The sequence below is a fragment of the Streptomyces sp. NPDC051109 genome, from assembly GCF_044455885.1.
Lineage (GTDB): Bacteria > Actinomycetota > Actinomycetes > Streptomycetales > Streptomycetaceae > Streptomyces.
On record NZ_JBITFF010000003.1, the window covers coordinates 169,192 to 570,181 of the forward strand.

At 71.6% G+C, this 400,990-nt stretch carries 384 protein-coding genes, 4 tRNA genes, 4 pseudogenes and 1 riboswitch (1 of these 393 cut by a window edge); of the genes and pseudogenes, 147 read left to right on the forward strand and 245 right to left on the reverse strand.

The genetic code is table 11. From position 1 onward, the window contains the following. On the reverse strand, positions 1–35 hold the start of the coding sequence (locus ACIBAD_RS06525; RefSeq protein WP_398904949.1) for a DEAD/DEAH box helicase. 2,164 nt of this gene lie to the left of the window's left edge; only the first 35 of its 2,199 coding nucleotides appear in the window; the start codon lies at positions 33–35; the stop codon falls past the left edge of the window. A gap of 228 nt (positions 36–263) precedes the next feature. On the opposite strand from ACIBAD_RS06525, the gene ACIBAD_RS06530 reads away from it, so the two are divergent. Further along, positions 264–833 carry a sigma-70 family RNA polymerase sigma factor gene (locus tag ACIBAD_RS06530; protein ID WP_134071573.1) on the forward strand — a complete coding sequence of 190 codons (570 nt, stop codon included), beginning with the start codon at positions 264–266 and terminating at the stop codon, positions 831–833. Next, positions 830–1,519, forward strand: a complete 690-nt coding sequence (locus ACIBAD_RS06535) for a hypothetical protein (protein ID WP_134071576.1) — start codon at positions 830–832, stop codon at positions 1,517–1,519. Before ACIBAD_RS06530 ends, ACIBAD_RS06535 begins: the two co-directional genes overlap by 4 nt. A 32-nt stretch (positions 1,520–1,551) precedes the next feature. On the opposite strand, the gene ACIBAD_RS06540 is transcribed toward ACIBAD_RS06535, so the two are convergent. The 3 genes from ACIBAD_RS06540 to ACIBAD_RS06550 form a co-directional block, all read right to left on the reverse strand. Beyond that, a complete protein-coding gene (locus ACIBAD_RS06540) occupies positions 1,552–1,989 on the reverse strand; it encodes a hypothetical protein (RefSeq protein WP_134071578.1) in 438 nt (145 codons plus the stop codon). Next, a complete protein-coding gene (locus ACIBAD_RS06545; RefSeq protein ID WP_398904952.1) occupies positions 1,976–4,225 on the reverse strand; it encodes a M36 family metallopeptidase in 2,250 nt (749 codons plus the stop codon). Before ACIBAD_RS06545 ends, ACIBAD_RS06540 begins: the two co-directional genes overlap by 14 nt. Before the next feature lie 218 nt (positions 4,226–4,443). Beyond that, a complete protein-coding gene (locus ACIBAD_RS06550) occupies positions 4,444–4,869 on the reverse strand; it encodes a hypothetical protein (RefSeq protein ID WP_398904954.1) in 426 nt (141 codons plus the stop codon). A gap of 254 nt (positions 4,870–5,123) precedes the next feature. Between ACIBAD_RS06550 and ACIBAD_RS06555 the strand changes: the two genes are divergently transcribed. The 4 genes from ACIBAD_RS06555 (at position 5,124) to ACIBAD_RS06570 (ending at position 7,101) form a co-directional block, all read left to right on the forward strand. Continuing rightward, positions 5,124–5,738, forward strand: coding sequence for an antibiotic biosynthesis monooxygenase (locus ACIBAD_RS06555; protein ID WP_134071582.1), 615 nt, complete (start codon positions 5,124–5,126; stop codon positions 5,736–5,738). A 250-nt stretch (positions 5,739–5,988) separates the two neighbouring features. Further along, on the forward strand, positions 5,989–6,375 hold the full coding sequence (locus tag ACIBAD_RS06560; protein ID WP_134071584.1) for a CPCC family cysteine-rich protein: 387 nt from the start codon (positions 5,989–5,991) through the stop codon (positions 6,373–6,375). Between the two features lie 200 nt (positions 6,376–6,575). Next, positions 6,576–6,845, forward strand: a complete 270-nt coding sequence (locus tag ACIBAD_RS06565) for a type II toxin-antitoxin system Phd/YefM family antitoxin (RefSeq protein ID WP_114053981.1) — start codon at positions 6,576–6,578, stop codon at positions 6,843–6,845. After that, the gene (locus tag ACIBAD_RS06570; RefSeq protein ID WP_054221840.1) at positions 6,838–7,101 is read left to right on the forward strand and encodes a type II toxin-antitoxin system RelE/ParE family toxin; all 264 of its coding nucleotides are present in this window, start codon (positions 6,838–6,840) and stop codon (positions 7,099–7,101) included. Before ACIBAD_RS06565 ends, ACIBAD_RS06570 begins: the two co-directional genes overlap by 8 nt. 571 nt (positions 7,102–7,672) lie before the next feature. Here ACIBAD_RS06570 and ACIBAD_RS06575 read toward each other — a convergent pair. Then, positions 7,673–8,257, reverse strand: a complete 585-nt coding sequence (locus ACIBAD_RS06575; RefSeq protein WP_398904958.1) for a hypothetical protein — start codon at positions 8,255–8,257, stop codon at positions 7,673–7,675. A 562-nt stretch (positions 8,258–8,819) separates the two neighbouring features. Between ACIBAD_RS06575 and ACIBAD_RS06580 the strand changes: the two genes are divergently transcribed. From ACIBAD_RS06580 to ACIBAD_RS06605, 6 genes are all read left to right on the forward strand, one after another. Further along, positions 8,820–10,151, forward strand: a complete 1,332-nt coding sequence (locus ACIBAD_RS06580) for a hypothetical protein (protein WP_398904960.1) — start codon at positions 8,820–8,822, stop codon at positions 10,149–10,151. After that, complete coding sequence (locus ACIBAD_RS06585; RefSeq protein ID WP_398904962.1) at positions 10,135–12,051, forward strand: hypothetical protein; 1,917 nt, start codon at positions 10,135–10,137, stop codon at positions 12,049–12,051. Before ACIBAD_RS06580 ends, ACIBAD_RS06585 begins: the two co-directional genes overlap by 17 nt. Then, positions 12,048–14,108: an integrase gene (locus ACIBAD_RS06590; protein WP_398904964.1), complete on the forward strand. Its 2,061-nt coding sequence runs from the start codon at positions 12,048–12,050 to the stop codon at positions 14,106–14,108. The genes ACIBAD_RS06585 and ACIBAD_RS06590 overlap by 4 nt, the downstream gene beginning before the upstream one ends. Next, positions 14,105–14,536, forward strand: coding sequence for a hypothetical protein (locus ACIBAD_RS06595; RefSeq protein WP_398904966.1), 432 nt, complete (start codon positions 14,105–14,107; stop codon positions 14,534–14,536). The genes ACIBAD_RS06590 and ACIBAD_RS06595 overlap by 4 nt, the downstream gene beginning before the upstream one ends. A 274-nt stretch (positions 14,537–14,810) precedes the next feature. Then, on the forward strand, positions 14,811–14,999 hold the full coding sequence (locus tag ACIBAD_RS06600; RefSeq protein WP_398904968.1) for a hypothetical protein: 189 nt from the start codon (positions 14,811–14,813) through the stop codon (positions 14,997–14,999). Positions 15,000–15,313: 314 nt separating this feature from the next. Further along, positions 15,314–15,895 carry a Uma2 family endonuclease gene (locus ACIBAD_RS06605; protein ID WP_134071588.1) on the forward strand — a complete coding sequence of 194 codons (582 nt, stop codon included), beginning with the start codon at positions 15,314–15,316 and terminating at the stop codon, positions 15,893–15,895. A gap of 112 nt (positions 15,896–16,007) precedes the next feature. Here ACIBAD_RS06605 and ychF read toward each other — a convergent pair whose 3' ends face one another. Next, positions 16,008–17,096 carry a redox-regulated ATPase YchF gene (gene ychF, locus ACIBAD_RS06610; RefSeq protein ID WP_099889686.1) on the reverse strand — a complete coding sequence of 363 codons (1,089 nt, stop codon included), beginning with the start codon at positions 17,094–17,096 and terminating at the stop codon, positions 16,008–16,010. 135 nt (positions 17,097–17,231) lie between these two features. Here ychF and ACIBAD_RS06615 point away from each other — a divergent pair, with 135 nt between their 5' ends. Further along, complete coding sequence (locus tag ACIBAD_RS06615; protein ID WP_398904970.1) at positions 17,232–17,759, forward strand: DUF6542 domain-containing protein; 528 nt, start codon at positions 17,232–17,234, stop codon at positions 17,757–17,759. A gap of 78 nt (positions 17,760–17,837) precedes the next feature. Here the strand turns inward: ACIBAD_RS06615 and ppgK are convergent, their stop codons facing one another. Together ppgK and ACIBAD_RS06625 are read right to left on the reverse strand one after the other, a co-directional pair. Then, a complete protein-coding gene (gene ppgK / locus ACIBAD_RS06620) occupies positions 17,838–18,584 on the reverse strand; it encodes a polyphosphate--glucose phosphotransferase (protein ID WP_134071592.1) in 747 nt (248 codons plus the stop codon). A gap of 26 nt (positions 18,585–18,610) precedes the next feature. Beyond that, on the reverse strand, positions 18,611–19,615 hold the full coding sequence (locus ACIBAD_RS06625) for a 4-hydroxy-3-methylbut-2-enyl diphosphate reductase (protein ID WP_134071594.1): 1,005 nt from the start codon (positions 19,613–19,615) through the stop codon (positions 18,611–18,613). Between the two features lie 86 nt (positions 19,616–19,701). On the opposite strand from ACIBAD_RS06625, the gene ACIBAD_RS06630 reads away from it, so the two are divergent. The 4 genes from ACIBAD_RS06630 to ACIBAD_RS06645 all read left to right on the forward strand — a co-directional run bounded on the left by ACIBAD_RS06630 (position 19,702) and on the right by ACIBAD_RS06645 (position 23,384). Continuing rightward, positions 19,702–21,084 carry an APC family permease gene (locus ACIBAD_RS06630; protein WP_134071596.1) on the forward strand — a complete coding sequence of 461 codons (1,383 nt, stop codon included), beginning with the start codon at positions 19,702–19,704 and terminating at the stop codon, positions 21,082–21,084. Positions 21,085–21,129: 45 nt separating this feature from the next. Then, positions 21,130–22,350 (forward strand): exodeoxyribonuclease VII large subunit, encoded by a 1,221-nt coding sequence (gene xseA / locus ACIBAD_RS06635; RefSeq protein WP_134071598.1) that lies wholly within the window; start codon positions 21,130–21,132, stop codon positions 22,348–22,350. A 60-nt stretch (positions 22,351–22,410) separates the two neighbouring features. After that, a complete protein-coding gene (locus ACIBAD_RS06640; RefSeq protein ID WP_134071600.1) occupies positions 22,411–22,674 on the forward strand; it encodes an exodeoxyribonuclease VII small subunit in 264 nt (87 codons plus the stop codon). Positions 22,675–22,793: 119 nt separating this feature from the next. After that, a complete protein-coding gene (locus ACIBAD_RS06645) occupies positions 22,794–23,384 on the forward strand; it encodes a malonic semialdehyde reductase (protein WP_398904974.1) in 591 nt (196 codons plus the stop codon). 69 nt (positions 23,385–23,453) lie between these two features. Here the strand turns inward: ACIBAD_RS06645 and ACIBAD_RS06650 are convergent, their stop codons facing one another. Next, a complete protein-coding gene (locus ACIBAD_RS06650; protein ID WP_398905419.1) occupies positions 23,454–23,978 on the reverse strand; it encodes a DUF4245 domain-containing protein in 525 nt (174 codons plus the stop codon). Between the two features lie 224 nt (positions 23,979–24,202). On the opposite strand from ACIBAD_RS06650, the gene glpX reads away from it, so the two are divergent. Next, the gene (glpX, locus tag ACIBAD_RS06655; RefSeq protein ID WP_030159594.1) at positions 24,203–25,234 is read left to right on the forward strand and encodes a class II fructose-bisphosphatase; all 1,032 of its coding nucleotides are present in this window, start codon (positions 24,203–24,205) and stop codon (positions 25,232–25,234) included. 104 nt (positions 25,235–25,338) lie between these two features. Here glpX and ACIBAD_RS06660 read toward each other — a convergent pair whose 3' ends face one another. Both ACIBAD_RS06660 and ACIBAD_RS06665 read right to left on the reverse strand, forming a co-directional pair. Beyond that, positions 25,339–25,737 (reverse strand): WhiB family transcriptional regulator, encoded by a 399-nt coding sequence (locus ACIBAD_RS06660; RefSeq protein ID WP_078622249.1) that lies wholly within the window; start codon positions 25,735–25,737, stop codon positions 25,339–25,341. A gap of 201 nt (positions 25,738–25,938) precedes the next feature. Beyond that, on the reverse strand, positions 25,939–26,613 hold the full coding sequence (locus ACIBAD_RS06665; RefSeq protein ID WP_398904976.1) for a DUF1707 domain-containing protein: 675 nt from the start codon (positions 26,611–26,613) through the stop codon (positions 25,939–25,941). A gap of 150 nt (positions 26,614–26,763) precedes the next feature. Here ACIBAD_RS06665 and ACIBAD_RS06670 point away from each other — a divergent pair, with 150 nt between their 5' ends. Next, a complete protein-coding gene (locus tag ACIBAD_RS06670) occupies positions 26,764–28,431 on the forward strand; it encodes a fumarate hydratase (protein WP_398904978.1) in 1,668 nt (555 codons plus the stop codon). A gap of 45 nt (positions 28,432–28,476) precedes the next feature. Here the strand turns inward: ACIBAD_RS06670 and ACIBAD_RS06675 are convergent, their stop codons facing one another. Then, entirely contained in the window at positions 28,477–28,839 is a 363-nt protein-coding gene (locus ACIBAD_RS06675; RefSeq protein ID WP_398904981.1) for a hypothetical protein, read from the reverse strand. Between the two features lie 53 nt (positions 28,840–28,892). Between ACIBAD_RS06675 and ACIBAD_RS06680 the strand changes: the two genes are divergently transcribed. Further along, positions 28,893–29,660, forward strand: coding sequence for a glycerophosphodiester phosphodiesterase (locus ACIBAD_RS06680; protein ID WP_398904983.1), 768 nt, complete (start codon positions 28,893–28,895; stop codon positions 29,658–29,660). Positions 29,661–29,743: 83 nt separating this feature from the next. On the opposite strand, the gene ACIBAD_RS06685 is transcribed toward ACIBAD_RS06680, so the two are convergent. Continuing rightward, positions 29,744–31,273, reverse strand: a complete 1,530-nt coding sequence (locus ACIBAD_RS06685; protein WP_398904985.1) for a ricin-type beta-trefoil lectin domain protein — start codon at positions 31,271–31,273, stop codon at positions 29,744–29,746. A 105-nt stretch (positions 31,274–31,378) separates the two neighbouring features. On the opposite strand from ACIBAD_RS06685, the gene ACIBAD_RS06690 reads away from it, so the two are divergent. The 4 genes from ACIBAD_RS06690 (at position 31,379) to ACIBAD_RS06705 (ending at position 37,800) form a co-directional block, all read left to right on the forward strand. Further along, positions 31,379–32,782 (forward strand): class II fumarate hydratase, encoded by a 1,404-nt coding sequence (locus ACIBAD_RS06690; protein ID WP_398904988.1) that lies wholly within the window; start codon positions 31,379–31,381, stop codon positions 32,780–32,782. Positions 32,783–32,885: 103 nt separating this feature from the next. After that, positions 32,886–33,581, forward strand: coding sequence for a DUF402 domain-containing protein (locus tag ACIBAD_RS06695; RefSeq protein WP_398904990.1), 696 nt, complete (start codon positions 32,886–32,888; stop codon positions 33,579–33,581). Positions 33,582–33,911: 330 nt separating this feature from the next. Then, entirely contained in the window at positions 33,912–36,281 is a 2,370-nt protein-coding gene (locus ACIBAD_RS06700) for a SpoIIE family protein phosphatase (protein WP_398905421.1), read from the forward strand. Between the two features lie 58 nt (positions 36,282–36,339). Continuing rightward, positions 36,340–37,800 carry a catalase gene (locus ACIBAD_RS06705; RefSeq protein WP_398904992.1) on the forward strand — a complete coding sequence of 487 codons (1,461 nt, stop codon included), beginning with the start codon at positions 36,340–36,342 and terminating at the stop codon, positions 37,798–37,800. 132 nt (positions 37,801–37,932) lie between these two features. Here ACIBAD_RS06705 and ACIBAD_RS06710 read toward each other — a convergent pair whose 3' ends face one another. Further along, a complete protein-coding gene (locus tag ACIBAD_RS06710; RefSeq protein ID WP_134071621.1) occupies positions 37,933–40,170 on the reverse strand; it encodes a penicillin-binding protein in 2,238 nt (745 codons plus the stop codon). Between the two features lie 233 nt (positions 40,171–40,403). Between ACIBAD_RS06710 and ACIBAD_RS06715 the strand changes: the two genes are divergently transcribed. Next, positions 40,404–41,312, forward strand: a complete 909-nt coding sequence (locus ACIBAD_RS06715) for an SPFH domain-containing protein (RefSeq protein WP_398904994.1) — start codon at positions 40,404–40,406, stop codon at positions 41,310–41,312. Then, the gene (locus ACIBAD_RS06720) at positions 41,309–41,584 is read left to right on the forward strand and encodes a hypothetical protein (protein ID WP_134071625.1); all 276 of its coding nucleotides are present in this window, start codon (positions 41,309–41,311) and stop codon (positions 41,582–41,584) included. Before ACIBAD_RS06715 ends, ACIBAD_RS06720 begins: the two co-directional genes overlap by 4 nt. 121 nt (positions 41,585–41,705) lie before the next feature. On the opposite strand, the gene ACIBAD_RS06725 is transcribed toward ACIBAD_RS06720, so the two are convergent. After that, on the reverse strand, positions 41,706–42,653 hold the full coding sequence (locus tag ACIBAD_RS06725) for a hydrogen peroxide-inducible genes activator (protein ID WP_134071627.1): 948 nt from the start codon (positions 42,651–42,653) through the stop codon (positions 41,706–41,708). 139 nt (positions 42,654–42,792) lie between these two features. On the opposite strand from ACIBAD_RS06725, the gene ACIBAD_RS06730 reads away from it, so the two are divergent. The 3 genes from ACIBAD_RS06730 to ACIBAD_RS06740 all read left to right on the forward strand — a co-directional run bounded on the left by ACIBAD_RS06730 (position 42,793) and on the right by ACIBAD_RS06740 (position 44,757). After that, a complete protein-coding gene (locus ACIBAD_RS06730) occupies positions 42,793–43,473 on the forward strand; it encodes a hypothetical protein (protein ID WP_398904997.1) in 681 nt (226 codons plus the stop codon). A 186-nt stretch (positions 43,474–43,659) separates the two neighbouring features. Continuing rightward, positions 43,660–44,214, forward strand: coding sequence for a peroxiredoxin (locus ACIBAD_RS06735; RefSeq protein WP_134071630.1), 555 nt, complete (start codon positions 43,660–43,662; stop codon positions 44,212–44,214). Positions 44,215–44,217: 3 nt separating this feature from the next. Continuing rightward, positions 44,218–44,757, forward strand: a complete 540-nt coding sequence (locus tag ACIBAD_RS06740; RefSeq protein ID WP_134071632.1) for an alkyl hydroperoxide reductase — start codon at positions 44,218–44,220, stop codon at positions 44,755–44,757. Positions 44,758–44,853: 96 nt separating this feature from the next. On the opposite strand, the gene ACIBAD_RS06745 is transcribed toward ACIBAD_RS06740, so the two are convergent. The 5 genes from ACIBAD_RS06745 to ACIBAD_RS06765 form a co-directional block, all read right to left on the reverse strand. Then, the gene (locus tag ACIBAD_RS06745; RefSeq protein ID WP_398905000.1) at positions 44,854–45,537 is read right to left on the reverse strand and encodes a hypothetical protein; all 684 of its coding nucleotides are present in this window, start codon (positions 45,535–45,537) and stop codon (positions 44,854–44,856) included. Further along, the gene (locus ACIBAD_RS06750; protein WP_398905002.1) at positions 45,521–46,918 is read right to left on the reverse strand and encodes an AI-2E family transporter; all 1,398 of its coding nucleotides are present in this window, start codon (positions 46,916–46,918) and stop codon (positions 45,521–45,523) included. The genes ACIBAD_RS06745 and ACIBAD_RS06750 overlap by 17 nt, the downstream gene beginning before the upstream one ends. 107 nt (positions 46,919–47,025) lie before the next feature. After that, positions 47,026–47,745: a transglycosylase SLT domain-containing protein gene (locus tag ACIBAD_RS06755; RefSeq protein ID WP_398905423.1), complete on the reverse strand. Its 720-nt coding sequence runs from the start codon at positions 47,743–47,745 to the stop codon at positions 47,026–47,028. Positions 47,746–48,152: 407 nt separating this feature from the next. Continuing rightward, positions 48,153–49,469: a PhoH family protein gene (locus tag ACIBAD_RS06760; protein WP_134071636.1), complete on the reverse strand. Its 1,317-nt coding sequence runs from the start codon at positions 49,467–49,469 to the stop codon at positions 48,153–48,155. Positions 49,470–49,786: 317 nt separating this feature from the next. Then, complete coding sequence (locus tag ACIBAD_RS06765) at positions 49,787–50,548, reverse strand: isoprenyl transferase (protein WP_053690331.1); 762 nt, start codon at positions 50,546–50,548, stop codon at positions 49,787–49,789. A 128-nt stretch (positions 50,549–50,676) separates the two neighbouring features. Here ACIBAD_RS06765 and mgrA point away from each other — a divergent pair, with 128 nt between their 5' ends. Further along, the gene (gene mgrA, locus ACIBAD_RS06770; protein WP_134071638.1) at positions 50,677–51,714 is read left to right on the forward strand and encodes an L-glyceraldehyde 3-phosphate reductase; all 1,038 of its coding nucleotides are present in this window, start codon (positions 50,677–50,679) and stop codon (positions 51,712–51,714) included. A 132-nt stretch (positions 51,715–51,846) separates the two neighbouring features. Here the strand turns inward: mgrA and ACIBAD_RS06775 are convergent, their stop codons facing one another. Beyond that, entirely contained in the window at positions 51,847–52,599 is a 753-nt protein-coding gene (locus ACIBAD_RS06775; RefSeq protein WP_134071640.1) for an A24 family peptidase, read from the reverse strand. Positions 52,600–52,669: 70 nt separating this feature from the next. On the opposite strand from ACIBAD_RS06775, the gene ACIBAD_RS06780 reads away from it, so the two are divergent. From ACIBAD_RS06780 to ACIBAD_RS06790, 3 genes are all read left to right on the forward strand, one after another. Further along, the gene (locus ACIBAD_RS06780) at positions 52,670–53,059 is read left to right on the forward strand and encodes a DUF192 domain-containing protein (protein WP_398905006.1); all 390 of its coding nucleotides are present in this window, start codon (positions 52,670–52,672) and stop codon (positions 53,057–53,059) included. 59 nt (positions 53,060–53,118) lie between these two features. Then, complete coding sequence (locus ACIBAD_RS06785) at positions 53,119–53,736, forward strand: SMI1/KNR4 family protein (RefSeq protein ID WP_134071644.1); 618 nt, start codon at positions 53,119–53,121, stop codon at positions 53,734–53,736. A 272-nt stretch (positions 53,737–54,008) separates the two neighbouring features. Continuing rightward, on the forward strand, positions 54,009–55,295 hold the full coding sequence (locus ACIBAD_RS06790; RefSeq protein ID WP_166682052.1) for an extracellular solute-binding protein: 1,287 nt from the start codon (positions 54,009–54,011) through the stop codon (positions 55,293–55,295). Positions 55,296–55,508: 213 nt separating this feature from the next. Here the strand turns inward: ACIBAD_RS06790 and ACIBAD_RS06795 are convergent, their stop codons facing one another. The 4 genes from ACIBAD_RS06795 to ACIBAD_RS06810 form a co-directional block, all read right to left on the reverse strand. Then, a complete protein-coding gene (locus tag ACIBAD_RS06795; RefSeq protein WP_134071646.1) occupies positions 55,509–56,135 on the reverse strand; it encodes a hypothetical protein in 627 nt (208 codons plus the stop codon). A gap of 109 nt (positions 56,136–56,244) precedes the next feature. Continuing rightward, positions 56,245–56,565 carry a nuclear transport factor 2 family protein gene (locus ACIBAD_RS06800; RefSeq protein WP_134071648.1) on the reverse strand — a complete coding sequence of 107 codons (321 nt, stop codon included), beginning with the start codon at positions 56,563–56,565 and terminating at the stop codon, positions 56,245–56,247. A gap of 202 nt (positions 56,566–56,767) precedes the next feature. Further along, entirely contained in the window at positions 56,768–57,595 is an 828-nt protein-coding gene (locus ACIBAD_RS06805) for a polysaccharide deacetylase family protein (protein WP_398905010.1), read from the reverse strand. A 333-nt stretch (positions 57,596–57,928) separates the two neighbouring features. Next, the gene (locus ACIBAD_RS06810; protein WP_134071652.1) at positions 57,929–59,518 is read right to left on the reverse strand and encodes an MDR family MFS transporter; all 1,590 of its coding nucleotides are present in this window, start codon (positions 59,516–59,518) and stop codon (positions 57,929–57,931) included. Between the two features lie 118 nt (positions 59,519–59,636). On the opposite strand from ACIBAD_RS06810, the gene ACIBAD_RS06815 reads away from it, so the two are divergent. After that, positions 59,637–60,215: a TetR/AcrR family transcriptional regulator gene (locus ACIBAD_RS06815; RefSeq protein WP_134071654.1), complete on the forward strand. Its 579-nt coding sequence runs from the start codon at positions 59,637–59,639 to the stop codon at positions 60,213–60,215. Positions 60,216–61,023: 808 nt separating this feature from the next. Here ACIBAD_RS06815 and ACIBAD_RS06820 read toward each other — a convergent pair. Next, complete coding sequence (locus ACIBAD_RS06820) at positions 61,024–61,854, reverse strand: alpha/beta fold hydrolase (protein WP_398905014.1); 831 nt, start codon at positions 61,852–61,854, stop codon at positions 61,024–61,026. 77 nt (positions 61,855–61,931) lie between these two features. Then, complete coding sequence (locus ACIBAD_RS06825; RefSeq protein WP_134071658.1) at positions 61,932–62,360, reverse strand: nuclear transport factor 2 family protein; 429 nt, start codon at positions 62,358–62,360, stop codon at positions 61,932–61,934. A 97-nt stretch (positions 62,361–62,457) separates the two neighbouring features. Between ACIBAD_RS06825 and ACIBAD_RS06830 the strand changes: the two genes are divergently transcribed. Continuing rightward, entirely contained in the window at positions 62,458–63,006 is a 549-nt protein-coding gene (locus tag ACIBAD_RS06830; protein WP_398905017.1) for a TetR/AcrR family transcriptional regulator, read from the forward strand. Here the strand turns inward: ACIBAD_RS06830 and ACIBAD_RS06835 are convergent. The 14 genes from ACIBAD_RS06835 to ACIBAD_RS06900 all read right to left on the reverse strand — a co-directional run bounded on the left by ACIBAD_RS06835 (position 63,003) and on the right by ACIBAD_RS06900 (position 74,086). After that, on the reverse strand, positions 63,003–63,650 hold the full coding sequence (locus ACIBAD_RS06835; protein WP_134071662.1) for an OmpA family protein: 648 nt from the start codon (positions 63,648–63,650) through the stop codon (positions 63,003–63,005). The two genes, ACIBAD_RS06830 and ACIBAD_RS06835, sit on opposite strands and share 4 nt — an antisense overlap. A gap of 4 nt (positions 63,651–63,654) precedes the next feature. Continuing rightward, positions 63,655–64,197, reverse strand: a complete 543-nt coding sequence (locus tag ACIBAD_RS06840; RefSeq protein ID WP_398905019.1) for a hypothetical protein — start codon at positions 64,195–64,197, stop codon at positions 63,655–63,657. Positions 64,198–64,270: 73 nt separating this feature from the next. After that, positions 64,271–64,912: a pilus assembly protein TadG-related protein gene (locus tag ACIBAD_RS06845; protein WP_134071666.1), complete on the reverse strand. Its 642-nt coding sequence runs from the start codon at positions 64,910–64,912 to the stop codon at positions 64,271–64,273. Then, positions 64,909–65,109 (reverse strand): hypothetical protein, encoded by a 201-nt coding sequence (locus ACIBAD_RS06850; RefSeq protein WP_134071668.1) that lies wholly within the window; start codon positions 65,107–65,109, stop codon positions 64,909–64,911. Before ACIBAD_RS06850 ends, ACIBAD_RS06845 begins: the two co-directional genes overlap by 4 nt. 110 nt (positions 65,110–65,219) lie before the next feature. After that, complete coding sequence (locus ACIBAD_RS06855) at positions 65,220–65,906, reverse strand: response regulator (RefSeq protein ID WP_398905022.1); 687 nt, start codon at positions 65,904–65,906, stop codon at positions 65,220–65,222. Next, a complete protein-coding gene (locus ACIBAD_RS06860) occupies positions 65,903–67,111 on the reverse strand; it encodes a sensor histidine kinase (RefSeq protein WP_398905024.1) in 1,209 nt (402 codons plus the stop codon). The genes ACIBAD_RS06855 and ACIBAD_RS06860 overlap by 4 nt, the downstream gene beginning before the upstream one ends. Before the next feature lie 3 nt (positions 67,112–67,114). Beyond that, positions 67,115–68,008, reverse strand: coding sequence for a type II secretion system F family protein (locus ACIBAD_RS06865; RefSeq protein ID WP_134071673.1), 894 nt, complete (start codon positions 68,006–68,008; stop codon positions 67,115–67,117). A gap of 13 nt (positions 68,009–68,021) precedes the next feature. Further along, a complete protein-coding gene (locus ACIBAD_RS06870) occupies positions 68,022–68,960 on the reverse strand; it encodes a type II secretion system F family protein (protein ID WP_134071675.1) in 939 nt (312 codons plus the stop codon). Further along, positions 68,957–70,303 (reverse strand): CpaF family protein, encoded by a 1,347-nt coding sequence (locus ACIBAD_RS06875; RefSeq protein ID WP_134071677.1) that lies wholly within the window; start codon positions 70,301–70,303, stop codon positions 68,957–68,959. The genes ACIBAD_RS06870 and ACIBAD_RS06875 overlap by 4 nt, the downstream gene beginning before the upstream one ends. Positions 70,304–70,310: 7 nt before the next feature. Further along, positions 70,311–70,676: a TadE/TadG family type IV pilus assembly protein gene (locus ACIBAD_RS06880; RefSeq protein ID WP_134071679.1), complete on the reverse strand. Its 366-nt coding sequence runs from the start codon at positions 70,674–70,676 to the stop codon at positions 70,311–70,313. Between the two features lies 1 nt (position 70,677). Further along, complete coding sequence (locus ACIBAD_RS06885) at positions 70,678–71,142, reverse strand: TadE family protein (RefSeq protein ID WP_398905028.1); 465 nt, start codon at positions 71,140–71,142, stop codon at positions 70,678–70,680. 3 nt (positions 71,143–71,145) lie between these two features. Then, entirely contained in the window at positions 71,146–72,423 is a 1,278-nt protein-coding gene (locus tag ACIBAD_RS06890; RefSeq protein ID WP_134071683.1) for an AAA family ATPase, read from the reverse strand. A gap of 7 nt (positions 72,424–72,430) precedes the next feature. Next, positions 72,431–73,132 carry a Flp pilus assembly protein CpaB gene (gene cpaB / locus ACIBAD_RS06895; RefSeq protein ID WP_134071685.1) on the reverse strand — a complete coding sequence of 234 codons (702 nt, stop codon included), beginning with the start codon at positions 73,130–73,132 and terminating at the stop codon, positions 72,431–72,433. A 39-nt stretch (positions 73,133–73,171) separates the two neighbouring features. Further along, positions 73,172–74,086: a hypothetical protein gene (locus ACIBAD_RS06900; RefSeq protein WP_398905031.1), complete on the reverse strand. Its 915-nt coding sequence runs from the start codon at positions 74,084–74,086 to the stop codon at positions 73,172–73,174. 381 nt (positions 74,087–74,467) lie between these two features. Between ACIBAD_RS06900 and ACIBAD_RS06905 the strand changes: the two genes are divergently transcribed. Next, the gene (locus ACIBAD_RS06905; RefSeq protein WP_134071687.1) at positions 74,468–76,162 is read left to right on the forward strand and encodes a glycosyl hydrolase family 18 protein; all 1,695 of its coding nucleotides are present in this window, start codon (positions 74,468–74,470) and stop codon (positions 76,160–76,162) included. A gap of 154 nt (positions 76,163–76,316) precedes the next feature. Next, a complete protein-coding gene (locus ACIBAD_RS06910) occupies positions 76,317–77,654 on the forward strand; it encodes a M14 family metallopeptidase (protein ID WP_398905033.1) in 1,338 nt (445 codons plus the stop codon). Between the two features lie 61 nt (positions 77,655–77,715). Here ACIBAD_RS06910 and ACIBAD_RS06915 read toward each other — a convergent pair whose 3' ends face one another. Both ACIBAD_RS06915 and ACIBAD_RS06920 read right to left on the reverse strand, forming a co-directional pair. Beyond that, entirely contained in the window at positions 77,716–78,126 is a 411-nt protein-coding gene (locus tag ACIBAD_RS06915) for a RidA family protein (protein ID WP_398905035.1), read from the reverse strand. Then, a complete protein-coding gene (locus ACIBAD_RS06920; RefSeq protein ID WP_398905037.1) occupies positions 78,123–78,896 on the reverse strand; it encodes an IclR family transcriptional regulator in 774 nt (257 codons plus the stop codon). Before ACIBAD_RS06920 ends, ACIBAD_RS06915 begins: the two co-directional genes overlap by 4 nt. Before the next feature lie 176 nt (positions 78,897–79,072). Here ACIBAD_RS06920 and ACIBAD_RS06925 point away from each other — a divergent pair, with 176 nt between their 5' ends. The 3 genes from ACIBAD_RS06925 to ACIBAD_RS06935 are packed head-to-tail and all read left to right on the forward strand — an operon-like array spanning position 79,073 to position 83,001. Next, positions 79,073–80,353, forward strand: coding sequence for an amino acid deaminase (locus ACIBAD_RS06925; protein ID WP_134071695.1), 1,281 nt, complete (start codon positions 79,073–79,075; stop codon positions 80,351–80,353). 13 nt (positions 80,354–80,366) lie between these two features. Continuing rightward, positions 80,367–81,938 carry an amidohydrolase family protein gene (locus ACIBAD_RS06930; protein WP_398905041.1) on the forward strand — a complete coding sequence of 524 codons (1,572 nt, stop codon included), beginning with the start codon at positions 80,367–80,369 and terminating at the stop codon, positions 81,936–81,938. Positions 81,939–81,990: 52 nt separating this feature from the next. Continuing rightward, positions 81,991–83,001 carry a YdcF family protein gene (locus ACIBAD_RS06935; protein WP_134071699.1) on the forward strand — a complete coding sequence of 337 codons (1,011 nt, stop codon included), beginning with the start codon at positions 81,991–81,993 and terminating at the stop codon, positions 82,999–83,001. A gap of 20 nt (positions 83,002–83,021) precedes the next feature. Here ACIBAD_RS06935 and ACIBAD_RS06940 read toward each other — a convergent pair whose 3' ends face one another. Further along, positions 83,022–83,591 carry a GNAT family N-acetyltransferase gene (locus ACIBAD_RS06940; protein WP_398905043.1) on the reverse strand — a complete coding sequence of 190 codons (570 nt, stop codon included), beginning with the start codon at positions 83,589–83,591 and terminating at the stop codon, positions 83,022–83,024. Between the two features lie 93 nt (positions 83,592–83,684). Here ACIBAD_RS06940 and ACIBAD_RS06945 point away from each other — a divergent pair, with 93 nt between their 5' ends. Beyond that, entirely contained in the window at positions 83,685–83,870 is a 186-nt protein-coding gene (locus ACIBAD_RS06945; protein ID WP_030159484.1) for a hypothetical protein, read from the forward strand. A gap of 153 nt (positions 83,871–84,023) precedes the next feature. On the opposite strand, the gene ACIBAD_RS06950 is transcribed toward ACIBAD_RS06945, so the two are convergent. After that, positions 84,024–84,590, reverse strand: a complete 567-nt coding sequence (locus ACIBAD_RS06950; RefSeq protein WP_398905046.1) for a hypothetical protein — start codon at positions 84,588–84,590, stop codon at positions 84,024–84,026. Between the two features lie 119 nt (positions 84,591–84,709). Here ACIBAD_RS06950 and ACIBAD_RS06955 point away from each other — a divergent pair, with 119 nt between their 5' ends. Further along, positions 84,710–85,156 (forward strand): nitroreductase family deazaflavin-dependent oxidoreductase, encoded by a 447-nt coding sequence (locus tag ACIBAD_RS06955; RefSeq protein ID WP_134071705.1) that lies wholly within the window; start codon positions 84,710–84,712, stop codon positions 85,154–85,156. 25 nt (positions 85,157–85,181) lie between these two features. Here ACIBAD_RS06955 and ACIBAD_RS06960 read toward each other — a convergent pair whose 3' ends face one another. Then, positions 85,182–85,658, reverse strand: a complete 477-nt coding sequence (locus ACIBAD_RS06960; protein ID WP_398905048.1) for a macro domain-containing protein — start codon at positions 85,656–85,658, stop codon at positions 85,182–85,184. A gap of 64 nt (positions 85,659–85,722) precedes the next feature. Beyond that, positions 85,723–85,950: a hypothetical protein gene (locus tag ACIBAD_RS06965; protein ID WP_398905050.1), complete on the reverse strand. Its 228-nt coding sequence runs from the start codon at positions 85,948–85,950 to the stop codon at positions 85,723–85,725. 353 nt (positions 85,951–86,303) lie between these two features. On the opposite strand from ACIBAD_RS06965, the gene ACIBAD_RS06970 reads away from it, so the two are divergent. Both ACIBAD_RS06970 and ACIBAD_RS06975 read left to right on the forward strand, forming a co-directional pair. After that, positions 86,304–87,515 (forward strand): pyridoxal phosphate-dependent aminotransferase, encoded by a 1,212-nt coding sequence (locus tag ACIBAD_RS06970; RefSeq protein WP_398905052.1) that lies wholly within the window; start codon positions 86,304–86,306, stop codon positions 87,513–87,515. 79 nt (positions 87,516–87,594) lie between these two features. Further along, complete coding sequence (locus ACIBAD_RS06975; protein ID WP_398905054.1) at positions 87,595–88,008, forward strand: hypothetical protein; 414 nt, start codon at positions 87,595–87,597, stop codon at positions 88,006–88,008. An 84-nt stretch (positions 88,009–88,092) separates the two neighbouring features. Here ACIBAD_RS06975 and ACIBAD_RS06980 read toward each other — a convergent pair whose 3' ends face one another. Next, the gene (locus ACIBAD_RS06980) at positions 88,093–88,518 is read right to left on the reverse strand and encodes a hypothetical protein (RefSeq protein ID WP_398905056.1); all 426 of its coding nucleotides are present in this window, start codon (positions 88,516–88,518) and stop codon (positions 88,093–88,095) included. Between the two features lie 143 nt (positions 88,519–88,661). Here ACIBAD_RS06980 and ACIBAD_RS06985 point away from each other — a divergent pair, with 143 nt between their 5' ends. Genes ACIBAD_RS06985 through ACIBAD_RS07000 form a run of 4 tightly spaced genes read left to right on the forward strand, consistent with a single transcriptional unit; the run spans position 88,662 to position 93,195 of the window. Then, positions 88,662–89,750 (forward strand): hypothetical protein, encoded by a 1,089-nt coding sequence (locus ACIBAD_RS06985; protein WP_398905059.1) that lies wholly within the window; start codon positions 88,662–88,664, stop codon positions 89,748–89,750. Between the two features lie 13 nt (positions 89,751–89,763). Further along, complete coding sequence (locus ACIBAD_RS06990) at positions 89,764–90,951, forward strand: toxic anion resistance protein (protein ID WP_134071720.1); 1,188 nt, start codon at positions 89,764–89,766, stop codon at positions 90,949–90,951. Next, positions 90,948–92,582 carry a substrate-binding domain-containing protein gene (locus ACIBAD_RS06995; protein WP_398905061.1) on the forward strand — a complete coding sequence of 545 codons (1,635 nt, stop codon included), beginning with the start codon at positions 90,948–90,950 and terminating at the stop codon, positions 92,580–92,582. The genes ACIBAD_RS06990 and ACIBAD_RS06995 overlap by 4 nt, the downstream gene beginning before the upstream one ends. Continuing rightward, on the forward strand, positions 92,569–93,195 hold the full coding sequence (locus tag ACIBAD_RS07000) for a hypothetical protein (RefSeq protein ID WP_398905063.1): 627 nt from the start codon (positions 92,569–92,571) through the stop codon (positions 93,193–93,195). The genes ACIBAD_RS06995 and ACIBAD_RS07000 overlap by 14 nt, the downstream gene beginning before the upstream one ends. 86 nt (positions 93,196–93,281) lie before the next feature. On the opposite strand, the gene ACIBAD_RS07005 is transcribed toward ACIBAD_RS07000, so the two are convergent. Beyond that, positions 93,282–95,117, reverse strand: a complete 1,836-nt coding sequence (locus ACIBAD_RS07005) for a phosphoenolpyruvate carboxykinase (GTP) (protein WP_134071724.1) — start codon at positions 95,115–95,117, stop codon at positions 93,282–93,284. A gap of 219 nt (positions 95,118–95,336) precedes the next feature. On the opposite strand from ACIBAD_RS07005, the gene ACIBAD_RS07010 reads away from it, so the two are divergent. Continuing rightward, positions 95,337–96,035, forward strand: a complete 699-nt coding sequence (locus ACIBAD_RS07010; RefSeq protein WP_398905066.1) for a hemolysin III family protein — start codon at positions 95,337–95,339, stop codon at positions 96,033–96,035. 100 nt (positions 96,036–96,135) lie between these two features. On the opposite strand, the gene ACIBAD_RS07015 is transcribed toward ACIBAD_RS07010, so the two are convergent. The 5 genes from ACIBAD_RS07015 to ACIBAD_RS07035 all read right to left on the reverse strand — a co-directional run bounded on the left by ACIBAD_RS07015 (position 96,136) and on the right by ACIBAD_RS07035 (position 105,138). Beyond that, on the reverse strand, positions 96,136–98,559 hold the full coding sequence (locus tag ACIBAD_RS07015) for a galactose oxidase-like domain-containing protein (RefSeq protein WP_398905068.1): 2,424 nt from the start codon (positions 98,557–98,559) through the stop codon (positions 96,136–96,138). 41 nt (positions 98,560–98,600) lie between these two features. Continuing rightward, positions 98,601–99,806 carry a glycosyltransferase gene (locus ACIBAD_RS07020; RefSeq protein WP_398905070.1) on the reverse strand — a complete coding sequence of 402 codons (1,206 nt, stop codon included), beginning with the start codon at positions 99,804–99,806 and terminating at the stop codon, positions 98,601–98,603. A 6-nt stretch (positions 99,807–99,812) separates the two neighbouring features. Continuing rightward, on the reverse strand, positions 99,813–101,507 hold the full coding sequence (locus tag ACIBAD_RS07025; protein ID WP_398905072.1) for an ArnT family glycosyltransferase: 1,695 nt from the start codon (positions 101,505–101,507) through the stop codon (positions 99,813–99,815). Beyond that, complete coding sequence (locus ACIBAD_RS07030) at positions 101,504–102,829, reverse strand: glycosyltransferase (RefSeq protein WP_134071730.1); 1,326 nt, start codon at positions 102,827–102,829, stop codon at positions 101,504–101,506. Before ACIBAD_RS07030 ends, ACIBAD_RS07025 begins: the two co-directional genes overlap by 4 nt. Positions 102,830–103,074: 245 nt before the next feature. Further along, on the reverse strand, positions 103,075–105,138 hold the full coding sequence (locus tag ACIBAD_RS07035) for a thioredoxin domain-containing protein (protein ID WP_398905075.1): 2,064 nt from the start codon (positions 105,136–105,138) through the stop codon (positions 103,075–103,077). 284 nt (positions 105,139–105,422) lie between these two features. Here ACIBAD_RS07035 and ACIBAD_RS07040 point away from each other — a divergent pair, with 284 nt between their 5' ends. Next, positions 105,423–108,659 (forward strand): tetratricopeptide repeat protein, encoded by a 3,237-nt coding sequence (locus ACIBAD_RS07040; RefSeq protein ID WP_398905078.1) that lies wholly within the window; start codon positions 105,423–105,425, stop codon positions 108,657–108,659. Positions 108,660–108,801: 142 nt separating this feature from the next. Here the strand turns inward: ACIBAD_RS07040 and ACIBAD_RS07045 are convergent, their stop codons facing one another. Both ACIBAD_RS07045 and mca read right to left on the reverse strand, forming a co-directional pair. Beyond that, positions 108,802–109,035 (reverse strand): hypothetical protein, encoded by a 234-nt coding sequence (locus ACIBAD_RS07045; protein WP_030155040.1) that lies wholly within the window; start codon positions 109,033–109,035, stop codon positions 108,802–108,804. 2 nt (positions 109,036–109,037) lie between these two features. Beyond that, positions 109,038–109,919, reverse strand: a complete 882-nt coding sequence (gene mca / locus ACIBAD_RS07050; RefSeq protein ID WP_134071736.1) for a mycothiol conjugate amidase Mca — start codon at positions 109,917–109,919, stop codon at positions 109,038–109,040. A 133-nt stretch (positions 109,920–110,052) separates the two neighbouring features. Here mca and ACIBAD_RS07055 point away from each other — a divergent pair, with 133 nt between their 5' ends. Both ACIBAD_RS07055 and greA read left to right on the forward strand, forming a co-directional pair. Then, the gene (locus ACIBAD_RS07055; RefSeq protein WP_398905080.1) at positions 110,053–110,481 is read left to right on the forward strand and encodes a DUF4307 domain-containing protein; all 429 of its coding nucleotides are present in this window, start codon (positions 110,053–110,055) and stop codon (positions 110,479–110,481) included. Positions 110,482–110,617: 136 nt separating this feature from the next. Continuing rightward, a complete protein-coding gene (gene greA, locus ACIBAD_RS07060; protein ID WP_053690059.1) occupies positions 110,618–111,115 on the forward strand; it encodes a transcription elongation factor GreA in 498 nt (165 codons plus the stop codon). Between the two features lie 164 nt (positions 111,116–111,279). Here greA and ACIBAD_RS07065 read toward each other — a convergent pair whose 3' ends face one another. Both ACIBAD_RS07065 and ilvA read right to left on the reverse strand, forming a co-directional pair. Beyond that, complete coding sequence (locus ACIBAD_RS07065; protein ID WP_134071740.1) at positions 111,280–111,786, reverse strand: hypothetical protein; 507 nt, start codon at positions 111,784–111,786, stop codon at positions 111,280–111,282. Positions 111,787–111,878: 92 nt separating this feature from the next. Beyond that, positions 111,879–113,114 (reverse strand): threonine ammonia-lyase, encoded by a 1,236-nt coding sequence (ilvA, locus tag ACIBAD_RS07070; RefSeq protein WP_134071742.1) that lies wholly within the window; start codon positions 113,112–113,114, stop codon positions 111,879–111,881. A 288-nt stretch (positions 113,115–113,402) separates the two neighbouring features. On the opposite strand from ilvA, the gene ACIBAD_RS07075 reads away from it, so the two are divergent. From ACIBAD_RS07075 to ACIBAD_RS07085, 3 genes are all read left to right on the forward strand, one after another. Continuing rightward, a complete protein-coding gene (locus tag ACIBAD_RS07075) occupies positions 113,403–113,924 on the forward strand; it encodes a MarR family winged helix-turn-helix transcriptional regulator (RefSeq protein WP_053690054.1) in 522 nt (173 codons plus the stop codon). Positions 113,925–113,994: 70 nt separating this feature from the next. Beyond that, positions 113,995–114,423 carry a sigma factor-like helix-turn-helix DNA-binding protein gene (locus tag ACIBAD_RS07080; RefSeq protein WP_398905084.1) on the forward strand — a complete coding sequence of 143 codons (429 nt, stop codon included), beginning with the start codon at positions 113,995–113,997 and terminating at the stop codon, positions 114,421–114,423. Continuing rightward, complete coding sequence (locus tag ACIBAD_RS07085) at positions 114,420–114,671, forward strand: hypothetical protein (protein WP_134071746.1); 252 nt, start codon at positions 114,420–114,422, stop codon at positions 114,669–114,671. Before ACIBAD_RS07080 ends, ACIBAD_RS07085 begins: the two co-directional genes overlap by 4 nt. 45 nt (positions 114,672–114,716) lie before the next feature. Here ACIBAD_RS07085 and ACIBAD_RS07090 read toward each other — a convergent pair whose 3' ends face one another. Further along, entirely contained in the window at positions 114,717–115,874 is a 1,158-nt protein-coding gene (locus ACIBAD_RS07090; protein ID WP_134071748.1) for a cystathionine gamma-synthase, read from the reverse strand. A gap of 81 nt (positions 115,875–115,955) precedes the next feature. Between ACIBAD_RS07090 and ACIBAD_RS07095 the strand changes: the two genes are divergently transcribed. The 3 genes from ACIBAD_RS07095 to msrA all read left to right on the forward strand — a co-directional run bounded on the left by ACIBAD_RS07095 (position 115,956) and on the right by msrA (position 118,300). Continuing rightward, a complete protein-coding gene (locus ACIBAD_RS07095; protein WP_398905087.1) occupies positions 115,956–117,062 on the forward strand; it encodes a hypothetical protein in 1,107 nt (368 codons plus the stop codon). Positions 117,063–117,245: 183 nt separating this feature from the next. Further along, entirely contained in the window at positions 117,246–117,545 is a 300-nt protein-coding gene (locus ACIBAD_RS07100; RefSeq protein ID WP_134071752.1) for a hypothetical protein, read from the forward strand. Positions 117,546–117,634: 89 nt separating this feature from the next. Beyond that, entirely contained in the window at positions 117,635–118,300 is a 666-nt protein-coding gene (gene msrA, locus ACIBAD_RS07105; protein ID WP_134071754.1) for a peptide-methionine (S)-S-oxide reductase MsrA, read from the forward strand. Positions 118,301–118,370: 70 nt separating this feature from the next. Here the strand turns inward: msrA and ACIBAD_RS07110 are convergent, their stop codons facing one another. Further along, entirely contained in the window at positions 118,371–119,417 is a 1,047-nt protein-coding gene (locus tag ACIBAD_RS07110; protein WP_134071756.1) for an NAD(P)-dependent alcohol dehydrogenase, read from the reverse strand. Positions 119,418–119,583: 166 nt separating this feature from the next. Here ACIBAD_RS07110 and ACIBAD_RS07115 point away from each other — a divergent pair, with 166 nt between their 5' ends. After that, complete coding sequence (locus ACIBAD_RS07115) at positions 119,584–120,525, forward strand: helix-turn-helix domain-containing protein (protein WP_134071758.1); 942 nt, start codon at positions 119,584–119,586, stop codon at positions 120,523–120,525. A gap of 75 nt (positions 120,526–120,600) precedes the next feature. On the opposite strand, the gene ACIBAD_RS07120 is transcribed toward ACIBAD_RS07115, so the two are convergent. Beyond that, on the reverse strand, positions 120,601–121,872 hold the full coding sequence (locus tag ACIBAD_RS07120) for an Ig-like domain-containing protein (protein ID WP_134071760.1): 1,272 nt from the start codon (positions 121,870–121,872) through the stop codon (positions 120,601–120,603). Between the two features lie 146 nt (positions 121,873–122,018). Beyond that, the gene (locus ACIBAD_RS07125) at positions 122,019–122,315 is read right to left on the reverse strand and encodes a hypothetical protein (RefSeq protein WP_234343729.1); all 297 of its coding nucleotides are present in this window, start codon (positions 122,313–122,315) and stop codon (positions 122,019–122,021) included. A 155-nt stretch (positions 122,316–122,470) separates the two neighbouring features. Here ACIBAD_RS07125 and ACIBAD_RS07130 point away from each other — a divergent pair, with 155 nt between their 5' ends. Beyond that, a complete protein-coding gene (locus ACIBAD_RS07130; protein ID WP_134071762.1) occupies positions 122,471–122,845 on the forward strand; it encodes a hypothetical protein in 375 nt (124 codons plus the stop codon). Positions 122,846–122,955: 110 nt separating this feature from the next. Here the strand turns inward: ACIBAD_RS07130 and hutH are convergent, their stop codons facing one another. From hutH to ACIBAD_RS07155, 5 genes are all read right to left on the reverse strand, one after another. Continuing rightward, positions 122,956–124,497: a histidine ammonia-lyase gene (hutH, locus tag ACIBAD_RS07135; protein ID WP_134074420.1), complete on the reverse strand. Its 1,542-nt coding sequence runs from the start codon at positions 124,495–124,497 to the stop codon at positions 122,956–122,958. A gap of 147 nt (positions 124,498–124,644) precedes the next feature. After that, entirely contained in the window at positions 124,645–125,760 is a 1,116-nt protein-coding gene (locus ACIBAD_RS07140) for a GGDEF domain-containing protein (protein ID WP_134071764.1), read from the reverse strand. A gap of 123 nt (positions 125,761–125,883) precedes the next feature. Beyond that, complete coding sequence (locus ACIBAD_RS07145; protein ID WP_398905092.1) at positions 125,884–126,675, reverse strand: enoyl-CoA hydratase/isomerase family protein; 792 nt, start codon at positions 126,673–126,675, stop codon at positions 125,884–125,886. Between the two features lie 24 nt (positions 126,676–126,699). Further along, on the reverse strand, positions 126,700–127,884 hold the full coding sequence (locus tag ACIBAD_RS07150; protein WP_398905094.1) for an adenylate/guanylate cyclase domain-containing protein: 1,185 nt from the start codon (positions 127,882–127,884) through the stop codon (positions 126,700–126,702). Between the two features lie 142 nt (positions 127,885–128,026). After that, on the reverse strand, positions 128,027–128,893 hold the full coding sequence (locus tag ACIBAD_RS07155; protein WP_134071770.1) for a biotin--[acetyl-CoA-carboxylase] ligase: 867 nt from the start codon (positions 128,891–128,893) through the stop codon (positions 128,027–128,029). Between the two features lie 131 nt (positions 128,894–129,024). Between ACIBAD_RS07155 and ACIBAD_RS07160 the strand changes: the two genes are divergently transcribed. From ACIBAD_RS07160 to ACIBAD_RS07175, 4 genes are all read left to right on the forward strand, one after another. Continuing rightward, positions 129,025–130,620, forward strand: coding sequence for an acyl-CoA carboxylase subunit beta (locus ACIBAD_RS07160; RefSeq protein ID WP_134071772.1), 1,596 nt, complete (start codon positions 129,025–129,027; stop codon positions 130,618–130,620). Positions 130,621–130,650: 30 nt separating this feature from the next. Further along, positions 130,651–130,857 carry an acyl-CoA carboxylase epsilon subunit gene (locus ACIBAD_RS07165; RefSeq protein ID WP_134074421.1) on the forward strand — a complete coding sequence of 69 codons (207 nt, stop codon included), beginning with the start codon at positions 130,651–130,653 and terminating at the stop codon, positions 130,855–130,857. Between the two features lie 95 nt (positions 130,858–130,952). Next, positions 130,953–131,084: a morphogenic membrane protein MmpB gene (gene mmpB, locus ACIBAD_RS07170; RefSeq protein WP_398905097.1), complete on the forward strand. Its 132-nt coding sequence runs from the start codon at positions 130,953–130,955 to the stop codon at positions 131,082–131,084. Positions 131,085–131,140: 56 nt separating this feature from the next. Further along, the gene (locus ACIBAD_RS07175; protein WP_398905099.1) at positions 131,141–131,755 is read left to right on the forward strand and encodes a nucleoside triphosphate pyrophosphatase; all 615 of its coding nucleotides are present in this window, start codon (positions 131,141–131,143) and stop codon (positions 131,753–131,755) included. Here ACIBAD_RS07175 and ACIBAD_RS07180 read toward each other — a convergent pair. Continuing rightward, a complete protein-coding gene (locus tag ACIBAD_RS07180) occupies positions 131,736–132,224 on the reverse strand; it encodes a hypothetical protein (protein WP_398905101.1) in 489 nt (162 codons plus the stop codon). The two genes, ACIBAD_RS07175 and ACIBAD_RS07180, sit on opposite strands and share 20 nt — an antisense overlap. 432 nt (positions 132,225–132,656) lie before the next feature. Here ACIBAD_RS07180 and ACIBAD_RS07185 point away from each other — a divergent pair, with 432 nt between their 5' ends. Beyond that, positions 132,657–134,408, forward strand: a complete 1,752-nt coding sequence (locus tag ACIBAD_RS07185) for an acetyl/propionyl/methylcrotonyl-CoA carboxylase subunit alpha (protein WP_398905103.1) — start codon at positions 132,657–132,659, stop codon at positions 134,406–134,408. Between the two features lie 89 nt (positions 134,409–134,497). Here the strand turns inward: ACIBAD_RS07185 and ACIBAD_RS07190 are convergent, their stop codons facing one another. Continuing rightward, positions 134,498–135,454: a DeoR/GlpR family DNA-binding transcription regulator gene (locus tag ACIBAD_RS07190; RefSeq protein WP_134071780.1), complete on the reverse strand. Its 957-nt coding sequence runs from the start codon at positions 135,452–135,454 to the stop codon at positions 134,498–134,500. Between the two features lie 174 nt (positions 135,455–135,628). Next, complete coding sequence (locus ACIBAD_RS07195; protein ID WP_053690030.1) at positions 135,629–137,068, reverse strand: NAD(P)H-quinone dehydrogenase; 1,440 nt, start codon at positions 137,066–137,068, stop codon at positions 135,629–135,631. A 185-nt stretch (positions 137,069–137,253) separates the two neighbouring features. Here ACIBAD_RS07195 and ACIBAD_RS07200 point away from each other — a divergent pair, with 185 nt between their 5' ends. From ACIBAD_RS07200 to ACIBAD_RS07210, 3 genes are all read left to right on the forward strand, one after another. After that, positions 137,254–137,691, forward strand: coding sequence for a gamma-glutamylcyclotransferase (locus tag ACIBAD_RS07200; protein ID WP_030865395.1), 438 nt, complete (start codon positions 137,254–137,256; stop codon positions 137,689–137,691). A gap of 134 nt (positions 137,692–137,825) precedes the next feature. Then, entirely contained in the window at positions 137,826–138,632 is an 807-nt protein-coding gene (locus ACIBAD_RS07205) for a purine-nucleoside phosphorylase (protein ID WP_030865390.1), read from the forward strand. Between the two features lie 41 nt (positions 138,633–138,673). Further along, the gene (locus ACIBAD_RS07210; protein WP_398905426.1) at positions 138,674–140,332 is read left to right on the forward strand and encodes a phospho-sugar mutase; all 1,659 of its coding nucleotides are present in this window, start codon (positions 138,674–138,676) and stop codon (positions 140,330–140,332) included. Between the two features lie 231 nt (positions 140,333–140,563). Here ACIBAD_RS07210 and ACIBAD_RS07215 read toward each other — a convergent pair whose 3' ends face one another. From ACIBAD_RS07215 to afsQ1, 3 genes are read right to left on the reverse strand one after another with little or no spacing between them, the layout of a single operon-like run. Continuing rightward, on the reverse strand, positions 140,564–141,175 hold the full coding sequence (locus ACIBAD_RS07215) for a hypothetical protein (protein ID WP_166681897.1): 612 nt from the start codon (positions 141,173–141,175) through the stop codon (positions 140,564–140,566). After that, positions 141,159–142,589: a sensor histidine kinase gene (locus tag ACIBAD_RS07220; RefSeq protein WP_398905428.1), complete on the reverse strand. Its 1,431-nt coding sequence runs from the start codon at positions 142,587–142,589 to the stop codon at positions 141,159–141,161. The genes ACIBAD_RS07215 and ACIBAD_RS07220 overlap by 17 nt, the downstream gene beginning before the upstream one ends. A gap of 53 nt (positions 142,590–142,642) precedes the next feature. Next, positions 142,643–143,320, reverse strand: a complete 678-nt coding sequence (afsQ1, locus tag ACIBAD_RS07225; protein ID WP_180291024.1) for a two-component system response regulator AfsQ1 — start codon at positions 143,318–143,320, stop codon at positions 142,643–142,645. A 189-nt stretch (positions 143,321–143,509) separates the two neighbouring features. Between afsQ1 and ACIBAD_RS07230 the strand changes: the two genes are divergently transcribed. Next, on the forward strand, positions 143,510–144,220 hold the full coding sequence (locus ACIBAD_RS07230) for a SigE family RNA polymerase sigma factor (protein ID WP_134071788.1): 711 nt from the start codon (positions 143,510–143,512) through the stop codon (positions 144,218–144,220). Between the two features lie 121 nt (positions 144,221–144,341). Here the strand turns inward: ACIBAD_RS07230 and ACIBAD_RS07235 are convergent, their stop codons facing one another. Next, complete coding sequence (locus ACIBAD_RS07235; RefSeq protein ID WP_134074422.1) at positions 144,342–145,040, reverse strand: uridine kinase; 699 nt, start codon at positions 145,038–145,040, stop codon at positions 144,342–144,344. Positions 145,041–145,094: 54 nt separating this feature from the next. On the opposite strand from ACIBAD_RS07235, the gene ACIBAD_RS07240 reads away from it, so the two are divergent. Further along, positions 145,095–145,439, forward strand: coding sequence for a hypothetical protein (locus tag ACIBAD_RS07240; RefSeq protein WP_398905108.1), 345 nt, complete (start codon positions 145,095–145,097; stop codon positions 145,437–145,439). Between the two features lie 80 nt (positions 145,440–145,519). Here ACIBAD_RS07240 and ACIBAD_RS07245 read toward each other — a convergent pair whose 3' ends face one another. The 3 genes from ACIBAD_RS07245 to deoC are packed head-to-tail and all read right to left on the reverse strand — an operon-like array spanning position 145,520 to position 148,810. Next, complete coding sequence (locus ACIBAD_RS07245; protein ID WP_134071792.1) at positions 145,520–146,413, reverse strand: aldehyde dehydrogenase family protein; 894 nt, start codon at positions 146,411–146,413, stop codon at positions 145,520–145,522. After that, on the reverse strand, positions 146,406–147,842 hold the full coding sequence (locus tag ACIBAD_RS07250) for an aldehyde dehydrogenase family protein (RefSeq protein WP_398905110.1): 1,437 nt from the start codon (positions 147,840–147,842) through the stop codon (positions 146,406–146,408). Before ACIBAD_RS07250 ends, ACIBAD_RS07245 begins: the two co-directional genes overlap by 8 nt. 5 nt (positions 147,843–147,847) lie before the next feature. Beyond that, complete coding sequence (gene deoC, locus ACIBAD_RS07255) at positions 147,848–148,810, reverse strand: deoxyribose-phosphate aldolase (RefSeq protein WP_106977248.1); 963 nt, start codon at positions 148,808–148,810, stop codon at positions 147,848–147,850. Positions 148,811–149,107: 297 nt separating this feature from the next. Here deoC and ACIBAD_RS07260 point away from each other — a divergent pair, with 297 nt between their 5' ends. The 5 genes from ACIBAD_RS07260 (at position 149,108) to ACIBAD_RS07280 (ending at position 153,074) form a co-directional block, all read left to right on the forward strand. After that, positions 149,108–150,151: a hypothetical protein gene (locus ACIBAD_RS07260; RefSeq protein ID WP_398905112.1), complete on the forward strand. Its 1,044-nt coding sequence runs from the start codon at positions 149,108–149,110 to the stop codon at positions 150,149–150,151. A 176-nt stretch (positions 150,152–150,327) separates the two neighbouring features. Then, positions 150,328–150,981 (forward strand): class F sortase, encoded by a 654-nt coding sequence (locus ACIBAD_RS07265; protein WP_398905114.1) that lies wholly within the window; start codon positions 150,328–150,330, stop codon positions 150,979–150,981. A gap of 15 nt (positions 150,982–150,996) precedes the next feature. After that, on the forward strand, positions 150,997–151,653 hold the full coding sequence (locus tag ACIBAD_RS07270) for a PH domain-containing protein (RefSeq protein WP_398905116.1): 657 nt from the start codon (positions 150,997–150,999) through the stop codon (positions 151,651–151,653). Between the two features lie 595 nt (positions 151,654–152,248). Beyond that, a complete protein-coding gene (locus ACIBAD_RS07275) occupies positions 152,249–152,830 on the forward strand; it encodes a VanZ family protein (RefSeq protein WP_134071802.1) in 582 nt (193 codons plus the stop codon). A 43-nt stretch (positions 152,831–152,873) separates the two neighbouring features. Then, positions 152,874–153,074 carry a PspC domain-containing protein gene (locus ACIBAD_RS07280; RefSeq protein WP_030154957.1) on the forward strand — a complete coding sequence of 67 codons (201 nt, stop codon included), beginning with the start codon at positions 152,874–152,876 and terminating at the stop codon, positions 153,072–153,074. A gap of 50 nt (positions 153,075–153,124) precedes the next feature. Here the strand turns inward: ACIBAD_RS07280 and ACIBAD_RS07285 are convergent, their stop codons facing one another. From ACIBAD_RS07285 to ACIBAD_RS07295, 3 genes are all read right to left on the reverse strand, one after another. Then, the gene (locus ACIBAD_RS07285) at positions 153,125–153,898 is read right to left on the reverse strand and encodes a hypothetical protein (RefSeq protein WP_398905119.1); all 774 of its coding nucleotides are present in this window, start codon (positions 153,896–153,898) and stop codon (positions 153,125–153,127) included. 154 nt (positions 153,899–154,052) lie between these two features. After that, a complete protein-coding gene (locus ACIBAD_RS07290; protein ID WP_134071806.1) occupies positions 154,053–154,331 on the reverse strand; it encodes a hypothetical protein in 279 nt (92 codons plus the stop codon). Positions 154,332–154,471: 140 nt separating this feature from the next. Further along, positions 154,472–155,620: an adenosine deaminase gene (locus ACIBAD_RS07295; protein ID WP_134071808.1), complete on the reverse strand. Its 1,149-nt coding sequence runs from the start codon at positions 155,618–155,620 to the stop codon at positions 154,472–154,474. Between the two features lie 113 nt (positions 155,621–155,733). On the opposite strand from ACIBAD_RS07295, the gene ACIBAD_RS07300 reads away from it, so the two are divergent. Both ACIBAD_RS07300 and ACIBAD_RS07305 read left to right on the forward strand, forming a co-directional pair. Then, complete coding sequence (locus ACIBAD_RS07300; RefSeq protein WP_134071810.1) at positions 155,734–156,465, forward strand: alpha/beta hydrolase; 732 nt, start codon at positions 155,734–155,736, stop codon at positions 156,463–156,465. A gap of 89 nt (positions 156,466–156,554) precedes the next feature. Beyond that, positions 156,555–156,923: a cupin domain-containing protein gene (locus tag ACIBAD_RS07305; protein WP_134071812.1), complete on the forward strand. Its 369-nt coding sequence runs from the start codon at positions 156,555–156,557 to the stop codon at positions 156,921–156,923. Between the two features lie 12 nt (positions 156,924–156,935). On the opposite strand, the gene ACIBAD_RS07310 is transcribed toward ACIBAD_RS07305, so the two are convergent. Beyond that, on the reverse strand, positions 156,936–158,393 hold the full coding sequence (locus tag ACIBAD_RS07310; protein ID WP_398905124.1) for a CehA/McbA family metallohydrolase: 1,458 nt from the start codon (positions 158,391–158,393) through the stop codon (positions 156,936–156,938). Beyond that, positions 158,374–159,666: an ATP-grasp domain-containing protein gene (locus tag ACIBAD_RS07315; RefSeq protein WP_398905126.1), complete on the reverse strand. Its 1,293-nt coding sequence runs from the start codon at positions 159,664–159,666 to the stop codon at positions 158,374–158,376. The genes ACIBAD_RS07310 and ACIBAD_RS07315 overlap by 20 nt, the downstream gene beginning before the upstream one ends. Positions 159,667–159,802: 136 nt before the next feature. Here ACIBAD_RS07315 and ACIBAD_RS07320 point away from each other — a divergent pair, with 136 nt between their 5' ends. Then, positions 159,803–160,876 (forward strand): LuxR C-terminal-related transcriptional regulator, encoded by a 1,074-nt coding sequence (locus tag ACIBAD_RS07320; protein WP_398905127.1) that lies wholly within the window; start codon positions 159,803–159,805, stop codon positions 160,874–160,876. 29 nt (positions 160,877–160,905) lie between these two features. Here ACIBAD_RS07320 and ACIBAD_RS07325 read toward each other — a convergent pair. Further along, positions 160,906–161,826: pseudogene (locus ACIBAD_RS07325) on the reverse strand (LysR family transcriptional regulator); the annotation flags it as partial. A gap of 99 nt (positions 161,827–161,925) precedes the next feature. On the opposite strand from ACIBAD_RS07325, the gene ACIBAD_RS07330 reads away from it, so the two are divergent. The 3 genes from ACIBAD_RS07330 to ACIBAD_RS07340 all read left to right on the forward strand — a co-directional run bounded on the left by ACIBAD_RS07330 (position 161,926) and on the right by ACIBAD_RS07340 (position 165,173). After that, positions 161,926–163,209 (forward strand): MFS transporter, encoded by a 1,284-nt coding sequence (locus ACIBAD_RS07330; protein WP_398905129.1) that lies wholly within the window; start codon positions 161,926–161,928, stop codon positions 163,207–163,209. Positions 163,210–163,353: 144 nt separating this feature from the next. Next, entirely contained in the window at positions 163,354–164,070 is a 717-nt protein-coding gene (locus ACIBAD_RS07335; RefSeq protein WP_398905431.1) for a L,D-transpeptidase family protein, read from the forward strand. Positions 164,071–164,156: 86 nt separating this feature from the next. After that, positions 164,157–165,173: a sigma-70 family RNA polymerase sigma factor gene (locus ACIBAD_RS07340; RefSeq protein ID WP_134071820.1), complete on the forward strand. Its 1,017-nt coding sequence runs from the start codon at positions 164,157–164,159 to the stop codon at positions 165,171–165,173. On the opposite strand, the gene ACIBAD_RS07345 is transcribed toward ACIBAD_RS07340, so the two are convergent. From ACIBAD_RS07345 to ACIBAD_RS07400, 12 genes and pseudogenes are all read right to left on the reverse strand, one after another. Then, positions 165,069–165,437, reverse strand: coding sequence for an STAS domain-containing protein (locus ACIBAD_RS07345; RefSeq protein WP_398905131.1), 369 nt, complete (start codon positions 165,435–165,437; stop codon positions 165,069–165,071). The two genes, ACIBAD_RS07340 and ACIBAD_RS07345, sit on opposite strands and share 105 nt — an antisense overlap. Positions 165,438–165,541: 104 nt before the next feature. After that, the gene (locus ACIBAD_RS07350; RefSeq protein ID WP_134071822.1) at positions 165,542–166,819 is read right to left on the reverse strand and encodes a thymidine phosphorylase; all 1,278 of its coding nucleotides are present in this window, start codon (positions 166,817–166,819) and stop codon (positions 165,542–165,544) included. Positions 166,820–166,919: 100 nt separating this feature from the next. Next, positions 166,920–167,318, reverse strand: coding sequence for a cytidine deaminase (locus tag ACIBAD_RS07355; protein WP_134071824.1), 399 nt, complete (start codon positions 167,316–167,318; stop codon positions 166,920–166,922). After that, positions 167,315–168,580 carry an ABC transporter permease gene (locus tag ACIBAD_RS07360; RefSeq protein ID WP_134071826.1) on the reverse strand — a complete coding sequence of 422 codons (1,266 nt, stop codon included), beginning with the start codon at positions 168,578–168,580 and terminating at the stop codon, positions 167,315–167,317. The genes ACIBAD_RS07355 and ACIBAD_RS07360 overlap by 4 nt, the downstream gene beginning before the upstream one ends. Next, positions 168,577–169,692: an ABC transporter permease gene (locus ACIBAD_RS07365; RefSeq protein WP_134071828.1), complete on the reverse strand. Its 1,116-nt coding sequence runs from the start codon at positions 169,690–169,692 to the stop codon at positions 168,577–168,579. The genes ACIBAD_RS07360 and ACIBAD_RS07365 overlap by 4 nt, the downstream gene beginning before the upstream one ends. Continuing rightward, a complete protein-coding gene (locus ACIBAD_RS07370; protein ID WP_398905433.1) occupies positions 169,689–171,356 on the reverse strand; it encodes an ABC transporter ATP-binding protein in 1,668 nt (555 codons plus the stop codon). The genes ACIBAD_RS07365 and ACIBAD_RS07370 overlap by 4 nt, the downstream gene beginning before the upstream one ends. A gap of 249 nt (positions 171,357–171,605) precedes the next feature. Then, complete coding sequence (locus ACIBAD_RS07375; RefSeq protein ID WP_398905136.1) at positions 171,606–172,673, reverse strand: BMP family protein; 1,068 nt, start codon at positions 172,671–172,673, stop codon at positions 171,606–171,608. 229 nt (positions 172,674–172,902) lie between these two features. Next, a complete protein-coding gene (locus ACIBAD_RS07380; protein WP_134074425.1) occupies positions 172,903–174,147 on the reverse strand; it encodes an amidohydrolase in 1,245 nt (414 codons plus the stop codon). Positions 174,148–174,284: 137 nt separating this feature from the next. Next, entirely contained in the window at positions 174,285–175,487 is a 1,203-nt protein-coding gene (locus ACIBAD_RS07385) for a hypothetical protein (protein WP_398905138.1), read from the reverse strand. Between the two features lie 139 nt (positions 175,488–175,626). Next, entirely contained in the window at positions 175,627–176,538 is a 912-nt protein-coding gene (locus tag ACIBAD_RS07390) for an N-acetylneuraminate synthase family protein (protein ID WP_398905141.1), read from the reverse strand. Between the two features lie 20 nt (positions 176,539–176,558). Then, positions 176,559–177,314, reverse strand: a pseudogene (locus ACIBAD_RS07395) (cytidylyltransferase domain-containing protein); the annotation flags it as partial. Then, positions 177,311–178,702, reverse strand: a complete 1,392-nt coding sequence (locus ACIBAD_RS07400) for a DUF6716 putative glycosyltransferase (RefSeq protein WP_398905143.1) — start codon at positions 178,700–178,702, stop codon at positions 177,311–177,313. The pseudogene ACIBAD_RS07395 and the gene ACIBAD_RS07400, both read right to left, overlap by 4 nt. A 176-nt stretch (positions 178,703–178,878) precedes the next feature. Between ACIBAD_RS07400 and ACIBAD_RS07405 the strand changes: the two genes are divergently transcribed. Then, complete coding sequence (locus ACIBAD_RS07405; protein ID WP_134074427.1) at positions 178,879–179,856, forward strand: glycosyltransferase family 2 protein; 978 nt, start codon at positions 178,879–178,881, stop codon at positions 179,854–179,856. Then, positions 179,856–181,244, forward strand: coding sequence for a polysialyltransferase family glycosyltransferase (locus ACIBAD_RS07410; RefSeq protein ID WP_398905146.1), 1,389 nt, complete (start codon positions 179,856–179,858; stop codon positions 181,242–181,244). The genes ACIBAD_RS07405 and ACIBAD_RS07410 overlap by 1 nt, the downstream gene beginning before the upstream one ends. A gap of 169 nt (positions 181,245–181,413) precedes the next feature. Here the strand turns inward: ACIBAD_RS07410 and leuE are convergent, their stop codons facing one another. Continuing rightward, positions 181,414–182,067 (reverse strand): leucine efflux protein LeuE, encoded by a 654-nt coding sequence (leuE, locus tag ACIBAD_RS07415; protein ID WP_134071834.1) that lies wholly within the window; start codon positions 182,065–182,067, stop codon positions 181,414–181,416. Positions 182,068–182,111: 44 nt separating this feature from the next. Further along, positions 182,112–183,692, reverse strand: a complete 1,581-nt coding sequence (locus ACIBAD_RS07420; RefSeq protein WP_398905149.1) for a methylmalonyl-CoA mutase — start codon at positions 183,690–183,692, stop codon at positions 182,112–182,114. 176 nt (positions 183,693–183,868) lie between these two features. Here ACIBAD_RS07420 and ACIBAD_RS07425 point away from each other — a divergent pair, with 176 nt between their 5' ends. Further along, entirely contained in the window at positions 183,869–184,753 is an 885-nt protein-coding gene (locus ACIBAD_RS07425; RefSeq protein ID WP_398905151.1) for a peptidoglycan-binding protein, read from the forward strand. 315 nt (positions 184,754–185,068) lie between these two features. On the opposite strand, the gene ACIBAD_RS07430 is transcribed toward ACIBAD_RS07425, so the two are convergent. Beyond that, positions 185,069–186,109, reverse strand: coding sequence for a hypothetical protein (locus ACIBAD_RS07430; protein WP_398905153.1), 1,041 nt, complete (start codon positions 186,107–186,109; stop codon positions 185,069–185,071). Continuing rightward, entirely contained in the window at positions 186,109–186,852 is a 744-nt protein-coding gene (locus ACIBAD_RS07435) for an RNA polymerase sigma factor (RefSeq protein ID WP_134074428.1), read from the reverse strand. The genes ACIBAD_RS07430 and ACIBAD_RS07435 overlap by 1 nt, the downstream gene beginning before the upstream one ends. A gap of 333 nt (positions 186,853–187,185) precedes the next feature. On the opposite strand from ACIBAD_RS07435, the gene ACIBAD_RS07440 reads away from it, so the two are divergent. From ACIBAD_RS07440 to ACIBAD_RS07470, 7 genes are all read left to right on the forward strand, one after another. Continuing rightward, positions 187,186–187,791 carry a 2-oxo-4-hydroxy-4-carboxy-5-ureidoimidazoline decarboxylase gene (locus ACIBAD_RS07440; RefSeq protein ID WP_134071843.1) on the forward strand — a complete coding sequence of 202 codons (606 nt, stop codon included), beginning with the start codon at positions 187,186–187,188 and terminating at the stop codon, positions 187,789–187,791. 152 nt (positions 187,792–187,943) lie between these two features. Beyond that, positions 187,944–188,324: a succinate dehydrogenase, cytochrome b556 subunit gene (sdhC, locus tag ACIBAD_RS07445; RefSeq protein WP_078988574.1), complete on the forward strand. Its 381-nt coding sequence runs from the start codon at positions 187,944–187,946 to the stop codon at positions 188,322–188,324. A 5-nt stretch (positions 188,325–188,329) separates the two neighbouring features. Beyond that, entirely contained in the window at positions 188,330–188,812 is a 483-nt protein-coding gene (locus ACIBAD_RS07450; RefSeq protein ID WP_030154905.1) for a succinate dehydrogenase hydrophobic membrane anchor subunit, read from the forward strand. 24 nt (positions 188,813–188,836) lie between these two features. Continuing rightward, positions 188,837–190,591 carry a succinate dehydrogenase flavoprotein subunit gene (gene sdhA / locus ACIBAD_RS07455; protein ID WP_134071845.1) on the forward strand — a complete coding sequence of 585 codons (1,755 nt, stop codon included), beginning with the start codon at positions 188,837–188,839 and terminating at the stop codon, positions 190,589–190,591. Beyond that, positions 190,591–191,358 carry a succinate dehydrogenase iron-sulfur subunit gene (locus tag ACIBAD_RS07460; protein WP_134071848.1) on the forward strand — a complete coding sequence of 256 codons (768 nt, stop codon included), beginning with the start codon at positions 190,591–190,593 and terminating at the stop codon, positions 191,356–191,358. The genes sdhA and ACIBAD_RS07460 overlap by 1 nt, the downstream gene beginning before the upstream one ends. A gap of 156 nt (positions 191,359–191,514) precedes the next feature. Continuing rightward, positions 191,515–192,144, forward strand: coding sequence for a Uma2 family endonuclease (locus ACIBAD_RS07465; RefSeq protein WP_398905157.1), 630 nt, complete (start codon positions 191,515–191,517; stop codon positions 192,142–192,144). 42 nt (positions 192,145–192,186) lie between these two features. Then, positions 192,187–192,786 (forward strand): hypothetical protein, encoded by a 600-nt coding sequence (locus ACIBAD_RS07470; protein ID WP_398905159.1) that lies wholly within the window; start codon positions 192,187–192,189, stop codon positions 192,784–192,786. Here the strand turns inward: ACIBAD_RS07470 and ACIBAD_RS07475 are convergent. Next, positions 192,762–195,257 carry a DUF4132 domain-containing protein gene (locus ACIBAD_RS07475; protein ID WP_398905161.1) on the reverse strand — a complete coding sequence of 832 codons (2,496 nt, stop codon included), beginning with the start codon at positions 195,255–195,257 and terminating at the stop codon, positions 192,762–192,764. The two genes, ACIBAD_RS07470 and ACIBAD_RS07475, sit on opposite strands and share 25 nt — an antisense overlap. Before the next feature lies 1 nt (position 195,258). Next, on the reverse strand, positions 195,259–195,591 hold the full coding sequence (locus ACIBAD_RS07480) for a hypothetical protein (RefSeq protein ID WP_134071854.1): 333 nt from the start codon (positions 195,589–195,591) through the stop codon (positions 195,259–195,261). An 88-nt stretch (positions 195,592–195,679) separates the two neighbouring features. On the opposite strand from ACIBAD_RS07480, the gene ACIBAD_RS07485 reads away from it, so the two are divergent. Beyond that, complete coding sequence (locus ACIBAD_RS07485; RefSeq protein WP_398905163.1) at positions 195,680–196,486, forward strand: alpha/beta fold hydrolase; 807 nt, start codon at positions 195,680–195,682, stop codon at positions 196,484–196,486. 124 nt (positions 196,487–196,610) lie between these two features. On the opposite strand, the gene ACIBAD_RS07490 is transcribed toward ACIBAD_RS07485, so the two are convergent. Further along, positions 196,611–197,225 carry a CAP domain-containing protein gene (locus ACIBAD_RS07490; protein ID WP_134071856.1) on the reverse strand — a complete coding sequence of 205 codons (615 nt, stop codon included), beginning with the start codon at positions 197,223–197,225 and terminating at the stop codon, positions 196,611–196,613. Positions 197,226–197,439: 214 nt separating this feature from the next. Here ACIBAD_RS07490 and ACIBAD_RS07495 point away from each other — a divergent pair, with 214 nt between their 5' ends. The 4 genes from ACIBAD_RS07495 to ACIBAD_RS07510 all read left to right on the forward strand — a co-directional run bounded on the left by ACIBAD_RS07495 (position 197,440) and on the right by ACIBAD_RS07510 (position 201,131). Then, complete coding sequence (locus ACIBAD_RS07495; RefSeq protein WP_398905166.1) at positions 197,440–199,368, forward strand: bifunctional metallophosphatase/5'-nucleotidase; 1,929 nt, start codon at positions 197,440–197,442, stop codon at positions 199,366–199,368. A gap of 114 nt (positions 199,369–199,482) precedes the next feature. Further along, positions 199,483–199,887, forward strand: a complete 405-nt coding sequence (locus ACIBAD_RS07500; protein WP_134071858.1) for a hypothetical protein — start codon at positions 199,483–199,485, stop codon at positions 199,885–199,887. Positions 199,888–199,890: 3 nt separating this feature from the next. Then, positions 199,891–200,340, forward strand: coding sequence for a thiol-disulfide oxidoreductase DCC family protein (locus ACIBAD_RS07505; protein WP_398905168.1), 450 nt, complete (start codon positions 199,891–199,893; stop codon positions 200,338–200,340). 11 nt (positions 200,341–200,351) lie between these two features. Beyond that, positions 200,352–201,131: a TetR/AcrR family transcriptional regulator gene (locus ACIBAD_RS07510; protein WP_398905170.1), complete on the forward strand. Its 780-nt coding sequence runs from the start codon at positions 200,352–200,354 to the stop codon at positions 201,129–201,131. 19 nt (positions 201,132–201,150) lie between these two features. Here the strand turns inward: ACIBAD_RS07510 and ACIBAD_RS07515 are convergent, their stop codons facing one another. The 3 genes from ACIBAD_RS07515 to ACIBAD_RS07525 form a co-directional block, all read right to left on the reverse strand. Beyond that, positions 201,151–202,713: an ABC transporter substrate-binding protein gene (locus ACIBAD_RS07515; protein WP_134071862.1), complete on the reverse strand. Its 1,563-nt coding sequence runs from the start codon at positions 202,711–202,713 to the stop codon at positions 201,151–201,153. 139 nt (positions 202,714–202,852) lie between these two features. Beyond that, positions 202,853–204,124 (reverse strand): metallophosphoesterase, encoded by a 1,272-nt coding sequence (locus tag ACIBAD_RS07520; RefSeq protein ID WP_134071864.1) that lies wholly within the window; start codon positions 204,122–204,124, stop codon positions 202,853–202,855. Then, entirely contained in the window at positions 204,121–204,381 is a 261-nt protein-coding gene (locus ACIBAD_RS07525; protein WP_030154873.1) for an SCO4848 family membrane protein, read from the reverse strand. The genes ACIBAD_RS07520 and ACIBAD_RS07525 overlap by 4 nt, the downstream gene beginning before the upstream one ends. Before the next feature lie 121 nt (positions 204,382–204,502). Between ACIBAD_RS07525 and ACIBAD_RS07530 the strand changes: the two genes are divergently transcribed. Further along, positions 204,503–205,771 carry a D-alanyl-D-alanine carboxypeptidase family protein gene (locus ACIBAD_RS07530; protein ID WP_398905173.1) on the forward strand — a complete coding sequence of 423 codons (1,269 nt, stop codon included), beginning with the start codon at positions 204,503–204,505 and terminating at the stop codon, positions 205,769–205,771. A gap of 24 nt (positions 205,772–205,795) precedes the next feature. Here the strand turns inward: ACIBAD_RS07530 and ACIBAD_RS07535 are convergent, their stop codons facing one another. The 4 genes from ACIBAD_RS07535 to glyA form a co-directional block, all read right to left on the reverse strand. Continuing rightward, entirely contained in the window at positions 205,796–206,728 is a 933-nt protein-coding gene (locus tag ACIBAD_RS07535; RefSeq protein WP_134071868.1) for a YihY/virulence factor BrkB family protein, read from the reverse strand. 166 nt (positions 206,729–206,894) lie between these two features. Continuing rightward, positions 206,895–207,515 carry a 2'-5' RNA ligase family protein gene (locus ACIBAD_RS07540; RefSeq protein ID WP_134071870.1) on the reverse strand — a complete coding sequence of 207 codons (621 nt, stop codon included), beginning with the start codon at positions 207,513–207,515 and terminating at the stop codon, positions 206,895–206,897. 98 nt (positions 207,516–207,613) lie between these two features. Next, positions 207,614–208,627 carry a tryptophan--tRNA ligase gene (gene trpS, locus ACIBAD_RS07545; RefSeq protein ID WP_134071872.1) on the reverse strand — a complete coding sequence of 338 codons (1,014 nt, stop codon included), beginning with the start codon at positions 208,625–208,627 and terminating at the stop codon, positions 207,614–207,616. A gap of 107 nt (positions 208,628–208,734) precedes the next feature. Continuing rightward, on the reverse strand, positions 208,735–210,003 hold the full coding sequence (gene glyA / locus ACIBAD_RS07550) for a serine hydroxymethyltransferase (RefSeq protein WP_134071874.1): 1,269 nt from the start codon (positions 210,001–210,003) through the stop codon (positions 208,735–208,737). Positions 210,004–210,038: 35 nt separating this feature from the next. Beyond that, positions 210,039–210,129, reverse strand: a riboswitch (ZMP/ZTP riboswitch). A gap of 159 nt (positions 210,130–210,288) precedes the next feature. Between glyA and rocD the strand changes: the two genes are divergently transcribed. Further along, on the forward strand, positions 210,289–211,494 hold the full coding sequence (gene rocD / locus ACIBAD_RS07555) for an ornithine--oxo-acid transaminase (RefSeq protein ID WP_134071876.1): 1,206 nt from the start codon (positions 210,289–210,291) through the stop codon (positions 211,492–211,494). Between the two features lie 65 nt (positions 211,495–211,559). On the opposite strand, the gene ACIBAD_RS07560 is transcribed toward rocD, so the two are convergent. Beyond that, positions 211,560–212,753: a glutathionylspermidine synthase family protein gene (locus tag ACIBAD_RS07560; protein WP_398905177.1), complete on the reverse strand. Its 1,194-nt coding sequence runs from the start codon at positions 212,751–212,753 to the stop codon at positions 211,560–211,562. Between the two features lie 6 nt (positions 212,754–212,759). Then, the gene (locus tag ACIBAD_RS07565; RefSeq protein WP_134071880.1) at positions 212,760–213,086 is read right to left on the reverse strand and encodes a hypothetical protein; all 327 of its coding nucleotides are present in this window, start codon (positions 213,084–213,086) and stop codon (positions 212,760–212,762) included. Between the two features lie 97 nt (positions 213,087–213,183). Between ACIBAD_RS07565 and ACIBAD_RS07570 the strand changes: the two genes are divergently transcribed. Then, on the forward strand, positions 213,184–214,056 hold the full coding sequence (locus ACIBAD_RS07570) for a hypothetical protein (protein ID WP_398905437.1): 873 nt from the start codon (positions 213,184–213,186) through the stop codon (positions 214,054–214,056). A gap of 26 nt (positions 214,057–214,082) precedes the next feature. Here ACIBAD_RS07570 and ACIBAD_RS07575 read toward each other — a convergent pair whose 3' ends face one another. Continuing rightward, the gene (locus ACIBAD_RS07575) at positions 214,083–215,534 is read right to left on the reverse strand and encodes a PLP-dependent aminotransferase family protein (RefSeq protein WP_134071885.1); all 1,452 of its coding nucleotides are present in this window, start codon (positions 215,532–215,534) and stop codon (positions 214,083–214,085) included. A 47-nt stretch (positions 215,535–215,581) separates the two neighbouring features. Between ACIBAD_RS07575 and ACIBAD_RS07580 the strand changes: the two genes are divergently transcribed. Continuing rightward, a complete protein-coding gene (locus ACIBAD_RS07580) occupies positions 215,582–216,085 on the forward strand; it encodes a carboxymuconolactone decarboxylase family protein (protein ID WP_134071887.1) in 504 nt (167 codons plus the stop codon). Positions 216,086–216,124: 39 nt separating this feature from the next. Here ACIBAD_RS07580 and ACIBAD_RS07585 read toward each other — a convergent pair whose 3' ends face one another. From ACIBAD_RS07585 to ACIBAD_RS07610, 6 genes are all read right to left on the reverse strand, one after another. After that, entirely contained in the window at positions 216,125–216,991 is an 867-nt protein-coding gene (locus tag ACIBAD_RS07585) for a hypothetical protein (protein ID WP_398905180.1), read from the reverse strand. A 3-nt stretch (positions 216,992–216,994) separates the two neighbouring features. Further along, entirely contained in the window at positions 216,995–217,396 is a 402-nt protein-coding gene (locus tag ACIBAD_RS07590) for a hypothetical protein (protein ID WP_134071891.1), read from the reverse strand. Next, positions 217,386–219,143 carry a hypothetical protein gene (locus tag ACIBAD_RS07595; RefSeq protein ID WP_134071893.1) on the reverse strand — a complete coding sequence of 586 codons (1,758 nt, stop codon included), beginning with the start codon at positions 219,141–219,143 and terminating at the stop codon, positions 217,386–217,388. Before ACIBAD_RS07595 ends, ACIBAD_RS07590 begins: the two co-directional genes overlap by 11 nt. Positions 219,144–219,330: 187 nt before the next feature. Further along, positions 219,331–220,320, reverse strand: a complete 990-nt coding sequence (locus ACIBAD_RS07600; protein WP_030154844.1) for a malate dehydrogenase — start codon at positions 220,318–220,320, stop codon at positions 219,331–219,333. A gap of 272 nt (positions 220,321–220,592) precedes the next feature. Beyond that, complete coding sequence (locus tag ACIBAD_RS07605) at positions 220,593–221,141, reverse strand: DUF3017 domain-containing protein (RefSeq protein WP_398905183.1); 549 nt, start codon at positions 221,139–221,141, stop codon at positions 220,593–220,595. Next, complete coding sequence (locus ACIBAD_RS07610) at positions 221,131–221,994, reverse strand: bifunctional methylenetetrahydrofolate dehydrogenase/methenyltetrahydrofolate cyclohydrolase (protein ID WP_030154841.1); 864 nt, start codon at positions 221,992–221,994, stop codon at positions 221,131–221,133. The genes ACIBAD_RS07605 and ACIBAD_RS07610 overlap by 11 nt, the downstream gene beginning before the upstream one ends. 257 nt (positions 221,995–222,251) lie before the next feature. Here ACIBAD_RS07610 and ACIBAD_RS07615 point away from each other — a divergent pair, with 257 nt between their 5' ends. Next, entirely contained in the window at positions 222,252–222,899 is a 648-nt protein-coding gene (locus ACIBAD_RS07615) for a hypothetical protein (protein ID WP_398905186.1), read from the forward strand. Positions 222,900–222,984: 85 nt separating this feature from the next. Here ACIBAD_RS07615 and purH read toward each other — a convergent pair whose 3' ends face one another. Both purH and purN read right to left on the reverse strand, forming a co-directional pair. Next, entirely contained in the window at positions 222,985–224,550 is a 1,566-nt protein-coding gene (gene purH, locus ACIBAD_RS07620; protein ID WP_134074431.1) for a bifunctional phosphoribosylaminoimidazolecarboxamide formyltransferase/IMP cyclohydrolase, read from the reverse strand. 20 nt (positions 224,551–224,570) lie between these two features. Beyond that, positions 224,571–225,194 carry a phosphoribosylglycinamide formyltransferase gene (gene purN / locus ACIBAD_RS07625; RefSeq protein WP_134071901.1) on the reverse strand — a complete coding sequence of 208 codons (624 nt, stop codon included), beginning with the start codon at positions 225,192–225,194 and terminating at the stop codon, positions 224,571–224,573. A 312-nt stretch (positions 225,195–225,506) separates the two neighbouring features. Between purN and ACIBAD_RS07630 the strand changes: the two genes are divergently transcribed. Continuing rightward, on the forward strand, positions 225,507–226,121 hold the full coding sequence (locus ACIBAD_RS07630; protein ID WP_134071903.1) for a hypothetical protein: 615 nt from the start codon (positions 225,507–225,509) through the stop codon (positions 226,119–226,121). 13 nt (positions 226,122–226,134) lie between these two features. On the opposite strand, the gene ACIBAD_RS07635 is transcribed toward ACIBAD_RS07630, so the two are convergent. Continuing rightward, positions 226,135–227,730, reverse strand: coding sequence for a DUF6350 family protein (locus ACIBAD_RS07635; RefSeq protein WP_398905189.1), 1,596 nt, complete (start codon positions 227,728–227,730; stop codon positions 226,135–226,137). A gap of 123 nt (positions 227,731–227,853) precedes the next feature. Between ACIBAD_RS07635 and ACIBAD_RS07640 the strand changes: the two genes are divergently transcribed. Continuing rightward, on the forward strand, positions 227,854–229,491 hold the full coding sequence (locus tag ACIBAD_RS07640; protein ID WP_398905191.1) for a helix-turn-helix domain-containing protein: 1,638 nt from the start codon (positions 227,854–227,856) through the stop codon (positions 229,489–229,491). Between the two features lie 89 nt (positions 229,492–229,580). On the opposite strand, the gene sucD is transcribed toward ACIBAD_RS07640, so the two are convergent. The 5 genes from sucD to ACIBAD_RS07665 all read right to left on the reverse strand — a co-directional run bounded on the left by sucD (position 229,581) and on the right by ACIBAD_RS07665 (position 236,669). Beyond that, complete coding sequence (gene sucD / locus ACIBAD_RS07645) at positions 229,581–230,471, reverse strand: succinate--CoA ligase subunit alpha (protein WP_030864229.1); 891 nt, start codon at positions 230,469–230,471, stop codon at positions 229,581–229,583. 21 nt (positions 230,472–230,492) lie between these two features. Continuing rightward, positions 230,493–231,671 carry an ADP-forming succinate--CoA ligase subunit beta gene (sucC, locus tag ACIBAD_RS07650; RefSeq protein WP_134071907.1) on the reverse strand — a complete coding sequence of 393 codons (1,179 nt, stop codon included), beginning with the start codon at positions 231,669–231,671 and terminating at the stop codon, positions 230,493–230,495. 352 nt (positions 231,672–232,023) lie between these two features. Next, a complete protein-coding gene (locus ACIBAD_RS07655) occupies positions 232,024–233,172 on the reverse strand; it encodes a VWA domain-containing protein (protein WP_398905194.1) in 1,149 nt (382 codons plus the stop codon). Between the two features lie 75 nt (positions 233,173–233,247). Continuing rightward, positions 233,248–235,566: a DUF5682 family protein gene (locus ACIBAD_RS07660; protein ID WP_398905196.1), complete on the reverse strand. Its 2,319-nt coding sequence runs from the start codon at positions 235,564–235,566 to the stop codon at positions 233,248–233,250. Next, a complete protein-coding gene (locus ACIBAD_RS07665; protein WP_134071913.1) occupies positions 235,563–236,669 on the reverse strand; it encodes an AAA family ATPase in 1,107 nt (368 codons plus the stop codon). Before ACIBAD_RS07665 ends, ACIBAD_RS07660 begins: the two co-directional genes overlap by 4 nt. Before the next feature lie 134 nt (positions 236,670–236,803). Here ACIBAD_RS07665 and ACIBAD_RS07670 point away from each other — a divergent pair, with 134 nt between their 5' ends. Continuing rightward, the gene (locus tag ACIBAD_RS07670; RefSeq protein ID WP_398905199.1) at positions 236,804–238,153 is read left to right on the forward strand and encodes an SWIM zinc finger family protein; all 1,350 of its coding nucleotides are present in this window, start codon (positions 236,804–236,806) and stop codon (positions 238,151–238,153) included. 178 nt (positions 238,154–238,331) lie between these two features. Further along, positions 238,332–239,933, forward strand: coding sequence for a DUF5691 domain-containing protein (locus ACIBAD_RS07675; protein ID WP_398905201.1), 1,602 nt, complete (start codon positions 238,332–238,334; stop codon positions 239,931–239,933). Positions 239,934–240,238: 305 nt separating this feature from the next. Here ACIBAD_RS07675 and ACIBAD_RS07680 read toward each other — a convergent pair whose 3' ends face one another. Continuing rightward, entirely contained in the window at positions 240,239–240,643 is a 405-nt protein-coding gene (locus tag ACIBAD_RS07680; protein ID WP_134071917.1) for a cobalamin B12-binding domain-containing protein, read from the reverse strand. A gap of 231 nt (positions 240,644–240,874) precedes the next feature. Here ACIBAD_RS07680 and ACIBAD_RS07685 point away from each other — a divergent pair, with 231 nt between their 5' ends. After that, the gene (locus ACIBAD_RS07685) at positions 240,875–241,660 is read left to right on the forward strand and encodes an alpha/beta fold hydrolase (protein WP_134071919.1); all 786 of its coding nucleotides are present in this window, start codon (positions 240,875–240,877) and stop codon (positions 241,658–241,660) included. A 222-nt stretch (positions 241,661–241,882) separates the two neighbouring features. Next, a complete protein-coding gene (locus tag ACIBAD_RS07690; RefSeq protein WP_398905203.1) occupies positions 241,883–243,406 on the forward strand; it encodes a M23 family metallopeptidase in 1,524 nt (507 codons plus the stop codon). Between the two features lie 105 nt (positions 243,407–243,511). Here ACIBAD_RS07690 and pcrA read toward each other — a convergent pair whose 3' ends face one another. Together pcrA and ACIBAD_RS07700 are read right to left on the reverse strand one after the other, a co-directional pair. Then, positions 243,512–246,028 (reverse strand): DNA helicase PcrA, encoded by a 2,517-nt coding sequence (gene pcrA / locus ACIBAD_RS07695; RefSeq protein ID WP_398905205.1) that lies wholly within the window; start codon positions 246,026–246,028, stop codon positions 243,512–243,514. Further along, on the reverse strand, positions 246,012–246,359 hold the full coding sequence (locus ACIBAD_RS07700) for a helix-turn-helix domain-containing protein (protein ID WP_134071926.1): 348 nt from the start codon (positions 246,357–246,359) through the stop codon (positions 246,012–246,014). Before ACIBAD_RS07700 ends, pcrA begins: the two co-directional genes overlap by 17 nt. A 127-nt stretch (positions 246,360–246,486) precedes the next feature. On the opposite strand from ACIBAD_RS07700, the gene ACIBAD_RS07705 reads away from it, so the two are divergent. The 3 genes from ACIBAD_RS07705 (at position 246,487) to ACIBAD_RS07715 (ending at position 248,991) form a co-directional block, all read left to right on the forward strand. Continuing rightward, positions 246,487–247,413 (forward strand): alpha/beta fold hydrolase, encoded by a 927-nt coding sequence (locus tag ACIBAD_RS07705; RefSeq protein ID WP_398905208.1) that lies wholly within the window; start codon positions 246,487–246,489, stop codon positions 247,411–247,413. A 26-nt stretch (positions 247,414–247,439) separates the two neighbouring features. Further along, entirely contained in the window at positions 247,440–247,793 is a 354-nt protein-coding gene (locus ACIBAD_RS07710; RefSeq protein WP_134071930.1) for a hypothetical protein, read from the forward strand. Positions 247,794–247,941: 148 nt separating this feature from the next. Then, positions 247,942–248,991 (forward strand): NlpC/P60 family protein, encoded by a 1,050-nt coding sequence (locus ACIBAD_RS07715; protein ID WP_398905210.1) that lies wholly within the window; start codon positions 247,942–247,944, stop codon positions 248,989–248,991. Between the two features lie 76 nt (positions 248,992–249,067). On the opposite strand, the gene ACIBAD_RS07720 is transcribed toward ACIBAD_RS07715, so the two are convergent. From ACIBAD_RS07720 to ACIBAD_RS07730, 3 genes are all read right to left on the reverse strand, one after another. Continuing rightward, complete coding sequence (locus tag ACIBAD_RS07720; RefSeq protein ID WP_398905212.1) at positions 249,068–250,180, reverse strand: alpha/beta hydrolase; 1,113 nt, start codon at positions 250,178–250,180, stop codon at positions 249,068–249,070. Positions 250,181–250,291: 111 nt separating this feature from the next. Beyond that, complete coding sequence (locus ACIBAD_RS07725; protein WP_134071936.1) at positions 250,292–250,987, reverse strand: response regulator transcription factor; 696 nt, start codon at positions 250,985–250,987, stop codon at positions 250,292–250,294. Next, positions 250,984–252,279, reverse strand: a complete 1,296-nt coding sequence (locus ACIBAD_RS07730) for a PspC domain-containing protein (protein ID WP_398905214.1) — start codon at positions 252,277–252,279, stop codon at positions 250,984–250,986. The genes ACIBAD_RS07725 and ACIBAD_RS07730 overlap by 4 nt, the downstream gene beginning before the upstream one ends. Positions 252,280–252,410: 131 nt before the next feature. On the opposite strand from ACIBAD_RS07730, the gene ACIBAD_RS07735 reads away from it, so the two are divergent. Together ACIBAD_RS07735 and ACIBAD_RS07740 are read left to right on the forward strand one after the other, a co-directional pair. Continuing rightward, the gene (locus ACIBAD_RS07735) at positions 252,411–253,784 is read left to right on the forward strand and encodes a PspC domain-containing protein (RefSeq protein ID WP_398905216.1); all 1,374 of its coding nucleotides are present in this window, start codon (positions 252,411–252,413) and stop codon (positions 253,782–253,784) included. After that, positions 253,771–254,016, forward strand: coding sequence for a hypothetical protein (locus ACIBAD_RS07740; protein WP_398905218.1), 246 nt, complete (start codon positions 253,771–253,773; stop codon positions 254,014–254,016). The genes ACIBAD_RS07735 and ACIBAD_RS07740 overlap by 14 nt, the downstream gene beginning before the upstream one ends. Here the strand turns inward: ACIBAD_RS07740 and ACIBAD_RS07745 are convergent. The 4 genes from ACIBAD_RS07745 to guaA all read right to left on the reverse strand — a co-directional run bounded on the left by ACIBAD_RS07745 (position 253,941) and on the right by guaA (position 258,375). Beyond that, positions 253,941–254,462, reverse strand: a complete 522-nt coding sequence (locus tag ACIBAD_RS07745) for a TQO small subunit DoxD (RefSeq protein WP_134071942.1) — start codon at positions 254,460–254,462, stop codon at positions 253,941–253,943. The two genes, ACIBAD_RS07740 and ACIBAD_RS07745, sit on opposite strands and share 76 nt — an antisense overlap. Before the next feature lie 19 nt (positions 254,463–254,481). Beyond that, entirely contained in the window at positions 254,482–255,732 is a 1,251-nt protein-coding gene (locus ACIBAD_RS07750; protein ID WP_398905220.1) for a hypothetical protein, read from the reverse strand. A 153-nt stretch (positions 255,733–255,885) separates the two neighbouring features. Next, a complete protein-coding gene (locus tag ACIBAD_RS07755) occupies positions 255,886–256,665 on the reverse strand; it encodes a class II aldolase/adducin family protein (RefSeq protein WP_398905222.1) in 780 nt (259 codons plus the stop codon). A gap of 117 nt (positions 256,666–256,782) precedes the next feature. After that, the gene (gene guaA, locus ACIBAD_RS07760; protein WP_053691991.1) at positions 256,783–258,375 is read right to left on the reverse strand and encodes a glutamine-hydrolyzing GMP synthase; all 1,593 of its coding nucleotides are present in this window, start codon (positions 258,373–258,375) and stop codon (positions 256,783–256,785) included. A gap of 315 nt (positions 258,376–258,690) precedes the next feature. Between guaA and ACIBAD_RS07765 the strand changes: the two are divergent. Continuing rightward, positions 258,691–258,987 (forward strand): annotated as a pseudogene (locus ACIBAD_RS07765) (chorismate mutase); the annotation flags it as partial. A 310-nt stretch (positions 258,988–259,297) separates the two neighbouring features. On the opposite strand, the gene ACIBAD_RS07770 reads toward ACIBAD_RS07765, so the two are convergent. The 7 genes from ACIBAD_RS07770 to ACIBAD_RS07800 form a co-directional block, all read right to left on the reverse strand. Then, the gene (locus tag ACIBAD_RS07770) at positions 259,298–260,980 is read right to left on the reverse strand and encodes a peptidase (protein ID WP_398905224.1); all 1,683 of its coding nucleotides are present in this window, start codon (positions 260,978–260,980) and stop codon (positions 259,298–259,300) included. Between the two features lie 176 nt (positions 260,981–261,156). Then, the gene (locus tag ACIBAD_RS07775) at positions 261,157–262,980 is read right to left on the reverse strand and encodes a GMC oxidoreductase (protein ID WP_398905226.1); all 1,824 of its coding nucleotides are present in this window, start codon (positions 262,978–262,980) and stop codon (positions 261,157–261,159) included. A 106-nt stretch (positions 262,981–263,086) separates the two neighbouring features. Next, positions 263,087–264,715 (reverse strand): succinic semialdehyde dehydrogenase, encoded by a 1,629-nt coding sequence (locus ACIBAD_RS07780; protein ID WP_134071952.1) that lies wholly within the window; start codon positions 264,713–264,715, stop codon positions 263,087–263,089. A gap of 108 nt (positions 264,716–264,823) precedes the next feature. After that, complete coding sequence (locus ACIBAD_RS07785; RefSeq protein WP_134071954.1) at positions 264,824–266,470, reverse strand: serine/threonine-protein kinase; 1,647 nt, start codon at positions 266,468–266,470, stop codon at positions 264,824–264,826. A gap of 124 nt (positions 266,471–266,594) precedes the next feature. Then, positions 266,595–269,402, reverse strand: a complete 2,808-nt coding sequence (locus ACIBAD_RS07790) for a serine/threonine protein kinase (RefSeq protein WP_398905229.1) — start codon at positions 269,400–269,402, stop codon at positions 266,595–266,597. A gap of 156 nt (positions 269,403–269,558) precedes the next feature. Then, complete coding sequence (locus ACIBAD_RS07795) at positions 269,559–272,018, reverse strand: serine/threonine-protein kinase (protein WP_398905231.1); 2,460 nt, start codon at positions 272,016–272,018, stop codon at positions 269,559–269,561. Between the two features lie 161 nt (positions 272,019–272,179). Beyond that, on the reverse strand, positions 272,180–273,886 hold the full coding sequence (locus ACIBAD_RS07800; protein WP_398905233.1) for a glycerol-3-phosphate dehydrogenase/oxidase: 1,707 nt from the start codon (positions 273,884–273,886) through the stop codon (positions 272,180–272,182). Between the two features lie 259 nt (positions 273,887–274,145). Here ACIBAD_RS07800 and ACIBAD_RS07805 point away from each other — a divergent pair, with 259 nt between their 5' ends. From ACIBAD_RS07805 to ACIBAD_RS07820, 4 genes are all read left to right on the forward strand, one after another. Then, positions 274,146–275,429 (forward strand): nucleotide sugar dehydrogenase, encoded by a 1,284-nt coding sequence (locus tag ACIBAD_RS07805; protein WP_398905235.1) that lies wholly within the window; start codon positions 274,146–274,148, stop codon positions 275,427–275,429. A 155-nt stretch (positions 275,430–275,584) separates the two neighbouring features. Beyond that, positions 275,585–276,091 carry a hypothetical protein gene (locus ACIBAD_RS07810; RefSeq protein ID WP_134071961.1) on the forward strand — a complete coding sequence of 169 codons (507 nt, stop codon included), beginning with the start codon at positions 275,585–275,587 and terminating at the stop codon, positions 276,089–276,091. Positions 276,092–276,247: 156 nt separating this feature from the next. After that, positions 276,248–277,216, forward strand: a complete 969-nt coding sequence (locus ACIBAD_RS07815; protein WP_134071963.1) for a hypothetical protein — start codon at positions 276,248–276,250, stop codon at positions 277,214–277,216. A 6-nt stretch (positions 277,217–277,222) separates the two neighbouring features. Beyond that, on the forward strand, positions 277,223–279,103 hold the full coding sequence (locus ACIBAD_RS07820) for an insulinase family protein (RefSeq protein WP_398905237.1): 1,881 nt from the start codon (positions 277,223–277,225) through the stop codon (positions 279,101–279,103). Here the strand turns inward: ACIBAD_RS07820 and ACIBAD_RS07825 are convergent. The 4 genes from ACIBAD_RS07825 to ACIBAD_RS07840 form a co-directional block, all read right to left on the reverse strand. After that, positions 279,072–280,196 (reverse strand): GuaB3 family IMP dehydrogenase-related protein, encoded by a 1,125-nt coding sequence (locus ACIBAD_RS07825; protein ID WP_134071967.1) that lies wholly within the window; start codon positions 280,194–280,196, stop codon positions 279,072–279,074. The two genes, ACIBAD_RS07820 and ACIBAD_RS07825, sit on opposite strands and share 32 nt — an antisense overlap. Positions 280,197–280,332: 136 nt before the next feature. Further along, complete coding sequence (gene guaB, locus ACIBAD_RS07830; RefSeq protein WP_134071969.1) at positions 280,333–281,832, reverse strand: IMP dehydrogenase; 1,500 nt, start codon at positions 281,830–281,832, stop codon at positions 280,333–280,335. 120 nt (positions 281,833–281,952) lie between these two features. After that, positions 281,953–282,582 carry a sigma-70 family RNA polymerase sigma factor gene (locus ACIBAD_RS07835; RefSeq protein WP_134071971.1) on the reverse strand — a complete coding sequence of 210 codons (630 nt, stop codon included), beginning with the start codon at positions 282,580–282,582 and terminating at the stop codon, positions 281,953–281,955. 425 nt (positions 282,583–283,007) lie between these two features. Next, a complete protein-coding gene (locus ACIBAD_RS07840; protein WP_003948568.1) occupies positions 283,008–283,619 on the reverse strand; it encodes a response regulator transcription factor in 612 nt (203 codons plus the stop codon). 379 nt (positions 283,620–283,998) lie between these two features. Between ACIBAD_RS07840 and ACIBAD_RS07845 the strand changes: the two genes are divergently transcribed. Then, positions 283,999–284,325, forward strand: coding sequence for a WhiB family transcriptional regulator (locus tag ACIBAD_RS07845; protein WP_030864318.1), 327 nt, complete (start codon positions 283,999–284,001; stop codon positions 284,323–284,325). An 88-nt stretch (positions 284,326–284,413) separates the two neighbouring features. On the opposite strand, the gene ACIBAD_RS07850 is transcribed toward ACIBAD_RS07845, so the two are convergent. Further along, complete coding sequence (locus tag ACIBAD_RS07850) at positions 284,414–285,331, reverse strand: LysR family transcriptional regulator (protein ID WP_134071973.1); 918 nt, start codon at positions 285,329–285,331, stop codon at positions 284,414–284,416. A 134-nt stretch (positions 285,332–285,465) separates the two neighbouring features. Here ACIBAD_RS07850 and ACIBAD_RS07855 point away from each other — a divergent pair, with 134 nt between their 5' ends. The 3 genes from ACIBAD_RS07855 to ACIBAD_RS07865 all read left to right on the forward strand — a co-directional run bounded on the left by ACIBAD_RS07855 (position 285,466) and on the right by ACIBAD_RS07865 (position 287,875). Continuing rightward, on the forward strand, positions 285,466–286,137 hold the full coding sequence (locus ACIBAD_RS07855) for an MOSC domain-containing protein (protein ID WP_398905439.1): 672 nt from the start codon (positions 285,466–285,468) through the stop codon (positions 286,135–286,137). Between the two features lie 180 nt (positions 286,138–286,317). Beyond that, positions 286,318–287,091, forward strand: coding sequence for an SDR family oxidoreductase (locus ACIBAD_RS07860; protein ID WP_134071975.1), 774 nt, complete (start codon positions 286,318–286,320; stop codon positions 287,089–287,091). A 94-nt stretch (positions 287,092–287,185) separates the two neighbouring features. Beyond that, entirely contained in the window at positions 287,186–287,875 is a 690-nt protein-coding gene (locus ACIBAD_RS07865) for an ester cyclase (protein ID WP_134071977.1), read from the forward strand. A gap of 132 nt (positions 287,876–288,007) precedes the next feature. Here the strand turns inward: ACIBAD_RS07865 and groL are convergent, their stop codons facing one another. Together groL and groES are read right to left on the reverse strand one after the other, a co-directional pair. Next, positions 288,008–289,636 carry a chaperonin GroEL gene (groL, locus tag ACIBAD_RS07870; RefSeq protein ID WP_134071979.1) on the reverse strand — a complete coding sequence of 543 codons (1,629 nt, stop codon included), beginning with the start codon at positions 289,634–289,636 and terminating at the stop codon, positions 288,008–288,010. A gap of 109 nt (positions 289,637–289,745) precedes the next feature. After that, on the reverse strand, positions 289,746–290,054 hold the full coding sequence (gene groES / locus ACIBAD_RS07875; RefSeq protein ID WP_030154760.1) for a co-chaperone GroES: 309 nt from the start codon (positions 290,052–290,054) through the stop codon (positions 289,746–289,748). A 256-nt stretch (positions 290,055–290,310) separates the two neighbouring features. On the opposite strand from groES, the gene ACIBAD_RS07880 reads away from it, so the two are divergent. From ACIBAD_RS07880 to ACIBAD_RS07895, 4 genes are read left to right on the forward strand one after another with little or no spacing between them, the layout of a single operon-like run. Continuing rightward, positions 290,311–291,003 carry a response regulator transcription factor gene (locus tag ACIBAD_RS07880; protein WP_398905244.1) on the forward strand — a complete coding sequence of 231 codons (693 nt, stop codon included), beginning with the start codon at positions 290,311–290,313 and terminating at the stop codon, positions 291,001–291,003. After that, a complete protein-coding gene (locus ACIBAD_RS07885) occupies positions 290,996–292,471 on the forward strand; it encodes a sensor histidine kinase (protein WP_398905246.1) in 1,476 nt (491 codons plus the stop codon). Before ACIBAD_RS07880 ends, ACIBAD_RS07885 begins: the two co-directional genes overlap by 8 nt. 57 nt (positions 292,472–292,528) lie before the next feature. Next, the gene (locus tag ACIBAD_RS07890) at positions 292,529–293,761 is read left to right on the forward strand and encodes an LCP family protein (RefSeq protein ID WP_398905248.1); all 1,233 of its coding nucleotides are present in this window, start codon (positions 292,529–292,531) and stop codon (positions 293,759–293,761) included. Beyond that, complete coding sequence (locus ACIBAD_RS07895) at positions 293,749–295,146, forward strand: FtsW/RodA/SpoVE family cell cycle protein (RefSeq protein WP_134071983.1); 1,398 nt, start codon at positions 293,749–293,751, stop codon at positions 295,144–295,146. Before ACIBAD_RS07890 ends, ACIBAD_RS07895 begins: the two co-directional genes overlap by 13 nt. Positions 295,147–295,287: 141 nt before the next feature. Here the strand turns inward: ACIBAD_RS07895 and ACIBAD_RS07900 are convergent, their stop codons facing one another. Both ACIBAD_RS07900 and ACIBAD_RS07905 read right to left on the reverse strand, forming a co-directional pair. Further along, positions 295,288–296,157: a polysaccharide deacetylase family protein gene (locus tag ACIBAD_RS07900; RefSeq protein WP_398905251.1), complete on the reverse strand. Its 870-nt coding sequence runs from the start codon at positions 296,155–296,157 to the stop codon at positions 295,288–295,290. Further along, entirely contained in the window at positions 296,154–297,101 is a 948-nt protein-coding gene (locus tag ACIBAD_RS07905) for a polysaccharide deacetylase family protein (RefSeq protein ID WP_134071985.1), read from the reverse strand. The genes ACIBAD_RS07900 and ACIBAD_RS07905 overlap by 4 nt, the downstream gene beginning before the upstream one ends. A gap of 120 nt (positions 297,102–297,221) precedes the next feature. Here ACIBAD_RS07905 and ACIBAD_RS07910 point away from each other — a divergent pair, with 120 nt between their 5' ends. Then, complete coding sequence (locus tag ACIBAD_RS07910) at positions 297,222–298,409, forward strand: methyltransferase domain-containing protein (RefSeq protein ID WP_398905253.1); 1,188 nt, start codon at positions 297,222–297,224, stop codon at positions 298,407–298,409. 12 nt (positions 298,410–298,421) lie between these two features. On the opposite strand, the gene ACIBAD_RS07915 is transcribed toward ACIBAD_RS07910, so the two are convergent. From ACIBAD_RS07915 to tsaB, 5 genes are all read right to left on the reverse strand, one after another. Further along, a complete protein-coding gene (locus ACIBAD_RS07915) occupies positions 298,422–299,051 on the reverse strand; it encodes a hypothetical protein (RefSeq protein ID WP_398905255.1) in 630 nt (209 codons plus the stop codon). A gap of 65 nt (positions 299,052–299,116) precedes the next feature. Next, entirely contained in the window at positions 299,117–299,389 is a 273-nt protein-coding gene (locus ACIBAD_RS07920; protein ID WP_398905257.1) for a hypothetical protein, read from the reverse strand. Further along, positions 299,389–300,525: a tRNA (adenosine(37)-N6)-threonylcarbamoyltransferase complex transferase subunit TsaD gene (tsaD, locus tag ACIBAD_RS07925; RefSeq protein WP_398905259.1), complete on the reverse strand. Its 1,137-nt coding sequence runs from the start codon at positions 300,523–300,525 to the stop codon at positions 299,389–299,391. Before tsaD ends, ACIBAD_RS07920 begins: the two co-directional genes overlap by 1 nt. Next, positions 300,518–301,039 (reverse strand): ribosomal protein S18-alanine N-acetyltransferase, encoded by a 522-nt coding sequence (gene rimI, locus ACIBAD_RS07930; RefSeq protein WP_398905261.1) that lies wholly within the window; start codon positions 301,037–301,039, stop codon positions 300,518–300,520. Before rimI ends, tsaD begins: the two co-directional genes overlap by 8 nt. Then, complete coding sequence (gene tsaB, locus ACIBAD_RS07935) at positions 301,036–301,713, reverse strand: tRNA (adenosine(37)-N6)-threonylcarbamoyltransferase complex dimerization subunit type 1 TsaB (RefSeq protein ID WP_134071999.1); 678 nt, start codon at positions 301,711–301,713, stop codon at positions 301,036–301,038. Before tsaB ends, rimI begins: the two co-directional genes overlap by 4 nt. Before the next feature lie 161 nt (positions 301,714–301,874). On the opposite strand from tsaB, the gene ACIBAD_RS07940 reads away from it, so the two are divergent. Further along, positions 301,875–302,432 carry a hypothetical protein gene (locus ACIBAD_RS07940; protein WP_134072001.1) on the forward strand — a complete coding sequence of 186 codons (558 nt, stop codon included), beginning with the start codon at positions 301,875–301,877 and terminating at the stop codon, positions 302,430–302,432. 71 nt (positions 302,433–302,503) lie between these two features. Here ACIBAD_RS07940 and ACIBAD_RS07945 read toward each other — a convergent pair whose 3' ends face one another. The 8 genes from ACIBAD_RS07945 to ACIBAD_RS07980 form a co-directional block, all read right to left on the reverse strand. Next, positions 302,504–302,686, reverse strand: coding sequence for a hypothetical protein (locus tag ACIBAD_RS07945; protein WP_398905264.1), 183 nt, complete (start codon positions 302,684–302,686; stop codon positions 302,504–302,506). A 160-nt stretch (positions 302,687–302,846) separates the two neighbouring features. Further along, on the reverse strand, positions 302,847–303,407 hold the full coding sequence (gene tsaE / locus ACIBAD_RS07950) for a tRNA (adenosine(37)-N6)-threonylcarbamoyltransferase complex ATPase subunit type 1 TsaE (protein WP_398905266.1): 561 nt from the start codon (positions 303,405–303,407) through the stop codon (positions 302,847–302,849). Continuing rightward, on the reverse strand, positions 303,343–304,542 hold the full coding sequence (locus tag ACIBAD_RS07955) for an alpha/beta fold hydrolase (protein WP_134072005.1): 1,200 nt from the start codon (positions 304,540–304,542) through the stop codon (positions 303,343–303,345). The genes tsaE and ACIBAD_RS07955 overlap by 65 nt, the downstream gene beginning before the upstream one ends. 18 nt (positions 304,543–304,560) lie before the next feature. Further along, the gene (gene alr, locus ACIBAD_RS07960; RefSeq protein WP_134072007.1) at positions 304,561–305,697 is read right to left on the reverse strand and encodes an alanine racemase; all 1,137 of its coding nucleotides are present in this window, start codon (positions 305,695–305,697) and stop codon (positions 304,561–304,563) included. A 150-nt stretch (positions 305,698–305,847) separates the two neighbouring features. Continuing rightward, positions 305,848–307,242 carry an NAD(P)H-hydrate dehydratase gene (locus tag ACIBAD_RS07965; RefSeq protein ID WP_398905269.1) on the reverse strand — a complete coding sequence of 465 codons (1,395 nt, stop codon included), beginning with the start codon at positions 307,240–307,242 and terminating at the stop codon, positions 305,848–305,850. A gap of 26 nt (positions 307,243–307,268) precedes the next feature. Continuing rightward, complete coding sequence (locus ACIBAD_RS07970; RefSeq protein ID WP_053687981.1) at positions 307,269–307,637, reverse strand: holo-ACP synthase; 369 nt, start codon at positions 307,635–307,637, stop codon at positions 307,269–307,271. A gap of 18 nt (positions 307,638–307,655) precedes the next feature. After that, a complete protein-coding gene (gene glmS, locus ACIBAD_RS07975) occupies positions 307,656–309,503 on the reverse strand; it encodes a glutamine--fructose-6-phosphate transaminase (isomerizing) (protein ID WP_398905271.1) in 1,848 nt (615 codons plus the stop codon). A 106-nt stretch (positions 309,504–309,609) separates the two neighbouring features. Next, positions 309,610–310,389 (reverse strand): hypothetical protein, encoded by a 780-nt coding sequence (locus ACIBAD_RS07980; protein ID WP_398905273.1) that lies wholly within the window; start codon positions 310,387–310,389, stop codon positions 309,610–309,612. A gap of 281 nt (positions 310,390–310,670) precedes the next feature. Here ACIBAD_RS07980 and coaA point away from each other — a divergent pair, with 281 nt between their 5' ends. Further along, on the forward strand, positions 310,671–311,663 hold the full coding sequence (gene coaA, locus ACIBAD_RS07985; RefSeq protein ID WP_053687978.1) for a type I pantothenate kinase: 993 nt from the start codon (positions 310,671–310,673) through the stop codon (positions 311,661–311,663). A gap of 25 nt (positions 311,664–311,688) precedes the next feature. Next, the gene (locus tag ACIBAD_RS07990; protein ID WP_398905275.1) at positions 311,689–312,636 is read left to right on the forward strand and encodes a DUF389 domain-containing protein; all 948 of its coding nucleotides are present in this window, start codon (positions 311,689–311,691) and stop codon (positions 312,634–312,636) included. Positions 312,637–312,733: 97 nt separating this feature from the next. Here ACIBAD_RS07990 and glmM read toward each other — a convergent pair whose 3' ends face one another. The 44 genes from glmM to rfbB form a co-directional block, all read right to left on the reverse strand. Continuing rightward, the gene (gene glmM, locus ACIBAD_RS07995; protein WP_398905277.1) at positions 312,734–314,092 is read right to left on the reverse strand and encodes a phosphoglucosamine mutase; all 1,359 of its coding nucleotides are present in this window, start codon (positions 314,090–314,092) and stop codon (positions 312,734–312,736) included. A 134-nt stretch (positions 314,093–314,226) separates the two neighbouring features. After that, positions 314,227–314,742 (reverse strand): 30S ribosomal protein S9, encoded by a 516-nt coding sequence (gene rpsI, locus ACIBAD_RS08000; RefSeq protein WP_030154718.1) that lies wholly within the window; start codon positions 314,740–314,742, stop codon positions 314,227–314,229. Positions 314,743–314,784: 42 nt separating this feature from the next. Then, positions 314,785–315,228, reverse strand: coding sequence for a 50S ribosomal protein L13 (gene rplM / locus ACIBAD_RS08005; protein WP_030154717.1), 444 nt, complete (start codon positions 315,226–315,228; stop codon positions 314,785–314,787). 231 nt (positions 315,229–315,459) lie between these two features. Beyond that, positions 315,460–316,764, reverse strand: coding sequence for a glycosyltransferase family 87 protein (locus ACIBAD_RS08010; protein ID WP_398905280.1), 1,305 nt, complete (start codon positions 316,762–316,764; stop codon positions 315,460–315,462). A 38-nt stretch (positions 316,765–316,802) separates the two neighbouring features. Continuing rightward, complete coding sequence (locus tag ACIBAD_RS08015) at positions 316,803–318,422, reverse strand: ABC-F family ATP-binding cassette domain-containing protein (RefSeq protein WP_398905282.1); 1,620 nt, start codon at positions 318,420–318,422, stop codon at positions 316,803–316,805. Positions 318,423–318,486: 64 nt separating this feature from the next. Next, positions 318,487–319,338: a tRNA pseudouridine(38-40) synthase TruA gene (gene truA / locus ACIBAD_RS08020; protein WP_134072017.1), complete on the reverse strand. Its 852-nt coding sequence runs from the start codon at positions 319,336–319,338 to the stop codon at positions 318,487–318,489. 108 nt (positions 319,339–319,446) lie between these two features. Further along, the gene (rplQ, locus tag ACIBAD_RS08025) at positions 319,447–319,908 is read right to left on the reverse strand and encodes a 50S ribosomal protein L17 (RefSeq protein ID WP_030154710.1); all 462 of its coding nucleotides are present in this window, start codon (positions 319,906–319,908) and stop codon (positions 319,447–319,449) included. A 92-nt stretch (positions 319,909–320,000) separates the two neighbouring features. Continuing rightward, positions 320,001–321,023, reverse strand: a complete 1,023-nt coding sequence (locus tag ACIBAD_RS08030) for a DNA-directed RNA polymerase subunit alpha (protein ID WP_007265920.1) — start codon at positions 321,021–321,023, stop codon at positions 320,001–320,003. A gap of 186 nt (positions 321,024–321,209) precedes the next feature. Next, positions 321,210–321,614 carry a 30S ribosomal protein S11 gene (rpsK, locus tag ACIBAD_RS08035; RefSeq protein ID WP_003956432.1) on the reverse strand — a complete coding sequence of 135 codons (405 nt, stop codon included), beginning with the start codon at positions 321,612–321,614 and terminating at the stop codon, positions 321,210–321,212. 54 nt (positions 321,615–321,668) lie between these two features. Beyond that, entirely contained in the window at positions 321,669–322,049 is a 381-nt protein-coding gene (gene rpsM / locus ACIBAD_RS08040; RefSeq protein ID WP_007265919.1) for a 30S ribosomal protein S13, read from the reverse strand. A 199-nt stretch (positions 322,050–322,248) separates the two neighbouring features. Continuing rightward, positions 322,249–322,362, reverse strand: a complete 114-nt coding sequence (gene rpmJ, locus ACIBAD_RS08045) for a 50S ribosomal protein L36 (protein ID WP_003956441.1) — start codon at positions 322,360–322,362, stop codon at positions 322,249–322,251. Positions 322,363–322,436: 74 nt separating this feature from the next. Continuing rightward, positions 322,437–322,658, reverse strand: coding sequence for a translation initiation factor IF-1 (infA, locus tag ACIBAD_RS08050; protein ID WP_003956442.1), 222 nt, complete (start codon positions 322,656–322,658; stop codon positions 322,437–322,439). Between the two features lie 140 nt (positions 322,659–322,798). After that, complete coding sequence (gene map, locus ACIBAD_RS08055; protein WP_030154708.1) at positions 322,799–323,635, reverse strand: type I methionyl aminopeptidase; 837 nt, start codon at positions 323,633–323,635, stop codon at positions 322,799–322,801. Positions 323,636–323,745: 110 nt separating this feature from the next. Further along, positions 323,746–324,393, reverse strand: coding sequence for an adenylate kinase (locus tag ACIBAD_RS08060; RefSeq protein ID WP_134072019.1), 648 nt, complete (start codon positions 324,391–324,393; stop codon positions 323,746–323,748). Continuing rightward, complete coding sequence (gene secY / locus ACIBAD_RS08065) at positions 324,393–325,706, reverse strand: preprotein translocase subunit SecY (protein ID WP_030154705.1); 1,314 nt, start codon at positions 325,704–325,706, stop codon at positions 324,393–324,395. The genes ACIBAD_RS08060 and secY overlap by 1 nt, the downstream gene beginning before the upstream one ends. 186 nt (positions 325,707–325,892) lie before the next feature. Beyond that, complete coding sequence (gene rplO / locus ACIBAD_RS08070) at positions 325,893–326,348, reverse strand: 50S ribosomal protein L15 (RefSeq protein ID WP_030154704.1); 456 nt, start codon at positions 326,346–326,348, stop codon at positions 325,893–325,895. A 2-nt stretch (positions 326,349–326,350) separates the two neighbouring features. After that, entirely contained in the window at positions 326,351–326,533 is a 183-nt protein-coding gene (rpmD, locus tag ACIBAD_RS08075) for a 50S ribosomal protein L30 (protein ID WP_005313525.1), read from the reverse strand. Then, positions 326,533–327,135, reverse strand: a complete 603-nt coding sequence (gene rpsE, locus ACIBAD_RS08080) for a 30S ribosomal protein S5 (RefSeq protein WP_048476518.1) — start codon at positions 327,133–327,135, stop codon at positions 326,533–326,535. The genes rpmD and rpsE overlap by 1 nt, the downstream gene beginning before the upstream one ends. Before the next feature lie 45 nt (positions 327,136–327,180). Continuing rightward, complete coding sequence (rplR, locus tag ACIBAD_RS08085; protein ID WP_030008471.1) at positions 327,181–327,564, reverse strand: 50S ribosomal protein L18; 384 nt, start codon at positions 327,562–327,564, stop codon at positions 327,181–327,183. A 2-nt stretch (positions 327,565–327,566) separates the two neighbouring features. Next, positions 327,567–328,106, reverse strand: a complete 540-nt coding sequence (rplF, locus tag ACIBAD_RS08090; RefSeq protein WP_030154703.1) for a 50S ribosomal protein L6 — start codon at positions 328,104–328,106, stop codon at positions 327,567–327,569. Between the two features lie 20 nt (positions 328,107–328,126). After that, positions 328,127–328,525: a 30S ribosomal protein S8 gene (gene rpsH / locus ACIBAD_RS08095; RefSeq protein ID WP_007265911.1), complete on the reverse strand. Its 399-nt coding sequence runs from the start codon at positions 328,523–328,525 to the stop codon at positions 328,127–328,129. A 223-nt stretch (positions 328,526–328,748) separates the two neighbouring features. Beyond that, positions 328,749–328,934: a type Z 30S ribosomal protein S14 gene (locus ACIBAD_RS08100; RefSeq protein WP_003956452.1), complete on the reverse strand. Its 186-nt coding sequence runs from the start codon at positions 328,932–328,934 to the stop codon at positions 328,749–328,751. 5 nt (positions 328,935–328,939) lie between these two features. Beyond that, on the reverse strand, positions 328,940–329,491 hold the full coding sequence (gene rplE / locus ACIBAD_RS08105; protein WP_030298216.1) for a 50S ribosomal protein L5: 552 nt from the start codon (positions 329,489–329,491) through the stop codon (positions 328,940–328,942). After that, a complete protein-coding gene (rplX, locus tag ACIBAD_RS08110) occupies positions 329,491–329,814 on the reverse strand; it encodes a 50S ribosomal protein L24 (protein ID WP_053687972.1) in 324 nt (107 codons plus the stop codon). The genes rplE and rplX overlap by 1 nt, the downstream gene beginning before the upstream one ends. Positions 329,815–329,816: 2 nt before the next feature. Beyond that, positions 329,817–330,185, reverse strand: a complete 369-nt coding sequence (gene rplN, locus ACIBAD_RS08115) for a 50S ribosomal protein L14 (protein ID WP_003956455.1) — start codon at positions 330,183–330,185, stop codon at positions 329,817–329,819. A gap of 105 nt (positions 330,186–330,290) precedes the next feature. Continuing rightward, positions 330,291–330,572: a 30S ribosomal protein S17 gene (gene rpsQ, locus ACIBAD_RS08120; protein ID WP_030026328.1), complete on the reverse strand. Its 282-nt coding sequence runs from the start codon at positions 330,570–330,572 to the stop codon at positions 330,291–330,293. Next, a complete protein-coding gene (rpmC, locus tag ACIBAD_RS08125) occupies positions 330,572–330,796 on the reverse strand; it encodes a 50S ribosomal protein L29 (RefSeq protein WP_008739703.1) in 225 nt (74 codons plus the stop codon). The genes rpsQ and rpmC overlap by 1 nt, the downstream gene beginning before the upstream one ends. Next, positions 330,796–331,215, reverse strand: coding sequence for a 50S ribosomal protein L16 (gene rplP / locus ACIBAD_RS08130; protein WP_030026326.1), 420 nt, complete (start codon positions 331,213–331,215; stop codon positions 330,796–330,798). Before rplP ends, rpmC begins: the two co-directional genes overlap by 1 nt. Before the next feature lie 5 nt (positions 331,216–331,220). Further along, positions 331,221–332,060, reverse strand: coding sequence for a 30S ribosomal protein S3 (gene rpsC, locus ACIBAD_RS08135; RefSeq protein ID WP_007265905.1), 840 nt, complete (start codon positions 332,058–332,060; stop codon positions 331,221–331,223). Then, on the reverse strand, positions 332,060–332,407 hold the full coding sequence (gene rplV, locus ACIBAD_RS08140) for a 50S ribosomal protein L22 (RefSeq protein WP_007265904.1): 348 nt from the start codon (positions 332,405–332,407) through the stop codon (positions 332,060–332,062). The genes rpsC and rplV overlap by 1 nt, the downstream gene beginning before the upstream one ends. 43 nt (positions 332,408–332,450) lie before the next feature. After that, the gene (gene rpsS / locus ACIBAD_RS08145; RefSeq protein ID WP_030154697.1) at positions 332,451–332,732 is read right to left on the reverse strand and encodes a 30S ribosomal protein S19; all 282 of its coding nucleotides are present in this window, start codon (positions 332,730–332,732) and stop codon (positions 332,451–332,453) included. A 12-nt stretch (positions 332,733–332,744) separates the two neighbouring features. Next, entirely contained in the window at positions 332,745–333,581 is an 837-nt protein-coding gene (rplB, locus tag ACIBAD_RS08150) for a 50S ribosomal protein L2 (protein WP_030154695.1), read from the reverse strand. 39 nt (positions 333,582–333,620) lie between these two features. Next, positions 333,621–333,944 carry a 50S ribosomal protein L23 gene (rplW, locus tag ACIBAD_RS08155; RefSeq protein ID WP_030154694.1) on the reverse strand — a complete coding sequence of 108 codons (324 nt, stop codon included), beginning with the start codon at positions 333,942–333,944 and terminating at the stop codon, positions 333,621–333,623. Then, positions 333,944–334,594, reverse strand: coding sequence for a 50S ribosomal protein L4 (gene rplD / locus ACIBAD_RS08160; protein ID WP_030026322.1), 651 nt, complete (start codon positions 334,592–334,594; stop codon positions 333,944–333,946). Before rplD ends, rplW begins: the two co-directional genes overlap by 1 nt. Before the next feature lie 5 nt (positions 334,595–334,599). Then, on the reverse strand, positions 334,600–335,244 hold the full coding sequence (gene rplC, locus ACIBAD_RS08165; RefSeq protein ID WP_007265899.1) for a 50S ribosomal protein L3: 645 nt from the start codon (positions 335,242–335,244) through the stop codon (positions 334,600–334,602). A gap of 14 nt (positions 335,245–335,258) precedes the next feature. Continuing rightward, entirely contained in the window at positions 335,259–335,567 is a 309-nt protein-coding gene (gene rpsJ / locus ACIBAD_RS08170; protein ID WP_003948644.1) for a 30S ribosomal protein S10, read from the reverse strand. 487 nt (positions 335,568–336,054) lie between these two features. Then, positions 336,055–337,182 (reverse strand): hypothetical protein, encoded by a 1,128-nt coding sequence (locus ACIBAD_RS08175; RefSeq protein WP_134072021.1) that lies wholly within the window; start codon positions 337,180–337,182, stop codon positions 336,055–336,057. Between the two features lie 215 nt (positions 337,183–337,397). Further along, positions 337,398–339,320 (reverse strand): hypothetical protein, encoded by a 1,923-nt coding sequence (locus ACIBAD_RS08180; RefSeq protein ID WP_398905295.1) that lies wholly within the window; start codon positions 339,318–339,320, stop codon positions 337,398–337,400. A gap of 24 nt (positions 339,321–339,344) precedes the next feature. Next, the gene (locus ACIBAD_RS08185; protein ID WP_166682053.1) at positions 339,345–340,247 is read right to left on the reverse strand and encodes a glycosyltransferase family 2 protein; all 903 of its coding nucleotides are present in this window, start codon (positions 340,245–340,247) and stop codon (positions 339,345–339,347) included. Between the two features lie 9 nt (positions 340,248–340,256). Next, a complete protein-coding gene (locus ACIBAD_RS08190; protein ID WP_134072027.1) occupies positions 340,257–340,703 on the reverse strand; it encodes a DUF2304 domain-containing protein in 447 nt (148 codons plus the stop codon). Then, on the reverse strand, positions 340,703–341,389 hold the full coding sequence (locus tag ACIBAD_RS08195; RefSeq protein WP_208328996.1) for a glycosyltransferase family 2 protein: 687 nt from the start codon (positions 341,387–341,389) through the stop codon (positions 340,703–340,705). The genes ACIBAD_RS08190 and ACIBAD_RS08195 overlap by 1 nt, the downstream gene beginning before the upstream one ends. Positions 341,390–341,457: 68 nt before the next feature. Next, positions 341,458–342,789 carry a hypothetical protein gene (locus ACIBAD_RS08200; RefSeq protein ID WP_208328997.1) on the reverse strand — a complete coding sequence of 444 codons (1,332 nt, stop codon included), beginning with the start codon at positions 342,787–342,789 and terminating at the stop codon, positions 341,458–341,460. Next, on the reverse strand, positions 342,786–343,718 hold the full coding sequence (gene rfbD, locus ACIBAD_RS08205) for a dTDP-4-dehydrorhamnose reductase (protein WP_398905299.1): 933 nt from the start codon (positions 343,716–343,718) through the stop codon (positions 342,786–342,788). Before rfbD ends, ACIBAD_RS08200 begins: the two co-directional genes overlap by 4 nt. Then, complete coding sequence (gene rfbB / locus ACIBAD_RS08210; protein WP_134072031.1) at positions 343,715–344,692, reverse strand: dTDP-glucose 4,6-dehydratase; 978 nt, start codon at positions 344,690–344,692, stop codon at positions 343,715–343,717. Before rfbB ends, rfbD begins: the two co-directional genes overlap by 4 nt. An 83-nt stretch (positions 344,693–344,775) precedes the next feature. Here rfbB and rfbA point away from each other — a divergent pair, with 83 nt between their 5' ends. Together rfbA and rfbC are read left to right on the forward strand one after the other, a co-directional pair. After that, positions 344,776–345,651, forward strand: a complete 876-nt coding sequence (rfbA, locus tag ACIBAD_RS08215; protein ID WP_134072033.1) for a glucose-1-phosphate thymidylyltransferase RfbA — start codon at positions 344,776–344,778, stop codon at positions 345,649–345,651. Then, positions 345,648–346,250, forward strand: coding sequence for a dTDP-4-dehydrorhamnose 3,5-epimerase (gene rfbC / locus ACIBAD_RS08220; protein ID WP_030873558.1), 603 nt, complete (start codon positions 345,648–345,650; stop codon positions 346,248–346,250). Before rfbA ends, rfbC begins: the two co-directional genes overlap by 4 nt. Before the next feature lie 239 nt (positions 346,251–346,489). Here the strand turns inward: rfbC and tuf are convergent, their stop codons facing one another. The 4 genes from tuf to rpsL all read right to left on the reverse strand — a co-directional run bounded on the left by tuf (position 346,490) and on the right by rpsL (position 350,851). Beyond that, complete coding sequence (tuf, locus tag ACIBAD_RS08225) at positions 346,490–347,683, reverse strand: elongation factor Tu (RefSeq protein WP_053687966.1); 1,194 nt, start codon at positions 347,681–347,683, stop codon at positions 346,490–346,492. Positions 347,684–347,834: 151 nt separating this feature from the next. After that, entirely contained in the window at positions 347,835–349,967 is a 2,133-nt protein-coding gene (gene fusA, locus ACIBAD_RS08230; RefSeq protein ID WP_030154676.1) for an elongation factor G, read from the reverse strand. Positions 349,968–350,006: 39 nt separating this feature from the next. Further along, positions 350,007–350,477, reverse strand: coding sequence for a 30S ribosomal protein S7 (gene rpsG / locus ACIBAD_RS08235; protein WP_007265894.1), 471 nt, complete (start codon positions 350,475–350,477; stop codon positions 350,007–350,009). 2 nt (positions 350,478–350,479) lie between these two features. Next, the gene (gene rpsL, locus ACIBAD_RS08240; RefSeq protein WP_007265893.1) at positions 350,480–350,851 is read right to left on the reverse strand and encodes a 30S ribosomal protein S12; all 372 of its coding nucleotides are present in this window, start codon (positions 350,849–350,851) and stop codon (positions 350,480–350,482) included. Between the two features lie 452 nt (positions 350,852–351,303). Here rpsL and ACIBAD_RS08245 point away from each other — a divergent pair, with 452 nt between their 5' ends. The 7 genes from ACIBAD_RS08245 (at position 351,304) to ACIBAD_RS08275 (ending at position 359,954) form a co-directional block, all read left to right on the forward strand. After that, on the forward strand, positions 351,304–353,802 hold the full coding sequence (locus ACIBAD_RS08245; RefSeq protein WP_398905304.1) for a YfhO family protein: 2,499 nt from the start codon (positions 351,304–351,306) through the stop codon (positions 353,800–353,802). Between the two features lie 80 nt (positions 353,803–353,882). Further along, entirely contained in the window at positions 353,883–354,605 is a 723-nt protein-coding gene (locus tag ACIBAD_RS08250; protein WP_398905306.1) for a Crp/Fnr family transcriptional regulator, read from the forward strand. A 111-nt stretch (positions 354,606–354,716) separates the two neighbouring features. Continuing rightward, entirely contained in the window at positions 354,717–355,460 is a 744-nt protein-coding gene (locus ACIBAD_RS08255) for a hypothetical protein (RefSeq protein ID WP_398905308.1), read from the forward strand. Further along, complete coding sequence (locus ACIBAD_RS08260; RefSeq protein ID WP_398905310.1) at positions 355,457–357,478, forward strand: hypothetical protein; 2,022 nt, start codon at positions 355,457–355,459, stop codon at positions 357,476–357,478. Before ACIBAD_RS08255 ends, ACIBAD_RS08260 begins: the two co-directional genes overlap by 4 nt. A gap of 11 nt (positions 357,479–357,489) precedes the next feature. After that, positions 357,490–358,458, forward strand: coding sequence for a hypothetical protein (locus ACIBAD_RS08265; protein ID WP_398905312.1), 969 nt, complete (start codon positions 357,490–357,492; stop codon positions 358,456–358,458). Further along, a complete protein-coding gene (locus ACIBAD_RS08270; RefSeq protein WP_398905314.1) occupies positions 358,455–358,952 on the forward strand; it encodes a Pycsar system effector family protein in 498 nt (165 codons plus the stop codon). Before ACIBAD_RS08265 ends, ACIBAD_RS08270 begins: the two co-directional genes overlap by 4 nt. 12 nt (positions 358,953–358,964) lie before the next feature. After that, on the forward strand, positions 358,965–359,954 hold the full coding sequence (locus tag ACIBAD_RS08275) for a M48 family metalloprotease (protein ID WP_398905316.1): 990 nt from the start codon (positions 358,965–358,967) through the stop codon (positions 359,952–359,954). Between the two features lie 29 nt (positions 359,955–359,983). Here ACIBAD_RS08275 and ACIBAD_RS08280 read toward each other — a convergent pair whose 3' ends face one another. The 9 genes from ACIBAD_RS08280 to ACIBAD_RS08320 form a co-directional block, all read right to left on the reverse strand. Then, positions 359,984–363,883 carry a DNA-directed RNA polymerase subunit beta' gene (locus ACIBAD_RS08280; protein WP_030154672.1) on the reverse strand — a complete coding sequence of 1,300 codons (3,900 nt, stop codon included), beginning with the start codon at positions 363,881–363,883 and terminating at the stop codon, positions 359,984–359,986. 97 nt (positions 363,884–363,980) lie between these two features. Then, complete coding sequence (gene rpoB / locus ACIBAD_RS08285) at positions 363,981–367,463, reverse strand: DNA-directed RNA polymerase subunit beta (RefSeq protein WP_099889949.1); 3,483 nt, start codon at positions 367,461–367,463, stop codon at positions 363,981–363,983. A gap of 618 nt (positions 367,464–368,081) precedes the next feature. After that, entirely contained in the window at positions 368,082–368,465 is a 384-nt protein-coding gene (rplL, locus tag ACIBAD_RS08290) for a 50S ribosomal protein L7/L12 (protein WP_053687958.1), read from the reverse strand. 110 nt (positions 368,466–368,575) lie between these two features. After that, positions 368,576–369,106: a 50S ribosomal protein L10 gene (gene rplJ / locus ACIBAD_RS08295; RefSeq protein ID WP_099889951.1), complete on the reverse strand. Its 531-nt coding sequence runs from the start codon at positions 369,104–369,106 to the stop codon at positions 368,576–368,578. Between the two features lie 428 nt (positions 369,107–369,534). Continuing rightward, on the reverse strand, positions 369,535–370,263 hold the full coding sequence (gene rplA / locus ACIBAD_RS08300) for a 50S ribosomal protein L1 (protein WP_030154662.1): 729 nt from the start codon (positions 370,261–370,263) through the stop codon (positions 369,535–369,537). A gap of 88 nt (positions 370,264–370,351) precedes the next feature. Then, entirely contained in the window at positions 370,352–370,786 is a 435-nt protein-coding gene (rplK, locus tag ACIBAD_RS08305) for a 50S ribosomal protein L11 (protein WP_030154660.1), read from the reverse strand. Positions 370,787–370,954: 168 nt separating this feature from the next. Beyond that, positions 370,955–371,878, reverse strand: a complete 924-nt coding sequence (gene nusG / locus ACIBAD_RS08310; protein WP_134072037.1) for a transcription termination/antitermination protein NusG — start codon at positions 371,876–371,878, stop codon at positions 370,955–370,957. A gap of 84 nt (positions 371,879–371,962) precedes the next feature. Continuing rightward, on the reverse strand, positions 371,963–372,244 hold the full coding sequence (gene secE / locus ACIBAD_RS08315; protein ID WP_030154653.1) for a preprotein translocase subunit SecE: 282 nt from the start codon (positions 372,242–372,244) through the stop codon (positions 371,963–371,965). A 105-nt stretch (positions 372,245–372,349) separates the two neighbouring features. After that, positions 372,350–372,422: transfer RNA gene (locus ACIBAD_RS08320), tRNA-Trp, on the reverse strand. Positions 372,423–372,641: 219 nt separating this feature from the next. Between ACIBAD_RS08320 and ACIBAD_RS08325 the strand changes: the two genes are divergently transcribed. Beyond that, positions 372,642–373,868, forward strand: coding sequence for a pyridoxal phosphate-dependent aminotransferase (locus tag ACIBAD_RS08325; protein ID WP_053687955.1), 1,227 nt, complete (start codon positions 372,642–372,644; stop codon positions 373,866–373,868). A 163-nt stretch (positions 373,869–374,031) separates the two neighbouring features. Further along, positions 374,032–375,051 carry an adenosine deaminase gene (locus ACIBAD_RS08330; protein ID WP_134072039.1) on the forward strand — a complete coding sequence of 340 codons (1,020 nt, stop codon included), beginning with the start codon at positions 374,032–374,034 and terminating at the stop codon, positions 375,049–375,051. 13 nt (positions 375,052–375,064) lie between these two features. Here ACIBAD_RS08330 and ACIBAD_RS08335 read toward each other — a convergent pair whose 3' ends face one another. From ACIBAD_RS08335 to ACIBAD_RS08355, 5 genes are all read right to left on the reverse strand, one after another. Then, positions 375,065–375,481 (reverse strand): hypothetical protein, encoded by a 417-nt coding sequence (locus ACIBAD_RS08335; protein WP_053687953.1) that lies wholly within the window; start codon positions 375,479–375,481, stop codon positions 375,065–375,067. Positions 375,482–375,496: 15 nt separating this feature from the next. Next, complete coding sequence (locus tag ACIBAD_RS08340) at positions 375,497–376,612, reverse strand: UDP-N-acetylmuramate dehydrogenase (RefSeq protein ID WP_398905323.1); 1,116 nt, start codon at positions 376,610–376,612, stop codon at positions 375,497–375,499. After that, positions 376,609–377,007, reverse strand: coding sequence for a DUF3291 domain-containing protein (locus ACIBAD_RS08345; RefSeq protein WP_134072043.1), 399 nt, complete (start codon positions 377,005–377,007; stop codon positions 376,609–376,611). The genes ACIBAD_RS08340 and ACIBAD_RS08345 overlap by 4 nt, the downstream gene beginning before the upstream one ends. 36 nt (positions 377,008–377,043) lie before the next feature. Next, positions 377,044–378,435 (reverse strand): DHA2 family efflux MFS transporter permease subunit, encoded by a 1,392-nt coding sequence (locus tag ACIBAD_RS08350; RefSeq protein ID WP_398905441.1) that lies wholly within the window; start codon positions 378,433–378,435, stop codon positions 377,044–377,046. Between the two features lie 242 nt (positions 378,436–378,677). Further along, positions 378,678–379,256 carry a TetR/AcrR family transcriptional regulator gene (locus ACIBAD_RS08355; protein WP_134072045.1) on the reverse strand — a complete coding sequence of 193 codons (579 nt, stop codon included), beginning with the start codon at positions 379,254–379,256 and terminating at the stop codon, positions 378,678–378,680. Between the two features lie 132 nt (positions 379,257–379,388). Here ACIBAD_RS08355 and ACIBAD_RS08360 point away from each other — a divergent pair, with 132 nt between their 5' ends. Then, positions 379,389–380,597, forward strand: a complete 1,209-nt coding sequence (locus ACIBAD_RS08360; protein ID WP_398905326.1) for an NAD(P)/FAD-dependent oxidoreductase — start codon at positions 379,389–379,391, stop codon at positions 380,595–380,597. Further along, positions 380,594–381,514 (forward strand): RNA polymerase sigma-70 factor, encoded by a 921-nt coding sequence (locus ACIBAD_RS08365; RefSeq protein WP_398905328.1) that lies wholly within the window; start codon positions 380,594–380,596, stop codon positions 381,512–381,514. The genes ACIBAD_RS08360 and ACIBAD_RS08365 overlap by 4 nt, the downstream gene beginning before the upstream one ends. 137 nt (positions 381,515–381,651) lie before the next feature. Here ACIBAD_RS08365 and ACIBAD_RS08370 read toward each other — a convergent pair whose 3' ends face one another. The 5 genes from ACIBAD_RS08370 to ACIBAD_RS08390 all read right to left on the reverse strand — a co-directional run bounded on the left by ACIBAD_RS08370 (position 381,652) and on the right by ACIBAD_RS08390 (position 383,120). Then, the gene (locus ACIBAD_RS08370; protein WP_134072051.1) at positions 381,652–382,080 is read right to left on the reverse strand and encodes a MaoC family dehydratase; all 429 of its coding nucleotides are present in this window, start codon (positions 382,078–382,080) and stop codon (positions 381,652–381,654) included. 1 nt (position 382,081) lies between these two features. Beyond that, the gene (locus tag ACIBAD_RS08375) at positions 382,082–382,534 is read right to left on the reverse strand and encodes a MaoC family dehydratase N-terminal domain-containing protein (RefSeq protein ID WP_134072053.1); all 453 of its coding nucleotides are present in this window, start codon (positions 382,532–382,534) and stop codon (positions 382,082–382,084) included. A 139-nt stretch (positions 382,535–382,673) separates the two neighbouring features. Then, on the reverse strand, positions 382,674–382,838 hold the full coding sequence (gene rpmG, locus ACIBAD_RS08380) for a 50S ribosomal protein L33 (RefSeq protein WP_007265873.1): 165 nt from the start codon (positions 382,836–382,838) through the stop codon (positions 382,674–382,676). An 88-nt stretch (positions 382,839–382,926) separates the two neighbouring features. After that, a tRNA-Met gene (locus ACIBAD_RS08385) sits at positions 382,927–382,999 on the reverse strand. 48 nt (positions 383,000–383,047) lie between these two features. Further along, positions 383,048–383,120, reverse strand: a tRNA-Thr gene (locus ACIBAD_RS08390). A 407-nt stretch (positions 383,121–383,527) separates the two neighbouring features. Between ACIBAD_RS08390 and ACIBAD_RS08395 the strand changes: the two genes are divergently transcribed. Next, positions 383,528–384,841, forward strand: a complete 1,314-nt coding sequence (locus tag ACIBAD_RS08395; RefSeq protein WP_398905331.1) for an amidohydrolase family protein — start codon at positions 383,528–383,530, stop codon at positions 384,839–384,841. Between the two features lie 67 nt (positions 384,842–384,908). Further along, positions 384,909–385,565: an SDR family oxidoreductase gene (locus ACIBAD_RS08400; protein ID WP_134072055.1), complete on the forward strand. Its 657-nt coding sequence runs from the start codon at positions 384,909–384,911 to the stop codon at positions 385,563–385,565. Positions 385,566–385,610: 45 nt separating this feature from the next. Here ACIBAD_RS08400 and ACIBAD_RS08405 read toward each other — a convergent pair whose 3' ends face one another. Together ACIBAD_RS08405 and ACIBAD_RS08410 are read right to left on the reverse strand one after the other, a co-directional pair. Next, positions 385,611–386,045, reverse strand: a complete 435-nt coding sequence (locus tag ACIBAD_RS08405; RefSeq protein WP_134072057.1) for a DUF3574 domain-containing protein — start codon at positions 386,043–386,045, stop codon at positions 385,611–385,613. 109 nt (positions 386,046–386,154) lie between these two features. Next, positions 386,155–386,236 (reverse strand) — tRNA-Tyr (locus ACIBAD_RS08410). 198 nt (positions 386,237–386,434) lie between these two features. On the opposite strand from ACIBAD_RS08410, the gene ACIBAD_RS08415 reads away from it, so the two are divergent. The 3 genes from ACIBAD_RS08415 to ACIBAD_RS08425 all read left to right on the forward strand — a co-directional run bounded on the left by ACIBAD_RS08415 (position 386,435) and on the right by ACIBAD_RS08425 (position 389,838). Next, positions 386,435–386,923 (forward strand): YajQ family cyclic di-GMP-binding protein, encoded by a 489-nt coding sequence (locus ACIBAD_RS08415; RefSeq protein WP_030298135.1) that lies wholly within the window; start codon positions 386,435–386,437, stop codon positions 386,921–386,923. A 221-nt stretch (positions 386,924–387,144) separates the two neighbouring features. Beyond that, the gene (locus tag ACIBAD_RS08420) at positions 387,145–388,572 is read left to right on the forward strand and encodes a SulP family inorganic anion transporter (protein ID WP_134072060.1); all 1,428 of its coding nucleotides are present in this window, start codon (positions 387,145–387,147) and stop codon (positions 388,570–388,572) included. Between the two features lie 18 nt (positions 388,573–388,590). Continuing rightward, positions 388,591–389,838, forward strand: coding sequence for an APC family permease (locus ACIBAD_RS08425; protein WP_398905335.1), 1,248 nt, complete (start codon positions 388,591–388,593; stop codon positions 389,836–389,838). 114 nt (positions 389,839–389,952) lie between these two features. Here the strand turns inward: ACIBAD_RS08425 and ACIBAD_RS08430 are convergent, their stop codons facing one another. The 11 genes and pseudogenes from ACIBAD_RS08430 to ACIBAD_RS08480 form a co-directional block, all read right to left on the reverse strand. Next, a complete protein-coding gene (locus ACIBAD_RS08430) occupies positions 389,953–390,948 on the reverse strand; it encodes a glycosyltransferase family 2 protein (protein ID WP_398905337.1) in 996 nt (331 codons plus the stop codon). Between the two features lie 89 nt (positions 390,949–391,037). Continuing rightward, positions 391,038–391,430, reverse strand: a complete 393-nt coding sequence (locus ACIBAD_RS08435) for a YccF domain-containing protein (protein WP_398905339.1) — start codon at positions 391,428–391,430, stop codon at positions 391,038–391,040. Continuing rightward, a complete protein-coding gene (gene htpX, locus ACIBAD_RS08440; protein ID WP_134072066.1) occupies positions 391,427–392,290 on the reverse strand; it encodes a zinc metalloprotease HtpX in 864 nt (287 codons plus the stop codon). The genes ACIBAD_RS08435 and htpX overlap by 4 nt, the downstream gene beginning before the upstream one ends. 282 nt (positions 392,291–392,572) lie before the next feature. Beyond that, positions 392,573–394,129, reverse strand: a complete 1,557-nt coding sequence (locus tag ACIBAD_RS08445; RefSeq protein WP_398905341.1) for an NADH-quinone oxidoreductase subunit N — start codon at positions 394,127–394,129, stop codon at positions 392,573–392,575. Continuing rightward, positions 394,126–395,721 (reverse strand): NuoM family protein, encoded by a 1,596-nt coding sequence (locus ACIBAD_RS08450; RefSeq protein ID WP_398905443.1) that lies wholly within the window; start codon positions 395,719–395,721, stop codon positions 394,126–394,128. Before ACIBAD_RS08450 ends, ACIBAD_RS08445 begins: the two co-directional genes overlap by 4 nt. Before the next feature lie 38 nt (positions 395,722–395,759). Beyond that, the gene (locus ACIBAD_RS08455) at positions 395,760–397,814 is read right to left on the reverse strand and encodes an NADH-quinone oxidoreductase subunit L (protein WP_134072070.1); all 2,055 of its coding nucleotides are present in this window, start codon (positions 397,812–397,814) and stop codon (positions 395,760–395,762) included. Further along, positions 397,811–398,176 (reverse strand): NADH-quinone oxidoreductase subunit NuoK, encoded by a 366-nt coding sequence (gene nuoK, locus ACIBAD_RS08460; protein WP_030163034.1) that lies wholly within the window; start codon positions 398,174–398,176, stop codon positions 397,811–397,813. The genes ACIBAD_RS08455 and nuoK overlap by 4 nt, the downstream gene beginning before the upstream one ends. Further along, positions 398,176–398,775: an NADH-quinone oxidoreductase subunit J gene (locus tag ACIBAD_RS08465; RefSeq protein WP_134074442.1), complete on the reverse strand. Its 600-nt coding sequence runs from the start codon at positions 398,773–398,775 to the stop codon at positions 398,176–398,178. The genes nuoK and ACIBAD_RS08465 overlap by 1 nt, the downstream gene beginning before the upstream one ends. Before the next feature lie 5 nt (positions 398,776–398,780). Further along, positions 398,781–399,380, reverse strand: coding sequence for a NuoI/complex I 23 kDa subunit family protein (locus ACIBAD_RS08470; RefSeq protein WP_398905344.1), 600 nt, complete (start codon positions 399,378–399,380; stop codon positions 398,781–398,783). Further along, entirely contained in the window at positions 399,380–400,339 is a 960-nt protein-coding gene (locus tag ACIBAD_RS08475) for an NADH-quinone oxidoreductase subunit H (RefSeq protein ID WP_398905346.1), read from the reverse strand. The genes ACIBAD_RS08470 and ACIBAD_RS08475 overlap by 1 nt, the downstream gene beginning before the upstream one ends. Then, positions 400,336–400,990: pseudogene (locus ACIBAD_RS08480) on the reverse strand (hypothetical protein); the annotation flags it as partial. The gene ACIBAD_RS08475 and the pseudogene ACIBAD_RS08480, both read right to left, overlap by 4 nt.

The following is a 400,990-nucleotide window of genomic DNA, read 5'->3' on the forward strand; positions in this document are numbered from 1 at the left end:
GCGCCGATCGCCTCGGCCGCCGCCCTGCGCCGCATGCCCCTCACCCCCCGACTGCTCCCGACCGCGCCGGGTGACGGCCCGCTGCACGGCCGACTGCAGGCAACCTACCGCCGTCGGCGGGGTCCCCCGTGACCTGCCCGAGGCGGACGGGGGAGCGCGGACAGGAGCGGGAACGGGGACGGGAGGAGAATGGAGGGGTGTTTCCGCACGGACCCGAATCAATCCATTCGGGGAGGCCGAACGTATCCAGTGACGTGCAGAGAATGGGCCTCCCGCTCGGGCGTGCGCCGGACGAAGCGCTGCTGTCGGGCCTTGCGACGGGTGATCCCGAGATCGCCGTCGCGTTCGTGCGCCGCTTCCAGCGCACGGTCTTCGGCGTGGCCATCGCCGTGGTCGGCGACGCCCAGCTCGCCGAGGACATCGCCCAGCAGACGTTCGAGCGGGCGTGGCGGCACGCGCAGGTCTACGACTCGCGCCGCGGGTCGGTACGGACCTGGCTGACGGCGATCGCGCACCATCTGGCGATCGACGCGGTCCGTGCCCGCCGGGCCAATCCGGTCGCCCCGGAGGACCTGGACGCCCTCCTCGACATCGTGACGGAATCCCCCGAACAGCATGCCGTCGCCGCCGAGACCTCGGCCGGGGTACGGGCGGCCGTGGCGGCCCTGCCCCGGGAGCAGGCCCGCGCCCTGGTGATGGCGGGCATCTACGGCTTGACCGCGCAGCAGATCGCCGACATGGAGCAGGTCCCGCTGGGGACGGCCAAGACGCGGATCCGGACGGCGATGCACAAGCTCCGCAGGACCCTGGGGGCCGAGGAGAGCCGGCGATGAGCGAGATGACCTGCGAACAGCTGAGGGACCTCGACGCCGAGCTGGCGCTGGGCATCCTCCCGGCCCGCGAGCGCGCCCGTGCCGTCACCCACCTGGACCAGTGCCCCGGCTGCCGGGAGCACATCGAGCAGCTGGCGCCGGTCGCCGACGACCTGCTGGGCCTGCTGCCGGGGACGGAGCCCCCGGTCGGCTTCGAGAGCCGGGTCGCGGCCCGCCTCCAGCCGCCGCCCCCGGCGCCCGCCCCGGCTCGGGGCCGGCGGTGGCTGCTGCGGCCCCGGGTCGCGGCCGTGGCGGCCGCCCTGGCGGTGGCGTGCGGGTTCGGCGGCTGGGCCGCGGGCACGGCGATCCAGCAGGCCTCGGCTCCGCCCGCTTCCCCGACGGCCCGCGCGGGCGTCCAGCTGCTCCAGGCCCCGCTGGTCACCGGCGGCCGGGAGGTGGGCCGGGTCTTCGCCCACCCGGGCGCGCAGGGCTGGGTGTACATGTCGGTGGACCTGGAGAAGCCGATGCCCGAGATCAGCTGCGTCCTCGACCACACGGACGGCACGATGACCCGCCTCGGCACGTTCTCGCTCCGGGACGGCTACGGCTACTGGGTCGCGACGACCGACGTGAACGCCACCACCCTCGCCGGTGCCCGCCTCCTCACCCCCGAAGGCTCGGTCCTGGCCTCGGCCCACTTCGCCTGAGGCGTGTCCTCCGGATCATTGCGGCCCGCCGGTCACGTCACGGTGAGGGTCAGGGTGGCCGGGGAGGCGGCGGGGCGGGGGACGGTGATGCGGGTGGTGCCCGGGTGGACCGCGCGCAGCTCCCACTCGCGGTGGCCCGAGCCCGTCACGTCGCTGATGCGGATCAGCAGCACCGCATCGCCCCGGGCGGCGGGTTCCGGGCCGCCTTCCGGGAGGGGCAGGCGCAGGCGCGCCGTCTGCCCGACGGCGAGCCGCCCCGCGAAGCCGTCGTCGGCCCCGGTGAGTACGCGGCCCTGCGCCGGGGTCGCCGCGCCGGCCGCCGTGGCACCCGTACCGCCGGTGGCGCCCCCGTCGCCCGTACCGTGCGGCTCGTGCACCCCTTTCGCCGGCGGACGCACCTCGCCGCCCCCGCACCCCGTGAAGAGGGCGAGGGCGGCGAGGCACACCAGGCGCCGGTCAGCCACGGTCACGCACGACCGGGAAGGTCCCGTCGTCCCCGTGCGTGTGCTCCGCGGCGTCGGCGACGGTGACCGTCGTCGAGCCGGTGTCCGTGTTGCCGGCGGCGTCGGTCACCCGCAGTCCGACGGTGCGGACGCCGGCCGCGCCGACCGCGCCGAAGGCGGCGGTGAGCCCGGTGGCGTCGTCGTACTGCCCGTCGTCGTCGAGGTCCCAGGCGTACGCGGCCGGGTTCCCGGCCGACGGCGCGGTCCCTCTGGCGGAGCCGGCCGCGCTGAGGGTGACGTCCGTGCCCTCGTTCGTCGTGTACGGGCCGCCCGCGTTCGCGGTCGGCAGGCAGCCGGCCGGGACGGTCTCGTCGGCGGTCACGGTGTTCTGGTCCGCGCTGGAGGCGGCGTTCGCGCCCATGCCGCGCCCCGCGAAGACCCGCCACAGGAGGCACTGGTTCGCACCCGCGTTGTTGGTCATGTCGGCGGCCAGGACGCCGTCGCGCGCGTCGAGGTAGCTCGGCTTGCTGACGGTGTTCTTCATGCCGTCGATGACGAGCTGCTGGGTGAACGCGACGCCCTTCGCCTCGCGGACGTCGTACATCGTCGCGGCCCAGATCTCGCCGTTGCGGTGCACGCCGCGGGCGGGGTTGAAGGTCCCCCACTTCTCGGTGGACGTGTCGTACGCCTGCGAGCGGATGCCGGTCGCGGTGTTGCCGGTGATGTACTCGCCGACCGTCGCGTCACCCCACTTGAGGAAGGAGATCACGTCGCTCCAGCCCTCCCCCAGCGCGCCGGTCTGGGAGCCGCCGCCGAGGTGGCCGCCGCCGACGAGGCGGTTGGACACGCCGTGGCCGTACTCGTGCGCGATGACGTCGCCGTCGAGCGAACCGTCGCGGAACGGCCGCCCCGGCTGCTGCCACATGTACATCTGCATGCGCGGGCTGGAGCCGTCCCCGGGGGTGCCGAAGTTGGCGTTGTTGGTGCACCGGATCGCGTTCGGCGGCGTGGCGTCGTCGAGGCAGCCGAGGTCCCAGCCGTCCTGCGCCTCGGCCAGTACGGGGTCGTTGCCCGAGCCGCCGCGGCCGAAGTTGTCGACCTGGAAGTTGCGCGACGCCTCGTCGAACCCGAGGTCGTAGAGGTAGTCGTGCATGACGTTGGTGTAGTAGAAGAGCTGCGTGATGACCGGGTTGACGTCGGCGTCCAGATTGGCCTGCGTAGCGCTGGCGTTGGTGCGCCAGGTGTCGCCGAACGTGTAGTTGAAGTGCTGGTGGTTCGGGTCGCCGCTCGCCGGGGACTGCGGGCGCAGGGCGTCGTTCCCGGTGTCCGGGACCGTGTTGTCGCCGTCCTCGTCCCGGTACGCGTTGGCGTTGTTGCCCTGGGTCAGCCGGTCCGCGACCCAGGAGCCGTCGCGGCCGGTGAACGGCGTGACGGTGCGGGTGGCGCCGCTGATGTCGGGGTGCTGGGCCGTGAAGACGGTGCCTTCCGGGCCGGCGTGGTGGTACCGGCTCTCGCGGCTCAGGACCCGGCCGTCGGCGGCGTCGACCACCGTCTCGTACCAGGACGTACCCGAGACCTCGATGTCGGTGAGCCAGGCGGGGCGCAGCTCGTGGCCGGAGCCGGTGGGGAACCAGACCAGTTCGGCGGTCACGTCGTTGGGCTTCGTGAGCCGCTTGGCGTAGACGTTCTTGAACTTCTGCCGGCCCTTGTCGCGGTTGTCGGTGCCGGTCTGGGTGTGCTGGGGCCGCGCGCCCTGGGCCTCGGCCGCCCGATCGAGGGCCTGCTTCGCCGTCAGCTCGACGGTGCCGGCCGGCTCGGCGGTCACGACGGTGCCGCCGAGGATCACGAGGCGGCCGCGTTTGTCGACGGTGGCGGTGAGGAGCCCGCCGTGGACGCGCATGCCGTCGATGCTCTGACCGATCGTCACCTGCCGCGCCCCGTTGTGCCGGGTGGGGTACGAGGAGACGACGACGAGCTGCTCGGCCTGGCGGGCGGTGAGCCCGAACTCCGCCCGGTGGTCGCATACGTAGGCGAGCGCGACGTGCTCGGGAGACCGCTTGGACGGCGGGGTCAGGTACCCCCCGGAGTTGAAGATCATGCGGGCGTGCCCGGTGGCGGGGTCGCTCCGCACGGTCGGATCGGCGGGATCCTCGGCACCCGGCGGGGCGGCGGTGGCCGGTCCGGGGGCCACGGCGAGGGCCAGCGACAGGCCGGTGGTGGTCACCGCGGTCCACAACCGCGTGCGAAAACGCCATCTGGTCACGGCCTGAGCCTCCCGAGCGCCAACGCCTCCCCCAGGTCTGCCGTCGAGACCGCGTGCGCTCCGTGACGCTACTCACCAAGATCCACCCGTCAACGAGGCTCTCCGCCCGCCCCTCCCGCCCGAACCCGTTCGCGCGCACCCCGTGCCCGGACCGCGCGGCAGGGGGCCGAGGATCCTCCGGACGGGATCGCCGGCCCTCCCGCGTGAGCTGCGGGCCGCTACCGGGAGCCATGAGCGCACTGCCCGACTGAATGCGCCCGCCGCGCGCCGACGGCTGGTCCGCGGAGGACCTGGACCGGCTCCCGGAAGCAGGAGGTCCGGCTCGGGGCGGTTGGGACATCGAGGCGGATCGCCACCTCCCGCTCGACCTCGAAGCCGACTGGCGCCTGCGCCATGAGCGTGGTGGTCAGCGCGGTGACGAGACGGCCGTGCCACGACCGCCGGGGCGACATCATGAAGACGAGGGCGCCGTCGATCAGCCCGGTGTACGCGGCGCTGACGGACCTGCCCCACGACCCCGACCGCACCCGGTACGCCCCGGAGGACGTGGAGGCCGTCGTGGAGGCCGTCTCCCCCGAGTCCGCCCACCGCGACCACTCGGTCGAACCGAGGACGAGGACGGGGCGCCCGTGGTCCACGTCCACGAGCGCGACGGACCGACCGGCGCCTACGCGCCCGCCGACGTCTTCCGGCGCCCGGTCCCCTTCGAGGCCGGACCTGGACCTCTACAAGGTCGGTCACGCCGTCCCGAAGCAGCTGAAAGGAAGCCACGGGCGCCCGGCGACGGCGCCTCGTCACCTGATTGCCCCTGCCGCGTTGCCGCCCGTCCGCCCCGGCCATCGCATGGAGTGGGTAGCGCGAGCCCGCACGGGCCCGCCGGAAGGCAGGAAAGGGCGCCATGTACGTTCGCAGCATCTATGCAACCGGTGATCCGGCCGAGCTCGACGGGGTCGCCGAGGCACTCCGGACGGAGGGGCGCGAGCTGCTGTCGGCGCAGCCGGGCTTCCGCGGAATGGGGCTGTTCGTCGACCGCGAGCTCGGCAAGCTCCTGGTGGGCTCGTGGTGGGAGGACGAGGCCTCCCGGCAGGCCAGCTACGAGAACCTGGGCAAGCGGCGGGCCGAGATGATGGCACCCTTCGCGCGGACGATGACCGTCGACAACTGGGAGGCGGCGGTCGCCCGGCGCACAGAGGACCTCGGGCCCGGCGCGGGCTTCCGACTGGTCCGCATGGACGTGCAGACGTCCGACATCGACCTGCTGGTGGACACGTTCCGCGACACCGCGCTGCCCGGGCTCCAGAAGGTCGCCGGACTGTCCGGCATCTCCCTGCTCATCGACCGCGACCGGGGCAGAGCCGCGGTGGGCGCGCTCTACACCGACCGCGACGCACTCGTGGCCTCCCGCGGCGCCGTCGCGGCGGTCCGCGGAGAAACCGCGGCGAAGGCCGGCATGACCACCAGCAGCCTTGAGGAATTCGAGGTGCTCCTCGCCACGGCGGTCCCCCACGCCTGAATCGGCACGGGCACACGGAAGGGGCGGACCCGCCGGAGTCCGCCCCCATGCGCGGACCGCGACGACGTGCCCACCGCCATGCCCGATCCTGGCCTGCGGCGGAGCCCCATCCAGGGCTCTGAACAGCCATTTCCCTGTTGGCATGCGTTGGCTCCCGATGGCTGTTCACGAGCATCCTGCGGACTGGTCGGGGCTGCCGAGGCAGAGAAATCCATGGCGCACTGGCCAGACCTGCAACGAGACTGCGCAGGTGAGCGACCGCTACCCCTGCCCCTGCTGCGGGCACCGCGTGCTCGACGCCATGCCCGGCTCCTTCGAGATCTGCCCCGTCTGCTCCTGGGAGGACGACGGGGTCCAGTTCCGCTGGCCGACCATGGACGGCGGAGCGAACAAGGTCTCCCTGATCGAGGCCCAGCGCAACTACCAGGACTTCGGTGCCTGCGACCAGCACGGCCGGCAGTACGTCCGCCCTCCGGCAGAGGGCGAGCCGCTCGACCCCGCCTGGCGGCCCATCGACCTGACGCGCGACTCCTTCGAGGACTGGGAGGCCGAGGACCGCGTCCCGTGGCCCGATGACCGCTCGGTTCTCTGCTGGTGGCTCCCCACCTTCTGGCGCCGCGACCACCCGGCGTCATGACCTCCCACATCGAGCGACTCAAACGATCAGGCGTGGAAGAGGAACGCTGAGCACAGGGCTGCGACCTGCGGAAACGCGGTTCTGGCCGCTCTCACTCAGCACCGATCCAGCACGGTGCGCCTGCATCCAGCACGAGCGATGGACTTGCCGCGGATTCCAGCCCGTTGTGTACACATGGGACACTCGGTACGCTTGGGCGCATGACACAGCCCCTGCCCATAGAGTCCATCCGCGACGTGCGCGCACATCTGGCTGAGGTCGTGGAGCGCGCGGACCGCGACGACGTACCCACGGTGATCACGCGCCGGGGCAAGGAAGTCGCCGCCGTGGTCTCCATCGAGGTACTGCGCAGGTACCAGGAATGGGAAGAGCGCGAGATCAACCGGATCATCGACGAGCGCATGGCCAACCCCGCGCCCGGCATCCCGATCGAGGACATCATGAGGGAGACGCTGGCGCGCGGTGAGTGAGTACCGGACCGTCTTCCGCCCCGAGGCGCAGGCCGAGCTTCGGAAGATCCCTCGCGACATGGCACTGCGCATCCTGGCCAAGCTGACCGAGCTGGAGACCGACCCCCTCGGCTTCAACACCACCGCACTCGTGTCCCAGCCCGAACGACGCCGTTTGCGCGTCGGCGACTATCGCGTCGTCTACACGATCGACAACGGAGAGCTGGTGGTCTGGGTCGTTCACGTGGGACACCGGTCCACCGTTTACGAGACCTGACCACCACTGACCCGCCGTCAGAATATCCAGCACCCATCCAGCACGGCGATGACGAAGGGGTCGGACTCGACAGAGCCCAACCCCTTCTGACCTGCATGTTCACCACGTCAGCGACGTGGTGTTATGTCATCCGCTCACACGTTGAAGCGGAACACACAGTGCAGGGCTCCCACCTGCGGAAACGTGGTCCTGAGGGCTCCAAGTCAGCACGGAATCAGCACGGGAGTATGACGTTACGCCTGATCGCCATCGTCACTCAACGGCGCCGGAGGGATCTCAGGGAGGGCAGGCTCCGCCGAGTCTGGAACGTCAGCCTCCGAAGGTCGCTCCGACTCCTGCAGTTCAACACCCCGCTGAACCTGCTGACTCAACTCGTCGAGCGACCGCGCCTGCCGCCCCAGTGTCTTGACAGTCTCGCCAAGGTGTTTGGCGACCTGATGTTCTCCCGGTAGTTGGGGCGACTCTCATACGGGAGAGTGAGAGCGGAGCACCGGAGGTGGCAGTGCGTCAACAGCTGTACGCCCCCTCCTCGGAGAGGGGGCGTACAGCTTCCTGCGCTTGTGATGTCCTTTCAAGAATTCCTGTTCGGTGTCCCCTTGATCCTCTGGTACAGCTTCTTCCTGGCAATGAGGAAAGCGACGAATAGGCCGGCGGAGATGGCGACCTTTCGTCCCACCAAGGATCCCGGGGGCACGGGGTCCGCGACCGCCACTTCATGCGAATTCTCCGTGACAGTGACCTGCCGTGGCACAAAGGGCTTCGAGGCCGCTGTTTCCGGTGGATCGCCTGCGGGGTGAGGGACGTTTCCGCCAAGCCTGCCGATGACCCATACGGCGACAAGCAGCGTCAGCTCGACCAGTGCGCCTTCAACGTGATAGAAGCGGACGAGCATGAGCCCGGCGGCCTCGAAGCAGAGGAGGGTAGTTACAGTGACCTTGTTCCAGCCTCCCATGATGTCGGACAGGGTCCGAGCGAGCTCTCCGAGCCCCGCAGCGATCAGGATCACGAGGTAGAGCTGCTGGTCCAGTGCGCTCAGGGTGAAACCGCACACGAGGATCGACACGATCGCCATGCCGATCCAGGGGTTACCGCCCGGTGACTCTTCGTGTTTTCCCTTGCTAGTTCGCTCCCGGGCGGCGCTAGAATCAATTTCCATCGGAACTCCAGTAGGTCCGTGGGGGCGGTGGCGACCGACCTTTGCCGAGAGAGATCGCCAGCGCCCCCGATTTTTTGTTGTGGAGCAAGGGAAGCACGCACGTCCCAGATGCGTAAGCCCCTCTCATGTGAGGACCTACACGGGAGAATGTCGCCTAGGCTGGGCGACTTTCCAGTAACCCTTGCGGTGCTTGGACTCAGTGGCGTGAAGTATCGGTAACCTCTGACAGTGATTGTCGGTTCCGATAAATTTCGGACCTTCTGTCAAGGTTCATTCCGCGGGTGAATCGGCGTCCTCTTCGTATGTCCGGACTGCGCCCGCACACGGCCGCTAATGCTGGCAGTGAGCTGGAGAAGGTTGACGCCGTAAGGTCCCCGTCCTCGTTACCTCTGTCGTGTCGCGCGTTCTGCAACCGGGAGGGGGGTAGTTGGATCTGTTCTTCGTTCGCCGTGACTACTTGCGGGAGTCGGCCGGCCTGCTTTCGGAGGTGGGCGAGGATGCCTTACGGAGGCTGGACTTCCGTGCGCTTCCGGAGCGTCTGCCGGTGTTCGTGGACGATCAGATGAGGCCGGTTGAGCCGGCCTCATCCTGGTTTCGCCACCTGGCCTACCTGGGGCGTGACCCGGAGGACACACTGCGGCACTACGCCTACATCGTGCTGCGGCTGATGGAGTTCCTGGCGGAGCGGGGTCGAGACCTGGGCACGGCGACGGAGTCCGATCTGGTGGCCTACCGGCGGTCACGGATCGAGTTGCAGGACGTGCCGGTCAGCGGGACCGTCTGGGACCGCGAGGCGTCAGTGATCAACACGCTGCTGGACTGGATGGTCGGGCAGGGCCTGCGACGGGCGTCGCCGCTGCGGGCGGTCGGCTCGGCGAACCCGCTCTCCACCGGGATGAGCCGGGACATGGACATCCGGCACCTGACGCTGAGGCAGTACGTGTTCTTCCGGGACGTCGGGCTCGGCGGGCAGAGGCTCGACGGCGCGGTCGACCGGGCCTTTCGCGGCCAGGCGCCGAATCGGAGTCGGGCGGCGGCCGACCTGGCCCTGACGTCGGGGATGCGGCCGCGAGAGTGGTCCACGGTGCTGCTGCCGGAACTCGCGGTGGGGACGCGGCGGCCCGGCGAGGGGGCGGAGTTCGATCTCCAGGCATGCGCGAAATACGGGAAGCACCGGACCGCCTACGTTCCGCCGGACGCGTTGACCTCGGTAGACCGGTTCGTGCTGATCGAGCGGCCGGAGATGGCCGAGTCCATGGCCCGCACGCTGGAGCGACGCCACCGGGACCTATTCGTCGTCGCCGAGATCGACTACGCACGCCGCCGGCTGCGGGGCCGCTGGCAGGGCCGGGACCGCGCGTTCACCTGGTCGGCGATGCCTCCGAAACTGCGGCGGATCACCGTCCACGAGGGCGGGGGCGGCCTGGAGCCGCTCGCGGTGTTCATCGGCCAGGGCAGCTTGATGCTCACCTCGTCGTCCTGGGACCGCCTCCGCTACCAGGCATGGGACCGGATGACGGCAGTCCGCGGCGACGAGCGGGCGCCTCAACTCCCGCAGAGGCGCTGGCGGTTCCACGACCTGCGGCACACGTTCGCCCTGCGGCTCCTGGACTTCCTGATGCGGCGGGCGGCCGAGCACAAGCGGACGGCGGGCCGGGCGGGCACGGCGACGCTCGCCGAGCACATCGCCTTCAACCCGCTGCTGATCGTCAGCCGCCGGCTAGGGCACGCGAGCCCGGCCGTCACCTACGAGTACCTGCGCTACCTGGAGGACCCGATGTCCTATGTCGATGCCGCGTTCTCCCAGTGGGCCGCTGGGGACGCGGACACCTACGCGGACATCGCCCTTCGGGCCATGCGGGTCGAGGAGGCTGGTCATGCCGCGACGCGGTGAACGCCGCCGGGACTTCCGGCACGAGGACCCCGACCTGGGGCCGGCCAGGATCGGAGTCCGGCAGGTCATCACGCCGGACTCCACGGGCAAGAAGCGGGTGCTGCGGCTGGACCCGTCGCAGTTCGCCTGCCGGACTCTGGCGGCCGAACTCGCGGACGAGTGGGTCGAATACATCGAGGTGACCAGCCGCAGGACAGGCACGGCCAGCAGCCACCGCCAGGGGCTGCGGCTGTTCTGCGCGTTCGTCGACGAACAGCTGGCCGACCGGGCATCGGAGGCGTCCCTGGCGATGACGGATCCGGATCTGTCCATGGTGTTGCTGGCCTGGGAACAGTCGCTGCCGGGCCAGTGGCCGCAAGGATCGACACGGCCCGGGTGTCTCGCGGCGAACATGCGGATTTTGATCAACCGACGCCAGCGGCACCCTGACCGGACACTCGCTCCGCGGCTGGCGCAGATCGCCGCCCAGGACCACAGCCTGGCCTGGGGCGTCACCCAGGAGCTGGACGAGTTCTCCCGGAAGGACAAGGCCGCGCTGGTCAAGGCGGCCTGGGACGACGTCGCCCGGCTCCGCAAGCGGCTGAAGGACGGGTGGGAGATGGCCGAGGCCGGCGGAGATCCGGCCGAGCACGGCTGGACACGGATGCCAGATCTGCTGCGGGCTCTGGCCCACAAGGCCGTCTCCCCTCGGGAGATGGCCAAGAGGGTCCCCTTCCCGCTGGCGCCGGAGATGGCGGCGGTGATCCCGGACACCGTCCGGACCGAGGGGCAGGGATGCGGGATGCGGGGATACTTCCTGGTCCGAGGCCTGCTCAACCAGCTCTATCCCAACGAGCGGGACCTGCACGCGTTCCGGGTGCTGCTGGTCGCCGCGACCGGTCATTCCCCCGAGGAAGTCGCCGGGCTGACGGAAGAGGCGGTGGAGTTCACCGAGACTGCGGTCCGGCTGACCATGGTCAAGAATCGGGCCCGCAGGATCCACCGCCGGGCCTTCACCCGCATCGACGCACTGAACCCGGTGGAGCATGTTCGCGAGTACGCGGACCGGCCCCGCCTGGAGGTCTCGGCGATCGTCCGGCAGCTGATGGACGTGACCGCACCGTTGCGCGACCTCTACAGCGAGCGTCCGGCGCCGCTGTTCCTGCAAGGCACGCTGCCGCCGTCCTGCGAGTTCACCGTCGGCCGGGGCCGCCTGCGGCTGTTCAGGCGGTGGGTGAAGGAGATGGGGCTCGACCTGGAGGGGCGGATCGACATCCGGCGGCTGCGGAAGTCGGTGAAGGTGGAGAAGGCCGTCGCCTTCGGCGGCCGGATCACGGACATCGCCGACGATCACCACCAGGAGACGTTCCGCGGCCACTACGCGCAGGGCACCACGTTGCGGATGATCTCCGGGCAGGTGATCACAGCCGCCCAGCAGTCCTGGTTCGACAAAGCCACCGCCGGCCCGGTCGTCCTGGACGCCGAGGCCGAGGCGGCGCTGGAGAAGGAGAACACACCGGCCCTGGCTGGACTGGGGCTGAGTGCCGAGCAGGTCGAGGACCTGCGAAATGGGGCCCTGGAGATGGGCGTCACCAGCTGCCGTGACCCGTTCGACTCGCCCTTCTCCCGTCCCGGCGATCTTTGCGCGGTCGCGCCGTTACGCTGCCTGGAATGCCGCAATGCCTGGATCCTGCCCTCCCACCTGCCTCAGCTCCTGTTGTTCGCGGATCACCTGGACCGGTTGCGCACCCGCCTGAGTCCGGTCCACTTCCACACCCTCTGGGGCCAGACCGCGGCCAACCTCGCGGCGGTCCTCGCGGAACGGACTGAGACGGAGACCGCCGCCGCCCGCCGGCACATCGCCGAAGGCGCCGCGACCTTGCAGCTTCCCCTCACTGCCCGAGCGGAGTTCGACGCATGAACCGCACCGCCCCCAAGCTGCCCGCACCTGCGGCCTTCGGACCCGAGGAACCGGTCTTGGGCTCGCACACACTGCTGCCAGGCGCGGTCAGCCCGCTGTTCGGGCAGTGCGACGAGTGGAACCTGAACGGGGTCTTGCGGCGACCGGCGAACCTGCATCCGGCGGAGTGGAAGCTGAAGTTCGACGCCCTCAACGACGTCTGGAATCTCCGGGCCCGCGAACTGGCCATGATCCTGTTCAACCCGCGCCATACCGCGGTTCTGGCCGTCGGTCTCATGGCGCGACGACGTCCGGCCAGCCCGAAGACGGTCATCCGAAGGATCGGTTGTCTGCGGGCGCTGGCCGCGTGGGCTGAGGAACGGGGACTTCCACAGGGGCTTGCGGCCTGGCCCGAGCACCAGCTGCACGTCCGCATCGCCGACCTGAAAGACGGCCGGGCCGTCTCCACCGTGACCAATCACATGACGGCTATCCGCGAGCTCCACCGCTGCGGACCGATGTTGACCGGCGGTGGTCTGGCCCGGGATCCCTGGGCCGGTATGTCCTTGCGGGCGGCCTTGGGCAGGTCGCCGAGCGACAGCCGGACGCTGGCCACCCCGGTCATCTCTCCGGAGGTGTGGTTCCCGCTGGTCCGGGCGGCCTGGACCTACATCGACACCTTCGCCCCGGACATCCTCAGAGCCCAGGAGCGCTGGCGGCAGCTTCGGGTGGAGGCCAAAGGATCAGTGGGCGCGGAGGCCCGGCTGCGGGCCTGGCTTGCCGACCCGGACAACCTGGTCCCGCTGCACGATGAGTACCTGCCTCCCCGGATTACGGACGCCGGCCAGGTCCACTGGGGCCTGCTGTCGTTTCTGATCGGCATCGACAAGAAAGCCAACATCTTCACCAAACCCCGCGGCCTGCGGGAGATCGTGGTCGAGGCCGTCGAGCGGGGTCAGTGCGCGAATGCCAGCCTCCTTGCGGAGTATGCGCAGGTCAAACGCTCGGACGGCACCACTGCCGGCTGGACTCGGGGGCTTGCACCCCGCAGCATGATGCGCGAGATCGAGATCCTCCGGATCGCCTGCTACATCTTCGTCGCCGCGTTGAGCATGATGCGTGACTCCGAAGTCCAGGAGGTCGTCAAGGGGTCGGTGGTCGAGCACTTCGGGGCGCCAGCGCTGGTCTCGACGGAGATCAAGGGCGAGGAGGACTTCCCCCGCAAGCACTGGTGGATCATCGAACCGGTCGCCCGGGCCCTCGCCCTGGCCGAGGAGATCGCATCCCATCCCGAGCGGCTGTTCACCGGCATCGCCGGCGAGGTCCGCAACGCGGAACGGTTCACCGCGAACGCAGGGATCAAGGCGTTCATCGAGCACGTGAATGCCCGGACCGACGTCAACGGCCTGGAGCCGATCCCGTCCGAGCGGGTCGCCCCGCACATGTTCCGGCGGACGATGGCCATGCTGACCGACCAGTTCCCGGGCTCCGAGATCGCCCTGGGCATTCAGCTCAAGCACGTCGCCTCCCGAGCCTTGGCCAACCGCTCTACTCAGGGCTATGCCGCCCCGGCGGCGTCCTGGGCCAAGCACTTGGACTCGGCCATTGAAGCCGCCCGGTTCCGTGGTCTGCGGGACCTGTTCAACGCCCACAAGGAGAACGAGCCGATCGGCTTCGGCCCCGGGGCCGAGCAGCTGACCCGGACCTTCGACAAGATCCGCGACACAGTCGCCGCCCAGGGCGGTGACGCGACGGTCGAACACGCCCTTCTGAAGCAGGCCCGCGTCTCCATTCGCTTCGGAACCCTGAACAACTGCCTGTTCGCCAACCCGGCCGGCGCCGTCTGCCTGGACAACACAGTGATCCCACCCGGCCACACGGGCCCTCTGCCCGACCGCTGTCGCCCGGACCGTTGCGGCAACAGCATGATCGGACCCCAGCACGTCGAGATCTGGGACAGCGAACAACGGTCCCTCACCAGACTCCTGGAATCCCGCCGCCTGGCTCCCGGACACCGCGCGGCCCTCGAACAGCAGCGATCCGAAGCGCAGGCCGTCCTGCGGAAGGCCGGACGATGACCGACACAAGCGTCTCGGCCAAGACCGAGGCCAAGCTCCGCGCGGCCATGGACCGGCTCCTGGCGGGCAAGCCCCAGCACAGCGACGGTCGACTCACGAAGAACAACCTCGCCCTGGAAGCGGGCGTCAGCCCCGCGACGATGTTCCGCGCGAGGACCGTCCTGGCTGACTGGGATGCCCACATCGACACCCACGGCAGCCTCACCCCCGGCGAGGCCCGCCGGGACGCCGACATCGACGACCTCCGCCGGAAACTCGCCGCGGCCAAAAGGGAGATCACCGAACTCAACCGGCGGCTGACCGCCGCCGCCACGGTCATCGCCTCGCTCCACCACGACAACCAGATGCTCCGGACTGAGCACGAGGTGGCGAACACCGTCGTCGCCTTTTCACCACAGCCTCGGGCCCGCACCCGCCCCCAGGGGTGAACTCGGCGACGAGAGACCGGCTCTCAACCCGCGCGTCCTCGCTGGCCAACGCGACAGCCCATGTCCCCCTGCCACAGCAGGGCAGACGCATCTCATGAGAGTGCCAAACGGTGGAGAACGACTGCGCACTCCACTCCACCGAGTCGGTCTCAAGGGCGCTATCCCTCAGAGCCTCAAGATCCACTGTGTAGGTCAGCGTGCCCACACGGCCGAAGGGGCCGTCCGCGTCAACCTGAAACTCGTACACCTTGGGTAGTTCCGAGGAGAAGAGCTGATGGCCCACATCCATGACGAAGGGGATGCGGCGGTTGGGGGGAAGGGTCGCGATGTGCCGACCAACAGCGCGGTTGAGGATCTCGGCCTTCTCGGCACCCAGAGTGGTCTGGAGCGGAGGAGTCACCGAGATGCGCACGTTGCGGGCCAGCGTCTGGCCGATGTTCTCGATCACCAGCACAAGCAATGACGAACCAGGGATGCGAGGCCTGATGTCGACGATGACGTACGGTTCCGCCTGCTCGCGTTGGGCCCTCTCCGTGAGGGCGTTCGCCTCGGCAACCGCCCTCGCCTGACGCCGGTTGTAGACGAGAGACCAGAACGCAGCCGTCGTGGAGAAGATGAGAGCCGCCACGGAAATGACCACCGTGGCGATCTGAACCGATGAGTCGCTCATGACCGGATGCTAGGAAGGTGGCTGGCGCAACGTGGAAAGTTGCCGAAAATCATCCGGCTGAGGTCGTCCGCCCCCCAGCTTGAGCTGCAGACCGCTACCGTGAAGCCATGACCGCCCTGCCCGACTGGATGCGCCCGCCGCGCGCGGAAGGCTGGTTCGCGGAGGACCTCGACCACCTCCCGCAAGCACCGCGCCACACCGAGTTGATCGATGGAGCCCTCGTCTTCATGATGTCGCCCCAGCGGTCCTGGCACGGCCGCCTCGTCACCGCCCTGACCACCACGCTCATGGCGCAGGCACCAGCCGGATTCGAGGTCGAGCGGGAAATGACGATCCGCCTCGATGCCCGCAACCGTCCCGAGCCGGACCTCTTGCTGACAGACCTGCCCTATGATCCCGACCGCACCTGGTACGCCCCGGAGGACGTGAAGCTCGTCATCGAGGCCGTATCCCCAGAGTCCGCCCATCGCGATCGCACAGTAAAACTTCGCAAGTACGCAGAAGCCGGCATCCCGCACTACTGGCGCATCGAGGACGAGGACGGAGCACCCGTCGTCCATGTCTACGAGCTCGACGAACCCACAGGCACCTATGCACCCGCCGGGATCTTCCGAGGCACCCTCCAACGCCCCGTGCCCTTCGAGGTCAACCTGAACCTCGACAAGCTCACGCCGCCCCGAAGCAACTAAGAGGTCAGCACCAAGTCAGCACGGGAATGCAGAAGGGGTCGGACTCCTCAGAGTCCGACCTCTTCTGAACTGCACGTTTGACAAAACTAGGCAACACGCAGTACCGAGACCATTACACGTTGAAGCGGAACTCCACCACGTCGCCGTCCTGCATGACGTAGTCCTTGCCCTCCATGCGGGCCTTGCCCTTGGCGCGGGCTTCGGGGACCGAGCCGCATTCGACCAGGTCCGCGAAGGAGATGACCTCGGCCTTGATGAAGCCGCGCTGGAAGTCGGTGTGGATCACGCCGGCCGCCTCGGGGGCCGTCGCGCCCTGCTTGATGGTCCAGGCGCGGGTTTCCTTCGGGCCGGCCGTCAGGTAGGTCTGCAGGCCCAGCGTGGCGAAGCCGACGCGGCCGAGGGTGGCCAGGCCCGGCTCGTCCTGGCCGACCGACTGCAGGAGCTCCAGGGCCTCCTCGTCGTCCAGCTCCGAGAGGTCCTGCTCCAGCTTCGCGTTCAGGAAGATGGCTTCCGCCGGGGCGACCAGGGCGCTCTGCTCCGCCTTGAAGGCGTCGTCCACCAGCTCGTCCTCGTCCACGTTGAAGACGTAGAGGAACGGCTTCGTGGTCAGCAGGTGCAGCTCGTGGAGGAGGTCGCCCTGCTCCGTGCCCTTGGTGATGCCGTGCGAGAAGAGGGTGTCGCCCGCTTCGAGGATCTTCTGGGCCTTCTCGACCGCCGCCAGGACGGCGACCTTGTCCTTCTGGAGGCGGGACTCCTTCGTCAGGCGCGGCACCGCCTTCTCGATGGACTGCAGGTCCGCGAGGATCAGCTCGGTGTTGATCGTCTCGATGTCGTCCTTCGGCGAGACCTTGCCGTCGACGTGCACGACGTTCTCGTCCTTGAAGGCGCGGATGACCTGGCAGATCGCGTCCGACTCGCGGATGTTGGCGAGGAACTTGTTGCCGAGGCCCTCGCCCTCCGAGGCGCCGCGCACGATGCCCGCGATGTCGACGAAGTCGACCGTCGCCGGCAGGACGCGCTGCGAGCCGAAGATGCCGGCGAGCACGGCCAGGCGCGGGTCCGGGACGCCGACGACGCCCACGTTCGGCTCGATGGTGGCGAACGGGTAGTTGGCCGCCAGCACGTCGTTCTTGGTCAGGGCGTTGAACAGGGTCGACTTGCCGACATTCGGCAGGCCGACGATTCCGATCGTGAGCGACACGTTGGCGACTTCCCGTAGCTGGAGGGGGCGGCGGCCCGGGGGTGGGCCACCGGACAGTTTACTTTCCGATGAGTGGCAGTCGTTGTACGCGTGTCCCCACACCGATACCGCGCTCGGGCCGCCTAGCGTGGTGGGGTGGAGCACTACAAAACGCGTTCGGTGGATCACCCGCAGCGACAGCAGCCGCGCCGCCCGGCCCCGGCGGCGCGGCCGGTCGGCGGCGTACCCGCCCAGGGTGGCGGCGGCCGGCCCCGGCCCGCGCCCGCCCGGCGGCTGCCGCGGCCCCGGCTGACCGGGCTGGGCGGCGGGCTGTTCGCCTGCGTCGCGATGGCCCTGGCCGCCGGGATCACGTGGCTGCTCTTCGACGGCTCGCTCTTCGCGTACGGGCTGCTCTTCCTGCCCGTCGCGGCCGCCACCGCCCTCTGGGTGCGCCCGGCCGACCTGATCACCGCGCCGATCTCCGCCCCGATCGCCTTCGCCACCGGAGTGTGGCCCATCTCCGGCGGCTCCGGCGGCTTCGGCGCGGAGCTCATGGGCATCGTGTCCGCCCTGTCGCTGCACGCCGGCTGGCTGTACGGGGGGACCCTCGTCTCGGCGCTGATCGTCGTCGTGCGCAAGGCGGTGCTCATCTCCCGGCGCAGGCTCCCCCGCCGGACCGCCTGAGCCGCCCGATCCGCCGGACAGCCGCCCGAGCCAACCAAGCCGCCCGAGCCACCCGAGCCGCCCGAGCCGCCGGCCTCCCTAAGCCGCCGTACCCCTCGCCGCCATCGCCGCGCCCACGATGCCCGCGTTGTTCTGGAGCTTCGCCGGGACGATCTCGGCCCGTACGCCCTCGATCAGCGGCAGGAACTTCTCCGGCTTGCGGCTGACGCCGCCGCCGATGATGAAGAGGTCCGGGGAGAAGAGCATCTCCACGTGCTCCAGGTAGCGCTGCACCCGGTGCGCCCAGCGCTCCCAGGTCAGCTCCCCGTCCTCCTTGGCCTTGACCGACGCCCGCTTCTCCGCGTCGTGGCCCTTCAGCTCCAGGTGGCCGAGCTCCGTGTTCGGCACCAGGCGGCCGTCCGTGAACAGCGCGCTGCCGATGCCCGTGCCGAGCGTCAGCAGGATCACCGTCCCGCCGCGGCCCTTGCCCGCGCCGTACGTCATCTCCGCGATCCCGGCCGCGTCGGCGTCGTTGAGCACCGTGACCGACTGGCCCCCGAGCCGCTGCGACAGCAGGGCGGCCGTGTCGACGCCGATCCAGCCCTTGTCCATGTTGGCCGCCGTACGGGTGACCCCGCCCGTGACCACCCCCGGGAACGTCACCCCCACGGGGCCGTCCCAGCCGAAGTGGCGCACCACCTCGACGACACAGCCGGCCACCCCGTCGGGGGTGGCCGGCTGCGGTGTCAGTACCTTGTGGCGCTCCTGCGCCAGCTCGCCACGGTCCAGGTCCGCGGGAGCGCCCTTGATCCCTGAACCACCGATGTCCACACCGAAGATCTGCATGGGATCACCGTACGAAACGAAGGGGCCTACTTCTCGGCGACCAGCGAAGCCGCTTCCGCGCGCAGGTCGCGGCGCAGTTCCTTCGGCAGCGAGAAGACGATCGACTCCTCGGCGGTCTTGACGATCTCGACGTCCGCGTAGCCGCGCGCCGCCAGCCACTCCAGGACCTCCTCGACCAGCACCTCCGGCACGGAGGCGCCCGAGGTCAGGCCCACCGTGGTGACGCCCTCCAGCCAGGCCTCGTCGATCTCGCTCGCGAAGTCGACGAGGTACGCGGCGCCCGCGCCGGCGTCGAGGGCGACCTCGACCAGGCGGATCGAGTTGGAGGAGTTCTTGGAGCCGACGACGATGACCAGGTCGGAGTCGGCGCCCATCACCTTGACCGCCGCCTGGCGGTTCGAGGTGGCGTAGCAGATGTCGTCGCTCGGCGGCGAGACCAGCAGCGGGAACTTGGTCTTCAGCGCGTCGACCGTCTCCATGGTCTCGTCGACCGAGAGGGTGGTCTGGGACAGCCAGACGACCTTCGACTCGTCGCGCACGACGACCTTGTCCACGTCGTCCGGTCCGTCCACGATCGTGATGTGGTCGGGGGCCTCGCCCGAGGTGCCGATGACCTCCTCGTGGCCCTCGTGGCCGATGAGGAGGATGTCGAAGTCCTCGTTCGCGTACCGGATGGCCTCTTTGTGCACCTTGGTGACGAGCGGGCAGGTCGCGTCGATGGTCGCGAGCTTGCCGCGCGCCGCCTCCTCGTGCACCACCGGGGCCACGCCGTGCGCGGAGAACATCACGATGGAGCCCTCGGGCACCTCCTCCGTCCGCTCGACGAAGATGGCGCCCTTCCTCTCCAGCGTCTGGACGACGTACTTGTTGTGCACGATCTCGTGGCGCACGTAGACCGGCGCGCCGTACTGCTCAAGGGCCTTCTCGACGGCGATCACGGCTCGGTCCACGCCCGCGCAGTAGCCGCGCGGGGCGGCGAGCAGGACGCGTCGGGAAGCGGGAGCGGGGGCGGCAGCAGTCATGCGGTCCATCGTACGGGGGTCTCCAGGAGGCCGGGCGTCGCCCGTTCGGCACAGACTGGGGCGAACGTACGAACCGACCGCCCCTCGGAGGACTGATGGCGTCCGTGACGGACCCCGGTACGGAGCCGAAGCCGGCCCTCCGCCGGAGCCTCGGATTCCGGGACCTGGTCGTGTACGGGCTCCTGTTCATCGCCCCCATGGCCCCGGTCGGGGTCTTCGGCACGCTCGACGCGAAATCGCACGGCGCCGTCGCGCTCGTCTACCTCTGCGCGACGGTCGCGATGGGCTTGACGGCCTTCTCGTACGCGCAGATGGTCCAGGTGGCCCCGCAGGCCGGCTCGGTCTTCACGTACGCCCGCAAGGGGCTCGGCGAGGGCGCCGGGCTGATCGCCGGCTGGATGGCGATGCTCGACTACCTGCTGATCCCGGCGGTCGCCTACCTCTTCTCCGGGATCGCGATGAACGCGCTGGTCCCGGAGGTCTCGCGGTGGGTGTGGACGGCGCTGGCGGTACTGGTGACCACCGCGCTGAACCTGTGGGGCGTTCGGGCGGCCGCGCGCGTGGGCTTCGCCGTGCTGGCGATGGAGATCGCGGTGCTGCTGGTCTTCGTCGCGGCCGCGGTGACGGCGCTGGCCCGGGGCGGGGCGCAGCGCGGCTGGCTGTCGCCGCTGGCGGGGGACGGCTCGCTGGGCTTCTCCACGGCGGCGGTCCTGGGCGCAGTGTCGGTGGCGGTGCTGTCGTACCTCGGCTTCGACGCGATCGCCTCGTTCGCGGAGGAGGTGACGGGCGGCTCGGCGCGGGTGGCCCGCGCGGTGCTGTTCTGCCTGGCGCTGGCCGGGGTGCTGTTCGTCGTGCAGAGCTACCTCGCGGCACTGCTGATGCCGGTGTCCTCGGCGGGGCTCGCGGCCGATCCGGCGCAGCAGGGCCCGGCGTTCTACACGGCGGTGGAGTCGTCGGTCGGGACCTGGCTGCACGACCTGGTCGCGGCCGGCAAGGCGATCGGGGCGGCCTTCGCGGCGCTGGCGGGCCAGGCGGCGGCGGGCCGGCTGGTGTTCGCGATGGCCCGCGAGCGGCGGCTTCCGGGGGCGCTGGCGCGCACCTCGGACGGGACACCGCGGCCCGCGCTGCTGGCGGCGGCGACGATCACGCTGATCGCGGCGGTGTGGGCGGCCCGCCGCGACGACGGGCTCGACCAGCTGGTCTCGGTGGTGGACGTGGGCGCACTGGTGGCGTTCACGCTGCTGCACGCCTCGGTCGTCGGCTGGTTCGTGGTGCAGCGCGGGGCGGGCGCCCCGATCTGGTGGAAGCACCTGCTGATGCCGGTGCTGGGCGCGGCGGTGACCGTCGCGGTGATCGTCGAGGCGGCCTGGACGGCCCAGCTGGTCGGCGCGGTCTGGCTGGCGGCGGGCCTGGCGGTCCTCGCCGTTCAGAGAACCCGCCGCGGCCGGCCGGATCCCGACACCGGCGGCGGTCCCTGAGAGGCTGTCAGTGTGGCTGTCGGCGCAGCCGGATAGCCTGCGCACATGGGTCTGAATACGTCGGCTGACGCGCCGCTGCCGGTCGGCAAGGTGTCCCGGCTCATCGGGGGCTGGATCGACCGGCTGGGCCAGGTGTGGGTGGAGGGGCAGATCACGCAGCTCTCGCGGCGGCCGGGGGCGGGGGTGGTCTTCCTGACGCTGCGCGACCCCTCGCACGACATCTCCCTCAGCGTCACCTGCTACCGCCAGGTCTTCGACGAGGTCGCGGACGCGGTGACGGAGGGCGCGCGGGTCGTCGTCCTGGCCAAGCCGGAGTGGTACGCCCCGCGCGGGCAGCTGTCGCTGCGGGCGACCGAGATACGGCCCGTCGGCATCGGCGAGCTGCTCGCCCGGCTGGAGAAGCTCAAGCGCTCGCTCGCCTCCGAGGGCCTGTTCGCGCTGGACCGCAAGAAGCCGCTGCCGTTCCTGCCGCAGCTGATCGGGCTGGTCGTCGGGCGGGCCTCGGCGGCCGAGCGCGACGTACTGGAGAACGCCCGGCGGCGCTGGCCCGCGGTCCGCTTCGAGGTACGGAACGTGGCGGTCCAGGGGGTGAACGCGGTGCCCCAGGTGATCCGGGCGGTCAAGGAGCTCGACGCCCTGGACGAGGTCGACGTGATCATCGTGGCGCGCGGCGGCGGCAGCGTGGAGGACCTGCTGCCGTTCTCCGACGAGGAGGTCGTACGGACGGTCGCGGCGGCCCGGACGCCCGTGGTCTCGGCGATCGGGCACGAGCCGGACTCCCCGCTGCTGGACCTCGTGGCGGACCTGCGGGCCTCCACGCCCACCGACGCGGCGAAGAAGGTGGTCCCGGACGTGGGCGAGGAGCTGGAGCGGGTGCGCCAGCTCCAGGGTCGGGGGCTGCGGGCGGTGCGCGGGCTGCTCGACCGGGAGGAGCGGGGGCTCGCACACGCGCTGGGCCGGCCGGTCTTCGTCCATCCGCAGCGGATGGTGGAGACCCGCGAGGCCGAGCTGGAGGCCCTGCTGGGGCGCACCCGGCGGACGCTGGGGCACCTGCTGGACCGGGCCGATTCGGAGCTGGCGCACACCCTGGCCCGGGTGGTGGCGCTGTCCCCGGCGGCGACGCTGGAGCGCGGGTACGCCGTACTCCAGCGGGCGGACGGGCACGTGGTGCGCTCGCCGGAGGAGGTCTCGGGGGACGAGGTGCTGCGGGCGAGGGTGGCGGAGGGCGAGTTCTCCGTACGGGTGGCGGCGCCGGGCTCCGAGTGAACCGGCCGGTCTGAACACCGGAACGTATTCGATGCACTGCACACATAAGGCGGAACGGGAATGACGGAAAGCGATACCTCGTTGGGGTACGAGCAGGCCCGGGACGAGCTCATCGAGGTCGTCCGCAAGCTGGAGGCCGGCGGCACCTCGCTGGAGGACTCCCTCGCGCTCTGGGAGCGCGGCGAAGAGCTCGCGCAGGTCTGCCGGCACTGGCTGGAGGGCGCCCGCGCCCGGCTCGACTCGGCGCTGGCGGCCCGCGAGGCGGGGGCCGGCGGGGCTGACGGCGCCCGCGAGGGCGGCGGGGCTGACGAGCGGGACGCCTGAGACGGCGGGCCAAACGTGATGTGAGTCATCCCCCAGCAGATTTAGTTGAAAATTCTACTACCTTGGGCTTAGAGTCAGGACATCGCTTCACCCCCGCTTGTATGGAAGAAGGCTTTCCGATGTCTCTCGTTCTCGACTCCGCCGCTCAGGACCTGCTGTTCCGCGAGGCCCGCACCGCCAACTCGTTCTCCGACGAGCCGGTGACCGAGGAGCAGGTCCAGGCGATCTACGACCTGGTGAAGTTCGGCCCCACCGCCTTCAACGGCACCCCGCTGCGCATCACCCTGGTCCGCTCCCCCGAGGCCCGCGAGCGCCTGGTGAAGCACATGGCCGAGGGCAACCGGGCCAAGACCGCCGCCGCGCCGCTCGTCGCGATCCTCTCCGCGGACAACGAGTTCCACGAGGAGCTGCCGCGCCTGCTGCCGCACTTCCCGCCGGCCAAGGACATGTTCTTTTCCGAGCGCCCGGTGCGTGAGCAGTCCGCGCTGGTGAACGGCGCCCTCCAGGCCGCGTACTTCATCGTGGGCGTCCGCGCCGCCGGCCTGGCCGCGGGCCCCATGACCGGCGCCGACCTCGCCGGCATCCAGAAGGAGTTCCTGGACGCCGACCACACCCCGATCATGGTCGTCAACATCGGCAAGCCGGGCGAGGACGCCTGGTTCGACCGCTCCCCGCGCCTGGGCTTCGACGAGGTCATCACCACCGTCTGAGTCCGGCCAGGTACGCAGAAGGCCGCTCCCCGGGGTCCCGGGGAGCGGCCTTCTCGCATGTCGTCGGGACTATTGCTGCGCGCCCTGCTTGAACTCCAGCGCCGCCGCCATCGCGCCCAGGTCCTCGAACGAGGCCGTGCCGGTCACCACCGTGGCGTAACCCTGCTCCTGCCGGACGAGGGCGTCGTACTTCTCGCCCTCCCAACGCTCCCAGACCAGGTCGCCGATCTGCTGCGTCTGCCCGGTGGCCTTCGCCTGCCGGGTGACGCCCGCCAGGTGCTTGGCGGAGGCGTCGCTGGACTGCTCGATCGCGACGTACTGCCCCTTCGGGTCCAGGAAGCCCAGGTGCCAGGCGTTCGAGGCCTTGCGGTCGTACGTCACCGAGGTCGCGCGCCACTGCTCGGGGAGCCCCACCGGCGCCGCCACCGGGTACGGCGCCGCGCGCCGCGCGGTGATCGTCTCCACCCGGTAGTCGACCACGTGTGTCGGATCGGCCTTGTCGTCATGTGGGACGAAGATGTAGATCCCCGCGACGACGATCCCGATCACCACCAGCGACCGGACCATGTCCCAGACCGTCTGCTTGCCCTTCATACCTGCCACGCCCCCATCGTCCCCCATGACCGGGAGTGATCTCCGCCGGGGTCGGCGCGGCGCCCGTCCTGATCCGCGAGATGTTCCGCAAGATGTTCGCTCACGCCAAACGCCTGACCGATATGGCGCTCATACGTGACCCGGTCTGCTCAATTTGTCGACGTACCGATAGAGTTCCAGCACCCTCACTTCCCGGCCGTCGCCGTACAGAAAGGTGCGCTCCGATGACCGAGCACAACCTGCCGCCCCAGCTCGAAGTCTCTCCGGAGGCCCCCGACCGCAACCTCGCCCTGGAACTCGTCCGGGTGACCGAGGCCGCAGCCATGGCCGCGGGCCGGTGGGTCGGGCGCGGCGACAAGCTCGGCGCCGACGGCGCCGCGGTCAACGCGATGCGGACCCTGATCTCCACCGTCTCGATGAACGGCGTCGTCGTCATCGGCGAGGGCGAGAAGGACGAAGCCCCGATGCTGTTCAACGGCGAGCGGGTCGGCGACGGCACCGGCGCCGAGGTGGACATCGCGGTCGACCCGATCGACGGCACCACCCTGAACGCCAAGGGCATGCCGAACGCCATCGCCGTCCTGGCCGCCGCCGACCGCGGCACCATGTTCGACCCGTCCGCGGTCTTCTACATGGAGAAGCTGGTCACCGGCCCCGAGGCCGCCGACTTCGTCGACATCAACGCGCCCGTCTCGGTGAACATCCGCCGCGTCGCGAAGGCCAAGAACATGGCCGTCGAGGACGTCACCGTGATCATCCTGGACCGCCCCCGCCACGAGGGCATCGTCAAGGAGATCCGCGAGACCGGCGCGCGCATCAAGTTCATCTCCGACGGCGACGTCGCGGGCTCGGTCATGGCGGTGCGCGAGGGCACCGGCGTGGACCTGCTGCTCGGCATCGGCGGCACCCCCGAGGGCATCATCTCGGCGTGCGCCATAAAGTGCCTCGGCGGCACGATCCAGGGCAAGCTGTGGCCCAAGGACGAGGCCGAGCGGCAGAAGGCGATCGACGCGGGCCACGACCTGGACCGCGTCCTGCACACGAACGACCTGGTCTCCGGCGACAACGTGTTCTTCGTCGCCACCGGCATCACGGACGGCGAGCTGCTGCGCGGCGTCCACTACCGCTCGGAGACCGCGACCACGTCCTCGCTGGTCATGCGCTCGAAGTCGGGAACGATCCGGCAGATCGACTCGACGCACCGCCTGTCGAAGCTGCGCGCGTACAGCGCGATCGACTTCGACCGCGCCCAGTAGGACCCGGCAGGCCTTCAGGGCGGGCCTCCAGGCGGTCCCGGGCAGCGAGAGGGGCGCCACCGCGTGCGGCGGTGGCGCCCCTCCCGCTTGCCCGCGTGCGGGTCTCAGCCCGCGGCGGCTATCGGCCCGGCTCCCGGCGCCTGGCGCAGTTCCGCCGCCCGGCGCCTGCGGCGGGCCAGCACCACGCGGCGCTCGGCCGCGGTGAGCCCGCCCCACACCCCGTACGGCTCGGGCTGGAGCAGTGCGTGCTCGCGGCAGGCCACCATCACCGGGCAGCGCGCGCAGACCCGCTTCGCGGCCTCCTCGCGGGAGAGCCGGGCGGCCGTCGGCTCCTTGGAGGGGGCGAAGAACAGCCCCGCCTCGTCCCGGCGGCACACCGCCTCCGCGTGCCATGGGCCGTCGTCTTCCCTCGCCGGCACCCGTGGCTTCGGTACGGCCGCCGGACGCGCCTGAAGGCTCGGTACGGCGGCTACCTGCAGGGACTGATGCGGCGGATGCGGCACGGCCTACTCCTGACGACGTATACGCAAGCGAGAGACGATGCACCTGTCCCTACCCGCTGTGCGCGCCCCTATGCACTGCGTGGGGCAAGGGAGCCGCCCCGCCGAACTTCGACCGAAACCCGACGCCGGCGCACCCCGTCACGTGCCCGCGCACGCCGCCCCGGCCCGGAGCGGGCCCCGGACGGCGCAGCCCGCGGCCCGCTACCCCTGCAGGCGCTTGCGCAGCTTGAGGGTCAGGTCGACCAGGCGGGCGCCGAGCTTGGGCCGGGCCTCGATGTTGCCCAGCAGCGAGAAGCCGCGGATGATCACGACCGGGGCGTTCGGGTCGGTGGTGTCGGCGCGGCCCTCGCCGTGCACCTCGAAGTTCCCGAGGACCCCGCTGCCGTAGCCGCGGAGCGTCACGTTCTCCGGGACCGTGATCTCGACGTTGCCCAGCACGCTCGTCACGTCGATCTCGGTGAGCTGCTGCTCGAAGACGGCCTCGGTGAGGTCGATGGTGACGTCGCCGAGGACGCAGACCACGCGGGTGTGCGCGCCGGGCCGCCAGCGGCCCTTGCGGGTGGAGCTGCTGCACACGGCGACCACGGTCTCCGCGACCGCGGCCTGGCCGGCGGCCGGAGCCGGAGCCGGGGCCGGACGCTGTCCGTACGCGGGCGCCGCGGCGGCCGGGCCGCCGGGCGCCGGGAGGTCCCGTACGAGCACCTCCAGCTCCCCGACGGTCTTCAGGGCGTACAGCGAATCCAGCCGCTCGGAGTGCTCGTCGGCGGTCAGCCGGCCCTCGGCGAGGGCGTCGGCCAGGATGTGTGCGATCCGGTCGCGATCGGCGTCGGAGGCCCGCAGGTCGGCGGGCGCGGCAGGCTTCTTTTCCAGGTCCACGTCAACCAGCATAGCGATTCGCGATAGATCGCGATAGTTGACAGTGAGCCTTACCTCACAGACACAGCCCGGGACGGAGGTCCTACGCTGGATAGCCGCGCTGCCAATTGGTCGTCAGCGCCGTCTGCCGAGTGAGGAATGACTGCCGTCATGCCAGAGTTTGCGTACACCGACCTGCTGCCCCTGGGCGAGGACACCACCCCCTACCGGCTGGTGACCTCGGAGGGCGTCTCGACCTTCGAGGCCGACGGCCGTACGTTCCTCAAGGTCGAGCCCGAGGCGCTGCGCAAGCTCGCCGAAGAGGCCATCCACGACATCCAGCACTTCCTGCGCCCCGCGCACCTCGCGCAGCTGCGCCGGATCATCGACGACCCCGAGGCCTCGTCGAACGACAAGTTCGTCGCGCTCGACCTCCTCAAGAACGCGAACATCGCGGCGGCCGGCGTCCTGCCGATGTGCCAGGACACGGGCACGGCGATCGTGATGGGCAAACGCGGCCAGAACGTGCTGACGGAGGGCGGCGACGAGGCGGCCCTGTCGCGCGGCATCTACGACGCGTACACGCGCCTCAACCTGCGCTACTCGCAGATGGCCCCGCTCACCATGTGGGAGGAGAAGAACACCGGCTCGAACCTGCCCGCGCAGATCGAGCTGTACGCCACCGACGGCGGCGCGTACAAGTTCCTCTTCATGGCCAAGGGCGGGGGCTCGGCCAACAAGTCCTTCCTCTACCAGGAGACGAAGGCGGTCCTCAACGAGGCCTCCATGATGAAGTTCCTGGAGGAGAAGATCCGCTCCCTCGGTACGGCGGCCTGCCCGCCGTACCACCTGGCGATCGTGGTCGGCGGCACCTCGGCGGAGCACGCGCTCAAGACGGCGAAGTACGCCTCGGCCCACTACCTCGACGAGCTGCCGCGCGAGGGCTCCCCGCTGGGCCACGGCTTCCGCGACGAGGCGCTCGAACAGCAGGTCTTCGAGCTGACCCAGAAGATCGGCATCGGCGCGCAGTTCGGCGGCAAGTACTTCTGCCACGACGTGCGCGTGGTGCGGCTCCCGCGCCACGGCGCTTCGCTGCCGGTCGCGATCGCCGTGTCCTGCTCGGCGGACCGCCAGGCGACCGCGAAGATCACCGCGGAGGGCGTCTTCCTGGAGCAGCTGGAGCGCGACCCGGCCCGTTTCCTGCCGGAGACGACGGACGAGCACCTGGCCGACGCGTCGGACGTGGTGTCGATCGACCTGAACCAGCCGATGGAGGACATCCTCGCCACGCTCACCAAGCACCCGGTGAAGACCCGCCTCTCCCTGACCGGCCCGCTGGTCGTGGCGCGCGACATCGCGCACGCCAAGATCAAGGAGCTGCTGGACTCGGGCGCGGAGATGCCGCAGTACCTGAAGGACCACCCGGTCTACTACGCCGGCCCGGCGAAGACCCCCGAGGGCTACGCCTCGGGCTCCTTCGGCCCGACCACGGCCGGCCGGATGGACTCGTACGTCGAGCAGTTCCAGGCGGCCGGCGGCTCGAAGGTCATGCTGGCCAAGGGCAACCGCTCGCAGCAGGTGACGGACGCGTGCGGCACGCACGGCGGCTTCTACCTCGGCTCGATCGGCGGCCCTGCGGCGCGCCTGGCCCAGGACTGCATCAAGAAGGTCGAGGTCCTGGAGTACGAGGAGCTCGGCATGGAGGCGGTCTGGAAGATCGAGGTCGAGGACTTCCCGGCGTTCATCGTCGTGGACGACAAGGGCAACGACTTCTTCCAGAACCCGGCCCCGGCCCCCACGTTCACCCACATCCCCGTCCGGGGCCCCGGCCTGGCGTGACCGGCGGGGCGGGAGCGCCCCCACCGCGACGGGCTCCGGGGGAGATCACCCCCGGGGCCCGCCGCGCATCCCGCGCAGCAGCTCCGCCTCCACCGGGGTCGCGTCCAGGCCCTGCTCCCGTGCCGCGCGCAGCTGCGCGAGCGTGAACTCGTACAGCTCGCGGACGGCCTTCAGCGGCACGCCGTCCGGCCCGCCGACGGCGAGGCGCACGGTGCCCTCCGCGGCGGCGATGCGCGCGCGGACCCACGGCGGGGGCGGTCCCCAACCGCCGTCGCACGCCTGGACCGCGTACGCGGGGCAGTACAGCTGCTCCTCCCAGCGCAGCCGGCCGTCGACGACGTGCTGCCACGCCTCGAACCGGCACGAGCCGCACGGCTCGCAGTGGAGCATCACGGAGTGTTCAGCCATCCGGGCAGCATCCTGTACCGGAACGGCCACCGCATCCGGATAACGTCTACGGCATGACTGTGTCGTCCTTGCCCAGCGCCCGCGACGTGCGGGTCATCGCCCACCGCGGGGCCTCCCACGAGCATCCCGAGCACACCCTCGCCGCCTACCGGCAGGCCATCGACGACGGCGCCGACGCGCTGGAGTGCGACGTGCGGCTGAGTGCCGACGGGCGGCTCGTGTGCGTGCACGACCGCCGGGTGGAGCGGACCTCCGACGGGCGCGGGGTCGTCTCCGCCATGACGTACGGGGAACTGACCGGGCTCGACTTCGGCGGCTGGAAGGGCGAGGCGCACCGCGGGGCCCAGGTGCTGCTCTTCGAGGACCTGCTCAAGGAGGCGCTGGCCGCCGACCGGCCCGTGGGGCTGGCCGTCGAGACCAAGCACCCCACCCGCGCCGGCGGCCGCCTGGAGGCCGAGCTCGTACGCGTCCTCAAGGAGCACGGGCTCGCCGACGGCTCCGACGGCCGCATCGAGGTGATGAGCTTCTCCCGCAACGCCCTGATCCGGCTGAACCGGCTGGCCCCCGGGCTGCCCTCCGTCTACCTCATCGAGCGGCGGCTGCGGCCCGCCCGGCCGCCCTTCGCCGGGCACGCCGGGCCCGGCATCGACCTGCTGCGCAAGGACCCGGGGCTGGTGGCGCGGCTGAAGGCCCGGGGGCTGCGCGTACGCGTCTGGACGGTCGACGAGCCGGAGGACGTGGAGCTCTGCGTCCGCTTGGGCGTGGACACGCTCATCACCAATCGGCCCCGGGAAGTCCGCGAGCACCTGCGCCGGTTGTGAGTCCTCATGGGAACACCCGGCCGGGCGTGCCGGCCGGGTGTGGGGGGTGCGGGTGGTGCGGGGCGGGGTTGCGCGCCGTGCCGCTACACGAAGCGCTGGTTCGCCGAACCGCTGCAGGCCTGCAGGCGCAGCTGGTCGTGGGCGGCGGCCACGGTCAGGCACATGCCCGGGGCGGCAGCGGGGCGGAGGGTCGCGCCGTCGCGGACCCACTGCTGGTTCGCTCCGCCGTGGCAGTTCCAGATGATCAGGCCGGTGCCCGCGCCGTAGTGGGCGCCCGGGGCGTCGAGGCAGCGGTCGTGGGTGAGCTCGATGTGGACCGACTTGCGGGCCGCGTCGTACCACCAGCCCTGGTTGCGTCCGCCGTGGCAGTCCCAGCCCAGCACGGCCGTCTCATCGGCGCTGGAGCCGCCCTTCGCGTCGAGGCAGTTGCCCGTCGCCTCGTTCTTCAGCGGCGCGTAGAGGGAGTCCCAGGCCCCGGCCTGGAGGACGGGCGTTCCGGTGCTCGCCGGGTCGGCGCAGGAGGCCTCGCGCAGGCCCGAGTCGTAGAGCTGGGTCAGGCAGGACGCGAACGCCCCGTGGCCCAGGTAGTTGGGGTGGAAGGACTGGCGGGCGGTGTTCTCGTCCCACGGGAAGTGGTCCCCGAGGTCCAGGTAGAGGCCGCGGGCCCAGGTGTCCTCCATGCAGACCTCGTGGCCCTGGAAGAGCCGCGAGTTGTCGAGGTACACGGCCCCCGAGGCCAGCGCCGCCGCGCGCATGCCCTTCTCGAAGGCGGGCACCGCGTAGTTGCGGCCCCAGGCGGCGTCGGAGTCGTAGCCGGCGCAGCCTCCGGGGAGCTTGCCGGGGAAGTTCGGGTTGTCGTAGAAGTCGGGGCCGATGGGGCTGGGGTAGCCCATCACGACGAGCTTGTAGTCGGAGTCGGCGTAACCCGCGTCGCGCATGACGGTCTTGAGGTCGGCGACCGTCGCCTCGACCTTGGGTTTCAGGCCGTCCACGCGCGCCTGCCAGCCCGGCCCGTACTTGGGCTCGCAGGTGCCCTGGCTGAGCACCCAGCGGGTCACGCAGTCGGTCATGACCGGGCCGAACTGGAGGTCGTCGTTGGCGCCGGCGACGAGCAGCACCATCTTGATCTTCGTATTGCGGGCCTTGACGGCGAGGCTGTCGCTCTGCACCAGCTCGTCGGCGTACTGCTTGCTCCCGCCGATCCTGATGTTGCCGGTGTAGCCGCCGGAGCAGGCGACGTTGAAGGTCAGGTCGGCGGGGATGCCGGTGCGGTGGATCGCGGAGTCCGGCGAGCGGTGGCACTGGTTGGCCGGGGTGTTGGTCGCCGGGTCGTAGTTGCCGACCCCCTCGCCCGAAATCTCGCTGTCGCCGAGCGAGATCAGGCCTGTCTTGCGCTCGTTCAGCGGGCGGATCGCCGGGTCGCCGTAGATCTTGACGGCCTCCGCCGCGCGGACGGCCTCCAGTTCGGGCGGGAGCGGCGTGGCGGCCGCCGCGGGGGTGGTCGCGGCCTGGGCCATGGGGGTGATGGCGGTGACGCCCCCGAGGGCGGCCGCGATCGCCGCGGCGGCGGCGAAGGTAGATCTGAGCCCGGGTCTCGTACCTACACGTGTCATGAACGTCTCCCCTGTCGGTGTTACCCACGGTATTTACTGGCCGGTAGGGGACTTGGGAACACTTCGAACAAGACAATTGCTCAACTTTTTGAGGAGGCAACGAACATGACCGGTGATCAGAATCCCGACGCCTACCGGATCGAGCACGACTCGATGGGCGAGGTGCGAGTCCCCGCGCACGCCAAATGGCGGGCTCAGACCCAGCGGGCGGTGGAGAACTTCCCCATCTCCGGACAGCGCCTGGAGCGCGCCCACATCGAGGCGCTGGCGCTCGTCAAGGCCGCGGCCGCCGCGGTGAACGCGAAGCTGGGGGTGGTGGACGAGGACGTCGCCGACGCGATCCGGTCCGCCGCCTCCGAGGTGGCCGAGGGCCGCTGGGACGACCACTTCCCCGTCGACGTCTTCCAGACCGGGTCCGGGACTTCGTCCAACATGAACACCAACGAGGTCATCGCGACCCTGGCCGGCGAGCGGCTCGGCCGCGAGGTCCACCCCAACGACCACGTCAACGCCTCGCAGAGCTCCAACGACGTGTTCCCCTCGTCCATCCACATCGCCGCGACGGCCGCCGTCACCCGCGAGCTGATCCCCGCCCTGGAGCACCTCGCCGCCGCCCTGGAGCGCAAAGCCGCCGAGTTCGCCGAGGTGGTCAAGGCGGGCCGCACGCACCTGATGGACGCCACCCCGGTGACCTTGGGCCAGGAGTTCGGCGGGTACGCCGCCCAGGTGCGCTACGGCGTCGAGCGGCTGCGCGCGGCCCTGCCCCGGCTCGCCGAACTGCCGCTGGGCGGGACCGCGGTGGGCACCGGGATCAACACCCCGCCCGGGTTCTCCGCGGCCGTGATCGCCGAGGTGGCCGCCGCGACCGGGCTGCCGCTGACCGAGGCCCGCGACCACTTCGAGGCCCAGGGGGCGCGGGACGCGCTGGTGGAGACCTCGGGGATGCTCCGTACGATCGCCGTCTCGCTGACCAAGATCTCCAACGATCTGCGCTGGATGGCCTCGGGGCCGCGCACAGGATTGGCCGAAATCAATCTGCCCGATCTGCAGCCGGGCTCCTCGATCATGCCCGGGAAGGTCAATCCGGTGATCCCGGAGGCCGTACTCATGGTCGCCGCACAGGTGACCGGGAACGACACGACCGTCGCCGTGGCGGGCGCGGCCGGCAATTTCGAACTCAATGTGATGCTCCCGGTGATGGCCAAGAACCTGCTGGAATCGATCCGGTTGCTGGGCAATGCGAGCCGTCTGCTCGCCGACCGCACCATCGACGGGATCACCGCCAACGAGGCGCGGGCCAGGGAGTTCGCCGAGTCCTCCCCCTCCGTGGTGACCCCGCTGAACCGGTACATCGGCTACGAGGAGGCGGCCAAGGTCGCCAAGAGGGCGCTCGCCGAGCGGAAGACGATCAGGGAGGTCGTACTGGAGGCCGGGTACGTCGACCGCGGCGACCTGACCCTGGGACAGCTGGACGAGGCGCTCGACGTCCTGCGGATGACCCGGCCCTGAAAACGTTTCCGGTCAGGGGCCGGATTCGGTCGTTTCCCGTCCTCGCGCACCTCCGTGACCTGCACCGCAGCGGGCGCAGGGGCCCCAGCCCTAAGATCTGCGCATGACAGGTACCGGAGGCCGCGGGGGCGGCGACGCACAGGGCACCCGCTGGCGGCCGGGTGAGCAGATCCTCTGGCGCTACCGCGATCACGCCCCGGGTCTGAAGGGCGCGGTCCACATCTGCCGCCCCGTGACGGTGGTGCAGGACACCGCCGACCTGCTGGCGGTGTGGATGGCCCCCGGCACCGAGTGCGTCAAGCCGGTGCTGGCCGACGGCACCTCCGTCCACGAGGAGCCGCTCGCCACCCGGTACACCGCTCCGCGCACCACCGTACGGTCGCGCTGGTTCGGCGCCGGCGTGCTGAAGCTGGCACGGCCCGGGGACCCGTGGTCGGTGTGGCTGTTCTGGGACCACGGCTGGCGGTTCAAGAGCTGGTACGTGAATCTGGAGGAGCCGCGGGCCCGGTGGTCCGGCGGGGTCGACTCCGTGGACCACTTCCTGGACATCTCCGTCTACCCCGACCGTACGTGGCAGTGGCGCGACGAGGACGAGTTCGCGCAGGCCCAGCGGGCCGGTCTGATGGACGCGGAACAGGCCCGCCGGGTGCAGGCGGCGGGGCGGGCGGCGGTGGACGTGATCAAGGCGTGGGGGGCGCCGTTCTCCGACGGCTGGCAGGACTGGCGGCCGGATCCCGCCTGGGAAGTTCCGGCCCTTCCCGAGGACTGGGACCGCACTCCGGCGCATATGACCTCATGAGACCCTTGATGCGCCCCCGGGGTTCAACCGTAAGATCTCCCTCCGCAGGTCGCGCGCGGGAGGCGTGCTGGGCCCCGAATCCGTAAATGTCGTGCCGTACGCGGGACTTGACCGGAGGTCAAAGCAGAGCGAGAGGTAACGAGCGGGCCGCGGAACCGCGCGGCGGTGGTGTCCCCGCCGCTGAGCGGGTATACCGCGACTGACCGAGTTGAGTGCAGCGCACATCGAGCGCAAACGGACGGAATTCCACGCGTGACGGAGTACCCCACCTCGCAGGAGGGCCCGCAGCCCGCCGCGGCCGCCGCGGCACCGGCCCCGGGCGGCCCCGGCATGCCCGCCGCCCCCGGCGGTTGCGCGGACGAGCTGGGCCACGGCAAGGCCCCCGTCCCCGCGGCCGAGGCCGTACGCGGCTCGGCCGCGGGCGGCGACGACCCCGTCCGCTCGGACGTCCCCCGCCCGCGCGGCGAGGGCGTACCCGCCCCGCAGGACGGCACGCCGCGCCCGGCGCGCGGCCGCGCACGGGGTACGGCGGCGTCGGGCGCGGCCGGCCGCCGCGGCCGCGACGCCGAAGCGGCCCGGAGCGCCGTGCGCGACGCCGCGGCGGCGGGCGGGTCCCGGCGGCGCGACGGCGAGGCCGCACGGAACGCCGCCCGCGGCGAGGACCAGGCCGGCCTGCCCGCCGGCCGGGCCCACGAGGCCCGCGGCGGGGCCCAGGACCGCCCTGCGGCGACGGCGGACGCCTCCCGCCCCCGCGAGGACGCGGACGCAGTGGCGGCCGGGCAGGGCGCCGCAGGCGGAGAGGACCTGGACGCCGGAGCGGCGTTCGACGGCCGGGCCGTGGCCGGCGGCGAGGGCGGTGCGGCGGACGCGCAGGTGTACGGCCAGGGCGCCGGTACGGCGGACGGTGCGCTAGGCGCCGGTCTGCAAGGGGCCGACGGCGGAGTGGCCCGGCGGGAGGGGGACCGGCTGCGGTTCGTCGGCGCCGCGACCCGGCGGATCGCCCGCGGCATCGACCTCGACGAGATCGTCCTCGGCCTGTGCCGGGCCACCGTGCCCACCTTCTCGGACGCCATCCTCGTCTACCTGCGCGACCCCCTCCCCGTGGGCGACGAGCGCCCCGTCGGCCCGGTCGTTTTAAGGCTGCGCCGCACCGACCGGCTCCGGCCGATCGACGATCTGACGGGGACCGAGGGCGCGGCGGCCCCCGGGGCCGCCGGCGAGCTCGACTTCAGCCAGCTGCCGCTGGTCGGCCCGCAGGGCGACCTGCCCGCGGCCGAGCTCTGCGAGATCCGCCCCGGCGGGGCCCTCGCCGAGGTGCTGCGCGGCGTACGGCCCGTGTTCGGGTCCGCCGCCGGGGCCAAGGACGCGCTTCCGGAGCTGCTCGGCGCGGAGCACCCCGTACCGCGCGGCCAGCGGGCCATCCTCGCGCCGCTGCGCGGCCGCCGCCGCGTCATCGGCTCGGCGGTGTTCCTGCGCAGCCCCGAGCGGCCCGCGTTCGAGCAGAACGACCTCCTGGTCGCCGCCCAACTGGCCACGCACACCGCGCTCGGCATCGACAAGGCGGTCCTGTACGGCCGCGAGGCGTACATCGCCGACGAGCTCCAGCGCACCATGCTGCCCGACAGCCTCCCCCAGCCGACCGGGGTCCGGCTCGCCTCCCGCTACCTGCCCGCCGCCGAGACGGCCCGGGTCGGCGGCGACTGGTACGACGCGATACCGCTGCCCGGCAGCCGCGTCGCGCTCGTCGTCGGCGACGTCATGGGCCACTCCATGACATCGGCCGCGATCATGGGTCAACTCCGCACCACCGCGCAGACCCTGGCGCAGCTGGACCTGCCGCCCGCCGAGGTGCTGCACCACCTGGACGAGCAGGCGCAGCGCCTGGGCTCCGACCGGATGGCCACCTGCCTGTACGCGGTGTACGACCCGGTCTCGCACCGGATCACCATCGCCAACGCCGGCCACCCGCCGCCCGTGCTCCTGCACCTCGGCGGCCGCGCCGAGGTGCTCCGCGTACCCCCGGGCGCCCCCATCGGCGTCGGCGGCGTGGACTTCGAGGCCGTGGAGCTGGACGCGCCCGCCGGGGCCACCCTGCTGCTGTACACGGACGGGCTGGTCGAATCCCGGCTGCGCGACGTGTGGACCGGCATCGAGCAGCTGCGCGAGCGCCTGGCCACCACCGCCCAGCTGACGGGGCTGGACCACCCGCCGCCGCTGGAGGCCCTCTGCGACGACGTCCTGGACATGCTCGGCCCGGGCGACCGGGACGACGACATCGCGCTGCTCGCCGCGCGCTTCGACGGGATCGCGCCCAGCGACGTCGCGTACTGGTTCCTGGACCCGGAGGAGACCGCTCCGGGCCGCGCCCGCCGGTTCGCCCGCCGTGCGCTGACCCGGTGGGGCCTGGAGGAGCTCCAGGACTCCCTGGAACTGCTCGTCAGCGAGGTGGTCACGAACGCCGTGCGGTACGCCGAGCGGCCCGTGACCCTGCGCCTGCTGCGGACGGACGTACTGCGCTGCGAGGTCGGCGACGACTCCCCGCAGCTGCCGCGCCAGCGCCGGGCCCGGGACACCGACGAAGGCGGCCGCGGGCTGTTCCTGGTCAACCGCATGGCCCGCCGATGGGGCGCGACCCGCCTGAGCAGCGGAAAGGTGGTCTGGTTCGAGCTCCCGTTGCCGGGGGCGCATGACCGGCGTTGACTGGGTAGGCGCGCGGGGAGAGCCAGGGGGATTCGGCCGACCCCGCGGGAGGACCCACGTGACCCAGGACGCCCAGAAGATCCGGTACACGACGGACAACGCCGGGATCCCGGTGGAGAGCGACGAGCACTCGCTCACCCTGGGACCCGACGGCCCGGTCCTCCTCCAGGACCACTACCTGATCGAGAAGATGGCCCAGTTCAACCGGGAACGGGTCCCCGAACGGGTGGTGCACGCCAAGGGCTCGGGCGCGTACGGCGTCTTCCACGTGACCAATGACGTCAGCCAGTTCACCAAGGCGGACCTGTTCCAGCCGGGCCGCCGGACCGAGATGCTGGCCCGTTTCTCCACGGTCGCGGGCGAGCAGGGCTCCCCCGACACCTGGCGGGACCCGCGTGGATTCGCCCTGAAATTCTATACGGAGCACGGCAATTACGACCTGGTCGGCAACAACACGCCGGTCTTCTTCGTACGCGACCCGAGCAAGTTCCAGGACTTCATCCGCTCGCAGAAGCGCCGCCCCGACAACGGGCTGCGCGACCACGACATGCAGTGGGACTTCTGGACCCTGTCCCCCGAGTCCGCGCACATGGTGACCTGGCTGATGGGGGACCGGGGCATCCCGCGCTCGTACCGGCACATGAACGGCTACGGCTCGCACACCTACCTGTGGGTCAACGGCGGCGGCGAGAAGTTCTGGGTGAAGTACCACATGAAGACCGACCAGGGCATCGAGTTCCTCACCCAGGCGGACGCCGACCGGATCGCGGGCGAGGACCCGGACTACCACCGCCGCGACCTGTACGAGTCGATCGCGGGCGGCGAGCCGCCGAGCTGGACGGTGTACGTGCAGGTCATGCCGTTCGAGGACGCCCCGGACTACCGGTTCAACCCGTTCGACCTGACGAAGGTCTGGCCGCACGGCGACCACCCGCTGATCGAGGTCGGCCGGATGACCCTGGACCGGAACCCGGACGACTACTTCATCCACATCGAGCAGGCCGCCTTCGAGCCCTCCGGCCTGGTGCCGGGCATCGGCCCGTCGCCGGACAAGATGCTGCTGGGCCGGCTGTTCTCGTACCCGGACACGCACCGCTACCGGATCGGGGCGAACTACGCCCAGCTCCCGCCGAACCGGCCCCGCTCACAGGTCTCCTCGTACGCGAAGGACGGCGCGATGCGCTTCGAGGCCTCGGCCGCGGCGCGCCCGTACGCGCCGAACTCGTACGGTGGCCCGGCGGCCGGCGCCGACCGCTTCGGCGAGCCGGCGGGCTGGGCGGCAGCGGGCGAGATGGTGCGTGAGGCGTACTCCCTGCGCCGCGAGGACGACGACTGGGGGCAGGCGGGCACGATGGTCCGGCAGGTGCTGGACGACGCGGCCCGCGACCGCCTCGTCTCGAACGTCGGCGGGCACCTGAAGGACGGGGTGAGCGCCCCGGTCCTGGAGCGTGCCGTGCAGTACTGGCGCAACGTCGACAAGGCGCTCGGCGACCGGATCGCCGCGGCGGTCCGCGGCTGACCACGCGGGCTGCGGCTGACCACGACGGTCCGCGGCTGACCACGACAGGCCGGGCCGGCGCCGCAAACACCGCCGCCCCGCAGCGTGGGTGCTGCGGGGCGGCGGTGCGTCGGGGGCAGCCGTACGGGCGCGCTACGGGATCGTGATCGGCGGGGTCTTCGTCGGGTCCGGGGTCTTGGTCGGGTCCGGGGTCTTCGACGGGTCCGGGGTCTTCGACGGGGTCTTGCTCGGGTTCGGCGAGCTCTTGCCGGGGTCCGGGGTGGTCGCCGACTGCGAGGCGGTCGTCGACGGCGTGACGGAGGACGAGGAGCTCGACGACGGGGAGCTGCTGCGGGTCGGCGCCTGCGAGGCGCCCATCTTGGCCTCGGAGAGGTCGAACTCGCCGGTGTCCACGCCCTTGAGCGCGGCCAGCGTGTACGCCTTCCAGATCTCGGCCGGGAAGCTGGAACCACCCGCTCGGCCACCGCCCGCGGTACCGGTCAGGGTGACCTGCTTGGCCGTTCCGGGCTCCTCGCCGAACATGGCGACGACGGTGACGAGCTCCGGCGTGTACGCGGTGAACCAGGCGGCCACGTTGGACTCGGTGGTACCGGTCTTGCCGGCGGCCTCGTAGGCGGAGCTCTTCACGGCCTTGCCGGAACCGTCGTTGACGACGCCGGTGAGCACCTTGGTCACCGTGTCGGCGGTCTGGCGGCTGATGGCCTGGCCGCCCACCGGCTCGGTCGGCTTGGGCACGCGGGTGGCGTGCTTGGCGCTCTTGATGATCGTCGGGCTGACCTTCTTGCCGTGGTTGTCGAAGGTGGCGTAGACGCCGGCCATCTCCAGGGTGTTGGCGCTCATGGTGCCGAGCGACATGGCCGGCTTGTCGGCCGGCCAGCCCGGGCGGTCCTTCATGCCGAGCTCCAGCGCCGTCTGCTTCACCTTCGGCGGACCCACGTCCACGATCATCTGGGCGTACACCGAGTTCACGGAGGAGTTGGTGGCCGCCTGGACGGTGAGGAAGGGGTCGCCGTAGTTCGCGTTGTCCTGGTTCTGCGGCGCGAACGGGGTGTCGCTGCCGACGACCGGGCGCTTGCTGGTGCCGTCGTAGAGGGCGTTCGGGGTGATCGGCTTGCCGTCGTGCGTCGTGGACTTGTTCTCCAGGGCGGAGGCGAGCACGATCGGCTTGAAGGTCGAGCCGGGCTGGAAGTCCTGGCGCAGGGCGTTGCTCGCCCAGTGGTCGGAGAGCCCGGTGCCGCCGTACATCGCGACGACCGCGCCGGTCTTGGGGTCCACGGAGGTGGCGCCGGCCTGCACGCTCGCGTCGACGGGGCGGTCCTTGCGGTCGAGCTTGGCCTCCAGCTCGTCCTGGACGGCCTTCTCCAGCGCGGCTTGCTTCTTCGGGTCGATGTTGAGGGTGATCTCCCAGCCGCCGGCCTGCAGCTCCTGGGTGGTCATGTTCGTCTGCCGCCGCAGTTCCGCGTCCGCGGCCTGCTTCAGGTAGCCCTTCTGGCCCTCCAGGCCGGGGGCGGCCTTGGGCTTGATCGGCATCGGGAGCTGGAGCTGCTTGCGCTTCTCCGGGTCCAGCTCCTTCATCTCGACCATGTTGTCGAGCACGCCGTTGAAGCGGATCTTGACCAGACGCGTGCCGTTCGGGCCCGCGGTCGCCAGGTCGTAGTCGCTGGGGGCCTGGAGGACGGCCGCGAGGTACGCGCCCTGCTCCAAGGTCAGCTTGTCGACGTCGACGCCGTAGTAGGCCTGGGCGGCGGCCTGGATGCCGTAGGCGCCGCGCCCGAAGTAGCTGGTGTTCAGGTACCCCTCCAGCACCTGGTCCTTCTCCAGGCGCCGGTCGACCTTGAGGGAGATCACCAGCTCCTTGAGCTTGCGGGTCGGCGTCTGGTCCTGGTTCAGGTAGAAGTTCTTGACGTACTGCTGGGTGATCGTCGAACCGCCGGCCTTGCCCTTGCCGGTGACCGTGTTGAACAGGCCGCGGGCGACACCGATGAAGTCGACGCCGCGGTCCGAGTAGAAGGTCTTGTTCTCGATGGCGATGAAGCCGGTCTTGACGTCCTTCGGAACCCGGCTGATCGGCACCATCTCGCGGTTCATCGCGCCGTCGCGCGCCATGATCGTGCCGTCCGCGTACTTGTAGACGTTGCTCTGCTTGATGGCGTCGGCGTTCGGGTCGGGCTCGTCCACGTAGAAGTAGAGGGCGACGAGAGCGCCCATGCCGAGCAGGACCATCCCGAAGAAGGCCCCGAGGATCTTCTTCCAAGTGAAGAAGCGACGTATGCCGGTCCGCTTGCCGGCACGCCCCTTCCCCGTGGCGCGCCCGCGCGGCGCCCGTCGCGCACTGCGCTGCTGCGCCTTACGCGCTTCTGCTCGGCCCATCGCTCCCGCTCCGCTCGATTACCCCCCCGACGTCAGCTCAGAAAGCTAACACCGCAGGTTGTGACAAAGGTTGGCCAACCTTGGCCAATACCGGTCAATTCGGACGTGAGAATCAGCACCCACATCAAGGGAACCGACGCGCGGCAAGCCCATAGGGTTGCGGCGGGCTCAAAAAGTGATATCACTTTGCTAAGCGGCTCGATCGGCCGCGACCAAGCGAATGGGGGCAGACCATGACGAATACGGCGGCCATCGGCGGCGACGTACGGGAGTTCACAGCACGCAGCGTGGGCGGCGGACTCGCTTTGCTGCTGGGGCTGTTGGGGGCTGCGGCAGGCGCCGCCCTGCTCGCCCTCGGCGCGGCCGCCGGGGGTTCGGCGGCACACGTCTCCATGATCGTGCTCGGCATCCTCCTGATCGCCGCCTCGGCCTTCGCGATGGGCGGGCTGAACATGGTGGCGCCGGGCGAGGCCCGGGTGGTCCAGCTCTTCGGCCGGTACCGGGGGACGGTCCGCACGGACGGGCTGCGCTGGGTGAACCCGCTCACCTCGCGGGAGAAGATCTCCACCCGGGTCCGCAACCACGAGACGGCCGTCCTGAAGGTCAACGACGCGTACGGCAACCCGATAGAGCTGGCCGCCGTCGTGGTGTGGCGGGTGGAGGACACCGCGCGGGCGACCTTCGAGGTGGAGGACTTCACGCAGTTCGTCGAGACCCAGACCGAGGCGGCGGTCCGGCACATCGCGATCGAGTACCCGTACGACGCGCACGACGAGGGCGGGCTGTCGCTGCGCGGCAACGCCGAGGAGATCACCGAGAAGCTGGCGCTCGAACTGCACGCACGGGTGGAGGCGGCCGGCGTCCGGATCATCGAGTCCCGGTTCACGCACCTCGCGTACGCTCCGGAGATCGCCTCCGCGATGCTCCAGCGCCAGCAGGCCGGCGCGGTCGTGGCGGCCCGCAAGCAGATCGTGGAAGGGGCGGTGGGCATGGTCGAACTGGCCCTGACCCGACTGGCGGAGCAGGACATCGTGGACCTGGACCCGGAGCGCAAGGCCGCCATGGTCTCGAACCTGATGGTGGTCCTGTGCGGCGACCGGGCCGCCCAGCCGGTCGTCAACACGGGCACGCTCTACCAGTGAGCCCCGCCGGCGAGCCGCAGGACCCGCGAGCGGGCGACGGCCGGGAGCGGCCGCCCGCGCGGGCGGGGCGGCAGGCGCGCAAGCAGGTGCTGCTGCGGCTCGACCCGCAGGTGTACGACGCCCTCGCCCGTTGGGCGGGCGAGGAGCTGCGCAGCGCCAACGCGCAGATCGAGTTCCTGCTGCGGCGGGCCCTGTCCGAGGCCGGACGGCTCCCGGGTGGCGCGGCCCCGATCCCGCCGCGCGGCCGCCCTCGCGTCCCGCCCGAAACCTGAGCGGGTCAGGACCGAAGTCCCGAGCCGTGACCCCGTTCGCCCTGTGCGGAGCGGTCATCGAGCCGCCGGGCGCGGCCCGTACGTACGCCCCCTCCGGTACGCCCGCCCCCGCGGGCCGGCCCTACTCGGCCGGCCACACCGGGAGCGGGCGTACGGCTTGGCGCAGGGCGCCCGCCATGGCCCGGAACTCCTCCTGGCGGGCCGTCCCCGTCCGCATGGCCAGCGCGATCCGCCGCGAGGGCGCGGGCTCGGCGAAGTACCCGGTGGCCAGGTGCTCGTTGCGGGCGGTCTCCAGCCGCAGCGCGGTGCGCGGCAGCAGGGTCACGCCGAGCCCCCCGGCGACCAGCTGTACGAGGGTGGACAGCCCGGCGGCGGTGGTGGTGACGGCGGCCCCTTCGGGCCGGCCCGCCTCGCGGCAGATGTCCAGGGCCTGGTCGCGCAGGCAGTGCCCCTCGTCGAGCAACAGCAGCTGCAGGCCGCGCAGTTCCTCGCGCGGGATGTCCCGGCGTCCGGCGAGCGGATGCTCCCGGGGCGCGAGGAGGACGAAGTCCTCGTCGAAGACCGGCAGTTCGGTGACCCCGGGGACGCCGAGCGGAACCGCGAGCAGCAGCAGGTCGAGCCGCCCGCCGGCCAGTCCGTCCAGCAGCGAGGAGGTCTGCTCCTCGTGCACCTGGAGGTCCATCCGGGGATAGCGGCGGTGGAACAGGCCGAGCACCGTCGGCAGCAGGTAGGGGGCCACCGTGGGGATCACCCCGAGCCGCAGGACCCCGGTGAAGGGAGCCCGTACCGCCTCGGCCTCCTCCAGCAGACCGCCCATGGCGTCGAGGACCGTCCGGGCGCGGGCCGCGATCCGCTCGCCCGCGGGCGAGAGCAGCACCTTGCGGGTGGTGCGCTCCAGCAGCTGCACGCCGAGGGCCTCCTCCAGCGCGGAGACGGCACCCGAGAGCGCGGGCTGGCTCATGCCGATCGCCGCGGCGGCGTCCCGGAAGTGCAGGTGTTCGGCGACGGCCGCGAACGCGCGCAGCTGCGCGAGCGTCGCCTGCTTCGCCCCCCTGTTGCCGACGGCCACTGATAGGTACCTCCGATCACCCGCCACCAGATTAGCTCCGGCCACCGCTCCTGGGCCCTGCGCTGCGGGCCGCCCGGCCCCGCGGGAGAGTGGAGGGAGGGCAGGAGGCCCGGCCACGGGCTTCGCCCGGGAGGCAATCATGCGGAGCAAGCTCGTTCGGATCTCCGTCCTGGTCCCACTGGCGGCCTCGCCGCTGGTCCTGGGCCCGACGCTACTGGCCCACCCCGCGGCGGCGGCGTCGCCCGCCTGCCAGGTCGTTCAGGGTTACGCCCCGCCGTCGAACAACTGGGCGATCAACGGCACCGGATTCACCGGCGACACCGTCCAGGTGACGGGCGACAACGGCTACACGGGCTCCACCAAGGTCACCGGCGGCAGCATCCGGGTCCCCGGCCTGCTCGCGGGGCACTACACGGTCGCGGGTACCGAGTGCACGGGTGGCGGGGCCCCCGCCACGAAGGACGGCACGGACACGGGCACGGACGCCAAGGCCGAGTACGACAAGGGCTTCCAGAAGGGCTTCCAGACGATCAGGGGCAACTGCAGCGCCAAACCGCCGCAGGCCCTGAACGAGGTCGACCCCAACTGGCAGAAGGGCTACGACAACGGCGCGGCGCTGGCCGCCAAGTCGTTCTGCGGCGACAAGACGGACGGACAGGCCGGCACCTCCGAATACGACAAGGGCCACAAGACCGGCTACGACAAGACCAAGGCCACCTGCCAGACCGAACCGCCGAAGACCGCCGTGGCACCCGACCCCGAATGGATCCGCGGCTACACCGACGGCGCCGCGAAGGCCGCGGCCGAGTTCTGCAAGTAGATGTCACCGAACTGATCACTCTGCGTCGCTCTTCGCCCGGACGGGCGCATTGATAGGGAAGCCTGATCAGCGCAACCACCGTTTGCGATTTCCGCGATCAATGCTGCCTGTGCCAGCATGTGAGACCGTCCAACCCCTCAGGGAAGTCCCCAAAAGGGACGTTTTCCCGTCTCGCAAGGAGAGCACGTGCTCACTGTCGGTGACAAGTTCCCCGCCTACGATCTGACCGCCTGCGTCTCGCTCGAAGCCGGCAGCGAGTTCGCCCAGATCGACCACAAGACCTACGAGGGCAAGTGGCGCGTGGTGTTCTTCTGGCCGAAGGACTTCACCTTCGTCTGCCCGACCGAGATCGCCGCCTTCGGCAAGCTGAACGAGGAGTTCCAGGACCGCGACGCGCAGGTCCTCGGCGTCTCCGGCGACTCCGAGTTCGTCCACCACGCCTGGCGCAAGGACCACGCCGACCTGCGTGACCTGCCCTTCCCGATGCTGGCCGACTCCAAGCACGAGCTCATGCAGGCCTGTGGCGTGCAGGGCGAGGACGGCTTCGCGCAGCGTGCCGTGTTCATCGTCGACCAGAACAACGAGATCCAGTTCACGATGGTGACCGCCGGATCCGTGGGCCGTAACCCCAAGGAGGTCCTGCGGGTCCTCGACGCCCTGCAGACCGACGAGCTGTGCCCCTGCAACTGGAACAAGGGCGAGGGCACCCTGGACGCCGGCGCCCTGCTGGCCGGTGAGTGACGGATGTCCCTCGACTCCCTGAAGTCCGCCATACCGGACTTCGCCAAGGACCTGAAGCTGAACCTCGGCTCGGTCGTCGGCAACCAGGACACCCTCACGCAGCAGCAGCTGTGGGGCACCGTCCTGTCCTGCGCGATCGCCGCCCGCTCCCCGCGCGTCCTGCGTGAGCTGGAGCCGGAGGCGAAGGCGGCCCTGTCGCCGGAGGCGTACACCGCCGCCAAGTCCGCAGCCGCGATCATGGCGATGAACAACGTCTTCTACCGCACCCGCCACCTGCTCTCCGACCCGGAGTACGGCACGCTGCGTGCGGGCCTGCGGATGAACGTCATCGGCAACCCGGGCGTGGAGAAGGTCGACTTCGAGCTGTGGTCGCTCGCCGTCTCCGCGATCAACGGCTGCGGCCAGTGCCTGGACTCGCACGAGCAGGTCCTGCGCAAGGCCGGCGTCGACCGCGAGACGATCCAGGAGGCCTTCAAGATCGCCTCGGTGATCCAGGCCGTCGCGGTCACCCTCGACGCCGAGGCCGCCCTCGCCGCCGAGTAGTCCCCCCTCGTACGCGCCGTACGCACAGTGCGCACGGCCGTACGAGCTCCAGGGCCCCCGCAGCCGTTCCCGGCCGCGGGGGCCCTGTCGTTCGGTTCACTTGCGCAGCGCCGCCATCAGGGCGCGCATGTCCTCGACCATCGCCGCCTGGACGGCGGCTTCGTCCGGGTCCGCGGCGTCCGACCGCCCGTACCACTGAACGGTGAGGCTGAAGACGGCTCCCCCGTCGAGCACTTCGAGCCGTGAACCGCCGACCCGGCGGGTGAGCAGCGCCCGCTCGCCGAGCCCGGGGACCTGTTCCACGTCGCCGCCCGAACTCGCCATGCCCCCGATGCCCCCGAGGCCGGTGGGTCCCGCACCGAACTCCGTGCGGGGATCGGCCTTCTTGTGTAGCTGGACCAACACCTCGGCCCCGTACGAGAGACGGCCCTCGACGTAGGGGGCGCCGTGCGCGCAGAACGCCCAGTCGAGCGCGGGGTGCTCTTCATGGCGCGCGGACTCCCCGGTCAGCTGCACGGTCGACGCGGACACCGCGGTCAGCTTGATCTTGCACAGGTCCTCGGCATGCCGGTACGCGATCCGCGGCGCAGGCTCGCCGAAACGATCCTGCGCCGTCAGGACGCCGGCCCAGACGGCCGAGGCCACTGCGGCCCCGCCGAGCGCCCATGACCAGGCCCTGCGAGGCCCCCGTACGCCCTCGCTGGGGGTGTCGGGCTCCTCGGCCGCCGTGGACGGCAGGTCGGTGCCCCATCCCCCTTCGAGCTCAGGCTCGCTGATCACGTCCTGCCTCCCGGGCGGCCTGCTCGAACGCCGTCGAGCCGTGCGGGCCCGGGCCGATCGCCGCGGCGCCGTGCAGGAGCTGGTCCCGGGAGTAGGCCCTCAGGTAGACGACCACCGTGTTGGTGACCGCGACCAGCGGGACGGCGACCACGGCACCGCCGATGCCCGCGACCATGCCGCCCGCGGCCACCGACAGCACCACGGCGAGCGGGTGCACCCGTACCGCCCGGCCCAGGATGAAGGGCTGGAGCACGTGCCCCTCGATCTGCTGCACCGCCAGCACCACGGCCAGCACCATGAGCGCGGTCCACGGCCCCTGGGTCACCAGGGCGACGACCACCGCGAGGGCGCCGGAGACCACCGCGCCGACGAGCGGGATGAACGCGAACAGGAAGATGAAGACGGCCAGCGGCACCGCCATCGGCACCTTCAGGAAATAGATGCCGAGGCCGATGAAGATGGCGTCGATGAGCGCGACGAGCACCGTGCCGCGCACGTACGCCGTCAGCGTCCGCCAGGCACGCGGACCGGCGCCCGCGACACCCGGGCGGGCGGCGGCCGGGACCAGGCCCTGCACCCACGTCCAGATGCGCTTGCCGTCGTAGAGCAGGAACAGCGTCGAGAACATCGCGAGCAGGATGCCCGTGAGCACCTCGACGAGGACCGTCACGCCTTGGAGCCCGGCGGAGGTGATCTGCTCGGTGTTGGTGCCGATGGTCTCGCTGAGGTTCTTCGCGATGTCGTTGATCTGCTTCTCGGTCACGTGGAACGGACTGTCCAGCGCCCAGAGTTTGAGCTCGTTGATGCCGTCCCGGACCCGGGCGGACAGGTCGTCGAGGTTCTCCATGACCTGCCAGACCACGAACCAGCCGACCAGTCCGATGACCACGAACCCGAGGATCGCGGTGACGGCGGTGGCGAGCCCGCGCGGCAGGCCGAGGCGGCGCAGCCGGACCACGAAGGGCTGGAGCAGCGCGGTGACGAGCAGGGCGGCGGCGAAGGCGAGCACGACCAGGCGGACTTCGCTGATCACCTTCATCACGACCCAGAGCATCCCGGCGAGCAGCAGGAGCCGCCAGCTGACCTCGGCGGCGACGCGCATGCCCCACGGGACCACGCTCACCGGGTCTGGGCGCCCGCGCAGGGTGGGCGGGTGCGGGGGGTGGCCGGGCTGCTCGGCGTGCGCGGCGGGTGCCGGGGCCTGCGGAACGTGCGCGCCGGCGTCCGCACCCGCGGGGGCCGTGCCGGCAGCGGTGGCCGGGGCCGTGGCAGCCGCGCCGATGCTCTCCGCCTCGACCTCGGCGCGCCGCGCCTGGAGCCGCGCCTCCATGCGGCTCAGCCTGTTCCCGAGCCGGCCGAGCCAGCCTGCCCTCTTCGCCATGTCTTTCCCTTCCCCCGCCCGTGGACACACCTCGAAAGACCGTACACGCGAGGAGCCCCGCGCCGTAGGACGGTGCGGGGCTCTTCGAGGTTGAGCGGAGGCGGGCTCTAGTACCAGCCGTTGGCCTGGTGGAAGCTCCAGGCGGCGCACGGGCTGTGGTAGCGCTCGTTCATGTAGTTGAGGCCCCACTGGATCTGGGTGGCCGGGTTGGTCCGCCAGTCGTCGGCGACCGAGGACATCTTCGAACCCGGGAGCGCCTGGACCAGACCGTACGCGCCCGAGGACGAGTTCACGGCCTTGTAGTTCCAGGTGGACTCCTCGTTGATGATGTTCGAGAAGCACTGGAACTGGCCGGCCGGGACGATCTGCCGGGCGATGTCCTTGACCTGGGCGACCGTGTAGGAGCTCTGGACGGCGAAGTCGCCGGCGCTGCGAGCCGCGGAGCGGCTGGCGATCTGCTCCTTCTCGTCGCGGTCCTTCTTCGCCTTCTCGTCGGCGGCCTTCTGCGCCTCGGCCTTCTTGGACTTGGCGTCCTCGGCGGCCTGGATGCGAGCGGCTTCCTCGGCGACACGCTTGGCGTCGGTGTCGGCGCCCTGGGCGATGGCGTCGGCCTGCTGCGTCAGGGACGCGTTCTGGACCTGCGCCTGCTCGCCGACCGGGATGTCGGCGAGGAGGGTCGCCCCGGACGCGGTGGTCTCGAGATCGTTCGAGGCGGCGGGGTCGCCAGTGGCAACGCCCACGACTGCGCCAACGGTGGTGACTGCGGTGGCCGAAGCCACAGCGAATCCCCGGACCGAGATCCGGCTCACACGGTGTCCTTCCAGCAGCGTCCGCAGTGACCGGGCGGCCGCAATAGTGCCCCTCGACACTGGCCTCCGTGGAGCTGTGATCACTGGAGGCGCGGGCCCGTGGGCAACTCCCTTGCGGGGGCTGCCGCGTGACGACTCGGGCGGCATACGGCGAACGGCTCTGGAGTTGTGGTGCTGCGCGTACCTCCCGTCTAGTGACGGGAGATACAGATGTGCCGTATGCGGGGCCTGACGGAAAACAGACTCTGCCGGACCCCGACACCGCAAGGCAATTCTCCATTGCGTGTGAAAGGTCACACCTGGCATGTTGCCGTTGGTTTCCTCAAAGGGCTGTGCAGCGCGACGCCGCCCGGCTAGGCTCTCGGACCTTTGCCGGGCGGCGCCAACTCGCTCTCCCGCTATGGGGTTTTTGCCCCCGTGCGCGGCTACAGCGATTCGAGCATCTCGGTCACCAGCGCGGCGATCGGCGAGCGCTCGGAGCGGTTGAGCGTGACATGCGCGAAGAGCGGATGCCCCTTCAGCTTCTCAACGACGGCGACCACTCCGTCGTACCGGCCGACCCGCAGATTGTCCCGCTGGGCGACATCGTGGGTCAGAACGACCCGTGAATTCGCACCGATTCGGGACAGAACGGTCAGCAGCACATTGCGCTCCAGCGACTGCGCCTCGTCCACGATCACGAAGGCGTCGTGCAGCGAGCGCCCGCGGATGTGCGTGAGCGGCAGGACCTCCAGCATCCCCCGGTTCAGCACCTCCTCGATGACCTCGCGCCCGGCCACCGCCGAGAGGGTGTCGAAGACCGCCTGCGCCCAGGGGCTCATCTTCTCGGACGCGTCCCCGGGCAGGTAGCCGAGGTCCTGGCCGCCCACCGCGTACAGCGGCCGGAAGACCATCACCTTCTGGTGCTGCCTGCGCTCCAGCACCGCCTCCAGGCCCGCGCACAGCGCCAGCGCCGACTTTCCGGTGCCGGCCCGGCCGCCCATGGAGATGATGCCGATCTCCGAGTCGAGCAGCAGGTCCAGGGCGATGCGCTGCTCGGCGCTGCGGCCGTGCAGCCCGAAGGCCTCCCGGTCGCCCCGTACGAGCCGCACGTTGCCGTCCGGAGTGACCCGGCCCAGGGCCTTGCCGCGTTCGGACTGGAGGACCAGCCCGGTGTGCACGGGAAGTTCGGCGGCCTCCGGTACGTACAGCCGCTCCTCGGAGTAGAGCAGGTCGATCTGCTCCCCGGACAGCGCGAGCTCGCTCATGCCGGTCCAGCCGGCATCGGTGATCGCGAGCTCCGCCCGGTACTCCTCGGCGATCAGCCCCACGGAGGAGGCCTTGATGCGCAGCGGGAGATCCTTCGAGACGACCGTGACGTCGTAGCCCTCGGCCTGGAGGTTGCGGGCGACCGCGAGGATCCGCGAGTCGTTGTCCCCCAACCGGAAGCCGGCCGGCAGGACACCGGGGTCGGAGTGGTTGAGCTCGACACGGAGGGTGCCGCCGAGATCGCCCAACGGGATGGGGGCGTCGAGGCGACCGTAGCGAACCCGGAAGTCGTCGAGCAGGCGCAGGGCCTGACGGGCGAAGTAGCCGAGTTCGGGATGGTGCCTCTTGGCCTCCAGCTCGGTGATCACCACGATCGGGAGCACGACCTCGTGCTCGTCGAAGCGCGTGATCGCGTTGGGGTCTGCCAGCAGGACGCTGGTGTCGAGGACGTAGGTCCGCCTGTCGGGCAGGCGGCGCTTTGTACTGGTCACCACGGAAGGACGTACCCCCTCGGAAGAGGTCGGGCCATGAAGACCGGACCGGTCATCGGCACCCCTGCGGGGCCGATTTCCGGCCCTCCCACTCCGTCCGTGCGAACCGCACGTGCGTCCTGGTGCAAAGGGCCTCCCGGGCGGACGACCCCATGTCGCCCGCTGAGACTCGACACCCGTGGATCGGGCATCGACCTGAAAGGGATATTCCCCGATCAGGCCCGGCCATGCCATGGCATATGACGGACGCTCGGTGAATCCCTGGTGAAGGCCTTGCAGGGGGACGGCCGGGGCCGAGGGGGCGTCAGTCCGCCGGGCCCTCAGGCTCCGTAGCGCCGGTGGCGGGCGGCGTAATCGCGCAGCGCCCGCAGGAAGTCGACCTTGCGGAAGGCCGGCCAGAACACCTCGCAGAAGTAGTACTCCGAGTGGGCGCTCTGCCAGAGCATGAATCCGGACAGCCGCTGCTCGCCGCTGGTGCGGATCACGAGGTCCGGGTCGGGCTGGCCGCGCGTGTAGAGGTGCTCCGCGATGTGGTCGATGTCGAGGATCTCGGCGAGCTCCTCGAAGGAGGTGCCCTTCTCCGCGTGCTCCAGCAGCAGCGAGCGGACCGCGTCGGCGATCTCCTGGCGGCCGCCGTAGCCGACGGCGACGTTGACCAGTATCCCGTCCACGTCGTGGGTGGCCTGTTCGGCCTCCTTGAGCACGGACTGGGTCTGCCCGGGAAGGATGTCGAGGTTGCCCACGTGGTGGACGCGCCAGCGGCCGTCCGCGGCGAGGCCCCGGACGGTGTTCTCGATGATGTTGAGCAGCGGGCGGAGCTCGACCTCCGGCCGGTCCAGGTTGTCCGTGGACAGCATCCACAGGGTGACGACCTCGACGTCCGTCTCGGTGCACCAGCCCAGCATCTCGGAGATCTTGTCGGCCCCCGCCTGGTGGCCCTGCTCCGTCGTACCTCCGGACGCCTTCGCCCAGCGCCTGTTCCCGTCCAGGATCACGCCGATGTGCTTGGGCGACGCGTCATGGTCGAGGCGGCCTTCCACCCGGCGTGCGTAGAGCCTGTACACCAGGTCGCGCAGCTTCACGATCTTCCAGCCCCTCCGTGCAATGCCCCCGTGCGAAATGCGGTCCTCCCCCGAGTCCGCCACATTACTGCGCGGCGGGATCGGGTACCCAACTCGGTCTGTCACAAGTCCGTGATAGGGAGGACAACGTGACTGATAACAATCCCTATCGGGCAGAGCCCTCGCGCTACGACTCCATGGAGTACCGGCGCACCGGCCACAGCGGCCTCAAGCTCCCCGCCATCTCACTCGGCCTCTGGCACAACTTCGGTGACGACAAGTCCCTGGAGTCCCAGCGGGCGATCTTGCGCCGGGCCTTCGACCTCGGCGTCACCCACTTCGACCTGGCGAACAACTACGGCCCGCCCCCCGGCTCGGCCGAGCTCAACTTCGGGAAGGTCTTCGCGCAGGACTTCGCCTCGTACCGCGACGAGCTGATCCTCTCCACCAAGGCCGGCTACTTCATGCACGAAGGCCCCTACGGCGAGTGGGGCAGCCGGAAGTACCTGATGAGCTCGCTCGACGCGTCGCTGAAGCGGATGGGCGTGGACTACGTCGACATCTTCTACTCGCACCGCTTCGACCCGGACACCCCTCTGGAGGAGACCATGGGCGCGCTCGCGTCCGCGGTGCAGCAGGGCAAGGCGCTGTACGTGGGCGTGTCCTCGTACACGGCCGAGCAGACGGCCGAGGCGGCGCGGATCCTGCGCGAGATGGGCGTCCGCCCGCTCATCCACCAGCCCTCGTACTCCATGATCAACCGCTGGACGGAGGAGGACGGGCTGCTGGACACCCTGGAGGAGGCCGGCATGGGCTGCATCTCCTTCGCGCCGCTCGCGCAGGGGCTGCTGACCGGCAAGTACCTGAAGGGCATCCCGGAGGACTCCAGGGCGGCCGCCGGCAAGTCCCTGAACCCGGACCTGCTGTCCGACGACGTGGTCCGCCGCCTGGCCGGCCTCAACGAGATCGCGGCGCGCCGCGGGCAGTCGCTGGCGCAGCTGGCGCTGAACTGGGTGCTCCGGGACGAGCGGATGACCTCGGCGCTGATCGGCGCTTCGAGCGTGTCCCAGCTGGAGCAGAACGTGGCGGCCCTGGGGGCTGCGCCGCTGTCTGAGGAGGAACTGAAGGAGATCGACTCCTTCGCGGTGTCCACCCCCGGCACGAACATCTGGGCCCAGCGCGGCTGACCTGCACCTTTGGGCGTGGGGTGGTGGAAACAAAAAACGGGCCGGTCCGTGGGGGGGGATACGGACCGGCCCGAGGGGGGGGTTCCACCATAACCCTTCGTAAAGCCTGATGCGTGCATCGGCGCAAGATGATTACGCTCCGAAACCGCCCAGCAGCACTGCGGTGAGGGCTCCGGCCGCCATGAAGGGGCCGAACGGGAACGCCGTCCGGCGGCCGGCGCGGCCCCGCAGCACAAGGGCGAGCCCGTACACGGCTCCGTAGAGGAACCCGAGGAAGGCTCCGGCGGCCCATACCCCCCAGCCGTACCACCCAAGAGTGACCCCGAGCGCGAGCGCCAGCTTGACGTCGCCGAAGCCCAGGCCGGCGGGGTTGAGGAGGAAGAGCAGGAGGTACGCCCCTGCGAGCGCGCCCCCGCCGATCAGCGCCCCCGTCCAGGACCCCCCGGCGCCGGGTACGAGGGCCGCGCCGCCGAGTCCGGCGGCCAGGGCTCCGGCGAGGGGGAGGGTCAGCACGTCGGGCAGCCGCTGAACGGCGAGGTCCACGATCCCGAGCAGGAGCAGCACCGGCACCGCGGCGACGAACACCACCGCTTCGGGCCGCCCCCCGACGGCCCACGCCAGCCCCCCGCACACCGCCCCGGCGATCCCGGCCGCCCATCCGGGGCCCACCCCGTACGTGTGGCGGGGGCGGGTGCAGCGGCGGGCGGGCGCGGCGTCGCGGCAGCGGGGCAGGCCCAGCCAGCCGGGGATCGGGTGGCCCTCCGGGCAGCGGTCGCGCCACGCGGCGTCCGGCTCGACCGACAGGCGGTACGCCGCCCGCGGCAGCAGCAGACCCGCGGCCACGCCGTAGGCGACCGCGGCGGCGATGATCACGAACAGGCCCATCCGCCGACGGTAGGCGCAGACACCGGCACCTGCATGGGCCCGGGGGCCCAACCACCCCTACCCTGCCGCCATGACCACCAGCAACGGCCTCCTCCGGCTCGGGCCGGACCTGCCGGCGGTACCCCTGGAGATCGCGGCCTCCTACCGCGCCCGCACCCGCGGGCTCCTCGGCCGCGACGGCCTGCCCGGCGCCGCCCTGCTCCTCACCCCGGCGGGCAGCGTGCACACGTTCCGGATGCGGTTCGCGATCGACGTGGCGTACCTCGACCGCCGCCTGCGCGTCATCGCCCTGACCACGATGCCGCCGAACCGCCTCGGCCTCCCCCGGCTCCGCTCCCGGCACGTCCTGGAGGCCGAGGCCGGCGCCATGGCCGCCTGGGGCCTGCGCGTCGGGTCCCGGCTGGACATCGAGGGACCGGACGGCGAGCCGCCTCTGGACCGCCGACCGGACACCCGCTAGGCGCCGCGCGGCCCCGGCGGTAGGTTGGGGCGGTTGAGCTGGGGTCTCAGGGGAGCGGCATGACGGAGAACGCGCGGATCAAGGCGCTGGAGCAGATCATGCCGGCGACGCACGGCGCCGACGAGGACATCGACTGGCCGGCCGCCGAAGCCACCTGGCGCACCCGGTTCCCGGCCGACTTCATCGCCTTCATGGGCCGCTTCGGCGCCGGCTCCATCAACGGCGAGGCCAGCATCCTCCTCCCCCTCCCCAAGCCCGGTCTCCAGTGGGACCCGGCCGAGATGGCCGAGGAGACCGCCAACGCCCGCCAGCTCTGGGAGGCGGAGGGCGGCCGGGCCTCCTTCGGCTTCGACCCCGAGTCGATCATCGCGTGGGGGGTCACCGGCGGCTCCGACATCCTCTGCTGGCTCACCACCGACCCCGATCCGGACCGCTGGCCCGTCCTGGTGGTCGGCCGGCACACCGCCGACGCGTTCGCCGTGTACCCGTACGGCATGGCGGAGTTCCTGTACCGGCTCTGCTCCGACGAGTTCGACGTGAGCCCGGTCAGCATCACCTTCTGGGACGGCGGGCACCTCAGCTTCGTGCACTGGCGCAAGGCCCAGCGCCGCTGGCAGGAGGGCCGCAACCCCGAGACGGGCGAGCCCGACCCGTACGCGGGCGAGTTCGCCGACTGACCTGATCCCGACGCCCGACCCGTTCCGCCGCCCCAAGGGGCCGGAATCGGGCCATTCGGCATGTCTACGCGCGTCCGATTTGTTGATCACATATCGGAAAACACCAGCAGGAAAAGCCGCAGTTGGAGCATTGCCCACAAGTTCCGCCCCAATGGACTCAACCGCCCCCACGCAGGAGAGAATTCCGGCCAACGGGCCACGGATGGACACCCCAGCCCGGAGCAACTCATAAGCAGTAACGGGACTCAAAAGAAATCCAGGGGAATACACCCGTGCAACGAAGAATCTTCGGCCCGAGCGCGACCGCAGTCGTGCTCGGTCTGCTGATACCACTGTCCGGATGCGGCGATTCAGGCAACAGCGCAGGTGACAGCGGTACGCTCCGCCTGGTCGCCGCGGAATACGGGGACACCCAGGCCACCAGTTCCAAGGCCTACTGGGACAAGGTGACGGCGGATTTCACCAAGGCCAACCCCGGTATCAAGGTCGAGGTCCAGCTCCTGCCCTGGGCCGACATCGACCGCGAGGTCTCCCGCATGGTCAAGGCCGGCAATGCGCCGGACATGGCCCTCATGGGCTCGTACTCGGACTTCGCGGCGCAGGACAAGCTCTATTCCGCGGACGAACTCCTCACCGTCGCCGCCGAGGCGAACTTCCTCCAGCCGCTGGCCGAGGCCGGCTCGGTCGGCAGCACCCTCTACGGCCTGCCCTGGGTGGCGAGCAGCCGACTCCTCTTCTACAACCAGGGCCTCTTCAAGCAGGCCGGCGTCGGCGAGCCCAAGACCTGGGCCGACCTGAAGTCCGCCGCCAAGGCCCTCAAGGACAAGGGCGTGAAGTACCCGTACGCCCTCCCCCTCGGCCCGGAGGAGGCGCACGCCGAGGCGATGATCTGGGAGCTCAGCAACGGCGGCGGCTACGCCGACAGCAGCGGCAACTACAACCTGGCCTCCGACCAGAACATCCAGACCTTCCGCTGGCTCAAGGACAACCTGGTCGGCCCCGGCCTGACCGGGCCCGTCCCGCCGTCCCGGCTCAACCGCGCCGACGCCTTCGCCGCCTTCACCCGCGGCGAGGTCGGCATGCTGAACGGCTATCCGCAGCTCCTGCACGAGGCCCGCGCCAAGGGCATCGACGTGCGCACCGCGCCCATGCCGGTCTCGGAGAACCTCGGCGCCGGGGAGAGCCCGCCGGCCGTGGGCGTCGCCGACTGGATGATGGCGTTCAAGCAGCACGGCAAGCGCGAGGAGATCGGCACGTTCCTGGACTTCATCTACCAGGACAAGAACCTGTCGGACTTCGCGGGCCGCTACCACCTGCTGCCGTCGACCGTCTCGGCCTCCCGCAACCCCTCCGGCGGCGGCCTCGACAGCAACGACCAGTTCTTCCTGACCGCCCTGCGCGGTGCGCAGTTGTACCCGGTGAACGATCCGTCGTGGGTGACGGTCAGCGACACCATCAAGCGCAACATCGGGCGCGCCGTGGAGCCGAACGGCGACGCGAAGAGCGTCCTGGAGGAGATCGCCGCCAAGGCGAACGAGGAAACCAGGAAGAAGCACTGACGGAGCGGCACCGCCCGCCGAGACTCCTGAACATCCCGTCCGACACGGGACCTTCGACCCTGTCGCACCCCACCCCGTGCGTCAGAATGGCTGCTACGGCTCTTGATCCAAGGCCGCGGACCAGTCGCCGCCGATCACCCACGAGGTGCGCGGGGCGGCCGGCCCCCTCCCTCCTTCTGCCCCTGCCTCCGCCTGTCCTCCCTGACGGCCGGGTCAGACCTTGCCGTTCTCCGTCGAGAACGCCGTCCGGTACCGCTCACAGCCGGAGTCCCAGCGCAGCGTGCCCGTGAGCGTCCCGTAGCCCGAGCGCGTGACCGACCATTCCACCGTGTACTCCCCCGAGTCGCAGGCGATCCGCTTGCCGCCGGGGACCCTGGCGCGCCCCGTCGCCGGCCGGTCCGCCAGCTCTTGGTGCACCTCGACGGCCTTGGCGTGGTCCGACGAGCGCCGCAGTACGGCGTGCACGACGATCGGGTGCTTGCCGTCCTTGGTGGTCACGGCCTTCTTCACCAGCGTCGAGTCCGACACCGCCCAGCCGAAGTCGAACGAGGGCTGCCACGCGAGCGTCTTGGGGTCGGCGACCTTCCGCTCGTAGTCGGGAGCGCCCGAGGGGCCGGGGCGGGTGACCGTCTTGTACTGCACTCCGGGATAGAGGCGGAACTGTCCCTCCACCTTGTGCATCTCGTCCTTGGTCCACTGCGACTTCATGGTCTTCTCGCCGCCGGCCGGGTCTTGGAGGTACCCGCTGTCCGCGGCGGTGGCGGCGGCCTGGCCGAGAGCCGGGGCGAGGGCCGCCGCGGCGGTCGCGAGGGCGAGAACGGCGGTACGGGTGCGCTTCATGCCCGACCCAACGGGGACCCGCGCCGGGCTGAAACGAGGCCGGCGGCGCTTTCACCCGTACGGGATCCGCAGCGGGGCCCTCGCTGCGGCAGAGCCGGAGGGCGGCGGCTCAGGCCTGCCCGGTCTCGAAGCGGCTGATGCGGCCGCCGTCGGTGACGAACCGCCAGGCGGTGCGCATCTCGCCCCACGTGTCGTTGCGGTAGTCGACGACGAGGGCGAGGCCGTCGTCGGACTCGCTCAGGACGTCCATGTGCCCGTTGGAAGACCAGATCTCCTTCTCGGCCCACGGGGCGATGTCGCGGTCCGAGCCGTCGTCGGACATGGTGGCGTTCGCCGCGAGGACCGCCTGGAAGGCGTTCCGGTCGCCCGCGTTGACGGCGGTGACGAAGGCGCGGACGGTGGGGTCGGACAGCTGGGCCGGTGGGATCACGGGGGCCTCCTGGGCGGCGGTCGTACGGGTCCTCCCGTACGGGGGTGGCGTACGGGCCCGCGTACGGGGTGGCGTACGGGGGTTGCGTACGGGTGTGCACCGGGCCGCGTACGAGGTTGCGTACGGGCTGTGTGCGCGACCAGGGAACACCGCGGGTGCCGCCGGGGCGGCGACCTTCACCCGTTTGCCAGCGGACGGCGTGTCAGGAGCCGTCGGGGGCGGTGCGGACGGGGAACCCGGTGGGGCGGCCCTGGTCCTTCAGCCAGTCCAGTATCCGGTCGAGGGCCTCGACGGTCTGGGAGCGGTTGCCGCCGCCGTCGTGGAACAGGATGGTCGGGCCGTTGCCCATCTCGCTCTTGACCGCGTTGGCGATGGCGGCGGCGCCGGGCTTCCCGAAGTCCTTGGTGTCGACGTTCCAGCCGAGCGGGCGCATGCCGTTCGCGGCCGCGATGCGGCGGCTGTCGGGGGTGAACGCGCCGCCGGGAGCGCGGTAGTACTCCACCTCGGCGCCGCCGCCCGCGGCGTCCTCGATCATCTTCTTGGCGTCCAGGATCTGCTGCTCCTGGTAGGCGACGGGCTTCTTGTCCATGGCCGTGTCGTGGTTCATGGTGTGGTCGCAGAGCCGGTGGCCGGCCGCGACGACGCGCTTGACCACGTCGGGGTGGGCCTTGGCCTGCGGTCCGATCATGCAGAAGGTCGCCTTCACGTCGTGCTTCTTCAGTACGTCGAGGACCTTGGGGGTCCACTGGGGGTCCGGGCCGTCGTCGATGGTGATGTTGACGGCGTTGCCCCCGCTCTCGGAGGCGTGGGCGATGCCGTCGGGTATCGGCGACTGCGGCGCGCCGCCGTTCTTCGCGTCGCCGTCGGGGGTGCCGCTCTCGCGTGACGCGTTCGCGTGCGCGGGCTGTCGGCCGGCCCCATGGCCCGGTCCGACGAAGGTCGCCGCTCCCCACACCGTCCCGGCCACCGCGGCGGCCGCCGCCACGACGGCTGCCCCGGCCCGGATGCCCTGCCTGTTCGCGCGCGCCATGAAGCCCATCGACTGTCCCCTCCCCGTGCGTGTCCGTGTGCGCTCTGCCTTCCAGGACGGCCTGTGAAGCAGACGGGTTCCCGCCAATTCCCCCATAAAATTCAGCTAATAGGACCTTGGTCCTTGATGGTCCCGATTTGGACCCCACCTGAAACAGGACGGAACCTGACCAACCTCCCCTGCATCACTCGTACTCACCTACCCCACGCGCCACGGCTTCAGCCCATGAAAAAACCCGGCCCCGGCGGAAGATCCGCCGGGGCCGGGCTGGTGAACCGAGTGGCCCTCGGGGCCGGATGGGCCGTGAGGGCCGGGTGGGCCGTGAGGCCGGGGTCAGTGGGCGAGCGACTCCGCCTGCGCCTGCGCCGCGTTGCCGCCGGCCGCGTCGCCGGCCTTGGCCGGACCCGCGCCCCGCAGCGGGACCTCCTTGACGAACCAGGCCGCCACGAAGCCCAGTACGGCGACACCCGCACCGAGGAGGAACGCCGAGTGCGTACCGGCGGCGACCGCGTGCTGGTAGGCCTCGCGGATCGTCGGCTCCAGCTTGGCCAGGCTGGCCGCGTCGAGCTGCGCCGAGCCAGCGGCCTTGGCGGCCCCCGGACCCAGGCGGTCGGTCATCGTCTGGGTGACCTGGCTGGTGAACAGCGAGCCCATCAGGGCCACGCCGAACGAGCCGCCGAGCGTACGGAAGAGGGTGGCCGAGGAGGACGCGACGCCCATGTCCTTCATGTCCACGCTGTTCTGCGCGACCAGCATGGTGATCTGCATCAGGAAGCCGAGGCCGGCGCCGAGGACGGCCATGTAGACGCCGGACATCAGACGCGTGGTGTCGGTGTCCATCTGCGCGAGCAGGAAGAGACCCACGACCATGAGCGCGCCGCCGATGATCGGGAAGATCTTGTACTTGCCGCTGCTGGTGGTGACCCGGCCCGCGATCAGCGAGACGACCATCATGGAGAGCAGCATCGGCAGGAGCAGCAGGCCGGAGTTGGTGGCGGAGGCCCCCTGGACCGACTGCTGGAAGAGCGGCAGGTAGAGCACGCCGCCGAACATCGCGAAGCCGACGAGGAAGCCGATGACCGACATGAGCGTGAAGTTGCGGCTGCGGAAGATGTGCAGCGGCATGACCGGCTCGGCGGCCTTGGTCTCGGCGAAGAGGAAGGCGGCGATCGACACGACGCCGACGACGATCAGGCCGATGATCTGGCCGGAGCCCCAGGCGTACTCGGTGCCGCCCCAGGTCGTGACGAGCACGGTGGAGGTGATGGCGACGGTCAGGAGGGCCGCACCCAGGTAGTCGATCTTCGGCCGCTGCGCCCCGGCCTTCTTCGGCAGGTGCAGGACGGCGGTGACCATCGCGAGCGCGACGGCGCCGAGCGGCAGGTTGATGTAGAAGGACCAGCGCCAGCCCAGGTGGTCGGTGATGGTGCCGCCGACCAGCGGTCCGCCGATCATGGCGAGGGCCATCACGCCGGCCATCATGCCCTGGTACTTGCCGCGCTCACGGGGCGGGATCAGGTCGCCGATGATCGCCATGACGCCGACCATCAGACCGCCGGCACCGAGGCCCTGGACGGCGCGGAAGCCGATCAGCTGGGCCATGTCCTGGGCCATGCCGCTGAGCGCGGAGCCGATCAGGAAGATCACGATGGAGGTGAGGAAGGAACCCTTCCGCCCGTACATGTCGCCGATCTTCCCCCAGATGGGGGTGGAGGCGGCGGTGGCCAGCGTGTACGCGGTGACCACCCAGGAGAGGTGCTCCAGGCCGCCGAGCTCGCCGACGATCGTCGGCATCGCCGTGCCGATGATCATGTTGTCGAGCATGGCGAGAAGCATTGCGATCATGAGAGCCATGAGTACGACACGGACGCTGCGCGGCTTCACCCCCTCGGAGATCTCCGCCGCGTTTATGTTTTCAGCCATGTCACTCCCCGTTTACCCATGCGCTCCGGGCCCTTACTTGCCGCCCGGCTAGTTCACTACACTGGGGAAGGTAGACCCGTCACTAGCCGGGCGTCAAGTAAGTAGTTTGGGGAGAGCCATGTCCAGCAGCAGTCCGCAGGCGCGCCGCGGCAACACGCGCCAGCGCATCCAGGACGTCGCACTGGAACTCTTCGCCGAGCAGGGGTACGAGAAGACGTCTCTGCGCGAGATCGCGGAGCGGCTTGAGGTCACGAAGGCGGCGCTGTACTACCACTTCAAGACCAAGGAAGACATCATCATCAGCGTCTTCGAGGACCTCACCAGGCCGATCGACGAGCTGATCGACTGGGCGAAGCAGCAGCCGCGGACGCTGGAGATGAAGCGCGAGGTGCTGCGGCGCTACAGCGAGGCGATGGCGGCGGGCGCGCCGCTGTACCGCTTCATGCAGGAGAACCAGGCGACGATGCGGGAGCTGAGCATCGGCGAGACGGTCAAGCGCCGGCTGTTCACGCTGGTGGAGCTGTTGCGTACGGAGGACGGACCCCTGGCGGACCAGGTGCGGTGCGTGAGCGCGCTGTTCACCCTGCACGCGGGGATGATGTTCCTCCAGCACGTGGAGGGCAACCCGGAGGAAACCCGCCAGGCGGCCCTGGAGGTCGCGACGGACCTCATCACCCAGGCGCACCAGGCGTCCTGAGGCCCACCGTTCACCCGATCCGGGGGTTTACCCTGCCACTCACTACTCTCCGTAACCGACTCGACTACCTTGAGTGAAGTGCGCCACCCGGATCGGCCGGTACGGCGCCCCAGCCAAGGACACCGCCATGCCGTTCCGCGCCGGGTACGCGCTCGTGAGCGCCCTCGCCCCCGTGACCCTGACCACCGCTCCGGCCGCGGCCGCACCCCGGCCCGAGCCCCTCGACTACGCCGCGCTCGGCGACTCCTACAGCCCCGGCGCCTTCGTTCGCATTCGCCCCTGGGCCGCCGATGACGGCTGCGGCCGCTCCACCCTCAGCCACGCGCAGCAGACCGGCCGCCGCCTCGACGTGCGTCCCACCGACGTCACGTGGGCGGCCGCCGAGGTCAGAGCCGGCGTCCCGGAACCACAGACCGAGTTCACCGGCCCCCCTCCGGCCGCCCAAGGCGGGCTGGGCCCCGAGGCCGGCCCAGATCACGGCCGTCACCGCCGCCCCGGACCTCGTCACCCTCCCAGCGACGGCAGGTTCACCGCCCTGGAAGCGGAGTTCGCGACCGCCCTCAAGGACATCCGGGCCCGGTCACCCCGCGCCAAGGTGGTGGTCGTCGGATACCCGGCCGCCGTCGCCGACAGCACCGGCTGCTCGGGGGATGACCCCCAGCACGATCCGGGACCAACCCCCGCCCGACCCGGGGCCTGGGGCTCCCGATCGCTCCTGCACGCCGAGGCGCATCCTCGCGACATCGCGCTCGGTGGGACTGGGCGGGCGCTCCAGCCTCCCGCCGGGCCCCTCGCGGGACCTCATCCGTCAACGCTTCGACGTCGTGGACCGGATGAACGCCGTGAGGTCGTCGGCGTACCGGTCGGGGTGGGTGAGGTGGGGGACGTGGCCGTCCCCCACGAGCGTCCGCATCCGCGCCCGGCCGCCGAGCGCGGTCGCGAGCTTGCCGACGATCACCGGGAACCACGGCGGGCTCTCGCTGCCGAAGGTCAGCAGCGCGGGGCCCGGGAAGCCGGCGATGCGGGCGAGGTCGAGGCGCGCCCAGTCCGGGTCGCCGTGTTCGTCCGCGAACGTGGGGGCGTTCGCGGTGAGCGTCTCGCGCACCCGGTCCGGCAGTTGCCCCCAGGTACCCGGGCCGATGGCGACCTCGTCGACGAACCGCTGCGCGCCCGCCCGGTCCTCACCCTCGCGCAGAGCCGTGAGGACGCCGTCGAGGGCGGCCTCCATGGCCCGGAGCACCGGCCGGAGTTCCCGGTCCTCGTCCCCCACCATGCTCATGAGCGGGGGCTCGTGCGCGGTCAGGCTGCGCAGCAGCTCGGGGCGGCGGGCGGCGAGGCCGAGGGCTGCCGAGGCGCCGAAGGAGTTCGCGGCCACGTGGGCCGGGGCGCCGAGGATCTCGATGAGGGACGCGAGGTCGTCCTCGTCCTGTCGCCGGCCGCCCTGCCCCGGCGGGCGCTCGCTGCGGCTGTGGCCGCGCCGGTCGTAGACCAGCACGCGGAACGACCGTGCGAGGCGCGGGACGACGCGCTGCCAGGTCTCGTGGTCGACCCACGAGCCGTGGACGAGGACCAGGGGCTCGCCCGCGCCCACGACCTCGTAGGAGAGGTCCACGCCGTTCACGCGAGCCCGTGCCGCCATGCCGAGTCTCCTCACGGGGGGTGAGTACTCGCGCAGACACATACCGCGGGGCGGGGGACGGCACACCTGGCCGCGGATCAGGTGAGCCGGCGGTCCTCGGGGGTGATCGGGATGTCGTTGATGCTGGCCTCGCGGCGGCGCATCAGCCCGTTGCCGTCGAACTCCCACTGCTCGTTGCCGTGGCTGCGCCACCACTGGCCGGAGGCGTCGTGCCACTCGTACTCGAAGCGGACGGAGATCCGGTTCCCGGTGTAGGCCCACAGTTCCTTGCGGAGCCGGTAGTCGAGCTCGCGCTCCCACTTCTCGGTGAGGAACTCGCGGATCTCGTCGCGGCCGGTGAGGAAGCGGTCGCGGTTTCGCCAGACCGAGTTCTCGGTGTAGGCGAGGGCGACGCGCTCGGGGTCGCGGCTGTTCCAGGCGTCCTCGGCGGCCCGGACCTTGGCGCGGGCGGTTTCCTCGGTGAAGGGCGGCAGGGGCGGGCGTACGGCGGCGGCGGGGTCGGCCATGGCGGTCACCTCGGGTCGAGAGCGCGTGAGAACGGTCGTTCTCGACAATAGAGAACGACCGTTCTCCTAGCAAGCGGTCCTGGGCTACGCTGCCTTCATGGACGACGAAGAGGCCCGGACCCGGCTGCTGGACGCCGCGGAGGTGCTGTTCTACGCCGGGGGCATCCAGGCCGTCGGCATGGACCGGATCCGCACGGAGTCGGGCGTGCCGCTCAAGCGGCTCTACAAGGTCTTCCCCGCCAAGGAAGCCCTGGTCACGGCTTACCTCGACCGTCGCGACCGGCGCTGGACGGCGAGCCTGCGCGGCGCCGTGGCGGGGGCCGCCGATCCGGTCGGCGCGGTCTTCGAGTGGCTGGCGCAGTGGTTCTCGGAGCCGGACTTCCGGGGCTGTGCGTTCCTGAACGCGTACGGGGAGCTGGGCACCGGCCCCGCCGCGGTGCTGGACGTCGTACGCCGCCACAAGGCAGAGCTGCGGGAGCTGCTGGCGGAGGCAGCCGGGCCCGGGCGGCAGGCCCTGGCCGACCAGCTGCTGATCCTGGTCGAGGGCGCGACGGTGGTGGCTGCCCTGGACCCCGGCCCGGAGCCGGCCCGCAGCGCGGGGGCGGCGGCGGCGGCCCTGATGCGGGCCGGGGGCAGACCGGGCTAGCTGCCGCCGGCGGGGGTGGTGCGGGGGAAGGTGATCTCGACTCGGCGGTTCTTCTTGCGGCCTTCCTCGGTGCCGTTGTCGGCGATCGGATAGTCCTCGCTGTAGCCGCGTACGTCGTAGACGACGCCGGGGCTGGTGACGGTCTTGGCCAGCTCGGCCTGCACGGCGTCGGCGCGCTGCTTGGAGAGTTCCTTGCCGTGCTCGTAGCTGCCCTGGTCGTCGGTGAACCCGAAGACCCGGACGCGGGTCGCCTTCTGCGTGTTGATCTCGTTGGCGATGGCCTGTATCCGGGCGGCGGCCTGGGCGTTGAAGACGGCACTGTTCTCGGGGAAGAGCACCTCGGACTGCAGGGCCATCATGACGGTCTGATTCGTCTCCTGCCGCCGCTGCTCACCCCCGAGGTCCTCGACGACCTCGGCGATGTCGAGCACCTTGATCGGAGCCAGGGTTCCCCCCTGGGGGATCTTCAGGCCGGGCGCGTTGGAGTCGATCGGCACCGGCGCGGCTGCGGAAGGTTCCGTGCCGGGAGGGGCGGACGGCTTCACGTCGTCGGCGTAGGCGCTGGTCGCACCCATCAGATGGGCCCCGGCGATGACGAGACCGACGACGGCTGTCGCAGCGGAGACGCGGTGGCGTTTATTCATGGGGTCACCCGGAGATTTTGATGGTGGCCGTGGCGAAGGTGGGGAGGTTGAAGTCCACCTGCGTGGTGTTGTTCGGAGGCACCGGGAACTGTGCAAAGAACGGCACCGACTGGCCGGCGTCGATAACAGTCAACCCTGTCGTGCAAAGGCACCTGCCGTCGGTGTCGCGGAGCACGTAGTACCGCTTCTTGCCCGCCTTGTCGACCAACGTGACACCTGCGACCGAGGCCCCGCTGCTGTTGAGTTCATTGCCCCGCCACGCCGCAGTACTGGCGAAGGCCTGACTGCCGGTGTTCTTCAACTGGCCGCTGATCGTAAGGAAGCCGCCTGCGTCACGCGCCGCCGAATTGATGGTGAGCGTCATGCCGTTCTCACCGTTGACTGTGGCTAGCACTTCGGTCGGCGTGGGCATCGGGCTGCCGCTGGGCGCCTGCGGCTGAGGTGCGCCGCCTTGGGAGTTCGACGACGGGCTTTGGGCCGCCTTGGGCTTGTTGTCATCGCTCCCTCCGCATCCGGCCATCGTGATCGCCAGAACCGCCACAGACACGGCGGCCGCTCCCCCACGGAACCTCACCGAGTGCCGAGTGCTCATCTATGCCGCTTCCTTCTCTCATTCGCTGTCAATCGACCAAGCGCACGTCAAACAGGGTCCTGGCGATCTTGCGCCAGGGGTCGGGCTTCGAAGGGTCCACCACCAGGTCTTTTCCTCCCTTGCACTTGAACGTCACCGGCCGCGCCGGAGTCGGCGCCGGAGTGGGGCCTTGGGTGGGCGTCGGGGATGGCGTGGGAGCAGGCATCGGAGCGGTGTCGAGAGTGCATCGAGGCTCGATCGCCGCCGTTGCCCTCGCCTGCCCGTGCACGCTGTCGGTGCCCGGGACGACGGACTTGCCGACCGTCCCGTCGGTCGTCACTGCGACCACGAACCCACGAGATCGGGGAGTACAGGTCGCCGACGCGTCGTTCTTCGCCGCGAACGTGCGCGCCTTCGCGCAGGCTCCGGCCGAGTCGAACAGCTCACCGCTCAGGATCTTCTCCCAGTCCCCGGGGTCGAACTTCGCGAAGTCCAGGCCTGGGACCAGATGGTCTCGGGCGTCCCGGGCGGCTGCCAGGGCGGCCGCGTCGGCGGCACCTTGCGCATTGCTGCGCGTGAGTGCCGCCCGCCCGAAGACGAAGAAGGCGAACGCGGCGAAAAGCATCCCCGCCACCAGCACGATGTAGATGGGAAATGCCTGTCCTCGTTCGTCGAACTTCGCCGAGATCATTTCCCTGCGGTGACCGCGGTGACCGCTGCAGCGATCCGGTTGGTGATGGTCTGGCCGATGCCCGTGCCGACGATCGCGCCGATGATCACTACGACCACCAGGATGATGCCCAGGTATTCGAAGGCCGTCTGGCCTCGGTCTCGGGCGCCCTTGGATTCGTACCGGTTCCGCATCCTCGCCAGGGTGTTCTGCAGCATGGGGGTTCCCTCCCGGGCCGGTGGCGCTGTTGGTTTGCGGACCGTACGGGGAGTCACCGGTGATAACCAAGGGTCCCGGGGCCCAATTACGGACCCACTGCGCACTCCGTCTACCCATGGCCGCTCACCCCTGGACGGGCCGTTCCCAGCCAGCGCGCTATCGCCTCGCTGCGGCTCGTGCTCTGCAGCTTCGCGAAGATGCGGTTGATGTGGTTCTTCACCGTCTTCTCGCTGATGAAGCAGGTGGCCGCGATCTGCTGGTTGCTCATCCCGGACGCGATGAGATCCATGATCTCCACCTCCCTCGAACTCAGGCCGAAGAGAACTGAGTTGTGCAGTCGCTCAGGAGAGCGTGCCACAGTTCGTTGCGGTTGCGAAGAGGTCCGGAGTTCCGCGAGGAGTGCGCTCGCCGCCGTCGGCGTGAAATGGGCCCGGCCCTCGCGGACGTCGCGGACCGCGCGGACCAGGTCCTCCGGCGTGAATTCGCCGTGGACCAGGTAGCCCCCCGCGCCCAAGAGGAGCGCTTCTCGGACGACCTCCGACTCCTGGCTGTACGTCAGCATCAGTACGGGCGCCAGCTGTACGAGGTGCGGCAGGGCCGAGATGCCGTCCACGCCCGGCATGCGCACGTCCAGCAGGATCACGTCCGGGGCGTGCCTGCGGGTCAGGCTCAGGGCCTCGCGGCCGTCCGCCGCCTGGGCCACGACCTCCATGTCCCCGGCCGTCGCCAGGAGGGACGTCAGCCCCGCCCGTACCACCGGGTTGTCGTCGGCGATCAGAACGCGCAGCGGCGTCACGGGCTCCCCTCCGGGGTCAGGGCCGCGAGCGGGAGGTCCAGGCGGACCACCGTCCCGGGGCCGGATGGCCGGGCTCCGATGCGCAGGCGGGCGCCGATCGCCGCCGCGCGTTCCTCCATGCCAAGCAGCCCGAAGCGGCCCCCGCGGCGCAGGGCGTCGGGCGGGAGGCCGCAGCCGTCGTCCTCGACGGTCAGGGTGAAGTCCCTCGCGTCCACCGCCGCCGAGACCAGCACGCGCGAGGCTCCCGCGTGGCGGCGGGCGTTCTCCAGGGCCTCCGCGGTGATGGACAGGACGTGGTGCGCCGCCCGGGAGGGGAACACCGGGAGGACCCCCTGCGTACGGAGCTCCGCGTCCGCGCCGGCCAGGCGGCGCAGTTCCCCCTGCAGCGAGACGCCGGGCGCCTGCGTGTCCCGCCGCAGGTCCGTCAGCAGTGCGCGGGATTCCGCCGCCGCGGCGCGGGCCGCGCCGGAGAGGAAGGAGGCCTGGCTGCGCACGGCCGCCGGGTCCGTGGTGCGGGCGAGGGCGTCCGCCGCCAGGGCCAGCCCGTGCAGGGTCTTCGCCACCGAGTCGTGCATCTCGCGGGCCAGGTGGTCCCGTTCGGCGCGCACCGCCTCGGCCACCGCCAGCCGGGCCCGCGTCTCCGTCAGGGCCTGGCTCGCCGCGCCGAAGCGGAAGAGGAGGTCCCGGAGCGAGGCGCCGGCCGCGCCCGCCAGCAGGCACAGCACCGGCAGGGTCAGGCCGCCGGCCGCGGCGGCCACGGCCACCGCCGCCAGGGCCGCGTACACCGCCGAGCCGCGCCACCCGTAGACCAGCCCGGCCAGCAGCGGTGTGCAGAGCACGGCGAAGCCGAGCGGCGACTCGGGCCTCGCCGTGACCAGCAGCAGCCCGCAGCACGCCAGGTCCGGGGCCAGCAGCCACCGGTGGCGCAGCAGCAGCGGCCCGAAGCGCTCCCAGTCGCGGAAGAGCACGTACGAGAGCATGAAGGTGAGCAGGACCGCGCCGCCCACGAGGTACGTCGGCCCGCCGCGCGCCGTGTGCCCCAGCGCCAGCGGCGCGCCCAGGCCGATCATCACCATCCGGAACGCGAAGACCCTGCGGGAGAGGGCCTGGAGCGCGTTCGACCGGAGGGTGAGCGAAGGGCCTCCGCCCTCGCGGCGCCGCCGCGCACCGCCCCGCACCGCCAGGGGGATGTGGAGGACCGCCATGGTTCACCCGCCCCCGAGCAGCGCGCCGAAGTCCACGTCCGCGCCGTACACGAAGCCGCAGACCAGCAGGATCAGCGTTCCCGGCAGCATGAAGACGGTCACCGCGAAGGTGGCCTTCGGGACCGCCCGTGCCGCCCGCCGACGGGCGTTCTGGGCGTCCGTACGGCGCATGTCCTCGGCGATCGCGATCAGCGTGTCGACGATCGGCGAGCCCAGCTCCTCGCCCTGCAGCAGGGCGGTCACGAACTGCGCCACCTGCTCGGAGTCGTTGCGCCGGCGCAGCTCGTCGAAGGCCTGGCGGCGGCTGACGCCCATGTCCATCTGCTGCAGGGTGATCCGGACCTCGTCCGACCAGGGGCCGTCGTACTTGGCGGCCACCCGCTCCAGCGCCTGCCGGAAGCCGAGCCCGGCGCTCACCACGACGGCGAGGACGTCCAGGAAGTCCGGCAGTGTCCGCTCGATGTGGTCGCGGCGGACCCGGATCGCCGACCACAGGCCGACCTCGATCCAGAACAGGCCGAAGGCGACCATCAGCAGGGCCGGTACGAGCTGGCCGTTGATCAGCATCGAGAAGGCGCCGAGCGCGCCGAGGAACCCGTACACCGCGCGGCGCGCCGCGTACCGGTCTATGGTCAGGCCGGCCGGATTGCCCGCCAGGTCGATCTGGCGGCGCTTGCGGGCGACCCGGTTCGGGCCCATCAGGCGCAGCACGAGCGGCGCCCAGCGGATGCCGAGCCGGTCGACGGCCGAGCCGACGGCGGTCGTACGGGTGGCGCCGACCTCCAGGGCCAGCGCGAGGTCGCTCGGCAGTTTCACCTCGGCGCGGTAGAGGCGGACGCCGTGGAAGACGCCGAGGACCGACACCCCCAGCAGCAGCGCCAGCAGCAGAGCCGTCATGTCCGTCGCCCCCTCACACGTCGATCTTCGAGAGCCGGCGGATCAGGACGAAGCCCAGCGTGAAGAGCCCGATCGCCACCAGCACCGCCGTCTGGCCGAGGAACGCGCCCGTCATCCGGTCCAGGGCGCCCGGCATCATCGTGTTCACCAGCAGCAGCGAGCCGAGTCCGATCGCCGGCACCAGATAGGCCGTCACGGTCACCTGGGAGAGCTGGGTGCGGACCTCGCGCCGCGTCTCCTTGCGCTGCTCCAGCGTCACGGTCAGGTTGCGCAGGCTGCCGACGATCGCGCCGCCCGCCCGCGCGGACAGCACGAGGGTGGAGACCAGGACGACGAGCTCGCGGGAGGGCAGCCGTTCGGCGATCTCGCCCAGCGCCTCGTCGATGGAGTGGCCGACGGCGAGGCGGTCGGCGACGCGCGAGAGTTCCTCGCCCGCCGGGGCCTCCAGCTCCTCCGCCGCTATGGCGATGGCCGTACGGAGGGCCAGCCCGGCCTGGGTGGCGTTGGCGAGGATGCGCGCGAGCTCGGGCAGCTGGTTGATGAACCGCTCGCTGCGCCGCGCCCGCTGCCAGTTGAGGTACGCGTCGGCCGCCCACAGGCCGATCAGGGCGGCCACCGGGCCGAAGAAGGGGGCCAGGAAGCTGGCCGCGACCAGCCACGCCCCGGCCACCGACATCAGCACGTAGACGAAGAACTCGCCGGGGGTGAGGTCCAGGCCGGTCACGGCCAGCTTCAGCTCGATCCGCTTGCCGAGCGCGGTCCTGCGCAGCCGCCGGTCCACCCCGGGGAAGCGGCGCCTGCGGCCCGCCTGCTCCGGTGCGCCGTCCGCGGCGAGGCGTTCGATGAGGGCGGCGCGCTGGGCGCGGCCGGCGGCGTACGCCCGGACGCCCGCGACCACGAGGACGCAGGCCAGCAGGGTGGCGCCGAGGGTGAGGAGGATCAGTGGGTTCACAGGACGGTCCGGGTGATGCGGGTGGCGAGCTGGTCGTCGGACAGGGCGACCCCGAAGGCCTGTGGGATCGGCTGGTTGTTCATGTAGAGGCGGTCCGCGATCCGGCGCGGCAGCGGGTAGTACTCGAAGTGGCCGTGGACGCGGCCGTCGGCGCTCATCGGCTGGGCGGAGAACCGGCAGACGGTGGTGATGCGGAAGGGCTCGCGGCCGTGCGAGTCGAGGATGGCGATCTCCGTGAGGCGGCGCGATCCGTCGCCGAAGCGGGTCAGTTGGACGACCACGTTCACCGCGCTGTTGATCTGGTCCTGGAGGGCTTCGAAGGGGACCTCCACCTCGGACATCGAGGCGAGGGTCTGCAGGCGCATGAGCGCGTCCTCGGCGCTGTTCGCGTGGACGGTGGCCAGGGAGCCGTCGTGGCCGGTGGACATCGCCTGGAGCATGTCGAGGGTCTCGCCTCCGCGCACCTCTCCGACGATGATGCGGTCGGGGCGCATGCGCAGGGAGTTGCGTACGAGGTCGCGGATGGTGATGCGCCCCTTGCCCTCCACGTTCGCCGGGCGGGATTCGAGGCGGATGACGTGCGCCTGCTGGAGCTGGAGCTCCGCGGAGTCCTCGATGGTGATGATCCGCTCGCCCTCCGGGATCAGGCCGGAGAGGGCGTTGAGGAGCGTGGTCTTGCCGGTGCCGGTGGCGCCGGACACGATGACGTTCATCTTCGCCTGGACCAGCCCGGACAGCAGCAGGAGCATCTGCTCGTCGAGGGAGCCGAGGCCGATCATCTCGTGCAGGGTGAAGGCGCGCGGGAAGCGGCGGATCGTGAGGGTGGCGCCGGTCAGGGACAGCGGCGGGATGATCACGTTGACGCGCTCGCCGCTGGGCAGGCGGGCGTCGACCATGGGATTCGCCTCGTCCACCCGGCGGTTGACGGTGGAGACGATGCGCTCGATGGTCTGCATCAGCTGCTCGTGCGAGGCGAAGCGCAGGGGCAGCTGCTCGACGCGGCCCGCGCGCTCCACGAAGATCTGGTCCGGTCCGTTGACCATGATCTCGGAGATCGAGGCGTCTTCGAGGAGCGGTTCGAGCACGCCGAGGCCGAGCGCCTCGTCCACGACCCGGCGGATCAGCTGCGCGCGCTCGACGGTGGACAGGACGGGGCCCTCGCGGCTGATGATGTGCCCGAGGACGCGCTCCAGCCGGGCACGTCGCTCGGCGGGCGCGAGCGCCGACATCTCGGCGAGGTCGATCTCCTCCAGGAGCTTCGCCCGGTACGCGGAGACCAGCCGGCCGTCCTCGCGGGGACTGTGCCGGTCGTCGGGGGTGTTGACGCGGGAACGCAGGCTCATGGTGCGGTCACCCCTTCGGATCGTCGTTGGGCATGACGGCCGTGCGCTCGGCCGTGTAGGGGTCCAGGCCGGGCACGATCGACTTGACGGTGATGCGGGCGGTCGCCGTGACCGTGTCGGACGTCCCGGCGATCTCGATCTCCGCGAGCGAGGCGAGGCTCGGCCGGATCGCCGCCTTGCCGGCGGCCTCCCCGCCCTCGCCCTTGCGGGCCTCCACGCGGGCCGCGGTACGGGCGGCCGTGTCCGCCTGCTGCTCCACGTACGCGACCCAGCCGAGCTGGATCCCGCAGAGCGCGACGAAGAGCAGGATGGGGATGAATCCGATGTACTCCAGGGCCACTTGGCCCCGGTCCCGGTTGCGGTGCCGGCTCATCTCAGTCCTCCTCCTTCGGGGAACCGCCCTCGCCCGTGATCGGCGTGCCGATGTCGAGGCCGGGGAAGAGGACCGGGAGGTTGAGCTCCACGGTCGCCTTGTAGACGTCGCCCGACTCCCCGCAGCGCACGCTCATCCGCCAGGCGCCCCCGACGTGCCGCCGCGCAGCGGCGTCGCAGGCCCCGTCCCCGTGCACCGCGCCCACCCGGGCCGCCTCGTCGGCCGCGTTGCCCGCCAGCGAGAAGGCGTACCCGATCAGTACGCACTCCCACACCGCCGCCACGAGCAGCAGGATCAGCGGCACCATGCCGACGAACTCGACCGCCACCTGGCCGAGGTCCCGCCGGGCGGAACGGGCGCCGCGGGTGGCCCGTGCGCCCCGTGCGACCCGTGCGCCTCGTGCGACCCGTGCGACCCGTACGACCCGGGTCGCCCCGGCGCTCCCGGCGGGTCTGCGCGCGGGCATCCGTCAGCCCTCCCGGCCGCGGCGCAGCCGCGCCACCGGGCCGGCGGCCCGTAGGGCGAGGGCCGCGCCCGGGCTCCCCGCGGCGGCGGCTTCCGGCCCCGCCGCGGACGGCGCCGCCAGCAGGCCGAGTTCGCCCGCCAGGGTCCACAGCGCCTGCTTCACGCTGGAGCGGTTGTCGAGGTCCTGCACCCGGCCCGCGTCCACGACCGCCTGGAGCTCCTTGAAGGCGGCCGGCACCGGGGTGCGGGTGGCCCGGGTCTTCGTGATCTTCTCGATCAGGGAGGGCTGGATCTCCGTGTGCTTGCTCCAGCGGTTGACCACCATCGCGGTGTCCTCCGCCTTGCGGACCTGGAGCCGCTCCCACATCCGGACCAGCCGCTTGGCCGCCCGTACGCAGACCACGTCGGGCGTGGTGACCAGGACGGCCACGTCCGCCATCTCCACCGCCGCCGCGTTGGCCCCGGTCACCTGGGAGCCGCAGTCGATGACGACGAGCTCGTACCGGCTGCGCAGGGCGCCGACGATGTGCCGGGCGGCGCGTTCGTCGACCTCCTCGCCCCGCTCGCCCTCCGCCGGGGCCAGCAGCAGCGCCAGCCCCGTCCGGTCCTCGTACACCGCGTCCTGCAGCACGCGCGGGGAGATGTCGTGGATCCCGGCGAGGTCCGCGATCGAGCGCCGGAACTGCACGTCGAGGTACGAGCCGACGTCGCCGGCCTGGAGGTCCATGTCGACCAGGGCCGTACGCCGTCCCGAGGCCGCCGCGGCCAGCGCGAACTGCACGGCGGTGAAGGTGGTGCCGACACCGCCCTTGGCCCCGGTGACCGTGACCACCCGGCCGCCGGGCCCGGTGAACACGTCGGCCCCCCGGCCCAGGTGGCGGCGTACGCCGACGGACCACTGGGCGGCGGCCTGGACGCGGGCGGCGAGTTCCTCGTACGCGAGCGGCAGCCCGATCACACCCCGCGCGCCCGAGTCCATGGCGGCGGAGAACACCGCCGGTCCGGCGTCCGAGGAGACCAGCACCACGCCCACGGCCGGGAAGCGGAGCGCGACCTCGCGGATGAGGTCGAGCGCGGGCACCGGGCCGATCCGCTCGTGGACGAGGACGACCTCGGGCAGTTCGTCGACGGACTCGGCGGCCAGCCGCCCCAGGGTGTCGAGCAGGGTGGTCGAGTCGGAGACCGGGACGCCCGGCTCGGCGGCCGGGAGCTGGCTGAGGAGGGTGGAGATGTGGCGGGCGGCGTCCGGGTCGCCGGCCGCGGGGAGGATTCGGGTGGTCATCCGGGCCTCACTTGTCCCCGTCGAGGGTGTACGTACGGTCGCCCGGGCCGGGCGCGGAGTCGGTGCCGGGGGCCACCAGGGCCAGCCGTACGTGCTCCGCGAAGGACTCGGCGTACGCGACGCGCTGGGTGTCCTTGGTGTTCAGGGCGAAGGTGATCGGGACCGCCTCGGCGGGGCCCTTCTTGTCGCTGTCCTTGTCGAGGGCGGTGAGTTTGCCGACGTTCAGGACGCGGGCGTTGGCCACGATGATCACCGAGCGGGAGGGTTCGGTGTCCTTGGCGCCCTTGAAGGTGGCGATGATGTTGACCTTGGCCCCGGAGTAGATCTTGCCGGCCACCCCCGTCGCCGCGTCGATCATGATGGCGATCTCCTGCTCCCCCGGCTGGAGCTGCGGTTTGTCCACGAACATGCCGGCTTGGAGCAGGGAGCCCTTGCGCAGGGTGGTGAGCGTGATCTTGTCCTTGAGCTGCCCGAGGTCGGTGACGGCGGTCTCCGACAGCCAGCGCCTCGGGATGGAGACCTCCTCGAACTGGCCCGCCGACAGCGGGCTGTAGGGCGGGACATCGCCCTTGGCCCGGTAGGCCGTGACCTCGGCCCCGACCTTGGAATTGACGTCGCCGATCACCACGAGGACCCCGCCGAACGCCGCGAGGGCGCACAGGACCGACAGGAGCAGCAGGATGACGCCGCGGCGCTGGCGTGAGTTCATGGGCCGTACTACCTCGCCGTTCTTCGATCGATCAGCCGGTCAGTGTCTTGGTCTGGGGGCGCCGGAGAAGGCCGGCGGCGGTGTCCCGTCCGCGGTCCCGGCCGGCGGCGGGGCCGCCAGGGGGGCGGCGCAGAAGGCGCAGCGGTCGCCGATGAGTTCGAGGCCGCACCAGTGGCACTCCTCGCGGCGGACGGAGGCGACCAGCTGGTAGAGCACGGACGGGTCCGGGATGGCGGCGGCGAACTCGACCAGCTTCGCCGTGGCCCACCAGCCGGGCGAGTCGGCCGGGAGCGGGTTCTCCATCACGCCCTGGACCCTCCAGGCGGGGGCGAGTTCGGCCGCCACCCAGTCGGAGGCGAGCTGGCCGCGGGCGAAGGTGAGGTGGGTGGCGTACGCGGGGCCCGGCGGCAGGGCGCCGCCCCCGGCGTGCGCCCCGCCGCCGGAGCCGGTCAGTTTGACCAGGTGCGGGGTCGGGTGGGCCAGTACGGCGAACTGCGCGCCGGGCGACCACGATCGGGCGTGCGCCTTGAGGCTGACCGGGACCCGGTCCAGTTTGGCGACCGAGCCCAGCAGGGCCCCGGCGTGGATGTAGTGGGACAGCAGCCGGGCGGCGGAGGCGATGACTCCGGGACTGAAGTCGCAGACGCTGAGCTGGCGCAGCTGACGCACCAGCAGGGCCGTGGCCAGCGGGGGCAGATCGACGTCGAGGAGGGCGATCCGGTCGGTCTCCAGGATGGCCCGCACGGTGTGCAGCCGTTGGACGGTCGCGGTCGGCAGCCAGGGCGGTACGAAGGCCACGAGGTGGCCGTGGCGCTCCAGCAGGGCGCTCGTCTCGGCGAGGGCGCCCGCGAGGTCGAGCTGCCCGGGCGGGTGCAGGACGACGGCCGGCGGTGTGTGCCGGTCGGGGGCCGGCAGCACCAGATCGGCGCTGGTGACGGCAATGGCGGTCGGCACGCGAATCCCCCTGTTCACCCCGTACGCCCCATACGTCGGCGCCGCCGTCGCGTACGCGCACCCCTGCGCGACCGCAAACGATCGGCGCCCTCCCCCTTGCCCCAGCACCATATCCGCGCCGTCCCCGGCGGGGCAGGGCCTTGGTGATTCCCGTACCGGCAGGCCCGGTCACAGGTGGCGGGAAACCCGGACATCCGGGATCGGACGCCCCATCAATTCAAGCCACATTGCAAAGAGTCTTGACAGGAGGATTGGTCTGGACCAACTTTGGCGCAACGCGGCGACGCGCCGACGGGGTTTCCCCCACCCACGACCCCGGGTGCGTTCGTTCACCCGTTCCACCTCCCCCTCACATCCCCCTTCTCCCCCCACGGAGACCACGTGAACCGCATACGCTCGCTCGCCCTGCTGGGCGCCGCCACCCTGACCGCCGGCGGCCTGACCGCCCTCGCCACCGGCACCGCGCAGGCCGCCGACGTCAACGTCGCCCGCAACGGGGGCTTCGAGTCCGGGCTGGCAAACTGGACCTGCACCTCCGGGAGCGGCGCCGTCGTCTCCTCGCCCGTGCACGGCGGGGCCGCCGCCCTCAGGGGCACCCCGGCCGGCCAGGACAACGCGCAGTGCAGTCAGACCGTCACGGTCAAGCCGAACTCGACGTACACGCTCAGCGAGCAGGTGCAGGGCTCGTACGTGTACCTCGGCGTGACCGGGACCGGCACGCAGGACGTGTCCACCTGGACCCCCGGCTCGGGCGGCGGCTGGCAGCAGCTCTCCACCACCTTCACCACGGGAGCGAGCACCACGCAGGTCACGGTGTGGACGCACGGCTGGTACGGACAGCCGGCGTACGTGGTCGACGACTTCAGCGTCTTCGGCCCGGACGGCGGCGGCGGAACCGACCCCGGCCCGTCCGTCCCCGGCGCCCCGGGCGGGACCTCCGTTTCCGGCCAGAGCGCGAACGGGCTCAGCCTTTCGTGGAACGCGGTCAGCGGGGCGAGCGGCTATTACGTCTATCAGGACGGAGTCCGCGTCAAGACCGTGTCCGGCTCCCCCGCCCAGATCACCGGGCTCGCCGCCGCCACCTCGTACTCCTTCCAGGTGAGCGCGTACAACGCGGCGGGCGAGGGCCCGAGGTCGGCGGCGGTGACCGGCACGACGACCGGCGGCGGCAACCCGAACCCGAACCCCTCGGTCCCCAAGCACGCGCTGACCGGCTACTGGCAGAACTTCAACAACGGCGCGACCGTCCAGAAGATCTCCGACGTCCCGGCCCAGTACGACATCATCGCGGTCTCCTTCGCCGACGCCACGACCACGCCCGGGGCCATCGCCTTCAACCTCGACTCGGCCGGACTCGGCGGCTACACCGTCTCCCAGTTCAAGGCGGACATCGCCGCGAAGAAAGCGGCCGGCAAGTCCGTCATCCTCTCCATCGGCGGCGAGAAGGGCACCATCTCGGTGAGCGACTCGACCTCCGCCGCCAATCTGGCGAACTCGGCGTACGCGCTGATGCAGGAGTACGGCTTCAGCGGGATCGACATCGACCTGGAGAACGGCCTCAACCCGACCTACATGACGCAGGCGCTGCGCTCGCTGTCCGCCAAGGCCGGCTCCTCGCTCGTCATCACGATGGCCCCGCAGACCATCGACATGCAGTCGACGGCGGGCGGCTACTTCAAGACGGCGCTGAACATCAAGGACATCCTGACGGTCGTCAACATGCAGTACTACAACAGCGGCTCGATGAACGGCTGCGACGGCAAGGTCTACTCGCAGGGCTCGGTGGACTTCCTCACCGCGCTGGCCTGCATCCAGCTGGAGGGCGGGCTCGACCCCTCGCAGGTGGGCATCGGCGTACCGGCCTCGCCGAGCGGCGCGGGCAGCGGCTACGTCTCCCCGACCATCGTGAACAACGCCCTGGACTGCCTGGCCAGGGGCACGAACTGCGGGTCCTTCAAGCCGTCGAAGACCTACCCGGGGCTGCGCGGCGCGATGACCTGGTCGACCAACTGGGACGCCAAGGCGGGTAGCGCTTGGTCCAACTCGGTGGGTCCGAAGGTTCACGCGCTGCCTTAGGCGGTACGTGTGGGGGTGGCCGTCCCGGCGGGTGGCCCGGCGGGACGCCACCCCGGCGGATCTGGCCGGAATGGAGTCCTTGACCGGGACATGCCAGAAGAGCACGCTGTGCGCGTCCGCACGGCTACCCCCACACTCCCACCCAGGAGAACGCATGCGGCTCCACACACGACGCAGGGCCGCCGTCACGGCGGCCCTGCTCGCTCTGGCGCTCGGCGCGCCCGCCTACGGCATGAGCGCGACGGCGGCCCCGCCACCCACCCCCTCGACAGCCACCCAGGACGAGGCGATCGTCCAGTACGAGGTCAAGGGCCCGGCCACCGCCGCCGAGCGAACGGCCCTGCTCCGTACGGGCGTCTCGATCGACGAGGTCGACGCCCGTTCGGTCGTCGTCAGCGCCGACCCCCAGCAGGCCAAGGAGCTGCGGGCGCTCGGCTACCGGCTGACCGCCCTGCCCGGCCCGCCGGACCGCTCGGAGCGGGGGGTCGCGGCGAGCCCGATGGACTTCCCGTCCAAGGACTCGATGTACCACAACTACGCCGAGGCCAACACGGAGATCGACCAGCGCGTCGCCCAGTACCCCTCGATCATGAGCAAGAAGGTGATCGGGAAGTCGTACCAGGGCCGGGACATCGTCGCCATCAAGATCAGCGACAACGTCGCGACCGACGAGAACGAGCCCGAGGTGCTCTTCACGCACCACCAGCACGCCCGTGAGCACCTGACCGTCGAGATGGCGCTCTACCTGCTCAAGGAATTCGGCTCCAAGTACGGCACCGACTCGCGGATCACCAACATGGTCAACGGCCGTGAGATCTGGATCGTGCCGGACCTCAACCCGGACGGCGGCGAGTACGACATCGCGACCGGCTCGTACCGCTCCTGGCGCAAGAACCGGCAGCCGAACTCGGGCTCCTCGTACGTCGGTACCGACGAGAACCGGAACTGGAACTACAAGTGGGGCTGCTGCGGCGGCTCCAGCGGCAGCAAGAGCTCCGAGACCTACCGCGGCGCGGCCGGCGAGTCGGCGCCCGAGGTGAAGGTGGTCGCGGACTTCGTCCGCAGCCGCGTGGTCGGCGGCAAGCAGCAGATCACCGCCGCCATCGACTTCCACACGTACAGCGAGCTGGTGCTGTGGCCGTTCGGCTGGACGTACAACGACACCGCGCCGGGCCTGACGGCCGACGACCTCGCCGTCTACAAGACCATCGGCACGAGCATGGCCAACAGCAACGGCTACACGCCGGAGCAGTCGAGCGACCTGTACATCACGGACGGGACGATCGACGACTGGCTGTGGGGCAACCAGAAGATCTTCGCCTACACCTTCGAGATGTACCCGTCCGAGTCGGGCGGCGGGGGCGGCTTCTACCCGCCGGACGAGGTGATCGACCGCGAGACGGCACGCAACCGCGACGCGGTGCTGCAGCTGCTGGAGAACGCGGACTGCATGTACCGCTCGATCGGCAAGCAGGCGCAGTACTGCACGTGATCCGGGACCGGATCGGGGCGCCCCGCCGCCAGGGGGGCGCCCCTTCGCCGCGCCTACGGCCTCAGCCGAGGACGGCGAGGGCGTCGATCTCGATGAGCAGGCCGGCGGGGAGGCCCACGTAGACCGTGGTGCGGGCGGCCGGGGCCTGCTTCAGGCCCTGCCCGTCGAAGTAGGCGTCGTAGAGGGCGTTCATCTCGGCGAAGTGGTCCGTGTCGGTGAGGTAGACGCGGATCATCATCACGTCGTCCCAGCCCGCGCCGCCGGCCTCCAGCACGGAGCGGACGTTCTCCAGCGTCTGGAGGGTCTGCTCGCGCAGGGTCGGCCCGGCGGGGGTCGGCGCCTGGCCGTCCACGTGCGGGAGGAAGCCGACCTGGCCCGCGACCTGGAGGATGTTCCCCTTGCGCACGCCGTGCGAGAAGCGGGCCGGCGGGGTGGTGTGGGTGTCGGGGGTGAGGGCGGTCTTCTCGGTCACGGGGTGCCCTCGTCGTCGTGGGGGGCGTTCGGGGAGCCGGAGTACTCCCGGCTGATGGTGTCGGCGGTGCGCCGGACCAGGGGCAGCAGTTCGAGCAGTTCCGCGGCGGTGACGACCACGCTGGGCGCGGAGACGGACAGTGCGGCGACGGCCCGCCCGTCGGGCCCGCGCACGGGCGCGCCGAGGCAGTTGACGGACTCCTCGTGTCCGCCGAGATCGGTGGCCCAGCCCTGTTCCCGTACCAGGGCCAGCTCGCGCAGGAAGGCCTGCGCGTCGGGGGTGGAGCGGGCGGTGTGGCGGGGGTAGTCGATCCGCTCGGCGAGGCTCGTGCGCTCGGCCTCCGGGAGGTCGGCGAGCAGCAGTTTCGCGACGGCGGCGACGGTGAGGGGGACGGGCCGGCCGATGCGGGAGTACATGCGGACGGGGTAGCGGCTCTCGACCTTGTCGATGTACACGACCTCGTCGTCCTGGTGGAGCGCGAGGTGCACGGTGTGGCCGGTGAGGCGGTTGAGCTCGACGAGATGGGGGTGGGCGACGGTGCGGACGTCGAGGCTCTCCATGGCCTCGGCGGCGAGCGCGAAGAGCTGGGCGCCGAGGCGGTGGCGGCCGTCGGGCTGGCGGTAGACGAACCCGTGCTCGTGCAGGGTGCGCAGCAGCCGCAGGGCGGTGCTCTTGTGGACGCCGAGCTCCTCGGCGACCTCGCCGAGCCCCGCCGGGCCCTTGGCGAGCAGCGGAAGGATCCGCAGCGCCCGCTCCACCGACTGGCTCACGCCGTCTCCCTTCGCCCCGCCGGCGCCGTCACGGCCGGCACCGCCGCCGTCGTCACCGTCGTACCGGAACCCGTACACACGGCCGGGCGTTGACCCCTCGTACGCAGGATGCTAGACAGCAAGCGGCACAACACGCAATGCACGTTGCAGCAGATGCAACGCAAGGAGGAATCCGCATGGGCAGCGACGCAGTCCGACGGCTCGCCGACGAACCGGTCGACCACCGGTTCAAGGGGCTGCCGCCCGACGCCGAGCGGGCGAAGCTCACGGTGGGGCAGCTGGCCGCCGAGAAGCGGGACCTCTACGGCGGCGGGTTCACCACCCCCGTCCTCACGCTCGACGCCGAAGCGCTGGAGCACAACCTCACCGCCCTCGGCACGTACGCCGCCCGCCACGGCCTCGCCTTCGCCCCGCACGGCAAGACCTGCATGGCACCGCAGCTCTTCCGCCGCCAGCTCGACCACGGCGCCTGGGGCATCACCGCCGCCGTCCCCCACCAGGCCCGTGTCTACCGCGCCTTCGGCATCCAGCGGATCTTCCTCGCCAACGAGCTCGTCGACCCGGCGGCGCTGCGCTGGGTGGCCGCCGAGCTCGCCGCAGACCCCGGCTTCCGCTTCGTCTGCTACGTCGACTCCGTCCGCGGGGTCCGGCTCATGGACCGGGCCCTGCAAGGCCAGCCCCGTGCCGTCGACGTCGTCGTCGAGCTCGGGGCCGGCGAGGGCGCCCGTACCGGCGCGCGGACCGACGAGGACTGCCGGGCCGTGGCCGACGCCGTGGCCGAGACCGCCACGCTGCGCCTCGTCGGCATCGCCGGGTACGAGGCCGAGGTCCCCGGCGCCGACCCGGAATCCGTCCACGCGTACCTGCGCCGCCTCACGTCGCTGGCCGTCGAGTTCGACCGGGCCGGCCGGTTCGCCGCCGATCTCGACGAGATCGTCGTCAGCGCCGGCGGCTCCTCCTGGTTCGACGCCGTCGCCGAGGTGTTCGCCGAGCTCCCGGAGCTTTCCCGGCCCGTGCTGCGGCTGCTGCGCTCCGGCGCGTACGTCTCGCACGACCACGGCTGGTACACCCGGCTCACCCCCTTCAACCGGGTCCCGGAGGAGGGCGGCCTGCGCCCCGCCTTCCGGCTCTGGACCCAGGTCGTCTCCCGCCCCTCCCCCGACCAGGCCTTCGTCAACGCCGGCAAGCGCGACATCGCGTACGACCTCGGCCTGCCCGAGGCCGAGCTGGTCCGCGACGCCCTGACCGGCGAGGAGCGCCCGGCCTCCGGCGTCCGCGTGGTCAAACTGTCCGACCAGCACGCCTGGCTGGAGACGGACTCCGCCGAGGACGTGCAGGTCGGCGACTGGGTGGCGCTCGGCATGTCCCACCCGTGCACGATCTTCGAGAAGTGGCCGCTGATCCCGGTCGTCGAGGCCGACGGCACGGTCACCGACTACGTCCGCACCTTCTTCTAGCGGAGCCGCGCCGGTGGACCTGGTCATCCGCGGGGCCCGCGTCGTCGACGGCACGGGCGGGCCCTCGTACACCGCCGACGTGGGGGTGCACGAGGGCCGGATCGCCGAGATCGGCAGGATCCGCTCCGGCGGCCGGCACACCGTCGACGCGCACGGCCTCGCCCTCGCCCCCGGCTTCGTCGACATGCACGCCCACAGCGACCTCGCCCTGCTCCGCGACCCGGACCACAGCGCCAAGGCCGCGCAGGGCGTGACCCTCGAAGTCCTCGGCCAGGACGGGCTCTCGTACGCCCCCGTCGACGACCGCACCCTCGCCGAGGTGCGGGCGGCCATCACCGGCTGGAACGGGGCGGGCGAGGACGTCGAGTTCGACTGGCGGGACGTGGGCGGGTACCTGGACCGGCTCGACCGCACCGGCATCGCCGTCAACGCCGCGTACCTCGTCCCGCAGGGCACCGTCCGCGCGTACGCCCTCGGCTGGGGCGACCGGCCCGCGACCCCCGCCGAGCTCGACCGGATGCGGACGCTCGTCGCCGAGGGCCTCGCCCAGGGCGCGGTCGGCATGTCGTCGGGGCTCACCTACACCCCCGGCATGTACGCGTCCGGCTCCGAACTGACCGGGCTGTGCAGGGTGGTGGCCTCGTACGGCGGCTACTACTGCCCGCACCACCGCTCGTACGGGCGCGGCGCGCTCGGCGCGTACGCCGAGATGGTCGCCCTGGCCCGGGAGGCCGGCTGCGCGCTGCACCTGGCGCACGCCACCATGAACTTCGCGGAGAACGAGGGCCGGGCGGGCGAGCTGCTCACCCTCTTGGACGAGGCCCTCGCCGCCGGAGCCGACATCAGCCTCGACTCGTACCCGTACACGCCCGGCTGCACCACCCTCGTGGCGCTGCTGCCCGGTTGGGCGAACGAGGGCGGGCCGGAGGCCGTTCTCGCCCGGCTGCGCGACGACTCCGAGGCCGAGCGGATCCGGCACGCGCTGGAGGTGACCGGGGCGGACGGCTGCCACGGCGTTCCGGTCGACTGGACGACGATCGAGATCGCGGGGACGGCGGACCCTGCGCTCGGGGCGTACGTGGGCACGCGCCTGCGGGACTGGGAGACGGCCCGGCGGCTGCTGCTGGCGGACCGGCTGGGGCCGACGGTCCTCCAGCACGTGGGGCACGAGGAGAACGTCCGGGCGATCATGCGCCACCGGGCCCACACCGGCGGCTCCGACGGCATCCTCCAGGGCGCGAAACCGCATCCGCGGGCGTACGGGACCTTCCCGCACTACCTGGGCCACTACGTGCGCGAGCTCGGGGTGCTCTCGCTGGAGGAGTGCGTGGCCCATCTGGCGGGCCGTCCGGCGGCCCGACTGCGGCTGCCCGACCGGGGGTTGGTGCGCACCGGGTACCGGGCCGACCTCGTGCTCTTCGATCCCGGGACGGTCGCGGCCGGGTCCACGTACGAGAACCCGCGGGTGCTGCCGACCGGCATCCCGCACGTGTGGATCGACGGGCGGTTCGTGGTGCGGGACGGGCGCAGGACGGACGTCCTGGCGGGGCGGTCGGTCCGCAGGACGCCGTACAGGGGCCGTTGAGGGGCCGTCGGGGCCGGCCGGGGGAGCGCCGGGTCCGCCTACGATGGGCGGCATGCTCGCCTTCGTCCCCGCCGTGCTGTTCTTCGTCCTCTTCTGCGTGAGTGTGCGGGAGGACCGCCGGCGCTTCCGGAACGCGGTCCTGCTGGGCCTCACCCTCATATGCGGGTCGATCGGCCTGCTGTTCCAGATACCTGAGCTGCCGTCACCACTGGACGCGATCGCGGTGCTGCTGGTGCTGGTCGTGCCGACTGTCGGCACGCTCGTCCTCGGCGGCTACCTGATCCGCAACGGCCTGACGATGGTCCGCAAGGAGGGCCGCAGGCCGACCAATCTGCTCTCCATGGCGGCCGGGCTGGGCATCTTCGCGCTGATCGCGCTGGTCTTCGGCGTGGCGGGCCGCGGCTCCCGGGTCGTGGACACGATGGTGGCGGGCCTGGTCATGCTCGTCGGCTACGTCTCCTTCCTCTTCCTCTGCTTCCTGGCGTACGCCTTCCTGTACGGGCGGATCACGGTGCGCGGCGACGTCGACTACGTGGTGGTGCTGGGCGCCGGGCTCATCTGCGGCGAGCGGGTGTCCCCGCTGCTCGCCTCCCGGTTGGAGAAGGGCCGGCAGATCCACGCCGCCCAGGTGGCCCGCGGCGGCCGGATTCCCCTGCTGCTGGTCTCGGGCGGGCAGGGGTCGGACGAGAAGCTCTCGGAGGCGCGGGCGATGGCCGACTGGCTGATCGCGCGGGGCGTCCCGGAGGAGCGGATACGGCTGGAGGACCGCTCGCGCACGACGAGTGAGAACCTCGCGTTCAGCCGCACGATCATGGCCGACGCGGACCCCGGCTACCGGTGCGTGGTCGTCACCAACAACTTCCACGCGTTCCGGGCCGCGATGACGGCCCGCACGGCAGGCGTCAACGGCCAGGTGCTCGGCTCCCCGACCGCCACGTACTTCTGGCCGAGCGCCACCCTCCGCGAGTTCGTCGCGGTGTTCTGGGAGCACCGGACGGTGAACCTGAGCATCTGCGCGGCCATAGCCGCCGTGACGGCGCTGGCGGCCGTCGCCTTGGCGTAGCCGGCGGGACGGGACCGCCGTCAGATACCGCGCTCGCGCACGTGCAGGTGCCCGTCGGCGGGATGGGCGGGCGGCTGCGCGGCCAGGACCCCGGCCAGCGCGTACCCGCACTTGTGCGCGACGCGGCACGACGCCGGGTTGTCCGCCTGGTGCAGGAGCTCCAGGCGCGCCAGCCCGTGGCCGCCGAAGCGGGCGAAGGCCCAGTCGGTCAGCGTCCGCAGAGCGCGCGACGCCACGTCCCGGCCGCGCGCGGGGGCCGCGGTCCAGTAGCCGACCTCGGCGGACGCGGCGCCGGGGAGGGCGCCCTTGAGGACCACCTGACCCAGCACCCGCCCCTCCTCCCCGTCCGCCCCGGACTCCACGACGGCGAAGGCGAAGCGGTCGCCCGTTTCCCATCCCCGCTGCTGGTCCCGGACCCACTGCGCCGCGCTCGCCTCGTCGTGGACGGCGGCGCTCGCCCAGCGGCGCAGGGCGGCGTCCCGGTACACCGCGACCACGTCGCCGGTGTCGGCCGGCCGCCATGGACGCAGCAGGAGGGCCGGAGCGGTCGGCGTGGCGGCGGCCTCCAGGCGGGAGGTGATCTTGTCCATGGCGGGAGGGTACGGGTCCGAGGTGCGTTCATGGCGCCGTCGCCGGACGATGAGGGAACCGGGGGGACACCGCGTTTTTGAGGAGGGATCCCGATGGACAGTGAATCGGGCCAGCAGCCCAATCGGCCGGCCAAGCTCTTCAGCGGCGGGGAGCGGCCGTACGACCCTGAGGACCTCGTGATGGTGCAAGGGATGGAGCCGACTCCGGAGCGGCTCGAAAAGGCGCGCCAGCTGATCGAGAAGGAAGGCCCGCAGGTCATCGAGCGATACCTGCCCTAGGGAGGTCGTCACCGCAGCGTCGGCCGGACGGGACTTTGACGACAACGACCCGAGCAGGGCTGTGGCGCGGCACGAAAGCTGCCGGCGGCCCCCGGCCGGGGGCGGGTCCCCGGGCTGGGGGCGGCTCCCCGGCCGGGGGCCGCACGCGTGCCGCTACGGGGCGCTGGCCGTGGCGGTGGCAGACCCGGCTGCGGAGGCTGCGTGCAGGCTCCACCAGACCGAGCCGAGCAGCAGCGCTCCCGGGAGGATCCCCGCTGTCACGGCGATGGCCGCCGGGGAGGAGCCGAGGGCGGCCAGCACCAGGCCCGCGGCGCCGCAGGCGGACATCGCGGCGGCGAGCCGGTTCAGTGAGGGCATCCGCCAGACGGCCGCGAGCCCGAAGAAGTGCAGCCCGACCACGAGCGCGATCCAGGCGACCACCGCGTCCGGGGCGTCCAGCGGGCCGTTGATGACGAGGATTCCGGCCGCTGCGGCGACCACTTCGGCGCCCACGACGTATCCGTAGCGCCGGCCGAAGTACGGCCGCGCCTTCGCGGCCCCGGCCGAGGCCGGCCCGTGCGCGGGGCTGCGGCGCACCCCGCGCAGCACGGCCAGGAAGCCGATCAGCGCGAGCACCCGCAAGGGGATGCCGGCGGCTTCCGGCAGGGCGGCCGCGTTCACCTGGATGAAGGCCAGCCCGAATGTCGCGCCGATGATGCGGCCGGTCTTTTCCCTTGTCATGGCCACAGTCTCCGTCATGGTGATCATGAGGCGCAAAGCGCGCGCTTCCGGCCGACCGCATCCAGAATCGGTGAAGGATCGTTAAGCCGCGCGGGGGGTCTGATTCCGGAGGCACCGCCATGCAGACGATCACCATCGACTGGGACCACCCCACCGACCCCTGCCAGAGCCGCGAACGCGAGCACGTACAGGACTACGTGACCACCGGCGGACTCGACGGCCACCTGTGGCACGGGGTCCCCACGCTCCTGCTCACCACGTTCGACCGCGTCACGGGCCGGACCTCCCGGACCCCGCTGATCTACGCCGAGGACGCGGGGCGCCACATCGTGCTCGCGGCCCACTGGGGCGCCGCGGAGCACCCGGTCTGGTACCGGAACCTGACCGCCCACCCGGAGGTCCGCCTCCAGGTCGGCGCGGCCGTCTTCCGGGCCACGGCCCGCACGGCCTGCCCGGCGGAGCGCGAGGTCTACTGGCCGGCGATGACGGCCCTGTGGCCCCTCTTCGACGACTACCAGGCGTCCGCCTCGCCCCGCGAGATCCCCCTGGTGATCCTCACCCCGTAGCGCCGGCGGCGCCCCCCGCGAGCGCTCAGGCGTGGTCGTAGACGGTCACGGCCACGTCCCGGGCGCACAGGGCCTCGGTGATCAGCGGTTCGACGCGGGACCACTTCCCGCCGGCCAGGCCGCAGCCGATGCGGGGCATGTGGACCGAGGCCCCCAGCGCGAGCGCGTGCCCGCCGAGTGCCACCAGGCAGCGCCCCAGCGCGTCGTAGCGGATCGGCGGGCCGCCGCTGCCCGTGCGTATGCCGCGCTGGGCGACCATGTTGGCCACCCAGGTGTCCGGCCGTACTGGGACCAGCTGGACCGCGCCGAGGCCGAAGTCGTTGCCGCTGCGGCGCCGGTGCCAGGCCCGGAACTCCTTCTCGGGCTCGGGCCAGCGCTTCGAGAGCGCCAGCACGAAGCCCCTGCCCCAACCGCCGATGTCGTTGCAGACGTGCCCGATGATCTTCGGGCCCTTGGCCTGCGGGCTGGTCGCGTCCCCGGCCGTGATGTGAAGTCGCTCCACGTCCCGCCCCCTTTCCCCGTCCACGACCCTACGGGCGGCCACTGACAACGGCACCGGCCGTCGGTCACAGGTACTCCCGGGCGAATTCCATCGCCCATTCCACCGCCGCGACCGGGACGCTCCCCGACAGGGGGTCGATGGTCAGCCGGGCGGCCTCCCAGCCCTGGTCGTGCTCGCGGTGGATCGCGAAGTGCACCCCCTCCGCACCCGCGGCGCCCTCACCGCTCCGCGGCGCGACCAGGAACTCGATCGCCCGGTCGTCCCCGTCCGTGCCCACCGTGGTGATCGCCATGTCGCCGACCGTGAATTCCACCGCTCCGCCCCGCCCTCTCGCGCCTCCGACCACCCGTCGAAGGCAAGCCTGCGCAGCGGCGCAGGGCGACACATGAGTACGCGCACTCATGCCCGTACTCAGGCCCCGTAACGCGCCCCCGTCCGCACACCCCGACGTGACGAGTGCAACACCACCGGTCCGGCGCCACCTGGGGTCCACCCATTCCGCAGGTCGCGGCGGCGGAGCGGCCGCCGTTTCCAAGGGCGGACCCGGTCCGCCACCGTCCCATCATGCGAAACGGGACATATCCCTTCGACGGTCCCTCCCCGAATACCTCGGCGGACCGGCCGCCCGGCCCGTAAGCTCCCGTCATGCAGGTGATCCAGTCAACGAAACTCGCCAACGTCTGCTACGAGATCCGCGGGCCCGTGCTCGAAGAGGCCATGCGGCTCGAAGCAGCAGGTCATCGCATCCTCAAGCTGAACACCGGCAACCCCGCGGCCTTCGGCTTCGAGTGCCCGCCGGAGATCCTCGAGGACATGCTCCGCAACCTGGGCAACGCCCACGGGTACGGGGACGCGAAGGGGCTGCTCTCCGCGCGCCGCGCGGTCATGCAGCACTACCAGACCAAGGGCATCGAGCTGGACGTCGAGGACGTCTACCTCGGCAACGGCGTCTCCGAGCTGATCCAGATGTCGATGCAGGCGCTGCTCGACGACGGCGACGAGGTGCTGGTCCCGGCGCCGGACTACCCCCTCTGGACCGCCTCCGTCAGCCTGGCCGGCGGCACCGCCGTGCACTACCGCTGCGACGAGCAGTCCGACTGGATGCCGGACCTCGCCGACATCGAGCGCAAGGTCACCGACCGCACCCGCGCGATCGTGATCATCAACCCGAACAACCCGACTGGCGCCGTCTACGACGACGAGATGCTGCGCGGGCTGACGGACATCGCGCGCCGCCACAACCTGATCGTCTGCTCCGACGAGATCTACGACCGGATCCTCTACGACGGCGCCACGCACACCAACACGGCCGCCATCGCGCCCGACCTGCTGACCCTCACGTTCAACGGGCTGTCCAAGAACTACCGCGTCGCCGGCTACCGGGCCGGCTGGATGGCGGTCTGCGGCCCCAAGAAGCACGCCTCGTCGTACATCGAGGGCCTGACGATCCTGGCCAACATGCGGCTGTGCGCGAACATGCCCTCGCAGCACGCCGTCGCGACCGCCCTCGGCGGCCGGCAGTCGATCAACGACCTGGTCCTCCCGGGCGGACGGCTGCTGGAGCAGCGCGACACCGCGTACGACCTGCTGACGCAGATCCCCGGCATCAGCTGCGTGAAGCCCAAGGGCGCGCTGTACCTGTTCCCGAAGCTGGACCCGGCCGTCTACAAGATCAAGGACGACCGCCAGATGGTCCTCGACCTGCTGCGGGCCGAGAAGATCATGGTGGTTCACGGCACGGGCTTCAACTGGTCCGAGCCGGACCACTTCCGCATCGTGACGCTGCCGAACGCCAAGGATCTGGCGGACGCGGTGACCCGGATCGGGAGCTTCCTGGACGGGTACGGCCAGCATTAGGCACTCGATACCGGATCCAGCACAACTTTAGAACCAATCCAATGTAGGATGGCCTCCTGACCAAGCAGGAGGCCTCCTCATGTACGAGCCGATCCGTACGAAGTCGGTCGTCCACCGCGTGGGCGGCCACCACTCCGACAGCCACTCGGGATATCCGCACAGCAGCCGCGGCGAGGCGCTGGACATCCAGCTCGCCGGGCACCTGGCGGCCCTGCTCGCCGTCACGGACGAGCTCGGCCTCGACGGCGCCGCCACGCGGATCGCCGCGCAGGTGGCACGTCTGCGCGGCTCCGATCCGGCGCGGGCCGCACGCGCCGACGTCGCGGATGCCGCCGAACTCCTCGCCCTGCACCAGCGGGCCCATGACCTCGCCGGCCGCGCGCTGGTCGTCGCCGCGTCGCGCGCCGACACCACCGTCGCGATCCTCGCCGCCGAGCGCATGGACGCGCATGCCGCTGCCCTGGCCTCGCGGGACCTGGCCGGCAGCCTCTGATCGGCCCCGGTCCGGGGCCGCGGAGGCTCCGGACCGGGTGCCACCGCCCTGGCCGGGCCGGGCGCGGGCCCGGTCACGGCCGAATCATCCGGCGGGGGCGGATGCGAACTCGGCAGCCGCGACCCCGCACCAGGGGGTCGCCCCCGCCGGCCAGACGGGGCCCAGGGCTTCCGCGTGTTCCGTCGCGGACGGTGCCACCCCCGGGAGTCTCACCAGGGCCTGGGCCGGTCGGGCCGCCGGGTCCGGGGTCGCCCTCTCGCGGAACTCGACCGTCACCACGTACGCGCCCGTGCCCTCGGCGCGGCCCGATACCTCCACCGCCGCCACCACGCGGCGGCTGCCCGGGTCGATCCGGCAGCCGGTGACCCGTACGTCCTCCACCGCCGGCCGCGGCGGTGCCGCGCCCGGCTCGCCGCTGGCCCACACGTACAGGCCCAGCGGGGCGAACACCAGCAGGCCGGCCAGGACCGTCAGGCCCACCGCCCAGCCCTGCCACTTCAACGCGCTCACGCCCATGGGACGATCCTCCCGGCCTGCCGCCCCGCCTGCCAGCACCGGCCGATCCACACAGCATTTCGAAGTGGGACCGCCTGGACACCTGACGTTCATTCGACCTCACGCGGAATGTGGGTTTCCGCGAGCACGCTGCACCCGTGAGACGCGTCCTGGGAATCGCCCTGGCGATCCTCCTCCTCGGCGGCGTGGCCGCCGTCGCGATCCTCGGAGGAGGGGATCCCCCGCCCACGGCACCGAAGACCGTGGTGAAAGGCGTCATCGGATCCGAGAAGTCCGAATACTTCCGCGACCCCGACGTCGTCAAAGCCCTGGCCGACAAGGGCTACACCGTGAAGACCGAAACGTCCGGCTCCTGGGCGATGGACCAACTCGCCCTCAAGGAGTTCGACTTCGCCTTCCCCGGCAGCAGCGAGCCCGCCCCGGAGATCGAGGCCGCGGCCGGCGTGAAGGGCGCCCAGACCACCAAGCCCTTCTTCTCCCCGCTCGTGGTCGTCGCCCGCTCCGACGCCGCCAAGATCCTCGCCGGCAACGGCCTCGCCAAGATGACCGGCAAGAACTCCGGGACCCTCCTGATGGGCCCCTACCTCAAGGCCGCCGACGAGAAGCGCAACTGGCAGCAGCTGTCCGGCTCCGCCGCCTTCGCCGAGTTGACCGGCACCGTGTTCATCAAGACCACCGATCCCGCGACGTCCAACTCCGGGGCGCTGTTCCTGGCCGCCACCTCGAACGTCGCCAACGGCAACAACGTGGTCTCCGACCAGGCCGGTATCGACCGCACCGCGCCCCTGATGCAGAAGCTGATCTCCGTCCAGGGCGCCCTGGAGCCGAGCACCGACGACCCCTTCCGGGCGTTCATCTCCGGCAGCGGCGAACCGCTGATCCTGGCGTACGAGTCCCAAGTGGCCGCCCTGCTCCGGCAGAAGCCGGAAACAGGGGCCGCCGACAACATGGTCGTGCTCTACCCGGACACCACGGTCAACTCCCCGCACACCTTCGTGCCGATCAGCGAGAAGGCCAAGGAGCTCGGCTCCCTCCTCGCCAACGACCCGAAGCTGCGCGAACTGGCCGTCCGGCACGGGTTCCGGCCGCAGAACGGCGTGCCCGAGTTCACCGCGGCGACCGCCGCGCACGCCGCGTACCTCAACCCGGAGCTGACCGGCATCCGCCAGGTCAGCGCACCGACCGTCGAGATCCTCACGGCGCTCGCCGCGTGCGCCAAGGGCTAGGGGGAGCACGCACATGACCCTGACACCACCGCAGGACGGCCCGCTCGTCCTCACCGCCCCCGAGCCCGTCGCCGCCGTACGGCGGGAGCAGGCCTCGGGCCTGGTCCCGCTCCAGGACGGGGTGCGCGAGGAGATGGCCCGCCGGGCCGGGGAGTACGTCGGCTCGCTCGCCGGGATCGACACCCGCTCCCCCGAGTTCGCCGGCCGCATCGGGGAGATATCCGGGCTCGGCTCCGGCGAGATCCGCAGCGCCGCCGGGCAGTCCAACCGGATGCTCGACCGGGCCGTACGGTCGCTGGGCGCGGACGGGGGCGGCGACGCCCAGGCCCGCGTCGCGGGCTCCCTCGTCGAACTGCGCCGCACCGTCGAGGACCTCGACCCGCGGGACACGCCCGCCAAGGGGGCCCGCAGGCTGCTCGCGAAGCTGCCCGGCGGCAACAGGTTCCGCGACCACGTGGCCAAGTACGCCTCCTCGCAGACCACGCTCGACACCATCGTGGGCGCGCTGCGCAGAGGCCAGGACGAGCTGCGCCGCGACAACGCGGCCCTGCACACCGAACGGGCCCGCCTGTGGGAGACCATGGGCAAGCTCCAGGAGTACGCCGTCCTCACCGAGGCCCTCGACGCGGCCGTGGAGCAGCGGATCGCCGAGACGGGGCACACGGACCCGGCGTCGGCCGACGCGATGCGCGCCGACCTGCTCTTCCCGGTCCGGCAGAAGCACCAGGACCTGTTGACCCAGCTGGCGGTGTGCGCCCAGGGCTACCTGGCGATGGACGTGGTCCGGCGCAACAACGAGGAGCTGATCAAGGGCGTCGACCGGGCCGCCACCACCACCGTGTCCGCGCTGCGGATCGCCGTGATGCTGGCCTCGGCCCTCGACAGCCAGCGCAAGGTGATCGAGCAGGTCGACGCCCTGAAGGGCACCACCGAGGAACTGATCCGGGGCAACGCGGACATGCTGTCCACGCAGAGCGGCGAGATCCAGCGGATCGCGGCCGACCCGGCGGTGGGTGCGGAGACGCTGCGTGCGGCCTTCGCGCAGATCTACCGGACGCTGGACGCGATCGACACGTTCAAGGCGCAGGCCACGCGGAACATGGCCGCCACCGTCGAGTCGCTGACCGGGGAGCTCCGGACCGCCTCGGCGTACCTGGACCGTACGCGTACCTCCGGTGTCCTGGAAGGCGGTGCCCGATGAGCGGCCGTGGTATCGGCGGCGTGCGCACCGCGTTGGTGCGCAGGCGGCTCGCGGCGGCGGTCGCGCTCGCCGCGACCCTGCTCGGGGCCCCGGCCTGCACTTCGGGCGGTCCGGATCCGGCGAAGCCGACCCAGTCGAAGTGCCAGGAGGGCAAGCTGCGCGTGCTGGCCTCCAGTGAACTGGCCGACATGGAGCCGGTGCTGAAGGCGGCGAAGGCGGCCACCGGGGTCGGTGTCGAGCTCACCTGGTCCGGCACCCTGGACGCGGCCGAGCAGGTCGCCTCCGGGAAGGCCGACGGCACGTACGACGCGATCTGGCTGTCGTCCAACGACTACCTGCGGCTGCGCCCCGAGGCCGCCGGAAAGCTCAGCAGCGAGACGCCGGTGATGTCCTCGCCGGTCGCGCTGGGCGTACGGGCGGAGGCGCTGGCCCGGCTCGGCTGGAAGCCGGAGGAGGTGACCTGGTCGGCGGTGCACGAGGCGGTCGCCGCCGGGAAGCTGACGTACGGGATGACCGATCCGGTGCGCTCCAACTCCGGGTTCTCCGCGCTGGTCTCGGTGGCCTCCGGGCTGTCGGGCGCGCAGGCGGCGCTGACCGACGCGGACGTGCAGACGGCGCGGCCCAAGCTGAAGGAGTTCTTCGCCGGGCAGAGGCTGACCTCGGGCTCCTCCGGCTGGCTGGCCACCGCGTACGCCAAGCGCGGGGACGTGGACGCGCTGGTGAACTACGAGTCCGTGCTGCTGTCCATGAACCGGGACGCGAAGACGGGTCTGACGGTGATCCGGCCGCGCGACGGGGTGGTCACCGCCCACTACCCGCTGACCCTGCTGACCTCGGCCCCGGCCGGGGCCCGCGAGTCGGGTCGGGCCCTGACCGACTACCTCAGCGGCGCCGAGGCGCAGCAGGCGATCACCGAGAAGACGTTCCGCCGGCCGGTGGCGGCCGGGGTGCGGCCCGCGGCCGGGCTGAACGCGGACAAGCGGCGCGAGCTGCCGTTCCCGGGCACCCGGTCGGTCGCGGACGGGCTGCTGGCCTCGTACGAGAACGAGCTGCGCCGGCCCTCCCGGACGGTGTACGTACTGGACACCTCGGGCTCGATGGCCGAGGAGGACCGCATCGGGCGGCTGCGGTCGGCGCTCACCGAGCTGACGGGGACGGGTGGTTCGGGGACCGGGCAGCGGTTCCGGGACCGCGAGGAGGTGACGCTGCTGCCCTTCGGCGACAAGGTGAAGAAGGTGCTGACGCACGTCGTCGAGCCGGGCGATCCCGGGCCCGCGCTGAACGCGATCCGGGGCGATGTGAAGGCGCTCCAGCCGGAGGGGGGTACGGCGGTGTACGGCAGTCTGAAGGCCGCGTACGAGCACCTGGGCGAGGGCAACGCGGACGCGTTCACCTCGATCGTGCTGATGACGGACGGGCAGAGCGGCGACAAGGCGAAGGACTTCGACTCCTTCTACGCCGGGCTGCCGGACGCGCAGAAGCACACGCCGGTCTTCGCGGTGCTCTTCGGTGCCTCGGACCGCAAGGAGCTCACCCACGTCACCGAACTGACCGGCGGGCGGGTCTTCGACGCCACCGGCGGCAGCGGTTCGCTGGACGGGGCCTTCGAGGAGATCCGTGGCTACCAGTAGGTCCGCCGCCGCCGGGAGGGTGCTCGCCTACCTGGAGTCGGGGAAGAACCTGGCGGGCGGCGCCTGCGGGCTGGCCGGGCTGGGCCTGACCGTCACCGGGGCGGCGGGGACGTACTGGCCGGTGGTCGTGGCCGGGCTGTACGGCGCGGGCGCGCTGATCGCCCCGCCGGAGCGGCCGGCGCCGCCCGGGCCCCGGGGGCCCTCGCAGCAGCTGGACGACGTTCGGGAGCGGTTCGGCCGGCTGCGGGAATACGTGGCCGAGGTGGACCTGCCGGATCCGGCCGACGGCCGGCTCGCGGAGCTGATGGAGGTGTACGGGGCGCTGCTGGAGCCGGGGTGGGTGGCCGATGTGCTGGCCGCCGGTCCGGAGTCGGTGCACGCGCTGTCGCGGGCGATCGAGCTGGACGTGCCGGAGTGCGTGGACACGTACCACCGCACGCGCTGGTGGACCCGCCTCACGCCGGGCGGGGAGTCGCCGGAGCGCCACATGGAGCGGCAGCTGTCGCTGCTGTACGAGGAGGCGGAACGCCTGACGGCGGACCTCCGCGAAGCAGAGGCCCGCCGTCAGCAGACGCACACGACCTACCTGGAGGAGCGCGGACAACACTCCTGACAGGGATTCGGCCGGTGCTGCGGTGGGAACCGCTTGGTCGGGGGCTCCCACACCCAGGTGCCCGGAGTCGCCCCCGGGCAGGTCTTTCAGCCCAGGCGCTCGACGAGCGCGTGGTACTGGTCCCACAGCTCCTTGGGAGTGTGGTCGCCGTAGGTGTTCAGGTGCTCGGGGACCAGGGAGGCCTCGTCGCGCCAGACCTCCTTGTCGACGGTGAGCAGGAAGTCGAGGTCCGCCTCGGGGAGGTCCAGGCCGTCCAGGTCGAGGGAGTCCTTGGTCGGCAGGATGCCGATGGGGGTCTCGACGCCGGCGGCCTTGCCGTCGAGGCGCTCGACGATCCACTTCAGGACGCGGCTGTTCTCGCCGAAGCCGGGCCACACGAACTTCCCCGCGTCGTTCTTGCGGAACCAGTTCACGTAGTAGATCTTCGGGAGCTTGGACTGGTCCTTGTCCTTGGCCACGTCGACCCAGTGGCCCATGTAGTCGCCCATGTTGTAGCCGCAGAACGGCAGCATGGCGAACGGGTCGCGGCGCAGCTCGCCGACCTTGCCCTCGGCGGCGGCGGTCTTCTCGGAGGCGATGTTCGAGCCGATGAACACGCCGTGGTTCCAGTCGAAGGACTCGGTGACCAGCGGGACGGCGGAGGCGCGGCGGCCGCCGAAGAGGATCGCGGAGATCGGGACGCCCTTGGGGTCCTCCCACTCGGGGGCGATCGTCGGGCACTGGGAGGCCGGGACGGCGAAGCGGGCGTTGGGGTGGGCGGCCGGGGTCTCGGACTCCGGGGTCCAGGCGTTGCCCTTCCAGTCGATCAGGTGCGCGGGCGCCTCCTCGGTCATGCCCTCCCACCAGACGTCGGAGCCGTCCGGGGTGAGCGCGACGTTGGTGAAGACGGTGTTCGCGTACATCGTCTTCATGGCGTTGGCGTTGGTGTGCTCGCCGGTGCCGGGGGCCACGCCGAAGAAGCCGGCCTCGGGGTTGATCGCGTACAGGCGGCCGTCCTCGCCGAAGCGCATCCAGGCGATGTCGTCGCCGATGGTCTCGACCGTCCAGCCGGGGATCGTGGGCTCCAGCATGGCCAGGTTCGTCTTGCCGCAGGCGCTCGGGAACGCGGCGGCGACGTACTTCGCCTCACCCTGCGGCGGGGTGAGCTTGAGGATCAGCATGTGCTCGGCGAGCCAGCCCTCGTCGCGGGCCATGACGGACGCGATGCGCAGGGCGTAGCACTTCTTGCCGAGCAGGGCGTTGCCGCCGTAGCCCGATCCGTACGACCAGATCTCGCGGGTCTCCGGGAAGTGCGAGATGTACTTGGTGGTGTTGCAGGGCCACGGCACGTCGGCCTGGCCCTCGGCGAGCGGAGCGCCGAGGGTGTGGACGGCCTTGACGAAGAACCCGTCGGTGCCGAGCTCGTCGAGGACGGCCTTGCCCATGCGGGTCATGGTGCGCATGGCGACGGCGACGTAGGCGGAGTCGGTGATCTCGACGCCGATCGCGGAGAGCTCGGAGCCGAGGGGGCCCATGCAGAAGGGGACGACGTACATCGTCCGGCCCTTCATGGAGCCGCGGAAGATGCCCTGGTCGCCGGTGAAGATGTCCTTCATCTCGGCCGGGGCCTTCCAGTGGTTGGTCGGGCCCGCGTCCTCCTCCTTCTCGGAGCAGATGAAGGTCCGGTCCTCGACGCGCGCGACGTCGGACGGGTCGGAGGCGGCGTAGTACGAGTTGGGTCGCTTGCCCTCGTCCAGCTTCTTGAACGTGCCCTTGGCGACGAGCTCCCCGCACAGGCGCTCGTACTCGGCCTCGGAGCCGTCGCACCACACGACCCGGTCGGGCTCGGTGATCGCTGCGATCTCGTCCACCCAGGAGATCAGCCCTGCGTGCTCGGTGGGGAATGTCGAACCAGAAACGGGAGCCGCGTTCTCGCGCGCCACGATTGCTCCTTGAAGAGGGGGTGTTTGGTGTTTGCCCCGTGGGGGCTGCGACCCGGATGCTTCGCGCTCCGCTCATCCGGTGCCGACCGCACTCATCTGATCATCCGGTGCGTGTGCGCATATGTCCAGGGGGCCTCTCACGTGAGCATCGCCACTCCCGTCAATCTTCCGTAAAGCGCACTAACGGAAACCTACGGACCCGTAGGTAGCATGGCGGCCATGACTTCTGACGCCGCCGTGCCGGTCGACGCCGCGCCCGTCGCACCCGACGCCTCCGAGGCACCGGAAGCCAAGCCGCTGATGCGCGGCTGGCTGCACACCGGGATGTTCCCCGCCGTGGTCGTCGCGGGCCTGGCGCTGATGGCCTTCACCGAGTCGACGCGGGCGCGGGTGGCGTGCGGGGTGTACATCCTCACGGCCTGCCTGCTGTTCGGCGTCAGCGCGGTGTACCACCGCGGCACCTGGGGTCCGCGGGGTGAGGCCATCCTGCGGCGTCTGGACCACGCCAACATTTTTCTGATCATCGCAGGGACCTATACCCCGCTGACGGTGCTCCTGCTCCCGCCCTCCACCGGACGGACGCTCCTGTGGGCGGTGTGGCTCGCCGCCGCGGCCGGCATCGCCTTCCGCGTCTTCTGGGTCGGCGCCCCCCGCTGGCTGTACACCCCGTGCTACATAGCGATGGGGTGGGCGGCGGTCTTCTTCCTCCCCGACTTCCTGCGCACCGGCGGCATCGCCGTCCTGGTCCTGGTGATCGTCGGCGGGCTCCTCTACAGCGCGGGCGGCGTGATCTACGGGATCAAGCGCCCGAACCCCTCCCCGCGCTTCTTCGGGTTCCACGAGGTCTTCCACTCCCTGACCCTGGCCGCCTTCGTGGCGCACTACGTCGGCATCTCGCTCGCCGCGTACCAGCACTAGCGGCGCGCAGCACGAGCAGCACGAGCGGAGCCCCGTCGCGGTGTGCGGCGGGGCTCCGTTCCGCGTGCGGCCGTGCGCGACCGGGTGCGACCGGGTGCGGCTACGTGCAGGCGTAGCCGTCGCCGTCAGGGTCCAGGCGCAGCGGGTCGCTGCCGTTGACCTTCATGCGCTTCGGGTACTGGTGGGAGGCCAGCCAGTCGCAGCGGGCCTTCGTCGTCTCCTTCACCTCCGCCGGGAACTTCGTCGGCACGCACTGGCCGGCCGTGCCGTAGTGCCGGTCGCAGCCGGCCACGCTGGGGGCGACCGGCACCGAGTCCCGCTTCCCGGGGTTCTGCTTCGGGGACGCCTGCGGCGCGTCCGCGAAGTCGTGGACGTGCGGGGACGGGGCTTCCTGTGTGGCCGCGAGCGCCGACGGGCCGCCCAGGTGCACCCAGGTCGCCACCGACGGGACGCCGTTCGCGTCGACCCCGAAGAGCATGTACCAGCCGGGCGGCGCCAGGTTGGGGTTGCTGGTGACGTTGAGGTCGACGGTCGTGTTGTCGACCACCGACAACGGCAGGTCCACGTACCGCTGGTTCGGGTCCGAGGAGTGCGTGACCGCCGCCGGACGGATCAGCTCCGCCTTGGCGATCGGCCGGTCGACGGTGATCCGCTGCGTGTCCCCGTACACCCACTGCGTGTCGATCACCGAGGTGAGCCTCGGGCGCGCGCCCTTGAAGAGGTACGGCGGGGTGTAGATCGACACGTTGTTGTTGTACGTGCCGTTGCCCGGGTTGTCGCCGACCGTCATGACCCGCCCGTCGGGCAGCAGGAAGGCGCCCGAGTGGTACGTCCGCGGGATCGGGTCGGCCGGCAGTCCGGCCTTGTAGGTGTTGGTCACCGGGTCGAAGAACGAGGCCTCGTACACCGGGTCGGCCCGGTCGTGCAAGCCGCCGCCCGTCTCCAGCACCTTGCCGTCCGGCAGCAGTACGGCCGACACGTACATCTTGCCCTCGGCCCCGGTCTGCGCCCGCTTGACCCCGCCCACGTCGACCAGGCCCTGCGGCAGGTCCGGTCCGGCGGTGTACGCGGGGCTCGCCGCCTTGAGGTCGATCAGCTCGGTGAGCCGGTTGGCCGCCGGGTTGGTCTCGTTGTTGCCGCCGCCGATCGTCAGGACCCGCTGGTCCTGGGCGGGCGGCAGCAGCACGCTCGCCGACTCGTCGCGCTCGTCCTTCCTGCGCAGCCCGGGCACGTCCGTGATCGTGTTCGCGTTGTAGTCGTAGATCGACGCGCCGCTGCCCTGGGTGCCGTTGCCGAAGGTGTGGCTGCCGGAGTAGAAGAGCCGCCCGTCCTGCATGAGGATCATCGACGGGTACAGGCCCCAGTACGACCAGGTCTGGTTGACCTCGTTCATCGGCAGCCACTTGCCCTGCGCCGCCGAGAACTTCTCCGCGGTGACGTTGCCCGTCGAGTCCTCCTTCAGACCGCCGAAGGTGATCACGTCGCCGTTGCCGAGGATCGTCGCCGACGGGTACCAGTGCCCGCCGTTCAGGTCGTTGGTCTTCGTGTACGCCTCGGTCGCCGGGTCGAACACGTAACTGTCCTTCAGCCCCTGGTAGCCGACCTTGCCGTCGGCGGACGGGTACCCCTTGTTGCCGCTCATGACCAGCACCCGGCCGTCCGACAGCTGCACGTGCCCGGAGCAGAACATGTCCACCGGCGTGGGGATCGTTTTGAAGGACCCGTTCGCCGGGTCGTACACGGCCGAGGTGAACGTGCCCGCGTTGAACTGGGCGATGTCGTTGCCCGATCCCGCGATCAGCAGCACCTTGCCGTTCCTCAGCACGACGGCGTGCATCGAGCGCACCGGGTTCTTGGCCGGGATCACCTCCCACCTGCCCTTGGCGCACTCGTCGGGCGTGCCCGTGCAGCCCGGCTGCGGCGGGACCGCACCCACCTCCTCCAGCGCGTAGTCGTCGGTGGTGAGCGTGCCCACCCCGTAGACCGAGAGCCCCCACGTGATCTTGTCGGTGCCGGGTGGGACGACGGGCGTACGGACCTCGGTGCGCGCCCATCCGGCGCTGACCGGCGGGTTCTGCAGGTCGGTCCAGTACTGCCAGCCCGCGGTGGTGTCATGGCGGAACACGGTCACCGACACGTCCGGGGTGTTCGACTTGTACCAGGCGGACAGGTCGTACTGCTTGCCCGGTACGACGGCGGGCGCGCAGGTGGTGTTCTCGGTGACGAGCGCCTTGCGGTCGCCGCTGAGGCGGCGGGTGAGCGAGACCTTCATGGCCTTGGTGCCGCTGTGCGCGTCGGCGACGGTGGCGTAGGTGAAGTCGTTGTCGCCCCAACCGGACTTCTCCCAGCAGGACGGCATGTCCTGGCCGGGTGCGCCGGCGGTCTCGAAACCGGAATTGGTGAGCAGATTGGGCGGTCCGGCCGTGGCCTGCTGCGGTGCGGTGAGCAGCAGGCCCGCGGTCATCGCCCCGACGGCGGCCAGGGCGGCACGCCGCCCGGCCTTCCGCCGGATGTTCGCTGGCATGGACGAGTTCCCTTCTGTTCTGTGCGGCGGATCTGTGCGGCTCAACTCCTGGTGGTGCGTGCGGTCCGGGCCTTGCGCGGCAGGTAGACGAGGGCCTCGGTGGCCGCGAACCGCAGGACGGAGGTGGTGACCAGGGCCACGGCCGTGGCGGGCAGCACCTCCATGGCGAACCTGCCGACGAACAGGGCGATCAGCGGGATGCGCAGCAGCAGGTCGGCGTTGGCCAGCAGGGCGAAGCGGCCGATCCGGTCCGCCCAGTGGCGGTGCCGGCGCCGGTCGCGGAAGAGCAGGGTCTCGATGAGGACGAAGTTCCAGAGCACCCCGGCCTGGTTGGCGGCGATCTCGGCCGGCAGGTAGTGCACCCCGGCGTGCGTGAGCAGCCACAGCGCGAACAGGTTCGGGACGAAGCCGGAGAGGCCGATCAGCCCGAAGCCGATCATCCGGGCCAGCGGGGTCGCGGAGCGCAGCGCGGCGAGGTGGGCGAGGAAGCGCAGCCCCTCGCGGGCCCCGGACTTGGACTCCCCCGAGTAGCGGTCCTGGAAGACGAACGGCACCTCGGCGACCTTGGCGGGCCGGCTGCGGACCGCCAGCTCCAGCAGGATCTTGTAGCCGAGCGGTTTGAGGGCGTCCGCGGTGACCGACGGGCGGCGCATGGCGAAGAAGCCGCTCATCGGGTCGCTGATGCCGCGCAGGGCGCGCGGGAAGAGCCCCTTGGTGAGCCAGGTCGCGCCGCGCGAGACGGCGATGCGGTAGTTCCCCGCGAGTCCGGCCCGGCTGCCGCCGGGGATGTAGCGGGAGGCGACGACGAGGTCGGCGCCGGTGCGCTCGCCCTCGCCGACGAGCTCGGGCACGAGGTGGGGCGGGTGCTGGAGGTCGGCGTCCATGACCACGATCCAGTCGGTGTCCGCCCGCTTGAGGCCTTCGACGACGGCTCCGCCGAGGCCGCCGACCGCCCGCTCGCGGTGCAGGACGGAGACCGGGAAGGGCAGGTCGAGGGCGGCCTTCTCGATGACGGCCGGGGTGTCGTCCGTGGAGTCGTCCACGAACAGCACCTCGCAGGGCAGGCGGGCGGGGAGCGAGTCGGCGAGCCGGCTCAGCAACTCGCCGACGTTCCCCGCCTCGTTGAAGGTCGGGACGATGAGGGTGACGCTGCCCGCCGTCACGCTGCCCGCCGCCGGCTCCCCCTCTGGCGGAAGGGAAGCCTCCGGATCGCTCAGGGCGTGCGGGGTCCACAGGTCCTCGCTCATGGCGGATCAGCTCCCGTCGGCTCGGTCGGTCCTGCGGATCTCGATGCGGTCCTCGCCGGAGCCGAAGACGGCCACCGTCGTCGAATGCTCCAGCGCGGCCTTCACGTTGGGCAGGTCCACCGCGTCCCGGCGGACGGTGGGCGAGGAGACCACGTAGTCGATGTCGCGCCAGCCGCGCGGCAGGGTCCGGGTGACGGCGGGGTCGAGGTCCGCCTTGTAGAACCAGACGGCGCCGAGCCCCGGTTCGAAGCCGTGGTGCACGGCGTCCAGCCACAGTGCGTCGTCGACCAGGACCCGGGTGTGCCCGGGGTCGGGGACCTCCCGGCCGAGCCAGGCGGCGGCCTGCCGGTACGGGGCGTTCGCGTCGGCGGTGAGCGCGGTGCGGTTGCCCTCGTACCAGCGCGGCAGGACGTACACCGCGGCGGCCGCGGCGAGTACGCCGATCAGTGCCCGGCGCCCGTACGTGAGCGCCCGGCGCTCCCCCGGCGCGCGGCGGCGGCGCAGCACGGCGTGCGTGACGCTGGCCGCGCCCCCGGCGAGGACCAGCGCGAGGAACGGCAGCGCCTGGATCACGTACATCGCCGGCAGGTAGCCGGAGGGCCGCATCGCGACGGCCGCGAGGAGCGCTGCGGCGAGCGCCGGGCCGGCGAGCGCTCGGGCGGTGACCGACCACCGCAGGGTGGCGAGCAGCAGGAGCGCTCCGGCCAGCCCGCCGAGCGGCAGGACGGTGTCGTAGTACAGCCAGGACCGGAACACGCCGTTCGAACCGGAGCCGGGGGTGAGGATGAAGCCCGAGCCGGGCCGGCTCATCTGGTACGTGATGCCGTCGATCAGCGAGACGTGCCCGGCGCCTGGCAGCAGCTCGCTGTTGAGCAGCGCGTACAGGGGGTACGAGAGCCCGATGAGCGCGCAGGCGGTGACGGCGCCGGTGACGGCGAACTTGCGGGTGTCACGGTGGCTGTGGCGCCACATGGTCACCAGCAGCGCCGGGAGCACCACCAGCATCGTCTCCTTGGTCAGGACGGCGGTGGCGGCCGCCAGTCCCGATCCGAAGTGGTGCCACAGGTGGCGGCTGGGGGACGCGGCCAGGCAGAAGGCCAGCAGCATCCACACCACGGCGAGGTTGTCGAGGAAGATCTCCCGCTGGAGCACGACGGAGAGCGGGGAGAGCCCGAAGAGGGCCATCGCGAGTCCGGCCGCCCAGCGCGGCAGCCAGAGCCGGCGGGCGAGGACGTAGAGCAGCACGGAGCCCGCGGCGGAGACCGCGAGCATCGAGAAGCGCATCGGCGCGACGGTCATCCAGTCGGGCACGAGGAGGGACGGCAGGTAGGTCAGGCCGGCTATCTGTATCCAGCCGAGCGGCGGATGGTCGTACCAGTACGTGTAGTGGGCGAGGCCGTCGCCCTGCTGGACGGCCCAGGCCTGGGCGAGGTACGTGCCCTCGTCGTCGCTCAGGGCCGGGAAGTGCGTGATGTTCCAGCCCTGGACGAGGACGATCGCGAGCAGGACCGCCCCGCAGAGCAGCAGGTCGGGGCGGGAGGAGCGGAAGCGCAGGAGGGGGTGGGCCGGGGCGGGCGGCCGGACCCCGAGGCCGCCGCGGCTGCCGGGGCCGCTCGGGCCGCGCTGGGCGGGGACGCGCGGTTCGACGAGGGCGGCGGCGCCGGGCTGGGGATCAGTGGCCGTGGGCAGGGTGGCGGTCACTGGTGGCTGTCCTCTCGGATCGCGGTGGACGCGCCGGCTGTGGACACGCCGGCGGTGGCGCTGATCGGAGCGAGGTGGGCGCCGGTGTGGCTGGTCAGCTCCCACTCGTTGCGGCCGCGCTGCTCGCGCCAGACCGCCCTGATCGCGGCGCCCGCCAGCATCACCTGGTAGAACGGGCCGCCGACGACGAGCTTGAGGTAGTGCACGAAGCGGACGCGCAGGCCGTACTGGCGGCCGAAGTCGTGCAGGCCGACGATCTCGAAGACGAACGTCACCATCGCCGTGATCATGGGGAGGAAGGTGATGATCGCGATGCCGACGGGTACGTCGAGCAGGACCGCGACGGCGAAGTTGAGCGGGATGATCACCCCGGAGGCGGCCTGCATGAACGGGGTCATCAGCGTGTAGCGGGCCAGCCAGCGCTGGCCGCGGCCGGGCAGCTGCTGCCAGTCCTTCTTCCGGTAGACCTGGAGGAAGCCCTGGTTCCAGCGGGTGCGCTGCTTGAGCAGGCTCATCAGCGACCCGGGCGTCTCCTCGCGGGTGACCATGTCGCAGTCGTAGGCGACGACCACCTTCTTGCCGACCGAGGAGAGGCGTACGCCCAGGTCGCAGTCCTCGGCCAGGCAGTTCTGGTCCCAGCCGCCGGCCTCGCGGAGCACCTCGGTGCGCACGAAGACGGTGTTGCCGCCGAGCGGGATGAACCCCTTCTCGGCGTGCAGGTGCAGCCGGGAGCGGAACCAGAAGAAGTACTCCAGGCAGTTGCGCAGGCTGTACCAGGAGGAGTGGAAGTTGATGAGCTGGACCCCGCCCTGGACCACGTCGGCGGCGGTGGAGCGGAAGGCGTGGTCGACGTGCGCGAGCAGCTCGGGGTGGACCTGGTCCTCGGCGTCGAAGACCCCGACGATGTCGCCCCGGCAGTGCGGGAGGGCGGTGTTGAGGGCCTTCGGCTTGTTCTTGGCCTGGTGGTGGTCGACGACGACCCGTACCCGGTCGGGCGCCCGCGCGGCGGCGGCCTCGGCGACGGCGGCGGTCTCCGGGTCGTCGTGCCCGACGATGACGATGATCTCGTAGTCGCCGTGGCTCGATTCGAGCAGCCGCTCGATCGTGTGGCGCAGGACTGCCTGCTCGTGCCGGGCCGGCAGGAGCAGCGAGAAGGCCAGCCGCCCCTCGCCGTCGGGGCGGTCGAACCGGGTGGAGGCGAGCGTCTCGGGCGTGCGCCACGCGTGCATCTGCCACCACAGCGTGAAGGCGGCCATCCAGAAGAGAGCAAACGAAATCACGGATATGACGACAGAGGTGTACAAAACGTCCCCCACAGACATGCCGCGACGCCAGGCGGCGATCGGCAAACCCCCCAGGGATCGAGGCGGGCCCCCCGGCCCGCCTGCCCCTGCTTCCCCCAGCTCCCCCTCGGACGCACCCCCCAGCGCGCCTGCTCCGCGGCTCCCCAGTGACGTCCGCAGACACGAGAGTAGGCAGCGAATGTGAAACTCAGGAGCCGCGAGAATAAAAACCAGGTTTCCGAACTCTCGGACAGGCAACCGGAATTGACGGTACTCCGGCAGATTCAGGGATGAACCGCACCCAACTGATCAGCCAGCTCGACCGGGTCTGTCGTAGGCCGCGCGCAGACGAAATGTCGACACACATACGCCGTCGGACGGTCGTGCACGAGTGTGCGCTCGGCCAGGAGGGGGAACTCGCCCCCGCTGCCGTCGGCCGCCCGCGGCAGCCCGACCGCCACCACGGCCCCGGGAGCCGTCCCCAGCAACGCCGCCCGGTGCAGCCCGGCCAGCGCCGGATCCTCCGGATCACCCACCACGGCCACCTCGCGCGGACCGTCGAGCAGCGCCTCGGCGACCGCGAGCCCGTGCCCGATGAAGCGCGGGACGCGCGGACCCAGCGCGTGCACCACGCCGAGGGCCCGCTCGGCCGCCGTGCGGTGCGCCTCGGAGCCGGTGTGCGCGGCGTACGAGAGGAGCGCGCCGGCCGCGGCCGTCCAGCCGGAGGGCGCCGCGGTGTCGGTCGGGTCCTGGGGGCGGCGGATGAGCTGCTCGGCGTCGTGCGCGGTGTCGTAGAGGGAGCCGTCCTCGGCCGTGAACCGGTCCAGGACCAGGTCGACGAGGAACCCGGCGAACTCCAGCCAGACGCCCTCGCCGGTCACGGCCGCCAGCGCGAGGAAGCCCTCGGCGACGTCGCCGTAGTCCTCCAGGACACCGGCGTTGGCGCCGACGCGGCCGTCCTTGCTGGTCCGGGCCAGCCGGGCGCGGCCGGCTGCCGCGTCGAAGTGGACCCGCACCAGGAGGTCGGCGGCCTCCGTCGCCCGCTCGACCAGGTCCGGCCGGTCGAAGTACGCCCCGCATTCGGCCAGCGCGGCGATGGCCAGGCCGTTCCAGGCGGCGACGACCTTGTCGTCCCGGCCGGGCGCGGGCCGCTCGGCGCGCGCCGCGAGCAGCCTCCCCCGGATCCGCGCGATCGCCCCGGCATCCACGACGGGCCCGTCCTGCGGCAGCTGGAGTACGGACGTGCCGTGCTCGAAGGTGCCCTCGTCCGTCACCCCGAAGTACGCGGCGGCCAGGGCCGCGTCGTCCGCGCCGAGCACCTCGGTCAGCTGGGCGGGGGTCCAGGCGTAGTACGCCCCCTCCACGTGCTCGCCGGTCTGCGGGTCCTCGCTGTCGGCGTCGAGCGCGGAGGCGAAGCCGCCCTCCGCGGTGCGCAGCTCGCGGACCATGAAGTCGGCGGTTTCGAGCGCGACGCGGCGCGCGAGGTCCGACCCGGTGGCCCGCCAGAGGTGCGCGTACACGCGGCACAGCAGCGCGTTGTCGTACAGCATCTTCTCGAAGTGCGGAACGGTCCACTCCCGGTCGACGGAGTACCGGGCGAACCCGCCGCCCAACTGGTCGTAGATCCCGCCGCGGGCCATTGCCTCGCAGGTGTCGGCGGCCATCTGCAGGGCCCCCTCCGCCCCGGTGCGCGCGTGGTGGCGCAGCAGGAACTCCAGCACCATGGACGGCGGGAACTTCGGCGCCCCGCCGAAGCCTCCGCGGACGGCGTCGTACTCCCGCGTCAGCCCGAGCAGCGCCCCGGCCAGCTCCTCGGGGCCGGGCGCACCGGCCTTGCCGTAGTCCAACTGCCGCCCGGCGAGGTCCCGTACGATCCGCTGCGCGACCTCGGCGACCTCCTCGCGCCGCCCCACCCAGGCGGTGTGCACGCCTTCGAGGACCTCCATGAAGGAGGGCATCCCGTGCCGGGGCTCGGGCGGGAAGTAGGTACCGAAGTAGAAGGGCTCGGCGTCGGGGGTGAGGAACACGGTCATGGGCCAGCCGCCCTGCCCGGTGGCGGCCTGCACGGCCTCCATGTAGACGGCGTCGACATCGGGCCGCTCCTCGCGGTCCACCTTGATGTTGACGAAGTGCTCGTTCATGTAGGCGGCGGCCGGGCCGTCCTCGAAGGACTCGTGCGCCATGACGTGGCACCAGTGACAGCTGCTGTAGCCGACGCTGAGCAGGACGGGCACCCCCCGCTCCCGCGCCTGCGCGAACGCCTCCGGCGACCAGGGCCACCAGTCGACGGGATTGTCCGCGTGCTGCAGCAGATACGGCGAGGTCTCATGGGCGAGGCGGTTCGACATGGCCCCATCCTCGCGCACCGGGCGGGACGCGGCCGGGACCGGACGACGGCGTGCCCACCGCACGTCGGCCGCGCCCCGGGCCCCGGGGCGGCGTCGTGACCACCCCCGCGCCGTCCCGCCTTCGCCGGTGGGGCCGCATCCGCGGGGTGGAACGTACATATATGCACGTGAGCGGGGGGAGTTGGGGCAACTCCCTCTGATCTAGCTCAGATTCCCTCGCGCTCGCGGCGGTCCCGGCGGACACTTGGGGCCACGTTGCCGGAGCTCTCTTGAGGGGGATGCGGATGCGGGACAGCCATCGCGGTGAGGCCGAGCGGCTACTGGAGCGGGCCGTGGACGAGGAGGCCCGGCGCGGCGCCGGGGCCGACACGCCGGTCGGCAAGGCGGCGCTGATGGCGCGCGGCCTGGAGGCGCTGGACGCGCTCGCGGCGAGCGCCGCCGAGGAGTACGAGGCGTACGTACGGGCCCTGGACGAGGCGACGTCCGGGGACGAGTCCCTCGGCGAGGCCTTCCGGCGCGGCAACACCTCAACGGCACTGCTCGTGACGGCGGTTGCGGCGGCCGCGGCCGTCGGGGCCGATCTGTCGCTCGGCGTGGCCGCGGGTACCGCACTGGCGGCCGGAGCCGTCACCGGCATCGCCGGGGCGGCGGCCACGGTGGCCAAGGTGACCGCCCTGCACCTGCCCGCCGCGAACCGCCGGGCCGGGGTGCGCGGCCGGCCCGGCGGGCCGGAGCAGCTGAGACTGCAGTGGCTGACGGCGCTGGAGGTGCGCGGGATACGCCCGTTCCTGGAGCAGCAGCGCGCGGTGGCCGCCGCGGCGCGGGCTCCCCGGCAGCCCTCCCGGACCGCCGCACCCCAGCTGCGCCGGACCGACCGCAGCGCGGAGGCCCGGCGGCGCAGCGTACTGGAGCAGTCCTTCGGGCAACTCCCGCAGACCGCGGCCGCGTTCGCGGGCCGCCGGGCGGAGCTGACCCGGATCGCGCAGTGGGTGCAGGCGGCCCGGGCCAGTACGGAGACCCGCCCGGTGGTCGTGGTGCTGCACGGCGAGCCCGGCGTGGGCCGCACGGCCCTGGCGCTGCGGGCCGCGGACGCGCTGCGCGACCAGTTCCGCGGGGCCTGCGTGGTGGACCTGCGGGGCGGCTCGCTCAGCGGGGAGGCGCCGCTGCCGATCCGGGAGGCGCTGCTGCACCTGCTGAACCGGCTCGGCGCCCCGCGCGAGCAGCTGCTGTTCCGCGAGGGGTCCTCGGCGGAGCAGCAGGTACGGCGCCTGGGCGAGCTGTACCACCAGCACCTCCAGGGGCTGCCGGTGACGGTGCTGCTGGACGACGCGGTGGACGCGGAGCAGGTCCGGACGCTGGTGCCGGAGCGGTCGGAGAGCCTGGTGCTGGTGACCGCCCGGGAGCCGCTGGAGCTGCCCGGCCTCTCGGCCTGGGTGCACCAGCTCCCGGTGGGGCGGCTGGCGCCGGCGGAGGGAGCGGAGCTGGTGCGCACCGGGGCCCGGGCGGCCGGCACGGCCCCGTACGAGGAGGAGGCCCTGCCGGGCCTGCTCGCACTCGGCGGCGGGCTCCCGCTGGCCCTGCGGGTGCTGGCCCCGCTCGGACCGGCCGAAGCGGAGGGCTCCGCCGCCGGCGACGCCGCCGATGCGCTGGAGGGAGCCCTCGCCCTGGCCTACGTACGGCTGCCCGAGGAGCGGCGGCGGCTGCTGCGCCGGCTCACGCTCGCCGGGCGGGCCTCGCTCGGCCCGTCGGCCGCGGCGGCCCTGATCGACGCGGACCGGGCTGCGGCCGGGCTGTTGCTGCGCGAGCTGGCGCAGGCGGGCCTGCTGGACCACGTGCGCGGGGAGCGGTACCGGATGCACGACGCGGTGCGCTCGTACGCGGCGGCGCGGCTCGCGGCGGACGAGGACCGGGCCGAGTCCTCGGCGGCGCACGGCCGCCTGATCCGCAATTACGCGCAGCTCGCCGACGCGGTGATCCGCATGGTCGACGGGAAGATGTCGACCCGCGCCCATCACTTCGGCGGGCACGGCTTCGCCTCGCTCGACGCGGCGCTGCGCTGGCTGGACGACGAGTCGAGCTTCATCACGGCCGCGCTGCGGCACTCGCAGGACGTGGACCAGCAAGCGGTCCTGGACCTGCTCGGCGCCCTCTGCGACTTCTGCCTGCTGCGCGGCGACCTGTACCGGCTCGGCGAGATCAACGAGCTCACGCTGGCGGTGGAGGCCGCGCGCCGGGGCGAGCCCGGCCAGGGGCGGCTGGTCCGCTCCGTGCAGTGGCGCACCGGCATCGCCGCCCGCCAGCTCGGCGAGCTGGACAAGGCCCGGACCACGCTGACCTCGGTGGTCGACCAGTACCGGGAGGCCCACCAGGACGCCGGCGCGGGCATGGCCCTCATCTCGCTGGGCATCACCCTGCACCACCAGGGCCAGCTCCCGGAGGCCGCGGCCCGGATCCGCGAGGCGCTGGTGCTGCAGGAGCCGGAGGAGCTGGCCGGCGACCGCGCGTGGGCCCTGCACGCCCTGGCGGCGGTGGAGCGGGACCGGGCGCACCTGGCGGAGGCGGTGCAGCTGCTGGAGCGGTCCCTCGCCCTGCACCGGGAGAGCGAGAGCGTGCACGGCGAGGCGTGGGCGCACTTCCAGCTGGGGCAGGTGTACCTGCGGCTCGGCGACGTCCCCGGGGCGGAGGCGGAGCTGAAGCTGGCCCTCGACCTGTACGGGCGCACCCACGACGAGCGCGGCCAGGCCTGGGCGCTGACCCAGCTGGGCCGCGCCCGGGTCGTCGACGGCGACCCGGGCCCGGCGGTGGAGCGGCTGCGCGAGGCGCTGGCCGAGCACCGGGAGCAGGAGGACGCGCGCGGCGAGGCCTGGACGCTGTACTACCTCGGGCAGGCGCTGGAGGAGGGCGGCGAGCGCGACCAGGCGGTACGGGAGCTGGAGCGGGCCCGCACGATGTTCTCGCGGATGCGGGACGTGTACGGGCTGGCGCACGCCCGCCACCACTCGGGCCGGGTCACGCGCGACCAGCGGGCGGCCCAGACGGGGAACCTGCGGAACTCCGGGTTCGCGCGGCAGCTGCTGATGGACGCGCGGGCGGACTTCCGGCGGATCGGGCTGGCGCACGGGGAGGCGTGGACCTGCCTGGAGCTGGCGGTCGTGGACGCGGGCAACGGGCGCGTGGCGCAGGCGCTGGGGCTGTGCGAGGAGGCGGCCCGGCTGTTCATCTCGTACGGGGACCGGCGCGGGGAGGACTGGGCCCGTTTCCTGCGCTGCACGCTGCTTCCGTACGCGCTCCCGGGCGCGGGCGCGGACGAGGCCCGGGCGGATCTGGCCCGGCTGGCCGCGGCGCCGCACGCGATGCGGGACGGGCGGCTGGAGGACGGCCTGGACGCCTACGCGGTGGTGCTCGGGCGCGGGGTGGACCCGGCGGAGGGCTGGCAGGCGTGGCGGCTCGGGCTGGTGCCGAACCTGCACTCGCGGGAGATCATGGGCGTCCCGATGCCGCCGCCCTCGCCGACCGCCTGACCGGCCGGCCTCGACCGCCTGACCTCGACCGCATGATCGTCGACCGCGCGCCGTACGCACGCGGCCGCGGACACGCGCAGTCGCCGCCCCTCCCGCGAAGCCGGCACGGGAGGGCGGCGGCCGACAGCCGGAGAACCGGCTCCTACGGGGCCCGGTCCGCCGCCGGGGCGGCGGCGGGCGCCGCTCCGGCCTCCGGGGCCTCCTGGAAGTCGACCCGGCCCATGTGCCGGCTCATCGACTTCATCAGGCCCCACACCGCCAGGGCGAGGGCCGCGAACACGATGAAGCCCAGGACTCCGGGGGTCACCTTGTTCTTGTCGAAGGTGTCACCCGCCAGCGGAAGGAGCTCGGTCAGTGCTGCCTGCGTAGCGCTCATAGCTACGCATTCTCCCGGATGCCCTCGAAGAGGTCGGACTCGGGGAGGGAAGTGTCGACGAGCGACTTCGCGAGCTCGTACTCCTCCGTGGGCCACACCTCCTTCTGGATCTCCATCGGCACGCGGAACCAGCCGCCGTCCGGATCGATCTGCGTGGCGTGCGCGATGAGCGCCTTGTCACGGATCTCGAAGAACTCCGCGCACGGGACGTGCGTGGTCAGGGTCCGCTCGGAGCGCTCGAACTGCTTCCAGCGCTCCAGCCACTCCCCGTACGGGGACTCCATGCCGCGCGAGAGCAGCGCCTCGTGCAGGGCGATGGTGCGCGGCTTGTTGAAGCCCTGGTTGTAGTAGAGCTTCTGCGGCTGGTAAGCCGGGCCGAACTCGGCCTCCGGGTACTTCACGGTGTCCGCGGCGCCCTCGAAGGCCACCATCGAGATCTTGTGGGTCATGATGTGGTCGGGGTGCGGGTAGCCGCCGTTCTCGTCGTAAGTGGTGATGACCTGCGGCCGGAAGGCGCGGATCTTCTTCACCAGGCGGCCGGCCGCCTCGTCCACGTCCTGCAGGGCGAAGCAGCCCTCGGGGAGCGGGGGCAGCGGGTCGCCCTCCGGCAGGCCGGAGTCGACGTAGCCCAGCCACTCCTGCTCGATGCCGAGGATCTGGCGGGCCTCGTCCATCTCCCTGGCGCGGACCTCGTGGATGTTCTCCTCGATGTACTTGTCGCCCTGGAGCTTGGGGTTCAGGATCGAGCCGCGCTCACCCCCCGTGCAGGTCACCACCAGCACGGGAACCCCCTCGGACACGTACTTGGCCATGGTGGCCGCGCCCTTGCTCGACTCGTCGTCGGGGTGGGCATGGACGGCCATCAGTCGAAGCTGCTCGGTCAAGACAGGATCCTCTTTGAGTCGTCAGGGCGTTCGCCTCCTATAGTGACCGAATCGGGGGGTGGAAAAATTCCGGGGCCCGCCCCCGGGAACGACAGGGTCGACGACGTACATGCCCTCCCGAAAGGAACGATCGATGAGCGCGGTGCGCGAGGGGCTGCCCGAGGGTCGGTACGGCCGGTCGGGGGACGAGCGTGCGGACCGCAAGCTCAAGATCGTCGGGTCGGTGCTGGGCGTCGGGCTGCTGGGCCTGGTCGGCTGGATCGGCTGGGACTACGTCGCGGGCCAGAGCGTCAGTGCCGAGGTGATCAAGTTCCAGGTGGTCTCCGACACCGAGGTGAAGGTGCACCTGGAGGTGCGCAAGGACGCCGGGGTCACCGGGGTCTGCACCCTCAGCTCCCAGAACGAGGAGCACGCCGAGGTGGGCCGCGCGGACTTCACCTTCGCACAGAAGGACACGCGCGTGGACGAAATGCTCTCGCTGAAGACCACCGGCCGGGCCACGATGATCGAACTCGTGGGCTGCCAGGCGGCGGGCCAGGGCACCACGCCGACGTCAGGCTGAACTCTTTCCTGCTCACGGGCCCGATGACACACTTCATACACATGGTGTCCTCCCCCTTTTCTTCCCGAATTGTTAGGCTCGTGGTTTCGCCCGCCGCTGGCGGCCAAGTAGTCCCCTGTACCGACGAGGAGCACCCGTGACCCAGACGAGCGAGAGCGTCACCTGGCTGACCCAGGCGGCGTACGACCAGCTGAAGGCCGAGCTGGACTACCTCTCTGGTCCCGCACGCACGGAGATCGCCACCAAGATCGCAGCCGCCCGCGAGGAGGGCGACCTGCGTGAGAACGGCGGTTACCACGCGGCCAAGGAGGAGCAGGGCAAGCAGGAGCTCCGCGTCCGCCAGCTGACGCAGCTCCTGGAGAACGCCAAGGTCGGCACCGCACCCGCCTCCGACGGCGAGGTCGCGCCCGGCACGGTCGTCACCATCGCCTTCGACGGCGACGAGGACGACACCATGTCCTTCCTGCTCGCCTCGCGCGAGTACGCGTCCTCCGACTTCGAGACCTACTCCCCGCAGTCCCCGCTGGGCACCGGTGTGATGGGCAAGAAGATCGGCGAGAACGCCGAGTACGAGCTGCCGAACGGCAAGAAGGCGACCGTCAAGATCCTCGACGTCAAGCCCTTCACCGGCTGATCACCCCACGCGTACGGGGAAGCCCCCGCCGGCCCGGTCCGGCGGGGGCTTTCGCGTACTCCCGCGCTCCCGGGCGGGCCGGGCGGTGGCGCTGAACCGCGAGGCCCGCGCCCGCGCCGGCCGTGGCGCGGGTCAAGCGTCGCCCGTGGGTCGACCCGCGGGCGTCAACCCGCGCCGAGGTAGGTGACGTTCACGGTGAGCAGGCTCTCGCCCGATTTCAGGTTCACCGTGCTCGACTGCTTCGTGCTGCCGATCAGCAGCACCCAGTCCGTCTTCTCGTAGCTCTGCGGCGCCGTCTCCCGCCAGCCGAGGTGCTTGAGCTGCTCGCCGAGCCGCGGCAGGGCCCACTCCGCCTGCTGCGTGGTCGTGACCGCGGTCCAGTCGACCACGCTCGCGTTCTTCGTCGCGTTCGCGTCGCCCGAGCCCTTCCCCTTCTCGGGGTCCAGACCCGCCGCGCGCAGCGAGGACTTGACCTCGTCGTCCACGGCGTCGCGGCCGAGCGGCGCCCCGGTGGCCTTCGCGGAGGGTTTGGCCGACTGGGACGCGGCGGCCGCGGGCTTCGGCGCCGCCGCCCCGGATCCGTCGGAGGACGAGCAACCCGCGAGGGCGAGGGCCGCCGAGGCGGCCAGAGCGATGACTGCCGCCGTTTGCGGTCTGACGCGTATGTGCACCGAGAGACTCCCACCCCATGTGAACGTGGCCGGGAGTCTCACACAAACGGCCGGATTCCGCACCCCTGTGTCACCGGCGAAGGGGACAAGAGCTAACCCATCACCGTGTATCCGGCAGCGTGGAGCGAGCGCGCGACCTCGGCGCAGTGCTCCTGGCCCTTGGTTTCCAGGTGCAGTTCCACCTCCACCTCCGTGAGCCCCAGCCGCGGGTCGGTCCGTACGTGGCTCACGTCCAGCACGTTCGCGTCCACGACCGACAGCACCGCCAGCAGCCCGGCCAGCGCCCCCGGCCGGTCCGCCACGCGCAGCCGCAGCGAGAGGTAGCGGCCCGCCGCCGCCATGCCGTGCCGCAGGATCCGCTGGAGCAGCAGCGGGTCGATGTTCCCGCCGGACAGGACCGCCACCACCGGGCCGCCGCCCCCGTACAGCTCGGGCCGGCTCAGCAGGGCGGCCACGGGGCTGCACCCGGCGGGCTCGACGACGAGCTTGGCGCGCTCCAGGCAGAGCAGCAGGGCGCTGGAGAGGGCGTCCTCGGAGACGGTGCGGACGCCGTCGAGGAGGTCCCCGATGATGTGGAAGGGGATGTCGCCGGGGCGGCCGACCTTGATCCCGTCGGCCATCGTGACCGGGTTGTCGATCGAGACCGGGTGCCCGACCCGCAGCGAGGGCGGGTAGGCGGCGGCGCCCTCCGCCTGGACGCCGATCACCTTCACGTCCGGCCGCAGCGCCTTCACGGCGACCGCGATGCCCGCCGCGAGGCCGCCGCCTCCGATGCCGACGAGGATCGTCCGCACCTCGGGGCACTGCTCCAGGATCTCCAGGCCGACCGTGCCCTGGCCCGCGATGATGTCGCGGTGGTCGAACGGGTGGATGAACACCGCCCCGGTGCGGTCGGCGTACTCCTGGGCCGCCGCCAGGGTCTCGTCGACGACCTGCCCGTGCATCCGCACCTCGGCCCCGTACTCCTGCGTCGCCGCCACCTTCGGCAGCGGCGCCCCGACCGGCATGAACACCGTCGAGCGGACGCCGAGGAGGGAGGAGGCCAGGGCCACGCCCTGGGCGTGGTTTCCGGCGCTGGCCGCGACCACGCCGGCGGCCCGCTGCTCGGGGCGCAGGCCGGCGATGCGCACGTACGCGCCGCGCAGCTTGAAGGAGCCGGTCCGCTGGAGGTTCTCGCACTTGAAGTGGACCGGGGAGCCGGTGAGGGCGGTCAGGTGCCGGCTGCCTTCCATCGGCGTGACCCGGGCGACGCCGGAGAGCATCTTCTGGGCCCCCCGGACGTCGTCGAGGATCACCTGCGGAACGGGCACGGGCACGCGGTAGTTCATGCCGCCAGTCTCGCAGCCCCCGGCGATCACGGCTCCGGGCAGCGAACCGGGCAGCGGAACCGGGCAGCGGAGCGGGGCCTTCCGGACCGGGCACACATGCGGATCGGCAGGCGCCGGAGGGCAGGGCTCCGGGGTCCCACAGGGGGCGAAATCAGGCCATCCGGGACGGGCCCGCAGCCCCGGTCCGCACGGCCCGTATCAGTTCTCGTACGAGGCGTACGGGCCGCCCCACGGCCGCGTACTCTGTCCCCCAACCTTGTCGGACCCACGCGAAGAGAGCTCACGGCCATGCCCTCCAACCCGGCCAATTCCGACCTGCCCACAGCGGCCGAGGCGTCCGCCGAAGCCGGGCTCCTCGACGCGCTCCAGCACCAGGTGGCCGTCTTCGCCCGCCGCGCGGAGCAGACCCGCCTGGGCGGGGTCGGCCAGGCCCGCAACTCGATGGACCGCGCCGCGTACCTGCTGCTGAACCGTCTCGACCTGGAAGGCCCGATGGGCGTCAAGGCGCTCGCCGGCGGCATGGGCATCGACTCCTCCACCGTCACCCGCCAGGTCGCGCCGCTCGTCGACAGCGGCCTGGTCAAGCGCACCTCGCACCCCGAGGACGGGCGTGCCGTGGTCCTCGCGCTCTCCCCCCGCGGGCTCGCACGGCTGGAGGAGGTCCGCTCCTCGCGGCGCGAGCTGATGGCCCGGGTGACGGACGGCTGGTCCGAGGAGGAGCGCGAGTCGTTCACCGGGCTGCTGACCCGCTTCAACGGCTCGCTGTCGGAGCTGATGGGCGCCGCGTCGGAGGCGGGCCCCGCCTCCTGATCCGCCGGCTCGATCCGGAGTCCGTCCGACCTCTTGGCCGGGCGGTCCCGCTGCCCCCACTATGTGGCCTGTGGACGACCACGGGCCGGGCACCTACGCGGAGTTCGAGGCCTTCGTCGCAGGTGCGGCGGGGCGGCTCCTGCATGTCGCCGTCCTGCTGACCGCCGAACCGGAGACCGAGCCCGCCGCAGCCCGCCGGCTGCTCGCGGGCGCACTGGCCCGTACGTACGCGCAGTGGCGCCGGGTGCGCGGCGACGACCCGTACGACCACACCCGCCGGGAGCTGTGCGCCGCCTTCGCCCGCACCGGCTGGCGCCACCACGGCGGTACGGGGCTACTCGCGCCGCTCGGCCCGCTGGAGCGGCTCGTACTGGTGCTGCGCGTGTACGAGGGCGTCGCCGAAGAGGTCACCGCCGCCCAGCTGGGGCTGCCGGTCGAGCGGGTACGGGCGCTGTGCACCCGGGCCGTGGCCGCCGTGCGCTCCCAGGAGGCGGCATGAGCCCCCGCGACCGCAAGGAGGACCAGGTCAGGCGGATGCTGGAGGGCCCCCGCCCGGTGGTTCCGGCCGGGCTGGCGGCGAGTGCCGCGGCCCGCGGGGGCCGGCTGCTGCGCCGCAGGCGGGCGCTGCGCCGCCTCGGCTGGACGCTGCTCGCCGCGGCGGCGGTGGCCTTCGCGGTGTGGGCCTCGCTGACCCGCCCGTGGGAGGTGCCGCCGAGCGGTGTCTCCCCGCCCCTGGAGGGCTGGTAGCCACCGCCCGGCGGCGCTCGTCGTACCGGGGTGGGCTGCCGAGGGCTAGCCGAGGGCCTGGGTCAGGTCCGCGATCAGGTCGTCGGCGTTCTCGATGCCCACCGAGACGCGGATCAGGTCCGCCGGGACCTCCAGGGCCGAGCCGGCCACCGAGGCGTGGGTCATGCGGCCCGGGTGCTCGATGAGGGACTCGACGCCGCCGAGGGACTCGGCCAGGGTGAAGATCTTGGTACGCCCGCAGACCGCGACGGCCTCCTCCTCGCCGCCGGCGACCTGGAACGAGACCATTCCGCCGAAGTTGCGCATCTGCTTGGCGGCGATCTCGTGGCCCGGGTGCTCGGCCAGGCCCGGGTAGAGGACCTTGGTGACCTTCGGGTGGCGCTTCAGCACCTCCACGATCTTCTCCGCGTTCTCGGCGTGCCGGTCCATGCGCACCGCGAGGGTCTTGATGCCGCGCAGCACGACCCAGGAGTCGAAGGGGCCGGCCACGGCGCCCATCGCGTTCTGGTGGTACGCCAGTTCCTCGCCCAGCGCCGCGTCCGCGGCCACCAGCGCGCCGCCGACCACGTCGGAGTGGCCGCCCATGTACTTGGTCAGCGAGTGCACGACCACGTCCGCGCCGAGCGCGAGGGGCTGCTGGAGGTAGGGCGAGGCGAAGGTGTTGTCCACGACCAGCTTGGCGCCGGCCGACCGCGCGATGTCGGCGACGACGGCGATGTCGGTGATGCCGAGCAGCGGGTTGGAGGGGGTCTCGACCCAGATGACCTTGGTCTTCGGGGTCAGGGCGGCCCGCACCGACGCCGCGTCGGAGGTGTCGGCCACCGACCATTCCACGCCCCAGCGGGAGACGACCTTCGCGAAGAGGCGGAAGGTGCCGCCGTAGGCGTCGTTCGGGATGACCACGTGGTCGCCCGGGGAGAGCAGCGTGCGCAGCAGGCAGTCCTCGGCGGCGAGGCCGGAGGCGAAGGCCAGGCCGCGGGCCCCGCCCTCCAGCGCCGCGAGGTTCTCCTCCAGCGCGGTCCGGGTCGGGTTGCCGCTGCGGCTGTACTCGTAGCCGCCGCGGAGTCCGCCGACGCCGTCCTGCTTGTACGTGGACACCTGGTAGATCGGGGGCACGACCGCGCCGGTCTGCGGGTCCGCGGTGTTGCCCGCGTGGATCGCGCGGGTCTCGAAGCTCTGGTGCTCGTGGCTGTCGTCGCTCATGGGCAGAGCTTATGGGGTGCCGCGCCGGACGGCGGGTGGGGCATTGGCCTTTGCGCGGGTGCGTCTGGTTCGCTGGGGGGCATGGACATTCTGTGGTTCCTGATCGCGCTCGGCCTGCTCGTGGCCGCCTTCAGCCCGTACATACGGCGCAGGCGGGGCGGCAACCTGCGCCTGGTCGCGCCGGGCAGCCCGGACGCGGCCGACCCCGAGAACTACGGTTTCGCCCGCCAGGAGCACCTGGACATCCGGGTCCCGGGCCCCGACGAGGACCTGATGGACGCCCTGGAGGCCGTGCAGCGCACCGGGCAGTGGCAGGCGGCGTCCCAGCTGCTGGCCGGGACCCCGAAGGAGGGCGAGCTGCGCTGGCAGCGGGTCCAGGCCTTCGGCGGGGCCGCGGCGCTGGAGCTGGTCGCGGAGCCAGGGGTCGGTGCGCGCTGGCTGAAGGCGTGGCGGCTTGAGGCGGAGAAGGACGCGGGCGGCGCGCAGGTGCACGCGGAGCTGCTGGTGCAGCAGGCGTGGCGGCATTCGGGCGGCGTGGGCTCCGCGGACCACCGGATCATCCTGGAGGAGGCCCGGGAGGCGTGCCGCAAGGCGGCGCTGCTGGCGCCGGGCGACCCGGTCCCGTACATCACGGAGCTGGCGGTGGCGCGGGCGCTGGGGTACTCGGAGGCGGAGTTCGACGCGCTCTGGGCGAAGGTCATCGACGTGGCGCCGGCGCACATGGGCGCGCACCTGGCGGCGCTGCACTACTGGTGCGAGAAGTGGCACGGCTCGCGGGAGAAGGCGGACGCCTTCGCGCACGCGGCGGCCGCCCGAGCCCCGCGGGGCTCGCTGCTGGCGGCGCTGCCGCTGTTCGCGGTGTACGAGCACGTGCCGGACGTCGTCCTGACGAACTTCTGGCAGGGCTCCGTGGTGACCCGGGCCGTGGAGGGCGCGCTGTACGCGGTGCACTCCGCCCGCCAGGACGACCCGATGCCGGCGCACGTACGGCACATGCTGCTGTCGTTCCTGGTGCCGATGGAGCGCTGGGCCGAGGCGATGGAGCAGATCCGCCACATCGACGGCTGCGTCGGCGCCCTCCCGTGGTCGGCCTCCGCGGACCCGGCGGCCCAGTACGCGGTGTTCCGCGCGCTGGCGGTGGCGGGCTACGAGGCGAACGGCGGCTCGCCGGCGACCCTGCCCCGCTGACCCGGCGCCGCCCGCGGGTGGAGGCTCTCCCCCCTGGCTTCCACCTGGCTTCCACCTGGCTTCCACCTGCGGAAACCCGGCACATGAGTTGCCGTAAAGACCTGCGGGCGCACTGCGTCCCGGCGTGACGGCCCGGAGCGGCCGGCCTCGCTGCTGCCTCTGTACGCGTACCTGGAGTGCGAGATGGCGGAGTCGGAGCTCGACCCGAGCGTCTACTACAAGCGGCCGGAGATCGTGGCCGCCACGGACGTGGCGCTCGCGGACGTGGCGGCGGCGGACCCGGCCGACCGGCGGGTGGCCCGGGTGCGGCACATGCTGGCGTGGAACCTGTACTGGCAGGACCGGTGGGCGGAGGCCGTCGAGCAGTTCCGCGCCGTCGACGGGTACGTCGGGGCGACGCCGTGGAAGTACTCGGCGGACGCCAAGGGCCGGTACCTGCAGGCGAGGGACTTCAGCGTGCGCCGGGCGGCCACGCGGAAATGACGGAAGTGTGACGCGGCGGCCGGGGGCGGGCCGGGGGGGAATCCCGGTCCGCCCCCGGCCGTTGAACGGAGCACCACTAGGAGGGAATCATGTTCTCGTACCGCCGCACGCCCGAGCTCCCCACCCGCGAGGAGGCCCTCCAGGGCCGCGCGACCCCGCAGTTCTCGCTCCCGGACCGGCACACCGTCCTCGGCAACCCGCTCGCCGGCCCGTACCCGGCCGGTCTTGAGGTGGCCGACTTCGGCCTGGGCTGTTTCTGGGGCGCGGAGCGCAAGTTCTGGCAGACCCCGGGGGTGTGGACCACGCTGGCCGGCTACCAGGGCGGGTTCACCGAGAACCCGACGTACGACGAGGTGTGCTCGGGCGGGACGGGCCACACCGAGGTCGTGCGGGTGGTCTTCGACCCGGCGCAGGTTTCGTACGCCACCCTGCTGAAGCTCTTCTGGGAGTCGCACGACCCCACGCAGGGCTTCCGCCAGGGCAACGACGTCGGCACCCAGTACCGCTCGGCGATCTACACCCACTCCGCGGCCCAGCAGGCGGAGGCGGAGGCCTCCCGCACCGCGTACCAGCAGGTCCTGGCGTCGTCGGGGTACGGCGAGATCACGACGGCGGTCCTCCCGGCGGCGGAGCGCCCCTTCTGGCCGGCCGAGCCCTACCACCAGCAGTACCTCGACAAGAACCCGGACGGGTACTGCGGAATCGGCGGCACGGGCGTCAGCTGCCCCATCGGCGTGGCCAGGGCCGACGGCTGACCCGGCCCTCCCCGAGCGGCTCGGCGCGGCCCCACCCGTTCCGGCGTTCCACGCCGGAACGGGAGTGTCCTCAGATCGTCGAGGCGTCGATCACGAAGCGGTAGCGGACGTCGCTGGCCAGGACTCGGTCGTAGGCGGCGTTGATCTCCGCCGCAGGGATCAGTTCGATCTCCGAGCCCAGGTCGTGCTCGGCGCAGAAGTCCAGCATCTCCTGGGTCTCGGCGATGCCGCCGATCATCGAGCCGGCCAGGGTCTTGCGGCCCTGGATGACGGAGAACAGGTTCAGCTCGACCGGCTCCTCCGGGGCGCCGACGTTCACCAGCGCGCCGTCGACCTTCAGCAGGCCGAGGTACGCGTCGAGGCCGAGCGGGGCCGAGACCGTCGAGATGACCAGGTCGAAGCTGCCGGCCAGCTTCTCGAAGGTGGTCTCGTCGCTCGTGGCGTAGTAGTGCGAGGCACCCAGCCGCAGGCCGTCCTCCTGCTTCCGCAGCGACTGCGAGAGGACGGTGACCTCCGCGCCCAGGGCCGCCGCGATCTTCACGCCCATGTGGCCGAGCCCGCCGAGGCCGACGATCGCGACCTTCTTGCCGGGCCCCGCCTGCCAGTGCTTCAGCGGGGAGTACAGGGTGATCCCGGCGCACAGCAGCGGGGCCGCGACGTCGAGGGACAGGCCGTCGGGGATGCGGACGGTGTAGTTCTCGTCGACGACGAGGTGCGTGGAGTAGCCGCCGTACGTGGGCTCGCCCTGCCTGTCGCGGGCGTTGTACGTCCCGGTCATGCCCTCGACGCAGTGCTGCTCCTGCCCGCGCAGGCAGTACTCGCACTCCCGGCAGGAGTCCACGAAGCACCCGACGCCGACGTGGTCGCCGACCGCGAACTTCGTGACGCCCGGTCCGACTTCGGCGACGACGCCGGCGATCTCGTGGCCCGGGACCATCGGGTAGATGCCCTCGCCCCAGCCGTCGCGGACCTGGTGGATGTCGGAGTGGCAGATGCCCGAGTACTTGACCTCGATGAGGACGTCGTGCTCGCCGACGGGTCGGCGCGGCACGGTGGTGCGCTCCAGCGGGGCCTTCGCGGCGGGGGCGGCGTAGGCGGCGACCTGGGTGACGGACATGGTGAGAACTCCTCGAACACTGCTGCTGACGGTCTGCGTGCACCGAACGATGCCCCGTCGGCCCGCCGGCAGCCACGCCCCTGTTCGGCCTAGGACCGGCGGTCCTACCCCTGGCGGGGTCAGGAACACGGTCCCGGCGCGCCGGCCGTGCGGCGATACTGGCGTCATGGACCAGCTTGATCAGCGTGCCGAACTGGGTGAGTTCCTGCGCTCCCGCCGTGCGCGGCTGCGCCCCTCGGACGTCGGCCTGCCGGACCACGGGCGCCACCGGCGCGTACCCGGGCTGCGCCGCGAGGAGCTGGCGCAGCTGGCGGGCGTCTCGGTGGCGTACTACACGCGGCTGGAACAGGGCCACGGGCAGAACGTGTCCACGGAGGTGCTCGACGCGATCGCCCGGGCGCTGCGCCTGGACGGCACGGAGACGGCCCACCTCACCCACCTGGCCCGCCCACGGCCCCGCAGGCAGCGCGCGAAGCAGTACCGGGCGGAGCACGTGCGTCCCGAGCTGCGGACGCTGATGGACGCGATGGACGGGGTCCCGGCGTACCTCCTGGGGCGGCGGCAGGACGTCATCGGGTGGAACCGGCTGGCCGCGGCGGTGTTCGGGGACTTCGGCGAGCTGCCGCCCCAGGAGCGGAACCTGGTGCGGCTGGTGTTCCTGGACCCGGCGGCGGCCGAGCTCTACGAGGAGTGGGACTGCCTGGCCTGCCGGGTCGTGAGCAGTCTGCGCATGTACGCGGGCGAGCACCCGGACGACGAACAGCTGTCGGCCCTGGTCGGTGAGCTGTCGGTGAAGAACGAGGAATTCCGCAGGCTGTGGGCGGCGCACACGCTGGCGGACAACAAGACGCACGGGGTGAAGAAGCTGCGGCACCCCTTGGTCGGCGAACTGTCCCTGTCCTTCGAGACGCTCGCCCTGCCGGGCGACTCGGCGCAGGTCCTGGTCACCTACCACGCGGCGCCGGGTTCCCCCTCGCAGGACGCGCTGCGGATGCTGGCCTCCTGGTCGGCGCCTGCCGCTCCGTCGGCCCCTTCCGCCCCGTCCGGCGGCCCCGGCCCTTCCGCCTCCTCCCCGACTGCCTCGTCCCCCGGCGGGCCCACGGCCTGAGCAACGGCGGATGGCGGGGAGCCCGCCGTTTCCGGGGGCTCCCCGCCATCCGCGGGGTTCGGTCTGAACCTGAGGTCAGGAGGCCGTGCCGGCCTTCCAGTCCGCCCAGCTCATGTTCCAGCCGTTGAGGCCGTTGTCCGGCTTGATGGTCTTGTCCGGCGAGTTGACCACCGTGACCACGTCACCGATGAGCGAGTTGTCGTAGAACCAGGCGGCGGGCTGGTTCGGGTCGTTGGCACCCTGGGCGTCGTTCAGACCGACACAGCCGTGGCTCGTGTTCACGCTGCCGAAGATCGAGTCCGATCCCCAGTAGTTGCCGTGGATGAACGTGCCCGACTGGGACAGCCGCATCGCGTGCGGGACGTCCTTGATGTCGTACTCGCCCTTGCCCTCGCTGTTCTTGAAGCCGACGGTGGAGCCGTCCATCCGGGTCTCCTTGAACTTCTCGGAGATCACCATCTGGCCGTTGTACGTCGGGTTCTCCGGGGAGCCCGCCGAGATCGGGATGGTCTTGAGGACGGCCCCGTCCCGGGTGACGGTCATCTTCTTCGTCTTCGCGTCGACCGTCGAGACCTGGCTGCGGCCGATCTTGAAGGTGGCGGTCCGGTTCTGCACGCCCTGGACGCCGGGGGCGCCCTGCACCCCGTCCAGCGCCAGCTTCAGCGTGACGGTGGAGCCGGCCTGCCAGTACTGCTCGGGGCGGAAGTCCAGGCGCTGCGCGCTGAACCAGTGCCCGACGACCTCCTGGCCGCTGCTGGAGGTGACGTTGATCGCCGCCTGGACCGCCTTCTGGTCCTTGATCGGCTTGTTGAACGTGATCGAGACCGGCATGCCCACGCCGACCGTCTGGCCGTCGTCCGGTATGAACGAGCCGACGAAGCTGTTCTCCGGGGAGACGGTGGTGAAGGACGCGTTCTCGTGCGCCTCCTTGCCGGCCTCGTCCTTGGCGGTCGCGGCCAGGACGTACTTCGTGGAGCGCTTCAGCGCGGAGTCCGGCTTCCAGCTCTTGCCGTCGGCGGATATCTTGCCGGCCACGGCCGCGCCCTCGGAGGTCTTCAGCTCGACCGCCGTGAGGGTGCCGTCGGCGACGGCGACGCTGGTCGCGTCGTTCAGGCCGACGTTGGTCGCGCCGTCCTTCGGCGTGATCGTCATCTTGGCCTTGGAGGCGTCCTTGGCCGCGGCCGCGTCCACGTCCGACTGGGACTTGCTGCTGCCGTCGCCGCCCTTGGCCTTGCCTTCGTCGCCACCACCGCAGGCCGAGAGCACCAGCACGCCACCGAGTACGGCGGATATGGCCACCAGGGACCTCCTCCGCCGCTTCTTGTCCGTCCTCACACGCCACTCCATCGTTGCCAGAACCCCCGAGCTTCCTCCGGCGACCGCCGGAGGTGCCCCGATCAAGGCAGGGAGACACGCCCCCTGCCCCGCACCAGTCAACGCGTTGAAGGGCCGGATCGGTTCCACATCCCGTTTGAATGTGGGCAACCACACGGTCAGGCGTTGTCGGTCGTCTCTTCGTCGTACTCCCCATCTTCCTCGCCCAGGTCCCACTCCATGGACTCGGGGTCGTATTCGACGGGCTCGCTGCTCCAGGAGGCCTGCGCCAGCTCCACCCCGGGGATGTCCGCGACCAGGTCAGTGGGGTCGACGAGGTACGCGAGGGCTTCCGATTCGTCTTCCCGTACCGCCGATTCGGCGTGGCCGCGCTCCTCGTCCGGCATGAACTCGTCGGCTTCGATGTGCGCGAGCGCGGCGCCGGTGAGCGCATCGGCGTCGGGCACTTCCAGCACCAAATCCACTCGAAGCCGGACGTATCGTGATGTGTCAGAAGGGTTCATACGACGGAGCGTAAGCCCGCGACAGCCCCGACTTTCCCACGACCCGCCCTTGTCCGTAGCATCACCGCACACGGCCAATTCGCTGCGTCCGCAAGGGGGATCGCACCGTGTCCGCACGTCGACCGCTGCTCACCGCTCTCGGGGCGACCAGCCTCCTCGCCGCCCTCTGGTTCGTGCCCTCGGCGAACGCCACCGCACCGGGGTCCACGGGGTCCGAATCCTCCATGTCCTCCGGTTCCGGTTCTGGTTCCGGTTCCGGCGCGCCGGAGTCCGCGAACACGGCGGGTACCGGGTCGGTGACCACGCTGGCGCCGAATTCCCCGGACGCTTCCGGCGACAGCGCCCGCAGCGCCGGCCAGGTTCCGCTGGGACTCGCCGACACCGGCGGCATCGACACCACCCCGTACCTGCTGGGCGGCACGCTCTGCCTGGGCCTCGGGGCCGGGTTCGTCGCCTACTCCGTACGCCGCTCGCACGCGTAGCGCCCGTACGAAGACAAGCCGAAAGACACACCGAGACACGCCGAAGGGCCGCCCCCGGGACTTCCGGGAGCGGCCCTTCGCGGCGCGTGTGCGACCGGGCCGGTATCCGGCTAGGCCAGCGGGCCCGTCACCGGCTCCACCGCCGCGACGAGGCCGCCGCTGCGGACGAACGCGTCGGCCGCGGCCAGGTCGGGAGCGAGGAAACGATCCGGCCCGGGACCCTCCACGCCGGCCGCCCGGGCCGCCGCGATGGCCGCCCGGCTCGCCGGGGCCGGGGTGAGCCCGTGCCGCAGCTCGATGGCACGGGTGGCCGCGTACATCTCGATCGCGATGATCCGGGTCAGGTTGTCGACGGCGGTACGGAGCTTGCGGGCGGCCGACCAGCCCATCGAGACGTGGTCCTCCTGCATGGCGGAGGACGGGATCGAGTCGGCGGAGGCCGGCACGGCCAGCCGCTTCATCTCGCTGACCAGGGCGGCCTGCGTGTACTGGGCGATCATCAGACCGGAGTCGACGCCGGCGTCGTCCGCCAGGAAGGGCGGCAGCCCGTGCGAGCGGTTCTTGTCGAGCAGCCGGTCGGTGCGGCGCTCCGCGATGGAGCCGAGGTCGGCCGCCGCGATCGCCAGGAAGTCCAGGACGTACGCCACCGGCGCGCCGTGGAAGTTGCCGTTGGACTCGACGCGCCCGTCGGGCAGCACCACCGGGTTGTCGACGGCGGAGGCCAGCTCGCGCGAGGCGACGAGGGCGGCGTGCGCCATGGTGTCGCGGCCGGCGCCGGCGACCTGCGGGGCGCAGCGCACCGAGTAGGCGTCCTGCACGCGCGGGGCGGACTCCTCCTGGAAGTGCTCGGTCAGCCCGGAGCCCTTCAGGACGGCGGCCATGTTCGCGGCGGAGGCGCCCTGGCCCGGGTGCGGGCGGATGGCGTGCAGCTCGGGCGCAAGCACCTTCTCGGTGCCGAGCAGCGCTTCGAGGGTCAGCGCGGCGGTGATGTCGGCGGACTTGTAGAGCTTGTCGAGGTCGGCGAGGGCCATGACCAGCATGCCGAGCATGCCGTCGGTGCCGTTGAGGAGGGCGAGGCCCTCCTTCTCCTTGAGCTCCACGGGCTGGATCCCGGCCTCGGCGAGCAGCTCGCCGGCGGGGCGCACGACCCCGTCCGGACCCTCTGCGTCGCCTTCGCCCATCAGGGTGAGCGCGCAGTGCGAGAGCGGCGCGAGGTCGCCGGAGCAGCCGAGCGAGCCGTACTCGTGGACGACGGGCGTGATGCCGGCGTTGAGTACGTCGGCCATCGTCTGGGCGACGGACGGCCGGACGCCGGTGTGGCCGGAGGCGACGGTCTTCAGGCGCAGGAACATCAGGGCGCGCACGACCTCCCGCTCGACGCGCGGGCCCATGCCGGCGGCGTGCGAGCGGACGATGTTGCGCTGGAGCTGGGCGCGCAGCTCGGGGCTGATGTGCCGGGAGGCGAGGGCGCCGAAGCCGGTGGACACCCCGTAGACGGGTTCGGGCTTGGCGGCGAGGGCGTCGACGATCTCGCGGGCGCGGGCGAGGGCGGCGAGCGCCTCGCCGGACAGCTCGATCCGCGCGTTGCCGCGGGCGACGGCGATGACGTCCTCGGCGGTGGTCCCGGAGGTCCCCACCACGACAGTGTGCATATCCATATTCAGCACCCTACGGACTGAATCGCTTCATGTCACTAGCGACTTTCGGGAGGGACCCTTACGCCCCGCCCCCGGCTCACCCGGTGCCCCCGCCCGGCCCGCACCCGGACCGCATCCGGCCCGCGCCCGGCCCCGCCGGGCCTACGCGCGACCGCGGAAGCGGCGCCGTTCGCCCGCCGCCTCCTGCTGGGCCGCGTCGGCCAGCCGGACGACGGCGGTGTCGCGGCCGGCGACCACGGGCTTCGGGGAGCGGGCGGCCTTGGCCTTGTACTGCGCGGCGTCGGCCAGCCGGAACAGCCTCCGGGAGGACTTCACGGGCCCGATCGGGTCCCCGGTGGACGCCACCCCGCAGGCCACGCCGTCCCCGAGCTCCAGCTCGGCGGCGCGCAGGCACAGCTCCTCGGTGACCCGCACCACCTCGTCGGCCGGGGGCCCGACGCTGACCAGGCAGAACTCGTCGCCGCCGAGCCGGGCGACGAGCGCGCCGGGCAGTATGGCCCCGCAGAGGCTGAGCACCGACCCGAACCGCTCCAGCAGCCGGTCGCCCGCGGCGTGCCCGAGGGTGTCGTTGACCTTCTTGAGCCCGTTCAGATCGCATACGACGAGGCTGACCACGGCGGCGCTGCGCCGGTGCTCCTCCAGGGCCTCGTCGAGCCGCATGTCGACGGCGCGCCGGTTGGCGAGGCCGGTCAGGGGATCGGTGAAGGCGAGGCGGCGGGCCTCTTCCAGCCGCTCGTTCTGTGCGAGGCCGGCGGCGACCACGGCGGCCAGGACGGTCGCGAACTCGGCGTCGTCCGCGTCGAAGGCGGGCAGGCCGGCGTCGCGGGCGACGTACAGCTCGCCCCAGGCGCGGCCGCTGAGCACGATGGGCGCGACCACGCAGGTCCCGCGCCCGCGGCGGCGCAGGGCCTCGCCGCGGCGCCCGGGGCGGCCGCCGGCGGCCCCTTCCACCCAGGCGTGCGGCCCGCCGCCCCCGACCCACCGCTCGTGCAGGAACTCGGTGATCTCGGGAAAGTCGTGGACGGGATAGGACTCGTCCTCGGGAAACTCCTCTTCCCCGCCCCGCAGCCCGCCCTCGTTCACGAGCACGCGGAGCCGCCCGCGCTCGCGCTCCCAGGCGGAGATCGCGGCGAAGGAGCCGTCCATCGCGAGCCGGGCCCCGCGGGCCGCGGCCCGTACGCTGTCCCGCGGTGCGCATGCGGCGGCCATGGCCTGCGCCAGCCCCACGACGGCTCGCAGCCGCCCGTCGACTCCCATCACCCCAGGTTAGGGAGTTTTGTCAGATTTGCCGACAATCGCCGCGATCTTCGACCTGCGGTCGGGGCCCGGCTCCGGGCCGCGACCGGGGAGGGTCGGCAGACCGGGCTTCGACGACACGGCTCAGCGGCCCGGCCAGACGGGGCGACGCTTTTCGTTGAACGCCGCCACGCCCTCCGCACGGTCCCCCGAGAAGGCCACCGTCCGCCAGGCCGCGTCCTCGATCTCCAGGCCCGCCGTCAGGTCCATCCCGTGGCCCAGGCGCAGGGCGCGCTTCGCCGCCCGCAGGCCCACCGGGGAGTTCGCCGCCATACGGGCCGCCAGGGCGAGCGCCTCGGCCCGGTCCGTGCCCGCCGGGACCACCGAGTCGACCAGGCCCAGCGACAGCGCCTCCGCCGCCTCGACCCGTCGCGCCGTGAAGATCAGCTCGGCCGCCCGCGCCGCACCCACGCGCCGCGGCAGCAGCTGCGTACCGCCGCCGCCCGGGATCACGCCCACGGAGACCTCCGGCAGCCCGACCACCGCCGTCTCGTCCGCCACGATCACGTCGCACGCCAGCGCCAGCTCGAAGCCGCCGCCCAGCGCGAACCCGTGCACCGCCGCGACCGTCGGCATCGGCAGCTCCAGCACGCCCCCGTACGCGCCCCTCGTGGTCGGCCGCTGCCGCACCAGCTCCGCGTCGGAGAGCGAGTTGCGCTCCTTGAGGTCGGCCCCGACGCAGAACGCCCGCTCCACCGCCGACGACAGCACGACCACCCGTACCGACGCGTCCGCCGCGAGCTCCGCGCACGCGTCGCCGACGGCCCGGGCCATCTCCGTCGACACCGCGTTCATCGCCTTCGGCCGGTCCAGGACCAGCTCCGCGACCCCGTCCTCATGACGGCGCACAGCCACGAACTCAGACACAGCGACCACCGCGACCCTCCCGGTTAACGAACGTTACCCGGGGATCTTAGGCTTCCGCCGCGTCAGCGACCAGGGCTCCACGACCCCCAGACCGCGCACCGGCCGCTGCCACATCGGCTGGAGCGCGAAGCGGTACGCACCGCCGCCCTCCTCCGCCTCGGCCTCCTTCTCGGAGACCGGCGCCGCGCCCGTCCGACCCAGCTCCTCCGCCATCGCCCCGTCGACCAGCACCGCGTCCTTCGGCGCTATCGACGTCAGCCGCGAGGCCAGGTTCACGGTGGTCCCGAAGACGTCTCCCATCCGGGTCGTCACCGTCCCGAACGCCATGCCGACGCGCAGCTCCGGCATCTGGGCGTCCGCTTCCATCGTCTCGATCAGCCGCAGCGCGATCTCGGCGGCCGTCGCCGCGTCGTCGGCGCAGTACAGCACCTCGTCGCCCAGCGTCTTGATCAGCCGGCCGCCGTGCGCGGCCACCAGGTCCGCCGAGGTCGTCTCGAAGGACTCGACGAGCTCGCCGAGCTCCTCCTCCTCCAGCCGCCGCGTCAGCCGCGTGAAGCCGACCAGGTCCGCGAAGCCCACCGCGAGCCGCCGGTCGACCATCTCCTCGTCGTCGGCGACCTGCACCACCCGCCCGGTGGCCGCCGCCAGCTGGCGGCGCCACACGTAGACGAGGAACTCCTCCAGCTCCGGCAGCAGCAGCTCGACCAGGGGGTACGTGACCTCCGTACGGGTCATCCCCGGCTCCGGCGGCTCCGTCAGGCCCTCCAGGAAGGAGTCGATCTGCCATTCGGCCAGTCGGGCGGTGGTCTGCCCCGTGGACCGCGCCACCTGCACGGCCATCGGCTCGCTCAGCAGCCCGGCCTCGACCAGCCCCGCGAGCCGGCGCAGCGCCAGTACGTCGGCCTCCGTGAGCGCCTTGGCCTGGCCGATGTCCGCGAAGCCCATGGCCCGCCAGAAGCGGGAGGCGAGCTCCATCGAGACGCCGGCGCTGCGGGCCGCCTGGAACGGGGTGTACCGGCGCTCCGCGCCCAGGATCAGCTGCTCCAGCCGGATGGCGAGCGGGTCCGCCGTCGGCTGTGCGGTGTGGTCGACCTCGTGGTGGGGAGTGTGCCGGTCTCGCCCGATCGGGGTGCCCGGACCGGTGGACCCCGGGCCGGCCGGCCCCGGACCACCCGTCCGTGAGGCGGACGCGCCGGACGTAGAGTCGTCGACGGTCAAGGGCCGCCTCCTGTCCATTGCCGTGCGCACTGCCCTGCCGAACCGGGTGATCACCGGGAGGACCGGGATCGCCTAAACCATACGGCAGGTGTGCCGTAGCTCACTCCCCACTCCTCGCAGCCGCGCCCGCGGCGCCGGCCGGCTACCGCACCGACCGCAGGTGGACGACGTCCCCTGCCCCCACGGCCTCGTGCTCGTCCTCGGCCGTACGGATCACGAGCCGCCCGTCCGCGTCGACCGCTTCCGCCGTCCCGGTGAGCGTGCGCCCGCCGGGCAGGTCCGCCCGTACGTGCCGGCCGAGGGTCACGCAGTCCGCCGCGTAGGCCTCCTGGAGCCCGCTGGCGGCCGGATCCCCGCCCGCCGCGCGCCAGTCCCCGTACCACTGCTCCAGGGAGCGCAGTACGGCCTTGAGCAGGGGCTCCCGGTCGGTCACGGCGGCCTTGGCCAGGATCAGCGACCCGGCTTCCGGCACCGGCAGCTCCTCCTCGGTCAGGGTGACGTTGAGCCCGATCCCGATCACGACCCCCTCGCCCACCCGCTCGGCGAGGATGCCGCCGGTCTTGCGCTCCTCGCCCTTCACGGTGACGAGCAGGTCGTTGGGCCATTTGAGGGCCGCGTCCACGCCGGCGGCGCGGGACAGCCCGGTCGCGGCGGCCACCCCGGCCAGCAGGGTCAGCCACCCCCACCGCTCCTGCGGTACGGACTCGCCCGGCTTGAGCAGGACGGAGAAGAACAGTCCGGACCGCGGCGGCGCGACCCAGCTGCGGTCGAGCCGTCCGCGCCCGGCGGTCTGCTCCTCGGCGACGAGCACGGACCCCTCGGGCAGCTGCGCGGCCCGGGCGGCGAGATCGGTGTTGGTGGACCCGGTGGCGGCGACCACCTCGACCGAGCTCCACAGCCCCCCGTCGGCGACGAGGGCCCGCTCCAGCGCGACGGCGCTCAAAGGCGGCCGCTCAAGGCTCGACCAGCGGCCGGTGGAAGCCGCACCTGATGCATCTGATGGCGTCATGCAACCCACAGTAGGTGTGTCAAACGCCGCACTGCCGAGCGCCATGCCCGCCGATACGCTACGCACCAGTAGCCAGCAGTAGTCAATCAATTGACCAGGCAGTTGACACCACACAGGGAGCCGCGACCCCGATGTCACAACCCTCAGAGCCGATCGACATGCACACGACCGCGGGCAAGATCGCGGACCTGCAGCGCCGCATCGACGAAGCCACTCACGCCGGGTCCGCGCGCGCGGTGGAGAAGCAGCACGCCAAGGGGAAGCTGACGGCGCGTGAGCGGGTCGCCCTGCTGCTGGACGAGGGGTCCTTCGTCGAGCTGGACGAGTTCGCCCGGCACCGGTCGACCGCCTTCGGGCTGGAGAAGACCCGCCCCTACGGCGACGGCGTCGTCACCGGCTACGGCACGGTGGACGGCCGCCCGGTGGCCGTGTTCTCCCAGGACTTCACGGTCTTCGGCGGGGCCCTCGGCGAGGTCTACGGCCAGAAGATCATGAAGGTCATGGACTTCGCGCTGAAGACCGGATGCCCGCTCGTCGGCATCAACGACTCCGGCGGCGCCCGCATCCAGGAGGGCGTCAGCGCCCTCGGCATGTACGGCGAGATCTTCCGCCGCAACGTGCACGCCTCCGGGGTGATCCCGCAGATCAGCCTGATCGTCGGGCCCTGCGCCGGCGGCGCCGTGTACTCCCCCGCCATCACCGACTTCACCGTGATGGTCGACCAGACCTCGCACATGTTCATCACCGGCCCGGACGTCATCAAGACGGTCACCGGCGAGGACGTGGGCTTCGAGGAGCTCGGCGGCGCGCGCACCCACAACTCCACCTCGGGCGTGGCCCACCACATGGCCGGGGACGAGAAGGACGCCATCGAGTACGTCAAGTCCCTGCTGGCGTACCTGCCGTCGAACAACCTCTCCGAGCCGCCCGCCTTCCCGGAGGAGGCGGACACCGAGGTCACCGACACCGACCGCGAGCTCGACGTACTGATCCCGGACAGCGCCAACCAGCCGTACGACATGCACACCGTGATCGAGCACGTGCTCGACGACGCGGAGTTCCTGGAGACGCAGTCGCTGTTCGCGCCGAACATCCTCACCGGCTTCGGCCGGGTCGAGGGGCACCCGGTGGGCATCGTCGCCAACCAGCCGATGCAGTTCGCCGGCTGCCTGGACATCAACGCCTCCGAGAAGGCCGCCCGCTTCGTGCGGACCTGCGACGCCTTCAACATCCCGGTACTGACGTTCGTGGACGTTCCGGGCTTCCTGCCGGGCACGGACCAGGAGTACAACGGAATCATCCGGCGCGGCGCGAAGCTGATCTACGCCTACGCCGAGGCCACCGTCCCCCTGATCACCGTCATCACCCGCAAGGCCTTCGGCGGCGCGTACGACGTCATGGGCTCCAAGCACCTCGGCGCCGACCTGAACCTGGCCTGGCCGACCGCGCAGATCGCCGTCATGGGCGCGCAGGGCGCGGTCAACATCCTGCACCGCCGCGCCATCGCCGAGGCGGAGGAGGCGGGCACCGCCGAGGAGACGCGGGCCCGGCTCATCGCCGAGTACGAGGACACGCTGCTGAACCCGTACACGGCCGCCGAGCGCGGTTACGTCGACGCGGTGACCATGCCGTCGGAGACCCGGGCCCACGTGGTCAAGGGGCTGCGGCAGCTGCGCACCAAGCGGGAGTCCCTGCCCCCGAAGAAGCACGGCAACATCCCCCTCTAGGACGCTAGGACACTAGGAGGCAGTCCCGTGGTGATCAAGGTCGTCAAGGGGAACCCGACGCCCGAGGAGCTGGCCGCCGCACTGGCGGTGGTCCAAGCGCGCGCGGCGGTGCTGGCCTCGGCACCGTCGGGCGCCGCACGGGTGGCGGACGAGTGGTCGGCGCCGGCCCGGGTGGCCCGGCGGACGCTGCCGCAGCCGGGGCCGCGCGCGTGGGCCCGTACGTACTGGCCCGGATAGCCCACCGGCCGGTCGTGAAGATGGTGTGAACGGACTGTGGCGCCTGAGTACCCGTACTCAGGCGCCACACCTGTCGGCGGGGCCAGTATCGGGGCATGCTCTGGTCAGACCCGAAGAACGAGCCGCCCAAGGACATGCGCGACGTGCAGGCGATGGTCCGGCGGATGACCGTGGTGGTCGTCCTCGCGATGCTGGTGGTCGTGTACGTGCTGGGAGTGGGCTTCTAGGAGGCGTCCCCCCAGGGCGCGCCGGGGGCGCGGGGGCCGCGCCTACGATGGCGGGCATGACTGCTGCCCAGGCCCCGGCCCACGCCCTCGTCCTCGCCTCCGCCTCGCCCGCCCGGCTCAACCTGCTGCGGCAGGCCGGGCTGGCCCCGCACGTGATCGTCAGCCACTTCGACGAGGACGCGCTCAGCGCGGAGACCCCGGCCGAGCTGGCGCTGGCGCTGGCCGAGGCCAAGGCGGGCGTCGTGGCGGCCTTGGACGAGGCCGCGGGCGCCCTGGTGATCGGCTGCGACTCGGTGCTGGAACTGGACGGCGAGGCGCTCGGCAAGCCGGCGGACGCCGAAGAGGCCACGGCCCGCTGGAAGTCGATGCGCGGGCGGGCCGGGGTCCTGCGCACCGGGCACTGCGTGATCGACACGGCGACGGGGAGTCAGGTTTCGGCCACGGCCTCCACGACGGTCCGGTTCGGCGAGCCGACGGACGCCGAGGTGGCCGCGTACGTGGCGAGCGGCGAGCCGCTGCACGTGGCGGGCGCCTTCACGCTGGACGGGCTGTCGGCCCCGTTCATCGAGGGCATCGACGGGGACCCCGGGAACGTCATCGGGCTGTCACTGCCGCTGCTGCGCTCCCTGCTGGGCGAACTGGGCGTGTCGATCACGGATTTGTGGGCTTGAGCTCCCCGGCCGGCGCGGGCGGGGCGTCCCGGCCGCCAGGGGCGCCCCCTGAGGCCGCCCCGGCCGCGCCCTGGGCCGCGTAGAGCATCAGGGTCAGGACCAGCAGGCACAGGATCAGCATCATCACCGCGAAGGCGCCCCAGCCGACGAGCCCCACGGCGAGCGCGCCGAGCACCGCGTGGGTGACGGCGGCGGTGACGAGCACGACGCGGGCGAAGGTGCCGGGCGCGCGGTCGCGTACGGCCGCCACGGCGAGGAGCACGGCGCACAGCAGCAGGAACGCGCCGATGCCCGCGCCCATCGCGTACGTGGCCGCGGACATGACGTCCGGGTCCATGCCGGCGATGGACATCGACTGGTTGTGGGTGGTCCTGCCCAGCACGATGTGGACGAGGACCAGCACCGCCGCCTCGGCGACGAGCACGACCGCGGCCAGTCCGGCCACGAGTCTGCGCAGCACGACGCCCACGACGACCCACCCCTCCCCACAAGTCCCCGGCCGTACGTCCCCGGCCCCACGTTGACCCGCAACGACCCGCAACGACCACAAGCCTGCTCGACGCCCTGGAGGCTACTAACGGGTAAACGTACGGACAAGGGGTCCGGGCAGCTTCGTTGCGCGAGGTGACTTCGCCGGTGATCACGCAAAGAATGTGTGGCACGTTCGTAGGGACTCGACAAAGAATCACCGGGGCCCGCTGACCGGGGGAACAGAGACCTCGGACGGGTGACGGGGTTACTGTGCAGTCGGGGATCCCCCTGACCTGGGGCGCCACAAGGGCTTTCCTCACTCGAGGCGGACTCGAATCACACTCCGTGTGGGCAAGGTCACCTCTAGGGAAGGGTCGAAACGCCGTGTGGACTGTCCCTAAACTCAGCTTGTTTCAAGGAGGGAGCCATCGTGCGCAAGGTGCTCATCGCCAACCGTGGCGAAATCGCTGTCCGCGTTGCTCGGGCCTGCCGGGATGCCGGAATCGCAAGCGTAGCCGTCTACGCCGATCCGGACCGGGACGCTCTGCACGTCCGCGCGGCCGACGAAGCTTTCGCGTTGGGCGGTGACACCCCGGCCGCGAGCTACCTGGACATCTCCAAGGTCCTGCAGGCCGCAGCCGACTCCGGCGCGGACGCCATCCATCCCGGATACGGCTTCCTCTCCGAGAACGCCGAATTCGCGCAGGCCGTGCTCGACGCCGGCCTGACCTGGATCGGCCCGCCCCCGCAGGCCATCCGCGACCTCGGTGACAAGGTCGCCGCCCGCCACATCGCCCAGCGCGCCGGCGCCCCGCTCGTCGCGGGCACCCCGGACCCGGTCTCCGGGGCCGACGAGGTCGTCGCGTTCGCCGAGCAGCACGGCCTGCCGATCGCGATCAAGGCGGCCTTCGGCGGCGGCGGCCGCGGCCTGAAGGTCGCCCGCACGCTCGAAGAGGTCCCCGAGCTCTACGACTCGGCCGTCCGCGAGGCCGTCGCGGCCTTCGGCCGCGGCGAGTGCTTCGTCGAGCGCTACCTCGACAAGCCGCGCCACGTCGAGACGCAGTGCCTGGCCGACTCCCACGGCAACGTGGTCGTCGTCTCCACCCGCGACTGCTCCCTCCAGCGCCGCCACCAGAAGCTGGTCGAGGAAGCCCCCGCGCCGTTCCTGTCGGAGGCTCAGAACGCCGAGCTGTACGCGGCGTCGAAGGCGATCCTGAAGGAGGCCGGCTACGTCGGCGCCGGCACGGTCGAGTTCCTGGTCGGCACGGACGGGACGATCTCCTTCCTGGAGGTCAACACCCGCCTGCAGGTCGAGCACCCGGTCACCGAAGAGGTCACCGGCATCGACCTGGTCCGCGAGATGTTCCGCATCGCCGACGGCGAGGAGCTCGGCTACGGCGACCCGGTCCTGCGCGGGCACTCCTTCGAGTTCCGCATCAACGGCGAGGACCCGGGCCGCGGCTTCCTGCCGGCCCCCGGCACCGTCACCAAGTTCAACGCGCCCTCCGGCCCCGGTGTCCGCCTGGACGCGGGTGTGGAGTCCGGCTCGGTCATCGGCCCGGCCTGGGACTCCCTCCTCGCCAAGCTCATCGTCACCGGTGCCACGCGCGAGCAGGCCCTGCAGCGGGCGGCGCGCGCGCTGGCGGAGTTCGAGGTGGAGGGCATGGCCACGGCCATTCCGTTCCACCGCGCGGTCGTCGCCGACCCGGCGTTCACCTCGGACCCCTTCCGGATCCACACCCGCTGGATCGAGACCGAGTTCGTCAACGACATCCCCGCGTTCGCCGCCCCGGCGGAGGAGACGGAGGACGAGCCGGGCCGCGAGACGGTCGTCGTCGAGGTCGGCGGCAAGCGCCTGGAGGTCTCCCTCCCGTCCTCGCTGGGCATGACCCTGGCCCGCACGGCCGCGGCGGGCGGCGCGAAGCCGAAGCGCCGCGCGGCGAAGAAGTCCGGCCCGGCCGCCTCCGGCGACACGCTGGCGTCCCCGATGCAGGGAACGATCGTCAAGGTCGCGGTCGAGGAGGGCCAGCAGGTCAACGAGGGCGACCTGGTCGTCGTCCTGGAGGCCATGAAGATGGAGCAGCCGCTGAACGCGCACCGCTCCGGCACCATCGTCGGCCTCACCGCCGAAGTCGGCGCCAGCCTCACCTCCGGCGCCACCATCTGTGAGATCAAGGACTGACGTCCTTGAACCGATGAGGCCCGGAATCCCCGCGGGGTTCCGGGCCTCACGCGTTTCGGGGCACTCCGCCGGAGCCCCGTGGGGGTTCGCTAGCGGCGCCGCATGTCCGCGACGCGGGGGCGGTCCCCCGCGGACTGCTGCTCCAGCATCGAGGCGGGGGCGCTGCGCAGCTGCGCGGACGGCCCCCCGCGCCGCTGTACCGGCAGCGGGGACTCCCGCCGCGGCCGGCGGCCCGCCATGCCGTCCGCGTTGCCTCCCGGGGCCACGGCCCCGGCGATGGTGATCTGGACCCCCTGGTCGGCCAGTGCCTGGAGTTCCGTCGCCGCGCGGTCGTCGTGCGGCGGGGGCTCGTCCGTGACCAGACGGGTCATCACATCGGTGGGCACCGTCTGGAACATGGTGTCGGTGCCCAGCTTCGTGTGGTCCGCGAGGACCACCACCTCCGCCGCCGCCTGGACCAGGGCCCGGTCCACGCTCGCCGACAGCATGTTGGACGTGGACAGACCGCGCTCCGCCGTCAGGCCGCTGCCGGACAGGAAGGCCCGGGAGACCCGCAGCCCCTGGAGGGACTGCTCCGCCCCGCTGCCGACCAGCGCGTAGTTGGAGCCGCGGAGGGTGCCCCCGGTCATCACCACCTCCACCCTGTTCGCGTGGGCCAGTGCCTGCGCGACCAGCAGCGAGTTGGTGACGACGGTCAGTCCGGGCACCCGGGCGAGCCGGCGGGCCAGCTCCTGGGTCGTGGTGCCCGCGCCGACGACGACGGCCTCGCCTTCTTCGACGAGGCCGGCCGCTACATCGGCAATGGCGGTCTTCTCCGCCGTCGCGAGATGGGACTTTTGCGGAAATCCGGACTCCCGCGTGAAACCGCCCGGCAAAACCGCACCGCCGTGTCGGCGGTCGAGGAGTCCTTCTGCCTCCAGCGCCCGCACGTCCCGCCGTACGGTCACTTCGGAGGTCTGGACGACGCGGGCGAGCTCCCGGAGCGATACCGCTCCGTTGGCCCGCACCATTTCGAGAATCAATTGGCGACGTTCTGCAGCGAACACGAAACTGACAGTAACCCCAACGACCGTCTTGTTTCAGCTCCTTGCACCGGAATACCGAAGTTGTCCATAAAACAGGGTGACTAGTGGTATACGCGGCGAGGCTGTTGAGTGAACGTCACTTCACCCTCCGGAAGGCCGCCCCAAGTACCCCCTGACGTGGGGCGGTTACCGCCCTCAGGCCTCGCCGGCGGCCTTCCGCGTGTGCAGCTGGCGCGCGACCTCGGCGATCGAACCCGACAGCGAGGGGTACACCGTGAACGCGTTTGCGATCTGCTCGACGGTCAGGTTGTTGTCGACTGCGATCGAGATGGGGTGGATCAGCTCGCTCGCCCGCGGGGAGACCACCACGCCGCCGACCACGATTCCGGTGCCCGGGCGGCAGAACAGCTTCACGAACCCGTCCCGGATGCCCTGCATCTTGGCCCGCGCGTTGCGCAGCAGCGGCAGCTTCACGACACGGGCGTCGATCTTGCCGGAGTCTACATCGGCCTGGGTGTAACCGACGGTGGCGATCTCCGGGTCGGTGAACACGTTCGACGAGACCGTCTTGAGGTTCAGCGGGGCCACGGCGTCGCCGAGGAAGTGGTACATCGCGATGCGGCCCTGCATGGCGGCCACGGAGGCCAGCGCGAAGATCCCGGTCACGTCGCCGGCCGCGTACACGCCGGGCGCGGACGTACGGGAGACCTTGTCGGTCCAGATGTGCCCGGACTCCTTGAGCCGGACCCCGGACTCCTCCAGGTTCATGTCCTTGGTGTTCGGGATCGCGCCGACCGCCATCAGGCAGTGCGTGCCGGTGATGACGCGGCCGTCGGAGAGCGTGACCTCGACCCGGTCGCCGACGCGCTTGGCGGATTCGGCGCGGGAGCGGCCGACGACGTTCATGCCGCGGCGCCGGAAGACGTCCTCCAGCACGGCCGCCGCGTCCGGGTCCTCGCCGGGCAGCACGCGGTCGCGCGAGGAGATCAGCGTCACCCGGGAGCCCAGGGCCTGGTAGGCACCGGCGAACTCGGCGCCGGTGACGCCCGAGCCGACCACGATGAGCTCCTCGGGGAGCTCGTCGAGGTCGTAGACCTGGGTCCAGTTCAGGATCCGCTCGCCGTCGGGCATGGCGTCCGGGATCTCGCGGGGGTGGCCGCCGGTCGCGATCAGCACGGCGTCGGCCGTCAGGATCGTCTCGGTGCCGTCGGCGGCGGTGACGATGACGTCGCGCGTGCCGTCGATGCCCTGCGGGCCGCCGAGCTTGCCGCGGCCCCGTACGACGCGGGCGCCGGCCCGGGTGACGGAGGCGGTGATGTCGTGCGACTGGGCGAGCGCGAGGCGCTTGACGCGCCGGTTCACCTTGCCCAGGTCCACGCCGACGACGCGCGCGGCCTGCTCGATGTGCGGGGTGTCGTCGGCGACGACGATGCCGAGCTCCTCGTACGACGAGTCGAAGGTCGTCATGACCTCGGCGGTCGCGATGAGGGTCTTGGAGGGTACGCAGTCGGTGAGGACGGACGCGCCGCCGAGGCCGTCGCAGTCGACGACGGTCACCTCCGCGCCGAGCTGGGCCCCCACGAGGGCCGCCTCATACCCGCCGGGTCCGCCGCCGATGATCACGATCCGGGTCACGAAAACTCCGCCTCACGTCTACCCGGCCGGCTGCCGCCCCGGCCGGGGCTTCCGGGGGTCTCCCCGGGGGATGCATTCCGTGCCCCATTGTCCCGCACGCTTCAAGGTGCTTCTCCCCCGGTCCGGCCATCCGTGAGGACGGCCGGGCACGCGGCCCGCCCCACCCCTCCCGTACCCTCGACCTCATGTCGCTCTACGCCGCGTACGCCGGCAACCTCGACCCGCGGCTGATGACGCGCCGCGCTCCGCATTCGCCGCTGCGCGGCACGGGCTGGATCAACGACTGGCGGCTGACCTTCGGCGGTGAGCAGATGGGGTGGGAGGGCGCCCTGGCCACGATCGTCGAGGCCCCGCGCCACCAGGTGTTCGTCGCCCTGTACGACATCGCGCCGCTGGACGAGGACTCCATGGACCGGTGGGAGGGCGTCGGGCTCGACATCTACCGCCGGATGCGGATCCGCGTCCACACGCTGGACGGCGAGGAGCCGGCGTGGTGCTACGTGCTGAACGGCTACGAGGGCGGCCTGCCCTCGGCGCGCTACCTCGGCGAGATCGCCGACGCGGCCGAATCGGCGGGGGCTCCGCACGACTACGTGATGGAACTCCGCAAGCGCCCCTGCTAGAGGCGTCCGGCGCGCACCCCTCATGGCGGGTGAAGCGCCGGGGGGCATTTCGGCGGAAACGACAAGGCAACGATCCGAACACCGTGAGCTGCGCCATCTACGCGCGTAGGCAATGCTCGGCTACGCTCGTCTGCGTGAACGCATCTGTTACCGACCCCTTCGCCGACGCCACCGCCGCAGCCGCCCGCCTGCGTGAGCTGACCGGCGCCGAATCCCACGATGTCGCCCTCGTCATGGGCTCCGGCTGGGCCCCCGCCGCAGAGGCGCTGGGCGCGCCCGAGGCCGAGTTCCCCGTCACCGAGCTGCCGGGCTTCCCGCCCGCCGCCGTCGAGGGCCACGGCGGCAAGATCCGCTCGTACAAGATCGGCGACAAGCGCGCGCTGGTCTTCCTCGGCCGGACCCACTACTACGAGGGCCGCGGCGTCGCCGCCGTCGCCCACGGCGTGCGCACCGCCGTCGCCGCCGGCTGCAAGACCGTCGTCCTGACCAACGGCTGCGGCGGCCTGCGCGAGGGCATGAAGCCCGGCCAGCCCGTCCTGATCAGCGACCACCTCAACCTGACGGCCACCTCGCCGATCGTCGGCGCGAACTTCGTGGACCTGACCGACCTGTACTCGCCGCGCCTGCGCGCGATGTGCAAGGAGATCGACGAGACCCTCGAAGAGGGCGTCTACGTCCAGTTCCCCGGCCCGCACTACGAGACCCCGGCCGAGATCAACATGATCCGCGTCATGGGCGCCGACCTGGTCGGCATGTCCACCGTGCTGGAGGCCATCGCCGCCCGCGAGGCCGGCGCCGAGGTGCTCGGCATCTCCCTGGTCACCAACCTGGCGGCGGGCATCTCCGGCGAGCCGCTGAACCACGAAGAGGTGCTCCAGGCCGGCCGCGACTCGGCCTCGCGCATGGGCAAGCTGCTGACGCAGGTCCTCGCCCGCATCTGAGGCATCGGCACCGTACGAGAGACAAGGCGGAAGCAGTGGCAGTGCAGGAACAGGACGACCTGATCACCCGGGCGCAGGCCTGGCTGGCGGAGGACCCGGACCCGGAGACGGCGGCCGAGCTGGCCAAGCTGGTCGAGGCGTCGGACGACGCCGAGGCCGCTGCGGAGCTCGCGGACCGGTTCTCCGGCACCCTGCAGTTCGGCACGGCCGGACTGCGCGGCGAGATCGGCGCGGGCCCGATGCGGATGAACCGCTCCGTGGTCATCCGGGCAGCGGCGGGCCTCGCGGCCTACCTCAAGGCCCGGGGCCACGCCGGCGGCCTGGTCGTCGTCGGCTACGACGCGCGCTACAAGTCCGCGGACTTCGCCCGCGACACCGCCGCCGTGATGACCGGCGCGGGCCTGCGCGCGGCCGTCCTGCCCCGCCCGCTGCCGACGCCCGTCCTCGCGTACGCCATACGGCACCTGGGTGCCGTCGCCGGCGTCGAGGTGACCGCGAGCCACAACCCGCCCCGGGACAACGGCTACAAGGTCTACCTCGGCGACGGCTCGCAGATCGTGTCCCCCGCGGACGTCGAGATCGCGGCGGAGATCGAGCGCGTGGACACCCTCGCCTCGGTCCCCCGTCCGGAGTCCGGCTGGGAGGACCTCGGCGACGAGGTCCTGGAGGCCTACCTGGCGCGTACGGACGCCGTCCTGACCCCCGGCTCCCCCCGGGGCGTGCGGACCGTCTACACGGCCATGCACGGCGTCGGCAAGGACGTCGTCCTGGCGGCCTTCGCGCGGGCCGGCTTCCCGGAGCCGGTGCTGGTCGCCGAGCAGGCCGAGCCGGACCCGGCCTTCCCGACAGTGGCCTTCCCGAACCCGGAAGAGCCGGGCGCGATGGACCTGGCGTTCGCGACGGCCGCCGAGGCCCAGCCCGACATCGTGATCGCGAACGACCCGGACGCGGACCGCTGCGCGGTGGCCGTCCCCACCGCGGACGGCTGGCGGATGCTCCGCGGCGACGAGGTCGGCGCCCTCCTCGCCGCCCACCTGGTCCACAAGGGCGCCCGCGGCGTCTTCGCCGAGTCCATCGTCTCCTCGTCCCTCCTGGGCCGGATCGCGGAGGCGGCGGGCGTCGGTTACGAGGAGACCCTGACCGGCTTCAAGTGGATCGCCCGCGTCGAGGGCCTGCGGTACGGGTACGAGGAGGCGCTCGGCTACTGCGTCGACCCCGAGGGCGTCCGCGACAAGGACGGCATCACGGCCGCCCTGCTGGTGGCGGAGCTGGCCTCGGAGCTCAAGGAGCAGGGCCGCACGCTGACCGACCTGCTGGACGACCTGGCGATGGCCCACGGCCTGCACCACACCGACCAGCTGTCGGTCCGCGTCGAGGACCTCTCGATCATCGCCAACGCCATGGCGCGGCTGCGCGCGGAGCCTCCGACGGCCCTGGCGGGCCTGCGGGTGGTCTCGGCGGAGGACCTGAACCGGGGCACGGACAAGCTCCCGCCCACGGACGGCCTGCGCTACCACTTGGAGGGCGACTACAAGGCCCGGGTGATCTGCCGCCCCTCGGGCACCGAGCCCAAGCTCAAGTGCTACCTGGAGGTCGTGGTCCCGGTCTCGGAGGCCTCCGACCTGGAGCCGGCCCGCGTCCGCGGCCAGGAGGTCCTGGACGGGATCAAGAAGGACCTCGCGGCGGCCATGGGCATCTGATCCCGTCCCGCGCCGCCCGCACGGCCCGCCCTGGCGGGCCCACCGGCTTCGCGCCCCTGCGCCGGACTCCGTCCGTCGGGCGCAGTCCCGGGGTTTCACCCCGAACACGGCCCCCTCGGCTCCCCCTGAGGGGGCCGTCGGCGTTGGGGGCGGGTGGGGGTCGAGCGGCGTCACGTCGTGCAGGGTGCCCCGCAGGGGCCCGGATCCCCGGGGCCGACGGCGGGTCCCGCGTCAGGAAGGGGTCGGGGTCGGGCGGACGAGTTCGCCCAGGGTGGGGACCGACTCGGGGCGGGAGCGCACGGCTTCCGTGCACTCCCAGGCCCGCGGCGGGTCCGCGTCCGGGCCGCCCAGGACCACCGGGCCCGGGCCCGCCGAGACGGCTTCGCTGCCCGCCAGCGTGCACACCACCTGCGACAGCGCCACCGGCGGCAGGTCCTCCGGCTTGCGGCTGATGCGTATCGTCCCCGCCGGATCACCCGTCCGGGCCGGCGCGACCGTCAGCCCGCCGGGAACCCCGGTCGTGAACCCCGCGTCCCGCTCCTCGGGCGACGGCTCCCGCTCCAGCGCCTCCAGCAGCGCCTCGGCCACCAGCACCACGGGGTCCCGTACCGGCTTCTTCTCCGGCACCGGCACGACCCGCTCCACGCCGACCAGCTGCGATCCGCAGACCAGCTCCACCGTCGCCCGGAAGCCCTGCACCCCGGTCTGCGGTCCCGGCGTGTCGCACGACACCCGCGAAGGCGCCGCACCGACGTCCACCGGCACCGTCGTGGCCCTGATCCCGCACCCGGACACCAGCCCCGCCACGGCCAACAGCACTGCCGCCCTACGCGTCCGCGTCACCGGCGATCACCTTCCCCACGTCCACCGGCAGCCGCAGCGTGAACAGCGCGCCGCCCTGCGGCCCGTTGGCCGCCGTGATGTCACCGCCGTGGATGTGCGCGTTCTCCACTGCGATCGACAGGCCCAGCCCGCTGCCGTCCGACTTCGGCCGCGAGGCGCTCGCCTTGTAGAACCGGTCGAAGACGTGCGGCAGCACCTCCTCCGGGATGCCCGGTCCGTTGTCCTGGACGGCGATCACCAGCCACTCGCCCTCGACGACCACCGACACCCGCACCGGCGAGCCGCCGTGCTTGAGCGCGTTGCCGATCAGGTTGGCGAGGATGACGTCGAGCCGGCGCGGGTCGAGCCGCGCCACGATGCCCCGCTCCGCGTCCAGTTCGACCGCGTCGAGCCACGCCCGCGCGTCGATGCACGCCGTCACCTGGTCGGCGACGTCCACGTCGTCCAGGACCAGGCGCGCCGTCCCCGCGTCGAAGCGGGTGACCTCCATCAGGTTCTCCACCAGGTCGTTCAGCCGCCGGGTCTCGCTGACCACCAGCCCCACCGCCGGCGCGATCATCGGATCGAGGTCGTCGACCTCCTCCTCCAGCACCTCGGCGACCGCCGTCAACGCCGTCAGCGGAGTGCGCAGTTCGTGCGACATGTCCGCGACGAAGCGCCGGCTGGCCTCCTCCCGCGCGCTCATGTCGGCGACCTTCTTCTCCAGCGCCTCCGCCGTCTTGTTGAAGGTGTGCGAGAGGTCGGCGAGTTCATCGGTCCCCGACACGTCGAGCCGGTGGTCCAGCTCGCCCTCGCCGAGCCGCCGCGCCGCGTCCCCCAGCCGCTGCACGGGCTTGAGCACGGTCCGGGCCGCCGCCTGCGCCAGCAGTGCGGACCCGAGCAGCGCCAGCCCCGTCGCGATGGTCAGCGACCAGCCGAGCGCGTTCAGGTCGTCCCGCTCCTGCGCCAGGGACTTGTACATGTAGCCGGTCGGCCCACCGCCCACGATCCGCGTCCCGCCGACCAGGTACGGATTGCCGTGCGGCTTCGTCCGCTGCCAGTACACGTGGTACTCGGCGTCGTTCGCGGCCGTCGCCTTCTGCCGGTCGTTCACCGCGCGCTGCAGCGAGCCCGGTACGTCGTCCAGCCCGAAGGAGTCGGGGCCGGCCGCGCCGAACACCTTGCGGCCGCCCTTGCGCTCGTCGACCAGCAGCACGCTGTAGCCGGGGCTGCTGCCCGCCATCAGCTCGGCGGTGCGCTGCATCTCCTCGGGCGTCGGGTCGGCGGGCAGCGCCGCGGCCCGGTTCTGCATCTCCTGGCGGAAGTCGCCGAGGGCCGCGTCCTGGGTACGGGTGAGCACGGCCTCGCGGTTGAGCCAGTACGCGATCCCGGACGCGGACACGGCGGCCACCAGCGCGACCAGGGAGAACACCATCAGGAGCCGCAGCCGCAGGCTGGTCCAGCGCCGGCCCGCGAACAGGGCTTTGATCACTGCGGAGAGTCCAGCCGGTAGCCGACACCACGCACGGTGCGGATGAGGGTGGGCGAGGACGGGACTTCCTCGACCTTGGCGCGCAGCCGCTGCACGCAGGCGTCCACGAGCCGGGAGTCGCCGAGGTAGTCGTGCTCCCAGACCAGCCGCAGCAGCTGCTGGCGGGAGAGCGCCTGCCCGGGCCGGCGGCTGAGCTCCAGCAGCAGCCGCAGCTCGGTCGGCGTGAGCTGGAGGTCCTCGCCGTTCTTGGTGACCGTCATGGCCGCCCGGTCGATGACCAGGGAACCGAACACCGCGGAGTCACTGGCCTCCCGTTCCCCGCGGCGCAGGACGGCCCGGATGCGGGCGTCGAGCACCCGGCCCTGGACGGGCTTGACGACGTAGTCGTCGGCCCCCGACTCCAGGCCCACGACGACATCGATGTCGTCGCTGCGGGCGGTCAGCAGGATGATCGGCAGCTGGTCGGTGCGACGGATCCGCCGGCACACCTCGAAGCCGTCGATCCCGGGCAGCATGACGTCCAGCACGATCAGGTCCGGCCGCTGCTCGCGCAGCAGCTTCAGGCCGTCCTCGCCCGTCGCCGCGGTGGCCACACGGTGGCCCTGGCGAGACAGGGAGAGTTCGAGGGCCGTGCGGATGGCGTCGTCGTCCTCGATCAGCAACAGGAAAGGCACGGGCTCATTCTGTCCCATCGACCGTTCGGAGTTCGACCGTCGGGCCCACGGGATCGCACGGGGCTCCCGCGGGGGTCGCTGTGACAGGCCTGTGACAGTCGGCGGACACCCCGGTTAAGTCGGCCGGGCAGTCTTCTACCAACGAAACCGAGCAGGATCCGAAGCAGACTCCACGACGGGGGGCGCGAGATGAACACGCTGCACAGCACCACCACCAGCGCGGTTGTCACGCGGCTGCACGATGTGAACCGCCGGGCAGGTGCCCGTTCGGTGACGGTCGCCCGTCCGCGGCCGGCGCACACGGTGGCCATCGACGCGAACACGTACCAGACCGCCTCCGCCCTCCCCGTGCAGCGCACGCCCGAGCTCTCCGCCACCTCGGAGGCCGAGTTCACGGCGTACGTCCAGGAGCGGCGGGCCGCGCTCTACGCGACGGCCTTCCACCTGACCGGGGACCGTTACGAGGCCGAGGACCTGCTCCAGAGCGCGCTGTTCTCCACGTACCGCGCCTGGGACCGGATCAGCGACAAGGCCGCCGTCGGCGGGTACCTGCGCCGCACGATGACGAATCTGCACATCAGCGCCTGGCGCCGGCGCAAGCTCAACGAGTACCCGACGGAGGAGCTCCCGGAGACGGCGTCCGACACGGACGCGATGCGGGGTACGGAACTGCGCGCGGTGCTGTGGCAGGCGCTGGCCCGCATCCCGGAGCCGCAGCGCACGATGCTGGTGCTGCGGTACTACGAGGGCCGTACGGACCCGGAGATCGCGGAGATCCTGGGGATCAGCGTCGGCACGGTGAAGTCGAGCATCTGGCGGTCGCTGCGGCGGCTGCGGGACGACGAGGTGCTGAGCTTCGGCCGCGACGAGGCGGAGTCCTTCGAGGAGCTCGTCGCGTAACGCGGCACACCACAGACCATGGGCCAGGGGGCCCGTCCTACGGGGGTGGGACGGGGGCCTGCGGGGGGAGAAGGCGGGATCGCGCGGCCGGGGGTCCGCGTGGTCCCGCCTTCTCGTATTGCTACGCCGGGGCGGTCGTGCGGTGGCGGCCCGCGGCGCATGCGGCCAGGCGGCCGAGGGCCTCGTCACGGGCGCAGGCGTGGGCGCCGAGGGCGGTGTGGCGGGCCACGATGCCCCGCTCCGCCCGCATCAGCCGCCATCCCCTGCGCAGCAGGAACGGCAGCGACTTGCGGCCCTCGCGCAGGTCCCGGGCGAGCCTGCGCCGGAACGTCGTCGACGGCCGGCCGCGCAGGCAGATGGCGTCGGCCAGCAGCCCCATCTCCCGGCACCGGGCCACGATGTCGGCCGCGAAGATCCCCTCCGCGATGAACAGCGGGGTGCGGGAGATGTCCAGCGTCTCCGTGCCGGTACGGGAGGAGGTGGCGATGGAGTACACCGGCACCTCGGTACGGCCGCCCGCGCAGAGCTCCCCGATCGCGGCGACCGCGGCCTCGGCGTCCCACGACAGCGGGGAGTCCCAGTCGATGTCGGAACTGCCCTCGACCAGCGGGAGGGTCGGGTCGTCGCCCTCCTTGTAGAAGTCGTCCAGGCGCAGCACCGGCAGCCCGGAACGGGCGGCCAGCCTGGACTTGCCGGACCCCGAGGGCCCGGTCAACAGGACGACACGCGTAGGCAAAGGAGAGGAGGAGCTCACGGGACACCAGTGTGAACCATTCCCCCGCGCAGGGGATGCCTCCGGTGGCCGGTTGGTATCCAGGATCACACCTCAACTACGCTGCGTGCGCACGCGACTACGACCTCAGGCGGGATCCCCATGGCACGTCACGCAGCCCCCGGCAGCTCCACGCTGCGCTCCGCAGGCATCACGCTCTCCATGGCCGGTGCGGCCCTGGCCATGGCCGCCGGCGGCGCCCAGGCGGGTGAGCTCTCGGTTCCGGCGGCCCTCGCGGGGGTCACCGACCCCATCGCGAACCTCAAGGTGAACCCGCTGGCCCACACCGGCGTGGATCCGCTCGACAACGGCGTGGGCACGCGGGTCGCGGACTTCCCCGCGGTCGGCACCACCATGGTCACGGGGATCCTGACGCAGGGTCCGTCCGTGGCCGAGCTGCCGGAGGCGGCCGCGTCCTCGCTGCTCGGCCCGCTGCTGCCGAAGTAGCCGCAACGGCCGCATCGGGGCACGGAAAGGCCCCGGCAGCGCGGGGGACGCTGCCGGGGCCGGTTTCGCGGGGGGATGCCTCAGTACGAGGATCCGCCCGAGCCCAGCGAACCCGTGGGGTGCCAGACCGTCTTCGTCTCCAGGAACGCCGTCATGCGCGACGTGCCCGGGTCGGCGCTCCAGTCGTCCACAGGCTGTGGACGCAGGACGCGCTTGAGGTTGTCGGCCGCCGCGATCTCCAGCTCCTTGGCCAGCGCCGCGTCGGCACCCGCCAGGTCGATCGCGTTGACGTCCTGGTGGGACGCCAGGTGCGGGCCCATCTCGGCGGCCTTGCCGGACAGGATGTTGACGACGCCGCCCGGCAGGTCGGAGGTGGCCAGCACCTCGCCCAGGGAAAGGGCCGGGAGCGGGGACTTCTCCGAGGTGATCACGACGGCCGTGTTGCCCGTGGCGATCACCGGGGCGATCACCGAGATCAGGCCCAGGAACGAGGAGTCCTGGGGGGCGAGGACCGTGACGACACCCGTCGGCTCCGGGGTGGAGAGGTTGAAGAACGGGCCCGCCACCGGGTTGGCCCCGCCCACGATCTGGCCGATCTTGTCCGTCCAGCCCGCGTACCAGACCCAGCGGTCGATGGCCGCGTCGACGACCGCGGCGGCCTTCGACTTGGACAGGCCCTCGGCCTCGCCGACCTCGCGGACGAACTGCTCGCGGCGGCCCTCCAGCATCTCGGCGATGCGGTAGAGGATCTGGCCGCGGTTGTACGCCGTCGCGCCCGACCAGCCGCCGAAGGCCTTGCGGGCCGCGACGACCGCGTCCCGGGCGTCCTTGCGGGAGGACAGGGGGGCGTTGGCCAGCCACTTGCCCTTGGAGTCCTGCACCTCGTACACCCGGCCGCTCTCGGAGCGGGGGAACTTGCCCCCGACGTACAGCTTGTAGGTCTTGAAGACGTTCAGACGGGTCGACTCAGACATCGAGGTAGCCCTCCAGGCCGTGGCGGCCGCCCTCGCGGCCGAAGCCCGACTCCTTGTAGCCGCCGAAGGGCGAGGTCGGGTCGAACTTGTTGAACGTGTTGGCCCAGACGACGCCCGCGCGGAGCTTGTTGGCGACCGCGAGGATGCGGCTGCCCTTCTCCGTCCAGATGCCGGCCGACAGGCCGTACTGGCTGTTGTTGGCCTTGGCGACGGCCTCGTCGGGCGTACGGAACGTCAGCACGGACAGCACCGGGCCGAAGATCTCGTCCCGGGCGACGGTGTGCGCCTGGGTGACGTTCGTGAAGAGCGTCGGGGCGAACCAGTAGCCGGAGGACGGCAGCTCGCACGCCGGGGACCAGCGCTCGGCGCCCTCGGCCTCGCCGGTCTCCGCGAGCGCGGTGATCCGGGCCAGCTGCTCGGCGGAGTTGATCGCGCCGATGTCGGTGTTCTTGTCGAGCGGGTCGCCCAGGCGCAGGGTGCTCAGGCGGCGCTTGAGGGAGTCCAGCAGCTCGTCGTGGATCGACTCCTGGACCAGCAGGCGCGAGCCCGCGCAGCAGACCTGGCCCTGGTTGAAGAAGATCCCGTTGACGATGCCCTCGACGGCCTGGTCGACGGGGGCGTCGTCGAAGACGATGTTGGCGCCCTTGCCGCCCAGTTCCAGGGTGACCTTCTTGTCCGTACCGGCGATCTGGCGGGCGATGGCCTTGCCGACCGCGGTCGAGCCGGTGAAGGCGACCTTGTTGACGTCCGGGTGCTCGACGAGGGCCGCGCCCGCGTCCCCGTAACCCGTGAGGATGTTGACGACGCCCTTGGGCAGGCCCGCCTGGCGGCAGATGTCCGCGAAGAACAGCGCGGTGAGCGGGGTGGTCTCGGCGGGCTTGAGGACGACCGTGTTGCCGGTGGCGAGCGCCGGGGCGATCTTCCACGCCAGCATCAGCAGCGGGAAGTTCCACGGGATGACCTGGCCGGCCACGCCGAGCGGGCGCGGGTTCGCGCCGTAGCCCGCGTGGTCGAGCTTGTCGGCCCAGCCCGCGTAGTAGAAGAAGTGCGCGGCGACGAGCGGGAGGTCCGCGTCGCGGGTCTCCTTGATCGGCTTGCCGTTGTCCAGGGTCTCCAGGACGGCCAGCTCGCGGCTGCGCTCCTGGATGATCCGGGCGATGCGGAAGAGGTACTTGGCGCGCTCGGAGCCGGGCAGCGCGGACCAGGTCGCGAAGGCCTTGCGGGCGGCCTTGACGGCGCGGTCGACGTCCGCGGCGCCGGCCTGGGCGACCTCGGAGAGGACCTCCTCGGACGACGGGGAGACGGTCTTGAAGACCTTGCCGTCGGCGGCGTCGACGAACTCGCCGTCGATGAAGAGCCCGTACGAGGGGGCGATGTCGACGACCGAACGCGACTCGGGGGCCGGTGCGTACTCGAAAAGGGATGCCATGGTGATCAGTCCACCGTCACGTAGTCGGGACCGGAGTAACGGCCGGTGCTCAGCTTCTGGCGCTGCATCAACAGGTCGTTGAGCAGGCTGGAGGCGCCGAAGCGGAACCAGTGGTTGGAGAGCCAGTCCTCGCCCACGGTCTCGTTGACCAGGACCAGGAACTTGATGGCGTCCTTGGTGGTCCGGATGCCGCCGGCCGGCTTCACGCCGATCTGGATTCCAGTCTGCGCCTTGAAGTCGCGGACGGCTTCGAGCATCAGCAGCGTGTTGGCGGGGGTGGCGTTGACGCCGACCTTGCCGGTGGAGGTCTTGATGAAGTCGGCGCCCGCGAGCATGCCGATCCAGGAGGCGCGGCGGATGTTGTCGTACGTCGACAGCTCCCCGGTCTCGAAGATGACCTTGAGGCGGGCGGCGGTGCCGTCGGGGCGGACGCACGCCTCCTTGATCGCCTTGATCAGCTCGTACGTCTCCAGGTAGCGGCCGGCGAGGAAGGCGCCACGGTCGATGACCATGTCGATCTCGTCGGCGCCCGCGGCGACGGCGTCACGGGTGTCCGCGAGCTTGACGGGCAGCGCGGCGCGGCCGGCCGGGAAGGCGGTCGCGACGGACGCCACCTTGACGTCGGCGCCGTTCAGGGCGGCCTTGGCGGTGGCCACCATGTCGGGGTAGACGCAGACCGCGGCGGTCATGGGCGTCGTGCGGTCGGTCGGGTCGGGGTTGACGGCCTTGGCGGAGAGCGCTCGGACCTTGCCCGGGGTGTCCGCACCCTCAAGCGTGGTCAGGTCGATCATCGAAATGGCCAGGTCAATGGCGTACGCCTTGGCCGTGGTCTTGATCGAACGGGTACCGAGTGCGGCCGCGCGGGCCTCCAGGCCGACGGCGTCTACGCCGGGCAGCCCGTGCAGGAAGCGGCGCAGCGCGCTGTCGGACGTCGTCACGTCAGCGAATGCGGTGAGGGTGGTGGGCATGGTCACCAGATGAGCATATCTACGCGCGTAGCGGCCTGTCACCCCCCGCTGGCGCACATATGTGCGGACTCGGGCACATCCGGGCGCACCGATGGTCCGGTCCAAGATCGCACTGCGGACCGCTGACCTCCACTTTTCCTGTTACGTGGCGGAGACAGGAACCCCATGGTCCAGTCGAACGAGAACCGTAAATTTCTCTTCAGCAGCCCGCCAGACCTCACCGGACCACAACCCCGACAGAGAAAACGCGGCATGCGACTCTCCCACCTTCCCGCGACACAGCTTCCAGGAGTCGTTATGCGTACCGCCCTCCGCACCTCGATCGTCACCGCCGCCCTCGCCGGGGCCCTGCTCGCGCCGGCCGCGACCGCGATCGCCGCGACCGCCCCGCAGCCGGTGCCGTCGACCGGGGCGGCTGCTGCCCCGGTTGCGTCGGTTTCCTCGGTTTCGCCGGCGCCCTCGGCGCCTTCGGACGACAACGGCCGCTACGAGGGCCGGCCGGTCTACGTCGGCAACGGGATGGTCGCGGTGCTGCGCAACGAGGCCGAGGGCCCGGAGGCCTGGATCCGCTACGTCGGCGACCAGTGGAAGCCGGGCGACAACTACATGCTCCACGTCGTGGGCCTGGTCACCCGCGGGCAGACCACCGCCGAGGCGTACGGGGCGTCCTTCGAGCTCACCAAGGCGGAGACGACCGCCCCGGTGCTGGTCGTCACCACGAAGGGCGTCGCCAAGTCCTACCCGCTGCCCGAGGGCAAGGCCGGCCGGGTCTGCTCGGCCGAGAAGTCGCAGAACATCGGCGCCGGCATGAGCGCCAAGCTGTTCATGTCCCCCGACGGCCCGCGGGCCGAGCTGTGGGTCGCCGGCGAGGACACCGCCTGGCGGCTCCTGGACCGCGGCTTCCCCGCGCTGCCCGAGTCGGCCGGCATCATCGCCCGCATCGTGAACCCGAGCGGCGCCGCGCCCGGCTTCGAGTGGAAGACCCAGGGCGGCGGCACCCCGCTGGGCCGGACCTCCTTCCCGGCGCTGCCCAAGGGCTGCAAGCCGAACTACAAGGTCACCGAGGACCGGGCCGCCGACCAGCCCGCGCCGAAGCCCGAGCCGACGACCGGCACGGTCAGCGCCAAGCCGGTCGTCCCGGTCGGCGACGTGAAGCCGCAGGGCGGTGCGCAGACGGTGGTCGTGCCCAAGGGCGCAGTGGCCGCGGGGGCGGAGCTCGCCGCCGAGGACACCGACGACAGCACCACCGTGGCCGCCGGCGCGGGCCTCGTCGCGATCTTCGCCTGGCTGGGTGTCGCCCTGCTGGCCCGCGGCCGCCGCGCCGGCCGCAGCCGGGGCTGACGGGCCGCGGTCGGGGCCGACCCGCCCTCCCCTTCCGGCCCGCCCTTCCCCTTTCGGCCCGTTCCCTCCCTTTCCCTCCCGGCCCGTTCCCTCCCTTTCCCTCCCTTTCCCTCCCGTTCCTGCCTCCGGCGGGCCACCTCCGCGGTGGCCCGCCGGGCCCGTTCCCGGAGCACCCCATGGCCCGCCGCCCCCGCCACCTGCCCGCCGCCGCCCTGCTCGGTCCGCTCGCCCTCGCCGCCCTGACCGGCTGCGGCGGCGCGCCCGCCGCGCCGGCGCCCCCGCCCGCACCCCGCATCGCCGCGGACCCGGTGCCCGCCCCGTCCGCCCCGGCGCCGTCGGCCGCGCCCGCCGCCCCGATGGCGGCCTCCGAGCCGGTACGGGTGCGGATCCCCGCGGCCGGGGTGGACACGGGGCCGCTGCTGAAGCTGGGGCTGGCCGCCGACGGCAGCGTCGAGGTGCCGTCCGTCGCGAACGGGGACCGGATCGGCTGGTACACGAAGGGCGTCACCCCGGGCGAGACCGGACCGGCCGTGCTCATCGGGCACTTCGACACCGCGCGCGGCCCGGCCGTACTGCGCGACGTGGCGAAGATCCACGCCGGCGACGGGATCACCGTCTCCCGGGCGGACGGCAGCTCCGCCGTCTTCCGGGTGCGCACGTTGGAACAGGTCGACAAGAAGAGCTTCCCGACCGCCAAGGTGTACGGGAACACCGCGCATCCCGAGCTGCGGCTGATCACCTGCGGGGGCGAGATCACCGACGGCCACCGGCCCGACAACATCATCGTGTACGCCGATCTCGTCGGTGGCTCCACCCAAGCGGCACAGTGAGGCAGAATCGGCCTCATGAGCAGCCAGCAGCCCCCTGAAGAGCCGGCGTACGAAGACCGGGTCTACCGCTCCCCCATGGCCGTCGTCACCGGGGTCCTGCTGCTCGCGCTCATCGCGTGGCTGTGCGGGGACGCCATCGTGCGGGGATCGGGGAACGCCCCGTGGTTCGCCGCGGCGATCGCCCTGCTGGCCGTACCGCTGATCGTGGCGTTCACGATCCGCCCGGCCGTCTTCGCCAATGACGACCGGATGCGCGTGCGGAACCCCTTCCGGGTCATCGAGCTGCCCTGGGGCGCCGTGGACGCGGTGCGCGCCGGGTACTCGGCGGAGGTGCTGGCCGGGGGGTCGAAGTACCAGCTGTGGTCCGTCCCGGTCTCGCTGCGCGAGCGGAAGAAGGCGAGCCGGCAGCAGAGCCGGCAGGAGCTCTCCCGGCGCGGCGGGCTCACCGGCAAGGGCGCCGCGGGCGCGGCGGGCAAGGCCGGCCCGACGGCCCCTGCCGAACCGCAGCGCGCCCAGGCCGACCAGGTCGTGAACGAGCTGCGGGACCTGGCCGAGCGCGGTGCCTCGCGGCCCGGCGCCCAGGGCAGCGTGCGCGTGCGGTGGTCGTACGAGGTCCTCGCCCCCGCCGCCCTCGGCGCGGTGTTCCTGATCGTGCTGCTCGCCATCGGCTGACGCGGGGGGCCGTCCGTCACGGACCCGTACCGGCCCACCCGCGCCGACCGTCCCGTACCGGCCCCGCCTGCACCGGCCCGCCTGCACCGGCCCGCCTGCACCGGCCTTCCCGTACCGGCCCGCCTGCAGTGGCCCTCCTGTACCTGCCGTCCTGTACCGGCCCGCTTGTACCGGCCCTCCTGTACCGGCCCCGCCTGCAGCGGCCTTCCCGTGCCAGCCCGCTTGTACCGGCCCGCCTGCACCGGCCTTCCCGTACCGGCCCTTCCGTGCCAGCCCGCCTGTACCGGCCCGCCTGCACCGGCCTTCCCGTACCGGCCCTTCCGTGCCAGCCCGCCTGTACCAGCCCGCTTGTACCGGCCCGCCTGCACCGGCCTTCCCGTACCAGCCCGCCTGTGCCGGGCCGCCCGTACCGGCCCGCCTGCACCGGCCCGCCTGCAGCGGCCCTCCCGTGCCGGCCCTCCCGTGCCAGCCCGCCTGTACCGGCCCGCTTGTACCGGCCCGCCTGTACCGGGTCCCGAGCCCGTACGGGTCAGTGCGAGCCCGCTCACAGGATCCGACCGGAACCGCGGCCACCGGGGCCTGCGTCCTCGCACATGTGCAGCGCAACGAGGTCGGCCGCAGTGCCGCCACCGCCATTCACCTCCGGCTCCGGCTCCTGGGCGGGGGGCTGCTGATCGCCCACCTCCTCCTCGTCGGCTGGCTCACTCTGCGACCCCTGGACGTGCCCTGGGCGGCCGCGGCCAACCTGACCCCGCTGGACGGGATCCGGGCGGACCTCTCGTACGGGCCGCTGGAGGCGGCCCGGCGGATCGGCGGGGCGCTGGCGCTGCTGGCCCCGCTCGGCGTGCTGCTGCCGCTCGCCAACGGGAACCTGGCGCCTTCGCCGCTGGCCGCGTGGTCCTCGCTGGGCCGGACCGCCGCCGCGGGGGTGCTGGCCTCGCTCCTCATCGAGATGCTCCAGAGCTCGGTTCCCGGGCAGGTCGTCGACGTGGACTCGGTCCTGCTGAACGGGCTGGGCGTCGTCCTGGCGCACGTGGCCGTCGTACCGGCGCTGCGTGCGCGGCTGCGGCGCGCGCAGCGCTCCGAGCGGTCTTCTCAGGGGTCCACCCCGAGAATTCCCAGGGTCGGGCTCGGCCCCTGGACCGACGTTTTGTCGGCGGTGCCGCGGGAGTATTGAGGCATCGCGGGAAACTCCCGCCTGATGCCACAGAGGAGAACCCATGAGCGCGATTGTCCGCCCCCGTGACGGCCGCTGGATCGGCGGCGTCTGCGCCGGACTGGCGCGTCGCTTCGGAATATCCGCGAACACGATGCGCGTCATCTTCGTCGTCTCGTGCCTGCTGCCCGGCCCGCAGTTCCTGATCTACCTGGCGCTGTGGCTGCTCCTGCCGAACGAGAAGTCCGCCTCGAACGCCTGGTAAAACGCCCCGAAAAGGCGCCCGGTAAAGCGGTCGAGCCAAAAGCCCGGTCGTCAGCTCGCGCCGCGGACCTTCTCCAGCTGCTTGTCCGCCACCTCTTGCGGGACCAGGGCCTTCTGATGGCCCCCGGCGACGTTGAGGGCCATCAGCCGTACGACGGTGGTGCCCTGGCGGACGACGACCACGTGGATCTGGGCCGAGACGCCCTGGGCGGCGGCGGTGGTGGTCCAGCTGACCGTCTCGTCGCCGGCCGTCTGGTACTTGGCTGCCCGTACCTCGCGGTAGCTGCCGCTCTGCTTGTCGACGGTGGCGGTGAAGCCCGTACCGCAAGCGCCGACGGCGCTGCGCAGGCGGGCGATGAGCGCCTTGGCGTCGCTCTCGGCGTACGAGCTGACGGAGGCGGAGACGGCGAGTCCGACCTGCTTCTGGGAGCCGATGCCGCGGTTGACGGTCTCGCGGGCGGCCGGGTCCGGCTTGTCGCCCATGATGTCGGCCAGGGGCTGGCAGGCCTTGCGGTCGGCCTGGGGCTGGCCGTCAGGGGCGTTCGGGTTCTTGCCCTGCGCGGAGACCTGGTAGCCGGGCAGATCGCCCTGTTGGAGCGCGGAGCGCTCCAGCTTGCTCGCCGCGGCCTTCGGGGCGGCCGAGCCGCTCGGGGCGGAGCCCGGGGAGGCGGCGGCGGAGCCCGCGGGGGCGGAGCCCTTGGGGTCGGGCGTCTTGCCGGCCGCGGGGGCGTCCTTGTTGCTGCTGCACCCCACGGCCCCCAGGAGAAGGGCGGGGAGCAGGGCGGCGGTGGCCGCTCCGACCGTGACTCGTGCCTTCAAGCGCATGACGGATGACCTCATACCCAGTGCGTCGGCGGGCAGTTGGTGGTGATCGTGGCACACGCCGCGACGTGGCACACACCCGATCGAACCGGTGTGCGCCACGTGCGTACGCGTGCGAAAAATCCGCAGACGAGTCGGCGGAGGGATCCGGCGGTGATCAGCCGCCGAGCGCGCTCTGGAGGGGCAGGCCGCCGAGGGTCGGGCCGACCGCGTCGGTGAGCTGGTTGAGGGGTGCGGCCGGGTCGCTCTGCTGCCGGCCGTCCTCGGCGCTGACGTGCTGCTGGCTCGTGAGTCCCTGAGCGGCGCCGGTCACGGTGCCCAGCGCGTCGGAGAGGCCGATCGCGGGCACGGCGGCCGAGGCGGAGCCCGCGGCGGCGGCGACGAAGGCGGCGCCGAGGGCGGCGGCACCGAGGGTCTTGGCAGCTGACTTCTTCATGAAGATTTAGTCCTTGCGACGGGGAATTGAGCGGCTCCGCAAACTAGTCACTTCAAACCCCGGCCCGCAAACATACGTAAATACGAGAAAGCGCCCGGGAATTGCTCCTCCCGGGCGCTTTCCGTCTGTCACACCGTGGCCTAGGCCACGACAGAACCGCTGGTCGAAGCGGTCTGCTGGAACAGCCATTCCGACTTCAGCTCCGCGTAACCGGGCTTGATGACCTCATTGATCATGGCCAGTCGTTCATCGAAAGGAATGAACGCGGACTTCATCGCATTGACGGTGAACCACTGCATGTCGTCGAGGGTGTAGCCGAAGGTGTCGACCAGGTGCTCGAACTCGCGGCTCATGCTGGTGCCGCTCATCAGCCGGTTGTCGGTGTTGACCGTCAGCCTGAAGTGCAGCTTCCGCAGCAGTCCGATCGGGTGCTCGGCGTACGAGGCGGCCGCGGCGGTCTGCAGGTTCGAGGTGGGGCACATCTCCAGGGGGATGCGCTTGTCCCGGACGTACGAGGCCAGCCGGCCCAGCTTCACGGAACCGTCGGCGGCGACCTCGATGTCGTCGATGATCTTCACGCCGTGACCCAGGCGGTCGGCGCCGCACCACTGCAGGGCCTGCCAGATCGACGGCAGGCCGAAGGCCTCACCCGCGTGGATGGTGAAGTGGTTGTTCTCGCGCTTGAGGTACTCGAACGCGTCCAGGTGGCGGGTGGGAGGGAACCCGGCCTCGGCACCGGCGATGTCGAAGCCGACCACGCCGTTGTCGCGGTAGCGGTTCGCCAGCTCGGCGATCTCCAGCGCGCGGGCGGCGTGGCGCATCGCGGTGAGCAGGGCACCGACGCGGATGCGGTGGCCGTTGGCCTTCGCGCGGCGCTCGCCCTCGCGGAAACCGTCGTTCACGGCCTCGACGACCTCTTCGAGGGTCAGCCCCGCTTCGAGGTGCTGCTCGGGCGCGTAGCGGATCTCGGCGTACACGACGCCGTCCTCGGCCAGGTCCTCGGCGCACTCGGCGGCGACGCGGAACAGGGCCGACTTCGTCTGCATGACGGCGCACGTGTGCGCGAACGTCTCCAGGTAGCGCGGCAGGGAGCCGGAGTCGGCGGCTTCGCGGAACCAGATGCCGAGCTTGTCGGCGTCGGTCTCGGGAAGGTTCTCGTAGCCGGCCTCCCGGGCCAGCGCGATGATGGTCCCGGGGCGCAGGCCACCGTCGAGGTGGTCGTGGAGCAGCACCTTCGGGGAGCGGCGGATCTGATCCGGGGTCGGCAGGTTGGGGGTCTCGCTCGTCATCCGGGCACTCTACTCCTACGCGCGTAGAGCAGCGCGTCGGCGACAGGGGTCGATATCCAACAGAGACCGTACGGACGGGTCGCGTACACCTGTCAGTCTGAGAGTGTTCGACCATGGCACAGCATGCGCCGCCGGCGCGCGGGGCTCGCCTGGGGCGGGCTGCCGGCGCGAACGGCTCGGCCTCGACGGGCAGCACGGTCAACGGAGTCGTCCTCTTACTGCCCGGTAAATCCAGATTGTCCCCCGGCCCGGTGCGCCCGCTAGCGCGGGCACTGGTCCGGGCCGGCACTGCGGACGGGCTGGTCGCGCACACCGTGCTGCACGGCAGGGGGGCTTGCCGGGAGGACGACGCCCGGTGGGCGGCGGACGAGGTGGTGCGCAGGTACGGGGACGTGCCGGTGTGCCTCGCCGGGTACGACGCGGGCGGCCGGGCGGCACTGCGGGCGGCGGGCCACGAAGCCGTCAACTCGGTACTGGCGCTTGCCCCTTCCTTGGGCGAGGCGGTCTCGCCCGACTCCCCGGAACCGGTGAAACAGCTGTCGGGGCGGCAGGTGCTGATCGTGCACGGCACGAACGACGCGCACAGCGATCCGGAGGCATCGTTTCGGCTGGCCGCACAGGCGAAGAAGGCGAACCGCTCGACGTGCCGGTTCGAGGTGCACTCGGACGGCCACCGGCTGCGCGAGCACCAGGCGGAAGTCGTGGCGCTGTCCGTGGATTTCATCCTGGGGGCGATGTTCTCGGGGCGGTTTTCGCGGCCGGTGACGGACGCGTTGGCGGCGCCGCCGCCACTGGGGCTGCGGATGCCGCTCGCGACGGGCTTCGGGCGTTCGCTGCGGGGCTGAGGGCCCGGGCCGGCCGATGGGCCGCCGGGCCGTCCGGGCGTAAAGTGAGGAGTGGACTCGGGGCACTTCTCCGCGGGAGGCGGTGCGGCATGGCCGCGATCGTGCGCAAGAGCTTCGACCAGGCGGACGAGACCCGTCCGTTCGCTGACGGCAAGGGCCGGCTCGACGTGATCCAGACGGACGGCGGATCCGTGGGCCGTGCGGTCTTCGAGCCGGGCTGGCGCTGGTCGGAGCACATCAAGCCGCTGGCGGGCACGGACAGCTGCCAGGCCGCGCACACGGGTTACGTGGTGAGCGGCCGGATGAAGGTGGTCATGGACGACGGGGCCAGCGAGGAGTACGGCCCCGGCGACTTCATGCAGATCGAGCCCGGACACGACGCCTGGGTGCTCGGCGACGAGCAGTGCGTGGCGGTCGACTGGACCGGCTTCGCCACGTATGCGAAGCCGGCCTCCTGACCTGCGCCTTCCTCAGCCCGTCGGCAGCCACACCGGGTTCGTGAACGCCGCCAGGGCGCCCGGCAGGGGCGGAAGCGCGGCGGGGTGGCGGACCTCGGCCCGCACGTAGGCCGAGCGGGCCGGGGTGGTGTGCCATTCCAGGGCGGCGTCCGACGAGGTCACGGCCAGGCCCTGGTCGGTGACCAGCCGCAGTTCGCAGCCCGGGGCGCCCGTGGCCGTGAGCCGGACCAGGACGTCCGCGTCCGGGGCCACCCGCAGCGCCTCACCGATGCCGGCGCGCTCCCCGCGCGGGCCCACCGCCTCGAAGGCGACCGAGACCTGGGCGGACTCGGCCCCGTAGGACCGCCCGGCCCGCATCCCCGCGAGGACCGCCTCCCGGGTCAGGTCCTCGGCCAGGACCACGGTCTGCGGGCCGCCGATGCGGTCCGGGTCGCGGTGGTGGTCGCTGTTGGCCACGGCCGGCAGCCACCGCTCGCCGTCGGCGCCGCGCAGGGTGGCGTCCCAGGAGGCCAGGGAGACCTCGTCGTCGGGGGTCCAGGGGCCGTTCCACACCTCCACGGCGTCGGCCTCGCCGAAGCCGAACTTCCAGGCGCAGCCGATGCAGGTGGCGTGCGGATGGGCCGGTACGACCAGGCCGCCCGCGCCCCGGATCGTACGGGCGAACCGGCCGAAGCGGTTCTCGCGGGCCCGGTAGCGCCAGTCGACGAAGGTGCCCGGGTCGGTGCCGACGGCCAGGACGTGGCCGGTGCGGGTGGTGATCTCCTCGCCGGTCATGATCAGCAGGTCCGGCGAGAGGGCGCCGGCCCAGGCGGCGTGCGCGCTGTGGGTGTTGTGCTCCGAGGAGTTGATGAAGTCCAGCCCGGCCGCGCGGGCCAGGGCGGCCAGCTCGGCCGGGGTGCGGCGCCCGTCGGAGTGCACCGAGTGGATGTGGCAGTCGCCGCGGTACCAGGCCCGGCCGCGGCCCCGGGCGCGCTGGGGCGGGTAGACCGGGCGGGGCGTGGGGCCCGGCTCGCCGAAGGCGAAGCGCGCGGTGATCTCGTACGGGAGCCCCTGCGGGGCGACGGTGTACGGGCCGAGCAGGACGTGCCAGCGGCCGGCGCCGATCGGGCCGGGCAGGTAGCCGGGGGTCGCCTCGTCGGCGCGGAGGAAGAACTCGCTGCGGGCCCCGCCGGACCAGCCGCGGAAGCCGCGGCCGCCGAGGGCGGTGCCGTGCTGGTCGAAGATTCCGATGTCGAGGGCGTTGCCGGGCGTGCCGGGCGGTACGGGCGGCTTGCCGTACGTGTACGCCACCCTCAACTCGCGTACGCCGCGGGGTACGTCGAGGGGTATCTCCACGAAGTCCGGGGCGCCCGGGGGGATCGTGCCGGTCAGGATCCGGGTGTCCGGCGAGGGCGCGGACAGCTGCGGGGTGGTGACTGCGGCGGCGCCGGACACACCGGTCGCCAGAACTTCACGCCTCGTGAGGGCCATGCCCCCACGGTGGCGGCGGTACGTGAATCCCGCGTGAATCGGGGGTGAGGGGTGCCGGTGGGCCGAGCAGGGCCGCGGCCCGGTCCAGGACGCTGGCCAGGGAGCCCGCCGTCGGGGCGGTGGCGAGGACGTGGACGTGGTGCAGCGAGCCGGTCGGGGCCGCGCGCACCGTCGCCCCCGGCGGCACCTGGAGCCCCACCCGGAACACGCCCGGCACGGCGCGGGCGGCGGCCAGTCGGGGGCGGGCCCGCTCGACGCGGGTGCCGGGCGGGAAGTCCACGTACCGCAGCCCGGCGTGCGCGGCGCGCGGGTGGCGCACCGGCTCGGGCAGCCCCAGCCCGGCGGCGAGGGCGAGGGAGAGCGCGTCGGTGCCGTGGGCGAGCCGGAGTAGTTGGAGGAGTTCCTCGGCGCCGGGGTGGGCGTGGGCTTCGACGAGGCGGGGGCCGTACGGGGTGAGGACGAGCTCGGTGTGGGAGGGTCCGTCGCGGTGTCCGGCGAGGTCGAGGACCCCGCGTACGAGGGCCCGTACGGCCGCGGCGGTCTCGGCGGGGAGCGCGACGGGCAGTTGGTGCCCGGTGGCGGTGGTGGCGGCCGCACCCGGAGCCGGGATCCGGCGCATCCAGCCGAGGATGCGGTGGCGGCCCTCGCGGGAGAGGGCCTCGACAGCGAGCTCGGGGCCCTCCAGGTACTCCTCGACGAGGAGGTCGGTGACCGGGGGGTATTCGCGGACGGCGGCCTCCGCCTCGGCCGGTCCGGCCACCAGCCGCACACCTTCGCCGAAGGCTCCCGCGCGGGGTTTGACCACACAGGGGAAGCCGATGAGGGCGGCGAGGAAGGGGATCAGCGCCGCGCGGCCGCAGCGGACGAACGAGACGGGACGGGCGGCGTACAACGCGTTGGAGCGGGCCCGCAGGGCGGCCTTGTCCATGAGGGCGGTGACGGCCGCGGCGGGGGTGCCGGGCAGCCCGAGGGCCTCGTTGGCACGGGCGGCGGCGAGCGCTCCGGCGGGGTCGAAGCCGAAGACGCGGGCCCGCCCGTGCCGGACGGCGTCCAGCCGGCCGACGGCGCCGACCAGGCGGCTGTGGTCGCGCCAGTCCGCCGGTACCTGCCGCTCCGTCCCCTCACGGTCGGACGGCACCGGCGGTCCCGGCGCGACCACCACGGTGCGCGCGCCTGCCCGTCGGGCGGCGGCCACCACGGCGGGGCGCGGGCTCAGCAGGACCGCCATGGGCCCCCGCCCGGTCCCGCGCACCCGCTCCCGCTCCCCCGTCACCGCGTTTCCCCCTTCACCCGGTGTGACCACTGTGCCGGTTCGGCATATGTGCACAGCGCCGGATCGGGCGTCGTCTTGCCGCCTTGCGGGAACACGAGGGGTTTACAAACATCCGCAAGCCGGGACGAATATGCATATGCCAGCCGACGAAGCCGAACCGCCGTCCGGAGGCGACCTGAGCCGCGCCGCCCGGCGGCTGTACGCGTACGCCGTGGAGCGGCACTCGTTCGCCGAGGAGGAGGCGACCGGGGCCCTCGGTGCGCGGGCGGCCGCGGCGATCACCGAGCTGGCGGCGGCGCACCTGCTGCAGCGGGCCCCCGGAAGCGGTCCGGACCGGTGGAGCGCGGTCGCGCCGCGGGCGGCGGCGGCCCGGGCGCTGGCCCCGCTGGCCCTGCTAGCCCGGGAGACCCACGACGAGATGGACCGGCTGCGCGGGCGGCTGGAGGCGCTGGTCCCGGCGTACGAGGCGGGGGCGGCGCACCTCGAACGGAACGGTTCGGGGCGGGCGGTGCTGGAGCTGGTCACCGATCTGGGGGCGGTGCGCGGGCTGATCGCCGAGCTGGTCGCCGGGTGCGGCCAGGAGCTGCTCGCCTCGCAGCCGGGCGGGGCCCGGCCGCTGGAGACGCTGGAAGAGGCCATCGGGCGGGACGAGTCGCTGCTGGCGCGCGGGGTGCGGATGCGCACGATCTACCAGCACACGGCGCGCTACTCGCGGCCCACGGCGGCCTACGTGGAGCGGGTGACGGCACTGGGCGCGCAGGTGCGGACGCTGGGCGACGGGCTGATGCGGATGCTGGTCTTCGACGGTCACACGGGGCTGATGTCGGTACCGGACCGCGCCGGGGCGGCCCTGGTGGTGCGGGAGCCGGCGGTGGTGCACTTCATGACGGCGGCGTTCGAGCGCTCGTGGGTGGCGGCGGAGCCCTTCCCGACCACCGTGAGCCCGGAGGCGGCGCGCTCGCTCTCGGACGAGCTGCGGCAGTTGATCGTACGGCTGATGGCGGAGGGCCTGGAGGACAAGGTGATCGCGCGCCGGCTGGGCATGTCGGAGCGCACCTGCCAGCGCCACATCGCGGAGATCATGCGGACGGTGGGCGCCAAGTCCCGCTTCCAGGCCGGCTACTTGCTCTCGCCGCTGCCGCCTGCGGATCCGGATCCGGCAGCGGCTCCGGCTCCGGCTCCGGCTCCCGAGGGCGGCGCCGGATCCTGAACGGGGTGCCCGAGGTGCCCGCCGTGCAGTTCCGGGATGAGGCGGCCGCGGCGGGAGAGGAGGAAGCGTTTGAACTCTGCCACCGGGCGGGTGTCGGGGTGGCCGTCCAGCCAGGCCACGCCGATCTCGCGGACCGCCCGGGGGGCCGTCACCGTCAGCTCGACCACGCCGGGGCGGGCCACGGCCGGGGGTGGCAGCAGGGCCACGCCGAGGCCCGCCGCGACCAGGCCGCGCAGGGTCTCGGCCTCCTCGCCCTCGAAGGCCACCCGCGGGGTGAACCCGGCCTCCGCGCACAGGTCGTCGGTGATGCGGCGCAGGCCGTAGCCGGCTTCGAGGGTGACGAAGGTTTCCTCGGCGGCCTCGGCGAGGCGGATGCGCTTGCGGCCGGCCAGCCGGTGGTCGTCGGGGACGACGAGGCGCAGCCGCTGCTCGTCGAGGCGGCGGGCGACCAGGTCGGGCGCGTCCGGGAGCGGTGAGGTCAGGCAGAGGTCGAGCTCACCGGCCCGCAGTTTCTCCAGCATGGCCTCGCCGTAGTTCTGCACCAGGGAGAAGCGCACGCGCGGGTGGTCGGCGCGGAAGGCGCGGATCAGGCCGGGTACGGTCTCGGGGCCGAGGGTGTGCAGGAAGCCGAACGCCACCTTGCCGAGGGCCGGATCGGCGTCCAGCTGCACCGACTCGGCGGCGCGGGCGATCTCGGCGAGGGCCCGCTCGGCCGAGGCGAGGAAGGTCCGGCCGGCCGTGGTGAGGGCGACGGTGCGCCCCTTGCGGGCGAACAGCGTGACGCCGAGGTCCTGTTCGAGCCGGACCATGGCGCGGGAGAGCGTGGACTGCGGGACGCCCAGCTCGTGCGCGGCGCGGGTGACGTGCTCGTGGCGGGCGACGGCGGCGAAGTACGCGAGGCGAGGTGCCAGCAAACCTGTCACCGCGATGTCTTCTTCGTAACGGTTCATTGACAGGCACCCCTGTGAGCTGTGGTCATGCAGTAGTGGATTGATTATCGCGATTCTGTGCATTGGACGCATGAAACGCGGCGGGTCTACGGTCGTTGCATGCCTCCCGTTCATACCGGGGCGCCCGTCACCACGGGTGCCTCCACCCCGTCGTCCCCTGCCGCACCGGAAGCCCACGCCCCCGGCCGTCCCGGCTACCGCCGGATGAGCCTCGCGCTCTTCGCCGCCGGACTCGCGACCTTCGCCCTCCTCTACTCCACCCAGGCACTGCTGCCCGCGATCTCCGACGGGCTCGGGGTGACGGCGGGTCAGGCCAGCTGGACCGTGTCCGCGGCCACCGGCGCCCTCGCCCTGTTCGTCCTGCCGCTCAGCGCGCTCTCCGAGCGCTTCGGGCGGACCCGGATGATGACGGTCTCCATGCTCGTCGCCGTCGGCGTCGGCCTCCTCGTACCGTTCGCGCCGAACCTGGAGTGGCTGGTGGCGCTGCGCGCCGTCCAGGGCGCGGCGATCGCCGGCATCCCCGCCTCCGCGATGGCGTACCTGGCGGAGGAGGTCAAGCCGAAGGCGCTGGTGGGCGCGATCGGCCTGTTCGTGGCGGGCAACTCCATCGGTGGCATGAGCGGCCGCCTCGTCACCGGCTGGGCGGCCCAGGCGTGGGGCTGGCGCGGCGGGCTGCTGGCCGTCGGCGCGATGGCGCTGGCCTGCGCGGCGGCGTTCCTCGTCCTGCTCCCCCGGGCCCGGTTCTTCCGCCCGGCCTCGCTGAACCCGCGCGCGGTCGGCCGTACGGTCGCCGGGCACCTGCGGGATCCGCTGCTGCTGCGCCTGTACGGGATCGGCGCGCTGTTCATGACCGTCTTCGGGGCCGTCTACACCGTCATCGGCTACCGGCTGGTCGACGAGCCGTTCTCCCTCGGGCAGGGCGTGATCGGGTCGATCTTCCTGATCTACCTGGTCGGTACGGTCTCCTCGGCGGCCGCCGGGCAGCTGGTGGCCCGGGCCGGGCGGCGCGGCGCGCTGTACCTGGCGGTGACCACGACCGCGCTGGGCCTGCTGCTGTCACTGGCGGACTCGCTGGCGGCGATCCTCGTCGGGCTGGTCCTGATCACCGCCGGCTTCTTCGCGGGCCACGCGGTGGCGTCCGCCGCCGTGAGCCGGACCGCCACGTCGGGCCGCGCGCAGGCCTCGGCGCTGTACCAGTCGGCTTACTACCTGGGTTCCAGCGCGGGCGGCACGCTCGGCGCGCTCGCCTACCACTCGGCGGGCTGGGCGGCGACGGTGGGCATCGCGCTGCTGGCGGTGCTCGGCGTCGTGTCGATCACCCTGTACGGCTCGCACGCGGCGCGCGCCGAGCGGCGGCACGGCTCGCTGGCCGCGGCACGCTGATACGGCCGCATGAGGATCGGTGCGTACGGCATCGGTACGAGCGGAATTACGGAGCCCGGAGGCACAAGCCGCCCCGGGCTCCGGCGCGTTGCCCCTCCCCGCCGGGAAGGAGTGGGGGGTGGGAGGGAGTACGACGTGACATGGATGCGGATGCGTACGGGGCGGATGCGTACGGGACGACGTGCGGCGGCGGCGGTCTGCGGGGCGGTGGCCCTCGCGGTCCCGCTGGTGGTCGGCGGGGGCGGGGCGGCGCAGGCCGCCGGCTCGTGCAACGTGACCACGGGGCCGTACCAGCGGCAGGTGGAGCAGTTCCTGGGACGGCCGGTCGACGGGACGCAGTCCGCGGCCGACTGCCAGGCGGTCAAGGCGTTCCAGGCGAAGCACGGGATCACCCCGGCCGCGGGGTACGCCGGGCCGCTCACCTGGCAGACGATGAGCACCATGCTGGCGCAGCGGGCGGCGGGCACCACCCCGAACAAGGACGGGAAGTGCCCGGTCGACCTGGGCCGGATCGCCTGCGTCGACCTGACCCGCCAGCTCAGCTGGGTCCAGGACGGCGCCGCCCTGAAGTACGGCCCGGTGCCGGTGCGCACGGGGAAGGACGGCACCGAGACCCGGACCGGCCTGAAGCGGATCTACTACCGCAGCATCGACCACTGGTCGACGATCTACGACGTGTCGATGCCGTACGCGCAGTTCTTCGACGGCGGGATCGCCTTCCACTCGGTGGAGAAGAGCATGTGGAACCCGCCGGGGTCGGGCGGCTGCGTGAACATGCGGCCCGCGGACGCCAAGGCGTACTGGAACCTGCTGGCCAAGGGGGACGACGTGTACGTCTACGGACGCAAGCCGGGTACCTAGCCGGGGCCCGGCCGAGCCGTCCGGCTGCCGTTGTCAGACCCCTCCGGTAGCTTTCGGGATATCGGACCTACTGGGGGAAGACGGCCATGAGTGACCTCGCGACGGGCACCGGAACCACCATCGAATCCGACCTGGACGCGGCGATGGACCGCTACCGGGTCGAGCTCACCGGCTACTGCTACCGCATGCTCGGCTCCTCCTTCGACGCCGAGGACGCGGTACAGGACACGTACGTCCGCGCCTGGCGCAGCTTCGAGAAGTTCGAGGGCAGGTCCTCGCTGCGCTCGTGGCTGTACCGGATCGCCACGAACGTCTGCCTGGACCTGCTGAGCGCGGGGAAGAAGCGGGCCCGCCCGATGGACCTCAGCGCCCCGCAGCACCAGGCGTCGGCGGTGCTCAACGAGCGGCCCGAGGTGACGTGGCTGGAGCCGGTGCCGGACGGGCGGGTGCTGCCGCAGACCGCCGATCCGGCGGAGATGGCGCTGGCGAAGGAGTCCGTACGGCTGGCGTTCGTGGCGGCGCTGCAGCACCTGCCGGCGAAGCAGCGGGCGGTGCTGATCCTGCGCGAGGTGCTGGCGTGGAAGGCGGACGAGGTCGCGACCCTGCTGGACACGACGGTGGCGTCGGTGAACAGCGCCCTGCAGCGGGCCCGCGCGACGCTCTCGTCGAGCCGGATGCGCGAGAGCGACGCGGCGGACCCGCTGGACGCGGAGCAGGTGAAGCTGCTGGAGCAGTACCTGTCCGCCTTCGAGGCGTACGACATCTCGCGGCTGACCACGCTGCTGCACGAGGACGCGGTGCTGTCGATGCCGCCGTTCGACCTGTGGCTCCAGGGGCCCGCGGACATCGCGGCCTGGCATCTGAACCAGGGCATCGGCTGCAAGGGGTCCCGCCTGGTCCCGACGACGGCGAACGGCCTGCCGGCCTTCGGCCAGTACCGGCCGCGGGAGGACGGGAAGCCGGGGCACGTGCCGTGGGCGCTCCAGGTCCTGGAGATCTCACAGGGGCGGATCACCGGGCTCAACGCCTTCCTGGACACCGACCGCTGGTTCCCGCTCTTCGGCCTCCCCGAGCAGCTCGACGAGTCCTACCAGGTCCAGTAGCCCCCGTAGCGCGGGGCCGGCCCCGGTCACCCGCAGCGGCCGTCCCCGGGCGGCGAGCCGCAGCCGGGCCAGCACCTCGACGACCCCCAGGTCCGCCGAGGTGACGGCGCCGGCGTCGCACTCCACTGCAGCGGCCCCGTCCTCGTACAGCCGCACCAGGCGCACGCACAGCCCCTCCACATCCCGCAAGGCCGCTCCGGCCCCGGGCAGCACGAGTCGCATGATCTCCACGAGGGGATGACTGCCGTACTCGTCCGAACTCATCGGCGGGTTCGTCGGCGGGCTCCCCGGCGGGCTCGTCGCGTACGAAAAAACGCCGGCGCGGCTCCGGACGGGGAGCCGCGCCGACGCGTTGAGGGGGCCGCGGATCAGGCGATGCGGTCCAGGACGATCGGCGTGGCGGAGAACGCCGTGCCGGCCGGGGCGATGTCGTAGGTGCCCTCCAGGGAGGCCAGGGCGTACTCGAACTTCTCCGGGGTGTCGGTGTGCAGGGTCATCAGCGGCTGGCCGGCGGTGACCGTGTCGCCCGGCTTGGCGTGGAGCTCGATGCCCGCGCCCGCCTGCACCGGGTCCTCCTTGCGCGCGCGGCCGGCGCCCAGGCGCCAGGCGCCCACGCCGACGCCGTACGCGTCCAGGCGGGTCAGGACGCCCGAGGAGGGGGCGGTGACCACGTGCTGCTCGCGGGCCACCGGCAGAGCCGCGTCCGGGTCGCCGCCCTGGGCGGAGATCATCCGGCGCCAGACGTCCATGGCGGAGCCGTCGGCCAGGGCCTTGGCCGGGTCGGCGTCCTTGATGCCCGCCGCGTCCAGCATCTCGCGGGCCAGCGCCAGGGTCAGGTCGACGACGTCGGAGGGGCCGCCGCCGGCCAGGACCTCGACCGACTCGCGGATCTCCAGCGCGTTGCCGGCGGTCAGGCCGAGCGGGGTGGACATGTCGGTGAGCAGGGCGATCGTCTTGACGCCGCTGTCCGTGCCGAGGGCGACCATCGTCGAGGCGAGCTCACGCGCGTCCTCGATGTTCTTCATGAACGCGCCGGTGCCGACCTTCACGTCGAGGACGAGCGAGCCCGTGCCCTCGGCGATCTTCTTCGACATGATCGAGGAGGCGATCAGCGGGATGGCCTCGACGGTGCCCGTCACGTCGCGCAGCGCGTACAGCTTCTTGTCGGCGGGGGCCAGGCCGTCGCCCGCCGCGCAGATGACCGCTCCCGTGGTGTCCAGGACGTGCAGCATCTCCTCGTTGGAGAGCAGCGCGCGCCAGCCGGGGATGGACTCCAGCTTGTCCAGGGTGCCGCCGGTGTGGCCGAGGCCGCGGCCCGACAGCTGCGGGACGGCCGCGCCGCAGGCGGCGACGAGCGGGGCCAGCGGCAGGGTGATCTTGTCGCCGACGCCGCCGGTGGAGTGCTTGTCCGCGGTCGGGCGGGACAGGGAGTCGAAGTTCATCCGCTCGCCCGAGGCGATCATCGCGGCGGTCCAGCGCTTGATCTCGGCCCGGTTCATGCCGTTCAGCAGGATGGCCATCGCCAGCGCCGACATCTGCTCGTCGGCGACGACACCGCGCGTGTACGCGTCGATGACCCAGTCGATCTGCTCGGGGCTCAGCTCGCCTCGGTCACGCTTCGTTCGGATGACGGAGATGACGTCCATGTGGTGCTTCCTTCTACGCGCATAGAGAGGGTGGAGAGAGAAGAGAAGGGGGAATTGCGACGGCCCTTCGCCCGGCAGGGGCGAAGGGCCGTCGGCACGGCTATCCCAGGTGGTCCGGCCCGAAGGCCTGCGGCAGCATCTCGGCCAGCGGAAGGACCCCCTTGGGGGTCTCCACCAGCAGCTCCGGTCCACCGAACTCGAAGAGGAGCTGACGGCAGCGGCCGCACGGGACGAGGATGTCGCCCTTGCCGTCGACGCAGGTGAAGTGCGTCAGGCGGCCGCCGCCGGTGGCCTGCAGGGAGGAGACCAGCCCGCACTCGGCGCACAGGCTGAGCCCGTAGCTGGCGTTCTCCACGTTGCAGCCGACGACGATCCGGCCGTCGTCGACGAGGGCGGCGACCCCGACCGGGAAGTGCGAGTAGGGGGCGTACGCCCGGGACATGGCGTCCCGGGCGGCCTCCCGCAGGGCCTCCCAGTCGGGGTGGATCGCCGTCGTCACTTGCCCTGGCCCTTGCGGTACGGCATGCCGTCCGCCTTCGGCATCCGCAGCCGCTGCGCGGACAGCGCGAGCACGAGCAGCGTCGTCAGGTACGGAGCCGCGTCCACGAACTGGCTGGGGACCGCGTCGGTGAGCGCGTACCAGAGGAACAGGCCGCCGGCGCAGACACCCGAGAGGGCGCCCTGGAAGTGCTTCTTCTTGTACAGCTGCCAGGCGCAGACCAGCACCAGCAGGATCGCGAGGAGCAGCAGCATCGCGTGGACGTTCTCGGCGCCACCGCGCAGCTTGAGGCTGTCGGTGAAGCCGAAGAGGCCGGCGCCCAGCGCCATGCCGCCCGGCATCCAGTTACCGAAGATCATCGCGGCGAGACCGATGTAGCCGCGGCCGCCGGTCTGGCCCTCCTGGTAGATGGGGCTTGCGACGATCGACAGGAACACGCCGCCGAGGCCCGCCAGGGCGCCGGAGACGACCACGGCGATGTACTTGTACTTGTAGACGTTGACGCCGAGGGACTCGGCGGCGATGGGGTTCTCACCGCACGAGCGCAGGCGCAGGCCGAAGGTGGTGCGCCACAGCACCCACCAGGTGCCCGGGATCAGCAGCAGGGCGACGACGGTCAGCAGCGAGAGCTCGGTGACCAGGCCGCCGACGACGCCGGCGAGGTCCGAGACGAAGAACCAGTGCTTGGCCTGGAGCGTGGTCATCCAGTCGGACAGCCCCGGCACGGTGATCTTGTAGATCTCCTCGACGCGCGGCGACTGCTTGGAGGAGCCGCCGGGGGCGTTCGCGAACGTGAAGTTCGACAGGTACTGGGTGAAGCCCAGCGCGAGGATGTTGACGGCCACACCGGAGACGATGTGGTTGACGTTGAACGTGACCGTGATGATCGCGTGCAGCAGGCCGCCGAGGGCGCCGCCCAGGATGCCGAGCGCGACGCCGGTCCAAGGACCCCACTGGTAGCCGGCCCAGGCACCGAACCAGGTGCCGAGGATCATCATGCCTTCGAGGCCGATGTTGACCACGCCCGCGCGCTCGGCCCACAGGCCGCCGAGGCCGGCGAGGCCGATCGGCACCGCGAGCTGGAGGGCTCCGGAGACCTGGCCGATGGAGGTCAGGTCGTTGGCGCCGCTGATCACGCGGACCAGCGAGACGAGCGCGAGCCCGCCCGCGATGATCAGCATGATCCACGGCAGGGTGAGCTTCTTGCGGCCGCCCGCCTTCTTCGGGGCGGCGCTCGTCGCGGAGACGGTGCTGGTGCTCACGCCGCGACCTCCTTATCGGTCTTGATGGCGTGGCCTGCAGCCAGCTCCTCGCCGACCTTCTGCTGCTGGCGGCGGATGCCGTAGCGGCGGACGAGCTCGTACGAGACGACAACGGCGATCACGATCAGGCCCTTCATGATCGTGCCGATCTCCTTCGCGTACCCGGCGGTGTCGAGCGAGGCCGAGGCCTTGTCGATGAAGGCCATCAGGAAGGCGGCGAAGAAGATGCCGATCGGGCTGTTGCGCCCGAGCAGCGCGATGGTGATGCCGGTGAAGCCGACACCGACCGGGAAGGCGAGGCTGTACGTGTGGCTCTCGCCCAGCAGCACCGGCATGCCGGCGAGGCCGGCGACGGCGCCGGAGATGAGCATCGAGGTGATGATCATCTTCTTGGCGTCCACACCGGAGGCCTGGGCGGCGGACTCGCTGGCGCCGGTGGCGCGCAGGTCGAAGCCGAAGCGGGTCCGGTTGAGCACGAACCAGTAGACGATGCCCAGCGCGAACGCCAGGAAGGTGAAGCCGTAGATCTCCAGGCCCTCGCCGAGGTCCACGGCCGGGAACCAGCCGGAGTCCGGGATGTCGCCGGTGGTGAGGTCGTTGGAGCCGGCCGGCTGGACGCCGAGGTTCTTCGGCAGGATCAGCCAGGCGATCAGGCTGGTCGCGATGGCGTTCAGCATGATCGTGGAGACGACCTCGCTGACGCCGCGCTTGGCCTTCAGGACGCCTGCGATGCCGGCCCAGAAGGCACCGACGCACATGGCGACGACGACGATCAGCAGGATCTGCAGCGGGCCGGGCAGCGTGACGGCCGCGCCGACCACTGCGGACAGCATCGCCGCGAGGCGGTACTGGCCGTCGACACCGATGTTGAAGAGGTTCATCCGGAAGCCGATGGCCACGGCCAGGGCCGCCAGATAGTACGTGCCGGCCTGGTTCACGATGAGGACCTGGACGTCCTCGTAGCCGGCGTTCTCCACCATCAGGCGCAGCGGCTCGATCGGGTCCACACCCGTCGCGGCCAGCACGATCATGGTCAGCAGGAATGCGGTGACCAGTGCGAGAGCGGGCCCGGCGAAGCCGAGGAGCAGCCGGTCCTTGTCGAATTTCTTCATCGGGCCTCGTCCTCCGGGGAGTCGGTACCAGCGTCGGTACCGGCGGCGGAGTGGTTGTCGGTGGCTTCCAGGGTCCCGGAGGCGGCGCCCGTCATGGCGGTGCCGAGCTCTTCGGGGGTCACGGTCGCGGGGTCGGCGTCCGCGACCAGACGGCCGCGGTAGATCACGCGCAGGGTGTCGGACAGGCCGATCAGCTCGTCCAGGTCCGCGGAGATCAGCAGGACCGCCAGGCCTTCGCGGCGGGCGTCCCGGATCGCGTCCCAGATCTGCGCCTGCGCGCCGACGTCCACACCGCGGGTGGGGTGGGCGGCGATGAGGAACTTCGGGTTGTGGCTCATCTCGCGGCCGACGATCAGCTTCTGCTGGTTGCCGCCGGAGAGCGAGGCCGCCGTGACCTCGATGCCGGGCGTGCGGACGTCGTACTCGCGCACGATCCGCTCGGTGTCCTTGCGGGCGGCCTTCGGGTCGATGATGCCGCGCTTGGAGTTGGGCGCCTCGGTGACGTGGCCGAGGATGCGGTTCTCCCACAGCGAGGATTCCAGCAGCAGGCCGTGGCGGTGGCGGTCCTCGGGGATGTATCCGATGCCGCCCTCGCGGCGCTTGCGCACCGGCGCCTTCGTGATGTCGGTGCCGTCCAGGGTGATGACACCCGCGTCCGGGGTGATCATGCCCATGAGGGCTTCGATCAGCTCGGTCTGACCGTTGCCCTCGACACCGGCGATTCCGAGGACCTCGCCCTTGTGGATCGTGAAGCTGATCCCGTCGAGGAGGAGGCGGCCGATCTCGACGACCTCGGGCACGTTGGCGTCCGACAGGCCCGGCGTGCGGACGGTCTCCTCGGTGGCGACGGGCATGCCGTGCTCGGCGACGGTCAGCTCCTCGACCTGGAGCATCGGGGTGGTCGTCACCGTGGACTCGCGGGTCTCCGGCGAGGGCAGCTCCGCACCGACCATCAGCTCGGCGAGCTGCTTGGTGGTCGCGGTCTTCGGGTCGGCGGTGCCGACGGTGGTGCCGCGCCGGATGACGGTGATGTCGTCGGCGACCTTCAGCACCTCGCCCAGCTTGTGCGAGATGAAGATGACGGTCAGGCCCTCGGCCTTGAGCTCGCGCAGGTTGTCGAAGAGCGCGTCCACTTCCTGCGGCACGAGCACCGCGGTGGGCTCGTCGAGGATGAGGGTGCGGGCGCCGCGGTACAGGACCTTGAGGATCTCCACGCGCTGGCGGTCGGCGACTCCGAGGTCCTCGACCAGGGCGTCGGGGCGCACGCCGAGGCCGTACGCGTCCGAGATCTCCAGGATCTTCTTGCGGGCCTTGGCGCCGATGCCGTGGAGCTTCTCGCCGCCGAGGACCACGTTCTCCAGGACGGTGAGGTTGTCGGCGAGCATGAAGTGCTGGTGCACCATGCCGATGCCGCGGGCGATGGCGTCGCCGGGGTTGGCGAAGGTGACCTGCTCCCCGTCGATGGCGATGGTGCCCTCGTCCGGCTTCTGCATGCCGTAGAGGATCTTCATCAGGGTCGACTTGCCGGCACCGTTCTCACCGATGAGGGCATGGACCGTGCCCTTGCGGACGGTGATCGCGATGTCCTTGTTGGCGACGACGCCGGGGAAGCGCTTGGTGATGCCGTGAAGTTCTACGGCGGGGGGCGGGCTGGACGCGTTGATGACGCACTCTCCTTGGCGCGGAAGGAGCTGGAAAGCCAAGTTGGCAGGGGGCAGGGCGAGGATCGGCCGGGCGGGTGGGCGGGAGGAGGACGGTATCGCGTCCACGATGCCTCTACGCGCGTAGCACTGTCGAAAGTGAAAACTTGCGACCAACTGGCCACAAGCGACACGGAACAGGGCCGGGGCCCGGGAGCGGTAGAGACCGCTTCCCGGACCCCGGAGACCACTTATCGCACGTCAGACGATGTCTTACGGAGCGGTCTTGACGGTGATCTTCTTCGCGATGATGTCGGCCTTCGCCTTCTCCACGGCGGCGGTGAGGTCGGTCATCTTCTTGTACTCGGGGTTGGAGTCGGCCAGGCCGACGCCGTTCTTGTCCAGGCCGTAGCGGATCTCACCGGTGGCCGGCTTGCCGTCCTGGACCGACTTGATCTCGTTGAAGACCGCGTCGGAGACGTCCTTGGTGACCGAGGTCAGGATGTGGTCCTTGTACTTCGACAGACCGGCCTGGTTGTACTGGTCGGAGTCGACACCGATGGCCCACTTGCCCTTGCCGGCGGTGGCCTCGATGGCACCCGAGCCCGCGAGACCGGCGGCGGCGTAGATCACGTCGGCGCCGGCGTCGAGCTGGCCCTGGGCGGCGGCCTTGCCGAGGTCGGGCTTGGAGAAGCCGTCGAAGTTCGGCGGCTGGGTCAGGTACTGGCTCAGCACCTTGGCGTTCGGGTTGGTGTCCTTGACGCCCTGGGTGAAGCCCGCCTCGAACTTCTTGATCAGCGGAACCTCGACACCGCCGATGAAGCCGACCGTGCCGGTCTTGGAGGCCTTGGCCGCGGCGACGCCGGCCAGGTAGGAGCCCTGCTCCTCGTTGAACACCAGGTTGGCGATGTTCGGGCCGGTGACGGAGGTGTCGTCGATGATGCCGAACGTGGTGTTCGGGAACTTCGGCGCGACCTTCTTGATGGCCGGGGCGTAGGAGAAACCGACGCCGATGACCGGGTTGTTGCCCTTGCGGGCCAGCTCGGTGAGGCGCTGGACCTTGTCGGCCTCACCCTCGCCCTCGGTGGGCTCGGCCTCGCTGCCCTTGACGCCCAGTTCCTTCTCGGCCTTCTGCAGGCCGGCGTAGGCGGCGTCGTTGAACGACTGGTCGCCACGGCCGCCGATGTCGTACGCGATGGCGATCGACTTCGCGGCAGAGGCGGTGGAGGAGGACGGGGAGGACGAGGTGTCCGAGGACTTCTTTCCGCCACAGGCGGTGGCCGAGAGGGCCAGCGCCGCGGACGCGATGCCCACGGTGGCGATCCTGGTGATCCGGCGCAAGGGGAGGCTCCTTCAAAACCTGACCGAAGCGCCACGACCGGCGCTGGTTTCGCGGCGATCGTAACGCGCGTAGATGTCAGTTAAAGGGCCGTTCATGAGTCGTTATCGGATCGTCGTGAATCGGACAGTGACCGATCGGTAACTCCTCCGGCGTCCAGCCCTTGCGTACCAAGGGCTGGACAGGTGTGACGGGAGGCGCTCAGATGTTGTACAAATTTTTGCCCGATCTCTATCCGATCGGCCTGCTGCGCCGCCCGTCGAGCAGCGCGGCGGCCGTGAAGAACTCCACGCCGACCCCGATCGCGGACTCGTCCACGTCGAAGTCGCCCCGGTGCAGGTCCCTCTTGGCGCTCGCGCCCGGGGTGTGCACCCCGAGCCGGGCCATGGCTCCGGGCACGTGCTCCAGGTACCAGGAGAAGTCCTCGCCGCCGAGGCTCTGCTCGGTGTCCTCGATCGACTCCTTGCCGAGCCGGGCCGCCATCGCCTCGCGCAGCAGCTCGGTCACCACCGGGTCGTTGACGACCGGCGGCACCCCGCGCACGTAGGTGATCTCCGACTTGGCCCGGTGCATCCCGGCGATCTCGTCGATCGCGGCGTGGATCTGATCGGGCGCCTCGTGCCAGGCGTTGATGTCCAGGCAGCGGATCGTCCCGGAGAGCTCGGCGTGCATCGGGATGACGTTGCAGGCGTGCCCGGCCTCGATCCGGCCCCAGGTGATCGACATGCCCGAACGGGCGTCCATCCGGCGCGACAGGACGGCCGGCAGGTCGACGGCGACCCGGGCGGCGGCGGTCACCAGATCGGTGGTCAGGTGCGGCCGGGCGGTGTGTCCGCCGGGGCCGGCCAGCGCGATCTCCAGCCGGTCGCAGGCGGAGGTGATGGGACCGGTGCGCAGTCCGATCTTCCCTGCGTCGACCCGCGGGTCGCAGTGCACCGCGATGATCCGGCCCACGCCGTCCAGGACGCCGGACGCGATGGCGTCGGTGGCTCCGCCGGGGAGGACCTCCTCGGCGGGCTGGAACAGCAGCCGTACCGGGCGGGGCAGCAGGCCCTGCCGGTCGAGGTCGGCGAGGACCAGGCCGGCGCCGAGGACGACGGCGGTGTGCACGTCGTGTCCGCAGGCGTGGGCGCGGTCGGGGGCGGTCGAGCGGTACGCCACGTGGGTCTTGGCGTCCGGAATGGGCAGGGCGTCGATGTCCGCGCGGAGGGCCAGCATGGGGCGACCCCCGTCCCAGGTGCCCACGTCACAGACCAGGCCGGTTCCGGACTTCAGCACGCGGGGCCGCAGGCCGGCTTTCTCCAGCCGGGCCTTGATCGCCGCCGTGGTGCGGAACTCCTGGTGTCCTAGCTCGGGATGCATGTGCAAGTCCCGGCGGAACTCGATCAGTTCGGCACGCAGGTGGTCCGGAATCTTGCCGGGCAGCTCGGGCCGGTCAGGCGTGCCGGGCAGGGCGGTCTGGGACTCGCGGGACATCAACTGGTTCACCCGTTGAAGGGTAGGCGCACGAATGGCCCAACTGGCTGTAGATCACCAAAAGTTCATGCCGTTAGGGGAAAAAAACCAGACCTCTGGACGCATGACCGCATGCACCCGGGGGTAAACTCGCGCGCTCATCCGGCCGCAGAGGCCGTCTGGGCAGGCAGTCTGTGCACATCACGGGCGGTCTCGGTGACCCCGGCGAGGAAGCTGCGGGCCCGCGGCGAGGCGGAGCCGGTGAGCCAGGCCGGGTCGACATCGCATACGGCGACGGTCACACCGGTTCCGGTCAGTGCGTACGGCAGGGTGTGGACGACGGTGGACGGAAAGCTGACGATCGTCCGGCCGACCGGTCCGCGCCGGGCGATCAGCTCCAGCGGCAGGTCCGGACGGACGATCTCCAGCCCGGTGGCCCCGCTGAGCGCGCGCAGCTTCTCCGGGGACTCGCGGCGGTGCGCGAAGTAGCGGGTGGCTCCGTGCTCCAGGGTCAGGGCGCGCACGGCGTCCAGGTAGCGGGCCGGGTCGACCACGCCGGTCTCCACGAGGGAGGTGCCGACGAGGTCGGTGCCCTTGGTCAGGCGCGGCGGGCCGAACCGGGCTCGGGTCCATGCGAACGCGTTGACGCGCAGCGTCATCGCGCCGTGGACGGTGACGGGCATCGAGGTGAACACCTCGACGCGCCGCCCCGTGCCGGCGGCCGGGGTGAAACGGCGCCGGGCGGTCGCCGAGACCGGCGCGTACGCCAGCTCGCGGACGCGGCCGGGCAGGCCTCCGCCGCCGACCCGGTGCCAGCGTACGAGGCGCTCGCCGCGGGCCGTCTGCGCGACGAACTCCATGGTGGCGGTGCCGTCGTCGACCACGACCAGTTCTTCGGCCCGTACGAGGGTGAGCAGGAGCTGCACGTACCGGGAGAAGGGGTCGCCGACGACGACCCGGCGGGCCGCGCGCACGTCCTTGGCGAGTACGGCGAGGGCCTTCAGCGGGGCGAGCCGGCCGCCGCGGGCCTCCTGCCAGACGACCTCGCACCCCTCGTCCCGGGCCAGCCCCGCCATCCGGCGCAGCTGGCCGCGGGACATGGGGTCGGTGGGCGGCAGTACGACGATCCGCAGCCAGGAGGCCGCTCCGGACGGGCGGTCGGCCGGGCCCGGGCCGGCGGTCGGCGGAGCGCCCGCGGACGCCGGGCCGCGGACGGCGGCGCGGCTGGGCTGGCTGGGGACGGCGTCGAGCAGCGGGGCACGGCCCGGTGCGGGTGCGGCTTCGGCGTACGCCCACTCCAGCACGTTCAGGAGCTGGACCGGACTCTCGACGAAGGCCAGGCTGGATGCGGAGGGGGTCACCACGTACTCCTCGTCAGGGGCGGGGCGGGGCGTCGTACCGGCGGGGAAGGCGGACGGAGAAGGCGGACGGGCCGCGGGGTCGGACCGCGGCCCGGACCGCGGCCCGGACCGGGGGGCGGACCGGGGGGCGGACCGGCGGTCAGACCGCGGCGAGCTCGCCCCGGACCCGGCGGAGCTTCTTCATGGGGCCGAGCTCGGAGTCGTAGACGCGCTTGACGCCGTCGCCGAGGGCGGTCTCGATGGTGCGGATGTCGCGGACCAGGCGGGCGAGGCCGCCGGGCTCCACGGAGGCGGCCTGGTCGGAGCCCCACATGGCCCGGTCGAGGGTGATGTGGCGTTCGACGAAGGTGGCGCCGAGGGCGACGGCCGCGAGGGTGGTCTGCAGGCCCGTCTCGTGGCCGGAGTAGCCGATCGGGACGTTGGGGTACTCCTCCTGCAGGGTGTTGATCACCCGCAGGTTGAGCTCCTCCGCCTTGGCCGGGTACGTCGAAGTGGCGTGGCAGAGCAGGATGTTGTCGCTGCCGAGCACCTCCACCGCGTGGCGGATCTGCCTCGGGGTGGACATGCCGGTGGAGAGGACGACGGTGCGGCCGGTGGCGCGCAGGGCGCGCAGCAGCTCGTCGTCGGTGAGGGAGGCGGAGGCCACCTTGTGGGCGGGGACGTCGAACTTCTCCAGGAAGGCGACGGCCTCGGTGTCCCACGGGGAGGCGAACCAGTCGATGCCCCGCTTGGCGCAGTGCTCGTCGATGGAGCGGTACTCGGCCTCGCCGAACTCCACGCGGTGGCGGTAGTCGATGTACGTCATCCGGCCCCAGGGGGTGTCGCGCTCGATGTCCCACTGGTCGCGCGGGGTGCAGATCTCCGGGGTGCGCTTCTGGAACTTCACCGCGTCGCAGCCCGCTTCGGCGGCGGCGTCGATGAGGGCGAACCCGTTGCCGAGGTCGCCGTTGTGGTTGATGCCGATCTCACCGACGACGTACACGGGGCGGCCGGGGCCGGCGGTGCGGGAGCCGAAGGTGCGCAGGCGGGAGTCGGGGGTGGCGGCGGTCATGGCAGCTGAGGCCCTTCGTTCGGTGCGTGGGGGTGCTGAGGGGAGGTGAAGAGGGGGGCGAGGAGGCGGGCGCGCGCGAGGTCGTGCGGGTCGTCGATCTCCAGGACCCGTGCGGGGTCGGTGGCGACGGGGAGGGTGCGCCCGAAGAAGCGGTGCCGCGCGCCGCGGAAGCCGGCGGCGTCCATGGCGTAGGCGGCCCCGGTCTCCAGCAGGTCCTGGGGGCGGTCCTGGCGGCGGGGGCGGACGGCCTTGTCGTGGTTGACGCCGGCCCCGGCGCCGTCGGCCGCCTCCCGCCACAGGAAGCCGTGGAACGGGGCGACGGTCAGGGCCGAGTCGGCCGTGCCGGTGGCGACGGCGGCGGCGACCGACTCGACGTCGGAGGAGGTCAGGAAGGGGCTGGTGCACTGGACGAGGAGGACGACGTCCACGGTGAGGGAGTGCAGTTCCTCGAAGGCGTCGAGCGCGTGCAGTACGGCGGCCTCGCTGCTCGCGGTGTCCCCGGAGATCGCCGCGGGGCGGCGGATCGCGGCGGCCCCGGCGGCGCGGGCCGCTTCGGCGATGGGGTCGGCGTCGGTGGAGACCACGACGTCGGTGACGGTGTCCGCGCCCCGGCAGGCCTGGACGGCCCGTACGACGAGCGGGACTCCGGCCACCTCGGCGAGGTTCTTCCCCGGGACCCCCTTGGAGCCGCCGCGGGCCGGGATCACGGCCAGCACGCGGGGGCGGGGGCGGGCGCCGGGACGGGCGGCGGCGTCCGCGGCGGCGTCGGGGCTCACAGCTCCCCCATCCGGCGGATCATCGGGGCCACGCGCTGGACGCCGTGCCGGTACGCCCCGCGGGCGGCCTCGCGCAGGTGCGAGCGGAGCCGGCGGCGCAGCCGGGACTCCCCCCCTCTCTCGCGGACGGCGCCGGGCAGCGGGGTCCCGTCGGGGGCGAGGTGGTGGCGGGCCAGGATGCCGGGCAGGTAGCCGGGCGCGGTGACCGGCGTGTAGTAGGGGGCGACGGCGGGGAGCACCGGGCGGTCCAGCAGTTCGCCGAGCCGGGCCCGGGCGGCGGCGAAGGAGTCGCCGGGGGCGAAGGAGTCGGCGTCGGGGTCGCGGGCGTCGGGGGCGGCGGGCCCCTCGGCGCCGGTCACGCCCTGGTCGGCCAGCCACCGCGGGTCGCCCTGCGGCAGCAGGCCCGCGTCGAGCTGGTCCCAGGAGGCCAGGCAGCCCGAGCCGAGGAAGTGGTGGTTGCCGAGCACCTCGCGGATGCCGAGGTCGGTGAGGACCGCCGTCGGGATCCCGCGGTGCAGGGACTCCAGGGCGGCCGTGGAGGAGACGGTGACCAGCAGGTCCGTGCCGTCCAGGACCTCGCCCATGTTCCCGTACACCAGGCGGCAGTTGGCGGGCAGCCCGCCCTCGATCCGCTCGGCGAGCCGCTGGTACGGCTGCTCCTCCAGGTGCGTGGTGTGCTCCCCGGGACGGCTGCGCAGCTTGATCAGCACCTCGCGCTCCGGGTGCAGCCGGGCGTGCCGGGCGGCCCGCTCCAGCAGGTACGCGCGGTCGGCGCGGCTCTCGGGGACGGAGGGCTGGACGGCGAAGACCACGGTGTGCGCGTCGGAGCCGGCCTCCTCGTAGGCCGCTCCGTCCAGGAACGGCAGCGCCGTCTGCGTGACGGCCCCGGCGTCCGCGCCGACGCCCTCGTACACCGCGCGGAAGCGTCCGGCGTCGTACCGGGAGTTGGCGAGGACGAGGTCGGCCCCGTGGCGCAGCAGCAGCCCGTCGGCGAGCTTCTCGTATACGACGCCCACGTACCCGGTGACGAGCACGGGGCGCTCGGCCGGCTCGGGCCACAGCGCGCGGACCCCGTGCAGGACGGCCTGGACGGCGCCGCCGACGAGGGCGAGGACGACGACGTCGTACTTCTCGCGCTCGATCTCCGCGAGGAACCGTGCGCAGGTCACCTCGGAGAGCCGGTCCGCCCGGACGCCCACCTCGCCGAGCTGGCGCGCGGTCGGGGTGGCCCGGCCGCGGAGCAGGAATCCGGTGAGGTGCGGCTCCGCCGCCAGGCGGCGGGCGGTGAGTGCGCCCCATTTCCATCGCGTATCGGAATCGGCGAGTACGGCGACGCGGAGGGCGGTCCGGGGATGGCTGCGAGATGCTGCGCGATGACTGGCTGGCACCCGGCAGAAGCTATTCCGCAATTTCGGTGATCGGCCCAACGAGCGCACAACAGCGGGTTAACAACCCGTCTACGTCATGCGAAACCGCACCGGTTAACGCGCCCGCCCCGCTTCGTTCACATGGAATCCGCATACGGGCCATGGTGAATGCCGACCAACGCCTTAATGTCTCGCGGGTGCTCAAGCTCTCTGTTGTCGTGCCGTTCTACAACGTGCAGACATACGCACCGGATGCCCTGAAAAGCCTTGAACTGAACGCCCGGGACGATTTCGAGTTCCTGCTCGTCGACGACTGTTCGACGGACGGCACGCCCGAACTCCTGGAGCGGGCGGCGCGCGAGCTGCCGGGGGCGGTGCTCCTCAGACACGAACGGAACGGCGGCCTGGCCACCGCCCGGAACACCGGCCTGGACGCGGCCCGCGGCGAGTACGTCGCGTTCCTGGACGGCGACGACTGGCTGGCGCCCGGCCACCTGGCGCGCACATTGGCCGCCATCGAGGCCCTGAGCTGCGATTTCGTCCGCAACGACCATGTCCAGGTGACCGGCCGCGCCCGTACCGTGCAGCGCGTCCCGTACGGTCCGCAGCTGGTCGTCGGCGACCCGCGCGCCGGGATCCTGCCCTCCTCCCGGGCCACCTCGGTCGACTACCCGTACGCCTGGGCCGGCATGTACCACCGGCGGCTGCTGGACCGCGGACTGCTGCACTTCACCGACGGGCTGCGGACCGCGGAGGACCGGCCGTGGATCTGGCGCCTGCACCGGGGGGCGGAGTCGTTCGCCGCGGTCGGGCTGCCGGGGATCTTCTACCGGCGCGGGGTCGCCACCTCGCTCACGCAGATCAAGGACGAGCGCCAGCTCGATTTCATCAAGGCTTTCGACCAGGTTCTGGCCGATACGGCCGAAGACCGGGAAAGCAATCTTCTGCTCCCCAAAGCCGTCCGAACATATTGTGCAATTATCGCGCACCATATCGGGTCCATCGAAAGGTACGAACCGGCCGTGGCCAAGAAACTCCGTTCGATGAGTACGGCCGCACTCGGACGCATGCCCCAGGACGTATTGGACGGGGCCCTGAACGCGATGGACGCCGACCGCGCCGGAGTACTGCGCCGCCTGCGCCGCCGGCCCGCACGAGCGGGAGCCGCACTCTGATGGCCGCTCAGCACACTCCGACGGCGACTCGGAACACCGTCCCCTGCACGCAGGTCTTCCTGGCCTCCACCCTCTACGGGATGGCCACGCTCGCCGCCGGCATCGACGCGGGCAGCTTCCCGCCGGCCGGCCGCCGCATCCTGCTCACCAGCAACCACGCCCTCACCGCCGAGGTCTCCCCCGGCCTCGCCGACATGCCGGGCTTCGCCGCACTCAGCACCCGCTTCGACGAGGTGCTCGACTGGAACGCCGCCATCGCCCCCCAGCACCCGAGCGCCTGGGCGCCGCGCGCCGAGGACGTCCCGCTGTGGGAGCGCCAGCTCCGGGCGGTCTGGGGACTGGGCGAGGACCGCGTCGAGATCATCGTGGAGTCCATCCAGGTCCCGCCCGCCCGGACGCTGTGCACGCTGTTCCCCGGCGCCGCCGTCGACGTCTACGCCGACGGGCTGATGAGCTACGGACCCACCCGCTTCCGCCTCGACCCGCAGCTCGGCATGCGCGTGCGCCGCGTCCTGCACCTGGACCTGGTGCCCGGTCTGGAACCGCTGCTGCTCACCGAGTTCGGCGTACGGCCGGAACTGGTCCCGACCCCCGAGTTCCTGAAGGTGCTCGCCGAACTCCCCTCGTACGGGCCCGAGCTGGACGGGGTCGGCGAAGCCCCGGCGCTGCTGCTCGGCCAGTACCTCTCCGCGCTCGAACTCCTCTCCCCACAGGAAGAGGAGGAGCTCCACGTGGAGATGGTCCGGGGCGCGTACGCCCTCGGCCACCGCGAGCTCGTCTTCAAGCCGCACCCCAGCGCCCCCGCCGCGTACTCGCGCCGCGCAGAGGCCGAGGCCGAGCGGCTCGGCGCCCGGCTCACCGTCATGGCCACCCCGGTCCTGGCCGAAACCCTCTACCAGCGGCTGCGCCCCGCCCTGGTCGCCGGCTGCTTCTCCACCGGGCTGCTGACGGCCGCCACCTTGTACGGGCTGCCCGTGGCGCGCACCGGGACCGAGGCCATACTGGCCCGCCTCGCCCCGTACCAGAACAGCAACCGGATCCCGCTGACGGTGGTGGACGCCCTGCTGCCCGCCCTCGCGGACGCCGGGGCCGTCGCCGGCTGGACCGCGCCCGGCCCGGACGAGAACGCGGCCCGGCTGACCGGGCTGCTCACCGCCGTCGGGTTCACCATGCAGCCGCAGATCCTGGCCCCGCGCCGCACCGAGGCCGAGCGCTACCTCGCCGCCCACCTGGACGACCGGACCCGGCGCTACTTCAAGCGCCGCCGGCTGACCACCCTCGGGCTGCCCGGCGGCATCCCGGCCCGGCTGTCCTTCCTGCCGCACAGCCCGGCCGTCCGCCGCGTGGTCCGCCGGCTGAAGCGGCTGCGCGCGGCCCGCCCGCGGTGACGGCGACCGCCGACGCGGCCCCGGTTCCCGCCCCTCGGGCCCCGGGAGCGGGCCGCGGGGGCGGGGGCCGCGGGGGCGCCGGGGCCGTCGGGCGGGGGCCGTCGGGCGGCTGCGGGCGCTCGACGGATTACGGCTGCCCGCCGCCCGTGCCTGCACCGCAGGCCGATGGCTAGCCGACGGCCAGCTTGGCGGCGAAGCCGAGGAAGAGCACGCCCGCAGCCGAGGTGGCCCCGGCCGAGAGCCGCCTGCGGCGGCGGAAGGCGGCGGAGAGCCGGGTCCCGCCGAAGATCAGCAGGGTGAGGTACAGGAAGCTGCCGAGCTGGAGCAGCGCGCCCAGCACCAGGAACGAGAGCGCCGGGTAGGCGTACGAGGGATCCACGAACTGCACGAAGAAGGAGACGAGGAACAGGATCGCCTTGGGGTTGAAGAGGCTGATCAGCAGCGCCCGGCGGTACGGCCGCTCCCCCTCGGCGCCCTCGCCCTGGTCCGGGGCCCCGGCCACCGCCTCCCGCTCGGCCCGCGAGCGCCACAGCGCCCACGCCCCGCGCATCATCCCGACGGCGAGCCAGGTCAGGTACCCGGCGCCGAGCAGCTTGACGATGCCGAAGGCCACCGGACTGGCCTGGAGCAGCGCCCCCGCCCCGGCTGCGGCGAGCACCATCAGCACGGCGTCGCCGGTGAACACCCCGGCGGCGGCCTTGTACCCGGTCCGCACCCCGCGGCGCGCCGCGACGGAGAGCACGTACAGCGAGTTCGGCCCCGGCAGCAAAATGATCAATATGAGCCCGACGAGATAGGTCGGCAGATCGGTGACACCCAGCATGAGCAGGAGTGTCCCATGAGGACGCACCTGTCGTCGCTCGTATTTCACCATGTGGAATCGGTCGGCTCGTACGTCCCCCACACCTCCCGCAGGGCGTTGCAGACCTCGCCCACCGTGGCGCGGGCGCGCAGGGCCTCCTTCATGGGGTAGAGCACGTTGGCCGTGCCCGCCGCCGCCTCGCGCAGGGCGCTCAGCGCTGCCGCCACCGCCTCGCCGTCGCGCTCCGCGCGCAGGGCCGCCAGTGCCTGCCGCTGCCGGTTCTCGATCTCCGGGTCGACGCGCAGCGGCTCGTACCGCTCCTCCTGCTCCAGGGTGAAGCGGTTGACCCCGACCACCACGCGCTCGCCGCCGTCCGTCTCCCGCGCGATGCGGTACGCGTTCCGCTCGATCTCCCCCTTCTGGAAGCCGGCCTCGATGGCGGCCACCGCCCCGCCCAGGTCCTCCACCCGCCGCATCAGCGCGAGCGCCGCCTCCTCGACCTCGTCCGTCATCCGCTCCACCGCGTACGAGCCCGCGAGGGGATCGACGGTGTGCGGCACGTCCGTCTCGTACGCGAGCACCTGCTGGGTCCGCAGCGCGAGGCGCGCCGCCTTCTCCGTCGGCAGGGCGATCGCCTCGTCGAAGGAGTTGGTGTGCAGCGACTGGGTGCCGCCCAGCACCGCCGCCAGCGCCTGCACGGCCACCCGTACGAGGTTCAGCTCGGGCTGCTGCGCCGTCAGCTGGACCCCGGCCGTCTGGGTGTGGAAGCGCAGCATCAGCGACTTCGGGTTCCGGGCCCCGAACTCCTCGCGCATGACCCGGGCCCAGATCCGGCGCGCGGCCCGGAACTTCGCGACCTCCTCCAGCAGCGTGGTGCGGGAGACGAAGAAGAAGGAGAGGCGCGGGGCGAACTCGTCGACCTCCATCCCGGCGGCCAGCGCGGTGCGTACGTACGCGATCCCGTCCGCCAGTGTGAAGGCGATCTCCTGCGCGGGCGAGGCCCCGGCCTCGGCCATGTGGTAGCCGGAGATGGAGATGGTGTTCCAGCGGGGGATCTCGGCCTTGCAGTACCGGAAGGTGTCGGCGGTCAGCCGGAGCGAGGGCTCGGGCGGGAAGATGTACGTGCCCCGCGCGATGTACTCCTTGAGCACGTCGTTCTGCACGGTCCCGGTCAGCTGCGCGCCCGCGATCCCGTGCTCCTCGGCGACCAGCTGGTACATGAGGAGCAGCAGCGCCGCCGGGGCGTTGATCGTCATGGAAGTGGAGACCCGGTCGAGCGGGATCCCGTCGAAGAGCACCCGCATGTCGTCGACGGAGTCGACGGCGACGCCGACCTTTCCGACCTCGCCGTGCGCGAGCGGCGCGTCGGAGTCGTGGCCCATCTGCGTCGGGAGGTCGAAGGCGACCGAGAGACCGGTGCCGCCGCCGGCGATGAGCTGCCGGTAGCGGGCGTTGGACTCGGCCGCCGTCCCGAAGCCGGCGTACTGCCGCATGGTCCACGGCTTGCCGGTGTACATGGTCGGGTAGACACCGCGCGTGTACGGATACGCCCCCGGTTCACCCAGTTTGTCCCCGGGATTCCACCTCGTCAGATCCCCCGGCCTATACACAGGTTCGATCGGAATCCCGCTCTCGGTACTGGCCATGTGACCAAACCCTCCATGGAGCAAATGGGCTCGGGGCTGATACAACTCCCCGCGGCGGCTCCGGCTGTCGTCTGACGGCCGCTGGTCACAATGGCGCAACATCCCTGGACTGTCTGCAACTGTCCACGCCCGTCAGGCATCACCTACATACACGACGTAGAAATCGGGGGACTGCAATGCATCGCCAGAGAGTCATAATCCGCACGCTCGGGGTGGCCACCGCCGTCGCGCTCGCCGCGACCGCCTGCGGGCCCCAGAAGACGGAGCCGGCCGGCTCCGCTTCCAAGGTTCCGTCCGCGTCCGCGGCGGGTTCCACCCCCGAGAGTTCTCCGTCGACGGACGACAAGCCCGCCGACGCCTCCCCCTCGCCCTCGGCGTCCGCCTCGCAGTCGGCCTCGCCGTCCGCGTCCGCCTCCCCGTCGCCGACGGTCAAGGCCATCATGGCGAACGGCGACGAGAGCGAGCAGGTGCGCGAGCTCCAGGCCCGCCTGAAGCAGCTCAAGTACATGACGGTCGCCCCGACCGGCTTCTACGGCTCGAAGACGACCGCCGCGGTCAAGTCCTTCCAGTCGAAGAACGGCCTCACGGCCTCGGGCGCGGTCGACGAAGCCACCTGGAAGAAGATCCAGAGCGTCAGCAAGAAGCCCACCGCCGACGAGCTGCGCCCGCCGACCGTCAACGAGGTCGACGCCCCGGACCCGCGCTGCATGACGGGCCGCGTGATGTGCATCAGCAAGGAGAGCCGCACGCTCGCCTGGATGATCGACGGCAAGATCATCTCCACCATGGACGTCCGCTTCGGCTCCGAGAACACCCCGACCCGCGAGGGCCAGTTCAAGGTGGAGTGGAAGGCCAAGGACTGGACGTCGACGATCTACCACACGCCGATGCCGTACTCGATGTTCTTCAGCCAGGGCCAGGCGGTGCACTACTCGGCCGACTTCGCGGCCCGCGGTTACGCCGGCGCCTCGCACGGCTGTGTGAACGTCCGCGACAAGGGCAAGCTCGCGTCGCTGTTCGAGCAGGTGCAGGTCGGCGACAAGGTCGTCGTCTACTGGTGATCCCCGGCGGCCGGGCGGTGCCGGCGATCCCGGTGACTCCGGTGATCCGGTCGGTGAAGTAAAGGGCGCGGGCAGGGCCGGGGGAACGAACCCTGCCCGCGCCGGGTGCGCAGAGCCCAGGGGTACGGGGGGAACCCCGGCTCATGCGCGGCCGATGACCAGTCGGCTCGATATGTACTGCGCCGCAGGTTCGAAAAGTGTTACAGCCCGTTCATGCCGACGGCCGGAACCTGCACGGTGAGCCCGTACGGACCGCCCCAAGACCACCCGAAGGATGGCCGGAAACAGTCGTCGGACCTTCGGACTTTCGGACTTTCAGCGCGACGGCAGGCGCACGGGCGCGGACATGCCCGGACTGGCCGGAGCGAGCGTCGGCGCCTTGAGTACGTCGCCCCCGGTCTCCGAACCGCGCGGAATGGTCGGAGTGGTGCTCCTGGCCGGCCCGTCGAGCAGTTCCTCGCAGAAGCGCGGGATGCGGGCGAGGCCCTTGGCCAGCTTCGAGAGCTTGTCGCGGCGGTCCGCGTTCATCTCCCCCGACCGGTAGGCCTCGCACAGGTCCACCGCCCTGAGGCGGGTCTGCTTGTCGGCGTCCTTCAGCAGGGTGGTCCCGCCCTCCAGCGCGTCCTTGCCGTCCTTCGCGGCTCCGCCGTCGCTGCCACCCTTGTCGGCGTCGCCGCCGGAGGCCGCGTCGGGGCCTGTTCCCGTTCCGGTTCCGAACCCCTGCTGTCCGCCCGAGTCCGTGCCGCCGGGGGTCGCCCCGCCGCCCGGGGTGGCCTGCACTCCGTCGGCGCCCCGGAAGGGGGTGGGCCGCAGCTGCGGCCCCGGGCTCCGCCCGCCGGTGTCGCCGGGCGGTGTCGGGTTCTCGTCGGCACTGAGGGACACCGCCGGTACGGGACCCGCCGAGTCGTGCGTGCTCCGGTCCAGCAGACCGGCCCCCGCGGCGACCGCCAAGCCTCCGACGGCGACGCCGGCCAGCGCGGCGACGAGCCCGAACCGCACCGGGCGGCTGCGCCGGGCCGCGGCCACGGGGGCTGCGAGGGGGAGGATCCTGCCGAGTTCCACGAGGGGTGAGGTGTCGCCGCCGGCCGGAGCGGACACCCCGGACGCCGCCGGCGCCCCGGAGAGCGTCGAAGCCCCGGCCCCGGCGCGCGCCGCGCGGAAGGCGGCCACCGCGGCGGCCTCGCCGGGCAGTTCCACCCCGGCGCAGGGCTGCGGCCCGGCCAGCATGTCGAGGGCGGCTCTGAGCCGGGCCTCCGCTTCGCGGGCGCTCCGGTCGCCGCCAGGTACGGCCGGGCGGCCGCGCAGCACTCGTTCCGCCGCGGCCTGGTCCAGCCACCTGTTGCGCTCGTCGGCCATCACATGTCCTTCTGCGTCCGCCAACGTGAATGCGTCACACCGGTTTGCTGTACGAGACCACCGCCCCGGCCGCGCTGAGCGGGTACGGCGTCGAGATCCCTCCCGCCCCCGTCGTCCCGCGCCTGGCCACCGGCATTATGGCCGACCGCGCCCGTGGGATCCGAGCCCGGATCCGGTTCCGGCGCGAAGCCGCCGTCCGGGCCGAGCAGCTCGGCCAGTTTCTTCAGGCCGCGATGGGCCGCGGTGCGGACGGCCCCGGGCCGCTTGCCCAGGGTCTCGGCCGCGCTCTTCGCGTCGAGGCCGACGACGACCCGGAGCACCACGGCCTCGGCCTGGTCCTGCGGAAGCTGGGCGATCAGCGCCATGGTCAGGCCGGTCGACAGGGCCTCCATCGCCTCGCCGGCGGTGTCGCTGTCCGCGGCGCGGCCCGTCAGCTCGGTCTCGTCGCCGCCGATGGCGGGGCGGCGTCCGCGCATGCGGATGTGGTCGAGGGCCCGATTGCGGCCGATGCGTGCGGCCCAGCCGCGGAAGCGGTCGGCGTCACCTGTGAAGGAGTCGAGGTCGCGGGCTATCTGCAGCCACGCCTCCGAGGTCACGTCCTCCGCGTCGCCGTCCCCGACGAGCGTGCGTACGTATCCGAGCAGGCGCGGGTGCACGGCGCGGTACACAGTACGGAAAGCGCTTTCGTCGCCGCCCTGTGCCGCGAGCACCGCGGTGGTCAGCTCCGCGTCGTCCCCCAGCAAAGTCCCCAACCGTTTCACTGTCCTGTACCTGTGGCGCAAATCAGCACGTTACGGCTTTCAAGTACCTTCGTCCACGAGTTGTACGGGGAGCAACCACTCGTGCGCGAAGCGGGGTGTGACACAAAACGCACTCGCGGCGCTGACAGGGGTACGGGCTTGTCGCACGAGCCCGTACGGACGGCGACCGGGGCCTCTCCTGTGGGGGGTGGCGGCCTCGGTCGTCTTCCTCTCTTCCCCACCAGGCTGTTTCCCCGCCGCACACGTCATCCTTTCGGCTCACTTCCGGGTGAAAACCTCGGATCGGTACGACACACCCGGCCCCGCGTCGCTAGCGTGGCGGTACACCCGCGCCACGCCCCGAGGAGCCCCCCGCTGTCCAGCCACCTTCCGGCACAGGCCCGCGGCAGCTCCGATCCCTCCTCCGGCTCCGGACTGGCGCGGTTCAACGCCCTCTCCCCCGAAGCCGCCGAGGCCGTGCTGCTGCACTGCTGCGGGAGCCGGCGCTGGGCGCAGCGGGTGGCCGTGCACCGCCCGTACCCGGATCCGGGCGCGCTACTCGCCGCCGCCGACGAGGCCTCGTACGACCTCTCCCAGGCGGACCTGAGCGAGGCGCTGGCCTCGGAGTTCCCGGTGGAGCTGGACCACGGGGCCTCGTACGCGGCCCTGCTGGCGCTCGACGCCGCGCACGCGGAGTACGAGCGCAAGTTCGGCCACGCGTTCGTGATCTGCCTGGCCGGGCACCCGCCGGAGGAGCAGGCGGACCAGCTGCTGGCCGCGATCCGGCGCCGCATGGAGCTGGAGGCGGACGAGGAGCGGTCGATCTCCGCGGACGAGCTGCGCCGCCTCGCCCAGGCGCGGCTCGCCGACCTGACACATTGGCTGACCTCCCCAGACGGGGTATCCGCTGCGAATTCCGGGCTATTCGCCCCTGTGGGATAGTCCGTCCGTGCCTGTTTGATCACACCGATGGACCCGGCGCGAGGGAACCGACAAAGCGTCGCTACGATGTCCGGGGCCGGAGGACCGTACCCGGCCGGGCCCGACCGACAAAGAAGCCGGCTGGCCCCCGCCCCGCTTCCGGAGGGTTTTCCGTGCCGGCTGGAACGTTGTACCGCGGCCGGGAAGGAATGTGGTCCTGGGTGGCTCATCGAGTCACCGGCGTCCTCATCTTCTTCTTCCTGTTCGTACACGTCCTCGACACCGCTCTCGTCCGCGTCTCCCCCGAGGCGTACGACGATGTCGTGGCTACCTACAAGACTCCGATCGTCGCGCTGCTGGAGTACGGCCTCGTGGCCGCCATCCTCTTCCACGCGCTCAACGGTCTCCGTGTGATCGCCGTGGACTTCTGGTCCAAGGGCCCCCGTCTCCAGAAGCAGATGCTCTGGGGCGTCATGATCGTCTGGATCATCCTGATGATCGGGGCCCTGTACCCCGTCCTGGGCCACGCAGCTGCCGAACTGTTCGGGAAGTGACACCCATGTCTTCTGACACTTCTTCCGCCCAGGCCATCGGCGACGTGGAGGGCGTGAGCCTCTACGACGTCGACAACCCGGCGCCGTACATCGAGGCCCCGCGCAAGCGCACGGGCAAGACGCCCCGCTCGACCCGCGGCAACTTCGAGATGGCCGCCTGGCTGTTCATGCGCCTCTCGGGCATCGTCCTCGTCGTGCTCGTGCTCGGCCACCTGCTGATCCAGCTCGTGCTGGACGGCGGCGTCTCCAAGATCGGCTTCGCCTTCGTGGCCGGCCGCTGGGCGTCCCCGTTCTGGCAGGTCTGGGACCTGCTGATGCTGTGGCTCGCCATGCTGCACGGCGCCAACGGTCTGCGTACCGTCATCAACGACTACGCGGAGCGCGCCAACACGCGGCTGTGGCTGAAGGGCCTGCTCTACACCGCCACGGTGTTCACCATCCTTCTGGGCACGCTGGTGATCTTCACCTTCGACCCGAACATCCGCTAGGCAACGGGGCTGAGGCGAAACAAGATGAAGATCCACAAGTACGACACCGTCATCGTCGGCGCAGGTGGCGCGGGCATGCGTGCCGCCATCGAGTCGACGAAGCGCAGCCGCACCGCCGTGCTGACGAAGCTCTACCCCACCCGCTCCCACACGGGCGCCGCGCAGGGCGGCATGGCCGCCGCGCTGGCGAACGTGGAGGAGGACAACTGGGAGTGGCACACCTTCGACACGGTCAAGGGCGGTGACTACCTGGTCGACCAGGACGCCGCCGAGATCCTGGCGAAGGAGGCCATCGACGCCGTCCTCGACCTGGAGAAGATGGGCCTGCCGTTCAACCGCACGCCGGACGGCACCATCGACCAGCGCCGCTTCGGCGGCCACTCGCGCAACCACGGCGAGGCCCCGGTCCGCCGGTCCTGCTACGCCGCGGACCGCACCGGCCACATGATCCTCCAGACGCTGTACCAGAACTGCGTCAAGGAGGGCGTGGAGTTCTTCAACGAGTTCTACGTCCTGGACCAGCTCCTCGTCGAGGAGGACGGCGTCAAGAAGTCGGCCGGTGTGGTCGCGTACGAGCTCGCCACCGGCGAGATCCACGTGTTCCAGGCCAAGGCCGTCATCTACGCCTCCGGCGGCACCGGCAAGTTCTTCAAGGTGACCTCGAACGCGCACACCCTCACGGGTGACGGCCAGGCGGCCTGCTACCGCCGCGGCCTGCCGCTGGAGGACATGGAGTTCTTCCAGTTCCACCCGACGGGCATCTGGCGCATGGGCATCCTGCTGACGGAGGGCGCCCGCGGTGAGGGCGGCATCCTCCGCAACAAGGACGGCGAGCGCTTCATGGAGAAGTACGCGCCGGTCATGAAGGACCTCGCGTCCCGTGACGTCGTCTCGCGCTCCATCTACACCGAGATCCGCGAGGGCCGCGGCTGCGGTCCGGCCGGTGACCACGTGTACCTGGACCTGACGCACCTGCCGCCGGAGCAGCTCGACGCGAAGCTCCCGGACATCACCGAGTTCGCGCGCACCTACCTGGGCATCGAGCCGTACACGGACCCGATCCCGATCCAGCCCACCGCGCACTACGCCATGGGCGGCATCCCGACGAACGTCGAGGGTGAGGTCCTGGCGGACAACACCACCGTCGTCCCGGGCCTGTACGCGGCCGGCGAGGTCGCCTGCGTCTCCGTGCACGGCGCCAACCGCCTCGGCACCAACTCGCTGCTGGACATCAACGTGTTCGGCAAGCGCTCGGGCATCGCCGCGGCCAAGTACTCGCAGGAGAACGACTACGTCGAGCTCCCCGAGAACCCGGCGCAGCAGGTCATCGACCTCGTCGAGCACCTGCGCAACTCCACGGGCAAGGAGCGGGTCGCCGACCTGCGCCTGGAGCTCCAGGAGACGATGGACGCCTGCGTGATGGTCTTCCGTACGGAGCAGACCATCAAGACCGCGGTCGAGAAGATCGCGGAGCTGCGCGAGCGCTACAAGAACGTGTCCGTCCAGGACAAGGGCAAGCGCTTCAACACGGACCTGCTGGAGGCCATCGAGCTGGGCAACCTGCTCGACCTGGCCGAGGTCATGGCCGTGTCCGCGCTGGCGCGCAAGGAGTCCCGCGGCGGTCACTACCGCGAGGACTACCCGAACCGCGACGACGTCAACTTCATGCGCCACACCATGGCGTACCGCGAGGTCGGAGCCGATGGCTCGGACTCGGTCCGGCTCGACTACAAGCCGGTCGTGACGACCCGCTACCAGCCGATGGAGCGTAAGTACTGATGGCTACCCCGACCCTGTCCAAGACGGACAAGATGGAAGAGGCGGCAGCGGCCTCCCCGTACATCACGGTCACCTTCCGGATCCGCCGCTTCAACCCCGAGATCTCGGACGAGGCGCAGTGGCAGGACTTCCAGATCGAGATCGACCCGAAGGAGCGCGTGCTCGACGGTCTCCACAAGATCAAGTGGGACCTCGACGGCACGCTGACGTTCCGCCGGTCGTGCGCGCACGGCATCTGCGGTTCCGACGCGATGCGGATCAACGGCAAGAACAGGCTCGCCTGCAAGACGCTGATCAAGGACATCAACCCGGAGAAGCCGATCACGGTCGAGGCCATCAAGGGCCTCACCGTGATGAAGGACCTTGTCGTCGACATGGAGCCCTTCTTCCAGGCGTACCGCGACGTCATGCCGTTCCTCGTCACCAACGGGAACGAGCCGACGCGCGAGCGCCTGCAGTCGGCGGAGGACCGCGAGCGGTTCGACGACACCACGAAGTGCATCCTGTGCGCGGCGTGCACCTCGTCGTGCCCGGTGTTCTGGAACGACGGGCAGTACTTCGGCCCGGCGGCGATCGTCAACGCCCACCGCTTCATCTTCGACTCGCGTGACGAGGCCGGCGAGCAGCGGCTGGAGATCCTGAACGACAAGGACGGCGTGTGGCGCTGCCGCACGACCTTCAACTGCACCGACGCGTGCCCCCGCGGCATCGAGGTCACGAAGGCGATCCAGGAAGTCAAGCGCGCGCTGATCACGCGCCGCTTCTGATTCCCGGCGCGTCCGCGCTCGTACGAGGGCCCCGCTCCCCGGTTTCCACCGGGGGTCGGGGCCCTCGCCCGTTCGGGTGAGCGGGCCGTACCCGGCGCCGGGAGCCCGCTCGGTCCTACGATGATGCTCTCGACAGCAGCCCACGGGAGGCACGCAATGTCCGCAGCACCCGCTGAGCGGCCCCAGGGCGAACGGCCGCTCATCGACATGGCCAACCGGCTCATGGAGCAGAACCCGGGCGCCCGTGTCGAGATCATCGGAAGCCAGATCCTCGTGTCACCACCAGCCGACGGCGCCCACGCCGAGGCCCTGACCGACCTCATGATTCCCTTCCTCGCGGTGGGATTGCACGGCCAGGAGTCGCGGGTGCTCCAGGCCATCGGCATCTGGCTCCCCAGTGGGCGTGAGGACTACGCCATCCCCGATCTCTCCGTGGTCGACGCCGACTACGAGGACCACCTCGTCGAGAACAACAGCTACGACCCGGTCGCCTTCCGGCTGGTCCTGGAGGTCACGTCCAGCAACTACCGGACCGACCTGCGCGACAAGGTCGCCGCGTACGCCGACGCCAAGGTCCCTGTCTACGTGGTCGTCGACCGCAAGCACTACCGTCTGCACGTACTCACCGACCCGGTCGCCGACGGGTACGGCTCCCACCGCATCCACGCTCCGGGCGAGCTCGTCACCCTCCCCGAGTCCATCGGCGCCAAGGTGACCCTGGACGTCGAGGCCGTGCTCGCGGCGGCGCGGCGCACGCCCGGGAGCGAAGAGAACGACCTCGCCTGATCCGGGTACGAGTCGGGGCGTGGCTGTGGAAAGATCGAGCGCATGAGCGAGCAGCAGCCGAATCCGTACTCAGGTGACAACGGGGCCCCGGGCGGCCCCGGTTATGGCTATCCCCAGGGGTATCCGGCGACGCCCGGGACCCCCGGGTACGGGTACCCGGCCCAGCCGCCCGCGCCGGGATACGGATACCCCCAGGACACCCCGCCCGCGCCCGGATACCAGCCGACCATGGGCGGCGCCGGCATCCCCGCCCCCGGGCAGCCCCCGATGATGCCGCCCGGGCAGCCCGCGGGCTACGGCGGCTCCGGCCTCGCCCTCGGCGACATCACCATCGCCGGGGACCAGATCATGACCCCCTCGGGCCCGATGCCGCTCAAGGGCGCGATGTGGAACGCCTCGGACCTCTCCCGCACCGAGACGAAGATCCCGGCGCACGCCATCGTGCTCGCGGTCATCTTCTTCCTGTTCTGCCTGCTCGGCCTGCTCTTCCTCCTCATGAAGGAGAAGACCACCACCGGCTACATCCAGGTCACGGTCACCAGCGGCGGCCGCCACCACTCCACGATGATCCCGGCGGTCGACGCGAGCACCTACCCGTGGGTGATGCAGCAGATCAACTACGCCCGTTCCCTCAGTATCTGACGGGTGATCGTCTGGTCGGTGATGCCGGTGTCGTCCGCCAGCATCATCGCCTTGCTGAGGATCAGGGCGAGCGTCCGGTCCCCCTCGAAGGGCAGGTAGCCGGTCTCCGTCCCGGAGGCCGTGCGCCCCGCCGGGACGATGCACAGGTACTGGTCGCCCGGGTCCATGAGGATGTTCCCCGACCCGAGGTGGATCCGGTACGTGCGCAGCTCGCCCCGCACGTGCAGGAACCGCCCCTCGATCCGGCACCGGTCGGCGATGGCCAGCCTCGGGACCAGCCGCTCCAGCAGGAGCCTGCGGGTCTCGGCGCTCTGGTTCAGCTCGCCGAATCCGTACGAGGTCCAGTAGTCGCGGAAGCGGCCCGCGGGGCCGCCGTCCTGCCAGGCCGGGTCATTGCCGACGCTGGCCACCCCGACGAACAGGTCGACGTCGCGCAGGACTTCGCTGAGCACGAGCGCGGGTACCTCGGCCAGCGGCAGCGGGTCGACCGGGTCCTCGCCGCCGCGGAGCCACATCGTGTACTCGCCGCCGCAGGCGTGGGCCATGTTCGGCGGGGCGCCGATCGGGTAGAAGCGCACCTGGTCGGTGCACAGCCGCAGGAAGCTGCCCGAGTCGGTGATGTCCTCGTAGCTGCCGTCCCCGCTGTCGCCCTCGATCCAGTACTCGGCCCGCAGCCCCCACTGGGGCAGCTCGCGCACGGCGGGCGGCGCGCTGTCGTCGACGGCCAGGCGCAGCGTGTTGCGCCAGCCCCGGACGGCGGCCAGCGAGTGGAACTGGTGCTGGCGCAGGTAGTGCGCGGCGAACCGGTTGGAGTACGTGCCGGTGCGGAGCTCGGCGTCGGTGAGCGGGTACACCTCGCGGTGGGCCTGCTTGAACGGCTGGGTGATGCCGTACCGTTCGAGCCAGTCCTGCCAGGCCGCGACCTCGGCCGGCTCCCGGTCGACGGGGTGCCAGAGCGTCACTTCGGCGCCCGCCGTGACCGGGGTGTCGGCGAGGGTGCGCAGCTCGCCGTCGGCGAAGCCGACCGGGATGCCGTCCACCACCCACAGCAGGCGGCGGGCGAGGGTGCCGACCAGGGGGTGGTCGACGTACCGCTCGCGCCACTGCGCGTACGTCCAGCTGCGCCGGGCGAGGAACTGCCGGTCCAGCCGCTCGGCCTGCGCGCCGAGCATCTTGTCGATGTCCTTGACGGCTGCCTTGAGCTCCTTGAGCTCCTCGGCGTGGTCGCGGCGCACGGCCGCCGGCACGCTCTTGACCGCCCTGCCCGTGGCGCCGCGCCAGGAGAGCACCGCCTTGGGGCCGCGGACTTCCACGAGGGCGGTGGTGGCGCCCAGGGCGTACTCGGCCTGCCCGACGGACGTCAGCCCGTACGCGGGCACGGCGAGCTCCTCGATCTCCTCCCGGCCCAGTCCGAGCGCGCTGGCCCGCGCCTCAAGGGCGGAGTCCAGCATCTTGAGGGTTCCCTTGAACGTCACGCGGGTGGCGAGCCGGGCCAGTTCGGCGAGGGCGGCCTCGCTGTCGATGCGGGACAGGGCGGTGACTCCCGCGTTGGCGACCTTGGGGCCCCGCGGGCCCAGTCCCGCGACCTTGCGCAGCGAGCTCTCGACGAGCGCGCCGAGCGCCCGCGCGATGTCCGGGTGCGGGGGCAGGAAGGACAGCAGCCAGGCCAGTCCGCGCAGCGCGTTGGCGTTGTACGCGTCCCACATCTCGTTCGGGTTCGGCCCGTACCGCTCCTCGTCGAGGGCGAGGGTGCGGGGCGCGCCGACGAGCCGGAGCCAGCCGAGCAGCTGCTCGCGTACGGCGTCCTCCCCGGCTTCCCCGATCAGCGCCCGGCCGGTCTTCTCCCATGTGCCGCTGGGCTTGGTGGCCTTCGCGGTCGCCGCGTGCGCGAGGAGGGCGTGCCAGCGCTCCCCGTCCGCCATCGCCCGGTCCGACCAGGCTTCCCCGACGTTGAGCACGGGCTCCGTCAGCCGCGCGGCGAGCGCGATGACCGGCTTGTAGCCGTACGCGACCAGGGCGCTTCGGCGCAGGGTGGCGACAGCGGCCGGCGGTACCGTGCGGCCCGCGTCCAGCTCGGCGAGCACCAGCTCCGGCGCCCATCCGCAGTAGTTGACCTGCCCCATCCGGCCGAGCTCCGCGAATTTGCCCAGCCGTTCGGCGGGGAGCGGGTCGCCCCCGGGCAGGTCCCGTCCGGCGGCGGCGATGAGGGCCAGCGCGTTCACCCGGGCCCGGGAGTCCTCCGCGAGGGAGCGGAAGGTGTCGGCCAGCCGGTCCACGAGCCGCTGCCGGAACTCCACCGGCCGGGCGCGGACGGCGCCGATCACCTCGGCCGCCTCCCCGTGGCCCCAGTGGCCGCTGTAGTGAACGGCGGCCTTCAGCAGCGTGGTGGCGAGCTCGGCGGCGTCCTCCTCATCCAGGGCGCGGTGGACGGCGTCCGCGTAGCCGTTGTCGGTCTTCCTGCTCCCGGCCATGTCAGCCACCCACCAGGGCGACGAGCTTCAGGAACGTGACCTCCGTGCCGAGCGGCAGGTCGACGACCTCGTCGAGATCGGTGACCTGGCGGTCCCCGACGAGCACGAGGAACCCGTTGCGCCCGAAGGCGGTGAGCGCGAGTTCGGCCTGTTCGCGGGCATCGGGCCGGTCCCTCAGCGGCACGAGGGCGGCGGCGCGCCGCTCGGCGACCTCCTGGAACACCCGCCGCCGGATCAGCTCGCGCAGCGCGAGCCGCTCCTCGGCCACCTCGAACTCCCAGCCGTCGCCCCGGCCGCCCGCTGTCGTCTCGTCGACGAAGGTCACCATTCCCATGACCAGGAGCGTAAGGGGGCCCTCTGACAGCGGATCGGCTGCCGCATATCCAGGGGCGGTTGGCCCGCATGTCGGACAGGATGCCCCCATGAACCCCGTGACCCCCATGACTCCCGAGAACCCCGTGAACCCCCTCCTTGCGCATGACGTCGCCGGCCCGGCGGACGGCCCGGCGCTGGTCCTGCTCCACTCCTCCGTCTGCGACCGCCGGATGTGGGAGCCGCAGTGGGGCCCGCTCGCACAGGCCGGATTCCGGGTCGTCCGGGCCGACTTCCGTACCTGTGGGGACTCGCCGCCGGCCGTCGCCCCCTACCGCGATGCGGACGACGTACTCGACCTGCTGGACGCCCTCGGCATCGAACGGGCCGCCTTCGCCGGGTCCTCGTACGGCGGCCGCGTCGCCCTGGGGATCGCGTCCCTGCACCCGGAGCGGGTGTCCGCACTGGCCCTGCTCTGCTCCGCCGTCCCCGCCCAGCAGCGCGGCCCAGCCCTCCAGAAGGTCGCCGACGCGGAGGACGCGCTGCTGGAGGCCGGGGACGTCGCGGGGGCGGTGGAGCTGATGGTGGACACCTGGCTCGGCCCGTCGGCGGACGAGGAGGCGCGCGCGCTCGTACGGACCATGCAGCGCCGCACCTTCGACGTGGCACTTACCGCGGAGGGGCGCCACGAGCTCCCGGAGCACGAGATCGACCTCGGGGCCGTCGCCGCCCCGACCCTGGCGATCGGCGGCGCCCACGACGTCGAGGACTTCCGCGACATCGCCGCCGACCTCGCGCACCGCATCCCCGGCGCCCGCCACCTGGAACTCCCCTGGGCGGGCCACCTCCCGTCCCTGGAACGCCCGCGGGACACGACGGCCCTGCTGCTGGACTTCCTGCGGCACCCGATCCGGTGAACCGTGCGGATGCCGTGCGAGCCAGCCCGGGCCGTGAACCGGAATCCCCAGCGGGTGCACGTCCTCACCGGGCCCGCCGGAGGCGAGTACGGAAGCCACCGGGTGTTCGCGCCCGGCGAGCCGGTCACTGCTGGCAGCGGCCGAACGTCACGACGTAGGTGCCGGCCTGGCTCGCGCCGGCTCCGGCGCGGTCCGCCGCGCCCGGCTGGGCCCAGGCGCCGATCTCCCGCATCGACGGGTCGAGGACGCGCTCACGGTGGCCGTACGTGCTCACGTTCACCCACCAGTTGACCGCGGCGTTCGGAGTGCCCGCCGAGCCGCCCCAGCCCGTGTACGTGATCTCGGCGTAGCCCCACGACCTGGGGTTCGGGCAGTAGCCCGCGGCCTTGATCCGGGTCCCCGGTGTCGAACCGGTCTGCGGGTTGGTGTGCGAATCCTTGCCCGGGCCCCACCACTTCAGCTGCACGGCCGCCGCCGAGTGCTGCTGCGCCGCATTCGTCAGGGCCTGGTTCACGGTGAGGGCCGGCAGCCCCCGCTGCGTGCGCTGGGCGTTGATGAGGCAGATCACCGCGTTCCGTGCGGCGCTGTCGTTGCTGCTGGTCGGCGCCCGGGCAGCGGCCGCAGCATCGCATGTGGCGGCCGTCGCCGGCGCCGCCGAGACCGGTACGAGTGCCGCCGACAGGATTCCGGCCACGGCCAGGGTCCGTGCGGTTCGGATGAGTGAAACGTGCCTGCTCAAGGAGATCCACCTCCCCTTTCACGCCCCCGCTCCTCCAGGCTGCCACCGGCCCCGCCGCCCCGCCATCCGGGCCCGCCGCAGGCGTACGGCCCGGCGCGTCGACACCGGCTCCGCCCGGCGGGACCATTCCCCCGTGACGAGGCACTCGCACTCCAAGAGCACGTATCCGGACCTGAGTTCACACCACCTCGGGCGGCGGGGTTTCCTCACCGCCTTGGGGACCGCCGCAGCCACCTTCGCCACCGGGGTCCCCGCCCACGCCACCGAGCACGCGCGCGACGCCGCCTCCGCCGTCGAATACGTCGACGTCCAGCTCCTCAACATCACCGACCTGCACGGCTACCTCCAGGCCGCCCCCGGCACCAACGCCACCATCGCCGGGAACGGGGGACGCACGTACACCGTCGGCGGCGTCGCCTCCATGGGCGCCCACCTCGCCCGGCTGCGCGCCGACCGCGCCAACTCGTTCTTCTTCACACCCGGAGACGCCTTCTCCGGCTGGGAGTTCGACGCCGCCGCCTTCGCCGACGAGCCCACCATCGAGGCCCTGAACCGCATGGGCCTCGACTTCGCGACCGCCGGGAACCACGAGTTCGACAAGTCTCCGGCCTTCCTCCAACGGCACATGGAGCAGGGCGTCCCCTTGCCCGTGGAAGGCCGCGACGCCACCTTCACCGACTCCTCGGGCGCCCGCTTCCACGGCGCCGACTTCCGCTTCCACAGCGCCAACGTCGTCCGCACCGCCGACCGGGACGGCACCGTCCTGCCGCCGTACAACATCGAGACGGTACGGACGGCCGCGGGGCAGGAGCTGCGGATCGGGTTCATCCACCTCACCGCCGTCGGCAGCGAGCTCTTCCCCGGCTCCTACCAGCCCGGCCTGGCCACCCTCGACGAGGTCGCCACCGCCGACCGGTGCGCGGCGGAGCTCAAGGCCCAGGGGGTCAACGCGATCGTCCTGAGCATGCACGACGGAGCCGTCGCCGGCGCCGACTTCAACAGCGGGACCGACCCCTCCGGCCCCGCCCTCGACCTGGCCCTGCGCGTGTCCCCCGACATCGACGCCATCGTCACCGGCCACTGGCACACCCGGTTCAACATGATGGTCCCGGACCCGAACGGCGTCCCCCGACCGTTCGTCGAAGCCGGCTGCTACGGCCAGCTCATCAACGAGATCAACCTCCGCCTCGACCCCGCCACCGGCAGGGTGGTCCGCGAGCTGACCGTGTCGACGAACCACCCCAACACCCGCGACGTCACCCCCGACCCCGCCCTGAAGGAGGTCGTCGACCACTGGGCCGGCCAAGCGGCCGCCCGCGACGCCTCCCGGATCGGACAGCAGACCGGATCGTTCGTCCGTACGCGCAACACCGCCGGCGAGAGCACGATGGGCGACCTCGTCGCCGACTGGGCCCTGTGGGCGGGCCGCCGCCCGACCGACCCCGAGAACGACGCCAACGTCCACCCCAACGTCCCGGCCCAGCTCGCCCTGGTCGCGACCGCCCCGCGGGTCGGCCAGGCGGTCATCGCGGGCGATCTCGTACGGGACGCCGCCTCGGGCGGCGCCGTCACCTTCGGCCGCGCATGGAGGGCGGTGGGCTTCGGCGACCCGATCGTCAGCGCGACGGTGACCGGGCAGCAGATCCACGACGCGCTGGAGCAGCAGTGGACGACGGCGGCCGGCGGTGAGCTCCTCTTCGCGCCGCTGGCCGTCTCCAAGAACATCCGCTACACCTTCGACGCACTGGGGAGGGCCGGCGACCGCGTGGACCCGGCCGACGTGTTCATCGACGGCGCCGCGCTCGACCTCGCCGGCACCTACCGCCTCGCAGCCCCCTCGTACACCTTCCTCGCGAACGACGGCTACGGCGCGCTGAGCGGTTTCCAGTCCCCGTACCGCCACCAGCGGGACTTCGAGAGCTTCGTCGCGTACATCCGCGAGACCCAGACCCTCACCCCGGCCCCGCTGAACCGCGTCACCGCCGCCAACACCACCCGCCGCGGGGCCGACACGGGCCTCGTCCTGGACCGGGGCCCCCTCCTGTACCCCGACGGCACCCCGCTGCCCCGCCCCGAGGCCGCGATCCTCTCGGCCGACCGCCTCCACGCGGCGGGCGGGGAGGAGCCCGTCCCGCCCTGCTGAACGGCTACGGCGAGACGGTGAAGGCAGGCCCGGACGAGAAGCTTGAACCTGTTCAAAAAGAGGTCTACAGTCAGTCCTGCCAACGAGTTGAACACGTTCAAGGGGGGCTGAGGCATGGACCTCACCGTCGTCGCATACGTCATCTACCTGCTCATCAGCATCGGGCTGACCGTCTGGGTCGCCCGTACGCTCAGCCGCAACGGCCGCATCTTCATCGCCGACGTCCTGCACGGGAACGAGAAGCTCGCGGACGCCGTGAACCACCTCCTGGTGGTGGGGTTCTACCTCGTCAACATCGGCTTCGTGACGCTCTACCTGCGCTCGGACGTCGGCATCGAATCGGCCCGGGAGCTCTTCGAGGCCCTGTCGGTCAAGATCGGTGTCGTCCTGCTGGTCCTCGGCGTCATGCACCTCGGCAACGTGTGGGTGCTGAACAAGATGCGCCGCCGCGGGATCATGGAGCACCAGCAGACCCCGCCGGTCGCCCCGCAGGGGTGGACCGCTCCGGCCGGGGCCTGAGCGATGGCCACGGCAACGGCGACGGCAGCGCAGGCGACCCGGCACCTGACCGTGCTGTACGACGCCGACTGTCCCCTCTGCGTGCACATCCGGCACTGGCTGCTCGGGCAGCGCTGGCTGGTGCCGCTCCGGCTGATCCCGGCCGGCTCCCTCGCCGCGCGGGGGAAGTTCCCGCAGCTCGACCACGCCTCGACGCTCCGCGAGATCACCGTCATCGGGGACGCGGGGCAGGTCTGGACCGGGACCGATGCCTTCATCGTGTGCCTGTGGGCGCTGGCGGAGCACCGGCCGAAGGCGAACTGGCTCGCCACCCCGGCGGGCCGGCCCTTCGCCCGGGCCGCCATGTACACGGCCTCCGCATGGCGCCAAGCCGTACGGACCGAGCCCGGGGCAGAGGGCGAAGCGGAGCCGGAGACCCCGGCCTGTGGCGACCACTGCTCCGTACCCGGCTAGGCTCGTACACCGTGACTGATCAGAAGGCTCCCAAGAGCGAGCAGACCCGCACGCTCATCCTCGAAACCGCGCTCCGTCTCTTCCAGGAGCGCGGCTTCGACAAGACGACCATGCGGGCCATCGCCAAGGAGGCAGGGGTCTCGGTCGGTAACGCCTACTACTACTTCGAGTCGAAGGAACACCTGGTCCAGGGGTTCTACGACCGGATCGGCGCCGCGCACCAGGCGGCGGTCCGGCCCATCCTGGACAGTGAGACCGATCTGCAGAAGCGGCTCGCGGGCGTGCTGACGAGCTGGCTCGACATCGCGGCGCCGTACCACGAGTTCGCCTCGCAGTTCTTCAAGAACGCGGCGGACCCGGAGAGCCCGCTCAGCCCCTTCTCCCCCGAATCGGAACCCGCCCGCAAGGCGGCGATCGACATGCACCGCGAGGTGCTGGGCGGCGCGAAGACCAAGGTCCCGGCCGAACTGGCCGACGTACTGCCGGAGCTGATGTGGCTCTCGCAGATGGGGCTGGTCCTGTACTGGGTCTTCGACCGGTCCCCGAACAGCGAGAAGACGCGGCGGCTCGCGGAGCGCGGCGCGCAGCTGACGACGCGGGGCATCGTCCTGGCCCGGTTCCGGGTGCTGCGGCCGCTGGTGCGCGAGGTCCACGAGCTGTTCGCGGACTTCCTGCCGGGGATGGCGCAGACGGTGGTGTCGAAGAAGAAGCGGGCCTCCGACCCGGATGCCGACTTCGACCCCGAGGCCGACTCCGACACCGACACCGACACCGCCTCCGGCCGCGCGTAGCGGCCGGAGGCCGGGGCGGCTACAGCCAGTTGAGCTCCCACAGGCGCCAGACCCCGGTGCCGTCGGAGAGGTACTGGGCGCCGGAGACGGACTCGCGCGACATCACGTAGTCCTTCTTCTGCCAGATGGGCAGCATCGGGACGTGCTGGGAGACCAGCTTCTGGAGCTCGCGGAAGTCGGCTGCGGCCTGGCCGCGGTCCGAGAACGACTGGGTCCGGGCGATGAGCGCGTCGACGGCCTTGTCGGAGAAGCCGTTGTTCATGCTGGAGTCGGCGCCGACGAGCGGGGCGAGGAAGTTGTCCGCGTCCGGGAAGTCGGCGATCCAGCCGATGGTGTAGGCGTCGAACTCACCGGCCGCGTAGGCCTTCTGGAAGTCGGCCCACTGCTCGACCGCCTTGATCTTGACCTGGAAGAGCCCCGTGGCCGTGAGCTGCTTCGCGATCTCGTCGGCCTCCGCGACGTTCGGACCGCGCGTGTTCACACCGAGGGTGAGGGAGACCGGGGCGGTGATCCCGGCGTCCTTGAGCAGCTTCTTCGCGGTGGCGCCGTTGGGCGCCGGGTACGTGTCGAAGAACGGGGTGCTGTGCGAGGAGATGCCGGCCGGGACGAGGGAGTAGAGCGGCGTCACCGTGCCGCGGTGGATCTCGCCGGCCACCCTGGAGCGGTCGATGACGGCCGCGATCGCCTGGCGCACGGCGGGCGGGGCGGTCGTGGAACCCGGCCGGACGTTGAAGACCATGCTGCGGGTCTCGGTGCCGCCGGAGGCCTGGTACTTGGTGTCCTTCAGGCCCGGATTGAGCCCGGCGAGCACCTCCGGCGGCATGTCGCGGTGGGCGACCTCGACCTGGCGGTCGGTCCAGGCCTGGTTGAGCTGGGCGGAGTCCTTGTAGTAGCGGACGGTGACGGCCGTCTTGGCGGGCTGCTTGGACTGTCCGCGGTAGGCCGGGTTCGGCTTGAGTTCGGCACTGCTGCCGGCCCGGTACGCGCCGAGGGTGAAGGGGCCGGAGCCGTCGACCTTGCCGTCCTGGCGGAGGCCCTTCGCCGGGTACTTCTCCTTGTCGACGATCGAGGCGGCGCCCGTCGCGATCTTGAAGGGGAAGGTGGCGTCCGGCGCGGAGAGCGTGAACGTCACGGTGCGGCCCTCGGCCTTGACCGACTGCAGGGTGTTGAAGAGGGGCGCCGGACCCTGGTCGGAGTTGATCGCCTTGATCCGGTCGAAGGAGTGCTTGACGTCCTCGGCGGTGATGGCGCGCCCGTTCGAGAACTTCAGGTCGGGGCGGAGCTCGCACTGGTACGTGGTGAGCTGCGCGCCGGTGAACTTGCAGGCGGAGGCCGCGTCCGGGACGGGCGTGTCGGAGCCGGACTTGATGGACAGCAGCGACTGGTAGACGTTGCTGAAGAGGGCCCAGGAGCCCGCGTCGTACGCACCGGCGGGGTCGAGGGACGAGACCACGTCGCTCGTCCCGACCCGCAGGGCGGTCCCGCTGCCGCGGCCCTCCTCCGGGAGCAGCTGCCAGGCGCCAACGCCGGCCACGCCGATCACCAGCCCGGCCGCGATGACCTTAGAGCGGACAGACTTCACCCTTGACCCCACCCCACCCATGAAATGCCATGGTTTGACTCGCTCACCGGATCCCCATGTCCGATTAACGGTCATCCCATCACGGAATTTCAGCCTCGGGAAGGCCGATTCACGGCGGGTCGTTGCCGGTTGCGCCCGGTCAGGCCTGGTATGAGGCGAGTTCCACGACAGTGATGTCGGACGGGGCCCCGACCCGGACCGGGGGACCCCAGGCGCCGGCGCCGCGCGAGACGTAGAGCTGGGTGTCGCCGTAGCGCTCCAGCCCGGCGACGGTGGGGTTGGCCATTTCGGCGAGGTAGTTGCCCGGCCAGAGCTGGCCGCCGTGGGTGTGGCCGGAGAGCTGGAGGTCGACGCCGTGGCGGACGGCGTCGTGGATGACGACCGGCTGGTGGGCCATGAGGACGGCGGTGCGGGCCGGGTCGCGGTCGCCGAGCGCGGCCGTGAAGTCCGGACCGTGGCCCTCCGTCGCGCCCTGGACGTCGTTGACGCCGGCGAGGTCGAAGTACGGGAGGGGGCGGCGGGCGTTCTCCAGGGGGGTGAGGCCGAGCTCGCGGACGTGGTCGATCCACTGCTGGGCGCCGGAGAAGTACTCGTGGTTGCCGGTGACGAAGTACGCGCCGTGGCGGGCGGTGAGCCGGCGGAGGGGCTCGGCGGCGCTGCCGAGGTCGTGGACGCTGCCGTCCACGAGGTCGCCGACGACGGCGATGAGGTCGGGCTGGGTGCGGTTGATCGTCTCGACGATGCGGGTGGTGTGGGCGCGGCCGAGGACGGGGCCCAGGTGGATGTCGCTGACCACGGCGATGCGGAAGCCGTGCGCTGCGCGGGGCAGCTTGGCGAGGGGGACCTGGACGCGCTTGACGCGGGGACCGCGGAGGACTCCGTACGTGCCGCCGGCGACGGTTCCGGTCGCGGCGAGGGCGGCGGCGCCGCCGACCGCTCGCGCGACGAACTGGCGCCGGGTGGCTCCGCCGGGCCCCTCGGCCGGCCCGGCCGCTGCGGCCGGGGCGTGCGTCGTCGCCGGGGACGCCCCGGCGGACGCCTGCGCCGCCGGGGCCGCGGTGGCCGGCTCGGGGGCGGGCCGGGTTCGGCCGGCGGGCGTCCGGCGGAGCAGGACGGCGCGGACGGGCTCCGCCACCAGCATCGCCAGGCTCAGGTACAGGAGGACCGCGAGCCACATGTACCCCGGCCAGGCCACGGCCTGTTGCAGCGGGAAGGGGGCGCCGGCGCGGCCCGCGGTGAGGGCGGCCAGCGAGAGGAGCGGCAGCGTGAAGGCGAGGGCGGTACCAGTGCGGCGAGCCGTGCCGCGCGGGCGCGTCGTATCGCGGACCAGCCGGACCCACAGCCAGCGGTGGACCAGCGCCAGCAGGGCCAGGACCAGCAGCGCGATCACCGCGAAGAGCAGGACCTTCACGCGTCCGGACCCCGGCGTGATTCACGCCGCAGCGCGAGGACTCCGCGCAACCCGATCACACCAACGGCCGTCCCCAGGAGAAAGGAGGCGATGGCCAGGAGAAGGTGTACCCAGAAGTAGGCCGTCGGCTCGCCCGCCGCGTCGAATGCCAGACCACTGGCGTCCTTCCACAGGTTCCGGACGAAAGTTGCCCAGATGAACCAGCTCCACACTCCGAAGGCGAGCAGGAACCAGGACACGGCGCGGCTGAGTTTCATGTCCCCAGTATCGGTTTGGTCCCCGGGACGGACGCGTCGGGGTGGGCTGTACCGGCGGTGGTCCGGCCATGTTGGCCGGTCCCTGACGGCAGACAGCCGATCGGGATGTACTTTCACCTGCGTGTCTGCCAAGAAGACCGCGCTGACGGTCCTTTCCGCCGGGCTGCTGGTCCCCGCGATGCTCGTGGTGCCCGCGCACGCCGCGCCCGCGCCGCCACCGGACGGGAAGAGCCGGCCGGCCACGGCCCCGGCCGCAGCCGCACCGCCGGCTTCGATGTCCACCGTCGGCGGGGCACTGCTCGGCAAGCCGGGGGTGCAGGTGAACCCGCTGGCGGGGGCTCCCGCGCTGCCGACGAACCTGACGGGGCGGTCGTGGATCGTGGCCGACGCCGAGACCGGCGAGGTGCTGGCGGCCAACAACGCGCACTGGCGGCTGCCGCCGGCCTCCACCCTGAAGATGCTCTTCGCGGACACGGTGCTGCCGAGCCTCCCGAAGGACCAGGTCCACAAGGTCACCCAGCAGGAGATGGAGGGCATCGGCGCGGGCTCCAGCCTGGTCGGGGTCAAGGAGGACCACGAGTACTCGGTGCACGACCTGTGGCTGGGGGTGTTCCTGCGGTCCGGGAACGACGCCGTGCACGTACTGGCCGCCATGAACGGCGGCATCGACAAGACCGTCAAGGACATGCAGGCGCACGCCGAGGAGCTCCAGGCACTCGACACGCACGTGGTGTCGCCGGACGGGTACGACGCCCCGGAGCAGGTGTCGAGCGCGTACGACCTCACCCTCATCGCCCGCTCCGGGCTGCAGAAGCAGGACTTCCGGGAGTACTGCGGGACGGCGCAGGCGAAGTTCCCCGGGCGGCAGGAGCCCGGGAAGCCGCGGGAGTACTTCGAGATCCAGAACACCAACCGGCTGATGACCGGGTCCGGCGGGCTCTCCCCGTACAAGGGCATCGCGGGGGTGAAGAACGGCAACACGACGATGGCCGGGTCGACCTTCACCGGCGCGGCGCAGCAGGGAGACAAGAAGCTGCTGGTCACGGTGATGAACCCGGCCTCGGGCGGGCTGAACTCGGTCTACGAGGAGACGGCCCGCCTGTTCGACTGGGGGTTCGCGGCGATCGGCAAGGTCAAGCCGGTGGGCGAGCTGGTCCCGCCGAAGAGCGCGGACACCTCCTCCGTCGGCTCCCCCGCCCAGTCGCACGAGCACCACCCGTCGGCGGCCGGTGAGGGCGCGGGCGGCGGGGTCGGCACCGCGCTCGGGGTCGCGGGCGGGGCGCTGGCCGTGATCGCGGGCGGGGCGTACGCGGTCAACCGCCGCTGGCCGCGGGGGCCGCGCGGCGGCCGGGGCACCGGCGCCGGTGGCGGCGGTGGCGAGGTCTCGTAGGCGTCCCGGCCGCCCCGGCCGCCCCTAGGGGGTGTCCTTCGCCGCCTGCTGCTCGGGCCGCTCCGGGTGCTGTGGGTCCCCGGGGTCCTCCGCGCCGTCGCCGTCCGCGTCGGCGCGGGTGGCCGTCCAGGCGGAGCAGTACAGCAGCAGCTTCGCCATGAGGTTGATCCAGATCAGCAGGGCGACGGGCACGCCGAAGGCGCCGTACATGCTCTTCGCGGCGACCCCGCGCATATAGCCGCTGAGCAGCAGTTTCAGCAGTTCGAAGCCGGCCGCGCCGAGGAGGGCGGCCTGGATCAGGCTGCGGCGCGGCGGTTCGACGCCGGGCAGCAGGGTCAGCACGTACAGCAGGATCAGGAAGGCGGCGACGACGCCGACGAGGAACGCGCCGGTGCGCAGGAGCGCGCCGCCCGCGCCGTGCTGCGGCACGCCCAGCCAGCCGCCGAACTTCCCGACCGCGCTGGAGCCGAGGATCGAGGCCGCCGCCGAGGCCAGGCCCACACCGCCGAGGCCGACGAGCACGAGCGCGTCCTTGCCCTTGCGGACGATGGGGTTCCCCAGGTCCTCGTCGTCCTTCTCCCACACTGCGCGCAGGCAGTCCCGCATCGAGCCGACCCACCCGATGCCGGTGACGAGCAGCAGGGCCGCGGCGACGAGCCCGACCGTGCCCGCGTTGGCGACGAGGCCGTTGATGTCGAGCTGGTCGGAGATGCCGGGGACCTGCTCGGTGAGGCTCTTCTGGAGCCGGTCCAGCTGCTCCTGGCTGAGCAGGGCGACGCCGATGGCGGCGGCCACGGTGATCAGCGGGAAGAGCGCGATGAAGCTGATGAAGGTGATCGCCGCGGCGAGCCGGCTCCAGTGGACCCGGTCGAGGCGCTCGTAGCCGCGCCAGGCGTGGGTTCGCATCAACCGGACCACGAGCGGGCCGATCACCGGGAGTTTCGTCAGCCAGTCCATGGGGTCACGGTAAATGAGCCGACGGAAATAGCCGGGATTACCGGGTTCGGGCACTACGGTCGTCGATTGTGACTTTTCGCGAAGCGCTTCCGACGGGCTGTCCCTTCCCCACCCTGCTCCTGCGCACGCTCCGCTTCCACGCCCGCCAGAGCCTCGGGCCGCTGCGTCAGGAGCGCCGTGCGGCCGTCTCCCCCGCGGGCCCCGCGGCCCGTGCCGCTTCATCGGCCGGTGAGCCCAGCTGCCCCGGGACTCCGGCGATCGGGCCCGTGCCGAAAGGGTATTCGCGCAGCTTGCGCCAGACCCCGTCCGAGCCCTGCTCGTAGAGCGCGAAGCCGGTGCAGGTCCACTGCGCCTCGTAGTCGGCGAGGGTGGCGAACGCCAGGTCCATCGCCTCCTCGGAGATCCCGTGGGCGACGGTGACGTGCGGGTGGTACGGGAACGCCAGCTCGCGGCTGAGCGGCCCGTCCGGGTCGCGGACCAGGCCCTGGAGCCGGGTGCATCCCGTACCGCCGTCGACGACCTGGACGAAGACGACCGGGGAGAGGGGACGGAACGTTCCCGTCCCCTCCAGACGCATCCCGAAGGGGCCGAAGGCGGCCGCGACCTCGGCCAGGTGGGCCCTGATCTCCGGCAGTCGGTCCGCCTCCACCTCGGTGGGCGGTACGAGGGTGACGTGCGTGGGGATGCCGTGCGCGGCGGCGTCCCCGAAGCCGGCGCGCAGCTCCTGGAGCTGGCTGCCGTACGGCTCCGGGACCGCGATCGAAACGCCGAGCGTTACGGTCCCCACGTATGTCTCCTCCGTCGTCTGGTGTGTACGGGTTGCGTACGGGTCCTGCCGACCCAGTGTGGGGCCAGCACCCCCCGGATTGCCAGGGCCTCCGGCGGTCAGTGCTTCGCGGGCACCAGACCGAGGCGGTCGTAGGCCTGCGCCAGGGTCTCGGCGGCGACCGCGCGGGCCTTCTCCGCGCCCTTGGCCAGGATGGAATCCAGGGTCTCCGGGTCGTCCAGGTACTCCTGGGTGCGCTGCTTGAACGGTGTGACGAAATCGACCATCACGCCGGCCAGGTCCGTCTTGAGCGCGCCGTAGCCCTTGCCCTCGTAGCGGGCCTCCAGGGCCGGGATCGACTCCCCCGTGAGGGTGGAGTAGATCGTGAGCAGGTTGCTGACGCCGGGCTTGTTCTCCGTGTCGAAGCGGACCTCGGCCTCGGTGTCGGTGACCGCGCTCTTGATCTTCTTCTCGGTGACCTTGGGCTCGTCGAGGAGGTTGATCAGGCCCTTGGGGGAGGACGCGGACTTCGACATCTTGATCGAGGGGTCCTGGAGGTCGTAGATCTTCGCGACCTCCTTGACGATGTGCGCGGCGGGGAGCGTGAAGGTCCGGCCGAAGCGCTGGTTGAAGCGCTCGGCCAGGTCGCGGGTCAGCTCGATGTGCTGGCGCTGGTCCTCGCCGACGGGGACGGCGTTGGCCTGGTAGAGCAGGATGTCGGCGACCTGGAGGATCGGGTACGTGAACAGGCCGACGGTGGCGTTGTTGACGCCGCCCTTGGCGGACTTGTCCTTAAACTGGGTCATCCGGCTGGCCTCGCCGAAGCCGGTGATGCAGTTCATGACCCAGCCGAGCTGTGCGTGCTCGGGGACGTGGCTCTGGATGAAGAGCGTGCAGCGGTCCGGGTCGAGACCTGCGGCGAGCAGCTGCGCGGCGGAGAGGCGGGTGTTGGCGCGCAGGTCCTTCGGATCCTGCGGCATGGTGATCGCGTGCAGGTCGACGACCATGTAGAACGCGTCGTGCGTCTCCTGCAGGGCGACGTACTGGCGGATGGCTCCGAGGTAGTTCCCGAGGTGGAACGAGCCGGAGGTGGGCTGGATGCCGGAGAGCGCGCGAGGACGATCAGAAGCCATGGCTTCATTCTCTCAGGTACGGCGGCCGCGGCGGTCCCCACCTGTCCGAAACCCCCCGGGCGGAGCCCCGGGGGTTTCGACGGGTCGGGGGACGCCTCGGTGAGCGGTCAGGAGACCGGCAGGCCCGGGGCCGGGTAGGCGGACAGGAGGTCCGCGACCTCGGTGCGGATGGCGGCCAGGGCCGGCTCGTCCTGCTTCGCGGCGGCGTCCACGGCTCGGGAGATCCAGCCCGCCACCAGCTGCATGTGTTCCGCCCCCAGGCCTCGCGAGGTCAGCGACGGGGTGCCGATGCGGATGCCCGACGGGTCGAACGGCTTGCGGGGGTCGAACGGGACCGTGTTGTAGTTCACCACGATCCCGGCGCGGTCCAGCGCCTTGGCCGCCACCTTGCCCGGCACCCCCCGCGAGGTCAGGTCCATCAGGATCAGGTGGTTGTCGGTACCGCCCGACACCAGGTCGAAGCCCCGGGCCAGCAGCGCCGCCGCCAGTGCCTTCGCGTTGGCGACCACCGCGTGCGCGTACGTCACGAACGACGGCTGCGCCGCCTCGTGCAGGGCCACCGCGATGCCCGCCGTCGTCTGGTTGTGCGGGCCGCCCTGGAGACCCGGGAAGACCGCCTTGTCGATGGCCTTCGCGTGCTCCTCGCGGCACATCAGCATCGCGCCCCGCGGCCCGCGCAGCGTCTTGTGCGTGGTCGTGGAGACCACGTCCACGTGTCCGACCGGCGACGGGTGCGCCCCGCCCGCGATCAGGCCCGCGATGTGGGCCACGTCGGCGACGAGGACCGAGCCCGCCTCCTGGGCGATCGAGGCGAACGCCTCGAAGTCGATCGTGCGGGGGAGCGCCGTACCGCCGCAGAATATGATCTTCGGGCGCTCCGCCAGCGCGAGTTCGCGCACGGCGTCGTAGTCGATCAGACCCGTCTCGGCGGACACCCCGTACTGCACGCCCCGGAACCAGGAACCCGTCGCCGAGACCCCCCAGCCGTGCGTCAGATGGCCGCCCATCGGCAGGGCCATGCCCATCACCGTGTCGCCGGGCTTCGCGAAGGCCAGGTACACCGCGAGGTTCGCCGGAGAGCCGGAGTAGGGCTGGACGTTGGCGTGGTCCACCCCGAACAGGCCCTTCGCCCGCTCGACGGCCAGCGCCTCGACGCGGTCGATGTTCTGCTGGCCCTCGTAGTAGCGGCGGCCCGGGTAGCCCTCGCTGTACTTGTTCTGCAGCACGGTGCCGGAGGCTTCGAGCACCGCGGCGGACACGTAGTTCTCGCTCGGGATCAGGCGAAGGGTCTGCGCCTGCAGCGTCTCCTCGGCGGCGACGAAGGACGCCAGCTCGGGGTCGACGGCGGTCAGGGCGGGGTGGCGGCTCGCGCTCATGGCGGCTCCTCCGGGGTCGATGTCAGATCTCGTCCCCGCGAGGCCCAGGCGAGCGGCCCTGTATGCGGTCGTGCGCGCACGACTCCCCCGGAGTTGGTTCTCCGTACGCCAGTCGCCGTGCGTACCGCTCACCTTAGCGGGCGGTCCACAAGAAAGGTTTCCCCGTCCGGTATACGAGCGACGTATAGCCGTATACAAGGTGACGTGACGCAGGTGACGACACCCCCGTCGCCTCCAGCACCCTCGTCACCTCCATGACGCCCGCCCCCGACGATCGGAGACCCCGTGTCGACAACTGCTGAAGCCCTGCGCTCCGCCGAGGCGCACAGCGCGCACAACTACCACCCGCTGCCCGTCGTCGTGGCGTCGGCGGAAGGCGCGTGGATGACGGACGTGGAGGGCCGCCGGTTCCTGGACATGCTCGCGGGCTACTCGGCGCTCAACTTCGGCCACGGCAACCGCCGTCTGCTCGATGCGGCCAAGGCGCAGCTGGAGCGGGTCACCCTCACCTCGCGGGCCTTCCACCACGACCGGTTCGCCGATTTCTGCAGCGAGCTCGCCGCACTGTGCGGCAAGGAGATGGTGCTGCCGATGAACACGGGCGCGGAGGCCGTGGAGACGGCGGTGAAGACCGCCCGCAAGTGGGGTTACGAGGTCAAGGGCGTGCCGGACGGGCAGGCCAAGATCGTGGTCGCGGCCAACAACTTCCACGGCCGTACGACGACCATCGTGAGCTTCTCGACGGACCACGAGGCGCGCGACCACTACGGGCCCTACACCCCCGGCTTCGAGATCGTTCCGTACGGGGACCTCACCGCGCTGGCGGCGGCCGTCACGGCCAACACCGTGGCCGTGCTGCTGGAGCCGATCCAGGGCGAGGCCGGGGTGCTGGTGCCGCCGGCCGGCTACCTGCAGGGGGTACGGGAGCTCACGCGCGAGCGGAACGTCCTGTTCATGGCGGACGAGATCCAGTCGGGGCTGGGCCGGACCGGCAAGACCTTCGCGTGCGAGCACGAGGACGTCGTACCGGACGTCTACATCCTGGGCAAGGCGCTGGGCGGCGGCGTGGTGCCGGTCTCGGCCGTGATCGCCGACCGGGACGTGCTCGGGGTGTTCCGGCCGGGCGAGCACGGCTCCACCTTCGGCGGCAACCCGCTCGCCTGCGCGGTCGCCCTGGAGGTGATCGCGATGCTGCGCTCCGGCGAGCACCAGCAGCGCGCCGCCGAACTCGGCGACCACCTGCACCGGGAGCTGAACCTGCTGGTCGGGGGCGCGGTGACCGCCGTACGCGGGCGCGGACTGTGGGCGGGCGTCGACATCGACCCGTCACACGGCACGGGCCGGGCGATCTCGGAGCGGCTGATGGAGCGGGGCGTCCTGGTCAAGGACACGCACGGGGCGACGATCCGCATCGCGCCCCCGCTGGTGATCAGCAAGGAGGACCTGGACTGGGGCCTGGACCAGCTGCGGGACGTACTGGCCGAGGGCTGATGGCCGGCGTCCGCCGGGGGCGCGGCCGGCCCGACCCGGGCCCGGCCACGTCCTCGTCGGCGCGGCTACAGGATGACGTGGGGCAGGAAGCGGGCGAACTCGTCCGTGACCGGGCCCGCCGACTCGCGGATGCCCAGGCCCGCCGCCTCCTCCTCGACGACCCAGGCGCCGAGCACCACGCGGTTGCCGTCGAAGTCGGGGAGCGGGGCCAGGCCCTGGAAGACGTACGTCTCCCCCTCGGCCGGCGTGAACGGCTCGTCGCCGCCGGGCGGGTGCAGGGTGACCCCGGCGCCCTCGCGGCCCAGCAGCGGCTTCGCGGCGTACCCGGTGGTCCGGGCGAGCTCGCGCGGACCGTCGAGGTAGGCGGGCAGCAGGTTCGGGTGCTCCGGGAAGAGCTCCCACAGGATCGCCAGCAGCGCCTTGTTGGACAGCAGCATCTTCCACAGCGGCTCGATCCAGGCGGTGGTCCCGGAGCCGCCGCCGTGGTCGTACGTGCCGAGGACCTGCGGGCCGAACGCGTCGGTGGCCAGCCACTCCCACGGGTAGAGCTTGAAGCAGCTGCGGATGAAGCCGAGCCTCTGGTCGACGAACCGGCCCGACAGGCCGTCCCAGCCGATCTGTTCGACGGACAGCGCCTCCGTCTCCAGGCCCGCCTGCTCGGCGGTCTCCTGGAGGTAGGCGACCGTCATCAGGTCCTCGCCGAGCTCGTCCGTCTCGGAGTGCGCGAAGTGCAGCGGGCCGGCCGGCAGCAGTTCCGCCTGCCTGCGCCAGGCCTCGACGAGCCGCTCGTGGAGGGAGTTCCACTGGTCGGCGCCGGGGAAGCGCTCCTCCATCCAGAACCACTGCGGACTGGCCGCCTCCACGAGGGAGGTCGGGGTGTCGGCGTTGTACTCCAGCATCTTGGCCGGGCTGCCGGAGCCGTCGTAGCGCAGGTCGAACCGGCCGTAGAGGGAGGGCTGTTCGGCGCGCCGGCGCCAGGACTCGGCGATCAGCGCGGCCAGCTTCGGATCGGTGATGCCGAGGTCCGCGAAGCGGTCGTGCTCGACGATGTGCGCGGCGGCGGCCAGGCACATGGCGTGCAGCTCCTCGACGACGTTCTCCAGCGCCTCCACCTCGGGGAGCGAGAAGGAGTAGTACGCGCTCTCGTCCCAGTAGGGGCGCAGGGAGTCGTCGGGGTAGCGGGTGAGGGGGTAGATCAGCCCCTGCTCCTCGACGGTCTTCTGCCAGTCGGGGCGCGGCTCGATGGTGTGGCGCTGCACGCTGGATCAGCCGCCCGAGGAGCTCTTGTGGCTGCCGCCGATGCCGCCGCGGGTGACGGCGGACTTGTCGAAGCTGCCGCCGCTGACGCGATTGCCGCTCGCGACGGAGCCGCCGTAGTAGTAGGAGCCGCGGCCGCCGCTCTTGCACTCCTTGGTGTTCAGCTTCTCCAGGGTGACGCGGTCCGCGCAGCGCTTGTCGGGCTCGCTGCTGCTGCCGCAGGCCACGAGGGCGGCGGCGAGCAGGCCCATGCCGCCGAGGGCGACACCGCCGGAGCGCATGCGGCGTCGGGTGGTGCCGGTGGTGTTGCTGCTGCTCGTACTGCTGTCGTCCATGGCGGACAGACTAGAACGGGGCAGCGGAGCGATGGAATCCGGCCGTCGAAACCCCCTCATGACCTCCATGATCTAGAGTCGTTTCGTGCTCCTCGGGATGGTTTGCGCACTCGGTGCGGCGGTCTGTTTCGGTACGGCGTCGGTGCTGCAGGCGATGGCCGCGCGGGCGGCGGAGCCGGGGACCGGGTCGGGACTGGACACCGCGCTGCTGCTGCGGGCGGCCCGGCAGTGGCGGTACGTCGCGGGCCTGGGGCTGGACGCGGCCGGGTTCGTCCTCCAGATCGTGGCGCTGCGGAACATCCCGATCTACACGGTGGGGGCGGCGCTGGCGGCGAGCCTCGCGGTGACGGCGGTGGTCTCGGCGCGGCTCCTGCACGTACGGCTGAGCGGGGCCGAGTGGGGCGCGGTGGGCATGGTGTGCGCGGGGCTGGCGATGCTGGCGCTGTCGTCGGGCGAGGAGGGCTCGGGGACGGGCTCGTTCGCGCTGAAGCTGGGGCTGCTGGCAGTGGCGGGACTGGTGCTGCTGGTGGGGGCGGTGGCCGGCGGGCTCCCGGACCCGTCGCGGGCGCTGGTCCTCGGTCTGGCCGCGGGGACGGGGTTCGGGGTGGTGGAGGTGGCGGTCCGCCTCATCGACGACATCTCGCCCGCGTCGTTCGCGAACCCGGCGCTGTACGCACTGCTGCTGGGCGGGGGCGCGGCGTTCCTCCTGCTCACCTCGGCGCTCCAGCGCGGCTCGGTGACGGTGGCCACCGCCGGCATGGTGCTCGGCGAGACGATCGGCCCGGCGGTGGTGGGGGTGGTCTGGCTCGGCGACCGCACCCGCGAGGGCCTGGCCTGGCTGGCGGTCCTCGGCTTCGCGGTGGCGGTGGCCGGAGCCCTGGCCCTGGCCCGCTTCGGCGAACCGCCGAACCCCGAGCCGCCGGACCCCGAGCCGCCGAACGCCGAGCCGGCGCAGCCCGGCCCCGCTTAGACGCGGGGTCCGGAGGCGGACCGCCGCTACGGCAGGGCGGCGAGCAGGGCCGACAGCGTCGCCGACCAGGCGCTCGTCGGCGGGGTGCCGTAGCCGACCACCAGCGCTTCCCGCCGGGGGAGGTCGGCGTCCGGGTCGGCGAAGAAGGACAGGGGCACCACCGCCAGGTCCTGCCAGGCCGCGGCCCGCAGGACCCCGGCCTCGGTCCCCGCCGGGAGGTCCAGCACCGCGTGCAGGCCCGCCGCGATGCCGGATACCGCCACCCGGTCGGAGACGGCCGCGACCAGCTCGTCCCGGCGCCGCCGGTACCGCAGCCGCATGCCGCGCACGTGCCGGTCGTACGCCCCGGACTTGATGAACTCCGCCAGCGTCAGCTGGTCCACCGCGCTCGACGTCCAGTCGGTCCGGCCCTTCGCCGCCACGACCTCGTCCAGCAGCCCCGGCGGCACCACCATCCACCCCATCCGCAGCCCCGGGGCGAGCGATTTGCTCGCCGTACCGAGGTAGACCACCCGGTCCGGGTCCAGGCCCTGCAGAGCGCCCACCGACTGGCCGTCGTAGCGGAACTCCCCGTCGTAGTCGTCCTCCACGATCAGTGCGCCGGTGCTGCGGGCCCAGTCGACCGCCGCCGCCCGGCGGGCGGGGGTCAGCGCCGCCCCGGTGGGGAACTGGTGCGCCGGCGTCAGCAGCACCGCCCCGGCGCCCGCGCCCGCCGGCCCCGACAGGTCCTGCGTCCGCGCCCCCGCGTCGTCCACCGCCAGCGGCCGGGTCCGCAGCCCCGCCCCCGCCAGCGAGTCCCGGTGGTGGTGGAGGCCGTACCCCTCCACCACCACGTCCCGTACCCGGCGCGCCCGCAGCACCCCCGCCAGCAGCATCAGCGCGTGCGCGAACCCCGCGCACAGCACGATGCGCTCCGGGTCCGCGTACACCCCGCGCGCCCGCGCCAGGTAGCCGGCGAGGGCCTCCCGCAGCTCCACCCGGCCGCGCGCGTCGACCGCGTACCCGAAGGCCTCGTTCGGCGCGTCCGTCAGCGCCCGCCGGGCCGCCGTCAGCCAGGCGGCGCGCGGGAAGGCGCCCAGGTCCGGGGTGCCGGGCACCAGGCTGTACGCATGCCGCCGCGGCGCGGGGCGGCGGACCCGGGCGGAGCCCGCGGGCCGCAGCGGCCGGGCCCGTTCCGCGACCCGGGTGCCCGAGCCCTGGCGGGCCGTCAGCCAGCCCTCGGCGACGAGCTCGGCGTACGCCTCCGCGACCGTGTTCCGCGCGATCCCGAGGTCCGCGGCGAACGTGCGCGAGGAGGGCAGCCGGGTGCCGGGCGCCAGTCGCCCGCTGCGCGCCGCCTCGCGCAGCGCCTCGACCAGCCCGGCCCGCAGGCCGCGCCCGGCGGAGAGGTCCAGATGCAGGTCAGCACCGAAACCGGAACCCGGTCCGCCGACCGCTTCCGCCGCCTCGTCATCGGAAATGGCCCAAGGATCCGTCATGGATATGGACCATACGGGCGGGCCGCCTGCTTCTTAAAGTTGGACGCATGACCACCACGTACGAAGACACCACCGCACACGCACCCGAGCACGCCCCCCGCATGGGCTGGGCCAAGCACGCGCCCGAGGTCTACAAGGCGATCGTCGGCCTGGAGATGGCCGCGAGGAAGGGCCTGGACCCGGCCCTGGTCGAGCTGGTCAAGATCCGCGCCTCGCAGCTCAACCACTGCGCGTTCTGCCTGGACATGCACACCAAGGACGCCATCGCCGGCGGCGAGAGCGTCGAGCGGATCGTCCAGCTCACCGCACTGGAGGAGTCGCGCCACTTCTACACCGAGAAGGAAGTGGCCGCGCTCGAACTGACCGAGGCCGTGACCGTCCTGACCGAGGGATTCGTTCCCGACGAGGTGTACGAGAAGGCCGCGAAGCACTTCGAGGAGAAGGAACTCTCCCACTTGATCGCCATCATCGCGACGATCAACGTCTGGAACCGCTTCGCCGTCACCACCCGCATGGTCCCGGGCCACTACACGCCGGGCATGTTCAAGTAGGCCCGACGCCGGATCGCCGCGCCAGTCCGGCCGGACGCTTCAGTCCGGCCGGAACGAGCCCAGGGCCGCCGCCACGCGCGTGCGGACGGCCTTGGCCTCGGCGACCGGGCCGAAGCCCATGAGCACCCAGCGGCTGCCGTCGGAGGCGACGGTCAGCCGCCCGATCGCGTGCGCGGTCCCGTTCGTCTCCCCGTCCGGAACCTCGTACACGATCTCGCAGCCGGCGGTGTCCTTCGCTCCGAGCGAGATCCGCCGGTAGCCGTCCCGGGAGCTGAGCTCCTTCGTGTCCTCGATCAGGACCTCGCACGCGTTGTCCGAGCCGCCGGTGACCGGGAAGACCTGGAGCAGGCTGCCCCGGCCCTGCTCGGGGCGGAACACCGTGCCGACGGTGCCCCCGCTCTCGGACGTACTGAGCTGCCAGTCGTCCGGGACCGCGACCCGGAACCCCGCTCCGGCGCTGCGCAGCACCTTGTACCCGTCCGGCACCTGCGGGGAGTCCCCCATCAGGTACGAGGAGCCCCGGACGGCCCCGCCCACGGCCACGGCGACGCCGAGCGCGATGCCCAGGCGGCGCGGCCACCGGCGCGCGGTGCCCCGCGCGGGCGGGACGCTCCGGGGTGCCGGGCCGGCCGGAGCGGCCCACGGGTTCGGCGGCTCCGTGTCCGGGGGCTCGGTGTCCGGTGGCTCCGTGTCGGGGGGCTCGGTGCCCGGGGGGTAGGCGGGCTTCGGCGGGAGGTCCGGGCGCCCGGACCCCGGCCCCTCACCCGCGGGGCCGGGCGCGGCCCCTGGCTCGCGCGGGGGCTCGGGCTCCGGGCTCCCCCGCCGACCCCGCCGCTGCGGATCCTCCGGGTGCTCCCACTGCTGCGTCTGCGGGTTCCAGCGGGCGGGGCCGCTCCCCGGGGTCACGGGTCACCCCCCGAACGAGGTCAGCAGGGCGGTCAGGGCGGTGGCCGCGCTCACCGAGTCCACCAGCGGGGCCCACCGTTCCAGCGCCCCGCGCAGCCGGGCGGGCAGGCCCGGCCGGACCTCCTCGCCCGCCGACTCCAACTCCTCCGCCGCCGAGTCCAGTTCGGCATCCAGGGCGGTCCGCCCGTCGCTGCGCGGCAGCCGTACCAGGGCCGCGCGGAGGTCTCGTACGGCCTCCAGCAGCTCCTGCGCGGTCGGCCCGCCAGCACCGGCGTCCGCCTCCGTACCGCCGTGGTTGACCGTGCTGTTGCTGACGTCCGTGCCGCCGATGCTGAAGGCGCTCCCCCGTACGTCGCCGATCCGCACCGAGGGCAGCCCGGTGCCTGCGCCTTCGCTATCGGCCACTTCTGCTCTCCTTGCCCGCGCGCACGCGCCCGTCCTTCCGCTCCGACTCGTCCGTGCCCTGGTTCACCGTGCTGTTGTGGCTCACTCCGTTGATGCCGAAGGCGCTGTTGCTCACCGACTGGATGAACACCCCGCCCTCGGCGACGTTGACCGCGCGCTCCGCGAACTCCTCGGTGTGCCAGCCCGCGTCGTGCAGCGCCTGCGTCACCCCGCCGACGATGCGCTCCTGGATGGTCTTCACGTACCGGTCCAGGTCCATCAGCTGGAACAGCGACAGCTCCCGCTGCGAGGCGAGTTCGCGTACGGACGCGGCCGGCCCCGCCGCGTACGCGACGCCGTGCCCGGCGGTCGCCAGCCGCCACGGGACCCGGCAGGCCCCGGCGAGGGTGGCGAGGGCCACGCCGAGCGAGCCGGGGGCGTTGCTGAGGGCCAGCAGCACCTTGGCGAGGGGGGTGTTGCGGCGGTGGCGCCGGGCGATGTCGTCGGCGCGCTGGAAGTCGGGGCGCACCGGCAGCAGCACGTGCGGGGCGACCTCCAGCATCAGCATGCCGCCCTGCGTGTGGACCCGGATGAAGACGGTGATGACGAGGTTCTCGTCCCAGCCGCCGATCCTGACGCGCAGGAAGTGCCGGCGCCGCTCTCCGCCCTCCTCGACCGCCGCGGCGCGGTGTTCGGCGAACGCCTCCTCCGACACGTCGACCGCGTCCACGTAGGGCAGTCCGGCGGCCGGCAGGAACACGCACTCGTCGATGACCAGCTCGCGCAGCCGGTCCAGGACGCTCGCCTCCGCCTCCTCGGAGCCGCCCGGCGAGGGGACCCGCAGGGCCTCCAGCCTGGGCCGGATCCGCTCGATGATCCCCGCGTTGTCGAGGCGGCGGGCCCCCGCTCCGGCGCGTGGCCGCAGCTCCACCGTCAGCTGCCACGGCAGACGGGCCTGGCCGGCCCCGCAGAACGGGTTGTCGATGTCGTACAGGACCACGTGAGCGTGCTGCAGGCGCAGGATCCGGTCCTGGGCGCGGTGGAAGCGCGGTCCCCCGACCGGGTCGGCCTCCCAGTCCGCGTAGTGCGCGCGGCTGAGCTTGGAGTCGATGGTCTGCGCGAAGTGCCCGCGCTGGAAGTAGACGAGCAGCGTGAGCAGCACCGCGATCAGGACGACCGTCCACGCGTAGGCCTCGCCGTAGTACTGGCCGATCCGGGGCACCTCCGTGAAGATGCCCAGCGGGTCGGTCTCCAGGACGTGCCCGAGGTACTGGCCGAGACGGCTCAGGTCCGGGCTGCCCAGGAAGCCCCCGAGACCCGCGTCGTCCGCGAAGAAGCCGCGGAGCACGCCCCACAGGATCCGGCCGAGGAGGTAGGCGGCGCAGGCGCGCAGGATCCATTCGAAGGCCCGGCCGCCGCGACCGGTCCGCTCGCGGCGCTTCTTGATGCGGCCGGCCCCGCTCAGGAGCAGCGCGGGGACGAGCAGGAAGAGGAAGAACGCGCGGGTGAGGAGGAGGCCGAGTCCCCACACCGCGACGATCGCCGCCGACCAGGCCGCTTCGGTGCGCAGGGCGCGCAGGGCGTGGGCGAGGACGCGGGCGGCGTCGAACCCGTAGGAGGGCGCGGGGAACCGTTCCTCATGGACGTACAGCTCCTCGATCACCCGGTCGCGGTAGGCGGGGTCGAGGTAGGCGCCGGCACACAGCAGGCGTCCCGCCTCTGTTGCCACGGGGTCCACGGGGGCCCTGCCGTCGGATGTGCCGCTCACGGGTTCTCCTCGCTCGGGAGGAGGGCAACCGTACGGCGCGCGGGTAGCGCGTGACAGGGCACTTCACGCCAAAAGGCCCCGGCGCGTGCGCCGGGGCCTTTCAGGTGTCGCGGGATCGGATCAGCCGGGTCGGACGGGGTGGCCGGGTCGTCGGCCGGGGCCCGTCAGGCCGGTCGGATCAGGCCGCTCAGATCAGGCCGAGCTCGCGGACCGCGTCGCGCTCCTCGACGAGCTCCGCCACGGACGCGTCGATGCGCGCACGGGAGAACTCGTTGATGTCCAGGCCCTGGACGATCTCGTACTTGCCGTCCTTGGTGGTGACGGGGAAGGAGGAGATGATGCCCTCCGGGACGCCGTAGGAGCCGTCCGACGGGATGCCCATGGAGGTCCAGTCGCCCGCGGCCGTGCCGTTGACCCACGTGTGGACGTGGTCGATGGCGGCGTTCGCGGCGGAGGCGGCCGAGGACGCGCCACGGGCCTCGATGATCGCGGCGCCGCGCTTGGCGACGGTCGGGATGAAGGTGTCGGCGAGCCACAGCTCGTCGCTGACGACCTCGGCGGCGTTCTTGCCGGCGATCTCCGCGTGGAAGATGTCCGGGTACTGGGTCGCCGAGTGGTTGCCCCAGATGGTGAGGCGCTTGATGTCGGAGACGGCGGCACCGGTCTTGGCGGCCAGCTGCGAGATCGCGCGGTTGTGGTCGAGGCGGGTCATCGCGGTGAAGCGCTCGGCCGGTACGTCCGGGGCGGCGGCCTGCGCGATGAGCGCGTTGGTGTTGGCCGGGTTGCCGACGACGAGGACCTTGATGTCGTCCGCGGCGTGGTCGTTGATGGCCTTGCCCTGCGGCTTGAAGATGCCGCCGTTGGCGGAGAGCAGGTCGCCGCGCTCCATGCCCTTGGTGCGCGGGCGGGCGCCCACGAGCAGGGCGACGTTCGCACCCTCGAAGCCCGCGTTCGGGTCGTCGAAGATGTCGATGCCCTTGAGCAGCGGGAAGGCGCAGTCGTCGAGCTCCATGGCGGTGCCCTCGGCGGCCTTCATGCCCTGGGGGATCTCCAGGAGGCGGAGCTTGACCGGCACGTCCGCGCCGAGCAGGTGGCCGGAGGCGATGCGGAAGAGCAGCGCGTAGCCGATCTGGCCGGCGGCGCCGGTGACGGTGACATTCACGGGAGTGCGGGTCATGGCCTTCTCCGTTAGACAGCTGGCGGTGGGGCGTCGCTGCCCCATGTGCTGGCGGACGCCGCTCCCCTGCGAATCTTGACGTGAAGAGACATCCGGCGTCAGGCTATCCGACCTTCCGGCGGCCCAATCCCCCGGTCTGTGTGGTGCAGGGCACACGGACCGGGAGTTCGAAGGCCTGGAGGGGGATTTCCCCGCTCTTTTCGACCCCCCGACACCGCCGGACGGGTGTACGAGCGGGGTGCGAGTACGTCAGGTGGCCCGACTCGTCCGGCTCAGCGGACGGTGAACCGGACCGCGCTCTCCAGGAACGGGATGTCCAGCACCGGCTTGGGTTCCATCACCAGCGCGAGCAGCGTGATCGCCACGCCGAGCAGCCCGTACGTGACCATGTCCGTGAAGCGGGAGCGCACCGCGAGCATCCCCACCTGCGGCAGTACCCGCCGCAGGACGGAGGCCGCGATCAGGGCCACGCCCATCACCAGGCAGCCGACCCGTGGGTGGCCCAGAGCGGTCAGCAGCAGTCCGACGGCGGTGGCGGCGAGCACGCTGAGCATCGGCCACTGGCGGGCCGCGAGAGCGTCACCGGGCGCGGCCCGGCCGTGGCCCTCGGGGCGCGCGGTGTCCTTGGTGATGGAGGGGAAGCGGCGCGACTTCGCGGCCTCGGGGGCGGCGGCCCCGGCCCCGGCGGCAGGGGCCCCGGCGGACCCCGCACCGGCGGCACCGGCCACGGCCCCGGCACCGGCCGCTGTCCCGGCACCGGGCTCGGCGCCGGGCTCGGGCTCCGCGCCGGTCCCGGCTTCCGCTTCGTGCTCAGCCCGCACTGTTCGACGTCCGTTCCGCCGCCTCGACGACGTTCACGAGCAGCTGCGCCCGCGTCATCGGGCCGACACCGCCCGGGTTCGGGGAGATCCAGCCGGCCACCTCGGCGACACCCGGGTGCACGTCGCCGACGATCTTGCCGTTCTCGTCGCGGCTGACGCCCACGTCCAGCACGGCCGCACCGGGCTTCACGTCCTCCGGCTTGACCAGGTGCGGGACACCCGCGGCCGCCACGATGATGTCCGCCTGGCGCAGCTGGGCCGCCAGGTCGCGGGTGCCGGTGTGGCACAGGGTGACGGTGGCGTTCTCCGACTTGCGGGTCAGCAGCAGGCCCATGGAGCGGCCGACGGTGATGCCGCGGCCGAGGAGCACCACGTGCGCGCCGTTGATCTCGATGCCGTGGTGGCGCAGCAGCTGCACGATCCCGTACGGGGTGCAGGGCAGCGGGCCCGGCTCGTTCAGCACCAGCCGGCCCAGCGACATCGGGTGCAGGCCGTCGGCGTCCTTGGCCGGGTCCATCAGCTCCAGGACCCGGTTGGTGTCGATGCCCTTGGGGAGCGGGAGTTGGACGATGTAGCCGGTGCACTCCGGGTTCGCGTTGAGCTCCCGTACGACCGCCTCGATGTCCTCCTGGGAGGCCGTCGCGGGCAGTTCGCGCTGGATGGACGCGATGCCGACCTCGGCGCAGTCCTTGTGCTTGCCGTTGACGTACCAGCGGCTGCCCGGGTCGTCGCCGACCAGCAGGGTGCCGAGGCCGGGGGTGATGCCCCGGGCCTTGAGCGCCGCCACGCGGGCGGTCAGTTCGGACTTGATCGCGGCGGCGGTGGCCTTGCCATCGAGAATCTGGGCGGTCATGGCCCCATCCTCCCGGATGGACCGGCTTCGCTTCCAGTCGCGGGGCCGGTCGGGCACTCCGTACCGGGCTTGACCCGTTCATTGCACTTGCACAACAAGTGGCCGGCCCGGCGCGCCCTCGCTGGACAACTCCGGCCCGATCGGCCCACGATGGCGGAAAGAGTGCCGCGGGCAGTGCCGGGGGGCGGACCGCACATCGCAGTGATTCCTCCGTGCGTGCCGTGCGTCCCCGCACTTCCACGGAGGAACACCCCAAGATGAGCTTCGGCGACCCGAACAACCCGTACGGGCAGCAGCAGCCGCCGGCCCCGCAGGGCCAGCCCGGCTACGGCTACCCGCAGCAGGCCCCGCAGGGCATCCCGCCTCAGGGCGGCTACGCCTACCCGCAGCAGGCACCGATGGGCTACCCCAACCAGGGCTACCCGGCCGGCCCCGGCGGCTACCCGGGCATGCCCATGCAGATGCCGGGTCTGCTGAAGACCGCGCGCGTGCTCCTCTTCATCATCGCGGGCCTTCAGCTGATCGTCGGCGCGTTCGCCCTGCTGGGCGCGGCCTTCCTCTCCAGCACCGACTCGGCCGGCGGCCTCGGCAGCAGCTCCTCGGGCCAGATGGCGGCCGGCCTGATCGCCGTCATCGCGCTGATCGCCATCGGGTTCGCCGTGTGGGCGATCGTGCTCGGCGTGAAGTTCGCCAAGGGCGGCAACGCCACGCGGATCACGACGATCGTCTACTCCGTGCTCTTCCTGCTCAGCAGCCTCGCGAACTTCACGAACATGAGCGGCAACGGCGGCAGCACGCCGGCCGGCGTGCTGGGCGGCATCATCGGCCTCGCGATCGGCGTGGTCATCCTGATCGCCGCGGTCAACAAGGACTCGGTGGCCTGGTTCAACCGCCCGCGCTACTGATCCCCGCAGGGCACCGGCACCACGGCGAAGGCCGCCACCCGCACGCGCTGCGGATGGCGGCCTTCGCCGTGGTGGCGGTACCGGCTCAGTGGAAGAAGTGCCGGGTCCCGGTGAAGTACATGGTCACGCCGGCCGCCTCGGCGGCCTCGACGACCTGCTCGTCACGGACCGAACCGCCCGGCTGGACCACGGCCTTGATGCCCGCGGCGGTCAGGATCTCCAGCCCGTCCGGGAACGGGAAGAAGGCGTCGGAGGCGGCGTACGAGCCCTGCGCGCGCTCGGCGCCCGCCCGCTCGACGGCCAGCTTCGCCGAGTCGACGCGGTTGACCTGGCCCATGCCGACGCCGACCGAGGCGCCGTCCTTGGCGAGCAGGATCGCGTTGGACTTGACGGCCCGGCAGGCCTTCCACGCGAAGGCGAGCTCGGCGAGCTCCTCCGGCGAGAGGGCGTCGCCGGTGGCGAGGGTCCAGTTCGCCGGGTCGTCGCCCTCGGCCTGGAAGAGGTCGGACTGCTGGAGCAGCGCGCCGCCGGAGATCGGCTTCAGGTCGCCCGGCTGGTGCGGGGTGCCGTCGACCTTGAGGACGCGGATGTTCTTCTTCTTGGCCAGGATCTCGACCGCGCCGTCCTCGTACGAGGGAGCGGCGATGACCTCGGTGAAGATCTCCGCGACCTGCTCGGCGAGCTCGACGGTCACCGGGCGGTTGACGGCGATGACGCCGCCGAAGGCCGACAGCGGGTCACAGGCGTGCGCCTTGCGGTGCGCGGCGGCGACGTCCGCGCCGACGGCGATGCCGCACGGGTTGGCGTGCTTGATGATCGCGACGCAGGGCTCGTCGTGGTCGTACGCGGCACGGCGGGCGGCCTCGGTGTCCACGTAGTTGTTGAAGGACATCTCCTTGCCGTGCAGCTGCTCGGCGTTGGCGAGCCCGCCCGGCCGGCCGTCCGTGTACAGGGCGGCGGCCTGGTGCGGGTTCTCGCCGTAGCGGAGGGTGGACTTGCGGTCCCACGCGCCGGCCAGGAATTCGGGGAGCACGGCCTCCGGCTCCGGGGCGTACGCATTCGTGAACCAGGAGGCCACGGCGACGTCGTACGCGGCGGTGTGCTGGAAGGCCTCGGCGGCCAGCCGCTTGCGCGCGGTGAGGTCGAAGCCGCCGCCCTGGGCCGCGGCGAGGACGTCGGCGTACCGGGCGGGGCTGGTGACGACGGCGACCGACGGGTGGTTCTTGGCGGCGGCGCGGACCATCGACGGGCCGCCGATGTCGATCTGCTCGACGCACTCGTCGGGGGTGGCGCCGGAGGCGACGGTCTCCCGGAACGGGTAGAGGTTGACGATCACCAGGTCGAAGGGCTCGATGCCGAGCTCGGCGAGCTGGGTCCGGTGGTCCTCCAGGCGCAGGTCGGCGAGGATTCCGGCGTGCACGCGCGGGTGCAGGGTCTTGACCCGGCCGTCCAGGCACTCGGGGAAGCCGGTGAGCTCCTCGACCTTGGTGACGGGCACGCCGGCCGCGGCGATCTTGGAGGCGGTGGAGCCGGTGGAGACGAGCGCGACGCCCGCCTCGTGCAGGCCGCGGGCCAGCTCCTCCAGCCCCGTCTTGTCGTAGACGCTGACGAGCGCGCGCCGGATCGGCCGCTTCGACGAGCTCGACGAGATGGTGCTGCTCTCTACGGCGGTCACTGGATCGTTACCTTTCGTCCCTCAATGCGGTAGCCGTGCCGGGCCAGGCGCCCCACGACGTCGACGAGCAGCTGGCGCTCGACTTCCTTGATGCGCTCGTGCAGAGCGGCTTCGTCGTCCTCGTCCCGGACCTCGACCACACCCTGGGCGATGATCGGACCGGTGTCCACGCCGGCGTCCACGAAGTGGACCGTGCAGCCGGTGACCTTCGCGCCGTAGGCGAGGGCGTCCCGTACTCCGTGGGCGCCCGGGAAGGCCGGGAGGAGGGCGGGGTGCGTGTTGACGAAGCGGCCGCCGAAGCGGCCGATGAACGAGGCGCCCACGATCTTCATGAACCCGGCGGACACGACGAGGTCCGGCGCGTGGGCGTCGGTCGCCTCGGTGAGGGCGGCGTCCCACTCCTCGCGGGTCGCGTACGCCTTCACCGGGCACACGAAGGTGGGGATCCCGGCCTTCTCGGCCCGCTCCAGGCCGGCGATGCCCTCGCGGTCGGCCCCCACGGCGACGACTTCGGCGCCGAAGCCCTCCGCTCCGCCGGGGTGGGCGTCGATGGCGTCGAGCAGGGCCTGGAGGTTGGTGCCGGAACCGGAGACCAGCACGACCAGGCGGGAGGCGGCCATGGGAGGCCCTTTCTGCGGGAATGCGTCCATACGTACTTCACGTACTTCCGTACATCTTGTGTGATCAGACGAAAGCAAGGCGCCCCTAAATACGGGTGACCCTACGAAGCCGCCGACCGCCTGCAACGATACCGGCACACCGGACGGCCCCCGAGGGACGGGGGGACGGGCGAGGGGTAGCGTCTGGCGTACAAGCCGCATACGGCGCGGTGCGCAGCACCGTGCCGCACGTCAACAGCCCTTCGACGCACGCCGCCCGCGAGGCCCACGACGTCCTTGGACGTCCACGACACAGGGGAAGTAACGCACTCGATGCCGGATCGCCGCCAGCCCGACTCCTCCACCGACGACAACCCCTTCGCGGCTCCCCCGGAAGGCCGGCCTGACCAGCCGTGGCAGCCGCGCAGCAGTGGCGACGGCGGCGGCCGCCCGGACGAGGACCCCGGATCCGGCCCCGGCGGTCCGGCGCGCTGGGACCCGACGGACCCGATCCAGCGGCGCGCCCGGTATGCGCTGCTGGCCGGCATGTGGGGCTTCTTCTTCGGGATCTTCGGGATCCCGTCGGTGGGGCTGCTGCTCGGTGCGCTCGCCCTGTACTGGGGGATCAGCGGACTGCGGGGGAAGCCGGCGGCGGCCGGATCCGGGGCTTCCGGGGCCTCCGCCGTTGACGGTGTGGCGCGCCCGGCCGCGCAGGGGGGCCTGGCGGCCCTCGGACCGGCCGCCCGGCCGCAGCGGACGGCTGCGGTCGGCGGGCTGGTCACGGCCTCGCTGGCGATCCTGCTGGCGCTGAGCTCGTACGGCTTGCAGCTGGCCTACAAGGACTTCTACGTCTGCCGTGAGGACGCCCTCACCAAGTCGGCGGAACTGCAGTGCAACGACCTGCTGCCGGACAACATGCTGGGCAAGATCCTGAAGGTCCAGCAGTAGGAGCTGCGGGACTTCAGGCCGGGGGCTTGCGGCGGGCCAGTACGCGGACGCCGGTCACGGGCGGGACGAGGGGCTGCGGCGGCGTGTCGGCCGGTTTCGCCGGAGTCGGAATCGGCGTCAGGTCCAGGTGAAGCCCCGTCACGATCGTGAGCCGGCGCTGCGGTTTGGGTGCGGCTGCGACCGGCGCCGCGGGTGCCTCGGCCTGCGGCGGATCCTGGGGCAGGTCCGGGACCAGGGTGCCCGCCGCCCGGCGCAGGGCCTCCCAGCGCAGTTCCCGTACGCCGCTGTCGTGCCACTCGTCCTCGGCGTCCGGCGCGAGGGCTTCCGCCTGCCGGGCGGGCCGGGTCCGCCAGGAGTGCACCGACACCGCGACCGGCACCGCCAGGAGCAGGGTCCAGGCGAAGGCCGCCGCGCCGGTCGCCCACCACACCGGGCCGAAGCCCGCCAGCCGCCGCGAGCCGAGCGGCCCCGAGGAGGCCGCCGCGAGCCCGGCCAGCAGCAGCCCGCACACCAGGGCGCCCAGAGCCGCCGTCAGGGCGGTTTCCCTGTACGAGACTTCACGCGCCCGGCGTACGGCGAACCACCCGACTGCCAGCCCGGCCAGCAGCGGCACCCCGGCGGTCGAACAGGTCAGCAGGGTCCCGGGCCCCTCCGGCGGCAGCGCCGCCAGCAGCGGGAACCTCGGCAGCGCGGGCGAACCGGCGGAGCCGAGCGGGGTCGCGGTCGCGCCCGCGCCGAGGGCGAAGCCGGGACCGAGGGCGTAGGCGGCGCCCCAGACCACGGCGTTGGGAAGCAGTGCGAGGGCGAGGAGCAGGACCGCGAAGCGGCCGGACCAGACCCCGGTCAGCGCCAGGAAGGACGCCTGGACCTCGGCGGCGTGCCAGGCGAGCGAGGCCCCGACGAGCAGCGCGCCGCCGCCCAGCAGGACGAGGGCCCCGGCGGCTCCGGCGCGCAGCGCGAGGGCGTAGCGGGGGCGGGCGGCGGCCCGGCGCACGGCTGCGGGAACCCGGTGCGGCAGCGGCCCGACCGGACGCCCCTTGGCCGCCCAGACCCCGCCGGCGGCGGCGAGCACGGCGACGAGCGGGACGTGCCAGGCGGCGCTGAGGGGGTCGGCGGGCATGGGGCCGGCGGCCGCGTAGACGGTGGCGAGGGATCCGACGGAGAGGTATCCGCAGGTCACGGCGGAGAAGACGGCGGAGGCGGGCAGCACTTCATCCCCGTCACCGTCGCCGCCGTCGCCGCCGTCGCCGGAGGCGCTGCCGAGCCGCGCCGCCCGGCGCATGAGCAGCGCGGGCAGTGCGACGAGCAGCAGCGGGGTCACGCCGACGGGGGCCGGCACCCCGGAGAGGGTCTCGTACCGGACGAGCTCGGTCCCGTGGGCGAGCAGCCAGAGCCCGGCCGCCAGGTGCAGGGCGCCGCCGGGCCCGCTGTCGGGGTACGGGGAGCTGATCCAGAGCACGATGACGAGCACGGCGAGGAAGCCGAGCCCGAGCCCGGCGGCGACGGCCCCGCCCAGCACGCAGGCGGCGGCAGCAGGCGAACGGCGCCGCCCGGCGGCGGCTCGGGGGGCCGTCGGCAACGGGGTCCCGCGTTCGGTCACTTGGGTCACCCCGCCATGGTGCCAACGACACGCGCTATGGGCGGGTAACAGGCGAATGCCCGTGGTGTCGCCCAATATACGTTTTATGTACTTTTCCGCCCATGTCTGTCGGCAGGTCACGGGGAGTGTGGCATGACAGAGAGCGTCGAGGAGCCGAGGCTCCCCTCGCCCAAGGAACGCCGCAGACTGCGCGAGGCGGCCGACCTGACGTACGAGGCCGTCGCGACGGCGGTGGGAGTCAAGGCCAACACGGTCCGCTCCTGGGAATCGGGCCGCACCCAACCCCGGGGCCGCAAGCGCGAGCTGTACGCCGCCTTCCTGGAGTCCCTCGTTTCGGGGACCGCAGCGCCCGAGACCGCGCCCGCGGGGCCGGGCGCGGCCCCCGCCGCCGCGGCGGACACCCGCACGGCCCGGACGGCCGCCGCGTCGGCGGAGGCGCCGGGCGCCGCGCCCTCCGCGGGAGCAGCCGCGCCCTCCGCAGGAGCACACGAGCCCGCAGGGGCGGCCCCCGGCGGGACCTCGGCCGCCGGGACCTCGGCCGGCATGGCCCCGGTGCGCCTGCCCGGGGCCATGCGGCCCTTCGGCATGAGCGGGCACGGGCCCCGGACCCGGCCGCCCGGGGCTGCCGAGCGGGGCGCGAGGCCGTCGGCGGCCGTACCCCGCCACAAGGCGAAGTTCACCGTCAAAGCCACCGCCAGGGCCATCGGCACACCCGGGCCCCTGCCGTGCCCCGCACCCGTCCTCGCCCCCGCCCGCGCAGAAGCCTTGGCGCACCCCCCGGCCGAAGTTGTGGCGGCCTCCCCGGAGGTGTGCGAGCAGCCCCTGCCCGGCCCGGAGGGCCCCGGCCCCGCGCCCGGCGAGGTCTCGGACCCCGCGGAAGCCGCCGGGCAGGCCCCTGAGGCGGACGCGACCGCCGCCCCGGAGGGTCGGGGGCAGGCGGCCGCGGCGCCCGGGCCCGCCGGCCCCGGGGCCGCGTTCGATGCGCTGTACGAGTACGCCGCGCCCGCGCTCGCGCGGCAGGCGTACCTCCTCACCGGCCGCCGCCGGCTCGCCCAGGAGGCCGTCGAGCGGGCGTTCCAGCAGGCCTGGGCGCGGTGGCCCGAGGTGGCCGTCGATCCCGACCCCGTCGGCTGGGTGCGCGCGGCCGTGTACGAGTACGCCCTCTCCCCCTGGCACGGGCTCCGCCGCGCCCACAAGCACCCCGACAAGGCCCCCGCCGCCCCCGCCGACCGGATCCTGATGGACGCCATGCTGGCGCTCCAGCCCGCCCACCGCCGTACCGTCCTGCTCTACGACGGCGTCGGCCTCGACCTGCCCGACACCGCCGCCGAGACCGAGGCCAGCACCCCGACCACCGGCAACCGCCTCCTGCACGCGCACGCCGCCCTCGCCGACCGCATCCCCGAGCTGGCCGCCGCGCCTCCCGAGAGGCGGTCCGCGGTGCTGCGCGAGCGGCTCGGCGCGGTCACCCCGGCCGTCCCGCTGGAACCCCGTCCCGCCTCCTCCGTACGCCTCGCCGCCGAGTACCGCACCACGCGGTGGACCCGCGCGTTCCTGGGCCTGACCGCCGTGATCGCCGTCGCGACCGCGTACACGACCGTGACCGCGCCCCGCCAGTACGAGCCCCCCATCGCGCCCGGCGCGAGCGTCTCCGGGGTCCCCCCGCTCGCCGGCCCCCAGCGGCTCACCGACGAGACCCGGCAGCTGCGCGAAAGGCTCCGCGCGCATCCCGCCCACCGGCCCGAGCGACTCAGCCCCAGCCTCGAATAGCCGACGGAAACGGGCGTGGCCCGCACCCCCACCGGGGGATGCGGGCCACGCCCGTACAGCCGTACGCACACGTACGGCAGCGGCAAGCGCTACTTCGCGGCGTTCAGGATCTCGCGCGCCAGCTTGGCCGTCTCGGTCGGCGTCTTGCCGACCTTGACGCCGGCGGCCTCAAGGGCCTCCTTCTTGGCCTGCGCGGTGCCGGAGGAGCCGGAGACGATGGCGCCGGCGTGGCCCATGGTCTTGCCCTCGGGGGCGGTGAAGCCCGCGACGTAGCCGACGACCGGCTTGGTGACGTTCTTCGCGATGAAGTCCGCCGCGCGCTCCTCGGCGTCGCCGCCGATCTCGCCGATCATGACGATGAGCTCGGTCTCCGGGTCGGCCTCGAAGGCCTCCAGGGCGTCGATGTGCGTGGTGCCGATGACCGGGTCGCCACCGATGCCGACGGCGGAGGTGAAGCCGATGTCGCGCAGCTCGTACATCATCTGGTAGGTCAGCGTGCCGGACTTGGACACGAGACCGATCTTGCCGGGCTTGGTGATGTCGCCCGGGATGATGCCGGCGTTGGACTGGCCGGGGGTGATCAGACCCGGGCAGTTCGGGCCGATGATCCGGGTCTTGTTGCCCTTGGCGGTCGCGTACGCCCAGAAGGCGGCCGAGTCGTGCACCGCGATGCCCTCGGTGATGACGACGGCCAGCGGGATCTCGGCGTCGATGGCCTCGACGACGGCGGCCTTGGCGAAGGCCGGCGGGACGAAGAGGACGGAGACGTTGGCGCCCGTCTCCTTCATCGCCTCGGCGACGGAGCCGAAGACCGGGACCTCGGTGCCGTCGAAGTCGACGGTCGTGCCGGCCTTGCGCGGGTTCACGCCGCCGACGATGTTGGTGCCGTCGGCGAGCATCAGCTTGGTGTGCTTCATGCCCGTGGCACCGGTCATGCCCTGGACGATGACCTTGCTGTCCTTGTTGAGGAAGATAGCCATGTGAGTCTGTGACCTCTGCCCTTACTTCGCAGCCGCGAGCTCGGCGGCCTTGTCGGCCGCGCCGTCCATGGTGTCCACGCGCTGGACCAGCGGGTGGTTGGCGTCCGAGAGGATCTTGCGACCCAGCTCGGCGTTGTTGCCGTCGAGGCGGACGACCAGCGGCTTGGTGACCGCCTCGCCCTTGTCCGCGAGCAGCTGCAGCGCCTGGACGATGCCGTTGGCGACCTCGTCGCACGCGGTGATGCCACCGAAGACGTTGACGAAGACGGACTTGACGTCCGGGTCGCCGAGGATGATTTCGAGACCGTTGGCCATGACGGCGGCGGAGGCGCCACCGCCGATGTCAAGGAAGTTGGCGGGCTTGACGCCGCCGTGGTTCTCACCGGCGTACGCGACGACGTCGAGGGTGCTCATGACGAGACCCGCGCCGTTGCCGATGATGCCGACCTCGCCGTCGAGCTTCACGTAGTTGAGGTTCTTCGCCTTGGCGGCGGCCTCAAGCGGGTTCGCGGCCGCGTGGTCCACGAACTCCTCGTGGCCCGGCTGGCGGAACTCGGCGTTCTCGTCGAGCGAGACCTTGCCGTCGAGGGCGATGACGTCGCCGGAGGCGACCTTCGCGAGCGGGTTGACCTCGACGAGGAGGGCGTCCTCGGCGATGAAGGTGTCCCACAGGGTCACGAGGACCTCGGCGACCTTCTCGGCGACCTCGGCCGGGAACTGCGCCAGGGCGACGATCTCGCGGGCCTTCTCGATGGTCACGCCCTCGTTGGCGTTCACCGGGACCTTGGCGAGCTTCTCCGGGGTCTCCTCGGCGACCTGCTCGATGTCCATGCCGCCCGCGACCGAGGCCATGGCCAGGAAGGTGCGGTTGGTGCGGTCCAGCAGGTACGAGACGTAGTACTCCTCGAGGATCTCGGGAGCGGTCTCGGCGATCATCACCTTGTGGACCGTGTGGCCCTTGATGTCCATGCCCAGGATGTCCGTCGCGCGGGCGACGGCCTCGTCCGGGGTGGCGGCGAGCTTGACGCCGCCGGCCTTGCCGCGGCCGCCGACCTTCACCTGCGCCTTGACGACCGACTTGCCGCCCAGCCGCTCGGTGGCCTCGCGAGCCGCCTCAGGCGTGTCGATGACTTCACCGGCCAGCACCGGTACACCGTGCTTGGCGAAGAGGTCCCTCGCCTGGTACTCGAACAGGTCCACGCGCGTCCGTCCCTTGTCTTCAAAGATTCGCAGTGATTCGCGGTTGTCTGCGTGGGCGTGCCGCGGAGGGCAACGTGACGGCGCTGTCACTAGGGAGGCGCACACGGTGACCGTGGACGCGGCATGTCCGTCCCGCAGGTTATCCCCGCGGGCCGTGGGTCCCTAAATCGCAGATCACACCTGAGCGGTGATACCTGTCACAGATCCCCTCATGGTTGAGCTGGATATTCGTGCGATCCGCCAGGCGCGGTGGCGCACGGCGCAGGCGGATCGCGACCCCGCCCCGGGAGGCATCGCGACCGCGTGGCCGGGCGGGACGCGGGGCCCGGCGGGAGCGGATCGACAGGGTCGGTCAGGGGGCGGGCAGGGGGCGCTTCTCCAGGGCCGCGGCCATCACCTCCGGGAACAGGTCGGGCGTGCAGGCGAAAGCCGGGGCCCCAAGTGCCGCAAGGGCTGCGGCGTGTTCGCGGTCGTAGGCGGGAACCCCCTCGTCGGACAGTGCGAGCAGGGTCACGAACTCGACTCCGGACGCCTTCATCGCCGCGACCCGACCGAGCATTTCCTGGCGTATGCCGCCCTCGTAGAGATCACTGATCAGGACGACGACGGTGTCGGCGGGACGGGTGATCTTGGACTGGCAGTAGGCGAGGGCGCGGTTGATGTCGGTGCCGCCGCCGAGCTGCGTACCGAAGAGAACGTCCACCGGATCCGCCAGCTGATCCGTCAAGTCCACGACGGCGGTGTCGAACACGACGAGCCGGGTCGCGATCGAACGCATCGAGGCGAGCACCGCGCCGAAGACGGAGGCGTAGACGACGGAGGCCGCCATCGAACCGGACTGGTCGATGCAGAGGACCACCTCCTTCTTCACCGCCCGGGCGGCGCGCCCGTATCCGATGAGCCGCTCGGGAACGACGGTGCGGTACTCGGGCAGGTAGTTCCTCAGATTCGCCCGGATGGTCCGGTCCCAGTCGATGTCCGCGTGCCGGGGGCGGCTGGTGCGGGCGGAGCGGTCGAGGGCTCCGGTGAGGGTGGCCCGGGTGCGGGACGCGAGTCGCTCCTCCAGCTGCTCGACGACCTTGCGGACGACGGCGCGGGCCGTTTCACGGGTGGTCTCCGGCATGGCCTTGTTGAGGGAGAGGAGGGTGCCGACGAGGTGCACGTCGGGCTCGACGGCTTCCAGCATCTCGGGTTCCAGGAGGAGGGAGGCGAGGCCGAGCCGCTCGATGGCGTCCCGCTGCATGATCTGGACGACGGAGCTCGGGAAGTACGCACGGATGTCCCCGAGCCAGCGGGCCACGTGCGGCGCGGAGCCGCCGAGCCCCGCGCCGCGCTGCCCGCCCTTGCCGTAGAGCGCCGAGAGCGCGGCGTCCATCCGGGCGTCCCGCCCGCCGAGCACGCACCCGGTCCCGTCCTCCTCCCCGCCGAGGACCATCCGCCACCTCCGCAGCCGGCCCTCTCCGGAGGCGTCCCCCACCGCCGAGTCCCCTGTACCGGTCATCTCCCCGTCCCCTTCCGCTGCTTGTCGTCTCCACCGTTGGCTGCTCGCCCGCTGCCCGCCCCGGCCCGGCGGCGGTCATGCCGGCGGGCCGGAGAGCAGGAGGGCGAGGACCGGGAGGACCGCGTCCGCGCGGGACGGGTCCAGGGCGGGTGCGAAACCCGCGGGGGCACCGCCCGGTGCGGGCTTCGGCGAGGGGCCCCGGCGGACCAGCTCCCCCAGGCTCCGCCTGACGCCCGGCTCGTACGCCCCGAACGTCCGCCGCAGCAGCGGGAGTACGTCCGTGAAGGCCTCCTCCGGGACCCCGGCCAGCCAGGTGTCGATCAGCGCCAGCAGCCGGTCGTCGTGGACGAGGAGCGTGCCGTCCTGCGCGAAGCCCTCTATCCAGCCCGCCGCGTCGGGCGGCGGCGCCGCCGGGGACAGGGCCAGGCCCATCAGGCGCGCCGTCTCCTCGGCCGGCAGGCGTCCGTCGTCCAGGAGCAGTCGGGCCGCCCGGCCGCGGATCAGCCCCGGCACCCTGTCCCGGCCGGCCAGCGCCCGCAGCACCGCCGACCAGCGTCCCCGCAGGCCCTCCTCGTCCAACAGCGCGATCGCGCCGTGCACGGCGTCCACATGGCCGCGCAGCTCCGCCGCCGCCCCCGAGTCCAGACCCGCCGCGCACGCCGGGGGCAGCGCCACGCATATCCGCTCCGCGAGCCCGCCCGCCACCGTGGCCAGCGCCGACGCGTCCGTCCCCCGTACGTCCCCGTACCTCAGCGAACGGGCCAGCGCCGGCAGGGCCTTGGCGAGACGCGCCACGTCGGTATCCAGGGCGGCCCGGTCCGCGAGGGCCCGCAGTACGGCGGGCAGTGCCCCGGACAGCCCGGCCAGCAGGCACCGCTCGGCCAGCGCCGTCACCTCGCCGAGCTCCGCCGCCCCGGCCGCGTCCGCCTCGGCCTTGGCGGTGGCGGCCGCCACGACCGTCGTGCCCCAGATCCCGGCCTCGGCGACCCGCACCGACAGCTCCGGCTCCCACCGCAGCCGCCACGTCTCGCGGAAGGTCCCCGTACTGCCCCGCGAAGCCGCCGGCGCGCCCCAGTCGATGCCGAGCAGCCGCAGCCGGTGCAGCAGCACGGACTTCGCCGCGTCGCTGTCCTTGCGCAGGTCGAGCTCCAGCTCGCGCTCCTGCGCCTCGGCCTTGAGCCGCAGCGAGCGCTGCTGCCGGGTCAGGTCCCGCTGCAACGGGACCACGGGGGCCCCGTCGGGGACTTCGCCGAGCACGTCCCCGACGACCAGGCGGTCCTCGATCAGCGCGAGCGGTACGTCGGAGCCGTCGCACATCACCGCCCTGACCGCCTCCAGCGTCTCCGCCAGCCCGGGCAGGGGTCTTCCCCGCATCGCGGCCAGCGTCCCGGCCAGCCGGACCGCCTCGATGACGTGCGCCGGCGAGACCTGCCGGTCCTCCTCCCGGAGCAGCCCGGCGACCTTGGTCAGCCACCGCTCCACCGGCCGGTCCCGGGCCGCGAACAGGTGCGCGTACCAGCCGGGCGAGGTGATCCCCGCGCCGTACCCGCCGGCCCGGGCGAGGCGCCGGTGGGTCCACGGCACCCAGGCGGTCTCCACCTTGGCCTTGGGGAGCCCGGTCAGCAGCGCCTTGTCCGCGGCCGCCGTGGTCCTCGCGGCCAGCGCCGGCACGTGCCAGGCCCCGCACACCACGGCGTACGCGTCACCGAACTCCCGGCGGGCGGCCCGCATCCGCTGCCGCATGTAGGCCTCGCGCACCCGGTCCCGGGAGTTGCCGCCGTCCCCGTACGCCTCGCGCAGGGCGCCCATGGCCTCCGCGAGCGCCTCGAACGCGCCGAGCGGATCCGCCGCCCCCGGGCCGCGGTGCTCGACCACGTCCTCCCACCAGCGCTCGGGGTCGTCGTACCCGGCGGTCTCGGCCAGCACCGCGAGCGGGTCCAGCCGTACGGGGTCGGAGCAGGAGTCACCGTCCGGGTCCGCGTCAGCGTCGGCGTCGGGGCCGGGGCCGGGGCCGGAGCCGGAGCCCGCCGCGCCGCGGCCCGGTTCCGCGGCCAGCGTGTGCGCGGCCGGGAGGTCGATGAACCGGACCGGAACCGGTCCCTCCTGCTCCTGCGCCCAGCGGATGGCGACCCACTCCGGCGAGAACGCGGCCAGCGGCCAGAACGCGGCCCTGCCCGGATCGTCGGCGACGTGCGCGAGCAGGGCGACGGGCGGCCGCATCCCGGGATCTGCGGCCAGCGGAAGCAGTGCCTCCCCCTCCGGCGGGCCCTCGATCAGCACGGCCGCCGGACGGGCCGCGTCCAGGGCCGCCCGCACCGCACGGGCCGAGCCCGGCCCGTGGTGCCGTACGCCCAGCAGCAGCGGCCCACGCCGCCCGGCGGCCGGCCCGCTCATGCCGTCACCTCCCGGCAGGCGCGGTAGAAGTCCTTCCAGCCGTCCCGCTCGCGCACGACGGCCTCCAGGTACTCCTGCCACACGACCCGGTCGGCGGCCGGATCCCGGACCACGGCGCCGAGGATCCCGGCGGCCACGTCGGACGGGCGCAGGACTCCGTCCCCGAAGTGGGCGGCCAGCGCCAGACCTCCGGTGACCACCGATATGGCCTCGGCGGTGGAGAGCGTGCCGCTCGGCGACTTCACCTTCGTACGCCCGTCGGCGGTGACCCCGTCGCGCAGCTCGCGGAAGACGGTGACGACGCGGCGGATCTCCTCCAGCCCCTCGGGCGCGGCCGGCAGGTCGAGGGCGCGGCCCATCTGGTCGACGCGGCGGGCGACGATGTCGACCTCGGCGTCGGCGGTGGCGGGCAGCGGCAGCACCACGGTGTTGAAGCGGCGGCGCAGCGCGCTGGAGAGCTCGTTGACCCCGCGGTCGCGGTCGTTGGCGGTGGCGATGAGGTTGAAGCCGCGCACGGCCTGCACCTCCTGGCCGAGCTCCGGTATCGGGAGCGTCTTCTCGGACAGGACGGTGATGAGGGTGTCCTGGACGTCGGCGGGGATGCGGGTGAGCTCCTCGACCCGGGCGGTCGAGCCCTCGGCCATGGCCCGCATGACGGGGCTCGGTACGAGGGCCTCGCGGCCGGGCCCGTGGGCGAGGAGGCGGGCGTAGTTCCAGCCGTACCGGATCGCCTCCTCGGGGGTGCCGGCGGTGCCCTGGACGAGGAGGGTGGAGTCCCCGCTGACGGCGGCGGCCAGGTGCTCGGACACCCAGGTCTTGGCGGTGCCCGGGACGCCGAGCAGGAGCAGGGCGCGGTCGGTGGCGAGGGTGGTGACGGCGACCTCGACGATGCGGCGCGGGCCGACGTACTTGGGCGTGATGACGGTGCCGTCTTCGAGCGTGCCGCCCAGGAGGTAGGTCGCGACGGCCCACGGGGAGAGCTTCCAGCGCGTCGGGCGGGGCCTGTCGTCGGCCGCCGCGAGGGCTTTCAGTTCTTCCGCGAAGGCGTCTTCTGCGTGCGGCCGCAGCGCGTCTGCGCCCTTGTCGTTCTCGGGCATGGTCATGGTCCCCCTCCAATGCTCGGCAGCCGTTCCCGACCGCTGGAACAACCGTGCACCATGCCACTGACAACACCCCTCCCTCATAACGTCGTTGCAGGTCAGAGTGATTGTCAGTGGGGGTCTCTACGGTGGGACACATGACTGAGCAGGGGGGCCGCCACACGGCGGAACAGGTACTGGCTCTGGCTCCTGACGATGCGTCGCGCAAGGCGGGGGCCAAGCTGGGCGGGGCGGGTTCGTGGTCACAGATCGGAGGTTCCGCTTCCGGTTTGGTGTGGGGTCTGTGCAGGGGCAGCGGCAGCACTCCGTACCGGACGGTCGTGGACCCGGCGGGCCCGGCGTACAAGTGCTCCTGCCCGAGCCGGAAGTTCCCGTGCAAGCACGCGCTCGGGCTGCTGCTGCTCCGGGCCGAAGGGGGGTTCGACGAGAGCACGGCGAGCGGCGAGGTGCCCGACTGGGCGGCCGACTGGTCGGCGGGGCGGGCGGCCAGGGCCGCGCGCCCGGCGGCCGCGCCGGGAAGACCGGCGGACGAGGAGGCGGCGAAGCGCCGGGCCGAGCGGAGGGCGGCCCGGATCGGCGCGGGGGTCACCGAGCTGGAACAGCGCCTGGAGGACGTACTGCGCGGCGGCCTGGCCGGCCAGCAGCAGGCGGGTTACGCGCCCTGGGAGGAGACCGCGGCGCGGATGGTCGACGCCCAGGCGCCGGGACTGGCGGCGCGGGTGCGGGAGTTGGGGACGATACCCAGTTGCGGTCCCGGATGGCCCGCCCGGATGCTGGAGGAGGGCGCGCTGCTGCACCTGCTGAACCGGGGCTGGCTCGGTTTGGCGGGCCTGCCGGAGCCGCTCGCCGCGACGGTCCGGAGCAGGGTGGGGCTTCCGGGTTCCGCCGCGGAGGGGGAGGTCGTACGGGACCGCTGGCTGGTCCTGGCCCAGTACGACTCGGTGTCACCGGACGGCAGGCTCACCACCCGCCGGACGTGGCTGCACGGGCTGGGGAGCGGGCGCCCGGCCCTGGTGCTGGAGTTCGGACCGCCCGGGCGGCCTCCGGCGCTGGCACTGCCCGTGGGGCTGGCGGTGGAGGCGGAAGCCCGCTTCCGTCCCGGTACGGCGGGGCTGCGGGCGGATCTCGGGGAGAGGTCCGCGGCGGCCGCACCGGACCGGGCCCCGGCCGGGATCGGCACGGGGGCGGCACTTGAGGCGTACGGGGCGGCGCTGCGGGAGGACCCGTGGCTCGACGCGTGGCCGGTGGTGCTGGGCCCGGTGATCCCGATACCGGGGGAACTGGGCTGGCAGCTGGCGGACGCGGAGGGCACCTCCGCGCTGCCGGTCACCCCGCTCGGTGGCGGCGGATCGCGGTCCGGGCTGTGGCAGCTGGCCGCACTCTCGGGCGGCGGCCCGGTCACGGTGTTCGGCGAATGCGGACACCGCGGATTCACTCCGTTGACGGCGTGGCATCCGGGCTGCCCGGAACCGGTCGCCCTGGGGTGACGGGGCGGTGGAGGGAGCGTCGGCGCGGGGGCGCCGACGTGCACGAACGACGAAGCCGGGGGGCTTTTGTGAACGACAACCACGCAAGCTGAAGGGTCGACCGACGGGGCACGAAATCCGCTCCGGTCCCGCGGAGGGGGCGGGACCGGAGCACTGCAAGGCGAAAGGGAGGGGCACGGTGACCACGACGGGGACGACACCGGGCGCGGGTGCGGGCGGCGGTTACGGGGAGTGGGAGGAGCTGGTCGGGGCCGCGGTGCTGGGGACCGCGCGGCGGCAGGGGAATCCGGGGGCGCTGCTCGATGCCGCGGCGGTGCAGACCGTACGGCGGCGGGCAGGGCTGCGGCCCGCCGCGGCGGGGCCTCGCCCGGATCCCGCGCCGCGGGATCCGCGACCGGCTCCCCCGGCGGCGGCCCGGCGGCGGCTCGCCCAGCTGCTGGCCGGCCGGACCGGCGCGGGCGGCGGCGGCGGGCGCCGCGGGACCGCCCCGGACCTGACGGAGCTGCTGCCGCAGTGGCTGGCCGCCGCCGCGCGGCACGGGTACCGGGCGCCGCACGCGCTGGTGCCGGCGCTGCTGGACGCGGCGCGGGCCCGTACGGACCTGCGCGCCCCGGCATTGGCCCTGACCGGGGCGCGGGGTCTGTGGCTGGCCCGGCTGAATCCGGACTGGCGGTTCGCCCTGCGCGGCGGGGCGGGCGGCTCCGGGGAGCTGCCCGACCCCGCGGACCGGGTCGGAGTGGAACGGCTGTGGCAGGAGGGCCTGTTCGCGGAGCGGGTGGCCCTCTTGGGCGCTGTACGCGCGCACGAGGCGGCGGCTGCGACGCGGCTGCTGTCGACGACCTGGGCCACCGAGCGCGCCGAGGACCGGCTGATGTTCCTCGACTCGCTGCGGGTGGGGCTGACGGGAGGGGACGAGCCGTTCCTGGAGGCGGCCCTGGGAGACCGGAGCCGCAACGTCCGGGCGACGGCCGCGGAGTTGCTGTCCGCGCTGCCCGAGTCGGCGCTGGCCGGGCGGATGGCCGAGCGGGCGCTGGCCTGCGTGGGGCCGCAGGGCGTGACTCCGCCGGCGGAGTGCGATGCGGGGATGCTCCGTGACGGGGTGGTCGAACGGCCGCCGGCCGGGCGCGGGGAACGGGCCTGGTGGCTGGGCCAGCTGGTGGAGGCGGCGCCGCTGTCCTGCTGGCGGACGCGGTTCGGTGGGCGGAGTCCGGCGGAGATCGTGGCACTGCCGGTGGCCGGGGGCGAGAGCTGGCGCGAGGAGCTGCACGCGGCGTGGTGCCGGGCGGCGGTGCGCCAGCGCGATCCGGCGTGGTCGAAGGCGCTGCTCGGCGCGGCGTCGGCGCCGCCGGCGACGGCCCCGGGCACGGCGTCGCTCGCGGAGCGGGCGAAGCTGCTGTCGGTCCTGCCCGACGGGGAACGGGCGCAATGGGTCGCGGAGTTCATACGGGCCCACGGCCTTTCGGAGGCCTTCCAGCTGCTCGGGGTGTGCGTGGTGCCGTGGGCGGGGCCGCTGGGCCGGGCGGTGGTGGACGCGCTGGACGCCGCGCGGGAGGCGGGCAGCTACCCGTGGAGCTTCAGCGGGGTGATGGGGCTGGCCGAGCGCTGCCTGGATCCTGCGGAGGCGGAGCGGTTGGAGGCGGTGGTGGCGCGGGGCGCCGGTTTCGCCGACCCGGCGGAGGCCTCGTCCGGCGCCGCCGCGTACTGGGCCGAGGCCTTCCAGCGCCTGGTCGCCACGCTGCGCCTGCGCGCCGCGATGCTCTCTGAACTCGCCCCCGCCTGACCGTCGCCGGCGGCCCCGTACCGGCGCACCGAGGGGCGGCTCGCTTGCGGCCGACCCCCCGCCGGCGGCCCGACCCGACACCCCGACCCGACGCCCGACGCCCCGGCGACCCGACGCCCGGCGCCCCGACCCGACGCCCGGCGACCCGAGGCCCCGGCGGCCCGACCCGACGCCCGGCCACCCGACGCCCCGACCCGACGCCCGGCGACCGGGCGACCCGGCGACCCGGCGACCCGGCGACCCGGCGACCCGGCGACCCGGCGACCCGGCGACCCGGGCAGGGTCGGCGGGCCGGGCGGCGGGAGCTACGCGCTGCGGACGTGGGCGCGGACCCAGTCGACGATCGATGTCGTCGTCGCGCCGGGGGTGAAGATCTCGGCCACGCCCTTGGCCTTCAGCGGGGCGATGTCGTCCTCCGGGATGATGCCGCCCCCGAAGACCTTGATGTCCTCCGCCTCGCGCTCCTTGAGGAGTTCCAGGACGCGCGCGAACAGCGTGTTGTGGGCGCCCGAGAGGATCGAGAGGCCGATCGCGTCGGCGTCTTCCTGAATGGCGGTGTCCACGATCTGCTCGGGGGTCTGGTGGAGGCCCGTGTAGATGACCTCCATACCCGCGTCCCGCAGCGCACGCGCGATCACCTTGGCCCCGCGGTCGTGGCCGTCGAGACCCGGCTTGGCCACCACCACACGGATCGGACCGGTCACACCCATCGCACTGCCTCCCGAGTGAACGAACGTTAAGTACAGCATCGCGCACACCCCCGTTTCACGGTCAACCAGGAGGGGGAAATCACACGTGGGACGGCGTTGATTCACCGCCAGGGGAGCCGCACCGGGGGCCCGCGCCACCGTACCGACAGCCGCACGGCACGGTGGCGCGGCCTGCCTCGGCCCGGAGACCCCTTTCACGACGCAGTCCCGGAGGGCTGAGGGGGGCCGTCGATGGGGGTGTCCATACCCGTACCCGTTTCCGGGGCCGCACTGCGGGCGGGGGTGCTGGAGGCGGTGGTCCTCGGCGGCCACCTGCTGCTCTACCCGACCGGGATACGGTCCGAGAAGTCCGCCGGGTCACACGGCAAGGACCACGGGCGCCCACCCGTGCTGCTGCTGCACGGGTTCACCGACAACCGGTCCGTCTTCGTCCTGTTGCGCCGCACCCTCGCCGCGGGCGGCCAGCGGCACGTGGAGGCGTACAACTACTCCCCCTTCACGCGCGATCTGCGCGTCACCGCCCGCCACCTCGCCCGGCGCGTGGAGGAGCTGTGCGAGCGCACCGGGCAGGAGCGGGTGGACCTGGTCGGGCACAGCCTGGGCGGGCTGGTCGGGCGGTACTACGTCCAGCGCCTCGGCGGCGGGGCCCGCGTCCGCACGCTCGTCACGCTCGGCACCCCGCATTCCGGTACGCGGGTCGCCCCCTTCATGGACGCCCACCCACTGGTGCGGCAGATGCGCCCGGACTCCGAGGTGATGGCCGAGCTGCGGGCACCCGCGCCCGGCTGCAGGACCCGATGCGTGGCGTTCTGGAGCGAGTTCGACGAGCTGATGGACCCGACCGAGACGGCCCGCATCGAGCACCCGGACCTCTACGCGGAGAACGTGCAGGTCACCGGCATCGGGCACCTCGCCCTGCCGGCGCATCCCGCCGTCACGGCGGCGGTCCGGCGCGCGCTCGACGGGCCCGGCCCGACCGCCCTCACGAGCCTCGGAGATGCCGCTTCCGTCGCGTGAACGCCAATCCACCGAAACTCGAACGGATTTCGAACTCAAGGCCAAGGCTCGGCCTCGCCGCGACCGAAAGACGGCCGAATGCCCGGTTCCGCAAAGCTCGGAACCCCTGGAAGATTGTCGTTGCCAGTAACCGCCGGGTACAGTCACGCCACTGCTCTCCCCAAGGAACCTCCCGTTCCCTGGCCACCCAGGCCCCCCACTGCCGAGGCGAAAGAGAAGTTGGTGAACGACCGCCCCTCGTCGGGCCTGTACCCCGATTCCGGGTACGACGGCCTTTCCAACACCACTTTCGCTGGTGACTCGCCCTACGTTTCCTACGAAACGCAGGGTCAGGGGTATGACTACGCCTCCGGCTACCCCTCCTACGAGACCGGCGCGTACGACGCCACCGCCTGGTCCGGGCAGGAGGGTTACGCACAGGAGGGCGGCTACCTGTCGTCGATCCCCGCCCAGGGCGGCGTCCCCGAGGACGCGGGAACCGGGCAGTGGGACGCGAGCGCCTGGAACCAGCAGAGCGGCAGCACCGACTACCAGACCGCCACCACCACCGTCGGCTACGAGCAGACCGGGCAGTGGGCGACGCCGGGTTACGGCAGCACGGCCACCGAGACCGGTGCGTACGACGCCACCGCCTGGAACACGGTCCCGCAGCACGAGCAGCAGACCCAGACCTTCTCGTACGACCACCACCAGTACGAGTACCAGCAGCAGCACCAAGAGACGGCTTACGCCTACGAGGCCCCGGCCGCCGGCGTCTACAGCGAGACCGCCGTCTTCGAAGTCCTCGACACCGAGGGCCCGTCAAGCACCGAGACCACCGAAGGCGCCGAGAGCACCGAGTCGGACTTCGGTCTCGACCTGGACCTCGATCTCGACCTCGCGGCCGATCCCCTGCACGACCTGCCCACCCAGGCCATGCCCGTCACCCAGGACGCCGCGCCCGCGCCCCGCGCCTCGCGCCGTGCCGGCGCCAAGCCGAAGTCGGCGCCCGCCGCTGCCGCCGGCTCCCGGCGCCGCACCCCGGCGAAGCGTTCCGCCCTGCTGACCGTGGCCGTTCCCTCCGCCTGCGTGATGGGCGTCGCCGGTGTCGCGGCCGCCTCCGTCGGCGGGCTCACCGGCGCGGACAAGCCCGCCGAGGGAACCACCACGATGGCCGCGCCCGACCCGGCCTCGGTGAAGCCCGTCGCGGCGAACAGCAAGCTCGACACCCAGCTGACGGCGCTCAGCGCCGACGCGGGCGACTTCGCGGACCGCGCGAGCCGCACGCAGGAGCGCATCGACCTGCGCCAGCGCCAGGAAGACGAGAAGAAGAAGAAGGCGGAGGAGGAGGCGGCCAAGGAAGCGGCCCGCCCCAAGTTCGCGATCCCGGTCCAACAGCACGGCCTCAGCGCAAGCTTCGGCCAGGCCGGCGGGATGTGGATGTCCGTGCACACCGGCATCGACTTCCCGGTCTCGTACGGCACCCCGGTCATGTCCGCCACCGACGGCACCGTGCGCACGCAGTGGAACAGCGCGTACGGCAACATGGCCATAGTGACCTCGCCTGACGGCACCGAGACCTGGTACTGCCACCTCAGCAGCACCAAGATCCGGTCCGGCAAGGTCAAGGCCGGCGACGTCATCGCCTACTCCGGCAACTCCGGCAACTCCACGGGCCCGCACCTCCACTTCGAGGTCCGGCCCGGCGGCGGCGCGGCGATCGACCCCCTGCCCTGGCTCCGCAGCCACGGCCTGGACCCGACCTAGCCCGACCCGCCCGGGAACGACCGGCCCGGGAACGACCCGACCGGGAACGTCCGGCCCGGGAACGACCGGCCCGGGAACGGTCCCCCCGGGCCCGGCCCGCCCCCCTTACAGCTTCTGCACCGGCGCGTAGCGCAGCAGCAGGCGCTTCGGCTTGTCGTCCCCGAAGTCGACGGTGGCCTGCGCGTCCGCGCCGGCGCCCTTGACCTCCATGACCGTGCCCAGTCCGAACTGGTCGTGCGTGACGCGGTCTCCGACCGACAGCGCGATGACCGGCTTGTCGGCGGCCCGGCGCGTGGCGAACCCGGACGGCCCCGACTTCGTGCGCGACGAGGACAGGAACGCCTCCGGCGAGGTCCCGAACGTGGCCTTGCCGCCCCCCGAGCCGGAGGATCCGTACCCGGAGCCCGAACTGCGCATCGGGCCCGCCGGCTTCTGCGCCGCGCCCGTGCGCTTCCACTGCAGGTACTCGGCCGGGATCTCCTCCAGGAACCGTGACGGCGGGTTGTAGGAGGGGGTGCCCCAGGCGCTGCGCATGCTGGAGCGGGTCAGGTAGAGCCGCTCGCGCGCCCGCGTGATGCCGACGTAGGCGAGGCGCCGCTCCTCCTCCAGCTCCTTGGTCTGGCCCAGGGCCCGCATGTGCGGGAAGACCCCGTCCTCCATGCCGGTCAGGAAGACCACCGGGAATTCGAGGCCCTTGGCGGTGTGCAGGGTCATCAGCGTGATGACGCCCGAGCCGTCCTCGTCCTCGTCCGGGATCTGGTCGGAGTCGGCGACGAGCGCGACCTGCTCCAGGAACTCGGCGAGCGTGCCCCCCGTGGCGCCGGCCGCTGTTGTCCCGGCGTCCTCGCCGCGCGCCTGCTCGAACTCCAGGGCGACGGCCGCGAGTTCCTGGAGGTTCTCGATGCGCGTCTCGTCCTGCGGGTCGGTCGAGGCCTGGAGCTCGGCGAGGTAGCCCGTACGCTCCAGCACCGCCTCCAGCACCACTGCCGGGCCCGCGCCCGAGTCGACGATCGTGCGGAGCTCCTCCATCAGCACGTTGAACCGCTTCACCGCGTTGGTCGAGCGCGCGGCCATGCCGAACGCCTCGTCCACGCGCCGCAGCGCCTGCGGGAAAGTGATCTTCTCGCGCATCGCGAGCGCGTCGATCATCGCTTCCGCGCGCTCGCCGATACCGCGCTTGGGTACGTTCAGGATCCGGCGGAGCGGGACGTTGTCCTCCGGGTTCGCGAGGACGCGCAGGTACGCGAGGATGTCCCGGACTTCCTTGCGCTCGTAGAAGCGGACTCCGCCGACGACCTTGTACGGGAGTCCGACGCGGATGAAGATCTCCTCGAACACGCGCGACTGCGCGTTCGTCCGGTAGAAGATCGCGACGTCGCCCGCCTTGGCGTCCCCGGCGTCCGTCAGCCGGTCGATCTCGTCGGCGACGAACTGCGCCTCGTCGTGCTCGGTGTCCGCGACGTAGCCGGTGATGACGGCGCCGGTGCCGGCCTGGGTCCACAGGTTCTTGGCGCGGCGGTTCTCGTTGCGCTCGATGACCGCGTTGGCTGCGGAGAGGATCGTCTGCGTGGAGCGGTAGTTCTGCTCCAGCAGGATCGTCGTCGCGTCCTTGTAGTCCTCCTCGAACTGGAGGATGTTGCGGATCGTCGCGCCGCGGAAGGCGTAGATCGACTGGTCGGCGTCACCCACCACGCACAGCTCGGCAGGCGGCAGGTCCGGGTAGCCGGTGCCGACGAGCTCGCGCACCAGCGTGTACTGGGCGTGGTTGGTGTCCTGGTACTCGTCCACCAGGACGTGGCGGAAGCGCCGCCGGTAGTGCTCGGCGACGTCCGGGAACGCCTGGAGCAGGTGGACGGTCGTCATGATGATGTCGTCGAAGTCGAGCGCGTTGGCCTCGCGCAGCCGCCCCTGGTACATCGCGTACGCCTGGGCGAGGGTCTTCTCGAAGCCGTCGGCGGCCTGCCCCGCGAAGGCGTCCTCGTCGATGAGCTCGTTCTTGAGGTTCGAGACCTTGGCGTTGAAGGCCTTGGGCGGGAACTTCTTCGGATCCAGGTCCAGGTCGCGGCAGACGAGGGCCATCAGGCGCTTCGAGTCGGCCGCGTCGTAGATCGAGAAGGACGAGGTGAAGCCGAGGCGCTTCGACTCGCGGCGCAGGATCCGGACGCACGCGCTGTGGAAGGTGGACACCCACATGGCGTTGGCGCGCGGGCCGACCAGGCTCTCGACGCGCTCCTTCATCTCGCCGGCGGCCTTGTTGGTGAAGGTGATCGCCAGGATCTGGCCGGGGTGGACGTTCCGCGCGGCCAGCAGGTGGCCGATGCGGTGGGTCAGGACCCGGGTCTTGCCGGAGCCGGCGCCGGCCACGATGAGCAGCGGGGAGCCGGCGTGCACGACGGCCGCGGCCTGCTGCTCGTTCAGCCCGTCCAGGAGGGTCGCGGGGTCGATGACGGGCTTGGGGGCGCCGTCGCGGTAGTACGCGTCGCCGCTCATGGGCACGTCGAACCGGCCCCCGAAGAGATCGTCCGCGCCCTCGTCCGGGGCGGGGTGATCCTCGGGCGGCGGGGGGACCTCGTCGGAGGGGGTGAGGTCCGCCAGGAAACTGTCGTCAAAGAGGCTGCTCATCGCTTTCCGAGTCTAGGGGTCGGGACCGACACGCCAGTACGAGTTCCAGGAGACCGGGGAAGCGCAGTTCCAGATCGTCGCGGCGCAGCGCGAGGTAGAGCTTGCGGCCCTGCGGGCGCTGGCAGATCACCCCGCCCTCGCGGAGCGTCTTGAGATGGTGAGTGACGCTCGATCGGGGCAGGTCAGGTACCACTTCGCCGCAGAACGTCTCCTGGCCGGAGGCCAGCTTGCGGACGATCTCCAAGCGGACGGGGTGCCCCAGGGCCGCGAGCACCTCGGCCAGGTCGAGGTCCTCGGCGCAGGGGTGGGTCAGCTCGGCAGCGGCAGGCATGCACTCACTGTACGCAGATCTCGTACGGACATTGCCAGACCGTTCGAAGATCTCGTACAGTCTCGATCGCCGCGACCGTACGAAATCTTCGAACGGTCGGCCCGCGCACCGACAGGAGGGACCTCCCATGCCCAGCAGCAGCACCGGCCCGCTCGCCGAGACCGCGCCCCCCGATGCCCCGCTCGACGACGCCGCACTCGCCGCCTCCCTCGACGGCGGCTTCACCAGCCACCACGCCGACGTCAACGGCACCCGGCTGCACTACGTCGAAGGCGGCAGGGGCGAGCCGCTCGTCCTGCTCGGCGGCTGGCCGCAGACCTGGTGGCAGTGGCGCAAGGTGCTGCCCGCCCTGGCCTCCCGCCACCGCGTGATCGCCGTCGACCTGCGCGGCATGGGCGGCTCCGCCAAGCCCGCCACCGGGTACGACAAGAAGACCCTGGCCCGCGACATCCACGCACTCCTCGGCCGGCTCGGCATCGCGAGTGCGCACGTCGTGGGCCATGACATCGGCGCGATGGTGGCCTACGCGTTCGCCGCCAACCACCCCGAGGCCACCCGGAAGATCGCCCTCCTGGACGTGTCCCACCCCGAGGAGAGCTGGGCCCGGCAGACCCTGCTCCCCCGGCATGGGCAGCGCCACAAGTGGTGGTTCGCCTTCAACCAGGTCCACGGCCTCCCCGAGCAGCTGCTCGCCGGCCGCTTCCACCTCCTGCTGGACTGGCTGTTCGAGAACGCGGCCGCCGACCCCGGCTCCGTCGACGCGCACGCCCGCGCGGTGTACGCCCGCGCCTACGAGGCACCGGAGGCGGTGCGCGCCGCGAACGACTGGTACCGGGCCTTCACCCGGGACATCGCCGACCTGGCGGGCTACGCCCCGGTGGCCGCGCCGATCCTGGCCCTGGGCGGCGAGTACGGCAACCACGAGAGCCTCGTGACCGCCGTCCCCGCCCTCGGCACCGACACCCGCGTGGTCCGCGTCGACGGCAGCGGGCACTACCTCCCGGAGGAGCGGCCGGAGGTGGTCGTCGAGGCGCTGACCCGCTTCCTGGACTGACCGGGAGCCTCCGTACGCTCGACGCCATGAACGTACTCATCAGTGTCTTCGTGGGCCTGCACATCATCGGGATCGCCTCTCTCCTGGGCGGTTTCCTGACCCAGATGAAGGCGATGAGCGCCGGCACCGCACGCTTCGTGCCCGCGATGCTGCACGGCGCGCTGACGATGCTCGTCACCGGCGTCCTGCTGGTCGGCTTCCGCGAGATGGACGGCGGCCACGTCAACAACATCAAGATCGGCGTGAAGCTCGCCATCCTCTTCGTGATCCTCGCGCTCGTCTACGTGAAGCGGGACGAGGAGCACGTGGAGAAGGCCCTGTTCGGTGCGGTCGGCGGGCTGACCGTGGTCAATATCTTCATCGCCGTCCTCTGGCACTGATCCCGACACCGAACCACAACAGCCACATCCGTTCACGTCAGGTCACGTCGGGGCACTTGCGATCATCTCGTCATCCGACCGTTACCTTCCGGTCTAGCGTCCTCCTCCAAGCACCGAGCTCCCGAGCGAGGAAGGACGTGAGGCCCTCGTGGCCAGTCACCGAAAGCCCAGGCAGCGCCCGCTCCACCCGCTCTCCCGCGGCACCGTGCGGACCGCCGCGACCCTCGCCCTCGCGGGCGCTGCCACCGCCACCGCCTTCGAAGGAACCTCCCAGGCCGAGCCCCGGCAGACGCCCTCCCAGGTGAAGGCCGAGGTCGACCGGCTCTACGAGGAGGCCGAGGAGACGGCCGAGCAGTACAACGGGGCGAAGGAGCAGGCCGACGAGGCCCAGCGCGCGCTCGACGCACTGCGCGACGAGACCGCCCGCAAGACCGACCGGCTCAACACCGCCCGCCGGGCGCTCGGTTCCCTGGCCGCCGGCCAGTACCGCACCGGCGGCCTGGGGCCCGCCATGCGGCTGGCGCTGGCCGAGAACCCGCGGGACTACCTGGACCAGGCCTCGTTCCTCACCCGGACCGGCGACCGCAACGCCGCCGAGGTCTCCTCCGTACGGCGGCGGCTCGACGAGGTCCGGCAGCTCAAGGACGAGGCCGCCGGCCGGCTCGCCGACCTGCGCGCCCGCGAGGGCGAACTCGCCGAGTACAAGGCCACCGTCAAGGGCAAGCTCGACACCGCCAAGCGGCTGCTGGCCAAGCTCACCGCCGAGGAGCGGGCCGCGTACGAGGCGCAGTCGGCCGGCCCGGCCCCGGCCGGTCCGCATGCCGCGACCCCGCCGCCGGCCTCGGACGGTACGCGCGCCGCCCGCGCGGTGGCCTTCGCGTACGGGGCGATCGGCAAGCCGTACGTCTGGGGCGCGACGGGACCGGGCTCGTTCGACTGCTCCGGCCTGACCCAGGCGGCCTGGCGCTCGGCCGGGGTCTCCCTCCCCCGCACCACCTACACCCAGATCAACGCGGGGCATCGGGTCTCCCGCGACCAGCTGGCCCCCGGTGACCTGGTGTTCTTCTACGCGGGGGTCACCCACGTCGGCCTGTACATCGGCAACGGCCAGATGATCCACGCCCCGCGCCCCGGGTCGACGGTCCGCGTGGCTCCGGTCGATTCGATGCCCTGGGCGGGCGCCTCCCGCCCTGCGTGAGCCTCCTGCTGCCCGACGTACGGCGGGGGCGGACGGCCGACGGCCGACGGCGGACAGCGGCCCTGCGACGCGGACTCTACGGCGCCTTGACCTGTGTGGTCAGCCAGGTGAACGCCTGCGGGAGCTGCTTCGACCACGAGTCGAGGTTGTGCCCGCCGGTGACCTTCTCCGCGTGCACCGCGGTCGGGGTCAGTGCGATGGCCTTGAGGTCCGTGCCGGACAGGTAGCCGTCCTGCTCGGCGCCCGACATCCACAGGGAGACCGCCGGCGGCGTGGGCGCGGCCTTGAGCAGGGCCTTCAGGTTGTGGGTGCGCCGCATCTCCGGATCCTGGGCGACCAGCGAGGTGGGCTCCTGGCCCGGGTCGTTGTAGCCGGACAGGGAGACGGCCGCGCTGTAGCGGTCGGGGTGCAGGATCGCCAGCTTGGCGGCGCAGTACGCGCCGGCCGAGTAGCCTGCCACGCCCCAGGTGCGGGCCTCGTCGGAGGCCCGGAAGTTGTCGACGACCATCTTGCGGACGTCGACGCTGAACCAGCTGTCCGCGTTGACCTTGCCGGGGATGTTGGCGCAGCCGGTGTCGCCGTTGCCCAGCAGCATGGCGCGCGGCGAGACCAGGATGAACGGCTGCACCTTTCCGCTCTTCATCAGCGGCTCCAGCACCTCGGCCGCCTTGAGCCCCTGGAACCAGGACTTGCCCGTCCCCGGTATGCCCGGGATCAGCTCGACCACGGGGAACTTCTTGTTCTTGAACGCCGGGTCGTCGTACTGCGGCGGGAGCCACACCATGACGTCGCCCTTGACCCCGGAGATCTTGCCGTCGAGCTCGGTCTTCTTGACCCGGCCGCCGAGGCCCTCGACGGGCTGGAAGTCCTGGAGGACCTTCGGCTCCGCCTTGACCTCCGCGGCCTTCTTCCCGCCGAGCCCGTCCGCGCCGAGGTCGGGGGCGGCCGTGACGTACTTGCCGGTGCCCAGCAGATCGCCCCAGGAAGCGTAGAAGTTCTCCTGCCGGTTCACCGAGATGAACACCAGCGCGACGGCGGTGGCCTGGGCGAACACGACCATCAGGGCCCGGGTCGACACGCGTACGACGGCCGGGCCGCGCACCTTGCTCCACACGGCCAGCGGCAGGAGAACGGCGATCGCCGTAAGGGCGATCGCCGTCGCGAACAGGGGGAACCCGGTCAAGCTCATCACGCCACCCAAGAGGGCGCCGCGGCACCGCGCGGTTGCCCCCGCCCCCTGCGGCGTCGGTCACACCGGCGCGGACGCCAGACCGGCGCGGACGCCAGACCGGCGCGGACGTCACACCAGGCGGCGCGCCGTCGCCCAGCGGGTCAGTTCGTGCCGGTTGGAGAGCTGGAGCTTCCTGAGCACGGCCGAGACGTGGGACTCCACGGTCTTCACCGAGATGAAGAGCTGCTTGGCGATCTCTTTGTACGCGTACCCGCGCGCGATCAGCCGCAGCACCTCGCGCTCGCGCTGCGTGAGGCGGTCCAGGTCCTCGTCGACGGGCGGCGCGTCCGTCGAGGCGAAGGCGTCGAGCACGAAGCCCGCCAGCCGCGGCGAGAACACCGCGTCCCCCTCCTGCACCCGGAAGACCGAGTTCACCAGGTCGGTCCCGGTGATGGTCTTGGTGACGTACCCGCGCGCGCCGCCCCGGATGACCCCGATGACGTCCTCGGCGGCGTCCGACACCGACAGGGCCAGGAACCGCACCGGGTTGTCGTGGGCCGCCATCAGCGGGGCGCAGCGCCGCAGCACCTCGACCCCGCCGCCGCCGGGCAGGTGGACATCGAGCAGGACCACCTCGGGCCGGGTGGCGGTGATGACGGTGACGGCCTGGTCCACATCGGCCGCCTCGCCGACGACCTCGACCCCGGTCCGGGCGGTCTCGCCGATCTCGGCCTGCACGCCCGCGCGGAACATCCGGTGGTCGTCGACGAGCACCACCCGGACGCGCCTGTCCGCCGCCGCGCTGCCGGTCGTCTCCTCGGTCATGCTGCGTTCGCCGCCCTCTCCATCTCCAGTTCGACTTCCGTGCCGCCGTCGGGCGCGGACCGCAGCCGTGCGGTCCCGCCGTTGCGCTGCATCCGGCCGATGATCGATTCTCGTACGCCCATGCGGTCGTCCGGTACCGCGTCGATGTCGAAGCCCGGGCCCCGGTCCCGCACGGACACGAACACCGTCTGCCCCTCCACCTCGGCGTACACCTGCACCGGCCCGCCCTCGCCACCGTACTTGGCGGCGTTGACCATCGCCTCGCGCGCGGCCTGGACCTGTGCGCCGAGCCTCTCGTCGAGCGGGCAGTCGCCGACCACGACGACCTCGATCGGGACCCCGTGGTGGTCCTCCACCTCGGCGGCCGTCTTCTTGACGGCCTCCGCGAGGGTGGCGGGCTCCTCGGCCTCGTCCTTGCCGGTGCCCTCCGGCTTGTAGAGCCAGTTCCGCAGCTCCCGCTCCTGCGCGCGGGCGAGGCGGCGCACCTCGCCGACGTCCTCCGCGTTGCGCTGGATCAGGGTCAGGGTGTGCAGCACCGAGTCGTGCACGTGGGCCGCGACCTCGGCGCGCTCCTGGGCCCGGATGCGCATCAGGCGTTCCTCGGAGAGGTCCTGGGTCATCCGGATCAGCCAGGGGCCGGCGAGCAGGGCTATGCCGACGAGGACGGCGAGGGCGGCGGTCAGCACGTTGCCGAGCTGCGCGGCCGAGCCGCGGACCACGATGAAGACGGTCAGGCCGACGCCGACCAGGGCGACCCCGGCGAACCCGCGGGCGATCTGGAGCAGGCGGGCGTTGCGCCCGGCGGCGGCGCCCCAGTGGGCGCGGCGGGCGTTGTCGGCCTGGCGCCATACGAGGACCACGCCGGCGCCGACCAGCAGCGTCGGCCACACGTACCGGCCGGAGGTGCCGCCGAGCTGGACCTTGGAGATGAAGATGCCGGCGCCGATGCACAGCGCGATGAGGGCGGTGATCTGCCCGCGGTCGGGTTTGCGCAGGCGGCGGCTGCCGTCGGAGAGGGTCTCGAAGAAGGAGCGGTGCCCGGTGCGCCCGCCGACCCCCAGCGGTACGAAGACCCAGAACGCGGCGTACAGCAGTACGCCGAGCCCGTCCCCCCACATGAACAGGCCGAGGAACGCGAGCCGGACCCAGACGACCGGCAGCCCGAGGTGCCCGGCGAGACCGCGCGCGACACCGCCGAGCATCCGGCCGTCGGCGCTGCGGTAGAGCTTGCGCTGGGGCGGTTCGTCGGCGTCTGCTGCGTGCGGGGGACGGGGGGCGGTGGAGACGGGCATGCCATTGATGGTCACACGCGGGCGCCGTACGGGACATCAGGGCAGCCCCCCAGTTCTGTCGGGGGGATATCAGGGTTGCGCCAGGGTCGGACCCGGTGCCGCGGGGCGCGGCGGGTTGTCACCATGGAGCCATGACCAAGCACGACTCCCCGCCACCGACCGGTGCCGGTGCCGATACCGGTACGGGCACCGGTGCCGGCACCGGTACGGCGCCGCCGCCCGGCGATCGGCCCGCAGACCGCGCCACCGACCGGCCGCCGCTGCGCCGCAGCAAGCGCGACAAGGTCCTCGCGGGCGTGTGCGGCGGCCTCGGCCGGTACTTCGACCTGGACCCGGTGATCTTCCGGATCGTGCTCGGCGTCCTCGCTGTCACCGGCGGGGTGGGCCTGATCTTCTACGGCTTCGCGTGGCTGCTGCTGCCGGTCGAGGGTGAGGACGACAGCGAGGCGAAGAAGCTGCTGACCGGCCGGGTCGAGGGCGCCACCCTGGCCGCGGTGTTCGCGGCGCTGGTCGGCTGCGCGCTGTTCCTGTCGATGCTGGACAACGGCGGACTGGCCGTGTTCTCCGTCCTGGTGATCCTGGCCCTCGGAGGGGCCTCGTACTGGTCGCAGCGCCGCCGGAAGGCCGCCGCCCCCGAGGCCGAGCCGCAGGCGGCGCACCGCCCGGCCCCGCCGGAGACCCAGGCCCCGCCCGTGCCCGGCAGCCCTTCCTGGTGGCGGGACCCGCTGGTCAAGGACGGCACGACCGGCCCCGTGGGATCCAGCGGGTACCTGTGGGGGCCCGATGAATCCGCCGACGCCAACGCCGCCCGGAACATCGGGGGCGTCCGCGCCCCGGGCGACCGCGAGCGGGCCTCCGCGCCGAAGGTCCCGCGCGGCGGGATCGGCGGCCGGGTGTTCGTCCTGGCCCTGCTGGCCGGGGGCGCCGCCACCGCCGCAGTCTGGCAGGGCAGTACCCTCTCGCACGCGCTGCAGATGGGCCTGGCCTCGTCGCTCGCCGTCTTCGGGCTGGGCCTCGCGGTCAGCTCGGTCAAGGGCCGCACCGGCTTCGGCACCGTCCTGCTGGCGATGATCACCGCCGGGCTGCTGGCCGGCGCCTCCGCGCTGCCCCGCGAGATCGGCACCGACTGGAAGTCCGTGGAATGGCGGCCGGCCGCCGTGGCCGACGTCAGGCCCGTCTACACGGCGGGCACCGGGCTGGCCACGCTGGACCTGAGCCGGCTGGACGTGCCGAAGGGCACCACGCTGTCCGTCCGCGCCACCGCGGAGGCGGGCCGGCTCAAGGTGATCGTGCCCCGCGAGGTCACCGCGCAGGCCGACGTCTCGGTGAAGCTGGGCGACATCCACATGCCCGGCGAGACCAGCCAGGACGTACGCATACAGAGCGGCGGCGAAACCCAGCAGGCGACCCTGAAGCCGCCCGCCGGCACCGAGGCCGGGGGAACGATCGAGCTGCACCTGAACGCAGGTGTCGGACAGGTGGAGGTGGCCCGTGCCGCGTCATGAGTTCCAGCCCGGTCGGCTGCTGGCCGGCCTGATCCTGGTGGCGGCGGGCGTGCTGTACCTGCTCGACGCGACGGGGGAGGCAGATCTGCCCTGGTTCCTGGTCATCCCGATGACCATGGGCGGGCTCTGCCTGGCCGCGCTGGTGGGGGTGGTGACCTACGCCGTGCGCCGGGACCGGCGTGACCGGGTCCGCGAACCGCGCGAGCGGATCAGCGAGTCCAGAGAGAGATAGGGCGCACCGGCCAGGATCATCGGGATCCAGGCCATCAGGTAGACCAGGTCGTTGCCGTAGTAGTACGGGGTCACCTGCCAGGACACCGTGAGCCACAGGCTGAGCGAGATCAGCGCACCGCCGGTCGCCGCGATCCGGGTCAGCAGGCCGACCAGGGTGCCCAGGCCCACCAGGAGTTCCCCTACGGCCAGCAGCGCCCCGAACCCGACCGGCGAGAGCAGCGCCCAGTCCACCAGGGCGGGGATCGCGGAGGTGTCGCGCGCGCCGTGCATCTGCTCCCCGATGGAGCCGGCGCCGGAGGCGGACAGGAACGCGGGGTCGGTCAGCTTGTCCAGGCCCGCGTAGACGAAGGTCACGCCGAGGAAGATCCGCAGCGGCAGGAGGGCGTACCGGGCGGCCTGTTCCCGCAGTCCGGAACGGCCGGAAGGGACATCAGTTCGGGTCACGACCCATGTGTACCCCGGTTCACTCAGCCACGTCGATGGTGCAGCGGTTGGATTCCACTCCGGCGGCCGTCACCACCTGCACCTCGATGCGCCCGGGTTCCACTTCCGCCGGGACCGGCACCGTCAGCGCCGCGTCCGAGGGGTTGGTGAACCCGCCCGCGACCGGCACCAGCGGCACGTGCACGTGGACCGCCCCGACCCGTACGACCAACCGGGCCAGCATCTCCGGCGTCTGCGCCCCGGGCGGCACGAAGCCCACGCCGCGGATCTCGATGTCGTCGCCCGGGCGGATGGCCGCGTCGAGATCGCCGGGCTCCCGTCGGCGCACCACCGACAGGATCAGCGGACGGCTCACCTCGGCGAACTTCGACGCCAGGTACACCGCCGCCGACAGGGCCACCAGCATGGCCAGCGCCCACGGCAGCCGCGGCAGCCGGTCCGGGAACCGGGCCATCGACACCGCCGCGTAGGCCAGCACCACCGTGGAGACCAGCACGTACTGCGCGTCCGGGAAGCTCCCCCGGCCCGCGTCGTCCGTCAGCAGGTCCACCCCGCGCGGCCGGTCCGCCGGCAGCTTCTGCATCCGCTGGCCCATGATCCGTACGGTGACCACCCGGCGCACCAGCACCGCCACGGCCGAGGTCAGCGCGACCACGGCCAGCAGCGGCAGCGCCCGCCCGAGCGCCAGCCCCGCGTACAGGGCCTGCCGCTGCGGGCCGGGCGGCGAGGCCGCCAGCCGCAGCGCGGGCAGCAGCGCGGCGAACGCCGTCAGCACCACCCAGGCACTCGGCACCGCCTTCGAGGTGGACAGCCGGTTGTCCTCGCCGACCAGGGGGGCGAGGAGCCCGCCACGCAGCGACTGGGCTCGGGCGGCGCCCGTGAGCAGCCCGGCCAGGACCACCGCAGCGAGCAGCCCGGCGGTGCGGGCCGTGGACCAGCCGGTGCCCAGTGCGGTGCCGACCTGCACCAGCAGCAGCACCCCGGCGGAGATCCACACGGCGAGCACGGCCCGCCGCGAGAAGAGGTACAGCCAGGAGTTGCCGGCCTCCCGGCCCCGGTCGGCGACCGTACGGGCCGACAGGGTCAGCTCGTCGGAGACCCACTGCCGGGAGGCCCCGGCGGACCGGGCCACCGCGGCCGGCAGCCCTTGGCCGGCCGCGAACTCGTCCCGCTTCTCGGTGAACGCGGCGACGGCGCGCCGGTGCCCCTCCTGCGCGCCGTGCGGGCAGTCGTCGCAGGTGCAGGCGCCGCCGTGGGTGCTTCGGGACATCTCTTGGACAGCCACGTACGTGCCGCCTCTCTGAACTACGGTGCAATGCCAGCGAATTGTGCACCACTGCGGCAGTGCTCCGGATTGCGCACGATGTCAGAGCAGGTGATTAACCGTTCATGATGTTGACGTCACCCGCCCGGCGCAGTCGTGTCAGGGGGCGACGGACTGCCAGAGGGGCTGGTAGCTGACCCAGGCGGCGAGATCCGTGCCGAAACGCTCCCGCGCGGCGAGTGCCGCGCGGTGGTCGATCGGCACCGGCTTTCCGGCGGCCCGCGCGATCAGCTGCACCTGCGCCGCCCGCTCCGCGGCGATGAACCACCAGGCCGCCGCGTCCACGGAGTCGCCGACCGTCAACAGCCCGCGGTTGCGCAGGACGAGCGCCTTGTACGGGCCCAGGGCGCGGGCGATCCGCCCGCCGTCCTGCGGTCCGGCGAACCCGTCCAGGAGCGCGTGGTCCTCGTAGAAGGCGCAGGCCTCCTCGCTGATGGGGGCGAGCAGCTCCCCGAGCGCGGCCAGCGCCCTGCCGTACGGACCGTGCGCGTGCACCACCGCCACCGCGTCGGGTCGGGCCCGGTGCACGGCCGCGTGCACGGCGAAGGCCAGCTCGTTGACCCGGCGTCCGCCCCGGCGCACGCGCCCGTCCCCGTCGACGAGCAGCAGGTCGTCGGCGGTGAGTGCGGACAGGGCCTGCCCGAACGGGTTCACCCAGTGGCAGTCCGTGAACTCCGGGTCCCGCACGGTGATGTGCCCGGCGACCCCGTCCTCGTACCCGAGGCGGCCGAACAGCCGCAGCGCTCCGGCGAGCCGCTCCTTGCGGTACGCGCGCTCCTCGGCCGGGCTGGCATGGACGGGCGGCAGCGCGACCCGCAGCCGGTCCACCGGTACGGGTGCGGGTACCGGTGCGGGTACGGGTTCGGGCTGATCCGGCATGGCCCCCTCCTTCGGCTCGCCGCGCAAGGTACCGGCGGCCGCGCCAAGTGGCCATACACGCGGCGAAGCCGCCGCTCCCGGGGGAACGGCGGCTTCGTCACGGGCGTCGGGCCGGGATTACTCCCACTCGATGGTGCCCGGGGGCTTGCTCGTGCAGTCGAGGACGACGCGGTTCACGTCCGGCACCTCGTTCGTGATGCGGGTGGAGATCCGCGCGAGCACCTCGTACGGCATGCGCGTCCAGTCCGCGGTCATCGCGTCCTCGGAGGAGACGGGGCGCAGCACGATCGGGTGGCCGTAGGTGCGGCCGTCGCCCTGGACGCCGACGCTGCGGACGTCCGCGAGCAGGACGACCGGGCACTGCCAGATCTCGCGGTCCAGGCCGGCCGCGGTCAGCTCGTGGCGGGCGATGGCGTCGGCCTCGCGGAGCAGGTCCAGGCGCTCCTTGGTGACCTCGCCGACGATGCGGATGCCCAGGCCCGGGCCCGGGAAGGGCTGGCGCTGGACGATCTCCTCGGGCAGGCCGAGCTCCTGGCCGACCATCCGGACCTCGTCCTTGAACAGCTGGCGCAGCGGCTCGACGAGCTCGAACTCGATGTCGTCGGGCAGGCCGCCCACGTTGTGGTGGGACTTGATGTTCGCGGTGCCGGTGCCGCCGCCGGACTCGACGACGTCCGGGTACAGGGTGCCCTGGACGAGGAAGGCGACCGCGGGGCCGTCCTCCTGCAGGATCTCCAGCTGGGCCTGCTCGAAGACGCGGATGAACTCGCGGCCGATGATCTTCCGCTTGGTCTCCGGGTCGGAGACGCCGGCCAGCGCGGTCAGGAAGCGCTCCTGGGCGTCGACGACCTTCAGCTGAACGCCGGTGGCGGCGACGAAGTCCTTCTCGACCTGCTCGGTCTCACCCTTGCGCATCAGGCCGTGGTCGACGTACACGCAGGTCAGCTGGGAGCCGATGGCCTTCTGGACGAGGGCCGCGGCGACCGCGGAGTCCACGCCGCCGGACAGGCCGCAGATGGCGCGCTTGTCGCCGACCTGCTCGCGGATGGCCGCGATCTGCTCCTCGACGATGTTGCCGGTGGTCCAGGTGGGCTCCAGGCCGGCGCCGCGGTAGAGGAAGTGCTCCAGCACCTGTTGGCCGTGCGTGGAGTGCATCACCTCGGGGTGGTACTGCACGCCGTACAGCCTCTTCGCGTCGTTCTCGAAGGCCGCGACCGGGACGACGTTGGTCGACGCGGTGACGGTGAAGCCCTCGGGGGCGGCGGAGCAGGCGTCGCCGTGGGACATCCACACCGACTGGTTCTCGGGGGTGCCCTCGAAGAGGGTGGAGCCGGCCTTGGAGACGGCGAGCGGCGTACGGCCGTACTCGCGGGCGCCGGTGTTGTCGACGGTGCCGCCGAGGGTGGTCGCCATCAGCTGGAAGCCGTAGCACATGCCGAAGACCGGGACGCCGGACTCGAAGAGCGCGCGGGCGTCGTCAAGGCGCGGGGCACCCTCCTCGTACACGGAGGACGGGCCGCCGGAGAGGATGATCGCCTTCGGGTCCTTGGCGAGCATCTCGGCCACCGGCATCGTGCTGGGGACGATCTCGCTGTATACCCGTGCCTCGCGGACGCGGCGGGCGATGAGCTGGGCGTACTGGGCGCCGAAGTCGACGACGAGAACCGTGTCCGGGGCGCTGTCGTGGGCGGCGGAGGGTGCTTCTGGCACGGGGCGGCCTTCCGGCGGAAGAGGGTGGCTGTTTTGTCGATTCTACCGGTGGTGCCGGCCGCCCCTTTGTCGCACCATCCGAGGCCCACGTCACCGCGATGTCCGGCGACGGCTCGGGCGGGGCGTCTCACGATCCGGGCCGGGTTGGCCCCGGGGGCGGGGGCCGGACATAATCCGGTTCGTGCGCAAGCAGCTGAGCTTCCTCTTTACCTATGGCACCGGCCGGTCCGGTCGCCATGGGTCCGCGTGATGCTCGCTTGAGCCGCTGACTTCCCAGAGCGCCCCGGTCCGACAGGACCGGGGCGCTCTGGCGTTTCCGCTCCTGGCGGCACGACCCACAGGAGTAAGAACATGACCGTGACCACCACCCCCGCGCAGCTGATCGCCGAGTCCCGCGAGCGGATCGACGCCATCGACGACCGGATCATCGGGCTGATCCAGGAGCGGATGGCCGTCTCGACCGTCATCCAGGACGCCCGGATCGCCTCGGGCGGCCGGCGGGTGCACCTCTCGCGCGAGATGGAGGTGCTCGCCCACTGGAGCGACGCCCTCGGCAAGCCGGGGACCACCCTCGCGATGACGCTGCTGGAGCTGTGCCGCGGCCGGGTCTGAGGCCGTTCCGGAGCTGAGGCCCGTTCCGGCTCTTACGCCTGTTCGTCACTCGTCCGGACCGTGACCGGCCCCGGCGCCCTTCGTTGGTGTGGGTGGCCGCGTCAGCCAGACGCGGGACCACAGCACCACGCGTGGCTCTTCGGGAGCGATGAGACGTACGGCCCCTCGGGGGGTGCGTCGTGGGACCTCGCTCCTTCGCGTGACCGGACGGCAGGGGACAGCAGCCCGGTCACCCCGAAAAGGACGGCCGGCCAGGGGGACGCCCCCGGCCGGCCGTTCTCTGCTTCTACGCGCCTACGTGCCCAGGTGCCTACGCGTGCCCGCCCGAGCGGCGGCGCACCCCCACGTACAGCGCACCGCCGACGGCCACCGCGCCCAGCGCGCCCAGCGCGATCGGGCCGACGGAGCTGCCGGTCGAGGCCAGGTTGCCGCCCGTACCGCCGGTGGCGTACGCGGACGTGCTCGGGGAGGCCGACGCCGAGGGCGAGGCGGAGGCCGAGGGGGACGGCGACGCCGAGGCCGAGCCGGACGGGCTCGGGCTCGTACCGCCCTTGACCTCGACCGCGAACACGGCCTTGGCGTTGCCCTCGACCGGGTCGAAGGCGAGCGGCTTGGTGCCGCCCGCGACCGGCTCGCCGACGGTGACCGAGCCCTTCGCGTCCGCCACGGCCTTCTCGATCTTCATCGAGAACCGGTCGGCGTACGTACCCGGGGCGTCCGCGAACACCCCGCCGTCGCAGAAGTAGCGCGGCGCGCCCAGCTGCTCCGCGCGGTCGCTGCCGTCCGCGTTGACCGCGCGGCAGTTCCGGGGCACGTCGGTGACCTGGACTCCGGCCGGCATCACGATGTCGGTACGGGCCACGCTCTCGCCCGAGCGCAGGTGGCTGATCACGGCCGGGCCCTTGTTGCGGAAGCCGAGCTCGGCCACGACCGTGTCGCCCACCTTGCCGGAGGGCGACGCGGTGACCGCCTCGAAGTCGGCCCGGGCGCCCTTGGCTGTGAACTCGAACGTGCGCTCGTTGTCGCGCGGGTTCAGGTCGGTGTTCTCGGCCCGCCCGGCGTCCCGCGCGTCCGGGTCGGAGTCGGTGACCGGTACCGCGACCGACGCCTTGACCAGCTTCAGCTTCTTGCCGGTCGCCGGCTTGCCCTCGGGTCCGTCCTTGACCGGCGCCGGATCGGGGACGACCCCGTACCTCAGCCGGTCCTGGTAGGCGCGCTCGGTGGTCTTGAGGTGCAGCGGGGAGTCGGGGGCGAGCTGGTAGGACTCGCCCGGCAGGAACTCGCCCTCGACGAGGCACACCGTGGTGGCGCCCATGCCGCCGTGGTCCTGCCGCCGGCAGTTGTCGTACGCCTCCGCCGGCTCCAGGCCCGCCGAGGTGTCCAGCTCCAGCGCCACCGACCTGGCGGGCAGCGTGCCGCGGTTCGCGAAGGCCAGCGGCAGGTCCTGCTGCTCGCCGGCCGTCACCTCGGCCTTGGGCTTCAGCTCGCCCAGGTGCAGGTCGGGGCCGCCGACGGTCAGCTTGGTGGTGATCGGCGTGACGCCGGCGCCCGCCACCCGGCCGGTGACCGCGATCTCGCCGCTCGCGCCGTTCTTGGCGTCCTTGGCGGCGGAGACGAGCAGGTCGAAGCTGTTGCCGGTCCCGGCGGTCGCGACCGACAGGCCCTGCTGCTTGCAGACGATCGCGGTGGCGCTCGTCGTGCAGTTCGCCCGGGGCTTGGCCGGGTCGAGCCGCACCGACGCCACCCCGGCGGCCTTGGCCAGGTCGACGGTGACGGTGAACTCGCCGGGGAAGCTGTTCCCCGGGCCCGCGTAGTCCAGCACGTAGCGCAGGCTGCGCTCCTTCGAGGGGCCCGTGTCCGGGGTCGGCTGGAGCACCAGTGCGGAGGGGCCGCCGAGCGGGAAGACCGGTTCCGCGGCGAGCGCGGGGGCGGCCGCGCCGAGGCTCAGCGCCGCCAAGCCAGTAGCGGCCAAAAGGGAGATGCGCTTGTCCATGAAGATCGAGACCGTCGAGCGCGGGTCTCGGTTGCCCCCTTCGGAGGGTGACGGGCATCACATGCAACCATCCGGACTGAACACCTGTCACTTATGTGCGGCGGCGGGTTCTGCGCTCGGAGGGGGAGCGCAGAACCCGCCGCCGCCGCCCGTGTCGGGCGGCCCGCCGGACCGCGTCACGCCTTCTTCGGAACCTCCGGTACCGGCAGCAGCAACGGCAGCCGCAGCGCGCCGAAGGCCTCCTTCGGGACCGCCGGACGGACGGGTTCCACCGCCGCCAGGCGGGTGTAGGCCGCGCCCTGCTCCGGCCGCGGATCCTGCTCGCCCTTGTTGGGCCAGTACGACATCGCCCGCTCCGCCTGCGCCGTGATCGTCAGCGACGGATTGACGCCGAGGTTCGCGGAGACCGCCGAGCCGTCCACCACCGAGATCCCCGGGTGCCCGTACAGGCGGTGGTACGGGTCCACCACGCCCTCCTCGGCGCGGGCGCCGATCGGGCAGCCGCCGAGGAAGTGCGCTGTCAGCGGGGTGCCCATCAGCTCGCCGATGTTGCTGCCGGCGAACCCGTTGATCTCCTCGGCCAGCAGGGTGGCCGCCTCGGTGGCCTCCTTGATCTGCACCGGGTTCGGGGCGCCGTGCCCCTGGCGGGCGGTGAGCAGCCCCTTCCCCAGGCCGCCGGGCTTGCGGTAGGTGGTCAGCGAGTTGTCCAGCGACTGCATGACGAGCCCGATGATCGTCCGCTCCGACCAGCGCCGGTTGGAGAGCGAGCGCGCCAGCTGCACCGGGTGCTTCGCGGTCCGGGCGAACCAGGCCCGCACCCGGTGCCTGCTGTACGGAACCTGGAGGACGGTCATGAACCCCATGGCGTTGGAGCCCTTGCCGTAGCGGACGGGCTCGATGTGGGTGTCCGCGTCGGGATGCACGGACGAGGTGATCGCGACGCCCCGGGTGAAGTCGGCCCGCCGGCCAGGGCCGTGGCGCCTGCGGTAGCGGCGGTCGTCGGTCTGCGCGCCGACCAGGCCCTCGGAGTTGGTCCGGGTCAGCTCGCCGAGCCGGTCCGAGATGCGCGGGAGCAGCCCGCTGTCCTTCATGGTGTGCAGCAGGGTCTGGGTGCCGTACGTGCCCGCCGCGACGACCACGTACCGGGCGCGCAGCTCCTTGGCGGCGCCCCGGCGGCGGGCGTCGGTGGGGACGGTGCGGACGCGGTGGCCGCCGTCGGGGTGCTCGGCGAGGGCGGTGACGGTGGTCATCGGGTGGATGACGGCTCCGGCGCGCTCGGCGAGGTGGAGGTAGTTCTCGTTCAGGGTGTTCTTCGCGCCGTGGCGGCAGCCGGTCATGCATTCGCCGCACTCGGTGCAGGCCTTGCGGGCGGGGCCGGCGCCGCCGAAGTACGGGTCGGGGACCTCCTCGCCGGGGCGGGCCGTGCGGGCGCCGTCGGCGCGGTCCGCGGCCGCGCCGTCCGCGGCCGCGCCGTCCGCGTCCGCGCCGTCGCCGAAGAAGACGCCGACCGGGGCCATGTGGAAGGAGTCCCCGACGCCCATCTTCTCGGCGGCGGCCTTCAGGTGGACGTCTGAGGGGGTCATCGTCGGGTTGAGGCGTACGCCGAGCATCCGCTTGGCCTGGTCGTAGTACGGGGCGAGTTCCTCGCGCCAGTCGGTGATGGACGCCCACTGCCGGTCCTCGAAGAAGGCGGTGGGCGGCACGTACAGGGTGTTGGCGTAGTTGAGCGAGCCGCCGCCCACCCCGGCGCCCGCGAGCACCATCACGTTGCCGAGCAGGTGGATCCGCTGGATCCCGTACAGCCCGAGGGCCGGGGCCCACAGGTAGTTGCGCAGGTCCCAGCTGTTGCGGGGCAGGCTCTCGCGGGTGAACCGGCGCCCCGCCTCCAGGACGCCGACCCGGTAGCCCTTCTCGGTCAGCCGCAGCGCCGAGACCGATCCCCCGAAGCCCGATCCGATGACGATGACGTCGTAGTCGTACTCGTCGGTGTGGTCCGACACTGCGTTGCCTCCCCGGCGGTCGTGCCCTGGCCCTGGTGCCCTTCGTGCCTTCGTGCCTTCGTACCTTCGTGCGCGTCGCGCCTTCGTGCCTTCGTGCGCGTCGCGCCTAACGGAATCCGAGCGTCTTCATGACCTTGAGGCTGCGGGTCATGAACGCCGCGTACTTCTCGTCGTCCATCCCCAGCGAGGGCGCCATCGGGAGCAGCCTCTGGTGGGCGACGGTCTGGGCCTCGGTGTACTTGAGGATCCCCTCGGAGCCGTGCCGGCGGCCGAGGCCGGAGTCCTTCATACCGCCCATGGGCGCCTGGGCGCTGCCGTAGGCGGGCGCGTAGCCCTCGTTGATGTTGACGGTGCCGGTGCGCAGGCGGGCGGCGACGGCGTGGCCGCGGCGGGCGTCCTTGGTCCAGACGCTGGAGTTGAGTCCGTACGCGGTGGAGTTGGCCTGCGCGATCGCCTCGTCCTCGTCCGTGAACCGGTAGACGGAGACCACCGGGCCGAAGGTCTCCTCGCCGCAGACCGCCATCGGCGCCTCGACCCCGTCGAGGATGGTGGGCTCGTAGAAGAGCGGGCCGATGTCGGGGCGGGCGGCGCCGCCCGCGACCAGGGTGGCGCCCTTGGCGACGGCCTCGTCGACGTGCCGCTGTACGGTCTCCAGCTGGCGCTCGCCGACCAGCGAGCCCATGTCCGCGCCGTACGCGAGCGAGGCGCCGAGCCGCATGGCCTTCGTACGGGCGGCGAAGCGCTCCACGAACGCGTCGGCGATCGAGGCGTGGACGTAGAGCCGCTCGATGGAGATGCAGAGCTGGCCGGCGGAGGAGAAGCAGGCGCGGACGGCGCCTGCGGCGGCCTTCTCGATGTCGGCGTCGGCGAGGACGAGCATGGCGTTCTTGCCGCCGAGTTCGAGGGTGACGCCGACCAGGCGGGCGGCCGCGCCCTGGGCGACCTCGCGGCCGGTGCGGGTGGATCCGGTGAAGGAGACGTAGTCGGCGTGCCGGACCACCTCGGGGCCGACGACGGGTCCGTCACCGAGGACGATCTGGAAGACCTCGGCGGGCAGTCCGGCCTCGATCAGCAGGTCGCGGGCCCACAGGGCGGTGAGGGCGGTCTCGGTGTCGGGCTTCATGACGACGGCGTTGCCGGAGACGAAGGCGGGCAGCGCGTCGCCGACGGAGAGTTCGAGGGGGTAGTTCCAGGGGGCGATCTGGCCGACGACCCCGCGCGGCTGGCGCAGCTCGGTGACCTTGGTGAGGGTGGGGATGGCGCCCGTGTGGCCCTTGGGGCGCAGGTACGAGGGGGCCTTGCGGCCGTAGTGGCGGGCCGCGACGGCGACGGCCTGGACCTCCTCGTGTGCGTGCAGGCGGGCCTTGCCGGTCTCCAGCTGGATGAGGTCGAGCACCTCGGCCTGGCGGGCCAGGACCAGGTCGTGGAAGCGGAGCAGTACGGCGGCCCGCTTGCGTACGGGGACGGCGGCCCAGGCGCCCTGGGCGGCACGGGCCCGGTCGAAGGCCCCGGCGACGTCCTCGGGGGTGGCCTCGGGGAGGTCCGCCAGCTTGGCCCCGGTGAAGGGGGTGTGGTTGGCGGTCCGGCCGGAGCCGACCACTCCGCGCGTGAGCCGGGCGACCAGGTCGGGGGTCACCACGTCGGCGGCGGTACGGGCACCGGCCGGGGCGGGGGCGACCGGGTTGGTGGGCTGCGGTGCGCTGCGGAGGGGGGCCGGGGCCTGCGAGTCCGTCATGGCGGTGAGCGTATGCCGCCCGGGAGCCTTTGGGTACCCGTCGGTAACCGGATTTTGCCATTTCTGCCAGCGATCGCTGGCAGGATGACGGAATCGGCCCGGAAAGGATCAGGGCTTCCCGGCGGGCGGCTCCCAGCCGCTGAGCACGACGTCGAATTGCTGGCGGGTGGTGTTCCAGTCGGCGACGGGGCTCGACATGTAGATCGCGTACTCGGTGCCGTCCGGGGCGACGTACATCTGCTCGATGGCCCGGCGCGGTCCGGCGTGCGTGCCCTTCTCGGTCCAGCTGAAGTCCCAGAGCGCGGCCCGGGTGCTGTCGCGGAAGGTGTTCTGGTTCAGCCGCTGCTTCTTGTAGTCCGTCCGCTTCGCCACCTGCTTCTCCAGGTCGAGCAGGTGCATGTACGGGTTGTCGTAGTCCGGGGTCGGGTCGGCGGCGATCCGGATGAAGTGCTTCCCGTTGTCCGGGGTGTAGTCGATCTGGTCGCCGTCCATCTGGCGCTTCCAGCCCGCCGGGACGAAGAGGGTGAAGCCGGTGGGGTCGGTGACCTCGGTGTATCCCGCGGGCGGGGCGTCCTGTTCGGCGCCGCCCTGCTGGTCGGGGGCGCTCGCGTTCTTGTCGGAGCCGCTGCCCTTCCCCGCCTCCGCGTCCCCGGTGAACTTCAGCACGCCGAAGACGGCGCCGCCGCCGACCAGAGCCGCCACGAGGGCGACGGCGGCGGCCCTCTTGATCCGGCCGCCGCCCGCCGCCGGTACCGGGGCGGGGCCGGGCTGTTCGGGCAGGGCGGCCGTGCGGGCCTGATCCGCGGCCGGGGCGGGAGCGGGGGCGGGGGCGGGCTCCGCCTCCGGCACCGTTTCCTCGGCGGCGTCGGCGAGTTCCTCCGGAGTCACCGCGCGCGTGGGGACGTACGCCTGCGCCGCCTTCGGCGGCCGGCCCTCCATCGCCTCGATCAGCATCCGCTCGGTCTCCTGCGCCGAGGGCCGCTCGTCGGGGTCCTTGCGCAGCAGGGCCGTGATGACCGGGCCCAGGGCCCCCGCCTGGCGCAGCGCCGGCGGCTCGTCGTTGACCACGGCCTGGAGGCTGGAGATGGGCGAGGTGCGGCGGAAGGGCGAGCGCGCCTCGACCGCCGTGTACAGGGTGGCGCCCAGCGACCACAGGTCGGAGGCGGTGCCGGGGGTCCCGCCGGTGACCCGCTCCGGGGCCAGGTAGTCGATGGAGCCGACGATCTCGCCGGTCCGCGTGATGGAGGAGTCGCCCTCGATCGCGGCGATCCCGAAGTCCGTGAGGAGGACCCGGCCGTCCTTGGCGAGCAGCACGTTGCCCGGCTTGACGTCCCGGTGCAGGACGCCGACCGCGTGCGCGGCGCGCAGCGCGCCCAGTACGTGCAGGCCGATCCGGGCCGCCTCGGCGGGCTCGATCCGGCCGGCCGCCTTGGCCGCGTCGGCGAGGGAGGGGCCGTCGATGTACTCCATGACGATCCACGGCCGGTCGTCGTGCTCCAGTACGTCGTGGACCACCACGACCGCCGGGTGCTGGATCCGGGCCGCTGCCCGGGCCTCCTTCTGGGTCCGGGCGTGCAGCACCTCCCGGTCGGCCTGGGCCACGTACAGACCCGCCGTCAGTTCCTTGACGGCGACGGTCCTGTGCAGCAGCTCGTCATGCGCGCGCCACACCTTGCCCATGCCGCCGCTGCCGATGGGCTCCACGAGCCGGTACCGGCCAGCGAGCACCGCGCCCGCACCTGTCTGCTGTTCCACGAAACCCCGCCACTCTGTGCACTTCGGGCCAGATTACGGAGCGCCCGGGGCTGCTGGAACCGTGAAGGCTCGGTTCCGGCAGCACTGTGACGCAATCGCCGTACTGAGTCACCGTCAGTCGGCCTCAACCGCCTGATTTGTAACTCCCCGTGGCCTTTTCGAAGACCTCGGTGACCTTGCCCTCGCCGTCCTGCGGACCGGTCACCATGACGACGTGGTAGCTGCCGCCGAGCGCCACGACGAAATTCCGGGCGACGACGCTGCGGCCGTTGCCGTCGATCCACGTGTACCGGCCGGTGACGCGGAGCTGGCTGCCGACCTTGGTGGTCTTCACGTCGCCGCCGCTGGCCCAGGTGGAGGACCGGTAGGGGGCCAGTTCCGGCTCCTTGTCCTTCTGGTACGTCGCCGGGTCCGGATTTCCGTCGGCCTTGTCCCGGCCGGGGACGACGGTCAGGACGTACTCCCCGTCGGTGTACCGGACCTGCCCGGCCTCGTTCATCCCGCGCCGCTCCCAGCCGCTCGGGACCGCGATCTCGAAGTGCTCGGGGTCCTGCTGGGTGGTGTAGCCGGGGGGAGCGGGGGCGGGGGCGGCCTGGCCGGGCGACGACTTGGGCGACGCCGGAGCCGGCGCCGATGCGGAGGGGGACCGGGAGGGGGACTGGGACTGCGCGGGGGGCTTGGCGACGGCGGCGGGCTGCTGCTCCTCGCTCCTCGGAAGGAACAGGATGGCGTAGGCCACGGCCCCGGCCAGCAGGACCAGGACGCCGAGGAGGAGGGTCCGCCCGAGGGAGCGGGGCCTGCGGGAGGCGGTGGGATTGCGGTGGCGGCCGTGCAGGTCGCCGCGCCGGCGTACGACGGGCAGCCGCGCGGGATCCGGCTCCGGCATCGGGAGCACGGCGAAGCCGCCGTCCGGCTCGGGCGCGGACCGTACGAGCGAGCGCAGCCAGCCGCGGAGCTCTTCGAAGTCGGGCCGCTCGGTGGGGTCCTGGCGCAACAGCGACTCCACGATGGGGCGCAGCGGGCCGCACTCCTCGGCGAAGGCCGGGGATTCGGCGCAGACCATGTCGACGAGCTCGGTGACGCTGTCCTCGGGGTACGGGGCGTGTCCCTGGACGGCTCGGTACAGCAGCGCGCCGAGCCCCCAGAGGTCGGTCGCCGGCCCGACGGGCGCGGCCAGTTGCCAGGGCCCGGTGACGGACCCGGCCTGCTCGGGGGCCCACCGCTCGGTGACGGCGCCGACGACGGCCATCCGGGTCAGCCGAGCCCGCTCTGCCCCCAACCCCCGGAGCCCGCTCTCGCCCCAACCCGCTTCCTGGCGCTCGGCGCCCTGCGGACCGGCCGGGACGGGGCGGGGTTGGGCGCCCGGCCGCTCGGGGAGGGCGTACGCGGCCGCGATCGGGGCCTCCGATCCGTTCGGCCGAAGCCGGCCGGGCTCGCCGGACGGCAGGTACGAGGCCATGGTCGGGCCCTCGGCGCCCTGCGGCGGGGGCTGACCGGCGCGCGGGGGGCGCGGCGGGGCGGGCTGGCCGGGGCGGAGGTAGGCGGTCGGGTCCGGGGCTTCGGCTTGGCGGTAGCCCTCGGGCAGGGCCAGTGGCGCGGGCAGCGCGGGGCGGACCGGCGCCGAATCGCGCCGCGACTCGGGCTCCCGTCCCGGCTCGGGAAGCTGCTCCGGCTCGGGAAGCTGCTCCGGCTGGGGAAGCTGCTCCGGCTGGGCGGCCCGTACCGGCTGGGCGGCCCGTACTGGCTGGGGAGCCGGCAACGGCTCGGGGTCCCGCTCCCGGTCCGGCTCCGGCGGCTCGGCGGGCCCGAGCGCCACCTGCCGGCGCGGGGTGGCCCCGTGCCACGGCGCACTCGCACCGGCCTCCGGGCCCCCGTACGGGTACGCATACCCCTGCGGGAGGTTCGAGCCCTGCGGCCTCGGCTCCGGCGCGGGCTCGGAGCCGCCCTTGCGCTGCTCGGTGACCCGCGCGGCGGCTGCCTGCGCCCCCGCCCGGTAGGCGGCGATGGCCCCGGCCCGGGCGGCTGCCTTGAGGTCGGGCCGCTCCCCCGTCGCGCCGGAGGTGATGTGGTCGGAGTACCGCGGGCCGGTGTCGTAGCCGGGCGCCACGAGCGGCGCGTAACCGCCCGCGCCCGGAACACCGTGCGGGCCGGCGCCCGCCGCCTCGCCCTGAGCACCCCGAACCTCCAACTGCGCACCGGGCGCCGGGCCCCCGGCACCGCCGGAGCTCGGCGACGCTCCGGGCGGCGCGTCCCTGCCCGGGTCGGGCCGTAAGGCTGCCGCGCCGATCGGGCCCGCGGCCCGACCCGCAATCCCGGCTGGAGGCTGGGGATCGCCCCAGGGCTCGGCGGGGGGCGCGGACTCCCGGGGGACCGGGTCGTAGCCGCACAGGGCGTCCTCCGCGGCGCCCGCCGCCAGGCCGGTCAGGACGACCCGGCCGTCATCGCATATCAACACGGTCCGGACCGTGATGTTCCGGTGCGTCCAGCCGTGCGCGTGCAGCACCCGCAGCGCGGTCAGCACGTCCGCCGCGACCTCGGCCGCCCGGTAGGGGCTCAGCGGTTCATCGGCGATCAGCGCGGCCAGCGGGCGCGCCGGCACCAACTCGCTCACTATCCACAGCGACCCGCCCTCGGCGAACACGTCGAAGACCTGGTCCAGCCGGGGATGGTCCGGCACGGACGCGGCCGCCTGTGCGGCGGCGATCGCCCGGCGCACGGCCGGGAGTTCTCCCCCGGCCGCCGCCGGAGCCCTCGGCGTCTCCCCGTCGAGCAGCTCGGCATCCACGATCTCCGGCAACGGCACCTGCCGTACCAGGACTTCCTGCCCGCTGCGGGTGTCGAAGGCACGGGTCTCGACCAGTTCGTACTCGTCCGACGGCGGCAGCGGCAGACGGTAGCGGTCGGCCAGGATCCGGCCCGCGTAGTCCTCCACTTCGCCTCCCCCGAGTGCCGGGGCGCACGTCCCCCATGGCCCCACTGCCACGATACGTCGCGCGGGCCGCCCGCGTCCCGAGCCTGCGAAGGCTCGTCACCCGTCACCCGTCACTCGTCGACGCCCGGCTCGGCAGCCCCCTGCGGAGCGCGCGATTCAGCCCAGCGGCTGGAACGTCTGGAACGCCGTGTTGCGCATCGTCGTGCATTCCGGGGCGTCCCACTGGTCCGCCGGGCAGCTGATCATGATGGCGTAGCCGTGCTTCGCGTCCACCTTGAAGCCGCGGTTGAGCACGCGGACCTTGATGCCCTTCTGCTCCCGCTCGAACTCCCAGTCCGCGACGGTCGGGTAGCCGTTGTACTCCGTCGGGTCGATCCGGATCGTGCGGTAGTTCGTGCTGGAAGCGGCCGTTCCGGCGACCGCTTCGGCCCACGCGGCGCGGGCGTCGCTGCCGGGGCTGGCGGTGTAGTCGACCTGGATGCGCGGGAAGCCGCCGTCGCGGCTGTATATCGCGCCGGAGTTCTCGCCGGCTATGCCCGTGACCTTGAAGCCCGACGGCATCGCCATCGAGAAGTGGAACCCCGGGTCCGTCACCTTCGCGTAGCCCTCGGGGAGCCCGGCTCCGGGCCCGCCCGGCGCCGAGCCCTGCCCCTGGCTCTGTCCTTGGCCCTGGCTCTGCCCCTGGCTCGGCTGCCCGGCCGGGGACTGCCCCTGGCTCGGCTCGCTGCCGGCACCGCCGTTGGCGGTACCGCCCTTGCCCGCGGTGGCGTTGGTGTCGCCGGTCTTCGCGGAGGAGCTGGGATTCGGGCTGCCGGAGACCGTCGTACCCGGGCCGCCCTTGCCCTCTTCCTTCTTCTTGCCGGCCTCGTCGTCGCCGCTGACCGCATACGCGATGAGAGAGCCGATCGCGGCGAGCACGACGACCACGCCCGCTATCGCGAGGACGATGGTGCGGCGGGACATGACGTCGGTGAGTGGCGCCGCGACCGGCGAGGGCCTGCCCGACGCCGGTGAGGGGGCCGGGGATTCGGCCGCCGAGGCCGCCGTGGTCGCCGCCGCGGCGGCCGCGGCCTTGCGGGTCGCCTTCAGCGCCGCGCGGGCCCGATCGCGCTGCTCGCGCTCAAGCCGCTCGCGCTCCTTCTTCTCCGCCTTCTCGGCCGCCTTCTCGGCTGAGGCCTTGGCCGCGGCCTCCTTGGCGTCGGCCAGCGAGATCTGCCGGGTCTCCTCGACGGCCGGGGCGAGGACGGGAGCCGGTACCGGCTCCGGCGCGTTGACGACGGCGGTGAGCATCGCCCGCGCGCGCTCCTCGTCGAGGCGGCGGGCCGGGTCCTTGGCCAGCAGGCCGTAGATCACCTCGGTCAGCGGACCCGCGTTCTTGGGCGGATCCACCGGCTCGGTCATCACGGCGGTGAGGGTGGCGAGTGCGGAGCCCTTGTCGTACGGGGGCACGCCCTCGACCGCGGCGTACAGCAGGCCGCCGAGGGACCACATGTCGGCGGGCGGGCCGGGCTTCTGGCCGCGGGCGCGCTCGGGAGAGATGTACGAGGGGGCGCCGACGAGCATGCCCGTGGAGGTGACGGAGGGGTCGCCCTCGACCTGCGCGATGCCGAAGTCGGTGAGGACGACACGGCCGGTGCGGGCGATGAGCACGTTGGACGGCTTCACGTCCCGGTGCAGGATGCCCTGGCCGTGCGCGGCGCGCAGTACGTCGAGGACGGCGAGGCCGACCTCCGCGGCGCGGTGGGGGGTCAGCGGGCCCTGTTCACGGATGAACTCGGCGAGGGAGGGGCCCTCGATGAGCTCCATGACGATCCACGGGCGGGCGTCCTCGTCGACGACGTCGAAGACGGTGACGGCGCCGCCGCTGCGGATCCGGGCGATGGCCTTGGCCTCGCGGAGGGTACGGGTGATGAGGCGGCGCTTCTCGTCTTCGTCGACGCCGGTGTTGAAGCGGAGTTCCTTGACGGCCACGGTCCGGCCGAGGGTCTCGTCCTCGGCGCGCCAGACGGTGCCCATGCCGCCCTTGCCGAGCACTTCGCGCAGGCGGTAGCGGCGCGCGAGCAGACGGCCCTCGTCCTGCCCGCCCTCGGCGGCCTTTGCGGCAGCGGCCTTGACGGCGGCGGCGACGGCATCCGCCTTCTCGACTACGGGGTTCACCCCGGCCGATGCGCCGGTGGACTTGGCCGGGTCGGGCTCCGCCGCGGCCGGGCCTGCGGACTTCGCCTCCCGCGGTGCACCGTCACCGGCTCTGCCCGCGCCCGCCGCCGGACCGGCGGCTTGCGCGGCGGGCTTGTTCAGGTCGGCCTTGGACGCGGCCGGCTTCCTGCCCTTGCCGTCGTCCTTGTCCTCGTCCTCGTCCTCGTCCTTCGACTCCGCCGACACGGCAGAGGCCGCGGCGGACTTGCCCGGGTCGGCTCCGGCCGCAGGCGAGCCGCCGGGCCCGGTGTCCTCCGGCTCCGCGACAGGCGAGGCGGCGGGCTTCGCAGCCCCCGGCTCCGCCGCATGCGCGGCGTCACGCTCCGCCGCGGCCGGGGCGGCAGGCTTCGCCGCACGCGCAGCCTCCTGCTTCGCCGCAGGCGACTCGGCGGGCGACTCGGTGTGCTCCGGCTTCGACATGCGTCCCCTCTGCGATCGTGCCGCCTGCTGCCCCGGGGATCCCCGGTGGCCCGCTCCGGGAAAACCCGTGCGGTAACCCGCCCCGGCAGAACCCTCATTGTTCCTCACTCCGCAACGGACGGGCGCCCCGGGTCCGCGGTTCCCCCCTCCGCATCCCGGAGTTACAACGGAACGATGTCGGGCGCCCCCAGCCGCGCCGCGTCCGCCGTCTGGTCGTCCGGCTGGCGCTGCGATTCCCGTTCCGCCTGCACCCGCTTCTCGTAGTGTTCCACTTCCTTCTCGATCTGCTGCTTGTCCCACCCGAGCACCGGAGCCATCAGCTCCGCACACTCCCGCGCCGACCGGGTCCCCCGGTCGAAGGTCTCGATCGAGATCCGCGTCCGCCGCGTCAGCACGTCGTCCAGATGCCGCGCCCCCTCGTGCGACGCCGCGTACACCACCTCCGCTCTCAGGTAGTCGTCCGCCCCGCCCAGCGGCTGCCCCAGCCCCGGGTCCGCCGCGATCAGGTCCAGCAGTTCGTCCGTCATCGAGCCGTACCGGTTCAACAGGTGCTCCACCCGCACCACATGAAGGCCCGTCCGGGCCGCGATCCCGGCCCGCCCGTTCCACAGCGCCCGGTACCCCTCCGCCCCCACCAGCGGCACGTCCTCCGTCACGCACTCCGCGACCCGCTGGTCCAGCCCGTGCACCGCCTCGTCGACCGCGTCCTTCGCCATGACCCGGTACGTCGTGTACTTGCCGCCCGCCACGACCACCAGCCCCGGCGCCGGGTGCGCCACCGTGTGCTCGCGCGAGAGCTTGCTCGTCGCGTCCGACTCCCCGGCCAGCAGCGGCCGCAGGCCCGCGTACACGCCCTGGACGTCGTCCCGCGTCAGCGGCACGGCCAGCACCGAGTTCACGTGCTCCAGCAGGTAGTCGATGTCCGCGCTCGACGCCGCCGGATGCGCCTTGTCCAGGTCCCAGTCCGTGTCCGTCGTGCCCACGATCCAGCTCCGGCCCCACGGGATGACGAAGAGGACGGACTTCTCCGTACGCAGGATCAGCCCGGTCGAGGAGTGGATCCGGTCCTTCGGTACGACCAGGTGGATGCCCTTCGACGCCCGGACGTGGAACTGCCCCCGCTCCCCGATCAGCGCCTGCGTGTCGTCCGTCCACACCCCCGTCGCGTTCACGACCTGCCGCGCGCGGATCTCGTACTCGCCGCCGCCCTCCACGTCCCGCACGCGCGCCCCGACGACCCGCTCGCCCTCCCTCAGGAAGGCGACCACCCTCGCCCGGTTGGCGCACTGCGCCCCGTACGCCGCCGCCGTCCGCACCAGGGTGGCGACGTACCGCGCGTCGTCCATCTGGGCGTCGTAGTACTGCAGGGCGCCCACCAAGGCGTCCTTGCGCAGCGCCGGCGCCACCCGCAGTGCGCGCTTGCGCGACAGGTGCCGGTGGACCGGCAGCCCCCGCCCGTGCCCGCTGGACACCGACATCGCGTCGTACAGCGCGACGCCCGATCCGGCGTAGAACCGCTCCCAGACCTTGTGCTGGAGCGGGTACAGGAACGGCACGGGCTTCACCAGGTGCGGAGCGAGCCGCTCCAGCAGCAGGCCGCGCTCCTTCAGCGCCTCCCGCACGAGGGCGAAGTCGAGCATCTCCAGATAGCGCAGGCCGCCGTGGATCAGCTTGCTCGACCGGCTGGAGGTGCCGGAAGCCCAGTCCCTGGCCTCCACCAGCCCCGTCGAGAGGCCTCTGGTCGCGGCGTCGAGCGCGGTGCCCGCGCCGACCACGCCCGCGCCCACCACCAGCACGTCCAGTTCCCGCTCGGCCATCCGGGCGAGCGCCTCTTCGCGCTGGACCGGCCCCAGTGTCGCTGTCCTCACTGCTGCCTCCCGTCGGTGCGGCCTCTCCCGCGCGGTGCGGGTGACCCCGCTCACATCCCCCGCTCACGATTCTGACCCGCCGCACCGACATCAGCCACCGCCTGTGGACAACACAACAGCGACCATCACCCCGTAATACGACACATCGGTCATATATACGCCTAGTCTGACATCGCGCCAGCTCCACACTCCACCTGCACGGTCCACAGGGCTTGCGCACCCAGCCCCCTCATGCATGACAGGGAAGGGACGGCACCCCATGCCCGCAGATCTCGCCGTCATCGGACTCGGCCACCTCGGCCTCCCGCTGGCGCAGGCGGCCGTCGCCGCCGGAATCGAGACGGTCGGCTACGACAGCGGACCGGCAACGGCCGCGGACCCGGCCACGGCCTCGCCCGCGGTCACCGCCACCACCACCGCCACGGACTCCACCCTCACCGCCGCCGAGATCCGCCGCATGTCGGCCGCCGGCTTCCGGATCACCACCAACCCCGCCGAACTCGGCCGGGTCCGCACCGCCGTCATCTGCGCCCCCACCCAACTCGGCGCCGACCGCGCCCTCGATCTCTCCGCCGTCGGCGAGGCGGGCCGCACGCTCGCCGCCCGACTGCGCCCGCACACCACCGTCATCCTCGAATCCGCCGCCCACCCGGGCGTCACCGAGGACTACCTGCGCCCCATCCTGGAGGCGGGCTCCGGACTGCGCGCCGGCCGGGACTTCCACCTCGCGTACTCCCCCAGCCGCCTCGACCCCGGCAACCGCACGCACGGAATCGCCAACACCCCCAAGGTGATCGGCGGCCTCACCCCCGCCTGCACCGAGTCCGCGCACGCCTTCTACGCCCGCCTCACCGAGAAGGTCGTCCGGGCGCGCGGCCTGCGCGAGGCCGAGACCGTTCAGCTCCTGGAGACCAACTACCGGCACGTCAACATCGCCCTTATGAACGAGATGGCGGTGCTCTGCCACGACCTCGGCGTCGACCTCTGGGACGTCATCCGCTGCGCCGAGACCAAGCCGTACGGGTTCCAGGCCTTCCGGCCCGGCCCGGGGGTCGGCGGCCGCAGCGTCCCCCTCGACCCCAACTACCTTCCCCACACCACCCGCACCCCTGGTCACCCCCTGCGCATGGTCGGGCTGGCGCAGGAGATCAACGGCCGGATGCCCCAGTACGTCATCCAGCGCTCCGCCACCCTGCTGAACGAGCACGGGAAATCGGCCCGCGGGGCCCGCGTCCTGCTGCTCGGCGTCACGTACAAGCCCGACCTCGGCGACCAGGAGGGCTCACCGGCCCGCGAGATCGCCAGCCGGCTGCTCGACCTCGGGGCGCTGGTCAGCTACCACGACCCGTACGTCGCCGGATGGCGCGTCAGGGACCGGCCCGTCCCCCGTGCCGAATCGCTGTACGAGGCCGCCGCGAACGCCGATCTGACGATCCTTCTCCAGCACCACCGCACCTACGACCTCCAAGGCCTCGCGGTGAAGGCGCAGTTGCTGCTGGACACCCGCGGGGCCAGCCCGGCCGGGGCGGCGCACCGGCTCTGACCGGGCCGGACCGGCCGGACCGCGCCCGGAAAACGCGTCAGCGGATGTCAGAGCCGCCTGCTAGCCTGCGGCGACTCTTATCTCGTCCATACGTCCTCGGCGACCTCCGGGGGCACGTGTGCCGTACGCCCGAATCCCTGGGGGGGATTTTCTCCATGAGCCAGCACATCCAGCCGCCGGCGCCCGAGTCCGGCGCCGCCGCAGGCCCGGCGATCCCGGCCGCCGAGCCCGTCGCGTACCCCGCCGAGCCCGCCCGCCCCGGCAACATCGGCCTGGGCATCGCCGCGGCCGCGGTCACCGCCCTGGTCGCGGCCGCCGCGTACGGCGGGATCATGAACGCGATCGACCGCCAGGTCGGCTACGCGGCGGTCGGCGTGGGTCTGCTGATCGGCTTCGCCGCCGGAAAGCTCGGCGGCAAGAACCCGGTGCTCCCCGTGGCCGGCGCGCTCCTCTCCCTCGGCGCCGTCTACCTCGGCCAGCTGTTCTTCATCGCGCTGGCCCTGGCCGACTACGGCAACGTCGGCCTCGGCGAGGTCCTCGACAAGGCGGGCGTCGGCGGCCTGACCGACATCTGGCAGGAGGGCTCGGACGCGATGGACTACGTCTTCCTCGCCATCGGCGGCTTCGTGGCCTTCGGCGCCGCGAAGAAGGCCAGCGACTGACGCTCCCGACCGACCGAGGACACCGGGCCGGCCGCCGCACGGCCGCCCGGTGCCCTCGGCGTGCCTGCCCGCTGGTCCACCCGCAGGGCGCTGACCAGCGACGATCGCGGGAAACCCGCTGTTGACGACCGGATCCGCGGCCATATGATCCGCCGCGTGTCCGCTCATCCTCCGCTCGGCCGGCCCGTATTCGAACCCGCCGACCGCATCCCCGCCCTCACCACCCTGCGTGGCCGCGTCCACAGCCGGGACTGGGACGCCGTGGCCCGCTCGTTCGCCGCGCTCACCGACGAGGACGACCGCGCCCTCGCCTGCCGCGTCGTCGCCGAACAGCAGAACGCCGAGCCGCTCCTCAACCAGGCCATGGCCGGCGACCGCAGCGATCCGCTCCCCCGGACCCTGCTCGCCGACCGGCTGATCCAGATCGGCTGGGGCATCCGCACGGGCCACCGGGCCCAGCACGTCTCACGGGAGCAGTTCCAGCAGTTCCACGCCTTCCTGCGGCGCGCCGAGATCCTGCTGATCGACGTCTGCGCCGAGCACCCCGCCCACGCCCTCGCCTGGTACCTGCGCGTCATCACCTCGCGCGGCCTCCAACTCGGCCTGGGCGAGACCCGGCGCCGCTACGAGCGGCTCGCCGAGCACCACCCGCACCACTACAGCGGCCAGCAGCAGCTGCTCCAGCAGATCTGCCCCAAATGGGGCGGCAACTGGGAGTCCGCGCACGGCTTCGCCGAGGAGTGCGCCAAGGGGGCGCCGCCCGGCGCACCGAACGGCGCCCTGGTCGCCATCGCGCAGATGGAGCAGTACCTGGAGCTGCGGGAGAAGCAGGGCGACAAGGCCGCGGAAACGTATCTGCGCGGTGCGGACGCCCACCAGGCCCTCCGCGACGCCGCCGCCCGCTCGGTCCTGCACCCCGCCGCCCGCGCCGACGCGTACCAGCTCGTCGGCGCGCACAGCGCGTTCGCCGCCGCCCACTGCGCGGCCGGCCGGCACGCCGAGGCCGCCCCGCACTTCCGCGCCCTCGGCGACCGTGCGAGCGAGTTCCCGTGGAGCTACATGGGCGGCTACGACCACGAGGCCGAGTTCGTCCGCCACCGCAAGACCGCCCTGGCGAAGGGCTGAGGACACATGACCACGAACAGCGCCGCGCACCGCGGCGCCACCACGCCCACCACCGACGCCGACGGCATCACCGAAACCACCGTGGACGGCGTCCGCACCGTCCTCGCCCCCCGCTCGGGACTGCTCACCGCCGGGCTCCTCTTCCGCGTCGGACGCGCCGACGAGACCCTCGCCACCAGCGGCATCACCCATCTGGTCGAGCACCTCGCCCTGCACCGGCACGGCCTCGGCGACCTGCACTACAACGGCGCCACCGCCGCGACGTACACCCACTTCCACGTCACCGGCACCCCCGCCGACGTGGTCGAGTACCTCAACGGCGTGTGCGCGGCGCTGCGCGACCTCCCGCTGGACCGGCTGGAGACCGAGAAGGAGATCCTGCGCACCGAGGCAGCCGGCAAGGGCCACGGTCCGGGCCGGGCCGCCGCCCTGTGGCGCTACGGATCCCGCTCGTACGGACTCGTCGGCTACGCCGAGGCGGGTCTGCACCGGCTGACCGCGGACGACGTCCGCGCGTGGGCGCGGACCCGGTTCACCGCCGAGAACGCCGTCCTGTGGATCACCGGCGACTCCGTCCCCGAGGGCCTCGACCTCACGCTCCCGACCGGTGCGTGGCACCCGGCCCCGGCGGCCACCTCCGCGCTGCCCACCACCCCCGCCTACTTCCAGGGCGACGACGGCGGGGTCGTCCTGACCGCCGTCGTGCCCCGCTCCACCGAGGCGAACCTGTTCGCCGAGGTCCTGGGCAAGGAGTTGTTCCGCGCGCTGCGCCAGAAGGGCGGCTACTCGTACACCGCGACCGCCGACTACTGCTCCCGCGACACCGACTCCGCGACCGTCACCGCGATCGCCGACGCCCTCCCGCAGAAGCAGGACGCCCTGGTCGGCGCCTTCATCGACGTGTTCGCGAAGCTGCGGGCCGGCCGGATCGACCAGGCCGACCTGGACGCCGTACGGGCCTCCGCGCTGGCGCAGTTCGACACGCCGGAGCTCGCCGCCTGCATGCTTCCCGGGCACGCCCTGAACCTGCTGCTGCGCCACCGCAACCTCACCGCCGCCGAGGCGAGGGCCGAGATCGAGGCGGTCACCGTCGCCGACCTCCACCGGGTCGCGCGCGCCGTGTGGGACGACGCCCTGATGCAGGTGCCCGGCCGGGGCGTGGACTGGGCGGGCCTGGCGGCCGCGCCCACCGAGTCCTCCGAGATCGTGACCGGACGGCGCTACTCCGCCGTGGAGGAGGGCAACGGCGCCCTGCTCCTCGGGAGGGACGGCATCAGCCTCGTGGCGCCGCGGGGCCAGGTCACCATCCGCTACGCCGAGCACGCTGATGCAGGTCTACCCGGACGGCGCCCGCCACCTGGTGGGCGGCGACGGCTTCACCCTCACCATCGAGCCGACCCTGTTCCACATCACCGCGGCCGAACTCTCCGCGCTGGACCGCGTGGTCCCGGCCGCCGCCGTGATCCCCATGCCGCCGCGCGATCCGGACCGCATCCCGCAGCCGCGCAAGACCACGCCGAAGGCCGAACCCGGCACCGCCCGGCACACCTGGTTCACCGTACTGCTGTGGGTCCTCGGCATCCCCGCGGTGCTGGTGGGCGGCTTCACCGCGCTGCTCGCCTACGTGGCGACCCGGACCTCCGGGGACGAGGGCGTCCCCGCCGAGGACGCGCGGTTCCTGCTCGCGTGCCTGATCCTCTCGGCGGTGTTCGTGATCCCCTGGGGCCTTCTCCTGCGCCGCCGCAAGCAGGGCCTGAACTGAACCGGACGCCGAAGGGCCGGCTCCCGATCCGGGGAGCCGGCCCTTCGCGTGCGTACGGCGTACGGCGTACGGCGTACGGCGTACGGCGTACGGTCAGCGGCTGTGCTGCGAGTCCGCGACCGTGACCTCCACGCGCTGGAACTCCTTGAGCTCGCTGTAGCCCGTGGTGGCCATCGAGCGGCGCAGGGCGCCGAAGAGGTTCATCGAGCCGTCCGGGGTGTGCGACGGACCGGTGAGGATCTCCTCGGTGGTGCCGACCGTGCCCAGGTCGACCTTCTTGCCGCGCGGCACGTCCTCGTGGACGGCCTCCATGCCCCAGTGGTGGCCCTTGCCGGGCGCGTCGGTGGCACGGGCCAGCGGGGAGCCCATCATCACGGCGTCGGCGCCGCAGGCGACGGCCTTGGGGAGGTCGCCGGACCAGCCCACGCCGCCGTCGGCGATGACGTGCACGTAGCGGCCGCCGGACTCGTCCATGTAGTCGCGGCGGGCCGCGGCCACGTCCGCGACGGCGGTGGCCATCGGTACCTGGATGCCGAGCACGTTGCGCGTGGTGTGGGCGGCGCCGCCGCCGAAGCCGACCAGGACGCCCGCGGCGCCGGTGCGCATCAGGTGCAGGGCCGCGGTGTACGTGGCGCAGCCGCCGACGATGACCGGGACGTCGAGCTCGTAGATGAACTGCTTCAGGTTCAGCGGTTCGGCGGCGCCGGAGACGTGCTCCGCCGACACGGTGGTGCCGCGGATCACGAAGATGTCCACGCCCGCGTCCACGACGGCCTTGGAGAACTCGGCGGTGCGCTGCGGGGAGAGCGCGGCGGCGGTGACGACACCGGAGTCGCGGACCTCCTTGATGCGCTGCCGGATCAGGTCCGCCTGGATCGGGGCGGAGTAGATCTCCTGGAGACGGCGCGTGGCGGCGTCCTCGTCCAGCTCCGTGATCTCGTCGAGCAGCGGCTGCGGGTCCTCGTAGCGGGTCCACAGGCCTTCGAGGTTCAGCACGCCGAGGCCGCCGAGCTCGCCGATGCGGATGGCGGTCTGCGGGGAGACGACCGAGTCCATGGGGGCGGCGAGGAACGGGAGCTCGAAGCGGTAGGCGTCGATCTGCCAGGCGATCGAGACCTCCTTCGGGTCCCGCGTACGCCGGCTCGGGACGATGGCGATGTCGTCGAACGCGTACGCCCTGCGGCCGCGCTTGCCGCGCCCGATCTCGATCTCAGTCACGTGTGGTGGCCTTTCCTCTGGGTCTGCCCGTCCAGTATCCCCGAACCCCGGCGCCCCGCGTTCCGGTGACCGCTGTACGGACGCAACGACAAGGGGGCGGGTCCGGCCGGACCCGCCCCCTTCACGCGCTGTCGGTTCAGCCCTTGCGGCTGTAGTTCGGCGCCTCGACGGTCATCTGGATGTCGTGCGGGTGGCTCTCCTTGAGGCCCGCCGACGTGATGCGGACGAAGCGGCCGCGGTCCTGGAGCTCCGGCACCGTGCGGCCGCCGACGTAGAACATCGACTGGCGCAGGCCGCCGACGAGCTGGTGCACGACCGCGGAGAGCGGGCCGCGGTACGGGACCTGGCCCTCGATGCCCTCGGGGATGAGCTTGTCGTCGCCGCCCACGCCCTCCTGGAAGTAGCGGTCCTTGGAGAAGGAGCGCTGGTCGCCGCGGGACTGCATCGCGCCGAGCGAGCCCATGCCGCGGTACGACTTGAACTGCTTGCCGTTGATGAAGAGCAGCTCGCCCGGGGACTCCTCGCAGCCCGCGAGGAGCGAGCCGAGCATCACCGTGTCGGCGCCCGCGACGAGCGCCTTGGCGATGTCGCCGGAGTACTGCAGGCCGCCGTCGCCGATGACCGGGACGCCGGCCGCCTTCGCGGCGAGCGCGGCCTCGTAGATGGCCGTGACCTGCGGGACGCCGATGCCGGCGACGACGCGGGTGGTGCAGATGGAGCCGGGGCCGACGCCGACCTTGATGCCGTCGCAGCCGGCGTCGATCAGCGCCTGGGCGCCGTCGCGGGTGGCGACGTTGCCGCCGATGACGTCGACGGAGGAGTTCGACTTGATCTTGGCGACCATGTCGCCGACGAGCCGGGAGTGGCCGTGGGCGGTGTCGACGACGATGAAGTCGGCGCCCGCCTCGATCAGGGCCTGGGCGCGGTCGTACGCGTCGCCGGCGACGCCGACCGCGGCGCCGACCAGGAGGCGGCCGTCCTTGTCCTTGGCGGCGTTCGGGTACTTCTCGGCCTTGACGAAGTCCTTGACCGTGATGAGGCCCTTGAGGATCCCCGCGTCGTCGACCAGCGGCAGCTTCTCGATCTTGTGGCGGCGCAGCAGCTCCATGGCGTCCACGCCGGAGATGCCGACCTTGCCCGTGACCAGCGGCATCGGGGTCATGACCTCGCGCACCTGGCGGCTGCGGTCCGACTCGAAGGCCATGTCGCGGTTGGTGACGATGCCGAGCAGCTTGCCCGCGGAGTCGGTGACCGGGACGCCGGAGATGCGGAACTTGGCGCAGAGCTGGTCGGCCTCGCGGAGCGTCGCGTCGGGGTGCACCGTGATCGGGTCGGTGACCATGCCGGACTCGGAGCGCTTGACCAGGTCGACCTGGTTGGCCTGGTCGGCGATGGACAGGTTGCGGTGCAGTACGCCGACGCCGCCCTGGCGGGCCATCGCGATGGCCATGCGGGCCTCGGTGACCTTGTCCATGGCGGCGGACAGCAGCGGCACGTTCACTCGGACGTTGCGCGAGATGAGGGAAGAGGTGTCGATCTCGTCGGGCGCCATGTCCGACGCGCCCGGCAGCAGCAGGACGTCGTCGTAGGTCAGTCCGAGCGTGGCGAATTTGTCGGGCACTCCGTCGGCGGTCATGACACCTTCCCAAATGGTCTTGCTCAGCGCGGATGTCCATGCTAACGGGATCCCGACGCGTCTCATTCCACGACCAAGGTCAAGCAGAAGTTTCGTCTGTTCCTACGAGGATGCGGGGATCTACTGCTCGGCGAGCGCGCGCAGCCGGCTGAGCGCGCGGTGCTGCGCCACCCGCACCGCACCGGGGGACATCCCGAGCATCTGCCCGGTCTCCTCGGCCGTCAGGCCGACCGCCACCCGCAGTACGAGGAGCTCGCGCTGGTTCTCCGGGAGGTTGGCCAGCAGCTTCTTGGCCCAGGCGGCGTCGCTGCTCAGCAGCGCCCGCTCCTCCGGACCGAGCGAGTCGTCCGGCCGCTCCGGCATCTCGTCGGAGGGCACGGCCGTGCTGCCCGGATGCCGCATGGCGGCCCGCTGCAGGTCGGCGACCTTGTGCGCGGCGATGGCGAAGACGAAGGCCTCGAAGGGCCGGCCGGTGTCCCGGTAGCGCGGCAGCGCCATCAGGACGGCGACGCAGACCTCCTGTGCGAGGTCCTCCACGAAGTGGCGGGCGTCGCCGGGGAGCCGCGAGAGCCGGGTTCTGCAGTAGCGGATGGCCAGCGGGTGCACGAAGGCGAGCAGATCGTGCGTCGCCTGCTCGTCACCCTCGACCGCCCGTCGTACGAGCGCGCTGACGGGCCCCGCGCTGCCGCCTCTGGCGGCGCCGGTGGAGCCTGTGGCCGTGGGTGACCCCTGGGCCTCGTCGTCGCGCATCAATCCATGGTGCCTTGGCGCCGGAGCATTCGCGGCACCACGGCCCGTGTTGTGCGTCGAAGCGTTATGAGCGGGTGCGCCTGAGCTCGTCACTGCGCCCTCCCCTCCCGCTCGACCGAATACTCCCCGAGGCCCCATCCCAGAAAATGCGCCACACCTCAAGCATGCGGCATCGCGCGCGAAGCGACACGTCCCCCGATTGTGCCCCGCCCATCCCCGGGTGCGCACCGGGTACGGCGGGACGGGAACGGACGAGCTCACGACGGGCGCGCGCAGGGGTGGCCGGGGGCGGCCGCGCACCGCCGAAGGCGGCGGGACGCGCGGGCGGGCACGCGGGCGGACCCACAGCCCGGGCGCTCGGCGTGCCGCCCCGCCCGCCGGTGGCGGACGGGACCGCTCTCAGCATCCGGCCTGCGGTCTCGCGGTCAGCGGACCAGGCCCCAGCGGAACCCGAGCGCCACGGCGTGCGCCCGGTCCGAGGCGCCGAGCTTCTTGAACAACCGGCGGGCGTGCGTCTTGACCGTGTCCTCGGAGAGGAAGAGCTCGCGCCCGATCTCCGCGTTGGACCGGCCATGGCTCATGCCCTCCAGCACCTGGATCTCGCGCGCGGTGAGCGTGGGCGCGGCGCCCATCTCGGCCGAGCGGAGCCGGCGCGGTGCCAGTCGCCAGGTCGGGTCGGCGAGGGCCTGGGTGACCGTGGCCCGCAGTTCGGCGCGCGAGGCGTCTTTGTGCAGGTATCCCCGGGCGCCGGCGGCGACCGCGAGGGCCACCCCGTCCAGGTCCTCGGCGACCGTCAGCATGATGATGCGGGCGCCCGGATCGGCCGAGAGCAGCCGGCGCACCGTCTCCACACCGCCCAGCCCCGGCATCCGTACATCCATCAGAATCAGGTCGGAGCGGTCGGCACCCCAGCGGCGGAGGACTTCCTCGCCGTTGGCAGCCGTCGTCACACGCTCGACGCCGGGCACGGTGGCAACCGCGCGACGGAGCGCCTCTCGGGCAAGCGGGGAGTCGTCGCAGACGAGGACGGATGTCATGCCCGCCCTCCGCAGCTGCTGATGCGCGTCACCTTGAGCCTCCAGGCTGGTACGTATCGTCACCTGTGCGGTCGATGCCCTCGGACACCTGTCCGGGAACTTCTTGGTTCAACCGCCTTCGCACTCTCAACGATGGTCACTCGAAAGAGTTACGGGTTGGACGGACACCTTCGGCACTCTACGTGAGGAAGCGAACACGACGCGGATGCCACTCTCCGCGTGTCCTCCATCTGGAGCTATGCCCTATTTGGCGGCTTTTCTTCCTTTTGGCACGTGTCTGAGGCTAGATTCCCAATGAGTCATATTTACATCTACTACGACAGTAGGTGTGGAGACTTGGACCGTATCCGTCTCAGTACCGGCACCAAGAGGACTACCCATGGCAGATTTCTCCCGCCTCCCCGGACCGAACGCCGACCTCTGGGACTGGCAGCTGCTGGCCGCCTGCCGGGGGGTCGACAGCTCCCTCTTCTTCCACCCGGAAGGCGAGCGGGGCGCGGCCAGGAGTGCGCGCGAGGCCTCGGCTAAAGAGGTCTGCATGAGATGCCCGGTGCGCTCGGAATGCGCCGCGCACGCACTGGCCGTCCGCGAGCCCTACGGAGTGTGGGGCGGCCTCACCGAGGATGAGCGCGAAGAGCTGATGGGACGCGCGCGCCATCGCCTGATCCCCGCATCGAGCACGATCGGACCCCTTCCGCCGCACTGATCCGGGGTTCGCCGAAACGCACGAAGGAACGTTTCCTCAACCCGTACGCGAACCGGAACGTCACGCGATTGGCCGTACCGCCGTACGGTCAGCGCGTGGCGGCCCGCTCCAGTTCGGCGAGGGTCGCCGCCACGGCCGGGACGCGCGCCAGGTCGGGCAGGGTCAGCGCCACGACCTCCCGCTCCACCGCCGGCTCCACGGCCAGCGTGCTCACGCCCTTGGCCCGTACGGACTCCACCGCCAGCTCCGGCAGTACGGCGACGCCCAGCCCCGCGGCGACCAGGCCGACCACGGCCGGGTAGTCGTCGGTCGCGAAGTCGATGCGCGGGGTGAAGCCCACCTCCTCGCACACCTCCACCAGATGGCGGCGGCAGCGCGGACAGCCCGCGATCCAGGGCTCATCGGCCAGTTCCGCCATGCCCACCCGCTCGGCCCCCGCCAGCCGGTGCCCCTCCGGAACCAGCCCGACGAGCCGGTCCGTGAGCAGGGGCCGCACCACGAGGTCCTCCCACTCGCCCTCGGCGGCCGGGCCGCCGGCCGAGGGGGAGGCCGAGGCGTACCGGAAGGCCAGCGCCAGATCGCAGTCGCCCTCGCGCAACATCTCCACCGACCGCGGCGGCTCCGCCTCGACCAGCGAGATCCGGGTGCCGGGGTGCTCTGCGCGCATCGCGGCCAGCGCCGTCGGCACCAGCGTGGAGCTCCCGCTGGGGAAGGACACCAGCCGGACCCGGCCCGCACGCAGCCCGGCGATGGCCGCGACCTCCTCCTCGGCGGCGGTCAGCCCGGCGAGGATGCCGGCGGCGTGCCGGACCAGGGCCGTACCGGCCTGGGTCAGTCGCATCTCGCGGCCGGCCCGGACGAGCAGCGGGGTGCCGGCCGACTGCTCCAGCGCCTTCATCTGCTGGGAGACGGCGGGCTGGGTGCAGCCGAGCTCGCGGGCGGCGGCGGAGAAGGACCCGGTGCCGGCGACGGCGCGCAGCACCCGGAGATGACGTGCCTCGATCATCCTTCGAGCATAAGCCCTGCTTTGAGCGCAGCGCGAATATTCTCGTGACCCTTTGAGGTTGCTGGACTACGGTGGCCCTCATGGCCCTCACTGCTCCCGGCGCCTCCGGCACCTCCGGCGCGCCCGCCGCCACCCTGCGCGTCGTCTCCGTGAACCTCGGCCGCGCGACGGCCGTCGACCACACCGACGCACCGGGCGGGCTGACCGGTATCGGCAAGCACCCCGTCCCCGGCCCGGTCCACGTGTCCCCTCCCGGGCCCAAGGGCATCGGCGCCGGCGGCCTCAGGGGCGACGACGTCTGCGACCTGCGCCACCACGGCGGGGACCACCAGGCCGTCTACGCCTACGCGCGCGAGGACCTCGACTGGTGGGAGGGCGAGCTGGACCGCGAACTGCCCGCCGGGCTGTTCGGCGAGAACCTCACCACCTCCGGCCTGGACCTGACGGGCGCACTGCTCGGCGAGCGCTGGCGGGTCGGCACGGGCGGGCTCGTCCTCGAAGTGGCCTCGGCCCGCATCCCGTGCCGCACCTTCCAGGGCGCGCTCGGCGAGCGGGGCTGGGTCAAGCGGTACACGCGGGCCGCGCGGCCGGGTGCGTACCTGCGCGTGATCCAGGAGGGTCCGGTCTCCCCCGGCGACGCCGTCGAGATCGTCCGACGGCCGGACCACGACGTGACGGTGGGGCTGTGGTTCCGGGCGTTCACCACCGAGCGGTCGCTGCTCGCGCGCACCCTGGCGGCGGGTTCGGCCATGGCGCCGGAGTGGCACGAGACGGCCCTCGCCCACGTGGAGAAGTACGGGCAGTAGTACCGGAGTAGCGGCGCGGGCGGGCCCAAGGGGCCGAATGCGGAGGTCAAAGCGGCTGTTCGTAGCCGGAAGTAGCGGTTCCGCAGCGGGAAGCGACGACGCGCGGCGCCGTGCGTCACGAAGGGGTACCGCCCGGCGGGCTCCTCTTGAGCTGTCGCCGTGGGCGGCTAGGTTGCGCCTATGACGACTGCGTTGATTACTGGATCCACGGCGGGCATCGGCGCCGCATTCGCCCGGCGGCTCGCCGCCCAGGGCCACAACCTCGTGCTGGTGGCCCGCGACACGAAGCGGCTCGGCGAGCAGGCCACCGAGCTGCACGACCGGCACGGCATCGAGGCCGAGGTGCTGGCCGCCGACCTGTCCGCCGACGAGGGCATCGCGGCCGTCGAGCACCGCCTCGGCGACCGTACGCACCCGGTGGACCTGCTGGTCAACAACGCGGGCTTCGGCAACAAGGGGCGCTACCTCGAGGTCTCCATGGCCGACGAGCTGACCATGCTGAAGGTGCACGTCGAGGCCGTCCTGCGGCTGACCTCGGCGGCCACCGAGTCGATGCGCTCGCGCGGCCGCGGCGGCGTCGTCAACGTGGCCTCGGTGGCGGCGTTCGTGCCGCGCGGCACGTACGGGGCGAGCAAGGCCTGGGTCGTGCAGTTCACGCAGGGCGCGGCGCGGGACCTGTCCGGATCGGGCGTACGGCTGATGGCCCTGTGCCCCGGCTTCGTCCGCACCGAGTTCCACCAGCGCGCCGGCATGGGCACCGACAACATCCCCAACTGGATGTGGCTGGACGCGGACAAGCTGGTGGCGGCGGCCCTGGACGACCTGGCGCGCGGCAAGACGGTCTCGATCCCGGATCCGCGGTACAAGGCGCTGATGGGCCTGGTGAAGCTGACGCCGCGCGGGCTGCTGGGCGGGGTGTCCTCCCGGACGGGCCGCAAGTACGGCCCGCAGTAACCCCGGCGACTCGCGGGTAGGCCGGTCCTGAAACCGGCCGACCGGGTGAAATCTCCCTAAACTGGACGTGTCCCATCCAGCGCGGGAGCACGCCATGACATTCGTACAAATAGTCGATTATGAGACCAGTAGGCCCGAGGCCGTCAACGAGGTCATCGACCGGTACCTGGCGAAGACGAAGGGCAAGCGCACCGTGTCCCACTCGGTGGTGGGCCGGGACCGGGAATCCGACTCCCACTTCCTCGACATCGTCGAATTCCCGTCGTACGAAGCGGCCATGAAGAACTCTCACCTCCCCGAGACGGACACGATGTTCCAGGAGATGATGGCCCTCTGCGACGGGATGCCCCGGTTCACCAACCTGGACGTCGTCCGCGACGAGCACCTCAACACGCTGCTCGCGAACCGCATGTTCGACGAGGTCGCCGTGAAGGGCGACATGTCCGTCGTGGACGAGATCTTCGCGGTGGACTACCGGGACCACGACATCAGCCGGCCCGAGGTCAAGGTCGGCCGCGACGGCATCCGCGAGGACGTGCAGGCGTGGCGCAGCGCCTTCGACTTCACCTTCACGCGGGACGCCCAGATGGCGCAGGACGACCACGTCACCACACTGTGGACCTGGAACGGCAAGCACAAGGGCGAGTTCATGGGCATCGCCCCGACCGGCAAGGAATGCACGATGACCGGCACGACGGTCTTCCGCTGCGAGGACGGAATGATCAAGGAAGGCTGGTGGCACTACGACGCCATGCGCCTGATGAGGGAACTGGGCGCGATGTAGTTCACCGTTCACCGTTCACCGGTTTCCGGTTTCCGGTTTCCGGTCACGGGAAGGGCCCCGGTCACCGCCGCCGTGAAGGCGGGGCGACCGGGGCCCTTTCAGCTATTCAGCTGTCCAGCCGCGCGACCGGGGTCAGTGGCTGTGGCCGTGACCGTGGCCGTGACCGGCGTCGCCCTCGTCCTCGGCCGGCTTCTCGACGACCAGGGTCTCGGTCGTGAGCAGCAGGGAGGCGATGGAAGCGGCGTTCTCCAGCGCGGAGCGGGTGACCTTGACCGGGTCGATGACGCCGGCCTTGACCAGGTCGCCGTACTCGCCGGTGGCGGCGTTGAAGCCCTGGCCCTTGTCGAGCTCGGCGACCTTCGAGGTGATGACGTAACCCTCAAGGCCGGCGTTCTCGGCGATCCAGCGCAGCGGCTCGACGGCGGCGCGGCGGACGACCGCGACACCCGTGCCCTCGTCGCCGGTCAGGCCCAGGTTGCCCTCCAGCACCTTCACGGCGTGGACGAGCGCGGAGCCACCGCCGGAGACGATGCCCTCCTCGACCGCGGCGCGGGTCGCCGAGATGGCGTCCTCAAGGCGGTGCTTCTTCTCCTTGAGCTCCACCTCGGTGGCGGCGCCGACCTTGATGACGCAGACGCCGCCGGCGAGCTTCGCCAGGCGCTCCTGCAGCTTCTCGCGGTCCCAGTCCGAGTCCGTGGACTCGATCTCGGCCTTGATCTGGTTGACGCGGCCGAGGACCTCGTCGTGGCTGCCGCCACCGTCGACGATGGTCGTGTCGTCCTTGGAGATGGTCACGCGGCGCGCGGAACCGAGGACGTCCAGACCGGCCTGGTCGAGCTTGAGGCCGACCTCTTCGGCGATGACGGTGGCACCGGTGAGGGTGGCCATGTCCTGGAGCATCGCCTTGCGACGGTCGCCGAAGCCGGGGGCCTTGACGGCGACCGCGTTGAAGGTGCCGCGGATCTTGTTGACGACGAGGGTGGAGAGCGCCTCGCCCTCGACGTCCTCGGCGATGATCAGCAGCGGCTTCGAGGCGCCGGCCTGGATGACCTTCTCAAGCAGCGGCAGGAGGTCCTGGATGGAGGAGATCTTGCCCTGGTTGATCAGGATGTACGGGTCGTCGAGGACGGCCTCCATACGCTCCTGGTCGGTCACCATGTACGGCGAGAGGTAGCCCTTGTCGAAGGCCATGCCCTCGGTGAACTCCAGCTCCAGGCCGAAGGCGTTGGACTCCTCGACGGTGATGACACCGTCCTTGCCGACCTTGTCCATCGCCTCGGCGATGAGCTCGCCGACCTGCTGGTCCTGCGCGGAGAGCGCGGCCACGGCGGCGATGTCGGACTTGTCCTCGATCGGGCGGGCGGTCGCGAGGAGCTCCTCGGACACGGCCTTGACCGCGGCGTCGATGCCCTTCTTCAGGGCGGCCGGGGAGGCGCCGGCGGCGACGTTGCGCAGGCCCTCGCGGACCAGCGCCTGGGCCAGCACGGTGGCGGTGGTGGTGCCGTCGCCCGCGATGTCGTTGGTCTTGGTCGCCACCTCCTTCACCAGCTGCGCGCCCAGGTTCTCGTACGGGTCGTCCAGCTCGACCTCGCGGGCGATGGTGACACCGTCGTTGGTGATGGTGGGGGCGCCGAACTTCTTGTCGATGACGACGTTGCGGCCCTTGGGGCCGATCGTCACCTTCACCGTGTCGGCCAGCTTGTTGACGCCGCGCTCGAGGGCGCGACGGGCGTCCTCGTCGAACTTCAGGATCTTCGCCATGGGAGCGGTTCAGCCCTCTCGAAAACTCGGGTTTAACGAACTGCGCCCCTTGCCGCCCGGCAATCAGCGGGGTGACCAGGGGCGCAGCTCAAAGCAATGCTTCGGTGAATTACTTCTCGATGATCGCGAGCACGTCGCGAGCCGAGAGGACGAGGTACTCCTCGCCGCTGTACTTCACTTCGGTGCCGCCGTACTTGCTGTACAGCACGATGTCGCCGACGCTGACGTCCAGCGGGAGACGCTGGCCGTCCTCGAAGCGGCCCGGGCCCACGGCGAGGACGACGCCCTCCTGGGGCTTCTCCTTCGCGGTGTCCGGGATGACCAGGCCGGAAGCCGTGGTCTGCTCGGCGTCGAGCGGCTGGACCACAATGCGGTCCTCAAGCGGCTTGATGGCAACCTTGGAGCTGGTGGTCGTCACGATCCGACCTCCCCCTTCGGAGATCTCACGGGGCTAACTGTCTGAGGTGGCGACCAGGTGGATCCGTCGTCGCGGGTGCCGGACCTGCCCGTCGCTGTGTTGGCACTCACCGGTGGCGAGTGCCAGGTGCGAGACTATTCCGGCGATTAGCACTCGGTCAAGCGGAGTGCCAACACGCTCCGCTGGATGGTCCGGATCAGGGCACCCCCGGGGCCGGGCCGGGCGCCCGAGGTGGGCGGTATGTGACGCTTGGGGCGTGCGCATTCTCGTGGTCGAAGACGAAGAAGGCCTCGCCGAGTCGCTGCGGCGCGGCCTTTCCGCCGACGGGCACTGGGTCGACCTCGCCCACGACGGCCACCGCGGGCTGGACCTCGCCCGGACCGGCTCGTACGACGCCGTCCTGCTCGACCTGATGCTGCCCGGCCTCAGCGGCTACGAGATCTGCGCCCGCCTGCGGGCCGACGGCGACCCCACGCCCGTCCTGATGCTGACCGCCAAGGACGGCGAGTACGACGAGGCCGAGGGCCTCGACTCCGGCGCCGACGACTACCTCACCAAGCCCTTCTCGTTCGTGGTCCTGGCCGCCCGGCTCCGCGCCCTCGCCCGCCGGACGGCCGGAGCCGCCGGGGCCGCCGACCCCCACCACACCCTCCAGGCCGGCGACCTCGTCCTCGAACCCGCCGGCCGCCGCTGCCGCCGCGGTACGCACGACATCGAGCTCACCGCCCGCGAACTCGGCGTACTCGCCTGCCTGATGGAACAGCCCGGCCGGGCCGTCGCCAAGCAGGACATCCTCGACCAGGTGTGGGACACCCCGCACGCCATCGACCCCAACATCGTCGAGGTGTACGTGTCCTCCCTGCGCAAGAAGGTCGACGCCCCCTTCGGCCGCCGCTCGATCCTCACCGTGCACGGCACCGGCTACCGCATGGCTCCCGACGGTGGCTAGAACGAGCCGGGGGCCGCTCCGGCGGCGGGCGGCGCTGGCCGCCGCGCTCGCCATGGCCGCGGTCCTGGGCGCCGGCGGGCTGTGGCTCCACACCCTGCTGCGGGCCAACCTCCTCGACAACACCACCGGCCGCACCGAGCTCGCCGCCCGCAAGGTCGCAGCCCAGCTCGACGGCCAGGCTTCCCCCGGCGGGCCCGCGCCCGGCGGGCGGCTGCCCGCGCCCGAGGGCGGGGTGGACCTGGTCCTCGTACGGGACGCCCAGGGGCGGATCGTCGCCTCCACCGGGGACCTCCGGGACGATCCCGGCCTCGGCGGCCTGCGACCGCCCGGGCGCGGCGCATCCGGCGCATCCGGCGAGGACTCCCGCTCCGCCGTGCTCCCGCCCGCGCGCCCCGGCGCGGAGCGGCGCGCTGCGGTCGCGCTCGATGCGCCGGGCGGGCACGAGGTGTACGCCGTCACCGTGCTCGGCGACGTGGACGACGCGACCCGCGCCATCGCCCTCGGCCTGCTGGCCGGCGCACCCCCGCTGATCGGCTTCGCGGCGGCCCTCGCCTGGTGGGTGACGGGGCACGCCCTGCGCCCCGTCACCGCGATCCGGACCGGACTCGCGGCGGTCACCGCCAGCGAGCTGGACCGTCGCGTTCCGGATCCCGGCGGGGCGGACGAGATCGCCCGGCTGGCCCGGACCGTCAACGACACGCTCGACCGGCTGGAGCGGTCCGACGCCCGGCAGCGGCAGTTCACCGCGGACGCCTCGCACGAACTGCGCAATCCGCTGGCCGCAGTCCGTTCCCGGCTGGAGGTGGCGCTGGCCCAGGGCCGCCCCGACCGGGAGTCGGTCGCGGCCGCACTGGCCGACACCGAGCGGCTCCAGCGCATCGCGGCGGACCTGCTGCTGCTCGCCCGCCTCGACGGCGGCCCCGTACCGCGCCCCCGGACCGAGCCGGTCGACCTGGCGCTGCTGGCCGCGGAGGACCTGGCCCGGCGGCCGGCCCCCCGGGTTCCGCTCCGGCTGGAGGCGCAGGTGCCCGTACCGGCGGCCGGGGATCCGGCGCGGCTGGAGCGGGCGCTGGCCAACCTGGTGGACAACGCGCTGCGGCACGCCCGTACGGGGGTCGTCGTACGGGCGGCCACCGAGCCGGCGGACCCCGGCGGGGGCGGCTGGGCGGTGCTGGAGGTCGAGGACGACGGCCCCGGCATCCCGGTGGAGGACCGCGACCGGGTCTTCGAGCGGTTCGTCCGCCTGGACCCGGACCGCGGCCGCGCGGGCGGCGGTACGGGTCTCGGCCTGGCCATCGTCCGCGAGATCGCCCGCGCGCACGGAGGGGAGGCCCGTGCGCTGCCGTCGACGGCCGGCGGCGGCATCCGCTTCGTGCTGCGCGTGCCGCCCGGCGGGGCGGCCCCGGCCCCGCCCCGCCCCCCAGAGCGCCGAGGGCGACGAGGGCCCTGCGGGTCCTGGGCGTTCTGAACGTCCCTTCAGGACTCTCAGGACTCCTTCAGCACCCGTCCCCCACCATCGACTGGCATGAGCGCGCACCGGAGGAAGACCAGCCATCCCGCCCGCCGGCCCCGCCGCCCCCGGCCACGCCGGTTCCGCATCGCCCGTACCCTGCTCGTCGCCGTCTGCGCGCTGGCCGTCATGGCCGCCGCCGGCGCCTGGTACGTGTACCGGGACCTCGCCGGCAGCATCGGCAGCTCCAAGGCCCTGGAGGGCGCCGAGAAGTCGAAGTACGGCGACACCAACATCCTGCTGATGGGCCTGGACAGCCGCCGCGACCAGAACGGCGAGAAACTGCCGGAGGAGGTCCTCGACAAACTGCACGCCGGCAGCTCCGACATCGGCGGCTACAACGCGAACACGCTGATCCTGCTCCACGTGCCCGGCGACGGCAGCCGGGCGAAGGCCTTCTCGGTCCCGCGCGACGACTTCGTCGACATACCGGGACACGGCAAGGACAAGATCAAGAAGGCGTACGGACTGGCGAAGGCCGAGGAGGAGGAGCGGCTCTCGGCCCAGGGCGTCAAGGACCGGCGCCGGCTGGAGCGCGAGGGGCGGGAGGCCGGCCGCAAGGTACAGATCGAGACGGTACGGAACTTCCTGGGCGTCCCGGTCGATCACTTCGCCGAACTCAACCTGGCCGGTTTCTACCACCTCGCCCAGGCGCTGGACGGCGTGCCGGTGTGCCTGAAGAAGCCGGTGCGGGACAAGTACTCGGGCGCCGACTTCCCGGCGGGCCGACAGAGCCTGAACGGTCAGCAGTCCCTGGCCTTCGTACGCCAGCGGCACGGCCTGGACATGGGCGATCTGGACCGGACGAGGCGGCAGCAGGCCTTCCTGGCGGGTGCCGCGCAGAAGCTGAACTCGGCCGGGACCTTCACCGATCCGGCCAAACTGATGAAGCTGGTCGACACCGCGAAACAGGACGTGGTGACGGACGCGGGCTGGGACCTGATGTCGTTCGTGAAGCAGGCGAAGAACCTGTCCGGCGGCAAGGTGGCGTTCACGACACTGCCCGTCGAGCGGTTCGGAAGGAACCATGGCGAGGACATAAACGTCGTAGACGATATGAAGATAAAGCGCCTCATTGCCGAGCAGATCGGACCGGGGGCTTCCGCCTCTGCGGCCGCTCCGAGCCCGAGCGGCGCACCGGGGGCGCCTCCGGGACCGGCTGCCGCCGCCCCCTCGGCGGGAGCGGGAGCGGGCGGTTCCGCCGCCGCCCCCTCCATCGACGGTGGCGGCATACCGTGCGTGGACTGAGACCGCTCACGACGGCCGGCTCGCGCCGCCGCACCGAGGCGCTGCTCCTCGTCTTCGTCGTCGCCCTCACCGTCTTCGGGCACGCGAGCGCCGGCCTGGCGATGAACGGCGAACTGCCCGCCAACCTGACCGGCTTCACGATCAGCATGACGCTGCTGGCGCTGGTGGGCCACCTGGGCGTGCGCCGGTTCGCGGCGTACGCGGATCCGCTGGTCTTCCCGCTCGCCATGCTGCTGTCGGGGCTGGGGCTGGTGCTGCTGCACCGGCTGGACCAGTCGTACATCGCGCGGTACGGCGGCGACGCGAACGCGCCGGGGCAGCTGCAGTGGACGGTCATCGGCGTGGCCGCGTGCCTGGCGGTGGTGGCGCTGCTGCGGGACCACCGGCTGCTGCAGCGGTTCATCTACATCACGATGGCGGTCGCGCTGGTGCTGCTGATCGCGCCGGCGTTCTTCGGTGCGGACACGTACGGCGCGAAGCGCTGGATCATCCTGTTCGGGTTCTCGCTCCAGCCGGGCGAGTTCGTGAAGATCATGATCGCGATCTTCTTCGCGGGCTACCTGGTCATCCACCGCGATTCGCTGGCCCTGACCGGCCGGAAGTTCCTGGGCATGCGGCTGCCTCCGATGCGCCAGCTCGGGCCGATCGTCACGGTGTGGATCGTGTCGCTGCTGGTGCTGGTGTTCGAGCGGGACCTGGGTACGTCGCTGATCTTCTTCGGTGTGTTCGTGGTGATGCTGTACGTCGCCACCGAGCGCACCAGCTGGATCGTGACGGGCCTGCTCATGGCGGGGGTCGGCGCCTTCGTGGTGGGCTCCACTGAACCGCACGTCAAGGGGCGTGTGGCCGCGTGGCTGGAGCCGCTGTCGTACTACTGGAAGGAGCGGCCGCCGGGGGTCGTCTCGGACCAGTCCGCACAGGCGCTGTTCAGCTTCGGCACGGGCGGCATGTCGGGGACGGGGCTGGGGATGGGGCACCCGGAGCTGATCGGCTTCGCGGGGCGCAGCGACTTCATCCTGACCACGGTGGGCGAGGAGCTCGGGCTGGCCGGGGTCATGGCGGTGCTGATCCTGTACGCGCTGCTGGTCCAGCGGGGGCTGCGGATGGCGCTGGGCGCCCGCGACCCGTTCGGGAAGCTGCTTGCCGTGGGCCTGTCGGCGGCGCTGGCGCTCCAGGTCTTCGTGGTGGCGGGCGGGGTGACGGGCCTGATCCCGCTGACCGGCAAGGCGCTGCCCTTCCTGGCGAAGGGGGGCTCCTCCCTCCTGGCCAACTGGATCATGATCGCCCTGCTCCTCCGCATCAGCGACAGCGCGGAACGCCAACGCGAGGCGGACGCCCGGGGCCCGGCCGAAACCACCATCACCCCTCTGATCCCGACGCCCTGAGGGCCGCCGCGCCACGAGGGCGTCGTCGGCCCTTGAGGCCGCCCACGAGCCGGGCCCGCTCCCACAGGTCGCGGACCGCCCGGACGGCGTGACGTGCCCCTCCGCCTCCCCCGCGAGCCTGAGCGCGGACCCACGTCCGCACTACAGGTAGTCCTCCAGGCGGCCTATGCGGTAGCCCTGCTCCTGGATGCGCTGGAGCATGCGGGTGGTCATCTGGATTTCCGTCGAGCCCTTGAGTTCGGACGGGCCGCGGAAGTGGGCCAGGACGATGTCGCCCGGTTTGAGGGCGGAGCCCTCGGCGTACTGGAAGTTGTTGATCTGCATCGACACGCGCCACAGGATCACCTGTGATATGCCGCATTCGGAGGCGGCCTTGAGGGTGTCGTCGTTGTAGTTGCCGTACGGCGGCCGGAAGCGGACCGGCTTGGTGCCGAAGCGCTTCTCCAGGTGTTCCTGCTGGCCGCATATCTCCTTCTTCTGCGCCGCGAAGGGCAGGGTCCGGAGGTTCGGGTGCGTCAGGGTGTGGTTGTTGATCGTGCTGCCGGAGCCGTTGTCGCGGAGCTTCTCGAAGTGCCCGTAGTCCGATGAGGCGATGTTGTCCGTCAGGAACATGCTGATCGGCAGCTTGAGGTCGGCCGCCATCTTCAGGAACTCGGGGTCCTTCTCCGCGCCGTCGTCGAAGGTCAGGAAGACGACCTTGTCGCCGGCCGGGACGGGTATTCGGTCCACCACCTGGGCCTTGCCCGGGGCGGCCGGGGCGATGGCGGGCTTCTGGGCCGGCTTCGGGGCGAACTGGAGGGGGGCCTTCAGGCCCCACTTCTTGTACGCCTCGTCGCCCGGCATGCCGGGCGACTGCGACGGCGACGCAGCCGCCGTCGGCGGCTGCGTCGTCTCCGGAGTCTTGCCGCCCAGCCTCTCGACCGGGTCCACGGCGTCCCCGCACCCCGTCAGGGACAGCGCGAGCGCGCCGGCCGCCAGCGTTCCGACCACGAACCGGCGCGCGTACCTCACAAGTAGTCCTCCAGGCGGGCCACGGCGTACCCCTTGTCCGTGACGGTCTTCATGACATGACGGATCATGTCAGGCATCGAACCCTTCCAGTCCTCCCGCCCTCGGAAGTGAGTCAGGATGATGTCTCCAGGGTGGAGGTCCCGGTCCCATTCCCGCCAGTCCATGCGGTTCGGGAACGCCTCCGCGTTCCACAGCGGGACCGCCTTGATGCCGCAGGACTTGGCCGCGCGCAGCGTGTCCTCGTTGTAGTTGCCGTACGGCGGCCGGAACAGCGTCGGCCGTTTGCCGAACTGCTTCTGGATGGTGTCCTGCTGCCCGCAGATCTCCTCGTGCTGCTGCTCGTACGAGAGCGCCGGCATGTAGCGGTGGTTGAGCGTGTGGTTGTTCAGGGAGACGCCGGCGGCCTGCATCTCCTTGAAGTAGGGGTAGTTGTCGCGGACGAGGTAGTCGCTGAGGAACGCCGTGTACGGGATCTTCAGCTCCTTCATCATCTTCAGGAACTCGGGGTCCTTCTCCGCGCCGTCGTCGATCGTCAGGAAGACGACCTTGTCCTCCGTGGGGACGGTGGTGAAGACGGGCGGGAGGTCTTCCTGTCCCTCGACCTCGAAGCCCTCGCGCGTGGTGATCTCCGGCTTCGTCTGGGGCGCGGCCGGCGCGGTCAGCGGCGGCTTGGCCAGCTTCCACTTCTTCGCCGCGGCGATCCGGGCCTGCTGGGCGGCCTTCATCTGCTCGGCCGGGTTCGCGACCGCGCCCGCTGCGCCCGCGGGCGCGTCCGCGGCCTTGCCGCCCTTGCGGGCGGGAGCGGAGTCGGCGGCGGAGCCGCATCCCGTTCCGAGGGCGGCGACCAGCAGTGCGGCCAGTGCCACCCCGACGCGGCCGCGCGGACCCGCCGCGGACCGGTGACCATGAAGCGTCTTATGTTCCTTTTGTCCGACTAGCTGCATAGCAGCGCATCCTGGCACCCGCCACGCGCGCTTCCCGGACGACACCTCGCGCCGCGCTGCCACGTTCCTCCGACCGGCCCACACGCACCTGCCGCCGGCGAGGGAGCCGACAATGGAGGCGTGACCCCCGAAGACTTCGCCGCGCTCCTCACTCCGGAGGGCCGCACCCTCCTCGACTCGCTCCGCGACCACGACCCGGCCCAGGAGCTCGCCCTCGCCACCCGGCTGCGCCGCGAGCACCCCGCCGCACTGGTCTCCGCCGCGCTCGGGCAGGCCCGGCTGCGGCAGCGCGCGGTGGCGAAGTTCGGGGCCGAGGACGCGTTCCGGATGTACTTCACGACCGGCGGCGGCGAGATGGCCACCCGCGCCTCGGTGGCCTCGTACCGCGCCGAACGGCTCGCGGATCTCGGCGTGCGCAGCGTCGCGGACCTGTGCTGCGGCATCGGAGGGGACGCCCTCGCCCTGGCCCGGCTCGGCATCCGCGTCCTCGCCGTGGACCGCGACCCGCTGACCGTCGCCGTCGCCCGCGCCAACGCCGAGGCCCTGGGGCTGGCGGAGCTCATCGAGGTCCGCGAGGCGGACGTGACCGACATCGACACCTCCGGGTACGACGCCGTCTTCCTCGACCCCGCCCGGCGTGGCGGCCGCGGCCGGATCTTCGACCCGGAGAGCTACTCGCCGCCGCTCTCGTGGGCCGTCGAGGCCGCCCGTACGGCCGAGTACGCCGCCATCAAGGTCGCCCCCGGGATCCCGCACGAGGCCGTGCCGCCGGAGGCCGAGGCGGAGTGGATCTCGGACCAGGGGGACGTGAAGGAGGCCGTGCTGTGGTTCGGGACCGCGCCCGGCACCGTACGCGCCACCCTGCTGCCGGGCCGGCGCACCCTGCACACCGCCGATCCGCTGCCCGACCCCGAGGCCGGGCCGGTCGGCCGCTACCTCTACGAGCCCGACGGCGCGGTGATCCGCGCCCACCTCGTAGCCGAGGTCGCCGAGCAGCTCGCAGGCCGGCTCATCGACCCGACCATCGCGTACGTCACCGCCGACGAGCTGCGCGCGACCCCGTACGCCACCGCGTACGAGATCACCGACGTGCTGCCGTTCGGCCTCAAGAAGCTGAAGGCCCTGCTGCGCGAGCGCGGCGTCGGCATCCTGACCGTCAAGAAGCGCGGTTCGGCCATCGAGCCCGAGGAGCTGCGCAGGAAGGTCAAGCCGCAGGGGCCGCACTCCGCGACCGTCTTCCTGACCCGGGTCGCCGGCGCCCCGTCGATGCTGATCGGCTCGCCCGTCACCGCGCCGCAGGACCGCTGACCGGCTCCCCCGTCAGCGCGCCGCGGCACCGCCGCGGAAGGCGCGCACCGCCCACCGGTAGTGCGCTCCGGCCTTGCCGAGGCCCAACAGGCCGGTGATCCACAAGATCATGCCGAGGCCCATGTAGTACGTGACCTCCCCGTACGTGGTGACGCCCGGGCGGGCCGACGCCGCCGAGCCGAAGGTCACGTACAGCCCGAGCGCGCCCAGCGCGAAGGAGGTCAGCAGCCAGGTCAGGCTCAGCCCCGGGGCCCGGAGCCGGGCGTCGGCGGCCGGGTCCCGGTCCGACTCGGCCCAGGCGCACAGCAGCTGGTGGACCAGCCGGTCCCGCCGGGCGCCCCGGGCGAACCAGAACCCCGCCGGGATCAGCACGCCCGCGCCGAGCAGGCCGAAGATCAGGCCGAAGACGTACGAGAGCGGGTCGCCCGGCGTCTCGAAGGACATCAGGGCCATCGCGACGAAGGACCAGCCGAGCGCGAAGACGGCGGCGACGGCCCAGAGCAGCAGCAGCCGCCCCAGGCCCAGGCTGCGCCGGCCCAGTTCCTTCAGGAAGCGGGCGCGGTCGGCGCGTATGGCGTTCTCGTCGAGCCAGTCGCGCAAGTGGGCCGGGGGCGGTGGAGGCGGCAGGTCACGGCGAGGCATGCTCATGACGATAACGGCAGCGGGCGCGAGTCCCGCTCACGAGTCGCTGGAGGACGCCTCGCGTGTCAGGTTCCGCTGGACTCCACCGATTCGAACCGCCAGCGGTGCACCGGGCGGGTGATCAGGTCGGCTGCGGGCTCCGGGAGTTCGGGCAGTTCCGCCGCCACTCCCTCGGCGGCCTCCCACCACGTGACCACCAACACCCGGTCCTGCGGGGCCCGCAGGAGCTCGCGGCGCACCGGATCGCGCTCCAGAACCTGCGAACGGGCCCACTCCAGCAGCTCGTTGCCCCGCCCGGCGGCGGCGCGGGCCTCCCACATCAGCGCGACGGTGCTCATCAGTACAGGTTGTCCTTGCTCAACTCGTGCACGTGGTCGTGGTCGTGGGAGTGCCCGTGCCCGTGCCCGTGGGAGTCCGCGTGCGCGTGCGAGGTGCCCGGCACGTGCGGGTCCGTCACGGGCAGCGAGGAGTCCGCCGACAGGTCCCAGTCCGAGGCCGGCCGGTTCCGCTTGACCATCTCCGCGCCCAGCGCCGCCACCATGGCGCCGTTGTCCGTGCACAGCTTCGGCCGCGGCACCCGCAGGATGATCCCCGCATCGTCGCACCGCTCCTGCGCCAGCGAGCGCAGCCGGGAATTGGCCGCCACGCCGCCGCCGATCATCAGGTGGTCGACGCCCTCGTCCTTGCACGCGCGGATCGCCTTGCGGGTCAGCACGTCCACCACGGCCTCCTGGAAGGACGCCGCCACGTCGCGCACCGGGACCTCCTCGCCCGCGTTCCGCTTCGCCTCGATCCAGCGGGCGACCGCCGTCTTGAGGCCGGAGAAGGAGAAGTCGTACGCCGCGTCGCGCGGCCCCGTCAGCCCGCGCGGAAAGTTGATCGCCTTCGGGTCGCCCTCGCGGGCGAGCCGGTCGATGACCGGGCCGCCGGGGAAGCCCAGCTGCAGCACGCGCGCGATCTTGTCGAAGGCCTCGCCGGCCGCGTCGTCGATGGTCGCGCCCAGCGGCCGTACGTCGGAGGTGATGTCCGGGGCGAGCAGCAGCGAGGAGTGCCCGCCGGACACCAGCAGCGCCATGGTCGGCTCCGGCAGCGGGCCGTGCTCCAGCTGGTCCACGCAGATGTGCGAGGCCAGGTGGTTGACCCCGTAGAGCGGCTTGCCGAGCGCGTACGCGTACGCCTTGGCCGCCGAGACGCCCACCAGCAGGGCCCCCGCCAGGCCGGGGCCCGCTGTGACGGCGATGCCGTCGAGGTCCCGGGCACTGACCCCGGCCTCCTTCAGGGCGCGCTCGATGGTCGGGACCATCGCCTCCAGGTGCGCCCGGGAGGCCACCTCGGGCACGACGCCGCCGAAGCGGGCGTGCTCGTCGACGCTGGATGCGATCGCGTCGGCCAGCAGGGTCGTGCCGCGGACCACGCCGACGCCGGTCTCGTCGCAGGAGGTCTCGATGCCGAGGACGAGCGGTTCGTCAGCCATTGCTCTCAGTGCTTTCAGTCGTCGCTTGTGCGGGGTCGGTCAGGCGCATCACGAGCGCGTCCACGTTGCCGGGCTGGTAGTAGCCCCGCCGGAAGCCGATCGGCTCGAAGCCGAAGCGCTCGTAGAGCTTCTGGGCCCGGGTGTTGTCCACCCGTACCTCCAGCAGCACCTCGGCGCACTCGAACGCGGTGGCGGCGCGCAGCAGGTCGGTGAGGAGCCGGGCGCCGAGCCCGGTCCCCCACTGGTCGCGCGCGGCCGCGATGGTCTGTACGTCGGCCAGGTCACCGGCGGCGGCCAGCCCGGCGTAGCCGACGATACGGCGGGAGCCGCCGTCGGAAACGGTTTCGGCGACCACGTAGCGGCGGGTGGCGCGCGGGCCGCGGGCGTGGGCGAGCTCGGACCAGAACATGCCCGCGGACCAGGCGTCCTCGGGGAAGAGCTCGTGCTCCAGTTCCAGCACCGGCTCGATGTCCCACCAGCGCATCTCGCGCAGAACCGCTGTCGGTGCCGTCACTGCGGGGTGACCACCTTGTAGTTCTTGGGCACCTGCGCGTCGGGCCGGCGCAGGTAGAGCGGCGTCGGGGGCAGGCCCTCGCCGTTCTCGAAGGGCAGCCCGGCCGCGAGCCGTTCCGCGGCCAGGGAGGCCAGCGCGCCGGCGCTCTGGTGCTCGGGGGCCCGCGCGTCCGTGAAGACCTCCGGGTACAGCAGCGCGCCCTGGCCCACCGCGGGCAGCCCGGCGACCCGCTCGGCGATGTCGGCCGGGCGGTCCACGGCGGGCTCGCCGACGCGCGTGCGCGGGTCCTCGTACCGGGCCCAGTAGACCTCCTTGCGCCGCGCGTCGGTGGCGACGGTGAAGGGGCCCTCGATCCCGGCGGCGCCCGCGGCGTACGCGAGCCCGTCGAGGGTGCACAGGCCGTGCACGGGGATGCCGAGCACGGTGGCGAAGGTGGAGGCGGTCACGAGGCCGACGCGCAGCCCGGTGTAGGGGCCGGGGCCGACGCCGACGACGATGCCGGTCAGGGCGTCGAGCTTCAGCCCGGCCTCGGCGAGGACCTTGTCGACGGAGGGCAGCAGGAGCTCCCCGTGGCGGCGGGCGTCGACCTGGTTCGACTCGGCGAGGACGGACTCGCCGTCGTGCAGGGCGACGGTGACGGCGGGCGTGGCGGTATCTACGGCGAGCAAGAGCACGCGAACAGCCTACGACTCCGGGGGGCCGGGCCCGAGCGGCCGGTCCCGGGGCACCCCGGCTGCTACCTTCGACCCAGGTATCGGCCGAGTCCGGCCCGTGGCACGCAGGCGCTGCCCGGCAGGCGCTCCGGCACAGGGGAAGCACGGAGAGGTGGAGCAAGGTGGCACGCAGCAGCTCGGGAATCGTGGCCGGGCTCACCGTGGCGGCGGTCGCCGCCGTCGGCTTCCTCGGTTACCAGGCCTCCGCGACCGCGCCCGCGCATCCCCAGAAGGCGGCGGCGCCGCCCGCGGCCCCTTCCCCCGCCCCGTCCGCGCAGGCGGCCGAGCAGGCGAAGCCGGTGGCGGTGCCGGCCGAATCGGGCACCGGCTCGCGCGTCGTGTACTCGGTGGGCCAGAAGCGGGTGTGGCTGGTCAGCGAGAGCGGCCAGGAGTCGAAGTCGTTCCCGGTCAAGCCCAGTACGGCGCACCCGAAGCCGGGCACGTACCTGGTGAACTCGCGCTCCAGCGCGGTCACCGGCTCGGACGGCGTGCCGATCGAGCACGTCGTGCGGTTCGCCACGGCGGACGGGGTCGTGGTCGGGTTCAGCTCCCGGGTGGACGGCCAGATGCCGGAGCCCGACCAGAGCAAGAAGACCGGCGGCATCCGGATGACGCGGGCCGACGGCGATGCCATGTGGGCCTTCGCGACGATCAACTCGAAGGTCGTCGTCGTTCCCTGACCGCCGCGCGCCGGCCGCCGCCGCGGATTCACCCGTACGGACTACGGCGCCGGGCAGGGCACACGGGTTCCTCAGGCCGCCTCGGACTCCGGGGCGGCCTGTTCGCGTACGTCGACCGGGTCGGCCCCGGGCGCTTCCGAGGCCTCCCGCACGGGAGGCGTCGAGACGGCGGTGGCTGCCGCGCCCGCGGCGAGCAGCGCCCCCATGGACACGACGGACGGGCGGGGGTCGCGCTGCACTCCTGCTGCGGACATGGCTCCTCCTGGCTTGGGCCGGCCCGTACTTAGGTAAACCTAACCAGCCCTCTGTACCATGTCACCACGTCGGCCTCCATCGGCGCAATATCTTGCCGACGAGTTGTCGGTACGTTTTCCGGGGACGGGGCCCCCGCGGCAGCTCACCCGCAGCCGCGGGCTACAGCGCGGCCAGTGCGCCCGGCGCGGACCAGCGCGCCCCGATCCCGCGCACCGAGACCTCCCGTACGTCGTCGAGGACCTCCTCGTGGCCGACCGCCCGCGCGATCACCACGTGCAGCCGGTCGTCGGAGAGCTCCTCGACCTTGCCGTCGCCCCACTCCACGACGACCACGGACTCGGGCAGTGAGACGTCGAGGTCCAGGTCCTCCATCTCGTCCAGCCCGCCGCCCAGCCGGTACGCATCTACGTGGACCAGCGCCGGCCCGCCGCTCAGCGAGGGGTGGACGCGGGCGATCACGAAGGTCGGCGAGGTCACGGCGCCCCGTACGCCCAGCCCCTCGCCCAGGCCCCGGGTCAGCGTGGTCTTGCCCGCGCCGAGCTCCCCGGTCAGCAGGACGAGGTCGCCTGGGCGGAGCAGGCCGGCGAGGGTGCGGCCCAGCTCCTGCATGGCCTCGGGCGAGTCGACGGTGATGCGCGCCTCGGCGCCGGCCGTCTCAGTTGCCTGCTGCGGTGCCTGACGGTGCGGTGCTCGTGGCGCTTCCAGCGGTACTTCTTCCATGCCCGCCAACGTTAGTCGCTGCGGGCACCGCACCGGTGCGCGCCAGCAGGTCGATCAGCAGCCCGGTCACCATGTCGGGGTACTCCAGCATCATCAGGTGCCCGGCGGACTCCAGGACCGCGAGCTCGGCGGCCGGCAGCGCGTCCTTGATGGCCTGGCTGTGCGCGGCGGGGGTGACCATGTCGCGGGCGCCGGCGATGACGGTGACGGGGATGTCGGCGAACCGCTGGAGGGAGGCGCTCTTGTCGTGGATCTGGAAGGCCGGGTAGAACTCGGCGACCACGTCGATCGGGGTGGCCTCGATGAGCCGCTCGGCGAAGCGCGCGACGCCCGGGTCCACCTCGCGGGGGGCGCCGAACGAGTACATCTTGATCATGCCCGCGAAGAGGTCGGCGGTGGCCCGGCGGCCCTTCTCCACGAGCTCCACCTGCGATCCGAGCACCTTGAGCACGGGCGGCAGGATCCGCCGTACGGCGCCCATGCCGACCGAGGGCAGCCCGTACGTGACCTGGTCGAGGTGGCCGCTGGACGTGCCGACCAGGGCCACGCCGACCACCCGGTCGCGGATCAGCTCGGGGAACTGCTCGGCCAGCGCCATGATCGTCATGCCGCCCATCGAGTGGCCCACCAGCACCACCGGCCCCTCGGGCGCGGCGGCGTCGATGACGGTCTTCAGGTCGCGGCCGAGCTGGTCGATGGTCACGCGCTCGCCGTCGGCCTGGGCGAAGCCGCGCGCGCTGCGGCCGTGGCTGCGCTGGTCCCAGTACACGGAGCGGACCAGAGTGCGCAGGGCGGAGCGCTGGAAGTGCCAGGAGTCCTGGGCGAGGCAGTAGCCGTGGCAGAACACGACGGTCGGCGCGACCGGTTCCTTGCGGCGCATCAGGGCCCGCTTCTTGGGGCCCTCGGGCGGCTCGTCGACCTCGTAGTAGAGCTCGGTGCCGTCGTCGGCGTAGCAGGCTCCCGGCGTCCCGCGCAGGGAGCCGTAGTCGCCGGTGGCGTCGAGCGCGAGGCGCGCCTTGCGGCGCATGCCGCGCCCGACCGTGATCCGTTCGACCGCGACCCCGGCCGCCGCGCCTGCGGCTATCACGCCGATCGCGGCGCCGGCCCACCCTGCCTTGCGCCAGTTCTCGCTCACGCCGTCCTCACTCAGCCCTCAGCCGCCCAGGTACACCCGGGGAACGCGCACCCCGATACGGGTGACGATCTCATAGGCGATCGTGTGTGCCGCTTGAGCCCAGTCCTCGGCGGTGGGCTCGCCGTGCTCGCCGCTGCCGAAGAGGACGGCCTCGTCCCCGGCGCGTACCAGGTCACCGCCCAGGTCGACGACGAACTGGTCCATGGCGACGCGGCCGGCGACGCGGCGGACCTTGCCGCCGACGGAGACGGGCCCGCTGCCGGAGGCGTGCCGGGGGATGCCGTCGGCGTACCCGGCGGGGATGAGGGCGAGGTTCGTCTCGGCCTCGGTGACGTAGTGGTGCCCGTAGCTCACCCCGTGGCCGGCGGGCACGGTCTTGACCAGCGCGACGGAGGCCTTGAGCCTCATCGCGGGCCGCAGGCCCAGCTCCTCGGCGGTGCCGAGCTCGGGGGCCGGGGAGACCCCGTAGACGGCGAGGCCGCAGCGGACGAGGTCGAAATGGCTCTCGGGCAGGGTCAGGGTCGCGGGCGAGTTGGCGATGTGCCGGACCTCGGGGTCCACGCCCTCCTTCTCGGCGTACGCCAGCATGTCGCGGAAGGAGGCCAGCTGGAGCGCGATGGAGGGGTGGCCGGGCTCGTCGGCGCAGGCGAAGTGCGACCAGATGCCGGTGATCTTGACGGTGCCCTCGGCCTGGGCGGCGAGGGCCGCGCCGACGAGCTCCGTCCAGTCGGCGGGCTGGCAGCCGTTGCGGCCCAGGCCGGTGTCGGCCTTGAGCTGGATCCTGGCCGTGCGGCCGGCGGCGAGCGCGGCCTTGCGCACCTCGTCGAGGGCCCACATCCCGCTGACGGAGATGTCCACGTCGGCCTCGACGGCCGCCTGCCAGGGCCCGCCGGGGGTCCACAGCCAGCACAGGATCGGTCCGGCGATCCCGGCGGCGCGCAGGGCGAGCGCCTCCTCGGGAGTCGCGGTTCCGAGCCAGGCGGCACCGGCGTCCTGGGCCGCGCGGGCGCAGGGGACCGCGCCGTGGCCATAGGCGTCCGCCTTGACGACGGCCATCAACTCGGCCCGGGGTGCCCGCGCGCGCAGGGCGCGTACGTTCGCCCGTACGGCGTCAAGATCGATCTCGGCGTACACGCGCGTCGGTGTCTCGTTCATCGCCCCCAGTCTCTCAGAGCGGGGCCGTGGCCTGCGCGACCGCCGTTCCCGCGGCGACATATTGGATGATTTTCACCCCTGATGACACATCAGCGGTGGTGGGACGAGCCCGGAGCCGCCGCGAGCCCGGCATGATCGGCGAGGCACGCCCTAGCCGCGGATGGCGCGCCAGGCGTCCGGGAGGGACTCCGCGATCTGCTGGGCGAGGAGCGGGGCTCCGGTGGCGGCCCGGCGGCCCGCCAGGCCGTGCACGTAGGCCGCCACCGACGCGGCGTCCGGCGCCGCCAGCCCCGAGGCCAGCAGGGATCCCGCCAGGCCCGACAGGACGTCGCCGCTGCCCGCGGTCGCCAGCCACGGGGTTCCCGTCGGGTTGACCCGGACAGGGCCGCCCCCGGCGGGCGACACCAGCGTCGTCGACCCCTTCAGCAGGGCCGTGGCCCCGTACCGCGCGGCCAGCGACCGTACGGACGACAGCCGGCCCGACTCCACCGTCCCGCGGTCCACCCCGAGCAGCGCCGCCGCCTCCCCCGCGTGCGGGGTCAGCAGGGTCTCGGCCGGCCGGGCCCGCAGCACCGCCGGGTCCAGCCCGCGCAGCCCGTCCGCGTCCACCAGTACCGGCACCGGTTCGGCCAGGGCTTCGGCGACCTCCCCCGCCCGGCCCTCGCCCAGCCCCGGCCCGACCACCCACGCCTGCACCCGGCCCCGCCCGATCAGCGTCTCGGGGTACCGCGCCAGCACGGCGTCCGCCGCCGGGCCGACGTACCGCACGGCGCCCGCGCCGCCGCGCAGCGCCCCCGCGACGGCGAGCACCGCCGCGCCCGGGTACTGCACCGACCCGGCGACGATGCCGACCACGCCCCGCCGGTACTTGTCGCTCGACGCCGCCGGGGTCGGCAGCAGCGCCGCCACGTCGGCGTGCTGCAGGGCCTCGGCGTCCGGTTCCGGCAGCGACAGCCCGATGTCCACCAGGCGCAGCGCGCCCGTGCGCGAAGCCCCCGGGTCGATGAGCAGGCCGGGCTTGTACGCCCCGAAGGTCACCGTGACATCGGCGTGGACGGCCGCTCCGGCCACCTCGCCGGTGTCCGCGTCGACCCCGCTGGGCAGGTCCACCGCGACGACGACGGCACCGGCCGGGATCCGCTCCGCCAGCTCCGCCGCGGCCGGCCGCAGCCCGCCGCTGCCGCCGATGCCGACGAGCCCGTCCAGTACGAGGTCGGCCTTGCCGGGAACGGCCTGCGCGACCCTGCCGCCGGCGGCCAGCAGCGCCCGCAGCCCGCCCGCGTGGACCCGCTGCGGGTCCATCGGGACGGCCGTCACCCCGGCGCCGCGCCGGGCCAGGCGGGCGCCCGCGTACAGCGCGTCGCCGCCGTTGTCCCCGGGCCCGACGAGCAGTACGACGCGCGCCCCGTACACCCGGCGCAGCAGTCCGGCGCAGACGGCGGCCAGCCCGGCCGCCGCGCGCTGCATGAGGGCGCCCTCCGGCAGCCGGGCCATCAGCTCGCGCTCGGCGGCCCGTACGGTCTCCACGCTGTAAGCAGTACGCATGGCACCAGCCTGCCCGAAAAGGAGGCTCAGCCCTCGGCGATCACCACGGCCGACGCGATGCCCGCGTCGTGGCTCAGGGAGATGTGCCAGGACTTCACGCCCAGCGCCACCGCCCTGGCCTCGACCGTCCCCGACACCCGCACCCGCGGCTGCCCGGTCTCCTCGACGTACACCTCGGCGTCGGTCCACAGCATTCCGCCGGGCGCGCCGAGCGCCTTGGCGAGGGCCTCCTTGGCCGCGAACCGGGCGGCGAGCGAGGCGATCCCGCGCCGCTCGCCACTCGGCAGCGTCAACTCGGAGTCGACGAACAGCCGCTGCGCCAGTTGCGGCGTGCGCGCCAGCGACTCACCGAACCGCTCGATCTCGGCAACGTCGATTCCCACTCCGATAATCACAACGCCAACTCGCTTCGCTCACTCCACCGTTACAGACTTTGCGAGGTTACGCGGCTGGTCCACCTCGTTGCCCCGCGCCGTCGCCAGTTCGCAGGCGAAGACCTGCAGCGGCACCGTCGCCACCAGGGGCTGCAGCAGCGTCGGCGTCGCCGGGATCCGGATCAGGTGGTCGGCGTACGGGATGACCGCGTGATCGCCCTCCTCCGCGATCACGATGGTCCGCGCCCCGCGCGCCCGGATCTCCTGGATGTTCGACACGATCTTGTCGTGCAGTACGGAGCGCCCGCGCGGCGAGGGCACGACCACCACCACCGGCAGGTCCTTCTCGATCAGCGCGATCGGTCCGTGCTTGAGCTCGCCCGCCGCGAAGCCCTCGGCGTGCATGTACGCCAGCTCCTTGAGCTTGAGCGCGCCCTCCAGCGCCACCGGGTACCCGACGTGCCGGCCGAGGAACAGCACGGTGTCCTTGTCCGCCAGCGAGCGCGCCAGCTCCCGGACCGGCTCCATGGTCTCCAGTACGGTGTCCACGGCCGCGGCGATGTCGGACAGCTCGCGGATCACCGTCTCGATCTCGTCGCCCCACTTCGTACCCCGCACCTGCCCGAGGTACAGCGCGACCAGGTAGCAGGCCACCAGCTGCGTCAGGAACGCCTTGGTCGAGGCGACGGCCACCTCCGGACCGGCGTGCGTGTACAGCACCGCATCCGATTCGCGCGGGATGGTCGACCCGTTCGTATTGCAGATGGCCAGCACCTTGGCCCCCTGCTCGCGCGCGTGCCGCAGCGCCATCAGGGTGTCCATGGTCTCGCCGCTCTGCGAGATCGCGACCACCAGCGTCCGCTGGTCCAGGATCGGGTCGCGGTAGCGGAACTCGCTCGCCAGCTCCGTCTCGCACGGGATGCGGGTCCAGTGCTCGATGGCCAGCTTCGCGATCATGCCCGCGTGGTACGCCGTACCGCACGCCACGATCACGACCTTGTCGACCTCCCTGAGCACCGAGACGGGGATGCGCACCTCGTCCAGGCTCAGCGAGCCGCTCGCGTCGATCCTGCCGAGGAGGGTGTCGGCGACGGCCTTCGGCTGCTCGGCGATCTCCTTGAGCATGAAGTAGTCGTAGCCCCCCTTCTCGGCCGCCGAGGCGTCCCAGTCCACGTGGTACGCCCGGACGGACGCGGGCGCACCGGCGAAGTCGGTCACCGTGACCCCGTCGCGGCGGAGCTCGACGACCTGGTCCTGCCCCAGCTCGATGGCGGACCGGGTGTGGGCGATGAACGCGGCCACGTCCGAGGCGAGGAAGTTCTCACCTTCGCCGACGCCCACCACCAGGGGGGAGTTCCGGCGGGCCCCGACCACCACGTCCGGGGCGTCCGCGTGCACCGCGACCAGCGTGAACGCGCCCTCCAGCCGCCGGCACACCTGCCGCATGGCCTCCGCGAGGTCCCCACAGGCCTCGAAGCGCTCGGCCAGCAGGTGGGCGACCACTTCGGTGTCCGTCTCGGACTCCAGCCGGTGCCCGCGCTCGGCCAGTTCGGCGCGCAGGGCGGCGAAGTTCTCGATGATGCCGTTGTGCACGACGGCCACCCGGCCCGCATTGTCGAGGTGCGGGTGGGCGTTGGCGTCGGTGGGCCCGCCGTGGGTGGCCCAGCGGGTGTGCCCGAGTCCCGTGGAACCGGCCGGCAGCGGGTGCCCGACCAGCTCCTTCTCCAGATTGACCAGTTTTCCGGCCTTCTTGGCGGCGACCAGCCCCCCGTCCGCGAGCACGGCGACGCCCGCCGAGTCGTAGCCGCGGTACTCCAGCCGCTTGAGTCCGGCGATGACCACATCGAGCGCCGACTGCGCTCCCACGTAACCCACAATTCCGCACATACGGCGCAGCGTACGCGGAAGCGAGCCGCCTGCCCCGTACCTGAACAAGACGAAAAACCCGCCCCGGCGAATACGCCGGAGCGGGATTGACGCATGTTTCGAACGGTCAGCCGAGCTTCTTCACCTGGGCGTCGACGACGGCCTTCGGCTGCTCGGCCTTGCCGGTGAGGCTGATCGTGGAGAAGGTCGCCAGGGTGTTGCCCTTGCGCACGACCACCAGCTGCGTCGTGAACTTCTCGCCGTCCGCGTCGCCCTCCACCGTGTAGGCGAGCGCGCCGTCGCCCGCGGTGACGGGGGTGCCGTCGCCGACCTTGGAGACCTTGCCGGACTCGCCGCCCTGGGTCACCGAGTAGCCGCCCGCGCACGCCGTGCCCGCGGCCTTCAGGGCCGCGAAGGCCTCATCGGCGGCCTTGCCCTCGTACGAGCTCAGGGTGACGGCGGTCGCGTTCGAGCCGAGCGCGTCCATCGCGGCCTTCAGCTTCTCCTCGGGGCTGGCGCCTTCGGCGGCCGGCTTCGGCGTGGCGACGACCCTGGTCCGCGCGACCCCCGTGGACTTCTCGGCGGGCGCGGCCATGGACTGCGCCTTGACCAGCGGCAGGCACGCGGGCTTGTCACTGGTGGCCGTGGCGCCGGCCGCGGCCTCGGCCGGCGTGGCCGGCTCGAACTGGTGGCCCGGCAGATCGGCGTCGGCCACGAGGAGGGCGGCCAGCTCCGCGTCCGTCTTCCCCTTCGCGGCCGGGGCCGCGGCGGCGGACGAAGCGGCGGCGGACGGCTTGGCGTCCGCCTTCTTGTCGTCCGCCTTGTCGGAACCGCAGGCGGTGGACAGCAGGACCAGGGACACCGCGGAAGCGGTCAGGACGGTACGACGGACAAGGGTGGTACGCACGGATCTCCCCCAGAGAACACAACAATGAAAAAGGCGGCGGCCTGCAAAAAGACCGCAACGCCCGGGCAAATCTACGGGGCGATCCGATCAAGGCCTGCGCCTTTCCCGCCGCACGCCGCCAATCGTGACCGGGACGATACCCTCCGCCGCGCCACGCGCCCGGTCCCGCCACCTGACCGGCCCCGCCACGTGACCGACCCCACCACCCACAACGGCCCCCGAGCCACGACAATGGCCCTGTGATCACTTCGCCGCCACGAAGCACGCCGCCGGAGAGCGCGATGGAGCGCCCCGACCGCCCCGAGCGACCCCACCGCCGGGCCGAGGTCTCCCCGTACGTCGACCTCACCCGCGACGAGTGGAGCGCGCTGCGCGAGCGGACCCCGCTCCCCCTCACCGCCGAGGAGGTCGAGCGGCTGCGCGGTCTCGGCGACGTCATCGACCTCGACGAGGTCCGGGACGTCTACCTGCCGCTGTCCCGCCTCCTCAACCTCTACGTCGGCGCCACGAGCAACCTCCGCGGCACCCTCAACACCTTCCTCGGCGACGCCGGCAACGGCCACGGCGCGCAGCAGGGCACCCCCTTCGTCATAGGGGTCGCCGGGTCCGTCGCCGTCGGCAAGTCCACCGTGGCCCGCCTCCTCCAGGCCCTGCTCGCCCGCTGGCCGGAGCACCCCCGCGTCGAGCTGGTCACCACCGACGGCTTCCTCTACCCCATGAAGGAGCTCCAGCGGCGCGGACTGACCTCCCGCAAGGGCTTCCCGGAGTCGTACGACCGCCGCGCGCTCACCCGCTTCGTCGCGGACATCAAGGCGGGCAAGGACGAGGTCAGCGCCCCGGTCTACTCGCACCTGATCTACGACATCGTCCCCGGCGAGAAGCTCGTGGTACGCCGCCCCGACATCCTGATCGTCGAGGGGCTCAACGTCCTGCAGCCGGCGCTGCCCGGCAAGGACGGCCGTACGCGCGTCGCGCTCGCCGACTACTTCGACTTCAGCGTGTACGTGGACGCCCGGCCCGAGGACATCGAGCGCTGGTACCTCAACCGGTTCCGGAAGCTGCGCGAGACCGCGTTCCAGAATCCTTTCTCCTACTTCCGCAAGTACACCCAGGTCTCCGAGGAGGAGGCGATGGAGTACGCGCAGACCATGTGGCGCACGATCAACAAGCCGAACCTCCTGGAGAACGTCGCCCCCACCCGCGGCCGCGCGACGCTCGTCGTGCGCAAGGGCCCGGACCACAAGGTCCAGAAACTCAGCCTCCGCAAGCTCTGACCCCGCCGGCGACTAGGGTGCGGCCATGCTGCACCTTCGGATGATCACACCCGCCGACCGGACCGACGCCGTGGTCTCGGTCATCGAGTCGACGGTCGGCACCACCCACCTGGTCGTACTGCCGGGCGCCGCCCGCGATCCGCGCGGCGACCTCGTGCTGTGCGACGTCGCCCGGGAGGCGGGGGACGAGCTGCTGCACGAGCTCCGGGAGCTGGGCGTCGAGAAGGACGGCTCGATCGCCGTCGAGAACATCGACCTGTCGCTGTCCCGGCGGGCCGACGCGGCCGAGGAGGAGGCCCCGGGCGAGGGCGCCGACGCGGTGCTGTGGGAGCAGCTGGCCGAGGCCACGCACGAGGAGTCCACGCTCACCATCACGTACGTCGCGTTCATGGTCCTCGCCACGATGATCGCGGCCTGCGGCGTGGTCCTCGACAACGCCATCCTGATCGTGGGCGCGATGGCGGTCGGCCCGGAGTTCGGTCCGCTCGCCGGGGTCTGCACCGGCGTGGTGCAGCGCCGGCCGCGGTTCGCGCTGCGGTCCCTCACCGCACTGCTGATCGGTTTCGCCGTGGCGATCGCCGCCACCACCGTCTTCAGCCTGGGAATGGACGCCATCGGCCAGTTCCACGCGGGGATGCTGGACCGGCCCCGCCCGAACACCGGCTTCATCTGGCAGCCGGACTCGTTCTCCTTCGTGGTGTCGCTGCTCGCGGGGATCGCGGGGGTGCTGTCCCTGACCTCGGCGAAGTCCGGGGCGCTGGTGGGCGTCGCGATCTCGGTGACCACCGTCCCGGCGGGCGCGAACGCCGCCGTGGCGCTCAGCTACGGGGAGTTCGCCCAGATGTGGGGCTCCGCCGAGCAACTGCTGCTCAACCTCGGCGGGATCATGCTGGCCGGCGTCCTGACCCTGTACGCCCAGAAGGCACTGTGGCGGACCCAGCGCGGCCGGTGGACCCGCCGGCCCACGACCTGAGCGGGTCCCGCCGCGAACGCCGTCGGCCCCGCCCTCCGGGATCACCGGGGGGCGGGGCCGACGCGACAGGGGACCTCGGACCGGTCCGGGCCGCCTACTAGCCGAGCGCCGACTTCACGGCGTCCGCCAGCCGCCCGGCGACCGCGCGGGCCTGCTCGATGTCGGCGGCCTCGACCATCACCCGTACGAGCGGCTCGGTGCCGGACGGACGGAGCAGCACCCGACCGGTGGAGCCCAGCTCGCGCTCGGCGTCGACGACGGCCGCGGCCAGCTCCCCGGAGGTCGCGACCCGGGACCTGTCCACGTCGGGGACGTTGATCAGCACCTGCGGCAGCCGATGCATGACACCCGCGAGCTCGGCGAGCGAGCGGCCCGTGGCCGCGACGCGCGCAGCCAGCAGCAGGCCGGTCAGCGTGCCGTCGCCGGTCGTGGCGTGGTCGAGGATGATCACGTGTCCGGACTGCTCGCCGCCGAGCGCGTAGCCGTGCTGCTTCATCGACTCCAGCACGTACCGGTCGCCGACGCCGGTCTGCACGACCGCGATGCCCTCGCCCTCCATGGCCAGCTTGAAGCCGAGGTTGGACATCACGGTGCCGACGACGGTGTTGCCGCGCAGCTGGCCGGCCTCCCGCATGGCCAGGGCCAGCACCGCGAGGATCTGGTCGCCGTCGATCTCGGCGCCGGTCGCGTCGACCGCGAGGCAGCGGTCCGCGTCGCCGTCGTGCGCGATGCCGAGGTCGGCGGCGTGCTCGACCACGGCCTGCTTGAGGAGCTCCAGGTGGGTGGAGCCGCAGCCGTCGTTGATGTTGAGGCCGTCGGGCTCGGCGCCGATGGTGACGACCTCGGCTCCCGCCCGGGTGAAGGCCTCGGGCGAGACGAACGCGGCGGCGCCGTGCGCCTCGTCCAGGACGATCTTCAGGCCGTCGAGGCGGTTGGGGAGGACTCCGATGAGGTGGGCGACGTACTTGTCGAAGCCCTCGGTGTAGTCGGAGACGCGCCCGACGCCGGCGCCGGTGGGCCGGTCCCAGGGGGCGCCGGTGCGGTGCTCCTCGTAGACGGCCTCGATGCGGTCCTCCAGCTCGTCGGCGAGCTTGTGGCCGCCGCGGGCGAAGAACTTGATGCCGTTGTCGGGCATCGCGTTGTGGCTGGCGGAGAGCATCACGCCGAGGTCGGCACCCAGCGCACCGGTGAGATACGCCACCGCCGGGGTGGGCAGCACACCGACGCGCAGGACGTCCACGCCCGCGCTCGCGAGGCCCGCGACGACCGCGGCCTCCAGGAATTCGCCGGATGCGCGGGGGTCGCGGCCGACGACCGCGGTCGCCCGGTGGCCCGCGAAGGTGCCCGCCTCGGCGAGTACGTGGGCAGCTGCCACGGAGAGGCCGAGCGCGAGCTCAGCCGTCAGATCCGCGTTGGCGACGCCGCGTACACCGTCCGTCCCGAAGAGTTGTCCCACTGTTGTCCTCCCGAGTTCACGCTTCGTTTGTGACCGCTTGTGACATGTATTTGCCGCTTGTGGCGGTAAACGAACCGCCCCGACAGCACAGAGAGTGCTGCCGGGGCGGTTTGTTGCTGAACAGCAGGCGCAGATTAACGCTTGCTGTACTGCGGAGCCTTACGGGCCTTCTTGAGACCGGCCTTCTTGCGCTCGACCGCACGGTCGTCGCGGGAAAGGAAGCCGGCCTTCTTCAGCGCCGGGCGGTTGTTGTCGACGTCCGCCTCGTTCAGGGCGCGGGCCACGCCGAGGCGCAGGGCGCCGGCCTGACCGGAGACGCCGCCACCCGCGATGCGGGCGATGATGTCGTAGCGACCGTCGAGCTCAAGGAGCTTGAACGGCTCGTTGACTTCCTGCTGGTGCACCTTGTTGGGGAAGTAGTCCTCAAGGGTGCGACCGTTGATCTTCCACTTGCCGGTGCCCGGGACGATCCGGACGCGGGCGATGGCGTTCTTGCGACGGCCCAGGCCGGCGGCCGGCTGCGGGTCGCCGAAGCGGCCGGCAAGGGACTCGGAGGTGTAGTCGCCCTCGACGACGACCTCAGACTCGGTGGTGTACTCCTCGACGCCCTCGAACTCTTCGACGGGGGTCTCGGCGGTGGTCTCGGCCACGATGCTCCTCAGAATTTTCTACGTCTTAGGGGGTGGCCGGAACTACTGCGCGACCTGGGTGATCTCGAACGGCACCGGCTGCTGGGCAGCGTGGGGGTGCTGGTCGCCCGAGTAGACCTTCAGCTTCGAGAGCATCTGACGGCCCAGGGTGTTCTTGGGGAGCATGCCCTTGACGGCCTTCTCGACGGCCTTCTCCGGGTTGTTCGCCAGGAGGTCGTCGTAGCGCACCGAACGCAGACCGCCCGGGAAACCGGAGTGGCGGTACGCCATCTTCTGGGACGCCTTGTTGCCGGACAGGTGAACCTTGTCGGCGTTGATGATGACGACGAAGTCGCCCATGTCCATGTGGGGCGCATAGGTCGGCTTGTGCTTGCCACGCAGGAGGGCAGCGGCCTGGGTCGCCAGACGGCCGAGGACAACGTCCTGGGCGTCGATGACGAGCCACTGGCGCGAGATGTCGCCGGGCTTGGGGCTGAACGTACGCACGCGTATGCCTTCGCTTCTTCAGTGGTGGTATCCCACGGGCGCAAGCCCTACGGGAAGGTCCTGACAGGGTCACCACGGACGATCACGACAGCCCTCGTTCACATCGGGGACGCAACCCGTGTGAACCGCTGGTCATCGGTCCGGTGGACCGGCGTAAGGCCCTTTCACGTGAGAATGAGCAAGCCAATACGCATAACAAACCAGCAGGATACCCAAGCAGACCCGTACGGGTCAAAACGCGGTCCGCGATGCCGATTCTGCTGGCGTCGCGGCGCACTCCGGTTCGGTCCTGGGTGGGGACCCCGCAGTTGTTACGGGTCCCAGAGTAACCCGAGCGGAGAGCAGTGCACGACGCGCCAGCAGAATCGCGAGCCCGCACAGGGTGGCGCAGTCCTTGAAGGCGCGCCGCTTGTGGGCCAGCTCCGAGGGCCACGGGATGAGGGCCACCTGGGGTGTCAGGGCCAGCCAGAACCAGGGCGAGCGGGGCATCGAGCCGGGCCGCACCGCCGAGGCCAGCAGCAGCGGCAGCACCACCAGGAGGTAGTGGTCGAAGGAGGGGCGGGAGACCAGGAATGCGGCGAGCATCACCATGCAGGCCGTCTCCACCAGCCTCAGCTGCCCCTGGTCACCCCCCGCGCCTTCGGCGGGGTCCGGCCGCCGCCAGCGCCGCCAGGCGCCCCACAACCCGGCTCCGGCCCCCGCGAAGGCCACCGCCACCGCCACCGGCTGCGGTACCCCCAGCCGCGGCAGCACCGCGATCGGCGAGGCGTCCCAGGGCAGGGCGTAGGCGTCCTGCCCCTGGAAGAGGAACGGCAGGGTCTTGGTGAAGAACAGCGACGGGCTCGGCATCAGCAGCGCCCCCGCCAGCGAGACCCCCAGCGGCACCAGCACCGCCGCGGCCAGTCCACGCCACTGCCGGGCCAGCAGGAACAGCAGGCCGATCGGCACCAGCATCGGCTTGCAGGCGATCGCCAGCCCCACCACCAGGCCCGCCGCCACCCACGCCCTGCGGTGTGCGAGCAGCAGCGCCACCGGCAGCGCGGCCGCCGATATGGCCGTCCAGTTGCCGATCAGCACGAGGTTCACGTACGGCTTGTAGGCCAGGGCCAGCACCGCGAAACCGCCGACCGCCAGCCGCGAGAGCAGCGGCACCGAGAACAGCCGCAGCGAGGCCAGCCAGCCCACGCCCAGCAGCCCCGACATCCCCACCGGAAGCACCCATCGCAGCACCGGCTGCGGCAGCAGCGCCTCCGGCACCGCCATCAGCACGGCGCTCGGCAGGTACAGGAACCGCTTGTCCTCGTACGGGGAGCCGCCGTCCAGCAGCGTCCGCGCGGCCTTGACCACGAAGGCGTTGTCCGAGCCCCAGTTCTCCCGCAGGCTCGTGGAGACCGCGATGCCGAGCACCACGGCCAGGGCCACGGCCCGCCAGGGCCCGGACGCCGGCCGCAGCAGCCAGACCACCAGCCGGTGCCCGAACGCCGGATCCCTTACGGTGTCCCATCCCCTGAGCCAGGTGTCAGGCCGCAGCCGCACAACGCCTCCCGATCGACCCGCCCGGGGGCGGCCACCCCCTAGCGCTTCCGCTCGACCCTACGTTCGTCCCAAACGGGTTCCTGAGTCTCTCGTACAACACCGTCGGAACCGAAGACCAGGAAACGGTCAAATGTCCGCGCGAACCACCGGTCGTGCGTGACGCACAGCACAGTGCCCTCGTACGACTCCAGACCGTCCTGGAGCGCCTCCGCGGACTCCAGGTCCAGGTTGTCGGTGGGCTCGTCCAGCAGCAGCGCCGTGGTGCCCGCCAGCTCCAGCAGCAGGATCTGGAAGCGCGCCTGCTGGCCCCCGGACAGCCGCTCGAACGGCTGCTCCCCCTGGCGCTCCAGCTCGTACCGGCGCAGGACGGCCATGGCGGGGCCGAGCGGCTTCGCGGCCTCCGTCCACAGGATGTCGACGAGCGTGCGGCCGAACAGCTCGGGGTGGGCGTGCGTCTGCGCGAAGTGACCGGGGACCACCCGGGCGCCCAGCCTGAAACCACCCGTGTGCTTGACGTCCTCGCCCGCCAGCAGCCGCAGGAAGTGCGACTTCCCGGAGCCGTTCGAGCCGAGCACCGCGACCCGCTCCCCGTAGAAGACCTCCAGCGAGAACGGCTTCATCAGCCCCGTGAGCTCAAGGTTCTCGACGGTCAGCGCGCGCACGCCGGTCCGGCCGCCCTTCAGACGCATCTTGATGTCCTGCTCGCGCGGCGGCTCCGGCGGCGGGCCCGCCTCCTCGAACTTCTGGAAGCGCGTCTGCATCGCCCGGTAGCGCGAGGCCATGTCGGGGCTGCTCGCGGCCTGGTTGCGCAGCCGCAGGACCAGCGCCTTCAGGCGGGCGTGCTCCTCGTCCCAGCGCCGCTTGAGCTCCTCGAAGCGCGCGAAGCGCTCCTTGCGGGCGTCGTGGTAGGTGTCGAAGCCCGAGCCGTGCACCCACACGTCCGTGCCCGTGGGGCTCGGCTCCAGGCTGATGATCTTCTCTGCGGCCCGGGACAGCAGCTCGCGGTCGTGGGACACGAAGAGCACCGTCTTGCGGGTGGCCTTCAGCTGCTCCTCCAGCCACCGCTTGCCCGGGACGTCCAGGTAGTTGTCCGGCTCGTCGAGCAGCAGCACCTCGTCCGGCCCGCGCAGCAGCGCCTCCAGCACGAGCCGCTTCTGCTCACCGCCCGACAGCGTGCGCACCTCGCGGAACTGCGCGGCGTCGTACGGGACCGCCAGCGCGGCCATGGTGCAGACGTCCCACAAGGTCTCCGCCTCGTAGCCCTGGACGTCGGCCCAGTCGCTGAGCGCCTGCGCGTACGCCATCTGCGCGGACTCGTCGTCCACCGTCATGATCAGGTGCTCGGCGCGGTCGACGGCCTTCGCGGCCTCCCGGATCCGGGGCTGGGCCACCGAGACCAGCAGGTCCCGTACGGTCGTCTCGTCCCGTACGGAGCCCACGAACTGCGACATCACGCCGAGGCCGCCGCTGACGGTGACCCCGCCGCCGTGCGGCTGGAGGTCGCCGGAGATCAGCTTCAGCAGGGTCGACTTGCCGGCGCCGTTCGCCCCGACGAGGGCGACGACCGACCCCTCCCCCACACGGAAGGAGACGTCGGGGAGCAGGACCCGCCCGTCGGGAAGGTAGTACTCCAGGTGGCTGGCTTCGAGATGTCCCATGCGGGGCATTGTCCAGGCCCGGCGTCGATCCGCCCAAACGGGTTCGGCGGCGGCCGCCGGCGGGTCAGCAGCAGCCGGCGCCCGGGAGGGTGCGCATGTTGCGCGCCTCCTTGCTGCGGGCGGCCAGCAGCTCGTCCGCCGGGTAGCCGACCTCCTCCAGGGTGAGCCCGTGCGGCTTCACGACGTGCACCGAGGAGTCCCGTACGGCGGCCCGCAGGACCTTCCCCGGCCAGTCGGTCGGCCGGTGCCCGTCCCCGACGTGCAGCAGGGCGCCGACCAGCGAGCGGACCATGTTGTGGCAGAAGGCGTCGGCGCGGACGGTCGCGGTGACGATCCCGTCCTCGGCGCGCTCCCAGCTGAGCTGCTGCAGGGTGCGGATGGTCGTGGCGCCCTCGCGCTTCTTGCAGTACGCGGCGAAGTCGTGCTCGCCCAGCAGCGCGGCGGCGGCCTCGTTCATGGCGTCCACGTCCAGCGGCCACTGGTGCCACAGCACGTGCCCGCGGCGCAGCGGGTCGACGCCGCCCTGGTGGTCGCCGACGCGGTAGGCGTAGCGGCGCCAGACGGCGGAGAACCGGGCGTTGAAGCCCTCGGGGGCCTCGGCCGCCTTCCACACCCGTACGTCGTGCGGCAGCCGGCCCGCGAGGCGGCGCAGCAGCTTGTCGTGGTGCTCGGCCCACACCTCGTCGCGCACGTCGAACTGGGCGACCTGCCCGCGCGCGTGCACGCCGGCGTCGGTCCGCCCGGCCACGGTGAGCTCGACGGGGTCCGGCAGCCGCATCACGGTCTGCAGGGCCGACTCCAGTTCGCCCTGGACGGTCCGCAGCACGCGCTGCTTCGCCCAGCCGGAGAAGTCCTTCCCGTCGTACGACAGGTCCAGCCGTACCCGGACGTGCCCGGGCTCCACCTCGTCACTCACGTGACAGATCCTCTCAGCTGCGTCTTCGAACGAATGCAGAACGGGCCCGCCCCGGGAAGGGGCGGGCCCGTTCAGAGCCGATCAAGCAAGCTCGATCCCGAAGCGGGATCAGGCCTCCTTGGTCTCCTCGGCGGGGGTCTCGACAGCCTCCGCCTCCTTGACCGCGCGCTTGGTGGCGGCCTCGGCCTCACCGGTGGCCTGCTGGGCGACCGTGAGGGCCTCGACCAGCTCGATCACGGCCATCGGGGCGTTGTCGCCACGACGGTTGCCGATCTTGGTGATGCGCGTGTAACCACCGGGGCGGTTCTCGTAGCGCGGGGCGATCTCGGTGAACAGCGTGTGCACGATGCTCTTGTCCGTGATCGTCTGCAGCACCAGGCGACGGTTGTGGATGTCGCCCTTCTTGGCCTTGGTGACCAGACGCTCGGCGTAGGGACGCAGGCGGCGGGCCTTGGCCTCGGTGGTGGTGATGCGGCCGTGCTCGAAGAGCGCCTTCGCGAGGTTCGCGAGAAGGTGCTTCTCGTGCGCGGCGGAACCGCCCAGACGGGCACCCTTTGCGGGACGCGGCATGGTGTTACTCCTTCATATCTGCACCGGCCGTGTCAGGTACCGGTGTCAGTTCCCCCGCGGCGGCTGCCGCGGGAAAGTTCTACGGGTGGTGCTCAGTACTGCTCGGTCTCCACGAAACCGGCGTCCGCGTCGTCGTCGGCGCCGAAGGCGTCGGCGGCGGCGGTCGGGTCGAATCCGGGCGGGCTGTCCTTGAGGGCCAGGCCCATGCCGGCCAGCTTCGCCTTGACCTCGTCGATCGACTTCGCACCGAAGTTGCGGATGTCGAGCAGGTCGGCCTCGGAGCGGGCGACGAGCTCACCCACGGAGTGGATGCCCTCGCGCTTGAGGCAGTTGTACGACCGAACGGTGAGCTCGAGCTCCTCGATCGGCAGCGCCAGGTCGGCGGCCAGGGCGGCGTCCGTGGGGGACGGGCCCATGTCGATGCCCTCGGCGTCGATGTTGAGCTCGCGCGCCAGACCGAACAGCTCGACCAGGGTCTTGCCGGCGGACGCCATGGCGTCGCGCGGGCGCATGGCCTGCTTGGTCTCGACGTCGACGATGAGCTTGTCGAAGTCGGTGCGCTGCTCGACTCGGGTCGCCTCGACCTTGTAGGTGACCTTGAGGACCGGGCTGTAGATGGAGTCGACCGGGATGCGGCCGATCTCCTGGCCCAGCTGCTTGTTCTGGACGGCGGAGACGTAGCCGCGACCGCGCTCGACGGTCAGCTCCATCTCCAGCTTGCCCTTGCCGTTGAGCGTGGCGAGGACGAGGTCCGGGTTGTGCACCTCGACACCGGCCGGCGGCGCGATGTCGGCAGCGGTGACCAGGCCGGGACCCTGCTTGCGCAGGTACATCACGACCGGCTCGTCGTGCTCCGAGGAGACGACCAGCTGCTTGATGTTGAGGATGATGTCGGTGACGTCTTCCTTGACACCGGGCACGGTGGTGAACTCGTGCAGGACGCCGTCCACGCGGATGCTGGTGACAGCGGCACCCGGGATCGAGGACAGGAGCGTGCGGCGCAGCGAGTTGCCGAGGGTGTAGCCGAAGCCCGGCTCCAGCGGCTCGATCACGAACCGCGAGCGGTACTCGTCGACGACCTCTTCGGTCAGCGAAGGACGCTGAGCGATAAGCATGTGTGTTCCTTCAGTCGTGGACGCCCACTATTTGACGCCCGACGGGTAAAGCCAGGTACTGCAAGGGTACGGGCGGCACGTCCCCCCGAAGGGGTTCGTACCGCCCGGACACTCAAAGACGCACAGGTGCGTCCGCTGCGTCAGACGCGGCCTTTCGCTTCGACGAAGCGAAAGGTCCGGCAGTCGTCAGACGCGGCGGCGCTTCGGCGGGCGGCAGCCGTTGTGCGGGGTGGGGGTGACGTCCTGGATCGAGCCGACCTCGAGGCCGGTGGCCTGGAGGGAGCGGATCGCGGTCTCGCGGCCGGAGCCCGGACCCTTGACGAAGACGTCGACCTTGCGCATGCCGTGCTCCTGCGCGCGGCGGGCGGCCGACTCGGCGGCCATCTGCGCGGCGAAGGGGGTGGACTTGCGCGAGCCCTTGAAGCCGACGTGGCCGGCGGAGGCCCAGGAGATCACGTTGCCCGAGGGGTCCGTGATCGAGACGATCGTGTTGTTGAACGTGCTCTTGATGTGGGCGTGCCCGTGAGCGACGTTCTTCTTTTCCTTGCGGCGCACCTTCTTGGCAGCGCCCTGACGACCCTTGGGGGGCATCTAAATCTCCTACGGGAGGTGGTCGGTCCTACAGCGCAAGACCGCTGAACAGGACTACTTCTTGCCCGGCTTCTTCTTACCGGCGATCGCGCGACGCGGGCCCTTGCGGGTACGCGCGTTCGTGCTGGTGCGCTGACCGTGCACCGGCAGGCCACGACGGTGGCGGATGCCCTGGTAGCACTGGATCTCGATCTTGCGGCGGATGTCGCCCTGGATCTCGCGGCGGAGGTCACCCTCGGTACGGAGGTTGGCGTCCACGTACTCGCGGATCTTGACGAGGTCCTCTTCGGCCAGGTCACGAACGCGGGTGTTCGGGTTCACGCCGGTGGAGGCGAGGATCTCCTTGGACCGGGTGCGCCCGATACCGAAGACGTAGGTGAGTGCGATCTCCACACGCTTTTCGCGCGGGATGTCAACACCGGAAACGCGTGCCATTCAATGGCTCCTGTGTGTTCGGGGGTCTTCCGCAGAACCACTCCCGACCGCCGACCACACCTGATGGGTGGTGGTACGCCCGGGTCCCCGGCCCCCGCCGGAGGTGCCGCCGGCCCCTCTCAGGGCTGGGCGGGCTCTGCGTATGTACGTTTTCTTACGTCGCGCGAAGAACTGCGGAGTGCAGGTCGGTCGGCGTGCGTCAGCCCTGGCGCTGCTTGTGGCGCAGGTTGTCGCAGATGACCATGACCCGACCGTGACGGCGGATCACCTTGCACTTGTCGCAGATCTTCTTGACGCTCGGCTTGACCTTCATGTTGGTGAGGTTCTCCGGGTCAGTGCCACCACCCGCACCGGGACCAGACGTCCGGGCAGGAGTGAGGACAAGATCTACTTGTATCGGTAGACGATCCGGCCACGCGTGAGGTCGTACGGAGACAGCTCCACAACGACCCGGTCATCCGGGAGGATGCGGATGTAGTGCATACGCATCTTGCCGCTGATGTGCGCGAGGACCTTGTGACCGTTCTGCAGTTCCACCTTGAACATCGCGTTCGGGAGGGACTCGATCACGGTGCCCTCGATCTCGATGGCACCTTGCTTCTTGGCCACGCTTCGCCCTTCGAATCGGCTACCTTGATCAGCTCCCTGCTTCGCATGCGGACATGCGGGTGCAAAGGAGCCGACGAGTCAGTCTACGTCAGGGCACCCAGAAAGACGAATCCGGAAAGTTTGCCCCACAGCGTAGATCATTAACCAAGCGGGTCCGGCGCCGTGGTGACGCCGTACTCCGCCAGCTTCGCCTTGCCGCAGTCCGGGCTCGTCAGGACGATGGGGCCCGCCTCGGTCAGGGCGATGGAGTGCTCCCAGTGCGAGGACCAGGTGCCGTCCGTGGTGATGACCGTCCAGTCGTCCGCCAGGACCTCCGTCTGGGGGGTTCCCAGGGAGACCATGGGCTCGATCGCCAGGCACACGCCCGGGACCAGCTTGATGCCCTTGCCGCGCTTGCGGGAGACGTAGTTCAGCAGGTGGGGGTCCATGTGCATTTCGGAGCCGATGCCGTGGCCGCCGTAGTCCTCGATGATCCCGTACTTGCCGGTCGCCGGACGGGGCTGGCGGCGGATGTAGCCCTCGATCGCCTTGGAGATGTCCACGAGGCGGTTGCCGAGCTTCATGGCGGCGATGCCGGCCCACATCGACTCCTCGGTCACCCGGGAGAGCTCGATCAGCTCCGGAGCGTGACCCGTGCCCACGAAGGCCGTGTACGCGGCGTCGCCGTGCCAGCCGTCGACGATCGCGCCGGCGTCGATGGAGATGACGTCGCCGTCCTTGAGGACCGTCTTGTCGTCCGGGATGCCGTGGACCACGACCTCGTTCACGGAGGTGCAGATCGTCGCGGGGAAGCCGCCGTAGCCGAGGAAGTTCGACTTGGCTCCGGCATCCGCGATGACCTTGCGGGCCACCATGTCCAGATCCCGCGTCGTGGCGCCCGGCACGGCCGCCTCACGGGTCGCCGCGTGGATCGCGGCGACGACCAGCCCTGCCTCGCGCATCTTCGCGATCTGCTCGGGGGTCTTGATCTGGACCATGGGTAGTGCCTTCCACCTTCGGACTTCGGTCTGCGTTGTTCCGGTCGTCTCAACAGTACGGCCGCGGAGTCCTGGGGACACCGCGGCCGTACTGCTCACAACAAGGGTTACTACTTCTTGAGCGCGTCCATCGCACGCTGCGTGACGTCCGCGACCTCACCGAGGGCGGGGATCGTCACCAGCAGGCCCTGGGCCTTGTAGTAGTCGATGATCGGCTCGGTCTGCGTGTGGTAGACCTCAAGCCGGTTGCGCACCGTGGCCTCGGAGTCGTCGTCACGCTGGTAGAGCTCGCCGCCGCAGGTGTCGCAGACGCCCTCGGTCTTCGGTGCCGCGTACACGACGTGGAAGACGTGCGCGGAGTCGTTGCGGCAGATCCGGCGGCCGGCGATGCGCTTGACGACCTCGTCCTCCTCGACCTCCAGGTCGAGGACGGCGTCCAGCTTCATGGCGGCGCTCTGCAGCATCTCGTCCAGCGCCTCCGCCTGGGAGACGTTGCGCGGGAAGCCGTCCAGCAGGAAGCCGTTCACGGCGTCCGGCTGCTCCATCCGGTCCTTGGCCATGCCGATGGTGATCTCGTCGGGGACGAGGTCACCGGCGTCCATGAACGCCTTCGCGCGCTGGCCCAGCTCGGTGTTCTGGCTGATGTTCGCGCGGAAGAGGTCGCCCGTGGAGATGTGCGGGATCGACAGGTTCTTCGCAAGGAACGCCGCCTGCGTTCCCTTGCCCGCACCGGGCGGTCCGACGAGGACGATTCGCATCAGCGGAGGAACCCTTCGTAATTGCGCTGCTGGAGCTGGCTCTCGATCTGCTTCACGGTTTCCAGACCCACACCCACGATGATGAGGATGCTCGTCCCGCCGAACGGGAAGTTCTGGTTCGCTCCGAAGCCGGCCAACGCCATCGTCGGCACAAGAGCGATGAGACCCAGGTACAGCGACCCCGGCCAGGTGATCCGGTTGAGCACGTAGCTCAGGTACTCGGCGGTGGGTCGACCGGCACGGATACCCGGGATGAACCCACCATACTTCTTCATGTTGTCTGCAACTTCCTCGGGGTTGAAAGAAATCGCCACGTAGAAGAACGCGAAGAAGACGATCAGGAGGAAGTAGGCCGCGATGTAGTAGGGGTGGTCGCCCTTGACGAAGTGCTTCTGGATCCAGGTGGCCCAGCCGGCGGTCGAGCCGCTGAACTGCACGATCAGCGCCGGGATGTACAGCAGCGACGAGGCGAAGATGACCGGGATGACACCGGCCTGGTTCACCTTGAGCGGGATGTACGTCGAGGTGCCCCCGTACGCACGGCGGCCGATCATGCGCTTCGCGTACTGGACCGGAATCCGACGCTGCGCCTGCTCGACGAAGACGACGAGCGCGACCATGGCCAGGCCGACGAGGATGACCACGCCGAACTCCACCCAGCCATCGGCGATCTTGCCCTGGAGCTTGATCTGCCACAGGGCGCCGATGAAGCCGGCGGCGATCGAGATGAACATCAGGATCGACATGCCGTTGCCGATGCCGCGGTCCGTCACGAGCTCACCGAGCCACATGACGACGCAGGTACCCGCGGTCATGGTGATGACCATGACGATGGTGGTGAAGATCGACCGGTTCGGAACGATCTGGCTGGCGACCTGGCAACCCTGGAACAGGGCGCCAGTGCGGGCGGTGGCGACGAGGCCGGTGCCCTGCAGGATCGCGAGTGCGACCGTCAGATAGCGCGTGTACTGAGTGATCTTCGCCGTGCCGGACTGACCCTCTTTTTTGAGGTTCTCCAGCTTCGGGATGACCACGGTCAGCAGCTGCAGGATGATGCTCGCCGTGATGTACGGCATGATGCCGAGCGCGAAGATCGTGATCTGCAGCAGCGCACCGCCGCTGAACATGTTGACGAGACCGAAGAGGCTGTTGCTGCTCCCGGCCTGGTCGACACAGATCTGAACGTTCTTGTAGCTCACGCCGGGTACCGGGATGTGGGACCCGAGCCGGAACAGCACGATGATGCCGAGCGTGAAGAGCAGCTTCTTGCGCAGGTCGGGCGTCTTGAACGCCCGGGCGAACGCGGTGAGCACGGTGCCTCCTGCGACCCCCGCGCTACTGCGTCAGAGGTGACGGTCTGAGGGATCGACGAATACGTACAAGCAAAGGTGCAGGCCACCTTACCGGCGACTGTGCCCCCCGTGGAACGACCAACCGGGGATGCCCCATTTGTGAGGCATCCCCGGTCGGGTTTCTAGCTATCTGTCACCTGGTTCGTCTTAGACGAGCTCGGTGACGGTGCCGCCGGCAGCGGCAATCTTCTCCTTGGCGGAGGCGGAAACGGCGTCAACCGAAACCGTCAGCGCCACGGAGATCTCGCCCTGGCCCAGGACCTTGACGAGGCTGTTCTTGCGAACCGCGCCCTTGGCGACCAGGTCGGCCACCGTGACCTCTCCACCCTCGGGGTAGAGAGCGCCGAGCTTGTCCAGGTTGACGACCTGGAACTCGGTGCGGAACGGGTTCTTGAAGCCCTTGAGCTTCGGCAGGCGCATGTGGAGGGGCATCTGCCCACCCTCGAAGCGCTGCGGGATCTGGTAACGGGCCTTCTGGCCCTTCGTACCACGACCGGCCGTCTTACCCTTCGACGCCTCACCACGACCGACACGGGTCTTCGCGGTCTTGGCGCCGGGGGCGGGACGGAGGTTGTGGGCCTTCAGCGGGCTGTTCTCAGCCATGATTAGTCAACCTCCTCAACCGTCACGAGGTGGCGGACGGTGTGAACCATTCCGCGGAACTCGGGGCGGTCCTCCTTGACGACCACGTCGTTCAGGCGCTTGAGCCCGAGCGAACGCAGCGTGTCGCGGTGGTTCTGCTTGCTGCCGATGTACGACTTCGTCTGCGTGATCTTGAGGCGAGCCATTAGACACCCGCCCCAGCACGCGCACGAAGCAGGGCCGCGGGAGCGACGTCCTCGAGGGGCAGACCACGGCGAGCCGCGATCTCCTCGGGACGCTGCAGGCCCTTGAGGGCCTCCACGGTCGCGTGCACGATGTTGATCGCATTGTCGGAGCCGAGCGACTTCGACAGGATGTCGTGAACGCCGGCGCACTCCAGAACGGCGCGCACCGGGCCACCGGCGATAACACCGGTACCGGGGGAAGCAGGCTTCAGCAGGACAACGCCGGCCGCCTTCTCGCCCTGGATCGGGTGCGGGATGGTGCCCTGGATGCGCGGAACCTTGAAGAAGTTCTTCTTGGCTTCCTCGACACCCTTGGCGATGGCCGCGGGAACTTCCTTGGCCTTGCCGTAACCGACACCTACAGTGCCGTCACCGTCGCCCACCACGACCAGCGCGGTGAAGCTGAAGCGGCGACCACCCTTGACAACCTTGGCGACGCGGTTGATCGCGACAACGCGCTCAACGTAAGCGGTCTTCTCGGCGGCAGGGCCACCGTCGCGACCCTTCCGGTCCCGCCGCTCGCCGCCACCGGCACCGCTTCCGCGGCGCTGGGGTCCAGCCATTGGATTACCTCTCTCTGTTACGTCCGTGAGTCCCGGAACCGGGGCTTAGAACTTCAGCCCGGCTTCGCGGGCGGCGTCAGCCAGAGCGGCAATGCGCCCGGCGTATCGGTTGCCACCGCGGTCGAACACGACGGTCTCGACACCCGCGGCCTTGGCACGCTCGGCGACGAGCGCGCCGACAGCCTGGGCCTGCGAGCTCTTGTCGCCTTCGCCACCGCGGATCGAAGCGTCCAGGGTCGACGCGGACGCCAGGGTGTGACCCTGGAGGTCGTCGATGACCTGAGCAACGATGTTGCGGTTGGAACGCGTCACGACGAGGCGCGGACGCTCCGCCGTACCCGAGACGTTCTTGCGGATGCGGATGTGGCGGCGAGCCTTGGCAGCGCGCTTGTACGCGTCGCCCTTGGCGATCTTCACACCGTATGCCATGGCTACTTACCAGCCTTTCCGACCTTGCGGCGGATGACCTCGCCGGCGTACTTGACACCCTTGGCCTTGTACGGGTCGGGCTTCCGCAGCTTGCGGATGTTGGCGGCGACCTCGCCGACCTTCTGCTTGTCGATGCCCTCGACCGAGAACTTGGTGGGCGACTCGACCTTGAAGGAGATGCCCTCGGGCGCCTCGATCAGGATCGGGTGGCTGTAACCAAGCTGGAACTCCAGAGCGGAGCCCTTCGCGGCGACGCGGTAACCGACACCGCTGATCTCGAGAGCCTTGACGTATCCCGTGGTCACACCGGTGATCATGTTCGCCACCAGCGTGCGGGACAGGCCGTGCAGGGCCTTGTTCTGACGCTCGTCGTTGGGGCGGGTGACGTTCAGAACGCCGTCCTCACCCTTGACGATCTCGATCGGCGCGGCGACGGTGTGCGAGAGGAGACCCTTGGGGCCCTTCACCGCGACCGTGCGGCCATCGATGGTGACGTCCACACCGGCGGGAACCTGGATGGGGAGCTTGCCGATTCGCGACATTGCTTTTCCTCCGTTCCCGACTACCAGACGTAGGCGAGGACTTCCCCACCTACGCCCTTCTTGCCTGCCTGCTGGCCGGTGAGGAGACCGTGGGACGTGGAGATGATCGCCACGCCCAGGCCGCCGAGCACCTTCGGCAGGTTGGTGGACTTTGCGTACACGCGCAGACCGGGCTTCGAGATCCGCTTGATGCCCGCGATGGAGCGCTCACGGTTCGGCCCGAACTTCAGCTCGAGGACGAGGTTCTTGCCGACCTCGGCGTCCTCGACCTTCCAGCCGGTGATGAAACCCTCCTGCTTGAGGATCTCCGCGATGTGCGACTTGATCTTGCTGTGCGGCATCACGACAGTGTCGTGGTACGCCGAGTTAGCGTTACGCAGACGGGTCAGCATGTCTGCGATCGGGTCAGTCATGGTCATGAAGTGGCCTTCGGCCTCTCTCGCCGGGGTTTCCTGTATGCGCCATCCCTCTCCCCACTCAGTGGCGGGACGGGTGCGGTGCGGGGACCTACGGCGTAGTAAGTCGTTATGGACGGCGGACGCCCAACCCCACAAGCCTACGGCATGCGGAGCAGGGCACCCACCGACCAGATGCTTACCGAGAGTCTCTGGAACTTCCCAAGTCCTTGCGGACCGGCGGGAATTACCAGGAGCTCTTGGTCACGCCCGGCAGCTCGCCACGGTGAGCCATCTCACGAAGGCAGACGCGGCACAGGCCGAACTTGCGGTACACGGAGTGGGGGCGACCGCAGCGCTGGCAGCGGGTGTACGCACGCACACCGAACTTGGGCTTGCGGGCAGCCTTCGCGATGAGAGCCTTCTTCGCCATCTCGCTTACGCCTCCTTGAAGGGGAAGCCGAGGTGACGAAGGAGGGCACGGCCCTCGTCGTCGTTGGTCGCCGTGGTGACCACGGTGATGTCCATACCCCGGGTACGGTCGATCTTGTCCTGGTCGATCTCGTGGAACATGACCTGCTCCGTGAGACCGAAGGTGTAGTTGCCACGGCCGTCGAACTGCTTCGGCGACAGACCACGGAAGTCACGGATACGCGGCAGCGCGAGCGACAGCGTACGGTCCAGGAACTCCCACATGCGGTCACCACGGAGGGTGACGTGGCAGCCGATCGGCTGACCCTCACGCAGCTTGAACTGCGCGATGGACTTGCGGGCCTTCGTGACGGCCGGCTTCTGACCGGTGATCGTCGTCAGGTCGCGGATGGCGCCGTCGATCAGCTTGGAGTCGCGGGCGGCGTCGCCCACACCCATGTTGACCACGATCTTCACGAGACCGGGGATCTGCATGACGTTCTCGTACGAGAACTCCTCACGCAGCTTGCCCGCGATGTCCTCGCGGTACTTCGTCTTGAGACGCGGAGTGGTAGCCATCAGATGTCCTCACCCGTCCGCTTGGCAACGCGGATCTTGTTGCCCTCGTCGTCGAAGCGGAAACCGACGCGGGTAACGACCTTCTGGCCGTCCTTCTCCACAACCAGCTGAACGTTGCTGACGTGGATCGGCGCCTCGGTGATCACGATGCCACCGGTCTGCGAACCACCAGCGGTCTGACCGGCCTTGGTGTGCTTCTTGACCCGGTTGACACCCTCGACGAGGACGCGGTTCTCGCTGGGCATGGCCGCGATGACCTTGCCCTGCTTGCCCTTGTCCTTACCGGTGATGACCTGGACCAGGTCGCCCTTCTTGATCTTCATGCTTACAGCACCTCCGGCGCGAGCGAGATGATCTTCATGAACTTCTTCTCGCGCAGCTCACGGCCCACGGGGCCGAAGATACGGGTGCCACGAGGGTCGCCGTCGTTCTTGAGAATGACAGCGGCGTTCTCGTCGAAGCGGATGTACGAGCCGTCCTGGCGGCGGCGCTCCTTGACGGTGCGAACGATGACCGCCTTGACGACGTCACCCTTCTTCACGTTGCCACCGGGGATCGCGTCCTTGACGGTGGCGACGATGACGTCACCGATGCCCGCGTAGCGGCGACCGGAGCCACCGAGAACACGGATGCAAAGGATCTCCTTGGCACCAGTGTTGTCGGCGACACGCAGTCGCGACTCCTGCTGGATCACGTCTATCTCCTGTTTGTCTGCCGGTTCCCGGCGGGGGCTTCACTCCGAGGAGCGAGGCCCCCACCGAGCCTGGCGGAACTGACCTGAGGGAAACCCCTCAGGTGATTACTTGGCCTTCTCGAGGATCTCGACGATGCGCCAGCGCTTGCTCGCCGACAGCGGACGCGTCTCCATGATGAGGACGCGGTCGCCGACGCCGGCAGCGTTCTGCTCGTCGTGAGCCTTGAGCTTGTTCGTACGGCGGATGACCTTGCCGTACAGCGCGTGCTTGACGCGGTCCTCGACGGCGACGACGACGGTCTTGTCCATCTTGTCGCTGACGACGAGACCCTCACGGGTCTTGCGGAAGCCGCGCTCGTTCGTCTCAGTCACGTTCTTCTCGCTCATCAGGCGCTCTCCACCGTCTCGATACCGAGCTCACGCTCGTGCATCAGGGTGTAGATGCGAGCGATGTCCTTACGGACGGACTTGAGCCGGCCGTTGTTCTCCAGCTGACCCGTGGCCGCCTGGAAGCGGAGCTTGAACAGCTCCTCCTTGGCCTCGCGCAGCTTGCCAACGAGCTCCTCGTTGCCGAGCTCACGCAGCTCGGACGCCTTGGTTCCCGTCGCCATCACGACTCACCTGCCTCGCGCCGAACAATCCGGCACTTCATCGGAAGCTTGTGAGCAGCGCGGGTGAGCGCCTCACGAGCAATCTTCTCGTTCGGGTAGGACAGCTCGAACATGACCCGGCCCGGGTGCACGTTCGCGATCCACCACTCGGGAGAACCCTTACCGGAACCCATGCGGGTCTCGGCGGGCTTCTTCGTCAGCGGACGGTCCGGGTAGATGTTGATCCAGACCTTGCCGCCACGCTTGATGTGGCGGGTCATCGCGATACGAGCCGCCTCGATCTGGCGGTTCGTCACGTAGGCGGGGGTGAGCGCCTGGATGCCGTACTCGCCGAACGAGACCTCAGTACCGCCCTTGGCCATACCGCGGCGCTTCGGGTGGTGCTGCTTGCGGTGCTTGACCCTACGAGGGATCAGCATGTCGGTCAGGCCTCCGTTCCGGTGCTCTCGGCCGGAGCGGCGGCGGGGGCGTCGGCCTTGGGGGCCTCGGCACCAGCAGCCTGCTGCGGCTTGCGGCCACCACGGCCGCCGCGCTCGCCACCACGGCCACCACGGCCGGCGGGACGGTCGCCAGCGCCGGCACCACGGGCCGGGCGGTTACCCGCACGGGCCGCAGCGTTCTCGGCGCGAACCTCGGCGATGTTCTTGACGTCGCCCTTGTAGATCCAGACCTTCACACCGATACGGCCGAAGGTGGTCTTGGCCTCGAAGAAGCCGTAGTCCACGTTCGCGCGCAGCGTGTGCAGCGGCACACGACCCTCGCGGTAGAACTCGGAGCGGGACATCTCGGCGCCGCCGAGGCGACCGCCACACTGGATCTTGATGCCCTTGGCGCCGGCCTTCATCGTGCCCTGCATGCTCTTGCGCATGGCACGACGGAAGGAGACGCGGGAGGAGAGCTGCTCGGCAACGGCCTGGGCAACCAGCTGAGCGTCGAGCTCGGGGTTCTTGACCTCGAGGATGTTCAGCTGGACCTGCTTGCCCGTGAGCTTTTCGAGGTCACCGCGGATGCGGTCGGCCTCGGCGCCACGGCGGCCGATGACGATGCCCGGACGAGCGGTGTGGATGTCCACACGCACGCGGTCACGGGTGCGCTCGATCTCAACCTTCGAGATGCCGGCGCGCTCCATGCCGGACGTCATCATCCGACGGATGGCGACGTCTTCCTTGACGTAGTCCTTGTACAGCTTGTCGGCGTACCAACGCGACTTGAAGTCGGTGGTGATGCCGAGCCGGAACCCGTGCGGGTTTACCTTCTGGCCCATTACCGGGAACCTTCCTTGCTGCTGACGACCACGGTGATGTGGCTGGTCCGCTTGCGGATCCGGTAGGCACGGCCCTGGGCACGCGGACGGAACCGCTTCAGGGTCGGGCCCTCGTCCACGTACGCCTCGCTGATGACCAGCGTGGAGGCGTCCGGGTGGTTGTAGTTGTGTGCGGCGTTGGCAATGGCGCTGTCCAGCACCTTGCCGACCGGCACGCTCGCGGCCTGCGGGGCGAAACGCAGGACCGCCTGAGCCTCCGTGGCATCCATGCCACGGATAAGGTCCACCACGCGGCGGGCCTTCATGGGCGTGACGCGGATGTACCGCGCCTGGGCCCTGGCTTCCATGGTTGTCCCTTCGGTGTAAGTCATAGTCGTTACCACCCCGCCTTTAGCGGCGCTTCGACTTCCGGTCGTCCTTGACGTGGCCGCGGAAGGTGCGAGTCGGCGAGAACTCGCCGAGCTTGTGGCCGACCATCGACTCGGTGACGAACACCGGGACGTGGGTCTTGCCGTTGTGCACCGCGATGGTGTGACCCAGCATGGCCGGGATGATCATCGAGCGACGGGACCAGGTCTTGATGACGTTCTTGGTACCAGCTTCGTTCTGAGCGTCCACCTTCTTCACGAGGTGTCCGTCGACGAAGGGTCCCTTCTTGAGACTGCGCGGCATCTAAACCCGCTCCTAGCGCTTCTTGTTCGTCTTGCGGCGGCGGACGATGTACTTGCTCGAAGCCTTCTTCGGCGAGCGAGTACGACCCTCCTTCTGACCCCACGGGGAGACCGGGTGACGACCACCGCTGGTCTTGCCCTCACCACCACCGTGCGGGTGGTCAACCGGGTTCATCGCGACACCGCGGACGGAGGGGCGAACGCCCTTCCAGCGCATACGGCCGGCCTTGCCCCAGTTGATGTTCGACTGCTCGGCGTTGCCGACCTCGCCGACCGTCGCGCGGCAGCGCGCGTCGACCAGGCGGATCTCACCGGACGGCATACGAAGGTGGGCCATCGTGCCCTCCTTCGCCAGCAGCTGCACGGAGGCACCCGCGGAACGGGCGAACTTGGCGCCACCACCGGGACGGAGCTCGATCGCGTGGATCGTGGTACCGACCGGGATGTTGCGCAGGGCCAGGTTGTTGCCGGGCTTGATGTCGGCCGTGGGGCCGTTCTCAATCCGGTCGCCCTGGTTCAGACCGCGGGGAGCGATGATGTAGCGCTTCTCGCCGTCCGCGTAGTGCAGGAGCGCGATGCGCGCAGTGCGGTTGGGGTCGTACTCGATGTGCGCGACCTTGGCCGGCACGCCGTCCTTGTCGTGACGACGGAAGTCGATCACGCGGTAGGCGCGCTTGTGTCCACCACCCTGGTGGCGAACGGTGATCCGACCGGTGTTGTTACGGCCGCCCTTGCTGTGCAGCGGGCGAACCAGCGACTTCTCCGGCGTGGACCGCGTGATCTCGACAAAGTCGGCGACGCTGGAGCCACGACGGCCCGGGGTCGTCGGCTTGTACTTGCGGATACCCATTTCTCAGTCCTCGTCCGATTCCGGACGACTAGACCTCCGTTAGGAGGCCTGGCCGCCGAAGATGTCGATTCGGTCGCCCTCAGCGAGGGTCACGATGGCGCGCTTGGTGTCAGCGCGCTTGCCGAAACCGGTCTTGGTGCGCTTGCGCTTACCCTGACGGTTGATCGTGTTGACCCCGGTGACCTTGACCCCGAAGACCGCCTCGACGGCCTGCTTGATCTGGGTCTTGTTGGAGCCGGGCGCGACGATGAACGTGTACTTGTTCTCGTCCAGCAGCGCGTAGCTCTTCTCCGAGACAACCGGCTTGATCAGCAGGTCGCGCGGGTCAGTGAAGGTCTTGCTGGTAACGGTCGCCTCAGACATCAGGCGTCGCTCCCTTCGGTCTCATCGGCCTTGGGGCCAGACACGAAGGACTCAAGCGCGGCCTGGGTGAAGACCACGTCGTCAGAGACGATCACGTCGTACGTGTTCAGCTGGCCCGGCTCCAGGATGTGAACCTGGGGCAGGTTGCGGGCGGACAGCCACGCGGCCTCGTCGGCACGCTCGACGACCAGGAGCAGGTTCTTGCGCTCCGAGATCTTGCCGAACAGCGTCTTGGCGGCCTTCGTGGAGGCAGCACCCTCGACCACGCCGGTGACGACGTGGATGCGGGAGTGACGCGCACGGTCCGACAGGGCACCGCGGAGGGCGGCGACCTTCATCTTCTTGGGGGTCCGCTGCGAGTAGTCACGCGGCTGCGGGCCGTGGACGACGCCACCGCCGGCGAACTGCGGAGCGCGGGTCGAACCCTGACGGGCGCGGCCGGTGCCCTTCTGGCGGTAAGGCTTCTTGCCACCACCACGGACTTCGCCACGGGTCTTCGTCTTGTGCGTGCCCTGACGGGCAGCAGCCAGCTGAGCGACGACGACCTGGTGGATCAGCGGAACGCTGGTCTTCGCGTCGAAGATCTCCGCGGGGAGCTCGACGGTACCGGCCTTGTCGCCTGCCGGCGAAAGGATGTCAATGGTGCTCATTAACCTCAAGCCCCCTTGGCCGCGGTACGGACCAGGACGAGGCCGCCGTTCGGACCGGGGACTGCGCCCTTGATGAGGAGCAGACCCTTCTCCGCGTCTACCGCGTGGATGGTCAGGTTCTGGGTGGTGACGCGCTCGTTGCCCATACGACCAGCCATGCGCATGCCCTTGAAGACACGCCCAGGGGTGGCGCAGCCACCGATCGAACCGGGGGAGCGGTGCTTGCGCTGCACACCGTGACCGGCGCCGAGGCCCCGGAAGTTGTGCCGCTTCATGACACCGGCGAAGCCCTTGCCCTTGCTGTTGCCCGTGACGTCAACCTTGACGCCGGACTCGAACACCTCGGCAGTGATCTCCTGGCCGAGCGTGTACTCGCTGGCGTCGGAGGTGCGGAGCTCCACCAGGTGGCGGCGGGGGGTCACGTCGGCCTTGGCGAAGTGGCCCTTGAGGGGCTTGTTCACCTTGCGCGGGTCGATCTCGCCGAAGGCGATCTGGACCGACTCGTAGCCGTCGATGTCGTTCGTACGGACCTGGGTAACGACGCAGGGCCCGGCCTTGACGACGGTCACCGGGACGACACGGTTGTTCTCGTCCCAGACCTGGGTCATGCCGAGCTTCTCGCCCAGGACGCCCTTGATCTGCTTTGCCATCTTCTCGACGCCTCTCAGAGCTTGATCTCGATGTCAACGCCGGCCGGAAGGTCCAGGCGCATCAGCGAGTCAACGGTCTTGGGCGTCGGGTCGAGGATGTCGATCAGGCGCTTGTGCGTGCGCATCTCGAAGTGCTCGCGCGAGTCCTTGTACTTGTGCGGCGACTTGATGACGCAGTACACGTTCTTCTCAGTGGGCAGCGGCACCGGGCCTGCGACCGACGCACCAGTGCGGGTCACCGTCTCGACGATCTTCTTCGCCGAGGAGTCGATGACCTCGTGGTCGTAGGCCTTGAGCCGGATGCGGATCTTCTGTCCCGCCATGGCTACTCCGTAGTCCTGTCTGTTGTGGAAACGCTCTGGCCCTCGGGCGGCTGTGGATCTCTCCACCGCTTCTCTCCGACCCACGCGGTCGGGCGTGTCGCACTCCCTCTACAGAAAATTCCCATACGGAAATTCCCTCGTCCAAGGGGGTGCGGTCCCAAGACCGCGGTTCGGGGGAGAAACACCCACCGAGCGCCTGGCGGGCACCGTGCTGACGCTTCCCAGAAGATTCCCGTACGTCCGCCTCATTGCTGCCCCGAGAGGCAGGTGAAGGCGACGAGTACTGTGGGACTCGCTTCCGGTCCTCCCGGCGGGAGGCGCGCAGCATCGGCACTCAGCCGAGCAACTTGAGTAGTCTGCCATACAAGACACGTACTGCGCCAATCGGGCCGAAGAGAATACCCCTCCCCGGTGAGTGGTCAAACCGCGCCGCGCGGCGGAACGGCCCGGGCCCCCCTTGGGGTCCGCCCGGGCCGTCCCACGGGCCTCAGGTCCGCGAGAGGCTTCCGCAGCCCTCCCGGTCGCCGGAGTCGATCCCCTTGCTCCGGTCGTACGGGTCCACGGGCGTCCCGGAGGGGGCCGGACCGGCCTGTCGGTCCTCGTCGAAGACGGGGTGCAGGAATCCGTCGTTGACGTCGCAGGCGGTGTTGGCGAGGTCGACGTTCGTCTTCTCCAGCCAGAGCCTGCCGGGGGTGGCCTGCCACTTGCGCGGGTCGGCGATGGAGAAGGTGATCTCGCGGCGCACGATGGAGCGCTCCACCTGCTCGGCGCCCTGCTTCGCCTTCACGAACGGGTAGACGAAGGTGTAGTCGGCCAGCACGTTGACCTGGCCGCCCTCCTTGCCGGGCTCCACCCACATCCGGCCGCGGACCTTGACCACGTCGCCCGCGGGCTTCAGCTCGGCCGGCTTGACCCGGCTGAACAGGTGCAGCGGGTCGTTCTCCTTCGTCGGGGCCGTCAGTGAGCCCTCCACGCGGCTCAGGGCGTCCTTCAGCTTCGGGTCGAGCAGCTCCAGTGCCGCCGCCGGCCGCTCCCCGCGCAGGGTCGCCGGGTCCAGGTTGGCCGAGACCAGGAACTGCTTGGCCTTCTCCAGCGCGTCGGCGACCTGCTCCTTGCTCATCCCGCCGACGGCCTGGGCCTCGGGGAGCTCGATCCCGGCCGCCCCGTCGGCCCACTGGAGGGCCGGGGAGCCGTTGAAGGGCTCCTTGAGCGTCGGCCGGTCCGGGTCGAGGGCCGAGGGCGGGGCGCTGGGCCGGGCGGTCTCGGCGGGCAGCGGCTCACGGGCCCTGTCGTCCCGCTCGGCCTTCCCGGTGAGCCGGTCGATGACCAGTTCCGGGCGTACGGCGATCAGCGCGAGGGCCGCGATGAAGACGACCGCCCCCGCGGCCTTGAGCCGCCGCTTGCCCCTCCCCCGCCCCTGCATCTCCTGCCAGGCCGGACCGGTGCGCCAGCCGGCCGGCTCCGCTGACTCGGCGCGCAGCCGGGCGGCGACCATGCGCGCCCGGGCGGAGGGCTCCTGCGGGGCCTGGCCCGCGCCGGCCTGGGCCTGCTCCATGAAGCGGGCCCACTCCTCGTCGGAGAGCGCCGGGCCGTCGTCGTTGTTGTTGGTTCCCATGTCCCACCCCTGAAAAGGCGGGCCCCCAGGACCATGTCCTGGGGGCCCGCCGAAACGTCTCTGCTACGCGCCCGTAGCCCCACCCCTGTGGTTCGTGCGCGCGTGCGATACGGCTGTCGGAGCGGATGCTACTGGTCGGTTCTGACAGTGGTACGGCCGGGGCCGTCAGAGGAATGCCCGGGACGGCGGCCCGGGGCTGCCGGGCCGCCGCGCCGTCACCTCTTCTGTGCGCCCTTGTCGGTCTGGGCCGCGTCCTTGCGGGCCTGCCGCTCGGCCTCCGCGTCGCGCTCGATGTCCGCCCGCGAGCGCACGCGCTTGGGCGCCTCCATCCCGCAGACGGCGGGCCAGTCGTCGGCCACGATGCCGGCGCACCAGATGAAGTCCTGGATGGGGCCCGGCTTCCAGTCGTTCTTCTCGATGTCCCAGCAGTTCTCGCGGGGCGAGAAGCGCGGGCAGCTGCCGTCCCGCTGCTTGATGACGTGGGCGCGGTACGCGTCGATGCCCATCGAGTCGACGTCGGACGAGGGCATGTAGCGGTTGACCGACCAGGACGCGCCCATGGCCGCGAACAGGGCGACCACGCACACCATCCCGGCAGCGAGCTGGCGGACCACCCGCAGCGGGATGACCCGGGCGGGCGCGGCCCCGGAAGCGGAGTCCGAAGCCGTACCGGCCCCGGCGCTCCTCGGGCGCAGCATGCGCTCGATCCACCCGGAGCCCCGGTCGACCACGGCCATCATGCCGAGCACGGCCAGGATCATCAGGCAGTACATGATGATCCACGTGGTGCGCGGGTACAGCTGGATGGCCTTGTCTTGGGCCATGTGCCCGGCGAACCAGAACCGGGCGAGCCAGGCGCCTGCCAGGACCGCCGCCGCGGTGCGCACCATGATGTTGCGCAGGCCGAGGCCGAGGCCCAGGCCCACCCCGAACAGCAGCAGCAGGGCGAACCCGCTCTGGCCCGCCATCTCCCCGGCCACCGGCCAGGTCTGGTACGTCAGCGTCCCCGACCGGTCCGAGACCCAGCCGAGGACGTACCCGGGGTCGGCGTACACGGCGAGGAAGGCGTAGCGGTCGGGGTTCTCCGAGCCCAGCCGGGCCATCTGGTAGATCAGGGGGGCGCCGACGATGCCGGCGGACAGCAGCGTGACCCCTATGTAGAGGCCCGCCTTCTTGGCCGTCGCCGCGCCCTGGCGCCACGGGAAGAAGAACAGCGCGGCCACCAGCGCGCCCGGCGCGGCCCAGATGTACCAGCCGGAGTACCAGAGGAACAGCCCGCCGAAGGACACGCCGAGGACGAGGCCGCGCAGCAGCAGGTGCCGCGTGGCGCGCCGGCCGGCCAGGCGCATCTCGCGCAGCCAGTAACCGAGCAGCGGCAGCAGCACGATCATGACGATGTGGCTGTACGGGCGGATCGGGTCGAGGAAGAGCACCGCGGCCGGAACCGCGATCAGCAGCGCCCAGAAGGGCCGCAGCAGTATCCGCCAGGCCAGGTAGGCCATCGGGCCGGCGACCGCGGTGAAGAAGATCTGGAGGTCGTGCAGGGCGAAGCCGGTCTCGCCGCGGCCGTTGTAGCGGATCTTCGCCCAGAGGGCCATCAGGGCCGGGAAGGCGGGCGGGTAGATGCCCGACATCCCCTCGTGGTGGAGGAACGAGTTGGCCATGTCGATCAGGACGCCCGGGTCGCCCTCCTGGCCGCCCAGCGGGTGGGGCGTGCCGTGCAGGGCGACGACGACTCCGCCGGCGATCACGCCGGTGGCCAGCCCGGCCAGGGCGGCGCAGACCAGGCGCTTGACCAGCTGGTGGCGCCGGGCCGGGCCCCGGTGGGCGGTGTAGAGCAGCAGTCCGAGCAGTGGCAGCCCGATGACCGCGGCGTACATCTGGAGCGTGGCGAGGCCGCTGACCTGGCCCAGGCGCACGATCGGGTTCACCTCGATGCGACGGCTCAGCAGCATGTAGCCGAGGGCGGCCGTGAGGCTCACGACGCCCTCGGCGACGGCGAGCACGCGGCGCCGGGACGTCCAGGGGCGGCGGGCCGCTGAAGGGGAGGAGACCGGTCCGGCGTCCGGGGTCCCGGCACCGGTCCGGCTGTGAGCCGTGCCGGAGGTTCCGACGACCTCGGGGGCCAGGTGTGTCATCTCAGTCCAATTCCGTCGCGGGTGTCAGTCGGCGCGCTGACCGGCGGTGAATGCGTGCTTGGCGAGGGTGCGGACGCCCTCCCGGTGCCCGCGGAGCAGAGCGCCGGGGAGCATCGTGATGGCGTGGAAGCGGGAGGCGCTGTGGAAGCGGGCCGCGCGCGCGGCCTTGGGCCAGCCCCGGGCGTCCATCCGGTCGGCCACGGCGGAGAAGTACCGCTCGGCCTCGGTGAAGCGGGTTCCGGAGAAGGCCTGTACCGAGGACTCGCTGACCGCGTGGCGGCGGTACCGGAACACCGTCGTGGACTCGTCGATCAGCATCTGCTCGCCGAGTTCGAGGAGGTCGACCACCAGGGCCAGGTCCTGGATCACCGAGTACTCGTCGCGGAAGTTGACCCCGCGCAGGGCCTCGCCGCGCCAGCAGATGGACGGGAAGTACAGCCAGTTCCCGCGCAGCACGCTGGTGGCGAGCTCCTCGCCGCCCATCAGGCGGCGGCCCTTGACCTGCGGTGCGTACAGCCGCCGCTTCGTCTGGTCGGCGAGCCCGTACGCGACCTGCCCGGATCCGTCGATCACCTCGACGCCGGGCTGGACCATGCCGATGCCCGGGTGGTCGGCTATGAGGCCGCGGACGGTCTCCAGGTAGTGCGGGTGCAGCAGGTCGTCGCAGCCCATGATGACGACGTGGTCGGCCTCGGAGAGCCGTACGCACTTCTGGAAGTTCTTGGTGATGCCGAGGTTCTGCTCGTTGCGGGTGTAGTGGACCCGCTCGTCGCCGAGGGCCTCGAACCAGCCCGGGACGTCCGGCTCCTTGCCGTCGTCGATGACGACGAGGCGGAAGTCGGGGTCCGTCTGGGCGAGGACGCTGCGGACGGCGTCCTGCATCAGCTGCACGTCCCCGTAGTAGGGGAGCATGAAGTCGAAGGTCACCACGGGACGTCAGGCCTTCACGGTGTCGGAGTCGACGGGCTCGGGCTTCGGCTCGGCCTCGGCAACGGCGGCGGCCTCGGTGACGACGGCGGCGGGGGCCCCGCCCAGGCGTGCGTCGTTGTGCCGTGCGCCCTCGGCCAGGGCCACGGTCCGGGCCAGGTCGGTGAGCTTCTTCTCCAACGAGCGGAAGCGGAGGAAGGTGTTGAGGGTCAGGAAGCCCATCGCCAGCACCATGACGTACAGCACGAGGTCGGTGCCGCGGCCGACGCCGAGCTGGTGCGCCACCCACGTGACGTCCGTGGGGCGGAGCACGGCGTACACGTTGACGACGACGAACACGGAGAACGCGATGCGCTTCCAGGCACGGTTCTTCGCCTGGCCCCACGTCCGTATGAACATGAGGGCCATCGACACCGAGCCCGCGATGAGCAGCAGCTGGATCCAGAAGTACTTCATCAGCGGCTTCGCTCCCGCATCGTGATGTCAAAGATGATGTTGACGCCGTTGATCAGGGACTGGCCCTTGGCGCGCGAGTACTCGGTGTAGAGGATGTCCACGGGGACCTCGGTGACGCGCAGGCCGGAACCGGCCAGGTAACCGACGATCTCGGACGCGTGCGCCATGCCGTTCATGGTGATGTTCAGCTGCTCGGCGGCCTTGCGGCTGAGCACGCGCAGGCCGTTGTGCGAGTCGGTGAGCTTCAGCTTGCGGGCGGTCGGGCTGACCGTCGCGGCCGTGCGCAGCACGACGCGCTTGATCCACGGCACTTGGCCGTTCTGCTCGATGAAGCGCGAGCCGAGCACCACGTCGGCCACGTCGTCGCGCAGCACCTGGACCATCTTCTCGACGTCGTGCGTCTGGTGCTGGCCGTCCGCGTCGAAGGTCGCGAAGTAGCGGGCACCGGGCTGGGAGAGGGCGTACTTGAGGCCGGTCTGGAGGGCGGCGCCCTGGCCGAGGTTGACGGGGTGGCGCACCAGGTGCGCGCCGGTCGTCGCGATGTGCTCGGCCGAGTTGTCGGAACTGCCGTCGTCGACGACGACTATGTTCGGGAAGGTCTTGCGCGCTCCCTCGACCACATCGGCGATCACCTGGCCCTCGTTATAGGCCGGGATGACCAGCCAGACATCGTCGTATTGGGACACGGTAGCTCCAGCGGAATGTGGCACGTGCGCGTGCTCGGTGATCGGTGGGACGTCGGCAGGCGGCATGGTCACTCCCCCACCGCTCCGGCGCTCAGTTGGCTTGCGGCGACCTTGTGCCCCGGTCCTTCGGTCGCGCCCGGATCCGCTCCGGGGAACCTCAGCCTCAGCACCGCCAGCATACCGAGCACGGTGGCGAGGGAGCCGAGAGCGTAGGCCAGGATGACGCGCAGGGCCACTTCGCCCGGTGCGAAGGTGACACCGATCAGGACGACGGTGCCGGCGGCCCAGCAGAGCAATTGCAGGTTGTGCCGCTTGAATACCATCAGCGCCTGGCCGAGGACCATCGCGAACATGTACGCCACGGTGCCGGCGGACAAAAGGAAGAAGTCGAGGCAGCCCAGTACGGGTCCGGCGTCGAACAGCACCTTGATGAGCCACGGGCCGAGGACGGTCGCGGGCACGCCTCCGAGCAGTCCCAGCAGCCCGACCACCACTCCGATGCGGCGCAGCATCGCGGAGAACGCCGCCCGGTCGCCGGCGGTATAGGCGGCGGTGAGCCCGCCGAGCAGGGAGGCCTGCAGCGAGCCGAAGACGAACAGCGGCACCCGGGCCAGGACCAGTGCGTTCAGCAGTGCCGCGATCAGCACGCTGTCGGTGGGGGCGAGCAGCTTGGTGCTCATCACCGCGGCGTTGACGACGACCTGGGACAGCAGCGTCGAGCAGATCAGCAGGCCGAGTCCGGCGGTCAGTTCGCGCCAGGCGATCTCCTCGCCCGGCTCCACGGCGCGCAGCAGCGGCGGCAGGGTGACCAGCGTCGCGGCGATCGGCGCGACGGCCAGGACCAGGCTGAAGGCGAGCGCCGAGTGCAGACCGGCCACCGCGCAGCCGAAGGCGAGGGCGATGCGCAGCCCGCCGTCGACGGCCAGCTGCGTCCCGTACGCGCCGAACCGGCCGAGGCCGGCCAGGACTCCGCGGGTCAGGTAGCAGACGGCCATGCCGGTGAACGCCCCGCCGAGGGCCGCGACCAGGCCGCGGTCCCCGCGGAACAGCAGGTCCGCGATCGGGCCCGCGCCGAGGGCGAGGACGAGCAGGGTCGCGCCGAGGATGCCGGAGGTCAGCAGCGTGGCCCGGCGCAGAACGGGGGCCGCGCCCTGGCCGTGCACCACGCGGGCGGCGACGATCCGGGTGAGCTCCTGCTCGATGGGGAAGAAGATGCCGAGGCCGAGCGCCATCACGATCGTCCACAGCACCGAGACGTTCGCCATGGCGTCCGTGGACAGGCTGTGGCCGGCCACGCCCAGGTGGACGTACGAGGCCGCACCGAGCACGACAGTGCCGCCGGCCACCGCGACGGTGCCCGGCGGCAGCGCCGCGGTGAGCCTGCTCAGCAGGGACTTCATCCCGTACTGCCGTTCGTGCCGCGGTTCCCGGCGGCGTCGGCCAGCGCGGTGAAGGCGGGGGCGGCCAGCGCCTCGGCGAGCTGCTCGCGCCAGTCGGCGAGCGGGGCGAGGCCCGCGTCGGCCCAGCGCTCGTGCGCGAGCACGCTGAACGCGGGGCGGGCGGCCGGGCGGACGAACGCGGCGGAGGTGGTCGGCCGGATCCGCTCCGGGTCCAGCCCGCTCAGCCGGTACGTCTCGCGGGCCAGCCCCATCCAGGTGGTCCGGCCGCTCGCGGTGCCGTGGTAGACGCCGCCCGTGGCCTGGCCCTTCAGCGCGGCCAGGCCGAGCTCGACCAGGTGGCGGGCCAGCGCGTGGGACCAGGTGGGCTGGCCGTGCTGGTCGTCGACGACGTCGAGGGTGTCGCGCTGGGCGGCCAGCTTGAGCATGGTGGCGACGAAGTTCGGCCCGTGCTCGCCGTACAGCCAGGCGGTCCGGACGATGTAGCCGTCCTGCGGCAGCAGTTCGGCGACGGCCTGCTCGCCGAGCAGCTTGGAGCGCCCGTACGCGTTGAGCGGTCCGGTCTCGGCGTCCTCGCGGTACGGCTCGGCGGCGTCGCCGGGGAGCACGTAGTCGGTGGAGACGTGCAGCAGGCGCACGCGGGCGGCGGCGCAGGCCTCGGCGAGGACGCGTACGCCCGTGCCGTTGACGGCGGTGGCGGCCTCCTCGGCCGTCTCCGCGCCGTCCACGTCCGTCCAGGCGGCGCAGTTCACGACCACGGTGGCGCCCTCGACCGCCGCGCGGACGGCGGCCGGGTCGGTGATGTCGAGATCGGAGCGGCGCAGGCCGACGGCGTCGATGCCGGCGGCCTTCAGGACGGTCAGGACGTCCTGGCCGAGCATCCCGGCGGCGCCGGTGACGAGCCAGCGTCCGGCCGGCGGGTTGGTCTTCACTTCTGCAGGGCCGCCTTCACCTTCAGCGGCTCCCACCAGGCACGGTTCTCGCGGTACCACTCGATGGTGGCCTTGATGCCGTCCTCGAAGGTGACCTGCGGGGCGTAGCCGAGCTCCGCGCCGATCTTGCTGATGTCGATGGAGTAGCGGAGGTCGTGGCCCTTGCGGTCCTCGACCTGCTCGACCATCTCCCAGCCGAGCCCGGCCGCTTCGAGCAGCACGCCGGTGAGCTCCTTGTTGGTGAGCTCGGTGCCGCCGCCGATGTTGTAGACCTCGCCGGCCCGGCCCTTGCGCATGGCCAGGTCGATGCCGCGGCAGTGGTCGGAGACGTGCAGCCAGTCGCGCACGTTGCCGCCGTTGCCGTACAGCGGGACCTTCTTGCCGTCCATCAGGTTCGAGACGAACAGCGGGATGACCTTCTCCGGGAACTGGTAGTGCCCGTAGTTGTTGGAGCAGCGCGTGACCACGACGTCCATGCCGTGCGTCCGGGCGTAGGCCAGGGCCAGCAGGTCGGAGGAGGCCTTGGAGGCGGAGTACGGGGAGTTCGGCACCAGCGGCCACTCCTCGGTCCAGGAGCCCTCGCTGATCGAGCCGTACACCTCGTCGGTGGAGATGTGGACGAAGCGGCCGACGCCGTGCTTGCGGGCGGCGTCCAGCAGCACCTGCGTGCCCACGACGTTGGTCATCACGAACGGGCCGGCACCGGCGATCGAGCGGTCCACGTGCGACTCGGCGGCGAAGTGCACCACCACGTCGTGGCCGGGCATCACCTGGTCGACGGCCTCGGGGTCGCAGATGTCGCCCTTGACGAACTTGTAACCGGGGTGGTCGGCGACCGGGGCGAGGTTGGCCTCGACGCCCGAGTAGGTCAGCTTGTCGAAGACCGTGATCTGGGCCGATGCGTCTGCACCGAGCTGCTGGCGGACGAACTCTGAACCGATGAAGCCGGCGCCGCCGGTCACGAGGATGCGCATAATACGAAGAGTCTAGCCGCTCGTACACCGCCCACCGGGGCCGCACCGCGGCGCCCCCGGCGCTCTCGCATAGGGTTGTGCCCATGCGTGGAATTCTCTTGGCCGGTGGCACCGGATCCCGACTCTGGCCGCTGACCCGGGCAGTCTCGAAGCAGCTGCTCCCCGTCTTCGACAAGCCGATGATCTACTACCCGCTCTCCACCCTGGTCATGGCCGGAATCAGTGAGATTCTCGTCATCACCACGCCGGAGGACCGTGCGCAGTTCGAGCGACTGCTCGGCGACGGCTCCCAGTTCGGCATCCGGCTGGAGTACGCGGTCCAGGAGCGCCCCGAGGGCATCGCCCAGGCGTTCGTGCTCGGCGCCGACTTCATCGGGGACGAGTCCGTCGCCCTGATCCTCGGCGACAACATCTTCCACGGCAGCGGCCTCGGCACGCGCCTGGCGGAGCACACCGACTCCAAGGGCGGCCGGGTCTTCGCGTACCCGGTCGCCGACCCGACCGCGTACGGCGTGGTCGAGTTCGACGAGAACGGCCAGGCCATCTCCATCGAGGAGAAGCCGGTCAAGCCCAAGTCCCGCTACGCGGTGCCGGGTCTGTACTTCTACGACAACCGCGTCGTCGAGATAGCCCGCAACCTGAAGCCCAGCGCGCGCGGCGAACTGGAGATCACCGCGGTCAACGACGCGTACCTCCAGGCCGGTGAGCTGAATGTCACCATCCTCGACCGCGGCACCGCCTGGCTGGACACCGGGACCTTCGTCTCCATGGTCCAGGCCTCGGAGTTCGTCCGCGTGATCGAGGAGCGCCAGGGCTTCAAGATCGGCTGCATCGAGGAGGCGGCCTGGCGGGCCGGCCTGATCGACTCCGCGCAGCTGCGCGAACTGGCCCAGCCGCTGCTCAAGAGCGGTTACGGCGACTACCTGATCGCCCTGCTCGAAGAGGAGTCCTCCCGGTGAAGTTCCGTCAGCTCTCGATAGAGGGCGCCTACGAGATCACCCCGCAGCTGCACGGCGACCCGCGCGGCCTGTTCACCGAGTGGTACCGCTTCGACAAGCTGTCCGAGGTCGTCGGGCACCCGCTGAACCTGGCGCAGGCGAACCTCTCGGTGTCCTCGCGCGGCGTGGTCCGCGGCATCCACTTCGCCGACGTGCCGCGCGGCCAGGCCAAGTACGTGACCTGCGTGCGCGGCGCCGTGCTCGACGTGATCGTGGACCTGCGGGTCGGCTCCCCGACCTTCGGCCGCTGGGAGGGTGTCCGCCTCGACGACGTGGACCGCCGCGCGGTCTACATCCCCGAGGGCCTGGGCCACGGGTTCTGCGCGCTGAGCGACGACGCCACGCTTTCGTACCTCTGCTCGGAGACGTACAACCCGACCGGCGAGCACTCGGTTCATCCGCTCGACGCGGACCTGGGCATCGAGTGGCCGGCCGACGTGCCGCTGCTGTCCGCCCGCGACGAGGCCGCGCCGACGCTGGCCGAGGCGATCGAGTCGGGCCTGCTGCCGGACTACGCCGCGTGCAAGGAGTTCACCGAGTCCCTGCGCGTGACCGGCTGACGGCTCCAGCGCAGGGCACGAGAGAGGGCCGCACCCCGTGATCGGGGGTGCGGCCCTCTCTCGTAGGCCGTAGGCCGTGGGCCGTGACCCGTACGCCGTGGTCCGTCGCCGTAAGGCGCGAGTCGCGAGCCGCGAGCCGTACGACGAAGGGCCCCTCCCCCGCCGCCGAGGCAGTGGGGAAGGGGCCCTCCCGTCAAACATGGTGCCCGCTCGCGCGAGCTACCAGGTCAGAGCACGAATTACTTCGTGATCTTGATGACCTGGCCGGCGCCGACCGTACGACCACCCTCACGGATGGCGAACTTCAGGCCCTCCTCCATGGCGACCGGCTGGATCAGCGCGACCGTCATCTCGGTGTTGTCGCCCGGCATGACCATCTCCGTGCCGGCCGGCAGGGTGACGACACCCGTGACGTCCGTGGTACGGAAGTAGAACTGCGGGCGGTAGTTGTTGAAGAACGGGGTGTGACGGCCACCCTCGTCCTTCGACAGGATGTAGGCCTGGGCCTCGAACTCGGTGTGCGGCGTGACCGAACCGGGCTTGATGATGACCTGGCCGCGCTCGACGTCCTCGCGCTTGATGCCACGGAGGAGCAGACCGACGTTCTCGCCCGCCTGGCCCTCGTCGAGCAGCTTGCGGAACATCTCGATACCGGTGACCGTGGTGGTGGTCTTGGTCTCCTTGATACCGATGATGTCGACGGTCTCGTTGACCTTCAGGACACCACGCTCGATACGGCCGGTGACGACCGTACCGCGACCGGTGATCGTGAAGACGTCCTCGACGGGCATGAGGAACGGCTTCTCGGTGTCACGCGGCGGGGTCGGGATGGCCTCGTCGACGGCGGACATGAGGCCGAGGAGCTTCTCGCCCCACTCCTTGTCGCCCTCAAGGGCCTTCAGCGCGGAGACGCGGACGACCGGCAGGTCGTCGCCCGGGAACTCGTACTCGGAGAGCAGCTCACGGACCTCGAGCTCGACGAGCTCCAGGATCTCCTCGTCGTCCACCATGTCGGCCTTGTTCAGGGCGACGACGATGTAGGGGACGCCGACCTGGCGGGCCAGGAGCACGTGCTCCTTGGTCTGCGGCATCGGGCCGTCGGTGGCGGCGACCACGAGGATCGCGCCGTCCATCTGCGCGGCACCGGTGATCATGTTCTTGATGTAGTCCGCGTGACCCGGGCAGTCGACGTGGGCGTAGTGACGCGCCTCGGTCTGGTACTCGACGTGCGCGATGGAGATGGTGATACCGCGCTGGCGCTCCTCAGGAGCCTTGTCGATCTGGTCGAAGGCCGAGGCCTCGTTCAGGTCCGGGTACGCGTCGTGCAGCACCTTGGTAATGGCGGCCGTGAGGGTCGTCTTACCGTGGTCAATGTGACCGATGGTGCCGATGTTGACGTGCGGCTTAGTCCGCTCGAACTTCGCCTTCGCCACGGGGGTCCTCCTGGAGAGTGGTTCTGTACGCCTTACAGATCGGCGCCAGGTGATCTTTGCTGGAAAGCCGGCCGGTCCCCGGGGCAACGGGAATGACTCCTGTTGCCCCAGAGGCTGCCGGTGACAAGCCTAAAGCGTGTACTCGGAAGAGTTACTCGCCCTTGGCCTTCGCGATGATCTCCTCGGCGACGTTCCGGGGAACCTCGGCGTAGGAGTCGAACTGCATCGAGTAGCTGGCGCGACCCGAGGTCTTGCTGCGGAGGTCGCCGACGTAGCCGAACATCTCCGAAAGCGGCACGAGGCCCTTCACGACGCGAGCGCCGTGACGCTCCTCCATGGCCTGGATCTGGCCACGGCGGGAGTTGATGTCGCCGATCACGTCACCCATGTAGTCCTCGGGCGTGGTGACCTCTACGGCCATCATCGGCTCCATGAGCACGGGGGACGCCTTGCGCGCGGCCTCCTTGAAGGCCTGCGAACCGGCGATCTTGAACGCGAGCTCGGAGGAGTCGACCTCGTGGTAGCCACCGTCGAGAAGCGTGACGCGAACGCCCGTCATCTCGTAGCCGGCCAGGATGCCGAACTGCATGGCCTCCTGCGCACCGGCGTCGACCGAAGGGATGTACTCCTTCGGCACGCGGCCACCGGTGACCTTGTTCACGAACTCGTACGCCGGACCATCGGCGTCCGTGATCGGCTCGATCGCGATCTGCACCTTGGCGAACTGACCGGTACCACCGGTCTGCTTCTTGTGGGTGTAGTCGTGACGCTCGACGGTCCCGCGGATCGTCTCGCGGTACGCGACCTGCGGCTTGCCGACGTTGGCCTCGACCTTGAACTCGCGCTTCATACGGTCGACCAGCACCTCAAGGTGCAGCTCGCCCATACCGCCGAGGATGGTCTGGCCGGTCTCCTCGTCCGAGTGAACGTGGAAGGAGGGGTCCTCCTCCGCCAGGCGCTGGATGGCGACACCCAGCTTCTCCTGGTCACCCTTGGACTTGGGCTCGATGGCGACCTGGATGACCGGAGCCGGGAAGTCCATGGACTCCAGGATCACGGGCTGCTTGTCGTCACACAGCGTCTCACCGGTGGTGGTCTGCTTCAGGCCCATGACGGCGACGATGTCACCGGCGCCCACCGCGTCGATCTCTTCACGCTTGTTGGCGTGCATGCGGTAGATCTTGCCGATGCGCTCCTTCTTGCCCTTGACGGAGTTCAGCACCGAGGTGCCGGCCTCCAGGCGGCCCGAGTAAACCCGGACGAAGGTGAGCTTGCCGAGGTGCGGGTCGCTCATGATCTTGAACGCCAGCGCCGCGAGGGGCTCCTCGTCGGACGGCTTGCGCTTCACGACCACCTCGGCGTCGCGGACGTCGTGGCCCTCGATGGCCTCGATGTCCAGCGGCGACGGCAGGTAGCGGACGACGGCGTCGAGCAGGGGCTGAACGCCCTTGTTCTTGAACGCCGTGCCACAGAACACCGCGGTGATCGTGGGCTCGCCCTTGCCCTTGCCGGAGCCGAGGATGATGCGACGGACGGCGGCGTGCAGCTGCTCGACGGAGGGCTCGTTGCCCTCCAGGAACAGCTCCATGATCTCGTCGTCGTTCTCGGCGACGGTCTCGACCAGCTTGCCGCGCCACTCTTCAGCAGCCTCGGTGTGCGTGGCCGGGATGTCGACGATGTCGTACATCTCGCCCTTGGTCGCCTCGGCGGACCAGACGAACGCCTTCATCGTGACGAGGTCGACGACACCCTGGAAGTCGGCCTCGGCACCGATGGGGAGCTGCATCACGATCGGAACCGCACCGAGGCGGTCCTTGATCATGTCGACGCAGCGGTGGAACTCGGCGCCGGTACGGTCGAGCTTGTTGACGAAGCAGATGCGCGGGACGCCGTAGCGGTCCGCCTGACGCCAAACGGTCTCGGACTGCGGCTCCACACCGGCGACACCGTCGAACACGGTGACGGCGCCGTCGAGGACGCGGAGCGAACGCTCCACCTCGACGGTGAAGTCAACGTGACCCGGGGTGTCGATGATGTTGATGGTGTGGTCGACGTCCTCGAGCGGCCAGTGGCAGGTCGTCGCGGCGGACGTGATCGTGATGCCGCGCTCCTGCTCCTGCTCCATCCAGTCCATCGTGGCAGCGCCGTCGTGGACTTCACCGATCTTGTAAGACACACCGGTGTAGAACAGGATGCGCTCGGTGGTGGTCGTCTTGCCCGCGTCGATGTGAGCCATGATGCCGATGTTGCGCACCTTGGCCAGGTCAAGCGAAGTGGTAGCCATATCGGCTCAGTCTTCTCTCGGTCTCGATGTGGGTTGGGACTACCAGCGGTAGTGCGCGAAGGCCTTGTTGGACTCGGCCATCTTGTGCGTGTCCTCGCGCTTCTTGACGGCCGCACCGAGGCCGTTCGAGGCGTCGAGAAGCTCGTTCATCAGGCGCTCGGTCATGGTCTTCTCGCGGCGGGCGCGGGAGTAACCCACGAGCCAGCGGAGAGCCAGGGTCGACTGGCGACCCGGCTTGACCTCGACGGGAACCTGGTAGGTCGCGCCACCGACACGGCGGGACTTGACCTCGAGGGACGGCTTGACGTTCTCCAGCGCGCGCTTCAGCGTGATGACCGGGTCGTTGCCGGTCTTCTCGCGGAGGCCTTCCATGGCGCCGTAAACGATGCGCTCGGCGGTGGAGCGCTTGCCGTTCAGGAGGATCTTGTTGATGAGCGACGTCACCAGAGGAGATGCGTAGACCGGGTCGATGATGACCGGGCGCTTCGGGGCGGGGCCCTTACGAGGCATTCTTACTTCTCCTTCTTGGCGCCGTAGCGGCTGCGGGCCTGCTTGCGGTTCTTGACAGCCTGGGTGTCAAGCGCACCGCGGATGATCTTGTAACGAACACCCGGCAGGTCCTTCACACGGCCACCACGCACGAGCACGATCGAGTGCTCCTGCAGGTTGTGTCCCTCACCCGGAATGTAAGCGGTGACCTCGATGCCGGAGGTCAGACGCACACGCGCGACCTTACGGAGCGCCGAGTTCGGCTTCTTCGGGGTGGTCGTGAACACACGCGTGCAGACGCCGCGGCGCTGGGGCGAAGCCTCAAGCGCGGGCGTCTTCGTCTTCTCGACCTTGTCCTGCCGGCCCTTACGGACCAGCTGCTGGATCGTAGGCACTACTTCTCCGGTTTCTGTGTGCCGTGTAGTGAAGCTAACCTGGAACTTTGCCGACCCACGCGGTCGGGTGTGTCGGATCCGGCGGAGCTCCGCGCAAGCACGGAAACGCATGGATCGCGGTGGCTGATCCGGCTCTCATGCGGTTGATGGACACGCACAGGAGCCCAGGCACACCCCAGGCACAAGGTCTGAGCGTACCTACCGCATCCCATCCGGTCAAAACAAAGGCCCGCGCGGGGCATCCGGAACATCGCCGCCGGTCATGTGCCGCTTGGGTGAGGCCCGTCCGTGGCGCCGCCGACTCGCGCATGTGGTAAAGGCGTGCCAAGCGGAAGCGGGCGGGGCGGCCGGCCGTGAGAACTAAACTGCCCCAGCGATTCACTTGATCCAGCCGATTCAGCTGATTCATCCCGAACGGCACGGACATCCACGAGCAATCAGGGAGCGGGACATTGCGGACGGTCACCTCGGAGACGACGGCGACGGACGGTCCGGTCCTCCCGTCGCCCCGCCGCCGGCACCCCCGGCTCGGCCGCCTGCCGGACCGCCTGCGCGCCCGGCCGTACGGGCCCCTGCTGGCGTTCCTGATCACCTCGGCCGCGTTCTGCTCGGCCTGGGTCGCCCGCGGCACCTACCCCTTCGGCAACACCGGCCGGGCCATCAACGACCAGGCCAACCAGTACGTGCCCTTCCACCGCGCGCTGTGGGACCTCGTGCACGGGCAGGCCGCCGGCGACGTGCTCTTCACCTGGCGCGGCGGCTTCGGCCAGCAGTTCCTGTCCGACTACTACACGTACCTCGGGAACCCGTTCTCCTGGCTGGCCGTCCTGGTCCCGCGGGCCCACGTCGACCTCGCCGTCTTCGCGATCACCCCGATCACGATGGGCACCGCCGCCGCCGTCATGACGGTCTACCTCGGCAAGCTGCATCCCGGCCCCTGGTGGCAGCGCGCGGTCCTCGGCGCCTGCTACGGGCTTTGCGGCTGGGCTCTCAGCGACGCCTCGTACATCCCGATGTGGCTGTGGGGCCTGGTCGCGCTCCCCCTGCTCGGCATCGCGGTGGAGTGGTGCCTGGAGGAGCGCCGCTGGCCGGGCGTGGCGCTGTTCGTCGCGCTCGCCTGGTTCGGCAACTTCTACACCGCGATGATGGCCACGATGGCCGCCTGCGTACTGCTCGCCATCCGCCTGATCACCCGGGACATGACCGGCCGGCAGCGGCTGCGCGCCCTGTGGCGGGCCTCGACGGCGGCCGGTACGGGCATCCTGCTGACCCTTCCGCTCCTGCTGCCCTCGTTCCTCTCCAGCGGCTCCGCCCAGCCCACCCAGGCCGGCGCCTTCGAGCCCGTGCGGATCGAGCTCTTCCTGGCCGGGATGCTCCCGGCCACGCACCTGTGGGGCGGCCGGCCGCGGCTGTACGTGGCCTCGCTGGGCCTGATCCTCGCCGGATCGTTCCTCTTCAACGCCGCCATCGCCCGCCGGACCCGCCTGGTGTGGGCGGCGGCGACGCTTCTCGTCGTCGCCTCGTTCCAGTTCCCGCCGACCCAGTACGTCTGGCACGGGCTGGCGGTGCCGAACGGCAATCCGTACCGCGAGGCCTTCGTCTTCAGCGGCATGGTGGTGGTCCTGGCCTGGCTGGCCCTGGCCCACCGCCCGCGCCCGCTGCACCTGGCGCTGACGGCCGCCCTGCTGGTGGCGGCCACCTTCGTACTGCGCCACACCAACGACTTCGGCGGCTGGACCTGGCCGGCGGTGCTGCTGGGCGGGGGCGTCTCCCTGCTGGCCCTGGTCCTCCTCGCACTGGGCGAGAAGCGGCGGTACCTGATCCCGGTGGCCGCCGTCCTCATGGTCGGCGTGGTCTTCGCGGAATCCGCGGTGGCGGCCGCAGGCGCGGACGCGCGCCGCAGCCGGGAGCGCTGGGCGAAGCCGGTCGCCACCTCGAACAGCTCGATCGACGCGCACTTCGACGCCGTCCGGCGGGTGGACGGCTGGCCGGCCTACCGGACCGACTCGGGCGCGCCGCAGAGCTCGTACAACGACGCCCTGGCCCTGCGCGCGGAGGGCCCGCAGTACTACAGCAGCTACCTCCCGGAGGCCACGTACCGGGCCTTGGAGCCCCTCGGCTACGGGTTCAAGAACGACGGCCGGACCTTCTTCGGCGCCGACAACCCGGTGCTCGACGCGATCTTCTCGATCGGCGCACGGGTCCGTCCGGGGTCCGCTCCGAACACCTGGACGCACGAGAAGTTCCCCGCTCCCCCGCTGGTCACCGTCCGCACCGGGGCCTACACCTCACCCCACCCGGCCGACAGCGTCTACGCCCGCCAGGAGAACCTCCTCGGCGCCACCGTCTACCAGGTCCCGCAGGTCACCCGCGGGGGCACCGCCACCGAGCAGACGTACGCCGCCCGGTGCACCCCGGGCTCCGAGGTCTACTGGTTCTCTCCCGAGCTCTACGGCACCCTCGCCTCCGGCGGCACCCACAAGCCCCTCGAAGACCGGATGACGGGCGTGGTCAGCCTGGGCCAGGCCCCCGCTGACGGCGAGGTCGCGGTGGCGGTCCGTACGCAGACCAAGGACGCGACGGCGGGCGAACACCCCATCGGCTGCCTGGACCGCGCCGCCCTGGGCACGGCCATCACCTCCCTGAGGTCCACCGGCGCCACCCGCGTCACCGCCGGCGGCCACTCCATCGAGGCCACCCTCCCGAGGGGCGCCACGGGCACGGCGGTCTTCGCCATGACCGACGTGCCGGGCTGGCAGTGCACGGCACCGGTGAAGAGCTTCCACGGCCTGGTCGCCACGGACGTCCCCGCAGGGACCGACAAGGTCTCCTGCACCTTCACCCCGAAGGGCCTCACCCCCGGCCTGGCCGCCGCCGCCCTCGCCCTCCTGACCCTCACGGCGGTCACGGTCACGGGCCTGCGCCGCCGGCGGGCGGCCCGCGTCGGCTAATCCTGGCGTTCCGGAACCTCCCGAACCCGGTGTTCAGTACATTGACCGCCCTGATCACCGGGGGCGGGGGGCAACGGCAGATGGTTCCGGACACACATGTCACAAGGGGCGACGGCGGGCTGGACGACCGTGTCCCCTTCCTCGCGCGGCTGGAGGGCGCTGACAGCGCGGCGTTACGGGCGCTCGGCCGCGAGGTGGCCTACCCGCCCCGCGCCACCCTGCTCCACCAGGACGAGCCCACGGCTCACGTACTGCTGGTGCTGCATGGCTGGACCAAGGTCACCGCCGCGCACGCGAACGGCTACCAGGCCCTGCTCGCCCTACGCGGTCCCGGCGACATCATCGGCGAATCTGCGGCCCTCACCCGCCGCCCACGCTCCGCGACCGTCACCGCGCTCGAACGCGTCCGCGCGGTGGTCATCGAGCACGAGAGCTTCCGCGCCTTCCTCGGCCGCAACCCGGAGGTCTCCTTCCAGCTCGCCGCCCTCGCCTCCGACCGGAACCGGGCGTCGGACCGGCGCAACCTGGAGTTCGCCTCGCTGAGCGTGCGCGAGCGCCTCGCCGTGCTGCTGCTCGACCTGGCGCAGATCCACGGCCGGCGCACCGACGAAGGCGTGGAGGTGGCCGTACCCCTGACCAAGCAGGAACTGGCGGGTGCCGTCGGCGCCTCGCGCGAGATGGTCCAGCGTCAGCTCAAGGACCTCCGCGATCGCGGAGTAGTCAGCACCGGCCGCCGGGCGCTGGTGATCGTGCGGCCGGACGTGCTCCGCCGAATCGCCCGGTCTCAGCCGCCAACGGTTTGAGCTTCGACGCCACGGCTGCCCGGCTGCCCGTTGCCTTCAGTGCACACGGTCACACTCCGGGTGCGTCATCCGACCTCACGCCGACGGCCCGGCCTGCCCCACGCTCCTCCCATGACAACGAACCCGCGCCCGGCGTATCCCCTCCCGTACTCGATGCTCCTCGTCGACACCGAACGCTTCAGCGACCGCGACGACGTGCAGCAGGACTACCTGCGCCGCATGCTGTACCGCATCGTCGACCGCACCCTGCTGGCCGCCGGGGTCGACCAGCACCTGCGGCGACGCGCCGACCGCGGGGACGCGATCACGGAGCTGATCGACTCCTCGGCTCCGCTCACGACTCTGCTCAGCACCTTGCTCAGCACGGTGCCCGCCGAACTGCGCTCGGTGAACCGGTTGGCCGCGGACTCGGCCCAGATCCGGCTGCGCGTCGTCCTGGCCACCGGCTTCGTCCTCATCGACGAACACGGCGAAGGGGTCGGCAGCGACCTCAACCAGGCCTACCGCCTGCTGGACGGCGCCCCTTTGCGTGCGGCGCTGCGGGAGAGCACCGACGATTTCGCACTCTGCGTCTCGGAATCGGTGTACGCGGGCATCGTGCGCCACAACCACACCGGGATCCCGGCTGATCGGTTTCACCGGATCACGATGGAGAGCAAGAACGGCCCGCTGTCGGCGTGGCTCCACGGAATGCTGCCGGCGGATTCCGTTCCGGCCACCCCCGCGGGGCCGGCAGCGTCCGCGCCTTCCCCCTGGACGGGGACAGGACTCAAATTCCGGGGCATCAACCACGGGGTGGTCGCGAACGACGTCCAGGGCGGCATCACCTTCGGGGGCCGGGGCGGGCGGCCGTGAGCACGACCCCCGAGCCACCCGAGAAGGAAGAGACACCGGAGGATGCCGAGCGGGCGGAGCAGCAGACACAGCAAGCGTGGGACTCCCGCCGTGACCTGAACGCCCACGCCCCGCACTCGATGAGCTTCGACGGTGTGAACCACGGTGTCGCAGCCCGCGACATCAGCGGCGGGGTACACCTCTACAACTACGGAGGCTACGGGTCCACCCCTACCTCGGGCAGGATTCCGCCGGAGACCCTGGAGCGGCTCGCCGACGGCTTCGTGACCGAGGGGACCGGCTTCGGCGCCCTGGTGGAGAGACTCCGCCGCGAACATGTCCTGGTCCTGACCGGCGACCCGCACACGGGCAGGCGCACCACGGCCCTGATGCTGTTGCGCGCAGTGGGCGCCGCTCCTGTGCAGTCCGTGGACCGCAACGCGAAGCCGGAGGACCTCAGCCCTGTTGAGCGGTGTGGTCACGTGCTGTTCGACATGGAGCCCACCCGCACCCAACCCCTGCGCGAGACCCAGCTGCTCGCCGTCCGGGACCGCCTGCGCGACAAGCACGCCTATCTGGTGATCACAACGGGACACAGCCCGTACATCGAGGACACAGTCCGTCCAGCTCCCTGGAAGCCGCCACCGGCGCGGATCGTGCTCACGACACTGCTGCGCCAGCGGGTAGGAAAGTTCACCGCGGAGCGGTTGCTCGGCCAGAGCGCCGTCACCTCGTTCCTGGCCCGGGACCACCAGTTGCGAGAGGTGGTGGAGTACGCGGACGTCCTTGCCCAGGCGGACCCAGCAGAGATCGAGAATTATTCCCAGCGCGCGCTTGAGCGGCAGGTCCAGGAATGGTTCGAGGAATCCGAGGACACGCTCCTCCTGCGGGAACAGGCCTTCCTGATCGCGCTCGCCGCCTTCGACCGCGGCCCCTACCCACTGACCGCCGAACTCAGCGACATGCTCTACGAGCGCCTGCGCCGGACTGGAGACCCGGAACGCGGCCAGCGCATCCCGGTGTTCGGGACTCACATCGGCAAACGGCTCCAGGCCGCCCGGGCAGAACTCAACCATGCTGATGTGCAGACCGAGTGGGGTACGGTCCCTCAGCTCAACGCCTGCTTCAAGGACGACCGGACCGCCCCGGTCCTGCTGCGAGAGGTGTGGACCGGCCACCCGGCCGCCCGGCCCGCACTGACCGCATGGCTCGACGACCTGTCGGTCGACGGGCGCCCGTTCGTCCGCACCAGGGCCGCCGCAACCGTGGCCGTACTGGCGCTCACTGATCTCCCCTCCGCGATGGCCCTCGTCATCGAACGCTGGGCCGACTCGACGAAGCCACGGCAGCAGCTCACGGCCGTCAGCGCCCTCACCCTCGCCCACCGCTTCAAGGCCCCCAACATCCCGCGGATCATCGACGGCTGGAGCTCCGACAGCACCGCCCCGAAGCGCTGCTGGGTCGCCATCCGTGCCCACGGGCTGATCGGCCCCGAACGGCCGGAGCAGACGCTCGCGGCGCTACGGGCCCAGGCCCGTCAACAAGACGGCCTGGAAAAGCCCGACCATCGGATCAGTGCGGAACTCCCCCACTCCGTCGCCCTGCTCCTGCTCTCGCACGCAGCCGACACCGTCCTGCGGGAACTGGTCCGCACCTTCGCAGATCACACCTCCACCCGCGCCCTCGCACTGAACGGGTTCCTGGAGGCCTGCGCCCACACCGGCGACGGCGCGTGCCCGCCCGTGCTGGCCTGGTACGCGCGCGCCACGTCCGCCGGCGACGGGATCGCACTGCTGCTCCGGATCGCCCTCGGCGACCGGGAGACCAACCGCCGCGCCGAGGAGATCCTGTACAGCTGGGTCCGGGCCGCCGACCAGGATCCGGGAACCGAGGGGGCCCTCGCCACCCTGTTGCCCGCCCTCGTGACCGACGCCCGCGAGTCCGCCCGCCTCGACCACCTGCTCGACACCGTGCCGGGGCTCGACGGCCGCCCGCAACCCGCGGCCGCGAACCGCCTGCGCGCCTTCGCGCCCGCCTGAGAGGAGCCCCGATGGAGAACCCACTGCTCCGTGCCCCCGACTGGGACCAGCACGCCGACCGCGACGCACTGCTCATAGACCCGGTCCTCACCGTTCGCCAGCTGGGCCGCTTCGGCCGCGTCCCTACCGTGCCGACGCGGATCGACCACGCCTTGGTCTGTTCCACGGCACGCGGCGCGTACGACACCTACCTGCCCCCGCACAGGCCGCGAGCGGCTCGGCGCCGCTACACGGCCGTCTACGAAGTCGACATGGGGATCCATCCCGTCCGCACGCGGATCCTGCTGCCCAGCAGCGACGACGCCCACGAGTTCGAGGTCACTGTGGAAATCGACTGGCAGGTCGCCGATCCGGCGCTGTTCGTCCGCAGCGGTCATCGCGATGTGCCCCGATTACTGCTCGGCACGCTTGAGCGCGCCGCCCGCCCGGTGACCCGCCAGTTCCCCATCTCGGCGAGCGACGCCGCCGAATCCGCGGTCCTGAGCGCCGTCCCAAAGCGCGGACCGCTCGGCGAGGACGCCGGACTGCGCGCCGAATGGACCGTCAGGGTGCGCCGGGACGCCCTGAACATCGAGCACGCGCGCCGCCTCCAGGACATCGAACACCGGACGGCCGAGGACGTCGAGACAAAGCGGGGCCAGCTGGAGGTCCAGCAGTACGAGGCCAAACGCATCGCCTTCTACCGCGAGTACCTGGACCGCGGCGGCATCGACGCCTGGGCCATGCACCTGGCCCAGCACCCGGAGGACTCGAAGGAAGCGATGACCGCCCTCACCGAGGACCACAGGAGCCAGCTCACGGCGCAGTTGGACCTGGTGAAGGCGGTCCTCGACAAGGGCGGGGCGGAGCCCTTCGAACTGGAGGCGATCAGGCGGCTCTCGATCAGCGCCGCCCACGGCATTCTCGGTCAGTTCGTCCCTCGCGAACCGCCCCCCGTGGGGCCGGCCGTCCCGGACGGCCAAGACGGCGGCCACCGATGAGCGGGTACGGCGACGAGGCCGCCGCGCGGCTGCTCACCGACCTCCGGGTCGAGATCGCCCGGGCCGACAGCAAGGCCGCCTTGCTGGTCGGCGCCTTCGGGATGACCGCAGGAGTACTCAGCACCCAGCTCGCCGGACGCGACTGGCGGCCCGGCCTGCTGTCGGCACCGGGACAGGCCGCGTGGTGGGCCGGGGCGACGGCCCTCGCGATGGCCCTGCCCGCGCTGCTCCTGGCCGTTCTGCCCCGCTCGCTCAGCACCGATTGGCAGACCGGGGCTCCGCTCTCGTACTTCGGGGACATACGTTCCGCGGACCGCCAGGGACGGCTCTCGGAAGCCCTTGCCGCCACCGACGAGAACCCTGACGCCGCGCTGCGGGCGGCTCTAGCGGCGAACAGCCGGATCGCCGTCCGCAAGCACCAGTGGATCCGCACCGGACTGCTCGCCTTCTGCGCGGGCGTGCTTCTGCTGCCCACGGCCTTGCTGATCGGCTGACCGGAGGACCGCATGGACCCGATATCCGACCCCGCACCGGACCCCGGCCCTGCCGAGGACCTCGTCTATCACCACGCCCCGGGCACCCGGGTCACTTACCGGGCCCGCCATCGCCGCCTCGACCTCACCGCATGGCTGCGGATCGCACTGCACCTGCCCGGCTACCTGCTCAGCCTCGCGCTGGTGGCAGCCGCGGCTCTCGCCCTAGAGGCCTGGACCGGCCTGTCCGCCTGGGCCGCGGTCGCACTCTGGGCCGGGTCCGGCGCGCTCGTCTTCCACCGGTCGACCGAAGAGCGCATCGCCCGGCATCTGCTGCGGCTGCACCGACCGCTCCCCCACGAACTGGCCGTCCTCGACCCGGTGTGGCGTGAGGTCACCGCGCGTGCGGGGGTGGACGGCAGCCGCTATCAGCTGTGGATCGAGGACAGCGACGAGCTCAACGCGCTCGCAGCCGCCGGGCACATCGTGGGGGTCACCCGGAACGCCCTGGAGCGGCTGCCCCGATCGCAGCTGGCTGCCGTACTCGCCCACGAGCTGGGCCACCACACCGGTGGGCACGCCTGGGCAGGGCTGCTCGGCCAGTGGTACGGACTCCCGGCGCGGGCCGCCTGGCGAGCACTGTCCCGCGTGCGATTACGGGCCGCCCGCACCTTCTCACCCACCACCGTCCTCGTGATCACCGCTGTGACCGGCTACCTCACGTACCGCACCCTGGCCGCGACTTACGGGCTCCCCCTGCTCCTGCTCGCCCTCCCCTGGCTGGCCGCCGCGGTCGGTCGCCGGGCCGAGTTGCGCGCCGACGCGCACGCCGCGGGCCTCGGCTTCGCCCCGATGTTGGCCGAGCTGCTGCACCGATCGCTGCGCGAGGAGGGGAAGGAGGCCGGAGAGAGCCGGCTGCTCGACCGTCTGCTGTCCAGCCATCCCGACCACCGGACCCGCATCCACCATCTCCAGCCGTACCTGAACCGGGAAACGCCGCAGGGCGGCCACCCTCTCGGGTGACCGCCCTGCGGTTACTGCTCGTGTCCGACTCAGCCGTTGTACGGGCCGTAGTCGTAGTCCTCCAGCGGGACAGCCTGGCCGGAGCCGGTGCCGAAGGGCGAGTAGTCGATGTCGTCGTAGCCGACGGCCGAGTACATCGCTGCCTTCGCTTCCTCGGTGGGCTCGACCCGGATGTTGCGGTAGCGGGCGAGGCCCGTACCGGCCGGGATGAGCTTACCGATGATGACGTTCTCCTTGAGGCCGATGAGGCTGTCGGACTTGGCGTTGATCGCCGCATCCGTCAGGACTCGGGTCGTCTCCTGGAAGGAGGCGGCCGACAGCCAGGATTCCGTCGCCAGCGAGGCCTTGGTGATACCCATCAGCTGCGGACGGCCGGAGGCGGGGTGACCGCCCTCGGTGACCACGCGACGGTTCTCGGTCTCGAACTTCGAGCGCTCGACGAGCTCGCCCGGCAGGAGCTCCGCGTCGCCGGACTCGATGATCGTCACGCGGCGGAGCATCTGCCGGATGATGATCTCGATGTGCTTGTCGTGGATCGACACGCCCTGCGAGTTGTAGACCTTCTGGACTTCGCCGACCAGGTGGACCTGGACGGCACGCTGGCCGAGGATGCGCAGCACGTCGTGCGGGTTGGTGGCACCCGCGGTGAGCTTCTGGCCCACCTCGACGTGGTCACCCTCGTGCACGATGACCTTGGCGCGCTTCGAGATCGGGAACGCCGTCTCGTCACTGCCGTCGTCGGGCGTGATGACGATCTTCTTCGTCTTCTCGGTCTCCTCGATCCGCACGCGGCCGGCGGCCTCGGAGATCGGGGCGACACCCTTCGGGGTACGGGCCTCGAAGAGCTCGACGACACGCGGCAGACCCTGCGTGATGTCGTCACCGGCCACACCACCGGTGTGGAAGGTACGCATCGTCAGCTGGGTACCGGGCTCACCGATGGACTGGGCGGCGATGATGCCGACCGCCTCACCGATGTCGACCAGCTTGCCGGTGGCGAGCGAGCGTCCGTAGCAGAAGGCACAGGTGCCGACCGCGGACTCACAGGTCAGGACCGAGCGGGTCTTGACCTCCTCGACGCCGTTGGCGACCAGGGCGTCGATCAGGACGTCACCGAGGTCGACGTTGGCCGGCGCGATGACCTTGCCGTCGATGACGACGTCCTCGGCCAGCATGCGGGCGTAGACGGACGTCTCGACGTCGTCGGCCTTGCGCAGCACGCCGTCCTCGCCGCGAACGGCGATCTTCAGCTTCAGGCCGCGCTCGGTGCCGCAGTCCTCCTCGCGGATGATCACGTCCTGCGAGACGTCCACCAGACGACGGGTCAGGTAACCCGAGTCGGCGGTACGCAGGGCGGTGTCCGCCAGACCCTTACGGGCACCGTGCGTGGAGATGAAGTACTCCAGAACGGTGAGGCCCTCACGGAAGGACGCCTTGATCGGACGCGGGATGGTCTCGTTCTTCGCGTTCGACACCAGACCACGCATACCGGCGATCTGTCGCATCTGCATCATGTTTCCTCGGGCACCCGAGTCAACCATCATGAAGATGGGGTTCGTCTTGGGGAAGTTCGCGTTCATCGCCTCGGCAACCTCGTTGGTCGCCTTGGTCCAGATCGCGATGAGCTCCTGCGTGCGCTCGTCCTTGGTGATCAGACCGCGCTCGTACTGCTTCTGGACCTTCTCGTCCATCGCCTCGTAGCCCGCGACGATGGCCTTCTTGGCCTCGGGCACGACGACGTCGGAGATGGCCACGGTGACGCCCGAACGGGTCGCCCAGTGGAAGCCGGCCGCCTTCAGGTTGTCGAGCGTCGCCGCCACGATGACCTTGGGGTAGCGCTCCGCGAGGTCGTTGACGATCTCGGAGAGCTGCTTCTTGCCCACCGAGTAGTCGACGAACGGGTAGTCCTCGGGCAGCAGCTCGTTGAAGAGCGCACGGCCCAGCGAGGTCTTCAGACGGAAGCTGTCGCCCGGCTGGAACTCCTGCTCGCCCTCTTCGGCGACCGGCGGCACCCAGCCGCGCGGCGGGATGGTGCCCACCGGGAAGCGGATGTCGACGGACGACTGCAGCGCGAGCTCGCCGGCGTCGAACGCCATGATCGCCTCGGCCGTGGAGCCGAACGCGCGGCCCTCGCCCTTGGTGTCACGGAGCTCACCGTCGGTGGTCAGGAAGAACAGACCGAGGACCATGTCCTGGGTCGGCATCGTGACCGGACGGCCGTCGGCCGGCTTGAGGATGTTGTTCGAGGACAGCATCAGGATGCGGGCCTCGGCCTGCGCCTCCGCGGAGAGCGGCAGGTGCACGGCCATCTGGTCACCGTCGAAGTCCGCGTTGAACGCGGTGCAGACGAGCGGGTGGATCTGGATGGCCTTGCCTTCGACCAGCTGGGGCTCGAAGGCCTGGATGCCGAGGCGGTGCAGCGTGGGCGCACGGTTCAGGAGAACCGGGTGCTCGGCGATGACCTCTTCGAGCACGTCGTACACGACCGTGCGGCCGCGCTCGACCATGCGCTTCGCCGACTTGATGTTCTGCGCGTGGTTCAGGTCGACCAGGCGCTTCATCACGAACGGCTTGAAGAGCTCCAGCGCCATGGCCTTGGGCAGACCACACTGGTGCAGCTTCAGCTGCGGACCGACGACGATCACGGAACGCGCGGAGTAGTCCACGCGCTTGCCGAGGAGGTTCTGACGGAATCGACCCTGCTTGCCCTTGAGCATGTCGCTCAGGGACTTCAGCGGGCGGTTGCCCGGACCGGTGACCGGACGGCCGCGACGGCCGTTGTCGAACAGCGCGTCGACGGCCTCCTGAAGCATGCGCTTCTCGTTGTTCACGATGATCTCGGGGGCACCGAGGTCGAGGAGGCGCTTCAGGCGGTTGTTGCGGTTGATCACGCGGCGGTACAGGTCGTTCAGGTCGGAGGTCGCGAAGCGGCCACCGTCCAGCTGCACCATCGGACGGAGGTCCGGCGGGATGACCGGCACGCAGTCGAGCACCATGCCCTTGGGGCTGTTGCTGGTCTGCAGGAACGCGGAGACGACCTTGAGGCGCTTGAGCGCACGGGTCTTCTTCTGGCCCTTGCCGGTACGGATGATCTCGCGGAGGCGCTCGGCCTCCTCCTCCAGGTCGAAGGACTCCAGGCGCTTCTGCAGCGCCGCGGCACCCATCGAACCGTCGAAGTACGTACCGAAGCGGTCGCGCAGCTCGCGGTAGAGCAGCTCGTCGCCCTCGAGGTCCTGGACCTTGAGGTTCTTGAAGCGGTTCCACACCTCGTCGAGGCGGTCGATCTCGCGCTGGGCGCGGTCACGGAGCTGCTTCATCTCGCGCTCGGCGCCTTCGCGCACCTTGCGGCGCACGTCGGCCTTGGCGCCCTCGGCCTCGAGCTCGGCCAGGTCGGTCTCGAGCTTCTTGGCACGGCCTTCGAGGTCCGCGTCACGGCGGTTCTCGATCTGCTGGCGCTCGACGGAGACGTGGGCCTCCAGCGACGGGAGGTCGCGGGTGCGGCGCTCGTCGTCCACGAACGTGATCATGTACGCGGCGAAGTAGATGACCTTCTCGAGGTCCTTCGGCGCGAGGTCCAGCAGGTAGCCGAGGCGCGACGGGACGCCCTTGAAGTACCAGATGTGGGTGACGGGAGCGGCAAGCTCGATGTGGCCCATCCGCTCACGACGCACCTTGGCGCGCGTGACCTCGACGCCACAGCGCTCACAGATGATGCCCTTGAAGCGGACACGCTTGTACTTGCCGCAGTAGCACTCCCAGTCCCGGGTCGGACCGAAGATCTTCTCGCAGAAGAGTCCGTCCTTCTCGGGCTTGAGGGTGCGGTAGTTGATGGTCTCCGGCTTCTTGACCTCGCCGTGCGACCAGGTTCGGATGTCGTCCGCGGTGGCAAGGCCGATCCGCAGCTCGTCGAAGAAGTTGACGTCGAGCACTGTGCGTCAATCCCTCTTTCGGGGTCGAGTCTCAATCATGGTCTGAACGGTCCCGGGGATGACGGGGGGCTCTTGAGCGAGCCCCCCGTCAGGCCCGTCAGACCTCTTCGACGCTGCTCGGCTCGCGCCGGGACAGGTCGATACCGAGCTCCTCCGCCGCGCGGAAGACGTCCTCGTCGGTGTCGCGCATCTCGATGGACATGCCGTCCGAGGACAGCACCTCCACGTTGAGGCAGAGCGACTGCATTTCTTTGATGAGCACCTTGAAGGACTCGGGAATGCCCGGCTCGGGGATGTTCTCGCCCTTGACGATGGCCTCGTAGACCTTCACGCGGCCGGTGACGTCGTCGGACTTGATGGTCAGCAGCTCCTGGAGGGCGTAAGCGGCGCCATAAGCCTCAAGCGCCCACACCTCCATCTCACCGAAGCGCTGGCCACCGAACTGCGCCTTACCACCCAGCGGCTGCTGCGTGATCATCGAGTACGGACCGGTCGACCGCGCGTGGAGCTTGTCGTCGACCAGGTGGTGGAGCTTGAGGATGTACATGTACCCGACCGAGATCGGGTCCGGGAACGGCTCGCCGGAGCGGCCGTCGAACAGTCGCGCCTTGCCGGACGGGAGGACCAGGCGGTCACCGTCGCGGTTCGGGATGGTGTGCTCGAACAGGCCGGCGAGCTCATCCTCGCGGGCGCCGTCGAACACCGGGGTGGCGACGTTGGTGCCGGGCTCGACGCGGTCGGCGCCGATGGCCTTCAGTCGCTCGGCCCACTCCTCCGCGAGGCCGGAGACGTCCCAGCCGCGGCTGGCGAGCCAGCCGAGGTGGATCTCCAGGACCTGTCCCGGGTTCATTCGGGACGGGACACCCAGCGGGTTCAGGATGATGTCGACCGGCGTGCCGTCCTCAAGGAAGGGCATGTCCTCGATCGGAAGGATCTTGGAGATGACACCCTTGTTGCCGTGGCGGCCGGCGAGCTTGTCACCGTCGGTGATCTTGCGCTTCTGGGCGACGTAGACGCGGACCAGCTGGTTCACGCCCGGGGGAAGCTCGTCGCCCTCCTCGCGGTCGAAGACGCGGACACCGATGACCTTGCCGATCTCACCGTGAGGGACCTTGAGCGAGGTGTCACGCACCTCGCGGGCCTTCTCACCGAAGATCGCGCGGAGCAGGCGCTCCTCGGGGGTCAGCTCGGTCTCGCCCTTGGGCGTGACCTTGCCGACGAGGATGTCGCCGGCGACGACGTCCGCACCGATGCGGATGATGCCGCGCTCGTCGAGGTCGGCGAGGACCTCCTCGGAGACGTTCGGGATGTCCCGGGTGATCTCCTCGGGGCCCAGCTTGGTGTCACGGGCGTCGACCTCGTGCTCCTCGATGTGGATCGAGGAGAGGACGTCGTCCTGCACGAGGCGCTGCGACAGGATGATCGCGTCCTCGTAGTTGTGGCCTTCCCACGGCATGAACGCGACGAGCAGGTTCTTGCCGAGGGCCATTTCGCCCTCTTCGGTGGCCGGGCCGTCGGCGAGGACCTGGGCCTCGACGATCCGGTCGCCCTCGTTGACGATGACCTTCTGGTTGACCGAGGTGCCCTGGTTCGAGCGGGAGAACTTGGCGACGCGGTACGTGGTGTACGTGCCGTCGTCGTTGGCGACGGTGATGTAGTCGGCCGAGACCTCCTGGACGACACCGTCCTTCTCCGCCTTGATCGAGTCGCCGGCGTCGACCGCACAGCGGTACTCCATGCCGGTGCCGACGAGCGGGGCCTCCGCCTTGATGAGCGGAACGGCCTGGCGCATCATGTTCGCGCCCATGAGGGCGCGGTTGGCGTCGTCGTGCTCCAGGAAGGGGATCATCGCGGTCGCGACGGACACCATCTGGCGCGGGGAGACGTCCATGTAGTCGACGTCGTCGCCGGCGATGTAGTCGATCTCGCCGCCACGACGGCGGACCAGCACGCGGTTCTCGGTGAAGCGCATCTCGTCGTTCAGGCCGGCGTTGGCCTGGGCGATGACGAAGCGGTCTTCCTCGTCGGCCGTCAGGTAGTCGACCTCGTCGGTGACGACGCCCTCGACGACCTTGCGGTACGGGGTCTCGACGAAACCGAACGCGTTGACGCGGCCGTAGGACGCGAGCGAGCCGATCAGACCGATGTTCGGGCCTTCAGGGGTCTCGATCGGGCACATGCGGCCGTAGTGCGAGGGGTGCACGTCGCGGACCTCGAAGCCGGCCCGCTCACGGGACAGACCACCGGGACCCAGAGCCGAGAGACGACGCTTGTGCGTCAGACCCGACAGCGGGTTGTTCTGGTCCATGAACTGCGACAGCTGGCTGGTGCCGAAGAACTCCTTGATGGAGGCGACGACCGGCCGGATGTTGATCAGGGTCTGCGGCGTGATCGCCTCGACGTCCTGGGTCGTCATCCGCTCGCGGACGACGCGCTCCATACGAGCCAGACCCGTGCGGACCTGGTTCTGGATGAGCTCGCCGACGTTGCGCAGACGACGGTTGCCGAAGTGGTCGATGTCGTCGGTCTCGACGACGATCGAACGGCCCGACTCACCGGTGGTCTCGGTCTCGCCCGCGTGGAGCTTCACGAGGTACTTGATCGTCGCGATGATGTCGTCGGTGGTGAGCACACCGGCGTCCAGCGGCTCGTCGGCGCCGAGCTTCTTGTTCACCTTGTAGCGGCCGACCTTGGCGAGGTCGTAGCGCTTCGGGTTGAAGTAGAGGTTCTCGAGCAGCGTCTGAGCGGCCTCGCGGGTCGGCGGCTCGCCCGGGCGCAGCTTGCGGTAGATGTCGAGCAGCGCGTCGTCCTGGCCCTGGGTGTGGTCCTTCTCCAGGGTGGCGCGCATGGACTCGTACTCGCCGAACTCCTCGAGGATCTGCTCGGTGGTCCAGCCGAGAGCCTTCAGGAGGACGGTGACGGACTGCTTGCGCTTGCGGTCGATGCGGACACCGACCATGTCGCGCTTGTCGACCTCCATCTCCAGCCAGGCACCCCGGGACGGGATGATCTTGGCGGAGAAGATGTCCTTGTCGGACGTCTTGTCGATGGAGGAGTCGAAGTAGACACCGGGGGAACGGACGAGCTGCGACACCACGACACGCTCGGTGCCGTTGATGACGAAGGTGCCCTTGTTGGTCATGAGCGGGAAGTCGCCCATGAAGACCGTCTGAGACTTGATCTCACCGGTCTCGTTGTTCGTGAACTCGGCCGTGACGAAGAGCGGCGCCGCGTACGTGAAGTCGCGCTCCTTGCACTCGTCGACGGAGTTCTTCGCCGGCTCAAACCGGTGGTCGCGGAACGTCAGCGACATCGAACCGGAGAAGTCCTCGATCGGCGAGATCTCCTCGAAGATCTCTTCCAGACCGGACTTGGTGGGAACGTCCTGTCCACTCTCGAGCGCCGACTCGACGCGAGACTTCCAGGCTGCGTTGCCGAGCAGCCAGTCAAAGCTCTCGGTCTGCAGCGCCAGGAGGTTCGGAACCTCGAGGGGCTCCTTGATCTTTGCAAAGGAGATGCGCAGCGGGGCGGTGCTGGCACCGGTGTTCGTATTGGTCGAGGCGTTGCGCGAGGCGGCCAAGAGGGGGTCCTTCCGAGGGCTCGGACTCACTACGCGCGTACCGGTCCCAGCTGACACAGAAGACGGCCCGCCCGATTCGGTCGAAAAGACCTGGTCAGGGCGTATCTATCAAGTGTGCTCAAGCGTGGGCATGCCCCTGGCGACGGGCAGGGGGCAGCTAACAGGCAGCGCAAAGGGTCAGTGTAGCCACTTGGCTCACTGATGTCCAGACCAGGTTTCCGGAAACCGGCAACAGGCCTTCCCCATGTCGTTTAAACCAACCCTGCGACCCTGCGTCCAACACGCGACCCTCATGGCTCTCGCACACAGAGCGCGTATCAGTACTGCCCTCTTCGTAGTCGATCCATGCCTCGGATCTTCGATCCGTGCCGCGGACCTCCGACCGGTCCCGCACGGGGCCGATCGATCCCACAACGGGACTGAGAATTGCGCGCCGCGTGCCGTTCGTCAAGGCCCCCTGCTCCGTGCGGATCAGCTCAGGACCCGGCTGCGGGGCAACGATGATCACCCTACTCCCCAACGAGACCAGGGCAAGTCAGGCACCGCGGGTACGCCAAAGGGCGACCACCCTTACGGGTGATCGCCCTTGGTTGGGGCCTCAGAGAGGCCCCAGAGGTGTTACTTGACCTCGACGGCCGCACCGGCGCCCTTGAGGGCCTCGGCGGCCTTCTCGGCGGCGTCCTTGGCAACCTTCTCGAGGACGGGCTTCGGCGCACCGTCGACGAGGTCCTTGGCCTCCTTGAGGCCCAGGGAGGTGAGCTCGCGCACGACCTTGATGACCTGGATCTTCTTGTCGCCGGCACCGGTGAGGATGACGTCGAACTCGTCCTTCTCCTCCTCGGCCTCGGCAACCGGGCCCGTGCCGGCCGGACCGGCAACGGCGACGGCCGCGGCGGCGGTGACGTCGAACTTCTCCTCGAAGGCCTTCACGAACTCGGAGAGCTCGATGAGGGTCATCTCCTCGAACTGGGCGAGGAGGTCGTCCTGAGAGAGCTTCGCCATGATGGGCGATCCTTCCACTAATTCGGCAGGTGCCGGATGTATATAGAGGCGGGCGTAACGGCCCGCTACGACCCACGCACTAGGCGGCGTGGATCAGTGCGCGAGCCGAATTACTCGGCACCGCCCTGCTCGGCGAGCTTGACGCGAAGCGCTTCCGCGGTGCGGACGAACTTCGACGGCAGCGCCTGGAAGAGCGAGGCAGCCTGAGACTGCTTGCCCTTGAACGCGCCGGCCAGCTTGCTGAGCAGAACCTCGCGGGACTCAAGGTCCGCAAGCTTCTTGATCTCATCGGCGGTGAGCGCCTTGCCATCAAGGACACCCGCCTTGATGATGAGATTGGGGTTTTCCTTGGCGAAGTCACGCAGGCTCTTCGCCGACTCCACCGGGTCACCGGTGATGAAGGCGACCGCGGTCGGACCAGCGAAGTGCTCGTCCAGCGCGGTGATCCCGGCCTGGTTGGCCGCAATCTTGGTCAGCGTGTTCTTCACCACGGCGTACTGGGCGTTCTCACCGAGAGAGCGACGCAGCGTCTTGAGCTGCGCGACGGTGAGACCCCGGTACTCGGTCAGCACGGCGGCGTTCGAGCTCTGGAACGCGTCCTTGAGCTCGGCTACCGATGCAGCCTTGTTGGGCGTCGGCATGGTGCGTTCGCCTCCTTCCGGGTGATGAGGACCGCTCAGAAGGGGCTGACATACGAAACGCCCCGGCGCAGGCGCCAGGGCGTAGCTCAACCGGAATGAATTCCGGGAACTTTCCAAGGTCACCTGCGCAGGACGTCCGCAATTGGCGGATCCTTCGGCCGCCGCACCCTCACGGGCACGGCAACGACCAGCGGTCTTTGGCTTCTCCGGAAGAGTACGTGAACCGACCGAGCCAAGGCAAATCGCCTCGGAAGCACCCGGGAGCGCCCGGGATTCCCGGGCGCTCCCAGGGAAATCCAGGAGCCGCCGGGACCTCGAGCTGCGTACCCGTCGGCCTCCGGAACACGGAAAACGGGCCCCTCGCCGCCCTGTGAAGGGGGCGAGGGGCCCGTTTCAGCCACTCAGGTGAGCCGGGGGCTCAGCGGAGCTCAGACAGCGGCCGGGTCTTCCTCGACGAGGAGGTTCCGGGTGCGGTTCGAGTCCAGCTGGATGCCGGGGCCCATCGTGGTGCTCAGGGCGGCCTTCTTGACGTAGCGGCCCTTCGCGGCGGACGGCTTCAGACGAAGGATCTCGTCCAGGGCCGCACCGTAGTTCTCGACCAGCTGCTCATCGGTGAAGGAGACCTTGCCGATGATGAAGTGCAGGTTCGAGTGCTTGTCGACACGGAACTCGATCTTGCCACCCTTGATCTCGGTGACAGCCTTGGCAACGTCCATGGTGACGGTGCCGGTCTTCGGGTTCGGCATCAGGCCACGGGGACCGAGCACGCGGCCGAGGCGGCCGACCTTGCCCATGAGGTCCGGAGTGGCGACAACCGCGTCGAACTCGTTCAGGCGGTTGCCCTTGGCGATCTCGTTGATCAGCTCGTCGTCGCCGACGATGTCGGCGCCGGCGGCTTCCGCGGCCGCAGCACGGTCACCGGTCGCGAAGACCAGGACCCGGGCGGTCTTACCGGTGCCGTGCGGGAGGTTCACGGTGCCACGGACCATCTGGTCGGCCTTGCGCGGGTCGACACCCAGGCGGAAGGCGACCTCGACGGTGGCGTCGAACTTGGTCGTGGAGGTCTCCTTGGCGAGACGGACGGCCTCGAGCGGGGCGTACAGCTTCTCCCGGTCGACCTTGGCGTCCGCAGCGCGGAGAGTCTTGCTGCGCTTCACTTCTGCTCCTGTATTTCGGCTTCAGGCATGGAGTCGTGGTGCGGACCAGCGCTTGGTCCTACCACTGGTGGTGCTGGGGGTGGCTGGATCAGCCTTCGACCGTGACGCCCATCGAGCGCGCGGTGCCGGCGATGATCTTCATCGCGGCGTCGACGTCGTTGGCGTTGAGGTCGGGCATCTTCAGCTCGGCGATCTCGCGGACCTGGGCGCCGGTGAGCTTGGCGACCTTGGTCTTGTGGGGCTCGCCGGAGCCCTTCTCGATGCCCGCGGCCTTCAGGATGAGGCGCGCGGCCGGCGGAGTCTTGGTGATGAAGGTGAAGGTGCGGTCCTCGTAGACCGTGATCTCCACCGGCACGACCATGCCACGCTGCGACTCGGTCGCGGCGTTGTAGGCCTTGCAGAACTCCATGATGTTGACGCCGTGCTGACCGAGCGCGGGGCCGACCGGCGGAGCCGGGTTGGCCGCACCGGCCTTGATCTGGAGCTTGATAAGCCCCGTGACCTTCTTCTTCTTGGGAGGCATTGCTCTCTCCGGGTCCTAGTGAGAGTTTTTCGCCGCCAATCCGGTCATCCGGATGGAGGCATACCGCACCACGATAACGGGTATCGGAGCGGGGCTAAAAACCGAGCAGGTCAGACCGCCCTTCACGGGGCGATCTGACCTGTCCGGAAGCGTTGGCTCAGAAGATCGTCAGTTCTTCTGGATCTGGTCGAAGCTGAGCTCGACCGGGGTCTCGCGACCGAAGATCTCGACGAGGCCCTTGACCTTCTTCGAGTCCGGGTTGATCTCGTTGATGGTCGCCTGCAGCGTCGCGAACGGGCCGTCGGTGACGGTGACCGAGTCGCCGACCTCGAAGTCGAGGACCTCGATGGTGCGCTTGACCGCGGGGGCCGGCAGACCGGCTTCCTCGGCGGCCTGCTTGGCGGCCTTCTCCTGCGCCTCCGGGGCGAGCATCTTGACGATCTCGTCCAGCGTCAGCGGGTACGGGTCGTACGCGTTGCCGACGAAGCCGGTGACACCGGGGGTGTTGCGGACGACGCCCCAGGACTCGTTCGTCAGATCCATGCGGACGAGAACGTAACCGGGCAGCTTGTTCTGCCGGACGTTCTTGCGCTCGCCGTTCTTGATCTGGACGATCTCTTCCTCGGGCACCTCGGCCTGGTAGATGAACTCCTCGACGTTCAGCGAGACGGCGCGCTGCTCCAGGTTGGCCTTCACGCGCTTCTCGTAGCCCGCGTAGGTGTGGATCACGTACCACTCGCCGGGCAGGAGGCGCAGTTCGTCGCGCAGGGCCTGGATGGGGTCGACGGGCTCGGCGTCGGCGGCCTCCTCGGCCTCCTCCGCGTCCTCGTCGGCCTCGACCTCGTCCTGGGCGTCGCCGGCCTCGGCGGTGACGGCATCCTCGTCGGCGTCCTCGACGGCCTCGGCGTCGTCCGCGACCTCGTCAGCCTCGTCCTCGACGTGGAGAGCGGCCTCTTCTGCGGCGACACCGGCCTCGGCGTCGGCCTGCTCGACCTCGTCGGGGTCCACAGCGTCTGCCGCCTCGACGATGTCGAGCGCGTCCTCGACGGACTCGACGGAGTCGGGGCTCGCGTTCAGGTTCGGGTCAGACACGGTGGCTGCTTCTTCCTGGATACAAAAGGTGGTCGAACATGCGAAAACGGGCGGCACCCATCAAGGCGCCGCCCTCCGCGGGGATCAGCCGAAGACGAACTTGATGGCTTCCTGGAACCCATAGTCAATCACGGTCACCAGACCGATCATGATGACGACGAAGACAATCACCACGGTGGTGTACGTCGTGAGCTGGTTGCGCGTCGGCCAGACGACCTTGCGGAGTTCCGCGATGATCTGGCGGTAGAACAGCGCGAGCCGACCCAGAGGACCCTTCTTCCCGCGCTTGCCGCCCTTGCGGGCCTTCTTCTCGCGGGTGTCGTCCTCGGCGTCAGGCATGTCGATGGAGCCCAGGGCGTCCGTCACGTCTCTCACCTGAATCCGGGTCGTGGCCGTAGCCGCGCCCGGTTGCGCCGCACGGCGTTGCATCGAAGTACGTACCTGCGCACACGTCCGAGAAGGAGTGTGGAGCAGGGCCGGAGGGACTCGAACCCCCAACCGCTGGTTTTGGAGACCAGTGCTCTACCAATTGAGCTACGACCCTTTGTTGCGTCCCCCAACCTACCGCATCCAGACGGGTGCACGGAGTACTCACGCTCTGGAGTGACCGGCAGGGGCCAACGACAGGTGAGTGTACGTGTTCCTGGACCTGACGTCGAACGTAGCCCTCGACCTGACATCTGACAGAGCACATTCCCGAGCGGTCCGTCCGATGACCGAAACGGCGTGCGGGGCCTCTGAGGCGTCTGGGACGATTGGCCCCATGACCTCTGAAACGCCTTCCGCCGAGCGCCGCGTCTCCGCCCGCATCGGCGCCATTTCCGAGTCCGCCACCCTCGCCGTGGACGCCAAGGCCAAGGCCCTCAAGGCCGCCGGGCGCCCGGTGATCGGCTTCGGTGCCGGCGAGCCCGACTTCCCGACCCCCGACTACATCGTCGAGGCGGCTGTCGAGGCCTGCCGCAACCCGAAGTACCACCGCTACACGCCGGCAGGCGGCCTTCCCGAGCTGAAGACCGCGATCGCCGCGAAGACGCTGCGCGACTCGGGCTACGAGGTCGATGCGTCGCAGGTCCTGGTGACGAACGGCGGCAAGCAGGCGATCTACGAGGCGTTCGCGGCCATCCTGGACCCGGGTGACGAGGTCATCGTCCCGGCTCCCTACTGGACCACCTACCCCGAGTCGATCCGCCTCGCCGGCGGCGTCCCCGTCGAGGTCGTCGCCGACGAGACCACCGGCTACCGCGTCTCCGTCGAGCAGCTCGAAGCCGCCCGCACCGAGCGCACCAAGGTCGTCCTGTTCGTCTCCCCGTCGAACCCGACCGGAGCCGTGTACTCCGAGGCCGACGCGGAGGCCATCGGCCGCTGGGCCGCCGACAAGGGCCTGTGGGTCCTGACCGACGAGATCTACGAGCACCTGGTCTACGGCGAGGCCAAGTTCGTCTCCCTGCCGGCGATCGTCCCCGAGCTCGCCGACAAGTGCATCATCGTCAACGGCGTGGCCAAGACGTACGCGATGACCGGCTGGCGCGTGGGCTGGATCATCGGCCCGAAGGACGTGGTGAAGGCCGCGACCAACCTGCAGTCGCACGCCACCTCCAACGTCTCCAACGTGGCCCAGGTCGCGGCGCTCGCCGCCGTCTCCGGCAACCTGGACGCCGTCCACGAGATGCGCACGGCCTTCGACCGCCGCCGCCAGCTGATCGTGCGGATGCTCAACGAGATCGACGGCGTCTTCTGCCCGACCCCCGAGGGCGCGTTCTACGCGTACCCGTCGGTCAAGGAGCTCCTCGGCAAGGAGATCCGCGGCAAGCGCCCGCAGACCTCCGTCGAGCTGGCCGCGCTGATCCTGGACGAGGCCGAGGTCGCGGTCGTCCCGGGCGAGGCCTTCGGCACCCCCGGTTACCTGCGCCTGTCGTACGCCCTGGGCGACGCGGACCTGGTCGAGGGCGTGTCCCGCATCCAGAAGCTGCTGGCCGAGGCCAAGGCCTGAGCGGCCCGCGCAACCGCGCCGGAGCGGCGGCACCCCCGAGGGGTGCCGCCGCTCCGGCGTATCCGCCCGCGAGCCGGCCCGCAGCCCCGTTTTTGCGTTCGGGCAAGGTCCCGTTCAGGGAATCGGGCTGCCGAACGGGTGACAAGTACGGCAGGATCACCGGATGGAGCACGTACGCGATCTCACGCTTCTGCCGAAAGCCCACCTCCACCTGCACTTCACCGGGTCGATGCGCCCCGCGACCCTGCTGGAGCTCGCCGACAAGTACGGCGTGCGCCTCCCCGACGCGCTGACCGCCGGCGAACCGCCCAAGCTCCGCGCCACCGACGAGCGCGGCTGGTTCCGCTTCCAGCGGCTGTACGACGCCGCCCGCTCCTGCCTCCGCGAGCCCGACGACATCCGCCGCCTGGTCCGCGAGGCCGCCGAGGAGGACGTACGGGACGGCAGCGGCTGGCTGGAGATCCAGGTGGATCCCACTTCCTACGCCCCCCTGCTCGGCGGCATGATCCCGGCCGTCGAGATCATCCTGGACGCCGTCGACACGGCCTCTCGGGAGACCGGCCTCGGCATGCGCGTCCTGATCGCCGCCAACCGCATGAAGCACCCCCTCGACGCCCGCACCCTCGCCCGCCTCGCCGTCCGCTACGCCGACCGCGGCATCGTCGGCTTCGGGCTCTCCAACGACGAGCGCCGCGGCATGGCCCGGGATTTCGACCGGGCCTTCGCCATCGCCCGCGAGGGCGGCCTGCTCGCGGCCCCGCACGGCGGTGAGCTCACCGGCCCCGCCTCCGTCCGGGACTGCCTGGACGATCTGCACGCCTCCCGCATCGGCCACGGCGTACGGGCCGCGGAGGACCCCCGGCTGCTGAAGCGGCTGGCGGACCGGCAGATCACCTGCGAGGTCTGCCCGGCGTCGAACGTGGCCCTCGGGGTCTACGAGCGGCCCGAGGACGTCCCGCTGCGCACCCTCTTCGAGGCCGGGGTGCCGATGGCGCTGGGCGCGGACGACCCCCTGCTGTTCGGGTCCCGGCTGGCGGCGCAGTACGAGATCGCCCGCCGCCACCACGCCTTCACGGACGCGGAGCTCGCCGAGCTGGCCCGGCAGTCGGTGCGCGGCAGCGCCGCGCCACAGGACGTGCAGGACAAGCTGCTGGCCGGGATCGACCACTGGCTGGCCACCTGAGACCCGCTCCCGCTCACCGTGTGAGCCGCAGGTCGCCCTCCCAGCAGTCGGCGCGCACCCGGTCGCCGTCGGGGAAGCCGATCTCCAGCTGGGTGCGCCCGGTCTCCGGCGCCGCGAACTCGGCCACGGTGGCCACCGTGTCCCCGAGGTGGCGCAGGAAGGGGTGGTCGCCGAGGTCCTCTCCGACCTCGATCCGGCCCCACTCCCCCATGTCGTACGGCTCGTGCGGCGGGGCGGATTCGACGATGAGGCACCAGTCGGACCCGGTGGTGATCCTGGTGGAGTCGCCCTCGCTGTCGATCAGCCAGACGTCGAGCGGGGCCTCGGAGCGTTCGCCCTCGTAGACGTGCCAGGAGGCGACGATCCTGCTGATCGTGCGCCCCACCAGGCGGGTGGGGTCCGTACCGGCCCCGTGCAGTGGACAGAGCATCGCGGCCGGGACTCCTCAGATGCTGACGCCGACCGTCACCGGCTCGTTGACCAGGGTGACGCCGAAGGCCGCGTGGACGCCCGCGACGACCTCGCGGGCCAGGGTGAGGAGGTCCTCGGTGGTGGCCTCGCCGCGGTTGGTCAGCGCGAGGGTGTGCTTGGTGGAGATGCGGGCGGGGCCGGTGCCGTAGCCCTTGGTGAAACCGGCCTTGTCGATCAGCCAGGCCGCGCTGGTCTTCGTACGGCCTTCGCCGGCGGGGTAGGCGGGCGGGGCGGCCTCGGAGCCGAGCCGGTCCTGGACGCGGGTGAGGAAGGCGGCGTACGCCTCGTCGCTCAGGATCGGGTTGTGGAAGAAGGAGCCCGCGGACCAGGTGTCGTGGTCGGCGGGGTCGAGGACCATGCCCTTGCCGGCGCGCAGCCGCAGTACGGTCTCGCGGGCCTGCGCCGCCGGGACCCGGTCGCCGGCCTCGACGCCGAGGGCGCGGGCGGTCTCGGGGTACTTGATCGGCGCGGAGAGGCCGCCCGCGTCCTCCAGGGCGAAGCGGACGCGCAGGACCACGTAGCGGTCGGGCTGGTCCTTGAAGGTGCTGTTGCGGTAGCGGAAGGCGCATTCGGCGGCGCTGAGGGTGACCGTCGCGCCGGTGGTGCGGTCGTAGGCGACGACCTCGGTGATGGTGTCGCAGACCTCCTGGCCGTACGCCCCGACGTTCTGGATCGGGGTGGCACCGGCGGAGCCGGGGATTCCGGCGAGGCACTCGATGCCGGCCAGGCCCGCCTCGACGGTCCGGGCGACGGCGTCGCTCCAGTTCTCGCCGGCGGCGAGCTCCAGCCGCGTCCCGTCGAGGTGGAAGCCGGTGGTCGCGATGCGCAGGGCGGTGCCCTCGAAGCCGCGGTCGCCGATGACCAGGTTGCTGCCGCCGCCGATGACGAGGAGCGGGGTGCCGCTCTCGTCCGCGGCGCGGACGGCTTCGACCACCTCGGCGTCGGTGGTCGCGGTGACCAGACGGGTGGCGGGGCCACCGAGGCGGAAGGTGGTCAGGGGGGCGAGGGGGGCGTCGTGGAGTTCCTGCACGTGGACAAGAGTACGGTCCGTGCCCCTCGCATCCCTGCGGGGCCACGGACCGTACGTCACGAGCGGGCGGCTTCCTCGGCGAGCCGCTGTTCGGCTTCGGCCCAGCTGACCGGGAGGGCCGAGGCCGGGGCGGTCCAGAAGGCGAAGGTCGATTCCCGCATGAACGCGGCGGCGGCGCGGGAGCTGGAGCGGTGCGGCTCGCTGCGGGCGAAGCGGTAGAGCGCGTCGCGGTCCTCCCAGGCGGAGACGGTGAGGAAGGTCCGGCCGAGGACCCGGGCGCGGAGTGCGACGCCGTGGGCGCCGGGGGCCTTGCGGATCTGGAGGATGATGCCGGGCGATTTGAGGAAGAACCGGAGGGCGCCGGCCAGGGTCCGGGTCTCGAAGCGGGAGGCCATGACGTGGACCTCGGCGCCGGGAGCGGGCGGGGTGGGCGTGGTCCAGGGGACGTCGGGCATGACGGGCGCTCCTTTCGGTCGGGGCGTGCCGGGCGGTCAGCGGGCGGCGGGGACCTTGGCGGGGGTCGCGAATCCGGTGTCGGAGGCGTTCCCGACGGCGGCCGGTGCGGGGATCGTCGGGTTCCGCTTGCCCGGGACCAGGAGGGCGAAGGCCGCTGCCACGGCCACCGCGACGGCGCCGATCCACAGCGCGGGCACGGTCCCGTCGGTGAAGGCCTGCGGGGACTCGTAGCCGCCCTGGGCCGAGAAGACCGAGGCCAGGACCGCGACGCCGAGTGCTCCGCCGACCTCGCGCAGGGCGTTGTTGGCGCCGGAGGCCCTGCCCTGGTCGGCGGGGGACACGGTGGACATCAGGATGTTGGAGGCGGGGGCGAAGTACAGGCCCATGCCGATGCCGCTGAGGATCAGCGCCGGGAGCTGGGCGGCGTACGAGACGTCGGTGCTCAGGATCGTCGCGAACCAGCCGAGGCCGAGGGCCTGCAGGGCGAGCCCGACGGCGACGACGGGGCGGCCGCCGATCCGGTCGGAGAGGATGCCCGCGATCGGGGCGACGACCATCGGCATGGCGGTCCAGGGCAGCATGCGCACGCCGGCCTGGGTCGGCGAGTAGCCGGCGACGCCTTGGAGGAACTGGCTGAGCAGGAAGATCGAGCCGAACATGCCCAGGTACATCAGCAGGCTCGCCGTGTTGATCCCGAGGAAGCCGCGGCCCAGGAAGAGGCGCATGGGCAGCATGGGGTTCGCGCTGCGGAAGCCGTGTACGACGAACGCGCCGACGAGCGCGGAGCCGGCGATCAGGCCGGTGAGCACGGGGCCGCTGGTCCAGCCGTGCGCGTTGGCGTTGACGAGCGCGTAGACGATGCCGAAGAGGCCGCCGCTGATGAGGAGCGTTCCCGGTACGTCGAGGCGGGCGTTCGGGGCGGTGGACTCGGCCAGCTTGAGGCGGGCGAGCGGGATCAGGGCCAGCCCGATCGGGACGTTCAGCCAGAAGATCCACTGCCAGGAGACGTGCTCGGTGAGGGTTCCGCCGACGAGCGGGCCGCTGGCGACGGCGAGGCCGCCGACGGCGCCGAAGATCCCGAGGGCCATGCCGCGGCGGGCGGGCGGGACGGCGGCGGTGAGCAGGGTGAGGGTGAGCGGCATCATGACCGCGGCGCCGACGCCTTGGACGGCGCGGGCGGCGATGAGTTCGTTGATGCCGGGCGAGAGGGCGGCGACGGCGGAGGCGCCGGTGAATATGGCGAGGCCGGCCATGAAGAGCCGGCGCCGCCCGAAGCGGTCGCCGAGGGCCGCGCCGAACATGAGGAGGACGGCGAAGGTGAGCGTGTACGCGTTCACCGTCCACTCCAGGTCTTCCAGCGCACCGCCGAGGTCCTTGCGGATGGCGGGGAGTGCGGTGGTGACGACGAGGTTGTCGAGGGCCGCCATGAATCCGGCGACGGAGGTGAGGACGAGCGCCCAGACGGCGGAGCCGCTCAGTGCGGCGCCCTGGGCGGGCCGGGCGTCCTGGGTGCCCCGGGCGTCCTGGGTTCCATGGGCGGCTCGGGTGTCGTGCGAGGAGTTCACGATGTCCCCCTGAGGGTGAGAACTGGTTTGTTAGTTATCACTGACTAACTTTCCGGCCCATGAAATGGGGCCGCAGAGGCCGAGGGACCTTGCCGGGGGCCGGCTCACTCCCCCGGCCGCCCCTCCCGGCCCTGGACGCGGGCGGAGGGATACAGCCCCTCCCAGACCCGGTGCCCGGGCGGGAAGCCCATGGCGGCCAGGTTGTTGATCAGCATTCCGTAGGCCATGAAGGTCGTGGTCTCGTTCACATCGCCGCCGAGGGGGACGTGGACGGTGTCCCAGAGCTCCATCCAGCCGTTGCGGACGAGCTCGCCGAGCTCGTGGTCTCCGGCGGCCTCGGCCGCGGCGACGGTGACGTACATCTGGAGTTGCATCTGGAGCTTGTCCGGGTCCTCGGTGATGAGCCGGGCGTACGCGTTCGCCATGGCCAGCCCGGCCTCTTCGCCCTCCAGCCCTTCGGCGGCGGCCGCGAACACCTCACGGGTGTCCCGCAGGCAGCGCTCGGCGGCGGCGAGGAAGATGGCCGGCTTGTTGGGGAAGAGGCGGAACAGGTACGGCTGCGAGACGCCCACCCGTTTGGCGATCGCCTCGGTGGAGGTCCCGTGGTAGCCGCCGCGGGCGAACTCGTGCATCGCCGCGCGGATGACGCTCTCGCGCCGCTCTTCCGCACTCATCCTTGCCATGGAGCAAAGTTAGTGCTCAATCACTAACCAAGTCAAGCCCCGGACGTGGCGCGCGTCACGTCGGACCCGTGTCACGAACCGGGCGGCACCGTGCATCTGGTGGTCGTCAACAGCGAGTGGAAAGGCGAGGCGATGAGCGCACGGCACGGAGCGGGCAGCACGGCCACCACCCACCGCGTCCTGGTTCTGGGGGCGGGGTACGCGGGGATGTCCGCGGCCATCCAGCTCGGAGCCCGGGTGGGGCGGCGCGAGGACGTGCAGGTGACCCTGGTGAACGCGCAGGAACGGTTCACCGAGCGGCTGCGGCTGCACATGACGGCCACCGGGCAGCAGCTCGCCGGGCTGAGCATCCCGGAGCTGCTGGAGGGTACGGGCGCACGGTTCGTCCGCGGCTGGGTGACGGCGGTGGACGCGGACGCGCGGACGGTCCGGATCGACGACGACCGGGTCCTGCACTACGACACGCTGGTGTACGGACTGGGCAGTGTGGCCGACCTGGCGGCGGTACCGGGCGCCGCGGAGCACGCCCACACCCTGAACAGCGCCGAGGACGCCGAGGTGCTGGCCGACCGGCTGGCACGGCTCGCCGGCGGCACGGTGGTCGTCGGCGGCAGCGGGCTGACCGGCATCGAGTCCGCCGCGGAGATCGCCGAGCGGTACCCGGAGCTGGAGGTCGTCCTGCTGGGCCGGCAGGAGCCCGGCGCCGCCATGACCCCGAAGGCCAGGGCCCATCTGCGGGCCGCGCTCGACCGCCTGGGCGTGACGGTGCGCAGCGGGGTCGAGGTGGTGGAGGTGCTGCCCGACGGGGTCGCACTGGCGGGAGGCGGGAGCGTCCCGGCCGACGCGGTGCTGTGGACCAGCGGTACGCGCGTGTCGGCGCTGGCGGCCGCCGCCGGGCTTGCCGTGGACGGGCGCGGTCGCATCGTCACCGACGCCTCGCTGCGGTCGGTGTCGCACCCGGAGGTGTACGCCGTGGGAGACGCGGCCGCGATCCGCCAGGGCTACGGCGTCATGCACGGCACCTGCCAGGGCGGCATGCCGACCGGTGTGCACGCCGCGGTGTCAATCGTCCGCGCCCTGAAGGGCAAGCGGCCCCGACCTTTCCGCTTCGGCTACTACCACACGCCGGTGAGCCTGGGGCGGCACGACGCGGTGGTGCAGTTCACCCGCCCCGACGACAGCCCGCGCCGCATGTACCTGACCGGCCGTGTGGCGGCCCGGTATAAGGAGACGGTGACCGCAGCCCCCTGGCCCACGTACGGCCGTATGAAGAAGATGCCCGCCTCGGGAGCCGTCTGGCCGCGCGGCGGCCGCTTCACCCGGAACGGTGCGGTCCGATGACGGGCCCGTCCGCCGACCCCGACCAGCAGGTGTTCCACCGGCACCGGAACCTGCTGTTCTCGGTGGCCTACCGCATCCTGGGCACCGCGGCCGACGCGGAGGACGCGGTCCAGGACGCCTGGATCAAGTGGTCGGCCGCCGACCGCTCAGAGGTGGCCGAGCCCAAGGCTTACCTGACGCGGATCGTGTCGAACGTGGCACTGGCACGGCTGCGGTCCACCCGGTACCAGCGCGAGACCTACGTGGGTCCGTGGCTCCCCGAGCCCATCCTCACCACGGGCGACGCCGCCGAGACCGTCATGGACGCCGAGTCGGTGTCGATGGCCGTGCTCGTCGTGCTGGAGACGCTCAGTCCACTGGAGCGCGCCGTGTTCGTCCTGAAGGAGGTCTTCGCCTTCAGCCACGCCGAGATCGCGGAGACGCTGGAGCGCTCCGAGGCCGCGGTGCGGCAGGCCGCGCACCGGGCCCGCGAGCACGTACGGGCCCGCCGGCCGCGCTTCGCCGCCGACCGGACGCGGCAGCGGGAGGTCACCGAACGGTTCTTCGCCGCCACGACGGGCGGGGACGTCAACGCCCTGATGGAAGTGCTGTCCCCCGACGTCACCTTGTGGACGGACGGCGGCGGCAAGGTCCGCCAGGCCATGCGTCCGGTCGTGGGCGCGCAGACGGTGGCCGCCTGGTTCGCCGCCACCGGGACGGTCACCTACCAGGGCATCGCACCCGCCGACATGAAGGCCGAACTCGTCGAGGTCAACGGCGGCCCGGGCATGGTGTTCAGCGGACCGGACCGCGTGGTCGCCACGGTCACCTTCGACTTCGGCGCCGACGGCCGCATCACCGCCATCCACAACGTGGCCAACCCCGACAAACTCCGGGCCGTCGCCGCGGGCACCGCCCACGGCATCGGCACGCGCTGAGCGAGCCTGAGCGGGATCCGCCCCGCCCGGCACTCGGCTCGGCCCGTACGCGGGGCCCCGGCCCCACAGGGCCCAGGCCACACAGAACCCAGGGCCGCGCGGAACCCAGGCCCACCCGGCCCAGGCCCGCGCGGGGCTCAGGCCAGGGCCACCACGGCCCGGGACATGCCCAGGACCTTCTGGCCCGCGCTCATCGCGGTCAGGTCCACCCGTACGCGGTTGTCGTCCAGCTTCGCCGCGACCTTGGCCGTGACCTCGATCAGCGCGCCCGTCCCGTCGTTCGGGACGACGACCGGCTTCGTGAAGCGGACCCCGTACTCGACGACCGCACCCGGGTCGCCGACCCAGTCGGTGACCACGCGGATCGCCTCGGCCATCGTGAACATGCCGTGCGCGATCACGTCCGGCAGCCCGACCTCCAGGGCGAACTTCTCGTTCCAGTGGATCGGGTTGAAGTCGCCCGAGGCACCCGCGTACTGCACCAGCGTGGCGCGCGTCACCGGGAAGGACCCCGCGGGCAGCTCGGTGCCGACCTCGACGTCGGCGTACTTGATCTGCGCGGTCATCTCAGGCCTCCTCGGGGGCGCGGGAGACGAGCTTCGTCCACGCCGTCACCACGTGCTCGCCGGTCTCGTCGTGGACCTCGCCGCGGATGTCGATGATGTCGTTGCCGGCCATCGACTTCACGGCCTCGATCGTGGAGGTCACCGACAGCCGGTCACCTGCTCGCACGGGCCGCGAGTACGCGAACTTCTGGTCCCCGTGCACGACGCGGCTGTAGTCCAGGCCCAGCTGCGGGTCCTGCACGACCTGGCCCGCGGCCGCGAATGTGATCGCGAACACGAAAGTCGGCGGGGCGATCACGTCCAGGTGGCCGAACGCCTTGGCGGCATCGGGGTCGGTGTAGACGGGATTCGCGTCTCCCACCGCAACCGCGAATTCGCGGATCTTCTCCCGGCCGACCTCGTACGGATCGGTGGGCGGGTAGCTCCGACCCACGAAGGACTGGTCGAGCGCCATGGCTCCCTACCTCCTGTTGGAAAAAGTCGGTCACATGAGAAAAACGATCACAGACCGGCGATCACGGAAACGACACGAGGCCGCCCCCGGTGAAGGGGACGACCTCATGACGGTGCCTGTATTTCGAGACTCGCTAGGGTCAGCGGGTCTCGCGGTGCGCGGTGTGCGAGTTGCAGCGCGGGCAGTGCTTCTTCATCTCCATGCGGTCCGGGTTGTTACGCCGGTTCTTCTTGGTGATGTAGTTCCGCTCCTTGCACTCCACGCAGGCCAGCGTGATCTTCGGGCGGACGTCGGTGGCAGCCACGTGAGTGCTCCTTGACGGACTATGGGACGGATGAACGCATAAAAGAGTAGCCGATCGGGAGACCGACCCCGCAATCGGCTACTGTGGGTAGCGGCGACCGGACTTGAACCGGTGACACAGCGATTATGAGCCGCTTGCTCTACCGACTGAGCTACGCCGCTTTGATGTGATCAGCTCCCCACCCGAGGGTGGGGAACCTCTCTCACCAGAGCCCCAATGCGGAATCGAACCGCAGACCTTCTCCTTACCATGGAGACGCTCTACCGACTGAGCTATTGGGGCGAGCGATGAAGACATTACACGGTTGCCCGCCCATCGCCCAAATCCTTTGCGGGGACTGGCCTCCGAGGGGGCGGCCAAGGCTTTCCCGATCTCCCCCCGGGCGTCACCGGGGCCCATTTCGGGGCAGATTGTGTCCGGGCTCACAATCCCAGGCGCCACCGCGAGCCACTCCGAGCACGCTGAGCAACCCGATCCCGTTCGAGGAAGCACCCGCCGCGGGGAAGCGTCCGCCCCGGCCGGGCGCGCACGCGGGCGCCCCGGCGCGCGGGCACCACACCGGTACGACTATTGCGCTCTTCCGCGAAGCGGGGACCCCTGCGCCCTAGGCTCTGAGCACGCTGCGTGATCTTGGGCCGCGGGGCGCGGCCACTCGGCCCAGGAACCGCCCGAGCCACCGCAGGAGCGCGATGTCCGACAGCCAGCCGCAGCAGCCGCCATCCTCCCCGCGCCACGGCCGCGGCGAGGGCGGCGGCGGCCACGGGCCTCAGCGCCCGCCCGGCAACGCGAACGCGGCCGCCGCCGAGTCCACCACGCTCCTGCTCGCCGGGGCCCGCCTCACGGACGGCCGTACGGTCGACGTCCGGCTCGGCGGCGGCCGGATCCAGGCCGTCGGCACCGCGGGCAGCCTGCCCTCCCCCTCGCTCGCCCGGGTCGACCTCAGCGGCTACCTGCTGCTCCCCGCCCCCGCCGAGCCCCACGCCCACGGGGACACCGCGCTGACCGCCGACGGCGACGGCCCCGTCTCGTACACCCCCGACGACGTGCAGCGCCGGGCCACCGAGGCCGCCCTGCTCCAGCTCGGGCACGGGGCCACGGCCGTGCGCTCCCACGTCCGGATCGGCGACGTGCACGGCCTCGGCCCGATGGAGGCCGTGCTCCAGGCCCGCCGCTCGCTGCGCGGGCTCACCGACCTGACCACCGTCGCCGTGCCCCGCCTCCTCACCGGCGCGGCCGGCGCCGACGGGCTCGCCATGCTGCGGGACGCCGTCAAGATGGGCGCCTCCGTCATCGGCGGCAGCCCGGACCTGGACCCCGACCCGACGGGCTTCCTCGAAGCCGTCCTGGAACTCGCCGCCGAGCACGGCTGCCCCGTCGACCTGCACACGGACGGTGACGATCCCGGCCGCCTGGCGCGGCTCGCCGCGATGGCCGGCGGACTGCGCCCCGGGGTGACGATCGGCCCCTGCGGCGGTCTGTCACGGCTCCCGCTGGACGTGGCGCACCGGGCCGCCGATCAGCTGGCCGCGGCGGGCGTACGGGTGACGTGCCTGCCCCAGGGCGACTGCGCGGCCCTGGAGCGGCGCGGCCTGCGCACCGCGCCCGTACGGCTGCTGCGCGCCGCCGGGGTCCGGGTCGCGGCCGGCAGCGGGGCGCTGCGGGACGCCGGGAACCCGGTCGGGCGCGGCGACCCGCTGGAGGCGGCGTTCCTGCTGGCCTCCCAGGGCGGGCTGCGGGCGCCGGAGGCCTACGCGTCGGTCAGCGGCGCCGCCCGGGAGGCGATGGGCCTGCCGGAGGTGCGGGTGGAGGCCGGGTTCCCGGCGGAGCTGCTGGCCGTACGGGGGGACCGTATCGCGGGCGTGCTCTCTCTGGCGTACAGCCGGATCGTGATCCACCGCGGCCGGGTGGTAGCCCGGACGAGTGCCGTACGGGAGTACTGCGACTCGGCGGTCGCGGTGGCCCTGGACCTGCCCCGGCAGGGCCGTACGGAGTCCGGTCCCTGAACCCTCACCGGCCCGGCGGCGGAGACTTTCGCGGGCGGGGGCGCCCGGCTCGTCGTACGGTCGGGGCATGCGCATCGTCATCGCGGGTGGACACGGTCGGATCGCGCTGCGGCTGGAGCAGCTGCTCGCCGCGCGCGGGTACGAGGTCGCGGGCATCATCCGCGACCCGGCGCAGGGCGACGACCTGCGGGAGGCGGGCGCCGAACCGGTGCTCTGCGACTTGGAGTCGGCGACGGTCGAGCATGTGGCGGGCATTCTGCAGGGCGCGGACGTCGCGGTGTTCGCCGCCGGCGCGGGCCCGGGCAGCGGCGTGGCGCGCAAGGACACCGTGGACCGGGGCGCGGCGGTGCTGTTCGCGGACGCGGCCGAACGGGCGCGGGTACGGCGCTTCCTGATGGTCTCTTCGATGGGCGCGGACGCGCACCACGAGGGCGACGACGTCTTCGACTTCTACTTGCGGGCGAAGGGCGAGGCCGACGACCACGTACGGACGCGGCTGGGCCTGGAGTGGACGGTCCTGCGGCCCGGCTCGCTGACCGACGACCCGGGGAGCGGGCAGGTGCGGCTGGAGGCGCGGACGGGCCGCGGGACGGTTCCGCGCGACGACGTGGCGGCCGTGCTGGCGGAGCTGGTCGAGACCCCGGCGACGGCCGGACTGACACTGGAGCTGATCGAGGGATCGACCCCGGTCTCGGTGGCCGTGAAGGCCGTCGCCGGCAACTGAACCACCGGTGGGGGCCCCGAGAGGCCCCCACCGCGTGACCGGCTCTCAGAACTCCGCGGTCACCTTGTCGTCGGAGCGCCCGACGGAGTCCTGCTGGTACTGGTCCTCATAGGCCTGCCGGATCCGCTCGATGCGCGCGCTCCTCTCCTCGGCTTCCTTCTCCGGGTAGAGCAGCACCACCTCGTACGAGGTCTCGCGGATGACCTTTCCGTCCCGCTGCCACTGGCCGTGCCCGTCCAGGAGGGTGAGCCCCTCGGGGAAGGCGGGGGTGACCTCCCGGTCCAGGAAGCCCATGAACTCCTCCTCCGCGACGGAGGCCCGGCCGGGGCGCTCGGTGCCGAAGTAGAGGGTGGTCTCCTGGTAGGGCTCGCCCACATGGCTGTGCAGTGCCGCCCCGACCAGGGCCGGGATCCCGGCTCCGAGGAGGGCGAGGAGCAGGCCGCCGCCCACCCTCCCGCGCGTGTCAGAAATGAAGTTCACGTCCGGAGAACGAACAGGAGACCAGGACGATGTGGTCGAGCGGATCGTTGGGCCATACGAGGAGACCCCCGCCACTGCGTTTCCGCAGTAACGGGGGTCTCACATCGCGTGGCGGCGCCAGGGTTCGAACCTGGGTAGGCTGAGCCGGCAGATTTACAGTCTGCTCCCTTTGGCCACTCGGGCACACCGCCATGATCGCTGCCATTTTTCCGCCTTGCGGCGGTGCTCCCTGGCAACGACGTAAACGATACCTGATGCTCGGGGGTGCTTCGCCACCGGATTGATCAGCACCGGGGGCGGGCGCGGTGGCTAGGCTTTGCCGAGCGGGCCGGGGATGTCCGGCCGCGCCCCCCGGGGCAATGACAGCCGACTTCAAGGAGCCACAGCACATGGCCGACTCCAGTTTCGACATCGTCTCGAAGGTCGAGCGGCAGGAGGTCGACAACGCCCTCAACCAGGCCGCCAAGGAACTCTCGCAGCGCTACGACTTCAAGGGCACCGGCGCCACCATCGCCTGGTCCGGCGAGAAGATCCTGATGGAGGCGAACTCCGAGGAGCGCGTCAAGGCCGTCCTCGACGTGTTCGAGACCAAGCTGGTCAAGCGCGGGATCTCGCTGAAGGCGCTCGACGCCGGCGAGCCGCAGCTGTCCGGCAAGGAGTACAAGATCTTCGCCTCGATCGAGGAGGGCATCTCCCAGGAGAACGCCAAGAAGGTCGCGAAGATCATCCGGGACGAGGGCCCCAAGGGCGTCAAGGCCCAGGTCCAGGGCGAGGAGCTGCGCGTCAGCTCCAAGAGCCGCGACGACCTGCAGGCCGTCCAGGCCCTCCTCAAGGGCAAGGACCTCGACTTCGCGATCCAGTTCGTGAACTACCGCTGATCGCGGTCTCCCACCTGCCCTCCGGCGGCCCGGCGGTCCTTCTCGGACCGGCGGGCCGCGGCTGTTTCCAGGGGTCCCGGCCGTGGTCGGGGGCGTGCGGATCACGTGCCGGGCGTACGCGGCGCGTGCGCCTCAGTGGCCCCCAATGAGCACTTGGGCAACCGTGCCCGTGCCCGTCAACCTGGCGGTATTCATCACCGCGGGACAGGGGAGGGACACGGATGCCTGAGGTCGGCACGTTTCGCGAAGACTTCGGGGCGTCCGTCGTTGTCGCGCTCGTCGCGCTGCCCCTGTGCGTGGGCGTGGCCGTCGCCTCCGGCGTGCCCGCGGAGCTGGGGATCGTGACCGGGGTGGTGGGCGGGCTGGTCACCGGCTGCTTCCCGGGGAGCTCGCTCCAGGTGAGCGGCCCGGCGGCCGGGCTCACCGTGCTCGTCTACGAGGCGCTGCACACGCACGGGGCCCGCGCACTGGGGGTCCTGGTGCTGGCCGCCGGGGTGCTGCAGCTGTGCATGGGGGCGCTGCGGCTCGGGCGGTGGTTCCGGGCGATCTCCGTCGCCGTCGTGCACGGGATGCTCGCCGGGATCGGACTCGTGCTGATCGCGGGGCAGCTGTACGCCCTGGGCGGCGTACCGGCCCCCGGAGCGACGCTGGAGAAGCTCGCCGCGGTGCCCGCGCTCGCCGCCGAGGCCGACTGGGCCGCCGTGGCCCTCGGGGCGGGGACCATCGCCGTCCTCGTCGCCTGGCGCCGGATGCCGGCCCGGCTGCGGGTCGTACCGGGCGCGCTGGTCGGGGTCGCGGCCGCCACCGCCGTGTCGGTGACGCTTCGGCTGCCCGTCGAGAAGGTGACGGTGACCGGCGTTCTGGGGGCCATCGCCCCGCCCGGCTGGGCGGACTTCGGGCTGCTGGCCTCCGCCGGAGCGCTCGGCACCGTGATGGCCCTGGCGCTGATCGCCTCCGCCGAGACCCTGTTCAGTGCGGCCGCCGTCGACCGGATGCACGACGGACCGCGCACCCACTACGACCGGGAACTCGTGGCACAGGGCGTCGGCAACACCGTCTGCGGACTGCTCGGGGCGCTGCCGATGACCGCCGTGATCGTGCGCAGCGCGGCCAACGTGGAGGCCGGGGCCCGAACCCGGGCCTCCCGGGTCATGCACGGCGGCTGGCTGCTGCTGTTCGCCGTCGCACTCCCCCAGCTGCTGCGGATCGTGCCGCTGGCCGCGCTGGCCGGGGTGCTGCTGCACGCCGGATGGAAGCTGCTGCCGGCCCGCGCCGTCGCCGGCCTGTGGCGTACGCACCGGGGCGAGGCGGTGGTGCTGGTGGCGACGGCCGCCTCGGTCGTCGCCACCAACCTCTTCGAAGGGGTGCTGATCGGCCTGGGGCTCGCCGTGGTCAAGGCGGCCTGGGAGACCTCGCACGTGCACATCGAGGAGGTGTGGGAGGGCGGCGAGCTCCACGTCCAGGTCCTGGGGAGCGCCAGCTTCCTGCGGCTGCCGAAGCTGCTCGACGAGCTGGACGCGCTGCCGGCCGGACACCCCGTACGCCTCGACCTGAGCGGGCTGCGCCACCTCGACCACGCCTGCCTGACGGCCCTCCACGGCTGGGAGCAGAACCGGACGCCGCTGACCGGCCGGGAAGGCGTCATCTAGAGCGGCTACCCTCCGCCCGTGAACAACGAGTTGAAACGCACGCTGGGAGTCTTCGACGCCGTCGTCGTCGGGCTGGGCGCCATGGTCGGGGCGGGCATCTTCGCCGCGCTCGCCCCGGCGGCGGGTGCGGCGGGGCCCGCGGGCGGCGCGCTGCTCGCGGCCCTGGCGGTGGCGGCCGTGATCGCCTACTGCAACGCGCACTCCTCGGCGCGGCTGGCCGCCCGCCATCCGGCCTCCGGCGGGACCTACGTGTACGGGCGGGAACGGCTCGGGCCGTTCTGGGGCTACCTGGCCGGCTGGGGCTTCGTCATCGGCAAGACCGCCTCGTGCGCGGCGATGGCGCTCACCGTGGGGGCGTACGTGTGGCCCGGGCAGCAGCACGCCGTGGCCGTCGCGGCGGTGGTGGCGCTGACCGCCGCGAGCTACGGCGGCGTGCAGAAGTCCGCCCGGATCGCCCGGGTGATCGTGGCGGCGGTGCTGGCCGTGCTGGCCGGGGTCGTGGTGGGGTGCCTGACGTCCGGCGCGGCGGACGCGGGACGGCTCGGCGGCCTGGGCGGGGGCGCGGTGGGCGGTCTGCTCCAGGCGGCCGGGCTGCTGTTCTTCGCCTTCGCGGGGTACGCCCGGATCACCACCCTGGGCGAGGAGGTGCGCGATCCGGAGCACACGATCCCGCGGGCGGTGCCCCTCGCCCTGGGGATCGCCCTGCTCGTGTACGCCGCGGTGGCGGTGGCGGCGCTGTCGGTGCTGGGCGCCGGGGCCCTGGCGGCCTCGCCCGCCCCGCTGGCCGACGCGGTACGGGCGGCCGGTCTGCCCGGACTGACCCCCGTGGTCCGGGTCGGGGCGGCCCTGGCGGCTGTGGGCTCGCTGCTGGCCCTCGTGCTCGGGGTGTCGCGGACCACGCTGGCGATGGCCCGGGACGGCCATCTCCCCCGCGCGCTGGCCGCCGTACATCCCCGGCATCGGGTGCCGCACCGTGCGGAGCTCGCCGTGGGTGCGGTGGTCGCGGTGCTCGCGGCGACCACCGATCTGCGGGGCGCGATCGGTTTCTCCTCGTTCGGGGTGCTGGCCTACTACGCGATCGCGAACGCTTCGGCGTGGACTCTCGATTCAGGTGTCAAGGGCCGGGCCGTGGCAGCGGTCGGGCTGTCCGGCTGTGTCGTACTGGCCTGCGCACTGCCGGCCGCGTCGGCGGTCGCGGGTGCGGCCGTGCTGGCGCTGGGCGCCCTGGCCTACGGGGTGCGGGCGGGGCTCACGCGCGCGGCGTGAACGCCCGCCCGGGTATCGCCCGCTGCGGCAACTGCTCGGTCCCGTCCATGCATCCATCGTGACCCACGCCACTGACAATCGCCCCGGCCTGCGGCATTACCCCCGGAGCCGCCGTCAGTTCCCGTTCGGCCCGGGGCCCTTGGCGGCGTCGTCCCGGGCCGAGTCGTCCCGGGCCGAGTCGTAGCCGATGAAGTACGTGGGCCGGCGCTGCACCGCGGTGTAGATCCGGCCGATGTACTCGCCGAGCAGCCCCACGCAGATCAGCTGCACACCGCCGAGGAACAGCATGGCGACGAACAGCGAGCTCCAGCCGGGCACGGTCTTGCCGAGCAGGAAGACCACCAGCGTCCAGGCGATCATCACGAAGCAGGTGACGAAGCTGATGACGCCGAGCCAGGTCGCCAGCCGCAGCGGGGCGGCGGAGAAGTTGGTGATGCCGTCCACGGCGAGGCGGATCATCTTGCTCAGCGGGTACTTGGTCTCGCCCGCCACCCGCTCCCCCCGGCGGTACGTCACCTGCCCGCTCGGGAAACCGAGCCACGGCACCAGCAGCCGGTAGACCTGGTGCTGGTCGGGCAGGGACTTGAGGGCCTCCACCGCCTCGCGGCTGAGCAGCCGGAAGTCCCCGGCCTGCGCGGGCACCTGCTTGCCGACCATGCGGCGCATCAGCCAGTAGTAGGCGGCGGCGGTGCGCCGCTTGAAGCCGGTGTCGGTGCTGCGGTCGGAGCGGACGCCGTAGACGATGTCGAGGTTCTCGGACCGGGCCAGGTCCAGCATCTCCGGAATCTTCTCCGGCGGATCCTGGAGGTCGGCGTCGATGCTGGCCACGTACGCCCCCACCGCGCTGTGCAGGCCGGCGCGCAGGGCGGCCTGGTGGCCGGAGTTGCCGCGCAGCCGGATGATGCGGAGCTCGGGCCAGTCCGTGCGGAACTTCTCCAGGAGTTCGGCGGTCCGGTCGGTGCTTCCGTCGTCGACGGCGAGGACCTCGTACGGGACGCGGGTGTCGTCGAGCACCGGGCGCAGGCGGCTCACCAGGGCGGGCAGGGCCTCTTCCTCGTTGTACATCGGCACGATGACCGAGAGGGTCGTGGCCGTGCTCGCAGCCGACACTGGTTCTTCCTGCCCGTGAGTTCCGACCGTGGGTTCGCCCGGGCGTCCTGCCCGGGCGTCCTGCCCGAGTTCCTTCGCCGCCGTGGCGGCTACCGGGACGCGAACGGCGCGTCGGTGGGGACGATCTCACGGCCCAGCGGGAGCAGGGACAGCGGGACCATCTTGAAGTTGGCGATGCCGAACGGGATGCCGATGATCGTCACGCACAGGGCAACGCCCGTGACGATGTGGCTGAGGGCCAGCCACCAGCCCGCCAGGACCAGCCACAGCACGTTGCCGATGCAGGACCCCGCGCCCGCGTCGTGGCGCTCGACCGTGGTGTAGCCGAAGGGCCACAGGGCGTACAGGGCGATGCGGAAGGACGCGATGCCGAACGGGATGCCGAGGATGGTGATGCACAGGAGCACACCCGCGAGGCAGTAGCCCAGGAACAGCCAGACGCCGCTGAGCACGAGCCAGATGATGTTCAGGATGGTCTTCATTGGCTGCGTCCTGCCATCTGTTCGAGCCGGGCGATGCGCTCGGCCATCGGAGGGTGCGTCGAGAACATCTTAGAAAGGCCCTGTCCCGGGCGGAACGGGTTGGCGATCATCATGTGGCTCGCGGTCTCCAGCCTGGGCTCGGGGGGCAGCGGGAGCTGCTTGACGCCGGCGTCCAGCTTGCGCAGGGCGCCGGCCAGGGCGAGCGGGTCGCCGGTGAGCCGGGCGCCGGACGCATCCGCCTCGTACTCGCGCGAGCGGCTGATGGCCAGCTGGATCACGCTGGCGGCCAGCGGGCCCAAGATCATGATCAGCAGCATGCCGATGATGCCGGGCCCCTCGTCGTCATTGGACCGGCCGACCGGGATCAGCCAGGCGAAATTCACCAGGAACATGATGACGGAAGCGAGGGCTCCGGCGACTGAGGAGATCAGGATGTCGCGGTTGTAGACGTGGCTCAGCTCGTGGCCGATCACCCCGCGCAGCTCGCGCTCGTCGAGGATGCGCAGGATGCCCTCGGTGCAGCAGACCGCGGCGTTGCGCGGGTTGCGGCCGGTGGCGAACGCGTTGGGCGCCTCGGTCGGCGAGATGTAGAGCCGGGGCATGGGCTGGCGCGCGGAGGTGGAGAGCTCGCGCACCATGCGGTAGAGCTGTGGGGCCTCGAACTCGCTGACGGGGCGGGCGCGCATCGCGCGTAGAGCCAGCTTGTCGCTGTTCCAGTACGCGTACGCGTTCGTCCCCAGGGCGACGAGGACGGCGATGATCAGGCCGCCCCGCCCGAAGAAGCTTCCGATGAGGATGATGAGTGCGGACAGCCCGCCGAGGAGTACGGCGGTCTTCAGCCCGTTGTGCCGGCGGTGCACGGTACGCCCTCCAAATGGTGCGGCAGGGGAGCCCCGTCCTTGGATCTGAGGGTCTACGGTCCAGTGGACCCTCCCTCCCTGCTCAACGCGAGGTGAGGACGTCTGGTTCCCAGGGGCACGGCGCCCCCGCCGCCCGGGAGACCCGGGCGGCGGGGGTACGGCGGGGGCGGGGGCGGGCGCTGGGCCGTACGGGTCACGGCGTACCGGGTTCACCGGCGTGCGGGCCGGGGGTGCGGGCCGGGGGTGCGGACTGCGCCGCGGGGCTGCTGCGGTCCTGCGGTCCTACTGCGGGAACAGGCTGCCCGCCGCGAAGCGCAGGACCAGCTGCGGGGCGGCCGACAGCACCACGGCGGTGACCGCGGTGACCGCGATCGCGGCGGTGACCGGCCAGGGGGCCTTCGTACGGGCGCCTTCGGCGGCGGTCTCCGGAGCGCGGAAGAGCAGCGCCGTCCAGCGCAGGTAGTAGTACAGGGCGATGACGACGTTGACCGCCATGACCACGGCGAGCCAGCCCAGGCCCGCGTCGACCGCGGACCGGAAGACGGTGACCTTGGCGAAGAGCCCGATGATGCCCGGCGGCAGGCCCGCCAGGCAGAGCAGGAAGAACGCCAGCGAGAGGGCGGCCAGCGGGCGCTCGGCGTACAGCCCGCGGTAGTCGCTGATCCGGTGGAGCGGCTTCGTACGGCCGACGAGGGCGGCCACCGCGAAGGCACCGAGGTTCACGGCGGCGTACATGAGGGCGTACGCGACGGTGGAGCCGATCTGGTCGCGCCCGGAGTACGCGGCGGCGGCGATCGGGACGAGCAGGTAGCCGGCCTGGCCGACGGAGGACCAGGCGAGCAGCCGTACGGCGCTGTTCGGCCGGTCCGCGCGCTGGCGCAGGGCGGCGGCGTTGCCGATCGTCATGGTGAGCGCGGCGAGGACGGCGAGGGCCGGGCCCCAGACGTCGGAGTACGCGGGGAAGGCGATCACCGTGACGAGGATGAGGCCGGTGAAGCCGACGGCCTTGCCGATCACGGAGAGGTAGCCCGCGATGGGCAGCGGCGCGCCGACGTAGGTGTCCGGGACCCAGAAGTGGAAGGGGACGGCGGCGGTCTTGAAGGCGAAGCCGACGAGGGTGAGCGCGACGCCGGCCATGGCGAGGGTGTCGAGCTGCCCGGGGACGTCTTCGAGCCGGTCGGCGATCTGCGTGAGGTGCAGGGTGCCGGTGGCGGCGTAGACGAAGCTGACGCCCATCAGCGACACGGCGGTGGCGGTGACGGAGGACAGGAAGAACTTGAGGGCGGCCTCGGAGGAGAGGCGGTCGCCGCGGCGCATGCCGACGAGGGCGAAGGCGGGCAGCGAGGCGACTTCGAGGGCGACGATCAGGGTGGCGAGGTCGCGGGAGGCGGGCAGCAGGGCGGCGCCGGCGGCGGAGGACAGCAGCAGGAACCAGTACTCGCCGGCCGGCATGCGCGCGTCGCGGACGGCGGTGACCGACAGCAGGGCGGTGACCAGGGCGCCGGCCAGCACCAGGAACTGGATGACGAGGGCGAAGTGGTCCGCGGTGTAGCTGCACGCGCCGGGGTCGGTGGTGAGGCAGAAGGTGGCGCGGTCGCCGGCGCGCAGCGGCACCAGGGTGGCGGTCGCGGCGGCGAGGCCGGCGACGGAGAGCCAGCCGAGCAGCGGCTTGCGCCGCTCCGGTACGAAGAGGTCGGCGACCAGGACGACCAGGGCGACGGCGGCGGGCAGGACCACGGGGGTGATCGCGAGCCAGTCGACGCTCTGGACGAGGCTCGGGGTCCCGGCGGCCGGGGCCGCCGACGGGGCGGACAGAACGGAGGCCGTCAGGGCCGTCATGCGTTGCCTCCTGCGAGGAGCTTCTGGACGGCCGGGTCGGTGAGGCCGAGGAGGACGGCGGGCCACAAGCCGGCGAGGACGGTGAGGGCCATGAGCGGGGTCCAGGCGGCGAACTCGTAGCGCTGGACGTCGGCGAGTTCGAGCGCGGGCCCGGTGGCGGATCCGGAACCGGCGGGGGCCCGGTGTTCCGGGCGGGCGTGGGGGTCGCCCATGCAGACGCGCCGTACGACGATCAGCAGGTAGGCGGCGGTGAGCAGGGTGCCGAACGCGCCGAACGCCATGTACGTGAGGAAGGCGGGCCGGGAGAGGCCGGGCGCCGGGTCGAACGCGCCGAACAGGGCCAGCATCTCGCCCCAGAAGCCGGCGAGGCCGGGCAGGCCGAGGGAGGCGACGGCCGCGAAGGCGAGGAAGGCGCCGAGGCGGGGGGCGCGCCCGTAGAGGGCGGCCCCGGTGGCTCCGGCGAGGGTGTCGAGGTCGGCGGTGCCGTAGCGGTCCTTGAGGGCGCCGACCAGGAAGAAGAGGAGGCCGGTGATCAGGCCGTGGGCGATGTTCGCGAACAGCGCGCCGTTGACGCCGGTGGGGGTCATGGAGGCGATGCCGAGGAGGACGAAGCCCATGTGGCCGACGGAGGAGTACGCGATGAGGCGCTTGAGGTCGCCCTTGTTGCCCTTGCGGGCGAGCGAGAGGCAGGCGAGGGACCCGTAGACGATGCCGACGGCCGCGAAGGCGCCCAGGTAGGGGGCGAAGGTCGCCATGCCGTCGGGGGTGACGGGGAGCAGGATGCGGACGAACCCGTAGGTGCCCATCTTCAGCAGGACGCCGGCCAGCAGGACGGATCCGACGGTGGGGGCGGCCGTGTGGGCGTCGGGCAGCCAGCTGTGCAGCGGCCACATCGGGGTCTTCACGGCGAGGCCGAGGCCGATGGTGAGGACGGCCAGGAGCTGGGTGGTGTGGCTGAGTTCGCGTCCGTTGTCAGAGGCGAGTGCCACCATGTCGAATGTGCCGCTCGTCACACCGATGAGCAGCAGGCCGAGCAGCATGACCACGGAGCCGAGGAGGGTGTAGAGGATGAACTTCCAGGCGGCGGCCTGCCGCTGAGCACCGCCCCAGCGGGCGATGAGGAAGTACATCGGGATGAGGACCATCTCGAAGGCGAGGAAGAACAGCAGCAGGTCGAGGACGGCGAAGGTCGCGAGGGTGCCGGATTCGAGGACGAGGAGCAGCGCGACGAAGGCCTTCGGGGAGGGGCCTTCGGGGAGCTTGAAGTAGCTGTAGAGCGCGCAGAGGAAGAACAGCAGCGCGGTCATCAGGAGGAGGGGGAGCGAGATGCCGTCGATGCCGAGGTGGATCCGGACGTTCAGCGCCTGGATCCAGCTGATGTCGGTGGTCGCCTGGAAGCGGGCCGGGGTGTCGCGGTCGAAGCCCAGGGCGAGGGCGACGGCCGCGGCGAGGATCACGCCGGTCACGGTCACGCCGTGGCGCAGCACGGCCTGTTCGGGGCTCTTGCCCTTGAGTCCGGGCGGGGCGGGCAGGAGGGCCGCGGCTGCGCCGAGGAGCGGTGCGGCCACGACGAACGCCAGAAGGAACTGCATCACGGACGGGCTGATATCAATCACGGCTGGCTCACGGCTCACGATCCGGCGTTGACGTTGGCGAGGACGGCGGTGGCGATCGCCAGGACCACGGCGCCGGCGAGCAGGGCGCTCAGGTAGCTCTGTACGTTGCCGGTCTGGGCCCGTCGTACGAGGCTGCCGAGCAGCCGGGGGCCGGCGCCGGCGCCGCTGACGTACGTGTCCACGACCTCGCGGTCGAGGAAGCGGACGAGGCGCGCGGCGGCGCGTACGGGGCGGACGAACAGCCGGTCGTAGACGGCGTCGAGGTGGAAGCCGTCGGCCGCGTGGCGGTGCAGGGGGCCCAGGAGGGCCCGGCCGGGGTCGGCGGCGGGACCCGCCGGGACGGCGGGGTGCTCGTGGGTGACCTCCGCGACCTCGGGCGTCTCGGCCGCGGACTCGGCGGCGGCGGAGGCCGCGGACACCGCGGCGGCCACGGCGGCGGGCTGCTCGGTCGCGGCGGCGGCTTGGGCGGCGGGTCCGGTCGCGGCGGGAGCCGCGGCGGCCTTCGCGGCGGCCCGCTGCCACAGGGCGTAGGTCAGGACCGCGCCGACGGCGGCGGCTCCGGTGCCGAGGACGGAGGTGGTCAGCGTCGGGGCGAGCTCCCGGCCGTCGAACCAGTCGGCGATCGGGCCGGCGGCGAGGCCGAGTCCGATGGACGGGACCGCGAGCACCCACAGCACGCCGGTCATGGCGACGGGCTCCTTGCCGTGGTCGGGGGCGGCGGCGCCCCGTCCGCGGAAGGCCATCAGCCACAGCCGGGTGGCGTAGGCGGCGGTGAGCAGGGCGGTCAGTACGCCGGCGACGAGGACGAGCCAGCCGGCGGCGCTGGGAGCGGACTCCGAGTGTCCGGTGGCGGCGTGCTCGGCGGCGACGAGGACGGCCTCCTTGGAGAAGAAGCCCGCGAAGGGCGGGATCGCGGCGAGCGCGAGCAGCGCGATCGTCATGGTCCAGAAGGCGTCGGGGATGCGCTTGGCCAGGCCGTCCATGCGGGACATGGCGGCCAGGGAGTTCGTCCCGGCGGCGTGGATGATCACGCCGGCGCCGAGGAACAGGAGCGCCTTGAAAACGCCGTGGGACAGGAGGTGGAAGACGGCGGCGCCGCGGTCGGCGACGGCCAGGGCCCCGGTCATGTAGCCGAGCTGGCCGATCGTGGAGTAGGCCAGTACGCGCTTGATGTCGTCCTGGGCCAGGGCGGCGAGGCCGGAGCCGACCATCGTGACGGCGGCCATGACGGCCATGACCACCAGGGCGGCCGCGGAGGCCGCGAAGACCGGGAGGAGGCGGGCGACGAAGTAGACACCGGCGGCGACCATCGTCGCGGCGTGGATCAGCGCGGAGACCGGGGTGGGGCCCGCCATGGCATCGGGGAGCCAGGTGTGCAGCGGGAACTGCGCGGACTTGCCCGCGACTCCGGAGAGCAGCAGCAGCGCGATCAGCGTGGGGTGGTCCAGGCCGCCCGCGGCGACGGTGCCCAGGATCTTGGGGATCTCGAAGGAGCCGGCGTCGGCGGCGAGCGCGAACAGGCCGATCAGGAAGGGGACGTCGCCGAGCTTGGTGACGAGGAAGGCCTTCAGGGAGGCGGAGCGGGCCGCCTCGGTCTCCCAGTAGTGGCCGACGAGGAAGTACGAGCAGATGCCCATGACTTCCCAGCCGACCAGCAGCACCATCAGGTCGCCCGTGTAGACGACGAGCAGCATGGCGGAGGTGAACAGGGAGACCAGAGCGGCGTACGAGGGGTAGCGCGGGTCCTCGCGGAGGTACGCCGTCGAGTAGACCTGTACGCAGGTGGCGACGACGCCGACCAGAACGGCGACCAGGACGGCGAAGCCGTTCAGGTAGAGCGAGAGGTCGATCGGCACGGAGCCGGTCGGCGTCAGCTCGGTCGAGGCGGTGATCGGCCGGCCGCCGCCCTGGCGGGCGGCGACGAGCACGGCCAGGACGGCCGAGGCCAGCACCGGCAGCACGGCGAGGGGCCGGACGAACCCGGGGGCGCGGCGGCCGAGCAGCAGTCCCGCCACCGCGCCCAGGAAGGGCAGGAGCGGGACGAGGACCGCGAGGGTCGTGGTGCTCACGCGGTGACCTCGCTCTGGTTGTTCGGGGCGGGCTGGTCGTTCGGGGCGGGCTCGTGGCCCTCGGCGGTGTCGCGCAGCCGGTCGACGTCCGAGGTGCCGCGGTTGCGGTACACCATCAGCACGATCGCGAGGCCGATGCCGATCTCGGCGGCGGCGATGGCGATCGTGAAGAGGGTGAGGGCCTGGCCGGCGTGCAGGGCGTCGCGCAGCCAGACGTCGAAGGCCACCAGGTTGAGGTTGACGGCGTTGAGCATCAGCTCGACGGACATCAGGACCAGGATGGCGTTGCGGCGGGCGAGCACTCCGTACAGGCCCGTGCAGAACAGGAGCGCCGCGAGCACGGCGGGGTAGGCGAGGTGCATCAGCGCTGCTGCCCCTTCGTGTTGTCGTCGGACCCGTCGGCGGGGGTGTCCCTGCGGGAGAGCACGATGGCGCCGATCAGGGCCGCGAGGAGGAGGACGGAGAGCGCTTCGAAGGGCAGCACCCAGTGCTGGAAGAGGATCTCGCCGGAGACCTCGGTCGAGCCCTGGGCGGGGCCGTCGAGGTCGATCCAGGTGGTCCGGAAGGCGTCGACGACGACCCAGACGAGGGATGCGGCCGCGACGAGGGCGACGCCGAGGGCGACCAGGCGGTTGTTCGAGTCGGCGTCCGGGGAGCGGCCGATCGGGGCCTTGGTGAGCATCAGCCCGAAGAGGAGGAGGACGACCACGGATCCGAGGTAGATCAGGACCTGGACCCAGGCGATGAACTCGGCCGTCAGCAGCAGGTACTCGACGGCGATGCCGCCGAGGGCGACGACCAGCCACAGGGCGGCGTGCACGAGCTGTTTGGTGGTGACGGTGACGGCGGCCGCGCCGAGGGTGGCGAGGCCGACGAGGAGGAAGGCGATCTCGACGCCGGTCGGGGAGAGGAACCCGTGGCCCGTCGCCGCGGCGGCCAGGGTGGTGGCCGCGGGGGTCAGATCGGTCACGCGTCTCCCTCCGGGGTGGTGGGGGTGTCGGTCTCGGGCGTCGTGGGCCCGGTGGTTTCGGCGGCTGCGGCGGCGGCCGCGGCTTCGGCCTTCTCCGCCGCCTTGCGGGCGGCGGCGATCTCCTTGGGCTCCTCCGCGGCCGGGTCCAGGGCGGGCGGGGCCGGGACGGTCCACATCCACTCGCGCAGCTTGTCGCGCTCGTGGGTGAGTTCGAGGATGTCCGTCTCCGCGTACTCGAACTCCGGCGACCAGAAGAGGGCGTCGAAGGGGCACACCTCGATGCAGATGCCGCAGTACATGCACAGGGAGAAGTCGATGGCGAAGCGGTCGAGGACGTTGCGGCTGCGCTCGCGGCCGCCGGGGGCGGCGGCCGGGACCGTCTCCTTGTGGGAGTCGATGTAGATGCACCAGTCGGGGCACTCGCGGGCGCACAGCATGCAGACCGTGCAGTTCTCCTCGAACAGGCCGATGACCCCGCGGGTGCGGGGCGGGAGCTCGGGCTGTACTTCGGGGTACTGGGCGGTGTGCGCGCGCTTCGTCATCGTGCGCAGGGTGACGGCGAGGCCCTTGGCGAGGCCGGATCCGGGGATGGGCATCAGCTGATCGCCACCTTCACGATGCCGGTGAGCGCGATCTGGGCGAGCGCGAGCGGGATGAGTGTGGTCCAGGCGAGCTTCTGGAGCTGGTCCTCGCGAAGGCGGGGGTAGCTGACGCGGAGCCAGATCACGACGAAGGCGAGGACCGCGGTCTTGAGGAGGGTCCAGACCCAGCCGCCGGCGATCGGGCCGTGCCAGCCGCCGAGGAAGAGGACGGTGGTGAGGGCGCAGAGGACGACGATGCCGGCGTACTCGGCGAGCAGGAACAGCGCGAAGCGCAGACCGGTGTACTCGGTGTACGCGCCGAAGATGATCTCGGAGTCGGCGACGGGCATGTCGAAGGGGGGGCGCTGCAGTTCGGCGAGGCCCGCGGTGAAGAAGACGAGCGCGCCGGTGATCTGCCAGGGGAGCCACCACCACTGGAAGGCGTCGACGATGCCGGGGAGGGACACGGTCCCGGCGGCCATCGCGACGGAGGCGGCGGCGAGCAGCATGGGGAGCTCGTACGCGAGGAGCTGGGCGGCGGTGCGCAGGCCGCCGAGCAGGGAGAACTTGTTGGCGGAGGCCCAGCCGGCCATGAGGCTGCCGAGGACGCCGACGCCCATGACGGCGAGTACGAAGAACAGCCCGGCGTCGATGACCTGGCCGACGGCGCCCTCGCCGGGGCCGATGGGGATGGCGACGAGGACGAGGAGGTACGGGAGCAGGGCGACGGCGGGGGCGAGCTGGAAGATGCGGCGGTCGGCGCCCGCCGGGACGATGTCCTCCTTCTGCGCGAACTTCACGCCGTCGGCGACGAGCTGGGCCCAGCCGTGGAAGCCTCCGGCGTACATGGGGCCGAGGCGGCCCTGCATGTGGGCCATGACCTTGTGCTCGGTCTGCCCGACGACGAGCGGGAGCACGAGGAACACGGCGAAGACGACGATGAGTCGCAGCGCGACGTCGAGGACGTCGTTCACGCGTCGCCTCCGTGGGTGTCGGATTCGGATTCGGGGGTGCCGTCGGGCGCGGAGTCCGCGCCGGGGGCGGGCTCCGGCTCGGCGGCGTCGGGCCGCGGGGCGGTCTTGGGCGTGGTCTTCGGCTCACCCTTCGGACCCGGGTCGGCCGCGGCCGCCGGATCGGCCTCGGGCGCGGAGTCCGCGCCGGGGGCGGGCTCCGGCTCGGCGGCGTCGGGCCGCGGGGCGGTCTTGGGCGTGGTCTTCGGCTCGCCCTTGGGACCCGGGTCGGCCGCGGCCGCCGGATCGGCCTCGGGCGCGGGCTCGGGTTCCGTGAAGGCGGGCTGGGGGTTGTGCCAGGGCGCGTCCGCGCTGCGGGGGGCGGGGCGCCGCCCGGGCGCCACCGTGCGGCCACGGATGGCCGGGCCTTCCGGACGCGGGGACGTATCGGCCTGCCGGGCCTCGGTCTCCGGCTCCGCCGGGGGAACGGCCTGGCTGGCCGAGCCGTCCGCCACCGAGCGGGTGCGGCGCGCCGGGCGCGGCGGGGCTTCGGCCTGCGCGGCGGGCTCGGCCGCGGCATCCGCCGGGGGAACGGCCTGGCTGGCCGAGCCGTCCGCCACCGAGCGGGTGCGGCGCGCCGGGCGCGGCGGGGCTTCGGCCTGCGCGGCGGGCTCG

Excerpts from the sequence above, each read along its gene's own strand:
- ACIBAD_RS06530 (WP_134071573.1), top strand. The coding sequence starts at position 264 with ATGGGCCTCCCGCTCGGGCGTGCGCCGGACGAAGCGCTGCTGTCGGGC.
- ACIBAD_RS06535 (WP_134071576.1), top strand. The coding sequence starts at position 830 with ATGAGCGAGATGACCTGCGAACAGCTGAGGGACCTCGACGCCGAGCTG.
- ACIBAD_RS06555 (WP_134071582.1), top strand. The coding sequence starts at position 5,124 with ATGTACGTTCGCAGCATCTATGCAACCGGTGATCCGGCCGAGCTCGAC.
- ACIBAD_RS06565 (WP_114053981.1), top strand. The coding sequence starts at position 6,576 with ATGACACAGCCCCTGCCCATAGAGTCCATCCGCGACGTGCGCGCACAT.
- ACIBAD_RS06575 (WP_398904958.1), bottom strand. The coding sequence starts at position 8,257 with ATGGAAATTGATTCTAGCGCCGCCCGGGAGCGAACTAGCAAGGGAAAA.
- ACIBAD_RS06580 (WP_398904960.1), top strand. The coding sequence starts at position 8,820 with ATGAGGCCGGTTGAGCCGGCCTCATCCTGGTTTCGCCACCTGGCCTAC.
- ACIBAD_RS06585 (WP_398904962.1), top strand. The coding sequence starts at position 10,135 with ATGCCGCGACGCGGTGAACGCCGCCGGGACTTCCGGCACGAGGACCCC.
- ACIBAD_RS06590 (WP_398904964.1), top strand. The coding sequence starts at position 12,048 with ATGAACCGCACCGCCCCCAAGCTGCCCGCACCTGCGGCCTTCGGACCC.
- ACIBAD_RS06595 (WP_398904966.1), top strand. The coding sequence starts at position 14,105 with ATGACCGACACAAGCGTCTCGGCCAAGACCGAGGCCAAGCTCCGCGCG.
- ACIBAD_RS06600 (WP_398904968.1), top strand. The coding sequence starts at position 14,811 with ATGGCCCACATCCATGACGAAGGGGATGCGGCGGTTGGGGGGAAGGGT.
- ACIBAD_RS06605 (WP_134071588.1), top strand. The coding sequence starts at position 15,314 with ATGACCGCCCTGCCCGACTGGATGCGCCCGCCGCGCGCGGAAGGCTGG.
- ppgK (WP_134071592.1), bottom strand. The coding sequence starts at position 18,584 with ATGCAGATCTTCGGTGTGGACATCGGTGGTTCAGGGATCAAGGGCGCT.
- ACIBAD_RS06625 (WP_134071594.1), bottom strand. The coding sequence starts at position 19,615 with ATGGACCGCATGACTGCTGCCGCCCCCGCTCCCGCTTCCCGACGCGTC.
- ACIBAD_RS06630 (WP_134071596.1), top strand. The coding sequence starts at position 19,702 with ATGGCGTCCGTGACGGACCCCGGTACGGAGCCGAAGCCGGCCCTCCGC.
- xseA (WP_134071598.1), top strand. The coding sequence starts at position 21,130 with ATGGGTCTGAATACGTCGGCTGACGCGCCGCTGCCGGTCGGCAAGGTG.
- ACIBAD_RS06640 (WP_134071600.1), top strand. The coding sequence starts at position 22,411 with ATGACGGAAAGCGATACCTCGTTGGGGTACGAGCAGGCCCGGGACGAG.
- ACIBAD_RS06645 (WP_398904974.1), top strand. The coding sequence starts at position 22,794 with ATGTCTCTCGTTCTCGACTCCGCCGCTCAGGACCTGCTGTTCCGCGAG.
- ACIBAD_RS06650 (WP_398905419.1), bottom strand. The coding sequence starts at position 23,978 with ATGAAGGGCAAGCAGACGGTCTGGGACATGGTCCGGTCGCTGGTGGTG.
- glpX (WP_030159594.1), top strand. The coding sequence starts at position 24,203 with ATGACCGAGCACAACCTGCCGCCCCAGCTCGAAGTCTCTCCGGAGGCC.
- ACIBAD_RS06670 (WP_398904978.1), top strand. The coding sequence starts at position 26,764 with ATGCCAGAGTTTGCGTACACCGACCTGCTGCCCCTGGGCGAGGACACC.
- ACIBAD_RS06675 (WP_398904981.1), bottom strand. The coding sequence starts at position 28,839 with ATGGCTGAACACTCCGTGATGCTCCACTGCGAGCCGTGCGGCTCGTGC.
- ACIBAD_RS06680 (WP_398904983.1), top strand. The coding sequence starts at position 28,893 with ATGACTGTGTCGTCCTTGCCCAGCGCCCGCGACGTGCGGGTCATCGCC.
- ACIBAD_RS06685 (WP_398904985.1), bottom strand. The coding sequence starts at position 31,273 with ATGACACGTGTAGGTACGAGACCCGGGCTCAGATCTACCTTCGCCGCC.
- ACIBAD_RS06690 (WP_398904988.1), top strand. The coding sequence starts at position 31,379 with ATGACCGGTGATCAGAATCCCGACGCCTACCGGATCGAGCACGACTCG.
- ACIBAD_RS06695 (WP_398904990.1), top strand. The coding sequence starts at position 32,886 with ATGACAGGTACCGGAGGCCGCGGGGGCGGCGACGCACAGGGCACCCGC.
- ACIBAD_RS06700 (WP_398905421.1), top strand. The coding sequence starts at position 33,912 with ATGCCCGCCGCCCCCGGCGGTTGCGCGGACGAGCTGGGCCACGGCAAG.
- ACIBAD_RS06710 (WP_134071621.1), bottom strand. The coding sequence starts at position 40,170 with ATGGGCCGAGCAGAAGCGCGTAAGGCGCAGCAGCGCAGTGCGCGACGG.
- ACIBAD_RS06715 (WP_398904994.1), top strand. The coding sequence starts at position 40,404 with ATGACGAATACGGCGGCCATCGGCGGCGACGTACGGGAGTTCACAGCA.
- ACIBAD_RS06730 (WP_398904997.1), top strand. The coding sequence starts at position 42,793 with ATGCGGAGCAAGCTCGTTCGGATCTCCGTCCTGGTCCCACTGGCGGCC.
- ACIBAD_RS06740 (WP_134071632.1), top strand. The coding sequence starts at position 44,218 with ATGTCCCTCGACTCCCTGAAGTCCGCCATACCGGACTTCGCCAAGGAC.
- ACIBAD_RS06750 (WP_398905002.1), bottom strand. The coding sequence starts at position 46,918 with ATGGCGAAGAGGGCAGGCTGGCTCGGCCGGCTCGGGAACAGGCTGAGC.
- ACIBAD_RS06775 (WP_134071640.1), bottom strand. The coding sequence starts at position 52,599 with ATGGGCCTGTTCGTGATCATCGCCGCCGCGGTCGCCTACGGCGTGGCC.
- ACIBAD_RS06780 (WP_398905006.1), top strand. The coding sequence starts at position 52,670 with ATGACCACCAGCAACGGCCTCCTCCGGCTCGGGCCGGACCTGCCGGCG.
- ACIBAD_RS06785 (WP_134071644.1), top strand. The coding sequence starts at position 53,119 with ATGACGGAGAACGCGCGGATCAAGGCGCTGGAGCAGATCATGCCGGCG.
- ACIBAD_RS06795 (WP_134071646.1), bottom strand. The coding sequence starts at position 56,135 with ATGAAGCGCACCCGTACCGCCGTTCTCGCCCTCGCGACCGCCGCGGCG.
- ACIBAD_RS06805 (WP_398905010.1), bottom strand. The coding sequence starts at position 57,595 with ATGGCGCGCGCGAACAGGCAGGGCATCCGGGCCGGGGCAGCCGTCGTG.
- ACIBAD_RS06810 (WP_134071652.1), bottom strand. The coding sequence starts at position 59,518 with ATGGCTGAAAACATAAACGCGGCGGAGATCTCCGAGGGGGTGAAGCCG.
- ACIBAD_RS06815 (WP_134071654.1), top strand. The coding sequence starts at position 59,637 with ATGTCCAGCAGCAGTCCGCAGGCGCGCCGCGGCAACACGCGCCAGCGC.
- ACIBAD_RS06820 (WP_398905014.1), bottom strand. The coding sequence starts at position 61,854 with ATGGCGGCACGGGCTCGCGTGAACGGCGTGGACCTCTCCTACGAGGTC.
- ACIBAD_RS06825 (WP_134071658.1), bottom strand. The coding sequence starts at position 62,360 with ATGGCCGACCCCGCCGCCGCCGTACGCCCGCCCCTGCCGCCCTTCACC.
- ACIBAD_RS06830 (WP_398905017.1), top strand. The coding sequence starts at position 62,458 with ATGGACGACGAAGAGGCCCGGACCCGGCTGCTGGACGCCGCGGAGGTG.
- ACIBAD_RS06835 (WP_134071662.1), bottom strand. The coding sequence starts at position 63,650 with ATGAATAAACGCCACCGCGTCTCCGCTGCGACAGCCGTCGTCGGTCTC.
- ACIBAD_RS06845 (WP_134071666.1), bottom strand. The coding sequence starts at position 64,912 with ATGATCTCGGCGAAGTTCGACGAACGAGGACAGGCATTTCCCATCTAC.
- ACIBAD_RS06850 (WP_134071668.1), bottom strand. The coding sequence starts at position 65,109 with ATGCTGCAGAACACCCTGGCGAGGATGCGGAACCGGTACGAATCCAAG.
- ACIBAD_RS06860 (WP_398905024.1), bottom strand. The coding sequence starts at position 67,111 with ATGGCGGTCCTCCACATCCCCCTGGCGGTGCGGGGCGGTGCGCGGCGG.
- ACIBAD_RS06865 (WP_134071673.1), bottom strand. The coding sequence starts at position 68,008 with ATGACGGCTCTGCTGCTGGCGCTGCTGCTGGGGGTGTCGGTCCTCGGC.
- ACIBAD_RS06875 (WP_134071677.1), bottom strand. The coding sequence starts at position 70,303 with ATGAGCCTGCGTTCCCGCGTCAACACCCCCGACGACCGGCACAGTCCC.
- ACIBAD_RS06880 (WP_134071679.1), bottom strand. The coding sequence starts at position 70,676 with ATGAGCCGGCACCGCAACCGGGACCGGGGCCAAGTGGCCCTGGAGTAC.
- ACIBAD_RS06885 (WP_398905028.1), bottom strand. The coding sequence starts at position 71,142 with ATGCCCGCGCGCAGACCCGCCGGGAGCGCCGGGGCGACCCGGGTCGTA.
- ACIBAD_RS06890 (WP_134071683.1), bottom strand. The coding sequence starts at position 72,423 with ATGACCACCCGAATCCTCCCCGCGGCCGGCGACCCGGACGCCGCCCGC.
- cpaB (WP_134071685.1), bottom strand. The coding sequence starts at position 73,132 with ATGAACTCACGCCAGCGCCGCGGCGTCATCCTGCTGCTCCTGTCGGTC.
- ACIBAD_RS06910 (WP_398905033.1), top strand. The coding sequence starts at position 76,317 with ATGCGGCTCCACACACGACGCAGGGCCGCCGTCACGGCGGCCCTGCTC.
- ACIBAD_RS06925 (WP_134071695.1), top strand. The coding sequence starts at position 79,073 with ATGGGCAGCGACGCAGTCCGACGGCTCGCCGACGAACCGGTCGACCAC.
- ACIBAD_RS06935 (WP_134071699.1), top strand. The coding sequence starts at position 81,991 with ATGCTCGCCTTCGTCCCCGCCGTGCTGTTCTTCGTCCTCTTCTGCGTG.
- ACIBAD_RS06940 (WP_398905043.1), bottom strand. The coding sequence starts at position 83,591 with ATGGACAAGATCACCTCCCGCCTGGAGGCCGCCGCCACGCCGACCGCT.
- ACIBAD_RS06945 (WP_030159484.1), top strand. The coding sequence starts at position 83,685 with ATGGACAGTGAATCGGGCCAGCAGCCCAATCGGCCGGCCAAGCTCTTC.
- ACIBAD_RS06950 (WP_398905046.1), bottom strand. The coding sequence starts at position 84,590 with ATGACAAGGGAAAAGACCGGCCGCATCATCGGCGCGACATTCGGGCTG.
- ACIBAD_RS06955 (WP_134071705.1), top strand. The coding sequence starts at position 84,710 with ATGCAGACGATCACCATCGACTGGGACCACCCCACCGACCCCTGCCAG.
- ACIBAD_RS06965 (WP_398905050.1), bottom strand. The coding sequence starts at position 85,950 with ATGGCGATCACCACGGTGGGCACGGACGGGGACGACCGGGCGATCGAG.
- ACIBAD_RS06970 (WP_398905052.1), top strand. The coding sequence starts at position 86,304 with ATGCAGGTGATCCAGTCAACGAAACTCGCCAACGTCTGCTACGAGATC.
- ACIBAD_RS06975 (WP_398905054.1), top strand. The coding sequence starts at position 87,595 with ATGTACGAGCCGATCCGTACGAAGTCGGTCGTCCACCGCGTGGGCGGC.
- ACIBAD_RS06990 (WP_134071720.1), top strand. The coding sequence starts at position 89,764 with ATGACCCTGACACCACCGCAGGACGGCCCGCTCGTCCTCACCGCCCCC.
- ACIBAD_RS06995 (WP_398905061.1), top strand. The coding sequence starts at position 90,948 with ATGAGCGGCCGTGGTATCGGCGGCGTGCGCACCGCGTTGGTGCGCAGG.
- ACIBAD_RS07010 (WP_398905066.1), top strand. The coding sequence starts at position 95,337 with ATGACTTCTGACGCCGCCGTGCCGGTCGACGCCGCGCCCGTCGCACCC.
- ACIBAD_RS07015 (WP_398905068.1), bottom strand. The coding sequence starts at position 98,559 with ATGCCAGCGAACATCCGGCGGAAGGCCGGGCGGCGTGCCGCCCTGGCC.
- ACIBAD_RS07020 (WP_398905070.1), bottom strand. The coding sequence starts at position 99,806 with ATGAGCGAGGACCTGTGGACCCCGCACGCCCTGAGCGATCCGGAGGCT.
- ACIBAD_RS07030 (WP_134071730.1), bottom strand. The coding sequence starts at position 102,829 with ATGTCTGTGGGGGACGTTTTGTACACCTCTGTCGTCATATCCGTGATT.
- ACIBAD_RS07035 (WP_398905075.1), bottom strand. The coding sequence starts at position 105,138 with ATGTCGAACCGCCTCGCCCATGAGACCTCGCCGTATCTGCTGCAGCAC.
- ACIBAD_RS07040 (WP_398905078.1), top strand. The coding sequence starts at position 105,423 with ATGCGGGACAGCCATCGCGGTGAGGCCGAGCGGCTACTGGAGCGGGCC.
- ACIBAD_RS07045 (WP_030155040.1), bottom strand. The coding sequence starts at position 109,035 with ATGAGCGCTACGCAGGCAGCACTGACCGAGCTCCTTCCGCTGGCGGGT.
- ACIBAD_RS07055 (WP_398905080.1), top strand. The coding sequence starts at position 110,053 with ATGAGCGCGGTGCGCGAGGGGCTGCCCGAGGGTCGGTACGGCCGGTCG.
- ilvA (WP_134071742.1), bottom strand. The coding sequence starts at position 113,114 with ATGAACTACCGCGTGCCCGTGCCCGTTCCGCAGGTGATCCTCGACGAC.
- ACIBAD_RS07075 (WP_053690054.1), top strand. The coding sequence starts at position 113,403 with ATGCCCTCCAACCCGGCCAATTCCGACCTGCCCACAGCGGCCGAGGCG.
- ACIBAD_RS07085 (WP_134071746.1), top strand. The coding sequence starts at position 114,420 with ATGAGCCCCCGCGACCGCAAGGAGGACCAGGTCAGGCGGATGCTGGAG.
- ACIBAD_RS07090 (WP_134071748.1), bottom strand. The coding sequence starts at position 115,874 with ATGAGCGACGACAGCCACGAGCACCAGAGCTTCGAGACCCGCGCGATC.
- ACIBAD_RS07095 (WP_398905087.1), top strand. The coding sequence starts at position 115,956 with ATGGACATTCTGTGGTTCCTGATCGCGCTCGGCCTGCTCGTGGCCGCC.
- ACIBAD_RS07100 (WP_134071752.1), top strand. The coding sequence starts at position 117,246 with ATGGCGGAGTCGGAGCTCGACCCGAGCGTCTACTACAAGCGGCCGGAG.
- msrA (WP_134071754.1), top strand. The coding sequence starts at position 117,635 with ATGTTCTCGTACCGCCGCACGCCCGAGCTCCCCACCCGCGAGGAGGCC.
- ACIBAD_RS07110 (WP_134071756.1), bottom strand. The coding sequence starts at position 119,417 with ATGTCCGTCACCCAGGTCGCCGCCTACGCCGCCCCCGCCGCGAAGGCC.
- ACIBAD_RS07115 (WP_134071758.1), top strand. The coding sequence starts at position 119,584 with ATGGACCAGCTTGATCAGCGTGCCGAACTGGGTGAGTTCCTGCGCTCC.
- ACIBAD_RS07120 (WP_134071760.1), bottom strand. The coding sequence starts at position 121,872 with ATGGAGTGGCGTGTGAGGACGGACAAGAAGCGGCGGAGGAGGTCCCTG.
- hutH (WP_134074420.1), bottom strand. The coding sequence starts at position 124,497 with ATGCACACTGTCGTGGTGGGGACCTCCGGGACCACCGCCGAGGACGTC.
- ACIBAD_RS07140 (WP_134071764.1), bottom strand. The coding sequence starts at position 125,760 with ATGGGAGTCGACGGGCGGCTGCGAGCCGTCGTGGGGCTGGCGCAGGCC.
- ACIBAD_RS07155 (WP_134071770.1), bottom strand. The coding sequence starts at position 128,893 with ATGACGCCATCAGATGCATCAGGTGCGGCTTCCACCGGCCGCTGGTCG.
- ACIBAD_RS07160 (WP_134071772.1), top strand. The coding sequence starts at position 129,025 with ATGTCACAACCCTCAGAGCCGATCGACATGCACACGACCGCGGGCAAG.
- mmpB (WP_398905097.1), top strand. The coding sequence starts at position 130,953 with ATGCTCTGGTCAGACCCGAAGAACGAGCCGCCCAAGGACATGCGCGAC.
- ACIBAD_RS07175 (WP_398905099.1), top strand. The coding sequence starts at position 131,141 with ATGACTGCTGCCCAGGCCCCGGCCCACGCCCTCGTCCTCGCCTCCGCC.
- ACIBAD_RS07200 (WP_030865395.1), top strand. The coding sequence starts at position 137,254 with ATGTCGCTCTACGCCGCGTACGCCGGCAACCTCGACCCGCGGCTGATG.
- ACIBAD_RS07220 (WP_398905428.1), bottom strand. The coding sequence starts at position 142,589 with ATGGTGTTCTCCCTGGTCGCGCTGGTGGCCGCCGTGTCCGCGTCCGGG.
- ACIBAD_RS07230 (WP_134071788.1), top strand. The coding sequence starts at position 143,510 with ATGAACACGCTGCACAGCACCACCACCAGCGCGGTTGTCACGCGGCTG.
- ACIBAD_RS07240 (WP_398905108.1), top strand. The coding sequence starts at position 145,095 with ATGGCACGTCACGCAGCCCCCGGCAGCTCCACGCTGCGCTCCGCAGGC.
- ACIBAD_RS07245 (WP_134071792.1), bottom strand. The coding sequence starts at position 146,413 with ATGTCTGAGTCGACCCGTCTGAACGTCTTCAAGACCTACAAGCTGTAC.
- ACIBAD_RS07250 (WP_398905110.1), bottom strand. The coding sequence starts at position 147,842 with ATGGCATCCCTTTTCGAGTACGCACCGGCCCCCGAGTCGCGTTCGGTC.
- deoC (WP_106977248.1), bottom strand. The coding sequence starts at position 148,810 with ATGCCCACCACCCTCACCGCATTCGCTGACGTGACGACGTCCGACAGC.
- ACIBAD_RS07260 (WP_398905112.1), top strand. The coding sequence starts at position 149,108 with ATGCGTACCGCCCTCCGCACCTCGATCGTCACCGCCGCCCTCGCCGGG.
- ACIBAD_RS07265 (WP_398905114.1), top strand. The coding sequence starts at position 150,328 with ATGGCCCGCCGCCCCCGCCACCTGCCCGCCGCCGCCCTGCTCGGTCCG.
- ACIBAD_RS07270 (WP_398905116.1), top strand. The coding sequence starts at position 150,997 with ATGAGCAGCCAGCAGCCCCCTGAAGAGCCGGCGTACGAAGACCGGGTC.
- ACIBAD_RS07280 (WP_030154957.1), top strand. The coding sequence starts at position 152,874 with ATGAGCGCGATTGTCCGCCCCCGTGACGGCCGCTGGATCGGCGGCGTC.
- ACIBAD_RS07285 (WP_398905119.1), bottom strand. The coding sequence starts at position 153,898 with ATGCGCTTGAAGGCACGAGTCACGGTCGGAGCGGCCACCGCCGCCCTG.
- ACIBAD_RS07290 (WP_134071806.1), bottom strand. The coding sequence starts at position 154,331 with ATGAAGAAGTCAGCTGCCAAGACCCTCGGTGCCGCCGCCCTCGGCGCC.
- ACIBAD_RS07295 (WP_134071808.1), bottom strand. The coding sequence starts at position 155,620 with ATGACGAGCGAGACCCCCAACCTGCCGACCCCGGATCAGATCCGCCGC.
- ACIBAD_RS07300 (WP_134071810.1), top strand. The coding sequence starts at position 155,734 with ATGGCACAGCATGCGCCGCCGGCGCGCGGGGCTCGCCTGGGGCGGGCT.
- ACIBAD_RS07305 (WP_134071812.1), top strand. The coding sequence starts at position 156,555 with ATGGCCGCGATCGTGCGCAAGAGCTTCGACCAGGCGGACGAGACCCGT.
- ACIBAD_RS07310 (WP_398905124.1), bottom strand. The coding sequence starts at position 158,393 with ATGGCCCTCACGAGGCGTGAAGTTCTGGCGACCGGTGTGTCCGGCGCC.
- ACIBAD_RS07320 (WP_398905127.1), top strand. The coding sequence starts at position 159,803 with ATGCCAGCCGACGAAGCCGAACCGCCGTCCGGAGGCGACCTGAGCCGC.
- ACIBAD_RS07330 (WP_398905129.1), top strand. The coding sequence starts at position 161,926 with ATGCCTCCCGTTCATACCGGGGCGCCCGTCACCACGGGTGCCTCCACC.
- ACIBAD_RS07335 (WP_398905431.1), top strand. The coding sequence starts at position 163,354 with ATGCGGATGCGTACGGGGCGGATGCGTACGGGACGACGTGCGGCGGCG.
- ACIBAD_RS07340 (WP_134071820.1), top strand. The coding sequence starts at position 164,157 with ATGAGTGACCTCGCGACGGGCACCGGAACCACCATCGAATCCGACCTG.
- ACIBAD_RS07345 (WP_398905131.1), bottom strand. The coding sequence starts at position 165,437 with ATGAGTTCGGACGAGTACGGCAGTCATCCCCTCGTGGAGATCATGCGA.
- ACIBAD_RS07350 (WP_134071822.1), bottom strand. The coding sequence starts at position 166,819 with ATGGACGTCATCTCCGTCATCCGAACGAAGCGTGACCGAGGCGAGCTG.
- ACIBAD_RS07365 (WP_134071828.1), bottom strand. The coding sequence starts at position 169,692 with ATGAAGAAATTCGACAAGGACCGGCTGCTCCTCGGCTTCGCCGGGCCC.
- ACIBAD_RS07380 (WP_134074425.1), bottom strand. The coding sequence starts at position 174,147 with ATGTCCCGCGAGTCCCAGACCGCCCTGCCCGGCACGCCTGACCGGCCC.
- ACIBAD_RS07390 (WP_398905141.1), bottom strand. The coding sequence starts at position 176,538 with ATGACCGCCGCCACCCCCGACTCCCGCCTGCGCACCTTCGGCTCCCGC.
- ACIBAD_RS07410 (WP_398905146.1), top strand. The coding sequence starts at position 179,856 with ATGGCCGCTCAGCACACTCCGACGGCGACTCGGAACACCGTCCCCTGC.
- leuE (WP_134071834.1), bottom strand. The coding sequence starts at position 182,067 with ATGCTGGGTGTCACCGATCTGCCGACCTATCTCGTCGGGCTCATATTG.
- ACIBAD_RS07420 (WP_398905149.1), bottom strand. The coding sequence starts at position 183,692 with ATGGCCAGTACCGAGAGCGGGATTCCGATCGAACCTGTGTATAGGCCG.
- ACIBAD_RS07425 (WP_398905151.1), top strand. The coding sequence starts at position 183,869 with ATGCATCGCCAGAGAGTCATAATCCGCACGCTCGGGGTGGCCACCGCC.
- ACIBAD_RS07430 (WP_398905153.1), bottom strand. The coding sequence starts at position 186,109 with ATGGCCGACGAGCGCAACAGGTGGCTGGACCAGGCCGCGGCGGAACGA.
- ACIBAD_RS07450 (WP_030154905.1), top strand. The coding sequence starts at position 188,330 with ATGTCTTCTGACACTTCTTCCGCCCAGGCCATCGGCGACGTGGAGGGC.
- sdhA (WP_134071845.1), top strand. The coding sequence starts at position 188,837 with ATGAAGATCCACAAGTACGACACCGTCATCGTCGGCGCAGGTGGCGCG.
- ACIBAD_RS07460 (WP_134071848.1), top strand. The coding sequence starts at position 190,591 with ATGGCTACCCCGACCCTGTCCAAGACGGACAAGATGGAAGAGGCGGCA.
- ACIBAD_RS07465 (WP_398905157.1), top strand. The coding sequence starts at position 191,515 with ATGTCCGCAGCACCCGCTGAGCGGCCCCAGGGCGAACGGCCGCTCATC.
- ACIBAD_RS07470 (WP_398905159.1), top strand. The coding sequence starts at position 192,187 with ATGAGCGAGCAGCAGCCGAATCCGTACTCAGGTGACAACGGGGCCCCG.
- ACIBAD_RS07475 (WP_398905161.1), bottom strand. The coding sequence starts at position 195,257 with ATGGCCGGGAGCAGGAAGACCGACAACGGCTACGCGGACGCCGTCCAC.
- ACIBAD_RS07480 (WP_134071854.1), bottom strand. The coding sequence starts at position 195,591 with ATGGGAATGGTGACCTTCGTCGACGAGACGACAGCGGGCGGCCGGGGC.
- ACIBAD_RS07485 (WP_398905163.1), top strand. The coding sequence starts at position 195,680 with ATGAACCCCGTGACCCCCATGACTCCCGAGAACCCCGTGAACCCCCTC.
- ACIBAD_RS07500 (WP_134071858.1), top strand. The coding sequence starts at position 199,483 with ATGGACCTCACCGTCGTCGCATACGTCATCTACCTGCTCATCAGCATC.
- ACIBAD_RS07505 (WP_398905168.1), top strand. The coding sequence starts at position 199,891 with ATGGCCACGGCAACGGCGACGGCAGCGCAGGCGACCCGGCACCTGACC.
- ACIBAD_RS07525 (WP_030154873.1), bottom strand. The coding sequence starts at position 204,381 with ATGAAACTCAGCCGCGCCGTGTCCTGGTTCCTGCTCGCCTTCGGAGTG.
- ACIBAD_RS07535 (WP_134071868.1), bottom strand. The coding sequence starts at position 206,728 with ATGGACTGGCTGACGAAACTCCCGGTGATCGGCCCGCTCGTGGTCCGG.
- trpS (WP_134071872.1), bottom strand. The coding sequence starts at position 208,627 with ATGGCTTCTGATCGTCCTCGCGCGCTCTCCGGCATCCAGCCCACCTCC.
- glyA (WP_134071874.1), bottom strand. The coding sequence starts at position 210,003 with ATGAGCGCGAGCCGCCACCCCGCCCTGACCGCCGTCGACCCCGAGCTG.
- ACIBAD_RS07565 (WP_134071880.1), bottom strand. The coding sequence starts at position 213,086 with ATGGACGACAGCAGTACGAGCAGCAGCAACACCACCGGCACCACCCGA.
- ACIBAD_RS07570 (WP_398905437.1), top strand. The coding sequence starts at position 213,184 with ATGGTTTGCGCACTCGGTGCGGCGGTCTGTTTCGGTACGGCGTCGGTG.
- ACIBAD_RS07575 (WP_134071885.1), bottom strand. The coding sequence starts at position 215,534 with ATGACGGATCCTTGGGCCATTTCCGATGACGAGGCGGCGGAAGCGGTC.
- ACIBAD_RS07580 (WP_134071887.1), top strand. The coding sequence starts at position 215,582 with ATGACCACCACGTACGAAGACACCACCGCACACGCACCCGAGCACGCC.
- ACIBAD_RS07600 (WP_030154844.1), bottom strand. The coding sequence starts at position 220,320 with ATGACCCGCACTCCCGTGAATGTCACCGTCACCGGCGCCGCCGGCCAG.
- ACIBAD_RS07610 (WP_030154841.1), bottom strand. The coding sequence starts at position 221,994 with ATGACCGCCCAGATTCTCGATGGCAAGGCCACCGCCGCCGCGATCAAG.
- ACIBAD_RS07615 (WP_398905186.1), top strand. The coding sequence starts at position 222,252 with ATGAGCTTCGGCGACCCGAACAACCCGTACGGGCAGCAGCAGCCGCCG.
- purN (WP_134071901.1), bottom strand. The coding sequence starts at position 225,194 with ATGGCCGCCTCCCGCCTGGTCGTGCTGGTCTCCGGTTCCGGCACCAAC.
- ACIBAD_RS07630 (WP_134071903.1), top strand. The coding sequence starts at position 225,507 with ATGCCGGATCGCCGCCAGCCCGACTCCTCCACCGACGACAACCCCTTC.
- ACIBAD_RS07640 (WP_398905191.1), top strand. The coding sequence starts at position 227,854 with ATGACAGAGAGCGTCGAGGAGCCGAGGCTCCCCTCGCCCAAGGAACGC.
- sucD (WP_030864229.1), bottom strand. The coding sequence starts at position 230,471 with ATGGCTATCTTCCTCAACAAGGACAGCAAGGTCATCGTCCAGGGCATG.
- ACIBAD_RS07655 (WP_398905194.1), bottom strand. The coding sequence starts at position 233,172 with ATGACCGGTACAGGGGACTCGGCGGTGGGGGACGCCTCCGGAGAGGGC.
- ACIBAD_RS07660 (WP_398905196.1), bottom strand. The coding sequence starts at position 235,566 with ATGAGCGGGCCGGCCGCCGGGCGGCGTGGGCCGCTGCTGCTGGGCGTA.
- ACIBAD_RS07665 (WP_134071913.1), bottom strand. The coding sequence starts at position 236,669 with ATGACCATGCCCGAGAACGACAAGGGCGCAGACGCGCTGCGGCCGCAC.
- ACIBAD_RS07670 (WP_398905199.1), top strand. The coding sequence starts at position 236,804 with ATGACTGAGCAGGGGGGCCGCCACACGGCGGAACAGGTACTGGCTCTG.
- ACIBAD_RS07680 (WP_134071917.1), bottom strand. The coding sequence starts at position 240,643 with ATGGGTGTGACCGGTCCGATCCGTGTGGTGGTGGCCAAGCCGGGTCTC.
- ACIBAD_RS07685 (WP_134071919.1), top strand. The coding sequence starts at position 240,875 with ATGGGGGTGTCCATACCCGTACCCGTTTCCGGGGCCGCACTGCGGGCG.
- pcrA (WP_398905205.1), bottom strand. The coding sequence starts at position 246,028 with ATGAGCAGCCTCTTTGACGACAGTTTCCTGGCGGACCTCACCCCCTCC.
- ACIBAD_RS07700 (WP_134071926.1), bottom strand. The coding sequence starts at position 246,359 with ATGCCTGCCGCTGCCGAGCTGACCCACCCCTGCGCCGAGGACCTCGAC.
- ACIBAD_RS07705 (WP_398905208.1), top strand. The coding sequence starts at position 246,487 with ATGCCCAGCAGCAGCACCGGCCCGCTCGCCGAGACCGCGCCCCCCGAT.
- ACIBAD_RS07710 (WP_134071930.1), top strand. The coding sequence starts at position 247,440 with ATGAACGTACTCATCAGTGTCTTCGTGGGCCTGCACATCATCGGGATC.
- ACIBAD_RS07720 (WP_398905212.1), bottom strand. The coding sequence starts at position 250,180 with ATGAGCTTGACCGGGTTCCCCCTGTTCGCGACGGCGATCGCCCTTACG.
- ACIBAD_RS07725 (WP_134071936.1), bottom strand. The coding sequence starts at position 250,987 with ATGACCGAGGAGACGACCGGCAGCGCGGCGGCGGACAGGCGCGTCCGG.
- ACIBAD_RS07730 (WP_398905214.1), bottom strand. The coding sequence starts at position 252,279 with ATGCCCGTCTCCACCGCCCCCCGTCCCCCGCACGCAGCAGACGCCGAC.
- ACIBAD_RS07735 (WP_398905216.1), top strand. The coding sequence starts at position 252,411 with ATGACCAAGCACGACTCCCCGCCACCGACCGGTGCCGGTGCCGATACC.
- ACIBAD_RS07750 (WP_398905220.1), bottom strand. The coding sequence starts at position 255,732 with ATGTCCCGAAGCACCCACGGCGGCGCCTGCACCTGCGACGACTGCCCG.
- ACIBAD_RS07755 (WP_398905222.1), bottom strand. The coding sequence starts at position 256,665 with ATGCCGGATCAGCCCGAACCCGTACCCGCACCGGTACCCGCACCCGTA.
- ACIBAD_RS07770 (WP_398905224.1), bottom strand. The coding sequence starts at position 260,980 with ATGGACAAGCGCATCTCCCTTTTGGCCGCTACTGGCTTGGCGGCGCTG.
- ACIBAD_RS07780 (WP_134071952.1), bottom strand. The coding sequence starts at position 264,715 with ATGACGGACTCGCAGGCCCCGGCCCCCCTCCGCAGCGCACCGCAGCCC.
- ACIBAD_RS07795 (WP_398905231.1), bottom strand. The coding sequence starts at position 272,018 with ATGTCGAAGCCGGAGCACACCGAGTCGCCCGCCGAGTCGCCTGCGGCG.
- ACIBAD_RS07805 (WP_398905235.1), top strand. The coding sequence starts at position 274,146 with ATGCCCGCAGATCTCGCCGTCATCGGACTCGGCCACCTCGGCCTCCCG.
- ACIBAD_RS07810 (WP_134071961.1), top strand. The coding sequence starts at position 275,585 with ATGAGCCAGCACATCCAGCCGCCGGCGCCCGAGTCCGGCGCCGCCGCA.
- ACIBAD_RS07820 (WP_398905237.1), top strand. The coding sequence starts at position 277,223 with ATGACCACGAACAGCGCCGCGCACCGCGGCGCCACCACGCCCACCACC.
- guaB (WP_134071969.1), bottom strand. The coding sequence starts at position 281,832 with ATGACCGCCGACGGAGTGCCCGACAAATTCGCCACGCTCGGACTGACC.
- ACIBAD_RS07835 (WP_134071971.1), bottom strand. The coding sequence starts at position 282,582 with ATGCGCGACGACGAGGCCCAGGGGTCACCCACGGCCACAGGCTCCACC.
- ACIBAD_RS07840 (WP_003948568.1), bottom strand. The coding sequence starts at position 283,619 with ATGACATCCGTCCTCGTCTGCGACGACTCCCCGCTTGCCCGAGAGGCG.
- ACIBAD_RS07845 (WP_030864318.1), top strand. The coding sequence starts at position 283,999 with ATGGCAGATTTCTCCCGCCTCCCCGGACCGAACGCCGACCTCTGGGAC.
- ACIBAD_RS07850 (WP_134071973.1), bottom strand. The coding sequence starts at position 285,331 with ATGATCGAGGCACGTCATCTCCGGGTGCTGCGCGCCGTCGCCGGCACC.
- ACIBAD_RS07860 (WP_134071975.1), top strand. The coding sequence starts at position 286,318 with ATGACGACTGCGTTGATTACTGGATCCACGGCGGGCATCGGCGCCGCA.
- ACIBAD_RS07865 (WP_134071977.1), top strand. The coding sequence starts at position 287,186 with ATGACATTCGTACAAATAGTCGATTATGAGACCAGTAGGCCCGAGGCC.
- groL (WP_134071979.1), bottom strand. The coding sequence starts at position 289,636 with ATGGCGAAGATCCTGAAGTTCGACGAGGACGCCCGTCGCGCCCTCGAG.
- ACIBAD_RS07890 (WP_398905248.1), top strand. The coding sequence starts at position 292,529 with ATGAGCGCGCACCGGAGGAAGACCAGCCATCCCGCCCGCCGGCCCCGC.
- ACIBAD_RS07905 (WP_134071985.1), bottom strand. The coding sequence starts at position 297,101 with ATGCAGCTAGTCGGACAAAAGGAACATAAGACGCTTCATGGTCACCGG.
- ACIBAD_RS07915 (WP_398905255.1), bottom strand. The coding sequence starts at position 299,051 with ATGCCTCGCCGTGACCTGCCGCCTCCACCGCCCCCGGCCCACTTGCGC.
- ACIBAD_RS07920 (WP_398905257.1), bottom strand. The coding sequence starts at position 299,389 with ATGAGCACCGTCGCGCTGATGTGGGAGGCCCGCGCCGCCGCCGGGCGG.
- tsaD (WP_398905259.1), bottom strand. The coding sequence starts at position 300,525 with ATGGCTGACGAACCGCTCGTCCTCGGCATCGAGACCTCCTGCGACGAG.
- ACIBAD_RS07945 (WP_398905264.1), bottom strand. The coding sequence starts at position 302,686 with ATGTCCGCAGCAGGAGTGCAGCGCGACCCCCGCCCGTCCGTCGTGTCC.
- tsaE (WP_398905266.1), bottom strand. The coding sequence starts at position 303,407 with ATGGAAGAAGTACCGCTGGAAGCGCCACGAGCACCGCACCGTCAGGCA.
- alr (WP_134072007.1), bottom strand. The coding sequence starts at position 305,697 with ATGAACGAGACACCGACGCGCGTGTACGCCGAGATCGATCTTGACGCC.
- ACIBAD_RS07965 (WP_398905269.1), bottom strand. The coding sequence starts at position 307,242 with ATGCGTACTGCTTACAGCGTGGAGACCGTACGGGCCGCCGAGCGCGAG.
- glmS (WP_398905271.1), bottom strand. The coding sequence starts at position 309,503 with ATGTGCGGAATTGTGGGTTACGTGGGAGCGCAGTCGGCGCTCGATGTG.
- coaA (WP_053687978.1), top strand. The coding sequence starts at position 310,671 with ATGGAGCGCCCCGACCGCCCCGAGCGACCCCACCGCCGGGCCGAGGTC.
- ACIBAD_RS07990 (WP_398905275.1), top strand. The coding sequence starts at position 311,689 with ATGCTGCACCTTCGGATGATCACACCCGCCGACCGGACCGACGCCGTG.
- ACIBAD_RS08015 (WP_398905282.1), bottom strand. The coding sequence starts at position 318,422 with ATGGGACATCTCGAAGCCAGCCACCTGGAGTACTACCTTCCCGACGGG.
- rplQ (WP_030154710.1), bottom strand. The coding sequence starts at position 319,908 with ATGCCGCGTCCCGCAAAGGGTGCCCGTCTGGGCGGTTCCGCCGCGCAC.
- ACIBAD_RS08030 (WP_007265920.1), bottom strand. The coding sequence starts at position 321,023 with ATGCTTATCGCTCAGCGTCCTTCGCTGACCGAAGAGGTCGTCGACGAG.
- rpsK (WP_003956432.1), bottom strand. The coding sequence starts at position 321,614 with ATGCCCCCCAAGGGTCGTCAGGGCGCTGCCAAGAAGGTGCGCCGCAAG.
- rpsM (WP_007265919.1), bottom strand. The coding sequence starts at position 322,049 with ATGGCACGCGTTTCCGGTGTTGACATCCCGCGCGAAAAGCGTGTGGAG.
- rpmJ (WP_003956441.1), bottom strand. The coding sequence starts at position 322,362 with ATGAAGGTCAAGCCGAGCGTCAAGAAGATCTGCGACAAGTGCAAGGTG.
- map (WP_030154708.1), bottom strand. The coding sequence starts at position 323,635 with ATGGTCCAGATCAAGACCCCCGAGCAGATCGCGAAGATGCGCGAGGCA.
- ACIBAD_RS08060 (WP_134072019.1), bottom strand. The coding sequence starts at position 324,393 with ATGCGAATCGTCCTCGTCGGACCGCCCGGTGCGGGCAAGGGAACGCAG.
- rplO (WP_030154704.1), bottom strand. The coding sequence starts at position 326,348 with ATGGCTGAGAACAGCCCGCTGAAGGCCCACAACCTCCGTCCCGCCCCC.
- rpmD (WP_005313525.1), bottom strand. The coding sequence starts at position 326,533 with ATGGCTCGCCTCAAGATCACGCAGACGAAGTCGTACATCGGCAGCAAG.
- rpsE (WP_048476518.1), bottom strand. The coding sequence starts at position 327,135 with ATGGCTGGACCCCAGCGCCGCGGAAGCGGTGCCGGTGGCGGCGAGCGG.
- rplR (WP_030008471.1), bottom strand. The coding sequence starts at position 327,564 with ATGGCATACGGTGTGAAGATCGCCAAGGGCGACGCGTACAAGCGCGCT.
- rplF (WP_030154703.1), bottom strand. The coding sequence starts at position 328,106 with ATGTCGCGAATCGGCAAGCTCCCCATCCAGGTTCCCGCCGGTGTGGAC.
- rpsH (WP_007265911.1), bottom strand. The coding sequence starts at position 328,525 with ATGACCATGACTGACCCGATCGCAGACATGCTGACCCGTCTGCGTAAC.
- ACIBAD_RS08100 (WP_003956452.1), bottom strand. The coding sequence starts at position 328,934 with ATGGCGAAGAAGGCTCTCATCGCGAAGGCTGCCCGCAAGCCCAAGTTC.
- rplE (WP_030298216.1), bottom strand. The coding sequence starts at position 329,491 with ATGGCTACCACTCCGCGTCTCAAGACGAAGTACCGCGAGGACATCGCG.
- rplX (WP_053687972.1), bottom strand. The coding sequence starts at position 329,814 with ATGAAGATCAAGAAGGGCGACCTGGTCCAGGTCATCACCGGTAAGGAC.
- rpsQ (WP_030026328.1), bottom strand. The coding sequence starts at position 330,572 with ATGAGCGAGAAGAACGTGACTGAGACGAACGAGCGCGGCTTCCGCAAG.
- rpmC (WP_008739703.1), bottom strand. The coding sequence starts at position 330,796 with ATGGCGACGGGAACCAAGGCGTCCGAGCTGCGTGAGCTCGGCAACGAG.
- rplP (WP_030026326.1), bottom strand. The coding sequence starts at position 331,215 with ATGCTGATCCCTCGTAGGGTCAAGCACCGCAAGCAGCACCACCCGAAG.
- rpsC (WP_007265905.1), bottom strand. The coding sequence starts at position 332,060 with ATGGGCCAGAAGGTAAACCCGCACGGGTTCCGGCTCGGCATCACCACC.
- rplV (WP_007265904.1), bottom strand. The coding sequence starts at position 332,407 with ATGGAAGCCAGGGCCCAGGCGCGGTACATCCGCGTCACGCCCATGAAG.
- rpsS (WP_030154697.1), bottom strand. The coding sequence starts at position 332,732 with ATGCCGCGCAGTCTCAAGAAGGGACCCTTCGTCGACGGACACCTCGTG.
- rplB (WP_030154695.1), bottom strand. The coding sequence starts at position 333,581 with ATGGGTATCCGCAAGTACAAGCCGACGACCCCGGGCCGTCGTGGCTCC.
- rplW (WP_030154694.1), bottom strand. The coding sequence starts at position 333,944 with ATGTCTGAGGCGACCGTTACCAGCAAGACCTTCACTGACCCGCGCGAC.
- rplD (WP_030026322.1), bottom strand. The coding sequence starts at position 334,594 with ATGAGCACCATTGACATCCTTTCGCCGGCAGGCGACAAGGCCGGTACC.
- rplC (WP_007265899.1), bottom strand. The coding sequence starts at position 335,244 with ATGGCAAAGCAGATCAAGGGCGTCCTGGGCGAGAAGCTCGGCATGACC.
- rpsJ (WP_003948644.1), bottom strand. The coding sequence starts at position 335,567 with ATGGCGGGACAGAAGATCCGCATCCGGCTCAAGGCCTACGACCACGAG.
- ACIBAD_RS08175 (WP_134072021.1), bottom strand. The coding sequence starts at position 337,182 with ATGGGAACCAACAACAACGACGACGGCCCGGCGCTCTCCGACGAGGAG.
- ACIBAD_RS08180 (WP_398905295.1), bottom strand. The coding sequence starts at position 339,320 with ATGACACACCTGGCCCCCGAGGTCGTCGGAACCTCCGGCACGGCTCAC.
- ACIBAD_RS08190 (WP_134072027.1), bottom strand. The coding sequence starts at position 340,703 with ATGAAGTACTTCTGGATCCAGCTGCTGCTCATCGCGGGCTCGGTGTCG.
- ACIBAD_RS08200 (WP_208328997.1), bottom strand. The coding sequence starts at position 342,789 with ATGAAGTCCCTGCTGAGCAGGCTCACCGCGGCGCTGCCGCCGGGCACC.
- rfbB (WP_134072031.1), bottom strand. The coding sequence starts at position 344,692 with ATGCGCATCCTCGTGACCGGCGGCGCCGGCTTCATCGGTTCAGAGTTC.
- rfbA (WP_134072033.1), top strand. The coding sequence starts at position 344,776 with ATGCGTGGAATTCTCTTGGCCGGTGGCACCGGATCCCGACTCTGGCCG.
- fusA (WP_030154676.1), bottom strand. The coding sequence starts at position 349,967 with ATGGCTACCACTTCGCTTGACCTGGCCAAGGTGCGCAACATCGGCATC.
- rpsG (WP_007265894.1), bottom strand. The coding sequence starts at position 350,477 with ATGCCTCGTAAGGGCCCCGCCCCGAAGCGCCCGGTCATCATCGACCCG.
- ACIBAD_RS08250 (WP_398905306.1), top strand. The coding sequence starts at position 353,883 with ATGGTTCCGGACACACATGTCACAAGGGGCGACGGCGGGCTGGACGAC.
- ACIBAD_RS08255 (WP_398905308.1), top strand. The coding sequence starts at position 354,717 with ATGACAACGAACCCGCGCCCGGCGTATCCCCTCCCGTACTCGATGCTC.
- ACIBAD_RS08265 (WP_398905312.1), top strand. The coding sequence starts at position 357,490 with ATGGAGAACCCACTGCTCCGTGCCCCCGACTGGGACCAGCACGCCGAC.
- ACIBAD_RS08270 (WP_398905314.1), top strand. The coding sequence starts at position 358,455 with ATGAGCGGGTACGGCGACGAGGCCGCCGCGCGGCTGCTCACCGACCTC.
- ACIBAD_RS08275 (WP_398905316.1), top strand. The coding sequence starts at position 358,965 with ATGGACCCGATATCCGACCCCGCACCGGACCCCGGCCCTGCCGAGGAC.
- rplL (WP_053687958.1), bottom strand. The coding sequence starts at position 368,465 with ATGGCGAAGCTCTCTCAGGACGACCTCCTCGCCCAGTTCGAGGAGATG.
- rplJ (WP_099889951.1), bottom strand. The coding sequence starts at position 369,106 with ATGCCGACGCCCAACAAGGCTGCATCGGTAGCCGAGCTCAAGGACGCG.
- rplK (WP_030154660.1), bottom strand. The coding sequence starts at position 370,786 with ATGCCTCCCAAGAAGAAGAAGGTCACGGGGCTTATCAAGCTCCAGATC.
- ACIBAD_RS08325 (WP_053687955.1), top strand. The coding sequence starts at position 372,642 with ATGACCTCTGAAACGCCTTCCGCCGAGCGCCGCGTCTCCGCCCGCATC.
- ACIBAD_RS08330 (WP_134072039.1), top strand. The coding sequence starts at position 374,032 with ATGGAGCACGTACGCGATCTCACGCTTCTGCCGAAAGCCCACCTCCAC.
- ACIBAD_RS08335 (WP_053687953.1), bottom strand. The coding sequence starts at position 375,481 with ATGCTCTGTCCACTGCACGGGGCCGGTACGGACCCCACCCGCCTGGTG.
- ACIBAD_RS08345 (WP_134072043.1), bottom strand. The coding sequence starts at position 377,007 with ATGCCCGACGTCCCCTGGACCACGCCCACCCCGCCCGCTCCCGGCGCC.
- ACIBAD_RS08350 (WP_398905441.1), bottom strand. The coding sequence starts at position 378,435 with ATGGCGGCCCTCGACAACCTCGTCGTCACCACCGCACTCCCCGCCATC.
- ACIBAD_RS08355 (WP_134072045.1), bottom strand. The coding sequence starts at position 379,256 with ATGGCAAGGATGAGTGCGGAAGAGCGGCGCGAGAGCGTCATCCGCGCG.
- ACIBAD_RS08360 (WP_398905326.1), top strand. The coding sequence starts at position 379,389 with ATGAGCGCACGGCACGGAGCGGGCAGCACGGCCACCACCCACCGCGTC.
- ACIBAD_RS08365 (WP_398905328.1), top strand. The coding sequence starts at position 380,594 with ATGACGGGCCCGTCCGCCGACCCCGACCAGCAGGTGTTCCACCGGCAC.
- ACIBAD_RS08370 (WP_134072051.1), bottom strand. The coding sequence starts at position 382,080 with ATGACCGCGCAGATCAAGTACGCCGACGTCGAGGTCGGCACCGAGCTG.
- ACIBAD_RS08375 (WP_134072053.1), bottom strand. The coding sequence starts at position 382,534 with ATGGCGCTCGACCAGTCCTTCGTGGGTCGGAGCTACCCGCCCACCGAT.
- ACIBAD_RS08395 (WP_398905331.1), top strand. The coding sequence starts at position 383,528 with ATGTCCGACAGCCAGCCGCAGCAGCCGCCATCCTCCCCGCGCCACGGC.
- ACIBAD_RS08400 (WP_134072055.1), top strand. The coding sequence starts at position 384,909 with ATGCGCATCGTCATCGCGGGTGGACACGGTCGGATCGCGCTGCGGCTG.
- ACIBAD_RS08415 (WP_030298135.1), top strand. The coding sequence starts at position 386,435 with ATGGCCGACTCCAGTTTCGACATCGTCTCGAAGGTCGAGCGGCAGGAG.
- ACIBAD_RS08420 (WP_134072060.1), top strand. The coding sequence starts at position 387,145 with ATGCCTGAGGTCGGCACGTTTCGCGAAGACTTCGGGGCGTCCGTCGTT.
- ACIBAD_RS08435 (WP_398905339.1), bottom strand. The coding sequence starts at position 391,430 with ATGAAGACCATCCTGAACATCATCTGGCTCGTGCTCAGCGGCGTCTGG.
- ACIBAD_RS08445 (WP_398905341.1), bottom strand. The coding sequence starts at position 394,129 with ATGACGGCCCTGACGGCCTCCGTTCTGTCCGCCCCGTCGGCGGCCCCG.
- ACIBAD_RS08450 (WP_398905443.1), bottom strand. The coding sequence starts at position 395,721 with ATGCAGTTCCTTCTGGCGTTCGTCGTGGCCGCACCGCTCCTCGGCGCA.
- nuoK (WP_030163034.1), bottom strand. The coding sequence starts at position 398,176 with ATGCACCTCGCCTACCCCGCCGTGCTCGCGGCGCTCCTGTTCTGCACG.
- ACIBAD_RS08470 (WP_398905344.1), bottom strand. The coding sequence starts at position 399,380 with ATGCCCATCCCCGGATCCGGCCTCGCCAAGGGCCTCGCCGTCACCCTG.